This window comes from Bradyrhizobium sp. LHD-71 (genome assembly GCF_031157255.1).
In the GTDB taxonomy this organism is placed as follows: Bacteria; Pseudomonadota; Alphaproteobacteria; order Rhizobiales; family Xanthobacteraceae; genus P52-10.
Window position 1 is genome coordinate 1 of sequence record NZ_JAVIFX010000004.1, and the last position, 381,474, is coordinate 381,474.

Below are 381,474 nucleotides of genomic sequence, written 5' to 3' on the forward strand. Positions count from 1 at the left end.
CCGGCGCGCGTCGTGTCGCTCGGCGCTTGGTCCTTCGCATCTTGAACGCCGTACCCCCTCACCCTAGCCCTCTCCCCGCCGGGGAGAGGGGACGAGGCCGCATGTGTGGCGGCTTCTTGTGTAACCTCTCGATCATCCGGGATGCGTTTGATGGTGGCGCGGACGATGGCTGTGTGGGCTAGTGCAACGGCGAGATAGAGCAGCGCGCCGGTCCAGATCAGCGCGACGAGGCGGTGGTCGAGCGCGAATAGCGCGCTTGCGGCGATGAAGCCTGCCGCCATCACCAGCGGCTTGGCGAGCGTGTCGGCGGCGAAGGCTGTGAGCGGGCGGCGCGTGCCGACCAGGATTGAGCCGTTGACGAAGGTGATGGCGGTGGCCGCCGCCATGATCAGGCCGGGAGCCAGGATTTCCGCCGGCAGCCGCAGCAGGCCGCCGATCGGCGCGGCGTACAGCAGCACCAGCGGCAGCGCGAGCGCGAAGACGATGGCGATGTGCAGAAACGAGCGACGGGCGAAGGCACTGAGATTGCGGCGGTTGTCCGCCGACCAGTACTCGGCGGCGAAGTAGCTGCCGACGGTCTGGAAGCCGAGCGGCATGGCGCAGGCGGTGATGTTGATCGCCGCCAGCGCCAAGAGATACTTGCCGAGCAGGTCGACGCTCCACAGCCGGGCGATGCCGGCCTGCAGCAGGAACATCAGCGCGGCGCCCGCAAGGCGCATGGCGAAGATGATCGCCGGCTGCGAGACGAGACGCGCGACGATCGTCATCTTTAGCCGGAAGAAGGCCGGCGCTGATCGGGACGCGCCTGATCCGACCACAGAAGGCGCACGCGGTGGCGGGCCTCGAGCAGCAGGTCGCGGACATCGAAGGCGAAGCAGCCGAGCGCGAGCATGTGCCGGCTCGCCGCGTAGTGAGCGATCGGCGCCAGCGTGACGATCCGCCCGGCATCGCCGACGAGGCCCTTCTTGAACTGATGCAGGCCGGTAAAGCCATCGGTGCCGCCGAGGTCGTACCAGCGCGCCTTCGTGTTCTCGCGCAGCCAGGCGATGATCTGCCACTGCAGGAAATAGCCGGCGCGCAGCGGCAACGCCTCATCGGTGGTCGCGCCATACATATAGGAGGTGGTGTCGCCGGCCTTGAAGATGACGGCACCGGCAACGATCGCCGCGTCCTTGCGCACGAAGAACAGCTCGGGACGAAGCTGCTCCGGCATCTCGAACATGGACTTCAGCGAGCGGTAGGCGGAATAGTCCGGAAACTTCTTGCGCTCGCTCATGGCGCGATAAAGCCGGTCGAATTCGCCGAAGGCCGAGGCATCGGCACGCTCGAAGGTGAGCCCGGATTTGAACGCGCGCTTGAGGTGGTAGCGCCATTTCTGGTCGAGGCTCGCGCGCTGCTCGGCGTCGCCGATCTGCAAATTGACCAGATAGCGGTCGGGGAAAGGAACGTTGCTGCCGGCGCGAAAGCCGCGCTCGCTGAGAATCTCGGCGTGCTTGTCGTCATCGACGGCGAGCGCGCGCGGCAGCACCGACAGGATGGCGCCGCGGCGGTTGGCGAACTCCTCGATCAGCGCCTCGACCATGCCGCGGTAGAGCGGCAGGCGGTCGGGCCGCTCGGCGTTCTTCAGCATCGGCGCCCACTTGCAGATCGCAAGCGTGCCGAGACCGAACGGCAGCGACCGCGTCATCACCAGCGCGCCGCCGACCACCTCGTCGCCGATCCTGAACAGACGCGGCTCGAGCCGCAAACTCGGCCAGCGCCCGGCGCTGAAGGCACATGTCTGCTCCTGGCAGATACCGTCGAAGCTCGCGGCGAGCGCGTCCCACTGCTCCGGCGCGATCGCATGTGAAAAGACCGGCCGCAGCCCGGCGCGATCAGGCGCGCGCCTGTCGACATCGTCTCTATTCCAGGCTGGGTCCGAAAGGCTGGATTGCAGCACCGCGTCGGTCATCGCTCGACTTTTCTGGCCGGTTGTCGAAGGCGTCCGGCCTTCTTTTTAAGGATCTCGTAGCTTTAAAGGATCTCGTAGCGCTCTGGATTTTTCCTAGCGTACCGATCGCTGATAAGTCCTTTGCGCGGCCGCTGCTCTTGGCCGGTTGGTTAACGGCAGGAAACCAAGTTCACGGCAGCCGGCAAATTGCATCGAAGTGGTAGGGGCTTGCAGGCGCGGTCGACGAAGGCGCGGCCAGATGCAGACAAGTTGACGCAGTTGGCGGCATCGTCATTGCGAGGGCGCAGCCCGAAGCAATCCAGCGCGGCGGTTGCGGCAGGTTCAGACTGGATTGCCGCGCCGCTTCGCGGCTCGCAATGACGAGCCAGGCTAAAACTTCACCACGTGGCGGAATGCGAGGTAGGGCCACGTGGCGCTTTGGGTCGTGACCTTCCAGGTCTGCGGCCAGAAGGCGCGCTTGCCGAACTGCTTTGTCACAGGGACCATGCCGACGACGAAAGCGACGAGAGCGACCGCGAGGTAGGCGAAGAGAATCCGTTTCCACATCGGCGGGGAAGGTAGCGCGTGGTGGTTAATGGAGGGTCAGTGCGGGGCACGCGTCATTGCGAACCATAGCCGTTCGAAGAACGGCGTCGCTTTGCTCGCCTATGGCGGCCCGGCAATCCAGCCAGCGGTTATCGTAGACTCAGACTGGATTGCTTCGCTTCGCTCGCAATGACGGTTATCCTCACGACGACGCCTACCCTGCCCGTGCCCGCTTGCGCAGGCGGAGGTGGGCGAGGCAGTCGCAGCCGGGCGGGTGGCTGAGGAGGTTGTCGTCGACGCCGGTGGAGCGCGCGGCGTCGGTCGCCGCCGGCTGCACTTTCTCTTGCGCCTTCTGCCGCGGGTTGTTGGCGTTGGCCGCGGGGATGTAGTTCAGGATCGGCGCCAGCCAGCGCTCGGTCTCGGCGACGCTCCAGCCCTTGCGGCCGGCATAGTCCTCGACCTGGTCGCGCTCGATCTTGCCGACACCGAAATACTCGGCCTGCTCATGGCTGAAGTAGAGACCCGACACCGACGAGCCCGGCCACATGGCAAAGCTCTCGGTGAGCTTCACGCCGGCGGTCGCCTCCGCATCGAGCAGGCGGAACAGGGTGCCCTTCTCGGTGTGATCAGGCTGCGCCGGATAGCCCGGCGCGGGACGGATGCCCTGGTACTGCTCGAGAATCAGTTCCTTGTCGGTCAGCGTCTCGTCCGGCGCGTAGCCCCAGAGCTCTTTCCGCACGCGCTGGTGCAGGCGCTCGGCAAAGGCTTCGGCGAGACGGTCGGCCAGCGCCTTGACGAGGATCGACGAGTAATCGTCGTTCGCATGCTTGAAGCGGTCGGCGATGACGTCCTCGCCGATGCCGGCGGTGACAACGAAGCCGCCGATGTAATCCTTCACGAAGGTGTCCTTCGGGGCGATGAAGTCCGAGAGCGCGACATTGTGCCGGCCCTCGCGCTTCTCCAGCTGCTGGCGCAGCGTGTGCAGGGTGGCGATCGCTTCCGTACGCTTTTCATCCGCATAGACGAAGATGTCGTCGCCGACGGCATTGGCCGGCCAGAAGCCGACGACGGCACGGGCGCGGAACCACTTCTCGTCGATGATCTGCTTCAGCATCGCCTGCGCGTCGTCGAACAGCTGGCGCGCGGCCTCACCCTGCTTCGGATCGTCGAGGACCGCAGGATATCTGCCACTGAGCTCCCAGGTCTGGAAGAACGGCGTCCAGTCGATATAGCGGGCGAGCTCCTCCAGCGAATAATCGTCGAAGCCGCGCAAGCCCAGGAACGACGGCCTGGCCGGCTGCGCCTTCGCCCAGTCGATCTTCAAGGCGTTCTCGCGCGCGGCCTTCAGCGTCAGCCGCTTCTTGTCGGCCTGCGCCTTCGCATGCGTATCGGCGATTTTCAGATATTCGTTGCGCACCTCGGCGGCGTAGGCAACGCGGCGCTCCGGCGACAACAGCGAGGAGGCGACGCCGACCGCGCGGCTGGCGTCATTCACGTGCACCACCGGCCCGCGCCGGTAGTTCGGATCGATCTTCACCGCCGTGTGCACGCGGCTGGTCGTGGCGCCGCCGATCAGCAGCGGCACGTCGAACTGCTGCCGCTCGAGCTCGGCCGCCAGATGGCACATCTCGTCGAGCGAGGGCGTGATCAGGCCGGACAGGCCGATGATGTCGGCGCCTTCGGCCTTGGCGGTCTCGATGATCTTCGCCGCCGGCACCATGACGCCGAGGTCGATCACCTCGAAATTGTTGCACTGGAGCACGACGCCGACGATGTTCTTGCCGATGTCGTGCACGTCGCCCTTCACCGTCGCCAGCACGATCTTGCCGGCGGAGTTGCGGCCGTCGCCGGCAATGCCGGCCTCGAGGTTGCGCCGCTTCTCCTCTTCCATGAACGGCAGCAGATAGGCGACCGCCTGCTTCATCACCCGCGCCGACTTCACCACCTGCGGCAGGAACATCTTGCCGGCGCCGAAGAGATCGCCGACCACGTTCATGCCGTCCATCAGCGGTCCCTCGATCACCGACAGCGGCCGGTCGGCGGCAAGCCGCGCGGCCTCGGTGTCTTCCTCGATGAACCCGGTGATGCCGTGCACCAGCGCATGCGACAGGCGCTTGTTCACCTCCCAGGAGCGCCAGGCGAGGTCGGCTTCCTTGGTCTGCTTCTCCTTGCCGCGGAAGCCTTCGGCGAGCGCCAGCAGGCGCTCGGAAGCGCCCGGATCGCGGTTGAGGATCACGTCCTCGCAGGCTTCGCGCAGCTTCGGATCGAGGTCGTCATAGACGGCCATCTGCCCGGCATTGACGATGCCCATGTCCATGCCGGCCTTGATGGCGTGATACAGGAACACCGAGTGCATCGCCTCGCGCACCGGCTCGTTGCCGCGGAACGAGAACGACAGGTTGGAGACGCCGCCGGAGATATGACAGTGCGGCAGGTTCTCCCTGATCCAGCGCGTCGCCTCGATGAAGTCGACGCCGTAGTTGTTGTGCTCCTCGATGCCGGTCGCGACCGCAAAGATGTTCGGATCGAAGATGATGTCTTCCGGCGGGAAGTTCACTCTTGTCGTCAGGATGTCGTAGGCGCGCTTGCAGATCTCGGTCTTGCGCGCGAACGTGTCGGCTTGGCCGACCTCGTCGAACGCCATCACCACGACGGCGGCGCCATGGCGGCGGGCGATCGTCGCCTCGTGGATGAACTTCTCCTCGCCTTCCTTCATCGAGATCGAGTTGACGATCGGCTTGCCCTGGATGCACTTCAGCCCGGCCTCGATCACGTGGAACTTCGAAGAGTCGACCATGACCGGCACGCGGGCGATGTCCGGCTCCGAGGCGACGAGGTTCAGGAACGTGACCATCGCGGCTTCGGAATCGAGCAGGCCTTCGTCCATGTTGACGTCGATCACCTGCGCGCCGTTCTCCACCTGATCGCGCGCGACCGCGAGCGCCGCGGTGTAGTCGCCGTTGGTGATCAGCTTGCGGAAGCGCGCGGAGCCGGTGACGTTGGTGCGCTCGCCGATGTTGACGAACGGAATGTCGGCGGTCAGCTCGAACGGCTCCAGCCCGGAAAGACGGAAGCGGCGCGGCACCTCGGCCACCACGCGCGGCTTGTGCAGAGCGACAGCGTCGGCAATCGCGCGGATGTGGTCCGGCGTGGTGCCGCAGCAGCCGCCGACGATGTTGACGAGGCCGGAGGCGGCGAACTCGCCGATCAGCCCGGCCATGTACTCCGGACTCTCGTCGTAGCCGCCGAATTCATTGGGCAGGCCGGCGTTCGGATAGGCGCACACCAGCGTGTCGGCGACGCGGCCGATATCGGCGACGTGAGCGCGCAGGTCTTCCGCGCCGAGCGCGCAATTGAAGCCGATCGAGAACGGATGGGCGTGCCGCACCGAATTCCAGAACGCTTCAGGCGTCTGGCCTGACAACAGGCGGCCGGACTTGTCGGTGATGGTGCCGGAGATCATCAGCGGCACCTGAACTCCCCGCTCCTCGCAGATCTCGGAGATGGCGTAGAGCGCGGCCTTGGCGTTCAGCGTGTCGAAAATGGTCTCGACCAAAAGAACGTCGGCGCCGCCATCGAGCAGCCCGCGCACCTGCTCGCCATACGCCTCGCGCAGTTCGTCGAACGTCACCGCGCGGAAACCCGGATTGGAGACGTCCGGCGAAATCGACGCCGTGCGGTTGGTCGGACCCAGCGCGCCGGCGACGAAGCGCGGCTTGCCGTCTTCCTTGGTGACGCGGACGGCGGCGGCCTTGGCGAGCTTCGCGCCTTCGAGATTCAACTCGTAGGCGATGCTCGACAGGTCGTAGTCGGCCTGGGCGATCGAGGTGGACGAGAAAGTGTTGGTGGCGACGATGTCGGCGCCGGCGCGCAGGTACTGCGCGTGGATCTCCTCGATCGCCTCCGGCTGGGTGAGGATCAGAAGGTCGTTGTTGCCGCGCAGGTCGCGGTGGAAGTCCTTGAAGCGTTCGCCACGGAATGCGGCCTCGTCGTACTGCAGGCCCTGGATCATCGTGCCCATGGCGCCGTCGAGCACAAGGATGCGCTCGCGCGCCAGGCTGCGGAGAGCGGTTTCGACTTTGCTGACTTTACTGACGTTCTGGGTCACAGGCACTTCCGTTGTTTTGGTCCGTCATTGCGAGGAGCGAAGCGACGAAGCAATCCAGTGCGGCGGTTGCGGCAGACTCAGCGCTGGATTGCTTCGCTTCGCTCGCAATGACGATTACGCCGCCTCCCGCGCGGCGTTGGCGCGGAAGCCGAGCAGATGGGAGATGGCGAAGACGAGATCGGCGCGGTTCATCGTGTAGAAATGGAAGTTGTCGACGCCATGCTTGTTGAGCTTCTGCACCTGGCCGGCGGCGACCGCCGCCGCGATCAATTTGCGCGTCTCCGGATCGTCGTCGAGGCCTTCGAACTTTTCCGCCAGCCATGACGGCACGCTGGCGCCGCAGCGCGACGCGACATTGCTCATCTGCTTGAAGTTCTGCACGGGCAGGATGCCGGGCACGATCGGCACGTCGACGCCGCGCGCGCGGACCCGGTCGACGTAGCGGTTGTAGAGGTCGTTGTCGAAGAAGAACTGGGTGATCGCGCGCGTCGCGCCGGCGTCGACCTTCGCCTTCAACGTGTCAACGTCGGCATCGAAGTCGGCGCTCTGCGGATGCTTCTCAGGATACGCGGAGACCGAGACCTCGATGTCGGGGTATCGCTTCTTGATGCTGGCGACGAGCTCGGCCGAGGTCTGGTAGCCGTCCGGATGCGCGGTGTAGGCGCCGCCCATGCCGCTCGCCGGATCGCCGCGCAGCGCCACGATGTGGCGCACTCCGGCGTCGTGATACCGCGCCACCACCTCGTCGATATCGGCACGCGAGGCGTCGACGCAGGTGAGGTGCGCGGCCGGCGTCAGGCGGGTCTCCTTCAGGATCCGCACGATGGTCGCATGCGTCCGCTCGCGGGTGGAACCGCCGGCGCCGTAGGTGACCGAGACGAACGACGGCTCCAGCGGCGCAAGCCGCTTGATCGTCGCCCAGAGCGTGCGCTCCATCTCCTCGGTCTTCGGCGGGAAAAACTCGAAGGAGATGCGCGGCAGCCTGCGGGAACCGCTGTTCCCAGTTGCACCACCTTGTGCGTTGCCTTGATCGTCGCTCATGCCTATCGCCCCGTAACCTGGTCACCGCCCTCGGTGACCGCTTCGCGTCCGTCAGTTCAATTTCACCGAGATTAAGCGAGCGTGCCCACCGGAAATAGCGGAAAATGGCAACACCTGCGTGGGAAGTTTCCCCAAATCGGCCGAAATACGAACTTCTCAAGAAATTATGACGCCAGTGGGACGCACGCGTCGCCGGCAGATGGCAATGAGATATCAAAAAATATCATATATAACAATATGATAATGAAGCGGCGTCCTAGCAACTAAAGTGGGAATTGTGACAATACTATCTCACTCTACGGTCAATCTTCCCACGGGTGATAGGATCGAAGCCCTGCAATGCCCGGCCGCGTCTTGGTCGACCGCCGCGACGCAGCTAGCCTGACGTCATGACCGACCTCTCCGTGCTCGACCTCTCCCTCGTGACCACCGGTGCGCCGCCCTCGAAGGCGCTGCGCAACTCGATCGACCTGGCGCAGCATGTCGATCAGCTCGGCTATTCCCGCTACTGGACGGCGGAACACCACAACCTCGCCTCGGTGGCGAGCCCGGCGCCGGACCTGATGATCGGCCAGGTCGCCGCCGCGACCAGGCACATCCGCGTCGGCTCCGGCGGGGTGATGCTGCCGAACCATGCACCGCTGGTGGTCGCCGAGCGCTTCAAGATGCTGGAGGCGCTGTTTCCCGGCCGCATCGACCTCGGGGTCGGCCGCGCGCCGGGCACCGATCCTGCGACAGCCTACGCGCTGCGGGCCAAGCTCGACGGCCGCAACGGCGACGAATTCCTCGAGCGGCTGATGGAGCTGATGCTGTGGGAGACGCGCAATTTCCCCGAGGGGCATCCGTTCAACAACGTGCACGCGATGCCGTCCGACGCGCCGCTGCCGCCGATCTGGCTGCTCGGCTCGTCCGACTACAGTTCGGATCTCGCGGCGCAGATCGGTATGGGCTTCGCGTTCGCGCACCACTTCGCCTCCTATGACGCGGTCGAGGCGATGACGCACTATCGCGCGCGCTTCAAGCCGTCGCCGGCGCGCACGACGCCGTGGTCGATTCTCGCTGTCGCCGTGGTGTGCGCTGCGACCGACGAGGAAGCCGAGTATCTCGCCCAGTCGATGGACCTGAACCGGCTGCGCCGCGACCGCGGCCAGTATTTTCCGCTGCCGTCGCCGGAAGAAGCGATGGCCTATCCCTACACCGAACAGGACCGCATCAAGCTGTCGCGCGCGCGCAAACGCCTGTTCGTCGGCAGCCCGGCAACGGTGCTGAGCAAGCTGCAGCCGATGATTGCGGCCTGCCAGGCCGACGAGGTGATGATCACCGCCAGCATCTTCGACCACGAGAAGCGCAAGGCGTCCTACACGCTGCTGGCGGAAGCGTTCGGCCTCAAGCGCAGCGCCGCGGCGTAATTTTGTCGTCCCTGCGAAAGCAGGGACCCATAAACTGCAACCTCGGTGAGGCTGAAAGCCTTGATGGCTGCCAGCGGCGATGACGACGAGCAACAATCGGCGTCGGTGGGCATGGGTCCCTGCTTTCGCAGGGACGACCGACTATTCGGCCGCGAACGTCTCGCGGAACGGATGCGCGGGATAGACGCCGATAATGCGGAATTCCTTGGAGAAGAACTTCAGCTCCTCCAACGCGAAGGTGAGACCGCGGTCGTCCGGATGCCCGTCCACGTCCGCATAAAACTGCGTCGCGAAGAAATTGCCGTCGACCATGTAGCTTTCCAGCTTGGTCATGTTGACGCCGTTGGTGGCGAAGCCGCCGAGCGCCTTATAGAGCGCGGCCGGCACGTTGCGCACGTTGAAGACGAACGTCGTGATCAGATGACCCGAATGCTGCTGCGCCCATTTCGGCTCGCGCGCCAGCACGACGAAGCGGGTGGTGTTGTGCGCCTCGTCCTCGACGTCTTCGGCCAGAATATCGAGACCGTAGATCCTAGCGGCCAGCGCGGAGGCGATCGCCGCGCACGACTTGTCGCCGCGCTGGGCGATGTCGCGGGCCGAGCCTGCGGTGTCGGCGGCGACGATCGGGCGGATGCCGAGCTTGCGGATGATGCGGCGGCACTGGCCGAGCGCATGCACGTGGCTTTCGACGGTCTTGATGTCGGCCAGCTTGGCGCCAGGCACCGCGACCAACTGATGGCGAACGGGGAGAAACCATTCGCCGATGATGAACAGCCCGGAATGCGGCAGGAGATGGTGGATGTCGGCGACGCGGCCGGCGACCGAGTTCTCGATCGGAATCATGCCGAGATCGGCCTCGCCGGACGAGATCGCGGCGAGCGCGTCCTCGAACGTCGCGCACGGCAGCGTCTCAGCGCCGGGATAGGCCTCGTCGATGGCGATGTGCGAATTGGCGCCCAATTCACCCTGGAATGCGATCTTCATGGGCGTGGTCTTAGCTGCTTCTGCTCATTGTTCAAGGCTTGCCGGCTTCAAGGCTTGCCGGCGAGCATCCGCCGGGCGGTCTGAAGATCGGCCTCGGTGTCGACGCCGAGCGGCACGGTATTGACGATAGTCACGTCGATCCTCATGCCGGCCTCGATCGCCCGCAACTGCTCGAGCTTCTCGCGCATCTCCAGCGGCGACGGCGGCAGGCCGACGAACCTTGCCAGCGCCGCGCGCCGATAGGCGTAGATGCCGATGTGATGGTAGCGCGGCCCCTCGCCAGAGGGCGCGGTCGCGCGCGTGAAATACAGCGCGCGCAGGCGGTCCTTCGCAAGCTGGCTGCCGATCGCCTTCACCACGTTCGGGTTGGTATGCTCCTCCGCCTCGCGGATTTCGGCGGCAAGCGTCGCGATGTCGACGGCCTGGTCGTCAAGCGAAGTCGCAACCGCTCGGATATCTTCCGCCGGGATAGTCGGCAGGTCGCCCTGCAGGTTGACGATCGTCGCCACCTGCCCGTCCGGGTCGAGCGTTTTCAGCGCCTCGAAGATGCGGTCCGAGCCGGAGGGATGGTCGGCGCGCGTCATCACCGCCTCGCCGCCATGCGCCTCGACCACACGCGCGATCTCGGGCGCGTCCGTCGCCACCACGGCGCGGCCGATCGCGGCAGCCTCCGCCCGGCGCAACACATGGACGATCATCGGCAGGCCGCAAATGTCCGCCAGGGGCTTGCCGGGCAGCCGGGTGGAGGCCATGCGCGAGGGAATCAGGACAAGGGTCGAGGCTGTCGTCATCGGCGTGAAACGCGCAGGTCACATGCGCAAAAGGACAAGGAGCGTAAGGGGTTTGCGAGCAAGGGATTTCTGCCCCATCCGGCGGCTTTTATACGGGTTGCCAGAGCCGGGGCAAACCGTTATCTCCCTCGCACCGAGCCGTTTCAGACGGGGCGGAACGTCCGTTCGCCGGGGGCGGGCGGACAGCGAAACACACTCTCTTCTGCCTGGGGACCCTGCTGAGAAAATGGACTCCTTCGAACTGAACAAGATTCTCGGCGCGCTTCTCGGAACGTGTCTTTTTCTCCTCGTGATGAACATCACCGCCGGCGCGATCTTCACGGCGCACAAGCCTGAAAAACCCGGCTTCGATATCGCCGTCCCGGATCAGCCTGCGGGCGATGCGTCAAAGGGCCCGGCGGAGCCGGCGAAGCCGATCGAGGAATTGCTCGCCAGCGCCTCCGTCGACAAGGGCGCCGCTGCCGCCAAGAAGTGCATCTCCTGCCACACCTTCGAGAAGGGCGGCCCCAACAAGGTCGGCCCGAATCTCTTCGGCGTCGTCGAGCGCGACAAGGGTTCGCACGCCGGCTTCAACTACTCCTCGGCGATGAAGGCGAAGGGCGGCAAGTGGACGTTCGACGATCTGAACCACTTCCTGCAGAGCCCGAAAGGCTTCGTCACCGGAACCAGCATGAGCTTCGCCGGTCTGCCGCGCGATACCGAGCGCGCCGACGTGATCACTTACCTGCAGTCCCTCGCCGACAATCCGGTGCCGCTGCCCACCGCGCAGAAGAAGTAGAAAAGTAAGCGCTTGCGGCATTAACGCATTAACGGGATTTAAGAATAGCGGCCGGGACTTCCCGGCCGTTGTCGTTTAAGCGTCAACTCCGCGTGAAAAGTGGCGTTTGGCCGCAAGAATTAACCGGCGCGGCTGGTGCCCCGGGGTGCGAAAACCGACATACTCGGCCGAACATTTCCGCACCTTTCAAGTTTCCCTCAAATCCCACTGCTGAGGATCATCATCTTGAGCATCTCCCGGCGACATCTCTTGCAAGGCAGCGCCGCACTCGCCGCGATGCCGCTCGCAAAATTTGGCGGCACGGCGCAGGCGCAATCCGAGAGCGCGCCCTGGCGGCACGCCCTCTCGCTGTTCGGCGACGTGAAGTACCCGGCCGGGTTCAAGCATTTCGACTACGTCAATCCCAATGCGCCGAAAGGCGGCACCGCACGGCAGATCTCGCTCGGCACGTTCGACAACTTTAACGTCGCGGTCGCCGGCGTGAAGGGCTCCATCGCCCCGGGCATCGGCAGCATCTACGAGACGCTGATGGTGTCATCGTTCGACGAAATCTCCACCGAATACGGACTATTGGCGGAGCAGGTTTCGCATCCGGACGATTTTGCCTGGGCAACCTATCGCCTGCGCCAGGAAGCCCGCTGGCACGACGGCAAGCCGGTCACGGCCGAGGACGTGATCTTTTCGCTGGAGCAGCTGAAGAAGCTGAGCCCGCGCTACGCGTCCTATTACAATCACGTGGTGAAGGCCGAGAAGGTCGGCGATCGCGACGTGAAGTTCACCTTCGACCAACCCGGCAACCGCGAGCTGCCGGTGATCGTCGGACAGCTCATGGTGCTGCCGAAGCACTGGTGGGAAGGCACCGACAAGGAAGGCCGGAAGCGCGACATCTCCCAGACCACGCTGGAGCCGCCGCTCGGCTCGGGTCCCTACCGCGTCAAGGACTTCTCGCCGGGCCGTTCGCTGACGCTCGAACGCGTCAAGGATCACTGGGGCGCGAAGCTGCCGGTCAGCGTCGGCCAGGACAATTTCGACGAGCTTCGCTACGAGTTCTTCCGCGACAACGTCGTCGCGCTCGAGGCCTTCAAGGCCGACCAGGCCGACTGGATCATCGAGAACAGCGCCAAGCAGTGGGCGACGGCCTACGACTTTCCCGCCGTGCGCGACAAGCGCGTCGTGCTCGAGGAATTTCCGATGCGCTCGAGCGGGCGGATGCAGGGCTATGCCTTCAACCTGCGCCGCGACGTGTTCAAGGATCCGCGTCTGCGCCGCGCGTTCAACTACGCCTACGACTTCGAGGAGATGAACAAGCAGCTGTTCTACGGCCAGTATAAGCGCATCAACAGCTACTTCGAGGGCACCGAGCTCGCATCCAGCGGCCTGCCGGAAGGCCTCGAGCTCGAGATTCTGCAGACCGTGCGGGGCAAGGTGCCGGAGGAAGTGTTCACCACCGCCTATACCAATCCGGTCAACGGCAGCCCGGAAGCAGTGCGCAACAACCGCCGCGAAGCGTTGCGCCTTCTGAAGGAAGCCGGCTTCGACATCAAAGATCAGAAGCTGGTCGACCCCAGCGGCAAGCAGGTCTCGGTAGAATTCCTCAGCTCGGATCCGAGCAGCGAGCGACTGATCCTGTTCTACAAGCCCTCGCTGGAGCGGCTCGGCATCAACGTGTCGGTCCGCACCGTGGACGACGTGCAGTACCAGAACCGCCTGCGGAATTTCGACTTCGATGTCGTCACCGGGCTCTGGGCCCAGTCGCTGTCGCCAGGCAACGAGCAGCTCGAATATTGGGGCTCGCGCGCCGCCGACCAGCCGGGATCCCAGAACCTCGTCGGGATCAAGAATCCCGCGGTCGACGAACTGATCCAGAAGATCATCTTCGCCAAGGACCGCGCGACGCTGGTCGCCGCTACCAAGGCTTTGGACCGCGTACTGCTGTGGAATTTCTACGTCGTCCCGCAGTTCACCTACGACAAGGCCCGCTACGCCCGCTGGGACCGCTTCAGCCACGCCGAACCGCTGCCGAAATATGGCGTCTCCGGCCTGCCCTCGCTATGGTGGTGGGACGCGGAGAAGGCAGCGAAAACAGGCGGCCGCAGTTGATCGAACGAAAGAGCATGCAATCGCCCTCGCGGCGGGACGTGCTGGTCATCGCCGCAGGCGCGGCACTGACCGGCGTTCCGCAGATCGCGCGGGCGCAGGAAAAGGCGGAAGCCGAACGACACGGGATTTCCGCCTTCGGCGACCTCAAGTATCCGCCGGATTTCAAGTATTTCGACTATGTGAATCCGTCCGCGCCGAAGGGCGGCCTGTTCTCGCAGATCGGCCCGACGCGCCAGTTCAATCAGAGCTTTCTGACGTTCAACTCGCTCAACTCCTACATCCTGAAGGGCGATGCGGCGCTGGGCATGGAGCTGACCTTCGCGACGCTGATGGCGCGCGCGAGCGACGAGCCGGATGCGATGTACGGATTTGCCGCCCGTGCGGTGACGATCTCGGACGACGGGCTGATCTATCGCTTCCTGATCCGAAGCGATGCGACATTCCATGATGGCAGCCGCCTGACGGCGCATGACGTCGCCTTCTCGCTGAACCTCTTGAAACAGCATGGTCATCCGAACATCACCCAGTTGCTGCGCGATCTGACCAGTGCCGACGCCGACGACGACCGCAGCGTCACGCTGCGCTTCGCCGAGAAGCGCGCGCGCGACGTACCACTGTTCGCGGCCGCGTTGCCGATTTTCTCGCGCGCCTATTACGGCAAGAAGCCGTTCGAGGAATCGACCCTCGACATTCCGCTCGGCTCCGGCATCTACAAGGTCGGACGCTTCGAACCGGGCCGCTATATCGAATACGAGCGGGTGAAGGACTCGTGGGCCGCCGGCCTGCCGGTGACGCGCGGCCAGTACAACTTCGACACCGTCCGGTTCGAATATTATCGCGACCGCGACGTCGCCTTCGAAGGCTTCACCGGTAAGAGCTACCTGTTCCGCGAGGAATTCACCTCGCGCATCTGGGCGACGCGCTACGATTTTCCGGCGATCAAGGACGGCCGCGTCAAGCGCGAGGTGCTGCCTGACGATACGCCATCCGGCGCGCAAGGCTGGTTCATCAACACGCGGCGCGAGAAGTTCAAGAGTCCGAAGGTCCGCGAGGCGCTGATCTGCGCCTTCGACTTCGAGTGGACCAACAAGACCATCATGTATGGCTCGTACGAGCGGACCCATTCGGTGTTCCAGAATTCCGACCTGATGGCGAATGGCCCGCCTTCCGCGGACGAGGTCGCCCTGCTCGAGCCGTTCCGCGACAAGGTGCCGGCCGAGGTGTTCGGCGAGCCCTACGTTCCGCCGGTGTCGGACGGCTCCGGGCAGGATCGCGCGCAGCTGCGGCGCGCGGGGCAACTGCTCAACGAGGCTGGCTATCCGATCAAGGATGGCAAACGGGTCGGACCGAACGGCGAGCGGCTGACGCTCGAATTCCTGCTCGACGAGCCGAGCTTTCAGCCGCACCACATGCCCTACATCAAGAACCTCGGGACGCTCGGCATCGATGCGAGCTTGCGGCTGATCGATGCGGCGCAGATGCAGAACCGGCGCAACGACTTCGATTTCGACCTGACGATTCAACGCTTCAGTTCGTCCTCGACGCCGGGAGATTCGCTGCGCACCTTCTTCTCCTCGCAAGCGGCTGCGATCAAGGGATCGCAGAACCTCGCCGGCATCGCCGATCCCGCCATCGATTCGCTGATCGAACAGGTGATCGCCGCCAAGGACCGCAAGACGCTGACGACCGCCTGCCGGGCGCTGGACCGACTGATCCGCGCCGGCCGCTACTGGGTCCCACAGTGGTACAAGGGCACGCACTGGATCGCCTACTGGGATATGTACGACCGGCCGCAGCAAAAGCCGCGCTACGCCCGCGGCGTATTGGAGACCTGGTGGTCCGATCCCGGCAAGGCCGCCCGGGCAAATCGTTCGGGCTGACGGACAAGTGCAACCGCTGCCTCGCCCAAGTGTTTGTTTAACAAGATGTGTTTGTTTCAGCTTGGCCGGCCCCAAAAGCCGGTTCCCGCGGCTCAGGAACATGATTTAGGACCGGCGCAGGATGACCGCTTACATTGGACGACGACTGCTGTTGATGATCCCGACGCTGCTCGGGATCATGCTGGTGTCGTTCATCGTCGTGCAGTTCGCGCCGGGCGGGCCGGTCGAGCGTGTAATCGCGCAGCTCACGGGATCCGACACCGGCGCAAGCTCGCGCATCTCCGGCTCGCCGGGCGGCGACTTCGCCGGCAAGAATCCGGGCGCTGCCGGTTCTGAAGTGAACTCGAAGTATCGCGGCGCGCAGGGCCTCGATCCTGAATTCATCAAAAGCCTCGAGCGGCAGTTCGGCTTCGACAAGCCGGCATACGAGCGCTTTCTGCTGATGCTGTACAACTACGCCCGCTTCGATTTCGGCAAAAGCTATTTCCGCGACGTCAGCGTGGTGCAATTGATCAAGGAGAAGCTGCCGGTCTCGATGTCGCTCGGCATCTGGATGACGCTGCTCTCCTATCTCATCTCGATCCCGCTCGGCATCCGCAAGGCGGTGCGCGACGGCTCCAAGTTCGACATCTGGACCTCCGGCGTCATCATCATCGGCTTTGCGATTCCAGGCTTCCTGTTTGCGATCCTGCTGATCATCCTGTTTGCCGGTGGCTCGTTCTTCAACATCTTCCCCTTGCGCGGACTGACCTCGGACAACTTCGCCCAGTTGCCGTGGTACGCGCAGATCGCCGACTATTTCTGGCATCTGACGCTGCCACTGATATCGCTGGCGCTCGGCGCGTTCGCGACAATGACGCTGTTGACCAAGAACTCGTTTCTCGACGAGATCCGCAAGCAATATGTGATGACTGCGCGCGCCAAGGGCTGCAGCGAAAACCAGGTTCTCTACGGCCATATTTTCCGCAACGCGATGCTGATCGTGATTGCCGGATTCCCCAGTGCCTTCATCAGCGCCTTCTTTTCGGGCTCGCTTCTGATCGAGACCATCTTCTCGCTGGACGGCCTCGGCCTGCTCGGCTTCGAGAGCGTGCTGAATCGCGACTATCCGGTGGTGTTCGGTACGCTGTTCATCTTTTCGCTGGTCGGTCTCGTCGTGAACCTGATCTCCGACCTGGCCTATATGTGGGTCGATCCGCGGATCGACTTCGAGGCGCGGGAGGTCTGATGGCGGTCACCGAGCAGCCGACGCGCACGCAGCAGGCGAAGCGGATCGAGACGACCGCGGTTTCGCCGCTGGGTGAAGCGGTCCCGCCGTCCGGACACGGCGTGTCGATCTCGCCGTTGAACCAGCGACGCTGGCAGAACTTCAAGGCCAACCGCCGCGGCTACTGGTCGTTCTGGATCTTCATGGTCCTGTTCGTGGTCTCGCTGTTCGCCGAGCTGATCGCCAACGACAAGCCGCTGATGGTGAAGTTCGACGGCCGCCTGTACTGGCCGGCGTTCGTCAGCTATTCGGAAACCACCTTCGGAGGCGACTTCGAAACGGCAGCCGACTATCGCGATCCCTATTTGCAGAAGCTGATTGCGGACAAGGGCGGCTTCATGGTCTGGCCGCCGATCCGCTACTCCTACAACACCCACAACCTCGACCTGCCGACGCCGGCTCCCTCCAAACCCACCTGGCTGCTGACCGAGGCGGAGTGCAAGCCGGTGGTCGAACGCAAGGGCCTGAAGAGCTGTAGCGATCTTGAATACAACTGGCTCGGCACCGATGATCAGGGCCGCGACGTGCTGGCGCGGCTGATCTACGGCTTCCGCATCTCTGTTCTGTTCGGGCTGATCCTCACAGCGATCTCGTCGGTCGTCGGCGTCGCCGCGGGTGGCATCCAAGGCTATTTCGGCGGCTGGATCGACCTGACGTTCCAGCGCTTCATCGAGATCTGGACGGCGATCCCTTCGCTCTACCTGCTGCTGATCCTGTCATCGATCCTCGTGCCGAGCTTCTTCGTGCTGCTCGGCATTCTGCTCCTGTTCTCGTGGGTCGCCCTGGTGGGGCTGGTGCGCGCAGAGTTCCTGCGGGGCCGCAACCTCGAATACATCCAGGCTGCACGCGCGCTCGGCGTCTCCAACAGCATCATCATGTTCCGCCACCTGTTGCCGAACGCCATGGTGGCGACGATGACGTTCCTGCCGTTCATCGTCTCGTCGTCGGTGATGACGCTGACGGCGCTGGATTTCCTCGGCTTCGGCCTGCCGCCAGGCTCGCCGTCGCTCGGCGAGATGCTGTCGCAGGGCAAGGCCAACGTGCAGGCGCCGTGGCTCGGCTTCACCGGCTTCTTTGCGGTTGCGATCATGCTGTCGCTGTTGATCTTCATCGGCGAAGCGGTGCGCGACGCCTTCGACCCGCGCAAGACGTTCAGGTAGATCATGGACGCAAGCCTCCAGCCTCTCCTCGACGTCCGCGACCTGTCCGTCGCCTTCCGCCAGGGCGGAGATGAACAGACCGCTGTCGACCACGTCTCGTTCAAGATCGACAAGGGCCAGTGCGTGGCGCTGGTCGGCGAGTCCGGCTCCGGCAAATCGGTCAGCGCGCTGTCGGTGCTGAAGCTGCTGCCGTATCCGGCCGCGCACCATCCGTCGGGCCAGATCCTCTTCAAGGGCCGCGACCTGCTCGAGCTGAGCGAGCGCGAGCTGCGCGGGATCCGCGGCAACGACATCTCGATCATCTTCCAGGAGCCGATGACCTCGCTCAATCCGCTGCACACGATCGAGCAGCAGATCGGCGAAATTCTCAGCCTGCACGGAGGCCTGCGCGGCCAGGCGGCCATGGCACGCATCATCGAGTTGCTGACCCAGGTCGGCATTCCCGATCCCGAAACGAGGCTTGGCGCCTATCCGCATCAGCTGTCCGGCGGCCAACGACAGCGCGTCATGATCGCGATGGCGCTCGCGAACGAGCCCGACCTTTTGATCGCCGACGAGCCGACCACTGCGCTCGACGTCACGGTGCAGGCGCAGATCCTTGAACTGCTCGCGGATATCCGCAAGCGGCTCGGCATGAGCCTCCTGTTCATCACTCACGACCTTGGCATCGTCCGGCGTATCGCCGACGTCGTCTGCGTGATGAACAAGGGCAAGATCGTCGAGCAAGGTCCGGTCGAGCAGGTGTTCACGTCCCCGCAACACCCTTACACCAAGGCGCTGCTCGCGGCCGAACCGAAGCCTGATCCGGCACCGCCGCGGCCGGAGGAACAGGTCGTCATCTCCTCAAATGACCTGCGGGTCTGGTTTCCGATCAAACGCGGCTTCCTCCGCCGCACGGTCGGGCACATCAAGGCTGTCGATGGCGTGAGCGTTGCGGTTCGCAAGGGAGAGACGCTTGGTGTCGTCGGCGAGTCCGGATCGGGAAAGACCACGCTCGGACTTGCGCTGTTGCGGCTGATTTCGTCGCAGGGCCCGATCGTCTTTCTCGGCAAGGACATCCAGGGTTTCCGCTTCAAGGACATGCTGCCGATCCGCCGCGATATGCAGATCGTGTTTCAGGATCCGTTCGGCTCGCTGAGCCCGCGCATGTCGGTCGGTGATATCGTCGCCGAGGGGTTGAGCGTGCATCAGCCGAAGCTGTCGGCGCAGGCGCGCGAAGAGAAGGTCATCGAGGCCTTGCAGTCGGTCGGCCTCGATCCGGCGACCCGCTTTCGTTATCCGCACGAGTTCTCCGGCGGGCAGCGGCAGCGCATCAGCATCGCGCGAGCCGTCGTGCTCGAGCCGAGCTTCATCGTGCTCGACGAACCCACCAGCGCGCTCGATATGCTGTTCCAGGCGCAGATGGTTGATCTGCTGCGCGATTTGCAGCGCAAGAGCGACCTGACTTACATCTTCATCTCACACGATCTGCGCGTGGTCGCCTCGCTCGCGAGCCATCTGATCGTGATGCGCCAGGGCAAAGTGGTGGAAGAAGGGCCGGCGTCAGAGATCTTCAAAAATCCGAAAAGCGACTACACGCGCGCACTGTTCGCCGCCGCCTTCAGGATGGAAGCGGCGCCAGTGGAGACCGTGGCGCAGTAGGTACGCGCGAGCGCGGTACATTCGTCATTGCGAGCGTAGCGAAGCAATCCAGTCTGAGCTTACCGCGAATGCTGTGCTGGATTGCTTCGTCGCCATAGGCGAGCGAAGCGACGCCGTTCTTCGAACGGCTATGCCTCGCAATGACGTCAAATAATAAAAGCCGGGTTGATCGGCGACTCGAACAGCCGACGCACGCTGATGATATCGGCGCCGGACGCCAGGATGCGCTGATGTGCTGCGACGATCGGCTCGATCGCAACGGCCATGTGGAACGCGTTGGCGTGCACGAGCGTCTTCGGATCGCGCACGATCGCCACATGCCCCTTCCAGAAAATCAGATCACCGCGACGCAGGTCGCCGATCTCCGCGCCATCCAGCACCTCGCCCAGTTCGCGCTCCTGCAGATCGCTGTCGCGCGGCACGGCCATGCCGCAGGCACCGAGCGCGATCTGCACGAGGCCCGAGCAGTCAATGCCAAGCCCGGTCTTGCCGCCCCAGAGATAAGGCGTACCGATGAAGCGCTCGGCAATGCTGACGAAATCGTTCTCGAAAACGTCAAGGCTGCAGACATGCTGCAACGGCAGGTAATGCCGCCGCGGCGTGATCGCGAAGGTGCCGTCGTCGCTGACGATCTCGATGACGGCGCCAAGCGGCAGCGCTTCCGCCGGCGGCAATTTGATCGAGGGACCTGGAAAGGCAAAGGTGCGCAGCGCTGCAACCCGGTGCGTCGGCGTCGTGCGCGGCCTGACCAGCGCAGCGTCGGGCAGCCAGCCCACATAGCCGTCGCCGTTGAGCTGGCCCCACGACCAACCCTCGTCGTTGCGGTCGTAGATCGTCACGCGCTCGCCCTTGAGCGCCTCGGTATCGAGCGCCGCATCATGCGACGGCGCCTGCCTTAGCGGCGCAACCGCATCGAAGACCTCGAACGCCTCGCCCTCGACGAAGCGATCGGCCTTGACCTGGCCCTCGAGATGTTTTGCGGCGATGTCGCCGCGTGCCGGCGTCAGACGTGGATCAGCCATAGCGTTCCGCCACAAGCTTGTAGATGGCACGCGCCGCCTGGCATTCACCGCCCTCCGGTCGGGCGGGTTTCGACGACGGCGTCCAGCCGTAGATGTCGACATGCAGCCATCTTGTCGCCGGTTCGACAAAGCGGCCAAGAAACAGCGCGCAGGTTATCGATCCGGCGAACCCGCCCGACGGCGCGTTGTTGATGTCCGCGGTCTTCGAATCGAGCCACGAATCGTAGGGCGGCCACAGCGGCAGGCGCCAAAGCGGATCGTGCTCGGCACGTGCGTGGCGCGCGACGTCATCCGCGAGCGCTTCGTCGCGCGTATAAAAAGGAGGCAGCTCGGGGCCGAGCGCGACGCGCGCTGCGCCCGTGAGCGTGCCGAGATCGATCAGCAGATCCGGCTTCTCCTCGTCCGCGAGCGCGAGCGCATCGGCCAGCACGAGCCGTCCCTCCGCGTCGGTATTGCCGATCTCCACGGTCGGCCCCTTCCTAGACGGGTAGATATCGAGCGGACGAAACGCATTGCCGGCGACTGCATTTTCGACCGCCGGGATCAGCACGCGCAGCCGGACCTTCAGCTTCGCATCCATGATCATCTGCGCCAGCGCCAGCACGTTGGCGGCCCCGCCCATATCCTTCTTCATGATCAGCATGCCGCTTGCCGGCTTCAGATCGACGCCGCCGGTGTCGAAGCAAACGCCTTTGCCGACCAGGGTCACCTTCGGATGCGAGGCCTCGCCCCAGGTGAAATCAATCAGCCGCGGTGCGCGGCTCGACGCCTTGCCGACCGCGTGGATCAACGGAAAGTTCTTCGCGAGCAGCTCTTCGCCGACGATGCACGAAAATTTGGCGCCGAAGCGATCGGCCAGCGCACGCGCGGCATCCGCCAGTTGCTCCGGCCCCATGTCGTTCGCCGGAACATTGATCAGATCGCGCGCCAGGGATGCTGCTTCCGCCATCCGGCTCAGATCTTCAGCATCAAGCTCATTGGCCAGGAGCAATTTGACATCCAACGGCTCCGCCTTGCGGTAGCGGGAGAAACGGTAGCTACCAAGCGCAAAGGCGAGCGTGGCAAGGCGCGCATCATGCGGCGCATTGGCGAAGCGGTAAGTCCCGGGCGGCAGCAAGCCGGGGAGTTGGCCCGGCCGGAACGGATCGCGCCATCGCGCCGATTCATCCTCGACGCCGAACAGCACATTCTCGAGTCCGCCCTTGGCTGAGGGCAATAGAAGGCACTGCCCCGGCCTGGCCTTAAACCCGGCGGCCTCGGCAAACTGCCGCGACGATGAGCCGAGCACGTCCATCGCGCTGCTTAATGACGACTTGCTGACGAAAGTGATGGGCGTCGCCGTTGTGCCGGCGGCTACGTCGAAGGCTGGATGCATGCGGTTTTCTATACTCGATGAGAGCGTCTGCGCCCAAAAACTCACAGTCGCCGGGCTATCGGTTCGGAACCCAATTAACCAGACATTAGGGTTAACAGTCTATTGCTGATGCGTTCCCGCCCCTCGTGCGGGCCGGACGAGTGGATTTCCATGCGGAGCCGTTTGCTTACCAGCTTTGCCCCTACCAGATTCGTTCTCACGGCAAGTATCATAACGATGGCGGCGATCAGCACCGGGGGCTGTTCAAGCATCATCCGCGACGTCACCAGCTCGGTCGCCACGAAGGCCGCGCCACAGTCCGAAGCCGACTGGCGCAAAGCGATCGATACGTACGGCGAGCGGTATCGGACCAATCCCAAGGACGCGCAAGCCGCGCTTCGCTACGGCACGGCGTTGCGCGCCACCGGCCAGCACGCCCAGTCGAGCGCAGTGCTGGAACAGGCGGCGATGGCCAATCCAGGAGACCGGACACTGCTGGCAGCCTACGGACGGGCACTGGTCGACAACGGCAGTTACCAGCAGGGTTTCGACACGCTGAGCCGGGCGCACACCCCCGACAATCCCGACTGGCACATCCTTTCCATCCAGGGAACCGCCCTCGACCGGCTTGGCCGGCATGAGGACGCACGGCGCTACTACGAAAACGCGCTGAAGATCCAACCGAACGAGCCGTCGGTGCTATCCAACCTCGGCATGTCCTACGTGCTTTCCAAAGAACTTCCCAAGGCCGAAGACGCCCTTCGGCGCGCTCATGCAGGTGCCCCCTCGGACGCGCGGATCAGGCAGAACCTCGCCCTCGCCATCGGCCTGCAAGGTCGCTTTCCCGAGGCCGAGAGCATCATCACGGCCGGGCTGCCGCCCGACGAAGCGGCCGAAAGCGTCAAATATCTGAAGCAGATGCTTCAGGGCGACGGCCGGAAGCCGGCCATCGCACGCGCCGAGACACAGCACGCCTCGCGAACCTGATGTGTCATTCCGCAGCGAGAAGCGCCGCGGTCGGGAATGATCGAGCCTTCACTTAAGTGCGAAAAGCTTGATGGCGGTCGGTCCGAGGATCACGACAAACAGCACCGGCAGGAAAAACAGCACCATCGGCACCGTCAGCATCGGCGGCAGGGCGGCGGCCTTCTTCTCGGCCTCCGTCATGCGCGCATCGCGGTTTTCCTGCGCCATCACGCGCAGTGTCGCGCCGAGCGGCGTTCCGTAGCGTTCCGATTGCGACAGCGCCAGGCACACCGATTTCACGCCGTCGAGTCCTGTGCGCTTCTGCAGATTCTCGTAAGCGACCTTCCGGTCGGAGAGGTAGGACAGTTCCGCTGTGGTGAGCGTGAACTCCTCAGCGAGCGCAACCGACTGAGAGCTGATCTCTGACGCGACCTTCCGGAAAGCCAGCTCGACTGACATACCGGATTCAACGCAGATCAGCAGCAGGTCGAGCGCATCCGGAAATGCACGCTTGATCGAAAGCTGCCGCTTCGCAATCGCGTTCTTCAGGTAGATCATCGGCGCCTGCATACCGATATAGGCGGCAAGAATGCAAAAGCCGACCTTGATCGTGACGGGCTGCTGCAGGGTGGCGACGAGGAAGACATAGATCGTGGTGGCAACGAACAGCACGATCGGCGCCACCATGCGAAAGAACAGGAAAGTGATGTAGGGAGCTTCACCTCGGTAGCCGGCCATCACCAACTTCTCGCGCGCCTCTTCCTGCGCCAGCCATTTGCCGAGATTGAAATCGGAAACCACCTTCTGCACGACCTGCTTGGGCGATTGCCGCAACGAAATCTTTTCGGCCTTCGCCAGCCGCTCGCGTTCACGCTGGCGGATGCGCTCCCGCTCGTCTGCGACCGCGCGCATGCGCTTGTTCAACCCGTTGGTCGCGAACAGCGGAGAAATCAGCGTGAAAGCAGTCGCCCCCGCGGCGATCGCCGCGAAGATCATGGTCATCAGCCGACCATCGTGCATTTTCTCAATCAGGAAATCGATCATGCGCGCCAATCAAATCAGAAGTCGAAATTGATCATCTTCCTCATCACCAGCACGCCGATCGTCATCCAGACGGCGCTCGCCAGCAGCATCAAGCGTCCCATAGGCGTCGTCCACAAGAGCGAGATGTAGCCCGGGTTCAACGCGTAGAGGGCCAGCATGATCACAGGCGGCAGCGAGCCGATGATGGCGGCGGACGCCTTGGCCTCCATCGACATCGCTTTGATCTTGGCTTTCATCTTCTTGCGATCGCGCAACACCTTTGAAAGGTTGCCGAGAGCTTCGGACAGATTGCCGCCGGCCGTCTGCTGGATCGAAATGACGATGCCGAAGAAGTTTGCCTCCGCTACCGGCATCCGCTCGTACAGGCGTGCGCAGGCGTCACCGAGTGGCATGCCAATCGCCTGGGTTTCGACAATGGCGGCGAATTCACCCCTGACTGGCTCCTGCGAGTCCGCGGCGACCAGCTTGATCGAGTCGAACAGCGGCAGGCCGGCCTTGATGCCGCGGACAATAATGTCCACGGCATCGGGAAGCCCTTCCAGAAACTTGAGCTCTCGACGCTTCTTCATGTATCCGAGAAACCATCGCGGCGCGCCGAAACCGGCCGCGAAGCCGAACGCCGCGGAAGGCAACAGCCCCCCACCCATGAGGAGCACCACCAAAAAGCACGAGACGCCCATCGCCACCGAAATGATGACAAACTGCCGCATGGTCCACGACAAGCCGGCTTGTGAGATCCTGTTCGTTAAAGGAATCTTCTTCGACTGCTTGTGGCGATTTTCGACGTCCTTCAGCGACGCTTCGACCTGCTGCCTGCGCGTGCGTTGCACCCGGTCGGAGCGCCGGGCGATCGGCTCGCTCCGGGCGAAGCTCGCACGCCGCTGTTCCGCCTGGCGCTCGCCGGACAACATCGGATACAGGAACACCCAGGCGAGCCCGCCGATCGCGGTGGCGGCCATGAATGCCAGCGCCAGCGTCTGCAGGTTCATCGCTGCGCATCCAGTCTGTCGACGTTTGCAAGCTCGCCAGCATCAAGCGCCGCCGCAAGCCGGTTTTCCTCGCCGTAATAGCGCGCCCGCTCCCAGAAGCGCGGCCGGCCGATGCCGTTCGAACGGTGCCGACCGATAATCCGGCCGTTCGCATCCTCGCCGACGATGTCGAAGAGGAAAAGATCCTGGGTGATGATCGTATCGCCTTCCATTCCCATCACCTCAGTGATGTGGGTGATGCGGCGCGAACCGTCGCGCAGGCGCGCCGCTTGAATGACGACATCGATCGACGAACATATCATCTCACGGATAGTACGCGACGGCAGCGAGTAGCCCCCCATGGTGATCATGGATTCGCAACGCGACAACCCCTCACGCGGACTGTTGGCGTGCAGCGTACCCATGGATCCGTCGTGGCCCGTGTTCATGGCCTGCAGCAGGTCAAACGCCTCGGGTCCGCGCACTTCGCCGACGATGATGCGCTCCGGCCGCATGCGCAGGCAGTTTCGCACCAGATCACGCATGGTGATCTGCCCCTCGCCCTCAAGGTTCGGAGGCCGCGTTTCCAGCCTGACGGTGTGCGGCTGCTGCAGTTGCAACTCGGCCGCGTCTTCGCAGGTGATGACGCGCTCGTCGTGGTCGATGAAGTTCGTCAGGCAGTTCAGAAGCGTCGTCTTGCCCGAGCCGGTACCGCCGGAAATCAGCACGTTGCAACGAACACGACCGATGATCTTCAGTATCTCCGCGCCTTCCGGACTGATCGCCCCGAACTTCACCAGCTGATCGAGCGTCAGCTTGTCGCGCTTGAACTTGCGGATCGTCAGCACCGGGCCATCGATCGCGAGCGGCGGCACGATGGCGTTGACGCGGGAGCCATCGGCGAGACGCGCATCACAGATCGGCGACGCCTCATCGACGCGCCGGCCAACCTGGCTGACGATGCGCTGGCAGATGTTCAGAAGCTGCTGGTTGTCGCGGAAACGGATGCCCGTCTTCTGGATCTTGCCGCCGACCTCGATGTAGACCGTGTTGGCGCCGTTGACCATGATATCGGCGATGTCGTCGCGCGACAGCAGAGGCTCGAGCGGACCATAGCCGAGCACGTCATTGCAGATGTCGTCGAGCAGCTCCTCCTGCTCGGCGATCGACATCACGATGTTCTTGATCGCGATAATCTCGTTGACGATGTCGCGGATTTCCTCGCGCGCCGATTCGCCGTCGAGCTTGCCGAGTTGGGCGAGATCGATCGCCTCGATCAGCGCCCCGAAGATCGTCGCCTTGACCTGATAGTAGTTGTCCGAGCGTCGGCTTTCTCTTGGCGGTTCCGGTTCCGGCGCCGGGCGCGAAGGCGCCGTTGGCGGCGACGCGACAACGGGCGGCTCGCCGGGCCGCATCGCGGGCGCGGGCGTGCTGGCCATGGGCTTGATAACCCTGGCCTCGGCTTCCGATCCGCTACGCTTACCGAACACGACGATCCCCCAACCCAACAACTATTTGGCGAGCAACTTTCCGAGCAGCGGCGACAGCAGCGAGCTGCGTGGCTTCTTGGCTTCGGCACGACCGGTCAGGCGCTGGGCCATTTGCAGGAACTGGTCCGTCACCTTGTGCTTTGCGGCGATCTCCTCGATCATCTGGCCGTTGTTCGCCGCAAGTCCGAACAGTTGCGGCTCGAACGAGATGATCGTAACCGGGTCGCTCTCGATTGCCTTGGCGAATTCCGAGGTCTTGATCTCGGGACGCTTTGGAACGCCGACCTGGTTGAGGCAATAAAGCGGCGCCCGGTCGTTCGGCCGCGACGCCTTCAGAAGGTCGAACAAATTCTTGGTGTTGCGCAGGCTGGCAAGGTCCGGAGAGGCGACGATCAGGATGTCGTCGGCGGAGATCAGGGCGCGCTTGGTCCAGCCCGACCATTGATGTGGTACGTCCAGCACGATGCACGGCACCGTCGAACGCAACGTGTCAAACACCGCGTCGAACGCCTCCGTGCCGAAATCATAAACGCGGTCGAGCGTCGCAGGCGCTGCGAGCAGGCTGAGGTGATCCGTACACTTTGACAGCAGACGGTCGATGAACGCCGTGTCGATGCGATCCGGCGAGAACACCGCATCAGCGATTCCCTGCGCGGGATCCTGATTATAGTCGAGACCCGCCGTTCCGAACGCGAGGTCGAGATCGGCGACCACTGAATCCAGCGCAAGGTCGCGGGCGATCGACCAGGCGATGTTGTGCGCAATTGTCGAGGCGCCGACGCCGCCCTTGGCGCCTGTTACCGCGATCACGCGGCCAACCGGTTTAGCTTCCGGCGTCGAGAAGAGGCCGCAGATGGACCGCACCACATCGATGGGCGCCACCGGCGCGATCACATAGTCGCTGACTCCACGACGAATCAGCTCCCGATAGAGCAGGACGTCGTTCATCCGGCCGATGACGATCACACGGGTTCCGGCGTCGCACACCGCGGCGAGCTGATCGAGGCCGGAGAGGATGTCCCCTCCCCCTTCCGCCTCAAGCACGATGACGTTGGGCGTCGGCGCATTGCGATAGGCCTCGATCGCCGCGGCCATACCGCCCATCTGAATCTTGAGATGGGCCTTGGCGAGCCTTCGGTCTTCGCCGGCCGATTGCACAGCCGCGGCCGTTTCGACCGTCTCGCAGAACGCCTGCACGGACACGCGCGGCGAAGGGGCGATATGCTCCTCCTGCGCCGATGGCGTCCGTGGGCCTTGCGCGCCCGTGTTTTTCTGGCCGTAAGTAATCATTTTCCGACGTCGCTGATTTTGCCCTTATCGGCATCAGGCTGCTTGGTGGCGGTTGGCTCGCCGTTTGCGTATCTGCCCAGCACGGTCGACCGCCGCGGTGTGTAACTCGGCGACTCGGGCCGCGGTTGCACGAGATCGGCGGGATTTGCGACCATCGCGGCCATGTTGCGCTGGTACGCACAGCCGAGATTCGAGTAGGGCCGGTTCGACTGATAGATAGGACTCTTGAACGAAGGGCCAAGATCTTCCCGCCAGAGACCGCACGGTCCGGCGTCCGCGATCACCTTCGGATAATTCAGCTTGATTGTCGCGAACTGCCCATAGTCCGGCGGCGTATATCGGCGGATGGTGACACCGCGCGCCGGCACACCGACGGAGGAGAAAATCTCCTGAATATCGTGCAACGACTGCGTCGCCGCACGCGCATTGGTCGTCGAAACCGGCAGATCGATGGTGATCGGCCCGGTTCCTTCCTGCAGCCAGGTTTGCGCGAATGCGGCGACGTCGGTCCGTTGCGACGCCATCAGCCCCCCGCGGCCGGTGCCGACGAAAACCTCCACGGTGCGATCCGCCTCCTGCACGACGATCGGATGGCGCTGCCGATAGTCGGACGGCACACTCGCGGTGATGTCTTCCTCAGCGTGCTTGCAGGCACCGAGCGTTGCGGCCAGCAACAGCAGCGGCGCAATCGCCCCGAGGCGGCGCAAGCCTAACGCATCTAAGCAAGAGACAGCCACGCGCGTGGCGCTCCACCCTCCCCTTGAGGGGGAGGGCGGAGCATGCGTGCGTGATAGCCCTGCAACGCGAGGCAATGCTGAACGAACTGGATCGATGTTCATCATCTGCCACGCCTAATCCGTAATGAAGCCAAACACGTTGCGCGGCCTCGCCGCCTCGACCCGCGCCGGCACGCCGTAGATTCGATTGAGCGCGCCGGTGATGACCGTCGAAGGATCGGAGGCATCGACAAATCCGTCATCCGGCCGCGACAGATCCTTCTGCGCCACCGCGCGCACGACATAAGGCGTGACCAGCACCATCAGCTCGGTCTGGCGGTTGACATAATCCCTGCTCTTGAACAGCGCACCAAGCACCGGAAGCTGCATCAGCCCTGGCAAGCCATTGAGCGCCTGCTTGGTCTGCTCGTGGATCATGCCGGCCATCGCCAGCGAGCCGCCGGAGGGGATTTCCAGCGTCGTCTCTGCACGGCGGGCCTTGATCGACGGAACGGTCAAGATGTGGCCCCCACCCTGGTCGAGAGTCAGCGAGTTGTCCGAGGACAGCTCCGATACTTCGGTCATGACGCGCAGGCTGATCCGCCCCTCGGTCAACACCACCGGCGTAAAGTTCAGCGTGATGCCGAACTTCTTGAAGTCGACCTGGATCTGGCAGGTCCGGCCGAAGATGGTGTCGTTGGAGCACAGCAATCCTTTCGGCAACGGAAACTCGCCACCAGCAACGAAGGATGCCGACTCGCCGGAAATCGCGGTCAGGTTCGGCTCGGCCAGCGTCCGCACCACGCCGGCTCGCTCCATTGCCCGCAAGGTTGCGGTGACACCCGTCCCGTTGGCGCCCTTGGCGAAGGTGCCGGCGATCTGGTTGTTGGCAACCAGCGCCTGCCCGACGACCGAAAAGGGATTTACGTTGTTGAAGTTCACCACCGACGTGCCAAAATTCATGGCGCCGTTGAGATCGATGCCGAGCTGCTTGATGACGTCGCGCTGTACCTCGGCGACCGTCACCTTCAGCATGACCTGATCGCGGCCGCGGACAACAATGCTGTTCACCACCTTGTCGGCGCCGCCGACCAGGCGGGTCGCCAGCTCGCCGGCCTGCTGCGCATCGACCGGGCTCGTCACCACACCCGTCAGCACGACGCCGTCGCCGAGACCCTCGATGTTGATGTCGGCATTCGGCAAGGTGTGCTTGAGTGCAGCGCGAATGCCATTGAGATCGCGGGTCACCGCAATGTCATAGGCGGCGATCTGTTGGCCGTCGCTGTCGAAGAAGAAGATATTGGTCTGGCCGACGGCGGCGCCGATGATGTAGGCCCGCTGAGCCGAGCGGACCACCGCGTTGGCGATCTTGGGATCAGCCACGAGCACATCCTTGATCTCGCGCGGCAGGTCGATCACCACCGACTTGCCGATGCCAAGCGGCAGGAAGCGGGCGCCGTCCCGGACTGCGGCGACCCCGCCGGCGTGGTAGTCGCTGGCAATCGCCGACGTTCCCGACGGCACCAGCGTCAGCACCGCAGCGATCGCGAACGACATTGCGCAGACCACCTGGGTCCACAGCGATCGCTTATTCAGCCGGCGGATCATGCCTTCCATCCCCTTTTGGTCACTTCTGTGTTGCCGCGGCGGCCGAAACACCAAAGCGGACCACGTTCACGGTGTTGTTGCTGCGTGCGGGCGTTCCGGGTTCGTTGGCATCGACGAGGCTGCGCAGTGCGAGCGACAGCGTTCCACTCTGACGCGCCCGCGCCAGCGTTTCCGATTGCTCGGGCTTGAGCTCGAGCGTCGCGGTCTTACCGACGACGACCTTCTGGCCGTTCTTCTCCTCGATCGTCTGGTCGATCGCCAGCACCCGGACGTTGCCCAGGATGATCTCGGAAATGCCGACTTCGGCATTGCCGGCGCCGCGCTGGCGGCGGGACAGAATGACGTCGACCCGATCATTGGGGAGGATAAAGCCGCCGGCGCCGGTCTCCGGCGAGATTTCCGTCGAGATCGCGCGCATGCCCGATGGCAGGACGGCCGCCATGAACCCCGACCCGTTGCCCTTGACCAGCTTGACCTCGCGCACCGGCTCGCCGGCGAAGAAGGGCGAACGGACGATGGAGCCGGTGAGGTCAGCGACGGCGTTGCCGCGCTGGTCGCGGCGAATGAAGCTCGGACTCACCGTCGCCGCCGGCCAAGACTGCCATTGCAGATCCTCGGGCTTGACCGTCTGGCCAAGCGGAATGTCGGCCTTGGCGATCAGCACGTCGACCGTATCCAGCTTCGGCGCGGGCGCCTGGACGACGGGTTTCGCGCCGGAGCCGCTGGCAAGATAGGCGGCGATGCCGCCCGCACCGATCGCGATGGCAAGAACGATGATGCGCGCGGTATTCATTACGCTTCACTTCCCACGAGGACGCCCGGCGCGCAGTCGCTGCCGTCGCGGGATTTGACCATTTAAAGGTCAAAGCATGGTTAATGAGGCGTATCTAGATCGGGTTAACGAAAGCTTCTTCGAAAAGTTTAACCGGCAAAGCGGCTGAGATCGATCGCCTTCATCCATTCGGTCTCAGGATAGATCAGCAGCGCGCCAATCGCGAGCGCAATGCCGTAGGGGACGCCGCTCTTCCTATCGTGTAATCGCTGCGCCCATTCCTGCGAGATGAGCGATGCAGGTAAGGGCCATTGTCGGAATTGCAGGAGCAGCAGCGTCAGAAGCCCGCCGACCAGGGCGGAATAGATAAGGTACATGGTCACGTGCTCGAAGCCGAACCAGAGTGCCGCCGCAGCCGCGAGCTTGGCGTCGCCTCCACCGATCCAGCCCATCGCGAAAAAGGTAAAGCCGAACGTCAGCACGACTAACGCGGCGACAACGTGCATCGTGATCGCCTGCAAGCTCATGCCACCCAGAGCGGCCAGCACGATAAAGCCCACGATCAACAACAGTGAAATCCTGTTCGATATCGTCATGGTGAGGAAGTCGCTCACCGCTGCGAATGCCATCAGCGCCGGAAAGATCAACAGACGCGCGATATCAAGGGTCATTTCTGTTCACCGAGGAGCGAGGGCATGATTGGCGCCGTTCGACTATCGATAGGCGCATTTGGTGAATAATCATAGAATTGCGATCGGCAGGCTGGACGCAGAATCAGCGACGGACGGACGGCGCAAGCAGAAACAAAAAAGGCTTCGGTGACCCGAAGCCTTTTGTCATGCACTGACGTCCGCGAGCTTAGTTTTGCGCGTTAAGCCTGGTATTGAGGTCGGTGAAAATACCGAAGAGCGTACCACCGAGCGTTTGCACGATGGTGATGATCGCAATGCTGATGCCCGCGGCGATGAGGCCGTATTCGATCGCGGTGGCGCCGGACTCGTCCTTCACGAAACGAGCAACAAGGTTCTTCATAGATGACTCCGTTTGCAACACTTGCTGTTTGAAGCTTTCATTTGGCCTCACGCGGAGCGTTGTCCGGCGACTTGGCCATGGCGGCACCCTAGTGAGGCGGAATTGCAGCGCAGTTAATTCGATTGCAGAAAGTCGGCTTTACCGCACCGTTCTTAATCACAGTGAAAGAATCGCTAAACGATCGATCCTGCTTTTTGGGTTGGCTTGCAGGAAGCTTCTCTGAAGGCCGCAAAGCAAGGCGTGACGATCTCTGTTGACGCAAGATGCTCGCAGAAGGCGATCGTTTGTAGTTCTTTCATCTCTTAACGGCAGATTCAGCGTCACGGGCGCCGGCGCTTTAACTGCATCGCCATTGCCGGCCAGTCTCGCGTCCCCGGAGTTCAAGTCATGCCATTGTCGTTGCGTGCTATGCTGCGCAGTCCCTTGTCCGCGAAAACGATCTCGCTTGGACTCCTCCTCGTCCCTTTGGCCGTGTCATCCCCAGCCGCCGAACAGATCTCCGTCGTCGTCGATCAGGCCAAACTCATCAAGCTTCCGGAGAACATCGCCACTATCGTCGTCGGCAATCCACTGATCGCCGACGTGTCGCTCCAGTCCGGAGGCACAGTAGTGGTGACCGGCAAGGGTTACGGCACCACGAACGTGATGGCGCTGGATCGTCAGGGCAACGTGCTGATCGATCGGACGGTGCAGGTGGAGGGCCCCACCGACAAGCTCGTCACCGTCTATCGCGGGCTCGACCGCGAATCTTATAGTTGCACGCCAATCTGCCAGCGCCGGATCACACTGGGCGACACGCCAACCTATTTCAGCGCAACGCTCAACCAGAGCGGTTCACTGGCAACTCAGGCAACCGGAGCGGCCTCCGCCGATGCATCCGCACAAACGTCCGGACAGGCTCGTTGATTAACGGAAGGTTGGCGCGCTCCTACCGATTGTCGCAATCGGCCGCAAGAAATCAACAATTTGTCTCGTGTATTCTTCATCATGGCGTTCCCGCCCGTAAGAATTTCGCAAAACGATGCCCGCCCATCCCAGCATCAGCATCGCCGCCTGCGCGCTGCACCGCTTTCGACGTGATCGCAACGGCGTGGCCGCCATCGAGTTCGCCTTCATCGCCGCGCCGTTCCTGACGCTGATGTTCGCCATCATCGAAACCGCGCTGGCGCTGCTGGCCAGCACGGCGCTGGAGACCGCGACCCAGGACACGGCGCGGCTGATCATGACCGGTCAGGCGCAGATGAGCGAAATGAGCGCCGCGCAATTCAAGACCAGCCTTTGCACGCGCCTCACCGGGATGATGGATTGTGAGAACGGCGTCGACGTGGATGTGCAGAGCTCTCAGTCGGTCTCCGACATCAAACTGCAGAAGCCGATCGATGATAACGGGAATTACACCGTCACACCCGAATTCAACCCGGGTCGCGCAGGCGACATCGTCGTCGTCCGCACCTTCTACCAGTGGCCGGTATTTGTGCCCGGCCTGGGTTTCAACGCAGGCAATCTCAACAACAACAAGCGCCTGCTCGTTGGAGTCGCCACGTTCCGCAACGAACCGGGGCCATTCTAGATGTCGCGGCTCGGACTGTTGCGGCGGGCCCAACAGCTTGCGGCCGCGAGGGTGCTTCGCGACAACCGCGGCGTCTCCGCGGTGGAGTTCGCCCTGGTCGCCCCGTTGATGCTTGCGCTGTATTTCGGCGCCGTCGAGATCACGCAGCGGCTCGAAGTCCAGCGCAAGGTAACACTCACGGCGAGGTCCTTGTCCGACCTCGTCGCGCAGTCGGTCTCGATCAGCAATGCCGACATGACCAACATCTTCACTGCGGCGAAGTCGATCATGACACCGCTCCCGGAAGGACCGCTGACGGCCAGGGTCTCGGCCGTCAATGTCAATGCAAGCGGCGAGGCGACGATCGGCTGGAGCAGCACATATGGAGATATCGCCGCACGCGCGACAGGATCCAGCGCAACAATCCCACCCGGGCTGCGGCTTCCCAACACCCAGTTGATCTGGAGCGAGATTTCCTACGACTACACGTCGCCCGCAAGCTACTTCGTCGTCGGAACGGTGGAAGAGACCGACCAGTTTTTTGCCCGCCCGCGCCAATCCAGCACGGTCTGCCGGCCACCGGCGGTCACCACCTGCTCGTAGCAACGGCGCCCGGCGAATAACCGCCGGGCTCACATCTTATTAGCGCCGGCGGAACTGCTGACCGCCACGTTGTGCTCCGGGCGGACGCGGCGCGCTCGCGCGCTCGTCCTTGTGCCGGAAGATCAGACGCCCCTTCTCAAGATCATACGGCGACATCTCCACGGTCACGCGGTCGCCCGCGAGCGTCTTGATGCGGTTCTTCTTCATCTTGCCGGCAGTGTAGGCGACGATTTCGTGTCCGGCATCGAGCTGGACGCGATATCGCGCATCGGGGAGGATCTCGGTCACGAGCCCCTCGAATTGGATCAGTTCTTCCTTGGCCATCGGTCTCTCCGAATCGTTATCCTATTTTAGCGCTGTGGCTGCCGGGCGTCGCGGGGACGACCGTGCGAATGTGAATGGGACTTTCCTTTGTGCGGCTCCGTCGGGCGCGCCGGGCGGCTTTCCCGCGCCATGAATGCAACACCGCGCATTCCGTTCTGGCCGTTCTGGGCCTGGCCTTCAACCGTCCCCGGAGCCGTCATCGGTCGGTGACCGGACCCGCCCTTGCGGCGGCGCCGGTTCTTGAAGCCTGCACCTGCGTTGTCTGTCCCGCGCGGCGCATGCGAATTGTGCGCATGGCCGTTCGGCTTCGGACCCCGGCCGGAAGCTTGGTCAGGATCTTGGCGACGATGGTTGCGCGTGTCGCCGGTCCGCTCGGCATGCGAGCGCGTGTCCCCCGTCCGCATGTCCTCGCGGGGAAGGACCTGACGGATCAGCTTCTCGATGTCGCGCAGATAGGCGACCTCGTCGGCGTCGACCAGCGAGATCGCAATACCGTCGGTCCCGGCGCGGGCCGTACGGCCGATGCGATGCACATAGGTCTCCGGCACATTCGGCAGGTCGAAGTTCACCACGTGGCTGACGCCGTCCACGTCGATGCCGCGCGCGGCGATATCGGTAGCGACAAGGGTGCGGATTTCGCCGGACCGGAACGCGGCGAGCGTGCGCTCGCGATGGTTCTGCGACTTGTTGCCGTGGATCGCCTGGGCGGCGATGTTGGCCTTGGCCAGGCCTTTCACCACCTTGTCCGCGCCGTGCTTGGTGCGCGTGAAGACCAGCGCGCGGTCGACCGGTTCGCCCTTGAGAATCTTGGCGAGCAGGCCGGGCTTGGAGCCGCGATCCACCTGGATGATGCGCTGGGACACCCGCTCTGCGGTCGAGGCGACCGGCGTGACGGCAACGCGCACGGGATCGCGCAGCATGTCTTCGGCAAGCTCGGCGATCGCCTTCGGCATGGTCGCCGAGAAGAACAGCGTCTGCCGCTCGGTCGGCAGGCGGGCGACGATCTTCCTGATGTCGTTGATGAAGCCCATGTCGAGCATTCGATCGGCTTCGTCGAGCACCAGAAACTCGACCTGATTGAGCTTCAGTGCATTGCCGCGCACGAGGTCGAGCAGGCGACCCGGCGTCGCAACCATGATGTCGACGCCCGGCATGACGGCGCGCACCTGCCGGCCCATCGGCACGCCGCCGATCGCAAGCGTGGCGCTGAGGCGGAGATGACGGCCATAGGCCTGAAAACTGTCGAGGATCTGTCCGGACAGCTCACGTGTTGGGCTGAGCACCAGCACGCGGCAGCTCTTCGGCGCAGTTTGTTTCCGAGGATGGATCAACCGGTGCAGAATCGGCAGTGCGAAAGCAGCGGTCTTGCCGGTGCCGGTCTGTGCAATGCCGACCACGTCGCGGCCGGTCATGGCAAGCGGGACGGTCTGGGCCTGGATGGGAGTGGGAGTGACGTAGTTCTCTTCGGTCAGTGCGAGAGAGATGGGATCGGCGAGGCCGAAATCCTGAAAAGAGGTCAAAAGGTTTCTTTCTATGAGTCAACACGGGCGCCGGCGCGAGAAGCGTCGGTCGCAAGCGAAGCCTTGTTGATGCCCGCGCGTTTGGAGCATCTGCTTGTGAGCTAGAGAGGCAGGCCAGAAGCCGGAGGAGCCGAAAGGCGTCGACGGATCAGAACACGCAGCCCGCAGTAACCGGATCAAGTCGCGGTCGGTGTTCATATGCGCCATCGCTGCGGTGCTTTCAAGGCATTTCCCATCATGAACCGGCCTCGCGTGACCGGTGAGCCCTGCTGATATTTTATACAATCGCGAAAAAATGAACAACAAAGCGGCAAAATGCCCAAGTTGAGGCCAATGACGCTGCCGAAAAATTAGGCCCACGGCCCTGCCGGCAAGCGCGTTTATCCAAATATTCTACGCATTATCAATGACTTATGCCACATACAAGCCATGGCACAGTTCTTGCGATTCCCTTAACGCAGGCGGCCGGAAGGGCCGTTTCGCAGGTTCTTTACGTCTGCGTCAGGGAGATGACATCGCATGCTTACTCAATTGACCTCGGCCATTGCCCGGCCGCTCAGCCGCCGCAAGGCGCTGGCGACCGCGGCCGGCCTCGCCCTCGGCCTGTCCTTTTTCGGAACCGCCCAGGCCCAGGACACCATCAAGGTCGGCGTCCTGCACTCGCTTTCGGGCACCATGGCCATCAGCGAGACGACGCTGAAGGACACGATCCTCTTTCTGATCGAAGAGCAGAACAAGAAGGGCGGCGTGATGGGCAAGAAGCTCGAAGCCGTCGTGGTCGATCCAGCCTCGAACTGGCCGCTGTTTGCCGAGAAGGCGCGCGAATTGATCACCAAGGAAAAGGTCGCGGTCGTGTTCGGCTGCTGGACCTCGGTGTCGCGCAAGTCCGTGCTGCCGGTATTCAAGGAGCTGAACTCGATCCTGTTCTATCCCGTCCAGTATGAGGGCGAAGAGTCCGAGCGTAACGTGTTCTACACGGGTGCAGCGCCGAACCAGCAGGCGATCCCAGCGGTCGACTATCTCGCCAAGGAAGAGAAGGTGCAGCGCTGGGTGCTCGCCGGCACCGACTACGTCTATCCGCGCACGACCAACAAGATCCTCGAGGCCTACTTGAAGTCGAAGGGCGTCAAGCAGGAAGACATCATGATCAACTACACGCCATTCGGTCACTCCGACTGGCAGACGATCGTCGCCGACATCAAGAAGTTCGGCTCGGCCGGCAAGAAGACGGCGGTGGTCTCGACCATCAACGGCGACGCCAACGTGCCGTTCTACAAGGAGCTCGGCAACCAGGGCATCAAGGCGACCGACATCCCGGTCGTGGCGTTCTCGGTCGGTGAGGAAGAGCTCGCCGGCATCGACACCAAGCCGCTGATCGGTCACCTCGCCGCCTGGAACTACTTCCAGTCGGTCAAGGATCCTGAGAACGAGAAGTTCATCAAAGCCTGGCAGGCCTACACCAAGAATCCCAAGCGCGTCACCAACGACCCGATGGAAGCGCATGTCATCGGCTTCGACATGTGGGTCAAGGCGGTCGAGAAGGCGAAGTCGACCGATCCGGACAAGGTGATCGACGCACTGCCGGGCATCAAGGCCAAGAACCTGACCGGTGGCGAATCCGAGATGCTGGCGAACCACCACATCACCAAGCCGGTGCTGATCGGTGAAATCAAGGCCGACGGCCAGTTCGACGTGGTGTGGAAGACACCCGGCCTCGTCCCTGGCGACGCCTGGTCGAAGGAGCTCGAGGGCTCGAAGGACCTGATCGGCGACTGGGTCGGCAAGAAGTGCGGCAACTGGAATACCAAGACCAACAAGTGCGGTGGCCAAGGCTCTTAAAAGCGGCTCTTAAATCGCCTGACCTCTCACAAGCTCTCCACGACGAACAACGGGAAGGCGGCGGCATCGCCGCCTTCCCTCACAACCTCTGCCGGGGTGGTTTCGTGTTCTCTTCACTGATCAGACGCGCTTGCGCGGCAGTTATTTTCTGCCTGCTCGCCATCGCATTCACCGCGCCTGCCGCTGCCGGTCCTTTCGAGGACGCGGTGGCGCAGTTCGCAAACGATTCCTTTTCGGACACGGAAGCTGCCATCAGCGCCGTGGCGGCAAGCGGCAACGCCCGCGCGCTGCCGATCGTCCAGGCGCTGCAGGATGGCCGTCTGGTCGCCGATCCGGCCACCAAAAAGGTCTACATCAAGGAAAACGACGGCAAGGTCAGCGACGCTGTCACCGGGCAAGCCGTCGCACCGTCGTTCGCCAATCTCGGCAACGTGCGCCTCAACAATCGGTTGCGGCGATCGGTCGAAGCCGCCATCGGCGGATTGACGCTGTTGTCTGCCGATCCGGCGCGGCGGCTGCAGGCGGCGCAATCCGTTTTCAGATCGCGCGATGCTGCCGCGTTGGCTACCATCGAAGGCGCGCTGGAGAAAGAAACCGATGCGTCCGTCAGGCGTGCCTTCACGCAGGCTCGCGCGGCGATCCTGCTGGCTGCGCCTGATGCGCCGGAGGCAAGTCGCATCGAAGCCATCGCCGCGATCCGTGACCGCGGCGACCAGGATGCGCTGGCGCTGCTGACAGGCGTCGCAGCCGATCCGTCGCCGCGGGTGGCGCAGACCGCACAGGCGGCAATCTCGTCGGTGCAGAGCCGGCTCGCGATGTGGTCAGCGGCGCAGAACGCCTGGTACGGCATCTCGCTCGGCTCGGTGCTGCTGCTTGCGGCCATCGGTCTCGCCATCACCTTCGGTGTGATGGGCGTCATCAACATGGCGCATGGCGAGATGGTCATGCTCGGTGCCTACACCACGTTTGTCGTGCAGGAGGTAATCCGCTCGAGCTATCCCGGGCTGTTCGACTATTCGCTGCTGATCGCGCTGCCGCTGGCGTTCCTGGTGGCAGGCCTGATCGGCGTCGCCATCGAGCGCGGCATCATCCGTTTTCTGTACGGCCGGCCGCTTGAAACGCTGCTCGCGACCTGGGGAATCTCGCTGATCCTGCAGCAGGCTGTCCGCACCGCCTTCGGCCCGACCAATCGCGAGGTCGGCAACCCGTCCTGGATGAGCGGCGCGTTCGAGCTCGGCCAGATCACCATCACCTATAACCGCCTCTGGATCGTCGTGTTCACGCTGGCGGTGTTCGCTCTGCTGCTGTTGATGCTTCGCTACACAAGCCTCGGGCTCGAAATGCGCGCTGTCACGCAGAACCGGCGGATGGCGGCATCCATGGGCATCGCCACCTCACGGGTGGACGCACTCACCTTCGGTCTCGGCTCCGGCATCGCCGGCATCGCCGGCGTTGCCCTGTCGCAAATCGACAATGTCAGCCCGAACCTCGGCCAGAGCTATATCATCGACAGCTTCATGGTGGTGGTGTTCGGCGGCGTCGGCAATCTGTGGGGCACGCTGGTCGGCGCCTTTACGCTCGGCATCGCCAACAAATTCCTCGAACCTGTCGCCGGCGCCGTGCTGGGCAAGATCGCCATCCTGGTGCTGATCATCCTGTTCATCCAGAAGCGGCCGCGCGGGTTGTTCGCCCTCAAGGGACGGGCGGTGGAAGCATGAGTCACCTGCTGATCCGCTCGCTCGACCGCAGCGCGATGGTCTTCCTCGTGATCATCGCTGCCGTTGGCATCGTCGTGCCGCTGCTCAATCTCCTGGTGCCACCGACCTCGTTCTTCCATGTGCCGACCTATCTGGTGGCGCTGTTCGGCAAATATGTCTGCTACGCGCTGCTCGCACTGTCGATCGACCTGATCTGGGGCTATTGCGGCATCCTTTCGCTCGGCCACGGAGCGTTCTTCGCGCTCGGCGGCTATGCGATGGGTATGTACCTGATGCGGCAGATCGGAGGTCGCGGCGTGTACGGCAACCCGCTGCTGCCGGACTTCATGGTGTTCCTGAACTATCAGTCGCTGCCTTGGTACTGGCACGGCTTCGACATGTTCTGGTTCGCCGCCTTGATGGTGCTGCTGGTGCCAGGCCTGCTCGCCTTCGGCTTCGGCTGGCTGGCGTTCCGCTCGCGCGTCACCGGCGTCTACCTGTCGATCATCACCCAGGCGATGACCTATGCGCTGCTGCTCGCCTTCTTCCGCAACGACTTCGGCTTCGGCGGCAACAACGGCCTCACCGACTTCAAGGACATCCTCGGCTTCAACGTCCAGGCGCAGGGCACACGGGCGGCGCTGTTCGTCCTGAGCTGTATCGCGCTGGTGATCGGCTTCCTGATCTGCCGCGCCATCGTCACCTCGAAACTCGGCAAGGTGCTGCTCGCCATCCGCGACGCGGAATCGCGCACGCGCTTCCTTGGCTATCGCGTGGAATCCTACAAGCTGTTCGTGTTCACGCTGTCGGCCTGCATGGCCGGCGTCGCCGGCGCGCTGTACGTGCCGCAAGTGGGGATCATCAATCCGAGCGAGTTCGCGCCGGCCAATTCGATCGAGGCCGTGATCTGGGTCGCCGTCGGCGGGCGTGGCACGCTGACGGGCGCCGTGCTCGGCGCGGTGCTGGTCAACTACGCCAAGACCGTGTTCACCTCCGGCGTGCTGGCGCCTTACTGGCTGTTCATGCTCGGCGCGCTGTTCGTGCTTGTCACGCTGCTGATGCCGCGCGGCATCATCGGCACGCTGCAGCAGTGGTGGGAGCCTTGGCGCGCCCAGCGTGCCGAAGCCAGGTCAGCACCGGCGACGCCGGCCGCACAAGCACCGGCGGAGTGACCGATCATGACCCCTCGCACCACCAACGCCCTTCTCTATCTCGACGGTGTCTACGTCGCCTTCGACGGTTTCCGCGCCATCAACAACCTGTCGCTGGCGATCGAGCCCGGAGAGATGCGCGCCATCATCGGCCCGAACGGCGCCGGCAAGACGACGATGATGGACATCATCACCGGCAAGACACGCCCCGACGAAGGCGAAGTCTATTTCGACGGCAACGTCGACCTGACACGGCTTGACGAAACCGAAATCGCCGAGCTCGGCATCGGCCGCAAATTCCAGAAGCCGACCGTGTTCGAAAGCCAGAGCGTCGAGGACAACCTCACGCTGGCGCTCAATGTCGACCACAGCGTGCGCGGCACCCTCTTTTGGCGCAAGACGCCAGGCGAGGTCGAGCGGATCGAACGGGTGCTGGAGACGATCCGCCTCAAGGAGGCACGCCACCGGCTGGCTGGCGGCCTGTCGCACGGTCAGAAGCAGTGGCTCGAAATCGGCATGCTGCTGGCACAGGATCCGAAGCTGTTGCTGGTGGACGAGCCGGTCGCCGGCATGACCGATGCGGAGACGCACCAGACCGCGGAACTCCTGAAAGAGATCAACAAGGAAAAGTCGGTCATCGTCGTCGAACACGACATGACCTTCGTGCGCGAGCTCGGCGTCAAGGTCACATGCCTGCATGAAGGCTCGGTGCTGGCCGAAGGCACCATCGACCAGGTGTCGGCGAACGAGCGCGTGATCGAAGTGTATCTGGGACGGTAGCAATGCTCGACGTCAAGGACATCAGCCTTTATTACGGCGCGGCGCAGGCGCTGCGCGGCGTCTCGCTCGCAGCCCTGCCCGGCAAGGTCACCTGCGTGCTCGGCCGCAACGGCGTCGGCAAGACCAGCCTCCTGCGCGCCATGGTCGGGCAGCAGCCGATCACAACCGGCGAAATCCTGTTCGAGGGTCAGGACATCAACGCGCTGAAGCCTTTTGAGCGTGCACGGCGCGGCATCGGCTTCGTGCCGCAGGGCCGCGAGATCTTCCCGTTGTTGACGGTGGAGGAAAACCTGCGCACGGGCTTCGCGCCGCTCAAACGCGACGAGCGGCACATTCCCGACGACGTGTTCTCCCTGTTTCCGGTGCTGCAGTCGATGCTTGGACGGCGCGGCGGCGACCTTTCCGGCGGCCAGCAGCAGCAGCTGGCGATCGGCCGCGCGCTGGTGATGCGGCCGAAGCTGTTGCTGCTCGACGAGCCGACCGAAGGCATCCAGCCGTCGATCATCAAGGACATCGGTCGCGCGATCTCATACCTGCGCAACCTTGGCAGCATTGCGATCGTTCTGGTCGAGCAATACCTCGATTTCGCGTGCGAGCTTGGCGACCATTTCGCGGTGATGGACCGCGGTGCCGTGACATTCACGTGCGACCGCGCCAACCTTGATTCCAGCGCGATCAGCCGGGCTATGGCCTTGTAACCACGGTTCGCAACATCGTCATTCCGGGAGAGGCGATGCCATTGGCTTCGCAGGACACAACGCAAGCGTCGGAGCTCTTCGCGGCCAATCGCGCGGTCGGCGCGGTGACGTTCGAGACCATCCTGTCGGGCGGCACGACACGCCGCGGGCGCGTGCATGAGGCAGGCTCGCTGCGTGTCCGCTTTCCGTCGCCTGAAACCGACGGCCTTTCCGCCGTGCTGGTCAACACCGCAGGCGGCATCGCGGGCGGCGACCGGTTCACAGTCACGATCGACGCAAACGCCGCCACAGCGGTGACGCTGACGACAGCCGCGGCCGAAAAGGTCTATCGTTCGCATGGTCCCGCTGCCGAGGTCGGCGTCAGCTTGAGCGTGCAGACGGGGGCGCGTCTTGCCTGGCTGCCGCAGGAGACGATCCTGTTCGATCGCGCCCGGCTTTCGCGCCGCATCGACATCGATCTTCATGACGACGCGTCGCTGCTGCTCGCCGAGATCGTCGTGTTCGGGCGCGCCGCCATGGCCGAGACGATGCGTGACGGCGTTTATCGCGACCGCTGGCGGTTACGTCGCGACGGCAGGCTGATTTTTGCCGAAACCGTGCAGCTCGAAGGCGACATCGGCGTCAAGTTGGCGCATCCGGCAATCGGAGGCGGTACCGTCGCCGTCGCAACCGTGCTGATCGCTCCTGCCGACCAGAGCGTTGCCGACCGTGTGCATGAGCTTGCTGCCACATTCGCCGGCGAAGTTGGCATCTCGGCCTGGAACGGTTTTGCGCTCGCCCGCTTCTGCGCTAAGGATGCCGCGGATTTGCGTGGTGACGTGATGCGCCTGCTGGCGCAGGTCAATGCAAGCGCACTGCCGAGACTGTGGCTCACTTGACGCAAGGCTTCCTTAATCAAGGCTTCTCGCTCAACGCTTCCTCACTCAAGACTTCCTCACCCCAAGGCTGCTCGATGAACCTCACCCCGCGCGAAAAGGACAAGCTCTTCATCTCGATGGCCGCCATCGTCGCCCGCCGAAGGCTCGAGCGCGGCGTCAAGCTCAACCATCCGGAAGCGGTGGCGCTGATTTCTGATTTCATCCTCGAAGGCGCGCGCGACGGACGGACTGTCGCCGACTTGATGCAGGCAGGCGCGCAGGTGCTGACGCGCGCACAGGTGATGGACGGGATTGCCGAGATGATCCACGACATTCAGGTGGAAGCGACGTTTCCGGACGGCACGAAGCTCGTCACGGTGCACGAGCCGATCCGCTGAAGCCGGTCTTACAACAAAGAAAACGGAGGCGCGCATGATCCCCGGAGAGATGTTCGTGCAGGACGGCGAGATCGTCCTGAACGAGGGGCGCAAGACGGTGACGCTGACCGTTGCGAACGCCGGCGACCGGCCGATCCAGGTCGGCTCGCACTATCATTTCTTCGAAACCAACCCGGCATTGAAGTTCGACCGCAAGCGCGCACGCGGCATGCGGCTCGACATCGCCGCCGGCACGGCCGTGCGCTTCGAACCGGGCCAGACGCGGGAGGTGACGCTGACGGCGCTTGCGGGCAACCGCACCGTCTACGGCTTTCGCGGCGAGGTCATGGGAAAACTCTAGAGCGCTATCCGATGCGTTTAAATCGGAAAGCGCTCTAGATTCTTTGTTTGATCGCAATTTGCTCTAGAGGGGGCATGCCATGTCGGCCAGAATCAATCGTTCCGTTTACGCCGACATGTTCGGCCCCACTGTCGGCGACCGCGTGCGGCTCGCCGACACCGATCTGATCATCGAGGTTGAGAAAGACTTCACCGTCTACGGCGAAGAGGTGAAGTTCGGCGGCGGCAAGGTGATCCGCGACGGCATGGGCCAGAGCCAGGTCACCAACAGACAAGGCGCGGTCGATACCGTCATCACCAACGCGCTGATCGTCGACACCTGGGGCATCGTCAAGGCCGATGTCGGCCTCAAGGACGGCAAGATTCATGCGATCGGCAAGGCCGGCAATCCCGATATCCAGCCGAAGGTGACGATCGTGATCGGTCCCGGCACCGACGTGATCGCGGGCGAAGGAAAGATCCTCACGGCCGGCGGCTTTGACAGCCACATCCACTTCATCTGCCCGCAGCAGATCGAGGACGCATTGATGAGCGGCGTCACCTCGCTGCTCGGCGGCGGCACCGGCCCCTCGCATGGCACGTTCGCCACCACCTGCACGCCGGGGCCGTGGCATATCGGCAGGATGATCCAAGCATTCGACGCGCTGCCGGTCAATCTCGGCATTTCCGGCAAGGGCAATGCCGCACGGCCGGCTGCGCTGGTCGAGATGATCAAGGCCGGCGCCTGCGCGCTGAAACTGCATGAGGACTGGGGCACGACGCCGGCGGCGATCGACAACTGCCTGAGCGTCGCCGACGACCACGACATCCAGGTGATGATCCACACGGACACGCTGAACGAGTCCGGGTTCGTCGAGGACACCGTTAAGGCGTTCAAAGGCCGCACCATTCACGCATTCCATACCGAAGGCGCGGGCGGCGGACATGCGCCGGACATCATCAAGGTTGCAGGGCTGAAGAACGTGCTGCCCTCGTCCACCAACCCGACCCGGCCCTTCACGCGCAATACCATCGACGAGCATCTCGACATGCTGATGGTGTGCCATCACCTCGATCCGTCGATCGCCGAAGACCTCGCCTTCGCCGAAAGCCGCATCCGAAAGGAGACGATCGCCGCCGAGGACATCCTGCACGACATCGGCGCACTGTCGATGATGTCGTCGGACAGCCAGGCGATGGGGCGGCTCGGCGAGGTCATCATCCGCACCTGGCAGACTGCCGACAAGATGAAAAAGCAGCGCGGGTCGCTGCCGCAGGACAAGGCGGGCAACGACAATTTCCGAGTGAAGCGCTACATCGCCAAATACACCATCAATCCGGCGATCGCCCAGGGCGTGTCGAAGCTGATCGGTTCGATCGAGAAGGGCAAGCTCGCCGATCTCGTGCTGTGGTCGCCGGCATTTTTCGGCGTCAAGCCCGATTGCATCATCAAGGGCGGCAGCATTGTCGCCGCTCCCATGGGCGATCCGAACGCCTCGATACCGACACCGCAGCCCGTGCACTACCGGCCAATGTTCGGCGCGCTTGGACGCGCGCGAACGGCCTCGTCCGTGGTCTTCACCTCGAAAGCCGCGATCGCCTCCGGCCTCAAACGGAAGCTGGGCATCGAAAAGGAACTTTACGCGGTCAAGAACACCCGCCGCGGCATTTCCAAGAAGAGCATGATCCACAACGACGCCACGCCGACGATCGAGGTCGACCCGGAGACGTATGAGGTTCGTGCGGACGGAGAGCTCCTGACCTGCGCGCCGGCGGAGGTGCTGCCCATGGCGCAGCGGTATTTCCTGTTCTAAAAGATGCTCCCAACAACAAAGAAGCCGGGAGAGTTGAATGATCTATGTCGTCGCCACCACCGAGGTGAAGCCTGAGCATCGCGACGCCTTCATCAAGGGCGTCAAGGATTGCATCGCGACCACCCAAAAGGAAGACGGCTGCATCTATTACGACAGCCATGTCAGCGTGAACAATCCGAACCTGTTCGTCATCGTCGAGCGTTGGGAATCGCGCGAGGCGCTGGACGCGCACGGCCGCGCCCCGCACATGAAGACCTGGCGCGAGCTTTCGGCGCCGTACAAGGCCTCGCCGACCGTGATCGAGATCATCACCCCTGCCGACGTGATCAAGCGCTGAGGATACGAAGAATGCTGCGCGCCACATCCGTCAAAGCCGCACAGACGTGGCGCGAGACGCCTGCCGATACGGTCGTGCTCGAATTCGACGACCGGCATCGGCGGCGGCTGGCGATGACGGGCACCCGGGGGCTGGAATTCCTGCTCGATCTGCCGGATGTGATTGCGCTGCGGGGCGGCGACGCGCTCGTGCTCGAGGACGGACGGCTGATCGAAGTCGTTGCAGCGGCAGAGCCGCTGGTCGAGATCCGTGCCAGGGACACGATGCATCTCGTTCGCATCGCCTGGCATCTCGGCAACCGGCATCTGCCGACCCAGATCATGGCCAAGGCGCTGCGCATCCGCCGCGACCATGTGATCGAGGAGATGGTGCGCGGGCTCGGCGCGCGGGTGATCGAGATCGAGGCTCCGTTCGATCCCGAGGGCGGCGCATACGCCAGTGCGTCGCCGGACGGCGGGCACACCCACGACCGCCACGGCCACGACCATGCGCACGGCCATGGCCAGGCTCATCACGGACATGCGCATCATCACCATGAGCACGGCGAGGCGTGCGATCATGACCACGCCCATGATCACGGTCACGCCCACAAGCATCGTCATGGGTCGTAGCAAGGGCCCGTCCCTGCCCCTGCCCCTGCCCGGCTCGCAGTCGGACACCGGTTCAGACGCGGCGAGTTCGATCCACCACGCCGCGCTTTATCGCCTGATGACGTGGCTCTCTCCGTCGTTTCCTGTGGGCGCGTTCTCCTGGTCGAGCGGCATCGAATGGGCGGTCGAAGCAGGTGACGTCAGCGATGCAAAGATGCTCGAGAGTTGGCTCACCGCGATGCTTGCGGAGGGGCCGGGCTTTTGCGACGGCATATTCCTCTGTCATGCTTGGCGCGCCGGCGCTGCGGCCGACGATGCCGCCTTGATCGAAGTCGCAGAACTTGCTGCGGCATTCACGCCGACCCGCGAGCGGCATCTGGAGACGACGGCCCAGGGCCGCGCATTTGCCGACATCGCCGGCACGACATGGAATTGTGATACGCTCGAGCAGCTCAAGCGCATCTGGACCGGTCCGATCGCCTATCCCGTCGCGGTCGGCACGGTGGCCGCGGGCCACAGCGTACCGCTCGATCTGAGCCTGCACGCCTTCCTGCACGCGCAAGCAGCCAACTGGATTTCCGCAGGCGTGCGGCTGGTCCCGCTCGGCCAGACCGACAGCCAGCGCGTCATGGCCGCGCTGGAGCCTGTCGTGACATCCACAGCACAGCGGGCGCTGGATGCGTCCCTCGACCAGCTCGGCAGCGCGACGTTTCGCGCCGACCTTGCGAGCATGCATCACGAAACGCAGTATACAAGGCTGTTCCGCTCATGAGCACGAGAACCCCTATGGCGACGACGCAGACTGCGAAGCAACGCACCACAAGTCCTAACGGGCCGTTAAGGGTCGGCATCGGCGGGCCGGTCGGCTCCGGCAAGACGGCGCTGATGGACCTGCTCTGCAAGAGCATGCGCGAAACCTACGACATCGCCGCCATCACCAACGACATCTACACCAAGTGGGACGCCGAATACCTCGTGCGGGCCGGTTCGCTCACGCCCGAGCGCATCGCAGGCGTCGAGACCGGCGGGTGTCCGCATACGGCGATCCGCGAGGATGCATCCATGAACCTTGCCGCCGTTGCCGATATGCGCACGAAGTTTCCAGGGCTGGATCTGGTGCTCATCGAATCCGGTGGCGACAACCTGGCCGCGACCTTTTCCCCAGAACTCGCGGACTTGACCATCTATGTGATCGACGTTGCCGCGGGCGACAAGATTCCCTCGAAGGGCGGTCCCGGCATCACTCGCTCCGACCTTCTGATCATCAACAAAATCGACCTTGCGCCCTATGTCGGAGCGTCGCTCGACAAGATGCGCACGGACGCGACCCGGATGCGCGGTGACCGGCCATTCGTGATGACGAACCTGAAGAAAAGCCAAGGTCTCGATCAGATCGTTGCGTTCATTGAAAAAAAGGGCGGCTTGCGCGCGGCCTGAGCGCCGGACGACCGCGAGCCAAGCCGCTGTGTTTCCGAGCCCCTGGCCGGAACGCATGCACCGCGGAGCAGTTAACGTCAGGCATGTGTGACCATCCGGGCCGACGATGAACAACTACGAACGCCTGTTTCTGGGGCTGATCTTTGCCGGGATCCTGATGATGGTCGTCGGGCTCGGATTGATGTTGTCTCCTGCCCGTTTGACGGATTCCCGCCTCGCGACTGCCTTCAAGCAAGTAGTCGATCGCGCCCCGACCTACCTGACGCGCTCCGGCGACAGCGCGCGTGAACCGTTGTCGATCCGGTAGCGGACCGAAACGGGTGCTAAAAGTTAACGCGCCGCGCCCGCCAGCAACCCGCGGGTGGAACGAATTCAGAGGCCTGCCGTTAACCTACTTAGACTTCAGCCACCGGCGGCAAGGGTCTGCACCACGAGCGAGACTTGTGCAGCAATGAGCGCGTTGCCATTATTCGGCTCAAGCCTGATTGTCGTGCAGCAGCTCCATCGCAGCGTTTCGAGAATCGCTTCCCAATATCGTTGTACCTAGAGTAGTCGCTTGGTTCGGCTGGGATTCATCGTTGTTCTGGTTGCCCTGATCGGTCTGCTTGTTTCAGGACTCGTCGCGCTTCGAGTCTATGAGCAGGAGATCGTGATCGAGGAGGCCGCGCTGTCGCGTGCGATCGAAACGCACGGCCGGCGCGTACAGGAACGATTGTCGGAACGCGAGTTGCTGACGCGCGTCGCAGTCGGACTGATCCGCTCGGCGCAACCGCTGCACCCGAATGCCTTGCAGCCGCTGCGCACATCGATCTACGCATTCAAGACCGATTTCGTGCTGGCGACGTGGATCGCCAATCTGACACCTGCCGATATCGGCAGGGCGGAACAGATTCTCGCCGAGACCGGCTATCCCCGCCCGACCATCCGCAATGCGGACGACTCGCCCATACGCGGCAACCTGCCGGCCTCGTTCAACGTTCTGATGGACGTCGAACCCCGGACCGCAGAAACCCTCGGTCTGGCCGGACGCATTCTTGACCGCGCGCCGCCGTTCGGTCCGGCGATCGCCGCGGCCTTGGCGCGGCGCGCGCCGGCCGCATCCGACCCCGTGCTGCTGCCGCAATCCGACGGCGATGCCGGCATCCTGCTCGCCGCACCTGTGTTTGCCGAGAACGGAGGTCCGCTGACCGGGTTCATCTCATTCTCGTACCGGATCGGTCCGCTGATGCTGGTCAACGATGAACCGTCGCTGTTCAACGTGACCTTGCGGGATCCGCGCAACGAATCTCTGGAGTTCTCGGCCGACCGAAACGGCCACGTCGGTGCCGCGACCGCCGTCCCCACGCGCGGAAGCGTGCCGCTGCTGCAGGGTGTGACGTTCGGCGGCCGGGATTTTGCGCTGAGTTACTATGCGAGGGTCGACCCAACCGCGCGCGCGCAATCGCTCGCAGCGATCGTAATGATCGTCGGCGTGGCGCTGACGAGCATTCTTTGCGGCCTGTTTGGATATGTCGCCTACAACAATCTGCGGCTCAGCCGCGAGATCGAAGCGCGCATCAGCTTCGAGGCGCGATTGAGTTCTGTGATCGCTGAGCTCAATCACCGCGTCAAAAACGTCCTGGCCGTGATCCAGTCGATCGTCACGCGGACCATGCGGCCGGGCGCCGATGTCGAGCAGGCACGCGACATGCTGATCGGCCGCATCCACGCCATGTCGCATGTCATCTCGCTGCTGAGTGACTCGCATTGGCAAGGCGCCCGTTTGAAGAGCCTGTTGGTTTCACGGGCGATCCCCCACGCGGACCGGATCGTTGCGACAGGCCCGGACATCATCGTCAGCGCGCGGGCAGCGCAAAGCCTCTGCCTTCTGTTCTTCGAACTGGCGACCCAGGCAAATGCCGGGACCGACGGCGCCACCCTGCGCATCACCGTGCACTGGCAAGTGACCGGCAAGGGCCAGAACGAACTCTTTCAGCTGAAATGGGAAGAATTCAACGTCAGCGCAGCGACGCGGCGCGAAGACACCGACTTCGGAACCATCCTTCTCGATCGGGTGGCGCCGGAAGCGCTTGGCGGCACGTCCAAGCGCTATTTCACTGACGCAAGCTACGTTTTCGAGATTTCCGCCCCGATGCGTACGGTTCTGGACAAGACCGAGATGGACCGCACGGGCCGCCTTTCCGGCCTGCTGCCGCCCAAGTAGCAGCATGCCAGCGGGACCCTGCCGCGTCCCTCAAACATCGAAGGGGATCAAACATGTACCCTCTTCACGCCGGTGTTCAGCACCGGGAGAGGGTTCGAACCGTCGGCCGGCGCGCGTCGCGCGCCGGCCGCCACGTTTTCCGGAGTTAACCGTTACCGCCGTTAACCGTTACCGCCGATCACCGCGCGGATGGTGTTATCGGGACCGAAGTCGTCGGCGCCTTCGACATAGAGCAGGTTGCTCAGCTTCGAACGTGCGCGATTGACCCGGCTCTTGATCGTACCGACCGCGCAGCCGCAGATCGCCGCTGCATCCTCGTAAGAGAATCCGGATGCGCCGACCAGGATCAGCGCCTCACGCTGATCCTGTGGAAGCTTGTCGAGCGCAGCACGAAATTCCTCGAATTCGATGTGCACGTTCTGGCTCGGCTGCGACTTCAAGGTCTTGGCATAGCTGCCATCGCTGTCCTCGACCTCGCGCCGCCGCTTCCGGTAGTCCGACCGGAACAGGTTGCGCAAAATCGTGAAGAGCCAAGCGGGCAGGTTCGATCCTGGCTGGAAGGAATCGATGTTGGCGATGGCGCGCAACAGCGTCTCCTGCACCAGATCGTCCGCTCGATCGGCGTTTCCGCTCAAGGATATTGCGAAGGCGCGCAAATTCGGCACCGCCGCAAGGATGTCGTCACGCAGGCTGTCTGTGAGAGGCATTAGTCGGACCCCTCCGTAGGTTTCGCGGCATTCGGATCGTCCAGTCGTCGGACCAGTTCGGCGAACCGCTCCGGCACGCCCTGCCGCACGACGTCGTCGTACATCGCGCGCAGTTGATGGCCGATCCGAGCCTGAATCTCCGTGTTCAGGCCGCCGGGCCGCTTGTCCCGCGGCGAATTGCCACCAGGCGTACCAGGTGAGTTGGGGAGACTTCCTTGGGACTTCAATTCTTTCATGACCCCGATCCGTAAATGATCTCGAGAAATGTCAGACTGCGTTGCGGGGCATTTTTTATAGACTTTTGAAGCCCTTGCCGCCGTTCCATAGTGGGCCTAACTCAGCCATAGGAGAAAGGTTCCGAACTTTAAGGGAACTTTTCACGAGTTTCGACGTAGTCATAGTCTTTCGTGGGCCCGGTCGCTAAAGGCATGGCCACGAACTGCATTATCGATGGAGGGGCGATGTCTCGATCCCAGCTTGTTGCCGAACATCTGCCGCTGCTGCGGCGCTACTCGCGGGCGCTGACCGGTAACCAGGCCTCTGGCGACGCCTATGTGGCGGCGATGCTGGAGGCTCTGCTGCAGGACCCAAGTCTGCTCGACGAGAGCAAGGGAGCGCGTGCCGGCCTGTTCCGCCTTTTCACCAAGATCTGGAACTCAGTGGCAATTAACGAGAATGTCGATGTGGTGCCGCTGCATGTGCGGCCCGAACAGCGGCTCTCGAACATCACGCCGCTTCCGCGCCAGGTCTTTCTCCTGCTTTCGCTCGAGGGCTTTTCCGAGGGCGAAGTCGCCTTCATTCTGGACTGCGACATCAAGGACGTGCGCCAGTATTCCGAGATGGCCGGACGCGAACTCGCCGCCGAGATCGCAACCGACGTTCTCATCATCGAAGATGAGACATTCATTGCCATGGACCTGGAGAGCCTCGTCAAGAACCTCGGACACAACGTGATCGGCGTCGCCCGCACCCACAAGGATGCGGTGGAGATCGCGCGCCGGAAAACGCCTGGCCTGATCCTGGCCGACATCCAGCTTGCCGATGGCAGCTCGGGCCTTGATGCAGTGAATGAGATGCTGAAGACCTTCGAGGTGCCGGTGGTGTTCATCACCGCTTATCCGGAGCGCTTCCTGACCGGCGAACGGCCGGAACCCGCATTCCTGATCTCCAAGCCGTTCCAGCCGGCTATGGTCTCGGCAGTCGCAAGCCAAGCGCTGTTCTTCCAGCGCAATTCCCGCAACCGGACTCCGCGCGCGGCGGCCCTTTAGGCCCGACCTGTCATTTGATGGATCTCCGAAGCATTAAACGCCGGTCCTTCGGACCGGCGTTTTGCTTTGTGCTGGCGTTAATGGGTCGGCAAAAAACAAAAAATAAGGGCGCAGCCGGCATCACCACGGCTGCGCCCCATATCGCCGGCTAACTAGGGGCAGGGGGAATAGCCGGCTTGCGATGAAGACTCCCATAACGGGAATTCGTTCCATCGATATCCCGCCGATTCTCAAAAATATTTTTACCGCCCATAGCCCGTGACCTCCGTCCGTCAGGAACCTGGAGCGGAGGCGGAGCGTTTTTCCCGGCAACCAGAACATCGCAGCAGCGAAGCAAGAATTGCCGAGGCGTCACATGATACGTTCTTTGGGTTTTCTCGCCACCGCAGCGGCGTTTGCCGTGTTTGGCGGACTTCATCTCGAGATTGCGTCCGGCCAGGCTTTCGGTCACGAGCCGCCAAACGACGCACGTCTGCAGACCGGCACGACGATCGCAGTAAATCCCGTCAATGAACTGTCAAAAGGCGATCGCGCCGACGTCGCCTTGAACACGGTCGAGGGGCGCACGATCGTCTTCCAGCACCCCGATCTGCCGTCCACCACCGTAGCCGTCCGTTTGTGGGAGACAGTAGGCGCCGTCAGGAGCCGTCCGTCCCCGAAAGACAGCCCCGCCCTGAAGGACAAGAAGGCGCCTGCCGTTAAGCCCAAGCAGGCGGTCGCCTGTGAAAGCGTCGTCAGCGCGCTCACCGAAGTTGCGAAGCAGCTCGACGCCGGCCGCTGCCTGACCTGATCGGTTCGTCCAACGCCGGGCAGTCCCTCCCTCGTGCGGTCGCTTCGGCCGCAACGATGGCCGGTCGCCCAAGTGCATCATCGCTGATCGCCGGCGAAGGCGGTCGACGACAGCGGCCGGCAATTTCAGAACCTGGTAAAAGTCCGGCGCTCGGGTCTGGCTCACCTGCCGGCCAACGACCCAACGGCTGTCAGCTCGCCAAACCGGAAACCCGCGCCAGCACGGCCGAGATGCGAACCGCATCCTCAGCCGCCGTGCCTGTGGCCGAATCCTCGACCCGTAAGCGGCGCACCGCGTGATCTTGAAATTCCTTCCTGCTGTCCCGCAACTGCTCCGCGGCTTCAGATCCTGCCCAGCAGCAGCAGGATCAAGACGACGATCAGAACCGTGCCGACGATTCCAGATGGCCCGTAGCCCCAGCCGGAGCTGTAACCCCAATTAGGAATAACGCCGAGGAGCAACAGAATCAGAATGATGACCAAAATAGTGCCAAGCGTCATGGCGCAATCCTCGCGAAGTCAGCGAAAGGATAAAAAGCCTTTCATTTTCACAAGTCGCTGGTCACGCAACCGTTCCATTTATTCGATCGCCGCCCCTCCAAAGTCGCCCTGTTCGTGACCCGCAACGACTGATTCCCGCCGACGCAGCATGCGCCTGAGCACGCGTTCGAGATTGAAAAAGCAGCATCGGAATCATGGATTTGCCTGCGCCTTCTCACTCTTGAGATTCGCGTCAGGAAACGGCGAGTGTGGGGCACGATTTCAGAAAAGTGGCGCATCTGACACAGCCGGAACCGAAAAGCGCAAGCCAACGTTTTCCGGCCATCGGCGCGACAGTCTCGCTCGTGCCGCAGTAAGGGGGCTTCGCCATGACCGGGATCGCATTCCATCGCTCGGCAGCGTTCGCTACGAGCCGTCGCTTCATTCTAAGGACAGCAGTCGTGGGCGTGATGACGTTCGCATCCAGCGGCCCACTCGACGCCCAGTCGCTGGGGTACGCCTCACTGCAGACGATCTCCGCGCCGTCATCGAACTTTTCCACACGAGAGTCGGTCTATGGGCGGGACGCTCTCGTTGCTGAAGACCTGCAGCGAACCATCGTCGCCTATGACACACGGGAAGCACCGGGGACGATCGTCATCGATACCGGAAACACCTACCTTTATTACGTTCTCGGCCAAGGCCGCGCGATCCGCTACGGCGTCGGCGTTGGTCGCGAAGGGTTCACATGGTCCGGCGTGCAAACCGTGTCACGCAAGGCGGAATGGCCGGACTGGATTCCGCCTGCGGAAATGATCGCCCGCCAGCCCTACCTGCCGCGCTGGATTGGCGGTGGACCCGGCAACCCGCTCGGCGCCCGCGCCATGTATCTCGGCGGCAGCATCTATCGCATCCACGGTACGAACGATCCGTCGACGATCGGCCAATTCGTGTCCAGCGGCTGCATCCGCATGACGAACGAAGATGTCATCGACCTGTTCAGAAGGGTGAACATCGGCACCAAGGTGGTGGTGCTGCCAAAGATGAAAAGACGAAATCTCGATGCGTACGCCGCGATGCCGGCACGTGCTATGACCGTGACAGGGAGCCGCCAACTCTCGCCTCGAAGCGGCGGCGCGGGCCTTCGCTAAGATCGGTTGCTCCGCATGCCCAGGTTGTCGTCTGCTACCATCCGCATCTTCGCTGCGCTCGCGGCCCTGCTCATCATGACCGCAGTCGCGGTTGTCAGCACCGGGCCGACGAAGGCACGCGCGCAAGATTCCTCGTTCTTTGGTGTTGATTCAGGCGCTCCGTCGGCGTCGCAATCATATCAGCCGCGCCAGCGACCTTCACGCTCGTCGCGGTCCTCACAGCCTGCGCAGCCGGCCCAATCTCCGCAGGCCTCACTGAACTTCGGCAACTGGTTTGCGCAGCCTGTCCAGCAGGCGGCGCCGGAAGAGAGGCCACGGTCAAGGAACCGCGCAAGATCGCGCTCGACGTCACGGGTTGCGACATACGAACGGCCAGCGGCCGAATACTCGGAAGATGGCGGCAGCGGGTCCTATTGCGTTCGCACCTGCGATGGTCGCTATTTTCCGGTATCCGGTAACAGCGAGCAGAGCCGTGCCGCAATCTGCAGTAGCCTTTGTCCGGCGAGCGAGACCGCGATCTTTTCCGGCAGCACCATTGACGACGCGACGAACAGTGCTGGAAAGTCCTATTCTTCGCTGCCGAACGCCTTCAAGTATCGGGAGAAATTCGTCAGCGGCTGCACCTGTAACGGCAAGGACCCGGTCGGCCTTGCATCGGTCAGCATCGACGACGACAAGACCCTCCAGAAAGGCGACATCGTCGCCGGCGAGAACGGCCTGATCGTCGCAACCCGCCTCGGCGACAAGAAACGCGGCAAGGTAGCGGGCTTCAGTCCTGCACCGCAAAGCATTCGCGCGAAGTTCGAACAGTCACACGCGATGGCACGTTCAGCATTGGCGCTCAAGAAGAAGGCCTCGCGCGAACGGGGGCGAGCCGACCAGGACGATTCGGAAAGCCCGGACAACGGAACTCCGGGCTCGTCTGAACGTTGAGGTTTCAGATCAGCATCTGAAAACATCATGCCCGTTCCCTCCGCCGTCATCCGCCCGGCAATTGCCGTCGTCATTGCTGCTGTTGTGAGCGGCGACGCAGGGAACGCGCAGGCTCGCGATCTGCTCTCCTCGTTTTTCGACTTTCTGTCGGGACGATCGCAATCGTTGCCGGCATTCGGCGACAGCGATCCACGGATGCCTCGACAAGCCCCGTCATCGGGCGGTGGCGGACGAGGCACCGCCTACTGCGTCCGGAGTTGCGATGGCCGCTATTTCCCGGTTTCGGCGAGCAGCGAGCAGAGCCATGCGGCCGCTTGCAGCAGCCTGTGTCCCGCCGGCGACACGAGAGTCTTCTACGGCGGCTCGATTGCGCGGGCGACGAGCGAGGACGGAAAACCCTATTCCTCGCTGCCAAACGCCTTCAAATATCGCGAGCAGCTCGTCAGCGGCTGCACCTGTAACGGCAAGGATTCGACCGGTCTGGCGTCGATCGGCGTCGATGAAGACAAGACGCTTCGCCGGGGCGACATCGTCGCGGGCGAGAGCGGTCTGATCGTCGCAAGCCGCGCAGCAGAGCAAAGGCGCGGCGCGGTCGCCGAGTTCAGTCCGGCGCCGCCTCAGATCCGCGAAAGATACAGCCGACCACAAGTGCCGTCGCGTTAATAGCTTTTCGCATTTCTGATAGGTTCCGAAAGGTGGAACCCAGGCCATGCCAGGACGTTGACGTCTCGATTGTCAACCGGAGGGGCTCCCTGCATGTCTGTTCTCATTGGCATCCTTATTACTTTTCTCGTCGTCATCCTGGTTCTGTATCTGATCAACATGCTGCCGCTCGATGGGCGCGCCAAGCAGATCGCTCGCGCCATCGTCATCATCCTTGGTATCGTATCGCTTCTGAAGTATCTCGCGGTCTTCTAAAGCATAATGAAATCAGGTTTGTAGTCGACCAAACACGTTCAGCGTCATACCCATAGCCGTTCGAAGAACGGCATCGCTTCGTTCGCCTATATGGCCGTTCGAAGAACGGCGTCACGTCGCTCGCCTATGGAAGGCGGGGATCCAAAAGAAAAGCCCCGGTGAGAGCCGGGGCTTTTGCATGCGTTCTGCAACGTCATTTCAGTGAGGCGAACCACGCATCAACGTCCTTGCGTGCCTGATCCTTGGCATAGCCGTAACGCTGCTGGATCTTGCCCTCGAGCTGATCGCGCCTACCGTCGATGACGTCGAGATCATCGTCGGTGAGCTTGCCCCACTGCTCCTTCACGTTACCCTTGAATTGCTTCCAGTTACCTTCGACGCGGTTCCAGTCCATTGTTTGACCTCCAAAGAGTTGGATGCCTGGCCAACGGACGGAGGGATCAAACGTTCCTGAGCGCGGCCTTCGCCTCCCTGCGGCGTGCGTGCAGGATCCACTCGGTATAGCCGTTCGGTTGCTCGCGCCCTTTGAAGATCAGATCGCAGGCAGCCTTGAAGGCGATGCCGTCGAACGACGGTGCCATCGGCCTGTACAGCGGATCATCCGCATTCTGCCGATCGACCACCACGGCCATCCGCTTCAGCGCTTCCATCACCTGATCCTGGGTGACAATCCCGTGATGCAGCCAGTTGGCGATATGCTGGCTCGAGATGCGCAGCGTCGCGCGATCTTCCATCAGGCCGACATCGTGAATATCGGGTACTTTGGAGCAGCCGACGCCCTGATCGATCCAGCGCACCACGTAACCGAGAATGCCCTGGCAGTTGTTGTCGATCTCCTGCTTCACGTCCTCCGGCGCCCAGTTCGATTGAGAGACCGGAATGGTGAGAATGTCGGCAAGCTTCGCGCGCGGATGGCCATTCAACTCACGCTGGCGCTCCAGCACGTTCACCTGATGATAATGCAGCGCATGCAGGGTCGCCGCCGTCGGCGACGGCACCCAGGCGGTTGACGCGCCCGCCTGCGGATGCCCGATCTTCTGTGCGAGCATGTCGGCCATTTTGTCCGGCGCGGCCCACATTCCCTTGCCGATCTGCGCATGGCCCGGAAGGCTGTTGGCGAGGCCCTTGTCGACGTTCCAGTCTTCGTAGGCCTTGATCCAGGCGGTCGACTTCATGTCGTTCTTGCGCGTCATCGCGCCGGCTTCCATCGACGTGTGGATTTCGTCGCCGGTCCGGTCCAGGAAGCCGGTGTTGATGAAGACAATGCGATCGCTTGCAGCCTGGATGCAGGCCTGCAGGTTGATGGTCGTCCGCCGCTCCTCGTCCATGATGCCGACCTTCAGCTGGCTCTTTGCCAGCGACAGCATCGCCTCGACACGCGAGAAGATCTCGCAGGTGTGCGCGACCTCGGCCGGGCCATGCATCTTCGGCTTGACGATATAGACGGAGCCGGTGCGGCTGTTGCGCAGATCGGAGTCGGCCTTCAGATCGTGGATGGCGATCAGGCCGCTGATCGCGGCATCCAGGATGCCTTCCGGGATTTCCTGCCCGGCGCTGTCGAGGACCGCATCAGTATACATGTGGTGACCGACATTGCGCATCAGCAGCAGCGCACGTCCGTGCAGCCTCAGCTCCTTCCCGTCCGGCGCCTTGTAGACGCGGTCCTCGTTCAGCGAGCGCTGCAGCGTCTTGCCGCCCTTCTCAAAGTCGGCGGAAAGCGTGCCCTTCATCAGCCCGAGCGCGTTGCGATAGACCAGCACCTTGTCTTCGGCATCCACCGCGGCGACGCTGTCTTCCATGTCCAGGATGGTACTGACGGCTGACTCCAACATCACGTCGGCGACGCCGGCAGCATCGTCCTTGCCGACCGGGTGATTGCGGTCGATACGGATATCGATGTGCAGCCCGTTATTGACCAGCAGCACGGCGCTCGGCGACTTGGGATCTCCCTGAAAACCTGCGAACTGCTGCGCGCGCTTCAGAGCGGTGCGCCCCTTCGCCGTCGTCGCGAACAGGGCGCCATTCTCGATCGTGTAGGCCGTCACATCGGCATGACTCCCGCTCGCCAACGGCACCGCCCCGTCGAGAATGGATTTCGCGCTGGCGATGACCTTATCGCCGCGCGCCTTGTTATAGCCTTTCACCGCAGCATCGCCCGGTTCGTGGGAAATGGCGTCGGTGCCGTAGAGCGCATCGTACAGGCTGCCCCAGCGGGCGTTCGCCGCATTCAGTGCATAACGTGCATTGGTGAGTGGAACGACGAGCTGCGGGCCGCAGATCGTGCCGATCTCATCGTCGACCTTGGCGGTCTGCACGCCGCGTGCGGCGGGTTCAGGCAGGAGATAGCCGACGTCCTGAAGCAGCTTGGCGTACGCGGCCGGATCAAAAGCCTTGCCCTTGTTGGCGATATGCCAGCCGTCGATCTTCGCCTGCATGGCATCGCGTGCCTGCAAAAGCTCGCGGTTCTTCGGCGCCAGGTCCTTGATGATTCCGGCGAGCCCCGCCCAGAACTTATCTGCAGAAACGCCGGTGCCTGGGGCAGCTTCGTTCGCGACAAACTCGTAAAGGGGCGCTGCGACCTTCAGTCCGCTGGCTTCAACTCGGCTCATAATTTGCATCTCACGTCGACAACGGAAAGACTGTCCGCTGATTGAGGATCTTTGGGTGGGGCATCCCTCCGCGCGTGGCAAAAGGACACGACAGGAAGCCTTTTAGCGCCAAACGCGCCTTGAAGAGAAGCCCCTGTCCCCGAAGGGCCGTTTGACCAGATTTTTCAGCTCAATGCAGGCGATTGACCGAGGCCAGATCAGCCTCGCCGAAGCGTTCCAGAACGACCTTCAGCACGATGGTCAGGAGCGCCACGGCGGCCAGCACCATCGAGGCCGTGAATGCGCCGACGATGTTGTAGTCGTGGAACAGCAACTCGATCTGCAACGGCAGGGTTGTGGTGACACCGCGAATGTTTCCGGACACGACGGAGACCGCGCCGAATTCTCCCATGACCCGCGCGTTACACAGGATGGCGCCATAAACAACCGCCCATTTCACGTTTGGCAATGTGACCCGCACAAATGTTGCAAAGCCGGAAGCGCCGAGCGTCACGGCGGCTTCTTCCTCGTCGGTACCCTGCACTTGCATCAGCGGGATCAGTTCGCGGGCGACGAACGGCGCAGTCACGAACATGCTGGCGAGAAAGATCGCCGGAAGCGCGAACATGATCTTGATGTCGAACTGCTCGAGCAGCGGCCCGAACAGACCCTGTGTGCCGTAAACGAACAGGTAGGCGACGCCGGCGACGATCGGCGAGATCGAATACGGCAGCTCGATCAGCGCGATCAGCAGGGTGCGGCCGGGGAACTCGAATTTCGTCACGGTCCATGCCGCCGCGAGACCGAACAGGATATTGACAGGCACCACGACCAGCGCCGTCAGGAGTGTCAGCCAGATCGCATAGGCAATCGCTGGGTCGGTCAGGTTCTTGAAGAACACGCCAATCCCTTGCGAGAACGCCGACGTGAAGATCAGGATCAACGGCGCGGCGAGAAAGAAGCCGGTCAGGACAAGGACGACGCCAAGCAGGATTCGTCGCGTGGCACGCCCCGCCCCCACGGGCGTCAGCATCTTTTTGCTCTGGCTCGGAGGCGCGCGCATGTCAGTCCCCTCGCCCGAGATACCGCAGATGCCATGCCTGGATGATGTTGGTGACGATCAGCATGACGAAGGCCATCGCCAGCATCACCGTGGCAATCGCCGCAGCGGCGCCGTAGTTGTATTCTTCGAGGCGAATGAAGGCCAGCAGCGCCACGATTTCGGTTTTCATCGGCTGGTTGCCGGCGATGAAAATCACCGCGCCAAACTCGCCGAGACACCGGGCGAAGGCCAGCGAGCAACCGGCGAGAAAGGCGGGAAATATCGACGGAAAAATCACTTTCCGTAGAATCTGCCAGTCGCTGGCTCCGAGCGAACGACTAGCCTCCTCGACATCGGTGCCGAGATCCTCGATCACCGGCTGCACCGTGCGCACGACAAACGGCACGCTGGTGAACGCCATGGCGATTGCGATACCAAGCGGCGTATACGAGACAGAGACTCCGATCGAGTCCAACGGCGCGCCGAACCAGCCGTTTTTGGCGAACAGTGCCGTCAGCGCGAGGCCCGCGACCGCAGTCGGCAATGCGAAGGGAACGTCGACCAGCGCGTCGAGCACACGCTTGCCCGGAAATTCATAGCGCGCAAGGACCCATGCCAGCAGCAAACCGTAGACTGCGTTGAACAGCGTCGCGGCGAGCGCCATGGTCACGGTTACACGGATCGCCGAAAGCGTTCGGGGGGCTGACAGGATGGTCCAGAACTGTTCAACGCCGACGTCCGACGCTCGGAGGATCAGCGCGCAGAGTGGCAGCAGCACGATCGCGCCGAGATAGAGCACGGTCGTGCCGAGAGCCAGGCCGAAACCGGGTATGACGCTTCGCTGGCGCACCTGGAATAATCGTTCAATGAGCGCCGGCTCGGCGCGGTCGAATCAGTATCTACCGCGCCCCGAACAATTGATCGAGCTTGGCGTCGGGATCGAGGTGCTCCTTGTTGACCTTGTCCCAGCCACCGAACTCTTCCTCGACCTTCACCAGCTTCACCGGCGGGAATCGGTCCTTGAACTGGGCGGCGACCTTCTCATTGTTCACGCGGTTGTATTGCCTTGCGAGAATGGTCTGCCCCTCCTCGGAATAGAGATACTCGAGGTAGGCGGTCGCGAGCGGGCGGGTGCCATGCTTGTCGACGAACTTGTCGACCACCGACACCGGAAACTCGGCCAGCACGCTGATCGACGGCACCACCACCTCGACCTTGTCCTTGCCCACGAGATCGCGGATGGCGTTGGTTTCCGCCTCGAATGTGATCAGCACGTCACCAGTCTGCCTCTCCACGAACGTGGTCGTCGCGGCGCGGCCGCCGGTATCGAACACCGGCACATTGTTGAACAGCTGCTTGATGAACTCGTCAGTCTTTGCGCCCTCGCCGTATTTCGCTTTCGCATAGGCATACGCGGCAAGATAGGTGTAGCGGGCGTTGCCCGAGGTCTTCGGGTTGGGGAAGATCACCTTGACGTCGGACCGAACCAGATCGTCCCAGTCCTTGATGTTCTTCGGATTGCCGGCGCGCACCAGGAAGGCCGGCAGCGAATAATAGGGCGAAGAGTTGTTCGGCAGCCGCTTCTGCCAGTCTTTCGGAATCAGTTTACCGCGGTCGTGGAGCACCTGCACGTCGGTAACCTGGTTGAAGGTCACGACGTCGGCCTCCAGCCCCTCCAGGATAGAACGCGCTTGCCGCGATGAGCCGTTGTGCGACTGGTTGATCGTAACGTCCTGCCCGGTCTTGGCCTTGTAGGACTTGGCGAAGGCGGCGTTGATCTCGACGTAGAGTTCGCGCGCAATGTCGTAGGATACGTTCAGCAACGTGTTGGGATTTTGCGCGTAGATCGGGGTCGCGGAACCAACCGCGAAGGCGGCCGCAACGGCGATGGTCGTCAGGCGAGTGCGGATGTTCATGGGCGTAACCTGTCCTGTTGATCAGATATTCGCTGCAAGGTCGGCAAGTTCCTCGAACAGCACGCCGCGCTGCGCCAGCATGCGTTCGATTTCATCGGTGGCCTCGGCGACGGATTTTGTTCCGGTATCGAGCACCAACTCAGCGTTCGTCGGCGGCTGATAGCCGCCGTCGGTTCCGGTGAAACCGTGGATCTGCCCCGCTCGGGCCTTCCGGTAGTGGCCCTTCGGATCGCGCGCCTCGCAAACCTCGGCAGAGGTCGCAACATGGACCTCATGGAATAACTCGTCGGCGATACGGCGCGCCTGCGCCCGGTCGGCGAACCCCGGTGAAACCGCGGCAACGATCGCGACATGGCCGTTGCGGGCAAGATGCGAGGCGACTTCGGCGAGGCGACGGATGTTTTCGCTGCGATCTTCGGCGGAGAAGCCGAGGTCACCATTCAGACCGGCACGCAAGGTGTCGCCATCGAGCATGATCGGCGAGCCGCCGCGGCTGAACAAGCGCCGTTCCAGCGCCCGCGCCAGCGTGGACTTGCCGGACGCCGGAAGCCCCGTCAGCCAGATCACCGCGCCCTTATGCCGGAAGCGCGCGGAGCGTTCGTCGGGACGAAGGGCGGATTCCACCGGCACGATATCGACCGGCACCCCGCGCGCCCCGGCATCGACGCTCAACACCAGGCCGCCGCCGGCGATGCGGCCGTTGACCTCGATCACGAGCCGGCCGGTACGCGGATTGTCCGAGTAAGTGTCCGCCGCTATCGGTTGAGCCAGCGAAAGATCAATCTCGCCGACATGGTTGCGACCGATCGATCGCGTGCCCACGCTGGAGAGTTCGCCCGGATCGACAGCATTTTCAATTGCGACCACAGTCGCGCGGCTTTCCATTGTGCCAAGACGGACCAGCATGGTCGCGCCTGCCGTCACCGGCGTATCGTGCAGCCAGAAGATCCGCGCCTTCAGACGCCGCGTGTCACGCACCAATGCCGATGAATGCGCTATCACATCGCCGCGTTCGAGAAACAGCTCGCGGTCGAGCGTAATGCCGACCGAACGGCCGGCGCCTTGGGGCGCTGACACCGGCGTGACAGGCCAGCCCTCGACCGTCTTGACCCGCGCGATCTTGCCTGCAGGCATGATGACGATCTCGTCGCCGACCTTGAGCGCGCCCGATTCGACACGTCCGGCGACAATCCGGCGATCGTCGAACTTGTAGACGGCCTGGACCGGAAGCCGCAGCGGCAACTCGTCCATCTGCCGCGCGGGCGCCAGTTGATCGAGCGCCTCCACCACGGTCGGCCCCACGTACCAGCCGATCTGGGGCGTGCGTGCCGCGACACCGTCGCCGTCACGCGCGGAAATCGGAATCACCGCTGTCGGACTGACGCCGAGGCCATCGAGATGGGCGCAGATCTCGTCGCTGATCTCGCGATAGCGCGCATGACTGAAGCCAACGCGGTCCATCTTGTTGATGACCACCGCCACCTGGCGAATGCCCAAGAGGTGCAGCAAATAGCCGTGACGACGCGTCTGGTCACGCACGCCCTCGGCGGCGTCGATGATCAGCACCGCGGCGTCGGCCTGCGAGGCGCCGGTGATCATATTGCGCAGGAATTCAGCGTGGCCGGGCGCGTCGATCAGCACGACTTCGCGCGCATTGGTGCGAAAACGGATCTGCGTGGTGTCGATGGTGATGCCCTGATCGCGCTCGGTCTGCAGCGCGTCGAGCAGGAACGACCACTCGAACGGCATACCGCGGCGTGCGCTGACGGCCTTCAGCATCTCCAGCTTGCCGTCCGGCAGGCTGCCCGTCTCATGCAGCAGCCGCCCGACCAGCGTCGACTTGCCGTGATCGACATGGCCGACAATGACGATACGTACCTGCGGCCGGGCCTGACCTTGAACCAATTCAGGCGGTACGGCGCGAAGATCGTGTGCGCTTGCGGAGCTTGCGAGCTGGATATTCATCGCGATGACTCGAATTTACAGGTAGCCGGAGACACGCAGGCGTTCGAAGGCGTCCTCGGTCTCGTGATCAAGCGCGCGCCCCGCCCGTTCCGGCACCTTCGTTTGCTCGAGCTCGTGCAGGATCTCGGCGATCGTCGAGGCAGCTGAAGCGACCGGGAACGTAATGTCGGCATCGCCAAGCGAACGATAGCGCTTGCCGTTCTTCGACAGGTACAGCGGGATGATCGGAATATTTTCGCGCTGGGTGTAGGCCCAGATGTCGGCCTCGGTCCAATGCAGGATCGGGTGAACGCGCAAGTGCGCGCCAGGCGGCGGTGAGGCGTTGAACTGATCCCAGAACTCCGGCGGCTGATCGCGCACGTCCCAGCCACCTTCAGTCCCGCGCGGCGAGAACACCCGCTCCTTCGCGCGTGTCGCCTCTTCGTCGCGGCGGATGCCGGCGATCAGACCATCGAAGCCGTGCTTGGCCAGCGCGAGCTTCAACCCTTCGGTCTTGCGCGCGGCGGAGCGGGCCGCCGGCGGCAGGGTCGGATCGACTGCATCGATCGGCGGGCACGGCTCGATCCTCACATCCAGACCCCACTCCTTCACATACTGATCGCGGAACGCGTACATTTCCGGGAACTTCTTGCCGGTGTCGACGTGCATCGCCGGAAACGGCACGCGCCCGAAGAAGGCCTTGCGCGCGAGCCAGATCATCACGTTCGAATCCTTGCCGAGGGACCACAGCAGCGCGAGCTTCTTCAGCCGCGCGAACGCCTCCCGGAGAATGTAGATGCTCTGCGCTTCAAGCTGATCGAGGTGATCCACGAGCTATGCCCTCCCCGCCGATCGGACGAAAAGCGTTGAGCCGGCGGCTCGGAATTTGCTTCGCGAACGTTGAGCCGTTGCTGCTGCAAAGGAGCGCCAGTTCGGCCCGAAATCGTGGCTGGGAAGATGCATCTCTGGCGCTTTGATTTCGTGGAGAAAAATTCTATATTTGGATGGCGGCGTAGAAGAAATAATTTTCTCTTTACGTCGCCTGCGCCAGACATATATAGAAAATAATTCTAGTCAACCCCGACACGGGGCGCGGAGCGTTGAATGCGATTCTTGCCGGTCTTTCTCGACCTGAGGGCGGGCCCCATCATTTTGGTGGGCGACGGTGAGCTGGCGCTGGCCAAGCTGCGCGTGCTCACGGCAGCTGGCGCGCATATCCGCTGGTACGCGACCGACAAGTCGATTTCGCCCTCCGATCGCCTTGCCGCGCTTGGCGCAGACGCGGCGCGGCAAGTCGAAATTCTTCTCGACGATCCGCTCGCCGCCGACCTGCATGGCGCGATTGCCGTGCTGAGCGCCGGCGCAGGCGAGATTGGCCCGGCTGTCTCCGCGTGGGCACGCGCGCACGGCATTCCCGTCAACGTGATGGACGACCTTGCGCATTCGACCTTCATCTCGCCTGCAATCGTCGACCGCGGCGACGTGATCGTTGCTGTCGGCACCAACGGCACGTCGCCCGTCGTCGCGCGTCGGCTGCGCGAACGAATCGAAGCAATGTTGCCCGCGCGCATTGGCGACCTTGCCGGCTTCATCGGCCAACGGCGGAAGGAATTTCATGCACGCATTGCCGATTTCCCGCTGCGACGACGCTTCTGGGAGCGGGTGATCGACGGACCGATCGGCGAACTGGTGCTTGCCGGCAAGACCCGCGAGGCGGAGGCAGCGCTGGAGGCGATCGACAACCCGTCCGCATTCGCCGAAGGTCCGGCCAAAGGTTTCGTCACCCTGGTCGGCGCCGGTCCTGGCGATCCCGACCTCCTCACGATCAAAGCGCTACGCGCGTTGCAGGATGCCGATGTCGTATTCTACGACGAGCTTGTTTCGCCCGAAATTCTTGATCGCGTCCGCCGCGATGCATCACGTGTCCTGGTCGGCCGCCGCATCGGCAACCCGGGAATCGGGCAGGACGCCATCAATCACTTCCTCATCGAAGCGGCGCAATCCGGCAAGCGTGCAGTCCGTCTGAAGGGCGGTGACCCCTTTATCTTCGGCCGCGGCGGCGAGGAAATCGAAGTGTTGCGCAAGGCCGGCGTCGCCTACGCGGTGGTGCCGGGCATCACAGCCGGCATCGGCGCCGCTGCCGCCTCCGAGGTACCGCTGACGTTCCGCCATGAAGCGCTGCGCATCACCTTGCTGACGGCGCACAAGGCAAAAGACGCCGAGGTCGTCGACTGGTCGGCGCTGACCGACACGAAGATGACCGTCGTGGTCTACATGGGCATGACGGCGGCCCCCGCGATCCGCGCCGGCTTGCTGGCGGCGGGGCGCCCTCCTCAGACCCCAGTCGGCGTGTTTGCACGGGCTACGCGCCCGGATGCGAAATCCGTCGTCGGAACGCTCGACGAATTGCCGGCGCTTGCCGCGCAGGTCGATCGGGGTCCGGCAATCCTGATCATCGGCGACGTGGTGGCGCACTCCGCACCCTGGCGCGACGCCGGGCTGAAACATCTCCTTTCGACACTTGAAATGGCGGCCGAATGACATCTCCTCTCCAACAAAAGCTGAAAATCACCGGACCTTCGATCGTCACCGCCAATCGCACGGGCGACGGCGCTGTGATCTACCGGACATCGTCCAACGGCTGGTCCACCGAGCTGTCGGACGCGGCCGTCGTGCGTACCGCCGATGACGCCAAGGCGCTGTGGGCCGAAGCCATGGCTGACGATCTCGGCGCGATCGGCTCCTACATTGCGCCGGTGGAGGTTGGCTCGGACGGCTCGATCGAGCCCGGCAATATCCGCGAAGCGATCCGCTTGCGCGGCACAACTTTCGCACTTCCGGCGAGCGCCTGACAGGTCAATTTCCCATGTATATTCATGACGAATTCGACAGCACCCTCCTCAAGGAGCGGGTCGATGAATTCCGCGATCAGGTCCGACGCCGTCTATCCGGTGAACTGACCGAGGACGAATTCAAGTCGCTGCGCCTGATGAACGGCGTCTATCTGCAGCTGCACGCCTACATGCTGCGGATCGCCATCCCCTACGGCACGCTGTCGTCGACGCAGATGCGCATGCTGGCGCATGTCGCACGCAAATACGATCGCGGCTACGGGCACTTCACGACGCGCCAGAACATCCAGTTCAACTGGATCAAGCTGTCCGATCTTCCCGATGCGACGGCGGATCTCGCCTCTGTGGGCGTGCACGGCATCCAGACCAGCGGCAACTGCATTCGCAACGTCACCACGGACCAGTGGGCGGGCGTAGCGCCAGGCGAGGTCGACGACCCGCGCATCTGGGCGGAGCTGCTGCGCCAATACTCGACGCTGCATCCGGAGTTCTCGTTCCTGCCACGCAAGTTCAAGATCGCGGTCACTGCGTCCGATCACGATCGGGCGGCCGTGAAGATCCACGACATCGGGCTGCGCCTGCATCGCAATGGCGCGGGCGAAATGGGCTTCGAGGTCCTGGTCGGCGGCGGGCTCGGCCGCACGCCATTCATCGGCAAGACTATCAAACCATTCGTCGCACGGCGGGACATCCTCACCTACATCGAGGCAATCCTGCGCGTGTACAACCAGTATGGCCGCCGCGACAATATCTATAAGGCGCGCATCAAGATTTTGGTGCACGAGCTCGGCATCGACAAGTTCGCGCGCGAGGTCGAAGACGAATGGCTCTCGATCAAGGACGGCGCGCTGGCGCTGGACGAGGCGGTGATCGCCGACATCCGCTCTCGGTTCAAATATCCAGCTTACGAGAAGCTCACCGACAACCCTGACGAACTGAAGCAGGCGCTTGCCGATCCGACGTTCAAGGCCTGGTACCGCAATTCAGTCAGCCACCATCGCGTGCCCGGCTATGGCATCGTTACGCTGTCGCTGAAGCCAGTCGGCGGTCCGCCCGGCGACGCCACCGCCGAGCAGATGGATGCGATCGCCGATCTGGCAGATCGCTATGCATTCGGCGAAATCCGCGTCGGCCACGAACAGAACCTCTGCTTTCCGAGCGTCGCCAAACGCGATCTGCCCGCGCTGTGGCGCGGGCTCGATGCCATCGGTGTCGCCACGCCCAACGTCAATCTGGTCTCCGACATCATCGCCTGCCCCGGCCTCGACTACTGCTCGCTGGCGAACGCCCGCGCTATCCCGGTGGCGCAGGAGATCACCCGCCGCTTTGCCGATCATGACACCGCCAACCTGATCGGCAGGCTGCACATCAACATCTCGGGCTGCATCAATGCCTGCGGTCACCATCACGTCGGCCATATCGGCATCCTCGGCGTCGAAAAGAACGGCGAGGAGTTCTACCAGGTGACGATCGGCGGCCGCGCTGACGAAGGCGCGGTGGTCGGCACGCTGATCGGCCCTGCTGTCCCTTATGCTCAGGTCGCAAATGTCGTCGAGGATATCGTCGAAGCCTATCTCGACCTGCGGCTCAGGCCCGACGAACTGTTCATCGATACCGTCAAGCGCCTGGGCGTCGAACCCTTCAAGGAGCGTGCCTATGCCACTGGTTAAGGGCGGCCAGATCGTCGCCGACCGCTACGTCCGTATCCTCGACGATGCGCCGATCCCTGCGAACGGCGCGATGCTCGTTCCTGCAGAACGCTTTCTCGCCGACGCATCCGAGCTCATCGCGCGGCAAGCCGAGACCGGCGTCATCTGGCCGAACAACCGCGATATTGACGAACTCGGTCCGTATCTCGACCGGCTGGCGCTGGTCGCGCTGGTCTTCCCGAAGTTTCAGGACGGCCGTGCTTACAGCCAGGCTCGTATCCTGCGCGAACGGCTCGGCTATCGCGGCGAATTGCGGGCGACAGGACAGGTCCTGCGCGACCAGTTCGTCTTCATGCTGCGCGCCGGCTTCGACACCTTCGAAGTGAAGAAAGAGGCCGACGCCAAGGTCTTCGGCGAGGTGGCGCAGCGCTACAGCGTCTTCTATCAGCCGACGGGCGACGGCCGCTCGCCGGCGTTTCGCCAGCGGCTGCAAGGCTTTGCCACGCGCGCGCCTGCATTGAGGGGCGCGGGCCGATGACGTTCCTGGATTCGGCGCAGCGGTCCGCTCTTCCCGCCGTGGAAGCAACCGCGGCTGCGCTGGATCACGAGCTTAGCGACGCCACGCCGACCGAGATCGTGCGCAGCGCGCTGCGCACTGTCGGCTGCGACAAGCTTGCGGTGGTGTCGTCCTTCGGCACCGAGTCCGCTGCGCTGTTGAAGGTCGTGGCCGACGTCGACCCGGCGATCCCTGTCGTCTTTCTGGATACCGGCTGGCTCTTTCAGGAAACGCTCGACTATCGCGACCAGCTCACGGAGCTGCTGGGCCTGCGCGACGTGCGCACGGTCAAGCCGCTTGACGCGACGCTTCGCCGCAACGATCCGGACAACGATCTCTGGTTCTCCGACGCCGACGCCTGCTGCCGGATCCGGAAGGTGGAGCCGCTGGCGCGTGCGCTCGAGCCCTTTTCGGCCTGGCTGAACGGCCGCAAGCGGTTCCAGGGCGGCGATCGCGCCATGCTCGCCGTGGTCGAGGCGGACGGCGCGCGACTGAAATTCAATCCCCTCGCCAATGCAACCGCCGACGACCTGAAGGCGTTATACGCCGCGGCGAAGCTGCCACCGCATCCCTTGCTGGGCCAAGGGTTCACGTCGATCGGCTGCATGCCGTGCACGACGCGAACGAAACCCGGCGAGGACCCGCGCGCGGGCCGCTGGCGCGATCGCGGCAAGACGGAATGCGGCATCCATGTCGACAAGGTTTCATAGCAGGCTGAACCAGCCCGCCACCGAAATACAAAAACGCATTTCATTGACAGTTGAGCTTCTGGTCCCGACTTTAGCGCGCCTTTCGGCGATACCCTGTTCGCCGGCATGAATGGAGATCGAGATGCGCTTGACGATCGCGCTCACAGTTGCCGCGCTTGCTTTCGGCCTCAACGCCGCCGGCGCCCAGACTACGTCGCTGCTGAACGTGTCGTACGACCCAACCCGCGAACTCTACGCCGAGTTCAACAAGGCATTCGCCACCGCCTACCAGAAGGAAACGGGCAAGAAGGTCGAGATCAAGCAGTCGCATGGCGGCGCGGGTGCGCAGGCGCGCGCGGTGATGGACGGCCTGCAGGCCGACGTCGTGACGTTGGCGCTTGCCTATGACATCGACGCGATTGCCGCGCGAGGACTGATCGACAAGAATTGGCAGGCGCGGTTGCCGCAGAACTCATCGCCCTACACGTCGACGATCATCTTTCTGGTGCGCAAGGGTAATCCGAAAGCCATCAAGGACTGGGACGATCTTGCGAAGCCCGGCGTGAGCGTGATCACGCCCAATCCGAAGACCTCCGGCGGAGCACGCTGGAATTATCTCGCCGCCTGGGGTTATGCCCTGAAGAAGGGCCAGACACAGGATCAGGCGAAGGCATTCGTCGCCAGCATCTACAAGAACGTTCCGGTGCTCGACACCGGCGCGCGTGGCTCCACCGTGACATTCGTCGAGCGGGGCGTCGGCGACGTGCTGCTGGCGTGGGAGAATGAGGCTTTCCTGGCGCTGAAGGAATTCGGCGCAGACAAGTTCGAGATCGTCGTGCCGCCCCTGTCCATCCTCGCCGAGCCGCCCGTGACCATCGTCGACAAGGTCGTGGACAAGAAGGGCACCCGCGAGATCGCTGACGCGTATTTGCGTTACTGGTACACACCCGAAGGCCAGGAAATCGCGGCAAGGAACTCCTATCGACCGCGCGACGCCGCGGTGGCCCAGAAATATGAGACATCCTTCGCCAAGGTGAACCTGTTCACGATCGACGAGTTGTTCGGCGGCTGGGCCAAGGCCCAGAAGGACCATTTTGCCGAAGGCGGTGTGTTCGACCAGATCTACAAGAACTGAGACATCTACGAAAAAGCGCGCGAGATTTAACGGGCGCGATCGACGAATTCCGGAGCATGCTCCGATCCGCCAGGATCGGGGCATGTTCCTTGTTACAAGAGGAGCCGAAGTGAGCGCCGCGGCACAGCGAAGGACGTTACCGGGCTTCGGCCTGACGATGGGCGTGACCCTGACGCTGCTGTCGATCATCGTCATCATTCCGTTGGCGGGACTGTTCATCAAGACTCTGGAGCTGTCGCCGAACCAGTTCTGGTCGATCATCTCGAGTACCCGCACCTTGAATGCGCTGAAACTCTCGTTCGGGCTGGCGCTCGCCGCCGCGGTGGTCAACCTCTTCATGGGCATGGTGATCGTCTGGGCGCTGGTTCGTTACCGCTTTCCGGGTCGGCGCATCTTCGACGCGATCGTCGACATTCCGTTCGCGCTCCCTACGGCGGTCGCCGGCGTGGCGTTGACGGCATTGTTCGCGCAGAACGGCTGGCTTGGTGCGCCGCTCGCCGGCGCAGGCATCAAGGTCGCATTCACCCCGCTTGGTATTTTCGTGGCGATGGTATTCATCGGCATTCCGTTCGTGATCCGCACCGTCCAGCCGGTGCTGATCGACCTCGATCCCGAGATCGAAGAAGCCGCCGCCAGTCTCGGCGCCAGCCGCTGGCACACGGTTTCGAAGGTCATCCTGCCAGGACTGCTCCCGGCCATGCTGACAGGTTTTGCGCTTGCCTTCGCTCGCGCGGTCGGCGAATTCGGTTCGGTCATCTTCATCGCCGGCAACCTGCCGAACGTTTCCGAAATCGCCCCGCTGCTGATCGTCATCCGCCTGTCGGAATTCCGCTATGCCGACGCGACCGCCATCGCCGTCGTCATGCTGCTGGTCTCGTTCGCGATCATCTTCCTCATCAATCGTCTGCAGCGCTGGTCGCAAACCCGCGGCATCGCCCATTGAGATGACGATGAGCGAGACCCTGCCATTGCGCGATCTGACGAAAGCGAAAGAAAGCTCGCGCAGCGAACCGGCGCTCGTCCGGTACATCATCATCGCGCTGGCGGTGACTTTCCTGACGATATTCGTCGTGCTGCCGCTGATCGTCGTGTTCACAACGGCCTTCTCACGCGGCATCGGCGCCTACCTCGCCGCGCTCGCCGGTGAGGAGGCTCTGGCCGCGATCCGGTTGACGCTGATCGTCGCGGCGATCTCCGTGCTGCTCAACCTGGTGTTCGGCATTGCCGCCGCCTGGGCGATCTCGAAGTTCGAGTTTCCCGGCAAGACATTTCTGAACACGCTGATCGATCTGCCCTTCTCTGTCAGCCCGGTGATCTCCGGTCTCGTGTTCGTGCTCCTGTTCGGTGCGCAGGGGTTGCTCGGCCCGTGGCTGCTGGCCAACGATATCCAGATCATCTTTGCCGTTCCCGGCATCGTCCTGGCGACGACATTCGTCACGTTTCCGTTCGTTGCCCGGGAAATGATCCCGCTGATGCAGGACCAGGGAACGTCGGAAGAAGAAGCTGCCCTGTCGCTCGGCGCCTCTGGCCTCAAGACGTTCTGGCGGGTGACACTGCCGAATGTTAAGTGGGGTCTCTTGTATGGCGTCCTGCTCTGCAACGCCCGGGCGATGGGCGAATTCGGCGCGGTCTCGGTGGTCTCCGGGCACATCCGCGGCGAAACCAACACCATGCCGTTGCTGGTGGAAATCCTATATAATGAGTACCAGTTCGTGGCGGCTTTTGCGATCGCATCGCTTCTGGCAATGCTCGCGCTGATCACGCTGGTGATCAAGATCATCCTCGAAGGCCGTCTGGAAAGGCACCACAGTGACCATTGAAGTCAGGAATATCGTCAAGCGCTTCGGCGACTTTACGGCGCTGGACAACGTCGACCTCAAGGTGGAGAGCGGCGAATTGCTGGCTTTGCTGGGGCCGTCCGGTTCCGGCAAGACGACGCTGTTGCGTATCATCGCAGGGCTGGAGTGGCCGGACGCCGGCACCATCAGCTTCGACGGCGAGGACGCGCTGGCCCGCGGCGCCGGCGAGCGCAATGTGGGGTTCGTGTTCCAGCACTATGCGCTGTTCCGCCATATGAACGTGTTCGAAAACGTCGCCTTCGGCCTGCGCGTGCAGCCGCGGTCCGTGCGGATGAACGAAGCCGGCATCAAAAAGCGGGTGACGGAGCTGCTCGACCTCGTCCAGCTTGGCTGGCTCGCCAATCGCTATCCGAGCCAGCTCTCCGGTGGTCAGCGTCAGCGCATCGCGCTCGCCCGCGCGCTCGCAATCGAGCCGCGCATTCTCCTGCTGGACGAGCCGTTCGGCGCACTTGACGCCAAGGTTCGCAAGGAGCTGCGCCAATGGCTCCGCTCGTTGCACGAGGAAATTCACGTCACCTCGATCTTCGTCACGCACGACCAGGAAGAGGCGCTCGAAGTCGCCAACCGCGTCGTGGTGATGGACAAGGGCAGGATCGAGCAGATCGGCACGCCGGAAGAGGTCTATGACCGGCCGCAGACGGCGTTCGTGCACTCGTTCATCGGCGAGTCGATCGTGCTGCCGGTGAATATCGAGGCCGGCCGAGTCCAGCTCGGCGACAAGGTGCTGGACATTGCGCCGAACGGCGCGACCCCGGGCCCCTCGCAGCTTTTCATCCGCAGGCACGACGTAATTCTGCAGCCACCCGGCAATGGCGACCTCGAAGGCGCCGTGCGCCGCGTGCGCGCGTTCGGCCCGGTCCAGCGCGCCGACATCGCGCTGCGCACCAATGGCAACGAGACGATGATCGAGATCGACGCGCCGCGCGACCGCGAGCTGAAGGTCGGCGAGGTGATCGGCCTGAAGCCGAAGCGCTACCGGATTTTCGCCAGCGGCGCTTAGGCCGTCCGCGCTTGCCGCCATTGGCGAAAGCGCGCGCCGAGCATGCGGCGCCGCACCGCCAGGTTCTCGATCGCCATCAGCGCCGCAGGCGTCACAACCAGCGTCAGCACGGTTGCAAAGCCGAGACCGAACACGATCGCGGTGGAGAGATTCACCCACCACTGCGTCGCCGGCGCACCGAACAGGACCTCACGGGTCAGGAAGTCGATGTTCACGCCGAAGGCGATCGGCAGAACGCCGAGAATGGCCGTGACCGCGGTCAGCACGACCGGGCGCGCTCGCTCGCGGCAGGTCTCGAGGATCGCCTCGCGCGCCGCAACACCCTCGCTCCGCAGCCGGTCGTAGGTGTCGATCAGCACGATGTTGTTGTTGACGATCACACCGGCGTTGGCGATCACGCCGATGCCACCCATTACCACGCCGAACGCCTGCCCCATGATCATCATGCCGAGCAGGACGCCGATGGTCGAGAGCAGGACCGCGCTCAGGACCAGCGCCACCGACGTCAGCTTGTTGAACTGCGCCAAAAGAATCGCGAAGATCAGGAACATCGCCGTACCAAACGCCTTCACAAGGAACGATGACGCCTTTGCGCGCTCTTCGTCCTCACCCTTCAGCTTGAAGGTCACGCCGGGGCCAAGGTCGGTCTTGTTCAGGACGTCGGTGATCTCCTGCTGCACGATCGCCGACTGCACGCCTTCGGCGACGTTCGAGGAGACCACCATCACGCGCGCGGCGCCGACACGGTTGATATAGCCGATGCGGGCGGCCGGGACGCGCTCGACGAAATTGCCGATCGGCACGTTGCCCGCGGTCGTCTGCACCCGCAGATCGTCCATGTGGTCGAGGCTGCGACGATCGCTCGGGAAGCGGACCAGGATATCGACCTCCTTGTCGGTCTCCGAGGGACGGTATTCGGTAATCTTGGTACCGTTGGTCACGAGTTGCACCGCATTGCCGACGATGGTGATGCTGGCGCCGTACTTGGCCGCTTCCGCCTTGTCGACCTGCAGCTTCCAGTCGATGCCCGGCAGCGGCTGGCCGTCGTCGAGATCCTGGACCGCCGGCATCTTTGCGAGGATGGCCGTCACTTTCTTCGCGGCCTCAGGCAGTCTATCGGGATCGACTGACGACAACTGCACCTGGATCGGCTTGCCGGTCGGAGGGCCGGCGCGCGGCGCAGTCACCTCGACAAGCACGCCGGGAATGTCCGACGTGAGCTTGCGGATTTCGTCCATGATCGCATGCGCAGGCGCGCGATTCTGCCAGTCGGCAAACTCGAACTGGATCACGCCGATCGTGTCCTCGGTGATCTCGCCGGAGCCGCGCGGCTGCTCGCCGACCCGCGTATAGACCGTCTCAAGCCCGGGGTTGCCGAGGATCCGCTTCTCCACCTGGCGCGCGATCTGATCCTTCTCCTCCAGCGAAATGTTGCCACGGGCGTGGATCAACGCCTGCCCGAAATCGGGCTCGACGGTCGGAAAAAACTCGACGCCGTTGCCGAACCTTCCGTAGGCCGTCTGCACGACGACCAGCATCGCCGCCGCTGCCATCAGCGTCTTGCCAGGATGTGCGACGGCCAGATGCACCAGTCGCATATACGGGCCCGTGTCCTTCACCCGTTCGTCGTGCGGGACCGGCGCGGCACGACCGAGCAGCGCGCCGAGCGTCGGGGTGAAGAACAGGGCGACGACCAGTGAAGCCGAAAGCGTCGCAATCAACGTGATCGGCAGGTACTTCATGAACTCGCCGACCGTGCCCGGCCAGAACAACAGCGGCGAGAAGGCGGCGACGCGTGTGGCGGTCGCTGCGATCACCGGTCCCGACATGCGCTTCGCCGCGAGCGAATAGGCGTCGCGCGGCGGCATGCCTTCGGCCATGCGCCGCTCGGCGAACTCGGAGACGATGATCGCGTCGTCCACCAGCATGCCGACGGCAAGGATCAGCGAGAACAGAACGACGATGTTGATCGTCAGCCCCGCAAGCTGCAGCCCGAGGATACCGGCGAGGAACGAGGCGGGAATGGCGATGCCGATGAACAGCGACGAGCGGAAGCCGAGCGAAAACAGGATGATGACGACGACCAGCAGCACGCCGGTCGCGACCGAGTTCTGCAGGTCTGCGAGCATCTGGCGGATCAGCTTCGACTTGTCCTGGGTGAACGAAACCTTCAGCTCGTTCGGCCAGGTCTGTTGCAACCGCTCGACCACCTTCTTCACGCCGTCGACGGTCTCGATCAGGTTTGCGCCCGATCGCTTGGACACCTCGATGGTCATCGCAGGCACGCCGTTGACGCGGGTGATCGAGATCGCGTCCTTGAAGGTCGGCCGCACCTCGGCAACATCGCCGAGCGTGACCGAAGCGCCCGATGAAGCGACCACCGGGATCTTCAGCACATCCTCGGGCTTCTCGATCAGCGCCGGAACCTTGACCGCGAAACGGCCGGTCGCGCCCTCGAGCGCTCCGGCGGCAACCAGGCTGTTGGAGGCGGTGGTAGCGGTAATCAGCTGATCGAGCGAAACGTTGTAGCTTTTCAACAGCGACGGCTCGGCGATGATCTCCACCGCCTCGTCGCGCGCACCACGCAGCTCGGCGGAGATGACGCCCGGAGACTGTTCGATGGCGTTCTTGGCATTGCGCGCGATCTGCAACATCGTCCGCTCGGGCACGTTGCCGGAGAGCGCAACGACAAGCACCGGATAGAGCGACAGGTTGACTTCCGACACCGTCGGCTCGTCGGCGTCGCGCGGCAGGTCGCGCTTGGCGTCGTCGACCTTGGCGCGAACGTCGGCCAGCGCGGCGTTGGAATTGAAGCCCGCCTCGAACTCGAGCAGCACGTAGCCGCCGCCCTCGTAAGCCGTCGAACGCATCTCCTTGACGTTCGGCACCGACTTCAGCTTGGTCTCGATCGGCCGCAGCAGCAGCCGTTCGGAGTCTTCCGGACTGATGCCACGCTGGGTAAGCTGGGTGTAGATGATCGGGATCTTGACGTCCGGCTCGGCTTCCTTGGCGATGGTCTGATACGATACGTACCCGGCCAACAGCAGGAACACGAGCGCAGCAATGGTCAGCCGCGCATGCGAGATCGCGTAGTCGATCATTCCGGACATGGCAGAGTGCCCCTAACCCGCCGAAGCGGACGCCGCCTGGTACGGCACCGGCGCGACGTGCTGACCTTCGCGCACGAAATCCTGCCCCTGCACGATCACCCGCGAGCCGGATGCGACGCCGTCCACCCACATCTGCGTCTGGCCGTCAGCCATCACATGCACCGGCACGAACTCAACGAGGTCCTGCGCGTTGACGATCCGCACGCCGAGCTCACCTGCGGCCGAGAACGTCAGCGACGAACGCGGTACACGCACGGCCTGGACCGGCGCCAGCGACAGCTTGACCTCGCAGGTGATGCCGTCCGGGATCGCGCCGTCCGCATTGTTGATCGCCACTTCCACGCGATAGGTCCGCGTCATCGCGCTGGCGGATTTCGAGACATGGCGCACGCGGCCCTTCGCGACCTGTCCGTCCACCAGCTTGATCTTGGCGTCGCCGCCAACCTTGACGCCGCCGAGCTTGCGTTCGGAGACCTCGACAATCGCCAGCATCGGATCGAGCGACACGAGCTGGGCAATTTCCTTGCCCGGTGACATCGGCTGACCGGCGACTGCGGGCACGTCGGTGACGATCCCGGCCCAGGGCGCACGAATGACGCCGCGGTCGCGCTCGGCCTCCGCCGCCGCCAATGCGGCAGCCGCCGTGCGGTACTGCGATTCCAGATTGACGCCATCGAGCCGCGGCAGGGTGCCCTGCTCGATCAGCTTGCGGCGCGCCTCGAGCTCGGCTTTGCGCTGGTTCATCAAGGCGGCCGCCTGCTCGACCTGTGCCTCGCGCGCCTCGTCCGAAAGCACCGCGACGATTTCGCCTTCCTGCACCGCCTGGCCGCGCTTGACGTTCAGCTTGTCGAGAAGTCCGCTGGTGCGCGAAGTGATCATCACCTTGTGCTCGGCCTCGGTGCGGCCGGAGAGATAGAGCTGGCGCACATGTGGCGCGACGTCCGCGGTGATCACGCTAACGCGAAACAGCGGTGCGGCCGGCTGCGCCGCCGGACGATTGGCCGCCGCGCTTTCACCTTGACCGTGCGGCCCGAGATGGCCTGAGAAAATCCACGCCGCAGCGACCGCCACCAGGCCAACCGCCGCGTACCGGCTCCCCTTCATGACTTCACCCTCCGGCTCAATTCATTCTGCAGGGCTGGCTTTCCGAGCAAGTCTTCGACCATCTTGAAAACCAGTGGCAGCAGGCGCTCCACCTTGAAGTCGGGATCCGCGACCTGGCGCATCGATAGCCCATCGGCCATCACCATCAGCATGGTGGCGGCGCTCTCGTAATCTGCCTTCGGATTAATTTCGCCGCGCTCGGCGGCACTCCGCAGCAGCTTCACCAGCCGCGCCTTCACGTCGTCTTCAAGGTCACGAAACAGCTTCGCGATCGCCGGGTTACGCCGGCACTCCGCCATGATCTCCATGCAGAGATCGAGCTCCGAGCCACCCCGCTCCACCATGCAGACCTGTGCCATGGCGGCGAGCCCTTCGTAGAAGGAGGGCGCGTTCTCCACCGCGTCGAAATCCGCTGCAGTCTGCAGGCGAAAACGCTCGGTGATGCCGGCGATGATCGCCTCCTTGGACGGGAAGTAACGATAGAGATTGCCCGGACTCATGCCGGCGGCCTGGCAGATGTCGTTCATCGACGTCTGGTGGAAGCCGGCGCGGGAAAAGCACTGCTCGGCCGCATCCAGAATCGTCGACCGCCGGTCGATCTGGTGTTTGAGGTTGGCCGTTCGCATAAAATGGTGCACTGCGCTAAATGAGAATGATCGTTCATTCTCATGATCGCCGCGAGAAGTCAATTTTGATTTAAAATGGCCAAAAATCGCCCCGAGCCGGCCATTGTTCACCATTCGGCCACGGTCGCTATGCAACAAGCGCCGCGAAGGTTTGGGGGTTCGATGAAGCGATCGGGATTCGGGCTGTGTGCCCTGTTGCTGCTTGCGGGGTGCGCGGGCGACCGTGAACCGCCCGCCGGCCAGCCGGCCTTCTACATCAGCATGGCCAATCCGAATGCGCAGCTCGACAGCAATGTCGCCGCATCGATGATTTCCGGCTATCGCCAGAATAACGGCCTGTCGGCCGTCGCCATCGACCCACAGCTGACGCAAGCGGCCCGCGCGCAGGCCGAGGCGATGGCGCGGCGAAACAAACTCGACCACGACGTGATCGGCGGACTCGGCAAGCGAGTGAAATCGTCAGGCTTCGATGCAGCGATCGCGGTCGAGAACATCTCGGCCGGATACCACACGCTGGCCGAAGCTTTCTCAGGTTGGCGCGACTCGCCCTCGCATCGTGCCAACATGCTGAAAAGCGGCGTGACCCGAATGGGAATCGCCGCCGTCTACTCGCCGGAGAGCAAATATAAAGTGTTCTGGGCGCTGATCCTCGCCGAGCCGGACCGGCCGAGCTGAGGCATTTACTGAAATGGCGCACTGGATAGGATCCACATGCGATCGTGATCCGCGTGGCCTCGCAGTACGGTAGACATCGGCGTGACGCCGCGTGAGTATGCATGCGATGACCGATGCAGTTGCGCCTTCGCTGTCCGCGCCATGTCCGGCCGACGCCAGGCGCGTGCTGGTCCTGCAGGGCGGCGGCGCGCTGGGATCGTATCAAGCCGGCGCCTATGACGCGCTTTGCACCCATGGTTTCGATCCGGCATGGGTCGCCGGAATCTCGATCGGCGCGATCAACGCAGCGATCATAGCCGGCAATCCGAAAGAACGACGCGTTGCGCGCCTGAAGGAATTCTGGGAGCTGGTGTCGTCGCCGGTGATGTGGCGGCCGATCCTGAACGGCGAGCAGTCGCGCTCGCTCTTCAACGAAGCCAGCGCGGCCTTCATTGCGACCTTCGGCGTCCCCGGCTTCTTCACACCGCGCGTGCCACCGGCACCGCTGTGGCCGCGCGGAACGCCGCAGGCGATCAGCTACTACGACACCGCCCCGTTGCGCGAGACGCTGGAGCGCCTGGTCGATTTTGATCTCATCAACTCCAAGCAGGTGCGCCTCAGCGTCGGCGCCGTGAACGTGCGCACCGGCAACTTCGCGTACTTCGACAACGCCACGCAGAAGATAGGACCCGAGCACATCATGGCGTCCGGCGCGCTACCGCCGGGATTTCCACCCGTCGAAATTGACGGCGAGCATTACTGGGACGGCGGGCTGGTGTCGAATACGCCGCTCGATTACGTGCTGGATCAGGAGAAGAACGAGGACCTGTTGATCTTCCAGGTCGATCTCTTCTCAGCGCGCGGGCCGTTGCCGGATTCGATCCTGGAAGCGAGCGAGCGCGAGAAGGACATCCGTTATTCCAGCCGCACCCGGCTGATTACCGACGCCAACAAAAAGCTGCACAACACGCGCAAGGCGTTGCGCGAGCTGATCACCCGCCTGCCCGAGGAGCTGAAGAGCGATCCGCTGGTCGCAACCTTGTCGGAGGCTGCGAAGGAGAACAGCGTCACGGTGGTCCACCTGATCTACAAGAGCAAGATCTTCGAGTCCGGTTCGAAGGACTACGACTTTTCCCGCATCGGCATGCTGGAACACTGGCGCGCCGGTGAAGAGGACGTGCGCGTGACCATGCAGCACCCCGAGTGCTTCGCCCAACCCCAGGCCGGCGAGACCATGGTCGCCTACGACCTGACCGGCGACGGCCGTCAACGACATCCGAAACAGACCGTAGAAGGAGCATCAAGTGGCTGATCTCAAGGGCAGGACCGCGGTTGTCACCGGATCGACCAGCGGCATCGGGCTTGCCATCGCGCGCAAGATGGCCGGCGCCGGCGCCAACGTCGTCATCAACGGCTTCGGCGACGCAGCTGCGATCGAAAAGGAGCGCGCTGCAATCGAAAGCGAGTTCAAGGTCAAGGCCGTCTATTCACCGGCCGATATGACCAAGCCTGCCGAGATCGCCGAGATGATCGCGCTCGGGGAGAAGACGTTCGGCTCGGTCGACGTCCTCGTCAACAACGCCGGCATCCAGTTCGTTTCGCCGGTCGAGGATTTCCCGATCGAGAAGTGGGATGCGATTATCGCCATCAACCTGTCGTCGGCGTTTCACGGCATCCGCGCCGCGATCCCGGGCATGAAGAAGCGCAAGTGGGGCCGCATCATCAATACCGCGTCAGCGCACTCGCTGGTCGCTTCCCCCTTCAAGGCAGCCTATGTCGCGGCCAAGCACGGCATCGCTGGCCTGACAAAAACGGTGGCGCTGGAAGTCGCGACCTACAAGATCACCTGCAACTGCATTTCGCCAGGCTACGTCTGGACGCCGCTGGTGGAAAAACAGATTCCGGACACCATGAAGGCTCGCAACATGACCAAGGAGGAGGTGATCAACGACGTGCTGCTGCAGGCGCAGCCGACCAAGGAATTTGTGACCTCCGATCAGGTCGCGGCGCTGGCCCTGTATCTGTGCAGCGACGATGCGAGCCAGATCACCGGCGCCAACCTGTCGATGGATGGCGGCTGGACGGCCGCGTAATGAGCCGCAATAGCGGAGGCGTTTAGTCTGCCCGGAGTCTAGCCCCCGGGTCGCTTCGCTCGCCCGGGCTACAGGCCGCTTCCAAACGGCAGCACGTGGAGGCCCAAGCGCGCGCGGGTGATCCAGAACAGCAGCGCCGATTCGACCACCAGTGAGATCGAGGTCGCAGCGGCCGCGCCGTAGATGCCGTAGCTCGGCACCAGGGCCACGCACAGGATCAGGTTCAAGACGAACGCAAGCGCATAGGCGAGCGCGCAGGCCTTCTGGTGTCCCAGCATGTTCAAAAGCCGCTCGACCGGTCCGACGGCGGAGCGCGCAATCAGGCCGACGGCGGCGACGAACATCGGCGCATATCCCGACGTGAACTGCGGGCCGAAGAGCCACAGCAGCGGCTTGCCGAACGCAAGCAGCAGGCAGGTCGCTGCGACCGATGGCCAGAACGTCCATCTGATGGAGTGCTGCAGATAGGCCGACAGCCGCGCGCGGTCACCGGCTGCATGATATTCGGCGAAGCGATGCGCGGTGGTCGCCGACATCGCGTAGTGGATGAACGACACCAGTGCCAGCGTCTTCACGACCGCATGGTAGATGCCGACCTCGTCCGACGACCGAAAGGCCTGCAGCACCAGGATGTCGACGTGACTCAGCAGCAGGTAGAAACCCTCGACCATCAGAATCGGCAGCGAAATCGCCAGCCAGCCGCGATAGTCGTAGTGGCGCGGCCCGGGTGCGACGACGCCCTTCAGCGACCGGTCGAGAAAGATCATCTGGCCGAGCGTGGCGACCCAGACGGCGATGGCGCTGAACGCCATCGCCTCGCCGGCGCCGACGTTTGCGCCGAGTGCGAACGCGCCGACGACGAAACCGATGATCAGCGCCTGGCGGAAAATGGATTGCGGCGTCAGCGCGAGGCGCATCCAGTCGTGGGAACGGGCGATGCCGTCCTGCACGTTGGCGAGCACCAGGGCGGGGAGGATCGTGCAGCCGATATAGAGCGGAACGACCGTGTTCGGCTCGATCCACGGTGACAGCAGATACACCAGTCCAGCCAGCACGCAGGAAGTGGCCAGCGAAACGGCGAAAGTCAGGTTGCGGCTGCCATACAGAAAACCGCGCAGCAGGTTGAGCTGGTTCTTGCCGCGATATTCAGGAATGACTTTCTGCGCGGAGACAGAGATGCCGAAATCCATCATGCTGCCGAGTAGGAGCACCCAGGTCCAGGCATAGACGTAGACGCCGTAATCTGCGCTTCCCATCCAGCGCGCGAGCAGGACGTGCGAGACATAGGCGAGGCCCGCGCTGGCCACACGGATGACGAAGATCATTCCCGCAAGACGTTTGGTCAGGGACGCGTCGCTGGAATCGCCGAGCGCTGCACGCAACCGCGCACGCAAGCCGACCGGCCCTGCCTCTTGACCGTCCATTGCCACCACAAATTCCCCGCGCATCCGGCCCGAAGAGAAGGCTAGCAACGATCTGTTAACGCTTGGTTGGGTGAGCGAGGCCCGAAATCAGTCCTCTGTCGTCCCGGCCAAGCAAAGCGCAGAGCCGGGACGACGCCGAGGAATGGCCGTTGACGGCGTCAATCTTCCTTCGCGCCGAAGCGGCTCATGTTTTTCAAGATGAAGGGGGCCACAAGCGCGATGAGGGCGATGGCGAGCAGGGTCGCCGAAATCGGGCTTTGCAGCAGGATCATCGGATCGCCGAGGCTAATCGAGAGCGCGCGCCGCAACTGGCTTTCCGCCATCGGCCCGAGGATCAACCCGACGACGACAGGTGCGATGGGAAAATCATAGCGCCGCATCAGGAAGCCGAGCACGCCGAAGCAGGCGAGCATCGTCAACTCGACGACGGACGGCTTGACTGCAATCGTCCCCATGGTCGCGAACACCAGAATGCCTGCGTAGAGCCACGCCTGCGGGATGGTCAGAAGTCTCACCCACAGTCCGACCAGCGGCAGATTGAGAACGAGCAGCATCAGGTTGGCGATGAAGAGGCTCGCGATCAGGCCCCACACCAGATCGGGCTTCTCGGCGAACAACAGCGGCCCCGGATTCAAGCCGTACTGCTGGAAACCCGCGAGCATCATCGCTGCGGTCGCCGATGTCGGCAGCCCGAGCGTCAACAGCGGCACCAGCGTGCCGGCGGCGGACGCATTGTTGGCGGCTTCGGGGCCTGCCACGCCTTCGATCGCCCCTTTACCGAAGTCTTCCGGATGTTTCGTCAGACGTTTCTCGGTGGAATAGGACAGGAAGGTCGGAATCTCCGCACCACCCGCCGGTAGCGCGCCGATCGGAAAGCCGAAGCCGAAGCCGCGCAGCCACGCCTTCCACGAGCGCTTCCAGTCCTCTTTCGTCATCCAGAGCGAACCGCGCACCGCCTCGATCTTCTCCTCGACCTGGTGCCTGCGCGAGGCGACGTACAACGCCTCGCCGATCGCAAACAGGCCCACCGCAAGCGTCGTCACCTCGACGCCATCGAGCAGCTCGGGCACGCCGAACGCAAGGCGCGGCTGCCCGGTCAGCTTGTCGATACCGACGAGGCCGAGCGTGAGGCCGATGAAGAGACTGGTCAGTCCCCGCACGGGAGAATTGCCGAACGTCGCCGAAACGGTCACGAACGCCACGCACATCAGCGCGAAATAATCCTCCGGCCCGAACATGACTGCGAGGTCGACCAGCCACGGCGCGACGAAGGCAAGACCTATGGTCGCCAGCGTGCCGGCCACGAACGAACCGATCGCGGCGGTGGCGAGCGCCGGCCCGCCACGCCCGGCCTTGGCCATCTTGTTGCCCTCGAGCGCCGTAGCCATCGACGCGCTTTCGCCCGGCGCGTTGATCAGGATCGCGGTGGTCGATCCGCCATACATGCCGCCATAGTAGATGCCCGCGAACATGATCAGCGAGCCGCCGGGATCGAGCTTGTAGGTGACAGGCAACAGCAGCGCGACGGTCAGCGCCGGCCCGATCCCGGGCAGCACGCCGACCGCAGTGCCGAGGAACACGCCGATCAGCGCGAACAGCAGGTTCATCGGCTGCAAGGCCACGGCCATGCCATTGGCCAACGCGGCAAACGTATCCATCGCGATGCCTCCGGCAGACGCTAGTGAGTGATAAACTCTAGTGTAGTCCTCGCGAAAGCGAGGACCCATATTCCAGAGCGTCCGAAGCTCAATCGCTGTCGCTCTGGAATATGGATCCCTGCGTTGGCATAGGCGAGCGAAGCGACGCCGTTCTTCGAACGGCTATGGATGACGCCGAGTGTCGTGGTGTCGGCTTTCGAACCGAAACTCATCGTTAGAACAATTGCTCGAGCGGGCCCGCCGGCAGGCTCAGCGTCAGAAGCTTGCTGAAGGCGAGATAGATCACGGTACCGATGACAAAGCCGATGACGAGATCGGTTATGACCGAACGGCGGCCGAACGCGGTCGCCGTGGCGGCGAACAGTACCGTCATCGCCGGAATGAAGCCGCCGCCAAGGCCGATGATAGCGATCATCATCGCAAGACCGGCGAGTATCAGCATCACCGGGCGGAAATCCATCGCCTCCGGTACAGCGTCGCCGCCGCGCAGCGCATTGACGAAATTGCCGACTGCGAGGAGGCCGAGACCGATGGCGACGACGATGGGCATCGCCTCCGGACCGAGGCCATAGACGACGTTCGCCTGAATGCGCAGCGCATCGACGACCAGCACCGCGGCAACAGCTGCCAGTGCCAGCGCGATGACGACGCCGGCGCGGTCGATGCCGCGCTTACCCTCGCCCGAGCGATCCGTCGCGGTCACGACTTCACGAGGCCGATGGATTTCAGCACGTCGGTGACGCGAACGGTTTCCTTCTTCAGGAAATCGGCGAAGGCGTCGCCGCCCAGATAGGCATCATCCCATCCCTTTTGCTTCAGGATGTCCTGCCACGCCGGCGACTTGACCATGCGCTCGACGGCGTCGCCCAGCACCTTCTTCTGTTCAGCCGTGATACCTGGCGCAGCGACGACCGAACGCCAGTTGGTCAGCACCAGGTCGACGCCCTGCTCCTTGAAGGTTGGAACGTCGATGCCCGGCCGGCGCTCCGGCGCGCTGATGCCGATCGCGCGAAGCTTGCCGGCCTTAATCTGGCCCTCGTATTCGCTGTAGCCGGAGATGCCGGCCGTCACCTTGCCGCCGAGGATCGCGGCGAGCGACTCGCCGCCGCCGGAGAACGGCACGTAATTCACCTTCTTCGGGTCCGCGCCGGCGGCGTCCGCGAGCAACGCGGCCATGATGTGGTCAATGCCGCCGGCCGAGCCGCCTGCAAAGGTCGCCTTGGCGATGTCGGCCTTCAGCGCGGCGGCCAGATCCTTCGCATTCTTGATCGGCGAGCTGGCCGGCACGACGACGACCTGAATTTCTTCGGTCAGGCGGGCGATCGGCGTCACCTGCTCGAGGGTGACCGGTGACTTGTTCATCGCCAGCGCACCGACCATGACGAAGCCGTTCACCATCAACTGGTTGCCGTCGCCCTTCGCCGTGTTGACGAACTGGGCGATGCCGACCGCGCCTCCAGCGCCGCCGACATTCGTGACCTGTGCGCTCTTGGCGATACCTGCGGTGACCAGCGCCTGCTGCATCGCGCGTGCGGTCTGGTCCCAGCCGCCGCCAGGGTTGGCCGGCGCCATGATCTTCAATTCAAGCGGCTGTTGCGACAGCGCGGGTGTAGCCACCAGCGCCCCCAGAAGCGCAAGTCCGGTCACACCAAGAAAAGCGTTGCGGATTGTCATGTCTGTCCTCCCACTGCAGCGCAGGACAGGATCTTTAGGCCGCCCGCGACGGAATGTCGCTAACCGGAAAAGCCGCCCGAGTCCAGAAACGCCTGCTCTTCTGCCGTCGTCGTCCGCCCCAGCAGGCGGTTGCGATGAGGGAAGCGGCCGAACCGGCGGACAATGTCCGCGTGGTGCACCGCCCATTTCGCGTTTTCGGTCTGACCCAGCGCTTCGAACAGGGCGACGCAACGCTCGTGGTCGGCCAGTTCCTCCGAATGCATGAACGGCATATAGAGGAAATTGCGCAGATCGGCCGGCAGGCGCGTATCTACGCCGCGCTCGACTGCACGCCGAGCGACGTCCTGCGCAAGCAGGTCGGTCGCATAAGTGCGCGGATCGTCACGGAACATGTTGCGCGGAAACTGGTCGAGCACGATCGCAAGTGCCAGCGCACCTTCATCGCTCTCCTGCCAATGCGCGAACTTGCCGGCGGCGGCCTCGGTCCAGAGATCAAGGAACTTTGCGCGGATCTCGGCGTCGAACGCCTCGTCCTTCTCCCACCAGCGTTTCTCGCCGGCATTGCGCCAGAACGAAAGCACATCTTCAGGCGAAATGTCGGTGCTCATTGCTTCTGCCTCCCGCGCGCTCCACCCTCCTTTGAGGAAACATGAGGGGCCCTTCAAGTGAAGGGTACCACGAAGCGCCGCCCGCTCACACAGCCGCGGTGGTCACGCCGCCATCGATGACGACCGTCTGGCCCGTCATGAAAGTCGATGCATCGGAGCCAAGAAATGCCACGGCACCGGCGATCTCGTGCGGCTCGCCGATCCGCCGTAGCGGCGAGGTGGCGTTGCGACGGTCGAGCAGTTCCTTGTCCTCCCACAGCGCGCGGGCGAAATCGGTCTTTACCAGGCCGGGCGCGATGCAATTGATGCGCACGTTCTTCGGTCCCCACTCGCCAGCAAGCGTGCGCGCGAGGGCAAAATCCGCCGCCTTCGACACCCCGTACATACCAATAGTGGTCGAGCCGCGCATGCCGCCGATCGACGAAATGATGATCACCGATCCGCCGCCGCGCGTCGCCATGTCCGGCATCACCAGATTGCAGAGCCAGATGTTGCTCTTGACGTTCGAGCCCATGATCTTGTCAAAGGCCTCGTCGGTCAGCGTCGTCATCGGGCCGTAATGCGGGTTCACGGCCGCATTGCAGACGAGGATGTCGATCTTGCCGTAATGCGCGTTGGCGTCCTTCACCAGTCGCTCGACTTCCTCCTTGCGACCGATGTTGCAGGGGATCACATGGGCGTCGCCGCCCTGCTCGCGAATGCCCTTGACCACCGCCTCGCAGGCCTCGGCCTTGCGGCTCGAGACAACCACCTTCGCACCGAGCTGGGCAAGCAGCTCAGCCGAGGCACGGCCGATGCCGCGGCTCGAACCGGTGACGACAGCGACCTTTCCCGTCAGATCGAACGGCGATTTCATTTTGTTTTTCTTCTTCCTCTTGAGCGCTCACCGGGCACGGGCGGCGCGAAAGACCGTAGCCCGGATGAAGCGAAGCGAATCCGGGGTCAGCAGCAGACCAATTGCGAGGCTGTCCCGGATCTCGCTGCGCTTCATCCGGGCTACAGACTCGTCGAACTTCAGTTCTTGAACAACCCGCCTTGGGCTGCGATCCGTCTCAGGTGGTAGTCGGCGTCGCCGAAGGTCGACTCGATCATGGTCAGCCGCTTGAAGTAGTGTCCGATCTTATACTCCATGGTCATGCCGACGCCGCCGTGCAGCTGGATCGACTGCTGGCCGATATACTTCAGCGAACGGCCGACCTGCACCTTGGTGGCGGCGATCGCGGTCGCGCGCTCTTCGGCGTTGTCGTAGGACACCGCCATGGTGCCGTACATGGTGATGCCGCGCGCCTGCTCGAGCGCGACGAACATGTCCGAGCCACGATGCTGCAGCGCCTGGAACTTGCCGATGTTCTGGCCGAACTGCTGGCGCGTCTTCAGATACTCGATCGTCGTCTTCAGCGACTCGTCCATCGCGCCGACCGCTTCCGAGCACAGCGCGATCCGCGCCTCGTCGACCACGCGTTCAACCAGCGGCAAGCCGTTCTCCGGATCGCCGAGAGCCGCGTCAGCGCCGACCTCGACCTGTTCGAAGGTGACATTGGCGGCGCGCAGACCATCCTGGGTCGGATAACCTTTCGCGCGCACGCCCTTGGCGTCTGCGGGCACAAGAAACACGCCGACGCCCGCGCGATCACGCTGACCGCCCTTGGTACGCGCAGTGACGACGAATGTGTCCGCGGTCTCGCCGTTCGCAACCACGAACTTCTCGCCGCTGATGACGTAGCCCGAACCCTTCTTCTTGGCGGCGGTCGCCACGTCGCCGAGATCGTACCGCGAGTTCTTCTCGAGCTGGGCAAAGGCAAGCGTCTTCGATCCGTCGATGATCGAGGGAATATGCGCCTGGCGCTGCGCATCCGAGCCGCCATGCCGCAGGAAGCCGCCGCCGATCACGACCGTTGCGAGATACGGCTCGACGACCAGCGCCTTGCCCATCGCTTCCATGACGATCATGGTCTCGATTGCGCCGGCGCCGAAACCGCCATCGGCCTCCGCGAACGGCAGGCCGAGCAGGCCCTGCTCGGCGAACTTCTTCCAGGCGTCGTCGCTCCAGCCCTTTTTTGCAGCGATGTTCTTCTTGCGCTGCTCGAAGTCGTAACCGTCGTTCAGCAGGCCTTCCACGCTATCCTTGAGAAGCCGCTGCTCCTCGGACAAATCGAAATCCATTTTGACTCCTTGGACTCTCAGACAAGGTCATCGACCCGGATGATGCGTTCTATGTCTTGTCATCACCGGGCTTGACCGATAGCCGTTCGAAGAACGGCGTCGCTTCGATCGCCCATGGTGATCCTGCTTAGGCGGGCGGTGCCTCCCTGAGCGGGATGGCCGGGTCAGGCCCGGCCATGACAGCGGTGGTAGTGGCAGCATGCGAGCCGCCTTGGACTCACAGCCCCAGCACCGCCTTGGCGATGATGTTGCGCTGGATCTCGTTCGAGCCGCCGTAGATCGACACCTTGCGGTAGTTGAAATACCCGGGCGCGATCATCGTGGTCCAGTCGTCCAGCTCGTTCGAGCCGTCGCTTTCGCCGGTGTTGGCAGGTGCTGCAAACGGGCCGATCACGTCCATCATCAACTCGGTGGTCGCCTGCTGCAGCTCGGAGCCCTTGATCTTCAGAATGGACGACGCAGGATCCGGCTTGCCCTTTTCACGATGCTTCTCGCCGGCGACGACCCGCATCTGGTTCATCTCGAGCGCCTTCAGCTCGATCTCGACGGCAGTCAGCTTTTCGAGGAAGCGCTGATCCTCGATGATCGGCTTGCCGCCGCTCTGCACCTGCGCGGCGAGCTGACGGATGCGGCGCAACCGCTCCTTCGAGGCGCCGATGCGGGCGATGCCGGTACGTTCGTTGCCGAGCAGGAATTTGCCGTAATCCCAGCCCTTGTTCTCCTCGCCGACGAGGTTGGCGACGGGGACCTCGACATTGTCGAAGAACACCTCGTTGACCTCATGCCCACCGTCGATGGTGATGATCGGGCGAACAGTGATGCCGCGGGACTTCATGTCCACCAGCAGGAAGGAGATGCCCGACTGGCGGTTCTTCGCATTGGGATCGGTGCGGACCAGGCAGAAGATCCAGTCGGCGTGCTGAGCAAGCGTCGTCCAGGTCTTCTGGCCGTTGACGACATAGACGTCGCCCTTGCGCTCGGCCTTGGTCTTCAGCGACGCAAGGTCGGAGCCCGCGCCGGGCTCGGAGAAGCCCTGACACCACCAGTCGTCGAGATTGGCGATGCGCGGCAGGTAGTATTTCTTCTGCTCCTCGTTCGCCACGTTGAACAGCACCGGCCCCAGCATGTTGACGCCGAAGGCGAGCGGCTGCGGTGCCGGCGCAAGCTGCAGCTCCTCATTGAAGATATAGAGCTTCACCGCGTCCCAGCCGGTGCCACCCCACTCCTTCGGCCAGTGCGGAACGGCCCAGCCCTTTTTGTTGAGGATACGCTGCCAGGTGACCATGTCCTCCTTGCTGAGGTGGCGGCCTTCCTGAAGCTTCTTCCTGGTCTCGGCCGGGACAGCCGTCTTGAAGAAGTCCCGCACTTCCTGGCGAAACGCCACTTCTTCCTTGCTGTAGCTCAGATCCATGATCGTTCTCCTTAAAGCTTTGGATAGCGACGAGCAGGCTCACGCCGCGGCAAGCGACGCGAAGGTCTTGCCCTCATCGGCGAGCTTCTTCAGAAGCGGCGCGGGCTCCAGCGACGGATCGCCGGTTTCCTTTGCATAGTAAGAAAGCCGTTCGGCCACCTTCTTCAGGCCGACGCTGTCGGCGTAGAACATCGGGCCGCCGCGATAGATCGGCCAGCCGTAGCCGTAGAGCCAGACCACGTCGATGTCGCTCGGGCGCGCCGCGATCTTCTCTTCGAGGATTCGCGCGCCCTCGTTCACCATCGGGTAGACCATGCGCTCGAGGATCTCCTCGTCGCTGACCGCGCGCGGCTTCTTGCCCATCTTCGCCAGCGTCTTGGCGATCAAATCCTCCACCTCCGGATCGGGGATCGGCGCGCGACCGCCTTCATACTTGTAATAGCCCTTGCCGGTCTTCAGGCCGAAGCGACCGGCTTCGCAAAGCGCATCCGGAATTTCCGCCTTGACGCCGCGGTCCTTGCGCGAACGCCAGCCGATGTCGAGACCGGCCATGTCGCTCATGGTGAACGGTCCCATCGGGATGCCGAACCTGGTGACCACCGCATCGATCTGCTGCGGCAGCGCGCCTTCATACAACAGCTTGTCGGACTGCTTGCCGCGCGCCGCCAGCATGCGGTTGCCGACGAAGCCGTCGCAGTTGCCGACCACGGCCGGAACCTTGGCGATGCGCTTTGCGATCGCAACAGCTGTCGCCAGCACGTCCGGCGCGGTCTTGGCGCCACGCACGATCTCGCACAGCTTCATGACATTGGCCGGGCTGAAGAAGTGCATGCCAAGCACGTCCTGCGGCCGCTTGGTGCTGGAGGCGATCTCGTCGATATTGAGATAGGACGTGTTCGACGCGAGCACCGCGCCGGGCTTGGCGATCGCGTCGAGCTTGGCGAAAACCTCTTTCTTGATCGCCATGGTCTCGAACACCGCCTCGATGATGAGGTCGGCATCCTTGGCGTGTTCAAGGCCGACCTTGCCTGTGATCATGCCCATCCGCCGGGTGACGTCTTCCGGCTTCAGCCCGCCGCGCGCGGCGGTGGCATCGTAATTCTTCTTCATCACGCCGAGCCCGCGATTGAGCTGCTCCTCGCCCATCTCGATGATGGTGACCGGGATGCCGGCGTTGGCGAACGACATGGAGATACCGCCGCCCATGGTGCCCGCGCCGACGACGGCGACGCGCTCGATCTTGCGCGGCTTGGTCTCGGCGGAGACGCCCGCGACCTTCGCGGCCTCGCGCTCGGCGAAGAAGGCGTAGCGCTGCGCCTTCGACTGCTCGCCGTTCATCAGCTCGAGGAACTTCTTGCGCTCGAATGCGAGCCCCTCATCGAACGTGCCCTCAAGCGTCTGGCCCACGCATTCCGCGCAGGCGAGCGGCGCGATCAGGCCGCGATTGCGCTTGTTGGCGGCGGCTGCCGCGTCGGTGAAGATGGACCGATCGGCCTTCGCCGCGGCAAGCTTCGAATCATCGTCGCGCACACGCTTCAGCGCCCGCTTCTCGGCGATCACCTTGCGGGCGAACGCTTCTCCGGCCTTCGCCGGGTCGCCCTCGAACAGTTCATCGACCAATCCGACCTTCAAGCCTTCGTCGCCGTTGATCGGATCGCCGGACACGATCATCTGTACGGCCTTGGCCGGACCGACCACGCGCGGCAGACGCTGGGTGCCGCCCGCGCCGGGCAGCAGACCGAGCTTCACCTCGGGAAGGCCGAGCTTGGTGTCCTTGGTGGCGATGCGGAAATGGCAGCACAGCGCGGTCTCAAGTCCGCCGCCGAGCGCGTTGCCATGGATCGCGGCGACGATCGGACGGGGGAAGTTCTCGAGCTGGTCAAGAATTTCGTGCAGGCCCGGCGGCTGCGGCGGCTTGCCGAACTCGCGGATGTCGGCGCCAGAGATGAAACTGCGACCCGCACAGGCAAGAACCACCGCCTTCACGCCTGCGTCACCCGCAGCCTTCGCGAGCTCCTCATTGAGGCCCACCCGGACCGAGTGGCTCAAGGCGTTCACCGGCGGATTGTCGATGGTGAGAACGAGAACCCCGTCACGATTTTCGGCTTTTACGGTTGCACTCACGGCGCCTCTCCCGGACTGTTTCGCATCGCGAAATTGAATTTCACATCTTGACATCGTGGGGTAAGTTGACGAGCGTCGATTGTCAACGATCTCAAGTAACGACCACAAGTTCGGTAGCGGGATGAAGCGCGTAAAGAAGAAGGCCGCGACGGATCGCAAATTCGTCGTCGCACTCTCCAGAGGTCTCGACGTGCTTCGCGCATTCCATCCTCGTGATGGCCTCCTGGGCAATCAGGAGATTGCAGCCCGCACCAAGCTTCCGAAGCCTACCGTGTCGCGGCTGACTTATACACTCACGAAAATGGGTTACCTCGCCCAGGTCTCCCGGTTCGACAAATATCAGCTTGCACCGCCCGCCATGGCGATCGGCTATGCTGCACTTGCTAACCTCGGCATTCGCGGCATTGCCGAAGGTCACATGCGCAAGCTCGCCGAGGCGACCGGCGGCGACGTCGCCGTCGGTGCGCGCGACCGTCTCAGCATGATGTACTTCGCGCAATGCCGTGGCGCCTCGTCGTGGAGCGCAGGCCTCGACACCGGCTCGCGCATTCCCATTTCGACGACCGCCATGGGGCGCGCCTATCTCTATACACTGCCGGAAAACGAGCGCGCGGAACTGCTGGACAGGATCAAGAGCCGCGCCGCGGAGAAGTGGCCTACTATTTATGCAGGCATTCAGCGCGCCGGCGAAACAATGGCCAGGTACGGCTTCACGATTTCCGCCGGCGAATGGCTCGATGATGTGCACGGCGTCGGCGTTGCCCTTCGCATGAACGACGGAACCGGCCCTTATGCCTTCAATTGCGGCGCTCCATCGTTCCGCTTCAACGAAGAGAAGTTGATCAATGAGGTTGGACCGCGCCTCGTGGCGATGGTAAGGGACATAGAAGCCGTACTAAACGGTGCAATCACGCCTTCCAAGAACAATGAAAACAAAAGGCTGAGCATGCGAGGGAGAGCGACACGTGAAACAGAGGGACTCCGCTAGCACACGAGCGCGGAAAATCAGGCGGGGTGTCTCGCAGCTTGACGGAATTCACCGCGCATGAGGGCTGCTTCCGTGCAGGGCCAGCCCCTGCTCGCCGTTCGCGACGTCAGCGTCGTCTTCGGTGGCATCGTCGCCTTGAATAATGTTTCATTCGATCTGCGCCAGGGCAACATTCTCGGTCTGATCGGACCGAACGGCGCCGGCAAGACGACGCTTTTCAATTGCCTCAGCCGGCTTTACCAACCGAGCAAGGGCGACATCCTGGTTGACGGCGCGAGCATCCTCAGCCGGCCTGCCCACAAGATCTGCGATGTCGGAATCGGCCGCACCTTCCAGAACGTGGCGCTGTTTCCGAACCTGTCTGTCGCCGACAACATCCGCGTCGGCGCCCATTCGCACACCAAAAGCGACATCGTCAGCGATGCACTGCATCTGCCATGGACGCGCAGGCAGGAGCATACGCTGAACGAGCGCGTGGACGAGATCATCGCCTATCTCGACCTGCAGGCTGTGCAGGATCAACTCGTCTCGGGCCTGCCATTCGGCACGCAGAAGCGCGTCGAACTCGCCCGGGCGCTCGCGGCGGAGCCGAAGATCCTGCTGCTGGACGAACCGGCCGGCGGGCTCAACCACGAAGAGGTTCATGTACTCGGCGACCTGATCCGGCGGATCCGCGACGATCGCAAGATCACCGTGCTCCTGGTCGAGCACCACATGGGCCTCGTGATGTCGATCGCCGACCATGTGGTTGCGCTGAACTTCGGCAGCAAGCTGGCCGAAGGCACCCCGGCACAGGTGCAGTCCAATCCCGACGTCATCAAAGCCTATCTCGGGAGCAAGGACCAATGACCGCATCGCTCAATGTCCGCGACCTTCGCGCCTATTACGGGCAGGTTCAGGCCCTGCACGGCCTCAACTTCTCGCTCGAGGAAGGCAGCGTCACGACGCTGCTCGGCGCCAACGGCGCAGGAAAGACGACAACCCTGCGGGCGATCTGCAACATGGTCCGGACCACCGGCACCATCGAGTTCGACGGCAAGCCGATCACCCACATGTCGACCGAGCACATCGTCAAGCTCGGCATCGCCCAGGTTCCGCAGGGCCGCGGCACCTTCACGCGCATGAATGTGGAAGAGAACCTGCAGCTCGGCGCCATCACCCGCGGCGACAAGGCCGGCATCGCCTCCGACATCGAGCGGATGTACGCCCTGTTCCCGGTTCTGAAGCAGCGGCGCACCCAACAGGCGGGCCTGCTTTCCGGCGGCGAGCAACAGATGCTGGCGGTGGCGCGCGCACTGATGCTGCGGCCGCGCGTCTTGCTGCTCGACGAACCGTCCTTCGGCCTTGCCCCGCTCGTGGTGCGGGACGTGTTCAAGGTGCTGGAGCAGATCAACCGCGACGACAAGGTGACGATCCTCGTCGTCGAACAGAACGCCCAGCTCGCACTCGAGCTTGCGGACCAGGCCTACGTCATCGAGACCGGCGAGATCGTGCAGTCCGGTCCGGCGGCGGAGATCGCCAGCAACGAAGACATCCGCAAATCCTATCTCGGCTACTGAGGGCCAAAGACCATGGAGCTTTTCACCAACCAGGTCCTGTCAGGCATAGCCACGGGCGCGATCTACGCCTGCATGGCGCTCGCCGTGGTCATGATCTACGAGGCGATCGATCACCTGAACTTCGCGCAAGGCGAAATGGCGATGTTCTCCACGTTCGCCGCGTGGCAGTTCATGCAGTGGGGCATTCCCTACTGGGGCGCGTTCGTGCTTTCGGTCGTCCTGTCGTTCGCCGCCGGCATTGCCATCGAGCGCGCGCTGTTCCGCCCGCTCGGGCACGCCTCGGTCCTCGTGCAGATCGCGGGCTTCATCGCCTTGTTCGCGATCATCAACAGCGTTGCCGGACTGATCTGGGACTTCACCATTAAGCCGTTCCCGACGCCATTCGGCTCGACGCCGCTGCTCGGCGGGGTGATCTCGTCGCATCAGGCCGGAATGATCGCGGTCACGATATTGCTGCTCGGATTTCTCTATGTCTTCTTCAGCTTCACCCGCGTCGGCCTTGCGATGCGGGCAGCGGCGACGATGCCCGAATCGGCCAAGCTCGTCGGCGTCAATGTCGGCTGGATGATCGCGCTCGGCTGGGGCCTTGCGGCGGCGATCGGCGCCATCGCCGGCATCATGATCGCGCCCGTGATCTTCCTCGAGCCGAACATGATGGGCGGCGTGCTGCTGTACGGCTTTGTCGGCGCCGTTCTCGGCGGCTTGAGCAGCCCGGCGGGCGCAGTGGCCGGCGGCTTCATCGTCGGCGTGCTGGAGAACCTGGCCGGCACCTATATCCCCGGCGTCGGCAACGAGCTGAAGCTGCCGATCGCGCTGGCGATGATCATTGCCGTCCTCGTCTTCAAACCCAACGGCCTGTTCGGCCGCGTCCAGGTTCAGCGAGTTTGACATGAGCACCGCACAGGATACCTCTGCCGACATCGCCGGAACGCGCCCTGCCGCCGGAAAGTCGATTCTGACGGTGCCGCTCGTCGCCAGCCTCGCCACGCTGGGACTGCTGATCGTCGTTCCGCTGTTCCTGAAGAATTTCGTGGTGTTCCAGCTCACCATGATCGTCATCTACGCGATCGCGATCCTGTCGCTGAACATCCTCACCGGGGCGAGCGGCCAGGTCTCGCTCGGGCACAGCGCGTTCTTTGCTGTCGGCGCCTACGCCACCGGCATCATGATGGAGCACGCCAACGTCCCGTATCTGCTGGCAATCCCGATCGCCGGGGTGATCTGCTTCGTCATCGGCTTCCTGTTCGGCTTCCCGGCACTGCGCCTGAAGGGCGTCTATCTGGCGCTTGCCACCTTCGCGCTGGCGGTCGCGGCACCGCCGCTGTTCAAGCTCGGGACGTTCGAGCATTGGACCGGCGGCGTTCAGGGCCTGCTCGTCACCAAGCCCGAACCGCCGTTCGGCCTGGACATCAGCCAGGACCGGTACGTCTATTATCTGTCGCTCACCATCGCGCTGATCATCTACCTGCTGTCGGTCAATCTCCTGAATTCCCGCTCCGGCCGGGCGCTGATGGCGATCCGGGACAACGAAATCGCCGCCTCGTCGATGGGCGTCGATCTTGCCCTCTACAAGACGCTGGCGTTCGGGATCAGCGCCGGCTTCACCGGGATTGCAGGCGCGCTCGGTGCCATCACCGTCGCCTACGTGGCGCCGGACGCCTACACCTTCAACTTCGCCATCGCCCTGTTTCTCGGCATGGTGATCGGCGGCGTAGGCTGGCTGCCAGGATCGCTCGCCGGTGCGGCGTTTATCGTGTTCGTGCCGAACATTGCCGAGGGCATTTCGAAAGGGCTGTCCTATGCCGTGTTCGGCGTATTTATCTTTGCTGTAATCTTCCTGTTGCCGAATGGCGCGCGGCAACTCGCTTACTATCTGTATGCTCAAATCAAGAAGCTAGTGTCCCGGTTCTAACGTTCGCATCACTTGCGGCAACCTCGTCTGCGAACGTTAGAACCAACAGGGACACTAGCAATTTTATTAAGCTAGTGCGCTTTATGGATTTGACGTTCGTACTGAGGACTCGCGGCAAATGCTGGTACGAACGTCAAATCCAGCGCACTATCCAAGTAACGCCAATCCGAAGCAGCTTAAGGAGAGGAACTGAATGAGTATCAAGGTTCGTTCGCGTCTTGCGGCCCTGTCGGCAGCGACGCTCGCCGTAACGATGATGAGCGGCGCAGCCTTTGCGCAGAAGAAGTACGACACCGGGGCGACCGACACCGAGATCAAGATCGGCAACATCATGCCCTACAGTGGGCCCGCGTCGGCCTACGGCGTGATCGGCAAGACGATCGATGCGTACTTCAAGAAGATCAACGCCGAGGGCGGCATCAACGGTCGCAAGATCAGTTTCATTTCCTATGACGATGGCTACAGTCCGCCGAAGGCGGTCGAGCAGGTGCGCAAGCTGGTGGAAAGCGACGAGGTCCTGCTCGTGTTCGACCCGCTCGGAACGCCGAGCAACACCGCGATCCAGAAGTACCTGAACCAGAAGAAGGTGCCGCAGCTGTTCGTCGCCACCGGCGCGACCAAGTGGAACGACCCGAAGAGTTTCCCGTGGACGATGGGCTGGCAGCCCAACTACCAGACCGAAGGTCAGATCTACGCCAAGTACGTCCTGAAGGAGAAGCCGAACGCCAAGATCGCGGTGCTCTATCAGAACGACGACTACGGCAAGGACTATCTGAAGGGTTTCAAGGACGGTCTCGGCGCCAAGGCCGCCAGCATGATCGTCGCCGAAAGCAGCTACGAAGTCTCCGAACCGACCATCGACTCCCATATCGTCAAGCTGAAGTCGTCGGGCGCCGACGTGTTCTTCAACATCGCCACGCCGAAATTCGCGGCGCAGGCGATCAAGAAGGCGGCCGAGATCGACTGGAAGCCGATGCAGTTCCTGAACAACGTCTCGGCCTCGATCGGCAGCGTGATCAAGCCCGCAGGCTTCGAGAATGCGCAAGGCATCATCTCCGCAGCCTACCTGAAGGACGCGACCGATCAGCAGTGGAAGAACGATGCAGGCATGAAGCGCTTCGACGAATTTCTGGCGAAGTACTTTCCCGAGGGAAATCGCATCGACCTGAATGTCATCTTCGGTTACAGCGTCAGCCAGACGATGGTACAGGTGCTCAAGCAGGCCGGAGACAACCTGACCCGCGCCAACGTGATGAAGGAAGCGGCGAGCCTGAAGGACCTGGAGCTGGACCTGCTGCTGCCGGGCATCAAGATCAACACCGGCCCGACCGACTTCGCCCCGATCTCGTCGGTGCAGTTGATGCGGTTCAAGGGCGATACCTGGGAGCGCTTCGGCGACGTCCTGAGCGCCGACGCGACCAACTGACCGCCACTCGACTTTCGAGCTGTTGAAGTGGACACCCCCGCAGGCCGCCTGCGGGGGTGCTTTCGTTTCCAGGTGGCATCACGGTCCTGTTTGCAAGCGCACGGCTATACCTTGGGTCCGCCGATTGCGCTAAGCTTGCCGGGCGACCGACGGCACCGGCCGGCTGCCTGACCAGCCCGCCGAGACTGCATTCATCTTGCCGGCGCACGATATCGCAGAGGCGATTTTACAAGACCTCTCGTTTTCCAAGACCTTTCGGCGCCGTGTGTGTGGCGCCTCGTCCTTGCAATGGTCCGTTGCCGTTGAGCGCGCGGCAGCCTGCTTTTTCCTTGTCGCGCTCGAACAACAAGAAACTGGAGAAGCCAATCGCCTGAACCAACAGAGGAGCAACGTGATGACACTCAACCTTCGCTTCCATCTTGCAGCGTTGGCGGCGACTGCCCTTGCCGTCACCGCGACGGGAGGCACCGCCCTAGCCCAAAAACAATACGACACCGGTGCGAGCGACACCGAGATCAGAATCGGCAACGTCAATCCCTACAGCGGACCGGCATCGTCCTACGGCGTGATCGGCAAGACGATCGACGCCTACTTCAGGAAGATCAACGCGGAAGGCGGCATCAATGGCCGCAAGATCACGTTCATCAGCTATGACGACGGCTACAGCCCACCGAAGACGGTGGAGCAGGTGCGCAAGCTCGTCGAAAGCGACGAGGTGCTGTTCGTCTTCCAGCCGCTTGGAACGCCCGGCAACACCGCCATCCACCGCTACATGAATCAGAAGAAGGTGCCGCAGCTGTTCGTCGCCACCGGTGCGACCAAGTGGAACGATTCTCAGAACTTTCCCTGGACCATGGGCTGGCAGCCCAACTACCAGACCGAGGGACAGATCTATGCGCAGTACGTCATGAAGGAGAAGCCGACTGCCAAGATCGCGGTGCTCTATCAGAACGACGATTACGGCAAGGACTACCTGAAGGGCCTGAAGGACGGCCTCGGCGCCAAGGCCGCCAGCATGATCGTCGCCGAAAGCAGCTACGAGGTGTCCGAGCCGACAGTCGATTCGCACATCGTCAAGCTCAGGTCCTCGGGCGCCGATGTCTTCTTCAACATCGCCACACCGAAGTTCGCGGCACAGGCGATCAAGAAGATGGCCGAGATCGACTGGCGGCCGCTGCACATTCTGAACAACGTGTCCGCCTCGATCGGGAGCGTGATCAAGCCAGCCGGCTTCGACAACGCGCAAGGGATCATCTCTGCGATCTACGCCAAGGACGTGACCGATCCGGAGTGGAAGAATGACCCGGGCATCAAGAAATTCGACGAGTTCCTCACCAAATACTATCCGGAAGGAAACCGCATCGATGCCTTCGTGATGTACGGCTACAACGTGTCGCAAACCATGGAGCGGGTGCTGCATCAGGTGGGCGACAACCTGACGCGCGCGAACATCATGAAGGAGGCCGCCAACCTGAAGAACGTCGAGCTCGACGGCCTGCTGCCAGGCATCCGCCTGAACACCAGCCCGACCAACTTCGCGCCCATCAGCCAGGTGCAGCTCGTGCGCCTGAAAGGCGAGACGTGGGAGCGGTTCGGCCCGATCCTCGGCGCGCAAATGACCAACTGATCGAGCACAGGCTCGGTTTCGAGCCGTGAAATCGACACCCCCGCAAGGCCCCTTGCGGGGGTGTCTTCATTCCGCTCTATGGTCGATCGGACAAACGTTGATGTGACCTTAAAGATGATCGACCGCCGCCCCCTCCTTCGCACGATCTTCGACGCCGCCGTGGCGCGCGCGCACCCCGACCGCGTGCTGGCACAGCATCTGCCGCAACCTCCGGAGGGCCGCATTCTCTGCCTCGCCGCCGGCAAGGGCGCGGCGGCGATGGCGGCGGCGGCGGAGCACCACTACCTCGACACACTCGGGCTGTCGCCGGAGCGTCTCCTCGGCCTGGCGACGACCCGACACGGCCATGGCCGCCCGACGCGGCGGATCGAAGTGATCGAGGCGGGACATCCGGTGCCCGATCAGGCGAGCCAACAGGCCGCCGAACGCACGCTGCAACTGGCGGGAACCGCTGCGGCAGACGACCTCGTGCTCGTGCTGCTCTCCGGAGGCGGCTCGGCCAATTGGATCGCCCCGGCCAACGGCGTCACGCTGGCGCAGAAGCAGGAGCTGAACCGCGCGCTGCTGCGGTCGGGCGCCTCGATCGGCGCGATCAACACGGTCCGCAAGCACCTGTCGCGCATCAAGGGCGGCCGGCTGGCGCGAGCAGCGCAGCCCGCGCCGGTGGTGACACTCGCGATCTCCGACGTCCCGGACGACGATCCGGCCGTGATCGCCTCCGGCCCGACTGTGGCCGATCCGACCACGCTGCTGGACGCCCGCGCCGTGCTGGAGCGTTTTGCGATCGTTCCCGACGCCGCCATCCAGCGCGCGCTCATGGATCCGGCAAACGAAAGCTGCAAGGCCGATGATCCCGTGTTCGCGAATGCGCGGTTCACGATGATCGCGCGCCCGCGCGACTCCCTCGATGCCGCCATCGCAGCCGCGACTGCTTCGGGTTTCGAGGTCATGGATCTAGGCGAGCTCGAGGGTGAGGCACGCGAGGTCGCGGCCGCCCATGCACAATTGGCGCGCAAGGCGCACGACGCCGGCCGAAAGCTCGCGATTCTGTCCGGAGGCGAGTTGACCGTGACGGTGCGCGGCCGAGGCCGCGGCGGTCCCAACCAGGAATACGTGCTGGCGCTCACCTCGGCATTGCGTGATCTGGATGGGATCGCGGCGCTTGCTGCCGATACCGACGGCGCCGATGGCGGCGGCGGGTCGCCCGGCGATCCGGCCGGCGCATTCTTCGATGCGACAACGCTGCAGAAGATGCAGAGCGCTGACCTCGATCCGGACGCGTATCTTGCGGAGAACGATGCCACGACATTCTTCGAGCGGACGGACGACCTTGTGACCACGGGACCGACGCTCACCAATGTCAACGACATCCGGGTGCTATTGGTGGATCCGAAGTAGCGCGTCGTCCGGATCCCGCTTTCGCGGGCAGGACGGCATTGGAGTTGTTCAGGCTCGTTGTGCCGCCTTCTCCGTCGCCGCGATTTGGTTTAGCAGTAGGCCAACGCCGCGGAGAACGGCGCATCAAGCGGAGGACACGTTCTGCGCACGCAAGTCGCCATTATCGGCGCCGGCCCGGCGGGCCTGTTGCTCGGGCAGCTGCTGCATGCAAGCGGCATCGATTCGATCATCGTCGAGCGCAAGGACCGCGCCTATGTGCTGGCGCGCATCCGCGCCGGCGTGCTTGAGCAGGGCACCGTTGACCTCCTCGATTCGGTGGGGGTTGCCGCGCGCCTGCATCGTGAAAGCCTGATTCATGACGGACTCGAGATCGCCTTCGGCGGCGTGCGGCACAGGATCGATCTGAAGGCTGCCACCGGCAAGACTGTCACGGTCTACGGCCAGACGGAGGTGACCCGCGACCTGGTGGACGCGCGCGACGCGCTCGGCCTCGCGTCGATCTTCGAGGCGGAGGACGTCAGCCTGCACGACCTCCAGACCGACAGGCCAAAAGTCCGATTCAAGCGGCACGGCGTCGGCCAGGAGATCGACTGCGACTTCATCGCCGGCTGCGACGGCTTTCATGGCGTCAGCCGCGCCAGCGTGCCGGCCACAGCGATCAGCATCTTCGAACGCGAATATCCGTTCGGCTGGCTGGGTATCCTCGCCGACACGCCGCCGGTTTCGGATGAGCTGATCTACACCAACCATCCGCGCGGCTTCGCGCTGTGCTCGATGCGATCGCCGACACGCAGCCGCTACTACCTGCAGTGCACGCTCGACGATCATGTCGAGAACTGGCCAGACGAGAGATTCTGGGAGGAGCTGAAACGAAGGCTCGAGGACGAAGCAGCCGCGCGACTCGTCACCGGACCATCAATCGAGAAGAGCATCGCGCCATTGCGCTCGTTCGTCGCCGAGCCGATGCGGTTTGGCCGGCTGTTCCTCGCCGGCGACGCCGCGCATATCGTGCCGCCGACCGGCGCGAAGGGCCTCAATCTCGCGGCCAGCGACGTGCATTACCTCAATGAGGCTTTGCGTGAGTTCTATGCCGACAAGTCCGCAGCCGCGCTCGAGAGCTATTCGCAGCGCGCGCTGTCGCGGATTTGGAGAGCCGAGCGCTTTTCCTGGTGGATGACCTCCGTGCTGCACCGATTCCCCGGCACGGATGCATTCTCGCAGAGGATCCAGGATGCGGAGCTCGACTATCTCATCAGTTCGCGCGCGGCTGTGACCGCGCTCGCCGAGAACTACGTCGGCCTGCCATATTGAGGCCGTCGCGCTCGCGCATTCAGCTAGTTTAGACACATTCTAAACGTTTTCCGGCCGACCCGGCGCGCGTTCCCGAAACTTAGATATCTTCAAAAACCAGTTGCCGGAAATGGGTGTACTGATGCGACGGCACCCCTTTCCGGGTGCCGTTTCCGGCCAGCCATTTATCAAGGAAGCGGCTTGCATGCGGCAGAGCAAATGTAACATTATAACGTTGTCCACCCTCATTGCCGCGACAGCTTCAGAGACCGCAATGGCCAACGTTCCCAACGCGCTGCTGCCACAGGACCTCTCCCCCTGGGGCATGTTCATGAACGCCGACATTGTCGTGAAAGCGGTGATGATCGGGCTGGCCTTCGCCTCGCTGGTGACGTGGACGGTCTGGCTGGCAAAGACCATCGAGCTCGCGCGCGTGACCGCGAAGGCGAAGAAGCGTATCCGGATGCTGGAGAACGGGCCCGGCCTGATGGCGGCGGCACGCGCCTGCGGCAGCGACAAGGACGCGGTGGCGCAGATCATCTGCTCGGCCGAACGCGAGGCGAGCCTCTCCGGCGACGACTTTAGCGACGGCTTTCGCGAGCGCACCGAGTTGCGGATCGAGCGCGTACAGCATGCGATGACGCGGCGGATCGCCCGCGGCACGGGCATCCTCGCCACCATCGGCTCGACGGCACCGTTCGTCGGCCTGTTCGGCACGGTATGGGGCATCATGAATTCCTTCATCGGCATCTCCGAATCCAAGACCACCAGCCTTGCGGTGGTTGCACCTGGCATTGCAGAGGCGCTGCTCGCGACTGCGCTCGGCCTCGTCGCTGCAATTCCCGCGGTGGTGATCTACAACCACCTCGCACGCTCGACCTCCGGCTATCGCGCACTGCTCGGTGATGCCGCGGCGCAGGTCATGCTGATGATCAGCCGCGACCAGGACCGACGCACGATGCGGCTCTCCCGCGCGGCGGAGTAAGCCGATGGGCGCGAAGCTCGGATCGAACCTCGCCGAGGACGACCTCGTCGAGCAGCACGAGATCAACGTGACGCCGTTCATCGACGTCATGCTGGTGCTTCTGATCATCTTCATGGTGGCGGCACCGCTTGCGACCGTCGATATCGGTGTCGACCTTCCGGCGAGCTCCGCGCAGATGCAGCCCCGCCCCGACAAGCCGGTGTTCGTGACGGTAAAGACCGATCTCAGCGTTGCCGTGGGTGAAAACACGACATCGAAAGACGGCCTTGCAAGCGCGCTCGATGCTGCGACCAACAATCACAAGGACGAGCGAATCTTCCTGCGCGCCGACAAGGCCGTGAGCTACGGCGACCTGATGGAGATCATGAACGCGCTGCGCGACTCTGGTTACTTGAAGATCGCGCTGGTCGGCCTGGAAACACCTCCCGCCGCCCCATGAGTGCACTGGCGCTCCATCATCATCCCGATGAGCGGGAGTTTCGCCGCTATGGCGCGGCAGCCGTCGCCGTCGTGCTGGCGGCCGCGGCGCTGATCGCGGCGGCACTGTTCTGGTACGAGCGCACCGAGCCGGAAGGGGTCAGCATCCCCGCGATCCTTGTCGACCTTGCGCCGGCGCCGGCTGCGCAGCAGATCCAGACACAGGACATCGCTCCGGGGCCGGAAATGCAGGAGGCCGAGGCGCCGCCGCCCGAGCCGCCGAAAGAGGAAAAGATCGAGGAACAGCTGCCGCCGACGCCAGAGCAACCAGAACCCGTGGTGGCCGCGCCGCCGAAGGTCGAGCCAAAGCCTGAGCCGGAGCCGGTCAAGCCGCAACCGGTGCGCAAGGAGGTCAAGAAGCCGACCAAGAAGCCGCCCGCGCCTCGCACCACAGCGGCCCCGAAGGCTGACAGGGTTGCGCCGGACTCGCCGGCGCCGGCATCGGGAGCGAGCGCCGCGGCAGCGGCGGCGTCCTACCGCTCGATCCTCGCGTCGCATCTGCAGCGCTACAAGCAGTATCCGAGCGGCGCCCGCGCCAATAATGAACAGGGGACGAGCGCGCTGACCTTCACCGTCACCCGCAACGGGCGGGTCACCAGCAGCCGGCTGGCGCGATCGTCCGGCCACGCCTCACTCGATCAGGAAACACTGGCGCTGATCCGGCGCGCGCAGCCGCTGCCGGCGTTCCCCTCGGACATGCGCGAAGCGTCAGTGACGTTTACGGTGCCGTTCAGCTTCACGATGCGCTGAACGGCAACCGCCTGATCGTTTCCGCGACCTCAGAAAATTCCCGGCACCAGCATGGCCACGCGCGCCTTGTACTGCCGGTATTGCTCGCCAAAGGTCGCGACCAGGTCGCGTTCCTCGAGTGCAATGCCGACAAAGATGTAGGCGGTCGTCACCGCAGCGAACAAAAGATGCCCTGCCGTCATCATCGGCGTCGCCCAGAAAGCGATGATGAAGCCGAGATAGATCGGGTGGCGGATGACCCGGTAGAGGCCGGGGGTCTTGAAATGCGCCTCCGGTACCGCGCGGCCGATGAAATTCAGCACGACCTGCTTCAGGCCGAACAGCTCGAAGTGGCTGATCAGGAAGGTGCTGTAGAGCACGATGAGCCAGCCAAGCGCGGACAGACATCGCACTGCAAGCGCGACCGCAGGGTTTTCGATCTGCCATACCACCGTCGGTATCGGTTGCCAGAAGGTGAAGAGCGCAATCAGCACGAGGCTGGAGCAAAGCACATAAGTGCTGCGCTCGATCACCGGCGATACGAGCTGGGTAAGCACACGCTTGAACCCTCGGCGCGCCATGCCGCTGTGCTGAACGGCAAACAGGCTCATGAGCGCAAGATTGACCACCAGCGCGTAAAGCGGCGGCACGGCCTCTCCCGAATTCACGGTCTTCGGCACGATGAGCCCCGTGATGAAGCCGATCGCATAGAGGAACGTGCCGAAGAAGATCGCGTAGACGACCGTGCCATAGACAAGCCCGAGGGTCCTTGAAGCCAGGCCGGTGGCGGAACGGGTGTCCGACTGCATGCGACTTGTAGTGGTCATGACAGCAATCCTCCTGTGGTGAAGTTGCTCCTTACGAAGACAGCGCGAACTGCGGCGCGCAGGCGGGCGCCTTCGCCGCACGTGCGGCGCGCTCGTCCGCATCGGCGATATGGTCGGCGATGTCGGGGATGAGTTCGGCAGCATGGGTCACCGCCAGCATGTGGCCGGCAGACGGCACGTGGATCTCCCGCGCGTTGGCGATCGTCGACGCCAGACGCGCTGCCATGCGCTGCGTCACGAGGGGTGACCGACCTCCTGAGAACAGGAGAGCCGGAGCGATGAACCGACGGGCGGCCTCCCGGACGCCGGCCTCGGCGAACGCTGCGGTGAAATCGAAGGCAAGCTTGTCAGCGCAGCGCTCCAACCGCAGCCGGGCCTGTGGCGACAGGCCCGCGCTTGCCTGCCTTCCGTTCCAGAAGGTCAGAAAATGGTCGAGCGCAGCCGTCGTGTCTCCGCCCCAGAGCGTTTTGCAAATGCGGTTCGCAAGCGTCGCGAACTGCTCGTAGAGATGCCGATCCTGGGCCTCTTCGATCAGGATGTCGGGCAGGATCGGCTCTATCAGCGTGAGACTGCGAACGCGCGTGGCGAACCGCGATGCCGTGGCGATCCTGAAGGCGATCGCGCCGCCATAGGAATGACCAACGAGATGAACGGCTCCCGGCAGCGAGGCGAGCTGGCTGCCGAGGAATTCGACTTCGCTGGCCAGCGTTGCCGGAGCGTGCACGGCCAATGTTCCGGCGCCGTAGCCGGAGATATCCGGCGCAAGGACCCGGTGCCGGTGACCGAGTGCGGCAATCAGGGGCGCCCACTGCCGCCCTGAACCCAGCGAACCATGCAAGGCGACGATGCAGCTCGGCTCGTCTCTGGTCGACGTATGGAAACTGGCCGAATAATTCATGGGCATTCCCCCTTCTGTCTAGGATGGGTGGCGCCAGAGGCCGTGAACGATCTCCGCCTGCGCAAACCGTTCGATCTCGCAGCGTGCGATGCCGATCTGCGACAGCGTCCGATCGTCGAGCGCCTGCAGCACACCGACCAGGTGAAGGATGCGGCGCTTCGCTACGGGCCGCGTCTCCGGCTGCGTATGCTGCGACAGGTGCCGGATACCTTTCACCATCCGAATGGATGATGCCGTGAGCGCGCTTGCCATATCTTTTTCCCGTCTCAGCGATCGGACTGTGCGCTACCTCACAGGCGTGCAGGGCAGCGATCGTCTACTCGCAAGAATAGGGCTCAGCAGGCGCCGAAAAGTTCAGCACATCGATTGACAGAACCGCCGCGAAGTTTGACCGGTCGTCCGATTTCGCCTTATCTCTTGCTCAATCGTCCGGATGGACTGCTCGCGCGTCTGTGGCATCTCACTCGGGAGATTTGACGTTATGGGTGCGGACGCACTGTCGGACGTGTTGCGCGCGGTCCGGTTGACCGGAGCAGTATTCTTCAATCTCGACGTGAAGGCGCCATGGGTCGCCGAAACGCCCACGGCCGCGGAGTGCGTGCCGTACGTAATGCCCGACGCGGGCTTTCTGATCGAATACCACGTCATTACGCGTGGCAGCTGCTGGGCCGGATTGACCGACGACACGCCAGTTCGGCTCGAAACCGGCGACATCATCGTCTTCCCGCAGGGCGATGCGCACGTGCTCTCCAGCAAGCCGGGCATGCGCTTCAAACCCGACATGGCCAATTTCGAGGGTGCGGACAGGACCCAGCTGCCGTTCCTGCTCCAGTTCGGCGGCGACGGCCCCGACGAAGTCGGCGTCGTCTGCGGCTTTCTCGGCTGCGATGCGCGACCGTTCAATCCGCTTCTGACCGCGCTGCCACGCTTCCTGCATCTGCCTGCGGCGTCGCCGCATCGTTCCAGCTGGCTCAATCACATCGTCCAGGCGGCAATCGAGGAATCGGTCAACAAGCGCTCCGGCGGCGAGAGCGTACTCGGACGCTTAAGCGAACTGATGTTTATCGAGGTCGTGCGCAGTTACATCCAGACGCTGTCGACCAGCGAAACCGGCTGGCTGGCCGGCCTCGCCGACAAGCACGTCGCCGCGGCACTGAACGCGATGCACGGCAAGCCGTCGCAGGGATGGACGCTGGAAGAGCTGGCCAAACTCGCCGGGCTCTCGCGCTCCGCCTTCGCCGAGCGCTTCACGCATGTGCTGGGCCAACCGCCGATCCAATACCTCGCCGAATGGCGGATGCAGCTTGCCACCGGGTTGCTTACCAACACCAAGGACAGCATCGCGCAGATCGCCGCCCAGGTCGGTTACGAATCCGAAGCCGCCTTCAGCCGCGCTTTCAAGAAGCTGATCGGATCACCACCGGCGGAGTGGCGGCGCGCGCATGCGTCGCGAAAGGCGCCCTGACCGGGGCCGCACGAGGATGAAGGCCGTTCAGCGGTTCGCCCGCTCGAACTGGCGCAGCAGGCGATTGCCGCGTTCGACCGCGGCGTCCATCGCCTGCTGTGCGGACTTCCGGCCAGCGAAGGCGTGCTCCATCTCTTCCTCGATCGCATCGCGAATAAGCACGAAGGAGCCCAGCCGCAGACCTCTGGAATTCTCGGTCGGCATCGTCAGAATCATCTGCTGGACGGAAATTGCGGCGCCCGGGTTGCGATCATAGAAGCCGCGGTCACGGCTCAGCTCGTAGGCATCCTTGGTGATCGGCAGATAGCCGGTCGCCTCATGCCAGGCCGACTGTACCTCGGCTTTCGACAGGAAGGCGAAGAACTGCGCGACACCTTTGTATTCCAGCTTTGGCCGATCGCGCAAAACCCACAAGGTCGCGCCACCGATAATCGTGTTGCGCGGCGCGCCCTGCACGTCTGGCCAGTATGGCAACGCGCCAAACCCGACCGCGAACTTCGCATTCTTCAAAATGTCCGCCCGCGTTGCCGACGAGCCGAGGAAGATTCCGCACTCGCCCTTTTGAAAGCGAGGCTCCGCCGAAGTCGCGCGGCCGCCGTAATCGTACACTTTGGTCTTCTGCCATTCCGCGAGCTGGGTGATATGCCGCACCACCAGCGGATTGTTGATCGTCAACGCCGCATCGAGCCCGCCGAAACCGTTGAACTTGGTCGCGATGGGCACGTCGTGCAGCGCCGAGAGATTCTCGATATTGACCCATGACGGCCAATGCGTGGTGAAGCCGCACGGCACGCCCGACGCGCGCAGCCGCTGCGCCGCTGCGCCAAGCTCCGGCCAGGTCTTGGGCGCTGCGTCGGGATCAAGGCCGGCTTTGCGAAACAGCTCCTTGTTGTAGTAGAGAATCGGCGTCGATGCGTTGAATGGAAACGACAGCATGTTGCCGACGAGATCGGTGTAGTAGCCACTGATCGCCGGCAGGTAGGTCGTCGGTCGAAACGATTCCGCTTCGTCGCGCATCAACTCGTAAACCGGATAGATCGCCCCTTTCGCCGCCATCATCGTCGCGGTGGCAATCTCGTTGACCTGAACGATTGCCGGCTGCGAGCGCGAGCGAAACGCAAAGATCGCCGCGCCGACGGTTTCCGCGTAGCTGCCCTTATGGACCGGTACGATGCGATAGTTCGTCTGCGAGGCATTGAAGTCGGCCGCAAGCCTGTCGACCTGCCGGCCGAGCTCGCCGGACATGGCATGCCACCAGACAATGTCAGTCGCCGCGCGAAGCGGCTGCAGCGACAACAGCAGGGACGCGGCAACAATGGCAGCACGAAAACCGGCCTTCAACATCTATCCACCCCACGAGCCTTCTGGCCAAAAAAGAAGCAACTATTTGAAATCACAATCAAATTGTATTGAGCCCGATGCCGCAGCGCAGTCCGACCCAGCGCAGCCAAACACGGCCGAACGCCAACCGCGGTGACGTCCCGATAGCAAAAACCCCGGCCTTTGGCTAAAATTGCACCGCAGCAGCGGCTTAAAGCGCGTGTCGCCCAAGTCTGTGTCCCGTCACCTTTTTTTCGAACCCCAGGCCCGCTGGTCGCGACATCGTCACAAAGAGGATACCCTTGCCACCGGCCAGACCGATCTTTGCCCTGTGGCTTGCAGCGGCTGGCTCTCCGGATACCCAGTGAGCACGCATTGACAGTCGTCGATCAAAACGGACCGACACCGCCGGACGCCAGCGTGAACCTCACGAGCCGGTCCGGGCTGGTCAATCTGGTGCGCGCGATCCCGATTCGCTGGCGCATCCTGTCGATTGCGGCCTTGAACTCCGCCGTGGTCCTGGTGCTCGCCGCAATGATCTGGACCGGTTCCAGGGGGCTCGACAGCGCCTGGGACGAGGTTCGCCAGGTTCGGGAATCCGACAAGATCCTTGCGGTGATGGAGAGCGAGACCTCCAGGCTGCAGAACCTGATCCATCGCTACATCAACCAGCCAAGCCCGGAGCTTTTCGCCGAGATCCTGCTGTTGCGAGAGGCCGTGCTCGGCACCCTGACCACACGCGCGGCCACCGACCCGATGCTGTCCGGATCGGTGAAGGAGCTCGAGCAGGTGATCGAGAAATTCCTCGACGGCTTCGGCGAAGTGCGCGCCGTCCAGGCGACGATCGCCAAGACCTACGAAGAGCAGGTGCTGACGCCCGCACGCGAGATGGCGGGCCTGTACGCCATCGTCGACGGCGCCACGGGAAAGCGCGACGCCCTGATCGTGCCTCCGCTCGGCAAGTCGCGTGAAGCCTTCACCTCGATGCTGGTCGCAGCGAATGCCTACTATCTCTCGCTGGCATCCGCATCCGCCGAGGAGGCCAAACGCGCGACCGATACGATCGAAAAGACCATCCCGGTGATGCTCGATCTCGCGGAGAATGACCTGCAGCGGCTCGCCCTGCAGCGGCTCGGCCAGCGCGCCGCGGCGCTGCGCGAAGGGCTGAGCGAACTGGCGGAGCACTTCGCTGCGCGGACCAACCTGCTGCAGACGGAAATTGACGCCAATCAGGCGGCGACCATCGCAGCGATCGACGGCCTGTCGGTGAAGATGCGGCAACGCGAGCAGGCGGCACAGACGCGGTTCGATCGTACGCTACGCAGCATTTCAACCCGCGTCGGAACCGTGTCGCTGATCTTCATCTTCATCATCATCGTTGCCGGCGTCATCATCGCGCTTTCGATCCGCCTGCCACTGCAGCAGATCATGACGGGCATGCGCGCGATCACCACGGGCAACCTCGACCGGCGCGTGCTCGGCACCGGCGCCAGGGACGAGGTCGGCGCCATGGCGCGGGCGGTCGAGATCTTCCGCGAGAACGCGATCGCCAAACAGACGGCCGAGAACGAGCTGCGCGCCTCCAAGGAGCGGGCCGAGAACGCCCTCGCCGAACTGCGCGCGACGCAGCAGAACCTGATCGACGCGGAGCGGCTCGCAGCGCTCGGCGGGCTGGTCGCCGGCGTCGCGCACGAGGTCAACAATCCCGTCGGTATCAGCCTGACCGTGGCTTCGAGCTTCGAGCGCCGCGCCGCCGCGTTCGAAGCCGACCTGCTGGCGAAGGCGCCGCTGCGCCGCTCGCAACTCGAGGAGTTCGTGCGATCCTCGAAGGACGCCTCGCAGCAACTGGTCTCCAATCTGCAGCGCGCGGCCGAGCTGATCCAATCGTTCAAACAGGTCGCCGTCGATCGCTCGCACGCGGAACGCCGCGAGTTCGACCTGCTGGAGGCGACCGAGCAGATCATCGCCAGCTTGCGGCCGGTGCTGAAGAAGTCGCCGGTCACGTTGCAGTTGAACGTTCCGGAAGGGTTGATCGTCAACAGCTATCCGGGCTCCTATGGACAGGTCCTGACCAACCTCTTCCTGAACGCGATCAACCATGCGTTTGCCGACGGCCGCCCCGGCACGATCAAGTTAGAGGCGAAAGCGCGCGGACCTGACGATATCGAGGTCGTGTTCGCCGACGACGGCGCGGGCATGACGCCGGAGGTGCAGCGGCAGGCGTTCAATCCGTTCTTTACGACGCGCCGCAGCGAGGGCGGCACGGGCCTCGGCCTGCATATCGTCTACAATCTCGTCACCCAGCAGCTCGGCGGGCGCATGATGCTTGATTCCCGGCCGGGACAAGGGACGACGTTTCGCATTATCATCCCACGGGCCGCGCGCCACAGCGTTGCGGACCGCCCTGCAGTGTCAACCCCCGGAAGCGAGCAATGGCCGATCAGGACGATGTCCTCCACTTAATCGAAGATGACGCCCGGCCACACCCTCCGCCAAGCACCCGCAAGTGGAAGGTCGCGGTGATCGACGATGACGCGGCAGTGCATGAGGGCACACGCTTTGCGCTCAGCGACTATGTGCTGAACGGCCAGACGCTCGAAATCCTCTCTGCCTATTCGGGTGCCGAAGGCGAGAAGCTGATGCGCGACAACCCCGACGTTGCCGCCGTGCTGCTCGACGTGATCATGGAGACCGATGCGGCGGGCCTGCAGCTTGTCGAGTACATCCGCAATCAGCTGAAGAACGAGACCGTTCGCATCATCCTGCGCACCGGACAGCCCGGCCAGGCGCCCGAACGTCGCGTGATCGTCGATTACGACATCAACGACTACAAGGCGAAGACCGAGCTCACCGCCGACAAGCTGTTCACGTCGCTCACGGCCGCACTGCGGAGCTACCAGCAGCTCGAGCGCATGGTGCAGACCCGACGGGGGCTTGAGATCATCATCGACGCGGCGTCCACGCTCTACGACTTCAAGTCGATGCAGCGGCTGGCCGAGGGCGTGCTGACGCAGATCGCGTCGCTGCTGAACGTCGATTGTGCAGGAATCCTGGTGCTGCGCGATGGCAAGGATGTCGACGACGAGTTCTCCGTGCTCGCCGGTTCGGGTTGCTATCGCCGCTACATTGCCGCGAACAGCGGCGCCCAACCGCTTGATCCGGAAGTCCGGCAGTTGGTGAAATCGGCCTTCGAGAAGCGCATGCACGAGTTCGTCGAGAATCGTTCCGTGCTTTATGTTCGCACGGGCAGCGGCCGTGAAGTCGTCGTGCTTCTGGAGGCGGCGAAAGACCTGTCCGACACCGATCGGGCGCTGGTGGAGATCTTCTCCAGCCGCCTGTCGGTCGCATTCGACAACGTCATTCTGTACGAGCAATTGCAGCAGGCGAACACCCAACTGGAAGACCGCGTCGCGCAGCGGACCCGCGCCCTGATGTCGGCCAATCGGCGACTGTCCGCGCAGTGGCTGCGGTTGCAGCGCGCCAACGCCTTCAAGAACGAGGTGCTCGGAACGGTTGCACACGACCTGAAAAACCCGTTGGGCGTCATCCTCGGCCGGACCGAGATGCTGAAGGAACTGATCAGCAGTGCGATGGCCTCGAAGGACAGCAGCATCTCCCAGGTCGACCACATCCGCGACGCCACCAAGCGGTTGACCTTGATGGTCGACCATCTGATCTCAGATGCGATGGCGGATGCATTCGACATCACGATCCGCCGAGAGCCCGTCGATATCGCCGCGCTGGTGCTGGAGATCGTCGAGGCGAACCGGCCGTCCGCGGCCAACAAGCAGCAGACCATCAACGTGTCGGCGCCGCCGGAGCGCATGACCATGTGCGATGGCGACAGGATGCGCGAGGCGATCGACAACCTCCTCAGCAATGCGATTAAATACAGCCCGATCGGCGGCAAGATCGGACTAACTGTCGCATATGAGGGCGACAATGCACTGATCCACGTCGCTGACCAGGGGCCCGGGCTGTCGCCGGAGGATCAGAGCCGTCTTTTTGGCCGGTTTCAGCGGCTGTCCGCCAAGCCGACCGGCGGCGAAAGCTCCACGGGACTTGGTCTGTCGATTGTGAAACGGATTGTTGATATGCATGGCGGCAAGGTCACGGCCAGTAGTGCCGGACCAGGCGAAGGCTCAACCTTCACCATTTCGCTGCCGGCATCCGCGGAGTGAACACCCAAGGAAGACGCGCAACGCATGAGTCAGAGCCAGCATATCATTGTCGTCGATGACGAGGCACCGGCCCGCGAGATGGTCGGCGACTACCTGAAGATGCACGGCTTCGCGGTCACCCTGTGCGACGGCGGCAAAAGCTTGCGCAAGGAGATCGAAGGCGGCATGCCGGACCTGGTCGTGCTCGACCTCAACATGCCCGAGGAAGACGGCCTGTCGATCGTCCGCGACCTGAAGAGCCGCAGCAACGTGCCGGTGATCATGCTGACGGCGACGGCGAGCCCGATCGATCGCGTGGTCGGTCTGGAGCTCGGGGCCGATGACTATCTCGCCAAACCTTGCGAACTGCGCGAATTGATGGCCCGCATTCGTTCGGTGCTGCGACGGAGCGGACCAGCAAAGGCCGTCGCCGCCGCACATGCTTCAGCCGCCGCCAAACCGACGCAGGTTCGCTTCGGCACCAAATGGTTCGACGACGAGGCCCAGATCCTGCGCGACGACGACGGCAACGAGCATCCGCTCACGGCTTCCGAATACGGCCTGCTCAAGGTATTCGCGGCCAACCCGAAACGAGTGCTGTCGCGCGAGCGGCTGCTGGAGCTCGCCAATGCGCGGGATGCGGAAGCATTTGACCGCGCCATCGACCTGCGGATCATGCGCATCCGGCGCAAGATCGAGCCTGATCCGAGCCGTCCGACGGTGATCCGCACGATCCGCGGCGGCGGCTACGTGTTCTCCCCCGCTGGCGAGAAGCCCTGACCCGCCCCATCATCTGAAAACGTTGGTCTTTTTCGCCCAATGTTTCGTCCCCTGGCCTGCGACGACATATTTCGCCAGTTGCAAGAAACCATTTTCCGCTTTTGACGCAGAAATCCTGAAACCGTGGCTGCCTATCACTCCCGAACGACGCGCCGGACAGGCGCCCGGCAGGGAGTTCCGATTATGCAGTCCTCTTTCGCAATCAGCACCGGATCAGCCGCACGGGGCATCATCGCCGCGCAGGCCACGTCTGACGAGATGCTCCTGGAGAGCATTGCCTCTGGCGAAAAAGCGGCCATGCACGTGCTCTACGCCCGCCACAATGTTCGCGTCTATCGCTTCATTCTTCGTATCGTCGGCGATGCCACCGTGGCGGAGGACCTGGTCAGCCAGGTGTTCCTGGACGTGTGGCGGACCGCCGGCCAGTTCGAAGGCCGCTCGCAGGTTTCAACCTGGATGCTGGCGATCGCCCGCTTCAAGGCCCTGACGGCCCTCCGCAACCGCCGCCACGAAGATCTCGATCAGGAGGAAGTACTCCAGATCGCCGACACCGGCGATACGCCGGAGATCGCGATGGCCCGTCGCCAGACCTCGCTGACCTTGCGCAAGGCCATCAGCCAGCTTTCGCCGGCTCATCGCGAGATCATCGACCTCGTCTACTATCACGAGAAGTCGGTGGAAGAGGTCGGCCAGATCATCGGCATCCCGCAGGCGACCGTGAAGACCCGCATGTTCTACGCCCGCAAGCACCTGGCCGAATTGCTCAAGGAAGCCGGTTTCGAGCGCAAGGCCGCCTGATCGACCGAACCAAATACGGGTCACAAGCGGCCCGTCGAACTCAACTCTGAAAGACCTCCCGTGGCTCGGACGGATGCCCCCGTCCAGGCCATCGTCTTTTTGCCACGGCAGGTGGATGCGCGCGTAACGAACGGCACGGTTCCGCCGAAGCTTCGGAAGGGTGGCTGAGTTCACCCCGCAGCGATAAGGAGAAACCATCAGATGACAAAACGAACAGCGCTCGCACTTTCAGCGTCCATCCTTTCGATCGGTCTGGCGCTGACGCCAGCCGCCGCCCAGGACAAGATGAGCAAGGAAGGCATGTCCAAGGATTCCATGTCCAAAGACAGCATGAAGAAGGACGGCATGAAGAAGGACACGATGCACAAGGACAAAATGTCCAAGGACACGATGTCCAAAGACACGATGTCCAAGGACGGCATGAAGAAATGATCGGCTCTTGATGCCTGCGGCCGGCTTCGCCTCGCCGTTCGTCGTCACCTGCGACGGGTAAGAGGCGGAGCCGCCTGCGTTTTCGTCGTCGTCCAGGGCGCGCAAGGCATGAAACTCCGCCGACGCGCGCAATCGTTAAAATTAGCTGTTGTTAACGCCACCTCGACGCCTCGATCGCAGGTGGTCGCACGGCGATGCGTTTTTTCTCTCAGCGCACGTATGCTAAAGACGACATCACGTTTGCCGGTAACGGATGTTCGCCATGTTCGAGGCCCTCGACGCCGTCGTCCTTGCGCGTGTGCAGTTCGCGTTCACGATGACATTCCACATCGTGTTTCCGTCCTTCACCATCGGCCTTGCGAGCTACCTCGCGGTTCTTGAGGCGCTCTGGCTCTGGACCGGCCGGTCCGTATTCCTCGACCTGTTCAAATACTGGCTGAAGATCTTCTCCATCGCCTTCGGCATGGGCGTCGTGTCCGGCGTCGTGATGGCCTATCAGTTCGGCACAAACTGGTCGGTGTTCGCCGACAGGACCGGCCCGATCATAGGTCCATTGATGGCCTATGAGGTCCTCACCGCGTTCTTCCTGGAAGCCGGCTTTCTCGGTGTCATGCTGTTCGGCATGAACCGCGTCGGCAAGGGCCTGCACTTCTTTGCGACGTTGATGGTCGCGGTCGGCACACTGATCTCCGCCTTCTGGATCCTGTCCGCAAACTCGTGGATGCAGACGCCGGCCGGATACACGATCAGTGCCGAGGGCCAGTTCCTGCCCGCAAGCTGGTGGGAGATCGTGTTCAATCCCTCGTTCCCCTACCGGCTCGTGCACATGGTGCTGGCGGCCTATTTGACCACAGCTCTCGTGGTTGGCGCCGCCGGTGCGTTTCATCTGCTGCGCGACAATCGCAACGAAGGCGCGCGCGTCATGTTCTCCATGGCGATGTGGATGGCGGCGCTGGTCACGCCGGTACAAATCCTCGCCGGCGATCAGCATGGGCTCAACACCCTCGAACATCAGCCAGTGAAAGTCATGGCGATGGAGGGGCATTTCACCAGCCACCCTGACGGCGCACCCCTGGTCCTGTTCGGATTGCCGGATCAGACACGTGGTGAGATGCGCTATGCGATCGAAATCCCGAAAGCATCGTCGCTGATCCTCAAGCATTCGCTCGATGCGCCGCTGAACGGGTTGGATACCGTGCCGCGCGAAAATTGGCCACATGTGGGCCTTGTGTTCTGGGCTTTCCGGATCATGGTCGGACTTGGGGTTCTGATGCTGGTGCTCGGCGTGTTCAGCCTGTTCCTGCGCTGGCGCGGCACGTTCTATGAATCGAAATTGCTGCATCGCTTTGCGCTCGCGATGGGCCCGGCAGGTTTCGTTGCGGTGCTCGCGGGCTGGACCGTCACCGAGACCGGTCGCCAGCCGTTCACTGTTTATGGCCTGCTGCGTACCATCGACTCGGCCTCGCCGCTCGCTGCTCCCGCCGTGACCATGTCGCTGCTTGCGTTTGCCGTGGTGTACGTGCTCGTCTTCGCGATGGGCATCTACTACATCCTTCATCTGATGGCCGCGCCGCCGCATGCTGACGAGGAAGGCCCTGCGGCGGATGAGCCGACGCATGCCGCAGGCATTACTCCTGTCCCCGCAATGGCGACAGTGACCGGGCCCAAGAGGGAACCGTAGCGATGAACCTCGCCATCGACCTGCCGGTAATCTGGGCCTTCATCATCGCCTTCGCGGTGTTCGCCTATGTCGTCATGGATGGTTTCGATCTTGGGCTCGGCCTGCTGTTTCCGTTTTTCCCCAGGCGCGAAGATCGCAACGTCATGATGAATTCCGTCGCGCCGGTGTGGGACGGCAACGAGACCTGGCTGGTGCTCGGTGGCGGCGGACTGTTTGCGGCCTTTCCGCTCGCATATTCCATCCTGATGCCGGCTCTCTACACACCGATGATCGCCATGCTGCTCGGCCTGGTGTTGCGCGGCGTGGCGTTCGAATTCCGCTGGCGGACGACGGCTGAGCGCAATCTCTGGGACATCGCCTTTGCCGCCGGCTCGCTGATCGCTGCGCTGGCGCAGGGCATCGCGCTTGGCGCGATCCTGCAGGGCGTTGCTGTTGCCGAGCGGCAATACGCCGGCGGCTGGTGGGACTGGCTGACGCCGTTCTCGCTGCTGACCGGCGTGTCCCTGGTGATCGGTTATGGTCTTTTGGGCGCGACCTGGCTGGTGATGAAATCAACCGGAAGCCTGCGCGAGCGCGCCTACACCTTCAGCTGGTGGCTGCTGGTCGCCATGCTGGGTGGGCTCGGAGCCGTCAGCCTCGCAACGCCGTTCTTGCAGGCTGAGTACTGGCGCCGCTGGTTTGAGTGGCCGAACATCGCCTTCACGTCGGTAGTGCCGCTGGCCGTTGTCGTTGTCACAATCCTGCTGTTGCGCAGCTTGGCGGAGCGGCAGGATTATCGCCCGTTCTTTTTGTCGCTCGTGCTGTTCGTCATCACCTATGCCGGGCTCGGCATCAGCATGTGGCCCTACGTCGTCCCGCAGAGCGTGACGATCTGGCAGGCTGCCGCGCCCGAGAAGAGCCAGTTATTCATGCTTTTCGGCGTCGCCGTGATGATACCGATCATTCTGGCCTACACGGCGTTTGCCTACTGGGTGTTCCGCGGCAAGGTCGAAGCGGAGACTGGCTACCACTGATGACGACCTCGCCCGACAAGTCCTCCCTGCTTCTTCGGCTGATGTGGTTCGCCGGTCTCTGGCTCGCAGGTGTCGGTACGGTTACGGCTGTCGCCTACGGAATAAGGCTTTTCATCGCGTAGCCGATATCCCGTCTGCTATCAGGCAAGAGGTCTGCCAGGGCCGCCCCTACTCCGCGCGAACATTGTTCTCCGAGATGATTTTCGCCCATTCGGGAACTTCGCTTGCAATGATGTCTGCAAACCGTTCCGGCGTGCTGCTCTTCGCTTCGTGCCCGATCGCTGCGAATTTGGCCTTGATCTCGCTCTGCGCAAGTACGCTGACAAGCGCCGAGTTGAGCCTGGCGATGACCGGCGGCGGTGTCTTGGACGGAGCCAGGATTCCGAACCATACATCGACGGCGTAGCCTTTTACGGTCTCACCGATCGACGGCACATTGGGCACCACCGAAGACGGCTCAGCCGACGAAATGCCGAGCACCTTGAGCTTCTTGTCTTGAACGTAGTCATTCAACGTCTGATTGCTCGTGCTGAAAAAGACCTTCACGTCGCCGGTCAGCACCGCCATGGTGGCCGGCGCCTGCCCCTTGTACGGCACGTGATTCATCTTGATGCCCGCGCGCTCGGTGAGCAATTCCGCGCTGAGATGGCCGAGCGAGCCGGGGCCGGCTGAACTGTAGAACAGTCCGCCCGGCTGGGCCTTCGCATAGCTGATGAACTCGGCAACGTTCTCGACTGGAACGCTTGCGTGAACGATCAGCACCAGCGGCGCGACCGCAACCAAAGACACCGGCGCAAAGCTTTTCGAGTCGTAGCCGGCATCCTTCTGCATCGCCGGCGCGATCGAGGTCGGACCGTTGTTCGAGAAGACGAGCGTGTGGCCGTCGGCCGGCGCGTTGGCGACCTCGCGCGAACCAATGGCGCCGGCTGCGCCGGGGCGATTGTCGACAATCACCGGCTGCCCGAGCAACTTCGCGAGCGGCTCCTGCAGCATGCGGGCCATGAGATCGGTCGACCCGCCGGCCGGATAAGGAACGACAAGACGGATCGGCTTCGTCGGGAAGGTCTGCGCATCCGCCTCACCTGCGGCGCAAAGAGTCAAAGCCACACACCAGAGCGCAATCCAGATTCCTCTCATGAACGCCCTCCCATTCGTTCTTTGCGGTCGCGGAGATCGCGGCTTGCGCAACGGGCCGATCAGGCCCGCGGGCAATCTCTTGCATATGACCAATTGTTGAACCATTGACGCTATGGCTCGCAATCGCCCGAGTCAAGCGCGCGACAAGTCCGTTGTTAGGTTCACGCAGCAACCCCGGCTCCCGAACACCTATGCCCGTCGGTTGACAGCCATTGGTCCTACCAATAAGAAGGCGGACCAACCCGGGAGGAAAACAGCATGCCGATCGCCACTTCGGACGCTGCCATGGGCGAGATGTTGGCGGTGCTGCTGGCGCGCGACATGGCCGACGGTGAACGGGCGATCGTTGGCACGAACTCCGACATTCAGGTCGCCGCATGCAATCTCGCCCGGCAGCGCCACGCTCCGCATCTGTGGTGGGTATCCGGCCCCGGCGGCATGACGAACGCCTCGGAGGGCATCATTCGTCCGGCAGCGGATGCAGAGAATATCGCCGTTGCAGAAGCGGTGATGGATCTGCCGCAGATGATCGATTTCATCGATTGGCAGGTCCATTTCTTCGATTTCGCGATCCTTGGTGCTCTGCAGACCGACCGCTTCGGCAACATCAACACTGTTTGCATCGGGGACCACGCGCGGCCGAAGCTGCGCGGTCCCGGCACCGTCGGCATCAGCGCACTGTGCGGACTGTCGCACCGGTTCTACATCATGATGACGCGGCACGATCGAAGCGCATTCGTGCCAAAGGTCGATTTTGTCTGCGGCGCCGGCTTTCTCGATGGCGGCACGTCCCGCACCGACCGTGGCCTGCCGGAAGGCGGACCGAAGCTCGTAGTGACCCCGCTCGGGGTGTTCGACTTCGAGCCGGCGAACAAGGCGATGCGCGTGAAATCATTGCACGATGGAGTCACGCTGGACGAAGTCCGCGACAATACCGGCTTCGATCTCCTCGTACCTGAAACGCTGCAGCATACAGTGCCACCGACGGCGGAGGAGCTGTTCACACTGAGGCGGCTGGTCGACTCGACGGGCGTTCTCGCGCGCAAATTTCCCTGGCCGACATCAAGACACGCTGCCAACTCGAAGGGCGTCCGATGAACACCTATCATTTTGAGGAACATCATCTTCTGCTGCGCGACCAGGTACGCCGCATGGCAGAAAAGCACGTGGCGCCGATCGCATCCGAAATCGACGAGACCTGCCGCTTTCCCGAGGAACTCGTCGAGGTCTTCGGCGATATGGGCCTTTTGCAACTGTGGGTCCCGCAGGAATACGGCGGCCCCGGCGGCGACCTGACTTCGGTCTGCCTCGTGAAGGAAGAAATCGCGAAGATATCCGAGTCGGCGGCATTGCTTGCCGCCAACAATTCCTTCGGCTTGATCCTGCCAGTCCTCAATTTCGGCACCGAAGAGCAGAAGCGGCACTATCTCGGCCTCGCCGCAAAAGGCCGCACCCTGACCGCAGTCGCGATCACCGAGGCCGACACCGGCTCGGATGTCTCGTCGATGAAGACGCGCGCAGTCAAGGACGGCGCAAGCTGGGTGCTGAACGGGGCGAAGATCTATATCACATTCGGCCCCGTTGCCCATTTCATCCTTGTGTTCGCGCGCACCAGCGAAGGTAGGGGTACCGACGGCATCTCCGCCTTTCTGCTCGACACCTCAACCAAGGGATTCTCCGTTGGAAAGGAGGATCGCAAGATGGGCATCCGCGGCGTGCCGAATGCACCGATCTTCTTCGACAATGTGCGCATTCCCGAGGAAAACATGATCGGCCCCGAAGGCCAGGCCTTCAAGACCTGCATGCGTATCCTTGATCTCAACCGTCCGACCGTCGGCGCCACGGCCGTCGGCCTTGCCCAGGGCGCGATCGATCACGCGGCGCGCTATGCCCGCGAACGCAAGCAGTTTGGTCGTTCGATCTCGGAATTTCAGGGCATCCAGTTCATGCTCGCCGACATGCAGATGCAAACCGAGGCCGCGCGCTGTATGCTCTACGACTGCACGCGCATGGCGGACCGCCAGGACTGGGACGGGTTTTCGGCCAAGGCCTCGATGGTCAAGTGCTTTGCCAGCGACACCGCGATGAAAGTCACGACCGACGCGGTACAGATCTTCGGCGGCGCCGGCTACATGCGCGACTTTCCGATCGAACGCTACATGCGGGACGCCAAGATCAACCAGATCTTCGAAGGCACCAACCAGATCCAGCGCCTGATCATCGCGCGTCACATGCTCAGGCATTGATCATGACGTCATCAGGCAAGATCGTCTCTCTCGACGCCGCCCTGTCGGTTGTGCAGAACGGAATGACTCTGGGTATCGGCGGCTGGATCTTTCATGGCCAGCCGATGGCGCTGGTGCGCGGCCTGATCCGCAAAGGCGTGCGCGACCTCACACTCGTTCCGGCACCCGGCAGCATTGCGCCGGACATGTTGATCGGCGCCGGCTGCGTGACGACAACCGCTTGCGTGTTCATCAGCTTCGAGCATCTCGGGCTGGCGCCGAATTTCCGGCGCGCGGTGCAGTCAGGCGCGATCAAGGTCCTCGAAATGGACGGGCCCGGCATTGCTGGAGGCTTGCGCGCCGGGGCCTGCGACTTGCCCTACGGGCTTATTCCGGACCTCGGCACCGATCTGCCCCGCGTCAATCCCGAAGGATATCGGCGCGCGCGGACGCAGGACGGCGACCGCCCGCTGCTGGAAGTGCCGGCGATCAAGCCCGACGTCGTGTTCCTGCACGGCCAGCAGGCCGACCAGGAAGGGAATGTCCAGTATTTCGGCGCCAGCTACTTCGATCTCCTGATGGCGCAGGCGGCGAAGCATGTGATCTGCCTGGTCGACCGCATCGTGCCGTCGAGCGCTGTGCGCCAGTCTGCGCGGCTGACAAAAATTCCATCCGCTTTCGTCAATGCCGTCGTGGTATCGCCGTTCGGCGCGCACCCGGGCGCAAGCTCCGGTCTTTACGAGCAGGACGAGGCGCATCTTGCTGCCTATGTCGCAGCCAGCCGCGACCAGGCGACGTTCGACGCCTACATCGCCTCTCACGTACGCGACACCGCGGGCGAAGACGGCTATCAGGATAGAATCGGCGCGCGAACCCTGGCGCAGCTGTCAGGCGGAGAGGCGGGGCGCTGACCGGAGCGTTTGAAGCGATCAAACGGATTCAGGCACGTACAGTTCTCTTTTTTGCTTTTGGCTCCTGCTCGATGCGGGACAAATAGCTTCGCTGCAACCTCTTCAGGCAAAGCTCCATCTCGGCGACCGCCGCATCGGCGTCGCCGGCGGTCAAGTGCTTCACGAAACGAACGCGCGACGGCAGCACGAACGCATTGTCATAGTTTCCGATCTTGCTGATGAAGTGCCGCAAGACGTCCAGCACACCATTCATTACGATCACCATGATCGGATTTCGCGTCATCCTGGCCAGGATGCGGTGAAACTCGATGTTCTTTTCGGCGCGCAGCGCGAAGTTTCCGGCAGACGCGGCTGCTCGCGTTTCCTCGATATTGCGGTTGAGCGCCTCGATGTCCGCTTTGGTGGCGCGGCGGCAAGCCTGGCGGACAATGACCGATTCGAGCCAGATGCGCGCTTCGGTCAACTCCTCCGGCTGCACCGAGCCGAGGTGATACATGTCCATCAAGCCGCTCGTGATCGCCCGGCCGCCACCTTCGGTGATGAAGGCTCCGCCATGCGCTCCCTTATGCAGCTGGATCAGGCCTGCGTGCTCGAGTGAACGCAGCGCCTCTCGCAACGTATTACGTGACACGCCGAACTGTTCGGACATCGCGCGCTCGGACGGGAGGCGTTGACCCACGCGCAGCCGCCCCTGGGCCAGTTCCTCCCTGATCTGCCCGGCGATTTCATCGAATGCGCGCGACGATCGGATCCGGCGGAACTTGGCCGGCGCCGCCGGCGGCGTCCCCGAGCGAGGCGGTTCGCCAACGGACATCGAGAAATTCTCCAAAGAGTCAAAGGTCTATCCCGATATAGCAGCCGCTGCCGACTCGCCGCAAATCGCCACGATGCAAAGCCCACAGCATGCGCGGGTTATTGACCAATAATCGTTCAAATGTAGAATGGTTGAACCTATAGGCCGACAACGCGGGTATCGGCCTGGACGACCGAAAATTTTTAGTTGTCGCACGCCCTGCTGCCGGATTGCCGGAATAACGAGGTCGATCACATGACGAATGAGCAAAGTCTCGATGCAGCTCCCCTCGCCGGCATCCGGGTCGTGGACTTCTCGCATTTCATCGCCGGGCCGATCTGCACGATGCTGCTTGCAGACATGGGAGCCGAGGTCATCAAGATCGAGAACGTCGCCGCAGGCGACGACCTCCGCCGCTTCCCGCCGCAGCTGGAAGGCCAGTCCTCCGCGTTTCTCTGGACCAATCGCAACAAGCTCGGACTGGCGCTTGACCTGAAGCAGGAGGAGGGGATCGAGATCGCCCGGCAGTTGATCGCCTCGGCGGACGTTCTGGTGGAGAATTTCTCGTCCGGAGTCATGGAGCGGTTCGGGCTCGGCTACCCTGCTCTATCGGAGATCAATCCGCGCCTGATCTACTGCAGCATATCCGCCTACGGCCGCGAAGGTGCGTTGGCCGGACGCGCCGGCTTCGATCCGATGATCCAGGCGGAAACCGGCTTCATGTCGCTCAACGGATTTCCGGACGGGCCCGAGATGCGCACGGGGCCTGCCGTCATGGATATTTCGACCGGGATGATGGCCACCATCGCGACACTCGGTGCGCTCACAGCGCGGGAGCGAACCGGGCGCGGGCAACGAGCCGAGGTGTGCCTGTTCGACGTGGCGACCCTGATGCTTGGCTTTCACGCCATGAATTATCTTGTGAGCGGCAAGAACCCGACCCGTTTCGGCAACAACAGCGCCGACAGCGCCCCAACCGGAGTGTTCAATGCCGCCGACGGTCCGCTGTACATCGCTTGCGCGAACGACCGCACCTATCAACGACTGGTCAGCGCACTGCAGCGCGCCGATCTGGCCGATCATGCTGATTTCAGCACGAATGCGGATCGTGCGCGCAATCGGCAGAAGCTTGCCGCGATCATCGACGGCGAGCTCGGCAAGCAGGATCGCGCGTCGTGGCTGCCGAGACTGCGTGAGGCCGGCGTTCCTGTTGCCGCGGTCCGCACCGTGGCGGAGGCGTTCCAGTCGGAGGAGATGGCACTGCGAAAGCTGGTCAGCCATATCCCCCACCCGACCGCAGGCGAGATTCCGAATATTGCTTCACCGCTGCGGTTTGGCAGCACACCTGTGGTGCCGCCGCGCGCCGCCCCGACGCTGGGACAGCACACCCGAGATGTGCTCGCCGACACGCTCCAGTACGACAGCGCGAAGATCGGTGCCCTCGAGGCGGCGGGTGTCATCCGCAAGGCGTAGCAAAGGTTCATATCGCGATGGCGAACGCCGGACAGATGCAGCTCTGCGACTATCTCAGCGTCCCCTATCTGCTCGAGGCGCGTCTGGTCGAACTGTCGCCTGGCATCTGGATCAACCAGGTGTCGTATCCGGAACTGCCGGACTGCTCAGCGCAATCGCCGCTCCTGGAGGCGGCGCTGCGTCAGCTTGAAAGGCAGCGCATCATCATCGTCGCGCGCCTGCTCGCGGAAGGGAAAGTTCCGCCAATGCCGCGGCCGCCGCTCGGTTCGACTGATCCGCTCTGGATCGCCGAACAGAGCGATGTGCCGACCGAGATCATCCAATGCATTCGCAACAACACGGCTGCGACGATCAGTCCGGCCTGATCTTTCGCCGAGGGAGGACGAGATGCTGTCCCATCAGGACAATGAACTGCTGGTGCGCACCGGGCCCGCGACGCCCATGGGCGCCCTCTTCCGCCTTTACTGGGTCCCGTTCATGCTGTCGAAGGATCTCATGGCGGACGGCCAACCCAAGCGCGTGATGCTGCTCGGCGAGGACCTGGTCGCCTTTCGCGATTCACAGGGCCGCGTCGGTCTCGTTGCCAATGCGTGCGCGCATCGCGGCGCGCCGATGATGTTTGGCCGCAACGAGGATTGCGGACTGCGTTGTGTCTATCACGGCTGGAAATACGACGTGACCGGCGCGATCACTGATGTGCCGGCCGAACCGCCGAAGAGCCGGATCAAGGACAAGGTCAAGATCACGGCTTACCCATGCCGCGAGCGAAACGGGGTCATCTGGACCTACATGGGACCGCAATCCGAAGCTCCGCCTCCGCTGCCGAATATGGAATGGAATCTCGTTCCGGAGGAGAACGTCAAGCTCTCGATCCGCATTCAGGAATGCAACTGGCTGCAGGCGCTGGAGGGCGAAATCGATTCGGCCCACGCACCGATCCTGCACGGCAGGCTCGACGAGAAAGGGCAAGTCAATGCCTGGCTGGCGAAGCGCGATCTCAAACCGACATTCGAGTGCGTCCGGCAGGACTTCGGCATGAGCATCGCCGCACGTCGCAGGCTCGGTGAAAGCAATCTCTATTGGAGGGTCAACCAGTTCATCATGCCCTTCTATACCCTCGTGCCGCCGCAATCGAAGTTTCCAGATCTCAGCGGCCATGCCTGGGTGCCAATGGATGACACTCACACGATCTGCCTGATGTTCTCCTATCATCCTTCGCAACCTTTGGCGCCGCGAACGCGGCAAATCTTTGAGCAAGGGCATGAGGGACGTGAGACGGGACATGCCAGCTTGAACGCATTTGCCAAGAAAGACCCGGTGGTACCGTTCGCCGATTACTGGACGAAATTCACTCCGGAGAACGGCTTCCAGTTCGACTATCAAAGTCAGGTGGAGACCTGGTTTTCCGGCCTGCCCGGACTGTGGGTGCAGGACGCTGCCTGTCAGAGCGGCACCCGTCCGATTTTCGATCGAACCAAGGAGCATCTCAGCGCGAGCGACGCCGGCATCGCCATGTCCCGGCGCGTGCTTCTGGAGGCCGCCGCGGCCTTTCGCGATCGCGGCGTGAAGCCGGCCGGAGTTGACGATCCGGACCTATTCATGGTGCGCGCGGTCTCTCTTACCCTTCCGGAAAGCGCATCGTGGGTCGACGCCGGACGCGAGCACATGCGCGCGCGGCTCGGTGCTGACTTTGGCTACAAGCTTTGATCGTCCTCGACTCATGGCCGAAACATCCGTCCAGGTCTTCGTCAAGCAGATCACGTTCGAGACCGATCGGATCAATTCGTACACGCTGCACGCCGTAGACGGCGATCATCTTCCCGCCTTCACGGCAGGCGCACACATCGATCTTCATCTCGCCGAAGGATCGGTCCGAAGCTATTCGCTGATCAACGACCCGTCAGAACGGCATCGCTATGTGATCGCCGTTAAGCGCGAGGAGGCAGGGCGCGGGGGATCGGCCCACATACACGACAATCTCAAGGCCGGCGAGGCGCTGACACTTTGCGGACCCCGCAACAATTTCTGTTTCGACGAGGGCGACCATCCCTCCATCTTCATCGCGGGCGGGATCGGCATCACGCCGATCCTGTCGATGATCAGAAGAGCCGTCACCCTCGGACGCCGCTGGTTCATTCACTATGCCTCTCGCACGCGACGCGACGCTGCCTTTCTGGATGAGATCGACACTCTGGTTCGGTCGTCACATGGCAAGGTCAACATCGTCTTTGATCAGGAAGCCGGCGGTGGTGCGCTGGATATCCAGGCGATTGTCTCGAACGCGACCGAAGGTGCGCACCTCTATTGCTGCGGACCGCTGCCGATGCTCGACACCTTCAAGCAGGTTGCGAGCAACAGGCAGCCTCATACCGTCCACCTTGAATACTTCTCACCGAAGGAAGAAGCCGCGACCACGGGCGGCTTCGACGTGCAGCTCCGCAGGTCCGGCCGGACGGTCACGGTCCTGCCCGGGCAGACGATCCTTCATGCCCTGCTCGACGCCGGCGTGAACGTACCGTATGCCTGCGGCGAAGGAACCTGTGGCACATGCGAGACGCAGGTCATCCAGGGCATACCGGATCACCGCGACGTCTACCTGACCGACGAGGAGCGCGCCGCGAACAAGCAGATCATGATCTGCTGTTCGGGCTCACAAACCCCACTGCTGATTCTCGATCTCTGAACCAACGCGCGGGCAGTCGCGGGCGCCAGTTTGCACGACAGACCTGCACGAACGGCGTTGCATGCGGCCTGTCGTGCTACTTTTACTATTCTCCATTCGCCGCTCCCTGCTTCTGAGATAGAATCGAACCGCTCCCGACTACTGGACGGCTGTCCTCGCGCGCATGACGCTCTCATAATCTGGAGCTGCTCCGACAATGCCGCAGCCCGATAACCATCGCTCCCTCATTTCGCGACTGCTATGGTTCGGCGGCCTCTGGCTTACAGGAGTCGCAACGGTCGCCGCTGTGGCTTATGGGATACGGCTGTTCATCACTTGACAGCGTTTGCCGAATTCCGATTGGCGCCCGCATGATTTATGACGTTCGCTTTTTGATCGCCTGATAGATTTCATGATCCGCGAACCGGCGGAGGAAGACGACGGAGAGACCAGATGAGTTCGGCAACGGCGCACTCTGAAATCGCCGAGGGCGCAATCGTCGAGACCACAGCGGGACGTCTGCGAGGCATCGTTTCCAACGGCGTGCATCAATTCAAAGGTGTGCGTTACGGCGAAGCAACCGAAGGCCTCTTGCGCTTCATGCCACCGCAACCTGTAAGCGCGTGGACGGGAATTCAAGACGCCACGAGCTATGGACCTTCTGCGCCGCAGTTTCACAACCAGATGCCGGGCAACTTTCCGGCAGGGCCGCCACCGATCCACGACGTGTACAAGTGGTATTGGGCAGCCGACCTCCCCGTCAGCGAGGATTGCCTTTCGCTGAATGTCTTCACGTCATCAGTAAACGATAACACGAAGCGGCCGGTGATGATCTGGCTGCACGGTGGCGCGTTTGCCAACGGCTCCGGCACCGCGCCCGGTTTTGATGGAACATCCCTTGCGCGCGACGGCGATGTCGTCGTCGTCACCGTCAATCACCGGCTGAACATCTTCGGCCATCTGTTTCTTGGCGCGTTCAATGACGAGCGGTTTGCCGACGCCGGCAATTGCGGCATGCTCGACCTCGTCGCGGCGCTGGAATGGGTGAGCGACAACATCGAAGGCTTTGGCGGCGATCCGGACAACGTCACGATCTTCGGGGAATCCGGCGGCGGCGCGAAGGTCGCCTATCTGATGGCGATGCCCGCCGCACGAGGATTGTTTCACAAGGCCATCATCCAGAGCGCCGGTTTCCGGGCCATCGATCCGAACGGCGCAGCGCGGGCGGCTGACAAGGTTCTTGAGCAACTCGGCATCAACAAAAGCAGCCTCGGCGAACTTGCATACGTGCCGAGGGACAGGCTGCTCGAGGGGATGAGCGCGGTGACGCGCAGCGAGAACGGCAACGACTATTTCCGCCCTGTGACGGACGGGCGCACGTTGTTCGAGCGACCGTTCCATGATGCGGCTCCGACGGTCTCGGCCGACATTCCGCTGCTGATGGGAACGTGCGAGGCCGAAGCGACATTCTCCATGACCACTGACATGCGCCTGTTCTCGCTGTCACGCGACGAGCTCGTGGCCGAGGCCGGACGTTTCGCGGGTGTCGGAGCGCAGGAAGCAGAGCAGCTGTTTGCAGCCTACGCGCGCGCGAACCCAACGGCCCAGCCTGTCGAAGTGTATTGCCACATCCGCAGCGACCTTCACTTTCGTATGGGCACGATCCATGCCGCCGAGTTGAAGGTGAAGCAGAACGCCGCACCGCTTTACAAATATCTTTTCACCTGGAAATCGCCTGCACTGAACGGAATGCTCGGTGCCACGCATACGCTGGAGATTCCGTTCGTGTTCGGCACCGTCGATCTCACGCCGGAGATCGTCTGCGACGCTCCCGACCGGCACGAGGTCTCGCGGCAAGCCATGGCTTACTGGGTGAATTTTGCGAGGCAAGGCAATCCGAACGGCAACGGGTTGCCGCACTGGCCCGCCTATTCGCTGGCGCAGCGCGAGACCATGCTGATCGATCGGGTGTGCCGGACCGTCTCGGATCCGCATCGCGTGGGACGGGAGTTATCGGCCAAATTTTACCGCTGACGTCACGATGCTGGGAGATGGTTGATCTGGCGGCTCCGAACAAACAGATTGAGCAGAAGCCGAAACCGATGAGGACGCCATGCTCAAACCGATCGAATCGCCTGAAGGCAGTACCCGACCGATCGCCGCCGGCGCGCGGATCGGCCACATCCATCTCAAAGTCGCCGATCTCGATCGCGCCCTCGGCTTCTATTGCGATGTGCTCGGCTTCGCGCTGATGCAACGCTACGGATCCGAAGCCGCGTTCGTCTCTGCCGGCGGCTACCATCATCACATCGGCCTCAACACCTGGGAAAGCCGTGGCGGCTCGCCGCCGCCGCGCGGGACGACCGGGCTGTTCCACACCGCGATCCTCTACCCAACGCGTGCCGAACTCGCGGACGCGCTACGCCGGGTGCTCGCCGCCGGCATCCCGCTCGACGGCGCCAGCGATCACGGGGTCAGCGAGGCGCTGTACCTGCGCGATCCCGACGAGAACGGCGTCGAGCTTTACTGGGATCGGCCGCGCGAGCGCTGGCCGGTCAACGAGCAGGGCGAGCTAAAAATGTTCACCCGCAAACTCGACGTCGATGATCTGCTGCGCGAGCCGGCGGTGAGCTAGGTCTTAACGAGGCGCTCATGCCGTCGTCGCGAGGAGGCTAAGCGACGAAGCATCCAGCACGACATCTGTCGCTATCGCCGACTGGATTGCTTCGCTGCGCTGGCAATGACGTATCAATACGCCCGGAGCTCGGCCACGCGGTTGGCGTGAAAATTGGAATCGCCGAACAGCTCCTGGCAGACACGCATACGTTTCATGAACAGACCGATATCGAACTGATCGGTCATGCCGATGCCACCATGCATCTGCAGGCCTTCCTGGACAGCCAGCGTTCCGGTCGTGCCGGCGCGTGCCTTGGCCACGGAAACGATCGGCGCCGCATTGTCGAAATCCTCGTCCAGCATCTGCAGCGCCTTCAGCACGGCGGCGCGCGTGATTTCCAGCTCGACGTAGAGATGCGAGATACGGTGCTGCAGGGCCTGGAATTCGCCGATCAGCTTGCCGAACTGCTTGCGTTCTTTCAGATACTGCACAGTCCGGGAAAACGCTTCGTCGCCGGCACCGAGCATCTCCGACGCGACTACAGCGCGGCCGATATTCAAGACGCCGTCGAGCACGGCACTGCCCTGATCGAGCTCGCCAAGGACGTTGTCTGCCGTCACTTCCGTATCCTTGAATGCGATCCGCGCCGCATTATGGGCATCGACCATGATCGTGCGCTCAATCTGCACGCCTTTGGCCCTGGGGTCGACCAGGAACAACGTGATGCCTTTCGGGTCATCATCGGCGCCTGCGGTCCGCGCCGCGACGATCAGTATGTCGGCGACGTGGCCGTCAACGACGAAGGCCTTGGCGCCGTTCAGCTTGAAGCCGTTACCGGAGCGCACAGCCTTTAGCGTGATGGCGTGCGGACGGTGTTTGCCGCCCTCGTCGACGGCGAGTGAACCGATCGCGGACCCGTCGGCAATCTTCGGCAGATATTCCGCCTTCTGGGCCTTGCTGCCGGCTCGCTGCAGCGCCGATGCGGCCAGGACCGACGACGCCAGGAATGGGGACGGGAGCAGCGTGTGGCCGATCTCCTCGGCGACAATTCCAGCCTCGACGCAGCCCAGACCCGAGCCGCCGAACTCCTCCGGTACAAGCAGACCCGTAAAGCCCATCTCACTGAATGTCTTCCAGAGGTCGCGGGAGAACCCGTCCTTGTCCTTTGAGTCGCGCAGGGCACGGAAGTGCGAGACCGGTGCCTTGTCCGAGATCAGGCTTCGCGCGCTGTCCCGCAACAGCGTTTGTTCTTCATTCAGGACGAGGGCCATGGGTCAACCGGCTGCTTTCTTCTAAAGGACGATCATATAGGGGCGTGCGGCGGGGCCGTCACGCGCCTGGAAGATTGAGTATCCGCTTCGCGACGATACCGAGCATGACTTCGCTGGTGCCGCCCTCGATCGAGTTCGCCTTGGTGCGCAACCAGGTACGCGCGGTCTGCCCGTTCTGTGAACGCTCGCTTTCCCATTCCAGCGCGTCACTGCCGCCCATCGACATGAACAGTTCGTGCCGGCGCTTGTTCAGCTCCGAGCCGTAGTACTTCATGGCCGACGAGAAGGCAGGGTGCGCCTGGCCGGTCTTCACCTGGTCCGACGCGCGCTCTGAGGCGAACTGGAAGGCAACCTCGTCGACCTCGAAATTTGCGAGCTGTGAACGCAGCAGCGGATCGGCGAGATGCCCCTTTTCGTTCGCACCGACAGAGTTCAGTGCGATTTCGCTCATGGCGCGCTTGGCGCCACGATCACCGATGCCGCTGATCGAGTCGCGTTCGAACTGCAACACGTACTTGGCGACGTCCCAACCCTTGTTCACCGTGCCAAGCGCGTTCTTCTTCGGCACACGCACATTGTCGAAGAACGTTTCGCAGAACGGCGAATAGCCCGAGATCAACAGGATAGGCTTGGTCGTCACGCCCGGCGTCGTCATGTCGAACAGCAGGAAGGTGATGCCTTCATGCTTCTTTGCCGAGAAATCGGTGCGCGTGAGACAGAAGATCCAGTCGGCCTTGTTGGCGTATGAGGTCCAGATCTTCTGGCCATTGACGACGTAATGGTCGCCGTCAAGATCGGCACGCGTCTGCAGCGATGCGAGATCAGAGCCGGAATTCGGCTCGGAGTAGCCTTGGCACCAGCGGATCTCTCCGGACAGGATCTTCGGGATGTGCTCGCGCTTCTGCTCCTCGGTGCCGAACTTCAACAGCGCCGGCCCGAGCATCATGATGCCGAACGAGCGCAGCGGTGGGCGCGCGTTGATCGCCGCCATCTCCTCACGCACGACCTTGGCACGCTCCGGATCAAGCCCGCCGCCGCCATACTCTGCCGGCCAGTGCGGTACGATCCATTTCTTGTCGCGCATTCGCTCGAACCAGACGCGCTGCGCATCCGATTGATAGGTCGCATTGCGGCCGCCCCAGAACGTATCACTCTCGACCACCATCGGTCGGCGCATCTCCGGTGGGCAATTTTTTTCGAGCCAGTCGCGGGTTTCCCGGCGAAAACCTTCCAGATCGGTCATGGCGCGTTTCCATTTGCTTGATCACGGATCGCCGATCTAACGGCGTGCCCGGATGTCGTCTTCGCTAGTGCGCTGGATTTGACGTTCGTACCAGCATTGCCGCGAGTCCGACGTACGAACGCCAAATCCAAAAGCGCACTAGCCAAATTAAAAGTTTCTAGTGTCCCTCTTGGTTCTAACGTTCGTATGCGAGGTCGCCGCAAAGTGATGCGAACGTTAGAACCGGGACAATACCCGGGACTTTAGCCGCGGGCATTGGAAATTCAACCGGAGGGACGGCATGGCCTTACCGCATATGTGCTGGCCGCCGGACCGCTCAATGCCGGAATGCTGAGACGATCGATTTCGCCAGACGGAATAGGTTCAGGCGGCCTTGCGAAACGGGATCAGGATGATCACAGCGGCCAAGCATTGCAGCGCCATGCAGAAGATAAAGGAGGCGGTGTACGTGCCGGAGAAATCGCGCAGCCAGCCGACGACGCCAGGCCCGAACGCATAGATCACCTGATTGATGGCGACTGACAAGCCAACGAGAAGCCCGAACGACTTGGCGCCGAACTCGCGGAAGATGATCAGGGAGGGCAGCGTGATCAAATTCCCGACCGAAAAACCGAACAAGGCGCAGGCCAGGAATATCGCCGCATGGCTGTCAGTGTTGATCAGCACAAGCAGCGCAAGCGCCTGGCTGACGAACGACGCAGCACTGAGGACGCGCTGGTTCAACCGGTCGATTACGGCACCGACCACCAGTCGCCCGAGCACCGCCACCGCTGTGGTGACAGCGACCGCATAGCTCGCGGTCTGTAGGCCGATCTTCGGCTCGAGAAAGGCGATCTGATGAACAAGGAATCCAACCTGCGCGCCGATGCCAAGCGCAAACGGCAGCGTCATGGTCCAGAACTGCAGGCTGCGCAAAGCGCGCGGACGCGTCCACGTCTCACCGGATGACTGCGCCGATGGGGCGCCTGATGCCGCCGCGCCCGCGAGCTTCGGCGGTCGGCCGACACATATCAGGATGATCGTTATAAGCAGCGCGAACGTCGCCGCGGCAGTGCCAAGCATCGCATTGCGAAAGCCCCACTGCGAGACTGCGGCCACCATCAACGGCGTCAGGATGATCCCGCCGAAGCTCGCGCCGGTCAGCGCAAGACTGATCGCGAGCCCGCGCTTTTCGAAGAACCAGAGGCCAGCGACGTTGGTCAGCGCGCCGGCGCTTGCGAGCATCCAGCCGATCGCCATCACGGCATAGGCGGCGAACAGTTGCCACGGCTCAGAGACGTAGGCGATGCCGGCGACGGCGACGCTGAAGAAGGTCGCCCCCGCAATCAGCATCGTGCGTGGGCCGAGTCGCTGCAGGATGTCGGAGACGTAAACGACCAGCAGCGCGCCGCAAAGGTAATAGGCGGTCGTCGCCGTCGAGATCAGCGACGTCGGCCAGCCCTTGGCGCGCTGCAGTTCGGCGAGATAGACGCCATGGCCATAAAACCCGAGGCCCCACGAGAAGATCGCAACCATGAAGCATGCGAAGACGACGCGCCAGCCGTCATAGCTGAGGGAACGTTCGGAAGTCGCGGCGACCGGTTCGGAATAGGGCTTCAGCAACGGAGATGCCTTTCACGGCTTGTTATTATGATCCGGCAAGCAGATTCGGGACACCCGTTTTGCGCATCGACTTGGGTCGTGGCGGCACGGAACCTTAACGCAGCATCGCCACCGAACGCTTCGATGGAAATCGAAGCTTACCCGCGACTGATGACAGGATCTGACAGCATACCGGTCAGGTGTGCCGGTTCTCACCCGCATGAATCGGGGCGGCCTAGTCTGCAGTGCGATTCACGCCTGTCTACAGGGGCGGCCTGCCGCCGAGCGAGTGGGTGATGCGTCGCGCCGCCTCGATGACCAGGGATGACATCTTGTGGACGTTGTCGTCGGTGAACCGCAATTTCGGCCCCGAAACGGACAACGCGCCCACCAGCCGATCATCGGCGCCGAACACCGGACTCGCAATCCCCGCGCAGTCCGGGTCTCGCTCGCCGTAGGACACCGCCCAATTGGCCTCGCGCGCCCGATCGTATTTCTCGCCGAGCTGCGCCCCGTCGAAGGCGAGAATGATCGTCCCGGCGGCACCGCGATCGAGCGGCAGCAGCGCACCCGCACTGACGCGATCCAGAGTTGAATGCTGCGAATCGATACGCAGCACACAAAGCCTGAGCTTCGCATCGTGCCGGATATGGAATGACGGACTTTCCGTACCTTGCGCGACAAGCGTTCGCAGCACCGGCATCACGTGGTCATAGAGCCGGTTGCCACGTTGATAGACGGAACCGAGCCGGAACGGCGTCGGGCCGAGATGGTAACGGCCATCGGGCAACTGCACGATATAGCCGAACGCCTGCAGCGACACCATCAAACGCAGCATCGTGCTCTTGTAGAGGCCGGTGCGACGCGCGAGCGCCGCCAACGTCAGCGGTTCGGGATCACCCTCGCCCTCGAAGGCGCGAAGGATCGTCAACGCCCGATCGACTGCCGCTACCCCCTGACTGACCATTGCCCTCTCCTGCCCCTGCGTCAGGTTTTCACCGCCTGTCGACGACCTTCGCAATCACCGGCCAGTAGGCCGCACCGAAGCCGTTATCGATCGCCTCCTGCAGAACGCTGCCGGCGAGCTCGGCGCCCGGCGCCGAGAGGGCGACGTCACGCGCGAGATCGAGCGCGTAGGACAAGTCCTTCAACGCATATTCGGTCGAGAACGCGCGTTCGGGAAACTCGCCGGGGATCACCGCCTTCAGGCCATGATTGCGCAGCGCAAAGCTGTCCGCCGAGCCCTTGGCCAGCGTCTCGAACAGAAGCTTCGGCTCGACGCCGCTGCGACGGGCAATGGCCGCGGCCTCGGCGAGCGCGTTGACGGTCTGAAACAGCACCATGTTGTTCAGGATTTTCGTCACCTGTCCGGCGCCGACGCCGCCGCAATTGGTCACCTCCGTCGCGAAGCAACGAATGAGCGGCTCGATCCTCGCAAACAGCGCCGGCGATGCACCGACCATCACGCTCAGCGTGCCATTGATCGCTGCTTCCCGCGTTCGGGCGATCGGCGCGTCAGCAAAGCTCGCGCCGCGGGCTTCGAGCTTTTCGGCAAGCTCGCGCGTCAGCCCGACCGGCGAGGTGCCGAGATCGACGATGACCTGGCCGGCGCAGGCGTTCTCCAGGATGCCACCTTTGTTCTCGAACAGGCCACGCACATGCTTGCCGCTCGGCAGACAATAGAACACGAGTTCGCTCTGCGTCATCAGCTCGGCGATCGACCCGGCGACCGCGGCCCCCTCGCCGCGCAGGCGCGCGAGCGGCTCGGGCGACAGGTCGAACGCCACCACCGGCCGGCCGCTCTTCTTCAGCAGATTGCGGCAGATCGGCTCGCCCATGACGCCGAGCCCGATGAAACCGATCGCGTTCGCCTGCGCCATGCTGTCGCTCACTTCGCCTTCGCGTAACCGCCTGCCGAGGCTCCAGCGATCTTGCCGAACACTGCGCCGGCGCAGAGCCCGGTGCCACCGGGATAGTTGAAGTAGAACAGCCCGCCGACCATCTCGCCCGCGGCGTAGAGGCCCGGAATCGGCGCGTCGTCGACCGAGATAACCTCACCGTCGGTCGTGATGCGCACGCCGCCGAAAGTGAATGTCACGCCACAGGTCACTGCAAAGGCGAGATACGGCGGCTTGTCGAGCGTGTTGGCCCAGTTGCTCTTGACCACCTTCAATCCGCGCGTCGAACGACCGTCCTTCACGTTCGGATTGAACGGCACGTCCTGCATCACTGCCGCATTCCACTCCTTCACGGTCTTCAGAAAGGCTTCCGGATTGACGTCTTCGAGCTTCGTCGCAAGCTCTTCCAGCGTATCGGCCTGCGCCTTGGTGACCTGGCGGATGCGGTATTCGTCGCGCAGCAGATGCGCCACCTTCTGGTCGAAGATCTGCCAGGCGAACTGACCTGGCTGGTTGAGAATGACGCGGCCATATTTGGCGTAGGTATAGTTGCGGAAATCGGCGCCCTCATCGACGAAGCGCTCGCCGTCGGCGTTGACCATGATGCCGAACGGATAGGAGTGCTTCTGGAAGCCGTCGCCGACCGCAAGGTCGCCGTATTCCGGCGCGTTGCGATCCCAGCCGACCGCGTGGCAGCCGGACCAGTTGCCGCCGGGGCGCGCGCCCACCTCCATCGCCATGCGGATGCCGTCGCCCATGTTGAAGCGCGAACCGCGAACCTTGGCGAGATCCCATGACGGGCCAAGGTAGCGCGTGCGCCATTCCACATTGGCCTGAAAGCCGCCAGCAGCCAGCACGACGGCCTTGGCGCGAATCTCCTTGGTCTCTCCCTTCTGGACGACACGTACGCCGTGCACGCCCTTGTCGTCCGCGAGCAGCGTGATCGCACGGGTCTCGTACATGATGTCGATACCTTCGCGCCCGGCCGCCTTGTGCAACGCCTCGATGAGGCCAGGACCACCGCCGACCGCTTCCACGGTCAGTCCGCCCCAGAACTTGAACTTGCCATCGATCTTAAAGGCCTGGCGGCCGTAGATCGGCGCAAACCGCACGCCCTTGGTCGTCATCCATTTTAGCGTCGGATGGCTGCCCTTGACGAGCAACTCGGCCATATCCGGATTGGTGCGGTTCTGCGTGACGCGCGCCATGTCATCGAAGAACATGTCTTCGGTGTAGACGCCGAAGTCGGTGTTCGCGATCTCGCTCTCGGTGAGATCCGGCATGATCGCGCGCAGATCGTCGACGCCGTTGTAGACCGTGCGGATCGCGCCCGCGGTGAAGGTCGAGTTGCCGCCGTGATCGCCGAATGCCGCCCATTCCAGCACGGCAACCTTCACGCCATGCTCACGTGCCGCCAACGCAGCGCACATTGCCGCGTTTCCGGCGCCTACCACCACGACATCGTACGCGTTCATTACGCAGCCCTCACTCGTTCTTGCTGTTGATCGCTGTCAGGTGCCAGTTCGCGGTTCGAACCGGCCTCGCAGCGGGGAGAGAATGGTTTCAGCGAATAGAACATCATTCTATTCAGTTCAAGGCACGGCTGCCGCATCGCTGCGTTGAAGCAGCGCGGACCCTGATTGTGCAGTGAAGCACGCATTCGCCTCGGTCGCATGCAGCAACGGCACTGCCGCAAACTCGACGCCTTGATCCGTCCAGGGCCAAGCAAAACGGGCGGCCCTCGGCCGCCCGTCCGTCAAGCATTCATTTGGCGTGTCGCCTAGTACCGCCAACCGCCGGTCGAGAACCGGTAGTTCAGAGCCACGATCGCATTAAAGCCGTGGTTCTTGACGTCCAACGTGCTGCCGCCGACGGTCGGGGTGAACACGCCGCCCACGATCGTCTGTCCGCCCGACGTGGTGACCTCCTCCCGGCCGAAGTCGAAGAAATTCGTCTCGCCCTTAACCGTCCAGTTCTCCGACAGCGCGAATTCGCTACCGAAGCCGATGGTGTAGCCCACGCGGGTGTCGCTGGCCGATTGGGCCGGGCAGCCGACCAAGAACGCACCGGGGATCAGCGCCTGCGAGTCGGTGTTGCAAACAGTCCTGACTTCTACTTCGGCTGCAGCCACACCACCCTTCAGGTAGACCAGCGAGCGATCCCAGAGCGCATAACCGACGCGCGCGGTCCCGGTGGCCAGCCACTTCATGCTGACTTCGCAGTTGAAGAAGAAGCCGTTGGGGCACGGACGCGATCCGTTCGAATCGGTCCACATGCCCATGCCTTCGAGACCGACCACCCACTTGCCGAACTGATAGTCGTAGCCGATCTGTCCACCGACGGCCGGACCTGCGTATCGTGGGCTCGTGCTGACGGCACCGCCCGGCAACGCCAGGTCGGTCTTGCCGTTGATCGCACCGAAGTTCGCGCCGATGTACCAGCCGGTCCAGTTATAGGCGGTCGAAACCGGCAACGCGGGAGCCTTGGTGATCAGACCTTTTGGCGCAAGCGCCGGCCCAGCGGGAGTGAACTGATAACGAAGGCCGCCGTTCAGGCTGTAGCCGTCGATACGGTCGCCCGTACGGTAATCGCCGCGCACGTAACCAAGCCACCCGGTGCCGACGAGCTGGCCCGCCACACCCAAGGCAAACTGACCATAGGTGCCGACGCGGTCCGTCGTCAGGGCGCCGCCGATCGTCGGAATGCCGAGGAAAGCCGACGTGGTCGGGTCTGTGAAATAGTCAGCACGGGTGCTGTCTTCGAATTCATGATAGACGCTCGCCGTCGCGAAGGGCTGCCAGATCACCCTGTCGCTGACGATGGTCGTACCGGTACGAACGCTCAAACGACCCAATGTGCTCCTGATGTCATGGATCTGGAGCGAGCCCGGAGGAGCGAAGCCGCTGTTACCGGCAAGGATCAATGTGCCGGCGACATTGAGCGGATCGACCTCGACGTTCGAGACGATGATGCCGGCCGATGGCTCGATGAACCAGCCGTTGCCGAGCTGGTGGTTGTATCCGATGTTCAAGGTGCCCGAGAGGCCGCGGGCGTCGAGGTTCTGGTTGAACAGGCCATTGACGACCGGGTCGTTGAGCCGGTTCTGGTAGTAGTCGAACCGCACCTGGCCGTCGATGAACCAGCCGCCATAGGTGGCCGCCGCGTAGATGCCGGCGAACGGAACGTCGAGCTGGTTCTCGAACGTGCCGCCGAGGGGATTCAACACGCCGACTGAAGACGTGTCCTTCGCCTTCGCACCGACGTAACCCGCCATCGAACCTATGTGGATGTTCCAGCCATTCCAGTTCAGCGTCGCCATATCGGTGCCGACCTGCACACCCGCGAAACGCAGGTTCGTCTCGGTACCGCAGCTGATGTTGCCGGACACCGGCGAGCCGCCGATGTTGTAGGTCGACGTCGTCGTGTTCTTGCTGTCGATCTCGCCGCCGATGCCGCGCACCCAGATGCCGCCACCTTCCTGCATGGATCTCGGATTGCCGGGCGCTCCGACGAAGGCGGTCGACTGGGTCAAGAACGCCGTGTTCAGCGTGTTGATGCTCGAGACCAGGCTGCTGACGGCGGCCCCTTGGGCGATGCCGGCGATGTTGAACGGTGCGGCGCCGAGTAATGCTGCATCGCCAGAGCCCACGCACTGGGCGATCGCCGAAGAGGAGGCGGAAATCGCCATCGCGGCGGCCAAAGCGCCAAGAATATGTTTTCGATTGATCATTCCAGCCCCCAAACGGCGTTCCGAGCAAGACTCGGCAGTTCCTCATTTTTCTAAATCAGCGGCCGCAAACCGGGAAGTTCTTAGCGGCCGGAGCCCCACCGGAAAGGTCAGTATTTGGGCGCTTGTACCTTTTCAGCAACAACACCTCTGGTCGCTTGGCGACCGCGAAGCGGCAGCTCAAAGGAGGTATTATATAACCTCAAACGGCACGCGCGAGGCATCCTTCTTCGGCCCCGTCCCACGTGAGGCGAGTCACAGTTGGCGACTTCAAACTCGATCAGGATGCCTGCGGAGACCCGTCGCGGGATCGAAATCCCGCCGGCACCTGAGAGCAGATGGAGACGTCAATGTTCAGCCGTAAACGATTCGCAAAGAGGTTAGCTCTCGCCGCGCTGGCGCTGGGCGCAATCGCTGCACCTGCATCGGCCGAAGGCCTGTCAGATCAACAGATTATCGACAAGCTGAAAGCACCTAAGCTGACCCGCGGCCTCAGCGGCGGCGTCACCGAGGCGCCTGCGCTCAGCGCCAGGGACACAGCCTTCATCAACCGGATCCGCAAGACGCGTTCGCTGTCGATCGCCGATCGCGAGCAGGTCGCGTCGATCGCCAAGACCCGGCCGGCCGTCGATCTCGAGATCAACTTCGACTACAACTCCGCTGCCGTGAGCACGACGGCAGAGCCGCAGCTGCACAGTCTGGGCAAAGCCCTGACGAGCGCCGAGCTCGCCGGCTCGGTGTTCATGCTCGGCGGCCACACCGACGCCAAAGGCACCGACGGCTACAACCAGAACCTGTCCGAGCGTCGGGCCGAGACTGTCAGGAAGTTTCTGACGGAAAATTACAAGATTCCCGCGGAAAATCTTGTGTCGGCCGGCTACGGCGAGAGCCATCTGAAGAACAAGAGCGATCCGACTGCAGCGGAGAACCGCCGCGTGCAGATCGTGAACATGGCCAAGGATGAAACCGCAAGCAAATAGACGTGGGCACCTGAAGCAGTAGGAGTAACGGTCCGGCTGCTTCGGCCGCCTGCTCCGCGCACCCTGCATGGCGATTGATCGGGCGCGTGGAAAGGTGCTAACTTTTTGTAGCGTCTGGAGATTCATTAAGCCACGGTCGCAGCGGTCCAGTCTGCGACGAAGGCGCAATCGAGTTTGAGGGGATCGCGCCGGACCCGCCGCGCACGATGGATTTATCGACAGCGATGAAGCGCCTTCTCACCATAGCGGCGGCGATCGGTTGGGCCTCCCTGGTGGTCGCCGTTCTGGTGACCATGGCTCCGAGCCAGGCGTTGGCTGAAAGGCGCGTGGCGCTCGTGGTCGGCAACTCGAATTACACCGCCGTTCCCCAATTGCCCAATCCGTCCCGCGATGCCGATGCGGTTGCCAAGATGTTCAAGGCCGCCGGCTTCGAGACGATCGAGACCTATCTCGATGTCGGCAACCTGGACTTCAAGCGCGCGATCCGGAAATTCGAAGATATTGCGATGGACGCCGACGTCGCCGTGCTCTTCTACGCCGGGCATGGCATCGAGATCGGCGGCACCAACTATCTGATCCCGGTGGACGCGCGGCTTGCGAGCGATCGCGACGCGCCCGACGAGGCGATCCCGTTGGACCGGCTGGTGCTGTCGGCGGACGGCGCGAAGAAGCTGCGGGTCATCATCCTCGACGCCTGCCGCGACAATCCTTACGCAGGCAAGATGCGGCGCGAGAGCCGCGCGGCGTTGCGTGCAGTGTCATCTGGTCTCGGCAAGGTCGAGCCATCAAGCACCGACACGTTGATCGCCTATGCCGCCAAGGCCGGCTCCACCGCAGAGGATGGCGAGCGCAACCATAGCCCCTTCACCGCGGCGCTGCTGAAGCACCTCACCGTTCCGGGCCTCGACCTCCGCTTGGCTTTCGGCCGCGTCAAGGACGAGGTGATGAAGACGACCAACGGTCGGCAGGAGCCGTTCGTGTATGGTTCGCTCGGCGGCGGCAATTACTCGCTCGTCGCCGCGCCCGCCGAAACTACGGGCGTGAGCACTCCGGCTGCGGCCGATGTGAAGGCCGACTACGATCTGGTCGAAAAGATCGGATCGCGAAAAGCGTGGGAGGTCTTTCTATCGACGCACAAGACCGGCTTCTACGCAGAGCTCGCGCGCGAGCAGCTCAAGAAGCTGCCAGAAGTCGCTTCGCTCGGGCCCGCCGCTGTCCCGCCGCGGCCGAGCCGAGGGCCCTCGACGCGTGAACTCATCGACTGGGAAAAGGTGAAGGACACAGGCGACATTACCGCGATCAAGAGCTTCATCTACCGCTACCCGGACTCCACGCTGGCGGTGACCGCACAAGCCAAGCTCGACGTTCTCGAGCAGGCCGCGCGAGAGCGTGAAGCGGCAGGTCGCGCCGAACGCGAGGAAGCCGAGCGCCGGCGCAAAGAGGCTGAGGCCACGAAGCGCCGCGAGGACGAAGAACGCCGCGCCGCCGCCGCCGAAGCCGCTCAGAAAGCGAAAGCCGCCGAAGCCGAACGCCGCGCGGAGGAAGCCCGGCGCAAGGCCGAGGAAGCCGCGCGCAACAAGGCTGCCGCAGAGGCCGAGAAGCTGCGTCTCGAAAGCGAGCGCGTCGCGCGGCAGGCGGAGGCCGAACGCAAGAAGGCGGAAGCTGCGGCCGCACAGGAAACAGCCTGCAAGAGCGAAAGCGAACGCTTCGATGTGATCGCCGCAAAAAGTGGTGAAGACGCCAGTGTCGAAGACCTGAAGCGCTTCGCAAAAGAGGTATCTTGCGAGCGGTTGAAGCCGCAAGTGACCGCAAAGCTCGAGTCCTGGACCATCAACACGCCGACGTTGATCAAGTCGGCGCAAACCGAGCTCGCTCGCATCAATTGCTATGGCGGCGCTGCGACGGGTGCGATGAACGATGCGACCCGCACTGGTCTCTCCCGCTACCTTGCGGTGAAAAAACGGCCGACGAACAATGTTAAGGTCACGCCAGAGCTGGTGTCGGAACTGAACAAGCAGGCGGCTCTCACCTGCCCGACCCTTTGCCCGCGCGGCGAAACGGCGCAAGGCACGAGCTGCGTCGCCGCGAAGCCTGCATCGACCAAGGCCGCCAAGCGTGACGAGCCCCGTCGCGAAACCAGACGTCGCGAGGCGCCGAGGCCGCAACAGCATCAGCGTCAACAGGCATCGAGCGGCGGCGGCGCCGGCCGCGCTGCGACGATGATCGGCGTCGGCTTCTGATCGTCGGCTGGCGAGCTTATGAGACGGATGATAATCTTTGACACAAAGGCGGCACCTTGCGCAGAGCAACAGGTCTCGCCGCAGAAGAGGTAGCGACGCACATGCGCAGGCAATTGCTCCGACGACCAGCAGTCGTTGCGGCGTCGGTTTTGGCGTCAGCATTGGCGCTGCCACCGGCAGCGCATGCAAACAATGGACAGGCGAAGTCGGCAATTGTCGCGCAGTCGTCCAGTGCGACCGCACGCGCCGAGCTTGCAACGCCAAAGCCCAGGCGCAGCCGCGGCCCGATCGCGCAACCGAGGCGAGACATTGCAGCGGTGGCATCGCCGACGCCACACCACTCCCAGTGCTTCCCATTTTGGTGCAGCGGCCGTCCGTTCCAATGGCTGGTCCTCGGCATCGGCTATTGAGAGGCCTCAGCACGGGACAGGCGCCGCGTGCAGCCTCGGCACACCGGACCTCAGGCCGCTGTTCCCGCTTCCCCGAACAATCGAATTGTCCTGCTGCTTTGCGGCGTTAGCTCGTGTCACAGTGACATCGGCGCGGTTTGATAAAGCAAATTGCCTGGGGTAAAGTTCGGGCAATATAAGCCCCGTTTGCGAGTATGTTTGAAGGCGTGAGCATGAGAATGCGCCTGGTTATGTTTTTTTGCCTGATTCTGTCGCTTGTCATGGTCAACCGCAGTGCCGCGGCCGACGCCAGATTCGCTCTCGTCATTGGCAATGCAAAATATCCCGACAGCGAAAGCCCGCTGAAAGAACCGATCAACGACATGCGCGCGATGGCCGACGAGCTGAAGCGCGCCGGCTTCGAGGTCGCCGTTGGCGAGAATCTTTCCGGCGAGGCGATGCGGCGCGCAATCAATGCCCTCTACGAGAAGATCAAGCCCGGCGCAGTGGCAATGATTTTTTTCTCCGGCTACGGCATTCAATCCGGGCGTCAGAGCTTCATGATCCCTGTCGACAGCGCGATCTGGGACGAGAAGGATGTCCGCCGCGACGGCATCAGCCTCGACTCGGTGCTGAGCGAGATGAACAGCCGTGGCGCAAGCGTCAAGATCGCGATCCTCGACGCATCGCGCCGCAATCCATTCGAGCGCCGCTTCCGCCAGTTCTCCACCGGCCTTGCTCCCGTCACCGCGCCGCGGGGGACGCTGGTGATGTATTCGGCGCCTCCGGGCACGGTGGTCAGCGATTCCGCCACCGATCGCAGCGCGTTCGTGACCGAGCTGTTGAAGGAAATCCGCGTCCCGAACCTGACCGCCGAGGAAGCCTTTCACCGCACCCGCGTCGGTGTTTCGCGTGTGTCCAAGGAAGATCAGATTCCGTGGTTCTCGTCTTCTCTCGCAGAGGAATTCTCGTTCGGACCGCGCACCCAGGCGACGCTTGATCCGAAGCCGCCGTCGCCCGAACCGAAGCTCATTCCTTCCGAACCGCGCGTGCAGGCACCTGAACCGAAGCTGACGCCACCCGAGCCGCGGGTCACCGCGCTTCCGGCTCCAGCTCCAAACGCGGCTCCGGCGCCACCGCAGGGTGCCGCTGCGCCGGCGCCCCCTCCAACGCCATCGCCTGCGCCGCAGCAGAGCGAAGCCGAAAAGCGCCTCGCCGCGATCAATGCCGATCCGGCCATGCAGGAGCTGACCAAGCTGATCGCCGCCAATGCGAATGATCAGGCAGCGTTCTACAAGCGCGGCCAGCTTTACGCGGTGAAGGGCGCGTATCTGCAGGCCATGAAGGATTTCGACGACGCGATTCGACTAGATCCGCGTGATGTCGAAGCCCTCAACAATCGCTGCTGGGTCAAGACCATCCTCGGCGAGTTGCAGGCGGCGCTGAAGGATTGCAACGACGCGCTGAAGCTGCGCCCGAATTTCGTGGACGCGCTCGACAGCCGCGGGCTCGCGAACTTGAAAATCGGACAGAACAGCAACGCCATCTCCGACTTCGACGCCGCGCTGAAGATCAGTCCCAAGCTCGCCTCATCGCTTTACGGCCGCGGCCTCGCGCGCCAGCGCAGCGGCGATGCTGCGGCCGGCGAGCGCGACGTCGCGGCTGCTCGCGCGATCGATCCGAATATCGCAAGCGAATTCGCAGGCTACGGGATTCGCTAGTTGCGCCTGTGCGGCAAAGCCCGGCTTTGAGCATATTGGCGGAAAAATCGAAGTTTGGAATGAACTTCGCGACGCCGGCCTTCGACCAATGACCGGGTGAAAGCCGTTTTCCGCATGCGGAGAGCGGGGCCAGCAGAGTTTGAGGGAGGAACGACCATGTCGATGGTGTTTGGGCATTGGGGAAGAACCGCGATCCGCTCGGCGTTCGCCACCGGGATCGCCCTGTCATTGTCGGTCGGAATGGCCGGTGCCGCTGACGATGCGACGGAGGACCAGATTCTCAGGGCGCTGACGCCAAAGCGCCTCACGCGCAGCCTTTCGGCAGCGCCGGCCGATACGACCAAGGCCGCCGAAGAAACGAAGTTCATCAATCAGATCAGAAACCGGACGACGCGTTCGCTTTCGGCCGGCGAGCGGGAGCAGATCGCCTCGATCGCCAAGGAGAAGCCGAGCATCGATCTCGAGATCACGTTCGAGTACAATTCCGCAAACATCAGCCGGAACGCCCTGCCGGCAGTCACCGCACTCGGCAAGGCGCTGACCAATCCGGAGTTGAAGGGCACGACATTCGTTCTCGCCGGTCACACTGACGCAGTCGGAGGCGATGCTTTCAATCAGGACCTTTCCGAGCGCCGGGCCGACTCGCTGAAGAAATACCTGATGGAGAAGTACGGCATCGCGGCCGCAGACCTTGTGACGGTCGGCTACGGCGAGGCCAAACTCAAGAATGCAAGCAATCCGACTGCCGGTGAAAACCGCCGGGTGCAGGTCGTCAACATGGCGGGCAGCAAGGTCGCTGGCCACTGAACTATGGCCTCGAGGTCCGACACAACATCGCGTCGGCGCCCCCTCGCGTGGGGGCGCTGATTGCGTCTCGCAATGCCGATCCAGACATGATTTAACGCGCCCATGCTCAAGGCTTTCACGTTCATCGCGCTGTCATCGACGCTGTTTGCGACCGTGCCGGCCGCACGCGCGGCTGACGAGACGAGCAAGTCCGGCAGTGCATCCGGCGGCGCGATCGTCATGGTTGTGAAGGCGACCAATGCATGTTTTTCGGACATGATCCGGGTGACCGGATTCCTGGTGCCGCGGCGTGAAGCGGTCGTCGCGGTGGAGCAGGAAGGCTTCCGCGTCAACGACGTCCTGGTGCGCGATGGCGACCAAGTGACAGAGAACCAGGAGCTCGTGCGCCTCGGCGGCCCGGCTGCCGCGGCGCAAGCCGCCCAACAGCAAAGCCGCGCGGGCGTGGTGACACTGCGCGCACCTGCCGCGGGCCGCATCATTCAATCGACTGCCCGGGCAGGCGCATTCGTGTCACCGCAACTCGGGCCGCTGTTTCGCATTGCGATCGACGATGAGATCGAGCTCGACGCCGAAGTTCCAAACGTTCACGTGCTGAAGCTCACGCCCAGCGCGACCGCACGCATCACCATCGACGGCGGCCCCGAAGTCTCAGGACGAGTCCGCGTCGTGGCCCCTGAGATCGATCGTCGCACCCAGCTCGGCAAGGTCAGGCTGTCGGTGCCACGCAATCCGGCGATCAAAGTCGGCATGTTCGCCCGCGCCACGATCGACGCCAACCGCAGTTGCGGCGTCTCGATCCCGAAATCGGCGCTCGATCATCTGAACGTTCAGGTGGTCAAGGACAACATCGTCGAGACGCGCAGAGTGCAGATCGGTCTGTTTTCGGACACCGATATCGAGATCAGGGAAGGCATCAAGGAAGGTGAGATCGTCGTCGCCAATGCCGGCACGTCGCTGCACGACGGCGACAAGGTCAAGACGATCTTTCCGGACGAGTTCGATCGGATACGGCGTTAGCCGGGACATGGTGCCCGAAAGCGGATGCTCCGTTTTCGGATTGGACGATGTCCAAGGTCAATGGATAGGCGGAACGAGGGATAGAGTGCTTCGATGGCTTTGAACATTTCGGCCTGGTCGATCCGTCAGCCTCTTCCGTCCGTCGTTTTTTCCATCATCCTGTTGATTCTTGGATGGATGAGTTTCACCAAGCTCGCCGTCACCCGTCTGCCGAATGCGGACATTCCCGTGATCTCCGTGGCCGTGTCGCAGTTCGGCGCAGCGCCCGCCGAGCTCGAATCGCAGGTCACCAAGACCATCGAAGACGGCGTGTCCGGCGTCGAAGGCGTCCGACACATCACCTCCTCGATCACCGACGGCTTCTCGGTCACGACGATCCAGTTCAGCCTCGAAACCAACACCGACCGCGCGCTGAACGATATCAAGGATGCAGTCACGCGCGTCCGCGGCAACCTGCCACAGAATGTCAACGAGCCGCTGATCCAGCGGGTCGACGTGGTCGGACTGCCGATCGTGACTTACGCCGCGATCGCCCCGGGCAAGACGCCGGAGCAACTGTCGTGGTTCGTTGACGACGTGGTGAAGCGCGCGCTGCAGGGCGTTCGCGGCGTCGCCCAGGTCGAACGCATCGGCGGCGTCGAGCGCGAGATCCTCGTTTCGCTTGATCCGGACCGGCTGCAGGCTGTCGGGCTCACAGCGATCGACGTGAGCCGCCGCCTGCGTGGCTCCAATGTCGACCTCGCCGGCGGGCGGGCAGAAATCGGCCGGAACGACCAGGCGATCCGCACGTTGGCCGGTGCACGTACGCTGAACGATCTCGCCGGAACAATGATCAGCCTTCCGGCCGGCGGCGAGGTGCGCCTCGACGATCTCGGGACCGTCACCGACACCGTCGCCGACCGCCGGACCTTCGCGCGGTTCAATGGCGAGCCGGTCGTCGCGCTCGGCATCAAGCGATCCAAGGGCGCGAGCGACGTGGTGGTCGCCAAGGCCGTGCAACAGCGGATCGACGAGCTGAAGACGACAAATCCGGAGGTCGATCTGCAACTGATCGACACCTCGGTCGACTTCACCAAGGGCAACTACGACGCCGCAATCAGCACGCTGTTCGAGGGCGCAGCACTTGCGGTCATCATCGTCTTCATCTTCCTGCGCGATCTGCGCGCCACGATCATCGCCGCGGTGTCGCTGCCGCTATCGATCTTCCCCGCATTCTGGGTGATGGATCTGCTCGGCTTCTCGCTCAACCTCGTGAGCTTCCTCGCAATCACGCTGAGCACCGGTATCCTCGTCGATGACGCGATCGTCGAGATCGAAAACATCGTGCGCCACATGCGCATGGGCAAATCGCCCTATCGGGCGGCGCTGGAGGCGGCCGATGAGATCGGGCTCGCAGTGATCGCGATCAGCCTCACCATCATCGCGATCTTCGCCCCGGCGAGCTTCATGTCCGGCATCGCCGGGCAGTTCTTCAAGCAGTTCGGCATCACTGTGTCGGTGCAAGTGTTCTTCTCGCTGCTGGCGGCGAGGTTTGTCACACCGGTGCTCGCGGCATACTTCCTGAAGCCGCACCATCAAGACGAGCCGCCGCCGGGCTTCATCCTGCGCACGTACAACCACCTCGTGAAATGGTCCGTACAGCACTATTACCTGACAGTTGTTCTAGGACTCGCGGTTTTCGCGCTGTCGGTTCTCAGCATCAATCTGCTGCCCCAGGGCTTCCTGCCTGCGCAGGACACCGCGCGTTCACTGCTGGCCATCGAGCTGCCGCCGGGGTCGCAACTCGCCTTCACCGAGAAGACCACCGAAGAAATCGTGACGCGCCTGCGCAAGCGTCCAGAAGTCAAAAGCGTCTTCGTCGACGGCGGGCGCGTGCCGCCCGGCACGGCCGAGGTTCGCCGCGCGGCGTTGATCATCAACTACACCCCGAAGAGCGATCGGGACATCACCCAGCGCGAACTCGAAATCGAGATCGGCAAGGACCTCGAGAACGTCCCCGACATCCGCTACTGGTTCCTCGACGAAAACGGCCTGCGCGCGATTTCGCTGATTGTCACGGGGGCCGAGATCGGCACGGTCAACCAGGTCGCCAACGAGCTCGCCGTCCAGATGCGGCGAATTCCGCTGATCGCCAACGTCACCTCGGAAACGGCGCTCGACCGGCCGGAGCTTCGCATCCAGCCGCGCGCCGATCTCGCCGCCCGCCTTGGAGTTTCGACCGAGAGCCTGTCGGAAACCATTCGCGTCGCCACGATCGGCGACGTCGGACCGGCGCTGGCGAAGTTCGACGCCGGCGACCGGCAGATTCCGATCCGCGTCCAGTTCGATGAAAGCGCACGCTCCGACCTGAAGATTCTCGAGCAACTGAGGGTGCCGTTCGGTGGCGGGCGCGGCAATGTGCCGTTGTCGGTGGTCGCCGACATCCGCCTCGACCAGGGACCGACCAGCATCAACCGTTACGACCGCGAGCGACAAGCGACCGTCGCCGCCGATCTCGTCGGCACCTCCGCGCTCGGCGACGCCATGGCGCAGATCAACCAGCTGCCGGTGATGAAGAGCCTGCCGAAAGGCGTGAAGGTCGGTCAATCCGGCGACGCTGAAAGCCTGCAGGAGCTTTCGGACGGTTTCGCCACCGCGATCAGCGCTGGGTTGATGATGGTCTATGCGGTGCTGGTGCTGTTGTTCGGCACTTTCCTGCAGCCGATCACCATCCTGTTCTCGCTGCCGCTGTCGATCGGCGGCGCCATCCTCGCGCTGTTGGTAACCGGCAAGCAGCTGACGACGCCGGTGTGGATCGGCATCCTGATGCTGATGGGCATCGTCACCAAAAATGCGATCATGCTGGTCGATTTCGCGATCGAATCGATCAAGAGTGGCATGAAGCGCGAGGATGCCATCGTCGATGCCGGCATGAAGCGCGCCCGGCCGATCGTCATGACCACCATCGCCATGTGCGCCGGCATGCTGCCGAGCGCGCTCGCATTCGGCGCGGGCGGTGAATTCCGTTCACCGATGGCGCTGGCGGTGATCGGTGGCCTGCTTTTCTCGACGTTCCTGTCGCTGATCTTCGTGCCGGCCATGTTCCTTTTGATGGACGACGTCGGCAATATCTTCTGGCGCATCGGCAAGAAGATCATCGTTTCGAGCGCGGATGCGGACGATCCGCCGCCGCCGTCGGATCACACAGAGGCGACGCCGCCCGCGGACGTGACCAAGATCGCATCGCACGGACGGACTTGATCCAGGGACACCGAGGTCGGGCGTCAGTCGTTGCGGGCTTCGGCGATCAGCCGCGTCATGTTCAACAGCTCGATGCGGCCGCGCTTGAGTTCAAGGATGCCATCGCGCCGCCATTGCTGCAGCTGGCGATTGACGCTCTCGCGCGCAGCGCCGACATAGACGCCGAGTTGCTCTTGCGAAATGCGCACCTCGGAGCCGAAATCTTCGGCCAGCGTGCAGAGCCGTCGCGCGAGGCGCACCGGCAACGGCTGCAGGACCGACTCTTCGAGCCTTTCGCTGGCAAGGCGGATGCGCTGGCAGAGCAGTTCGATCAGCTTGACCGCGACCTTGGGCTCGCGCTCGAGATAGACCATGAAGTCTCCGCGCCTCAGCACGAACAGCTCGGTCGGCTCGGCGGCGATCGCATCCGCGGTGCGCGTCTGGCCGTCCAGCACCGCGATCTCGCCGAACACGTCGCCCGAGCCCTGGAAGTTCAGTGTCAGGCGCGATCCGTCGCTGGCGCCTGTCTCGATCCGGACTTGGCCGCGGCGAATGCCGTAGAGGGCGTCGCCCACGTCCCCCTTCTGGAACAGCACCTCGCCTTCATCGAGTTGCACGGTGTGGCAAAGGGCAGCAATGCGTTTGAGCGCCTCGGATCCGAGGTCGGCGAACAGCGGGTTGAGGCTGAGCATGACCGCGAATTCGGACTGCTTGCCGGTGGCGACACTGGTCATGGACACGTCTGGACCCCCTTGCCTCATTGCCGCGCGGAATGTGCCATAAGTCACACAACTGCGCGACCAGAAAGGGCAATTTTTTCGTCGACCGGAGGTGCGGAATCCCTGAATCTGGCGGTCCTTTTGAACCTCGGTGGGCCGCGCAGCGCCAGACAACAACCTCCGCTCCGCCTGACAACGGTCCCCTTCCAGGGGTATGATTTGTTATGAAACTATTGAAACTTCTAGGCGCCGTCCTCGGCCTCTTGATCGTCGCCATTGGCGTGGCATTCGCGGTCGGAATTCCGGGCGGTTTCATTGCGGGAACAATCGAGGACCGGATCGAAAAGGAGACGGGGTACCAGCTCGACATCAATGGCGGCGCGACAATCAAGCTCTGGCCGCTGACAGCGGTGACGCTTTCCGACGTCACCTTGTCCGACCCCAGGAATCGCGACGTCCCGCAGCGCCTCCAAGCCGAGAGTATCCGCGCGGACCTGTCGCTGCGCAGCCTTCTGGCCGGCGAACCGCACGTCCGCGAAATCAGCGTCGTTCGCCCGGTCGTAAACCTGCAGATCGCGCGGGAGCGCACGCGACAGGTGACAACCACAAAGAGTTCGGCTTCGTTCGATCGGGCGCCGCTGACGATCGATCGGGTGGTGATTTCCGATGCGACGCTCGTCCTCAAGGACCCCCGTCATCACGTCGAAAGCAAGATCGAGAAGGTCAACGTTCAGGCGATCGCGACTCCGGAGCGCAAGCTCGAGCTGACGGCGGCCGCGGCAGCCGGCGCGCAGACATTCAAGCTCGAAGCGCAAACACCGATCCCGACAGGTCCGGTCGACGGCATGACCGCGCCAGTCGGATTCAAGCTCGAGGCGCCGGGCCTGCTGTCGCAGGCGCTGTCCGGCAATGCTGACGTCAAGTTCAGCGGCGCGACCATCAGCGTCAACAACCTGACAGGCATGTTCGGTGCGGCGCGCTTCGGCGGCGACGCCTCGGTCGAGGCGACGGCCAAACCGCTGGTCAAGGTCAATCTCGATTTCAAGCAACTCGACATCGATGCCCCCTCCGCAAACAATTCAACGCAGCCGCAAAGCTGGAGCGAGGAGGTCTTCAACCTCGACGGACTGAACTATGTCGACGCCGACTTTCGGGTTTCGACCGCGACGCTGAACATCGGTGCGCTGCGACTCGCGCCGGCAAAGATCGAGGGTTCGCTTGCCAGCGGCATCTTGAAAATGACGTTGAATGAACTCGGTCTTTACGAAGGAAAGGCCGCGGCCGGTCTCGCACTCGATGCATCCATTGCAAATCCGATCTACGCTCTCCGGGCCGACCTGCGCGGCGTGCGGGCACTGCCGCTATTGACAAACCTGGCGGATTTCACCTCGCTCGACGGCAAGATGCAGGCGCAACTCGATGTCCGCACGACCGGCCGCAGCCAGCGCGAGATGATCGCCAATCTGTCGGGAACGACCAATGTCGATTTTCAGGACGGCCAGATCCGCGGCATCAACGTCGCCCAGATGATCCGCAACCTGACATCGAGCACGTTGTCGGGCTGGCAGGAAAACGAAGTCCTGACCACCGACCTGACCGAGCTACAGGCAAGTTTCCGCATCGCGAGCGGCAAGGCCGAGACCCGCGACCTGCGTCTCGCAGGGCCGCTTGTCCGAGTCGCCGGCACCGGCGCCGCCGACCTCAATACGAAGTCGCTCTCCTTCCGCCTCGAGCCGAAGCTCGTGATGACGACGAAAGGCCAGGGCAGCGAAGTCGCTGATCCGATCGGCCTCGGCGTGCCGGTCATCATGGACGGACCGTGGGCCAGCCCGCGAATCTACCCGGAGATGGCGGGCATCCTCGATAACCCCGACGCCGCATTCGCGAAGCTGCGCGAACTGGGCCAAGGCCTGTTCGGCAGCGGCTCGTCGAGCGTTCAACCGGATCAGCCCGGGCAGACGGGCCAGGAAGGCAACAAGCTGATCGAGAACCTCGGCACGATCATTCAGGGTCTCACCGGTTCGGGCAACGGTCAGAGCAAATCGGGCAACGCAGCGCCGCAGCCGGGCCAGGCGCCGCCGGCAACACCGCCGGGCCAGGGTCAACCCTCGCCAAACACCCAGAGTCAGATCGACAGCATCATTCGCCAGTTGTTCGGACGATGAAAAACGAAATGGAGGAACTGAAGACTGCGGACACGGGCGAAAGCAGCGTGATCGCAAAGGCATTCAGGAATCAGGGATGACGGACGACGCAGGCAACAACTCGTTCCGCGGCCGCGGCCTGTTTGCCAAGTATGTCTTTTCGCTGGTCGGCCTGGTGCTGTTCGTCCTTGCGATCAACAGCGCAATCGAAACCTATTTCATCTATCGCGAGACGCAGGCGTCGCTGGTCAACGCCATGGCCGAGAAGGCGGATACGACGGCCTCGCGCATCCAGCAATTCATGGAAGAGGTGGAGCGGCAGATCAGCTGGGTGACGCGGGCGAGCTCGACCACGCTCGAGCAGCGCCGGGCCGACTACCTCTTGCTGTTGCGACAGGTGCCGGCGGTAAGCCAGGTCTTCCAGATCGACGGCAACGGCCGCGAGCAGCTTCGCATGAACCGGGCCACCGTCTCGGTCGGAAGCGGCGAGGACTTCTCCGGCGCGACCGGCTTCAGCGAGTCAGTCAGCAAGGGGCTCTGGTACGGCGAGCCGTTCTTTCGCGACAACCAGCCATTCATGACCATCGGCGTCGCGCATCCGCGCCGCGAAACGGGAGTTTCGGTCGCGGAAATCAATCTGCGGTTTCTTTCCGATTTCGTGACGAGCGGTCAGGCCGGCAAGGTCGGCACCGCCTATATCGTCAGCCCGAAGGGCGAGCTGCTCGCAAGCTCCGACACCAGCCAGACGCGCGGCGCGGATTTATCGTACCTGCCGCAGGTTGCGGCCCTGATCGGCACGACCCCGCAGAACCGGTCGACCGGAACGGGTGCAAACGGAGCGGCGGTGCTGGTTGCCGCCAAGGCCATTCCCGATCTGAAATGGTTCGTGCTGTACGAACAGCCGCTCAGACAGGCGCTGCTACCGATCAAGGACCTCTTGATCCGCGCCGGTGGTCTTGTCGCACTCGGTCTCCTCCTGGCGATGATCGCCGGCACTGTGCTCACCCGGCGGATGCTGGTGCCGATCCGCGCATTGCATGCGGGCGCGCGACGGCTGGCGGCGGGCAATTTCGGCCAGCACATCGAGATCAAGACGCGGGATGAACTGGAAGAGCTCGCCGAGCAGTTCAACCACATGGCCGACGAGATGCGGGAGTCCTACACGAGGCTCGAGCACAAAGTCGCCGAACGAACCGCGGATCTTGCCCAGTCCGTGCGAGAGTTGAAGGTTCTGGAAGAGGTCGGCCGTGCCGTCGCCTCCTCGCTCGATCTCAAGGCCGTGCTGTCGACAGTCGCCACGCGCGCCGCCGAGATCACCGGCGCCGATGCCGTCGTCATTTACGGTCATAACGCGGAAAAGCGGACATTCGAGCTCGCCGAGTCGATCGGTCTCACAGCGCACGGCCCCACCGAACATCTCGTCATCGACGAAGCAGGCAGCGTGCTGGGGCAAGCCGCGGCAAGCGGACAACCCATCGACATTTCCGACATCGCCGACGCGCCGGAACATCCGTTGAATGCGGTTGCGGCCGACGCTGGCTTCAATTCGGTGCTGGTCGTTCCGCTCGCCGATCAGCAGGGCGTGCTTGGATCGCTGATCGTGCTGCGCAAGGCAACCGGCGCCTGGGCGGCGAGCACGATCGGCTTGATGCAGACCTTCGCGCACCAATCCGTGCTGGCGATGCGCAATGCGCGGCTGTTTCATGAAGTCGATCAGAAGGGCCGCGAACTCTCGCTCGCCCACGACACGGTGCAGAAGCAGGCGGCCAAACTGCAGGAACAGACCGTTCAGCTCAAGGACTGGAACAAGTCGCTGGAAGAGCGCGTCGCGGCCCAGCTCGCGGAGATCGGCCGCATCAGCAAGCTCGAGCGATTCCTTGCGCCGCAGGTTGCGCAGCTGATCGCCTCGTCGGACGGACACGAGGCGTTGCTCGCCAGCCACCGCGGCGAGGTGACGGTCGTGTTTTGCGACCTGCGCGGCTTCACCGCGTTCACTGAAAGCGCCGAGCCGGAAGAAGTGATGAACGTGCTGCGCGAATATCACGTCGCCCTTGGCGAATTGATCTTCCGCTACGAGGGCACGCTCGACCGCTACGCCGGCGATGGCGTCATGGTGCTGTTCAATGCGCCGATCCCTCTGCCCGACCACGCCAAGCGCGCGGTCTGCATGGCGGTCGAGATGCGCGATGCGGTCGGCAAGCTGACGCAGAAATGGCGCAGCCGCGGCCACACGCTCGGCTTCGGCATCGGCATTGCCGTAGGCTACGCAACACTGGGGCAGATCGGGTTCGACCGCCGCCTAGAATATGCTGCGGTGGGCAGCGTCACAAATCTTGCGTCGCGCCTGTGCGACGAAGCGAAAGCCGGGCAGATCATCGTCAGCCAGCGGACCTACGGCATGGTGGAAGAATGGGCCGATGCGGCGCCGATCGACGACCTGAACCTGAAAGGTTTTGCGCGGCCCGTTCCCGCTGTGGAAATTCTGGCCTGGCGGGAGGGGAGCAAGGACACGATCTCGCCCGCAGTCGCAGGCGCAGCGTCTTGACGGGCCGGGCGCGCTTGGATGTCTGTTCGCAACAAACCCTCACCCCACTGCACTTGACGGAAAAACCCGATGCTGATGACCGGTCGTGAATGGATGAGCAGAGGCCAGTGCGCGCGCGCCGCCGTGCTCGCGGCCGCCTGCGTGTTGCTGCCGGAAATGGCCTTGGCGCAAGACAGCCCGAAAGGTGTAACGGTGACGGTCGTCAAGGCCGCGAAGGCCTGCTTCGCAGCGACCGCCGAGGTCTTCGGCGTGCTTCTGCCGGTCGAGGAAGTTGCCGTTACCCCGCCCCGCGAAGGCCTGAGGATTTCGCAGGTTCTCGTAGATCCCGGCGCGACGGTCACGTCCGGGCAGGCTCTGGTTCGACTTGCGCCGCCGGACGGCGCCGAAGTCACCCTTGTTGCACCGGCCGCCGGCACGGTCAGCAACGTCAGCGCTGTCGTCGGCACGATGGCATCGGCGCGCGCCGAACCGCTGTTCCGCATCATTGCGCGCGGCGAATTCGAGATGGTCGGCGATGTGCCTGCCAAGGACATGCCGGCGCTGGCGGTAGGTCAGGCCGCGACCATTCGGGTCGTCGGCGCTCCGTCGGTGCAGGGCCAGGTGCGCAGCGTCTCGTCGACGATCGACCCGGTCAGGCAGGTCGGCCAAGTGCGCATTCAGGTCACCACGCCGAAACCCCGCCTGCTCGTCAATGCCTCCGGCCGGGCCACGATCAAAACCGGCGAGAGCTGCAACGTCGCGGTGCCCCTGACGGCGATCCTTTACGGTAACGGCGGCGCGGTCATCCAGGTCGTGCGGCGGCAACGAGTGGAGACTCGCCAAGTCGAGGTTGGACTGACGTCCGCCAGGCAGGCTGAAATCAAGGAAGGCCTGGCCGAAGGCGACGTCGTCGTCGCGCGTGCCGGCGCACTGCTGCGCGAGGGCGATCCGGTCCGCACCGTCAACATCGACGACACTCCGACGAAATAGGGTGCGCATCGGAGCGAGAATCTCCTGTGCGCCTCAGTACGCATTGCCTGTTTGAAACAAAGCATGCGTAAAAGGGGTTTCCGGCTCCGGGGAGCTAGAGCCCGGACATTTGTCAGCAGCGCGCTCGAAGCTCTTCGACTGCCGCGCGAGGGCTGGTCAGCACCGGCAACTGGCTCGTCCGGGACACTGCCGCAAACGCTCTGGACGTCGAAAAGTGCGCCAGCATGATCGCGTCGCAGCCGTCGAGCCGCGGCGCGGCCTCGGCGAGCAGGCGATTGTGAGTGTCGGCGTCGCCTTCCTTGAGCGCAACCATGGCTTCCTCGACGAGAACCGTCTCGATCGAGGCCTGGGAACCCGTGGCCGCCGCCAGGGTGCGAAATTCCTCTTCCATCGAATCGACCGACGGTTTGAAGGTCGCGAGCATGCCGATCCGCCGCCCGGCTGCCAGCGCACGGCCGAACATGGCTTCGTTTGGCTTCAGGACCGGCCGGCCGGCCGACGCGGCGAAGGCGTCGATCGCCGAGCCAAAGGCGGAGCAGGTGTAGAGCACGCCATGCGCACCGGTGCTGAGCGCATAGCGTCCTAAGTCGGCGATGCGCCGTCGCATCGTCGGTGTGAGCGCCTCGTCGCGCGCCCGGTCGACGCTCAGCGAGTCATCAAAGACATTGACGAGGTCCGCATCCGGCCAGAGCTCGGCAAAAGCCTCCTTGACCGGATCGATCGCGACCGCCACCGCATGGATGAGAGCAATGCGTGTCACTTGAGCCTCCAGCGCTGGTTCTATTCGGGCAGATCAAGGCGCTCGAGCAGGTCGGAAAGCTCGCGCGCCCAACGCCGTTTGTGGGCGCGATGAATGTCCTGGGCGGTTTGCGGGTCGTTGCGCCGAACGGCTTCAACGACAGCAGCGTGATTCACATTCGAGTAGACCGGCTTCGCCCGCAGCTGCAACGTCATCAGGCGGAACCGGTGCGCTTTGTCGAGAAAGTTCTTCGCAACTTCGGCAAGATGCTGGTTGCCGCACAAAACGATCAGCAACGTATGGAATTCGTAGTCGGCCTGCGCCCAGGCCTGCGCGTCCTCGCTCTCCAGCGCGACATCCATTCGGGCGACTGCATCCTCGAGCAGCTTCAGATCGTCTGCCGCGATTCGTCGTGCGGCGAGGCGCTCGGCAGCTTGTATCTCAAGACACTCGAGCACCTCATTGATCTCTCGAACTGTGCGCTTGGAGAGCCGGGTGACCCGAAAGCCGCGTCGCGGCACGATCTCCAGAAAGCCCTCCTGTTCAAGCCGTACTGCGGCTTCGCGCACGGGAGTGCGGCTCATGCCAAGCATGACGGCGAGCTCTTCCTCCAGAAAATGCGCTCCGGGCGCGAGCTCACTGCGCAAAATCTTGCGCTTCAGCTCGCCATAAGCCGTCTCGGTCATCGAGCGACGTTCGGAACCGGACTCCAACATCGTCTTCACTGACCTCGATTTTGCTTGGTGGTCTGGCACGAAGGCCACGCGCACGGCTTTGGAGCCGTGAGTTGACTTACCATGGCCGCTATGGTTCGATCAATGTATACGAAAATTATAATAACAAATGCACAAGCACGGGGAAACGCCATGAGGATACGTCCGCTCATCCTTGCCGCGCTCGTCATGAGCGCCGTGTCGTCTCCCGTTTGCGCACAAAACCTGCGCTTCACGTTTGCTACGACCAATGGCCTGCAGGACTTGAGCTCGCAGGCCATCCTGCGCTGGAAAGACGAACTGGAGAAGCGCTCGAACGGCCAGATCAAGATGGAGTTTTCGTCGGGCGGCGCCCTTGGCGGCGATCAGGAACTGCTGCAGCAACTCGCGACGAACGAGGTGCAGATGCACATCGCCGGGCCCGTCGTCGTCCACCGCCTTCTCAAGGAATATCAGTGCCTGGAGGCAGAGTACGTCTTCAAGGACGAGCAGCATGGATTCCGCGTATGGACCGGCGCGCTGGGCAAGGAGGTCTCGGACAAGCTCAAGGGGCGCTACGGCATCGAGATCGTCGGCATCGGCGCACGCGGCGCACGGCATATCACTGCGAATAAGCCGATCCGTGAGCCCGCGGACCTGAAGGGGGTCAAAATCCGAGTGACGAATCCGCTCCGCAGTCAGGTGTTTTCGGCCTATGGCGCTCTGCCAGGACCGCTGCCCGTGTCGGAGCTCTACGGCGCCCTGCGTCAGGGCGTCTTCGACGCCCAGGAAAACCCGATCCCGACGATCTTCGGTGACCGGCTCTACGAGGTTCAGAAAACGATCAACCTCACCGGACATGTGTGGAGCTACAACGTCATCACAGCAAACAGTAAATTCCTCGCAAGCTTGAAACCTGATCAGCGCAAGATATTCGATGAGACGCTGAAGGAAGCTATCGACCGGTTGAATCAGGCGGTCGCAAGCGAGACTGATGATCTTATTGCGCGCATGAAGAAAGACGTCGGCACCGAAGCCGTGCCGGCCAGCATAGCCGCTTTCCGCGACATCGCCATGCCCGTCGTTGAAAAGTTCGCCCAGGCAAACTGCCGGGCGGGCCTTCTGGACGATATCCGCAAGGCCGCACAGTAAGCGCCGTCCTCGAACAACCAAGCAAGGCCATGACTGACGCTGTGACGCCAGAGATCGCTGACACGCCCAAACCCAATCCCGTGCTGGCATGGACTGACGGCATACTCGAAGGGGTCGGCGTCACAGGCTTTGTGGCGATGATGCTGGCGACTTTGCTGCAGGTGATCGCCCGGTACATGGAAATCTCGATCGACTGGACGGAGGAACTGGCGCGGATCTTGTTCCTCGCCTCGATCATGATCGGTATCGCGCTCGCGATCCGACGCCGGCAACATATCGCGGTCGACTTTATTTATGCGGCCGCATCTGCGCGTATTCAGGCTTTGCTTTCGGTGGGCTTCGACCTCGCAACGCTTCTGTTGCTGATCGTCTGGCTTCGCGGCGCCTGGATTCTGATCGAATTGAACGCCGGAACGACGTTCGTCACCGTGCCCTGGCTTCCGGTTTCACTGCTCTACGGTGTGGAAGCCTTCGGAGCGGCGCTGATGATCCTCTTCGTGCTCGCCGATCTCGTGAGACGCTTCGAGGTAGTGCGGGGACGGAGCGCCACGTCATGATGGTTGCGCTGGTCGCTCTTCTCCTCATCATCGTATTGATCTCGCTCGGCATGCCCGTCGGATTCGCTGCCGGCTTCGCAACGCTCGGCGGCGCAGCCTGGTTTTTCGGCGACCTTTTCGATCCCCGCGTCGCGACCATGATCGCGCGCACCGCGCTCGACAAGATGAACGACTTTCTTCTGCTTTCGATTCCATTCTTTCTCCTGGCCGGCCGGTTGATGAATGTCGGCGGAATTACAGAGCGGTTGTTCGATTTCGTCGCGGTTCTGGTGAGACCGATCCGCGGCGGACTAGGCCACGCGAACGTGCTGGCCAGCGTGCTGTTCGCGGGCATGTCGGGATCCGCCACGGCGGACGCCGTCGGGCTCGGCCAGATCGAGATCAAGGCGATGACGAAAGCCGGCTACGACCATCGCTTCTCCGCCGGCATCACCGCGGCTTCCGCGCTGCTCTCGCCGATCATTCCACCAAGCATCGTGCTTGTCGCCTATGCGGTGCAGGCGCAGGTCTCGGTTGGCGCCCTGTTCTTCGCAGCGATCGTACCCGGCCTTTTGATGGCCGCCATCTTCATGGCATGGGTCGCGTATTGCGCAAAGAAATACGGCTTCCCCGCCGGATCGCGCGCGACGCTGTCTGAGGTATGGTTTGCATTCCGACGCGCGATACTGGCGATCCTGACGCCGGCCATCATCCTCACGGGCATCTATAGCGGCCTCTTCACCCCGACCGAAGCGGCCGCAGTGGCGGCACTCTACGCTTTGCTCATCACCGGCTTCGTCTATCGCGAAGTGGGTTGGGGTCGCATTCTCACCGAGATCCGCGGCACGTTCATCGACACCGCGGTCATGATGATCATCATCGCGTTCACGTCAGTGCTTGGGGTGGTCCTCGTCCGCAGCGGGGTACCAGCCGATTTGGCCCGCTTCCTTGCAAGTCTGACCGAGAGCCCTGTCGTGCTGCTCCTGCTTCTGTTGGTGCTGTGGCTGGTCGTTGGACTCGCAATGGACCAGACGCCCGCGATTCTGATCCTCACACCGATCCTCATGCCGATCGTGCATCAGTTCCAGATCAACGAAATCCATTTCGGCGTCATCATGGCGTTGGCGCTGACGCTTGGGCTGCTGACTCCCCCCACCGGCATGGTGCTCTACGCGCTGATCCGCGTTACGGGGCTCGGCTACGAACAGTTGGTCAAGATCGCGATGCCCTACACGCTGATGCTTATCGGGCTCGTCGTGGCGCTTATCCTGTTCCCGGACCTGACACTCTTTCTCCCGCGTCTGCTTGGCTTCAAAGCCGCCGGCTGACATCTGATTGATCGGACGATTCATGAAACTCCTCGTTCTCCCCGGCGACGGCATCGGTCCTGAAATTACCGACGCGACGCTGGCAGTGCTCGCCGCCGCTGATCGGCGGTTCGGACTCGGGCTCACGTATGAGACAATGGACATCGGCTGGGCGGCCTATCACCAAACCGGCACGACGCTTCCGGACGCAGTTCTTGATGCCGCACGAACGGTCGACGGCGTCTTGCTCGGTCCCATCTCCCATCTCGACTATCCGCCGAGGAACGAAGGCGGGGTCAATGTCTCGGCGGCGTTCCGAACCAGACTCGACCTCTATGCCAATGTCCGGCCGGCACGCACGCGACCCGGCGTCCCTCACCGTGGCACGGACATGAATCTCGTGATCATGCGCGAATGCACCGAGGGGATGTATCCCGACCGCAATATGCATAAAGGGTCGGGCGAGTTCATGCCGACGGAGGACATCGCGCTATCACTGCGCAAGATCACGCGCCCCGCCTGCCGGCGCATCGCCATCGCGGCGTTCGAACTCGCGAGACGGCGCGAGAAGCATGTCACAGCCGTCCATAAGGCGAACAACTTCATTCTCACGGATGGTCTTTTTCTCGAGGAGGTCCGCGCAGTCGCCAGCGGCTATCCCGATGTCCGTTTCGACGAATACATTGTCGACGCCATGGCGGCGTGGCTCGTGCGCGACGCCTCGCGCTTCGACGTGATCGTCTCGACCAACTTCTACTGCGACATTCTTTCCGACCTCGCCTCGGAGCTGTCAGGCGGTCTGGGGCTTGCCGGATCGATCAACGCCAATGAGACCAGATGCGTCGCACAGGCTCAGCATGGATCAGCGCCTGACATTGCGGGGCAAGGCAAGGCCAACCCGACATCGCTCATCCTTTCCGCAGCGATGCTGCTCGATTGGCTCGCGGAGAAAAGCGGCGCATCCGAGCCGGCGCGAGCCGCGCAAGCGATCAATGTGGCGATCGATCAAGCTTTGGCAAGGGTTGAGACGTGCACGCCCGACCTGGGCGGACCGCTGAGCACCGCTTCGTTCGGAAAAGTTGTCAGCGATGGTCTTCTGCGAGAACCATCGTGACATCGTTGCAGGTCCGGCGTGTTGCGCTTGCTGGCGCCGGCATGATCAGCCGACATCATCTGGTCGCGTGGCGCAAGGTCGAGGGGGTCGAGGTCGTCGCACTCGCGGATGTCGATGTTGAACGCGCGGCTGATCGAGCGCGCGAATTCAACGTCCCGGCAATTTATCCGGATCTCGCTACGCTCCTCGCAGTGGAGAAGGTCGACGTCGTCGATATCGCCAGCCCGCGCGCGACGCATGCCGACCTCGTGCGCCTTGCTGCCGACCATGACGTCGCCGTCCTGTGCCAAAAGCCTTTGGCCACGACCTTCGACGAGGCGAAGCATCTTCAAGCCGATATTGCCGGACGGGTGCGGGTGATGGTTCACGAGAACTGGCGCTTTCGCCCCGCCTATCGACGCATTCGCCGCTGGCTCGATGAGGCGGCGCCAGGTCGGCTCTTGCAAGGGCGCATATCCGTGCAGAGTGCGGGCCTTCTCCAGGATGAGATGGGACGTTACCCCGCATTGGAACGCCAGCCCTTCTTCAGCACAGAAAAACGGCTCCTGATTGCGGAGACGCTCATTCACCATCTCGACGTGGTGCGCTGGCTTGCCGGTCCGTTGCACATCATTGCCGCAAGTGCATTGCGCACCAGCAATCTCGTCGTCGGTGAGACTTGCGCGACGCTCCTTCTCGAAACTGGGCATGGAGCGCCGATAACGATCGAGGGCAATCTCACGATCCCAGGCGCGCAAGCAGGCAGTAGCGATGATGTGGTTCTCGTGTTCGAGCGCGGCACCGCCCGGTTCTCATCCAACCGCCTTGAGCTCCGCGGCGTGATGCCGGAGACGGCATCGTTTGCTTTTGCCGAATCCTATCAGGCGAGCTTCGACGCAACGATCGCTCATTTCGTTGAAACGTTGCGCTCGGGTGCGCCGTTCGAGACCGATGTTACGGACAATCTCAAGACGCTGCGCCTCGTCGAGGAGGCCTATCGCCTGGTCGATCCGGTTCAGAACCTGACCTGACCTGACCTGACGCTGTCAGCTGCCGCTCTTTGCCGCCGTGCCGAAGCGGACTTCCTCGATCAGCGAGGACGATATCGTCGGGACCTGCTGGCCATCGGAACTGCGCGACACCGCGTTGCGCGTCCGCGCGAAGACCTGCTCGGCGCTAACGCCTTGCGTGTTCATGTTCTTCAGCAGTTCGGAAACCAGCACGCTGTTCTCGCCCTGCGATTCGTCGACTACCTTGCCGGGAGTCGCCGATGACAGGATCAGCGCATTCTGCGGCGCGTCGATTGCAGCCAGACCGCGCGAATAGGTCCGGAAGCGGCGCTCGAACGGATTGCGGCGCGAAGCGTCGAGCACGACGAGACTGGCGCGTGCACCCCTATCCTTCAGCGCATCCAGAATCGACTCAATGCTGGTGCCTTGTCGGCGGACGTCGCCTTCCTTCCAGATCGCGGCATCGACCGGGATCATGTAGCTTTCGCGCCCGGCCTGGATGCCGTAGCCCCCATAGAACAGCATCACGACGGAGTCGCGCTGGACCTTTGAGGTGAGGCGATCGACCGCTCTCTGCAGATCCTCCCGGGTGGCATCCTCGACCACATCGACCTCGAAGCCGTCCTGACGCAGCGCTGCCGTCAGTGCCCGGACGTCGTTGATCGGCTGGGCGAGCGGCGCGTTGGCATCGGGATAGCGGCTATTGCCGATCACCAGCGCGAGGCGGGAGGCCCGGGCAGCGTCCTTCTCCGCGACCTGGCCGCCGATGTTGGCGACCGCCGCGCGAGCGTCGTTGCTGATCTTGTTGAGGGCAGCGTTGGCTCCAAGGCCAAGCGAGATCACGGTGCCAATAGCGGCAGCCGCAATGACAAGCGAGCGGCGGGAAACGCCAAGCTTGCTCAGGTCCATGGACTTCTTCCTCTCAAACCTAAGCACGCGACGAATACTCGCTGTCCCTTGCCACAGGCGGCGTGATGGAAAATTTTGCGTTTCCGGTGCCGGAAAAATGTGCTCATTTTGCGGCGTCGCAACATTAGCAAACCCTTAATACTCTTGGCAAACTTTCCCTGATGGGCAGTTTACGTTTGGTATATGGGCGCGCAGGCCCGGTTCAGGTTCCCGCGTTCTTTTGCGCCGGTCGCCGCCTGGATGGAACCTCGTTTTCAAAGGCCACAGGCGAGCTGGTAGCGAGGCTGCCTTGAGACCGGTGCAAATTCTGTGACCCTCCTCACAGTCACCCTCTTGAAGATTTTCAGCAATGTCAGCAGCTTGGCCGCGTCATCAGCGACCAGGTATCTGCGAAGCTCCGATTTTCACGAGCAAATGACGACACGCGTCAGACATGCGATAGTCACATCCGGAAGGGGACGGGCGCATTTATGAGAATTCCTGACATGGCGGGCGCGGCGTTTCGGGCGCTGACAGCCCGGAAGGACGGCCCTTCCATCTATGACGTGTGTGACCCTGTCCTATTGAACGGGCACACAGGCGACGAGCATCTCGGCAAATTCTATCGAACGGCGCTTCGGAACCCGGCGCTGATGGCCTTGTTGCGGCGGGCGGGCATTCCGGAGCTCGGCGACGAAACGCGGCTTGCGACGTTGCGAAGCGCGCTGGCGCAGGCGCGCGACGAGGAAAATCCCGATTGGGCCGAGATCGGCCGGCCGTTTGCGGAGCTGCTCGATACGATCGAGCTCAACCATCCAAAACCGAAGCCGCTGACGACGTCAGGGCAGCTGCCCAGCCAGTCGGAAATCGACCGGATCATCCGCAGCTGCGGCAAGCACCTTCTGAAATCGTTTGCCCGCAATGGATTCCTTCCGACCTATGCGGCCTTCAATCTGATCGGCGACCCGGATTTTCGGGGACGTGAGCTGATCAAGGCCCTGACCGGCCTGAACGCGCGCGGCTACAAGAATTCCACGCTGCTGTTCAACCTCGCACGCGTGTTCATTGCGCGTTCGGCCGCTAGCAACGTCATCAATCCCCGCTGGAAGGGGATCGCCGAGCCGATGTGGGAGCCGGTACAAATCCGTCATCGATCGGCCTATTACGACGCCTTCTTCATCGAGGCGCTGCTCAGCTTTGTCGAAACGGGCTTGCCGTCCGACGAGGAATCCGCGACCGCGCGCCGCGCCATTGCGGAGATGGTCGAATTCTGTCTTGGCGCCAGCCGCGAGGACGTTCAATCGCAGGATGGTGCAAGGTTCAGCGTCGTCACGGCTTTGGCACCGCCACCGCATCCGCGCTTCTCTCGCTTCTTTGCGCAGATCAAAGAAGAACTTGGCTTCGGCATCTACGTGCCCGATTGCGACACCACCGCATGCTCGTTCTCTGCGGCGACCCAGGCTGGCTCCGACGATCCGATCCTCAATCAGCCGCTGCTGGATTTCTATGCCGGCTATCAGGTGCGGCCCGGCAGCAACGAACCGCTGATCACGGTGCCGTTGAACGACAACATCGCCTATGACGGCGCGATCGCGACTTGGATCGACAATCTTGCCGGCGAACGCCCCTACGGCAACGACCTCGATCCGACGTTGAACCTCGATGTACTCGAAGTCAGCTTCCGCAATTGCGAGCGCTGGAAGATCCTTCAGACGCCGTCGCGCCTCGAGACCATTCAACGCATCGTCGGCTTCCAGCGCAGCATCGTCGAGAGCGGCGCGTTTACCGACCCGCGTTCGCACATTTACTACCTGCCCGAACTGTATTCGGCCTATTTCGGCCGCTGTTACGCTGCGTTCCGCGCATTGCCCGAGGTAACGCAGCGGATCATCGATCCTAACGATACGTTCTCCATGATACGACGCGCAGTCCTCGCCTACGTCGAGGAAGAGCTGATCACCAAGGAGATGAACGCGTTCGATGCGGCGCTCGCGTTACTGGCGCTCGGTCATCTCGGCGCAGATCGGCAGAGCTTCGCACCGGCGCTTCGCACCATTGTCGAGAGCTTCGGCGAAGGCAACTTCCGCGCGCCGTTCAAGGCTTACGAATGGAATAAGATGAAGACCCCGACGCGAATTCTTGTCGGAGGCCCCGAGGTGACGTCGGCGTTCGTGTTGATGGGACTGGCGGTCGCAAGAGCTGCGCTTCAGCCTCATATACAGCACTCTTGAAACACAACATCACTGTTCCTGACGAGAACTGACATTTGCCTTCATCGCAAGGCGACGATGTCGAAATTTCTATTGTCTCGATTTCGATCTGTGAAATAGATTGCGCGCACCAAACGACCAGTGCGGGCCCCTCTGACAGCTTCAAGAGCAAGCTGTGATGTCGGACTGGACGATGCCGACGCGGCCCGCGGATCTGCACCCTGGATCAATCAGCCGCTCTGCATCGATGCACGTTGTTTGCAGTCGCAAGAGGCTGAATCCGGCGCGCCTATACAACAACCCAGCCGACGGCATGAATGCCGCAGCAGTGGAGGACAGATCTTGGATATGCATCAAACCGCGTTCTGGCTCGCAATCGGCCAGATCATCTGGATCAACATCTTGCTGTCGGGGGACAACGCCGTCGTCATCGCGATGGCGTGCCGCTCGCTGTCGGACCGTGCGCGCCTGTGGGGAATGATTCTCGGCGCTGGCGTAGCGGTCATCCTGCGCATCATCTTCACAGGCATCGTTACGACTTTGATGAACATACAGTTCCTCAAAGCCGCCGGCGCGATCGCGTTGCTCTATATCGCTGTCGATCTCATCAAGCCGAAGGCGCATGATGACGAAGGCCAGATCAACGCGGCCGATACGCTGCTCAAGGCGATGATGACGATCGCGGTGGCCGACCTCGTCATGAGCCTCGACAACGTCGTCGCCATCGCTGCGGTTGCAAAGGGCAGCTGGCTGCTGTTGCTGATCGGTCTCGGGATCTCAATTCCGATGATCATCGCGGGCAGCGCAATCATCATGGCGATGCTCGACCGCTTCCCGGTACTGGTCTGGGCCGGTGCAGCATTGCTCGGCTGGATCGCCGGCGAGCTGTTCGTCACCGATGTCGGAGTAGCCGGTTATCTCGGCGCGGAAGCCGCACATTTCTACGAGAAGCCGTTTGCGATCTTAGGCGCCCTGCTCGTCCTCGCGATCGGCGTCTGGCTTCGCTACGGCCGACGTCAGCCGGCGGTGGCCGATTCTCATCAGAGCCAGACCTGAAGCTGAGCGGCGGCTCCACGAAAGATCAAGAAACGTTGTCGCGCCCCGTTCGGGGCGCGATTGCGTTGCGGCCGACGTTTGCTGTCGTTCAGACGAACGCTGCCAGCTGTGGCACGAAGCGGCTGACATGCTCCATCGATTCGGCGAGCATGAATTCGAGTTTCTGATCGAGCACGACCCTGAAGGCGCAAAGACCGATCAGCGACCGGGCCACAAACGCAAACCGATGGGGCTTTGTCAGCATCCTTGCGGCCGCATCTGCGATGCGGTCGAGACGGGTGTCCTCAGCAATCACGCAACCGGAGCCGTCTTCGAGCACGTAGAGCCGGCCGATACGCGTCACGCACATCGTGCAGTCCAGGTCGGGAGCCTCGCCGACGATGTAGAACTGGGGATCGCCGGTTTCGGTCTTGCCGACGCTCCAGGAAGCCCGACCGCGCTGCGAGCCGTGCGCGGAATAGAGCGATACCAATTGCTGCAGTTCGTTCTGGCGCCAGCAATGCGGGCGCTCCGGCACATGGAATGCAACGACGTTCTGCGCTGTCATGGTTGATCCTCGAACAACAGCCGATGAAGCTCCGGGTCGTAGAACTCGAGCAGCTTGCGCGCGAACAACGACGGGGATTCGCCAAGCGCCCTTGCCCATCCCTCCATCGCCTCGGTCGGTACGCGACCGAACCCATTCTCCACCTGCGAGATGAAAGTGTAGTACTTGAGGCCCAGTCGGTCAGCGAGTTCGACCTGCGACAAACCAGCCCGGTTCCTCAATCCCTTCAGCCACGCTCCTGCCTGCTTACGCTTAAGCTTTGCCTCAGGTTCCGCCCGCGCGAAGTGCATCGGCTCCTCCGACTTCAAAAGGCCTTGATCGGTTTGTTGTTTCAAGTGTACTAAACTATCCATCACTGAAGTTGTCTGCGCGAATTTGGACTTAGCATAAGTTCTGCATGTATCAAACCTCGCCGCAGCACTGAAGTCGATCGCCGCCATAGTTCCGGCAACGCCGGAGTGACATGCCTCGCGATGAGCCCTCACGAAAACCAACGAATCTGAACAGGGACCGAACCGACCCATGGCCGAGCTTCTTACTGCCCAGGCGCTGAGCGCACTGTTGCAGGTCATCATGATCGACCTGGTGCTTGCCGGAGACAACGCGATCGTCATCGGACTTGCCGCTGCGGGCTTGCCGCAAGAGCAACGCTCGAAGGCGATTCTGATCGGCATCATCGCAGCGACAGTGCTTCGCATCGCATTCGCCGGCGCAACCACGCAACTACTGCAGATCGTCGGTCTGCTCCTCGCCGGCGGATTGTTGCTGCTGTGGGTTTGCTGGAAGATGTGGCGTGAGCTGCAGGCCCAGCACGGCGAGGAAGCGGCGACCGAAGAGGCGTTCGACGTGGACGTCAACCCGGACGGCACCGCGTCTGTCCGCGGGCCGCGCAAGACGCTGGCGCAAGCCACCTGGCAGATCATCATCGCCGACGTGTCTATGTCGCTCGACAACGTTCTCGCCGTTGCGGGCGCGGCACGCGAGCATCCCGGGGTTCTCGTGTTCGGCCTCGCGCTTTCGATCGCCTTGATGGGCATCGCGGCAAGCTTCATCGCCCGCCTGCTACAGAACCACCGCTGGATCGCCTATGTCGGTCTTGCCGTCATTCTCTATGTGGCGCTCGAGATGATCTATCGCGGCACCTTCGAGGTTTTGCCGCATGTTACCGCGCTGGCGCAGTAGCGGAAATAACCATTGAACGAAATTGATCGCGGCGCGAAAGCGCCGCGATTTTTTTAGGACGCAGATGACGGCGCGAGCCCGGTCGACGACCGCTGCCGCCCGTCGATCATCAGCACGATGACTGCAGCAACGATGCAGAGTGCACCGGCCGCGAAGAACGCCGGCAGATAGGTGGCAAGCATCGTTCGCGAAAAGCCCGCGGCGAAAGCTGCCAGCGCGGCGCCGATCTGATGGCCGGCGAAGATCCAGCCGAACACGAGGTTGGCCCGTTCGGCGCCAAATTTCTGCGCCGTCAGCCTGACTGTCGGCGGCACCGTCGCGATCCAATCCAGCCCGTAGAAGACGGCGAACACCGAGAGGCCGAAGAAGGTGAAGTCCGTAAACGGCAGGAAGAGGAGCGACAGCCCGCGCAGACCGTAGTACCAGAACAACAGCCAGCGATTGTCATAACGGTCTGCCAGCCAGCCCGACGCGATGGTGCCGACGAAATCGAAGACGCCGATCGCCGCCAGCAGGCCTGCGGCCTTGGTTTGCGACAGGCCAAAGTCTACGCACATCGGGATGAAGTGGGTCTGGATCAGCCCGTTGGTGCTGGCGCCGCAGATAAAGAACGTCCCGAACAGAATCCAGAATGCTCTTGTGCGCGCGGCGTCACGCAGGGCTCCGAACGCTGCGGCTGTGACCGATCCGGATGCGCGCGGCGGCGCAGGCGGCGGCAGACCTTGATGGCCGTAGGGCAGCAGGCCGACGTCCGACGGACGGTCGCGCATCACAAGCAGCATGACAAGTGCCGCGCATCCGACTGCGGCACAGACCGCGATCAACGCCACCCGCCAACCATAGTCGACCGCAAGCGTCGTGAGCAACGGCAGGAAGATCAACTGTCCGGTCGCAACGCTTGCCGTCAGCACGCCGACGACGAAGCCGCGCCGGGCGACGAACCAGCGCGTGGCAACGGTCGCGCCGAGCACGAGCGCCGTCATTCCCGTTCCGACGCCGACGCCGATGCCCCATAGCAACAAAAGCTGCCAAAGACTGGTCATCCAGAGCGACGTCACGAGCGAAATGGCCACGATCGATTGTGCGATCAGCACGATCCGGCGGACACCATACTTGTTCATCAGCGCCGCCGCGAACGGCGCCATGATGCCGAACAGAAAGAAGCGGATCGCCAGCGCTGCCGAGATATCAGACGTCGACCAGCCGAACTCCTGCTGTAGCGGGATGATGAAGATGCCGGGCGCACCGACCGCGCCGGCCATGATGAGACCCGACAGGAACGTGGCGCCGGCGACGATCCAGCCGTAATGGATTTTCTGGAACGGCGTCTCGGCGGGCGTAACGGAGGTCATGGGCACGTCTCGCAAATCATCTATTATATTATAATCATAATATGACTAACACGCCGCGCCCTATTCGCAAAGGGTTTGCTCGCAGCCTGACAACGTGGAGGGAAAGGGGATCCGCTATCGCGATCGAAACGGAGCAAATTCAGCTTTGAGCCAACCACACTGCCGCGTTGGATTGCGTCAAGTGTTCGCGGCGGTCAAACGGCGTCGCTTCTTCGAACGGCTGTACCGCGCAAAGACGCCCGACCTTGCCTCGCTGGCGATGACCGCCGAGGGCCAGTCCTTCCTTGGCTAAATCACCACAAGGACTTCTGCGCGCGCTCGGGCCAAGCGCGGTCGTACTCCTCGCCGCCGACGCGATTGTCGCTCATGCTGGCGAGAATCTCGCCCGGGCTCGGCAGGTCCTGCGCCCGCAGATACTTCGCCGGATTCCAAAGATCGGACCTGACGATTGCGCGGGCACACTGGAAGTAGATCTCGTCCACGGTCATGACCACGACCGAGCGCGGCGCCTTGCCTTCGGTCAGGAACGACTCGCAGAGCGCTGGATCGACAGAGACATGGGCGCGCCCGTTGATCCGCAACGTGCTGCCGACGCCAGGAATCAGGAACAACAGTGCGACACGCGGGTCCCGCACGATATTGCGCAGCGAATCGACGCGGTTGTTGCCGCGCCTGTCGGGCATCATCAGCGTCTTTTCGTCGTGAATGCGGACGAAGCCCGCAGCGTCACCCCGTGGAGAACAATCCAGACCCTCAGGACCGCCGGTTGCGAGCGCAGCAAACGGCGAGGCATCGATCAGCTTGCGGTATTTCGGCGTAATGCGGTCGGCGACCTTGACGGTCGACGCATCGTTGGGCTGCCCGTAGATCGCTTCCAGCTCTTCAACAGATGCAATGATCGACATCGTCCTCTCCGCTATCCTGTGCGGCGCCGTTCTAGCGTTCGACGGCTGGCGCAGCAAGATGGCCGGCCACCCAGGAGCTAAATTCCCGCGTCATTGCGAGGCATAGCCGTTCGAAGAACGGCGTCGCTTCGCTCGCCTATGGGGCGACGAAGCAATCCAGCGCGGCATTGGTCGCAACTGCCGACAGGATTGCTTCGCTCGCAATGACGATTGCGCTACTTCGCCTTCAAGAACTCGGCTACGTCCAACAGCACGAATTCGTTGTCGTCGGCCTTGTTAGGCTCGCGGCTGGTCGAGAACGGCAGGTTGTTGTCGTTGCCGACGACGATGTGCCGGTCATCGACCACGTCGACGTTCTCAATGGTGAAGAACGGGAACGTCAGGACGCCATCGTTCAACGGTTTCCTTGCCTTCTTGTTGGGATCCTGGATCTTCATCAGATCGATATAAGCAATCTTGCGAACCGGCTTGCCTGCGGCAGCATCCCCAAGCTCGATCTTGTAGACGCGCTTGAACTTGGCGAGATCGGCAAAGCAACTTTCGCCGCGGCTGCCCTGCGGGCATGCCTTGTCGGCCGTACCCTCGCCGTTGTCGCGTTCGATGATCAAACCGGTCGTACCGTCGATCATGTTGAAATCGCCGATGGCGTGACCGTTCGCCTCGAAGACATAGTGCCAGAAGCGACCGGTAAACTTTTCCGCGGCTACGTCGAACTCGAGAATGCGTGCGGCTTCCTTGCCATCAAGTTTCTCGACATCTTTCTTTTCGGCATCCCACAAAGGACCTTCCAGCAACGCATAGAGGAACGTTCCATCCTTCGATGCGGCAAAACCTTCGTAGCCCTTGGAGCGGCGGAGGTTGACCGCGGCGCCGTACGACGCGCCGGGCGTTGCGGGCGTCTGGACCGACCAATGATCGGGCGAGCGCACCGGCTTGCCGTCGGCAATCGTCTCGAATACGGCGAGCACCTTACCCGCCTTGTCGGTCTTCAGGACGTAGGGTCCGAACTCGTCGCCGATCCAGATGTTGTCGCCGACGACCTGAAAGCCTTCGGTGTCGAAGTCGGCCCCCGTCAGGTAGCGCTTCGCAGTATCTTCGTGGACGATCCGGAACGGCACCTTCCTGTCGGGATCGTGCAGGAAGATCGTTTCCTGTCGCTCGATCTTGCCGCTCGCCCAGTCGATCTTGTGGCGATTGAGATAGAGCATCGAATCCGCCGAATTGTAGCGCGACCCCATGCCATTGTCGGTCAGCACCCAAAAGGTGCCGTCGGGCATCGTCTTGATCCCCGAGTGGCCCTGCAGCGGCTGCCCCTTGAACGGCACGGAAACGCCAGTCGGGCGCTCGTAGGATTTGCCCATCACGCTGCCGGGCGTTTCGACACGGCGGCCAGTCGTGTATTTGCCGGAGGTCTTCAGCTCGGCAGGCGCATCTGTCGGAGCATCGATGAACGTCTGCGCCGGGAGCACCGCATGGCCGACGAGCGTCGCCGGGAAATCGCCTTCCGCGAACGCTGCGGACGACATCATCAGAGCCAATGAAACAGAGCAGAGAAACGAAATTCGCATGGCGAGCTCCTGATGATGAACGTGTCCGCTTTTTGCATGAGGTAGTGCGCGGCGTTGACGGCATGGTGAAGGAACGATGACAGTCGGCATTTGCCGCTCGTGATGCATAAGTCATTGATAATTCGGTCGAATAATCAATGCGTCGGCTCCGCGACAGATGTACCGGCGGCACCAGGCGTGGCCGCAGCGATCGTTCCGTTGGCTAGTCACTCGATAGGCGCGCGATCGGCGCTTACCTGCCGCATAAAGAGGCAGAGATGGACAATCCGGGGCGGAAGCAGGTAGCTGTCTGACGCGCAAGGGCCGCAAGAAGAAGACGGAGCACAAACGACATGGCCGACATCGTTGCCGGCTCGGACCGGACAGAAGCGCAGTCGGAACTGCGCAGCCTGACCGTCATCTCGATTGCGCACTGGTACAGCCACTACGTCATCCTTGTGCTGCCGATGCTGTTCCCGTTCCTGAAGGAGCGACTGGGCGTCGGGTTCGTCGAACTTGGCTTCGCACTGACCGTGTTTGCCGTCGTGTCAGGTCTGACCCAGGCGCCACTCGGCTATGTGGTCGACAGGTTCGGCGCGCGCAGACTGTTGACGCTGGGCGTCTGCCTCGGCGGCGCCGCCTTCGTCCTGTTGGGGATGAACCTGAGCTACCCCTGGTTGATCGCCAGCGCCGCGCTGCTGGGGCTTGCCAACAGCGTCTATCATCCGTCGGACTACGCGCTGCTCGCCGCGAACATCGACGGCAAGCGGATCGGCCGGGCGTTCTCGATCCACACTTTCTCCGGTTTCCTGGGTGGTGCGGTGGCGCCCGCGATCGTCGCATTGCTCGTTGCGATGGTCGGCGGCGCAGGCGCGCTGATGGCTTCAGGCGCGATAGGCTTTCTGGTCGCGCTGTTGATCGTCGCCTTTCCCATTCCTGAAGCGAGCGCTGCGACCGCCTCCGCGAACGGCGCCGACGCCGACGCCGGTTCGTCAGGTGTGCTGACGCCGGCAATCCTGATGCTCGCGGTCTTCTTCATGCTGCTTGGCCTGTCGAATAGCGGCATCAGCACTTTCGGCGTCGTTTCCTTGATGACGGGCTACGGACTCCTGTTCTCCACGGCAAACATCGCGCTCACCGCCTATCTCGGCGCGAGCGCAGTGGGCGTGCTTGCCGGCGGCTTTCTCGCCGACCGCACGCACCGGCATGGTGACGTCGCTGCCGCCTGTTTCGCCGCCAACGTCGTGATCATCGTGCTGATTGCGCTGTTGACGCCACATCCGGCACTGCTGATCGCGATGATGACGCTGGCCGGATTTCTTGGCGGCGTGATCGCGCCGTCTCGCGACATGCTGGTGCGCAAAGCTGCACCGCCCGGTGCCGCCGGCCGCGCGTTCGGCATCGTCTCGACCGGGTTCAACATGAGCGGCATCATCTCGCCGCTTCTGTTCGGCTGGATCATGGATCAGTCAATGCCGCGCGGCGTGTTCTGGCTCGCTGCCTGTTTCATGGCACTGACGGTCCTGCTCGCCCTCGTGACCGAGCGAAGGCGGCCGGCGACCGAGGCCGCCTAGAGCATTTTCCGGAAAAGTGGGCACCGGTTTTCCGCAGAAAATGCGACCAAACAAACGAATCTAGAGCGGCACGACGCGCGAACCGGCACTCCGATGTCGTCAGCATCGGGCTGGATCCTGCAACGGCAAGTGCCTACGAAGCCTTCTTCTCGTCACGCAGGCGCGCGTTGGCGAATCCGACATACCAGTCGAGACAGCCGGGGTTTGCCATCGCGTCGCGGTTGATGACCTTGTCGATCGGCTGTCCGAGCAGCAGCTTCTTGATCGGCAGCTCCTGCTTCTTGCCCGACAGGGTGCGTGGGATCTCGGCAACCTGGAAGATGCCATTCGGTACGAAACGCGGCGACAGAGCGTTGCGGATCGCGCCTGAGATCGTTGCCTTGATCGCCTCATCGAGCTGCAGGCCTTCTCGCAGCACCACAAACAGCGGCATGTAGCTTTCGCGGCCAAGATATTCGAGATCGACCACCATTGAATCGAGCACCTCCGGCAACACTTCCACCGCACTGTAGAGCTCGCTGGTGCCCATGCGCAGCCCATGCCGGTTGATGGTCGCATCGCTGCGGCCGTAAATGATGCAGCCGCCGTTCGGCGTGACCTTCAGCCAGTCGCCGTGACGCCACGCCGGCCCGCGCCCAGAGCCGTCGAAGTTCGACGGATACATATCGAAGTAGCTCGCGAGGTAACGTTTCTTGTCCTGGTCGCCCCAAAAATAGAGGGGCATCGATGGCAGCGGCTCGAGACACACCAGTTCGCCGACGTCGTTGACGATCGGCTTTCCCTTTTCATCGAGCGCTTCGACTGCGCAGCCGAGCATCCGGCACTGCATCTCGCCCGCAATCACCGGCAGCTCGCGGTTTCCGCCGACGAAAGCACCGGCGAAGTCCGTGCCGCCTGACATGTTGCACCACCAGATGTCCTCTTGCGCGGCATTGCCATTGGCTGCTGCGAGCTTCGCAAACTGTTCGGTGCCCCAGCGCTGCGCCTCCTCGCTCATCGGCGAACCGGTGGTTCCGATCGCGCGAATTGCGGACAGGTCACCACAGGCAGCGAGATCGAGATCGGCCTTCGCGCAATTGGCAAAGAACGCGGCACCCGCACCGAAGAACGTCACGCCGGTTTCCGCACCGAAGCGCCACAACGTTCCCCAGTCCGGCTTGTCCTTTGCTCCTCCGGGATTGCCATCGTAAATGCAGCACGTCGTGCCGTTGAGCAGCCCGTTCGTCTGACAGTTCCACATCACCCAACCGGTCGACGAGTACCAGTGATAGCGCTCACCATAGGAATTCGTCGCGTAGCTGCAGCCGACATCGTTGTGAAGCACGTTCAGGGCCAGCGACATCACAAGAATTCCGCCGTGACCGTGGACAATCGGCTTCGGCAGACCGGTCGTGCCGCTGGAATAGACGATCCACAGCGGATGATCGAACGCCACCCATTCGGGCTCAAACGCCGTCGTCTGCGCATCGTCGCGCGCGACAGTTTCCGCGAAACGAACGGTGTCGGAAACGGCGGCCGTGCCGAGATTGTCGTGCAGAATGACATGCTGCACGCTCGGCAGCGCCGCACGTAACTCTTTCACAACCTCGGTCCGGTCATGGTCCTTACCGGCGTAGCTGACGCCGTCGCAGGCGATCAGCACCTTCGGCTCGATCTGCTTGAATCGATCAAGCACAGCCGCGGTGCCCATATCCGGCGCGCAGATGCTCCAGATGCCGCCGATGCTGGCTGTTGCGAAGAAAGCGACCATCGCCTCGATGATATTCGGCAAGTAGGCCGCAACGCGATCGCCTGGCATCACGCCTTGCGCCTTCAAGTGCAGGGCAAGTGAAGCGGATTGCCGCTTCAGCTCCGGCCATGACAATTCGCGCTGCAAGCCTTTTTCGTTGCGGCTGATCACAGCCGGCAACCCCGCCTGATTCGCCGCCTTCACATGCCGGAATATCTGCCGCGCATAGTTGACCTGCGCGCCCGGAAACCAGGCGGCGTTCGGCATGTCGCGCCGGCCAAGAATCGCGCTGTGCGGCGTCGGCGACTGGATCGCAAAATAGTCCCAGATGCTCTGCCAATAGGCATCGAGATCGGTGACCGACCAGCGCCACATCTCGTCATAAGAGGCAAATGACAGGCCGCGCGTGTCCTTCAGCCATTGCCGGTAAAGGGCGATCTGGGGAATGTATGGCGCACTCATGAGGCGGTCTTGGCGTTTCCGTGTCGGTTTCGTTAGCTGGAAATTACGAAGGGACCGAGCATGAGTCGATAGCGCTCGTGCGCGGGATTGAGTTTCGGGCCAGCCCGGGACTCCGGATGAGAAATCGGATAGTCTCCGCGCCCGCAAAGGAAGTCCTATGACACTGAAATCCTCGTTCTGGTCGTTTCCCTACGTCTCGCAGCGCATGCCGCTCCTGGCGGAGAATGTCGTCAGCACATCGCAACCGCTGGCGTCCGCCGCGGGCCTGTCGATGTATCTGCGCGGCGGCAACGCTGTCGATGCGGCGCTTGCCACGGCGATCACCCTGACGGTGGTCGAGCCGTGCCAAAATGGCATCGGCGGCGACGCCTTCGCGCTGATCTGGGCGGACGGCAAGCTGCACGGGCTGAATGCGTCGGGACGCGCGCCGAAACGGATGACCGCTGAGCACTTCAAAGGGCGCGACAGCATGCCGATGCGGGGTTGGGACTCGGTGACAGTTCCAGGCACTGTGTCCGCCTGGCGCACCGTGTCGGAGAAGTTCGGCAAGCTGCCGTTTGCCGACCTGTTCGAGCCGGCGATCCGCTATGCGACAGACGGCTATCTTGTTTCGCCGACGGTACAGCGGCAGTGGCAGGCACAGGTCGCCGACCTGCTGCCGCAGCCGGGCTATCGCGAGGCCTTCGCACCACAGGGCCGCGCACCGCTGCCCGGCGAAAAGTTCATTTGTCCCGGCCAGGCGCGAACGCTCACGCGCATCGCCGAAAGCAAGGGCGACGACTTCTATCACGGCGAACTGGCTGCGGCGATCGCCGCCCACGCGCGCAATACTGGCGGCCTGATCGAGGAAGCCGATCTTGCCGCCCACAGGCCTGACTGGGTCGAACCGATCTCGATGAACTACCGCGACGTGACGTTGCACGAGATCGGGCCGAACGGTCAGGGCATCGGCGCGCTGATTGCGCTCGGCATCCTCGACAACTTCAACATCGATCCCCAAGACGCCGACGGACCGCTCGCGCAGCATCTGAAGATCGAGGCGATCAAGCTGGCGATCGCCGACATGAGCGAGTATGTCGGCGATCCCGACGCGATGCGCAACGTGACCGCCGGCCACCTGCTCGATCCGGCCTACCTGCACAAGCGTGCGACGCTGATCGATATCGACCGCGCGTCGCCTGCACGCGCCGGTTCACCGATCAACGGTGGCACCGTGTACCTGACCGCCGCCGACAAGGACGGCATGATGGTGTCGTTCATCCAGTCGAACTTCAAAGGCTTCGGCTCCGGCGTCGTCGTGCCGAACACCGGCATCGCCCTGCAGAACCGCGCCTTCGGGTTCAACCTGAAACAGGGCCATCCCAATCAGGTCGGCCCCGGCAAACGGCCGTTCCACACCATCATCCCCGGTTTCGTGACGAAGGGCGGCGCGCCGTTGATGAGCTTCGGCGTGATGGGCGGATCGATGCAGGCGCAGGGCCATCTGCAGATCGTGTCGCGCATCGCCGACCACGGGCAGAACCCGCAGGCCGCGAGCGACGCGCCGCGCTGGCGCGTGCAGGACGACAATTCGACCGTCGCCGTGGAATGGAATTTTCCGAAGCAAACGATCGAGGGCCTGAAGGCGCGCGGCCACAAGATCGTCGTCGCGCCGCGCTTTGATACCGAGTTCGGCTGCGGCCAGTTCGCACTGAAGATCGACGGTGGCTATCTCGCCGCATCTGATCATCGCAAGGATGGCTATCCGGTCGGGATGTAATACATCGGCATGATCTCCCGGCGCACCAGCTCGATCGTCCTCAGCGAGGCGTCCTTCGGCAGGTTGCCGAACGCCACACGGCACAGGAGATAGTTGACGCCGGCTTCGCTGACCTGCGCGCGCAGCTTGTCGCGGACCGTGGCGAGCGATCCGACCAGGCAGACACCGGCTGCGTCGGCAGCCTCGAAATCCTCGGGGAAGTTTGTGGTGGGCTTGACATTGTGCTGGCGCCAAAGGAGCAGCAGGTTGTCGATCCATTGCTGGTAGGCAGGGCGTGCCAGTGCGCGCGCCTCCGCATCGGTTTCGGCGATGATCATGTGCCGGCTCATCCCCATCATCGGCAGTGTGTGGTCGCTCCTTCCCGACGCCTGCCAGATGGACCGGTAGCGGTCCGTGACCTTCCGCGCCATGGCAGCCGGGCCGTTGCCGATGATGTTGATGCCACGCTCGGCAACCCAGTCGAGACTCTCCGGCCGACCGAGACCGTACCAGAGCGGCGGCATCGGCTGCTGAAGGGGGTGCAATGGGATCGGCACATTCTCGAAACTGTAGTGCTTGCCACGGTGGCTAAGGACGTCGCAGGTGAAGCCTCTGAAGAGGATTTCCGTCACTTCCTGGAAGATGTCGGGCGCATCCGCTGGATCGACGTCGAAGAAGCCGAGTTCGATCGGCGAGATGCCGCGACCGATACCGACATCGAGCCGTCCCTTGCTCAAGTGATCGAGCATGCAGATTTCGTCCAGGATGCGCAAAGGATGATAGAGGCTCAGCGTGAAGACCAGCGCACCGAGGCGCAATGACCTGGTCCGCTGCGCGGCGGCAGCAAGAAACACGCTCGGCGAAGGCGCGAGCCCAAGCGGCGTGCCGTGGTGCTCGGCAAGATGGTAGCCATAGAAACCGGCACGGTCGCAGGCTTCGAGAATCTGCAGGCGGTTTTCGTATTGGACGGCTGTGTCCTCGCCGGACCGGTCCATGTGGTCGAACAGGCCAAACCGCATCCGCCCCTCCCCGTCTTCTGTTCCGTTATCCGGCTTTGATCGGAACTATAAGAAGAGGCTTTCGCTTTAGCCAGCGGCGGCAAGCAGCGGCACCGCACGGCTGGACCGCGCACACGGCACGTCCTGCGCGATGCGAATATCCCTGGTGAACCGCACGAGCTTCCAGTCGCCCGGTGGGTGGGTGAGACGGTAGCCGCGCCTGCGGGCAAGCCCAAGCATTTCACGATTCGTTGGCAGCGCGTCGCCAAAAATCACCGCGGCGCCGATCGCCACGGCGCGGCATTCCAGATTGGCAAGCAGCGCCGAACCCACGCCATGTCCGTGCCAGTCGTCGGCAACGGAAATACCGACCTCGACGGCCTGCGCCTGAGGGTCAAGGGCATAGCGCGCTTCGCCGATGATCGTCCTTGCATCGGCCGCACCGAACTCGGCGAGCACCGCGAAGTGGTGCGCCTCGCCGGTGCGCAGCATCCGTTCAAACTCCGATGGCGGCACGCCGCGCGTCGCACCGAGAAATCTGTTGTAATGCGACTGGGACGAGAGCCCGCCGAAATAGCGGCGCAGCGGCTCGATATCGCTCGGCTCGACGAAGCGAACGGTCATCGCCCTGCCCCTCCACAACTGCAGAACGTCCGCGAACTGGCGCAGGTCGTGTAGAGGAATCATCGTGCCGCTCTCTGCAGCCGGTCAGGCGCGCCAGAATGGCTTGTTCACTTCCTCGGCGATGGTCGACCAGGACAGGCCGATGTCATGCAGATCCCGCTCGCTCCAGCGCGAAAGTTCCCGTCGGGCCCGCGCCCGCTCGCTCCAGCTCCGAAGTATCGCGAGAGCACCGCGGAAGAAACCAGATTCATGACTATTTATCAGGGTAGGGACGGTATATGTGGTCATGGCAGAAATCTCCTTTGACTACCTGTTAGCAGCAACCTCTGCCAGATTCTGTCAGTTGACAAACGACACTTTGTCCCCGAATCTATGAGATAATTTCATGCATCGGAGTCATGGAGATGTCACGTCTCCCGTCCCTCAACGGCTTGCGCGCATTCGAAGCCGCCGCGCGGCATCTGAGTTTTACGAAGGCTGCCGAGGAGCTGAACGTCACGCAGACGGCGATCAGTCATCAGATCAAGCGGCTCGAGGAGGAACTGGGCTTGCGCCTGTTCATCCGTCAGAATCGCACTTTGACGCTGACGGCCGAAGCGCGCGATTACCTGCCAGGTATACGCGCAGCGTTTCAGGACCTGCGGCTGGCCACCGAACGGTTGAAGCGCAAGGAGAGCGAAAACGCGCTGATCGTCACCACGATCGCCTCATTCGCCGCCAAATGGCTGATGCCACGCCTGTCCCGCTTCCAGCAATTGCATCCGGCGATCGATGTGCGGGTGACCACCTCGACCGAATTGGCCGATTTCTCGCGCGATGGCGTGGATGTTGGAATCCGCTACGGCCATGGCAAATGGGCGGGCCTGCGCTCGGACTGGCTGATGGCCGAAGAGCTGTTTCCGGTTTGCAGCCCCGTTTTACTGACGGGCAAACACCCCATCAGGGCGCCGGAAGATCTCAAGAAACACACGCTGCTCTATTCCAGCCACGACATGGAAGACGACTGGCGACTCTGGCTGACGGCCGCCGGCGAGCCGTTGGACATCCTCAAGCAGCCATCGCTGACCTTCGACATGATCTTCATGACTGTTCAGGCGGCGATCGACGGGCTTGGCGTCGCCGTCGGACGAACCGCATTCGTCGAGAGCGATCTTGCGGCAGGACGGCTGGTTGCGCCATTCGACGTGACGCTGCCGATCGATGTCGGCTTCTATCTCGTGTGCCCGGAAGCGTCGGCTGACACGCCGAAAATCGCTGCGTTCCGCGAGTGGCTGCTCGCCACCGCCCAGCGCGACAAGCAGGTTCCCGTTCAGCCGATGCTCAAGAGAGCGTAGCGACCGCCTGTCGAAGAGGTCGCGTTTTCCTGGTGACAGGCAACAATCTGCTTTGGACAGTCGCCACCCGCGGAGGGTAGATTCGCTCGGATAGAAGGCTTGCACCGTTCGATTCAGGCGAAGGCACATGGCAAAGCATTCTCGCAGCAAAGCTGCCACAGGCACGGTCGCAAGCGAAGTCATCGCGTGCATTGCCGCGCACACGGATCTTCCGCAGGCCGACTTCAGCGCCAAGCGCAAGATCAAACGCTACGCGGCAGGCGGCAAACGGCGTGGCGCGCTGATCCGCGCGTTGCTCGCCTGGCCGGCGCTGAAACGGCTTGGCTTGCGCCAACGGCATTTCAATAAGGCCGGGCTTTCAGGCAAGTCGACGATCGACGACATCGTCGAGGTCATCGCCGCCGTGGCGCAGACCGCCAAGCGCCCGTCCGTCAAGAAGCGAGCGGTGAAGAAAGGCGCGCGAACCGGCACGACGCGGCGCCCCGTCAAAGCACGGCGAAAGGCAAAGACCTCGGCCCCGAGCAAGACGAAGGCAGGCGAAAAGGCGAAGCGAGCTGCGGCGAGCAAGACCTCAAAAAGCAAGACATCGAGCAGGCCGGCGAAGAGCAAAACCTCGAACAACAAAACTCTGAAGAACAAGCCTCGGAGGGCCAAGACTCCGAAGAAGGTCGCCGCAAAATCCAAACTGCCGCAGGCGCAGTCCAAGTCGCCAAAGAAGAAAGCCGCCAGGAAGGCAGCCCCGCGACGCGTTGAGACGGCGCCGAAGACGACCGCCGGCAACGAGGCGGCACCGAAGCGGACAGATGCTCCACGCATGAAGCGAACACCGCGCGCTGTGCGAATGTCGCGCGAGGCGGTGGCTGAACTGAAAGTGCAGCACACCGAGCACGATGTTCGAGCCGAACCGCCCGGCCGTGCGTTTGTTGAATCGAGCTCGTTTCAAGCTGACGCCATCGATGACGCCGTGTCGTCCGCCATGTCCGGCCCCGACGAAGAGAGCTTTGAATCGAATGCCCGCCCCGATCGCCCTGCGGATCATGCAGCGGAGACGCCACGGCCACGTCATGCGAAGGCTTCGCTGCACGATGCGGATCAGGACGGCTGACCCGGTCTGCGATCGGGCTGGCGAAGCCTTGTGCGGACGGTGACTCGATGAATCGTCAGGACCAAGCATAGCGGTTCGAAAACCAGCTATGGTCAAGTTTTGCGATGGCCAGCAGCGGACGCGCGCCAATTGAACACGCCGCTCGTGCGTTCAGCCCGGACGACGGGCGACGGGCGACGGCGTGATGCGCCGCCGCCCGGATGTCGCTCACATCTTCTTATAGGCATCCACAAGCGCCTTGCCATCGGCGCCGGCCTTCTTCAGCCAGTCTTCGGTCAGCTGCTCGCCGATCTTCTTGAAGCCATCCTTCAATTCGGTGCTGGGCGGCTGCACCTTCATGCCCTTGGCCTTGAGCTCGCCAAGATACCAGTTGGACTTGTCCTCCCAGGCTTTCCAGCCGCGCGTCTCGGCAGTCGCCGCTGCCTTCAGAATGGCCTCCTGCGTCGGCTTGTCGAGCGCGTCGAGCGCCGCCTTGTTGACGAAGATGAAGTTCTTCGGCAACCACGCCTGCGCATCGTAAAAGTGTGTAAGCGTCTCCCAGACCTTGGTGTCGTAGCCCGTTCCGCCGGACGAGATGAAGGAGTCAACGATGCCGGTGGCGAGCGCCTGCGGCAGCTCGGCGGCCTGGACCGTCACCGACTGCGCCCCGACCAGTTCGCCGATGCGCGTCGTCCCGACGTTGTAGGCGCGCCACTTCAGGCCTTTCATGTCGGCGATCGAGTTCAGGTCCTTCTTGGCGTAGATGCCTTGCGGCGCCCACGGCACGGCGAACAGCAGCATCAGACCCTGTGCGGCGAGCTTCTTTTCGACCGCTGGCTTTGATGCCTTGTAAAGCTTCATCGCCTCCGGATAGCTCGTGGCAAGAAACGGCACCACGTCAACGCCGAAGATCGGATCTTCGTTCTCATGGATCGACAGCAGCACCTCGCCCATCTGCGCCTGTCCGGTCGCGACCGCGCGCTTGATTTCCGGCGCCTTGAACAATGATGCATTGGCATGCACCACGATCTTCAGCTTGCCGTTGGTCGCGGTTTCCACATCCTTGGCGAACGCCACCAGGTTCTCCGAATGCGGATTGTTGGCGGGATAGCCGGCGGGCAGATTCCAGGTCGTTTGCGCGCTTGCCGCGCCAATGCCGGCGGCAAGACAGGCCGCGGTAGCAAGAACGATTCTGCGGTTGATCATTGGATGCTCCCTTTTGGATTGGCCCGATCTTAGCTCGCCCGGCTAACCGGGAAAGACATACTTTGGCAGCCACATCACGAGTTGCGGGAAGATCGTGATGATCGCGACGGCTGCGACGAGCAGGAAGAAGAACGGCAGCGCGGCAAGCGCAACCGTATTGGAATCCTTGCCGCTCATGGTCTGCAGCACAAAGAGGTTGAAGCCGACCGGCGGTGACACCTCCGCCATCTCGACGATCAGCACCACGAAAATCCCGAACCAGACCAGATCGAAGCCGGCCTTTTGCACCATCGGCAGCACCACCGCCGTGGTCAAAACGATCATCGAGATGCCGTCCAGCGCAGTGCCGAGCACAATGTACATGACGGTCAGTGCAGCGATCAGCGCATAAGGGCTGAGCTCGAGATTATCGACCCAGTTTGCAAGCGCGACCGGGATGCCCGTATATCCCATCGACTGCTTCATGAAAGCTGCGCCGGCGAGGATCAGCATGATCATGCAGGTGGTGCGCGTCGCGCCCATCACGCTCTGCCAGAACGCCGAGCCATTCAGCGAGCCACCCCACCACGCGATCGCAAGAGCGCCGAGGACGCCCCAGGCTGCGCATTCGGTCGCGGACGCCCAACCGGTCAGCAGCACGCCGAAGACGAGCAGGATCAAGAGCGCCAGCGGGATGAGGTTGGTCGACTCCTTCAGCTTCTCCCCGAAGCTCATGCGCGGCTCGGCCGGCGGCATCTTGGCGCTGTTGGCGATCGACCAGATGGCGATGTATCCCGAATACAGCGTCATCACCAGCAGACCCGGGATGAAGCCGGCGAGAAAGACCTGAATGATCGAGACGTTCGCCGCGACTGCGTAGACCACCATGGTGATCGAGGGCGGAATCAGAATGCCGAGGGTGCCGGCGCCAGCGAGCGAACCGAGGCTGAGCTTTTCGTCGTAGCCGCGCCGCTTCAGCTCCGGCAGCGCGATCTTGGCGACCGTCGCGCAGGTCGCCGCAGACGATCCCGACACCGAGCCGAACAGGCCCGATGCGATCACGTTGACATGCATCAGCCGCCCCGGCACCCAACCGAGCCATGGCGCAAGCCCGCGAAACATTTCCTCCGACAGTCTCGTCCGGAACAGGATCTCACCCATCCAGATGAACAGCGGCAGCGCGGCAAGCTCCCACGACGCGCTGTTGCCCCAAACCGTCGTCGCAAGCACGGAGCCTGCCGGGATGCCGCCGACGAACAGCATGCCAAGCCAACCGACCGCGAGCAGGCTGACGGCGATCCAGACGCCGCCGGCCAGAAAACCTGCAAGCACGGCGAACAGAAGCGCCGCGATCTCGAGAAGCTGTGCGCCTGCCATCAGACCCTCACACAGCGCTCGCGGCGGCGCGTTCGACGGCTTCTTCGGCCGTCTTCGGCGGCTCCTTTTCGTAGCGCGGCCGGTGGCCGGCGAGCACGTGGACAAGCTCGTCCACCATGGCGATGGTCAGGATCGCGAGTCCGCCCGAATAGCCAAGCTGTGGAATCCACATTTTCAGCGGAACGACGCCGGTCGCAACCTCGTTTGTCAACCAGGAGTAGTAGGTGAAGTTCAGCGCATGCCAGGCGAAGTAGCCGACAAAGATGATGCCCATAAGCAGCGCCACCACCTCGACGACCTGACGCGTACGACCGTGCAGGCGATCAATCAGCAAACCGACGCGGATCATCTCGCCGGATTTGAACGTGTGCGCGAGCCCGAGAAACGCCATCGCAGCCATCGACCAGGCAGCGAAATCATCGCCGGCGGGAACGTTGAGACCGAACTTGCGTCCTGCCGACAAGGCCATCATCAGAAGGAAGATGACGATCAGGAACAGGCCGGCAAGCCAGCCGGCGCCCAGATAAAGCCCATCGAGCAGGCTGCGCACCAGCCTAGCAAGCATTCGCACCGATCAACTCCCTCTCCCTTGCTCTATCCTAAGCAGCGAACCGCGCCGGCGTATAGGGCGTCATATCAAGTTCGGGCGTCTCGCCATTGACCAGAGCCGCGAGCAGCCGCCCGGTTTTCGGCCCGGTGGTCAGCCCCACATGATGATGACCGAAGGCAAGGAATATGCCGCGATGGCGCGGAACCTCGCCGATCAGCGGCAGGCTGTCGCTCGGGGCCGGCCGATGCCCCAGCCATTCGTCGTAGTGGGTGAAGGTCAGTGCGGGAAACGCGTCTTTCACCTGCCGCAGCATCAGCTCGATCGGCGGCTTGTGCGGTGGAAGATCGAGGCCGCCGAACTCGACGATGCCGGCACAACGCACTCCGTCGGCCATCGGCGTTGCGACAAACTTGCCGCTGATCACCGATGTCGGTTGCCGCGGCTTCAACGACGCGCCGTACAGCATCACGTGATAGCCGCGCTCTGACTCGAGCGGCACATTCAGACCAAGCTGTGCGGTCAGCATCTTCGACCATGCGCCCGTGGCAACCACCGCTGCGTCGGTCTCGATCTCGCCGTCGGTGGTGACGACGGCCTGCAGCGCTCCATCGGCCTCAAACCGGAACGCACGCGCCTCGGCAGCGAGCGCGCTCGCGCCGAGCGAGGCGGCAACCTCGCGAAGGTCGGCGACGTAGCCGCCGGGACTGAGCACGAAACCATGGTCCTTCACCAGGATGCCGAGACCGACCTTCGAACCGAGCGCCGGATCGACATCACGTAACGCCGCGCCCTCGAATTCCTGCCAGATGAAACCCGCCTCGCGTCGCAGCTGCCAGGCGAATGCATCCGCCTCGAAGGCCGCGCGCGACCGGTAGGCAAAGAAGTATCCCGAACTCTGCAGCCAGCGTTCGGCCGGTGTGCCGCCGGCCAGCGCCTTGTGCTGGGCATAGGTGTCGCGCGTGAGCTGCGCGAGGCCTTTCGAGATGCGTGCGGTGTCGGCCGCATTGGCGTGTTTGAGATAGCGAACCAGCCACGGTGCCAGTTTCGGCAGGTAGCTCCAGCGCACGAACAACGGCGAGTTGGGATCGAGCAGAAGCATCGGTATCTTCGCGATCAAGCCGGGCGCCGTCACCGGGACGACCGAGCATGCGGCAAGCACGCCGGCATTGCCGAAGCTTGCAGGCCTGCGGGCGATGCCCGGATCGATGAGGGTGACGGCCCGTCCGCTGCGCAATAACCAGATCGCGGCAGAGAGCCCCATGATGCCGCCGCCGATCACGACGACAGGCTTCTTGTCGTTGCTGCTCATGCCTTGTCCGCATCAAACGCGGGTGGCGGCTTCTGCAGGGCCTGCCAGATCTTTTCCGGCGTCGCCGGCATGTCGAGATGACGCACGCCGTGCGCAGCCAGCGCATCGACGACAGCGTTGATGACGGTCGGCGCCGCGCCCATCGTTCCGCATTCACCCGCCCCCTTTACGCCCAGGCTGTTGTTCTTGGTTGCGGTCCCGATGAAAGCGACGTTGATCGACGGCACATCATCTGCATGCGGCAGCGTGTAATCCATGAACGACGCGGTCGTGAGCTGGCCGCTATCCGGGTCATACCGGACATGTTCATAGAGCGCCTGTCCGAGCCCCTGCACAATTCCGCCGACAAGCTGGGCTGTCGCCATGGCAGGATGTATCAGCTGACCGAGATCGTCCACCGAGAGGTAGCTGACGATCTCGACCGCGCCGGTCTCCGGATCGATTTCCACCTCCGCGATCTGGCAGCCATAGGGATAACTGGCATTGTTCTCGGCGAACTTCGCCAGCCCTTCCAGCGGTTGCGGCGCGCGCGCGGCGAGTTCGAACAGGTCGAGCCGCACGTCCGTTCCCTTCACCACAAAGGCGCCGTCGCGATATTCCAGGTCGGGTGCAGCGACCTCCAGCTCGCGTGCGGCAAGCTCCCTCGCCTTCTCGATCATCGCTGCGCCGGCCGCGATCATGGCAACACCGCCGATGATCAGCGAGGACGAACCGCCGGTACCGCCACCGGGCAGCACCGTGCGACTGTCACCCTGACGAACGTCGATGCGGTCGATCGGAATGCCGAACCGGTCCGCGAGAATCTGGGCATAGACGGTGCGATGGCCCTGACCGGAATCCTGCCGGCTGGTGTAGGCGGCCAGCACGCCGGATGATTCGGCCACGACCTTGCTGGTTTCGTCCGGATCGCCGCCGGTCCCATGAATATAGAACGAACAACCCAAGCCGCGCAGGCGACCGGCTTTTGCCGACCGCTTGCGGCGCTTCTCGAAGCCGAGCTTGTCGCCGAGCTTGAGCGCCTCGTTCAGCGCCGCCGCAAAGTCGCCGGCGTCATAGGTTTGTCCTGCCGCGGTCTTGTAAGGCAGCATCTTCGCGCCGATCAGGTTGCGCCGCCGCAACTGCGCCGGATCGATACCCATATCGCGCGCGGCCGTGTCGATGAGGCGTTCCAGCACGAACAGCGCCTCCGGCTTGCCAGCGCCGCGATAGGCGTCCGTCGGCGCGGTATTGGTGAACACGCCGCGCACACGAACATGCATGACCGGCACGGCATACACGCTTGGCGCCATCTTGGCGTAGCCGAGCGTCGGCACGGTCGGCGACACCGCCGACAGATAGGCGCCGAGATTGGCAATCACGTCGTGCTTCAGTGCCAGGATACGGCCCTTGGTGTCCAGCGCCAGCGAAGCGCGCGTCACATGATCGCGCGCGTGAGTGTCGGTCAGAAAGGATTCGCCACGCTCGGAGATCCAGACCACTGGCCGGCCTGTAACTTTCGCGGCCCAAAGCACGCAGGCGTGCTCTGGATACGGCACGATCTTCATGCCAAACGCGCCACCGACATCACCTGTCACAACATCGATCCGTTCGGGCGCGACGTGGAAAACCTGTTCGGCAAGGCAGTCACGAATGAAGAACACGCCCTGACTCGGCGTGTGCAGGAGATAGCGGTCTTCGCTTGCGTCGTAGCGTCCCCACGCGCAGCGCATCTCGATCGGTGCCACCGCAACGCGGTTGTTGACGATATCAAGGCTGACGACACGCGCAGCCTCCGCGAATGCCTGCTCGGTCGCAGCAAGATCGCCGGTGGACCACTCGAAGGAGATGTTGTCCTGTGCCTGCGGCCAGATTTGCGCTCCGCCGACGGCGCGGCCGGTGTCCGTCACAGATGCGAGCGGCTGGTAGTCGACGACGATCAGTTCCGCCGCATCCGCCGCCTGCGCCAGCGTGTCGGCGACGATGCACGCCACTGCTTCGCCCGTGAAACGTACGTTGTTATCCGCGAGAATCGATCGGTGTGGGTCGACCAGAGCGTGGCCCGGCAGGCTGGTTGGACAAATCAGCTCTCCGAGACCATCGGCCTTGGCGTCCGCGGCGGTCAGAACCGCGCGCACGCCGGGCGCACGACGCGCGGCATCGATATCAATCGATACGATGCGGGCATGCGCATGCGGCGAACGCACGAACACGGCGTGCGCCGCATTGGCGGGCCAGACGTCCGCAGTAAACCGGCCGCTGCCCGTCAGCAGCTTCCGTTCGTCAAGGCGTGCAATCGATGTCCCGATGGTCGTCACGCGCAGCGGCTTCCGCAAAATTACCAGGGCCGTTTAATCATTATCTGCGCTGCGCGGCAAACCACACCTTCGTCGCCGTGTTGTCCGCTCGCCGACAAGCCTGCGGCAAGTGATGCGGCCGCCAGAACCGGGACTCTCGTCAAGACGGGATCTGCGCTTTATCTTCGACCAGTGATCGCAGCACGCCCATCTCGTGTTCGGAAATGTGATGCGCCGTCCGCATCAACTCGAGACGCGCCATCGCCACCAACTGAGCGGATAGCGCCTGCCCGCCATCTCTCAATTCATCGATCACCTCGTCGAGGCGCGAAACGATATCCAGAAGTGCCCGGGGATCGCTAGACACGCGATTCATGCCGCGTGGCTGTTGCTGTCGTCGAGGCGATCCAAGATTGCGTCGAACAGACATCGCCGTAGAGCTCCACTATTCTCGAGATGACCCCATGAACTTCGGAAGCATCAAATTCCCCGAGGCCGTGACTGGCCGAAGCGTCTTCGAGGAAGGTCAATCGCTGCCCCTTATGAAATGCATCAATAGCCGTAGCGAGACATGCGGCCTCGCCGGCAAATCCCGCCAGAACGACATGGTTGCCGGCATACGCCATCATGTCGGCGAAGGGCGTACTCGCATAACAGGACGGCCGACTGCGTTCGAAGACGGCGTCGTCCCGCGTCGGCACGAACCCCTCGATCCACCCCGAGAAGGGCGTCGCTGGATTGAAGAACGGCGACGTGCCGCGCCAGCGCACGAACGCCACCGGAATTCCTCGAAGTCGCGCGTGAGCCAGTGCGCGACGGCAGTTCTCGATCGCGGGCTCGGGTCCCTCGAGCGACAGCGCGCGGGAGCTCGCGACATATTCCTTCTGCATGTCGATCAGCACCAGCGTCGGAATCTGGGTCGGATCAGTGAACGCCCGCAGCGGAATGATCTTGTTCACGCGATTTTCTCACGCACCGAATCCACCGAAGGACGCGAGACCGCCCGCTTGCTGGAGGCTTCGAGAACGCCAGGAAGGTGCCAGCGTCCTTCCGGCCTGATGACCACGTATGGGTCCTGGCCGATGGCGATCGCGTTCTCGTTCCGCGGCGCGGTCATCACCATCTCGACATAGTCGAAGTCCGAGAACACGAGTTCGCGTCCGCCTTCGAGAACCTCGAAGCCGAACCTGCTCCAGAATTTCACCAGTCGCCTCTGCGCATGCCCGTAGAGCCGCTGATAACCCTTGGTCCGGCACAGCTCGATTGCAGCGCGTACGAGCTGGAACGACAGGCGCGTATTACGAAATTCCTTGCGCACGGCGAGCCGTTCAATCTTGGCGAAATCGGCAAAGTAGCGGATGCGGATGCAGCCCGCAGGCTCGTCGCCGACGTAACCCAAAAGGTTCGTCCCGGAAAAGTCGTTGCCGTCGAACTCTTCCTCGTACGGACATTCCTGCTCGCCGATATAGACGGCGCTACGCATCGCGACGACGCGCATCATATCCTCGATCGTGCGGGCGACGGTCACCGAAAGCGCAGTCGGTGAAACCGCGCCACGGTAGCCGTCGTACAGCGGATGCTTTTCCCGCTCGGCCGCGCTCGAACGACGGAACATGTGCATGTGCATGTTCGTGACGCCGCCATAGCTTGCACCGCGCTCGAATCCCAACGCATCGAGAAAGCGATATCCGTCGACGGTAACGCCGCGGGAATAGAGATCGGCATCTCGATAGGTCGGGGTCCATACCTTTTCGAACGCCAGCGGAACACCGCCGACGAGCACGCCGGGGGCGAAGGCGGCCCAGACGTAAATACCTGCGGGCTTCTCATGCTGCGACGTCACGAGTGATAGATCCGGATCGGAAGGGTCGAGCTCTCCGGCAATCAGCTTGCGCATGCCCTGGTGGTTCAGGGGGAGGAACGCAAGGAAACCTTCGCCTTTCGGCGCGGCCGAATTGAAGTTTCGCTTGCGTGCGATCGCCCACAATGCGTCAGGATTGTGGGAGACGACGCGATGAACAACTGATGCTTGCGCCAACCCAGGCAATGCCACCCGTGCGCGAGCCACGAGCTCTTCGATTTCACGGCCGCCGGGTGTGAAAATAACGAGGCGTTTCGCGAGTCTTTGCGTGTCGATGCCGTCGAGCGAGTGTCCGGGAAGTTTCAACGGTTCATTGAGACGGGCAGCGACGCGCCCCATTGCAGGATCATGCGCAGTCATTTGTCCTCTTTCCTGTTGTCTGCCGGGGTGGACTTTGCAAAGCTTGCCGCGGCCCATGAAAGCGCTCGACGGAGACTAGTGTGAGCAGCGACAAGCGTCTGTATCGGGTCGCAGAAAGGGGTGTTTCACCAGACGAACACTCACAGACGAGCGCAGGACGTGCGCCGGACTGGGAGAGCATTCGGCTGTTTCTGGAGATTGTCCGTCGCGGCAGTTTCCGTTCCGCTTCGGAATCGCTGGGCATTTCAATCAATGTTCTTCGTCGCAAGATCGACGAACTCGAACGCGAGCTGGGTCTCAAGCTTCTGACCCGGCATGTCGATGGCGTACGAGTCACGAGCGAAGCCGCACAGATCTTCTCGACTGCCGAGCAAATGGAGCAGGCCGCGTTCGGCTTGCTGCGCGCGAGGGATCAGGCCGGGCCGCTGCTTGCCGGTGAAGTGCGCATCAACATCACCGAAGGGCTCGGCACGTTCTGGCTGACGCCGCGACTGATCGAATTCCAACGCGCGTATCCGCACCTGCAGGTGAATCTCTCCTGCATGATGCGATCCGCCGACGTGTTGCGGGCCGAAGCCGACGTCTCCATTCAGTTGTCGAGGCCGACGTCGCCGGATTTGAAGGTTGTCAAGCTGGGCTGCCTGCACATCATGCCATTTGCGGGCCTGCCGTACATCGACACCTACGGCCTTCCGACGACAGAGGACGAGTTCGCCAAGCACAAGATCGTGCTGCAGTCGTCAGACCAGACGGCGACATCCGAACTCTACGTCAAATGGTTTTCGCACATACCGCAGGCCGGATTCGTGACGATGCTGAACAACGTCAGCAGCGCCAACTACTGGGCGGTTGCCAAAGGTGCCGGCATCGGCTGGCTGCCAACCTATGCGTCAGCGATCGGCGCCCGCATTGTGCCAGTCGATGTCGGTTACCGGCATTCGTTCGATATTCTGCTGGCGTTTCATCCGGACACGAACAAGATTCCGCGCATCCGCCGTGTAATCGACTGGCTGGTCGACTCGTTCGCACCAGCGCGCTTCCCCTGGTTCCGGGACGAATTCATCCATCCGGACCGGCTGCAAAGCCTCTACACCGGCGGACCACTGATCAACATGTTCGAGGGCTTTGCCGGCTTCGGCATGCCACCGCAAAAATAGCAGCAGCCCAACCGCTCATTCAGTAGAACGCTAGCGTACAGTCTGCGGCGCGATGCGCCGCCGCGATTTGCGCCATTGCAGCCGCGTTGGGCCGGTGACATGATCCCGCGCAACAACAAGCGAGAATTCGCGCCAGGCACTCAACAACGGGAGGGACTTGATGATCACTCAGATCAGTCGATTTGCCATGTCCGTTGCCTTGGCCGGAATTGCGGTCATTGCGACTGAAGCCAATGCACAGGTCAAGCTGCCGCCGACGCTGACGATGACGGCCTACGACACCGGCACCGCGGGTTTCAACATCACCGTCGCCATCGGCAAGATGATGAAGGACAAGTTCGGCAGCGACGTGCGCGTGCTGCCGGCCGGCAACGACGTGGCGCGCCTGCAGCCGGTGCGAACCGGACGCGCTGCTGTCGCAGGCATGGGCTCCGGCGTCTACTTCGCGCAAGAAGGCGTGTTCGAATTCGCAACCAAGGAGTGGGGACCGCAACCGGTGCAGGTCACGCTGTCCACCGTCGATTGCAACGGCGGCAATCTCGGAGTCGCCAAGGACACCGGCGTGACGCGCATGTCCGACCTCAAGGGCAAGCGCATCGGATTCGTGGTCGGAGCGCCGGCGCTGAACCAGACCGCGCTTGGCATGCTGGCGTTCGGCGGCCTGACCGCCAAGGACGTGAAGATCGTCGAATTCTCGAGCTACGGCGCGATGTGGAAGGGAATGGTCAACAACGACGTCGATGCGGCGTTCGCGACGACCATCACCGGTCCGGCGAAGGAACTGGAAACGTCGCCACGCGGCATCATTTGGCCGGCACTGCCGCACAATGACAAGGAAGGCTGGGCCCGGCTCGAAAAGGTCATCCCGTTCTACAAGAAGCACGTCGTCACATGCGGCGCCGGCATTTCGAAGGACAAGCCGATCGAGATGGGCAACTACCCCTACCCCATCTACACGGTCTACAGCACGCAGCCTGAAGACGAGATCTATAGCCTCACCAAGGCGATGATCGACGGCTATGATGTCTACAAGGACGGAGCGCCCGGCGCGACCGGCATGGCGGCGAAGCTGCAAACCAAGAACTGGGCGGTGCCGATCCACAAAGGCGCAGTGAAGGCACTCAAGGAGGCCGGCGCCTGGACCGACGACCAGGAGAAACACAACAACGCTCTGCTGAAACGGCAGGAAACGCTCGCGAGCGCATGGGCAACCTTCAACAAGAACAACCCGCCGTCCGATCCGGCAAAGTTCACCGAAGCCTGGATGGCCGCACGCAATGCCGCTTTGTCCAAGGCGAACCTGCCGAACGAGTTCGCATCATAGCTGGAGTTGAATGACCGCGAGATGCGCAGGCATCCAACCAAGGTGCCTGCGGTCACGCGTAGCGCGGACCAGGAGTTTCAGCCGTCCATGACATCGCGCTGGCAGGCTACTCTGTGATATGCAGACGTGGTCGCCCCGCCCAGCGGGACGACCCGAGATTTGCAGGCTAGTCACCCACCGCCAGATTGCCGGGCACGCCATCGATCGGCAGGTCGAGCCCCTCTTGAAGCGTCCTGAGGTTGAATTCGCGAATGCGCTTTCCGAGAGGATCACTGACGAAAGCGTGCTCTCCCAGCACCGCGAGTGACGGCCTGGTGCTCTTCGCGTCGTAGGCGCAATCGAACGCATCAATCATGTCGAAAGATGTGATCGCCTTCCAATCAGGGACCGCGCGATAGACCCTGAGCTTACCGTCAGGGTTGAGGTTGATCACACGGTCACCTACTGCCGCGAACTGGCAAACCGGCTGGTCGTCGGGGACCGCGAAGACATCCGCAGGTACGAGCGGCGCCGTCGACTGCGCGTCGATACGAATGAGCGCGACGTACTTTCCGGCTTCGCCGTAGTTGCCGACGGCAAAGCGCGCCTCCTGGCTTGCACGAAGCGTGCTCACCCGCCGCCCATCCGGATAGGCGCGCGAACGCCCGATCCACTTTCGTCCCTGACGCTGCAGCACGAACATGCCGCCAGGAGCGGCGGTGTCAGGGCTGCCGGCGCATCCGAACAGATGCGTTTTGCCGACGCTCGCGTGGCCATGAAGCTGCGGGCACGAGGACTGGTTCTTGGACGAGCCGTCGAAAGTTGCGAAAGGCTTCTTGCCATTTCCTTCGCGGGCGATGATGCCGAGTGGCAGCGATCCCGCACCAGGTTCGAGTCGGGCATAGGCAGGATTTGGCGAAGTCACCGCAAACTTGTGATCGCCGAGCGCGACTGCAAGGCCATGCTGCGGCCCTGGTGTGTCGAGGAGAACTGAGATTGGCTTCGCGCGCGCCAGGCTTGCAATCTCGATCGCGCCAGCTTTGCTTGGCACCGACGTCTGAGGCTTATCGTTTCGCTGGCCGTCGTAGAACACGGTCGCCCAACCGTTCGCCACCGTGATGTGCGACGGCCGCGTCCCTGTGGTGGCAAACTCCAGGAGCTTGACCGGTCCTTTTTCCGCATCGACGTGGTCGCCGTGCGACGTGAAGGTTACGCCGGTATCGAGAATGCGGACCGTCCCATGGTCATCACCCGTCAGGATGAAGACGTATCGGCCCTCGTCGCTGAGGACCATGCGCGGATTGGCACGCGGCACGTCGAAGCGATGCGTGATCTCGCCACTGTCGAGATCGAGGACGCCGACGACAGGGCGATCGGCATAGGCAAAGACCAGCCGGCCCCGCGCAACGGTGTGCGCGACGGCCGCAGTGTCACTGCAGAAAGTGACGACTGCTGAAAGCAGAACCGCAAGTCTCGCGGCATGAGAACACGCGAGCACGAGGGCACCGGATAGCGGCGACCATGTAAGCTTGTTGGGCTGCATCAGGATCTCTGGGTCATGTAATGTTATAATATAACATTACATGGAGATGCTCCGCCGTCAAATGGGCCTCCCGCTCCTCGCTCAGATACAAAAGGCACCGATCCAAGGTCCGCGCGGGGCGGACGAGATGACGGAACACCGAGGCCCAGTTACCTGCGGCTACGGCCGTCCAATACGAACGGATCGCCGATCAGGCCTTCAATCGTTGCGATCCCGACCAGAAACTGTTGCTGCGCCTCTTGCTCCCGCAAAGCCGCCTGCGCCTCCGACGAGACGGCATCCAGCAGTTCGAGCAGGGTGAAGCGGCCCTGCGCATAACCGCTCTCGATCGCCTCCGCCGCGCGGCGCGCGTTAGGAATGGCGGATTCTTTCAGGAGAGCCAATTCGCGCTGCGCGGCGGTGACCGCGTCGTAGGCGCGTCCCGCGGTGGAAATCAGCAGCGCCTTGTTGATCGCCTGCTCGGCGGTCGCTTTTTCAAGGTTCTGCTCGGCCGCAAAGATGTCGCCGCGGTTCTGGTCCCACACCGGCAATGCGATCGACAGACCGAGCCGCACTGCGTTGTCGCCGGTTTCACGCTCATGCTTCCAGCCGACACCGACCCGCGCATCCGGATAGACGCGCAGGCGCGACGAGATCAACTCGGCCTGGCGCTGCACACGCACCGCCGACCAACGCACGAGTTGCGGATTGGCGTCGATGGCGGTCAGGATCGATTTGAACGGCGGCGGCGCACCGGCGGCACTGAAACGACCGGCAACGCGCGCAAATTTCGGCGTGCTCGTGCCCATCAGGATCGCGAGGTCACGCCGTGCGTTCGACAGCGTCATACGTGCCCGCTCCCGTTCGGCGCGTGTCAGGTCGGCCGCCACCTGGCCGCGTGCGATCTCCGCGATCGAAGCGGCTCCGGCGTCGACGCGGCGCTGCAACAGTGGCGTCAGCCGATCAAGCGTTGCGACGTGATCGTCGAAGATCTGGATGCGGCGTTGCGCGCCCAGCACCGAATAGAAGGCGATTGCGGTTTCAGATAGGAGCTCCAGCCGCGTCGCTTCCTGTTGCCAAGACGCGCCATCCCGTTCGGCCAGCGCCGCATCCATGCGCGCGCCGCGTTTGCCCGGCAATTCGATCAACTGGCTGATCTGCAGCAGCGTTTCGGCAGAGCGCGTTCCACTGTACCTGCCGCTGCCGGCGACGTTGTCCACCTCGACGGTCAGTTCGGGATTAGGAATAGCACGCGACTGAATGCGCCGGCCTTCGGCGATGCCGACGTCGCGCTGCGATGCAGTCAGCCGCGGGTTGGTCGCGAGCGCCTGGTGGAGCGCCTGGCGTAGCGTAAGCGTCGACGACGACTGCGCATCCGCATCGGTGCCGAGCGGCTGGATGGCAAGCGACGCAACAATGAGGGTAACGCGCAACAACATGGCTCTTCCGGATTTTCGTCAGACGGAATGCGGTGAGACCACGGCATCGGCAGCCGGCACATCCGCTTGTTTGTCGCTCTCGGCTTCGGGATCCTTATCGCGCGAGAACAGACGCTGCACGACCACGAAGAACACCGGCACCATCAGCAACGCCAGCACGACCACCGAAATCATTCCGCCCATCACGCTGGTGCCGAGCGACTGCTGGCTCAACCCGCCGGCACCGGTCGCAATCACCATTGGCAACACGCCGCAGACGAAAGCGAGACCGGTCATCAGGATCGGGCGGAATCGGAGCCGGCAAGCCTCGATGGTCGCACTGACGATCGGCTGCCCCTGCGCACGCAGGTCCTTGGCGAACTCGATGATGAGGATCGCGTCCTTGGCTGCCAGGCCAACGATGGTGATCAGCGCAACGGTGAAATAGACGTCGTTCGGCAAGCCGCGCAGGCTTGCAGCGATCACCGCGCCGACCATGCCGAGCGGAATCGTCAGCAGCACCGCGAGCGGGATAGTCCAGCTCTCATAGAGCGCGGCCAAACACAAAAACACCACCAGCACCGATAGCGCCAGCAGAAGCGGCGCCTGCGAGCCCGACAGCTTTTCCTGCAACGACTGTCCGGCCCAGTCGTAACCGAAGCCACGCGGCAACTGTCCGGTCAGCCGCTCCATTTCTGCGATCGCATCACCACTGGTGTAGCCCGGGGCGGCCGAGCCGCTGATGCGCACGGCCGGATAGTAGTTGAAGCCGGCGATCTGCGCCGGACCATTCGCCCATTCGATCGTCGCAAAGGACGAGAGAGGAACGAGCTGGCCGCGGCTGTTCTTGACATTGTAACCGAGGATCTCCTCGGCCTGCATGCGGCCGGGCGCGTCCGCCTGAACGATCACCCGCTGCATACGACCCTGATTCGGAAAGTCGTTGACGTAGGCCGAGCCGAGATTGGTCGAGATCGTATTGTTGATGTCCTCAAACGTGACGCCGAGCGCACCCGCCTTCTCGCGATCGACCGCAAGACGGATCTGCGGCGCGGGCGGCAGGCCCTCGACGAATACGTTCTGCAGCACCGGACTGCGGTTTGCAGCCGCCAGCAGTTGCTCGGTCGCCTGTACCAGCGCCGGATAGCCCTTCTGACCCCGGTCCTGCAGGCGGAAGCTGAAGCCGGAGGAGTTGCCGAGATTGTCGATCGGCGGCGGCTGCAGCGCTGAGATCTTTGCGTCGCGGATCGATGACAGGGTCTTGTTGGCGTCTTCGACAATGGCAGCGGCCGAATCGTCCGCGCCGCGTTCCGACCAGTCCTTCAGCGTCACGAAGGCCTGAGCGGTGTTGGCGCCCTGCCCGAGAAAGCTGAAGCCGGTGAGAAAGGTCACCCCTTCGACGCCGGATCGCTGAAGCAGGTACTGCTCCACTTTCTCGACGGCAGCCGCCGTGCGGTTGTAGGAGGCATCCGGCGGCGTCTGCACGTCCACCGTCATGAAGCCTTGATCGTCGATCGGCAGGAAGCCGCCCGGCATGCGCACGAATGCGACGCCAAGTCCGACCAGCAGGACGGCATAGAGGATCATCAACCGCCCGGTCCGTCGCAGGGTCCACCCGACCGTCGCGCCATAGCGATCGCGCACGCGATCGATGCTGCGGTTGAACCAGCCGAAGACACCCTTCTTGGCGTGGGCATCGTGCCCGGCCTCGACCGGCTTCAGCAGCGTCGCGCAGAGCGCAGGCGTCAGCGACAGTGCCATCAGCGCGGAGAAGCTGATGGCCGCAACCATCGTGATCGAGAACTGCCGGTAGATGATGCCCACGGAGCCAGGAAAGAACGCCATCGGGATGAACACGGCGACCAGCACCAGCGTGATGCCGATGATGGCGCTGGTGATCTGCTTCATCGCCTTCCGTGTGGCTTCGCGCGGCGAAAGCCCCTCCTCCGCCATGATACGCTCGACGTTCTCGACGACGACGATGGCGTCGTCGACCAGTATGCCGATGGCAAGCACCATGGCGAACATCGTCAGCATATTGATCGAGTAGCCGGCAAAGAGCAGCACGGCGCAGGCGCCGAGCAGCGCCACCGGCACGACGATGGTCGGAATGATCGTGTAACGGACGCTCTGCAAGAACAGGAACATCACCACGAACACCAGGGCCACGGCTTCGACCAGCGTCATCAGCACCTTGTTGATCGAGGCCTTCACCACCGGGGTGATGTCATAGGGGATGTCGTAGGTGATATTCGCCGGGAAGAAGCGCGACAGCTCCTTCATCTTCTCCTCGACGGCGGTGGCGGTCGCGAGCGCGTTGCCGGTCGGGGCCAGCAGCACCGACAGGCCCGCCGTCGGCTGGCCGTTCTGCCGGGTCGTGAACTGATAGTTCATGCCGCCGATCTCGATGCGGGCGACGTCGCGCAGTCGTACCGTCGAGCCGTCCGCGTTGGCGCGCAGCACGATGGCGCCGAATTCGTCGGGCGAGCTGAGTTGCCCCTTCACCAGGACGAGGGCGGACGTCGGATGCCCCTGGCGGCTTGGCTCGGCGCCAATGCTGCCGGAGGACACTTGCGCATTCTGCGCAGTGATAGCTTTTGTCACATCATCCGACGTCAAGCTGTAGCCGACCAGCTTCTCGGGATCGATCCAGATCCGCAGCGAGCGTTCGGTAGAGTACAGCGTCGCTCGGCCGACACCGGGAATCCGGCGGATCTCACCCAGGACGTTCCGGATCATGAAATCGCCGAGGCCGATCTCGTCGAGACTCTTGTCGGTCGAGCTAAGCGTGATGATCTGCAGCACGGCGCTCGACGCTTCCTCGATCAGGATGCCCTGCTGGATCACGGCGCGCGGCAGACGCGCCTCGACGCGCTTGATGCGGTTCTGCACCTCGACCGATGCCAGGCTCGGATCGGTGCCCGGCACGAAGTTGGCAATGATCTCGACCTGGCCGAGCGAATCGCTGGTCGATTCGAAGTTGAGAATGCCCGCGGCGCCGTTCAGCTCTTCCTCGATCAGCCGGGTCACACTGTTATAGAGGTTTTCCGGCGACGCGCCCGGATAGCTCGTGCTGATCGAAATCGATGGCGGCGCAATGATCGGATACTGCGCGACCGGCAATTGCGGAATCGCGATGATGCCGATCAAGCAAATGAAGAGCGCCACCACCCATGCGAAGATGGGCCGGTCAATGAAGAAGGATGGCATGAGTACCCGCTATCGAAGCTGGGTCGTTGGTGCGTCACTGGGCGCAGCGGCCACGCGCTGCTGCCACGGAACAGGCGCAACCGGATCACCGGCCGCGAACTTCTGGAAGCCTTCGACCACCACGCGGTCGCCCTGTTTCAAGCCGTCAAGGATCAGCGACTGCCCGTCGATCTCGGTGCCGACGCGAACCGGGCGGAGCACGGCGCGGTTCTCCGCGTTCAGCACATAGACTTCGCTGGTGCCACCGCCATTGCGCTGAATCGCCTGCAGCGGCACAAGGATCGCGTCGTTATCGATGCCCTGCTCGATCTGCACGCGGACATACATGCCCGGCAGCAGTTCACGCTTCGGATTCTTGAATTCGCCGCGCAATGTCACCTGCCCGGTGTGGGTGTCGACCTTCCTGTCCGAGAACAACAGCCTGCCCTCGACCGGATGGGCGCCCTCGTCGAGCATGAGACTGACCTTCACCGCATCGGGAGCGATGCGCTGGAGTGCGCCCGACTCGAGGTCGCGGCGCAAGCGACCGAGCTCGGCAGCGGACTGCGTGAAATCGGCATAGACAGTATCCAGCTGCTGGATCGTCGCCATGCTGGTGGTGTCGTTCTGCACGACCAGCGCACCTTCGCTGACGAGCGCAGCGCCGATCACGCCGCTGATCGGCGCCCGCACGGTGGCGTATTCGAGATTGAGCTTGGCGCGGGCGACGTCGGCCTTGCGCGCGGCGACATCGGCAGCGGCCTGCCGTGCGGTTGCAATCGCGGCTTCATTCTCGGCGACTGACGCCGCCTGCTTGGCGATCAGCGCCGCAGTGCGCTTCGACTGCAGACTTGTCTGTTCGAACACCGCCTCGGCCTTCGCGAGCGCAGCTTCGGCGGATTGAAGATCCACCTCGAACGGCTTTGGATCGATCTGATAGAGCGCGTCGCCGGCCTTCACTTCGCTGCCTTGTTCGAACAGGCGCGCGGTGACGATGCCCGACACGCGCGCACGCACGTCCGCGACGCGGGTCGGCGCGATACGGCCGGGGAGTTCGCGGACGATGGATTTTGGTGCCGCGGCGATGGTGATAACGCTGACGTCCGGCACGGAGGTCTGCGTGGCGGCCACGCTGCGCTCGTCGCAACCGGCCAGAACGAGAGGTGCGCTAACGAGTGCCAGGACAACCATGGCGGATCGCGCTCTCATTATACTTCCCCAAGTTGGTCCGAGAGCGCCCCTAGCCCCGCGCTCCGGACATAGATGTCATTGTCACGCCGCCCCTCAACAGCAAGCGTGTGCGTTGCAGCATTGCTAGCGGGTGATCGCTAATTCGCAAGTTAATTCCCGGAAAGCATTCGGCTTTCGGGATTCAAAAATTGTTGAGCGCTACATTGCGTCGCAGCAACACGATGTAGCAGGGTGCCTACAAGCAATGCATTTTTGCCGCAATCCAATTGGGCGGTCTGCTGTCGGACCATCAATCAGCCGAAAGCACGCACATCCACTGATTCGCAGCACCGACTAACGATGTCGTCCGACACGTCGCTGTCGTTGGCGCGCTTGGCGAGCGACGCCGATTAACGATCGATTAAGATGTGATACCGGCGCAGGAGTTCGACTTCACTCGGGTTGAAGTCCCGACTGTTCGATCATCTGCTTGGTCTTCTTCCGCTCCTCGTCGAGGAAGGCAGTCAGCTCGGAAGGCTTGTAGTCTGTCATCAGCCGCGAGCCGCGATCGCCGTAATATTTGACGATCGCCGGATCCTTGAGCAGGTCGCCAACCGTCGCAGCGAGCTTGTCGATGATCGGCTGCGGCGTCCCACTCGGCGCCAGCAGAATTGAATACGCGCTGACTAAAACGCTCTTGTAGCCTTGCTCGACGAAGGTCGGAACGTCCGGCATGGTTGGCAGCCGCTCCGCCGCAGCAACGCCGAGCGCCCGGATCTTGCCGGCTTCGACCAGCGGCGCCAGTTGCAGTTGATAGTCGATCATGACGTCGATCACGCCGCCGAGGAAATCGGTGAAAGCCGGCGTCGCGCCCTTGTAGGGAATTTGCGTCATCGTCACGCCGGCTTCCTTCTGCAGCAGCTCGCCCAGCATGTGATGAGCGGATCCCTGCCCGACGGTCGCGTAGTTCACCTTGCCCGGGTTCTTCTTCGCATACGCGATCAGCTCGGGCAGCGTCTTGTAGGACGCGCTCGCGCGAACCGCGATCATCAACGGCGAAATCGAGATTCCGTGGACGGCCGTGAAGTTCTTTTGCGGATCGAACGAGAGCTTCTTGTAGAGAAACGGGTAGGTCACCGCGACGCCGTTGCTGGCGATCAGCAGGGTATACCCGTCGGGCTTTGCGTTCGCGACAAACTCTGCGCCAACGATGCCGCCCGCGCCGGCTTTGTTTTCGACGACCACCGGCTGGCCGAGCAGACTGGACAGGGCTTTGGCGACCACACGTCCGCCGGCATCCGCGATGCCACCGGCGGTAAACGGCACGACCAGCGTCATGGCGCGATTGGGATAGTCTTCAGCGAAAGTTGGACCGGGCAGCAGCATCGCGAGCAGAGCCAGCGCGAGCGAAGGGCGTCTCATGGTTTCCCCCATTGTTGCTTCTTATTGGCCGCGCATGTCATCACAGGCGACAAGCGCGGGCAACAGCGGGAGAAGCGGGTCTCATGCACGAGACCCGTTCCGGATCGGGAATGAGATCGCCGGTACTGCCTAGACCCACTCACCGTTGCGCATCAACGGCTCCGTGCCGCCGTTCGCAGTGACGCCGTCGACGTTGATCTTGTCGGAGCCGATCATCCAGTCGATGTGGATCAGGCTCGAGTTCGCACCCTTCTCCGACAGCTCACGCGGTGTGAGCTCCGCTCCGTTGCGGATACATTTGCTGTAGGCCTGACCGAGCGCGATATGGCTCGACGCGTTCTCATCGAACAGCGTGTTCAGAAACAGAACGCCGCTCTTGGAGATCGGCGAGGAATGCGGCACAAGCGCCACCTCACCCAGCCGCGCGGCGCCTTCGTCCGTCGCCAGCACTTTTGCCAGCACATCAGCGCCGGTTCGCGCGCTCGACTCAACGATGCGTCCTCCTTTAAACCGTACGGCGATCTCCTCAATGAGCGTGCCTTGATACGACAGCGGCTTGGTGCTGCGGACGACGCCTTCAACGCGAGCCATGTGCGGCGTCGTGAAGACTTCCTCGGTCGGAATATTCGGATTGCACAGGATGCCGTTCTTCGCGGTCGAGGCGCCACCTTCCCACCAATGGTCGTCGGCGAGTCCAACGGACAGATCGGTGCCCGGCCCCTGAAATCGCAAGGCCTGGAAACGCTTGTCGTTGAGATAAGCCGTGCGGCGGGCGAGCGTCTCGTTGTGGCGGCGCCACTCGCCAATCGGATCGGGACCGTCGACGCGCGACGCTGCAAAGATCGCGTCCCATAGCCGCGCCACGGCTGCCTCTTCCGACTGGTCGGGAAAGACCGCCTTGGCCCAGGCCGGCGTCGCATAGGAGACGATGTTCCAGTTGACGTCGAAGTTGACGATATACTCCAGCGCCGGACGGTAGGCCGTCGACCGCGCGCGATTGAGCCGAGCTACCTTTTCGGGGTTCTGCGCCGACAGCAGCGACGGGTCGTCGCCGACGATAGCGAGTCTCGCGGCGCCGCTTTTGAAAGCGGCCGCCATGCCGTCAAACAGCCAGCCGCTCGCCTTATCGAAGCTTTCGTCGCGCGCGAACTGAAACCGCCGCAACGTCAGCGCATCGTCGGACAACAGCGGCGTCACCAACGACGCACCGGCCCGATAGGCATGCTCGGTGATGCGCCTGACCAGCGGCAGCGCCTCGACAGGAGCTGTCATCACCACCTCCTGCCCCTCCCGCAGGCCAAGTCCGACCTTGACTGCCACCTCGGCCAGGCGATCGAGACGATGTTCGAAGTTCGACATTTACTTACCTTCCGGATTCTTTCTTCATGGGGGCGGGATCACCTGCGCAATTGTTCAGGTGGACGTCTTAATAAGGCTTGCAATTCCCGACGTCTTTTACCATCTGCGTGAACGATTTTCAGGAGGATTGGACGACCCATGACGACAGTTGAAGCGCCCGAGACCCACGCTTTCGAGGCCGATGTCGCCAAGCTTTTGCATTTGATGGTGCATTCGGTCTACTCGGACAAGGACATTTTCCTAAGGGAGCTGATTTCGAACGCCGCCGATGCCTGCGAAAAGCTGCGGTACGAGTCGATCGGAAATCCCGCCCTGCTTGCCGACGATCCCAAGCTGGGCATTACCCTTATCGCCGACGCAGAGGCCCGGCGACTGATTGTCGAGGACAATGGCATCGGCATGACGGCGGCGGAAATGGCCGACGCGCTCGGCACCATCGCCCGCTCCGGTACGAAAGCCTTTGTGGATCGGATCGCGGCCGGCAACGACGAAGGCACACAACTGATCGGCCAGTTCGGGGTCGGTTTCTATTCGGCGTTCATGGTCGCTGACAAGGTCGACGTGATTTCGCGCAAAGCGGGCACGGCGGAAGCCGCCGTCTGGTCTTCGGACGGTAAGGGAACCTATTCCGTCAGCCCGGTCGATCTCGCTGAGGCGCCCGCAAGGGGCACCCGCGTGGTCCTTCATCTGATGGAGAATGCAAAATCCTATACCGAGCCGTTCAACCTCGAACGTCTGGTCAAGGTCCGCTCCGGTCACGTACCGGTTCCGATCTCGATCAAGGACAAGCCCGAGGGAGAGCTCAAGGACATCGCCGACGGCGCCGCCCTGTGGACCAAGCCGAAAGCCGATATCAGCCAGGATGACTATGACGACTTCTATCGCACGGCTGCCGGGCAGTTCGACAAGCCGGCGCTGACGATTCACTATCGCGCCGAAGGGCGTCATGACTATGCCGTGCTCGCCTTCGTGCCGGAAAGCCGGCCGTTCGACCTGTTCGATGCGGACCGGCACGGGCGGATGAAGCTCTACGTCAAGCGCGTCTTTATCACCGACGAAGCCGAACTGCTGCCGCGTTACCTGCGCTTCGTCCGAGGCCTGGTGGATTCGTCCGATATTCCCCTGAACGTCTCACGCGAGATGATCCAGGAAAGCCCGATCCTGAGCGCGATCAAGAAAGGCGTGGCCAACCGCATCTTGTCCGAGCTCGAGAAGCTTTCGACCAGCGACAGCGCTGCCTATGAAAAAATCTGGGAAACGTTCGACGCAGTGCTCAAGGAGGGCCTTTACGAGGACTTCGAGCGTCGCGAGCAACTGCTTGGCCTGGCGCGATTCAAGACGACCGCTTCGGCGGGCAAGTGGCGATCCTTGAAGGACTATGTATCGGATCTGAAGCCGAACCAGACTGCCATCTACTATATTGTCGGCAGCGATCTCGAGCGGCTCGACACGTCGCCGCAGCTGGAGGGCTTCCGGGCCCGCGGCATCGAGGTGCTGCTGCTGCCGGATCAGGTGGACAGCTTCTGGGTCACGGCTGGCATCGACTATCAGGGCAAGCCCTTCAAGTCGGTCACCCAGGGCACGGCGGACCTCAAGCTGATTCCGCTGCCTGACGGCAAAACCCAACCGTCGGCGGAGTTGGACGCGAAGGTGGCATCGTTCGTTGCGTTCACGAAGAGCGTGCTTGGCCACGCGGTCTCCGACGTCCGCGCATCCGAACGACTGACCGAAAGCGCGGTCTGCATCGTCGCGTCGGAGAGCGGCATGGACCGGCAGCTGGAGAAGCTGCTTGCAAGCGCAGGCCGGGACATCAGCGCGTCGAAGCCGGTGCTGGAAATCAATCCGGGGCACGAGCTGATTCGAAAATTGGCCGAGCTCGGCGACACGGATATCGCGTTCCGCGAAGATGCAGCGCACCTCTTGCTGGATGAAGCACTGGTTGCGGACGGCGACCGGCCGCGCGATCCAAAGGCATTCTCGGCGCGACTCGGCCGCGTTCTTGGACGGGGCATCGCAACATCAGGTTAAGGCGTGACGGCTTTGGATCCGGGTGATCGCAGGCCGGACCAAGCGAGCGGCACCGCGAGCGCGCAGAGCAGCGCCATGGGCAGGAAGGCGGCACCGCCATAAGCGGCATAGAACGGACCGGAAACCAGCATCAGCGTCGCGGTGGCGAGACCAGCTCCAAACGCGTACAGGGCCTGTCCGGTGGCGGCCAGCCGCGGCGGCGCCACCATGCCGATCAACCGCATGCATACGAGATGCAGCAGGGCAAACGTCAGGCCGTGCAGCGGCTGCACGATCGCGAGTGCGACCACCGAGGTCGTCGTTCCTGCAACACACCAGCGCACGACGCCTGCGGCTGCCGCCAGCGCCGCAGCGCCGTTCGTCCCCAACCGATCGATCAGCGCGGGGCCGATCACAAAGAACACGATCACTTCAGCAATCACGGCTTCGGACCAGAGCACGCTCGTTGCCGCCGGCCCGATGCCCGCATTATGCCAGCGGATCACCGCAAAGGCATCATGCACGGCATGACTGCCGTAGACGAGCGCCGCGACGATCATCAAGGACCTGAACGTTGCGATCGACCAGAGCTCGCGGAGGCCGCCGATCAGGACTGTCGGCGAACCAATCTGGCGGACCGGCTGAACATCGGGACGTGACAGCCAGAGAACCGTGGCGGCGCCCACGGCCAGGAGAGCTGTGTGCATCCAGACGATGATCGAAATATCGGCCCCGCCCAGCAGGGCCCCGGCCGTCAACGTGCCAACCACGAACACCGCCGACCCCGTTCCTCTTATCCGTCCATATTCAAAGCTGTTGCGCCTTGCCGCGCCGATCGCGAGCGCATCGGCAATCGACGTGATCGGTGCAAGCGCTGCCGCCTGCATCAGATGAATGAGAAGAAGCGTCCAGAATGCGCCGGCCAAGAGCAGGGACGTCGCCGATGCGGCGGCGAACATCATGCATAGCGCAAGCGCAGCGCGCAGCTCGCCGGCGGCGTCGGCCAGACGTCCGACGATCGGCCCACTGATCAGGCGCACCAACGTGCCGAGGCCAAGCAGCGCTCCGATCTCTTGCGGGCTCAAGCCGCGCTCTTCAAAGAATCGGGGCCAAAATGGCGACGCCACCCCGAACGCGCCGTAAATGGCCGCGTAGAGCGCAACAAAAACCATCATCTCGCTGCTGCGGCTGGAGCGCATGAGCTGTCGTCGCCCTCCGATCGCAATCACCTGTCGTCCCACCAAGCCAAGCGCGAGCCAAGACCCATATCCACCGTGGCAACATCGATTCGATGCCTCGAAGTCCGTGGTTATGGGTTCTCGCTTTCGCGAGGACGACGCAGAGATACTGATTGCGATGTTACCGACTTGATCGCATCACACCTTTAGTCGATCAGAGTGACCAACCCGTATTCACGAGAGCGGTCCGAGGCTCTGGACGAAGGCTTTGGCCTGCGTAGCTGGAGCGACGATGTTCCGCTTGCGACCTCCCGCTCGACCAGCGCCTGCAATTTATCGTGCAAGGGCGAGCGATCGCAGACCGGGTCAGTGGCCGCAGCATGACCAGCGAGCGTCAGCGCTTGACAGCGACAGCCACCGAAATCGACGTCGCGAAATTCGCACGAACGGCACGGCTCGGCCATCCAAGCCGTGCCGCGGAATGCCGTGAACGCGGCGGAATCGTCCCATGCCGCTTTCAGCGCCGTGGTCCTTACATTGGGGAATGACATGCCAGGGATAGAGGTTGCTGCATGGCAAGGCAGCATTGCGCCATCCGGCGCAATTACGAAGAAGCGCCGCCCCCATCCACCCATGCACGCCTTCGGACGCCGAGCGTGATAGTCGGGAACGACGTGGTCGATCTGCATGCGACCGTGCAGCCGCCGCGCAGCTGCGGCGATCGTTGCAACCGCGGACTGCACCTGATCCTGCGAGGGCATCAAGGCTGCGCGATTGATCAGGGCCCAGCCATGATACTGCGCGTGCGCGACCTCCAGCCGCTCGGCACCGAGATCCACGGCGATGTCGATGATCCCGTCCAACCGGGGAAGATTGCGCCGATGGACCACGACGTTGAGAGTCAAGGCGAGTCCTGCGGACCGTATCTCTCTGGCGACGGCTAGCTTCTTCAGATGCGCCTGCGGATAGGCCGCAATCCGGTCCGCTTCCGCCGGGTCGGCATCCTGGATACTAAGCTGGATATGGCGGAGTCCCGCAGCGGCGAGATCATCGATCTTGCGTCGATCCAGCAGCACTCCCGAGGTGATGAGGTTTGTGTAAAGGCCAGCTTGTTCCGCTGCGCGCACGAGCCCGACAAGGTCGCGGCGCGCGGTGGGCTCGCCACCGGAAAGATGAACCTGCATCACGCCAAGACGAGCTGCGTCCTCGAATACGGTGATCCACTCGGCGGTCGACAGTTCGGCGCGCCCGCCGACGAGCTCGAGCGGATTCGAACAATAGGGACACTGAAGCGGACAGCGGTGCGTCAGCTCGGCAAGGAATGCCAACGGTGGCTCAACGCGGGCCGGCGTCATGCACAATCACTCCTTCCGCGGCCAGCCCCTTCAGCAGTTCGACGGTATCGTCATAGATGGCCGTCGCAGGAGCGTCGAACTCCCGCGCCAGCTCGTCCGTAATCGACTGCAGCGTCCTTTGCCCGTCGCAGAGCGAGATGACCGACACCGCGACGTCATCCGGAAAGAACAACCGCTCCGGCGACTGCAGCACCCACTTGTCGCGCACCTTGTCCCAGCGCAACGTGGCGGAGTCGGCAAGTCGCGGCTTGCTGCTGCCTTCGATCGACATCACGGCTCCGGTCGAAAGCAACCCGGCGGGATATGCCCCGGATCGACATAGGCATAGTGCAAGGCGTCGAGCTGCGTCCAGAGCACGTCACACTTGAAGCGCAACGCACTCAAGGCTGCCTGCTGCTGCTCCGGGGTGCGGGCATTGCCGAGCACGTAACGCAGCGCAAACTCTGAATCCATTGGCGCCTGGGTGAGCCGCGCATCGAAATACTGCAACGCCGTCGCATCGACGAAATCATAGTGCCGCAACATGCCGGCAACGCGCTCGGAAATGATCGTCGGCGCGAACAGTTCAGTGAGAGATGACGCAACGGCCTCCAACAGGCTGCGTTCCCGGACAAATCTGACATAGGCCTCAACCGCAAACCGGGTGGCCGGAAGCACGGCGCGGAGCGAGGTCACCAGTTCACGATCGAGACCAAGGCCATCAGTCAGGCAGAGCCATCGCTCAATGCCGCTGTCACTCGCGTCACTGCCGTCATGATCGACCAGCCGCCGCCGCCACTCGCGGCGGATCTCGATGTCGTCCACACGAGAGAGCAGCGCGGCATCCTTCAACGGAATATGGCACTGGTAGCAATAGCGATTGAGGGCCCAGGCCTGAATCTGCTCGCGATTGAGCTTTCCGCTTCGCATCAGATGATGGAAAGGATGCTTGTCGTGATAGCGCTCCGCGCCGATCGCCAGCAACTGCTGCTTCAGTTCATTCGCCGAAAGAATGCTGGTCATAGAACGTACTCCTGACCATCGCGTGCAACCTGCCACCCACTTTCCTCGACGAGGCGCCGCTCGGCGGAATCTTCGACGAGAATCGGGTTGGTGTTGTTGATGTGAATGTAGACTTTCTGACCGAGCTTTGCGCTGCTCCATATCGCCAGCGATCCCGACGCGCCCGAAATCGGCAGGTGACCCATGCTCGACGCGGAACGGTTCGGGTGGTCCACCTTCCTCATCTCATCTTCGGACCAGAAGCTTCCGTCGAAGAAGAGAAGCGGAATACCTGACAGTCTCCGGCTGAGACTGTCAGGGACCGAGGCGCATGCCGGAACATAGGCGAGCTTCGGCGCAGCGTCGTTATCGCTGATCAGCAGGCCGACATTGGCACTGGCTTCACCGGTTCTCTCCTTGCCGGGAACGCTGAACGCCGAGATCACGACACCGCTCTCCTTGCCATTGAAGTCCGACAGACGAGTCGGACGATCGAGCTCCAATGGACTGCGTTTGACCGATGCGGGAACAAGCGGCTGAAACATGCTGTTCGCTTCGAACAATTTGAGAACGTCGTGCGGCGCGTAGAGGCGGTACTGCTGCGCTTCCCTCAGGTTGAGCAGGCCCCCCACCTGATCGACATCGGAGCCGGTGAGAACGACACTGGCAATCGGAGTGCCCCGGATCTGTTCGCTCGGCCAAAGCCGAACGTTGGCAACAATCTGCTGACGCAGATCGGGTGACGCATTGATCAGATGCCACACCGTGCCGTCAGCGGAAACCGCCAGCGACGCCTGCGTCCGGCGATGGACACGTCCGCTCGCTTGCCACGCAAGCCGGCACACCTCACAGAAGCAATTCCACTGCGGCACGCCACCACCTGCGGCTGAACCGAGTATGGTGACTTGCAGAGCCAATGGAAACCGGACTAAAGCGTCGCGGTGGCGTAAGAATTGATTTCCATCCCGACGCAGATTTTAATCAAGCGCGGCTTGGTCCAGACCTTCTTCATGAGCAGATCCTCTCTGGCAACGAGGGCCAACAACGTGCCCGGCCTAAAGTTCCATCCCCCTCACACGGCAGAATCCCTGACGTCTGCAAGGCAGGAGGAACAGGATCGAAAGCCTGATTCCGATCATGCCTGATCGAGCTGGTCAGGCGTTGCCTGCGACAAGGCTGCGTCGCTTTCGTCTTTCAATGCGACGCCGGTCAGCTGCCGTCCCAGCGCGGCGCTGATCAGCCAGATGAGCTTTTGCGCAGCGATCGCCGGTGCAAGACCATCGGGACGAATGTTCGAGATGCAGTTGCGTTCAGCGTCTGTCCTGCCGGGCCGTGGATCCCAGGTCAGATAGACCCCGAGGCTGTCGGCGGCGGAAAGTCCGGGCCGTTCGCCGATCAGCACCACGCAAAGGCGTGCGCCAAGCGCCTCCCCCACCACATCGCCCAATGCAACCCGGGCGCCTTCAGCCAGCGCGACCGGCCCGACCGTCAACTTCAGCTGTGCGGCGCGCGGCACGAGAGCCGACATCAATGCCGCCGCGTGCGCGTCCACCGCTCGGGCCGACAGTCCGTCGCCAATCATGATGGCGAGATCGCAACGTCCGCTCGCGGCGGCCGCCAGCCGTGCGGCCGATGCCTCGCTCAGTCTCCGGCCAGCGTCCGGCTGACGCAGATAGGCGGCGCGTTCCACCGCCTGGCTTTCCACGTCCACCGTGCGCAGGTTCAATCGGGTGAGCGCATCGGCAAGCTTTGCACGATCGAGCCGGGCATGAACCGCATCCCGCGCCAGCGCGTGCGCAAGATCGAAGGCGAGCACTTCGCGCGTCGGCAGCGATGCGCCGCTCCGGCCGCGGGCAATGCGCGCCATGGTGCGGTTTGCGAGGAAGAACCACGGATCGTGCGGCGGCCTGCTCACGTGCGACGCGCCTCTGCTAGCGATGCGTCGGTGATCAGCGGATGATCCGGCTGCACGGGTAGCAGCCGCCCCGTCGCATCGGTTATCGCCATTTGCGCAAGCCACGCCTCGAACTCGGGCGCGCGCTTCAGGCCGAATGCCTCACGCACGAAGAGCGCGTCGTGGAACGACGTCGACTGATAGTTCAGCATCACGTCGTCAGCGCCGGGCACGCCCATGACATAGGTGACGCCCGCGGCCGCCAGCATCGTCAGGATGGTATCCATATCGTTCTGGTCAGCTTCGGCATGGTTGGTGTAACAGACGTCGACACCCATCGGCAGCCCCATCAGCTTGCCGCAAAAGTGATCTTCCAGTGCCGCGCGCAATATCTCCTTGCCGTCGTAGAGGTATTCCGGGCCAATAAAGCCAACGACCGAGTTCACCAGCAACGGCTCGAAGGTTCGCGCCACCGCATAGGCACGCGCCTCGCACGTCTGCAGATCGAGGCCGAAGTGAGCGTCGGCTGACAGCGCCGATCCCTGCCCGGTCTCGAAATACATGACGTTCTGACCGACAGATCCGCGTTTCAGCATCCTGGCCATTTCATTTGCCTCGCTCAAGAGATCGAGCGAAACGCCGAACGCACGATTGGCCGCTTCGGTGCCGCCGATCGATTGAAACACCAGATCCGTCGGCGCGCCCTTCTGCATGAGCTCGATCGCCGTCGTCACATGGGTCAGCACGCACCCTTGTGTCGGAATCTGGAAGCGCGCGAGCAGATCATCCAGCATCGACAGCAGCTCGCGCACACGCGAGGTCGAATCCGACGCGGGATTGATGCCGATCACCGCATCGCCGGCGCCGTACATCAACCCGTCTGCGATGGAGGCCATGATGCCTTCCAAATCGTCGGTCGGATGATTGGGTTGCAGGCGCACCGACATGGTTCCGGGAAGCCCGATCGTGTTCCTGAACGCCGTTACGACCCGGCACTTGCGGGCGGCCAGCACCAGATCCTGATTACGCATCAGCTTGCAGACCGCGGCGGCCATTTCCGGCGTGATTCCCCGAGCCAGGCGTTGCAATGCGGATGAATCCGCCTCGCTCGACAGCAGATAATCGCGGAACTCAGCCACGGTCATCGCCGAGATCGGCGCGAATGCCGCGGCATCATGCGTGTCGACGATCAGACGCGTCACCTCGTCGGCCTCATAGGGAATCAGAGGCTCCGCCAAGATCGCCGTCAACGGCACCTCGGCCAGCGCAAGCTTTGCGGCCATGTTTTCTTCAGCGCTGGCAGCGGCGAGGCCCGCAAGCCGATCGCCGGCACGCGGCGGCGATGCCTTCGCCAGCAGTTCGGCCAGCGAGCCGAAGACATAGGACGACGACTTGATGCGTTGCCGAAACATCATGGCCCCGCGTTTGACATGCGGTTTCTCCTGTGGCCTTCCAGCGATGGAACCGAGGCGAAACCACTGCTATGATCCGCCTCGAATCCTACATGGATCGTATCTTACCTGATGTAGGCTGGCTGGCATGGCATATCGCTTCAAGAGCAATACCGCGACGGTCCAGGACAGCGTCCGGGACGTCGCCGCCGAACTGATCGACGACGCCATCGAGACCGCAAAGCGTAGGGCGGATCCGCACGTGACAGTGCATAATCTGCGCACGGCCTGCAAGAAGCTGCGTGGCCTGGTGCGCCTGATCCGGCCCAGCTTCAAGGACTATCGGGCCGAGAACGTCGCCTTTCGCGACGCCGCGCGCGGCATATCGTCGGTGCGCGATGGCCTGGTTCTGATCGAAACGTATGACAGCTTGCTGGACGCTTACGACGAACAAATCGACCGGGCGCGATTTGCCCCTATTCGCCGTCGATTGACGACGCATCGGAATCAGCTCGCCAAGCATGCCAATACTCAAGCCAGGCTCGACGAATTCGAAACGGCCATGCGCGAGGCGCGCGACCGCGTCCAGGACTGGACTCTCGCCCGCGATGGATTTGAAGCGATTGAGCGCGGCATCGCCAGATCCTACAAGGATGCCAAGAAGGCTATGGCAGATGCGTCAAGCGATGCGACCGCCGAGGTCGTTCACGAATGGCGGAAACGCGTCAAGGATCACTGGTACCACACGCGACTGCTGACCCCCATCTGGCCCGCGCTGATGAAGGCCCACCGCGATGTGGCCGATTCGCTCGGTGACGTTCTGGGAAAGCACCATGATCTCGACGTCTTCAGAAACAGGCTGATTGAGGGCAAGCTCGGGCGCGCGACTGACATCGACGTGCTCACAGACCTGATACGCCGCCGCCAGAAGGCCTTCGAGGATCAGGCCTTCCTTTTGGGCGCGCGCCTTCTCGCCGAGCCGGCGTCAGGCCTTACCGGCCGCTGGCATTCCTACTGGGATACGTGGCGGAGCGGCGAGCCGCAGGCACTTGCCGCCTGAGACCGTTTGTTGTCGGCATGCCTAAAGAGATCGAGCGCAAATTCCTGGTGGCCCAGAACGGTTGGCGCAAGCATGCCGATCGCGGCAGGCTGATCCGCCAGGCCTATCTGGCTGTGACCGACGAGCTCGTCTTGCGCGTTCGCACCATCGGCGCGGCAACGGCTTTCCTGACGATCAAGACCGCAGGTTCATCGACGACACGGTCCGAGTTCGAGTATCCCATACCGCCACAGCATGCGCGAAGCCTGATGAAGCTGCGGACCGGGCGGCTCATCGTCAAACGACGCCATCTCGTCAAGGTGGGCAAGACGCATTTCGAGATCGATGTTTTCGCGCGCGACCATCGCGGCCTTGTCCTTGCGGAAGTCGAACTTCCATCACGCCGCGCGCATTTCGAACGACCGAAGTGGCTCGGCAAGGAAGTCACGGGCAAGAAGCGCTATTACAACGAGCACCTCGCAGGTGTATGAGCACAAGCGGCGATGCGGTCCGCATCGTCAGATTGATGCCGGCCTATCTTGGGTATTGAAACTAAGCGTCCACGATCGATCAGGGCACTTGCCGCACGGCGCCCTTGGCGGCGCTCGTCGTCAACGCCGCATACGCCTTCAACGCGGTCGAGACCTTGCGGCTGCGAGCGGCCGGCTTCCATGCGGCACGACCTTTGGCTTCCATTGCTTGTCGCCGTGCGTTCAGAACGGCTTCATCGACGCGCAGCGTGATCGAGCGCTGCGGAATATCGATCTCGATCGTGTCTCCCTCCTCCACCAGGCCGATGACGCCGCCTTCGGCGGCCTCGGGCGACACGTGTCCGATCGAAAGCCCCGAGGAGCCTCCGGAGAACCGGCCGTCCGTGACCAATGCGCAAGCTTTGCCGAGGCCCTTCGATTTGAGGTAGCTGGTCGGATAGAGCATCTCCTGCATGCCCGGCCCGCCCCTCGGTCCCTCGTAGCGGATCAGCACCACGTCTCCCGCCTTGATCTGGTTGCCGAGGATCGCCTGCACGGCCGCGTCCTGGCTTTCGAAAACCCGGGCCGGCCCCTCGAACTTGAGGATGGACGCGTCGACACCTGCAGTCTTCACGATGCAGCCGTCGACAGCCAGGTTTCCGGTCAGGACCGCGAGGCCGCCGTCAGTCGAGAACGCATGGGCGACGTCGCGAATGCAGCCGCTCGCGCGATCGTCATCGACGTCGTCGTACCGGCGCTCCTGGCTGAACGCCACCTGCGTCGGCACGCCGCCCGGCGCGGCGCGGTAAAAGGTTCGCACGCTTTCGCTCTGAGTGCGGCGGATGTCCCAGCGATCCAGCGCCTCCGCCAGTGACACGCTGTGAACCGTCGGCAGGCGGCTGTCGATGAGCCCCGCGCGGTCCAGTTCGCCCAAAATGCCCATGATGCCGCCGGCGCGATGGACATCTTCCATGTGCACGTCCGGCACCGACGGCGCCACCTTGCAGAGAACCGGCACCCGCCGCGACAGCCGGTCGATATCCGCCATCGCGAAACCAACCTCGCCCTCGTAGGCCGCCGCCAGAAGATGCAGGACCGTGTTGGTCGAACCGCCCATGGCGATATCGAGCGTCATGGCGTTCTCGAATGCGCCGAAGCTGGCGATCTTCCGCGGCAGCGCGGCCTCATCGGACTGCTCGTAGTAGCGCCGTGCAAGATCGACAATCAGATGCCCGGCTTCGACGAACAGGCGCTTGCGGTCCGCGTGCGTGGCGAGCACCGATCCGTTGCCCGGTAGCGCAAGGCCGAGCGCCTCGGTGAGGCAATTCATCGAGTTCGCCGTGAACATGCCCGAGCATGACCCGCAGGTCGGACATGCGGAGCGCTCGACGACTTCGACGTCCGCATCGCTGACGGCGTCGTCGGCGGCGGCAACCATGGCATCGATCAGGTCGACCGCTTTGGTCTTGCCGTTGAGGACGACCTTGCCGGCTTCCATCGGCCCACCGGAGACGAAGACGGTCGGGATGTTGATGCGTAGCGCCGCCATCAGCATGCCGGGCGTGATCTTGTCGCAATTCGAGATGCACACCATCGCGTCGGCGCAATGGGCGTTCACCATGTACTCGACGCTGTCGGCAATGAGCTCGCGCGAGGGCAGGCTATAGAGCATACCGTCATGCCCCATGGCGATGCCGTCGTCGACCGCGATGGTGTTGAACTCCTTGGCCACGCCGCCGGCCGCTTCGATCTCACGGGCGACCAGTTGGCCGAGGTCTTTCAGATGCACATGTCCCGGCACGAATTGCGTGAAGGAATTGACGACGGCGATGATCGGCTTGCCGAAATCCTCGTTCTTCATGCCGGTCGCGCGCCAGAGCCCGCGCGCGCCTGCCATGTTGCGGCCATGCGTGGTGGTGCGGGAACGATAGGCTGGCATCGGACTTCCTCGGGCTCAGTGAACGTCGCTCGGCTTGTAGCGGAACAAGCGTTTGCCAATCCAGCATTTCCAGCAGCCGGACGGCGGACGACGCTCTTTTCAACAACCAAGAGTTGCATGTATACATGGATTTGCGGGCGCCAGCGCCCAGCCACACAAGGGAAATTGACATGGCTCCGGCGTTTGCTTCCCCGGTCTTCCTGATGAACTATCCGCAGGCGGTCAGTGACTACCGCTGCGTCGTCGATGCCCAAGGCAGCCAGCTCATTTTCGAGCGTTCAACCGACGGCGGTCAGTTCAATCTCAAGCTTCTCGATCTCAGCACGCCGAATGCCGAGCCTGTTGCATTCGCGCCCAGTTTGCAACTGTCGACCAGACCCGATTGGTCATGGAGCAGCGGCCAGGTCGCCTTCGACAACGGGCGCGGCATCTGGACAGCGGGAGGAGACGGATCGAACTTGCAGTTGCTCGAAGGCACCGCAGACATGATCTATCCCGCCTGGTATCCGCAGGCCGACGCAATGGTCGTCATGAACGGTCAATCGACGGCCAACCCGCAACCGTGCTCTTCGGAGATCGATCCGAACGGCTCCATCGTGCAGGCCGTTATGGCGAACGATACGGTGTGGGCCGGGATGCCTTCGGTAAACCCGACCAACGCCAACCAGATCGTCTTCGCCGGGCAGTTCATCGGCGATCAGAAGAGCTACAATCAAGACCGGAACTACATCTGGTTCGCCGATCGTAGTACCGATCCTGTCACAGTGCGGCCACTCGACCGCAAGGCTCCGAGCGGCAGCGGATTCAAACCTGCCTTTCAGGGAAGGGCGCCGTGGTGGTCACCTGACGGCAAGTGGGTGGTGTTCGAGTCCGATCGTTCCAGCGCCGAGGGACTCTACGCGATCTTCATTCAGGACTCGGCCGGCGAAAATCCGGCCGTGCAGGTCACCGATTGCAAATGGAATGCAAACCACGCGAAGTGGTTTCCGTGCGGGACGAAGCTGGTCGTCAGCGTCCTTCAATCGCCTCCAAACCGCCCGCGCGGCATCGCAAGTCTGGATGTTTCGCCGTTCGTTGGATGACGCGAGCGGTCCCGTTCACGCGCCGAACTGAATCGACGACAGCTACCACAGCCGTGGTTTGTCAGGACTTCCTGGCGCCAGCGGGCCACTCGATATGGGCGCGGATGGCGCCGGTCTTTTCATCGATCCAGCCGGCACGCTTGGCGTAAGCAAGCATACCTGTCGCCGAATCCTGCCAGCCCGGGCCGCCGGCCTGCGCGCCGAGCTTGCGCAACGCCTCCTCGCCGACCCAGGCATGGCCCGTTGCGTCGACGGTAGCGATGCCGTTCAGCGCCTTGACGACCGTGCTGTCGGAGGCTCGCGGATCGTCGACACGCACCTTGAAGCCCTTGAAGTCGTCGGCATCAATCAGTTTCACGTTGCCCGATGAGGTTACGGAAATGATCATGGTGTCACTCAACCTGGAATGTGCCATCGACAACGACCAGCGTATCCACCGTGGTCGTTGCTCGTTTCAGTCACCACGCGTGACCAAGCGAAATAGCGGCCTTCAGTTGCCGACTTTTTCCTTTTTTGCGTGCGGATCGGCGCGCGGCACCGAGATCGAACCGCCGCGATCGTTGAATGTCGTCGCCTGGGCGACACCGACAGTGGCCCCTTTCTTGCGGCCGAAGGCCTCGACGACCGGAATGTCGGCGTCGGCGATGTCCGCCATGCGCGTCTTACGCGCGAGAGCCGCTTCGATGTAAGGCGCCAGTTCCTTCTGTTTCTGCCGCTCGCGGACGGCGTCGCGCTTCTTGAAGTCGGGCATCACGGTGTCCGCGAAAAGCTGCAGCGACTCCATGATGTGCTCGTGCTTGTTGGCGCCGCTTTGCTGCACGAAGATGATCTGGTCCACGCCGATCTTTTCATATCGTTCCAGGTGCTCACGCACCTGATCGGGCGTGCCGATGCCGCCATTGCCGGCATTGTCCTTCAGCTCGTCCTTGATCTCCAGAAAGCGACTCCAGACTTCGGAGCGGCCCGGCCGATGCTGGCCGTAGAGACCGTAATAGCCGAGCGAATAACCGAAGAAGCGAAAGCCATCGAGGCCGCGTCGGAGCGCTTCCTGCTCATCCTGATGCACCGACATGCCGCTGACCAGGGCGATGTTCGGATTGACGGTGTGAGCGATCGGCAGGCATTCGTCGGACTTGATGATGTCGTAATACTCCTGCACCCAGTGCGCGGCCTGCTCCGGCTCGACGAAGGCGAAGGCCAGAGCGCCGAGCCCGTGGCGCGCAGCACGGTGGATCGTCTCGCGACGCGAGCACGCCACCCACATGGGCGGATGCGGACGCTGCACCGGCTTCGGCACGATGTTGCGCACCGGCATCTCGAAGAACTCACCCTTGAAGCCGGGATAGGGACACATGGCCAGCATGTTGGCGGCCTGCTCGGTCGCCTCCTGCCACTTCGCCGTCTTGTCGTCCGGCACCATGCGAAATCCGCCCATCTCCATGGCGGTGGCGGACTCGCCCGTCCCCCACTCGACGCGGCCGCGCGACACGAGATCGAGTGTGGCGATGCGCTCGGCCGCACGCGCCGGATGGTTATAGTCGGGCGACATCAACATCACGCCGTGCCCAAGGCGGATGTTCCTCGTACGCTGCGAGCACGCTGCAAGGAACACCTCGGGAGCTGACGAGTGGGAGTATTCCTCGAGGAAGTGGTGCTCGACCTCCCAGACGTAATCGTAACCCAGCTTGTCGGCGAGTTCGACCTGATCAAGTGCTTCCTGGTAGAGCCTCAGCTCTGAATCCTCGCTCCAAGGTTGAGGAAGCTGATGTTCGTAGAACATGCCGAATTTCATTGATGTTTCCTCGTGTATTCGCCAGGCGAAAGCCAAGCCTTAAAAACCAAGTCTTGTTTGATCCCGCCGCCGGACCGTCCCCGGAGATCAGTAGAATGACGTTCGCCTATTCGCCGGAATGATCCGGATGCATGCGCTGTGCAGCTCGACGCGAACGCTATGGTTGCGGCTCACGCGTGTGAAGACGCTGACTGCGAGGAGGATCTTTTTGCTTCACGCAAAGATCGTCTTCCGACTACCAGGCGGTCTCCAGGATCTGCATTACATCACTCTCGTCGCGGATCGGTCGCGGATTGAAGCGCGCCTGGCCGCTGGCGACCACGGTGCGGGCGATCGGCTCCAACTGCTCGCGCTTCACGCCCACGTCACGCAGGCGACGCGGCAGGCCGAGCTCCTCGAGCAGGTCGAGCAATGCATCCGCTGCCGGCTGGCCCGGCCGCTCCAGGGCTTCGCTGACGATAGCCTGGCGATGCTCATTCATGGCGGAGTTGAAGCGCATCGTGGCGGGCAACAGCACGCAGGAGCAATGGCCATGCGGAACATCGGCAATCGCCGCCAGCGAGTAGCTGATGCCATGGCTGGCGCCATGCTGACCCCGGCCCATGCCGCTGGTTGCGAGCCAAACCCCCATCTGCGATTCGAGGCGCGCGGCCGCATCCTCCGGATCCTTGCGGGTCCGACGCATGGATCGTTGCAACATCCGCAAACCATGGATGCAGGTTGCGTCGGTAAAGGGATTGGCCGTCGGCGAACAGATCGATTCAACCGCATGATCGACCGCCCGGAAGCCGGTCGACAGCCACAGCCATTCGGTCGTCAGCCGGGTGATGCTCGGATCGAGGATGATCGAAACCGGAGCGAGCTGCGGCGCAATGTAGAGATCCTTCTTATGGGCGACGTCGTCCACCGAGCCGCCAGTTGTCGTGTATTCTGCACCTGAGAGAGTGGTGGGTATGGCGATCTGACGCAGGCCGGTATCCTTGATCGCCGGCACGAAGATATTGCCGTCGGCGCCGCGCTGGGCGTGATGCGCGTTGAAATCCTCGTGGGTGGCGATGCCCTCGGCGAGGCCTACCTGGACGAGCTTGGCGCCATCGATCGACGAGCCTCCGCCGAGCGACAGAAGCAGGTCCGGCTCGACGGCGCGCGCGCTTTCGAGCGCCTTCAGCAGGGCTGAGCGAGGCGAATGCGCCGGCATGGTGTCGAAGACGCCGACATAGCGGTCGCCGAGCATCGCCTTAATGCGTTCGAGAGCGCCGGTCTTCCGGCTCAGCGTATTGGACGCAAGGACGAAAACCCGCCGCGCGCCGAGCCTGTCCAGTTCACGCTTGAGTGCAGTCTCCACCGGCTCGCCGAAATTGACGCGCTCGAGCGGGAAATATTCATAGACACCCTGCATCATCCGGTTTTCTCCCTGCTATTTTTGATTGTCTATCGGCCGCACCACATCTTACGGACTGAGAAGCGCTTGCGAATGATCGTTGGGCAAATACCATCATTGCGCCTCATGCACAGAAAGGCTGCAAAGAATGGAAACGCTCAGGAATATCCGCCTTTTTCTCAAGGTCGTGCAGACCGGCAGCTTCTCGGCTGCGGGTCGCGTCATCGGTCTCTCGCCGGCATCGGTCTCCCGCCAGATGAACGCGCTGGAGCAGGCGTTGGGCATCCGGCTGATCTATCGCACCAGCCGCAAGCTGACGCTGACGGAAGTGGGACAGCTCTATTACGAGCGGGCGTCGGACATCATCCAGGAATTCGACACGCTGGAAAGCATCGTGTCCGAGCATCAGACCAAGCCGCGCGGCCTTCTGCATGTGCACACGCGCGTCGCAATCGGCACGCGGCTGCTTGCGTCGGCGCTGCCGGCATTCTACGAGCATTTTCCAGACATCAGGGTGAAACTCTGGCTCACCGAAGAGCCGCGCGACCTGATCGAACACAAGATCGATGTGGCGATCCGCCTCGGCAATCTCGACGAGCCGTCGCTCGCGGTGCGTAAATTATGGAACGCCAGCCGCCGCATCATCTTCGCAAGCCCGGTGTATCTGGCGAACAGTCCCAAGCTCGATCATCCCGACGACGTCCTGAAGCATCGCTGCCTCACCTACCTCGATGGACGTTTCGATGACGGCTCGGCCCTGTGGCGCTTTCGCGACAAGGGCGGCATCCGGGAGATCCGGGTAACCGGGCCGATCCAGGTCAACAATCCTGAGTTGGTGCGGGAATGCGCGCTCGCCCACATGGGGCTTGGCCTGTTACCGAAATGGAGCATCTGGGACGAACTGCAGAGCGGACGCCTGGTGGAGGTGCTGCCGTCATGGCCGGTGAGTCCCGGCACCTTCGATCACAACATCTATGCGGTCTATGAACGGTCGCGTTACGTGCCGCTCAAGGTGCGGACCTTCGTCAATTTTCTGGTCGGCTTCTTTGCCAACCGGAAGGATGGCGCGACTTCAATCACGGATTTCGAACCGCTTTTCGGCGGACAAAGCCTCGAAGACCGACTGCATCTTGAGACCGAGTGGTCGACAATGTGACCATCTGAACAACGCCCTCGAGCCTGCGGCGACATCTTTGCAAAAATCGAAAAGAAGGTTTGTGGCGGTTGGTATTTCCTTCGCGACCTTTACCCCTGACCATGCTCCCACGCGTACGCGAGGGACGGCGAAAATCGTTTCACAGGCAGCAGCCAATAACCAAACCGAGGAACGAGGTCAGGGATGGGAACGCTTGATGCGCGCCGCCAGGCGCTGAAGGACGAATTCACGTCATCGCGCGGCTACTGGAGCGATTTGTGGTCCGATCTTCTCGAGATCGACCCTGACTTCTTCGAAGCGTACAAGAATTTCTCGTCGGCCCCCTGGAAGCGCAAGAACGGCCTTACCCCGAAAGTCCGCGAGCTGATCTACGTCGCCATCGATACGTCGACGACGCACCTCTACGATCCGGGCACGCGCATCCATATGCGCAATGCCATTGGCCACGGAGCGACCCGCGAAGAGCTCATGGAGGTCATGGAGCTGACCTCTGTGCTCGGCATCCATGCCTGCTCGATCGGCGTGCCGATCCTGCTCGAAGAGATGGAGGCCACCGGCAAAGGCGGGCCGCTGCCCAGCACCGTGCTGACGGCAAAGCAGGAGGCGCTCAAAGCCGAATTCACGAAGGTGCGTGGCTACTGGAGTCCGACCTGGGACGGGTTGCTGCGGCTGTCACCCGATTTTTTCGAAGCCTATCTCGGCTTCTCCGGAGTGCCTTGGAAGAAGGGCACGCTCGAGCCGAAGGTGAAGGAGTTCATCTACATCGCCATCGATGCCGCGACCACCCATCTCTTCGAGCCCGGCTTGCGCATTCATATCCGAAACGCGCTCAATTACGGGGCGACGGGTGACGAGATCATGGAAGTCCTCGAGCTCATCAGCGTGCTCGGCATTCATACCATCACCCAAAGCGTGCCGATCATGACGGACGAACTCGCTCAGGCCGGCAAAACCTGATCGCGCAGCCGACGCCGACGACATCAATGCCGTCCGCCTCAACGATGGGGCGGCTGCAACAAAACAAACAGAGTGGGAGGACAGGATGACCAGACACGGAATACGTTTGCTCAAATTCGGCGTGCTCGCCGGCACTGCTTTAGCCGCGATGATGCCGGCGCATCCGACAGCGGCACAGGAAACCGTCAAGCTGGGCTTCACGGCTGCGCTGACCGGCCCGTTCAACGAATTCGGCGAAGGCATCCGCCGCGGCGTCGAGATCGCGATTGAGGAGTGGAACAAGAAGGGCGGTGTGAATGGCAAGAAGGTGGAGCTGGCCGAGGCGCTCGACGACCAGCTGGTGCCCGACCGGGCCGTGCAGAACATGCGCCGCATTCTCGACAATGAGCAGATCGCGGCTCTGATTGCGCCCTCCGGCTCTGGACCGACGCTTGCCGTGATCGACATGCTCGAGGCCGATGGGCGGCCGGTTTGCAATACACAGGCACAAACGCCCACGATCGTCTATCCGAAAGGCCCCGAGAGCCCACCGCGCCAGAACATCTTCTCGCTGTCCATCGACAATACGGTCGAGGCGGAGAAACTGGCCGGCGTATTGGCGAGCCAATACAAGAAGGTCGGCCTTCTCCACGAAAGCACCGGCTACGGCGTCACTGGCGCGGAGTTGATCGGCAAAGCGATCAAGGCGGCCAATCAGGAAGCGACGATTACATCCGAGGCCTATAATCAGCGCGCCCAGGACATGACTGCGCAACTCACCCGCGCACAGCGTGCAGGTGCGGAAGTGTTGATGGTCGTCGGGCTTGGCGCCGACCTCGCCGTGATCCGCAAGAACATGGCCCGGCTCAACATCAACATTCCGCTCTACGCCACCGCCGGCGGCATCACGCCACCTTATATGGAAGGCGCAGGCAACCTGGTGAAGGGCACACGCGCCGCAAGCACCAAGTCATTCGGTCTGGATGAGCCGCCTGCGGCGACGAAGACCTTCCTTGAGCTCTACAAGGCCAAGCATGGATTCGACCGCTGGTGGGGGAACGATCCGGAGCGCCCGCAGATCTCCATGGCCACGACCGTCGGCACCGCCTACGACTGCGTGAACCTGCTGCTCAACGCCATGGTGAAGGCCAATTCCACCAAGCCCAAGGACATCATCAAGGCCCTAGAGGAAACCAAGGACTTTCCCGCCGCAAGCATCCGCGCGATAAGCTTCTCGCCGGAGAAACATCGCGCGCTCACGGTCGATGATCTCGCCGTCTACGAGATCGACAAGCAGGGCGACAAGGTAAAGCTCACGATCGTGCAGGAATAGCGGGCCCGGCGAAGGATCATCGCGACGGCCGGCGAGCGCGGACAGCCATCCCAATGGCGTTTGTCGCCAGCATCCCGGTCGGTGGTGATCCTTTCCCTGCGAGCTCGAAGGGCCGCGCCTTCCCGTCCGAGACGCGGCGGCGCAGCTTCTCTTAAGGAAACGATGATGACGACATTTTTGTCCCTCGTGCTCGCAGGCGTCAGCGTCGGCGCCGTCTACGCGCTGGTGGCGCTTGGCCTGAACGTCACCTTCTGGACGACCAAGACCCTGAATTTCGGCCATGGCTCGCTGATGATGTTCTGCGCCATGCTGATGGTCTATTTCGCGAGCCAGGGTCTCGTCCTTGCCCTCGCAGCCGTCCTGTCACTGCTGGTCATCGCAGCGTTCGGCATCTTCATCGAGCGCTTCACGGTTCGTCCGGCGCTCAAGACCAACAACAGCATGGGCTGGGTGGTCTCGACGCTCGGCTTCGGCATCGTGCTGCAGGGCGTGGCCGCCAAACTGTTCGGCTCGCAAGCCGTCGCCTTTCCGTCGATCCTGTTCGACTCGGAAGATTTCGTCACGATTTTCGGCCTGCATGTCTCGCTGCAATATCTGGTGGTGCTCGGCCTTTCGGTGTTCCTGGTCGTCGTGCTGGAAGCTTTCCTGCGCCTCACCCGCTGGGGCCAGGCGGTACGCGCCGTCTCGCACGACCCCGAGCTCGGCCGCGTCAACGGCATGCCGGTCAATGCGATCATCGTCGGCTCCTTCGTGCTGTCGGCACTGCTGGGTGGCGCCGCCGGCCTGCTCGTCTCGCAAATCGGCGGCACCGTTGATCCGGCCTTCGGCTTCAACCTGGTGCTGTTCGGCTTCGTCGCAGCGGTGGTTGGCGGAATGGGATCGTCGGTCGGCGCCCTCGTCGGTGGGATCGCTCTCGGCGTCCTGTCGAAGCTGATCGGCGGCTATGTCGCTTCCGCAGCCGAACAGCCGGTCGCCTTTGCAATCCTCATGCTCATGCTCGCCCTTCGTCCGAACGGACTGCTCGCTCAGGCCGAGGCCACCAAGGCATGACCGCCATCAGAACGACCCTCACTGCGATCGTCAACAATCCCTATCTGGTGGGTGCGTTTGTCGTCGCGCTGGCCGCAGGCGCCGGCTGGATGAGCTCAGGTACGATCCACGTCCTGAGCTTCGTGCTCATCTCCATCATCTTCGCGCTCAGCATCAACCTGCTCACCGGGCTCGCCGGACAGATCTCGCTCGGCCATGCCGGCCTGTTCGGCATGGGAGCCTATGTCACAGGTATTCTCGCCAAGACTTACGGCCTGCCGATTCTGCTCGCGATCCCCTTCGGCGCGCTGGCGGCGGCGCTGGTGGGCTATCTGCTGTCGTTCCCGGCAGGCCGCGTGCGCGACGTCTATCTTGCCATGATGACGTTGGGCTTCGGCATGATCTTCTTCGAGATCGTGCGTGAATGGAATTCGGTCACGGGCGGCATGATGGGCCTCAGCGGCGTCCCCTCACCTACTCTTCGCACGCTCAAGATCTTGGGCTACAGGATCGACGAAGTTTGGTTCTTCCGCGGTATTCTGCTGGTCACTGTTCTCACCCTCTGGATCATGCGCAATGTGACCCAGAGCCGGATCGGGCGCGCCTTCTTCGCGATCCACCACAGCGAGATCGCCGCTGGCAGCCTTGGAATCTCGCGGGCGGGGACCAAACAGTTCGCTTACGTGCTCAGCGGCCTGCTGGCGGGTCTGTCGGGAGGTATCTATGCGCATCTGGTTGGCTACCTCGGACCCGACAGCTTCACCCTCAACCGCTCGATCGAGGTGCTCGTCATCGCGATCGTCGGCGGACTCGGCTCAATCGCCGGGCAGGTGCTGAGCGCCACACTGTTCACCTTTCTGCCGGAGACGCTGCAGGTGTTCTCCGAGTATCAGTTCATCGTTTACGGCATCATCCTCACATTCTCGCTCATTGTATTGCCGCAAGGCATCGCTGGTCTGTTGCTGCTGCCGCCGCGTTTCATCCAGGCGGGCTCACTCGCCCGGCTGCGCGCCGGAACGGGCAGCAAGACGATGACCGCCAGTTCACAGATGGGCGGCCTGCTCGAGGTCGATGGCCTCACCAAGCGCTTCGGCGGCCTCACGGCGCTCAACAACGTCACGCTGAACCTTAAGCCCGGCCACATCACCGCCCTTGTCGGCCCGAATGGCTCCGGCAAGAGCACGCTTGTGAACGTGATCAGCGGCATCTACCCACCGACCGAGGGAAAGGTGCTGTTCAAGGGCAACGACATCACCGGCCTGCCCGACCACAAGATTGCGCGCACCGGGATCGTGCGCACCTTCCAGGACCCCCGGCTCGTGCCGAATTTCACCGTGCGGGAAAACCTGCTGCTCGGCGCGCACAGGCTGATGACGCATAGCGGCTTCGCCTCGGCGCTGGCACTGCCGTTGGCAACGCGCGAGGAAGCCGCGTATCTCGCCCGCATCGACCGGATCATGGAGCTCACCGAGCTTACGCCGACGGCCGACCAGACGGTCGACTCACTCCCCTATGGCTATCGCCGGCTGGCCGAAGTGGCGCGCGCGCTTGTCGCTTCGCCCTCGGCCATCCTGCTGGACGAACCGGCGGCCGGCCTCTCCGAGATCGAAATGGAGCATCTGTCGCGCATCATCCGCCGCATGAAGGAGATGGGGCTCACGATCATGCTGATCGACCATCATATGGATTTCCTCGCCGAGCTCGTGGACGACGTCGTGGTGCTCGACAGCGGCAAGGTCATCTATCGCGGCACCATCGACGGGATGCGCGCCGACCGCACTGTGATCAATGCCTATCTTGGTGAAGAGGAAGCCGTCCATGCTTGAGCTGAGGGAGGTGAAAGTCAGCTACGGCGCGGTCGAGGCGGTTCGAGGCGTATCGTTGATCGCCAAGCCCGGCACCACCACGGCCATTCTCGGCGCGAACGGCGCGGGCAAGTCCTCATTGCTGCGCACCATCTCGGGTGTCGCACCGCTCAAGGGCGGCAGCATCTTCCTCAATAATCAGGACGTCTCGAAGATTCCCGCCGAGAAGCGGGCGCGGCTCGGCCTCGCCCATGCCATGGAAGGACGCCGTCTGTTCCGGCAACTGACCGTCGAAGAGAACCTGCGGCTCGCCTGGTCGTTCGGGACGCAAAAGACACCGCAGCCGGCCGCAATCGAAGATATCTATGCGCGATTTCCGATTCTGAAAGAAAAGTCCGCCGTGCAGGCCGGCTACCTGAGCGGCGGCCAGCAGCAGATGGTCATTCTGTCCTGTGCGACCATCCGGGATCCATCTTTCCTGCTGCTGGACGAACCGTCGCTCGGACTTGCGCCGATCATCGTGACGCAGATCTACGAATTCATCACCAGCTATGCCCGCCGCTCCGGCGCCACGGTCATCATCGCCGAGCAGATGGCAAATCTGGCGCTCAGGGTCTCCGATCGCGGCTACGTGCTGCGGCGAGGCAAGTTCGTTCTCGAAGGCGAAAGCCGCAAACTATTGGCCGACGGGGTCGCAAACTCGCTATCCGCGAGCTATCTCTGATCGCCTTCGATGCTTGTTGCGATGCCATTGAGCGCAGCGATCGCGTCATCCGGCAGACGAAGTTCAGCCGCAGCGAGATTCTCCCTCAGATGCGCAACAGACGACGTGCCGGGGATCAACAGGATATTCGGCGCACGGCGAAGCAGCCAGGCCAGCGCGACCTGCATCGGCGTGGCACCGAGACTCCGCGCAACGTTTGACAGGGTCGACGATTGCACGGGAGTGAAGCCGCCGAGCGGAAAGAACGGCACATAGGCGATGCCATCACGGGTGAGGTCGTCGACCATGGCGTCGTCGGCACGGTGCGCCAGATTGTACTGGTTCTGCACGCAGACGATCTCGCAGAGCCCGCGTCCTTCTGCGATCTGCGCAGACGTGACGTTGCTCAGCCCGATATGACGGATGAGCCCCTGCTGCTGCAAATCGGCGAGGACTGTCAGCGGCGCCTCGATCGACCCTTCGGCTGGCCCGTGAGCGTCGAACATGGCTCGCAAGTTGACCACGTCGAGGACATCCAGCCCCAGATTGCACAGATTGTCATCTACCGCCTGCGTAAGCTCTTGGCGCGAGAAGGCGGGAAGCCATGCCCCATCTTCACTGCGCCGGGCGCCAACCTTGGTGACGATGACCAGGTCGGTCGGATAGGGATGCAGCGCCTGACGGATCAACCGGTTGGTGACATGCGGGCCGTAGAAATCGCTGGTGTCGATATGGTTCACGCCGGAGGCGACGGCTTCGCGTAGCACGGCGAGCGCCGAGTCGTGATCTTTAGGAGGACCGAACACACCGGGGCCTGCAAGCTGCATGGCGCCGTAGCCGAGCCGCTTCACGGTGAGGTCGCCGAGAGTGAAACTGCCGGACCGGTCCAGCGCTGCCATGGTCGATCTCCTTCTTCAGATGACCAAGAGATAGGTATCGCCGGCCGGCGCGATAGCGCTGATCAGCTTTATGAAGGCACCCGCGCATGACTTCCGCAAATTGTAGCTAATTTTGGCGCCTGCCGCTGCGGCGGAGCGCTCTTACCAGAGCGCTTGGCGAAGAGTGCGGGTGTTATGCGAGCGCTAACCAATATCCGCGGCGCTATTCACTCTCTTGGCGGCCAGTCGGGCAGGAGCGTAATCCCGAACCTTGGCGCAACTGCTTTGAGCCGCTCGATATCGGCAGCAGTCGGCGGACCGACCATCTCTCCCTGCTGGAGTTCACGACCAGCTTCGGCGAGAAACCGCTGGAACACGCTCGGTGTCCCTATCAGAATGTAGCGAACAGGCTGGTTGCCAGGGTTCATGAGCTGGTGCGGGACGCCGCGTTTCAGAAAGATGCTTTCGCCAGGCGAAAGCGTTCGCGCCTCCCCATTCACGACGGCGATCAACTGTCCTTCGATGACGTAAACGGTCTCGTCGTCGTCCGCATGAACATGGATCGGTGTCTTCGTCTGTCCGCCACTTCTGTTTTCGAACAGACAGAATTGGCCTTCCGTCTGTTCACCGGATACCAGTCGCTTCATAGCGACGCCCACAAGCGCGAATTCCTTTGGTTCAGAACCCGTCATTGTTTCGATCCCGCCTTGCATTTCAGATTTCTGTTCAAGCACATTGCCTGGCGAATCGAGCCGATACTCCAGGAACACGTGATGTTCCAGGAGCACATCATGTAGGCTCCACTGCAGCTATTCGGCGACAACCAGTCCGGCAAGTGTCGAGCCCCCATGCACGATCGGTGCGAGCGCGCGCACGCGGGTCAACGGGCCCACATAACGAAGAGGCGTGTCAGCCCTGTTTGGGTCAGGGGGCTCCTCAAGGAGGGCGACGAACCGCTTGCCGAGCAAGGCCTGTACATTGCGTTGCGGCACAATCGACCATCGCGCGCCGATCCTGCTGAATGCGAGATAAAAGACTGCCATTGGCTCGCGCGTGTCGAGAGTGCTGGCGAGCGCGTCGGGAACTGGAATATAACTCATTGGAAATATACCGTCGTCGATGACGAGGCGGCGTGGAGGATCGTCCCGGGCCGCTTCTAGCGAAAGGCGCACCGTCTCCAATGCTTTTAGGCTGTCTGCGCGCTCCTTTTCAAATTCGAAGCTGGACAGCTCGTTGGGTCGCGGTGACGTCCAGAGATTGAGCGCAGCCAATCGTGCAGAAGAAAAAGCGACAACGATCACGGCCGAAGCGACAGCGGCCACCAACCATTGCCGCTGCCGTGGCACGGCCTGACTGCTCGGGATCGCGGTACCGCTCCATTCTAACGGAGCCAACCGCGACAAGGTGAGCCAAACGATACCTGCGCCGAGCCCGACCCACCCGGCAGCCTGAAGTCCGAAGACGATCGGCGCATACATCAGCCCGAGCCTATCGTACGTCGAGGAGAAGCCGAACAACGCATGCCCAAGCATGCAGCCTAGCAGGTAGGTTGCGACCACGATCGTCGCCCGCTGCGCATGTTGCACGGCAAATGCGGCACCGGCGGCAAGGAAGAAGACCCACAATTTTGTCAGTACCGCCGCGAGAACGAGCGTCGCGCAGACAACGAGTGCAAGGACACTAGGCCGTCGGATCGGGTTTGGCGTTCGCCATGCGTAGATCGCACCGCATGCGGTCCAAAGAAGCGCCAACGCGACAGTGAGGGCGGGCGGCTGCTGCAACCACAGGCCGCCGTCATTCACCGACTCCCACATATTGACTGCGATGTTCTTCGGCCAGAACAAGGGAAAATCCCGCAGGTTCCGCGAAGTTCCGTGTCGGAAGAGCGCGTCCCACTCAGCGATGCTCGAAGTCGCAGAGAACCCCTCGGCCAATCTGTCGTGCTCGACGGCCGGAGACCAGGTTCCGTATTTCGGGCTGGTCGCCGCATAGAGCACTTGGTTCGTGTTGCTCGACAGCGACAAAATGCCGTGACGCTGATACTGCGTCATCATCCAAGGAGCGAGAGTTATGCCCACGGAGACCGTAAATGCTGCCAGCAGTATAACAGCGCGAGATCGTTCATACGCGAGGCTGACCACGGCTAACAGCGGGACAGCGAACAGGGTCATTGGCCGCGCAAGATTGCTCAAACCTGTCAGCAATCCCGCCATAGCCCAGACAGCTGCCGTCCAGCGCTCGGCGAGCAATACTGCCAACGCGGCGAGCAGGAACGTCGCGCCAGCATGTTCGGTCAGAAGTCCATGTGAAAACATGATGTAGTTGGGCAGCACAGCGAGGCTCAACGAAACGATCAGCGGCGCTGGCGCGGGCAGCAGGCGTTTGAAGATGAGATACCCAAGCAGAATTGAAACGCTATCGAGCAGCGCATTGACGATTTTCGCGATCGCGAGCGAAGCGCCCAGATACTGAAAGGGCAGCGCCAGCAGCAATGAATAAAGCGGCCGCAGCGATGTATTGACGCCCTCACCACGAGCAGTCGCCGCTGCGACTTGGTACCAATGCCAGGCATCCGCAATCGGCGCACCGAAAATGACCTGGTGGCCGGCAACGGTCGCGGTGGGAAACGCTAATACTGCGCCTGCACGCAGCAAGAACGCGACGCCAAACACGAGCCAGGCCTCGCGCGGGCTCGTTCGGAATGCCTTGATGTGCTTCCACGCAAATGGTCTTTCGACACGCATCGCATGGCTCCCACACGTCGAGCAACGTGATTTTGATGGGACTTGCCTGATCAGCCGATTACTGCTGCTCAGAGAACCTGATGCCCGTCAACGCGGCCCCTTACGCTAAGCCGATTCTACCAAATTGGAATGACCGGCCGCACAAACGCACAAAAAAAATCGTCGCGAAACCGCTTGCAATATTTCCATTGCTTCGTAAGCGAGCTGCTACGATAGCGCATCAGTCATCGAATTGCCCTCGCGCACGATACGTGTGCAGTAAATCTGAAATTTGAATGCGTTCATGGCTGCGCGAGACACGTTGCGCGTTTGCGGCGCGAGTTCGAATCGGGTGACGCGTGGCACTACTGCCGATCTTGTTTTTAGCTCCTCATCGCCTGCTTGTTGTTTTTGCTGGAGAACATCGCAAGCCATCTAACGGGGATCAGATATCGATTTGCGTTTTGCTTATTGTCTTTCCATTCAGACGTGATCTTGAAAGTGATCGGGTGTGTGTTACCGCTGCGTGCTCATGTAATCCGAGGAGAACGTCATGCGCGCTTTTTCCCCAGCATCGATGATTTCAACAATGGTCGCACTGTCCTTGGCGATTCCGGCGGCGCAGGCCGCGCCTGCGCAGACCAACACGGACTTGACGGTCACGCCGACAGGAACGCAGGCAGCTGAAACGATCGTGACACTGACGGCCAAAGTCGCGCAAGGCGCGGGACCGGGCGGCGCAGCGGGGCCTGCCGGCACCGTCAAATTCTGCGTGGGCACCGCCGATCTCGGCAAGTGCAATGGTCACCTGCTGTTGGGCATGGCGCAATTGGACACGAACGGGCAGGCCCTTACGGCCGCGCATGCAATGAGCGACGCCTCGCAACTCGGCTCATGCTGCTGCGTTGCATCGAGCTGTCTGACGCAACATCGCTCGCTTTGAACCCTTCTGCAGTTTGTGACATGCTCACTGGCAGTGGACCGTTGAATTGAGCCGACATGCATCAACTTGTAACCATTAGGGGCGTGCTTGTTGCGACGGATGGTTCGGCGAACGCACGGCGGGCTGAAGCAGTCGCTTCCGCCATTGCGGCAAGCTGCAAATGCAAACTTGTCGTGTTTACCTCATCAAGAGGACTGCTCAGCGACGACCTTCGCCGATTAGCTCACCTCGAAGGGGACGTCAGTGCGGCAAGACGCGTTTTGATTGAGCAGATCTTGGAGAGCGCCGCCGAACGCGCGAAGCAGGCGGGTGTTTCGGATGTCCGAGCGATCTCGCGCCATGGCGATCCTGCGGCAACGATCGTAAGCACCGCCGAGGCGGAAGGAACCGACCTGATCGTGATGGGTAGACGGGGGATAGGAGTTCTGTCGGAATTGCTGGTGGGCAGCGTGTCCCGGACAGTGGTTAACAAGGCGCACTGCCCGGTAACAGTGGTCCCTTGAGGTGGTAACTTCCAGGACTGGCGGAGAGAGCGGGATTCGAACCCGCGATACGGTTTCCCGTATACACACTTTCCAGGCGTGCGCCTTCAACCACTCGGCCACCTCTCCCGCGTGCCGCCACCTCTAATGTGACAGCCGGCTTTTGCAAGCGCCTATCTGGACCCGCCGGCGTTTTTCCGCAAGTACATGGAAAAGTTTGCAAATCGGACGGAAATTGGCCGCCTGTCGCTGGCACGGTGAAGACGCGTACCTCCCCGGCCGGGCCAAGCGCCAGCATCACGGAGCCGAGACTATGAGTATAAGACGCATGATGATCCTGCTCGCGGCGCTGACGCTTTGCGACGTCACGCCCGTTTCGGCGCAGGCTTGCCGGCGCGACGGCAGCAGTGTGGTCTGCGAGGACGGTCGCCAGGGTATCCTCGCCGGCACGTCATCATCTGGACCGACGGCACCCGTTCGCACTCTGCCACACCGCACCCGAGCGTCATTATCGGCAACAAGTCGTCGGTCCGTGTCGGACCGGGCGTGTTCGTCGGCACAGGCAAGGGCTCGATGCCGCTCGACGATCCCACCGCGCCCAACAAGACGCGCGGTGGGATCGTCGATGGCGTGTCGTATTGCTAGGGACCCGGACCGGATCTTAGTGCATCTGGCGTGAGCGCCCGTTGGTCGCCGCGAGTTGCAGCGAGGACCGTTGCTCTGGCGCGGGCAGCTCAGGGCGAACCGGCATGTCCTCCAACGACGACAGGAAGTCGGCGAACCATTGATGGATCGTGTGCTTGCGCAGGCGGTTCATCATTGCCGTCCACCGCTCGCGCCGCTCGAGGATCGACATCGACAGCGCGTCGGCCATCGCGCGCGCGACCCCATCTATGTCATTGGGGTTGACCAGCAGCGCTGCGTCCAGCTCGTTCGCAGCACCTGCGAATTTCGAGAGCACCAGCACGCCGGGGTCGTCCGGATTTTGCGCGGCGATGTATTCCTTCGCGACGAGGTTCATTCCGTCGTGCAACGGCGTCACCACGCCGACATGCGCCGAACGATAGAAACCCGACAGTACCTTGTGACCGTATCCCTTGTTGAGATAGCGGATCGGCATCCAGTCCGGCTCGCCATGCCGGCCGTTGACGTCGGTCACGAGCCTCGCAAGGTCGGCCTGCAGGCGACCATAGGCCTCGATCGCGTCGCGCGACGGCGTCGCGATCTGCAAGAGCGAAATCGCGCGCTTCAACGATGGGTTGTTCATGAGCAACCGGTCGAACGCATTGATCCGGTTGATCAGCCCCTTCGAATAGTCGACGCGATCGACGCCGATCGCCAGCTTTTCCCCACGCAGCGAAAGCCGCAAGCGCGATACTTCGGGATGGGTCGTGGCTTTCGCCGCCTGCGCGGCAAACCCCGCCACATCGATGCCGATCGGGAAAACGGCGAGACGCGAGACGCCGCGAGATGTTCTGATGACGCCGTCCTTAACCGCAAGTCCGAGTTCCTCGCGCAGGTAGTCGCCAAAATGCGCGCAATCATCCTCGGTCTGGAAACCGATGACATCGTAGGCGAGCATCGCCTCGACCAACTGGCGATGATGCGGGACGCCGACGGCGACAGATACGGCCGGCCACGGCGTGTGCAGGAAGAAGCCGACCCGCTGCGTGACGCCGAGCCGCCTGAGCTCTTCGCCAAGTGCAAGGAAATGATAGTCCTGGATCCAGAAGGCGGTATCGGCCTTGCGAAAGCGCAGCAGCGCCTGGGCCATGAAGGCGTTGATGCGCCTGTATGCCTTATAATCTTCATCCGACACGCGAATGAGATCGCTTCGCGAATGCAGCGCCGGCCAAAGCGCCGAATTCGCGAAGCCTTCGTAGAAGCCAGTGTAGTCCGCAGCCGGCATATCGAGCAGCGCGAGAGCGCCCGCGCCAAGCGACTGGACTTCCATGTTCACCGGACCATAGGCGCGCGGCGACAAGCGACCGCTTGATCCGACCCAGATCGCGCCGGACTTTTCGACGACAGGTAGCAGCGCCGCCGCGAGCCCGCCGGTCATGGGCTCATTCGCCTTAGCGCGTGCAACACGGTTTGAGACGACGACGAGGTTCACGTATCTTTTTTCCCATATTTTGAGTGGGAGATAAACGGCTGTTCATCAATATGGTTCCTCGGTGATCACTTATTTGAGTTGAATCGCGGATTTGTCGAGCCGACGGGAACCGGTTCCATCGCCGCATATTGCAATGAAATTCAGGATAACGGACGTTCTGCTGAAATTTGTGGAACGAAAGCGTACCAAGAAAATGCCGATCGTTATCGAACGCGCAGTGCCTGATCTTTAATCATAAGCGCCAGCCAATCACGCACGTCCTGCGGCGCATCGAAGTGGCCGGCGACCCCCTGAGCCTTGCGCCCGACCGAATAGGCGATGCCGTCGATATCCGGCATGATCCCGAACACCGTCTCGTCGGTGATGTCGTCGCCGAGAAATATTGGTCGACGACCGATGAAGGGCGGTTGCTGCATCAAGTGGCGGACTGCGGTCGCCTTCGAAAACCCTTCATGCTTGATCTCGACGACGAACTTGCCGTTGAGAACCTCGATCGGCGCTTCGGGTAGATCGGCGCGGATGGCCGCGACGGAATCGAAGATGTGCTGCTCCGCATGCGGCGCGAGGCGGTAATGCAATGCCAGCGAGTAGCCCTTGTCCTCGATCAGAATTCCGGAACTGAAATTGCCGATCGCCGTGAATCGCTTCTTCAGGTGCGGATCGAGCGGCCGCACCTGGACGGCCTGCACCTCGCCGCCGGCAAGAAGCCGCATTTCCGCGCCGTGCCCGCCCACGGCCGGCAGCTTCACCGGCTTCATGATCTGGTCGACGTCGAGGATCGTTCGGCCGCTGACGAGCGCAAGTGCACCCGAGGTCAACCGCCACAATTCCTGCAGGTGCGGCGCCAGATCGGGTGGGATGTAGATTCCATCCGGCGTCGGCGCGAGATCGATCAGCGTTCCGTCGATGTCGAACAGCAGCGCGCACTTGTCGAGGTGAGGAAGGATCGCGCTCGGTACGGGCACGGCGCCCTTCTTCCTCGACTCCTGTCGTTCGATTTCAGAGGTATCAGACATTCTGCATCCTACTCCACCGCGGCCAACGGCCGCGCAACATCTTCCAGCGGCTTGCGTTCGCTGTCGATGCAGAGCCGCCATGCGAGAAAGGCCGCGCCGATCATCAGCGCCGACCCAAGAAGATATCCACCGAACACGCTCATCCGCGAGCCGGTGTCGATCAAGACGCCGAACAGCGCGGGACCGGCGATGCCGCCGACGGCGGTGCCGACCGCATAGAACATCGCGATCGCCAGCGCCCTGATTTCGAGCGGGAACGTTTCGCTCACCGTCAGGTAGGCCGCGCTCGCCGCGGGCGATGCGAAGAAGAAGATGACCATCCAGGCAATCGTCTGCGTCTGCGCGCTCAAGACGCCAATCGAAAAAAGATAACCGGAGATCGCAAGCAGTGCGCCTGAGACGAAGTAGGTCGAGGTGATCATCACGCGCCGGCCGAGCGTGTCGAACAGACGTCCGAGCAGCACCGGCCCGAGGAAGTTGCCAGCAGCGAACGGCAACAGGTACCAGCCGACATGATCGGCGGCGATGCCATAGAAATCGGTCAGTACCAGCGCATAGGTAAAGAAAATCGCGTTGTAGAAGAACGCCTGCGCCGTCATCAATCCAAGACCCAGGATCGTGCGGCTTCGATACAACCTGACGAGCGTCTGCGCGACTTCGGTCAGCGGCGTGTGCGTGCGCATCCGTAGGCGGATCGTCGGCAGTTTCGCGTCTGTCGCCGCATCGCGATGAACCGTCGCCCCGCGCTCGATGTCTGCAACGATTGCCAGGGCGCGCGCCGGCTGACCATGGATCATCAACCAGCGCGGGCTTTCCGGAATCCAGAACCGCATCAGAAACACGACAAGGCCGAGCGCGGCACCGGCGAAGAACGCGACCCGCCATCCGAGTTCCGGATCGATGACAGCCGGATTGAGCAGTACGATGCCGAGCACCGCGCCGATCGCGGCGCCGATCCAGAAGCTGCCGTTGATGACGAGATCGGTCCAGCCGCGATAGCGCGCGGGCACCAGTTCCTGGATGGTGGAGTTGATCGCCGTGTACTCGCCACCGATACCGGCGCCGGTCAGGAAGCGGAACAGCGCGAAGCTGGCCAGGTTCCACGAGAAGGCCGTGCAGGCAGTCGCGGCGAGGTAAACGGCGAGTGTCACGAAGAACAGCTTTTTGCGGCCAATCCGGTCGGTCAACCAGCCGAAGAACAATGCGCCCAGCACCGCGCCAGCAAGATAGGCGCTGCTGGCAATGCCGATGTCGGCGTTGCTGAACCGAAGCGTCGGGCTGTCCTTCAACGCGCCTGAAAGCGCACCGGCAAGCGTCACCTCGAGTCCGTCAAGGATCCAGGTGACGCCAAGCGCGGCAACGACGAGCGTATGAAACTTGCCCCAGCCGAGCCGGTCGAGCCGCGCGGGAATGTCGGTTTCGACCGTGCGTCCGGCAGACTCCGCATCGGACAAGGCCTCGCTTGAGATCCCCTCGCGTTGCTGTGCTTCGATCGGTACCGTCATTCGCTCCTCAACTGGCGTGCGACACCGACATCTTTGCGAATGTCAGCGTCGAACACCAGCAACATAGTCTTCGGTGGAGACACCAAGTTGACAGTCGCACGCATTCGCAACGGCAACGAAGGTCAATCCACTCCACCAGCGCCGAGGCTGCAGACGATCTCGCTATGCAGGACGCCGCACGCGCGCGAGCGCGCAAGCCCCGAGTGCAAGCGCAAAAAAACAAAAGACGATAAGCCCCGGAACGAAACGTCCCGGGCCTTATCGACGCAAAGGGTACATCCGCCTTTGCTGTACGTTAACACTCAGAGCGGGAACTCGTTCCCCGCTTAAAGCAATGCGGGTCTTCAGGCAGCGCGCACGTTCGCCATGAAGCGGTCGAGTTCCTGACGCAGGCGCGTGCTTTCGGTAGACAATGTCTGCGCCGAGTTGAGCACGTCACCCGAAGCTGCGCCGGTCTCGGTTGCGCCGCGGTTGACCTGGACGATGTTGCCGGCGACGTCCTGGGTGCTGGCCGCGACGCTCTGGACGTTGCGCGCGATCTCCTGGGTCGCCGAGCTCTGCTGCTCGACCGATGCCGCGATTCGCGAGGCGATCTGCGACACCCGACCGATGGTCTCGCCGATCTCCTTGATGGCGACGACCGATTCCTGCGTGGCCTGCTGCATGCCGAGAATGTGCGAAGAAATCTCGTCGGTGGCCTTCGCGGTCTGGCTTGCCAGCGATTTCACTTCGGAAGCGACGACGGCGAAACCGCGGCCGGCTTCGCCGGCGCGCGCCGCCTCGATCGTCGCATTGAGCGCCAGCAGGTTGGTCTGCTCGGCAATCGCATTGATCAGCTTGACCACGTCGCCGATCTGCTGTGCGGCCTTCGACAACTTGCCGATGCGGGTGTCGGTCTCCTGCGCCTGCACCACGGCGCCTTCGGCGATGCGGCTCGATTCGCGCACCTGACGCCCGATTTCCTCGACCGAAGCCGAAAGCTCTTCCGTCGCGCTCGCCACCGACTGCACGTTGTTCGACGCCTCTTCCGATGCGCCGGCCACCGTCGCCGAAAGGCCCTGCGTCGTCTCTGCCGTGCGCGTCAGCGTGCCGGCGGCCGACTCGAGCTGGGTCGCTGACGTCGCAACATTGCCAACGATCGCGCCGACGGCATTTTCGAAGTCATCGGCAAAACGGATCAGCTCGGTCCGCCGTGCACTTGCGGTCACGCGGTTCTTCTCCTCCTGCTCCGCGGTATCGCGCTCGGCCTTGGCGATCGCCTGCATCTTGAACTCCTCGACCGCACTCGCCATCTGGCCGATCTCGTCCTTGCGGCCAAGGCCGGGCAGAACCACCTCGAACTGACCCGAAGCGAGTTCACGCATCGACTTGCAGAGCGAGACGATCGGCCGCGAGATGCCGCCACCGATCAGCACCGCCAGCACCGCACCGAGGATGGTGACACCGACCGTCAAGCTGAGCACGAACTGCTGCGTGCCGCTGACAAGCGATTCCGTTTCGCCCTGGATGCGGCGCTCGTCCGCGGTCGATGAAATCTTGATCGTTTCCGCGTCCTTGACGATAGCGTCGGCCAGTGACGACATTTCCTTGACCAGACCCTCGATCTTCTTCGCGTTCTCGACGATCGCGGCGAAAGCCTTGCGGTAGATCGAGAGCTGATCGGTGATCGCGGTGATCTTCTTCTTGATGTTGTCGTCGTCGGTGTGAAGCGACGTCAATGTCGTCTCGATCATCTTCAGCCGGCTGTCGGCGCCGTTGGCCGTCAGGTGATCATGGCGTGTGACGAACATATTGACGTTCGCCGCGGCGGCGACGAACTGGGTGCCCGCTTCCTTGGCGCCGGTCTGCAGGCCACCCATGTCGGCCAGGGTCGCTGTGTCCGCAAGGTCTTCGAGACGCTGGCGCAGCATGCTGCCACCGCGCTGCAACTCGTTGGCCGCATGGCGGAAATTGTCCCGCTTGAGATCGAGGACGCGGCCGAAGACCTTGGTGAAATTCTCGAACTTCTGCGACAGCACGATGATCGCCTCGCGCCGCGCGTGGTCCTTCATGTCACGCGAGGCCCTGTCGATGGCATCCCGCAGGTCACCTTCCGCAGCCATCGCGTTGGTGGCGTCGGTCTCGTCGCCGGTGACGATGTAATAGCGCGCGGCCAGTTGATAGGCCGTCACCTCGCGATCGATCGTCCGGGCCATCACCCCTTCGGCGACGCTCGTGCGATAGGCCGAGAAGCCCGATGAAACCTTGTCATAACCCAGATACGCGACCGCGACGCTCGCCGCCGACAGGATCAGCACCAGCGCAAAGCCGGTCATGATCTTGGTTCTGATCGAGAGGTTGGCCAGCAGCTTGGACTGGGGGAGCCGGATGCGATTGAAGGGAGACATTCTGTAGTCCTGTTTCAATTTGCTTTCGTCCGCGGAACATCGCTTCGCGATGCCCTGGCTCCGCGCAACAACGACCGAGGCCACTCGATTAAGGATTCGGTAAGGAGTGAGACGACCGGCACGCGAATGCCTCAAATTAGGCGAAAATCGATAATGGGCCGTAAATCATGACCGCCTTGCCATAATTTTGTCGGCGTCCCGAGGATTGCCGCCCCGCAGGGCGCGAGATCGGCCATTGGGCGACCAGCTCGCACACTTTCATGCGGGCCAATCGCGCCGCTCGATTCCGCAGAAGCCACATTTTATTGTCTGCAGCTCTTTCCCTGACTTGCGGTTGGCGAAAGCCCCGCCCCGTCGTTCAATGACCGACGTCACCTGCGTCCTTGCGCAGTGGCGTCCCGCTAGAATCAGCCAGCTTTTTCAAACGCATGCTGCGCATTGGCGCAGCACGCCCATTGCGCCTTGCGACTGGGACAGGATGGCTGCCTGCGGATTTTCCGCACACACCGCGCTTGAGAGGCCGGGAGGCCCGAACTCAGGCGCTCCGCCAAAATTCCAATTGAAATAACGTCGGGGCCGAGGCCTACTTCGAACAATAATAATTCTAAGAGTCATGGGGAGGATACAGTATGCCTGCAGTCAAACTGATGGTGAACGGCAAGCCTGCTTCCGGCGATGTCGAGGACCGCACCCTGCTCGTTCAGTTCCTGCGCGATCATCTCGGACTGACCGGCACCCACGTCGGCTGCGATACCAGCCAGTGCGGGGCCTGCGTCGTGCACATCGACGGGCGCGCCGTGAAATCCTGCACCGTGCTGGTCGGCCAGGCCGCCGGCGCGAACGTCACCACCATCGAGGGGATCGCCAGGGGCGACGAGCTGCATCCGATGCAGGCCGCGTTCCGCGACAATCACGGCCTGCAGTGCGGCTTCTGCACCCCCGGGATGATCATGAGCGCCATCGACATCGTTAACCGGCACGGCGGCTCGGTAGATGAGGCGACGGTGCGCCACGAACTCGAAGGCAACATCTGCCGCTGCACCGGCTACCACAACATCGTCAGGTCGGTCCTTGACGCCGCCGGCCGCATGAAGGTCGCGCAAGCGGCCGAATAAGCCGCGGCGCGTTCTTAAGCTTCGCACACCTCATCAACATGGCCGCCGCGCGCCACTTGCGCGAAAAAGCGGTCCCGAAGGAGACGTCACCATGGGCATCGAAGGCATCGGCGCCAGCGTCGCGCGCAAGGAAGACAAGCGTTTCATCACCGGCAGTGGCCGCTACACCGACGACATCCGCCTGCACGGCATGACCTATGCGCAGTTCGTGCGGAGCCCGTACGCGCATGCCAAGGTCAAGGCCATCGACTCGTCCGAAGCGATGAAGATGCCGGGCGTCGTCGCGGTCCTCACCGGCAAGGAACTGGTCGACGACAAGATCGGCAACCTGATCTGCGGCTGGATGGTCCATTCCAAGGACGGCTCACCGATGAAGATGGGTGCATTCCCCGCCATGGCGCCCGAGCTCGTGCGCTTCGTCGGCCAGGCGGTCGCCGTGGTAATCGCCGATTCGAAGAATCTCGCCCGGGACGCTGCCGAGAAAGTGGACGTGACTTACGAGGAGCTGCCGGTGGTGGCCGATATCCGCGCCGCGATCGCCTCGGGCGCGCCTCAGCTTCACCCCGAGGCGCCCGGCAACATCGTCTACGACTGGTCGCTCGGCGATGAAGCGGCCACCGACGCCGCGCTGGCGAAAGCCGCCAACGTCGTTTCGATCGAACTGACCAACAACCGCCTGGTGCCGAACGCGATGGAGCCGCGCTCCGCGATCGCGAGCTATGACAGCGCCGAAGAGCATTTTACGCTCTATACAACGTCGCAGAACCCGCATGTCGCACGCCTCGTGCTTTCCGCCTTCTACAATATCGCGCCCGAGAACAAGCTGCGGGTGATCGCACCCGACGTCGGCGGCGGCTTCGGCTCCAAGATCTTCATCTATCCGGAAGAGATGGTGGCGCTGTGGGCGTCGAAGAAGGTCAATCGGCCGGTGAAATGGACCGCCGACCGCACCGAAGCCTTCCTCACCGACGCGCATGGCCGCGATCACCTGTCGAAGGCGGAGATGGCGTTCGACAAGGACAACAAGATCATCGCCCTCAAGGTAAAGACCCACGCGAACTTCGGCGCCTATATGTCGCTGTTCTCGTCGTCGGTGCCGACTTATCTCTACGCCACGCTGCTGTCCGGCCAGTACGACATCCCGAACATCTATTGCGAGGTGATCGGCGTTTACACCAACACCACGCCGGTCGACGCCTATCGCGGCGCTGGCCGACCCGAGGCGAGCTTCCTTCTGGAACGGCTGATGGAAACCGCGGCGCGAAAGCTCAAGGTCAACCCGGCCGAGCTGCGGCGGAAGAACTTCATCACCAGCTTCCCGCACCAGACCCCTGTGATCATGGCCTATGACGCCGGCGATTTCCACGCCTCGCTGGAGGCGGCCATGAAGGCGATCGACTATGCCGGCTTCGCAGCGCGCAAGGACAAGGCGAAGAAGGAAGGCAAGCTGCGCGGCATCGGCCTCTCCTGCTACATTGAGGCCTGCGGCATCGCGCCATCGAAGGCGGTCGGCAGCCTCGGCGCCGGCGTCGGCTTATGGGAATCCGCGGAGGTGCGTGTCAATCCGGTCGGCACCATCGAGATCCTCACCGGCTCGCACAGCCACGGCCAGGGCCACGAAACGACATTCGCGCAGGTGGTCGCCGATCGGCTCGGCATTCCGATCAGCCAGGTGTCGATCATCCACGGCGATACCGACAAGGTGCAGTTCGGCATGGGCACCTACGGCTCGCGCTCCGCGGCCGTCGGCATCTCGGCGATCGTGAAGGCGCTGGAGAAGGTCGAGGCCAAGGCGAAGAAGATCGTCTCGCATCATCTCGAAGCGTCGGAGAACGACATCGTCATCGAGGACGGCAACTTCAAGGTTGCCGGCACGGACAAGCAGATGGCATTCGCCAATGTCGCGCTGGCCGCCTACACTGCCCACAACCTGCCGCCGGGCATGGAGCCCGGCCTGAAGGAAGGCGCGTTCTACGATCCGACCAACTTCACCTTCCCCGCCGGCGCCTATATCTGCGAAGTCGAGGTCGATGCCGGCACCGGCAAGACGTCGTTTGTCAACTTCGTCGCCGCCGATGACTTCGGGCGTCTGATCAACCCGATGATCGTCGAGGGACAGGTGCATGGCGGGCTCGCGCAGGGCATCGGCCAGGCGATCCTCGAAGGCACCGTCTACGACAAGAGCGGCCAGCTCGTCACCGCGTCGTTCATGGACTACTCGATGCCGCGCGCCGACGACCTGCCATCGTTCAAGCTGTCCCACACGACGACGCTCTGCCCCGGCAATCCCCTCGGCGTGAAAGGCTGCGGCGAAGCCGGCGCGATCGGCGCCTCGGCGGCGGTCATCAACGCCATCACCGATGCGATCGGCACCGAGAAGATCGAAATGCCCGCGACGCCGGACCGCGTCTGGGCCGCGATTCACGCAAACGCTTAAGAAGGGGGAGAGGACAATGTACGCGACGACCTATCATCGCCCCTCAAGTGTCGAGGAAGCCGCAAGCCTGTTCACGAAAGGCACGGATGCGCGATATCTCGCCGGCGGCCACACGCTCATCCCGGTGATGAAGCAGCGACTTGCCGCCCCGTCGGACGTGATCGACCTGGCAAAAATCCCTTCGCTCGTCGGCATCGACGTCTCCGCGGACGCCGTGACGATCAAGGGCGCAACGACCTATTACGACATCGCCAACAACGCACAGGTGCGCAAGGTAATTTCCGCGCTGAGCAACCTGACGTCGACGATCGGCGATCCGGCCGTGCGCTATCGCGGCACGATCGGCGGTTCGATCGCCAACAACGATCCCGCGGCGGACTTGCCGGCGGCCGTGGTCGCCCTCAATGCCTCGGTGACGACCAACAAGCGATCGATCGCTGCAGACGACTTCTTCAAGGGCCTGTTCTCGACGGCGCTCGATGACGGGGAGATCATTACCGCCGTCACCTTCCCGATCCCGGCGCAGGCGGCTTATGCGAAGTTCCCACATCCCGCGTCGCGCTTTGCCCTGACAGGGGTGTTCGTCGCGAAAACGAAGGCGGGCGACGTTCGCGCGGCGGTAACCGGCGCATCGCAGAACGGCGTGATGCGCGTTGCCGCGATCGAGCAGGCGTTGAAGGCGAACTGGTCGCCGTCGGCGCTCGACAATCTTCGTATTCCAGATGACGGACTGACCGCGGACATTCACGGCTCCGCCGCCTATCGGGCGAACCTGATCAAGGTGATGGCACAGCGGGCGGTCACAGCCGCCAGCTGATCGCCGGCGCCGACACCGCTTCAGAAAACACACGGCTGCCGGTCGCTCCGGCAGCCTTGATCGTCTGTCCTCCGGTGGCATTATCTTGCGCACGCGAGAAAAACGCACCAGGGAGAGAACCGTGTCCTTCACCGAAGTGGACTACAAGACCACCGGCCACGTCGCCATCGTCACGCTCAACCGTCCGGAGAGCCTGAACGCCTGGACCGCAGTGATGGGCAACGAGGTGCGCCAGGCCATGCGCCAGGCAACTGACGACAGCAATGTGCGTGTGATCGTTCTGACCGGTGCGGGACGCGGCTTCTGCGCCGGAGCCGATATGAAACGGCTGTCGAACATTTCCAGCGCCGGCCGGCTCGATGAGCCCGTCGACGCGCCGTTCGACCCGCACTCGCGCGAGGATTTCCAGCGCAAGAACACCTACTTTCCCGCGGTTCCGAAGCCGATCATCGCTGCGATCAACGGCCCTTGTGCCGGGCTCGGCCTCTGCTTTGCGCTGTTCTGCGACATGCGATTTGCCGCAGAAGATGCCTCGTTCACCACCGCCTTCGCGCGGCGCGGCCTGATCGCCGAGCACGGCATGAGCTGGACTTTGCCGCGCCTGGTCGGACATTCGGCCGCCGCCGACCTGCTGCTGTCGGCGCGGAAGTTCATGGCGCCGGAGGCTCTGCGGCTGGGCATGGTGGATCGCGTTTATCCGACGAGCGAGCTGATGGCCGCGACCCTCGCCTATGCCAAGGAGCTGAGCGAGCTGTCTTCGCCGCGCTCGCTCGGCGTCATCAAGAAGCAGCTCTGGGCGACGCACATGCAATCGCTCGACGAGGCGATGGAGCTTGCCGATCACGAGATGGCGCTGAGCCTTGCGAGCGAGGACTTCAAGGAAGGCGTCCGCCACTTCGTCGAGAAGCGCCCACCGGCCTTCACGGGGAGATGACCCGCCTTCGCCCTCACGGGCTTCGGCGCGGCGGGCCAGGGCGATGAGCCTTATTCAATTGTCAAACAGCCTGTGACCTGTAGCCCGGATGAGCGAAGCGACATGCGGGTGAGACGTGTCGTCAGCTCCCGGATTTCGCTCCGCTCATCCGGGCTACAGACGTGCATCGTCGCCCCCTGTTCTTGTCCGGCCTGGGGCTTGCCGGTCGTCTTGTGCCGTCCCTTGCCCGAAGGGCTGTGCGGAACGCAAGGGCGTTTCACCGCGCCCGCGGCGCCGTGTGGTTTTGGACCACACGGCAGCCGTATGCTTTGGAAGGCACACGGCGGCCGTATGCCTTTGGGGCATACGGCAAGCCACGGAGGAGGCTCAACGCCTGCGCTCCGCACGCGATGGTTCTTGCACGGCTTGCTGCATGTCCCCAGGCCTCGCCACTTTCGCTGGCTTCGCCCGGTTCGTGCGAACTGTCGCCCGGACATGCACCTGGACCGTCCGTCCGTCGTACCGGCGTCTTGATTGCCTTCGGGCATCACACGGATTTCTCCGGCGCTTTCCATAGCCGTTCGAAGAACGGCGTCGCTTCGCTCGCCTATGGCCCGGCATCGTAACGGCCACCGCATCCCGCTCCGCATCGATAAGACGACCGCGACGCGCCGCTTCCGTTGGAAGCGGGACGGGAGGAGGATATTCTGGCTCCGTGAAGACGCAAGAGTAATTTCGGAAAAAACGAATTCGCCTGTGAACATCCTGTGCGTATCGCCTCGCTCGTCATTGCGAGCGCAGCGAAGCAATCCAGCGCGGCGGTTGCGGCAGGCTCAGACTGGATTGCCGCGCCGCTTCGCGGCTCGCAATGACGAAGTGCTACTCACCATTCACTACGCACCACTGTCATTCAGCCACTTCAGCAACGTTGCGTTGATCTCGCGTGGGTAGGCGTGGCTGAGATCGTCGATCTCGGAATAGGTGACGCTGGCGCCGGCAGCCGCGAGAAACCGCTCAGCCTGGCGCGCGAGCTGCACGGGAAACATCCAGTCGAGCGCGCCGTGCACGATATGGATCGGCAAACCGCGCAGCCGTTCGGGATCCGCGGCTTCCGCCAGGAAGGGGTGAAACGAGGCCGAGACCGGGGCAAGGTGAGTGAAGGGCGAGCGCGGCTCGAGCCCGCTCACGTAAGAGAAAGTACCTCCGTCGCTCATGCCGGTCAGAAGCAGCCTGTTCGCATCGACATTCCATCGTTCGCGCACCAGATCCAGGATGCGCGCAAGGTTCGGCGTATCGGTATCGTCGCCCATCAGTGCCCAGGTGCCGCCGGTTGCGGTCGGCGAGACCAGGATGGCGCCGTAGCTGCGCGCGTCGCGCAGCCAGCTCCAGAGAAACGCTCGTCCATTGCCGCTGCCGCCGTGCAGCGCCATCACCAGGGGCCAGGCGCGCTCGGCCGTGTAGTACTCCGGCACGTACATCGAGAAGCCGCCGCGGCTGCCGGGCTCGTTGTCGACATGCATGACACCGATATCCTGGCCGCCCTTCACGCCGTCGAGACGCGCCAGCAGATCCGCGTCATCGCGCATGGGTGGATCGAGAAAGAACTGACTGACCGGCGGCAGCGTCGCCGCAAGCGGATAGAGCGCCTCCTGTGCGCACGACGCCTGGCGCAACGCGCGGAACGCAGCACGCAGTCCTTCCGGCTGCGCCGTTGCACCGCGCAGACCGTCGAACGCAGCGAGCGCCGCATCGCTTGCCGCCTCGAGGGCGATGCGGACGTGGCCAAGCCGCTCCGGCCAGTCGCCAAGCCGCGACCGCACGTCGCGCAAGGCTGCGTCGGGGTGGCCGGCGGCCTCCAGTACAGAGTCATAATCGGCCGGGTTGAAATAACGCGCAACGAACGCCAGCGCGTCGATCGATTGCAACAGCGGCGGCAACAACGCGACGATATCGTCGACGGCGGTGTCAGTCATGGCTACTATCCCGATTCTAACGCTCGCATCACTTTGCGCCAATCTCGTATGCGAACGTTATAACCGAGACACTAGCGCGAATAAGGCAACAGGTCTCACAAGCGGTCGCAGGGAATGCAGGACGCGGTCGAAATTCTGTTGATCACCGGCCCCGCAGGAATCGGCAAGTCAACGGTCTGCTGGGAGATCGGCGCGCAGCTTGCCGCGGCCAACATGCCGCACGTCGTGATCGAAACCGATGAACTGGACCGCGTGTTTCCCCGCCCAACTGCCGAGGAGCTATCGGTGCTGCGGCCGGGAACGACCGATGTCAGCGCTCTCAATCTTGCGGCGATGTGGGAGACTTACCATGCACTGGGACACACACGGCTCGTCATGTCGGGTGTCATGATGCACCTCCAGTTCGATCGCCAATGGATCTTGTCGGCAATTCCTGGCGGCAGGATCACCGCGATTCGCCTGCTGGGCTCGGAATCCACGCTTGCGAAACGGCTCGACCAGCGCGAGATCGGTTCCGGACGCGATGAGCAGGTGCACAGATCGCTTCGTCAACTCAAGCGAATGTCAGGCGAACCGCCGGGCACGTTCATCGTCGTACCGACCGACGACAAGTCACCGACAGAACTGGCGCAGATCGTGCTGCAGAAGGTCGGCTGGTCGCAACCCGGTAGTCCTAATCGATGACGTGCTCCACGCCGACGTGCCGGCAGTCCATCTCGTAATCGAGGCCTTTGACCGGCGGACGGCAAAAGTGCCAGCTGATCCCGTGCTCTGCCGCACCACGGCGCACGATTTCATCGGCCAGAAACGAATGGACGGGATAGACCGTGTAGACTTGGGCCGCGGTCACCTCGCGCCAGGAAAACCCGAGCAGGCGCAGCCGTCGCTCCATTTCACCGAGCACCGCGCGCGCCTTGTCGCGCATCCCTTCTGCGGAGGTGTCGCCTGGCCGGACGATGAACTTGCCATAGCTGCCCCTGCCTTCCGGCGCTTCGCCGCTGCCTGAAATGACGAAGCTCGGCGCGACCTCCGATGCCGGACGGGTAAAGGCAAACGCGTGGAACGACGGCTCGGCCGGCTTGTGAACCTCTGGACAGACATTCGAGCGGGCGACCGGATTGACCTTGCGCGACGGGTCATAGACGCCCCAGTCGGCGAGCGTGCCGACATAGTGCTCATTGAACGCCTTGAAGCCGGCTTCGCTGAACGGCTCCGGCGAACGCAGCTCGCACGCGCAGAAAGATGTCATCGGCCGGCCGGCATCGGCGATGATCGCCTCGATCCGGCGAAACCCCTCCATCAGCGGGAGCGGGCGGCGGAAGCGGATGCGCTCGATGCCGAAACCGGGCTGCGCGGCGACGCCACCGGAATATTGAAACACTCCCGGAATGTAGCGGTAGCCGCCCGGCGCGAAGACTTCAGTGCTCATCTGTTCACGCCGCGGCCATCAGATCGAAGCCGCCCTCGCCAAATGTTCTTCCTGCCGCGCCTGAAGGCCATGTTCGTTGCCAAATCCGCCGCCGCTGCTGATTCGCCCCCGTCATGATAAGCTCGAAATGATAAGTTCCAAGGCTGCCGCCCGCCACAGAATATCTTGTGAACAATGCGTCGCAACGGCGGGTTTGGCTTGCGACAGATGAGCGGATGACACTTGAAACGAGAACTCAGCTTCAACGCGTTCAACATGACGGCACCGAGCCACAACTGGGCCGGCCTGTGGTCGCATCCACGGGATGCATCGATCAAATACAACTCGCTGGAGTATTGGGTCGAATTTGCGAAAACGGCCGAGCGTGGATTGCTCGACGGCATTTTTCTCGCAGACGTGTTCGGCGTCTACGACGTATTCGGCGACAGCCCGGACACCGCGATCCAGCACGGCGTGCAGATTCCCAATGCCGATCCAACGCTTTTCGTCTCTGCCATGGCGCTGGTCACGAAGCATCTCGGATTCGGAATTACGTCAAATCTGACGCTGGATCATCCCTATCACTTCGCGCGTCGCTTCTCGACGCTCGACCATCTGACGCAGGGGCGTATCGGCTGGAACATCGTTACCGGCTATCTCGAAAGCGGCGCACGCGGCATGGGCTTCGACGCGAGCCGCGCCCATGACGACCGCTACGACGTCGCCGAAGACTTTCTGACCGCGACCTACAAGCTCTGGGAAGGCAGTTGGGCGCAGGACGCGGCGCGGCGCGATCGCACCGGCGGCGTATTCGCCGATCCTGCGAAGGTGCACGCGATCCATCACGACGGCCCGCGCTATCGTGTCCACGGCATTCACCTGTCCGAGCCTTCGCCGCAACGAACACCCCTGCTCTATCAAGCCGGTGCATCGAAACGCGGCCGTGCCCTGGCTGCGAAACACGCCGAGGCGATCTTCCTCAACGGCCAGACCAAGCCGATACTTGCCGAGACGGTGCGTGCGATCCGCATGGCGACCAAGGATTTCGGGCGCGCGCCCCATGACATCAAGCTGTTCGCAGGCCTCAACATCATCGTCGCGCCGACACGCGGCGAAGCGAAGGATTTGCACGAAGAATACAGCCGTCATGTCGATCAGCGCGGCCAACTGGCATTGCTGTCTGGCTGGACCGGTATCGATTTCGCGAAATTCGAGCCGAACCAGGCGCTCCAATATGTCGAAAGCAACGCCATCCAGTCGATGGTGGAAAATCTGACCAAGCGTAGCGACGTGCCGATGCGGATCGGCGATCTCGCATCATTGAGCGCCGCCGGCGCGCGGGCGCCCTTCGTGGTCGGCTCCCCGCACGATGTCGCCGACGAACTCGCCGACTGGGCGCGCGAAACCGACATCGACGGCTTCAACCTCGTCCGCCTGGTGGCGCCGGAGTCGCTCACCGCCTTTGTCGATCTCGTCGTCCCCGAACTGCAGTCGCGGGGCCTTTACAAGACTGCCTATCGCAGCGGCACGCTGCGCGAGAAGCTGTTTCCCGGAACTGCAGCACTGCTGCCGGCGAGCCACCCGGCAGCGCAGTATCGGCAACCTGCGTAACGGACAGGTGCTCGTCGTACTCAGACGTCGACTTCGACCTGCAGCACGTCATTGAAGCGGTTGAAAGCGCCGCATAGAGCGATGCGCCAAGTCAGTTCAACGATCTGCGCTTCGCTAAAATGCGCGCGCAACCGGTCGAACATGGCATCGCGAACACGGTTCCAGTTCCCCGTCACGGCGATCGAATATTCGACAACCAGCCGGTCGACCTCGTCCAGTTCGGGATGCTTTTCCCAGTCGAGCAGATTGGCCGCACCTGCCGGAGAGATACCTTCCACCGCAAGCTTGGGCGAGTGCTGGGCGACACAGAACTCGCATTGATTGACCAGCGACGTGGCGACGATTGCGAGTTCAAGGTAACGCTTCTGCAGCACCCCTTCGTCGGCGAGTTGCGTGAGCAGGCGCCACATATGCTCGAAGATCGGCAGCCGATTGGCCATCGCACCGGCCTGCGTTTCGAATGGACCATAGGTGGTCATGCGATCCCACAGCGGCCGAAGATGCTCCGGAAGATCGTCCCTGCGGCGAAGGCTGACGCGAGCCATGATAGAACTCCTGGTATCAGAGACTGGACGATGACTTGGCTGCGAGCGTCGAGCGCGGCTCGCGGCCGAAGCCATCGGGTTTGAATATCAGTAGAACGACAAGTCCGACGCCAACAATGAAAAGCCGGATTGCTGCGAGTTCGGACGCACCGAGGCCGTGAACATAGTCGACCAGGAAGCGGCTACCTTCAAGCAGGAAGATCAGCGTGAAGGCGCTGACAAGAACGCCGCGATTGCTGCCGCGCCCGCCCACCACCACGGCCATGAAGGCATAGGCGGTGATGATCGGCCCGAACTGCGTCGGGTCGATATACGTGTAATAGAAGGCGTGCAAACCGCCGGCGAGACCGAGAATGGCGCCGCCCACCGCAAAGACCCGAACGCGGACGTTGAGCACCGACTTGCCCAGCGCCTCCACCACGCCCGGATCGTCGCGCGTAGCGCGCACCAGGCGCCCGAATGGCGAACGCGCCAATCCCTGCAGGGTCGCATAGACGATGAGCACCGCGAACAGCGCTATTGCGAGAAAGCCGATATCGGCGAAGCCGCGCGGCCAAAGATTCTGGAACGGCCGCTCGATGCCAGTAACACCCAGCATGCCGCGGGTCAGCCAACCCTCATAGCTGATGACAAGCCGCAAGCACTCGGCGAAGCCTAGCGTGACGATGGCGAGGTAGTCCTCCGAGAGCCGCACCGAGATCAGTGCGCTGACCGCGCTGAGCGCAGCGACCCCAATCATCGCCACAGCGAGCGCGACCAGTGGCGGAGCGCCCTGAACGGTGAGCAAGCCGGCAATATAGGCGCCCAGCATGTAGAAGCCGAACAGGCCGAAATTCACCAGCCCGCCCATGCCCCATTGCAGATTGAGTGCAAGGCCGACGAGCGCAGCGATGGCCACCACTGTGAGCGTGGCGATCAGATAGGCCGTCATTTCGTCACCCACCGTGTTCCGAACAGGCCCCACGGCCGCAGCAGGAGCAGCGCAACCATCACAAGGAACGTCACGATCATCCGATAGTGCACAGGCATCACCAGCGTGGCGAATTCCTCGGCGATGCCGAGCGTCAACGCACCGGCGACAGCCGCCATGGGGTTCGCGATCCCGCCCAGGATTGTGGCGGTGAAGACCGGCAGGAGATAGGTCCAGCCCATCTGCGGTTCGATATTGGCGTCGAGACCGACGAGAACACCCGACAGCGCAACCAAAATGCCCGAAATCAGCCAGACGCAGGCGACCACGCGCGAGCGCGTGATGCCGCGCACAGCCGCAAGATCCGGATTGTCGGCCACAGCGCGCATCATCCGGCCAAGCCGCGTGAAGCGAAACACGATCCACACAACGGCAAGCGCAACGATCACCACCATCAGGATTGTGAGCTGTTCGTGATTGAGGCGGACGTCGCCGAGCCGGATTGGCCGGGCGACGGCGACATCGTAAGCACGCGGCGAATTGCCGGCGAAGAAGCGGATGACGTTCTCCAGTGCGATCGCGACTCCCATCGAGGCGACCAGCAGCGTCACGCCAGACCGGTCGCGCAGCGGACGATAGGCCAGCCAGTCGATAGCGACCGCCAGCACAGCGAACAGGATTGCGCCGGCGCCCGCAGCAAGCCAGAGCGGCATGCCGAGGACCACGTTGCCGATATAGACGAGATAGGCGCCGCATGTGAGGTAGGAGCCGATGGCATAATTAGCAAAACGCAGCACGCTGAACGTGAGCGAGAGTGCCAGCGCGGGGAGCGCGAGCAGCAAACCGGCGACGATGCCGTTGACGAGAAGCTGACCCACTAGACGCCACCAAGATAGAGGCGGCGAATCTCAGGATCGGTGCGCACCGTCATGGCCGGCGCAGCCAGACGGACATGGCCATTGACCAGAACGATACCTTGATCGGCGGCGCCGAGACCGAGCTGCGTGTTTTGCTCCACGATCAGCATCGTCACGCCGGACGCCGCAACCCGGCCAATAACCTCGAAAAGGAGCCCGGCATTCCGCGGCGACAGCCCCGCTGATGGCTCGTCAAGAGCCAGTACTGTTGGCTTCGGCATCAGCGCCGCCGCCATCGCCACCATCTGCCGCTGGCCACCACTGAGATGACCCGCAGTGCTGCGCAGCTTGACGCGAATTTCGGGAAAAAGGCCGAGCACCGCCTCGAGCCGTTCAGAAAAGGTCGGGCCTTTGGAGGGCGCAACGAACTCGTAACCGACGTGCAGGTTTTCCAGCACGGTCATGTTGCGAAAGATGTTTGTTTCCTGGGGTATGTAAGCGAGACCGAGCGCGGCCCGCGCGGGTGCGCCGAGTGCGGTCACGTCGGCACCACCGAGGCGCACCGCGCCGGACATCGGCCGCAGCAGTCCCACGACCGTCTTCATCAGCGTCGATTTGCCGGAACCATTCGGGCCGACGACCACCAGCCTCTCGCCCGGCTGCACGGAAAAGCTGATGCTGTGCAGGATCGGCTGGCCGCCATAGCCGGCGACCACGTCGCGCAATTCCAGTCCGGCGGCAGGCCCGTTCATGCCTGCGCCCCCAGATACGCCGATGCGACCTGCTCATCGGTAATCACGTCGTCAAAGCGGCCTTGGGTAAGAACCCGGCCCTCGGCAAGAACATAGACGTGATCGCACAACGCGCGGACCATGCCCATATTGTGCTCGACGAGACCGAAGGTCGTCCCCTCCTGCCGCAGCGCTTGCACGAACTCGACGATCTCGCTGATCCGCGTCGGATTGACGCCCGCACTCGGCTCGTCCATCAGCACGATGCGCGGATCAAGCATCAAGGCACGGCAGATCTCCAGAAGCTTCTTCTGGCCGCCGGACAGCGTCCCGGCCGGCGCATCCGCCAGCTTCCACAAATCGACGCGCTGGAGCAGCGCCCGTGCCTTGTCGAGGCCCGCTTCTTCTTCCTGCCAGACCGCACGACGCGCCAGCAGCAGGGACATGAGCCGCTCGCCGCGCATCTGCGGCTTGGCAACGAGGACATTCTCCACAACGGAGAGGCTCGCGAGCTCGCGCGAGAGCTGGAATGTCCGCGCCAGACCGCGGCGCGCGCGCCAAACCGGGCCATGATGGGTCACCGCCTCGCCGGCCAGACGCACCTCGCCTTTGGCCGGCCGGACCGCACCGGCCAGCACGCCGAATAGCGTGGATTTCCCCGCGCCATTCGGGCCGATCAGGCCCGTGACCGCACCGGAGGCGAGCTTCACCGACGCGCCAGCAAGCGCAGTGAACCCGCCTTCGTAAATCACGCTGACGTCGTTGGCCTCAAGCATCGCCTCAGCGGATCTCGCCGAGCAGCTTGCTCTCACCCGACTTGATGACGAAGTGACCGTAGCTGAGATTGGTCTGGTCGCCGTTGTCGGCGAAGCGGAAGTCCGAAGCCGCGCCGGCATAGCGGAACGGTTTGCCCTCGCGCAGTGCCTTCAGCGCCTCGGCGGGATCGCCGAGCGACGGCGCATCACCATTCACGAGCGAGGGAAATTCTCCGCCGAACTTCGTCGCATCGGTGCTCTTCGCCTTCTCGATGGCGAGCGCGGTGAGCACGATCTGATCGAACACCTGTGCTCCAAAGGTCATGATCGTGCCTTCCGGCTTGCCGATTTCCTTCAGGTAGCGGCTGTAGGCAACCGACTTGCCAACCGGGACCTGCTGCGTCCAGACCACGCCTTCAGCGACATTGGCCCCGACGTTCTTGACGAACTGGCCATTGCTGCCGGCGGCGTTGCCGAACGCATAGATCTTGCTCTCATAGCCCGAGCGGAACGCTTCCTTCGCGATCGCGCTGAGCTCGTTGATATAGGCCGCGACGAACACGGCATCGGGCTTCTTGGCGAAGATGCGCTCGACTTCAGTACGGTAGGATGGCTGACCGGCATTGAAGGAGACCTCGTCCAGCACCTTGCCTCCCGCCTCCGTGAACGCCTTGCGGAACGGCTGGATGGTGCTCTGGGTGAACGGCGTCTGCAGCACCAGAATGGAGGCCGACTTCACGCCGTCCTTGACCATCGCCTTGCTAAAACCTTCGCCCCAACTCTTGCCGTTGGTCTGGAATCGCCAGACCAGACGCTTGTTGTCGCCATCGGTGATTTCGTCGGCAGATCCGACGGTGCTGAGCAGCACGCCTTTTTCGAGTACGATCGGCTTGATGGCGAGTGCCACGGCGCTGCTCCACACGCCGCCGATCGACACGACCTTGTCGACGTCGATCAATTTGCGCGCGGCGGCGACGCCTGCGGTCGGCTGAGATTCATCGTCGGCGACGACGAGTTCGAGCTTGCGACCGAGCACGCCGCCGGCATCATTGATGATCTTTACCGCGGCGCGCGCCGCCTGCTCCTCTTCCTGCCCGTAGGGACCGCCGGTACCGGTCAGCGGGGCCAGAAGGCCGATGCGAACCGGCCCCTCTTCAGCGGACGCGATGGCTGGACATGCAAGCGCGGCGGCCATCGCCACGGAGGCGGCCAACAGAAAACGGCGCGGAAAAAACGAAGAGTTCAGCACGATCATCTCCAGGGGCATGTCACGGGCAAACCGGAAGCATCTGCAACCCGCAGACGCCGATCCATGCCTCGCGTTGAGGGGTCTAAGGTCCGTTCGAAAAACGCCTTTGAACGGATGCACGAGAATGCCGTCTCGCGGCCATCCTCGCTTGTCAATACAGCTTTCCAGGGGAGTTTTTCTTGGTTTCCAGCCCCGCGGCCGCAGAGAAAAAATTGCACAAAACGCAATTCAAGGGAAATTGTTTTTCCGCGGGGGCGGCACAATTTCGAGGTGCGAGAACAGGAAAATGGCTCAGGCCGCAAACACTGATACGCGCACAAAGGGCGGAAACAACATTCTCCACCTGATCGAGCACTGCGGCGTTTTCGGCAACTTTCCCTGCTTGCGGCTCCGGATCAGTCGCCGCCGCCTTCGGTCTGTCCTCACGGGCGCCGACATTGAGGGCGAGGATGGCGCGCCACAGCCGATACTACGCTTTCGCAGTGGCGCTATGATGTTGGCGCCTGTTCTTTTTTCGAACGGTCAAGTCTCCGACGTCGCTGCGGTCCGTTGAGGGTCGTATGTCTTTACCTCCTGCGCAGGCTCGTCGCCGCTTCCGGCGCAAAATGAACCGGGATGACGATGAGAATCCGACGCGTCCTGTTGGCAGTCTTCGGCCTGGCCGTCGTTGTCTTTGCCGCTTACGCCCTCAATCGCGGCGTGCTCATTGGCTCCGAAATACACCGCGGTTCGACCTCCCTCCAGGATAGAGCCACGGCCTATCTTTGGCGGAAGCATTGCCGCTATCTGCGCTTCACAGGCATCAATGACGATGCATCGCTGACCGGGCAGGAGCGGGAAGAACTCGACAACTATCGCTGCCGCTTCTTCGATCGCTGAAAAGGGTGACGCGGACAGAACCGGCGAGAATTATAGGCGCCTGCTCGCGCTGAAGAACAAATATGATCCCACGAATTTCTTTAGTCGAACCAGAACATCAGGCCGACGCCGGAAACGACGCGCGAACGCGTCGTTTGATCGTGGATTCTGATCTCACTTTCGAGGCGGCAGGCCAGTGCTGCCCGATCGCGTCACGCGCCCCATCCACCGTCGACGCGTAGATCGCTGCCAGTGACAAACGAAGCGGCGGGCGATGAGAGAAACAGCGCGGCCTGCGCAACCTCGTTCGCATCGCCGGCACGCTTGAAGGGAATCTTCGCGACCATCCTGCCGATGGCCGCGTCTCGCACCTGTTCCGGGAAGCCGAATTTGCCGAAAAAGGGCGTCGCGGTCGGCCCGGGGCTGATCGCATTGATGCGGACGTCACGCTCTGCAAGTTCGACGGCAAGCGCACGCACAAGCGCGCTCAGAGCGCCCTTGCTCGCCGAAGCGATCGCGAAGTTGGCAACTCCTTTTTGTCCGACGACTGATGAGTTGACGAGCACCGACGCGCCGGGGCGCAAAAGCGGGAGCACCGCTTTGAGCATGAACACCACGCCCTTCACATTCACGTCCATGTGCAGGTCGTAAAAGGCTTCGTCGACGGCCTGGAAGGGAATGAAGCGCCCGACACCTGCGTTGAGAAATGCAACGTCAAGGCCACCGGTCGTCGCCTGGATCTTGGCTGCTACATTCTCGGCATCGGAAATCGATCGCGCATCGGCGCGCAGAATCTCCACCTCCGCAGGGAGTTCGGTACGCGCAGCGGCAAGCGTATCTGCGTTTTGGCCCGTGACAAAGACACGCGCGCCTTCAGCGTGAAACAGACGCGCGGTCGCAAGGCCAATCCCGGTCGTTCCACCCGTGATGAGAGCGATTTTTCCTCGAAGAACGGACATGTCGAAAGCTCCTTCGCAGTAATGGCTGGTATCTTGTGGGCGATGCCATGGTCACGGAAACGCATTGTCTCGTTCGATCTTCCCGATACGGATTCGATACGTTTCGAACCATTTCTCGCGACCCATTTTTTGTACCGCGCGGTGTTTTGCGTTCGCCCCCCACTCGCGCATTGCTTCTTCATTCGTGAAGTACGCAACGATGATGCCCTTGCCGTCCGCGCCGTATACGCTATCCATCGCCAAATATCCGGGCTGCTCACGCACGAGTTGCCACATTTCGACAGACGCGGCCGCGTATCCCTCTGGATCGGTTGGCGTGCGAACCGTAGTGAAGACAACGACCCAATAGGGCGGTGGCGGAGTCTCGGAAATCACCGGCTTGTTCTTCGCAGCCGCAGAGGCTTCAGTGTTTGTCGTCACAGCTTTGCTCCTTTGGGGGGTGGGATCACGGCTTGCCGCCTGAAGCGGCGAGGCTGACGGCACGGCACGCGGGGCGAACCCCGCCAAGGCCACGCGCGAGAGCCATCCCGCCATATCGAGCGCCAGGTGGCATCGGATCGTGGGACGATCAGGCGGCGGCGCAACGATCTGCGATGCCGGCGATGTTCAAGTTCTTGGCTATGAAACCTCTCATGCTCATGCTTTGCGGCGGGATGGGTTTCGCGATGTTCGCTGAGCGCTTGCAGGTCGCCCGCGAACGCGCATATCTGTGCATATGAATTTCATAGGGTCAAGTAGCTATGATAAAGAAAGTGACAAGGGCGACGATTTCTTCTCCTGTAGCGAAGGAGACTGCGTGCCCGGTGGCGCGCGCGCTCAGCATTGTCGGCGATCGCTGGACGGTGCTCGTCTTGCGCGAGTTGACCATGGGCAACCGGCGCTTCGAAGAAATCCAGGCACAGACGGGAGCGACTCCGCAGATGCTTGCAGCGCGTCTGAAAAATCTGGAGACCGACCGCCTAGTCGAGCGGCGTCCGTACAGCACCCGCCCGCTTCGGCACGAGTATTACCTTACGGAGGCTGGACTCGCGTTCTATTCCGTACTGCTGGCGCTGCGATCGTGGGGCGAGACGTGGTTGAAGTCCGATAAGGAGGAGCGCGCGATCAACTACACTCACATTCCGTGCGGACAGGATCCAGGACTAGGCCCCGTGTGCGAGAAGTGCGGAGGGGAGATGCGCCAGGATCAACTCCTGCCGCGATTCAGCGAGGCGTTTGCGAGAGAGCGGGACGCCAGGAAAGCGGCCTTCAAGGCCGCTCGCGTGAAAGATTGAAAACACAGCCGTGGCTTGGGGCAACGCGGCGTAAGTTCCTGGTGCACCCTAACGGCCGGTCGCGATATTTCGTCGTTTCCCGCCGACCGGTTCGGAGGAATGAGTAGCGCGCGTTATAGGCATCGCCATCCACCACCTCACTGCCGGCTCGCCACCACCGGCAGATGAGCGATCGCCCTCAGTCCCGGTCGTTCCCGCCAACGAATCTCTCGCTCGGCGACAGCCAGCTCGAGTTTCGGCCAGCGGGTCAAGAGCGCCTTCAGCGCACATTTGCCTTCGATGCGCGCAAGCTGGTGACCGAGGCAAAAATGGATGCCCGTCCCGAAGGCGAGATGATGATTGGGCGCCCTCGCAAGATCGAGCCGCTCGGGATGCTCGTTTGCTGCCGGATCCATATTGGCCGCCGCCAGCATGACCATGATCTTGTCACCCTTGCGCAGGCGAACACCGCCGAGCTCCATGTCCTTTCGGACAAAGCGCGGTTTGGTGAACTGCACAGGCGAGATGAACCGGAGAAACTCCTCGATCGCGAGGTTAACTCGGCTCCAGTCTTCGATGAGCCAGTCGCGCAGACCAGGATTTCGCGTCAACTCGTAGACCGATCCGCTGATCAGGTGGGTCGTAGTCTCCGAACCCGCACCCAGCAGCAGAAAAACCATCGCCACCATTTCGCGAGGACTGATGCGGCCGCCTTCCTTCTCGACGCGGACGAGCTCGGCGATCAATCCCTCACCACCCTCTCTCCGCACGACCTCAAGACGCTGCTCGAGGTAGCGTTTCATCGCCAGCATGGCCGGAATGAGTCCGAGGAAACCTACGGCGCCGGTCAGTCGCGGGAAGGCGCTCGTCCAGGCAATGAACTTCGCCCTGTCCGCCTGCGGCAAGCCAAGCAGCTCACAGATGACGGACAGCGGCAATCGGCGCGCATATCTCTCAACGACGTCCGCGGGGCTTCCCGCAGCAAACAGTTCGCCGGCGAGTTGGTCGGCAAGGGCAAGAATGTGCGGCTCCATGTCGAGGATGGCCCGCCGTCGAAACGCCTCGTCGACGATGTTTCGCAGCCGCGTGTGGTCGGGCTCATCCATTGTCAACATGTTGTCGGCAACCGTGCGGATCACTCCCGGCATCCACCACCGAAGCCCGGCGATGGCTCCGTCCTTGCGCAAGGTGAAGGTCTCGCTGTCCTTCAGGACGCGGCCGGCCAACTCGTGGGTCGTCGTGATCCAGACCCTGCCGACGATCGGGAACCTGACATCAACGACCGGTCCGGATGCCCTCAGCGTGGCGACGCCCGCGGCGGGATCACGAAAGTACGCTTGGCTGGTGAAATCGATTGTCTCTGTCATGCCGACCCACGCCTCGCTTTCAACCCCTTCGACAAGATGGGGCGCGAGGCGAGAGGCACAATATCGAATATCGCAATCGCGAGCAGTTGCTCATCCCGCTGCGGCGGCCGCGGGTTGCAGACCGTTGGCCTCGTCGGCGCTGATGGTCGGCGCGGATCCCTCCAGAGGTTGTCCGGACGTCTCCCGCATAAGCAGCACGGCAAGCAGTCCAATCAGCGCCGCCAGCATCGCGTAGTAGGCGGGCATGTAATCGTTGCCGGTAGTGCGCACCAACCACTCCGCCACCAGCGGTGCCGTCCCGCCGAACAGCGAGGCCGACACATTGTACGCGATCGACAGTCCACCGTAGCGGATGGCTGTCGGGAACATCGCCGGCAGCGTCGATGGTGTCGTACCGATGAAGAGTGTCTGGCACAGGCCGAGGATCAGGAGCCCTGCCAGAATCGCGACGATGTAACCCTGCTGCAGCAGCCACAGCGCCGGCAAGGACAGAACCAGGTAGCTGACGCAGGCTGCCATGAGCACCGGACGTCGTCCGATCCGGTCGCCCAGCCGCCCTACGAACGGAATCGCCACCAGCATCACCAGCATGGTCAGCAGCGCGAGGAAAAGACTGTGCGTGGTGTCATATCCGAGTGTCTGCGACAGGTAGTTCGGCATGTAGGTCAGCACCAGGTAGTTGGTGACGTTGAGCGCCAACACCACGCCCATGCAGAGCAAGAAGGCCCGCCGGTGCTCGATGACGATCTCGTGCAATCGGCTCCCGCCGGACCGCGCATGCGCCTGTCTGCCCATTTTGGCGAAGGCTGGCGTCTCCGAGAGCCTGAGCCGCAGGTAAAGCCCAATGATCCCGAGTGGACCGGCAATCAGGAACGGCACCCTCCAACCCCATGACTCCATCGCGGCGTCGCCGAGCGCCGCCGTCAGACCAGTGACCAGCGCTGCCCCCGCGACGAATCCGGAGATGGTGCCGACTTCGAGGAATGATGCGAGGAACCCGCGCTGCCGGTCAGGCGCGAACTCCGTGACGAACGTGCAGGCACCGCTGTACTCACCGCCAGTCGAGAAGCCCTGCACCAGGCGGGCGACAGAGAGCAGAATGGGCGCCCAGATGCCGATCGACGCGTAGCTCGGGATCAAGCCGATCGAGAATGTGGCCACCGCCATCATGATGATGGTCGCGGCGAGCACGCCCCGTCGACCGATCCGGTCACCAAGCATTCCGAAGACAAACCCGCCGATCGGGCGGACCAGGAAGGCGATCGAGAATGTAGCCAGGCTGTAGATCAACGATTGATCACCGCTTCCGGGAAAGAAGACCTTGCCGAGAACAACCGCGAGGTAACTGTAGATGCCGAAGTCGAACCACTCCATGGCGTTGCCCATGGCGGTGGCGCGCACCGCGCGCTTGACCTCCTGCTCGTCGACGACGAGCGGCTGGTCGTCTTCCGCAGCCTGTCGGCCGGAGATCAGAGATGCCCGGAGCAATATGTCTCCTTTATCGGCAAAGCAACGATCGCGTCACCGGTCGTCCAAAACGAAAGGTCGACCGCGTTCCCAATCGCCAACGCGCGAAAGTCGGGCAAGTTCGCTGGAGATCTGCTGCTACGTCGCGAAACCGACAGCCTCAAAAAAGTAGAAAGAGAGACGAATTTTCAGGAAGTCGGACAACCCATCGCCCGCCTTGAACGCGGGCACGCGCGACAGGCACGCATGACCATTTCGATCAGATGCGCCACCGAGCCGCGCCGAGAAGCTACGCCACGTCCGCGCCGCCGTGTCAGTCGGCTTCCAGCAGGACGCAATGGCGGGGATCGATCGAGAGGTAGGCCTTTTCCCCCTCACCGCGCGGCGCGGCTGTCGTCTGCCGGATGACCAGTTCGCGGCCGCTCCATTCGACGTGCACCTGCGTCAGGTCGCCGAGGAATACCGAACGTTTGACCCGCACCGGCCAGACGTTCTCGGGCACTGCCGGCGGCTCGGCGCTCAGCCGCAGATGCACGGTGCGCAACGACAGCGTCGGCTGCGGCCCCGGCGATCGGCCATGGCTGACGCCGAGGAGAATATTGCCGCCATCGACCTCGACGGCGATGCGGCCGTCGACCGACCGCTCCGGCATCAAGCGACCGTTGATCAGATTTGCAGAGCCGATGAAATCGGCGACGAACGCGGTGCGGGGAAAATTGTAGATCTCGTTCGGTGTGCCGCTCTGCTCGATGTTTCCGGAGCGCATGACGGCGATCCGGTCGGACATCGCCAGCGCTTCCTCGAGATCGTGCGTGACGTAGAGTGACGTCACCTTGAGTCGGCGCTGCAGCTCGCGCAGCTCGATACGCATTTCGGCGCGCAGCTTGGCGTCAAGGTTGCTGAGCGGCTCGTCGAACAGCAGGACGGACGGCGAGAAGGCGCAGGCGCGCGCCAACGCCACGCGCTGTTGCTGTCCGCCGGAAAGCAATGAGGCGTTGCGGCTGGCGAAGGCACCCATCTTCACCAGATCGAGCGCGTGATGCACCTTTTCCTTCAGGCCGGCGGCGCCTTCGTTGCGTACCCGAAGCCCATAAGCGACGTTGTCGAACACGGTCATATGTGGCCAGATGGCGTAGGACTGGAACACCATCGAAAGGCCGCGCTGCTCGGTCGGCACGTTGATCCGCTTCGCGCCGTCATACATGGTGCGGCCGCCGATGCGAATTGCTCCGCCGCTCGGCCGCTCGAGGCCCGCGACCGCGCGCAGGGTCGAGGTCTTGCCGCAGCCGGACGGCCCCAACAGCGTAAGCTGCTCGCCCTGATTGACGGAGAAGCTGACCCCGCTGACGGCGCTGACGGTGCCGTAGTGGATCGACAGATCCTCGACCTCGATCGCCGGCGCGGTGACGTTGTCCTTCATGCCTTTTCCCCATGCCGTGAGGCCCGCCGCGTCAGCTCCGCAAACAGCAGCGTCGCCAGGCCGATCACGAATGTCTGGATCAGGGCCATGGCCGCGGTCAGCTCCGAGCTGGTCGAGAACCAGGCTTCGGCGATCGCCGGCGTGATCACTTTCGAGTTCGGCCCCATCAGCAGGATCGACGCACCAAGCTCGCGCACGCTCGACACGAAGATCAGCAGCCACGCCGCGAGCAGTCCGGGCTTCAGCAGCGGAACGGTGATGCTGCGCAGCCGATAGCCCCATGACGCCCCACAGACCTGGCCGCACTCGTCGAGGCTCTTGTCGAGCTGCATGATGACGCCGGAGATCGTGCGCACGCCGAGCGGGAGAAACACCGTCAGGTAGGCGATCAGCAGAATCCAGAACGTGCCGTAGATCGGGATCGGAAACACGAGCCAGGCCCACATCATGCCGAAGGCGAAGACCAGGCGCGGCACGGCCTGCGGAAACATGACGATGTACTCGAGCACTCCGCGACCGGGCAGCCGGCTGCGCTGGATCAGCCAGGCGAGCATGCCGGTCAGCAGGACGCCGATCGTCGCGGTGGCAATGCCGAGCGCAACGCTGTTCCACATCGCCGAACGCACGGCATTCAACGACAGCGCCTGTCGGAAATTATCGAGCGTGAAGCTGCCGAAGGACGGAAACGAGAGCGAAAGTTTCTGCAGCGACACGAACACCAGCGTTGCAATCGGCAGCACCACGGAAAGGAAGACATAGAACACGCAGACCGCGAACAGCACCCAACGCAACCGCCCCACATCCATCTGCCGCGGACGGAACGCCTTGCCGCTGATCGTCACATAGCTCCTGCGCGAGGTGATGCGCCGGTACATGAACAGCATCAGGAACATGACGGCGAACAACGACACGCCCATCGCTGCCGCCAGCGGGAAGCGTGGCGGGTACTGCGAGACAAGCTGGTAGATCGCAGTCGTAATGACGTAGAAGCGCGCCGGCGTGCCGAGCACGAGCGCGGCCGAGAACGAGCCCAGCATCTCGGCAAACACGAAGATCGCAGCTCCAAGAACGCCCGGCGCCACGAGCGGCAACGTCACACGCAACATCGTGCGCCAGCGCCCGGCACCGACGATCTGCGAGGCTTCTTCGAGCGACGGGTCCATCGATTTCATGACCGCGCCGATCATGACGAAGGCCACCGAGCCTTCGAACAAGGCCATCACCCAGGCGATACCCATCGGCGACGTGATGTCGATCAGGTGACCTTCCCCGCCGAAGTGACGCCACAACTGATTGATGAAACCACTTTCCGGCGCGCCAAGCAGGCTCCAGGCGAGCGCGCCAAGCAACGGCGTGACATAGTAGGGCGCGACGATGAGCTGCTCGAGCGTGCGCTGATACGGCACGTTGGTCCGCGTCAGAATCCAGGCGGTGACGAAGCCGAACGCCAGCGCCATGATCGTAGCGACGAAGCTTACGACCACCGTATTGAGGATGATCGTCCAGTAGTTCGGCAGGGCGAGGTAATTGTCGAACCCGAAGGCGGTCGGCGGGCGGACATTCGGATCGCTGATGGTAAGAGAGGCCTCGATCAGATAATAGATCGGATACAGGACCAGAGCGGCCACCACGACGATGAGCGTCGCCATGGTGACCGCTTGAAGGGACAGAATCGGACGACGAGGGACCGCCTCGTAGACGATAGCCACGCGCTCAGCCTCACAGCATGCCGAGCATCTTGTTCCATTCGGCATTGAAGGCGTCGCGCGTCGCCATCAATGCAGTCATGTCGGTCGGCGTCAGCAGCTTGTAATTGCTCAGGCGCGTGCCTCCCGGCATCGGCGGCGCATCCTTACGGACCGAACCGTAGTAGAGGTACTTGTCGTTCTGCTGATGCGCCTGGCCGCGCGGCGACATCATCCAGTCGACGAACAAGCGCGCGGCTTGCGGATGCGGCGCCCGGTCGGCGACGCCGTTGAGCAGCGGGCTTGCCGGCAGTCCGTCCTCAGGCGCGACGAAAGCGATCGGCGCGCCCTTCTCCTTGTGCAGCAGATATCCGGCAAATTCGGCCAGCGCGCAGAGCTTGTCGTCACCCTTGGCCAGCCGGTCGAACAGCTGCACACGCGAATCGAAGCCGCGCGGCTTCAGCTTGGCGAACTCCTTCCAGAAGTTGTCGCCGTAGAGCTTGCGAAGCTCGTACCACTGCACGAACTGCATGCCCGAGTTCGACTGCTTGACGTTGACCGCGTTCGCCCAGATCGGCTTCACGATGTCCTTCCAGCCCTTGGGCGCATCCTCCGGCTTAACCTTCTCGGTGTTGTAGGCAATGCCTGCGAAGGTTACGCCGACCCAGAAATAGTCACCGACCGGGTTGCTCAGATGTTCCGGCGCGTAGAAGCTCGCTTGCGGCGAGACGTAGCGCGTGTAGCCGCCGCGCTTCTGGAAATCGAGCGCCGTCGTCGGCTCGGAGAACTGGATAACGTCGACGTTGTACTGTCCGGCCTGGCGTTCGGACAACACCTTGCTGAACAGCGAAGAGTTCTGCAGGCGGAAATACTTGCCTTTGATTTTCGGGAAGTCCTTGCCGAACGCCTCGACAATGCCGGCCGCGGCGGGCTCGCTGTCATGCGTGTAATAAAGGAACTCGCCTTCCTGCTCCGCCTTGGCGATGTCAGCGGCGGTCTCGAAGCCGTGCACTGTGGTTGTCTTGCGCTCCTGGGCCGCGGCCTGGCGAGCGATCGCCGGGATCAGCGGCAGGGTGGCGACGGCAAGGCCGGCCTTGAGAGCCTGGCGTCGTGTCGCGGCCTGGATCTTCGAGGGCTTTGTCTCCATGTGGTTTCGCTCCCGTATTGTTTTGGTGACTCATTCAGCGGTCAGCATCGCTGAACAGACGACGGGCTTGCCTGCTTGCGTTGCGAGGTTCTTCACCGCCGCCAACAACGCTACCTCATCCACACGGGCCTTGGCGACATTTCCTGTCGCAGGTTTTCTGAGGGTGCAAAGATCCGGCGTATTTTGTCAGACGAGCGCTTTCGAATGCGGGTTTCACGAAAGTGGCCCCAGTCGCTCGCTCCAACCGCTTTGAAAGGAAGCGCTGTGCGCTACATTCAGCGGCTCGGGTCAAACGGAGCGCAAGCGGTTATCACCCGCGCCGGTTATCATGCAGGCGCCGCGCTATGCCTGCGCGCCGACGATCCATTGCAGCGAAGCGCCATGCGGATCGGCCCAGGCGACCGGCTTGGCGTTCATCGACAACAGGAAAGCGCCTTCCGGTCCCGTTATCGACGCTGACCGGGCGATCTCCGGGAACACGCCCGGCGCCTCGTTGGCGATCCAGCAACCTCCGAACGACATCGCCTCTGCGGCGAATGCCTGCCTGTCGTCCGGCGAACTCACATACGCCAGCACGGCCGTGTGGAAGATGACGAGCGTCGCATCCTTCGGCGCTTCACGCGCGAGCAGGCGAAGGTCGTTGCGCAGATCGCCTTTCTGCACGCAAGGCTTCGACCGGGCCGCAACCTTGATCGCCGCGCGCAGATTGGCGAGGCGGTCTGTCTGCTCTGGCCAGACCAAGGTCTCGAGCCAACCAGCCTCCGCAGACACCGACACATCCAACGGATTGAGATCCAGGCCGGCACGCCATGCGATCTTCGGCAGGTTGCTCGGCACCGGCGTCGCCTCGTTCACGCGGCAGCGGAAGAGTGGCGCATTCGACTCTCCCGGCCCAAAGACGCCCTGCCCAAAGTCATAGTCGTAGCGATCAGGCAGCAGGCACAAGCCGGCCGATGCCCCGACCTCGATCAGCGCAAGCGGCTGCGGCAGGCGCATCAACAGCGGCAGCAAGGTCGCACAGCGCGCCGGTTCATTCGTCTGGGTCGAGCGCGTCAGCATCACGGAGCGGACAGCATCGGAATTGACCAGGACGGCGTCGCGAAAGCGCACCCAGTCCAGCACGCCGAACAGATGGCGGACGGCCGCGAGCAGCAGGTTGGGCTGCCGCCTGTCGTCCGGAAGCGTCAGCAGAAACGCGAGCACGTCCTCACTTGCGGCAACGCCGCGCGCCAGCTGCTCGTAAAGCGGCGAGCGGCCGCGCGCTTCGGTCTCGGCGAAGCGTTGATAACGAGCCGCGGTTCTTGCCCGCTCTGAGGTCCTGTCCATTGGCTCCTCGGCGTGGCGCCGGCCTTGCCTTCAACCACGTCAAGGACGAAGATAACCTGACATGACAGTGGCGTTCAAACGTCACAAACTCGGTGAATGGTGTGGCATGAGCGAACGCACGCCGCGCCCGACCACATCTGGCTGCGCCGACTCATCTTGAGAGCGGCGCGATCAAGCTCTGATCGCCGGCGCTAGAAATACACCGTCATGCGCAAATGATGATGTTCATCCACGGTGATGACTTCATGTTCGAATGCGACGTGACCGGCATCGGTCAGAAAGCTCGCAAGCCCTCGCGTGGGTTCTTGCGGCTGAGCCGCGTCCCACCAGGCCCGAAAGTCCGGCGAGAGCTCCTTTAGATCGTCCACAAGCGCAAGCATCGCCGGGTCCTGTGGTGCCACAGCCAGGTCGCGGCGAAAGCCTGCCAGCACCCGCGGCGCTTCCTCCCGCCATGCAGGCAAGCGCCGGCGCAAGTCGGGCGCAATGAAGATCAGGCGCAACAGATTCCGGACCGAGGGGTCTTTCGAAGCAAATCCGAAGAGCTGATCTGCCGCAGCGTTCCAGGCAATGACGTCCCACCGCAGATTGGTGACGTAGGCCGGTCGCATCACGAGTTCGTCCATCATCTGCTGTATGCGCGAGGAGACAGACGGCCAATGATACGCTTCCGCCGGCGGCGGACGCTGATGCGCCAACAGAAAGAGATGACAGCACTCGATGTCATCGAGCTTGAGCACTTTGGCGAGCCTGAGGAGAAAGTCCTGCGAAACGCCGATCTCCCGGCCCTGCTCCAGCCAAGTGTACCAGGTGACGCCTACGCCAGCGAGTGCTGCGACCTCTTCGCGCCGCAGGCCGGAGGTCCGGCGCCGGCGGCCGCTCGGCAGGCCGACATCGACAGGCGCCAGCCGCGCTCGATGATGGCGGAGGAACTCTGACAACTCCCTTCGGGTGCGCTCGAGAGACCGGGAGGGCATGATCGTGTTGCCTTTAGTAACAGCATAAGATGCTAAATTGTAACACATAAAGTGTGTTGCCAAAATGCCGTCTGCTTGAAGGAGACGGCATGTCTTACGAATGCGATCGACGCGCCATCGATACCCCGCAGGCTCTCGTCGAGGCTCCCGTCTCGGAGAGGAAGCGGCAAGCGGGGCTGGTTGAATGGGCCGGGCTGATGGTACTTGCGCTGCCGACGGTCCTGCTCGGCCTCGATGTGACCCTGCTCTATCTGGCATTGCCTGCGCTTGCAGCCGATCTGCAGCCGAGCAGCACCCAGGCCTTGTGGATCATGGATGCGTACGGCTTCATGATCTCCGGCTTTCTTATCACCATGGGTACGTTGGGCGACCGCCTCGGACGGCGGCGGCTGCTGATGATCGGCGCCGCGGCTTTCGGCTTCGCTTCAGTGCTGGCCGCCTATTCCACGAGCGCCAACATGCTGATCGGCGCACGAGCGGCGCTGGGTGTCGCTGGCGCCACGCTGATGCCTTCGACGCTCGCGCTGATCAGCAACATGTTCCTCGACGCGCGCGAGCGAGCTTTGGCGATCGGACTGTGGGCCACCATGTTTGCGCTCGGCATGGCGGCAGGGCCGCTGGTCGGCGGCTTCGTTCTGGATCACCTCTGGTGGGGCGCCGCATTTCTTCTGGCGCTTCCGATCGCCGGCATCGTGCTGGTCGCGGCGCCGATGCTGCTGCCGGAGTACCGGGTTCGCGCAGATGGTCGTTTCGACCTCCTGAGCGTGGCGTTGTCGCTCGCGGCGATCCTGCCGATCATCTACTTCGTGAAGGAGAGCGCGAAGACCGGCCTCTCGTCGGCTTCCGCGTCTGCGCTCACGATCGGGATCATCTTTGCGGTGGTTTTCGTCCGGCGCCAGCGCATGCTGTCGAGCCCGCTGCTTGATGTGCGGCTTTTCGCGAATGCGAGCTTCAGCTCGGCTTTGAGCATCCTTTTCGTCGGCCTTATCGGCGTCGGCGGCGCCATGCTGCTGGTTACGCAGTATCTGCAGTTGGTGATGGGCCTGCCGGCGGTCACCGCCGGCATGGCCATGGGCCCTCCTGCCCTCATGATGCTTGTCGCCGGAGTCACCGCACCGTTGCTCGCCCGCCGCATCCGACCAGGCTTCGTCATGGCCGGCTCGTTGGCGTTATCTGCCACAGGCTATCTCCTGCTGGCGCTGCTCCCCTGGGCGGGCGGCCTCGCACTGGTGACGGCCGGCTACGGTCTGGTCTACCTCGGTCTTGGCACCATCGCCGCTCTCGGCACGGATATAGTGGTGGGCGCAGCGCCGCCCGAGAAAGCCGGCTCTGCGTCAGCGATGTCCGAAACGGTGCAGGAACTCGGCATCGCTGTCGGCGTCGCTGTCCTCGGCAGCCTTACCGGCGCGATCTATCGCAGCGAGATTGTCGAACGCATTCCCGCTGAACTGCCAGGGCACATTGCAGGTGCAGTGGAAGACAGCCTCTGGGCGGCTTCGTCCGTTGCAGATCATTTGCCAGCGGGCCTTCTTGACGTCGCCAAGACCTGTTTCACGACCGGAATGAGTGCCGCCGCCGCAGTCGCGACCATCGGGACATCGATCCTCGCTCTTCTTTGTGCCGTCACGTTGCGACGTATTCGTAACGCGGGCTAGTGTCATGGATCAGCAATTCGCACCATCGTTGCCGCGAGTCCATCGTGCGAATTTCTGATCCATAAACGACACTAGAATCATAAACTTGCTAGTGTCCTGATCGAATCCGAAGTTCGCTCTGAGCTCGCTGCAAAGTATACGAACTTCGGATTCGGGACACTAGTCGCCCGCTTCAAAGGAATGAGTGCACGATAGATTCAATCGCTTGCGCCAAATCTCCCACGACGAGAGCGCACAATTAGCAGCGCTCTCGCCTGGTCGGTCGAAAAAATCGTTGGTCGAGATCGAACTTTCGACCGCCTTGTGCGTTAAGCTGTCGTTTCACGCTGAGATGTCTTTGTTTTCGTCTGAAATGTGGCGCGCAATGTCCCACGCACGCCGCGCGGTTGTAATCTCAGTCAGATATTTGTAACCCGTCTCAACTCTGCGCACGTTCCGGAAATTGGAGGGATGACGTTTGCTGACTGACCTGATGACGATCAACAAAAACAAAGCTGTATTCGATAGCATCTACAACGATGCGGATCCTCGCGGATATTTTTCAGTCTTGGGATCGCTTGATTACATGATCCCCGATGTCGCCGAGCCGATCATTCGTCAGGTCCTCGCCACGAGAGCGGCACTGCGTGGAACCAACACTGTGCTTGACGTTGGCTGCTCCTATGGAATCAACGCTGCCACGCATCGTTTTCCGGTCAATTTCGCAAGCCTGCGACAGCGATATGCGCGCCGCGAGATGTTGAGCATCGCGGCAGAGAAGCTGATCGAGCTCGATCGAAACTTCTACAGGAGCTGGCCAGACATCGGCGTCGCCGAATTCATCGGCCTGGATATCTCGGAGCCGGCGATCCGATATGCGAACCAGGCGGGCTTGCACGTCAACGGCGTGGCTGCGGATCTCGAAACCCGTGAGTTGTCGGCCAAGGAAGCCGCAATATTGTCTTCCGCGAATGTGGTGTTGTCGACCGGCGCGATCGGTTACGTGACCGATCGGACCTATCGGAAGCTCCTGAATGTCGTCACCGAAGGCGCGTGGATTGTCTCGTTCGTCCTGAGGATGTTTCCGTACGACGGCTTCATCGAAGCCTTCGCCGAGCGCGGCCTGGTCACAGAGAAGCTGACGAGCACGACATTCGTTCAACGCAGATTCCGGGACTCGGAAGAGTTCGAAAGAAGTCTCGCAGTCTTGAGCGCGCGCGGGATCGATACGGAAGGCTTCGAAGCAGACGGCCTCTTTCAGGCAGAACTGTTTCTGTCTCGTCCCGAAAAGGACGTGCGGGCCGCTCCGCTGGACAAGATGATCACGATCTCCAGCGGACGACACAGGCCCTTCGGCGCGAGATATGTTCACGTCGGACCAAAGGAAGATCGTCGCGTTGTCATCGAAGCGTAGGCGCGGCCAACGCTGACCGTACGGATGCGGACGCAATCCGAAGCGCCGATGTAACCATTCGCATCTGCGCTTCGGGTCGCTGTGATCAGGAGTTTCAGCTCACAATCGCACGCTCTGCCGGATTCCAGCCAGATCTCTGTCAGCGGATGTGGCGGCCGATCAGCCTCGCCCCCGCCGTGAGTTCGGCTTCGGTCCACGCAGCAAAGCCGAGAAATAACCCGCGCTCGCGAGACCTGTGATGGAGCATCTCGCTCAGGGGCCGTGTGACGACACCGGCTTCAAGAAGGCGGCGTGACAAGCTCCTGTCATCGGTCGGACCGACGTAACGGACGAGAAGCTGCATTCCACCGGCTGGAACATCGACGGCAAGCCGTCTGCCTGCTTCCTCCGCCAATACCCGAACCAGGCAATCGCGGCGGTCCCCATAGAGGCGGGTCATGCGGCGCAGATGAGACAGGTAGGTGCCGCGCTCGATGAACTCCGCGAGAGCTGACTGCAGCGTTGCTGCCGCCAGAAGTCCGAGATGGCGCTGAGCCAAGACAAACGTTGGCGCCATCGATTGCGGGACGATCACATAGCCGACGCGGATATCTGCGGACATCGACTTTGCAAATGTCCCGACATAGAAAACGAGCGCGTCCGGATCGATGGCCGCGAGTGCGGCGACCGGACGACCCTCATAGTGAAACTCGCCATCGTAGTCGTCTTCGATGATGGCCGCTCCGACGCTTCTCGCGAAGCGCAGAAGTTCAAGCCTGCAGCCGATCGGCATCAATTTCCCGGTGGGATATTGATGGGACGGCGTAACGAAGATGATCTTGGGCGGCTGCGAGTTGCTGGCGATCCTCAACCCATCGGCATCGATCGGAACACCGACGACTTTTGCCCCCGCCGCGAACGATGCCGCGTACGCGCCGCTGTATCCGGGACTTTCGATCCATGCGACATCGCCGACATCGATCATAACGCGGGCTATCAATGTGAGAGCCGCCTGGGCCGACGGCACAACGATGATCTGTTCGGCTCGAGCCGAGATTCCCCGATGCGTTGCAAGATGTTTCAGCAGCGCATCCTGCAATGTTGGATCGTTGACGGTGAAATTGCTCCACCGAAACCTGCGATTGGCGGCATGCCTGAGACAACGACCCCAGATGTCCCGGGGAAATTCGCGCTCGTCGGCCAGGCCCGGTTGAAAGGGCCGAGGCAGGTCGCGGTAGACCGGCGGCCAGTTGGATTTGGCAAGCTTTCGCCCCCATGCGGAAAGCCGAGGCCGCGCGGAGACGTCCCGGGCAACATCGCCTCGCTGTCGGGTTGTCAGAAGCGATGCGCCCGCGGCGACCACCGGCCGCCGGCTCTGCGATACGTCCAGATAGCCCTCGGCCGCGAGCTGCTCGATCGCTTGCGTCACCGTGTTGCGAGAAACGTTGAGTCTCGCGGCCAATGCGCGACTCGACGGAAGACGCCGCCCCGACTTGAGGTGCCCTTCGGAAATCAACGACCGCAATTGTCCGGCGAGCCGGCTGGTCAGCGAGGTGGCGCCGGCCCGCGACAGATCGAGAAGCCCCTCCAGGAGCTCGTCCATAAAGTGGCACTCTTGTTTTGTTCGTATTGGCTCTTTTCATAGGGCCAATTCAGGCGCTAGGCAATCTTGTTCGATGATTGTCCGAAAGCCAGATGCCCTCCCAAGGCCTCCCTCTTCGCCGCGCCCTCGTGCTGCTGTGCCTCGTCGCGTTGGCATGGGGAGCGAGCTGGCCGATCACCAAGATGATCGTGCGCGAGATGTCGCCACTATGGTCGTCATCGTTTCGCTGCGCGATCGCTGCAGTTGTCCTGGCCTCACTGCTGTTGGTGCGCCGGCAGTTCGTTATTCCAAAGCGCGGTGATATGCCGGTCGTCCTATCGACATCGCTGCTGCATATGACGGCCTTTTCTGCGCTGGTCGCGGCGGGATTGCAATTTCTGCCGGCAGGACGCGCAAGCGTTCTTGGCTATGCGACTCCTATCTGGGTGACGATTGGTGCGCGTATTTTTCTGTCGGAGAGCATCACGATGGGCAAGGCGATCGGCGTCTTGACGGGGCTGACAGGTCTGGGAGTGATCTTCAGCCCAGGCTCCCTCGATTGGAGCGATCGTCACGCTCTAATCGGAACAGGGCTGGTGGTGCTTGCCGCCTTCTGCTGGGCAGCGAACATCGTTTACGTGCGGGCACACACGTGGATCTCGTCACCCTTTCAGCTCGCGTTCTGGCAGGTGACGTTGGCGTTTGTCGTGCTGTCGATTGCTGCCTTGATGATCGATGGCATCCCCCGCGTGACCTGGACGCCGCGCCTCGTCGGCCTCCTGCTCTTCAGCGGAATTATTTGCACCGCATTGGCGCACTGGGCCATGTCCGTTGTGAACCGCAGCCTGCCGGCGGTGACAACGTCGCTCGGCCTGCTGGCAACACCCGCGCTCGGAATTGTCGGCGGCATTGCCATTCTCGGAGAGCCGATAGACCCCTCATTGCTGTTTGCGCTCGCTTTGCTTGTGGGCGGCATCTGGATCGGTATGACCAACGAGAAGCGGACGTCGCACAGTCCGGCGGAATAACCTCGCGCGGACAATTTCGACAGGATCGGGCTAGTGCTCCGTTTCCAACGTTCGCATCGTAACCTCGTCGCCAACGCATCGGGTCCGGACGTCAGGCCTCATCCGTTTCCGGGACCTTGACGATGACGGCTTCATCCGGGCTGATCGGACGTCCATCCTCCGTGCGAATATCGAGCCGCACTGCCTTGCCGGTGTCACGCTCGACAAGGTGCGAATGCTTCTCGCCCGGCGCGAACAGGTGTCGCTCGCCGAACTGCCGCAGCGCGACCATGACGGGAAAAAGATCGCGGCCCATGCGCGTCAGCCGATATTGCTGCCGGGCGCTGTCGGCGGCGGGCACGGTCTCGAGAATACCTCGCTCGGTCAGGGTGCGCAGGCGGCTGGCCAGGATGTTCTTGGCGATGCCGAGGCTCCTCTGAAATTCGCTGAAGCGCGTCAACCCGTCGAACGCGTCACGGACGATCAGCAGCGACCACCAGTCGCCAATGACGTCGAGCGAGCGAGCGCTCGGACAATAATCACCCTTATGGCTCTTGCGCTTGACCATGGCATTCCACGGGCTCTTGTAGCCGCTACCGGTGTGATGGTTGCATCATAAAACCAATCCTGCTATCGATCAATTGGTTTCATCTTGAAACCAATTGGAGAGCCAATATGCGATCGGATCCCGGAGCCGTACCCGCCGATGTCGCGAATGCCTGCGCGCATCTTGATGGTGTCGCACCAAGCCGGGCTGCCGACGCGCCGCTTTCCCGCGCCCTTACCCTGCTTTTCGCTGCTGCGGGCGGCCTCGCCGTCGCCAACGCCTATTTCGCGCATCCGCTGCTCGATGTGATGGCCGACGATCTCGGCCTGCCGCGCGCGACCGTCGGTCTCGTCGTGGCCGCGACGCAGGTGGGCTACGGGCTCGGGTTGATCCTCCTCGTGCCGGCCGGCGACCTCGTCGATCGCCGCAAGCTGGTGATCGCGCAGTCCCTCCTGTCAGTTCTCGCGCTTCTTTCGGTCGGCTTCGCCCCGACCGGCGCCGCGCTGCTCGCCGCGATGGCGGCGATGGGCTTCTTCGCCGTCATCACGCAGGCCTTCGTGGCCTACGCGGCGAGCCTCGCCCGGCCGGACCAGCGCGGCGCAGTGGTCGGCACGGTGACGAGCGGCATCGTCATCGGCATCCTGCTTGCGCGCACCGTCGCGGGCGCCCTTGCCGACGTCTCCGGCTGGCGCGCCGTCTATTTTCTGTCGGCCGCCCTGACGCTCGCCATCACAGCAATCCTCGCCCGCGTCCTGCCGGCACAGCCAAAGCAGAGCGAACGCGTGCCCTATCCGCAGCTCATCGGCTCGCTCGTCACGCTCTTCCGCGAGGAATCGGTGCTGCGCGTCCGCGCCATCCTCGCCATGCTGATCTTTGCCGATGTTACAACATTGCTGACGCCGCTGGTGCTGCCGCTGAGCGCGCCGCCCTATTCGCTCTCCCACACGATGATCGGCCTCTTCGGCCTTGCCGGAGTTGCGGGGGCGCTCGGCGCCGCCCGGGCCGGACACTGGGCGGACCGAGGGTTCGGACAGCGCGTCACCGGCATAGCGCTCGCACTCATGCTCGCTGCGTGGCTGCCGATTGCGCTGCTCCCTCACTCCATCCTGTGGCTGATTCTCGGCGTGGTCGTTCTCGACTTCGGTCTACAGGCGGTGCACGTGACCAACCAGGGCCTCATCTATCGCGTGCGGCCGGAAGCGCAGAGCCGGCTCACTGCCGCCTACATGGTCTTCTATTCCATCGGCAGCGCATTGGGATCTTCGTCGTCGACGGTCGTCTACGCCCATGCGGGCTGGAGCGGCGTCTGCGTCCTCGGCGCCGCCATCGCCGCGGCGGCTCTCCTGTTCTGGGCCCTCACGCTACGGCACAGATGATGGCAAGACCGGTCGGCCTATGAAAGCTCCTCGGGCTCCTTGAACAGGAACGTAAGCTGATTGGCATCTTCGTCGTTCAATCGTGTCGAGGCGCCGTCCTTTTCGTAGAGCAGGTCAATCTTTCCCTTCGGCCCCTCGGGCTCGATCGCCGCAAGGCCATCCAGAACCGCCAGGAAATTGTACGTCGCCTGCCTGGCCGCGAAGTCGACGGCTCGGGCGCACGTGTCTTGATCCTTCGCGCTCAGGCCGTTGAACCACGCGCTGAGCTCGACCAGTTCGGGATGAGGCCGCCTGCCGGCCGGTTTCCGGAAGGCGTCGATCGTTCCCTTCGCGGCGGCCTTGTAGACGGCAACCTTGATGGCGCGAACAAACTCTCTCTGGTTCATTTCGCAAACGCTCCTGGGTACAGCTGCCTGTTGAGATCGATCAGCTCGCGCAGGCTGCTGTTCGGAGCGTCAGTGTAGTTCCGAAGATTGCGGATGTCCCGAGCCAAAAGATCACGGGCGGTGCCGGTATACGGTCCCGTGAGATTGGGGATCGACTGATGCTGGATGGTCGGAACCGATATGGCCGGCGCCGTTCTTGGACGGTACCCTTGAACAACTTGCCCCATCGCATGCTGCTGACCCGCATGGTGGAGCTGCAAATCGTCCCCGACGCGAGAGAGCCGTTGCAGGTCGTTGTAACGACCGACCTGGAACGGCGTGACCCCTCTTGCCGCAGCACGAATTCCGCCGATCGCGGCAGCCGCCGCCGTGGCGGCAGAGGCGCCCGTCGCGGCGGTCCGCGTCGCCGGGAAGCTGTTCGCGACGGACTGGAAGGTGCTGAGCGGAGCATCGCGGAAATTGTCGGCGAGCCTTCGCAGATCTCCAGGGATCCTGGCGAGCGCGTCCCAACTGTTGGACAGATAATTTCTGAGGCCGTCCTGCCATGATGGCTCCGGCCGGGGCGCAGCGACAGGCGCCGGATTGGCTGGCGTAGCCGGAGGCACAGGCGGGGACGATACAGGCGCTGGTGGTGCAGGTGCAGGTGCAGGCGGCGCCGGCGGTGCTGCAGACGCAGGCTGCGGGGGCGGAATGAACACCTCCGGCTCCGGCAGGGCGATAACGGGTGGCGGGGCGGGCAGTGGCGGTGGGACGACCGGCAGAGGCGGCGGTCCGATCGCGCGCATCTGCTCGATCGTCGCGTCGATCTGCTGCGACAAACCGTTCACCGCGGCGCTCATCTGCGCGTTCGTCGCCTGAAATCCAGCAATGACGTCGCCAAACGAGCCATCGCCCGGCAATGGATCGTCCGGCGTGACCACGATTGGCGGAAGCTCGATGGTGGCGGTTGAACCTGTGCTGCCGATGTCCATGAAACGCTCCTCAAAGTGCGTTTGACGATCGTGCCCCTCGGGGAGTGCTCGCTGCCCCTTGGCCTCGAAGATCGTCGCGCCGCCTGACGAGAAGCTGTCAGGCGAGAACACGAGCTCCCTGTGCGCGATGACGGTGTTTTGAGATTCCTGCGATGGACTTCCCGCACGACCGGCGGGATTTTCGAATTCAATGCACGCATATGCTCAGGAGCTGCGATGGCCCGTCCCCTCTGCATCATTGGTGCACCTTCGAGCGCCGGCGCCTATGCGCCGGGACAGGAAAAGGCCCCGGCGGTTTTCCGGCGTCATGGGCTGCTTTCGACACTGGCGAAATCCGGCCACCGCGTAGACGACCTGGGAGATGTGCCAGGCTTCCGCTGGCGACCCGATCCGCAGCGGCCGAAATCCATGAATCTTGCTGCTGTCCGGCAGGCCGCAGCAGCCGTGGCCGAGAAGGTGGCAGAGGCTCTGGCCGGCGACGCCGCAGCACTTGTGCTCGGCGGTGACTGCACCGTCGAACTTGGGACTGTCGCCGGCGCGCTCCGCGGTGAGCATTCGGTCGGGCTGATCTACATCGATCTCGACGTCGATCTGAACGCCCCAAAGACAAGCGACGGCGCGCTCGACTGGACCGGCACCGCGCACCTGCTCGACCTGCCGGGCACCGAAGCCGAACTGAGCGGGCTTGGCCCGCGCCGGCCGATGCTTGCGCCGGCCGATATTCTGTACTTCGCCGCTGACAACATCACGCCGCCCGAGGCGGAGGTGATGCGCGCGCTGGACCTGAAGCAGATTGCGCTCGCGGACGTCAAAGCGGATCCGGTCGGCGCAGCCAGACACGCGGTGGCCTGGGGCGCGCGATACAACCGGCTTCTGATCCATCTCGATGTCGATGTGCTGGCCTTCACCGATTTCCCGATTGCGGAGAATGTTCGCCGCTGCGAAAGCTTGAGCTTCGACGCACTTTCGGTGGCGCTGGCGCAGCTGCTTTCAGCGGCGAACTGGCGCGCCCTGACGGTGACAGAGGTCAATCCTGATCACGCACCCGATGAGCGAGAGATGTTCGATCGCCTCATCTTGATGCTGTCGCAAGCGTTGCCGGTGTAAGCCTTCCGCGCGCCGCAAGCGGATTGGTGCGACGACCGAGACAGAGATGCAGGCCAATGAGCTCGACATCGCGGCCGTTCGAAAGAGACCGCGTAACCCCCGCGCTGCTGGCGTCATGGTCTTCGATGACCAGCGAACAATGGCTGGCCAGCAATCCCGCGCGCGGCCAGTGCAACGTGACGGCGCTGCTTCTGAACGAGTTCTTCGGCGGCGATATCTTGAAGACGCCGCTCGCCGAAGGCGACCACTTTTACAATCGCATCGATGGCCGGCGAATTGACCTGACAGAGAGCCAGTTTGCGACACCGGCAAGCTATCTCGATATTGACTCTGATCGAGATGAAGCGCTCGCCGGCACGTCAGCCGCCAGATACGAGACCCTGAAGGCAGCGTTTATTCGGCATTTCAGATAGCCAGATCACGCCACAGCGCGCGATCGAAGCGCAGTCCTACCGCTTTCGGCTGATTAAAGATCGGTCCGCTCTTCGGAGATGTCGCGGCGCTTTTCCATATTGAAGCGCCCGGCATAGATCGGCCGGCCGCCGGTGGTCGGGCCGGGATACTGCACGATCAGGATATCGCCCCCTGTCGCCGTTTCGAACTTGCCCTCAAAATGCGGATCCGGATGAAAGATCATCGTTCCCGGCGTGTAGAGATTGTCGTCGATCCGGAATTCGCCGGAGAGGATGTACCAGACCTGAGCGAAATCGTGATTGTGAAGCGGATGATGGGCGCCGGGCTCGAGCCGCAGAATGCCTGCGTTCGGCTCCGTCGGCCGTTCGGGCCGCGGATGAAACAGCATCTTGCCGGTCTCACCCGGCCAACGAATGGTCTCCCACTCGACGTCGTCGATGTGCTTCGCTTCGTACGGCAGATGCCCGCCGCGCGCAGATGGCGTCATGGTTTGCATCGTCATCCTCCCTGGCTCGTCTTGCCCTTGCCGGATCTCGTCGAGGTCGCGGCGCCCGGCACGCGCCACCAGTCGAAATGCTCGCTTCTTCCGGACGATCTGGCTTCGGAAGATTTGGCGACCACCATCAGAATCCGCGCTTCGTCATCGCCGACGTTATCGGCGCGGTGCGGTAGCTCGGAGTTCAGGAAAATGCCTTCGCCCGCGGCCAGCTCGAAAACTTCCGCGCCGACATGAAAGCGGATGCGGCCGCTGATGACGTAGCAATATTCCTGCCCCGGATGCGACACCATCAGATCCATGCGGTTCTTCCGCGGGAAGAGCAGGTGAAAGACCTCAAGATCGTCATTGGGCATGCCGCCGGCGAACAACTGCCAGCGATAACCGGTGCTTGGAACGCTTCGACTCTCGGCGACGTCGCCGTGGCGATGCACGGTGACGTCACTGCGAAGCTGGCCGGACGGATTGGCGAAGAGTTCACTGACTCCAATGTCGAGCGCTTCTGCAATCTGGATCAGATTTGCGACGGAGCTGGAGACCTGACCGCGCTCGAGGCGCGAGACGAATGCATCGGAAAGTCCTGTCGCGTCGGCCAATTCCTTCAGTTTCATGCCCCGCGCTTCCCGCAATGCGCGGATGTGGGCACCGAGCCGCGCCAAGGCCTCGTCATGAATTTTCATGAGGATGATGGTCTCAAGGATTTACTTATGGGTCAAGAAAAATTGCTCAGTAAGCAATTTCTCTTTCGACAGTCTGAGGTTTTATTGCGAATCGGCACGCGGGCGAGCTTCTGAGTTTGCGTATCGTGCAATTTGCGCAGAATGCCGAGTCATGCCTGCCGACATGACAAACTTGACGATTGCGATTCATGCAACATACGATGTTGCATGAATTCTGATCGCAAACTTTTACGCCTTCTTCCAGTCCGGCACGCGTTGGCAGCATGAGCGAGCAGCTATCCCCTTTCTCCAATCCCGAGGCGGTGGCTCGTTACGCCGACGGACCGCCGCGGATCGTGCCCGGGTACAGCGCCATGCAACGGATGACGACGCTTCTGCTTGCGGAACGCGTGCCGGAAAACGGGACGGTGCTGGTTCTCGGCGCCGGAGGCGGGCTGGAGTTGAAGGAATTTGCAGAGGCCCATCGCGGCTGGACCTTCGACGGCATCGATCCATCTGCCGAAATGCTGAAACTCGCAGAACGGACGCTCGGACCGTTCGAGTCGCGCGTGTCTTTGCATCAAGGATATGTCGACAGCGCACGGGAAGGTCCGTTCGACGCCGCGACCTGCATCCTCACCGCGCATTTCATGAGCCCGGAGGAGCGGCAGCGCACGGCTATCGAAATCCGTCGACGCCTCAGGCCCGGCGCTCCCTACGTGAGCGCCCATTTGTGCATTCCACGAGGTCAAGGCGATCGAGCACTCTGGCTGTCACGATACGCAGCCTTCGCAATCGCCAACGGCATTGAGCCTGGCCAAGTTGCGAACGGTCGCACGGCCATCGAGACGAAAACACACGTTCTCACACCGGAGGAGGACGAAGCGATCCTCCATGCGGCCGGATTTTCGAATGTCAGCCTGTTCTATGCCGCCTTCACCTTCCGTGGCTGGGTGGCCTATGCCTGATGGGGCCGATGTCGGCGAAGCGGACCGGGCGTGATCTTGCGCGATGATCGCTCGGAGACTGTCGGACAGTCTGCGCAGCCGGTCCAACGCGCGATCGTAGTCAGCGCTTGCGCACGAATTCTGTGCGCAACACCAGGCCCTTGATCGTTTCGTGGCGGCAGTCGATTTCTTCCGGGTTGTCCGTGAGCCGGATCGACCTGATGATCGTCCCCTGCTTGAGCGTCTGGCCGGCGCCTTTGACCTTGAGATCCTTGATCAGGATGACCGAGTCTCCGTTTGCGAGAACGTTACCGGATGCGTCGCGGACCTCAGCCGCCTTGGCTTTCTCCGCAGCGATTTCAGAAGCGGGCCGCCACTCGCCAGTCACCTCATCATAGAGGAAGTCGTCCTGACCGTTCATATCTATCCTGCAGGCTGTTTTCGCTACGCTGTGATCTCGCCGACGCGTTGCAAGAAAGTCTTTGCAAGCAACTGGCGCGCCCGCGTAGATGAAACTGATAACTATGTCTCCGCAGGAGCGCAATGATAGTACCGCCACTGACCCGCGGTCGCGTCCGCGAGTATCGAAGGCTCACCGAATCCGCTATGGTCGACTGTAGAGCAATCGGTGTGTCAACCGCATATTGATGCGGTTGGAGTTTTGGTACGCGCGGGCAGCCTAGTTACGTCACCGGCGGCTTCCCATGCGTCCTGCGCGCTGAAATGGCGAATGCCAGTACCAATCCGTTCAGGATGCCAGCCACTGTGCACATGACAGTGATTGCTAACGCTCCCGAAGCAATGCCATAGGCGACCCAGAGAAGATTGCCTGCCGCAAGCATGGTGTTTCGGCTGATCGGCTCCGCAGCAGCCACATCGGGGCGACGCATGATCTCCCAGACGCGTGGAAGAGCAGAGACAGCGATCATCCCGCCGGCACAGAAACCGAGCAATTCCGTTAAAACAGCTTCACTTATTGGCAAGGTCATGCCGAGCACCTCTCTTCCCAGAGATACGCGCCCGCGGAAAATTGCAAACCGCACAACAGCACCGTGTCATACTCGATATGCTCGGTCCTTCCGAGACTATTTAAACGGAGATCAAAACAAGGGACAATTTTATGTCCAACGCCCATCTGCCGCCGGAGCTTGTGCGAGAAGCTGCGCTCAATCATCGTCTGATGCTGGATCACCCCGAAAGGCGTGTCGTGACAGTGTCAGAATCCCGATGGGGTGAACTGATCCTGCCGGCGCCGGATGAACGACCTCCACACGGCGCCGCGGGATTGCGCATCGTCCTCTTTGCGAGCTTCGAATTTGGCTACATGGTCCTCGAGGCAGTCAGAGCTTATGCAAGAGAGTTTTCTGACCGTGTGCAACTGGTAGGCTTGGTCACGGACGATCCTGTGAACCCGACCGCTCATATCGGTCTGAAGAAGCGAGTCTGGAGGTATATGGATCGCGACGAAATTCTCGGCATCGAGACGGCCGTCGCAGATAGGGCCCTGAAAGAGGGGATGCCGGCCTATACGGGCGAGATTAAGATCGTTGGCTTTCACGAATTGCTCGCGTCCTGGCGGCCGGACGCGATTATCAGCTGCGTGTTCGGCCAGGTGATCGACGCTTCGATCATCAATCGACCAGCCTATGGGATCTACAATTTCCACCCGTCTGATCTGGCGCATGGTTTCGGCGCTGGCCCCGGACCTGCCGAAGACCTCATCACGCGCCATGCGACGAGTACGGTCTGGACCGTCCACCAGGTCACCGAGGGCGTCGACGCCGGTCCTATCGTTGCAGTATCCCCGCCCATCAATGTCCTGGATCAGAGTGGTACGCTGCCCACCAACCCCTTGGTGCTCTATGACAAGCTCCTCGAGCCCGTTGGCTGCCTTGCCGTCTGTCTGGTGGATGCACTCGCCAAGCGCTTTGCTGCCGGCACGCCGGGAAAACTCGATACCTTGGATGTCGAAACAGCCATTCCCGCAGACGTGCGAGTGCGAATGCAAGAGCCAATCCGCGCGGATCGTCATATCAACACGCTGCCAAGATTCGAGCCGGCAACTTTGGCGCCATTCCGATGAGCGCTCCCGAAGAGATAACACCTGCACCCGCCGTTCTGATCGTGGGAGCCGGGCCAGCCGGGTTGTTTGCGGCTTGCGAACTTCTTCGCCAAGGCGTCAGGCCGCGCATCGTAGAGCGCAGGCTCACGTCGCATCATGAGGCTCGCGGGACGGTTCTGCAGCCCGCGGTACTGGAGATCATCGATCGGGCCGGCCTGATCGAGCCTTTCCTTTGCGCCGGCGTGCGCATCAAGCGGATTCAACTTCTGGGCCCGGGTTTGCAGGAAATCGCGACCACTCATTTCGCAGGGACCGGCTGCAGATATGAGTTTCAGTGCAGCCTGCCGCAGTGGCGTACCGAGGCAGTCCTGCGCAACCATTTGAAGAGCCTTGGTGTCGAGGTCGAATTTGGCACGGAGTTAACGTCGATCGAAAATGAACCGGCTGGCTTGCGCGTGACTCTCGATGCCGGTGGCCGAACGGAGATCTTCAAGACCGGTTACGTGCTGGACGGAGGCGGTGCGCATAGCGTCACGCGCCATTCGATGCACGAACATCTCGAGGGGGATACATATGACGGCCGATACATCGTTGCCGACGTGAAAGTTCGCTCACCGTGTCCGGCTGAATGTGGCCGCGTCATTGTGGGGCCCGAGGGCTTTGTGCTGTTCTCGCCGCTGCCAGAGGAGCGCTGGCTCATTTTTGTCAATCGGGGCGAGGCTGACACGCAGCCCGAGCTTCCGACGCTGGACGAGCTGGGCGCATTGATCACTTCCCGCACCGGCGTCGACTTTGGCTTGCATGACCTCAAATGGGTTTCCTATTTCAAGATGTACAATCGCGCCGCAGAACGCCTAAGCGACGATCGGCGTTTCCTGCTGGGCGACGCCGCCCATTTGTCCAGCCCGCTCGCCGCAGAGGGACTCAATGCGGCGCTCATGGACGCGGCCGATATTGCCTGGAAACTCGCGCTCGTCATGCGCGGCGCCGCGAAACCATCACTGCTCGACAGTTACGCGATCGAGCGGGGACTTGCCGATCGCCATGTGTTGGAGGTGTCGGACGAGGCGCATAGGCTCGTGATGGGACTTATCACGACGTGCGCGGGTGGGCGTCTGCCGGTCCTTCAGCCGGGAAACCCAGCACAGAACGTGGCGAAGGTGCGCAGACGATTGATGCTCGATGTCTCTTACGCGGGAAGTCCACTGGTCGGGGAGGCTGGCGTCGTTGTCGAGGGACCATCACCGGGAGAGCGCTTCCCGGCCCGCCTCCGGCTGAACGATATAGGCCATCATCTTATTGTGTTCGGCGACGTGCCCTGCTTGGACCGCCTCCGCAAACGCTGGGGTAAGCTCATCTCGATTGTCGATGCTTCAAGCGCGCACTTCGACACGGCTGAAGTTGGCGCACCTAACGACGGCGCCATCCTCGTGCGGCCGGACGGCTTCATCGGGTTCCGCGCTATTCCCGCCGACGAAAAGACGATGGCTGCCCTTGATGCCCACGTGGCGACGTATCTCGTCCCTGACGCGGGCGCGGATGACCGTACAGGAGACGACCGTCCTCATGGGTGATGTTGCCAGAAGGGCTCAAGATCATGGAGAACACGCCCTTACGGCCGTCGACACTACATCATCCATCCGGAAGTTCAGAAGTCACAGCCCGCTCATCACCGGTCGCGGGCACGAACCTACAAGATGACTATCGTCGCCTCGTCGCCGAAAAGATAAAGCGCACCGACAGGAAATGTCATGCCACCCGTCGGCAACACGACGATGTGAGCAAAATCTGATGCCGGTGAAAGCGGTTACCGGATCTGGTCTTGGGCGATGATCGTTCGGAGACTGTTGGACAGGCCGCGCAGTCGCTCCAACGCGCGATCGTAGTTTGCCTCGCCGATCTCGCGCCAGATGCGGCTCTGCGTCCCGACCAGCTCTTCAATGGTGATCGGGCAGGTCGCAGCTTCAGCGACGGCACCTTTTTCGTTGATGAGATAGCGGCCGTTCACGGCGAACAGGACCTGCGCGATACAGCACAGCGCCCGATGAGCGCAGCCCGCCACATGTGTTTGCTCAAGACGCCTGGCCGCCAGTTCGGCATTCTCGATGGCAAAATCCACTTCCCAGCCGAAGCGGGCGACGAGTGCGTCCTTCAGCGCTTGCGGGAATGGCCAGCATCCCGCCTTCAGCTTCCCAATGCCGTCGAGAGGGTCAAACAGAGGCTGACAGATCGCGATCTCGCCCATCCAAATTGCCGAACAGAAGCCATGAGGGTGCCCGGGCTGGTAGTTCATCGAAATGCGGCCGCGTCGCGCATCGTCGATCACCGATCTCACGCGTTCAAGATCACGGTAGAGAAGGTCGACCTTTACGTCCGCGACGGTGAGCCAGCCGCCGCCGTTGATCCATGGTCCCCACTCGTCGACCGGTGTCAGCGTGGTCGATGAATCATCAACCAGCGGCGCGATGGCAGATTGGAGCGCTGCGATGTCGAGAGGCGCGGTCGGCTGGTAATACAAGCCGATGTCGTAATCGGACGCCGGACCGGAAGTCCCCCTCGCGCGCGAGCCGCCGAGCACAATCGCCACGATGCCTTCGACAGGCTCGAGGGCCTGGACAACCCGGGTGAGAATGGGATCTTTCATTGGCGATCATCCAAGTACACGGACTGAGCTGCTTGACGCCCCGTCAGCTCGGCGCTCCAGCCACCGATGCGAGCGCAGATCGTGTCCGTCCGTCCGATAGCGAACGCAGATCGCGGCGATTTCCATCCGGCGAGTCGCGAGACTAAGCGGGAACGTAGGTCAACCTGATCACGTCCTCGCCAATCCGATCATGCGTCATGAGGCGGAGCCGCGGCCGGGGTCCGGCGAAATAGGGCTTGCCGTGACCAAGCACGACGGGGTGCAGATAGATTCGATACTCATCGATCAGGCCAAGTTCGGTGAGGCTGTGCGCCAGGTCCGGGCCGGCAACTTCGATCTCTCCGTCGCGCTCGGCCTTCAACTTGCGGATCGCGCCCTCAAGATCATCCTCAACAAGTCTGGCGTTGGCGCCGACTGACTTCAACGAGCGCGAGACAACCCATTTCGGCTGTCTCCGCCACGCCGCCGCGAAGGCGCGTTCGTCGGTACCCCATTCAGGATGATCGTCGTCCCAGTACCGCATGACCTCATACATTTGGCGACCGTACACACTGCCCGCCTGCCCCTGAGCCTCCTCGATGAAGTGGCGGAAGAGTGTGGGGTCTGGTGCAAACGCCATATGATCGACGTAGCCGTCCAGGGACAGGTTCATCCCGAACACGAGCTTAGCCATACCCGCTCCTTTCCTGAGACGGCACATCCGAGCGATTCTGATTGCACTATGCAATCGGTTCTAAGCTAGATCGACTGATTTTTTGTATCGCAATCGGTTTTTGAAGTTCGCAACAACGCTCACGCTCGGGCCGCCCGATCAATCGGACTCGCGAGGTGCTGGGGATATCGCTGAGGCACTTGTGTCGCTTAAGCCGCTGATGGAAGCTGGCAGCAAACGGCGAAATTTGGCGCGCCCGGAACGATTCGAACGTCCGACCCTCAGATTCGTAGTCTGATGCTCTATCCAGCTGAGCTACGGGCGCGTTTTCGCTCAATTTGGCCAAAGGAAGTGAGGCCACAGCGAGGTTTTCCGGCCGGTCCGGCCGGAAGCGGGCCATAGCTAACCGCTAAAGCCCCAATTGGCAAGGCGCTGTCGTCAGCAGCCGGACGGCGGCCACTTCTTCTTCACTTGGAACGGCGGCCCGACCTCCGGGCTCAAGCGCTGGCGCGCTCGTCGCGGGGGGCGTGCAATTCCACCGGCCGGTCCGGGATCTCGATCCGGAACGTCGCGCCGATATTGCTGTCGACCAGGCGGATCTGGCCGCCATGCGCGCGCACGAGCTCGGCGGCGATCGCAAGGCCGAGCCCGGTGCCGCCGCGCCGGGAGGAGCTCTGGAACGCTTCGAACAGATGCTCGCGCGCTTTCTGCGGGATGCCGGGGCCTGAATCCGATACTTCGACGATCGTCACGATGCCTTCGCGCTTGCCAACGATCCTGATCTGGCTGGCTGTCGTCTCGTCGGCCCCGCGCGTTTCCATCGCCTGCACCGCGTTGCGAGTGAGGTTGAGCAGGATACGGAACAGCTGATCCGGATCGGCGTCGATGGTGAGCCCGCGCTCCAGATGACTGACCCAGGCGATCGACGTGTCGCCGGCAAGGCCCAGCGACTCGCGGACCTCGTTGACGACAGGATCGAGCGGAATCCGCCGCCGGTCCGGCGCCGCCTCCTGTGCACGACCGTAGGACAGCGTCGACTGGCAGAACGCGATCGCGCGCTCCAGCGAGCGCACGAGTTTAGGCGCGAACCGCTGCACGCGCGGATCAGGCACGGTGGCAAGCTGATCGGAGATCAGCTGCGCGGAGGCGAGCAGGTTGCGCAGATCGTGGTTGATCTTCGACACGGCAAGGCCGAGCGCCGCGAGCCGGCTCCGCTGGTGCAGCATCGAGACGAGATCGCGCTGCATGTCGGACAACTCGCGCTCGACCTGGCCGATCTCGTCGCCGCGGTCCGACGGCGCGATGACCCGCGCCGGACTTTCCGGATCGGCGTGGTAGGCGACGAGATTGGCGGTCACGCGCCGCATCGGCCGCACGAACAGGTAATGCAGCGCGAGGTAGACCAGCGCGGCGGTGAGAATCGAGATCGCCAGCGAAAACAGCACCAGGTTGATCGAGAAGCGATACATCGCCTTGCGTAGCGGCTTCTCGTCGACCACAACGTCGATGTACTCGGCGCCGGCAGAGGTCGGGCCGATGATGCGGATGGCTCCATCGGCCTCAGTGAGCATCATCTCGAACGCCTGATAGATCGCGTTGCCCATCATCATCGTGCGCATGTCGATGTCGCGCTGGACACTGGCGGGCATGTCGGCGCTCGCCAGCAGACGACGCTGCTGTCCATGCTTGATCGCGACCGCACGCGCGCCGATGCTCGACAGGATCTGCCGCGCAAGCGAATCCGGCACCATGCTGTTCGGGGCTGCATCGAGCACCAGCGCCGCGGTGTTTGCCGCGGCGAGCCGGTCATTCAGCCGGTTCTGATAGAAGTTCGCGATCGACGGCACGTAGATCAGGATTTCCGCGATCATCACCAGCGGAATCGTCAACATCAGCAGCTTGCCGGACAGGCCGAGCCGCCGCCATGACAGAAATCCACGCCGCACCGGCGCGACATCCCCTTTGTTGTTCTCGCGCGAGAGTGACATTACGCCAACTCTCCCCCTGTTCCTTGCCGGTGTCTGAAGCGATTCGGGCCGACCCCTCGACCGGAAGCAGCGCCGCGATGACCGCATTCTCCCTCATATAGGTACGAACACCGGAATTTCCCGTTTCATTGCGATTTAGACATGAAAACTGTTGTTCGATTGACGACAACGGCCCTCTCCCTTATAAGCCGCGCGCAACTGTCCCGTGCTCGTCCGGCGTGGCCGCACTGGCTGACTTCGACCCGATTCGGGGCCGATTTTTGGCTGAAAACACAGGGACTTAATCCCACTTTCTAGGCTTTTTGCCCGGCCACCGGAGTACGACCGTGAAGCGGACTTTTCAACCCAGCAAACTGGTGCGCAAGCGCCGTCACGGTTTTCGTGCGCGTCTTGCGACCGCCGGCGGCCGCAAGGTTCTCGCTGCCCGACGTGCCCGCGGTCGCAAGCGCCTGAGCGCCTGACCCGAACAAGGCCCCTTTTCAGATGGAACGACTGAGGCAGCGGGCTGATTTCCTCGCCGCTGCCGCAGGTGCGCGCGTCGCGGTTCCCGCGTTTGTGGTCCAGGTCCGCAACCGCACCGATGCGGGACCGGCGCGCGTCGGCTTCACCGTTTCGAGGAAGGTCGGCTCGGCGGTGGAGCGCAATCGCGTGCGGCGGCGCCTGCGCGAGCTGGTCAAACGCAACGGTTCCCCTTTTATGCGGCCGCACTGCGATTATGTGCTTGTCGGGCGACGCGCAGCGCTTGGACGAAGCTTCGATACAATGCTCGATGACCTCAAATCCGCGCTGAAGCGGCTCGATGCGCAGCTCGCAAGGCGCACGACTGCCTCGGCAGGATAACCGGACAAGGCGATGAACGATCACCGCAACACTATCCTCGCCGTCATCCTTTCCGGCATGGTGCTAATCAGCTGGCAGTATTTCTTCGTCGCGCCGCAGATGGAGAGGCAACAGGCCGCCCAGAAGGCGCAGCAGCAGGCCCAGCAGACGCAAACACCTGGCGCACAGACGCCCGGTACGCCTGCGCCCGGCACGCCTGCGCCGCAGGCCGGCGGCACACCAGCTCCGGCAGCGCCCGACGGCGCTGCATCGGTCCCCGCTCCAGGGCAGCAGCCGCGCGCGGCGCTTCCCCTTACCCGCGATGCGGCGCTCGCCAGCTCGCCACGCGTGAAGATCGACACGCCGAGAGTCTCCGGAAGCATCGCGCTGAAGGGCGGCCGCGTCGACGACGTCTCGCTGACGCAGTATCGCGTCACGGTGGACCCGAAGTCGCCGGCGATCACTCTGTTCTCGCCATCCGGTGCGCCTAATCCCTATTACGCCGAGTTCGGCTGGATCGGCGCGAGCGGCGCGAACGTGAAGCTTCCGGATGCCTCGACCGACTGGAAGCAGGAAGGCACCAACGCGCTCACGGTCGCGACGCCGGTGACGCTCACCTATGACAATGGCGAGGGCTTGCTGTTCCGCCGCACCATTTCGATCGACGAGAACTACCTCTTCACGGTCAAGGACGACGTGAAGAACAACGGATCGGCGCCGATCACGCTCTACCCCTTTGCGCTGATCTCGCGCCATGGGACGCCCCATGTCGAAGGCTTCTACATCCTGCACGAAGGCATGATCGGCGTGCTCGGCGACAAGGGCCTGCAGGAATTCACCTATAAGAGCATCGACGAGAAGAAGTCGGAATCCTTCAAGGTCACCAACGGCTGGCTCGGCATCACCGATAAATACTGGGCGGCGACGCTGTTGCCGGATCCCTCACTCTCACTGCAGGCACGCTTCTCGTCGACGCCGTCCGGGCAATCGAAGACTTATCAGGCCGACTATCTGCTGGATGCTCAGACCATTGCGCCCGGCGCGAACGGGAGGGCCGAAGCGCGACTGTTTGCCGGCGCCAAGGAAACGCCGCTGATCGACGCCTACGACAAAAAGCTCCACCTCAACCGTTTCGAGCTGCTGATCGACTGGGGCTGGTTCTACTTCATCACCAAGCCGATGTTCTGGGCGATCGACTACCTGTTCCGTCTGGTCGGCAACTTCGGCGTCGCGATCCTGCTCGTCACGGTGCTGATCAAGCTGATCTTCTTCCCGCTCGCCAACAAGTCCTACGCGTCGATGGCGAAGATGAAGAACATCCAGCCGGAGATGATGGCGCTGCGCGAACGCTACCCGGACGACAAGCAGAAGCAGCAGCAGGAAATGATGGCGCTGTACAAGCGCGAGAAGATCAATCCGGTCGCCGGCTGTCTGCCGATCCTGATCCAGATTCCGGTGTTCTTCGCGCTCTACAAGGTGCTGTTCGTCACCATCGAGATGCGGCACGCGCCGTTCTTCGGCTGGATCAAGGACCTGTCGGCGCCTGATCCGACCAACATCTTCAACCTGTTCGGCTTGATTCCGTTTGATCCGACGACCGTCCCGATGTTCGGCCACTTCCTGGTGCTCGGCATCTGGCCGATCATCATGGGCATCACGATGTGGGTACAGATGAAGCTCAACCCTGCGCCGCCGGACCCGACGCAGAAGATGATCTTCGACTGGATGCCGTTGATCTTCACCTTCATGCTGGCGTCCTTCCCGGCCGGTCTCGTGATCTACTGGGCGTGGAACAACCTGCTGTCGGTGATCCAGCAAGGCATCATCATGAAGAAGAACGGCGCGAAGATCGAACTGTTCGACAACATCAAGTCGACGTTCGTTTCGAGCAAGGGCGACCAGACAGCGGATTCGTCCAAGCCTTCGGTCAAGCAGGACAATAAGCCTTCAGAGAAGGACAAGGCTGCCAAGTCGAAGGCCTGAGCGTCCATTCTCAGTCATAGCCGGGATTCTGCGTCATAGCCGGCCCAACGTTGGGTGCTGCATTCCATGCCGGCCGATCTCGCTGCCGACTTCATCGAACAGGGCCGCCGTGTCTTCGCAGGCGACTGGGAGTTCATCGCCGCTGCCGGCTCGCTGGACGCGTTGCCGCCTATGGCCGCCGGCCTCGAGATCGCCTTCGCCGGGCGCTCCAATGTCGGCAAGTCCAGCCTGATCAACGCTCTGACCGGCCGTAATGCGCTGGCGCGCACCTCGCACACGCCCGGCCGGACGCAGGAGCTGATCTTTTTCCAGGGGCCGGCGCAGGCGGGCCTGAGGCTGGTCGACATGCCCGGCTACGGCTACGCCTCGGCACCCAAAGCGAAAATCGCCGCCTGGACCGACCTGATCCATAGCTTCCTGCAAGGACGCGCCAATCTCGGCCGGGTCTATGTGCTGATCGACAGCCGTCATGGATTCAAGGACGTCGATCTGGACGTGCTGAAGACTTTCGATCGCGCCGCCGTCAGCTACCAGATCGTCCTGACCAAGGCCGACCAGGTGAAACAGGCCGAGCTCGAGCGCCGGATCGCTGAAACGACCGCAGCGCTCGCAAAGCACCCGGCCGCCTTCCCTGCCGTCGTCGCCACGTCATCCAGGACCGGCGCGGGCATGCCGGAATTGCGGGCCGCCGTAATGCAGCTCCTCGCCGAGCGAGGGTAGGCCCCAGTCGGCCTTGCATCTCCGGACGGTCCGATACGCTGACGGCCGCTTTGCGCTGCTACACATCATCGGTTAGAAGCGAAACGGAATTCGCCATGGAATCCGCCTTCATGACCGACGACATCAGCCCCCAGAATCAGGCCCGCATCCTCTCCGAAGCGCTGCCGCACATGCAGCGCTATGACGAGGAGACCATCGTCATCAAGTATGGCGGGCACGCCATGGGCGAAGAGGGTCTCGCCCGCCAGTTCGCCCGCGATATCGTGCTGCTCGAGCAGACGGCCATCAATCCGGTGGTGGTACATGGCGGCGGCCCGCAGATCGCGTCGATGCTGAAGCGGCTCGGCATCAAGTCGGAGTTCGCGCAAGGCCTGCGCATCACCGACGCGGCAACCATCGAGATCGTCGAGATGGTGCTAGCGGGATCGATCAACAAGCAGATCGTCGGCTACATCAACGAGGCAGGCGGCAAAGCCGTCGGCCTGTGCGGCAAGGACGGCAACATGGTGCTGGCCGAGAAGGCGACGCGCACCATGATCGATCCCGATTCCAACATCGAGAAGATCGTCGATCTCGGCTTTGTGGGCGAGCCGACCAAGGTCGATCTCACCCTGCTCAACCAATTGATCGGCTACGAACTCATACCGGTGCTGGCGCCACTCGCCGCCTCGACGACCAGCGAGACGTTCAACGTCAACGCCGACACCTTCGCCGGCGCCGTCGCCGGCGCGCTAAAGGCAAAACGGCTGCTGCTGCTCACCGATGTTCCCGGCGTGCTCGACAAGTCGAAGAAGCTCATTCCGGATCTGTCGGTAAAGGACGCGCGGCGGCTGATCGCCGACGGCACGATCTCCGGCGGCATGATTCCGAAGGTGGAGACCTGCATCTATGCGCTCGATCAGGGCGTCGAGGGCGTGGTCATCATCGACGGCAAGACACCGCATGCGGTGCTGCTCGAACTGTTCACCAATCACGGCATCGGCACGCTCATTCACAAGTGATCGCAGGGACGACGAGCATTCGCGCCGCCATCGCCGGGCGTCGTTTCCGCACCGGTCTCTCGTCCTGCATCGCCGCAGTTGTTTTCATCACAGCAGGCCCCGATCGCGCCGCTGCCGATCTGAAGCTCTGCAATCGTATGAGCTACGTGGTCGAGGCCGCTATCGGCATCGACGACAAAGGCGCGACGGCGACACGCGGCTGGTTCCGCATCGATCCGGCACAGTGCCGCGTCGTCGCGCAAGGCGACATCAGCGTGGACCGGCTGCTGCTGCATGCCCGCGCGCTCGCGGTCTATGGCGCGTCCCCTGTCGCCCAAAGCGGCTCCGACATGCTCTGCATCTCGCAGGCCAATTTCGTGATCGCCGCGGCCCGCGACTGCCGCAGCGGACAGACACCGGTGGCCTTCGCCGAGGTGAAGCCTTCGCAGAACGACGACGGCCACATGGTGGCCTATCTTGCCGAAGGCGCCGAGTATGACGATGAGCAGGCGCGGCTTGCGGCAATCCAGCGCCTGCTCGTGATCGCCGGCTATGACGCGGCGCCGATCGATGGCGTCGATGGACCGAAGACCCAGAACGCGCTGGCGAAGTTTCTGCGCGACCGCAACCTGGCCGCGGACGCGACCGTCGCACCGACTTTCTTCGAAACAATGATCGCCGCCGTGCAGATGCCTTCGACGCACGGCCTGACCTGGTGCAACGACACGCCGCATCGGGTGATGGCAGCAATCGGGGCCGACGACGGCAAGGCGATCACCACGCGCGGCTGGTATCGCATCGAACCCGGCAAGTGCCTGCATCCGGATATCGCAGGCCAGCCAAAGCGGATCTTCAGTTTTGTCGAGGCCGTCGACCCGGACGGGCGCGGCGTGCGCTTCTCCGGCAAGCCTCTGGTCTGGGGCGGGCCGACGACCCTCTGCACGCGTGACACCAAATTCGAGACCAATGAACAGGGCGACTGTGCGTCGCGCGGCTTCGCATCCACCGGCTTCGGCGAGATCGGCGCCGGCGGCGGCGAAGGCCGAACGCTGAGGTTGAAAATGCCATGAACCAAACATCCACGCGCCACTTTACGCATGTCGACACATGGGTCTTCGACCTCGACAACACGCTTTACCCGCGTCACATCAACCTGTGGCAGCAGGTCGATGTGCGGATCCGCGACTACGTCGCGCGGTTTCTCGCGCTGCCACCCGACGAAGCGTTCGCAGTCCAGAAGGAACTGTACAAGCGCTTTGGGACGACTATGCGCGGCATGATGACCGAGTATGGCATGGATGCTCACGATTACCTGCGCTATGTGCACGACATCGATCACTCGCCGCTCGAACCCGATCCGGCGCTTGGCGCGGCGATCGCCGAATTGCCCGGACGCAAGCTGATCCTCACCAACGGCACGCGCGAGCACGCGGCCGCAGTGCTCAACCGGCTCGAAATCAACCCGCATTTCGAGGACGTGTTCGGCATCATCGAGGCCGAGTTCGAGCCGAAGCCGTCGCGCCAGACCTACGAGCGGTTTTTCGCCCGCTTCGGCATCGATCCTTCGCGCGCAGCAATGTTTGAGGACCTCGCGCGCAATCTCGAGGTACCGCACCGTTCCGGAATGACGACGGTGCTGGTGACACCCCCGGCGGACAGCGCGGCGGGACGCCAGCCCTGGGAGATGGAGGGTCGCGACGCCCCGTTCGTCGATCACGTCACGGACGACCTGACGGGGTTTTTGGCCAGCATCATTCGCTAGTGTCGTGGATCAGAAATTCGCGCCATCGTTGCCGCGAGTCCATCGTGCGAATTTCTGATCCATAAACGACACTAGAATCATAAACTTGCTAGGGTCCTGATCGAATCCGAAGTTCGCTCTGAGCTCGCTACAAAGTACGGCGAACTTCGGATTCGGGACACTAGCCCGGCCGCTGCAGGCAAAACGACGCCGTTCTTTCGGCTATTCATTCAATGACGGCGCGGCTTGACTCTCCGCGCCTCGTTGCCGAAAAAGCCAAGGCTCCCGTCATGATCGAAGGAATCTCGATGTCCACCTCCGCTCTGGAATCCGCAGTCAACAACGCCTTCGAGGCGCGTGACGCCGTCTCGACCTCCACCAGGGGCGAAGTGCGCGATGCGGTCGATGCTGCGCTCGAACTGATGGACAAGGGCGAGGCGCGCGTGGCCGAACGGCACGCGGACGGCAAATGGACGGTGCATCAGTGGCTGAAGAAAGCGGTGCTGCTGTCGTTCCGCCTGAACGACATGGACGTGATCCCCGGCGGCCCCGGCCAGGCCACCTGGTGGGACAAGGTGCCGTCGAAGTTCGACGGCTGGGGAGCGAACCGCTTCCGCGACGCAGGCTTTCGCGCAGTACCGGGTGCGGTGGTGCGACGCTCGGCGTTCATCGCCCGCAACGTCGTGCTGATGCCCTCCTTCGTCAATCTCGGCGCCTATGTTGATGAAGGCACGATGGTCGACACCTGGTCGACGGTCGGCTCCTGCGCCCAGGTCGGCAAGCGCGTGCACATCTCAGGCGGCGTCGGCATCGGCGGCGTGCTGGAGCCGTTGCAGGCCGAACCTGTGATCATCGAGGACGACTGCTTCATCGGCGCGCGCTCCGAGGTCGCCGAAGGCGTGATCGTCCGCAAGGGCGCCGTGCTCGGCATGGGCGTGTTTCTCGGCCAGTCCACCAAGATTGTCGACCGGGCGACGGGCAAGATCTACATGGGCGAAGTGCCGGAATATTCGGTGGTGGTGCCCGGCGCCTTGCCCGGCAAGCCGCTGCCGGACGGCTCGCCTGGTCCGTCACTCTCCTGCGCGGTGATCGTCAAGACTGTGGACGAACGGACCCGTTCGAAGACCAGCATCAACGAATTGCTGCGGGACTGACGCAGCCACATCACGCATACTAAAGATGGCATGGCGTGCTGACATGTCGCTTGCCATTTACGCCGCCCACGGCGAGTCTGCCCCACTCATCCTATTTGGGGCAGACCATGGATTGGCAGTCACTCCTCTTCAGGTTCGACGGCCGGATCAACCGAGCGAAATACTGGCTCGTCGTGTTGATCACCTTCATCACGGCGATTGTCGCCATGACCATTGCCATCATTCTCACCGGCACGCTGGAGGGAGACACAGGTTTTCTGGCTGCCGTGGTCGTCTGTCTCGCTCTGATGGCATTTTGCATCTGGATCGGCGTGGCAACGGCCATCAAGCGACTGCACGACCGCGAAAAATCTGGTTGGTGGCTTTTGCTGTTCTATCTCGTGCCTAGCGTTCTCAACGGCGTCAGTTCGGTTACGGACAACCCGGGAGGCCTCCTACTCGCGGCCGTCGGTTTCGCCATCTCGCTATGGGGCTTTGTCGAGCTGGGTTGTCTCAAGGGAACGACGGGACCGAACGCATACGGGCCTGATCCGCTGCCTCCTGAAGCTGCGGCGTGACGGTCCACCGATCCTGTGAACAGCCCCCGCGTGCTCGGCGCGCGGCCGTTTTCCAGGCCGTCCCGTTCGCCTACTCTCAGACCAGGGAATCGCGCACGGGATGCAAACGATGGACATGGTCGAGAATCTGGCCGATCTCTTCCTGTCGTCAAAGGGACGGATCTCACGCAAGACTTTCTGGATCGGCGTCGGCGCACTGGTCGCCTGGAGCATTCTCGTCTTCATCGTGCTGTGGTCTGCTCTCGGCGCGAGCCTGGTCCAGACCTTCCTTGGTCGACTGGTCGGCTTCCCTTTCGAGCTCGCCACCATCTATTTCGGCTACAATCTTGCGGCGAAGCGCTTCAACGATCGTGCGCGACCACTGATTTGCGCGGCCGCCGGCGCCGGCGTCGCCGCCGTCAAGTCGCTGCTCGATCTGGTTCGAATCACCGGCGACCCGTTGACACAGACCTGGCTGGACGAGCTATTCATCCTTGCCGGCACCGGCATCGCGCTCTGGTATTTCCTCGAACTAGGCCTGATGCGCGGCACTGTCGGACCGAACGATCACGGCGAGGACCCGGAGCCGGAGAGGGCGTGAGGCAATCGCGGGAGGTCTGGCGCGACGCATTCGCGCCATGGTAAGCGAACCGGAATGACCAACAGCCTTTCCATCCTCCAGGACCTGGTCCGCTGCCCGTCCGTCACCCCTGCCGATGCCGGCGCGCTTGGCGTGCTGGAGCGCCTGCTCGGCGACGCGGGCTTCGAGCTGCATCGGGTAACGTTCTCCGAGCCAGGCGCTGCTGATATCGACAACCTTTATGCGCGGATCGGCACCGCGGCGCCGCACCTCGTGTTCGCAGGACATACCGATGTGGTTCCGCCCGGCGACGAAACGGCCTGGACGCTGGCGCCATTTGCCGGTGAGGTGAAGGACGGCCTGCTGTACGGCCGCGGCACGGTCGACATGAAGGGTGGCATCGCCTGCTCGGTTGCAGCCGTGCTCGACTATCTCGCCGCAAATGGCGGCAAGCCGAACGGCTCGATCTCTTTTCTCATCACCGGTGATGAGGAAGACGTCGCCGTCAATGGCACGATCAAGCTGTTGAAGTGGGCTGCCGAGCGCGGCGAGAAGTTCGATCACTGCATCCTGGGCGAACCGAGCAACGTCGAGGAGCTCGGCGACTGCATCAAGGTCGGCCGCCGCGGATCGCTCTCCGGCACGCTGATCGTCGACGGCACGCAGGGTCACGTCGCCTATCCGCATCGCACAGCCAATCCGCTGCCGGACATCGCCACCCTCATCACTGCGATCGACGCCGAGCCGCTCGACAACGGCAACGCGCATTTCCAGGCCTCGAACCTCGAGTTCGTGTCGATCGACGTCGGCAACAAGGCCTGGAACGTGATTCCGGCACAGGCCCGCGCGCGGTTCAACATCCGCTACAACGATCAGCACACGGAAGACTCACTGAAAGAGCTGGTCGAGGGGCGCGCCGCCAAGGCAGCCGGCAACCGCATCCGACAGCGCATCGAATGGGAGCCGTCCAATTCGAACGTGTTCATCACCAAGCCCGGACCGTTCACCGACCTCGTGGTCGAGGCGATCCAACAGGTGACCGGCCGCAAACCGGACCTCAACACCGGCGGCGGCACCTCCGATGCGCGCTTCATCTCGCGCTATTGCCCGGTGCTGGAGTTCGGCCTGGTCGGACAAACCATGCATCAGGTCGACGAGCGCGTCGCCGTCAACGATCTCGAACGGCTGACGAAGATTTATCGCGGCGTGCTGGATCGCTACTTCACATGACTGGCAGGGTACTGGTTCTCGCCGCGTTGAGGAACGAGCTCTCGCCAGCGCGCGCACCGAAAGGCGTCGACGTCATCTACACGGGTGTCGGCAAGGTCAACGCCGCAAGCATCACCACCGGCGCGCTTCTCGCGTCCCGGCCGTCACTGGTCGTCAATTACGGCACCGCCGGCGGCATTGCCGAAGGCTTGCACGGCCTGCTCGAGGTCGCCCGCGTCATTCAGCGCGACATGGTCGCCGAGCCGATCGCGCCGCGCGGCGTGACGCCTTTCTCCGACGATCCCCTGGCGCTGGAAACCGGCTTCGGCACGATCACCTGCGGGACCGGTGACAGCTTCGTCACTGCGGGGGACCCCTGGCTGGCCGCCAATGGTGTCCACGTAGTCGATATGGAATTGTTCGCGATCGCCCACGTCTGCCACAAGCACGCCGTCGACTGGCGCGCGTTCAAATTCATCAGCGATTTTGCCGACAGCAATGCCGCCGACCACTGGCAGGAAAATGTCGCGAAGGGCGAAGCGTTGTTCTGGGAGAAGCTGCGCGAGATTTTGTAACCGTCATTGCGAGCGTAGGCGGCTCAGCCAATTCGTCATTGCGAGCCGCGAAGCGGCGCGGCAATCCAGTGCGGCAGTAGTCGCAACCGCAGTACTGATTGCTTCGTCGCTCCGCTCCTCGCAATGACGACGCTCAATAATCCACGCGCATCAGATAGAGCCCGTCCGGCGGCGCGACCGGGCCGCACGCGGTACGGTCCTTCGCATCCAGCGCACGTTTCAGATCCGCTTCGCTCCAGCGCCCTTCGCCGACCCACATCAGCGAGCCAACGATCGAGCGTACCTGATTGTGCAGGAACGAGCGCGCCGACGTCACAACGTTCACATGATCGCCGTCGCGCACCACATCAAGCTGGTCGAGCGTCTTCTCCGCAGATTTCGCCTGGCATTCGGCGGCGCGGAAGGTGGTGAAATCGTGCTTGCCGATGAGCTGCTGTGCGGCGCGATGCATCTTGTCGGTATCGAGCAGCCGCGGCACGCGCCAGGCGTGGCCGAGATCAAGCGCGAGGTCAGCCCGTCGATTGATGATGCGATAGAGATAATGGCGCTTGATCGCCGAGAAGCGGGCCTCGAAATTATCCGTAACGCGCTCGGCGCTGAGGATGCCTACCGGGTGCGGCCGCAAATGCGCGTTCATGGCGTCGCGCACCTGATCGGTGCGGTACGCCTTCACGAAATCAACGTGCGCGACCTGTCCTCGGGCGTGCACGCCGGCGTCGGTGCGGCCTGCGCCGTGCACACGCACGTCCTCGCCGCTCAGCGCCTTCGCCGCCTGCTCGAGCACGCCCTGCACCGTCAGTCCGCTGTCCTGCACCTGCCAGCCGCGAAATGGCGCGCCGTCATACTCGATGGTGAGCTTGTAGCGCGGCACCAGATCACCCCACCGCCGCAAACGCCGGCGCGTAGATCACCTCGCCCGCCGTCGGCGCGTCTGGCGACAGCTGCAGCGCCTGCAGGTAGTCGCCCTGGTAAGCGCAGCGGAAGGCTTCGGCGGCCTCACGGGAAAACCCGAAGCGTTTGTAGTAATCTGGATCGCCGAGCACGAAGACAATTGTCTCGCCAAGCGCTTTCAGGCGCAGATGCCCGGCCCCGATCAGCGCCCGCCCGACACCCTTGCGCTGCTGCACCGGCAGAACAGCGACTGGCGCAAGGCTGATGCCTGGCGCTCGCCCGCGCGCATCCTCGATCCATAGCCGCGAGAACGCCACGTGACCGGCGATCGCACCTTCGTCCTCAGCCACGAGCGAGAGCGTCAGGTCGCCATCGCTGCGCAACCTCGCCACAAGCTCGGCCTCCATCGGCTGCCCGAATGCAGCCGTCACGACTTCGCCGATCGCTGCAACATCGTCCGGCGTCTCCGGGCGGATGATCATCGCATCCGGTCTCCGGCCGCGAGCCGCGTGCCGCGCAGAAAGACTTCAGCCGGCATCGGCTTGCTGCCCGCGCGCTGCAGCTCAAGAATGCGAATTGCGCCGTCGCCGCAGGCGACCGCAAGGTTGCCGTCGATGAGCTCACCCGGCGTACCACGGCTGCCTGCAAGTTCGCAGCGGAGGATTTTCAGCCGCGCCGGTTGACCGTCGATGTCGATCTCGCTCCAGGCGCCTGGAAACGGCGAGAGACCGTGGCAATGGCGCAGCACCTCGCGCGCCGGTCGCGTCCAATCGATGCGCGCCTCGTTCTTGTCGATCTTGGCCGCATAGGTCACGCCGTCCGCGGCTTGCGGCGTCAGCGTCAGTTGGCCCTGCTCAAGCGCCGTCATGGCGCGAACCATCAACCCCGCGCCGACCTTCGCCAGCGCATCATGCAGATCGCTTGCAGTCATGCCATCGGTGAGCGCCACGCGCTCGACCATGGCCACGTCGCCGGTGTCCAGGCCGGCATCCATCTTCATGACCATGACACCGCTCTCATCGTCGCCCGCCATGATCGCCCGGTTGATCGGCGCCGCGCCGCGCCAGCGCGGCAACAGCGACGCATGCAGATTGAAGCAGCCGAGCCGCGTGCCGTCGAGGATCGTCTGCGGCAGGATCAAACCGTAGGCGACGACGACGGCCGCATCGGCCTGATGCGCGCGAAACGCGGCCGCGGCCTCAGCGGTCTTCAGCGTCTTCGGTGTCAGCACAGGCAGGCCGAGCCGCTGCGCTTCGCGATCGACCGGTGTCAGTTGCTCTTTCATGCCGCGGCCCGCAGGCTTTGGCGCGCGCGAATAAACGGCGACGATCTGGTGCCCCTGAGCGTGAAGCGCCAGCAGCGTCGGCACCGCGAAGTCCGGCGTACCCATGAAGATCAGTCGAAGCGGCATGTGGTCAGCCGATCTTTAGTGTCCCGATTCTAGCGTTCGCATCACTTTGCGGCGACCTCGTCTGCGAACGTTAGAACCAAGAGGAACACTACCAACTTTATGAAACTAGTGCGCTTTATGGATTCGACGTTCGTACGCAGGACTCGCGGCAAAGGTGGCACGAACGTCAAATCCAGCGCACGAGTGAAGGGAATTACTCCGCGCGCTTTGCGGCCTTCATGAACTTCTTCATCACCCGGTCGCGCTTCAGCTTCGACAGATAGTCGACGAACAGCACACCGTTGAGATGGTCGATCTCGTGCTGGATGCAGGTCGCAAACAGCCCTTCCGCCTCCTCCTCATGCACCTTTCCATCGAGATCGGTAAATCGCACGCGCACCTTCGCGGGCCGCTCGACCTCCTCGTAATACTCCGGAATCGATAGACAGCCCTCCTCGTAGGACCCCTTCTCTTCCGACGACCACAGGATCTCCGGATTGATGAAGACCCGCGGATTGGGCGGGCCCTCCTTCTTCGCGAGATCCATGGTGATCAGCCGCTGCGGAACCCCGATCTGGATCGCCGCCAGGCCGATGCCCGGCGCGTCATACATCGTCTCAAACATGTCATCGGCAAGCTTGCGCACCTCCGCCGTCACCTTCTCGACAGGCTTGGAGACGAGGCGGAGCTGCTTGTCCGGCAGGATAATGATGTCGCGAATCGCCATATCGGGCGATGTAGTCTGGCGGAATGTCGCGGTCAATCAGTCGGATACCGCCGACCGGCCGCAGCGGTGACGATTCATTCACCTTATCTGTTGACGCCTCGTTAACCGCGTTTGTTAAAACGGCCTTCACCGAAATCAGGGGTTCGTTCTCCATTCGTTCGCCTCGTCGCAGCGAATCGGCTACAAACGCCCGATGTTCGAAATCCTCTTCATCGTCGGCGACATCGCCGTCAGTACCGGCGTCGCGTTGTCGGCGTTCGCCGGCCTCGTGCTGCTTTTGCTGGTGGTCATTGCGGTCGTGCTGGCGCGCGGATCGCGGCGCAGCGAGGCGGCCACCATGGCGCAGGCGATCCGTGCCGACGAACTGGAGGAACGCCTTGCCGACATGCTGCACGCCCAGGCGGAGGCCTCGGGGCGGATGCAGGCGATGGGCGAAGCGCTTGCCGGCCGGCAGTCCGACATGGCGCGGGCGATGAACGAACGGCTCGACGCCGTCACCCAGCGGGTCGGCCAGTCGATGGAGCAGTCGACCCGCAACACCATGGACTCACTGCGGCACCTGCATGAGCGGCTGGCGGTGATCGATAACGCGCACAAGAACCTCACCGACCTCACGACGCAGGTGACGACCCTGCGCGACGTGCTCGCCAACAAGCAGGCACGCGGCGCGTTCGGCCAGGCGCGGATGGAAGCGATCGTGCAGGATGGGTTGCCCAAGGGCGCCTACGAATTCCAGTTCACGCTGTCCAACAACAAACGCCCTGATTGTGTGGTCTTCCTGCCGGATCAGCGGCCGCTCTGCATCGATGCGAAATTTCCGCTCGAGGCCGTGACGGCGTTGCGCGACGCCCGCAGCGCCGAGGAGAAGAAGAGCGCGACGCAACGGGTGCGGCAGGACATGCTGCGGCATGTGAGCGATATTGCGCAGAAGTATCTGATCTCAGGCGAGACGCAGGAGATGGCCCTCCTGTTCGTGCCCTCGGAGTCGGTCTACGCCGAAATCCACGACGGCTTCGATGACGTGGTGCAGAAGGCTTATCGCGCGCGCGTGGTGCTGGTGTCGCCATCGCTACTGATGCTGGCGATCCAGGTGATGCAGCAGATTCTGAAGGACGCGCGGATGCGCGAGGCGGCGGACCAGATCCGCACCGAAGTGGTCAGCATGACCGACGACCTTTCGCGCCTGCGCGAGCGCGTGCTCAAGCTGCAGCAGCATTTCGGCCAGGCGAACGAGGACGTCCGGCAAATCCTGATTTCCGCCGACAAGATCGACAAGCGGGCATCGAGGATCGAGGATCTCGACTTCGACAAGGCCGTGACGGATGGAACCGCATCCGCGCGGCCGGAATTGTTCACGGCGCCGATCCGCAAGTTGCAAGCGGGGCAGTGATGCGTCATTCCGGGACGCCACAAGGCGCGCTTGGCTTCGCCGGAACGTGTTCAGCGACACACAATGAAACAACGCTACGGAGCCGCGCTTAGCCTCCACTGAAGGCCGTGATTAATTTCTGGAATCTGCTACCAACGGCCCCATGACCGCATCCGAAGCCGAAGCTTCCGCCGCGACCTCTAAGCCCGCCGCCCGCACCGCCACCTGGAGCGAGGCGGCGGCCGTCTACCTGCAGCCGCGCGTGCTGATCGTGCTGTTCCTTGGGCTCTCATGCGGGCTTCCGCTGGCGCTCTCGGGCTCGACGCTCCTCGTCTGGATGCGCGAATCCGGCGTCGATCTCGGCACCATCGGCCTGTTCGCACTCGTCGGCACGCCATACACGATCAAGTTTCTCTGGGCGCCACTGATCGACGCGTTGAACGTGCCGATCCTGTCGCGTCTTCTCGGCCGGCGCCGCGGCTGGCTGGTGTTCTCGCAACTGCTGCTGATCGGAGCGATCCTGCTGCTGGCGCTGACCGATCCTGCACGGTCACCATTCTATGTCGCGCTCGGTGCACTTCTGGTCGCGACCGCATCGGCGACGCAGGACACGGTGGTCGACGCGTTTCGTGTCGAAAGCCTGCCCGAAAACGAACAGGCGGCCGGCATGGCCGCTTACGTCGCAGCCTACCGCGTCGGCATATTGATCTCGACCGCGGGCGCACTGTTTCTGGTCAGCTATTTCGAGAGCACCGGCATCGGCAAATCCACCGCCTGGACCTGGGGCTATGTGGCGATGGCGGCACTGGTCGGCATCGGCATGATCGCCGCCATTCTCGCGACCGAACCAGAACGCTCGCGTGAGGCGCTCGAGGAAACGAAAGGCGAGAATCCGGGCAAGCGGGTGATCACGGCCGCGGTCGGCGCCTTCAGTGAATTCCTCACCCGAAAAGACGCCATCGCGGTGCTCGCTTTCGTGGTCCTGTTCAAGTTCACCGACGCATTCTCCGGAACGATGACCGCGCCGTTTGTGATCGATCTCGGCTATACGCGGAACGATTATGCGGCGATCGTCAAGGGCGTCGGCCTTGCCGCAACACTGATCGGCGGCTTCGCCGGCGGTTTCATCGCCCGCGCCTGGTCGCTGCCAGCCTGTCTGTGGTTTTCCGGAATCATCCAGGCGCTGTCGAATCTCGTGTTCGCGTGGCTGGCGACGACACCGGTCAATCAATGGGCGCTCGCTGCGGCGATCACCGCTGAGAACTTCACCGGCGCGATCGGCACGGTGATCTTCGTCGCGTACCTTTCAGCGCTCTGCAACAACCCACTGCACACTGCCACGCAGTATGCGCTGCTCGCCGCACTCTCCGCGGTCGGGCGCACCTATCTCTCGTCGGGCGCTGGCTTCATCGCGCAGTCGACCGGCTGGACGCTGTTCTTCGGCATCAGCGCGCTGGTCGCGATCCCAAGCCTGCTGCTACTGGCGTGGCTGCAGCGTCGCGATCACTTCGCGTCGCTGACGGTAAAGGTGTAGTCGATTGTTTTCCCGTAGCCATAGGCGAGCGAAGCGACGCCGTTCTTCGAACGGCTATGGCGAGCGAAGCGACGCCGTTCTTCGAACGGCTAGCAGCAAGCATCCCCGCATATCGCTTCGCTCATGCGGGCTACCGACGTGCACCAAGCAATGACGGGCCTACTGCACGATGCTCCACTTGGAGACGAGTGCATCGCTCACCTGCTCCACGCGCGTGGCGCACTCCATCTCGTTCGCCTTGATAGAAATGGTCTTGCCGATGTACGGCTTCAGCCGGATCACATCGGTATCGTCATGGGTGATGATCTGGAACGTCTCGGGCCCCGTCTCGAGATTGCAAAGTCCGTCGGGACCCGGAATGCGGCGGCCTTCGGTGATCACGACCTGATATGTGCTGATTCGCTTGCCATTTGCTCTTGAGCGCATGAGGCGCAGCTCGCCCGACAGCACCTCTCCGTTCCTGATCGGCTTGGGTCTTCCCCTCTGCGCAAATGCATCGTGGATCGGCATCGCCGCCGCGCAAAGGCACAAGGCCATCGCCGGCAGCCAGGTATTCCTCATCGTCATTTCAGCACTGGTTCTCGGTTCAGTTTCGAAGTCCGCTTAGAACAGGGTGCGCTGCCGCACGGCCGCAGCCAGCGTCCCCTCGTCGAGATAGTCGAGTTCGCCGCCGACCGGCACGCCATGTGCAAGCCGCGTCACCTTTACGTTCGCGTCCTGCAACAGATCGGTGATGTAGTGGGCGGTTGTTTGACCATCCACAGTCGCGTTCAGGGCCAGGATGATTTCGCTCACGCGATCGTCATGAGCGCGCGCCACCAATGCGTCGATGGTCAGATCCTGCGGTCCGACGCCGTCCAGCGGCGAGAGCGTGCCGCCGAGCACGTGGTAAAGCCCGCTGCTGGCATTCGCCCGCTCCAGCGCCCAAAGATCGGCGACATCGGCAACAACGACGATGGTCGACTGGTCGCGCCGCGGGTCGGTGCAGACCGTACAGGGATTCTGGGTGTCGATGTTGCCGCAGGTCTTGCAGACCTGCACCTTGTCGATCGCCACCTGCAGCGCCGACGACAGCGGCGTCATCAGCGCGTCGCGCTTCTTGATCAGATGCAGCACCGCGCGCCGTGCCGAACGCGGTCCAAGTCCGGGCAGCCGCGCGAGCAGCTGAATCAGCCGCTCGATCTCAGGTCCGGCAACGGCAGACGGCATCAGCCAAGCCCAAATCCCGGCGGCAGCTTCAAGCCGCCGGTCAGCGCCGACATCTTCTCCTGCATCGCCGCTTCCGCCTTGCGCTTGGCGTCGCCCAGCGCCGTGACCACCAGGTCTTCGACGATCTCGCGCTCCTCCGGCTTCATCAGCGAGGCGTCGATCTTGACGGCCTTGACGTCCATCTTCGCCGTCATGCGCACCGAGACGAGGCCACCGCCGGCAAGCCCCTCGACCTCAACATGATCGAGTTCCTCCTGCAGCGCCTTCATCTTCGACTGCAGCTCCGCCGCCTGCTTCATCATGCCGAGAAAGTCAGCCATTAGAGATCCTCACTCCATCGCGCCTTATAACTCGCGCGTGCTCCTGTCGCAAAAACGGTGACCACCTTATAAAGAAAAGCGCCTAGATCGCTTTCTCGTTAGCTTGAATTCGAAAGCGCTCTAGTGTCGTGGATCAGAAATTCGCACCATCGTTGCCGCGAGTCCATCGTGCGAATTTCTGATCCATAGACGACACTAAAATCATAAACTCGCTAGTGTCCCGAATCCGAAGTTCGCTCTGAACTCGCTGCAAAGTATGGCGAACTTCGGATTCGGGACACTAGATTCGTTCATCGCATCTTCTGCGGAAAACCGATATCCGCCTTTCCGGAAAATGCTCTAATCCTCGTCGTCGGCCGGAGGCTCGGGCACGTCGGCGTTGGCCTGGGACTGCGGCACGCGGCGTACCACCTCGAGCTTTGCGCCTGGCCATTTCGCCATCACGTCCTGCACGCGCGGATCGGCTTGCACTGCATTTTCAAGCTCGTTCTGTTGCGCCTGCGCCTGCGCGCGCAAGGTCGGCTGGGCAGGTGCATTCGAAACGATCACCGTCCACCGGCGGCCGGTCCATTGCTCCAGCTTGCGCGACAGGTCGTTGACCAGCGCTCGCGAGGCGTTCGCCTCCAGCGCCACTTCCAGTCGCCCATCCTCGACGCGCACCAGCCGTACGTCATTCTCGAGCGCCGCCTTGATCGAAATATCGCGCTTTTCCGCAGCGAGCGCCACAATCTCGGGAAACGTCGACAGGCGAAGCTGCGGCGCAGATTGCTGCTCGGCCCGCGGCTCAGCCTGTTGCCGCGCGGCGAACGCCTCAAGCCCGGCGCGCGCAGGCGCGGCCGAGAACGAGGCCCGCACAGGCGGGGCTGCCGCTTCCATGCGCGCGGACGGCGCCGCACTCCTGGTGGCACCCGCGTCGGTGCCGTTCGTTGACGCGGATGGGCCGCCAGTGTCGATCGCGCGAAGCGCCTCGTCCGGCGTCGGCAGGTCGGCGGCGTAAGCGATGCGCACGAGCACCATTTCCGCAGCCATCACCGGCCGGGTCGCGGCCTGCGTCTCGGCGATGCCTTTGAGCAGCATCTGCCACATCCGCGACAGCACTCGCATCGACAGCTTCGCCGCGAAGTCCCGCCCCCGCAGCCGTTCAGTCTCGCCATAGGCGCCGCTTTCGGCAGTCGCAGGGGCAACCTTCACGCGGGTGACGAAATTCACGAACTCGGCAAGATCGCTCAAGATCACGATCGGATCGGCGCCGATATCGTACTGGTCGCGAAATTCACGAAACGCCGCTTCGATATCGCCGCTCGCAAGCGCCGCGAACAGCTCGATGACCCGCGTGCGGTCGGCGAGCCCAAGCATTTGCCGGACATCGTCTGCGCGCACCATGCCGGCGGCATGGGCGATCGCCTGATCGAACAGCGACAGCGAATCGCGCACGGAACCTTCCGCGGCGCGCGCGATCATCCGCAGCGCCTCCGGCTCGGCCTCGACTTTCTCCTTGGCGGCAATGCTGGAAAGGTTGGCGATCAAAACATCGGCATCAACGCGGCGCAGGTCGAAGCGCTGGCAGCGTGAGAGCACCGTGATCGGAACTTTGCGGATTTCGGTTGTGGCGAAGATGAATTTCGCGTGCGGCGGCGGCTCTTCCAGCGTCTTCAGGAACGCGTTGAAGGCCGCGGTCGAGAGCATGTGCACTTCGTCGATGATATAAACCTTGTACCGGGCGCTCGCAGGCGCGTAGTTCACACCATCGGTGATCTGGCGGACATCGCCGACGCCGGTGTGCGAGGCAGCGTCCATCTCCAACACGTCCAGATGCCGGCTTTCCATGATCGCCTGGCAGTGCCGGCCGAGCGTCGGCATCCTGATGGTCGGCCCCGTCACCGAGCCGTCAGGCAATTCGTAATTCAGCGCGCGCGCTAAGATTCGCGCTGTCGTCGTCTTGCCGACCCCGCGGACGCCGGTCAAAATCCAGGCTTGCGGGATACGCCCGGTCTCGAACGCATTCGAGACGGTCCGCACCATGGCGTCCTGCCCGATCAGATCGTCGAAGCTGGCCGGGCGGTATTTGCGCGCCAGCACACGATAACCCGCCGGGGCTGACGCTCCGAGGTCGAAACCGGTTTGATTCTGATCGGTGCTCGCGGCGTTGCCGGGGTCAGTCATCGGGCGATCCGCGATCATCTCTTTCAGGACGGCGCTGCCGGAATAGCTAGTGTCCCGGTTCTAACGTTCGCATCACGTTGCGGCAACCTCCTCCGGCGAACGTTAGAACCGAGAAGGACACTAGCAACCCTATAATGCTAGTGCGCTTTTTGGATTTGACGTTCGTACGCAGGACTCGCGTCAAGGGTGGTACGAACGTCAAATTCAGCGCACTATGTTGCGCCTCCGGCGACGATTCCGGCGGCCGCCATGGCGAGCCTCGAAATAAGGTGGGAGACTGACGAGCGACCCGAACCGGAGCTCGTTAGGGCTGCTTCCTTCCGGACCTGACCCGGTTGGCGAGTGGCTCGTCCACTGCCAATCTCCCGGCTCTATTTGGGGCCAACCGGTGCAGAAAGCAAGCGCGACGCCCGCGCTTCTGCTACGCTGGTGTCAGACTATGTCACTGGTATCGTTCATGTTCCCTTCGACTCCTTCTGCCTGGGCACTTCATCCACAGCTTGCGCGAGACACCGTCAATCTGGGCGACCTGCCGCTGTGCCGGGTGCTGGTCATCCAGGACGCGAACTACCCCTGGCTGCTGCTCGTGCCGCGGCGAAACGAGGTCGCCGAAATCCTCGACCTTGACGAGGTGGAACAGGCACAGTTGATGACCGAGACCACCCGGGTGGCACGGGCGCTGCGCGAGATCACGAAATGCGACAAGCTGAATATCGCCGCACTTGGCAATGTCGTGCCGCAACTGCATGTGCATGTCATCGCCCGGCGCACGACCGATGCGGCCTGGCCGCGCCCGGTCTGGGGCGCGGTGCCGCCGGTCGATCACGATCCTGAAGAGCTGAAGCTGTTCATCAGTGCCATAAGAAAGAAAATCTGGTTGGGGTGAGATGTCTCAAGAAACGCTTTTTCCACTCGGTGAGTTCGGCTTCCTTATCAATCCCATCGATCGCGCGGCGCACCTGCGCGACGACGCCGAGAAGCTCTTTGCGCTGGAGAGCAAAGCGAACAGCCGCGCCTACGTGATCCATCGCGATTCACTGTTGCTGAAGCAGGACGGGGACGACGTCCGCGCCGCACTGACGATGAAGGAGGCGCTCGGCTTTGGCGCCAACCCGGGCACGATCTTCATCGGCATGCGCGACGGCGCCCCGTATTTCGGCATGGGCATCGCGCAGCAGGTGGCGGAGAAGCTCGCGGGCCGCAACGACGTAATCGTCGAACCCCTGCGCAGCCTGGCAAGCCAGGGCACGGTGCCGCCCTCGGAACTCGCCGCTGTCGCAGTCGCCAAGTCACTGGTGCATTTTCACCAGCGCCACGGCTTCTGCTCGAACTGCGGCGCGCGCTCGCAGATGGCGCATGGCGGCTGGAAGCGTGAATGCCCGAACTGCAAGACGGAGCACTTTCCGCGCACCGACCCGGTGGTGATCATGCTGGTCACGGACGGTGACCGCTGCCTGCTCGGACGCCAGAAGCAGTTCCTGAAGGGAATGTGGTCGTGCCTCGCCGGCTTCGTGGAACCAGCGGAAACGATCGAGGATGCAGTCTGTCGGGAGATCCGCGAAGAGTCCGGTGTCGAGTGCACCGACGTGACGTACTACAAGGCGCAGCCGTGGCCCTATCCCTACTCGCTGATGATCGGCTGCACTGCGCGGGCGGTCACCACCGAGCTCAAGGTCGATCATGCCGAGCTTGAAGACGCGCGTTGGTTCACGCGAGACGAGGTGCTTGCGATGTTCAAGGATACGCATCCGGAAGGCTATCGCAGCCCCAACGGCATTGCCATCGCGCATCACCTTCTGGGGCACTGGGCGTTCGGCTCTTGATGACGAGCCGGTGCCCGGTTCTAACGTTCGCTTGGTTTTGCGGCGAGCTCGTCTGCGAAGGTTAGAACCAGGAGGAAGCCGGCAGCATCATGAAGTAAGTAGCCGCTTCGCAGGAAGCGGAACCGCGCGCATGCAAAGCGGTTGTCTTCATTCTGACTTCGATCCACCAGCGCAAGAGGCCATCTCCGCATGACATCGCCGCGGCAGCCAGACCGCAAACCTCCGAGAATCCTCTGCATCGGCATCCCGGTGCGCGACATGGTCCACCGCATCACCGATCTGCCTGGCCGCGGCGAAAAAGTGCGCGCCGATCACTTCGACGAGCTTGCGGGCGGCAATGCGCTCAACTCCTCGATCGGCATTGCACGACTCGGCGGCCGCGCCGTCTTTTGCGGTCCGAGCGGCGACGCATCGGAGACCTCGAACCGATACATCTTCGAGCAGGTCGCCAAGGAGGGCATCGAGCTGAACGCGCTGCCGATCGCCGGCACCGTGACGCCGGTCTCGAACGTCATGATCGATCCGTCCGGGGAGCGCACGGTCGTCACCTTTCGCGACCCGCGCCTCTGGGAGGTGAAGCTGCCGGACCCCGACGAGCTGCTGACCGATTGCGCGGCGGTGCTCACGGAGAACCGCTGCGCGGGCTTTGCGACCGACCTCTGCATCGAAGCCAGCCGTCGCAACATTCCGGTGGTGCTCGATGCGGACGTGGTTATGTCGATGCGCGAAGGGCTGTTGCAGGCGGCATCGCACCTTATCTTCTCGACCGAGGCGCTGTCCGCGACGGCAGGCTCCGACAACCTTGAAGAGGCGCTGCGCAGGCTCGCCGAACACACATCCTCATTCCTGGCGGTGACCCGCGGCGCCCAAGGCATGATGTGGCTCGATGAGGCCGGCCGCATACAGACAATGCCGACATTTCCAGTGCACACCGTCGACACGCTGGGCGCAGGCGACGTCTTTCATGGCGCTTATGCGCTCGCGGTCGCGGAGGGACGCAGCATCGTCGACGCCATGCGCTTCGCATCCGCCGCCGCGGCCCTGAAATGCACGCGCTTTGGCGGGGCATTCGCAGCCCCGACCCGTGCGGAGACCGAGGCCCTGCTGGCACGCGGAACCGCAAAGGTCGCTGGCAGCTAAGAGCTGCGGTAGAAATATTCTAATCCGGAGCCAAATTAAGCGTTGTTCCAGAATATTTTTCTCTATATAAGGCATGCCGGCCGCAGAAGCCGGCAAGTCCTGGAAAGATATTCTTCTCATGAGCGACGCCGCCATCGCCCCGCACGAAGCCCGCCGCCTCGACGCGATCGATCGCAAGATCCTCGCTGTGCTGCAGGAGGACGCCTCCCTGTCCGTCGCCGAGATCGGCGAAAGGGTCGGCCTGTCCTCCACCCCCTGCTGGAAGCGTATCCAGCGGCTGGAAGCTGAAGACATCATCTTGCGCCGAGTCGCACTGGTCGATCAGAACAAGATCGGGCTGGGCATCACCGTGTTCGTATCGGTCGAAAGCAGCGACCATTCCGAAAACTGGCTGAAGACGTTCGCCGACGCCGTCAGCGCCATGCCGGAGGTGATGGAATTCTACCGGATGGCCGGCGACGTCGATTACATGCTGCGCGTCGTCGTCGCCGACATGCAGAGCTACGACGCATTCTACAAGAAGCTGATCAGCACGGTCGCGCTGAAGAACGTCACCTCGCGCTTTGCGATGGAGAAGATCAAGTCGGTGACGGCGCTGCCGGTGCCGGCGCTACCTTAGGTTCAGCGGCCGCGCGTAAAGCTTACGTCGCCGCGAGCACGACAATCGGCCGACCCGCCGCATCCAGCAGAATGAGCTTGCCGCGCGCGGGCTCTGTTCGCCAGCTTCGGACATCCGTGAGGGCGAGAAGAAACGTCTGCTCTTGCCGCATCACCGCCGGTGCGCAGGCCATCTTCGTGCTGGCGACCGGTCCGAACCGGATCGAGTCACCCGCAATCACCGCCTTGCCGCTAAGACGATTGCAGCCACCGCGGCCGGCAACCGAACCGTCCGAAGAAATTGCTATGGTGGACTGAACGCGGTCGATGACGCCGCGACCGCGTATATCCTCGGCGATCCAGCGGCCGACAGGCGTCGTAGCCCGCGCCTGGGTCGTGGCAACCGCCACCATGGCCACAAGAACAGCAGCAGCGAGCAGACGTCGGCCAGCGACCTGCATCAGATCTTCTGATTGTATTCGCCGACTTCCGAATGGGTGCGCAGCACGCCGTCCATTGCCGCGAACATGTCGCGCATGCGCTGCTCCGACACCGGGCTCTCGACCACGACCACCAGTTCCGGCTTGTTCGACGACGCGCGCACCAGGCCCCAGCTTCCGTCCTCGACCGTCACGCGCACGCCGTTGACGGTGACGAGATCACGAATCGATTGCCCGGCGACCTTGTCACCCTTCGCCTTCGCGGCCTCGAAATGCTTCACCACCTGCTCGACGACTCCGTATTTGGTCTCGTCGGCGCAGTGCGGCGACATGGTCGGCGATGACCAGGTTTTCGGCAGCGCATCCTTCAGTTCGGCCATCGATTTCGTCGGATTGCGATCGAGCATGTCGCAGACCGCCAGCGCCGAGACGAGCCCGTCGTCATAGCCGCGACCATACGGTGCGTTGAAGAAGAAATGTCCTGATTTCTCGAACCCTGCCAGCGCGCCCAGCTCGTTGGTTCGGCGCTTCATGTACGAATGACCAGTCTTCCAGTAGGTCGTGGTCGCCCCCTGCTTCTGCAGGACCGGATCGGTGATGAACAGGCCGGTCGACTTCACGTCGACCACGAACTGTGCATCTTCTTGAAGCGAGGACAGGTGGCGCGCCAGCATCACGCCGACCTTGTCGGCGAAGATCTCCTCGCCGGTATTGTCGACGACGCCGCAGCGGTCGCCATCGCCGTCGAAGCCCAGGCCGACGTCGGCCTCGTGCTGCAGCACCGCGTCACGGATCGCGTGCAGCATCTCCATGTCTTCCGGATTAGGATTGTACTTCGGGAAGGTGTGATCGAGCTCGCAGTCGAGCGGAATCACCTCGCAGCCGATCGCCTCCAGCACCTTTGGCGCGAACGCACCCGCCGTGCCGTTGCCGCAGGCAACCACTGCCTTGATGCGACGCTTCAGCTTCGGCCGGTTGGTCAGGTCGGCGATGTAACGCGCCGGGAAATTCTCATGGAATTGGTAGGAGCCGCCCGCCTTGTTGTCGAATTTCGCGTTGAGCACGATTTCCTTCAGCCGCGTCATCTCGTCGGGACCAAAGGTCAGCGGCCGGTTCGCGCCCATCTTCACGCCGGTCCAACCGTTGTCGTTGTGCGACGCCGTCACCATGGCCACGCAGGGGACGTCGAGATCAAACTGAGCGAAGTAGGCCATCGGCGTCACCGCGAGGCCGATGTCGTGCACCTTGCAGCCCGAGGCCATCAATCCCGAAATCAGCGCATACTTGATCGATGCCGAATACCCACGGAAGTCATGGCCGGTGACGATCTCCGGCTTCTGACCCAGTTCCCGGATCAGCACGCCGAGCCCCATGCCCAGCGCCTGGACGCCCATCAGATTGATTTCCTTGCCGAACAACCAGCGCGCGTCGTATTCGCGAAATCCCGTCGCCTTCACCATCGGCTCGGATTCATAGGCGTAGGTATTCGGCGACAGCGCCGCTTGCGGCTTTGGAAACATCGATAACCCCGTATTGAGGAAACCCACTTGAGGCATAGCGAATGCCACCGCGGGTGAAAAGGCAGGAAGTGCTGTGTAGGTGGAAATTGCGGCAGATTGACAGCAATTCCGTTCATCTGACCGTCATCTGCCGGCCCGGCGCGTGCGGGCTCCGTTCTGCTGCCTATTGCTCAAGCATCAGCTTGCCGCCGGCATACTCGAACCGCCGCAAGCGCGACAGATAGGACAGGCCGAGCAGGTTCTCGCTCAGCACGCCGTCGGGCAAAATCATCGCCTCGACGTCGCGCACTTCAAGTCCACCGATGTCGACGCTGGCGAGGCGGGCACGGGCGGCCTTGACGACGCCGTTCGCGGTGGTGACCGGAGCGTTGTAATCGCTGCGCGATGGGCGGATGCCAACCTGCGCGGCGGACGCCTCGGTCAGCGCGATCACCGAGGCGCCGGTATCGACCATGAAGCCGAGTCGGCGGCCATCGACGCGGCCGTCCGTCGAAAAATGACCGCGCGAATCCTTGGCAATGACGTGGCTGCGCCGGCCGGCATCCGCTGGCGGTTCGTAGGGCGACGGCGCCCGACCTTGCGTGGATGCAGCGGCGATCGTGGCGGGGATGTCGTCGGCGATCCATGCCATGTAGACACCGAGGCCTGTCAGGATGATCGCAAAGATCAGAATGTTACGCATACGCTCCGCACTCGCATCCTTGCATCCGGCCGCAACGACAGACAGCGGGACGAGGCCGCACCAACGGCTTTGCAGCCGCAGGCGCACCAAGGCCACCAATCTTGCTGAAAACGGTGAGCGAAGCGTTAACTCGATACGCCGTCATTGCGAGCGCAGCGACGCCGTTCTTCGAACGGCTATGCCTCGCAATGACGATTACGTGCCTCGCGGCTTCGCGCGACGCGTCGGCATTGCGTTTGCGGGATCGTCGGGCCAGGGATGCCGCGGATAGCGCCCCCGAAGATCCGCGCGTACGCCGGCGTAGCTGCCGCGCCAGAACCCCGGCAGATCGCGCGTCACCTGCACCGGCCGATGCGCCGGCGATAGCAGCTCGATGACAAGCGACGCCTTTCCCTGGGCGATCGTCGGATGCGCGTTGAGGCCGAACAATTCCTGCACGCGGATCGCAATGGTCGGCCCCTGCTCGGCTTCGTAATCGATCGCCACCTGCGATCCGGTGGGCGCTTCGAAATGCGTCGGCGCTTCGCGGTCGAGCCGCGCACGCAGGTCCCATGGCAGCAGCGCCATCACGGCGTCGGAGAGCTCTGAAGCGGATAACTGACTAAGCGACGTCTTGTCGTGCAGCGCCGGCTCAAGCCACGTCGCTCGCCCGGCCGCGAGCGCGCTGTCGGACAGGTCCGGCCACGCGTCGCCTTCTGCCTTGCGCAGGAACATCACCCGGTCGCGCCACTGCTGCAATGCCTTGGACCAGGGCAGCCGTGTCATGCCTGCCTGGGCAATGCCATCGGCGAGAACGCGTGCGGTGGCGCTGTCCGGCGAGAGCTGCATCGTCTGTTCGCCGAGCGTGATCGCCTGCAGCCTGCGCTTGCGACGCCCACGCAGCGACATCGACCCTGTGTCGAAAAGGATTTCGTCCTCGGCTTTGATCTCGGCTGCAAAACGCTGCTCGATCTCCGAAAGCGTGATCGGCGCCGCCAGCAGGACACGACTGTTCGCAGCGGCCCCGGTCAGTTCACCGACCGCAAGGAACGGGACGCGGGCGAGCGCGGACGCCTGGTCGATCGACGCACCGCGTCCATTCGCCAGCACGAACGATCCGTTGCCACGATTGCGCGCAACCCGATCCGGGAATGCCAGCGATAGAAGCACGCCGGTCGAAAGGTCGGCCGAACCTTGCGGCGCAGGTGAACTGCCGTTGCGAACCTGCCGAACCCATCGCTCCGCCTGCTGTCGCGCGGCAACCGCCCGCGGAGAACGGTCGCGACGCAGTTGATCAAGACGCGCATCGAGATCGACGCTGTCGCCACCGAGGCCGCGCTCGCTCAAGACGGCAGCGATCTGCGCGGCATCTGCCGCGTGTCCTTCCCGCTCGGCATCGACGATCATGCGCGCAAGCCGCGGCGGCAACGGCAGTGCGCGCAAACTCCTTCCCTCGGTTGTGATGCGCCCGTCGGCGTCGAGCGCTTCGAGCCCGTGCAGCAATGCTGCCGCTTCGCTCCATGCGGAAGCCGGCGGGGAATCGAGGAACGCGAGCTTCGTTGGATCGCTGACGCCCCATTGAGCAAGGTCGAGCACCAGCGACGACAGATCGCTGGCGAGGATCTCCGGCTGAGTAAAGGCGTCGAGGGAATTTGTTTGCGGCTCGTCCCACAACCGATAGCAGATACCGGGCTCGGTACGGCCCGCACGGCCCCGCCGCTGATCGACCGCCGCGCGCGAGGCGCGCACCGTCTCGAGCCGGGTCAGGCCAATGTCCGGCTCGTAGCGCGGCACGCGCGACAATCCGCAATCGACGACGATCCGCACGCCCTCGATCGTCAACGACGTTTCGGCGATCGATGTTGCCAGCACCACCTTGCGCATGCCGCCACGCGCCGGGGCAATGGCGCGGTCCTGCACCGACGCGTCAAGCGCGCCATAGAGCGCAACGATTTCGACCGACGGATCGTTGACGCGTTCGCGCAGCATCGTCTCGGTGCGGCGGATCTCGGCTGCGCCAGGCAGGAACGCCAGCACCGAGCCCGGATCCGCGCGGAGCACCATTGCGATCGTATCCGCCATCTGCCGCTCCAACGGCGCGTCTATTTTGCGGCCGACATAGCGCGTCTCGACCGGAAAGGCCCTGCCCTCGCTCTCGATCACCGGCGCGTCACCGAGCAATTTCGCCACGCGGGCGCCATCGAGCGTGGCCGACATCACCAGAATGCGCAGGTCCTCCCGCAGGCCGGTCTGCGCATCGTGGGCCAACGCCAGTCCAAGATCGGCATCGAGCGAGCGCTCGTGAAACTCGTCGAACAGGACTGCAGCGACCCCGGAGAGCTCCGGATCGTCGAGTATCTGGCGGGTGAAAATTCCCTCGGTGACAACTTCAATCCGCGTTGCGCGCGAAACTTTCGCGCCGAAGCGCACGCGATAGCCCACGGTTTCGCCGACCTTTTCGCCGAGCGTCAGCGCCATGCGCTCGGCACTCGCGCGGGCGGCGATCCGGCGCGGCTCAAGCACGATAATCTTGCCCGAGAGCCACGGCTCATCCAGCAACGCCAGCGGTACGCGCGTCGTCTTGCCTGCGCCGGGCGGCGCGACCAGAACGGCCGTGTTCGATGCGCTAAGCGTGCGTCCAAGCTCGCCAAGCACGCCATCGATCGGCAGCGGAGTGTCGAAGGCACGCGTCATGCACGAACTGCTCTGACTCGCCGCGCGGCACGATATGCTCTCTCCCCCCTTGTGGGGGAGAGCTGGAGAGGGGGGTAGCCACAGGCTCGGAGTTCGTGGTGCGCGATCGGGATCATGGGCTCAGAGCCTGTGGCTACCCCCTAACCCTCACCCACAAGGGGGAAGGGAACACGCAGTATACGCGGCACGGCCGCGTCCCACGCTACCCCGCAACACGAACACTAGCGGGAAGAGGCGAACACTAGTGTCCCGAATCCGAAGTTCGCTATACTTTGCAGCGATCTCAGAGCGAACTTCGGATTTATGATTCTAGTGTCGTTTATGGATCAGAAATTCGCACGATGGACTCGCGGCAACGATGGTGCGAATTTCTGATCCACGACACTAGAGCAGCTGTTGCGGCCGGCCCACGCTGTCATAAGTGAAGCCGAGCTCGGCCATCTCATCGGGGCGATAAACGTTGCGCAGGTCGACGACCACCGGCCTCGCCATCTCTGCTTTCAGCCGCTTGAGATCGAGCGCGCGGAACTGCTCCCACTCGGTCACGATCACCAGTGCGTCCGCGGCCTTCGCGCAAGCGTAGGCGTCGTCGCAATATTGGATATTCGGCAGTTCGCCACGGGCCTGGTGCATGCTCTCGGGATCATAGGCGCGCACGGTTGCGCCCTGGTCGAGCAACGCGGTGATCAGGGGGATCGACGGCGCCTCACGCATGTCGTCGGTGTTCGGCTTGAAGGCAAGGCCCAGCACTGCGATGGTCTTGCTGCGCAGACTGCCGCCGAGCGCGGCCGCAACTTTCCGCGCCATCGCCCGCTTGCGCATTTCATTCACCGCCAGCACCGCCTCGACGATCCTGAGCGAGACATCATAATCGTGCGCGGTCTTCACCAGCGCGCGGGTATCCTTCGGAAAGCAGGAGCCCCCGAATCCGGGACCTGCATGCAGGAACTTGGCGCCGATGCGGTTGTCGAGCCCGATGCCGCGTGCGACCTCCTGCACGTCAGCGCCGGCGCGTTCGGCAAGATCGGCGATCTCGTTGATGAAGGTCACCTTGGTCGCCAGGAACGCGTTTGCCGCATATTTAATCAGCTCGGCGGTGCGCCGGCCGGTGTACATGATCGGGGCCTGGTTCAGGTAGAGCGGCCGGTAGATCTCGGCGACCACCTTGCGTCCGCGCTCGTCATCGGTACCGACCACGATCCGGTCCGGATGCTTGAAGTCGCGAATCGCCGCGCCCTCGCGCAGGAACTCCGGATTGGAAGCAACGACGACATCGGCAGCCGGATTGGTCTCGCGCATGATCCGTTCGACGTCGTCACCGGTGCCAACCGGCACGGTCGATTTGGTGATGACGACAGTAAAGCCCGCCAGCGCCCGCGCGATCTCGCGCGCCGCTGCATGGACATAGGTCAGATCCGCATGCCCGTCGCCGCGACGGGACGGCGTGCCGACGGCGATGAATACCGCGTCAGCCTCGCTGACCGGCCCCTTCAGTTCCGTGGTGAACGACAGCCGGTTGGCCTTCACGTTGGCCTCGACCAGCCGGTCCAGATCGGGCTCGAAGATCGGGATTTCGCCGCGCCTCAATGCCGCAATCTTGCTCTCGTCCTTGTCGACGCAAACCACCTGGTGACCAAAATCGGCGAAGCAGGCCCCGGAAACCAGCCCCACATAGCCCGTGCCGATCATTACAATACGCATCTCGTGCCCCAGTCGCCAAACATGGTTAACGCGCCTTAAGGCGCAGGCGCGTATTAGCAGACGGCTGGCCAGTGGCACAATCTTTGTAGGCGTAAGGGAGTGCGAAACCCATATGTTCGAGTATGGCGCGTGGTTGCACCGGAAAGGAACACGATGACCATGAACAGTACGGGGTCCGTTGACCACGTCGCCGCCGCAAACCGACTTGATTGGGTCGATTACGGCAAGGGCATCTGCATCATCATGGTGGTCATGATGCATTCGACGCTCGGCGTCGAGGCCGCGGCCGGCCAACAAGGCTTCATGCATGCGGTCGTCGAGTTCGCCAAGCCGTTCCGGATGCCGGACTTTTTCCTGATCTCAGGCCTGTTCCTCGCGCGCGTGATCGATCGCGACTGGCGCACCTATATCGACCGCAAGGTCGTTCACTTCGCTTACTTTTATGTCCTGTGGGTGACAATCCAGTTTGCCGTCAAGGCGCCAGCGTTCGCCGCCGAGCAAGGTGCGGCCTATGTCGCCAAAATGTATCTGTTCTCGTTCATCGAGCCGTTCGGCACGTTGTGGTTCATCTACCTGCTGCCGATCTTCTTCGTCGTCACGAAACTGACGCAGCGTGTTCCTCCTGCCGTCATCTGGGTTGTCGGCGCCGCGCTCGAGATTGCAACGATCCACACCGGCTGGACGGTGATCGACGAGTTCGCGTCCCGCTTTGTCTACTTCTATTCGGGCTACCTGCTCGCGAACTATGTCTTCAGTCTCGCTCGCGACGTGCAAAGTCATGCCGTTGTCGCGCTGGTCGGCCTGGCCGTATGGGCGCTGGTCAACGGTGCCGCAACCTACACCGGCGTCTCCGACTGGCCGCTGATGTCGCTCGTCTTCGGTTTTGCCGGATGCGCCGCGATCATCGCCGTCAGCGCGCTGCTGGCGAAAATGCGCTGGCTCGACGCGATCCGCTATTGCGGCGAGCATTCGCTCGTCGTCTATCTCGCGTTCTTCCTGCCGATGGCCGCCTCGCGCATCCTGCTGCTGAAGACCGGCGTTATCAGCGACATCGGAACCGTCTCGCTGATCGTCACGATCTGCGGTGTCGCCGGCGCGATGGCGTGGTGGTGGGCGGCGCGCAACACGGCGTTCCGCTTCCTGTTCGACCGCCCCGCCGCGTTCTGGCTGACGCCGAAGCCGCGCGTCACGCTGCAGGCGGCCGAGTAGGCGAAAGCCTTCGCAGGCTGCTGTCACTTCCTGACAAAGCGGGCAAATTTCCGGCGGACATTTGCCCCGGGATGGGTGTCAATTTCGGGAGAAATCCCTAAATTGCCGCCATGCCGAAATCCCCTGCGAAACCCGCCGCCAAATCCCCAGCCCGTAAGCCCGCCGCCCCGGCCAAAGCCGCAGCGGTCGAGGTGAAAAAGGCGCCCGCAAAGACTGACGCAAGGCCTGCATCGGGGACGATGGCCGGCAAGCATGTCTTTCTGGTCGACGGCTCGTCGTACATCTTTCGTGCCTACCATGCGCTGCCACCGCTGAACCGCAAGTCCGACGGCCTGCAGGTCAATGCGGTGCTCGGCTTCTGCAACATGCTATGGAAGCTCCTGCGCGACATGCCGCCGGACAACCGGCCGACACATCTTGCGATTGTCTTCGACAAGTCCGAGGTCACGTTCCGCAACAAGCTCTATGCCGATTACAAGGCGCACCGGCCGCCGGCACCCGATGATCTGATCCCGCAATTTGCCTTCATCCGCGAGGCGGTGCGCGCCTTCGACCTGCCGTGCCTGGAACAGGACGGGTTCGAGGCGGATGATCTGATCGCCACCTATGTGCGCGAGGCTTGCGAGCTCGGCGGGACCGCAACCATCGTGTCGTCCGACAAGGATCTGATGCAACTCGTGACCGATTGCGTCGTGATGTACGACACCATGAAGGATCGCCGCATCGGCATAACGGAGGTGATCGAAAAGTTCGGCGTGCCGCCGGAGAAGGTGGTCGAGGTGCAGGCGCTGGCCGGCGACTCCGTCGACAACGTGCCGGGCGTACCCGGCATCGGCGTCAAGACCGCAGCCCAACTGATCACCGAGTATGGCGACCTCGATACGTTGCTGGCCAGAGCCGGCGAGATCAAGCAGCCGAAGCGGCGGCTCGCGCTGCTCGAGAACGCCGAAAAGGCACGTATTTCCCGCCAGCTCGTCCTGCTCGACGATCGCGTGAAGCTCGACGTACCGCTCGAGGACCTCGCCGTCCACGAGCCGGATGCACGAAAGCTGATCGCCTTCCTGAAGGCGATGGAATTCTCCACGCTGACCAAGCGCGTGGCCGAATATTCGCAGATCGATGCGGCCGACGTCGCGCCGCAAGAAAAATCGAAGAGTTCGTTTGCGCCGGCCGACATCCCCGAGGCATCTCCGTCGACACCCGCGTTCGGCGGCGAGCCGGATGCGCGAGCGAAGGGAACGTCTGGCGACCTGTTCGCAACACCGACGCCCGCCGCCAAGGCGAATGGCGCCGGCGCACATCTGACGCCGAAGGCGCTGGCCGAGGCGCGCGCTGCGGCCGTACGCGGGGCAAAATTCGATCGTTCGAAATACGCGATCGTCCGCAAGCTGGACGAGCTGAAGCAATGGATAGTCCGTGCGCAGGATCAGGGCACGCTGGTCATCGGCATCGAAACCAACGGCCCCGACCCGATGCAGGCAGAACTCTGCGGCATTTCGCTGGCCCTGAAGGACAACGAGGCCTGCTATGTGCCCCTGGCCCACAGACAGGCCGGCGACGGCACCGGCCTGTTCGCGGGCGGAATCGCTCCCGACCAGATCGCGCTCGAAGACGCGCTTGCAGCGCTCAAGCCGATGCTCGAGGACGCGTCGATTTTGAAAATCGGACACAATCTCAAGTTCGACCTGCTCGTGCTCGCCCAGCACGGCATCGACACGCGCACGATCGACGACATCATGCTGATCTCCTACGTACTCGATGCGGGACGCACGTCGCACGATCTCGATGCCTTGTCGGAAGACCTGCTCGGCCACACGCCGATTACGCAGGACGCAGTCACCGGCACGGGCAAGAACCGACTTTCGTTTGACCTCGTCACGATCGACAAGGCGGCGGAGTACGCGGCGCTCAATGCCGATGCAACGGTGCGGGTATGGCGCGTGCTGAAGCAGCGGCTGATCGCCGAGCGCGTCAACACGGTCTATGAGACACTGGAGCGCCCGCTGGTCCGCCCCCTGATGCGGATGGAGCGCCGCGGCATCTCGGTGGACCGGCAGACGCTCTCACGGCTCTCCGGCGACTTCGCCCAGTCGGCGGCAAGGCTCGAGGCCGAGATCCAGGAGATGGCCGGCGAGCCGATCAATCCGGGCAGCCCGAAGCAGCTCGGCGATATCATGTTCGGAAAGATGGGTCTGCCCGGAGGCGCCAAGACCAAGACCGGCGCATGGTCCACCTCTGCGCAGATCCTCGACGAGCTGGCGGAAGCCGGCCACGAATTTCCGAAGAAGATCCTCGAGTGGCGGCAGGTCACCAAGCTGAAGTCGACCTATACCGACTCGCTGCCGGGCTATATCAATCCGACCACCAAGCGCGTGCACACCTCCTACGCGCTTGCCTCGACCACGACGGGGCGGTTGTCCTCGAACGAGCCGAACCTGCAGAACATCCCGGTGCGCACCGAAGACGGTCGCAAGATCCGCAAGGCATTCGTCGCCACCCCCGGCCACAAGCTGGTGTCCGCCGACTATTCGCAGATCGAGCTGCGGCTGCTTGCGGAGATCGCAGACATTCCGTCATTGAAGCAGGCGTTCAACGACCGCCTCGACATTCACGCGATGACGGCATCGGAAATGTTCGGCGTGCCGATCAAGGACATGCCGGGAGAGGTGCGCCGCCGCGCCAAAGCGATCAACTTCGGCATCATCTACGGCATCTCTGCATTCGGCCTCGCCAACCAGCTCGGCATCCCGCGCGAGGAGGCGGCAGCGTATATCAAGAAGTACTTCGAGCGCTTTCCCGGCATTCGCGCCTACATGGACGAAACGCGCGAGTTCTGCCGCAAGCACGGCTATGTCGAGACCATATTCGGACGCAAGTGCCACTATCCCGACATCAAGGCCTCGAACCCATCGATCCGCTCCTTCAACGAGCGCGCGGCGATCAACGCGCGGCTGCAAGGTTCAGCCGCCGACATCATCCGCCGCGCCATGGTCCGCATGGAAGATGCGCTCGCCGCAAAGAAGCTTTCAGCACAGATGCTGCTGCAGGTGCATGACGAATTGATCTTCGAGGTGCCGGACGACGAGGTCGCGGCCACGCTGCCGGTCGTGCAGCACACCATGCAGGACGCGCCGTTCCCCGCCGTGATCCTTTCGGTGCCGCTGCAGGTCGATGCGCGCGCCGCCACCAACTGGGATGAGGCGCACTAGCATGGGCGACCTGTCTGCATTTCCGATCACCAGGCGCTGGCCGGCGAAGCATCCGGACCGGCTGCAGCTCTATTCGCTACCGACGCCGAACGGCGTGAAGGTGTCGATCGCGCTCGAAGAACTGGATCTGCCTTACGAGCCGCATCTCGTCGATATCGGCAAGAACGAGAGCTGGACCGAAGAATTCCTGTCGCTCAATCCGAACGGCAAGATCCCGGCGATCATCGATCCGAACGGCCCCGGCGGAAAGCCGCTCGGCCTGTTCGAATCCGGCGCGATCCTGCTTTATCTCGCCGAGAAGACCGGAAAGCTGCTGCCGGACGATCCGGCGCTCCGTTACGAGACCATCCAGTGGGTGTTCTTCCAGATGGCCTTCATCGGCCCGATGTTCGGACAGGTCGGCTACTTCCACAAGTTCGCCGGCCGCGAGATCGAAGACAAGCGCCCCCTCGAGCGCTACCGCGACGAGTCGAAGCGATTGCTCGGCGTCCTGGAAACCCGCCTGACCGGGCGACAATGGATCATGGGCGACCACTACACCATCGCCGACATTGCGACGTTCGGCTGGGTCCGCAACCTGATCGGCTTCTATGGTGCGCGCGAGCTGGTCGACTATGACAGGCTGAAAGCCGTGCCGGAATGGCTGGAGCGCGGCCTGGCGCGGCCGGCAGTTCAGCGCGGGCTCGACAGTCCGAAGCGGAAGTAGGCGAATAGCGGAAGTAAGCTAATAGTGAGTAGTGAATAGCGAACAGAAACGGACGCAACGACCCGATATTTGCTACTCACTACTTAGCACTCACTATTCGCCAAGATCGAAAGCCATGCCGTCCTCCTCCGCCCTGCTCGCCTTTGCTCTCGTCGCCTTCGCCATGGTGCTGACGCCGGGACCGAACATGATCTACCTCATCTCGCGATCGATCACGCAGGGGCGCACGGCCGGACTGATCTCGCTCGGCGGCGTCGCGATCGGCTTCGTCTTCTACATGCTGTGTGCGGCGTTCGGCATCACCGCGTTGCTGTTCGCCGTGCCCTATGCCTATGACGCATTGCGGCTCGCGGGCGCTGCGTATCTGCTTTACCTCGCCTGGCAGGCGGTGAAGCCGAACGGCCGCTCGCCGTTTCAGGTGCGCGAGCTGCAGGTCGATTCGCCGCGCAAGCTGTTCGCGATGGGGCTCTTGACCAACCTGCTCAATCCGAAGATCGCGATGCTCTACCTCGCCCTGCTGCCGCAATTCATCGATCCGGCGGCGGGCAGCGTCCTCACGCAATCGGTGGCGCTGGGCGTCACCCAGATCGCGATCAGCCTCACCGTGAATACGATGATCGCCATCGCGGCGGGGTCGATCGCCGGGTTTTTCGGCACGCGGCCGACCTGGCTCCTGCTGCAGCGATGGCTGATGGGCACGGTGCTCGCCGGCCTCGCGCTGCGGCTGGCGTTCGAGACGCGGCGGACCTGAAGTTATTCTGCATCTGTAGCCCGGATGAAGCGCAGCGAAATCCGGGGACAGGCGGCCAACAGTTCTAAGTCAGCTCCCGGATTACGCTACCGCTTCATCCGGGCTACACGCGACGCCACAAATCAATCCAGCTTCGCCTCCATCCCGCGCTTCACGGCCGGACGCGCCATCAGTTGCTCGTACCAGCGGCCGACATTGGGAAAATCGTCGAACGAGACCTTGTGGCGTTCGTGGCGCCACGCCCAGCCGAGAATGGCGAAGTCGGCGACCGAAATCTCGTCGGCGACGAACTCATGCTCGGCGAGCCGTGCGTTCAGCACGCCATAAAGCCTTCGCGTCTCGGCCATGTAGCGCGCGAGCCCGTAGCGGCGATCCTGCTCGTTCTCGAGCGCGATGAAGTGGTGCACCTGTCCCGGGATCGGCCCGAAGCCGCCCATTTGCCACATCAGCCATTCCAGAACCGGAATGCGCTTGCGCAGGTCGGCGGGAAGAAATTTGCCGGTCTTCTCGCCGAGATAGAGCAGGATGGCCCCGGATTCGAAAATGCTGACCGGCGCGCCGCCCGGCCCGTTTGGATCGACGATCGCAGGAATCTTGCCGTTCGGACTAAGCTTGAGGAAATCCGGCGCATGCTGCTCACCCTTGGTGATGTTGACCGGGTGGACCTTGTACGGCAGCCCCATCTCTTCAAGGGCGACGCTGATCTTGCGGCCGTTGGGCGTGTTCCAAGTATAAAAATCGATAGTCATCAGAAACCTTTATCGTCTGCGTTCGTAGATTGTATGGTGCCGTCCGTCATTATCAGTTCGTGCGCCCGTCTGTGGCCGCGACCTTCGACCGGGCGACACTAGTGCGCTGGATTTGACGTTCGTACCACCCTTGCCGCGAGTCCTGCGTACGAACGTCAAATCCATAAAGCGCACTAGTTTCATAAAGTTGCTAGTGTCCCTCTTGGTTCTAACGTTCGCAGACGAGGTCGCCGCAAAGTGATGCGAACGTTAGAACCGGGACACTAGGCCTGTTGACGGTGCGCGATCCACGCTGGAATGTCCACCACCGGGCCAGTAAGACTCGCCGCAAGCACGCACCAACGAGAGCCGCCCGTGTCCATCTCCGCCTCCCGCGCACGCCTCGCCAAGATCATCGCCAAGCGCTCGTTCGGCCGTGGCGAGATCACGCTCGCCTCCGGCCGCAAAAGCGACTTCTACTTCAACCTGAAGCCGACCATGCTGGATCCGGAGGGCGCGGCGCTGCTGGCCGAACTGACCTACGACGCGCTGAAGGACGATCAGGTCGATTATATCGGCGGCCTCGAGATGGGCGCAGTGCCGATCGCCGGCGCGATCGCACAACTGTCATGGCTCAAGGGCCATCCGATCGCAGCCTTCTTCGTGCGCAAGAAGCCGAAGGAGCACGGTGCAAAACTTCTCGTCGAAGGGCTGACTGGCGACGAAACGCTGCAGGGCAAGCGCATTGTCGTCGTCGAGGATGTGACGACGACCGGCGGATCGGCAATCAAGGCGGTGGACTCGGTGCGTGAGGCCGGGGGCAACGTCGTGCTCGTGTTCACGATGGTCGATCGCGAGGAAGGCGCCGATGACACTTTCAAGGCGGCCGGAGTTCCTTTCCGCGCGTTGTACAAGGCCAGCGAATTCCTGAAGGGCTGAGCCGAGGCTCCTCCGTCCTGCCCGCTCATCGCTCGTTTACCATCTTGCGTTACGCTGCGTACGTTCGATCGGGACCGCGCGCTTTTCGCTCGACGAACGGTATCGCGTTGAGTGGAGCAAGCGTTGCGTATCTGTCTGCAGTCATCGCGCATGCGGCGCCGCATGGCGCTCGCGCTTGCAATCGTCATTTTCGCGACCGTTGCCATGCGCCCCGCATCGGCAGGCTTCTTCGATTTCCTGTTCGGCACGCCAGACCACGCCGCTGAAGAAAAGGCCCGGTCTGCTGCGCAGCAGACCAATGGCTTCGCAAATTCAACCGGAGATCGGCCGACGCAGACGCCAATCGGCGGTGGTTATGCGCGTTCGACCGGCCACTGCGTTCGTCTGTGCGACGGCAAGCATTTCCCGCTGCATGGCCGCGGCGAGATGTCGCCTACAGCCATGTGTCGGGCGTTCTGCCCGGCAAGCGTCACAAAAGTGTTTTTTGGCAGCCAGATCGATCGCGCCATATCGATGGACGGCGAACGTTATTCCGAACTGGCAAATGCATTCGCCTATCGCAAGAAGCTGAGCAGCGACTGCACCTGCAACGGCCGCGAACCCGCAGGCCTTGCGCCAGTCGATTTCTCTCTCGACACGACGCTGCGTCCGGGCGACGTGGTCGCGACAACCACGGGGCTGTTTGCGTTTTCAGGCAGCCGGTCCGGCGGACCGGAGGCCGGCGATTTCACGCCGGTGGCGAATTATCCAGGTTTGACCGCTGCAACGCGCGCACGGCTCGGCGAAATGAAGATCGCACCGGTCGCGACCGAAGAAACCGAAGACTACACTGGCACCGTTCACTCGACGCCTTCGACGAGCCAGCCGCGGGCGTCGCTGAACTAGCCCTGGTGTGTCGAACGACAACGCGCACGATCCCGCAAGAACACAACAGGAACATCAGCTTCTCTTCGCGCGGGCTGACATCGACGCGTTTACTACGTTCGCAACGTTCTGATTCGGAACATCCGCCGTCGCATGATATTATTGCCTTTCAACATTGTTGCGTATCTGTGGAGTGCCCGATGGCCCCGCGTGCAAACTGGAAAGGCTATCTTCGCCTTTCGCTGGTGACCTGCCCCGTTGCGCTGTTTCCCGCGACGTCGGAATCCGAAAAAGTCAGCTTCAATCAGATCAACAAACGGACGGGCAACCGCATCAAGTATCAGCGGGTCGATGCCGAGACCGGCGAGGACGTCGACAACGAGGACATTATCAAGGGCTACAAGGTCGACGCTGACACGTATATCGAGGTCACCAAGGACGAGCTCGACAATATCGCACTGGAATCCAACCACACCATCGACATCGACCAGTTCGTGCCGCGTGACGAGATCGACGACCTCTATGTCGTGCGTCCCTATTACCTGGTGCCGGACGGCAAGGTTGGCCACGACGCCTACGCCGTCATTCGCGACACCGTCAAGGCGACCGACAAGGTTGCGCTGGCCCGCGTGGTGTTGACCAATCGCGAACACGTCATCGCGCTGGAAGCGCGCGACAAGGGCCTGGTGGGTCTGCTGCTGCGCTATCCCTACGAGGTGCGGCAGTCCGGCGAGTATTTCGACGGCATCCAGGACGTGAAGATCACCAAGGACATGCTGGATCTCGCCAAGCACATCGTCGACCAGAAGTCAGGTCACTTCGAGCCGGACAATTTCGAAGACCACTACGAGGCCGCGCTGATCGATTTGATCAATCAGAAGCGAGCGGGCCGTCCCGTGGCCAAGGCCAAGGTGAAGACGGAAGGCAACGTCATCAACCTGATGGACGCCTTGCGCCAGAGCCTGAAGGGACAGACTGCCACTGCAAGCGAGGCCGCCAGACAGCCGCCGCCGGCCAAGAAAGCCGGCAAGGCCAAGAAGCGCGTCGAAGGCCAGCGCGAGATGCTTTTTGCACTCGAAGGCAAGGGTCAGAAGGCCTCCGCGAAAGCTGAGACCAAGCGTGAAGCCGGCAAGCGGCCGGCGCGCGCGACGACGCGGCAGAAGCGCGCCGGTTGACGGCCGTGCCGGTCCGCAAGCTGATCGCCTTCGACGACGAGACGATGACAGCGCTGACCCAACTTGGCCGCGACCGTATGGCGACGATCCAGGAGCTTGCCGACGAAGCTTTCGCTGATCTTCTGAAGAAGCATGGCGTGCCGGTCGACCTGAAGGACGCTTTGAAGAAGAGCGCGGCGCAGTCGAAGCGAAAATCATAGCCGTGAGACCAGCGATCATAGCCGCTGGTCTTGCCTGAATTCTGTCCGGATGCGCCGTGGCGACCGAGAAGCTCACAACCTATCGCAAGAAGCGCGATTTCTCGAAAACCGCCGAACCGAGCGGCAAGGCGAAAGTCGCGCGATCTCCCCACCGGCGGTTCGTGATCCAGATGCACGACGCCACGCGTCTGCATTACGACTTTCGCCTCGAGTTCGACGGCGTCTTCAAATCCTGGGCCGTGACGCGCGGCCCTTCGCTCGATCCAAGCCAGAAGCGTCTCGCCGTCGAAACCGAAGATCACCCGCTCGACTACGGCGACTTCGAAGGCACGATCCCAAAGGGACAGTATGGCGGCGGTACGGTCGCGATCTGGGATCGCGGCTACTGGTATGCCGACGATGCCGAGAAAGGATTCGCCAAGGGCGACCTCAAATTCGCGCTGATGGGCGAGAAGCTCAAGGGTGAATGGGTGCTGGTGCGGATGAAAGGCGACCGCTTCGGCGGCAACCGGACCAACTGGCTCCTGATCAAGCACCGCGACGAATTCTCGAAGGCAGGCGACGACGAAGGCGCCCTCAAGGATGATCGATCCGTTGCCTCCGGCCGAAGGCTCGGCGATATCGCCGCGGGCAAGGGCAAGGCGCCGACGCCCTTCATGATGACGAAGCGAACGGCAGGCGCCGAAGCCATCTGGAACTCGAACAAGGGCCTCGCCGCAGAGATACGCGCGACCGGAACGCGCGCGGCGGCACCAAGGGCACGACCGGAGCGCGCTGCTGGAACGGCCACGACAGCACGCGCGCGGACAAACGGCGCAAACCGCGTACAGCCTGTCAAAGTCAGCGAACTGCCCGACTTCGTCGCGCCGCAGCTCTGCAGCAGCGCAGCACGCCCGCCGTCGACGGACGGCTGGGTCCATGAAATCAAGTTCGACGGCTATCGCATGCAGATGCGGATCGAGGACGGCGAGGTGTCGTTGAAAACCCGCAAGGCGCTCGACTGGACCGAGAAATTCTCCGCGATCGCCGGGGCTGCAAGCAGGCTGCCGGACGCGATTCTCGACGGCGAGATCGTCGCCCTCAACAGCAAGGGTGATCCCGACTTTCCCGCGATGCAGGCGGCGATGTCGGACGGCGACACTGACGAACTGATCTTCTTTGCGTTCGACCTCCTGTTTGCAGACGGCGAGGACCTGCGCCAGCTACCGCTGACGGATCGAAAGGAGCGTTTGCGCGTACTGCTTGGCAAGCATGCGCCGGCGAAGAACTCACCCCTTCGCTACGCTGTACACTTCGACGCGCCCGGCGACGATGTCATGGCGTCAGCCCGCGAGGCCGGGCTGGAAGGCATCATCTCGAAGCAGGCGCACGCGCCTTATCGCTCCGGCCGCAGCGGCGGATGGATCAAGAGCAAGGCTCGCCCCGGCCATGAGGTCGTGATCGGCGGCTGGAAGACGACAAACGGCAAATTCCGTTCGCTGATGGTCGGCGTGAACAACGGCAAGCACCTCACCTACACCGGCGTGGTCGGAACCGGCTACGGTGCCGAGACCATCAAGCGCATCCTGCCGGCGCTGCAGGCCGCGGCTGCATCAAAGAGCCCTTTCAGCGGCAAGGGCGCGCCGCCCGGCGGGCGCGACGTGCACTGGGTGAAGCCGGAACTGGTCGCCGAGATCGAGTTCGCCGGCTGGTCCCACGATGGCATCGTGCGGCAGGCCGCGTTCAAAGGCCTGCGGCAGGACAAGCCGGCAAACGAGGTGCGCGCCGATATCACCTATGCCGATCCTCCATTGCTTGACGCAAGCGCCGATCGCGCGAAGGCCGCCCGCATCGCCGCACGAAGAGAGCGATACGGCGCGGCCGCCCGCGGCTCCTCGCGGACGACGACCGCGGTGGTGATGGGCGTGACCATCTCCAAGCCGGACAAGGCGCTATGGCCAAAGGATGAGAACGATGAGCCGATCACCAAGCGCGATCTGGCCGATTATTTCGAGACCGTCGGTTCGACACTGATCGCGTATGTGAGAGGACGGCCCTGCTCGATCGTGCGCGCGCCGGATGGCATCGCCGGACAGACGTTCTTTCAGCGCCATGCATCGCCCGGTACATCGGATCTACTCAGCGAGGTCAAGGTTTCCGGCGACCGAAAGCCGTATCTGCAGGTCGATCGCATCGAAGGGTTGATCGCGATCGCGCAGTCCGGCGGCATCGAGCTTCATCCATGGAACTGCGCGCCGAACCAGGTCGATGTTCCGGGGCGGCTGGTCTTCGATATCGATCCGGCCCCTGGCATCGCGTTCGAATCCATCATCGAGGCCGCGAAGGAGTTGCGCGAACGCCTGGCGGCGGTCGGCCTGACAGGCTTTTGCAAGACGACCGGCGGCAAGGGCCTGCACGTGGTGACGCCGCTGTCGCACGCCAAGCGCGACAGCGTGACGTGGCCCGAGGCCAAGACGTTCGCCCGGCAGATTTGCAGCCAGATGGCGGATGACAGTCCCGACCGATACCTCATCAACATGTCGAAGCAGCAGCGTCGAGGCCGGATCTTCCTCGACTATCTGCGCAACGACACCAAATCGACCGCAGTCGCGCTGCTCTCAGCCCGTGCCCGCGCCGGCGCGACAGTGTCGATGGCTATCACCTGGGCGCAGGTGAAGCCCGGCCTCGATCCGGCAAAATTCACCATCAGGACCGTGCCGGGCTTGCTCAGACGGAGCAAAGCATGGGCCGGCTATGACGAGGCCGCGGGCTCGCTGAAAGCGGCTATTGCCAAAAGCACCGTCTAGGTCGTGGATCAGAAATTCGCGCCATCGTTGCCGCGAGTCCATCGTGCGAATTTCTGATCCATAGACGACACTAGAATCATAAACTTGCTAGTATCCTGATCGAATCCGAAGTTCGCTCTGAACTCGCTGCAAAGTATGGCGAACTTCGGATTCGGGACACTAGAAGACATTGACGCAGACTCAGCGGCCCTTGAAGTTGGCCGCCCGTCGTTCGATGAACGACTGAATGCCTTCCTTCGCGTCCTCCGTGCCCATCACGCGCTCGCGAATCTTTGGAATGTAGACGATCGCCGCCTCTTCACCGGCCTCGATATAGGCCAACGCGGCTTCCTTGGTCACCTGAATGCCAAGCGGGGCGTTCTTCGCGATCAGGCCCGCGATCTCCATTGCGCGCGCGGTCTGCTGGCCGGCGGGAACGACCTCCTGCACCAGACCGATCTTGTGCGCTCGCTCCGCGCCGAATTCGTCACACAAGAAGAGGTGGTACATCGCATCGCCCCATCCCGTGCGGGTGAGAAAGCGGAAGTGCGCTCCGCCCAGCGGCGCGATGCCGCGTTTCGATTCCATTTGGCAGAAGCGGCTCGAATCCGCGGCAATCACGATATCGCCTGCCAGCATCATCTCAATGCCGATGGTGAAGACGATTCCCTGAACCGCTGTCACGACCGGCTTACGGCAGCGTTTGGTCAGACCGAACGGATCGACGTTGCCTTCGACGCGCTTGCGCGGCTTCGCGTTGGGACCGAAGAACTTCGGCATATCGAGCCCGGCAGTGAAATGGTCGCCCTCGGCACACAGAACGCCGACCCGGTAATCGTCGGTCCGGTCGAGAAGCGTGAACGCATCCGAAAGCTGTTCCATCATCTCCGGGCTGAATGAATTCCGCTTCGCGACGTTATCGATGACGATCTTCAGCACATGGCCATGAGCCTCGTAGCGGATCCGCCCCTCGGGTGTCGGCGCATCGATCATTGGCTGTCCTCCCCGTTGCTTGTTCGCCGTCGGCGGAATGCTGGTTCCAGGCCGCCGCGGCATGCTAAATGACGATCATCATCCAGATATCAGCATGATGGCCATCATGCTGATCGTCAAGCGCGAATTTGGGAGAACTGGTGATGGGTCATTCGCAGGCGGACAAGGCACGCAGCCGGCAACGGATTCTGGCGACTGCTTCACGGCAAATCCGCGAGGACGGGCTGCAAAGCCTGAGTATCGCGCGGCTGATGAAATCTGCGAACCTGACTCATGGCGGCTTTTACTGTCATTTCGCCAATCGCGATGTCCTGGTCACCGAAGCGCTTGCCGAAGCATTGCGCGACGGCTCAAAATCCGCGCACAAAGCTGGTGGAGATCGTTCACTGCGTGCAATCGCACGCAGCTATCTCAGCCGGGCCCATCGCGATATACCCGCAAACGGCTGTGCGATCGCTTCTCTTGGCGGCGAAGCGGCACGCGAGAACGGCGACGCCCGCGCGGTCATGACCGCTCACATCACGCGCTTCTTCGAAGCGATCGAGGAGGCCGTCGACGGCCATCCGGCGGCGCACGAACGCGCGCTTGCCATCGTCAGCATGATGGTCGGCGCACTAACGCTGTCGCGCGTCGCCGACAATGCCGTCCTGTCGGACGAGATCCTGCGCGCGGCGCGGCAGGCCGCGCTCGCGCTCGGCGAGCCCGGCCAGACGCCTGCTCTCTAGGGAATCAGCAGCACCCTTCCGACCGCCTTGCGACTTTCGATATAGGCGTGCGCGCTCGCTGCTTCCGACAGCGGAAACGTCTTGTCGATGATGACCTTCAGTTCGCCCTTCGCAACATCGTTCATCAGCCGCTGGATGTTGTTGTAGGCGCGATCGGTCGCGATTTCCGCACCGAGAAAGACGCCGGACAGCGAGCGGTTGCCGCTCATCAGGCTTTGCACGTCGACGGTCATCGGCTCGCGGCCGGCGCGCCCGACCATCGATACGCGGCCGCGATAGGCAAGCGACAGGATGCTGCCCTGCAGGGTCGAACCGCCGACGGAATCGACAACCAGGTTCACGCCCTTCTTGTCGGTCAGCCGCATCACCGCCTCGACGACGTCTTCCTTCTTGTAGTTGATACCGTGATCGAGTCCGAGCGACTTGAGAGCCAGCAGGCGATCGTCACTGGATGCGGTCGCAAGCACGCGCGCGCCTGCGCGCTTGGCGAGCTGAATGGCAGCAACGCCGACCCCGCTCGCGCCGGCCTGCACCAGCACCGTCTCGCCGGCCTTCAGCCGTCCGAATTCGAACAGACAGTCATCGGCGGTGCCGAATGTCACCGGCACTACGGACGCGAGCTTCACATCGAGACCGTCTGGAATAATCCAGCACGCGCGCGCCGGTACGGCCCGCAACTCGGCGTGCGAACCATATGCATTCGAGGTTGCGACCTTCTGACCAACCTTCAGCGTCGTGACTTCCGAGCCGACTTCGATAATCGTGCCGGCAGCCTGGTAACCGACGATGTGCGGGGTCGATGCCATCGCTCCGCGAAAGCGGTTCAACGTATCGCCGCCCTCGATGCTCACCGCTTCGACGCGGATGACGACACCCTTCGGGTGACATTTCGGATCCGGCACATCATCGTATTTGAGAACCTCGGGACCGCCGTTCTGATAATACACCGCTGCTTTCATCGCTTACTCCCCTGACGCTTTGGTTCGTGGCCGGCGGAGCGAACAGCGCGCGGCCGAACAACAACGCCGATGCCTTGACGTCGGGGTGACGATAGCAGCTTCAAAAGCGGCGGACAAAAGCACGGTTCGCGTTCCTATCCCCTCCTTGAGCTTGAAGAAGCGGTTGCGCCAACGGCCAGCGCCTTCAAGCCTTGTTGATCGACACGCCGCCATCGACCAAAAGCGCGGTGCCGGTCACAAAGCTTGATGCGTCAGAGGCGAGATAGAGCGCAGAACGCGCAATTTCGTCCGGCGAAGCCACGCGCTTGAGCGCATGCAGGCCCTCCACGAATGACCACGCTTCCGCGGTGCTGCTCATTTCCCGCGCCATCGGCGTGTCGGTGCCGCCGGGGAGCAGCGCGTTGACCCTTATGTGCTTCGGGCCGAGTTCCGACGCGAGCACCTGTGTCATGCCGATCAGACCTGATTTGCTCGCCGCATAGGCGACCGTACCAGGAAACCCCGCGGTGTAGCCGACGAACGTCGACGTGAAGATCAACGATCCACCGCCCCGCTTCAGCATCGCAGGAATCTGCTGCTTGGCGCCGAGAAACGCACTCGTGAGATTCACGTCGAGGGTGCGCGACCAGTTCTCCCGCGACATGGTGGTGATATCGCCAAGCTCGCCAGTGGTTCCGGCATTGTTGAAGGCGACGTCCAACCCGCCGAATCTGTCTTGGGCGAGATCAACGAGGGCTTTCGCAAACGCTTCGTCGGCGACATCACCAGCCAGCGCAACAGCACGCCCGCCAGCCGCATCAATCTCGTCGGTGAGGCGATCAAGTTCAACCCGGCGGCGCGCAGCAACGATCACGCTTGCGCCCTCCTGCGCAAACAGCTTCGCCGCAGCACGGCCGATCCCTGAACTCGCGCCGGTGACGAGAGCGACCTTGTTGGCAAGTGCAGACATGTGTGTCCCGTTTCAAAGGATTGAAGCGCGTCGCGATTTTCGCAACCGCTGCAAACTGCCGCGAGAGCTGTGCGTCAGCCACCCGATTTCAGGATCGGTGAAACAGACAGCAAAAAGGGCGGCTGAGACAGCCGCCCTTTTGCATCCAGGAAACGAGTGCGAGACTTATTCCGCTGCGAGCTTCACTTCGGGCGCCGCGGCGCGAACGTCGGCATCGACGTGGCTCTCATACTTGGCAAAGTTTTTCTGGAACATGGCCACAAGATTGCGCGCGGTCTTGTCGAAATCGACCTTATCGGCCCAGGTCTTCACCGGATCGAGCAAGTGCGGCTCGACGCCGGGCAGCGAGGTGGGCACAGCGAAGCCGAAATACCTGTCGGTGCGGAAATCGGCATTGCGCAGCGAGCCATTCAGCGCGGCGGTCAGAAGCGCGCGCGTCACCTTGATCGGCATGCGACGGCCGACGCCGTACTTGCCGCCGGTCCAGCCGGTGTTGACCAGCCAGCAATCGACGTTGTGCTCAGCAATCAGCTTGCGCAGCAGGTCGCCATATTCCGACGGATGCCGCGGCAGAAACGGCGAACCGAAGCAAGTGGAGAACTCGGGTTCCGGCTCGGTCACGCCACGCTCGGTGCCGGCGACTTTGGCGGTATAGCCCGACAGGAAGTGGTACATCGCCTGCGCAGGGGTGAGCTTGGCGATCGGCGGCATGACGCCGAATGCGTCGGCGGCGAGCATCACCAGGTTCTTCGGCTGGCCGGCACGACCGGTGCGCGACGCGTTCGGGATGTAATCCAGCGGATAGGCTGACCGCGTGTTCTCGGTCTTGGAACCGTCGTCGAAATCGACCACGCGGGTGATCGGATCGTACACGACGTTTTCCAGCACCGAGCCGAAGCGCTGGCTCGCCTCATAGATGGCGGGCTCGGCTTCCTTCGACAACTTGATGCACTTCGCGTAGCAGCCGCCCTCAAAATTGAAGACGCCATCCTTGCTCCAGCCGTGCTCGTCGTCGCCGATCAGCGTGCGGTTGGGGTCGGCCGAAAGCGTGGTCTTGCCGGTGCCGGACAGGCCGAAGAAGATCGCCGTGTCGCCTGCGTCGCCGACATTGGCCGAGCAGTGCATGGGCATCACGCCCTGTTCGGGCAGGTAGTAGTTGAGCGTGGTGAACACCGACTTCTTCATCTCGCCGGCGTACTGGCTGCCGCCGATCAGCACGATCTTGCGGGCAAAGTCGATCGCAACGACAGTCTCCGAGCGCACGCCGTGGCGGGCGGGATCGGCCTTGAAGCTCGGGAAATCGAGGATGGTGAGGTCCGGTACGAAGCTTGCGAGATCGCTCAGCTCAGGCCTGATCAGAAGCGTGCGGATGAACAGCGAGTGCCAGGCGAGCTCGGTGTAGACGCGAGTCTTGATGCGGAAGGCGGGATCGGCACCGCCATAAAGATCCTGGGCGTAGAGCGATTTGCCTTCGGCGTGCTTGATGAAGTCGTCGAGAAGGGTTTTGAACTGATCCGAGGTGATCGACTGGTTGCCGCCCCACCAAACAGTCTTTTCGGTGATGGCATCGCGCACCGTAAACTTGTCTTTCGGCGAACGGCCCGTATGCGTACCGGTCTCTGCCGTCAGTGCGCCTTCCGATGTGATCGTCGCTTCGCCTGCCCGAACCGCAAACTCATAGAGCACCGGTGCGCCGAGATTCCACTTCACCTCTTTCAGTTTTTTGAAGCCGAATTTCTCGGCGCCGAAGGCACCGTTGTGCACGCCCGTATTGTTCACGAAGTCTTCCTCCTCGAGCCCGCGAATTGCCTGCACGTTCGCCGCAAGCGCCTGTCGCGGGTGCCAGCTGACTATATCGGTCCGGCCTCAATCCGGCGATCTAATAGTGGCGAACGCATTAATTGCCAAGCTGATCCAGGTCAATTTGGTTGATTAGATGACATGCGCTGTGAGACTACCACGGCTGCATCGACGAAATCTTTCGCTTGACGGTATTTTTCGGCGGAACGCGGCGTTCCGCCGCGCTGCGCAACTGTCATATCGCTGCAGCGCACAACAGCACGTCGGTGCGCTTCAGCCTTTAGCTCTCGCTTCGCCCGCCAAAGCAACGAGCGTTTTGCGCAAAGAAAGTGCAGTCGTCACGCGCTCAGGAAACGGCAGACGCAAAGTCATATCGCCGAGCACTAGATCAGCGCCGTCAGGATCAAGACCGGTAATGCGCCATGCGCCGTCGCTGCCGCCCAGGAGCTTTGTCGCATAGAGTGCGTTCGCCTCCATGTGATCTTCGTTCATGTGCGCAACTGCGCTCGCCTCTGTCGCGAGCACCTCGTCTGCCCCACTGATGTCAGTTAGTACCTTTGCGCTCTCGAGCGTGACGATGCGACCAAATCCTGCGACGAGATGCACATCACGTATCGCGATCCTGAAGAACGCGAAGTCCGGAAAATCAACGAATGTCTCGGCGCTCGGGTGGCGCAGCAAGTAGCGCTGTCGAATCAGTTCGCGCGCCGCGTCATCGCCGACTTTCTCCGCCTGCCCCGCGATCATCACCCGCGCGCCTTCGAGCGGGTCGCCGGGACGTCGCTCATCGATCATCAGCGACACGCGCGCATCGGCAAGGATGTTCTTGGTGTGCAGCGCCAAGGCCGAGATCAACAGGACCGGCGAGCCGTCCGGCGCGGTCGCGACATTCACCAGCGAACAATAGGGATCGCCAGTACCCGGCACGAGGGTTGCGAGTGCGCCCTGTTTTCCGCTACGAATCAATGACTTGGACGTATGGATGGGGTCGAACTGCGCGGTGGGTTGCATCGTTTGGCGCCTGTGCTTAAAGGGGGCTCAAGAGGCTCGGCCGTGGCCATCAATTTGCAGCCGATAGAAACGCCATGGCCGGCCGGTTGTCCATCACCGCAGCGACGTCCGATTTGGAACCTATGGAAATCGCATGTGTTTTTGGCGCTCACCGTCACATTTCAGCCCAGCTTGCATTGCTGGCTGATACAATGTTCCCGGCTTGAAGGCGGGATCTCTGCATCGCGCACCGCCGGTCGCGGCGCCTTCCACTTCAGAAAGCAGGCTCATGCCCACAATCGCTCTCGTCGATGACGACCGTAACATCCTCACGTCTGTTTCGATTGCGTTGGAAGCCGAGGGTTATCGCATCATGACCTACACCGACGGCGCTTCCGCGCTCGACGGCTTTCGCGGGACGCCACCAGACCTTGCCATCCTCGATATCAAGATGCCGCGCATGGACGGCATGGAGACGCTACGCCGGCTGCGTCAGAAATCCGATCTGCCGGTGATCTTTCTCACGTCGAAAGACGAGGAGATCGACGAATTGTTCGGGCTGAAGATGGGCGCCGACGATTTCATCCGCAAACCGTTCTCGCAGCGGCTGCTGGTGGAGCGGGTCAAGGCGGTGCTCCGGCGCGTAACACCGAAGGATCCGAACGCGGCGCCGAAGGAAGCCGATCCGAAAGCACTCGAGCGCGGTCTGTTGCGGATGGATCCGGAACGTCACACCTGCACGTGGAAAAACGAGCCGGTCACATTGACGGTGACCGAGTTTCTAATCCTGCAGGCGCTGGCGACGCGCCCGGGCGTGGTGAAGAGCCGCAATGCGCTCATGGACGCGGCCTATGACGACCAAGTGTACGTCGATGACCGCACCATCGACAGCCACATCAAGCGGCTGCGCAAGAAGTTCAAGGCCGCTGATGACGATTTCGACATGATCGAGACGCTCTATGGGGTGGGCTATCGATTCAAGGAAACCTGATTCTAGGCATTCCCGCGGCGTTAACGACTGACGGCGGGTCTGTGCTGGGCTATGCTTGTGAAGCAGAACAAGCGGGCGTGCTGACCGTTGCTTGACCGACCAGTCCTTGAACGAAGCGCCAAACTCGAACGCGCTTCGCCTCCACGTGCGCCGCGCGCTGACGCCGGCGCGAACGGCCAGGCGCGCTCGCGTTTCGCAAATCTCAAGCTGCCATCCTGGCTGCGCCTGCCGGGCAGAGGCAGGTTGTCGCGCTGGTTGCGCCCGCCGGTCTGGATGCGGCGCGCCGGTCAGTATCTCTTCCGTCTGACGTTCTCGAGCCTCACGCGCCGCATTCTATCGCTCAATCTCGCCGGCCTGATCGCGCTCGTCGCCGGCGTGCTGTATCTCTCGCAGTTCCGTGCCGGCTTGATCGACGCGCAGGCGCAAAGCCTGCTCGTGCAGGGCGAGATCATCGCACGCGCGATCGCCGCCACAGGCACGACGGACTCCAATGGCATCACCATCGATCCCGAGCGGCTGCTGGATCTCAAACCCGGTGAAACCTACGGCCCTTCGGAAGACATTCTCTCCGGCCTCGACTTTCCGATCGACCCGACGCGCGTCGCGCCAGTGTTGCGTGGCCTGATTTCACCGACCAAGACGCGCGCACGCATCTACGACCGCGACGGCGTGCTGCTGCTCGACAGCCGCGATCAGTTCGCGCGCGGCGACGTCCTGCGCTTCGATCTGCCACCGCCACAACAGGGCAAGCCCGGAATAGCCGAACGGACGATGATCGCCATCCGTAACTGGCTCAATCGCGGTGACCTACCGCCCTACCGCGAACTCGGCCCGGAGAACGGCAAAGGCTATTACGAAGTCGCACAATCTCTGGCCGGTCAGAAGGCGGCCGCAGTGCGCGTCAACGATCGCGGCGAGGTGATCGTTTCGGTAGCCGTGCCGGTGCAGCGCTTCCGTGCGATCAACGGTTCGTTGATGCTGTCAACGCAGGGCGACGATATCGACCAGATGGTCACCGCCGAACGCATCGCTATTCTGCGCGTGTTCGGTGTCGCTGCCGCGGTGATGATCGTGCTGTCCATCCTGCTCGCCAGCACGATCGCAGGTCCGGTGAGCCGGCTTGCGGATGCCGCCGAGCATGTGCGCCGCCGCATCAAAACGCGCATCGAGATACCAGACTTCACCCGTCGCCGCGACGAGATCGGCCATTTGTCTGGCGCGCTGCGCGAGATGACCGATTCGCTTTACAACCGTATCGAGGCGATCGAACGCTTCGCCGCCGACGTCGCCCACGAACTGAAGAATCCGCTGACGTCGTTGCGTTCCGCGGTCGAAACGTTGCCGCTCGCGCGCACCGACGCCAGCCGCGCGCGGCTGCTCGCCGTTATCGAGCACGACGTGCGGCGGCTCGACCGGCTGATTTCAGACATTTCCGACGCGAGCCGGCTCGATGCCGAATTGCAGCGACAGGACGTGTCGCCGGTCGACATGCGACGGCTGCTCACCATGCTGGCGACCGTTTCGAATGAGACCAAGCACAACAACCACAACCACAACAACAATGTCACCGTGCAGGTGCGCTTCGAAGGCTCGAACTTCGACACCTTCGCCGTGCCGGGACACGATTCGCGCATCGGTCAGGTGATCTCGAACCTGCTGTCGAACGCCTGTTCGTTTTCGCCGGAAGGCGGCGTCGTGCGCGTCAACTGTCGGCGGATACGCAACGAGATCGAGATCATCATCGACGACGAAGGTTCAGGCATCCGCAGCGATGCGCTCGAGCGGATCTTCGAGCGCTTCTACACCGACCGCCCTCACCAGGGTTTTGGGCAGAACTCCGGTCTCGGACTGTCGATCTCCAAGCAGATCGTTGAAGCGCATGGCGGAAAGATCTGGGCGGAAAACCGGCTCGGCGATGCCGGGCCCGACGGCGAGGCGGCGGTGCTCGGGGCACGTTTCGTCGTTCGATTGCCAGCGATATGACACCGGGCGCGTCAGTGCACGCATCGGCGGTGCAGGCGGGCGACGTGGGCATCCTGATTCGCGGTCCCTCTGCCGCCGGCAAATCACGGCTGGCTTTCGATTTGATGCTTGCAGGACGGACCGGTCAGATTCCGCCGACTCGGCTGGTCGGCGATGATCGCATCCTGCTCAGCGCCGAGGATGGCCGGCTGATCGCGCGCCCGCCCACCGAGCTTGAGGGCCTGATCGAGGTTCGCGGCCTCGGCATCCGCCGCTGCGACTTTGTCACGCGGGCCGTCCTGGGGCTCGTGGTCGACCTTGCAGCCGCCGATGCTGCCCGTATGCCGGAACCTGAGGCGCTGACCGCGACCGTATATGGTATTAAAATACCTAGAATTCCGGTAGAGGCCGGGGCAAATGCTCTACCGCTGGTAGTCGCAGCGCTCCTGACGGATGCCGGGGGTGCGGCTTTTGGCCGATTGCTGGAAGGAAATTGGTAACCATATAAGCGCAACACTCGGCGTGGATTTGACCGCCGCCTTACGTATCCCAAGCGCCACAGCAGGGCTGGAAAGCGCAATCAGCCCCCTTGCACCCGTATTCCGGATGGTCAAGATGTCCGCCTTTCGTGCAGTGCACCCAAAAGCACGCACGAGGAGTTTTTGATGATTGGTCTCGTACTTGTGACCCACGGGCGCCTCGCCGACGAGTTCAAGGCAGCGCTTGAGCATGTGATGGGTCCGCAGAAGCAAATCGAATCCATTACGATCGGCGCGGACGACGATGCTGATCTCTGTCGCAGCGACATCATCGAAGCGGTGAAGCGTGTCGACAGTGGCGACGGGGTTGCGATCCTCACGGATATGTTCGGCGGCACGCCGTCCAATCTCGCAATCTCGTGTATGAGCCGGCCGAAGGTCGAAGTGCTTGCCGGCATCAATCTGCCGATGCTTGTGAAGCTCGCGAAGGTCCGCGACAATCGCCCCTTGCCTGAGGCCATTTCCGCGGCCCAGGAAGCCGGCCGCAAATACGTCACCATCGCCAGCCGCGTGCTTGCCGGCAAATGAGCGAGGCACCCGATGGCGGCGGACGCGCGACCGACAACGCGCCGTCATCAGGCGGAACCATCGTCCGGGAAATTCCCATCACCAACAAGCGTGGCCTGCATGCCCGCGCCTCGGCGAAGTTCGTGCAGATGGCCGAGCGCTTCAAGGCCGATATCACCGTGACGCGCAACAACGAGACCGTCGGCGGCAACTCGATCATGGGCCTGATGATGCTGTCCGCAGGACCAGGCTCCAGCGTGATCGTGTCGGCTACCGGTCCCGAGGCGCGCGAGGCGATCGAGGCACTGACGACGCTGGTGACCACCAAGTTCGGCGAGGACGAATAGTCAGGGCTCGGTGCTTTCGCTCGGCCATGGCCGTTTACCAGTATCCACCAGATGACCGCCGGGGCGCGGAAAGCCCTTTCCTGTTCCAAAGCGCCTGACTGGCCCCGCTTCTCCGGTTGCCGCGTTGCAGTGCGGGTGGTATCCCGCGCCCATGAGCGCCACGGCCGTCGCAAACATTCGCAATTTTTCCATCGTCGCGCACATCGACCATGGGAAATCGACGCTGGCCGACCGCCTGATCCAGCTGACGGGCGGGCTGTCCGATCGCGAAATGGCAGGCAAGGAGCAGGTGCTCGATTCAATGGATATCGAGCGCGAGCGCGGCATCACCATCAAGGCGCAGACGGTGCGGCTGAACTACAAAGCGAAGGACGGCAACACCTACGTCCTGAACCTGATCGACACGCCCGGTCACGTCGACTTCGCCTACGAGGTTTCGCGCTCACTCGCCGCCTGCGAGGGATCGCTGCTGGTGGTCGACGCGAGCCAGGGCGTCGAGGCGCAGACGCTCGCCAACGTCTATCAGGCGCTCGACAACAATCACGAGATCGTTCCGGTTCTGAACAAGATCGATCTGCCTGCCGCCGAACCCGACAAGGTGAAGCAGCAGATCGAGGACGTGATCGGTATCGATGCTTCCGATGCCGTGATGATCTCGGCCAAAACCGGCCTCGGCATCGATGACGTGCTCGAGGCGATCGTGCATCGTCTTCCGCCGCCGAAGGGCGACAAGACCGCAACGCTGAAGGCACTGCTGGTCGACAGCTGGTATGACGTCTATCTCGGCGTCGTCGTGCTGGTGCGGGTGGTGGATGGCGTGTTGAAGAAGGGCCAGCGCATCCGCATGATGGGCACGAACGCGGCCTATGAGGTCGAGCGCGTCGGCTACATCACGCCGAAGATGGTCAATGTGGATGAGCTCGCAACCGGCGAGATCGGCTTCATCACCGCGGCGATCAAGGAAGTGGCCGACACCCGCGTCGGCGATACGATCACTGACGATCGGCATCCGGTGACCAACCCCCTGCCCGGCTTCCGTCCGGCGATCCCGGTGGTGTTCTGCGGTCTGTTTCCGGCGGATGCCGCCGACTTCGAAACGCTGCGCGGCGCGATGGGTAAGCTGCGGCTGAACGATGCGAGCTTCACCTTCGAGATGGAGACATCCGCCGCGCTCGGCTTCGGCTTCCGCTGCGGCTTCCTCGGCCTGCTGCATCTTGAGATCATCCAGGAGCGGCTGTCGCGTGAGTTCAACCTTAACCTGATCGCGACCGCGCCATCGGTCATCTACAAAATGCGTCTCACGGACGGCACCGAGATCGAGATTCACAACCCGGTCGATATGCCCGACGTGGTCAAGATCGCCGAGATCGAGGAACCCTGGATCGAGGCAACGATTCTCACGCCCGACGAGTACCTCGGCAGCGTACTGAAGCTGTGCCAGGACCGGCGCGGCAATCAGAAAGAGCTCACCTATGTCGGCGCGCGTGCCATGGTGAAGTACGAATTGCCGCTGAACGAAGTCGTGTTCGATTTCTACGACCGTCTGAAATCCGTCTCGAAGGGCTACGCCTCGTTCGACTATCACCTGACCGACTACAAGGTAGCCGACCTGGTGAAGATGCAGATCCTCGTCAACGGCGAGCCCGTGGATGCGCTCGCCATGCTCGTGCATCGCACGCGCGCGGAAGGCCGCGGCAGGGCGATGGTCGAGAAGATGAAAGAACTGATCCCGCCGCACATGTTCCAGATTCCGATCCAGGCGGCGATCGGCGGCAAGGTTATCGCCCGCGAAACCGTGCGCGCACTGCGCAAGGACGTGACCGCGAAGTGCTACGGCGGCGACATCACCCGCAAGCGAAAACTTCTGGAGAAGCAGAAGGAAGGCAAGAAGAAGATGCGGCAGTTCGGCAAGGTCGACATCCCGCAGGAAGCCTTCATCGCCGCGCTGAAAGTGGATAGCTAGGCTGCCCGCTGCTGCGGCGAAACCTGCCGCCCAGGACAATGATCGCCGCGACAATGTCGAGCGCCGCGGCGATCAGCAGGGGCCATCGATATGACAGCGATACCTCGCGCAGGACGCCATAGAAGCTCGGTCCAAGCGCAGTCGTGAACTGAATGATGCTGGATGCAAATCCAAATATCGCGCCGAATGAAATCGCCCCGAATTCGCGCCGGACGATAATCGCCGAAAGAATCGAGACGTTGCCGACGGTCAGTCCGAAGATCACGCATGCGGCGATGACGGTCCATGTCGTTGGAGACAGCGCCAGCAAACCCAGCATCGTGGCGGCAAGCACAAGGACGATCGCAGAAAGCACACGCTGATCGACATCATCGACATACCGCGCAAGACCCATGCGACCGATCAGTGCCGCGATCGCCGTTGCTGACGCTGTCGTTGCCACCAGGGCCGGAGGCAGCACGGACGACAGGAACGCAACCTGATGGGTCAAGAAGCCAACCTGCACAAACATGGCGATGCCGAATGCAGCGGTAACCGTCCAGAGCGCCGGTGTCCTGGCGGCAGCACCGACCGTCCAGGCCTTCGATTGTTGCTTCATCGCGCTCGGTGCCGGCGCGCCGTCGGGAAAGAGACCCATCTCGCTCGGACTGCGCTTCAGTACAAGACCAGCGATCGGCAGCAGAATGCCGACGATCGTCACGGCAGCAACGATGGTCGTCGACGTCAGGCCGATCTGGGCAATGCTGAACAAAAGAACCGGCACGCCGGTGATGCCGCCTATGCTGGCCCCCAGCGAGGCGAGCGAAACCGCTCGACCTTGATACTTTTCGAACCACGGAGCGAGCATCGCCGCGATCGCGGCGGCGGATAACGAAGCCCAGCCGATTCCCATCACGGCAAACGCCGCATACGCCTCCACGAGTCGTTGCGACAGGCCGATGCCGAGAAGACCGGCGGCCATGGAGATAGCGCCCAGGACCACGATCGGCTTCGGACCAAAGCGGCCGATGATCTTGCCGACCGGCAGCATCAGCGCGGCGCTCACAAGGAGGAAGAGCGTGGCACCGGCAGAAATCTGGCCTAGCGGCCAGCCGCGCGTCTCAGAGAGGGCTATCAGATATACGCCGAGGCCGAACAGCCCAAGCGCATTGCCGAACATGTTGACGATCATGCATGCGACAACGATCCACCAACCATAAAAATGAGTCATTTCCGAATTTCGCCGCGTCACGTCCGAACGAGGATACCATCTAATCACAAGCCAACAGCGTGACAGTTCGATCTCCATCGAAGACTGAGTGCGGCGGCCGTAGTTCCGGTCCACCCGTAGCATGGAGCTCACATAGCGCAACGACATGCGAGATTTGCTCCGCCGAGCGGCCCGCGTGTTGCTGCGATCGTGACGCCACAAAGCCCTTTCTCTCTCGACACACATAGCCGCTGCCGGGTAGGCTGACGTCCGCGCGAGAGACAGGGCACACTGTCGCGGCGCGGGGAGGCGCGCAGATGAAACTCTCCTATGGCTGGGTCGTCGTCGGCGTCGGCGCACTCATGACCTGTATCGGCATGGGCGCGATGATGTCGCTCGCCGTCTTCCTGCAGCCGATCGCCGAAAGCACTGGCTGGTCGCGCGGCGGCGTGTCGGCGACGGCGACACTGAACTTTCTTTGCATGGGTGTCGCCGGCTTCCTGTGGGGCGCCGTGTCGGATCGATTCGGCACCCGCATCGTCGTGCTGGCGGGCGCTGTGCTGCTTGGAATCGGGCTCGTCGGCGCAAGCCAGGCGACGTCGTTATGGCAGTTTCAGCTCGTGTACGGCGTGCTGGTCGGCACTGCCGCGGGCAGCTTCTACGCGCCGATGGTGGCGGCGGCGAGCGGCTGGATCCAAACCCATCGGAGCCTCGCCGTGGCGCTGGTTTCGGCCGGCATGGGCGTCGCTCCGCTCACAGTGGCGCAGTTCGCGAGCTGGCTGAACCTCGCCTACGACTGGCGCAGCGCCATGCTGATCATCGGTATCTGCGCGTCCGCGATCCTGATGCCCGCGGCGCTTTTGGTGCGCCGTCCGCGCACGAATATCGCGCCCGGTGCTGCGGCAGGGATGGTCAGCGTCGCTCCCAGCGAGGTGCCGATGACCGCGACGCAGGCGCTGCGCACGCCGCAGTTCATCACGCTGGCGCTGGCGCATTTCGCCTGCTGCGCGTGCCACTCGGGGCCGATCTTCCACATGGTGACCTATGCGATGGTGTGCGGCATCGCGCCCATGGCCGCGGTCAGCATCTACGGCGTTGCGGGGCTGTCGGGCCTCGGTGGACGGCTTGCGTTCGGCGCTTTGGCGGATCGCATCGGCGCCAAGCCGGTGCTGGTCGGCGGCCTGCTCCTGCAGGCGCTTGCGGCCGCAGCCTACCTCGCAGTCGGCCAGCTTGGTGAGTTCTATGCATTGTCGGTGATCTTCGGTCTGGCTTACGGCGGCGTCATGCCGCTCTACGCGATCCTGGTGCGCGAATATTTCGGCGAGAAGATCATGGGCACCATGTTCGGCGCAGTCTCGATGACCGCAAGCCTCGGCATGGCACTTGGACCGTGGGCCGGCGGCATGGTGTTCGACGCGTTCAACAGCTACCTCTGGCTCTACGTCGGCTCGTTCAGCATCGGCCTCGCCGCCGTCGCGGTGGCGCTGGCGTTCCCGACCACGGTGCACAAGTCGCCACAGCCGGTGATGGCCTGACCCATGAACGAGCTTCGCCCCATCGATCTCGTCGCACGCGCACAGGCCCTGGCGCCGCTGATCACGCGCGAAGCCGACGAGATCGAGCGGACGCGACGTCTGACGCAACCGATCGTCTCCGCCCTGATCGACGGAGGGCTCTATCGTGCGCTGCTGCCGAAGACGCTCGGCGGCGCGGAAGCGCCCATCGAAACCTTCATGCAAATGCTCGAGGAGATCGCAAAGGCCGACGCGAGCACCGCGTGGTGCCTCGGCCAGTGCTCCGTCTGCGCGATGATTGCTGCCTATCTGGACGCAGATACGGCGCGCAAGGTCTTCGCTGCGCCGAACGATATCCTCGCCTGGGGCTCGGTCGGCGGCGAGGTGCAAGCCGTGCCCGGCGGTTATCGCGCTACCGGACGCTGGGAGTTCGCCAGCGGCGTGCGCCAGGCGAGCTGGCTCGGCGCACATGTCCATATCGTCGAAGCGGATGGCACCAGGCGACTCGGCACGAACGGCGCCCCGGTCGTCCGCACCATTCTGTTTCCCGTATCAAGCGCTGCGTTGCACGACGTCTGGAACGTCGTCGGCCTGAAAGGCACGGGCACTGACAGCTATTCAGTGGACGGACTGTTCATCCCCGAGGCCTTCGCCGCGCCGCGGGACGAAGCACCCGGCCGGCGCGAGACCGGCCCGCTGTACCGCCTGCCAACGATGTATGCGTACGGCCTCGGATTTGGCGCCGTCGCGCTCGGGGTCGCCCGGGCGACACTCGATGCCGCGGTCGCTCTTGCGCGAGGCAAGCAATCCTTCGGCTTGAATCCGATGCGCGACAGCACCGCCGTGCAAGCCTCGATTGGCCGCGCCGAGGCGCAGCTGCGCTCCGCCCGCGCATATCTTTACGCCACGGCCGCCGACGTGTGGCGGGATCTGACCGACCGATCAGACGAATTGAGCGAGCAGCAACGGCTCGCGTTGCGCCTTGCGGCGACATGGACCATTCATCAGGCGACCGCCGTGACCGATGCCGCATACCATATGGCCGGCTCCACCGCCGTGCTCAGCAAATACCCGTTTGAGCGACGTTTCCGCGACATGCACGCGATCGCGCAGCAGCTGCAGGCGCGTGACGCACACTATGAGACTGTGGGGCTCGCGATTCTGACAGCGAAGCCGGACGCATCGGCGCCGCCTGGTGCATAGCTGCAAGAACGCTTCGCATTTGTGGCCATGCAGCCCGGCTGATAGCGTTTTCGTGGAACCAAGAAGCCAGAAAACGGGAGTGAGGACATGTTCAAGGGCGTCGATCACATCGTGGTGGCCGTGAAGGATATCGACGCGGCGGTCGGCCGTTACGAGACCGTGTACGGCACGAAGGTCAGCGAGCGGCGCGACAACGAGGCCGCCGGCATGAAGATGGCGTTCTTCCGCTTCGACGATTCTTATGTCGAACTGGTGTCCAACCTCGGCGATAAGGGACCGATCGCCAAGCGACTAACCGAACTCGGCGAGGGCGTGCATCTCGTCGCGATGAAGGTCGACGACCTCGAAAAGACCGTCGCAGAGCTGCGTGAAAAGGGCATTCGCCTTGTCGGCGATCCCGGCCCAGGCAACCCGATCAAGGGACAGGTCTTCGTGCACCCATCGGTGACGGGCGGAGTATTGACGCAATTGGTACAGCGCTAAGCGATCGACCTCGACTGGCAGATCAGGCGCGGTCGATCAGACCGCGCTCGATCGCCCGATCCCGATCGACGAACATCGCCATCGCTGTACGCATTCGTGCGAATCCGCGCTTCCTGTAGAACCCCTCCGTTCCGGGATTTGCGTACAGGATAATCTTCTTGTGTCCGGCGGAAAGCTCGACAAGCTTGTCGATGATGGCCGCACCCAGCCCATGCCCCTGAAGGCGCGGATGGACGGCAACGTCGCAGACATAGGAGCAATCAACACCGTCCGCGACGGCGCGGCCCGCGCCGACCAGCGTGCCTTCGTCGAACACGAAGCACTTAAACATGCTGTTGGAGAACGCGCGTTTCAGATCGTCCGGCTTTTTCTCGGCGAGCGGCGCAATGCGATAGAGTTCCGACAGTGTCGCCCAATCGATCGAATCCTGCTCAAGCAGCCATTGCATAGCGTCGAACCTTTCGGCTGGAACTCACACTTTCGGAGCTGCGGCAGATCGAACCCCCGGGCGCAGCACTCGCCCATAGCGTATCCCGGTCACGGTGCCTTGACGATGCCGAAGCGGTCAGAATGTGCGGCATTGTCCGCACGATCGATCAGCGGCAGGCGAAATAGCCCTTGACTGCGATCAGACCGTCATTTTGCTGCCGCAGACCGCTGCACGGTTAATGAAAACCTAAACCTGCATCAGCGCGTGCCGCAGCGTGGTTTAAATTTTGGAAACGCGGCTCTAGTTGAAAATGGCGATGCGTGTTCGTCCGGGTCCAATCTCTTGAACGAGAGAGAACAGCGTCGCGGCGTTGCGCGGATGTAGCCGCACGCAGCCGTGCGAGGCAGGACCGCCGAGCCGGCGGAGATCGGTGGTGCCGTGAATTGCATACCCCTTGTGGAAGAAGATCGAATACGGCATCGGCGAGTTGTAGTAGCGCCGCGAAAACCACGTTCGTGCGAGCCGCCGCGGACGGAAGGTGCCGCTCGGTGTGCCGAAACCACGCCGGCCAGTGGACACCGGCCACTGGTGACGCGTGACGCCGCTGACGGTCACATACATCGTCTGCGCCGACTTATCGATCTCGACCAGCATGGCCGCATATGATGGGCTTGCAGCGGAAAGAATACCGAGCAGGGCGAGCCCGAAGAGATGTGAACGAGGTTTACCGACGGTGCTTTGCATGACCTTTGCCAAGACTGTTTTTCACCCTCCCGTCAGGGACGCAACCATGGTGGCCGTGCATGCAGATTGTAAAGCCGGAGCGGCTGCGGCGATCCACACCGTACAGATTAGCCTTAATCCCGCTTGCGGAATCTCGCGCCAAAGCGAGAGATCGCGTATAGGAAATGCTCATGATCCATCGCATTCTCTTCACCGCGGTTCTTGCATTGCATCTTTCATCCTGGCTGGCGGACGCAGCGCTCGCGCAGGACAAGGGCACCCTGGAGCCAAAGCAACTACCGACACTGGCCAATCCAAGCGACCCGAAACTTGCCGCCAAGGAATTGTTCGGCCGCAAGTTGGCGCCGGCAAAACTGGCGATGCGCTCGATCGGATTTTACGCCAAGGGATGCATCGCCGGCGCTAAAGCGCTGCCGATCAATGGCAAGACCTGGCAGGTCATGCGGCTCTCCCGCAATCGCATGTACGGACATGCGGATCTGATCGCATTGCTCGAGCGGCTTGCCGCAAAAGTGCCGCAGGTGTCGAACTGGCCGGGCCTGCTGGTCGGCGACATCTCACAGGCGCGCGGCGGGCCGATGCTGACGGGGCATACAAGCCATCAGGTTGGGCTCGACGCCGACATCTGGCTGACGCCAATGCCGAAGCGCGAGCTGACGCGGCTCGAACGTGAGGAGATGTCGGCGACCAATGTCGTTGCGCCGAACAGGCTCGACATCAATCCGACCGTGTGGACGCCCGGCCACGTCGCCGTGATCAAAGCAGCGGCACAGGAGCCTGCCGTCGAACGCATCTTCGTCAATGCGGCGATCAAGAAGGCACTGTGCCGCGAAGCCGGAAACAGCGACCGAACGTGGCTCTCCAAGGTACGGCCGATGTACGGCCACGATTATCACTTTCACATCCGCATACGCTGTCCGGCCAGCAGCCGCGACTGCACACCTCAGGAACCGCCGAACGAGGGAGAGGCCTGTTCGGCCGACGACCTCGCCTACTGGTTCAGCGATGCCGTGCTTCATCCTAAGCCGCCGCCGACACCACCGAAACCGCGGCCGCCGATCACGCTGTCGCAGCTCCCGTCCGCCTGCAAGCAGGTGTTGCTGGCCCCGTAACTGGTGTCCAACCTCTGCTGTTCGCATTTGTCTGGCGGTGCTCGCCTGCAAACGTTAGAGCCAAGAGGCCCCTGACGATTTTATGAAGTCGACGTTGGCTCGTGCCGGCCTTGCGCACAAGCGGCCACCTGCTAGAATTAGGCTTGCGATCTCCGCACTCGCCGTAAGCCGGTGTGGATGGCCGGGACGACGCTCCCTCATCGATTGCTCGAACATGGTGGTGCGGCTTGCGCGATCAACTCGCGCGACGGCCACCTTCGTCTCGCCTTCCATTGGAGCGCCAAGTATGCCTGGCCAATTCACCCGACGTCTCGCAATGCTCGTTGTCGCCGTAGCGACGCTCACGACACCAGCCTTCGCGCAGGAAAAGTCGATCACGGTTTTTGCCGCTGCGTCGCTGAAGAGCGCGCTGGACGATATCAACGCAGCCTACACCGCCAAAACGGGCGTGAAGGTGGCGGCAAGCTATGCCGCAAGTTCGGCACTCGCGCGCCAGATCGAGCAAGGGGCACCGGCGGATGTGTTCGCCTCGGCCGATCTGGAATGGATGGACTACGCAATAAAGAAGCAGACAATCGACGAAGCGAGCCGCGTGAACCTGCTCGGCAACAAGATCGTGCTGATCGCACCAAAAGATTCCGCGGTCAGTGACGTTGCGATTGGCCAGGGCTTCGATCTCGCCGGACTCGCAGCAGATGGACGGATCGCCACCGGCGACGTGCAAGCCGTTCCGGTCGGCAAATACGCCAAAGCGGCGCTGGAGAGACTCGGATCGTGGACCGCAGCATCCGCGAAATTCGCCATGGCCGACAACGTCCGTGCGGCGCTGACGCTCGTCGCCCGCAATGAGGCCGCGCTCGGCATCGTCTATGAGACCGATGCAAAGGTCGAACCGGGCGTCAAGATCGTGGGCCGCTTCCCCACTGACTCGCATCCGCCCATCGTTTATCCGTTTGCCTCGACCACCAGAGCCGGGCCTGACGCTGCCGGCTACCTCGCGTTTCTGCGCTCAGCGGCAGGCAAGGCCGTGTTCGAGAGGTATGGCTTCACATTCCTCGTCCGGCCGGTTTCCTGACTTTCGAAAGTGTTCGAACTTTCCGATACGGCCTGGACTGCGATCACGCTGACGTTGCGGATCGCGGTTCTCGCGACGCTGGTGGCAACGCCGATCGGCATAGCGACCGCATGGCTTCTGGCGCGCAGGAATTTCCCTGGCAAGATGATCGTCGAGGCGCTGGTGCACCTGCCGCTGGTGTTGCCGCCGGTGGTGACCGGTTATCTCCTGTTGCTGACGTTTGGGCGACGCGGGGCGATCGGTTCGTTCCTGGCTGACACATTCGGCATCGTCCTGTCTTTCCGCTGGACCGGCGCCGCACTCGCCTGTGGCATCATGGCGTTCCCGCTGCTTGTGCGACCGATCCGGCTATCGTTCGAAGCCATCGACATTCGCCTTGAACAGGCGGCGACAACGCTCGGTGCCAATCCGTGGCGCGCGTTCGCGACCATCACATTGCCGCTGGCACTGCCCGGCATCATTGCCGGCATGGTGCTATGCTTCGCCAAAGCGATCGGCGAGTTCGGCGCGACCATCACCTTCGTCTCCAACATTCCGGGCGAAACGCAGACCATTGCATCTGCAGTTTACGCATTGATCCAGACGCCGGCGGGCGATCGGGAAGCGACGCAGCTCATTGTCGTTTCGATGATCCTCGCCTTTGGCGCACTTCTCGTCTCCGAATGGTTTGCGCGCCGGGCGGTTGCCCGGATGCGGGGAGACTGACGATGCTGCACGTCGATGTAACGAAAGCGCTTGGCGCGACAACCGTGGAAGCGGCATTCGACAGTGCCGGCGGCGTCACAGCCTTGTTCGGCCCGTCGGGCGCCGGCAAGACCTCACTGATCAACATGATTGCCGGACTGCTGAAGCCGGATCGCGGCCGGATCGAGCTCGACGGCGAGGCACTCGACGATACGGCGCAGCGTATCCATATCCCTGCGCACCGACGGCGCATCGGCTACGTGTTTCAGGACGCGCGGCTGTTTCCGCATCTCAGCGTCGAACAGAATCTCGACTACGGACGCCGCATGAACGGCTTGCCGTTCGATGCCGCAGAGCATGTGCGGATCGCGCAGCTGCTCGATCTCGAAGCGCTGAGGCAGCGCCGACCGGGCAGACTTTCCGGCGGCGAGAAGCAGCGGGTCGCGCTCGGCCGCGCATTGCTGTCGCGTCCCCGCCTGCTGCTGCTGGACGAACCGCTTGGGTCGCTCGACGACGAAAGGAAGGCGGAGATTCTTCCCTATCTGATGCGCCTGCGCGATCAGGCGGGCGTGCCCATGGTCTATGTCAGCCACGACGCCGACGAAGTCAGACGGCTGGCGACTCAGGTGATCCGCCTGCAGAACGGGACCATCGCGGCGCAAGGGGGCCTCGAGGTCTTGCCCCAGCCAAGGTCGTAGACTTCGCGACCGGCCGCTACAGCGACTCGACGAACGACTTCCACGCCGCGCGGAACCTGCGTTTCGCCAGCTCCCGGCCCTTCGGCGGTGGCGCCGCCGGCTCCTCGTCTTCGGGCAGGCGCAGGCCGACGACATTGACGCGACCACCACCGATCGAGCGGGCCACCAGTGTGATTTCGCCGATCGGCAGCGTATCGTCGATCCGGGGAGCGCGATCGAGATAGATGTCGAAGTAGTCGGCGAGCGTGAGCTCGGCCTGCTCCAGCACGACGGGAACGCCATACACCTCCGCGAGACTGCCGAGTGTGATTTCGCCCGGCACCATGAAGTCACCGAGCATGTGCGGGTCGACCGGTGCCGGCGTCGGCATGTCGACGAAGAAGCGGTCCAGCGCTTCGGCCTTCTCGGGCGGCGCGAGCAAGTAGACGTAGTCCCCGGCCAGGACCGGCTCGGCTTCGCTCGGCGTGAAGATCTGCTGGTCGCGGATGATCAGGGTCGGCTTCGACCAGGACGGGATCACCCGTCGTTTGAGAAACAGGCTGTTCTTGCGCACGCGATAGCCGACGAGCTCCTGCTCGAGCTGCCCCGGCAAATCGAGCTCCACCCGGCGCATCGTTCGCTCCGTGCGCGGCAGCGCAACGTTCAGGCGCCGCGCGGCCCAGGCGATCGTCCAGCCCTGCACCGAGAGCGACACCAGCACGACGACGAAGGCGATATCGAAATAGATCGTGCCGTTCGGCAGGTCGACCAGCAACGGGATCGAGGCCAGGAAGATCGCCACGGCCCCGCGCAGGCCGACCCACGAGATGAAGATCTTCTCGCGCCGAGGAAACGGAAACGGCGCAAGACACAGGAATACGGCGATCGGTCGCGCCACGAACATCAAGGCCAGCGCCACGGCCAGCGCCGGCAGGAACGTTGAGAGCAGCCTTTCAGGGGACACAAGCAGACCGAGCAGCACGAACATCACGATCTGCGCGAGCCAGGTGGCCGCGTCGAGAAAGACGACGACGGAGTTGTGCGCACGGGTCGGCCGGTTACCGATGACGATGCCGGCGAGATAGACGGCCAGAAAGCCGGAGCTGTGGGCGGTCTGGGCGATGCCGAAAATCACCACCGCCGCAGTCGCGACAAAGGGCGCGTGCAGGCCCTGCGGCAGCGCGACCCGGTTCAACCCGAGGACGACCAGTCGCCCGCAGACAATGCCGATGATGGTGCCGAGCCCCAGTTCGCGGGCAAATTGCAGCATCACATCCACGACCGTGCTGTGGCCGATCGATAGCAGCTCAACCAGCACCAGCGTGAGAAATATCGCGAACGGGTCGTTGGTCCCGGACTCGACCTCGAGCGTCGCGCCCACGCGTGGGCGCAGCCGCAGCCCGCGGCCGTGGATCAAAAGGAAGACCGCCGCGGCATCGGTCGAGCCGACAACGGCGCCGACAAGCAGCGCCTCGGTCCAGCTCATGCCGAGCGCGTATTTTGCGACCGGCGCCGTGATGACCGCCGTCAGCAGAACGCCGACGGTCGCCAGCACCGCCGAAGGCGCGACGACCGTCTGGATGCTGTTGAATTTGGTCTTCAACCCGCCATCGAACAGAATGAGCGCCAACGCGACGGAGCCGACCAGATAGGTCGATCGGACGTCGTCGAACCTGATTCCGCCGGGACCGGCTTCGCCTGCGAACACTCCGACGAACAGGAAGACCAGCAGCAACGGGGCGCCGAAACGCAGGGCGACCAGGCTCGACATGATGCCTGCCATCACCAGGATCGCTCCCAGAAGGATGGCAATGCTTACCGAATCAAGCGACGCCATATCATTTCCGCAATTGGACCCTCTATGCCTTCCTTATCGTCCGGGGCCTTCTGCGCCAACCCCGCATGCCATTGCCGCACCGCATAGGCCGAGGTCGGCGGTCCGCCGCCATCGCCTTGCCTGGCCATGGTCCTGCTTAGTCCGGCACTGTTTGGACGTGAGCGCGTCCGCCGACGTATAAAGACACGGGCCGTCCTCGAATCATTCCATGCGACGGCCGGCGATTGCGAACAGAGACGTTGTGGAGCCCCAACTTGAGGAAATCTACGAGTTCATCCGGATGGCCCTGCGCTCGGTCGGCGCGGAGGTGACGTCGCCCTGGTTCTACTTCCAGTTCGGGTTGATCCTGATCGGCGCAGGCATTGCCCATCTTGCGGCCGTATCACTGCGCAGCAGGGTGGACCTCACATCCGTCGCCATGGGCTGGCCGGCCGCCTTCCGCCTTGGCCTTCGCGTACTGGTCCGCGATGCGGGATTCGGCTTCTTTGCGGGGCTGATGGCGATGACGCGTGTCGCCATGGTGGCATCGACCTGGCCAAGCCGCAGCTATTTGCTGGTCGTGGCCGCGAACCTGGCTGCCGCATGGCTCCTGATCCGCCTCGCCACCAGCCTGATCCGCAACGACACCGCGGTAAAGCTCGTGTCGATCACGGCCTGGTGCGTCGCCGCCCTCAGTATCCTCGGGCTGCTCGACCAGGTCACCGCCGCGCTCGATTCCCTCGCCATCTCGTTCGGCGGCCACCGCCTTTCATTGCTGCTCGCGATCAAGGTCTCCGCGCTGCTTGCCTTCGCGCTATGGCTGGCGAACGTCGCCGGCAATTTCGTCGATGCGCGGATCTCCACCCTGAACGACCTGACGCCTTCGGTCCAGGCGCTGACCAGCAAGCTCGTCCGGATCCTGTTCATCTGTCTGGCGGTGGTGATCGTGCTGGCCGCGGCCGGCGTCGACCTCTCCGCGCTGGCAATCTTCTCCGGCGCGATCGGCGTCGGCATCGGCTTCGGCCTGCAGAAGATCGTCGGCAACTTCGTCAGCGGCGTAATCCTGCTCGCCGACAAGTCGGTGAAGCCCGGCGACATCGTCACGATCGGCGACAGCCATGGACAAGTCCGCGCCATGAACACGCGCTACATTTCCGTCACGGGCAATGACGGCCGGGAATTTCTGATTCCGAACGAGAAGCTTGTCACCGAGCGTGTCGTGAACTGGACCTATTACGATACCAATACACGCATCGATGTGACGTTCTCGACGAGCTACGAAGCTGATCCGCGCCGGATTTGCGAAATCGCCGCGCGGATCGCGAAGGCGACGCCGCGCGTCGCCACAGTCAAGCCGCCGACCTGCAGCATCGTCGAGTTCGGCGAGCATTCGATGCGCTTCTCGCTGTCGTTCTGGATCACCGACCCCGAGAAAGGCATGGGCAACGTGCGCAGCCAGGTGATGCTCGCGCTCTGGGAAACATTCCGGATCGAAGCTGCGGCGGACACCACCTATCCGATCCGCGACATCCGCATCGACGAGGCGCCTGCGGCCGCTCCGGCCGTCGAAGCGCATCTGCGCTGACTAGTGCGCTGGATTTGACGTTCGTGCCAGCATTTCCACGATTCCTGCGTACGAACGTCAAATCCAAAAAGCGCCAGCTTAGTGAAATCGCCAGTGCTCCTTATGTTTCCGAAGTTCGCATGAGAGTGTATCGCAACGGGATGCAAACTTCGGAAACGGAGCACTAGGACCGCCCATGCGTTTCACCGGCACACTCGTTCCGGCGACGCTGATACGTCGTTACAAGCGCTTTCTCGCTGACGTCGAGCTGGCCGACGGCAGCGTGACGACCGTTCACGTCGCCAATCCAGGCGCGATGATCGGCTTGCAGGCACCGGGCGCCCGCGTCTGGTTATCGCGCTCGTTGAACAAGGCGCGCAAGCTGCCGCTGTCCTGGGAGCTGGTCGAAGCCGACTTCGGGGCGGGCCTCGAACTCGCAGGGCTCAATACAGCGCATCCGAACGCGATCGTCGCCGAGGCGCTCGCCGCCGAGGCGATCCCGGAACTCAAAGGTTACGCAACCATCCGCCGCGAAGTGAAATACGGCAAGGCATCGCGGGTCGACTTTCTGCTCGAGGCGCCGGACAGACCGTCCTGCTATCTCGAAATCAAGAACGTGCATCTGATGCGGCAGCCTGGCATCGCCGAATTTCCGGACTCTGTTACCGCGCGCGGGGCGCGGCACCTGGACGAGCTGGCCGCCATGGCCGCGCTCGGCTTTCGCGCGGTCATGCTGTTTGTCATCCAGATCGGGTCGGCCAGCAGCTTTGCGCTGGCGCGCGATATCGACCCGGCCTACGGCGCGGCGTTCGACCGGGCCTGTGTGGCGGGCGTCGAGGCTTTCGCCTACAAATGCGTCCTTGGCGTCAATGAAATTGCCCTGGGAGGAGCCGTTCCAATCGCCAAATAGCCTCCCATTTGTCGATGACAGCCCCGACGGCGAAGGCGCTTGCGCTGGGGCGTCCATCGCTTAAATTAGGGACAACTCAGACTTGCAAACCGGCCCCAAGCCGGCATGACCCCCGTACCATCCGACATGAATTACATCGAAGCTGCCCAGGCCCCGCTCCGGAAAACCGGTCAGATCAAATTGCACGGCCCTGCGGCCTTTGCAGGCATGCGTAAGGCCGGCGCGCTCGTCGCCAAATGTCTCGACGTGCTCGTGGACGAGGTGAAGCCCGGCGTGCCCACCTCACGCATCGACGATGTAGTGCGCGATTTTGCGCTCAGCCACGGCGCCATCCCGGCCACCCTGATGTATCGCGGCTACCGCTATTCGACCTGCACCTCGATCAACCACGTGGTGTGCCACGGCATGCCCGGCGACCGGCCGCTGAAGGAAGGCGACATCGTCAATATCGACGTCACGTTCATCGTCGACGGCTGGCACGGCGATTCAAGCCGCATGTACGCGGTCGGCGAAATCGCCCGCAAGGCCGAACGGCTGATCGAAGTGACGCACGAGGCGATGATGCGCGGCATTGCCGCGGTGAAGCCCGGCGCGACCACGGGCGACATCGGCCACGCGATCCAGAGTTTTGTCGAGCCGCAGCAGATGAGCGTGGTTCGCGACTTCTGCGGGCATGGCCTCGGCCGCATGTTCCACGATGAGCCGAACATCATCCATGTCGGCCGGCCGGGCGAAGGCATTGTGCTGCGCCCGGGCATGTTCTTCACGATCGAGCCGATGATCAACCTCGGCAAGCCGCATGTGAAGATCCTGTCCGACGGCTGGACTGCCGTCACCCGCGACCGCTCGCTGTCGGCGCAGTTCGAGCACGCGGTCGGCGTCACCGACACCGGCGTGGAGATTTTCACGCTGTCACCGGGCAAGCTCGACATGCCGCCCTACCGCAAGGCGGCCTGACCCACCACTGCCCAGTTGCAAATATCTGCGGCTCGGTCATGCTTGGGACGCGCTCACGCGTCCCTCGAACTCATATGCCGCCGGAAACCGAAGACCAACCCGTTCTGTCGCAGGCTGTCGCTGAGCCCGCGCCGCACTATCACGGCCATCGTGAACGCCTTCGCGCGCGTTTCCGCAACGCCGGCGCCGATTCCTTGAGCGACTACGAGCTGCTCGAGATGGTGCTGTTTCGCGCCTTGCCACGACGCGACGTCAAGCCGCTTGCCAAGAAACTCATCGAAAGATTTGGCTCGTTCGCCGAAGCCGTGAACGCCCCGGCATCGAGGCTTGCGGAAATCGCAGGCCTCGGCGAATCCACGATCACCGAAATCATGCTGATAGCAGCGAGCGCGAACCGGGTCGCCAGGGGCCAGATCAAGGCACGAACAACTCTGGGCTCATGGTCGGCGGTCGTCGACTACTGCCGGACCGCGATGGCGTTTGCCGACAAGGAGCAGTTTCGCATCCTGTTCCTCGACAAGCGCAACCAGCTGATCGCCGACGAAGTACAACAGACCGGCACCGTCGACCACACCCCGGTCTATCCGCGCGAGGTGGTCAAACGCGCGCTCGAACTGTCGGCAACCGCCATCATCCTCGTCCACAACCATCCATCAGGCGACCCGACACCGTCGAACGCCGACATCCAGATGACGAAGCAGATCGTCGAGATCGCAGGCTCGCTCGGCATCTCCGTGCACGACCACATCATCGTCGGCAAGAATGGGCATGCGAGCTTGAAGGGACTAAGATTGATTTAGATGTTAGCCTGCTCGACGATCGCCCCACTCGCCTCCGTCCACCATGGGCCTCATGCGGCTCGCCAGGGCGCAAGCCGTGGAATCCAGCGCGGGACGTTGGCGCGGAAATCCTCGTACTGGGCGCCAAAGCTCTCAGCCAGCACCGGCTCCTCGTAGACCAGGACAAAGGCGTGGAACGCGAGCCACATGAGCCCGCCGTAAATCAAGAGACGCCAGTCGCCGAACAGTATCCCCTGGCCCAGGATGACCGCGACGACGGCGATGTAAATGGGATTGCGCACGTAGCGATAGAGCCCTGTCACCACCAGGTTCTGCGGCGGTGCGATCGGTGCCGGCGTGCCGAGCCCCTGCAGCGCAAAGCGCGCAAACGAGTCGATGAGCCCGGGCAGACCGGCGGCGATCAACAGCATCCCGACCGCGCGCGTCGCCTGTAGGTCGAAGAACGGCGGCCGAAACTCCCAATGCGTGATCGACCACGGGATGAGCCCCGCCAGGACGCTGGGCGCAACCGCAAAGAAGAGGGCAGAGCCCAATACCGCGATCGTTTTCCGCACTGGCACCTCCTTCCTGTCCTGTCGCAATGTTAATGCAGCCATGTCCGGTCAGCGCGCGGTTGAATCGCGACGGCCCTGCGAAAGCGTCTCGACCAGGCCCACTGTCCAGCACATCGGGCATCCGCGTAGCGCGACGATGGCGGCAATGCCCTCGCCCAAGGATAGCCAAGGGTGCGCGGTCTGGTGGACGATGGCCCAAGCGAGTAGCGCCGCCGCAACTGCGCCGCGCATCAGATGTGCGCCCAGGAACGCGCTCCCGAACATGCCGACTCCACGAAAGTAATTCATGTGCTCTCTCGTCCGTTGTCCTTTGTACCGAGCAGGTATTCGCGCACCAATGCGCGGGCGCGGCGCAGGCGGCTTTTGGCCGCTTCGCGCGTCACGCCGAGCCGCCCGGCGATTTCCCAAATCGTCAGATCTTCGAGATCTCGCAGCAGCAGCACTTCGCGATGGGACGGCGAAAGCGACTCGATCGCATTGACCAAGTCTATGCGCAACTCGTCCGGCGGGACCTTTGCGAGCTCGCGTGACTCTTCCCGGCTGGCGAGCTCCTCGACTCCGCGCATCAGCATCAGAGCCGGCAGCATGCAAAGGCGGGCGATGACGGTTAGCAGCCAGCCAGCAAGTGCGGCTGGACTGCGGATCGTGCCCACGCGCCGGTACACGACGATGAGTGCTTCTTGCACCACATCTTCGATAACCGAGGCGCGGTAGCAAAGGCGCCGGGCGTAGCGTCGAATGTCCGGCTGCAGCGCCACCAATAGCTGTGTCAGCGCGTGCCGGTCACCCGACTGTGCCGCGAGCAAGAGATCGTCTGATACGCGCGCCAAGGCAGTCACCCCTTCGGTAGCTCGCGCCCGGCGATGGCGCAGGCAGGGCAATAGCCGAACACACCGGTGACCAGCGTCACGACACCCGCGCCGCTGAGCAGAAGCCCGAGCGGCGAAGCGTGCAGCGCAACCACGCCGCAGACAAGCATCAGGCCCCCGCCGATCAGCCTGGTCGCGCGCTCCCACCCGCCAACGTTCTTCCTATACCACATGGTTCTGTGCTCCGGTTCGTGACGCGCCGCGATGGCGCATTCACCCAGACAAGAGGGCGCAAACCCGGCGCCGGGGTCGCGGCACAAAAAAAATTTGAGGGGGCGGCGGCGCTTCAGCAGGCTGGCGTGGGCGTCGGGCGCGGCCCTGGGCCGCCAAGGAACGCCGGCATCGGGTCGCCGGGGCTTGGACATCCGGATAAAGCCGGGCCGGCCGCTCGCTTACCGCACGACGATCCGGCGATCCTGAGACAGCGTCGCATGGGAGCGCCGATCAGACGCCCAACTGACGTTTTGCCGATCTTTGGATCTGCACCGATCCGCGAGGGGAACGGACGGGCAAACCCGGCACTGCAACTGGCGGCGCTCCCCAAGACCTCCTCACCTGCCAAAGCCGCCAGATATTGAGCGGAAGGAGGATGCCATGCAGAAAGATGACCGGCCCCAGCTCAAGGCCGAGCCCATATGCAAGAAACGCTACGTTGCTGAATAGCGCGGTTACGCGCAACGAGACCATATCGTCCATATAGAACGTGAGGACGACAAGACCTGACGCCAGGTAGCCGACCAGATCAACCCAATGCATGGCGCGCCTCATTCGTCATGAGGGTTCAGTCTTGCCGGCCGGTGAGCCGCGCGACGAGCGCACTGGTCACGCCTGCTGTCGAGCCCTGGCCCTTCTAACGCAGGCTGCAAATCGTCGCGTCCTCCGATCGGGTGATGCACGTGCGCGCTTCGCCCAAACGCTGAAAGACGCGCACCGCACGAACTCTGAAATGCGCCTTACTGGAGGCTTCGTTTCGCTGCGGCCGGTGCTATAGTGCGCAAAACCGATCAAAAAAGGGGGGCTGCACATTGGCCGCACTCTTGCAGAACCACATCGCGGCGATCACGGGCGCCGGCTCAGGGATCGGCCGCGCGATCGCTGCTGGATTTGCCCGCGAAGGTGCGCAGGTGGTGGCGCTCGACATCAACGACAAGGCAGCATCCGAGACCGCGGCGGAGATCCGCGCGGCGGGCGGCAAGGCACAGAGCTTCGCGCTCGACGTCACCGATCACACGGCCTGCCGCACCATTGCCGCGCAGGTGCGCGACGACGTCGGCGCGATTTCGATCCTCGTCAACAACGCCGGCATCAACCGGCGCAACGCCTTCGTCGCGGACGCCGATACTGTAGTCAAGGACTGGCAGGACATTACCGCGATCAATCTCGACGGTGTGTTCAACGTGACGCACGCGTTCATCGCCCAGCTGCGCGCGAACAAGGGCCGCGTCATCAACATCGCTTCGATCCAGGCCTTCGTGCACGTGCGTACGCCCAGTTCGGTGGCCTATACGACTTCGAAACACGGGGTGCTCGGTTTCACCCGCGCGCTTGCCACCGAGCTCGGCAAGGACGGCGTCCGCGTCAACGCCATTGGTCCCGGGTTCATAGAGACACCGCTCAATGCGCAGGTGCGCGCCACAAATCCAGAGCTGGTAAAGACGTTCCTTGACCACACGCCACTCGGTCGCGCCGGCAAGCCGGAAGACCTGGTGGGGCCCGCGCTCTTTCTCGCTTCAGACTTGTCGGCGTACGTCACAGGCGCCATCGTCATGGCCGACGGCGGCTATCGTGCGATCTGAAGGAGCCTTCTGCTAGCGATATCCGGACTCCGCCGATCCTCGTAAGGTTCTGCCCTGGGGCTCAAGACAAGGAGGAGCCGTGAGCGAAGAAACGTTGCGGCGCTGGCGCCGGCTCGACGAGCCCGGCCTCGAGCTGATGCATCTGTCCAAGACGGCTGACGGAGTTCAGGTCACTTCCGATTTGATTCACGCCGGCGCAGACCCATTCGGTCTACGCTATTCATGGTCGCTCGACGGAAGCTGGCGAACCAAGTCGCTGCGCATATCGCTCAGGCGCGAAGGTCGGGATTTCACGTGCGACGTCGAACGGACTGGCGCTTCCTCCTGGTCGGTGGATGGACAGCCGCGCCCGGACTTGAGCGGCTGCATCGAGCTCGATCTCTCGGCTACCCCATTTTGCAATTCGCTTGCGATCCGGCATCTGGGCGCGACCGGCGAACTTGTCGTGGGCTTCATACAGCTTCCCGGATTGTCGATTACACCGTCGCTGCAGCGCTATGAAGCGATGGGGCCCAATCAGTGGCGTTTCGTCGATCTCGGCGCATCGAAGGGTTTCACAGCAATCCTGACCCTGGATTCCGAGAACCTGGTTCAGCGATACGAAGGGCTGTTCGAGGAAATCTCTGCCCCCTGAGCCGAGCGCAATCACAGGGCCTGAGACAAGCTTGATCAGGAACACCGGAGGTGGGCCGCACGCCCCGATTACGCCGTCATAGCCGCGCGCCAGCGCGTGTCGCGCGGCGAAGGCCGGCGATGCAGCCGGCGGTCGAGCAGGTCACGGGCCTTCACCGCCTCACCACCTTTCATGAAGGCGACGAGCAGCGTGTCTTCGACAATCTCACGCTGGGCGTGGCTGCCGCCGATGCGCACGACGTCAGCAGCGACCGGCTCGAGCAGGCGCGCGCAATCCACATACTTCTGCTCGGCAAAGGCCAGCATTGCACGGCAGACGGTCGGAAGCACCGCACCCGGCGCGAGCCGGCCTTCTGAAAGCCGCTTCTCGAGCTCCGCAATCCGCTGCGCGAGGGCCGCGTGGCTTCCTGTCGCAGCTGCGACCAGCGCCATGTGCATATCGGCGAACGGCACGCCGGCCTTCGGAAAGCTGCGCTCGGCATGAGCCGCGGCGTCGTCCCAGGTCTCTTTCGGCACGGCATGGCCGTAGGCCGCAAGCCGCCACAGCAACGAGGCGCCGTCGGTAACGGAATTGATCGGCGGCGCGGTTGTCACTTTCGGCTGGATCCGCTCGGCATAGATCGCGAGCGCGCGCTCCGGATTGCCTTTTTCCAGGGCGACGAGCGCCTGATGCCATGAAATATGGCCGTGCATCAGCCCCGAGCGATCGTAACTCGGCAGCCAGCCGGTGATCAGCTGGTCGGCGTGCTCTCCCGACCCATCCTCAAACATCGCATGCGCGAGCGCGTGGACCGCATTGGCGTTGGCCGATCGCCGCTCGAATGCCCGTTGGGTGATCTCGCGACCATGCCCGACATTGCCGTTCTCGGTGTGCGACCAGCCGAGATAGGTGAGGAAGAACCAGTCGTCGCCGTAGTGTCGGGCGTGGCGCTCGGCGAGGTCGACACGGGCCTGGTCGTGATCGGCCATGCCGGAGAATGCGAACAATCCGAACGCTCCCATCGGAAGCACGAAGACGAATGCGTCGCGGGGCCATTCCTCAAGATGCGCTAGCGCATTGGTGAGCGACCGCGCCGATCGGCCTTCCATGCCCAGCGCAAGCGTCTCGACATGGCTTTTTTCGCGCGCAGTGCCGCGACGGCCGACGAGCTCGCGCGCGAGCGCGGCCTCGGCTTGAGCCGTGCCCCCGTCCGCATGGATGAAGGCGATGCGCGCACGGGCGATGTGTGCCAGCGCAAAGTCCGGATCACTGGCGATTGCCGTTTCGAATGCCTCGACAGCGCCGGGCCAGGCGGCAAGCATCCGATCGACGCCGTCGCGATAAGCTGCCGCGGCGATCTCCGAAGAGGTCGAAAGCGGCGAACCATAACGATCATGACAGGCCATGAGGGCCTCCTGGACTCGACTCCGGAAAATGGTACCGATTTTCGGGTCGAATCAAGCCCTAAAAGTTACTCGCGAACGAGCAGCAGCGGGTCGGCCGAATCCGGCATACGTCGCCACTGTGCGTTGTCGTCGGCCTCGAAGCGCCAGATCTCGCGCTTGGCAGAGATCAGCAGAAGCTCACCGCGTTCGATCCGCCAGGTTGTCGGCGCGAAGGCCGCAAACGACGGATCGCAGCGCGGCTTGACGAACACCTGAAAGCTCTCGTCTCCGGCATCATTGTTGGTCAGGGTGACCGAACAGATCGCCTTGCCCGTGCCCCGCATCACGGACCAGTTGCCGATCATCTGATCGGTCGAGCGCGTGAGCGCCCGCGCCGCCGCGAGATTCTGCAGGATGAACACGCCTTCGCCCTGGCGCGTCCCTTCGTAGATGCCATTTTCGACTTCGGTCAGGTCGAGCACGGCCTCGCCCTTGCCGTCCTGCAGCCGCACGATATCGAGACCCTTGATCGCCCAGGACGCAATGGACTTCGTGAAAGGCAGCTGCTCGCCGCAACCCTTCTCGAGTTCGAGCTTCCTGCCACCCGGTGCATTGTCGTTCTTCAACGACAGCGCGCAGGTGCGATCACGGCCCGCCGTCGACAACTCCCATTCGCCGATCATCTCTTTCGTGAGGTCGACAGCATTCTGCGCGCTGGAAGGGCCGCCCGCGACAATCACCGCTGCAGCGAGCGCCAGCCCGCCAAATCTCAGACGACGACCATCGGCGCGGCGCAGCATCGTCAGCGGCCTTTTATCGGGGTCTCGGGGATCGGCGTCGGCGGCAACTTGCCGGCGAACCAGTCGCGGATGTTCTCCACCACGAGCTGGTCCATCGAGCCACGTGTCAGCACCGTGGCCGAGCCGATGTGCGGCAACAGCACGACATTCTGCATCGCGCGCAGTTCGTCCGGCACCACCGGCTCGTTGGCGAACACATCGAGCCCGGCGGCCAGAATATCGCCCTTCTTGAGCGCTGCGATCAGGGCCTCTTCGTCGACCACCGAACCGCGCGACATGTTGATGAGGACACCGTTCGGACCGAGCGCGTTGATCACCTCCGCGCTCACCAACTTGTTGGTCGCGGCCCCGCCGGGCGTCATGACCACCAGGGTGTCGACCGCCTTCGCCATATCGAGCAGTTTCGGGTAGTGGCGATAAAGCACGTTATCGGCGGGCCGGCGCGCGTGATAGACGACCGGCACCTTCATGGCGTCGAGGCGACGAGCGATGGCGCGGCCGATGCGTCCCATGCCAACCATGCCCACGGTGCGATCGCGCATCGAGCCTGCCGTGAGCGGATAGGGTTGATTGGCCCAAAGACCCGAGCGCACGTAGCGGTCGGCCTTCACGAACTCACGTACGGTGCAGATCAACAGCCCAAGCGCAGCGTCGGCGGTTTCTTCCGTCAGCACGTCCGGCGTATGGGTGACGACGATGTTGTGATCGCGCGCATAGTTGAAGTCCACGTGGTCGTAACCGACGCCGAAGGTGGAGATGATCTCCAGTTTTGGAAATTTCGACAGCATCGCCTGATCGACGCGGATGAGATCGGTCACGGCGATACCGCGAACGCGCTCGGCCATCGCGGCATTGATGCGGCCGAGGTCACGCTGGTTCTCGAACTGATGCAGCACGAACCCGTCCGAAAGTCCCCGGGTGACAATGGCCTTGGGAGGGCCGAACACCAGAATATCGGCTTTCTCGGTGGACGCGGAACTCGAAGCCATCAGCTTTCCTTTCCCAGCGCGCTTTCGTGCCAGCGGCGTAGCACAAGATGCGATATCAGTGACAGGCCCATGAAAATGACAATGCCGGCGGCCGAGAGCAACAGCAGGGCCGCAAACATGCGCGGAATATTCAGCCGGTAACCGGATTCGGCAATCCGGTAGGCCAGCCCGGAGCCGGCCCCTGCCGAGCCGGCGGCAATTTCGGCGACCACCGCGCCGATCAGCGACAAGCCACCGGCGATGCGCAGCCCGCCAAGGATATGCGGCAGCGCCGAAGGCAACTTGAGCTGCCACAGCGTCTGCTCGTTCGATGCGCCGTAAAGGGCAAACAGGTCCTTCAGGTTGCTATCGACGGAGTTGAGCCCAAGCGTCGTGTTCGCCAGGACCGGAAAGAACGCGACGATCCAGGCGCAGGCGACCACCGCGAGCTGTTGCGGCAAATAGATCAGGAGCAGCGGCGCGATCGCCACTACCGGCGTCACCTGCAGGATGATCGCGTAAGGATACAGTGAATATTCGACCAGCCGCGAGCGATTGAAGAGAAAGGCCATCGCGACGCCGCCCACGGCCGCGGCAATGAACCCTTCGAACGTGGTGGTCAGCGTCACCAGCAGCGACCCGCCAAGAATCTGCCAGTCCTGGACCAGCGTCTTGAACACCAGGATTGGACCGGGCAACTGGTATGGCGGGATATCGTTCAACCGGACGATCAGATCCCAGACCAGAAGACCGATCGCGAGCGTGACAACCGGTAGGCCAAAACGCAGCAGGTTGGCCGTACACTCCACGAAGCCCGATTCGTCGCGCGTCTGCATCATGCGGCCTTTGCGCTCGCGCGCGCGAGCGCGTCCGACACGCTGCGGCAGTGCGCGACATACGCGGTCGAGGTGCGAAACTCTTCACCCCGCGGTTCGGGCGCGTCGATCAAGAACTCGCTTGCGACGCGGCCCGGACGCGGCGTCATTACCACGACCCGCTGCGACAGATAGACCGACTCGAACACCGAATGCGTGACGAAGACGATCGTCCGCCGCAAGCGACGCCACAGCTCCAGCAAGTCGTTGTTCAGCCGAAAACGAGTGATCTCGTCGAGTGCGGCGAACGGCTCGTCCATCAACAGAATGTCGGGATCCGTGACCAGCGCGCGCGCCAGCGATACACGCATCTTCATGCCGCCAGAGAGCTCACGTGGATAGACGGCTGCGAAATCGGACAGGCCGACACTTTCCAGCACCTCGCCAATCCGTCCCGCAACCTCGGCGCGTGGACGGCGCAACAGACGCATCGGCAGATAAACATTATCCCACACCGTCGCCCACGGCATCAGCGTCGGCTCCTGAAATACGAAGCCGATCGATCGACGCGGCGTGGAACGCAGAGCCGCAGCCAGTTCGACATGGCCGGTTGTCGGTACGGTCAGCCCGGCGACAAGCCGCAGCGCGGTCGACTTGCCGCAACCCGACGACCCAAGCAGCGAGACGAACTCGCCCTGCCCGATCGTCAGATCCAGCGGTCCCAGCGCATGCACCCCGTTCGCAAAAGTCTTGGTGACGCCGCTCAGCCTGACCGCTGAGCCGGCGGAGTGTCCGGACGAAGATTGCATCGTTCAGTTCTTCGGCCGCAGGTTCACGCCCACGCCCTTGTTGACGAAACGCAAGGTGTAGCCCTTGCGGTAATCGATATCACGCTTGACGACGCCGGCCTTCACCATCTTGTCGAAGAAGCTTGCCATCCGCGCGTCGCTCATCGCACCAATGCCATCCTTCAGGGTGTCGCCGGAATCAACGATCCCATATTCCTTCATCTTCGCGACCGAGAAGGCGAGCAGTTCGTCGGTCATTTCGGGGTTCATCTGCTTGATCAGCGCGTTGGCCGCAGCATTGTCTCCGTAGATGTAGTTATACCAGCCGATTGCTGACGCATCGACGAAACGCTGCACGAGGTCGGGCTTGGTCTCCGCCAGCTCGCGGCGGGTTTCGATCAGCGTCGAGTAGCTGTTGAACCCATAGTCGGCGATCAGCACGATCGTCGGCTTGAAGCCGCCGGCTTTCTCGACGCTGAAGGGTTCGGATGACACGTAGCCCTGCATCGCGCTTTTCTTGTCGGCGAGGAACGGCTGCGGGTTGAAGGTGTAGGGTTTGACCTTGTTCTCGTCGAAGCCGTACTCCGATTTCAGCCACTGAAAGTAGCTGACGATGCCTTCCTTGGAGACGAACAGCGTCAGCGGCTTCAGGTCCTCCAGCTTCTTCACATTGGCTTCCGGATGCGCGAGCAGCACCTGCGGATCCTTCTGGAACATCGAGGCGACCGCGACGGTCGGAATGTTGTTGGCGACGGCATCGAATGTCTGCAGGGAATTGGCGGACATGAAGAAGTCGATCTTGCCCGAGATCATCAGGATGCGGTTGTTGACGTTCGGCCCGCCGGGAACAATCGTCACGTCGAGACCGTACTTCTTGTACGTGCCGTCAGCGACGGCCTGAAAGAAGCCGCCATGCTCCGCCTGGGCGACCCAGTTGGTACCGAAGGAAACCTTATCCAGCGTCTGCGCGGTCGCCGGCAACGTCAAGGCGGCCAGCAGGGCCAAAGCCGTTAACGTTCGCAGGATATTGACAATGCGCATGGTTGGACTCCGTCTGCCTTTGGGCGCAAATAGCCCTACCATCCCCGGGGACGACGACTGTTTGTGATTGCGGGGATTAAGTTAACCTTTTGCCGACGCTTGAAGCAACGCCATGGCCCGCAAGCACTCGCCTCATGACTGGACCGACCTCGACTTCGGCGCCCTTGCGTCGGGCGAGCCGGCGCATCTGATCGCGGTGCTACCGCTGGCAGCAACTGAGCAGCATGGACCGCATCTGCCGCTCGGCACCGACATCATGATCGGCGAGGCTTACCTGGCCCGCGTGCGCGAGATTTTGCCGCAGACCTCGCCGGCGCGTTTTCTACCGATCCAGCCGGTCGGCATCTCGACCGAACACATCGATTTTCCGGGCACGCTCACGCTCTCGAACGAGATGGCGTTGCAAAGCTGGCTCTCGATCGGCGACAGCGTCGCCCGCGCCGGCGTGCGCAAGCTGGTGATGGTGACAAGCCATGGGGGCAACAGCGCCGCCATGAGCCTGGTCGCGCAGGATCTCCGCGCACGGCACAACATGCTGGCGGTGACCACTGGCTGGTCGCGCTTCGGCGTGCCGGACGGTCTGTTTACAGCGGAGGAAATCCGGCACGGCGTGCATGGTGGCGCGATCGAGACCTCGATCATGCTCGCGGCGTGGCCTGATCAGGTGCGCGCCGACAAGATTGCGACATTCACACCGTCGAGCGTTGCGATGGACCGGGACTTCAAATGGCTGAACGCCCATCGACCGGCGCCGTTCGCGTGGGCCGCGCAAGACCTGCACCCAAGCGGCGCCGCCGGCGATGCGACGCAGGCCTCCGCAGAAAAAGGACGCGCGCTGCTCGAACACGGCGCACGCGCGTTCTGCGAACTGCTTGAGGACGTCGAAAAGTTCGACATGAAACGGTTTGGAAACAAATGAAACCGTCAGGAAATAATTCTAGGCGCCACCAGAGGTGCTTTAAGTCTTTGATCTAACGATAAATATCGATCGGCGCGCGACGGCGCCCGGACGTTCGAACCGATCCGGAAAAGCCTTCGACGAACGGGTATGCGGACCGCACGGACCGCTCCACAACGGAGACACCCATGTCGATCAAGACCAAGCTTGCTACCCTCGCTGTTGCAGCTCTCGCCGTCACCGGCGGCATCGCAGCCTCCACCCAGACCGCGTACGCCGGCCCGAAGGGCAAGGCGATCGCGGCGGGCCTCGTCGGCGCAGCGATTGTCGGCACGACATTCGCAGCCATGAGCCAGCCGCACTACTACCATCCCGTCCGCCATTGTGCGTGGAAGCCACAGTTTAACGTCTTCGGCCAGTTCGTCGGCCACGCCCGTGTTTGCCACTACCACTGATCGCTGGAATGACGTTCGTACCGGCGCAACCTCAACTCCGTGTACGAACGTCGAAGTGGTCGATGCCTCTTTGTTCCTAACGGTCTCAGACGAAATCGCCGCGAAGTGATGCAATCGTTCGAATCGGCACCCGAATGCAGGCTATCGGATCGCTGACAAACTTCCGCCCCCATCACCATCGCGGCAGCCCGCCCATTACATCTGGGCGGGCTATTTTTGTCCAATGAGTCAATCGGTTCCCAAACTGGAACCAAATCCGAGGACATCGACTTATTGCCCTGGCAGGGGCTCTCGCCACAGCGAGAACGCTTTGGTATGCCGCTTAAAGGGGCATATCACGCAGTTGGATCGACGAATTCATGGGGTGATCGACCAATCGGCCAACAAATCGCCCGATCCGGACCTCATGACGCGCGTCTATTCAGCTTTCGCTCATCTCCCTCCAGACAGTTTTCGTGCTGAGAAGCGCCGATCCAAGCGATGGAAAACGACATGAATGTCAGAGAGTCCATCGTCTCGAGCAGCGTCGCCGCCCCGCATGCCGCCGATGACGACCTCTGGTACAAGGACGCAATTATCTACCAGCTGCACGTCAAGGCCTTCGCCGACAGCAATAATGATGGCATCGGCGACTTTGGCGGCCTGATCGAGAAACTGGACTACCTGCAGGAGCTCGGTGTCACGGCGCTGTGGCTGATGCCGTTTTATCCGTCGCCCGGCCGCGACGACGGCTACGACATCGCCGATTACGGTGCGATCAATCCCGACTTCGGGACCATGAAGGATTTCCGCCGCTTCATCGCCGAGGCTAAGCGGCGCGGGTTGCGCGTCATCACCGAGTTGGTCATCAACCATACTTCCGATCAGCACCCGTGGTTCCGCCGCGCCCGACGCAGCGGCCCGGATTCCAGCGCGCGCAACTGGTACGTCTGGAGCGAAACCGACCAAAAATATGACGGCACGCGAATCGTCTTTCCCGACGTCGAGAAGTCGAACTGGACGTGGGATCCGGAGGCGAAGGCCTACTATTGGCACCGCTTCTTCGCCCACCAGCCGGACCTGAATTTCGACAATCCGCGCGTGGTCGACGCGGTGCTGCGTGTCATGAAGCGATGGCTCGACGCCGGCGTCGACGGCTTCCGCCTCGATGCAGTGACATACCTTTGCGAGCGCGAGGGAACGCGAAACGACAATCTCACTGAGACCCACGCGGTCATCAAGCGCCTGCGCAAGGAAATGGACGCCTTCGCCAGGGGCCGCATCTTTCTCGCCGAAGCCAACCACTGGCCCGAGGACGTGCAGGACTTCTTCGGCAAGGGCGATGAATGCCACATGGCGTATCACTTCCCGCTGATGCCGCGCATCTACATGGCGATCGCGCAGGAAGATCGCTTTCCGATCGCTGACATCCTGCGCCAGACCCCGGACATTCCGTTCAACTGCCAATGGGCGATGTTCCTGCGCAACCACGACGAGCTGACGCTTGAAATGGTGACCGACAGCGAGCGCGACTATCTGTGGTCGACCTATGCCGCCGATCCCCGAGCGCGCATCAATCTCGGCATTCGCCGTCGTCTTGCACCGTTGATGGACAACGACCGGCGCAAGATCGAGCTGATGAACTCGCTTCTGATGTCGTTCCCCGGCACACCGATCCTCTATTACGGCGACGAGATCGGCATGGGCGACAACATCTATCTCGGCGACCGCAACGGCGTCCGCACGCCGATGCAGTGGTCGCCGGACCGCAACGGCGGCTTCTCCCGCGCCGATCCGGCAAGGCTCTATGCGCCCGTCATCATGGACCCGGTCTATGGCTATGAGGCGGTGAATGTGGAAGCGCAGTCCCGCAGCATCTCCTCGCTGCTGAGCTGGACCAAGCGCCTGATCGCGGTGCGCAAGTCGACGCAGGCCTTCGGCCGTGGCGCGATGACGTTCATTCGGCCGAACAACCGCTCGGTGCTGGCCTATATTCGCCGATACGAGGATGAGGCCATCCTCTGCGTTGCCAACCTGTCGCGCTCGGCGCAGGCCGCCGAGCTCGATCTCTCGCCGTGGCGGGGTCGCATTCCGCTCGAGATGTTGGGGCGCACCGAATTTCCGCCGATCGGCGACCAGCCCTACATGGTCACGCTCTCACCCTACGGCTTTTACTGGTTCAAGTTGATGGAAAAGCCGGTCTCGCCGCACGACGCGCCGGCGCTGGCGCCGGAGGTCGAGACCCTGGTGATCCCGGCGGGATCCACCTGGGAATCGCTTGGCCGCACCCGCGGCGTGTTCGAGCGGGAGGTGCTGCCGCCGTACTTTGCACGCGCCCGCTGGTTTGCCGGGCAAGGCAGCACGGCCATATCCGTGTCCGTCACAGGCGCAGTTCCGTTTGCGGCAAACAACGACAACACCGCCGTGCCGTGGCTCGCGATCGTCGAGACCCACAAGCCGCATGCCGGCCGCTACCTGATCCCGATGCAGATCGAATGGAAGAAGTTCGATCGCGAACATTACAATCCGCAGGCCTTGTCGGCGGTCCGCCAGACCTCGCGCGAAGGAACGCTGCTCGACGTCGCGCCGGATCCCGAATTCATCACGTTGCTGCTGGACAACATGCGCGCCAACGCCTCGACCGAGGCGCTGGGCTACCGACTGGAGTTCAAGGCGACTGCCGAGTTCGAAAAAAAGCCGTTCAACAAGGCTTCGTCGGTGAAGCCGATCGAAACCGGGCACGCTAGTACGACGCTGCATGTCGATGACCGTTACGTCGTCAAGCTGCAGCGCAAGCTCGAGGCGGGCGTCGATCCCGAGATCGAGATCGGCAGCTTTCTCGCCGGCGTCGCCGGCTTTGCCAACACGCCGGCGCTGCTCGGCACCGTCAAACTGGTGCATGACGGCCATCGGACCGCCGTAGCAAGCGTGCACCAGTTCGTGCAGAACCAGGGCGACGCCTGGGCAGTGACGTCCGCGTATCTCGACCGTTTCATCGACGAGCAGCGCGTGATTACGACGACGCATGCCAAGGTGGAGAGCGACGAGCAGGTTTCCTATCAGCGCTACATGACGCAGGCGGGCCGGCGCATCGCGGAAATGCAGACCGCATTGGCGAGCCGTGACGACCTCGAGGATTTCCGGCCGGAGCGGGCCACACCTGCGAGCACGAAGCATCTGGTCGACGACGCCATCAAGCGAGTGGACCAGCTCTGCGAGAGCCTCACCCAGGCGCGTGACCGGATGACCGACGCGGACCGGATACTGGCCGACCGGCTGCTTGCGGCCCGAACGAAGCTCAAGGCCTGCTTCGAGGAGTTGCTGGAGATTCCGCTCGACTGGCTCAACATCCGCCACCACGGCGACTTCCACCTCGGGCAGATGCTCGTGGTGAAGGACGATCTGTTCTTCGTCAATCTCGAAGGCGAGCCATACCGGCCGCTGGCTGATCGCCGACGCAAGGCGCCGGCCGCCCGCGATGTCGCCGGCGTGCTGCGCTCGATCGAATCATCGGTCGCGGCGGCACTGCAGCGCGCGCGGAAAGTCTCGTCCGACGATCAGGGCAAGCTCGCCTCAGCGCTCGACCAGTGGCGCGATCAGTCGATTGCGACATTCATGACCGCCTATCACGAGACCCTCGGCGAAACGAGGCTCTGGCCGGAGACGCCGCAAGCGGCCGAATGCATGCTGCGGTTCTTCCAGCTCGAGCGGGCGATTTACGAGATCGATTTCGAGCTCAACAACCGGCCCGACTGGGCGCGGTTGCCGATGGCTGCCGCGTTACGCCTACTCGAAGGCTGAGCCCGAACCGCTCAGCCTGAGAGCGTCACGCTCCAACGGCACACGTTCGAATCGTGTCAGTGGGTGCGCAACTTCGAACTGCGTACTCCAAAACCCGCTGCTTCGAGCTCGAGGCGGCGACCAGCGTGCGCATGAGCACGCTGGCTACCCTCGTTGTGATCTGAGCCGATCCGGGGCAACATTGGCTCACTTCATCCAGGACGGCAGCGGCAGGTTCTTCTTGCGCAGGAAGTCCGGATTGAAGAGCTTGGACTGGTAGCGCTGACCGCCATCCGCGAGGATGGTGACGATGATCTTGCCGGGGCCGAGATCACGCGCAAGGCGCATGGCGCCCACGATGTTGATCGCGCTCGAACCGCCCAGCACCAGCCCCTCATGCGCGACCAGGTCGAACAAAACGGGCAGCGCTTCCTCATCAGTGATCTGGTACGCCATGTCGATCGGCGCATCTTCGAGATTCTTCGTAATGCGAATCTGACCGATCCCCTCTGTGATCGAATCGCCTTCTGCCGTCAGCTCGCCTCTCGTAAACCAATTATAGAGCGCGGCGCCCATTGGATCGCTGAGGGCGACCTTCACGTCGGGATTGCGTTCCTTGAGGGCACGCGCAACTCCACCCAGAGTCCCGCCACTGCCGACGGCACAGGTGAAGCCATCAACTTTTCCCTGCGTCTGCTCCCAGATTTCCGGGCCGGTCGTCCGGTAGTGACCCTCGCGGTTGGCGACGTTGTCGAACTGATTTGCCCAGAATGCGCCCAGCTCCTCAGCGAGGCGGCCGGAATAGCGAGCATAGTGGCCGGGATTGGAATAGGGCACGGCGGGTATCAGGCGCAGATCAGCGCCGCATAACCGCAGCATGTCCTTCTTCTCCTGACTTTGCGTGTCGGGCATGACGATGACGGAGCGGTAGCCGCGCGCATTGGCTACGAGCGCAATGCCAATGCCGACATTGCCGGCTGTGCCTTCCACGATGACGCTACCAGGCTCGAGGACACCGCGCTGCTCGGCGTCGTTTATGATCGACAGAGCGGCTCGATCCTTGATCGAACCGCCCGGATTGAGAAATTCGGCCTTGCCGTAGATCTCACAACCGGTGATTTCCGACGCCGCTCGCAGCTTGATCAATGGCGTATTGCCGATGGAGTCCAGGAAACCAGATCGAACGTTCATGATTGCCCCCGCTTCGACAGTGGTTCGATGCCAATTTTGAATTGATTTCGGAAACTTCTTTGTCGCTCGGCATGCGAGATGGGAAATTCTGTTGTTTCTGTGCTCCCGCTACCAGGCAGACACGACGCTGAATGCTGAAGCGGAGAATAAAGCTCAGTAGAGCGATATTTCACGAGTCGTACAATCTTCGTTTTTATCGCCGCGGCCACCGATCATCTTTGCAAATTGGCCCCTCACCTCGATCGCGAGATACGCCCTCCGAAGCACGGCTTCTTGCGATATCGGAAAACGCAGCAGCGTCAGCGGTCCAAAATTCTGGCACTATGGCATACCGCATCTTCGCCTTGGCGGCGTATGCCTTGCCCAGCCTCGCTTCCTGAAGCTTCAGCTCTGCAGCATCGTTTCCAAGGTGGACGCGATCTCCAGCAGCTGCCGGTCGGCGTTCCTGCGACCGATCAACATCAGTCCAGCGGGAAGACCATCGACCGATAGCGGCAGCGAGATCGATGGGCAATCGAGCATGTTGGCAACGCGCGGGTTGCGAAGCACCAGCCCGTTGAACTCATGAAACGCACTCTCTTCCTCGACGGACGACAGAAGCGGCGCACGAATCGGCGTCGTCGGCAGAATGAAGACTTCATTCTCGGTGAAGCTCTGTTCAAAGGATCGGACTGCAGCGTGCCGGAGTCGCAGCATGCGCACATAATCGACAGCCAGGATGCCCGCACCCGCTTCGATGCGAGCCTTGGTTTTCGGATCGATCCCATCGAGACAAGAGATGCCGAGGCCGCGCAGCGTCGCGCCGACCTCGATGGAAGGAAACGTGCCGATCCTGTCGATGTCGGCGATGTCATTCAGCGCGGGATCGATCGAGCCGTCGTCGATCCGCACACCGTGCGACCGAAGCCGCTGCACGGCGGCCTCGAACGCGTCCAGCACGCCAGCCTCGCAGCGGTCAAAGAGCCGGCCGCGTGCGATCGTGAGGCGGAAGGTTTCCGGCGTTGCCGGTTCAGGTGATGCCGGCTGGGCCTGCGTCGGCGTTTCGCCTGTCAGCACCTCATCGGTCATAACGCAGTCCGCCACGCTCGCGGCAATCGGACCGATCGTGTCGAGGCTCGAGGACAGCGAAAAGGCACCTGCCGTCGAAATCCGCCCGCTCGTCGGCTTGAAGCCAACCGCGCCGGACAACGCCGCGGGAATCCTAATCGACCCGCCCGTATCGCTGCCGATGGCGATCTCGGCCATGCCGTCGACGACCGATACGACGGCGCCGGACGACGAACCACCCGGCGCCCGCTTGCGGTCGCTCGGATTTCCCGGCGTGCCATCGTGCGGATTGGTGCCGAGGGCAGAGAAGGCAAACTCCGTCATCTGCGTCTTGCCGATGATGACCGCGCCCGCCGCGCGCAGGTTCTGCAGGACGACAGCGTCACCGACAGCGGCTGGCAGTCCGCGCAGCACGGCGGAGCCGGAAGTCGTCACCCCGCCCGCAACATCGAACAACGCCTTCACCGAGACGATGCGGCCGTCCATCGGTCCGCGCGTCGAGCCGGTCGCCGCACGCCGGTCAGCTGCTGCGGCCTCATCCCGCGCATTATCGTCAAAGACGGCCGTAAAGACTTTGCTGCCTTCCGTCTCTGGCGACCGAATGCGATCGAGCGCCGCCTCCAGTCGCTCCACAGCGGACCGACGCGATCGGTTCGGAGTATCAGTCATTGTTGAGGAAGGCCTTTCGGGTAGGGCGATCAGGAAACGACCGGCAGCACTGCGATATCGTAGCCGTGGGTAAGCGCCCGGTCGAGCACAGGATCCCGCAACTCCAGCTCGAACCGCGACCCCGGCCGGATGCCGCCGATCGCGCCGGGCGTGCCGCAAAACATCAGTGTTCCGGCAGGAAGCGTATCCGCGCCGGCATAGCGGCGGATCAGGTCGCGCGGCGTCCGCAGCGACGAAACCGGGCTCTCCTGATAGAGCACCCGCTTGCCGTCGATCGTCGCCCACGAGCGAAGCAGCAGTTGATCCCAATGTCCCTCGATTTCCGCGTAGGACCATAGCTGCGCTCCGACCGGCTTGCCGCAAAGCTGCTTCGAGAGCGCAATGCCGGAAGCCTCCGCTTTCCGATCGGTGTGATCGGATCCAATTCCGATCCAGAGACCGTCGGCCATCGCCACCACGATCGGTTCGACCTCGCCGGAACTGTCCGGTCCGAGCACGGTCAGACAGCTCGCTTGCGTCAATGTCTGCGCCGCGACACGGTAGTAGAGCGGCGTGGTGGAGGGACGCGGAATGCCGAGCGCGGCGAGCTCCTCGATGTGATGCTCGATCGCTGCGGCATCCCTACCCGCCCATCCTGCGATCACGAGCGACTTGATCTCGATGCCGATGTGATCGGTCTGGTCCTTCGCGATGCGGTCAAATTGCAGAAGCATGGGTGGTCCTGTCCTTGGCCGATGTAACGAGAATTTCGCCGCGCTCGATCTGCAGCGTCCGATCGGCGATCCGGTCGAGCAGCGCTGGCGACGATTCGGTGATCAACATGGCAAGCTCCGGCCGGCGCTTACGCAACTCGCCGAGCGTGCGCGCATAGTCCAGCGCCAGCGCCGGTGCCAGGCCCTGGAACGGTTCGTCGAGCAGCAGCACTCTGCGCGCGACCGTCAGCGCGCGACCGAGCGCAACCATCTTGCCCTGCCCGCCCGAAACGCCGCCCGCCGGCCTCGACCGCATGACCTTCAGCTCGGGCAGCAGACCGTAGACCTCGTCAAGCTTGCGCGCCGTCTCGGCCCTGTCGAGCTTGAGTGCCAGCGACGGAAGCCGGATGTTCTCTTCCACGCTCAATTCCGGAACGAGGCGACGATCCTCGGGCGCATAGCCGATGCCGGCATGCGCGCGATAATGCGGCGGCATCCGATCGAGATCTTCGGCCGCGAGACGAATGGAACCGCTATCCAGGCGCAGGAGCCCCATGATCGCGCGCAGCGTCGTGGTCTTGCCGGCACCGTTGCGCCCGATCAACACCGTGGTCTTGCCCTCGTCGATGCCGCAGCTGACCTCGCGCAACACGCGCACGCCTTCGATCGAGACATTGACCTTGTCGAGGCTCAGCATCATGCCACTCCCACGACGCGCTCGCGAACCTCGGCGTTGCTGAACACCTTGTCAGGCAGCCCTTCGGCCATGATGTTGCCGGCGTTCCAGACCAGCACGCGGCTGGCGTAACGGGCGACCACTTCCATGTCGTGCTCGACGAACAGCGCGGTGATCTGCTGGTGGCGCAGCGCGCCCATCAGCGCCTCCATCAGCTGGAAGCGTTCGAGCGCGCTCACGCCGCTGGTCGGTTCGTCCAGCAGCAGCAGCCGTGGTTTGAGCGCCAGCGCGACCGCGATGTCCAGCAGCTTGCGATGTCCCTCGGGCAAAGTGCTGCTGATCCGCTCGCTGTCGTCGGCGAGCCCGACCAGTTCAAGCAGCGCCTTTGCCTCTTCGCGCCGCGCCGCGGTCTCAAGCGGGCGGACCGCACTCCACAACCCGCGCTTCGCCGCCAGCGCGAGCATCATGTTGTCGATCACGCGCTGGGCAGAAAACAGCTGCGGAATCTGAAAGGCACGCGCGACGCCGCGGCGCGCGATCGCCCGTGGCGACAGCTGGGTGATGTCCTGGCCATCGAGCTGAACGCGGCCCGATTTCGGCCGGATATAGCCGGTGCATATATTGAGCAGCGTCGTCTTGCCCGAGCCGTTCGGTCCGATGATGGCGAGAAATTCGCCGTCACGAACCTCCATGCTGACGCCGTCGGCGGCCTTGACCCCGTTGAACGCGACGTGAAGGTCCTTTGCCTGCAGGATCGGGCGCGTCATAGGCTGGACGCCTCCTTGCGGGACAGAAGCCCGTAGAAGCCTTGCGGCATGAACATGATCACGATGATCAACGCGACGCCGACGATCAGATTCCAGGCGTCGGTCACGGTCACGGCCGCACTGTGGAGCAGCTCCAGGAACAGTGCGCCGAGAAACGCACCGGGCACGCCACCGATTCCGCCGAGCACGGCGATCAGCACGAGATGGCCGGAGGCGGTCCAGAATGCAAACTCCGGCACCACGCGACCGATCGCAAATCCGGCGATCGCGCCACCAAGCCCCGCCAGCGCCGCCGAAACGACGTAGGCGATCAGCAGAACCGCCCAGACTGGAATCCCGAGATATTCGAGCCGGATCTCGTTGGTGTGGACCGCGGAGAGCGCGTGCCCCAACGGGCTGTTGAGGTAGCGATGGACGGCAAAGCCGACGAGCACCATCAGCGTCAGGCTGAGATAGAACAGGACGCTCTTGAAAGCAGGCTCGGCGAGCACGACACCGAAAATGCCGGGAATGGGAACAGCCATGCCGTCGGTTCCCCCTGTGACGCCGTAGAGCTTGGCGCACAGCGCATAGAATACCATGGAGACCGCAAGGTTCAGCATCGCGAAGAAGATCGCGCGATAACGGACAAGAAACGCTCCTGCAACGGCTCCGAACAGCGCGGCGGTCAGGACCGAGAGGATCAGCAGCACCGCGAAATCATTGACCCCGGCGCGCGCCAGGAATGCGACGCCATAGGCGCTCGCGGCAAAGAACATGGCGTGACCGATCGAGATCAGACCGGCGCGGAGAAGAACCGCAACACCGAGGGCCGCAAAGCCCTTGGCGATCGCAAGTGTCAGCACGAATTGCAACCAGGGTGCAAACACCGGCAGTGCTGCAAGGATGAGAACCGCAGCGGCGGCAAGGATCATTCGCATCATATCCTCCGCGCCGTCACCGACCCGAACAATCCGTAGGGGCGGATCAGCAGAACGACGAGCATCGCCGCATATGGCGCGACCGCATCCAGCGCCGGCACCCAATAGATCGCGAGCACGCGCGCCAACCCCACGATCACCGAAGCCACCGCCGCGCCTTCGATCTGCCCAAGGCCCCCGATCGCCGCCACCGCGAAGGCGAGCACCATGATATCGGCCCCCAGTCCCGGTGCGACGCCGGAGGTTGGCGTCGCGAGCGCCCCTCCCAGCGCGGCGAGGAACACTCCGAGCGAGAACGCCAGGATGAATATGCGGTTGGTGTCGATGCCGATCGACTGCGCCATCTCGCGGTCGGCGACGACAGCGGTGATGAGCCGCCCGAGCCGGGTGTGGTTGATCAGGAGCCGCAGCCCGATCACGACCAGCAGCGCCAATCCGATCAGCAGGATCTGGTAGTTCAGGTAGACGACCCCGCCGATACTGGTCGTGCCAAGCAACCGCATCGGCGCATCTTCGTAAAAGGATTGCACGCCGAAGATCAGGCGCTGCAAATCCTCCAGGATGAGGAAAAGCCCGAAGGTGATCAGAATCTGAACCGCTTCCGACTTGCCGTAGGTCCATCGGATCAGGCTGCGCTCGATGAGGGGACCGAGCGTCGCCGCAACGAAGACCGCACTGAACAGCAACGCGACGAACGACAGGTACGGATTGAGCTGCCGGCTCGCAATGAACAGGCAAGCCGACGCCGCGACATAGCCACCGATCGAATACAGAGTGCCATGAGCCACGTTCAGCACGCGCAGCACACTGAACACCAGCGTCAGGCCGACCGCCGCGAAGAAGATCAGCGCGGCACTGGCAAGACTGTCCAGCAGCAACGGGATGATGGCATTCGACATGGACTGGGCCCTGGATGGTTGGAGGAGCCAGGCGGCCGCGACGGCCGCCTACTTGTAGCTCCCCGGCTTCGGCAGGCTTTTCGCGAATTCCGGCTTCAGCATTGAGATCCAGGCCAAGGGATCCTGGCCTGCCTGAGGCATCAGGCTGTCGCCCTTGTACCGGACCATCTCGCCAATCACAGGGAACGGCTGCGCCGGCGCTTTCATGGTGACGCCGACGATCTGGTCGACGAGGCCGTCGTTGTCGGCACGGGTCTGCGTCGTGCCGGTCAGGGTCGCAACCTTGCTTCCCTTCATGGCATCGGCCAGTTCCGCCCGTGTCGGCCACTTCCCGCCATTCTTCTGCATCGCGGCCTTGTACGCCGCCTTCACATAAATCAGCGTGTTGGCCATCTTGATGGACGGGAACACCGGATATTCCCCGAAGCGCGCCTTGTAGCTTTCCGCGAACTTTGCGGTTTCTGCATTTGCCTTGGCATCCGGCGACATCCACCAGCCGTCGCCCAGCACGCCTACGATCACGCCATCAGGCAGAGGCACGCGTTGCAGCACGGTCTCGCCAAGCGCGAGGATCACCTGGCTGGAGGTGAACAGCCCGCGCGGCGCAGCCTGGCGCACGAAGTTTTCGAGGTCGGCGCCCCAGAGATTGGAGAAGACGACATCCGGGCGCGCGGTCGTCAGCCGCGAGATCTCGGTCTGGTAGTTCGGCGAACCGAGCTTCGGAAACAGCTCGGCCACGACCTGGACGTCGGGCTTCAGCGCCTTCAGCGCCGCAGTGAAGATCTTGGCCGCGTCATGACCGAACGCATAGTCCGGATTGATGATCGCAATCGTCTTCACATCCGGCTTACGCTCCAGAAGATAGATCGCGTAAGCGATGAATTCAGGCACGGTGTTGCCGTTGGGACGGAACACATACTTGCTCTTACCGTCCATCAAAAGCTGATGGGTGTCGCAATTCCATCCGACCGTCGGCACTTCGAGCTGCTCCGCGATGGGCGCCAGCGCCAGACAATTGGCGCTCGACAAGGCGGCAATCATCACCTGGTTCTTGGCGTCGCCCGCGAGACGGCGATACTCGGCAATGACCCCCTGCGCGCCTTGTGCTTCGTCGACATAGGTCGCGCTGACGGGCACGCCCTCGATGCCGCCCTTGGCGTTGATTTCCTCGATCATCAGGTCGGCGGCGTTCTTGCCGGGCATGCCGTACGCCGCCGCAGGACCCGATGTGAACGTGAAGATGCCGAACCCCAATGAGGCAGGCTTTTCTTGCGCGGCGACTGGTGCCGATGCCGCAAGACCAACAAGCGCGAGCGCAGACAAGCCGTTCGTCAGCTTCATGATCCCCTCTCTCGTTAGATTGTTTACTGTTTCGAGCGAACGCATTGGTGACGCCATGTCGGCGTCAGACCGGATCGAAGTAGTGCATCTCCAGCAGCAGGCAGCCATTGACGGACTTGAAGGGGCCATGCGGCGCGTGCGGCGGCCGGCAGGCGTAGGTGTTCGGCGGGAAGCTCTTGCCGCCCTCGCCCTTCTCATCGTTGCCGACGATCAGGTCACCGGAGACCAGGTAAACCTCTTCCCAATACTCGTGGGAGAACGGCGCGGTCGTATAGACGCCCGGCGCAAAGCGGAGCAGCCGCGTGCGCGTCCCGCGCCGGTTCTGCTCGTCGAGTGCGCCCGAGATGATCTTCTGCTGGATACCGTCCGGATATCCGGCCGGCGTCTCCCAGCCGGAATTCATGTCGAGCGTGTAGAATTCGTCGTGCTTCTTGTTCACAGGCATGGGTGTCTTCCTTGGTCAGGCGGCTTTGCTGGACGTCGAGACGCCGTTGAGGTCATAGGAATCGAGCATATTCTGAACCAGCTGGTCGGCGCCTGCCCAGTCGTAGGTGCGGTACGAGTGCCCCTTGGTGACAAAGGTCGCGCCGGCGTAGAACATCTCATACTGCTGATGACGCGAGCCAAACTCGGATCCGACGGCATCCCAGGCGAGCTTGTAGAACTTCACGCGGTCATGCGAGTTCGCCTTTGGCGACTGCTGGGTCTTGCCGATGAGCGCGGCGATCTCGGGATTGGCGAAGTCGGCGACCGAAGAGGGCAGCATGATCATGCCGCCACCGGCGAGCTCGCGCAGCGTGGAGAGGATGTGCGAATAGAGTTGCTGCGTCAGAACCTGCGCGGAATAGAGCGTGTGCCGGTCAGGGATGAAATAGGGGCCGACCTGCTTGCCCTTCGCTTCCATGGCCGCGACCAGCGCGTCCACCATGCCGGTCTCGGCGGCGAGCTGCCCCAGCATCTCGCGCACCTGCGGAAACTGGGTGACGCCGTTCATCTCGGCGATGCGATGGGCCAGGCCAGTCAGGAACTTTAGTTTCACGCTCAGACGGACCATCGCCT

Annotated in this window: 350 protein-coding genes, 2 tRNA genes, 1 other RNA gene and 2 pseudogenes; 178 read left to right on the forward strand and 177 right to left on the reverse strand. The window is 62.8% G+C overall.

The genetic code is table 11. The features are described 5' to 3' along the window. From RCO31_RS04640 to metF, 5 genes are all read right to left on the reverse strand, one after another. Window positions 1-767: hypothetical protein (locus tag RCO31_RS04640; protein WP_308967068.1), on the reverse strand; the 767-nt coding region annotated here is incomplete at its 3' end. Between the two features lie 2 nt (window positions 768-769). Continuing rightward, window positions 770-1,951: a GNAT family N-acetyltransferase gene (locus tag RCO31_RS04645; protein ID WP_308967069.1), complete on the reverse strand. Its 1,182-nt coding sequence runs from the start codon at window positions 1,949-1,951 to the stop codon at window positions 770-772. 369 nt (window positions 1,952-2,320) lie between these two features. After that, complete coding sequence (locus RCO31_RS04650) at window positions 2,321-2,497, reverse strand: hypothetical protein (RefSeq protein WP_308967070.1); 177 nt, start codon at window positions 2,495-2,497, stop codon at window positions 2,321-2,323. A 193-nt stretch (window positions 2,498-2,690) separates the two neighbouring features. After that, window positions 2,691-6,584 (reverse strand): methionine synthase, encoded by a 3,894-nt coding sequence (metH, locus tag RCO31_RS04655; RefSeq protein ID WP_308967071.1) that lies wholly within the window; start codon window positions 6,582-6,584, stop codon window positions 2,691-2,693. A gap of 114 nt (window positions 6,585-6,698) precedes the next feature. Then, window positions 6,699-7,625, reverse strand: a complete 927-nt coding sequence (gene metF, locus RCO31_RS04660; protein WP_308967072.1) for a methylenetetrahydrofolate reductase [NAD(P)H] — start codon at window positions 7,623-7,625, stop codon at window positions 6,699-6,701. A gap of 389 nt (window positions 7,626-8,014) precedes the next feature. Between metF and RCO31_RS04665 the strand changes: the two genes are divergently transcribed. After that, a complete protein-coding gene (locus tag RCO31_RS04665) occupies window positions 8,015-9,034 on the forward strand; it encodes an LLM class flavin-dependent oxidoreductase (protein WP_308967073.1) in 1,020 nt (339 codons plus the stop codon). A 141-nt stretch (window positions 9,035-9,175) separates the two neighbouring features. Here RCO31_RS04665 and RCO31_RS04670 read toward each other — a convergent pair whose 3' ends face one another. Further along, on the reverse strand, window positions 9,176-10,018 hold the full coding sequence (locus RCO31_RS04670; RefSeq protein ID WP_308967074.1) for a prephenate dehydratase: 843 nt from the start codon (window positions 10,016-10,018) through the stop codon (window positions 9,176-9,178). Between the two features lie 47 nt (window positions 10,019-10,065). After that, on the reverse strand, window positions 10,066-10,809 hold the full coding sequence (locus RCO31_RS04675; RefSeq protein ID WP_308967075.1) for a 3-deoxy-manno-octulosonate cytidylyltransferase: 744 nt from the start codon (window positions 10,807-10,809) through the stop codon (window positions 10,066-10,068). A gap of 226 nt (window positions 10,810-11,035) precedes the next feature. On the opposite strand from RCO31_RS04675, the gene RCO31_RS04680 reads away from it, so the two are divergent. The 6 genes from RCO31_RS04680 (at window position 11,036) to RCO31_RS04705 (ending at window position 19,635) form a co-directional block, all read left to right on the forward strand. After that, window positions 11,036-11,587 carry a cytochrome c family protein gene (locus RCO31_RS04680; protein WP_308967076.1) on the forward strand — a complete coding sequence of 184 codons (552 nt, stop codon included), beginning with the start codon at window positions 11,036-11,038 and terminating at the stop codon, window positions 11,585-11,587. Window positions 11,588-11,812: 225 nt separating this feature from the next. Beyond that, entirely contained in the window at window positions 11,813-13,687 is a 1,875-nt protein-coding gene (locus RCO31_RS04685) for an extracellular solute-binding protein (RefSeq protein ID WP_308967077.1), read from the forward strand. A gap of 14 nt (window positions 13,688-13,701) precedes the next feature. After that, entirely contained in the window at window positions 13,702-15,567 is a 1,866-nt protein-coding gene (locus tag RCO31_RS04690; RefSeq protein ID WP_308967078.1) for an extracellular solute-binding protein, read from the forward strand. A gap of 121 nt (window positions 15,568-15,688) precedes the next feature. Next, window positions 15,689-16,795, forward strand: coding sequence for a microcin C ABC transporter permease YejB (locus RCO31_RS04695; RefSeq protein ID WP_308967079.1), 1,107 nt, complete (start codon window positions 15,689-15,691; stop codon window positions 16,793-16,795). After that, complete coding sequence (locus tag RCO31_RS04700; RefSeq protein WP_308967080.1) at window positions 16,795-17,994, forward strand: ABC transporter permease; 1,200 nt, start codon at window positions 16,795-16,797, stop codon at window positions 17,992-17,994. Before RCO31_RS04695 ends, RCO31_RS04700 begins: the two co-directional genes overlap by 1 nt. Before the next feature lie 3 nt (window positions 17,995-17,997). Beyond that, the gene (locus RCO31_RS04705) at window positions 17,998-19,635 is read left to right on the forward strand and encodes an ABC transporter ATP-binding protein (protein ID WP_308967081.1); all 1,638 of its coding nucleotides are present in this window, start codon (window positions 17,998-18,000) and stop codon (window positions 19,633-19,635) included. Window positions 19,636-19,781: 146 nt separating this feature from the next. Here the strand turns inward: RCO31_RS04705 and RCO31_RS04710 are convergent, their stop codons facing one another. Then, window positions 19,782-20,657, reverse strand: coding sequence for an NlpC/P60 family protein (locus RCO31_RS04710; RefSeq protein WP_308967082.1), 876 nt, complete (start codon window positions 20,655-20,657; stop codon window positions 19,782-19,784). After that, on the reverse strand, window positions 20,650-22,032 hold the full coding sequence (locus RCO31_RS04715) for a leucyl aminopeptidase family protein (protein ID WP_308967083.1): 1,383 nt from the start codon (window positions 22,030-22,032) through the stop codon (window positions 20,650-20,652). The genes RCO31_RS04710 and RCO31_RS04715 overlap by 8 nt, the downstream gene beginning before the upstream one ends. Before the next feature lie 216 nt (window positions 22,033-22,248). On the opposite strand from RCO31_RS04715, the gene RCO31_RS04720 reads away from it, so the two are divergent. Further along, the gene (locus RCO31_RS04720) at window positions 22,249-22,998 is read left to right on the forward strand and encodes a tetratricopeptide repeat protein (RefSeq protein WP_308967084.1); all 750 of its coding nucleotides are present in this window, start codon (window positions 22,249-22,251) and stop codon (window positions 22,996-22,998) included. A 48-nt stretch (window positions 22,999-23,046) separates the two neighbouring features. Here the strand turns inward: RCO31_RS04720 and RCO31_RS04725 are convergent, their stop codons facing one another. The 9 genes from RCO31_RS04725 to RCO31_RS04765 all read right to left on the reverse strand — a co-directional run bounded on the left by RCO31_RS04725 (window position 23,047) and on the right by RCO31_RS04765 (window position 31,897). Beyond that, a complete protein-coding gene (locus tag RCO31_RS04725; RefSeq protein WP_308967085.1) occupies window positions 23,047-24,021 on the reverse strand; it encodes a type II secretion system F family protein in 975 nt (324 codons plus the stop codon). 14 nt (window positions 24,022-24,035) lie between these two features. Then, entirely contained in the window at window positions 24,036-25,010 is a 975-nt protein-coding gene (locus tag RCO31_RS04730) for a type II secretion system F family protein (protein WP_308967086.1), read from the reverse strand. Next, window positions 25,007-26,479, reverse strand: coding sequence for a CpaF family protein (locus RCO31_RS04735; RefSeq protein ID WP_308967087.1), 1,473 nt, complete (start codon window positions 26,477-26,479; stop codon window positions 25,007-25,009). Before RCO31_RS04735 ends, RCO31_RS04730 begins: the two co-directional genes overlap by 4 nt. Before the next feature lie 21 nt (window positions 26,480-26,500). Beyond that, window positions 26,501-27,769, reverse strand: a complete 1,269-nt coding sequence (locus RCO31_RS04740) for an AAA family ATPase (protein ID WP_308967088.1) — start codon at window positions 27,767-27,769, stop codon at window positions 26,501-26,503. Continuing rightward, entirely contained in the window at window positions 27,766-28,476 is a 711-nt protein-coding gene (locus tag RCO31_RS04745) for a CpaD family pilus assembly protein (protein ID WP_308967089.1), read from the reverse strand. Before RCO31_RS04745 ends, RCO31_RS04740 begins: the two co-directional genes overlap by 4 nt. A gap of 144 nt (window positions 28,477-28,620) precedes the next feature. Then, window positions 28,621-30,093 (reverse strand): type II and III secretion system protein family protein, encoded by a 1,473-nt coding sequence (locus tag RCO31_RS04750; protein WP_308967090.1) that lies wholly within the window; start codon window positions 30,091-30,093, stop codon window positions 28,621-28,623. Window positions 30,094-30,112: 19 nt separating this feature from the next. After that, a complete protein-coding gene (gene cpaB / locus RCO31_RS04755) occupies window positions 30,113-30,886 on the reverse strand; it encodes a Flp pilus assembly protein CpaB (RefSeq protein WP_308967091.1) in 774 nt (257 codons plus the stop codon). Between the two features lie 128 nt (window positions 30,887-31,014). Then, window positions 31,015-31,536 carry a prepilin peptidase gene (locus RCO31_RS04760; RefSeq protein WP_308967092.1) on the reverse strand — a complete coding sequence of 174 codons (522 nt, stop codon included), beginning with the start codon at window positions 31,534-31,536 and terminating at the stop codon, window positions 31,015-31,017. A 187-nt stretch (window positions 31,537-31,723) separates the two neighbouring features. Next, on the reverse strand, window positions 31,724-31,897 hold the full coding sequence (locus tag RCO31_RS04765; RefSeq protein WP_308967093.1) for a Flp family type IVb pilin: 174 nt from the start codon (window positions 31,895-31,897) through the stop codon (window positions 31,724-31,726). Window positions 31,898-32,284: 387 nt separating this feature from the next. On the opposite strand from RCO31_RS04765, the gene RCO31_RS04770 reads away from it, so the two are divergent. From RCO31_RS04770 to RCO31_RS04780, 3 genes are all read left to right on the forward strand, one after another. Beyond that, window positions 32,285-32,803 carry a pilus assembly protein N-terminal domain-containing protein gene (locus tag RCO31_RS04770; RefSeq protein WP_308967094.1) on the forward strand — a complete coding sequence of 173 codons (519 nt, stop codon included), beginning with the start codon at window positions 32,285-32,287 and terminating at the stop codon, window positions 32,801-32,803. 115 nt (window positions 32,804-32,918) lie between these two features. Continuing rightward, window positions 32,919-33,467, forward strand: a complete 549-nt coding sequence (locus RCO31_RS04775) for a TadE/TadG family type IV pilus assembly protein (protein ID WP_308967095.1) — start codon at window positions 32,919-32,921, stop codon at window positions 33,465-33,467. Then, the gene (locus RCO31_RS04780; protein ID WP_308967096.1) at window positions 33,468-34,049 is read left to right on the forward strand and encodes a pilus assembly protein; all 582 of its coding nucleotides are present in this window, start codon (window positions 33,468-33,470) and stop codon (window positions 34,047-34,049) included. It abuts the gene before it with no gap. A gap of 39 nt (window positions 34,050-34,088) precedes the next feature. On the opposite strand, the gene infA is transcribed toward RCO31_RS04780, so the two are convergent. Further along, complete coding sequence (gene infA, locus RCO31_RS04785) at window positions 34,089-34,373, reverse strand: translation initiation factor IF-1 (RefSeq protein ID WP_308967097.1); 285 nt, start codon at window positions 34,371-34,373, stop codon at window positions 34,089-34,091. A 26-nt stretch (window positions 34,374-34,399) separates the two neighbouring features. Beyond that, complete coding sequence (locus tag RCO31_RS04790; RefSeq protein WP_308967098.1) at window positions 34,400-35,893, reverse strand: DEAD/DEAH box helicase; 1,494 nt, start codon at window positions 35,891-35,893, stop codon at window positions 34,400-34,402. A 519-nt stretch (window positions 35,894-36,412) separates the two neighbouring features. On the opposite strand from RCO31_RS04790, the gene urtA reads away from it, so the two are divergent. The 15 genes from urtA (at window position 36,413) to RCO31_RS04865 (ending at window position 50,012) form a co-directional block, all read left to right on the forward strand. Beyond that, on the forward strand, window positions 36,413-37,732 hold the full coding sequence (gene urtA / locus RCO31_RS04795) for an urea ABC transporter substrate-binding protein (RefSeq protein ID WP_308967099.1): 1,320 nt from the start codon (window positions 36,413-36,415) through the stop codon (window positions 37,730-37,732). Between the two features lie 116 nt (window positions 37,733-37,848). Next, window positions 37,849-39,450, forward strand: a complete 1,602-nt coding sequence (gene urtB, locus RCO31_RS04800) for an urea ABC transporter permease subunit UrtB (RefSeq protein WP_374991430.1) — start codon at window positions 37,849-37,851, stop codon at window positions 39,448-39,450. Next, window positions 39,447-40,601: an urea ABC transporter permease subunit UrtC gene (gene urtC, locus RCO31_RS04805; protein ID WP_308967101.1), complete on the forward strand. Its 1,155-nt coding sequence runs from the start codon at window positions 39,447-39,449 to the stop codon at window positions 40,599-40,601. The genes urtB and urtC overlap by 4 nt, the downstream gene beginning before the upstream one ends. Before the next feature lie 6 nt (window positions 40,602-40,607). Continuing rightward, window positions 40,608-41,360 (forward strand): urea ABC transporter ATP-binding protein UrtD, encoded by a 753-nt coding sequence (gene urtD / locus RCO31_RS04810; protein WP_308967102.1) that lies wholly within the window; start codon window positions 40,608-40,610, stop codon window positions 41,358-41,360. Window positions 41,361-41,362: 2 nt separating this feature from the next. Further along, entirely contained in the window at window positions 41,363-42,058 is a 696-nt protein-coding gene (gene urtE / locus RCO31_RS04815) for an urea ABC transporter ATP-binding subunit UrtE (RefSeq protein WP_308967103.1), read from the forward strand. A gap of 35 nt (window positions 42,059-42,093) precedes the next feature. Next, window positions 42,094-42,936, forward strand: coding sequence for an urease accessory protein UreD (locus RCO31_RS04820; RefSeq protein WP_308967104.1), 843 nt, complete (start codon window positions 42,094-42,096; stop codon window positions 42,934-42,936). A 74-nt stretch (window positions 42,937-43,010) separates the two neighbouring features. Further along, a complete protein-coding gene (locus tag RCO31_RS04825) occupies window positions 43,011-43,313 on the forward strand; it encodes an urease subunit gamma (RefSeq protein ID WP_308967105.1) in 303 nt (100 codons plus the stop codon). A gap of 34 nt (window positions 43,314-43,347) precedes the next feature. Next, window positions 43,348-43,653, forward strand: coding sequence for an urease subunit beta (locus tag RCO31_RS04830; RefSeq protein WP_308967106.1), 306 nt, complete (start codon window positions 43,348-43,350; stop codon window positions 43,651-43,653). A gap of 79 nt (window positions 43,654-43,732) precedes the next feature. After that, entirely contained in the window at window positions 43,733-45,445 is a 1,713-nt protein-coding gene (gene ureC / locus RCO31_RS04835; RefSeq protein ID WP_308967107.1) for an urease subunit alpha, read from the forward strand. 37 nt (window positions 45,446-45,482) lie between these two features. Next, window positions 45,483-45,782 (forward strand): putative quinol monooxygenase, encoded by a 300-nt coding sequence (locus RCO31_RS04840; protein ID WP_308967108.1) that lies wholly within the window; start codon window positions 45,483-45,485, stop codon window positions 45,780-45,782. Between the two features lie 11 nt (window positions 45,783-45,793). Then, window positions 45,794-46,393, forward strand: a complete 600-nt coding sequence (locus tag RCO31_RS04845; protein ID WP_308967109.1) for an urease accessory protein UreE — start codon at window positions 45,794-45,796, stop codon at window positions 46,391-46,393. Continuing rightward, window positions 46,341-47,144, forward strand: coding sequence for an urease accessory protein UreF (locus tag RCO31_RS04850; RefSeq protein WP_374991422.1), 804 nt, complete (start codon window positions 46,341-46,343; stop codon window positions 47,142-47,144). The genes RCO31_RS04845 and RCO31_RS04850 overlap by 53 nt, the downstream gene beginning before the upstream one ends. Before the next feature lie 14 nt (window positions 47,145-47,158). Continuing rightward, entirely contained in the window at window positions 47,159-47,809 is a 651-nt protein-coding gene (ureG, locus tag RCO31_RS04855; protein ID WP_308967110.1) for an urease accessory protein UreG, read from the forward strand. Window positions 47,810-47,915: 106 nt separating this feature from the next. Continuing rightward, window positions 47,916-48,116, forward strand: a complete 201-nt coding sequence (locus RCO31_RS04860; RefSeq protein WP_308967111.1) for a hypothetical protein — start codon at window positions 47,916-47,918, stop codon at window positions 48,114-48,116. Between the two features lie 249 nt (window positions 48,117-48,365). Then, window positions 48,366-50,012 (forward strand): HWE histidine kinase domain-containing protein, encoded by a 1,647-nt coding sequence (locus RCO31_RS04865; protein ID WP_308967112.1) that lies wholly within the window; start codon window positions 48,366-48,368, stop codon window positions 50,010-50,012. A gap of 161 nt (window positions 50,013-50,173) precedes the next feature. Here RCO31_RS04865 and RCO31_RS04870 read toward each other — a convergent pair whose 3' ends face one another. Then, window positions 50,174-50,719, reverse strand: a complete 546-nt coding sequence (locus tag RCO31_RS04870) for a sigma-70 family RNA polymerase sigma factor (RefSeq protein WP_308967113.1) — start codon at window positions 50,717-50,719, stop codon at window positions 50,174-50,176. Continuing rightward, window positions 50,719-50,955, reverse strand: coding sequence for a NepR family anti-sigma factor (locus RCO31_RS04875; RefSeq protein ID WP_308967114.1), 237 nt, complete (start codon window positions 50,953-50,955; stop codon window positions 50,719-50,721). The genes RCO31_RS04870 and RCO31_RS04875 overlap by 1 nt, the downstream gene beginning before the upstream one ends. A gap of 225 nt (window positions 50,956-51,180) precedes the next feature. Between RCO31_RS04875 and RCO31_RS04880 the strand changes: the two genes are divergently transcribed. Next, window positions 51,181-51,987 carry a response regulator gene (locus RCO31_RS04880; protein WP_308967115.1) on the forward strand — a complete coding sequence of 269 codons (807 nt, stop codon included), beginning with the start codon at window positions 51,181-51,183 and terminating at the stop codon, window positions 51,985-51,987. A 355-nt stretch (window positions 51,988-52,342) separates the two neighbouring features. Continuing rightward, complete coding sequence (locus RCO31_RS04885) at window positions 52,343-52,777, forward strand: hypothetical protein (protein WP_308967116.1); 435 nt, start codon at window positions 52,343-52,345, stop codon at window positions 52,775-52,777. 341 nt (window positions 52,778-53,118) lie between these two features. Here the strand turns inward: RCO31_RS04885 and RCO31_RS04890 are convergent, their stop codons facing one another. Beyond that, a complete protein-coding gene (locus RCO31_RS04890; protein WP_308967117.1) occupies window positions 53,119-53,277 on the reverse strand; it encodes a DUF3309 family protein in 159 nt (52 codons plus the stop codon). Between the two features lie 368 nt (window positions 53,278-53,645). Here RCO31_RS04890 and RCO31_RS04895 point away from each other — a divergent pair, with 368 nt between their 5' ends. The 4 genes from RCO31_RS04895 to RCO31_RS04910 all read left to right on the forward strand — a co-directional run bounded on the left by RCO31_RS04895 (window position 53,646) and on the right by RCO31_RS04910 (window position 56,258). Then, complete coding sequence (locus RCO31_RS04895) at window positions 53,646-54,407, forward strand: L,D-transpeptidase (RefSeq protein ID WP_308967118.1); 762 nt, start codon at window positions 53,646-53,648, stop codon at window positions 54,405-54,407. A 15-nt stretch (window positions 54,408-54,422) separates the two neighbouring features. Next, complete coding sequence (locus RCO31_RS04900) at window positions 54,423-55,340, forward strand: DUF2865 domain-containing protein (protein ID WP_308967119.1); 918 nt, start codon at window positions 54,423-54,425, stop codon at window positions 55,338-55,340. Window positions 55,341-55,367: 27 nt separating this feature from the next. Beyond that, window positions 55,368-56,003: a DUF2865 domain-containing protein gene (locus RCO31_RS04905; protein ID WP_308967120.1), complete on the forward strand. Its 636-nt coding sequence runs from the start codon at window positions 55,368-55,370 to the stop codon at window positions 56,001-56,003. Window positions 56,004-56,096: 93 nt separating this feature from the next. Continuing rightward, window positions 56,097-56,258 carry a Thivi_2564 family membrane protein gene (locus tag RCO31_RS04910; RefSeq protein ID WP_308967121.1) on the forward strand — a complete coding sequence of 54 codons (162 nt, stop codon included), beginning with the start codon at window positions 56,097-56,099 and terminating at the stop codon, window positions 56,256-56,258. 193 nt (window positions 56,259-56,451) lie between these two features. On the opposite strand, the gene RCO31_RS04915 is transcribed toward RCO31_RS04910, so the two are convergent. From RCO31_RS04915 to cysD, 7 genes are all read right to left on the reverse strand, one after another. Then, window positions 56,452-56,652, reverse strand: coding sequence for a CsbD family protein (locus RCO31_RS04915; RefSeq protein ID WP_308967122.1), 201 nt, complete (start codon window positions 56,650-56,652; stop codon window positions 56,452-56,454). Between the two features lie 46 nt (window positions 56,653-56,698). Continuing rightward, window positions 56,699-58,867, reverse strand: coding sequence for a malate synthase G (locus RCO31_RS04920; RefSeq protein ID WP_308967123.1), 2,169 nt, complete (start codon window positions 58,865-58,867; stop codon window positions 56,699-56,701). 169 nt (window positions 58,868-59,036) lie between these two features. Continuing rightward, complete coding sequence (gene cysW / locus RCO31_RS04925; protein ID WP_308967124.1) at window positions 59,037-59,909, reverse strand: sulfate ABC transporter permease subunit CysW; 873 nt, start codon at window positions 59,907-59,909, stop codon at window positions 59,037-59,039. A 1-nt stretch (window position 59,910) separates the two neighbouring features. Continuing rightward, complete coding sequence (gene cysT / locus RCO31_RS04930; RefSeq protein WP_308967125.1) at window positions 59,911-60,738, reverse strand: sulfate ABC transporter permease subunit CysT; 828 nt, start codon at window positions 60,736-60,738, stop codon at window positions 59,911-59,913. A 49-nt stretch (window positions 60,739-60,787) separates the two neighbouring features. Next, a complete protein-coding gene (gene cysP / locus RCO31_RS04935) occupies window positions 60,788-61,786 on the reverse strand; it encodes a thiosulfate ABC transporter substrate-binding protein CysP (RefSeq protein ID WP_308967397.1) in 999 nt (332 codons plus the stop codon). 39 nt (window positions 61,787-61,825) lie between these two features. Beyond that, window positions 61,826-63,769, reverse strand: a complete 1,944-nt coding sequence (gene cysC, locus RCO31_RS04940; protein WP_308967126.1) for an adenylyl-sulfate kinase — start codon at window positions 63,767-63,769, stop codon at window positions 61,826-61,828. Window positions 63,770-63,784: 15 nt separating this feature from the next. Continuing rightward, entirely contained in the window at window positions 63,785-64,579 is a 795-nt protein-coding gene (gene cysD, locus RCO31_RS04945) for a sulfate adenylyltransferase subunit CysD (RefSeq protein WP_308967127.1), read from the reverse strand. A 273-nt stretch (window positions 64,580-64,852) separates the two neighbouring features. On the opposite strand from cysD, the gene cysG reads away from it, so the two are divergent. The 9 genes from cysG (at window position 64,853) to RCO31_RS04990 (ending at window position 73,488) form a co-directional block, all read left to right on the forward strand. Beyond that, on the forward strand, window positions 64,853-66,289 hold the full coding sequence (cysG, locus tag RCO31_RS04950; protein ID WP_308967128.1) for a siroheme synthase CysG: 1,437 nt from the start codon (window positions 64,853-64,855) through the stop codon (window positions 66,287-66,289). Beyond that, a complete protein-coding gene (locus RCO31_RS04955) occupies window positions 66,286-66,600 on the forward strand; it encodes a DUF2849 domain-containing protein (RefSeq protein WP_308967129.1) in 315 nt (104 codons plus the stop codon). The genes cysG and RCO31_RS04955 overlap by 4 nt, the downstream gene beginning before the upstream one ends. A gap of 14 nt (window positions 66,601-66,614) precedes the next feature. Continuing rightward, window positions 66,615-68,270, forward strand: coding sequence for a nitrite/sulfite reductase (locus RCO31_RS04960; RefSeq protein WP_308967130.1), 1,656 nt, complete (start codon window positions 66,615-66,617; stop codon window positions 68,268-68,270). Further along, window positions 68,257-68,787, forward strand: coding sequence for a DUF934 domain-containing protein (locus RCO31_RS04965; RefSeq protein WP_308967131.1), 531 nt, complete (start codon window positions 68,257-68,259; stop codon window positions 68,785-68,787). Before RCO31_RS04960 ends, RCO31_RS04965 begins: the two co-directional genes overlap by 14 nt. Then, window positions 68,784-69,515: a phosphoadenylyl-sulfate reductase gene (locus RCO31_RS04970; protein WP_308967132.1), complete on the forward strand. Its 732-nt coding sequence runs from the start codon at window positions 68,784-68,786 to the stop codon at window positions 69,513-69,515. Before RCO31_RS04965 ends, RCO31_RS04970 begins: the two co-directional genes overlap by 4 nt. A 109-nt stretch (window positions 69,516-69,624) precedes the next feature. Continuing rightward, the gene (locus tag RCO31_RS04975; protein ID WP_308967133.1) at window positions 69,625-70,629 is read left to right on the forward strand and encodes a sulfate ABC transporter substrate-binding protein; all 1,005 of its coding nucleotides are present in this window, start codon (window positions 69,625-69,627) and stop codon (window positions 70,627-70,629) included. Between the two features lie 82 nt (window positions 70,630-70,711). After that, the gene (gene cysT / locus RCO31_RS04980) at window positions 70,712-71,572 is read left to right on the forward strand and encodes a sulfate ABC transporter permease subunit CysT (protein WP_308967134.1); all 861 of its coding nucleotides are present in this window, start codon (window positions 70,712-70,714) and stop codon (window positions 71,570-71,572) included. Window position 71,573: 1 nt separating this feature from the next. Then, complete coding sequence (gene cysW / locus RCO31_RS04985) at window positions 71,574-72,449, forward strand: sulfate ABC transporter permease subunit CysW (RefSeq protein WP_374991423.1); 876 nt, start codon at window positions 71,574-71,576, stop codon at window positions 72,447-72,449. Further along, window positions 72,439-73,488, forward strand: coding sequence for a sulfate ABC transporter ATP-binding protein (locus tag RCO31_RS04990; RefSeq protein WP_308967136.1), 1,050 nt, complete (start codon window positions 72,439-72,441; stop codon window positions 73,486-73,488). Before cysW (RCO31_RS04985) ends, RCO31_RS04990 begins: the two co-directional genes overlap by 11 nt. On the opposite strand, the gene RCO31_RS04995 is transcribed toward RCO31_RS04990, so the two are convergent. From RCO31_RS04995 to RCO31_RS05005, 3 genes are read right to left on the reverse strand one after another with little or no spacing between them, the layout of a single operon-like run. After that, complete coding sequence (locus tag RCO31_RS04995) at window positions 73,485-76,598, reverse strand: efflux RND transporter permease subunit (RefSeq protein ID WP_308967137.1); 3,114 nt, start codon at window positions 76,596-76,598, stop codon at window positions 73,485-73,487. The genes RCO31_RS04990 and RCO31_RS04995 overlap by 4 nt on opposite strands. A gap of 12 nt (window positions 76,599-76,610) precedes the next feature. Further along, window positions 76,611-77,702: an efflux RND transporter periplasmic adaptor subunit gene (locus RCO31_RS05000; protein WP_308967138.1), complete on the reverse strand. Its 1,092-nt coding sequence runs from the start codon at window positions 77,700-77,702 to the stop codon at window positions 76,611-76,613. Then, a complete protein-coding gene (locus tag RCO31_RS05005) occupies window positions 77,699-78,442 on the reverse strand; it encodes a TetR/AcrR family transcriptional regulator (protein WP_308967139.1) in 744 nt (247 codons plus the stop codon). Before RCO31_RS05005 ends, RCO31_RS05000 begins: the two co-directional genes overlap by 4 nt. Before the next feature lie 48 nt (window positions 78,443-78,490). Between RCO31_RS05005 and RCO31_RS05010 the strand changes: the two genes are divergently transcribed. The 3 genes from RCO31_RS05010 to RCO31_RS05020 all read left to right on the forward strand — a co-directional run bounded on the left by RCO31_RS05010 (window position 78,491) and on the right by RCO31_RS05020 (window position 81,075). Beyond that, window positions 78,491-79,003: a CAP domain-containing protein gene (locus RCO31_RS05010; protein WP_308967140.1), complete on the forward strand. Its 513-nt coding sequence runs from the start codon at window positions 78,491-78,493 to the stop codon at window positions 79,001-79,003. A gap of 106 nt (window positions 79,004-79,109) precedes the next feature. Beyond that, window positions 79,110-80,294, forward strand: a complete 1,185-nt coding sequence (locus tag RCO31_RS05015) for a patatin-like phospholipase family protein (RefSeq protein WP_308967141.1) — start codon at window positions 79,110-79,112, stop codon at window positions 80,292-80,294. Continuing rightward, window positions 80,287-81,075, forward strand: coding sequence for a 3-hydroxybutyrate dehydrogenase (locus RCO31_RS05020; protein ID WP_308967142.1), 789 nt, complete (start codon window positions 80,287-80,289; stop codon window positions 81,073-81,075). The genes RCO31_RS05015 and RCO31_RS05020 overlap by 8 nt, the downstream gene beginning before the upstream one ends. A 68-nt stretch (window positions 81,076-81,143) precedes the next feature. Here the strand turns inward: RCO31_RS05020 and RCO31_RS05025 are convergent, their stop codons facing one another. The 9 genes from RCO31_RS05025 to RCO31_RS05065 all read right to left on the reverse strand — a co-directional run bounded on the left by RCO31_RS05025 (window position 81,144) and on the right by RCO31_RS05065 (window position 92,137). After that, on the reverse strand, window positions 81,144-82,499 hold the full coding sequence (locus RCO31_RS05025) for a flippase (RefSeq protein ID WP_308967143.1): 1,356 nt from the start codon (window positions 82,497-82,499) through the stop codon (window positions 81,144-81,146). Window positions 82,500-82,657: 158 nt separating this feature from the next. Next, window positions 82,658-84,157, reverse strand: a complete 1,500-nt coding sequence (locus RCO31_RS05030) for a tripartite tricarboxylate transporter permease (RefSeq protein ID WP_308967144.1) — start codon at window positions 84,155-84,157, stop codon at window positions 82,658-82,660. 214 nt (window positions 84,158-84,371) lie between these two features. Further along, complete coding sequence (locus RCO31_RS05035) at window positions 84,372-84,860, reverse strand: tripartite tricarboxylate transporter TctB family protein (protein ID WP_308967145.1); 489 nt, start codon at window positions 84,858-84,860, stop codon at window positions 84,372-84,374. Beyond that, window positions 84,857-85,831 carry a tripartite tricarboxylate transporter substrate-binding protein gene (locus tag RCO31_RS05040; RefSeq protein ID WP_308967146.1) on the reverse strand — a complete coding sequence of 325 codons (975 nt, stop codon included), beginning with the start codon at window positions 85,829-85,831 and terminating at the stop codon, window positions 84,857-84,859. Before RCO31_RS05040 ends, RCO31_RS05035 begins: the two co-directional genes overlap by 4 nt. Window positions 85,832-85,890: 59 nt before the next feature. Further along, on the reverse strand, window positions 85,891-86,439 hold the full coding sequence (locus RCO31_RS05045) for a DUF924 family protein (RefSeq protein WP_308967147.1): 549 nt from the start codon (window positions 86,437-86,439) through the stop codon (window positions 85,891-85,893). An 85-nt stretch (window positions 86,440-86,524) separates the two neighbouring features. Further along, window positions 86,525-87,295: an SDR family oxidoreductase gene (locus tag RCO31_RS05050; RefSeq protein ID WP_308967148.1), complete on the reverse strand. Its 771-nt coding sequence runs from the start codon at window positions 87,293-87,295 to the stop codon at window positions 86,525-86,527. Window positions 87,296-87,453: 158 nt separating this feature from the next. Then, on the reverse strand, window positions 87,454-88,602 hold the full coding sequence (gene pimD, locus RCO31_RS05055) for a pimeloyl-CoA dehydrogenase small subunit (RefSeq protein WP_308967149.1): 1,149 nt from the start codon (window positions 88,600-88,602) through the stop codon (window positions 87,454-87,456). A 217-nt stretch (window positions 88,603-88,819) separates the two neighbouring features. Then, window positions 88,820-90,013 carry a pimeloyl-CoA dehydrogenase large subunit gene (gene pimC / locus RCO31_RS05060; RefSeq protein ID WP_308967150.1) on the reverse strand — a complete coding sequence of 398 codons (1,194 nt, stop codon included), beginning with the start codon at window positions 90,011-90,013 and terminating at the stop codon, window positions 88,820-88,822. A gap of 39 nt (window positions 90,014-90,052) precedes the next feature. Further along, window positions 90,053-92,137 carry a 3-hydroxyacyl-CoA dehydrogenase NAD-binding domain-containing protein gene (locus RCO31_RS05065; protein ID WP_308967151.1) on the reverse strand — a complete coding sequence of 695 codons (2,085 nt, stop codon included), beginning with the start codon at window positions 92,135-92,137 and terminating at the stop codon, window positions 90,053-90,055. 121 nt (window positions 92,138-92,258) lie between these two features. On the opposite strand from RCO31_RS05065, the gene RCO31_RS05070 reads away from it, so the two are divergent. The 12 genes from RCO31_RS05070 (at window position 92,259) to RCO31_RS05125 (ending at window position 104,549) form a co-directional block, all read left to right on the forward strand. Next, window positions 92,259-93,125: an IclR family transcriptional regulator gene (locus RCO31_RS05070; RefSeq protein WP_308967152.1), complete on the forward strand. Its 867-nt coding sequence runs from the start codon at window positions 92,259-92,261 to the stop codon at window positions 93,123-93,125. Window positions 93,126-93,182: 57 nt separating this feature from the next. Then, a complete protein-coding gene (locus RCO31_RS05075; RefSeq protein ID WP_308967153.1) occupies window positions 93,183-93,974 on the forward strand; it encodes an ABC transporter ATP-binding protein in 792 nt (263 codons plus the stop codon). After that, window positions 93,971-94,684: an ABC transporter ATP-binding protein gene (locus tag RCO31_RS05080; RefSeq protein WP_308967154.1), complete on the forward strand. Its 714-nt coding sequence runs from the start codon at window positions 93,971-93,973 to the stop codon at window positions 94,682-94,684. The genes RCO31_RS05075 and RCO31_RS05080 overlap by 4 nt, the downstream gene beginning before the upstream one ends. Before the next feature lie 12 nt (window positions 94,685-94,696). Beyond that, window positions 94,697-95,572: a branched-chain amino acid ABC transporter permease gene (locus RCO31_RS05085; RefSeq protein WP_308967155.1), complete on the forward strand. Its 876-nt coding sequence runs from the start codon at window positions 94,697-94,699 to the stop codon at window positions 95,570-95,572. Window position 95,573: 1 nt separating this feature from the next. Next, a complete protein-coding gene (locus RCO31_RS05090; protein ID WP_308967156.1) occupies window positions 95,574-96,596 on the forward strand; it encodes a branched-chain amino acid ABC transporter permease in 1,023 nt (340 codons plus the stop codon). A 193-nt stretch (window positions 96,597-96,789) separates the two neighbouring features. Next, the gene (locus tag RCO31_RS05095; protein ID WP_308967157.1) at window positions 96,790-98,022 is read left to right on the forward strand and encodes an ABC transporter substrate-binding protein; all 1,233 of its coding nucleotides are present in this window, start codon (window positions 96,790-96,792) and stop codon (window positions 98,020-98,022) included. A gap of 394 nt (window positions 98,023-98,416) precedes the next feature. Next, window positions 98,417-99,649: an ABC transporter substrate-binding protein gene (locus RCO31_RS05100; protein ID WP_308967158.1), complete on the forward strand. Its 1,233-nt coding sequence runs from the start codon at window positions 98,417-98,419 to the stop codon at window positions 99,647-99,649. 114 nt (window positions 99,650-99,763) lie between these two features. Continuing rightward, window positions 99,764-101,047 carry a glycerate kinase gene (locus RCO31_RS05105; protein WP_308967159.1) on the forward strand — a complete coding sequence of 428 codons (1,284 nt, stop codon included), beginning with the start codon at window positions 99,764-99,766 and terminating at the stop codon, window positions 101,045-101,047. Window positions 101,048-101,188: 141 nt separating this feature from the next. Further along, window positions 101,189-102,358, forward strand: a complete 1,170-nt coding sequence (pobA, locus tag RCO31_RS05110) for a 4-hydroxybenzoate 3-monooxygenase (protein WP_308967398.1) — start codon at window positions 101,189-101,191, stop codon at window positions 102,356-102,358. A gap of 184 nt (window positions 102,359-102,542) precedes the next feature. Beyond that, window positions 102,543-103,322, forward strand: a complete 780-nt coding sequence (exbB, locus tag RCO31_RS05115) for a tonB-system energizer ExbB (RefSeq protein ID WP_374991424.1) — start codon at window positions 102,543-102,545, stop codon at window positions 103,320-103,322. A gap of 4 nt (window positions 103,323-103,326) precedes the next feature. Next, the gene (exbD, locus tag RCO31_RS05120; protein WP_308967161.1) at window positions 103,327-103,761 is read left to right on the forward strand and encodes a TonB system transport protein ExbD; all 435 of its coding nucleotides are present in this window, start codon (window positions 103,327-103,329) and stop codon (window positions 103,759-103,761) included. Next, window positions 103,758-104,549, forward strand: a complete 792-nt coding sequence (locus tag RCO31_RS05125; protein WP_308967162.1) for an energy transducer TonB — start codon at window positions 103,758-103,760, stop codon at window positions 104,547-104,549. The genes exbD and RCO31_RS05125 overlap by 4 nt, the downstream gene beginning before the upstream one ends. 29 nt (window positions 104,550-104,578) lie before the next feature. On the opposite strand, the gene mddA is transcribed toward RCO31_RS05125, so the two are convergent. The 3 genes from mddA to RCO31_RS05140 are packed head-to-tail and all read right to left on the reverse strand — an operon-like array spanning window position 104,579 to window position 106,505. Further along, a complete protein-coding gene (mddA, locus tag RCO31_RS05130) occupies window positions 104,579-105,355 on the reverse strand; it encodes a methanethiol S-methyltransferase (protein WP_374991425.1) in 777 nt (258 codons plus the stop codon). 31 nt (window positions 105,356-105,386) lie between these two features. Further along, on the reverse strand, window positions 105,387-106,253 hold the full coding sequence (locus RCO31_RS05135; protein WP_308967163.1) for an alpha/beta hydrolase: 867 nt from the start codon (window positions 106,251-106,253) through the stop codon (window positions 105,387-105,389). A gap of 18 nt (window positions 106,254-106,271) precedes the next feature. Beyond that, window positions 106,272-106,505 (reverse strand): hypothetical protein, encoded by a 234-nt coding sequence (locus RCO31_RS05140; RefSeq protein WP_308967164.1) that lies wholly within the window; start codon window positions 106,503-106,505, stop codon window positions 106,272-106,274. Window positions 106,506-106,734: 229 nt separating this feature from the next. On the opposite strand from RCO31_RS05140, the gene RCO31_RS05145 reads away from it, so the two are divergent. Continuing rightward, window positions 106,735-107,718: an AraC family transcriptional regulator gene (locus tag RCO31_RS05145; protein WP_308967165.1), complete on the forward strand. Its 984-nt coding sequence runs from the start codon at window positions 106,735-106,737 to the stop codon at window positions 107,716-107,718. A gap of 27 nt (window positions 107,719-107,745) precedes the next feature. On the opposite strand, the gene ugpB is transcribed toward RCO31_RS05145, so the two are convergent. Further along, window positions 107,746-109,062 (reverse strand): sn-glycerol-3-phosphate ABC transporter substrate-binding protein UgpB, encoded by a 1,317-nt coding sequence (ugpB, locus tag RCO31_RS05150; protein WP_308967166.1) that lies wholly within the window; start codon window positions 109,060-109,062, stop codon window positions 107,746-107,748. Between the two features lie 396 nt (window positions 109,063-109,458). Between ugpB and RCO31_RS05155 the strand changes: the two genes are divergently transcribed. The 8 genes from RCO31_RS05155 (at window position 109,459) to RCO31_RS05190 (ending at window position 118,024) form a co-directional block, all read left to right on the forward strand. Next, window positions 109,459-111,501 (forward strand): sensor histidine kinase, encoded by a 2,043-nt coding sequence (locus RCO31_RS05155; RefSeq protein ID WP_374991431.1) that lies wholly within the window; start codon window positions 109,459-109,461, stop codon window positions 111,499-111,501. Then, a complete protein-coding gene (locus tag RCO31_RS05160; RefSeq protein ID WP_308967167.1) occupies window positions 111,471-113,219 on the forward strand; it encodes a DUF3369 domain-containing protein in 1,749 nt (582 codons plus the stop codon). The genes RCO31_RS05155 and RCO31_RS05160 overlap by 31 nt, the downstream gene beginning before the upstream one ends. Before the next feature lie 24 nt (window positions 113,220-113,243). Next, window positions 113,244-113,978, forward strand: coding sequence for a response regulator (locus RCO31_RS05165; RefSeq protein ID WP_308967168.1), 735 nt, complete (start codon window positions 113,244-113,246; stop codon window positions 113,976-113,978). A 183-nt stretch (window positions 113,979-114,161) separates the two neighbouring features. Beyond that, window positions 114,162-114,776 (forward strand): sigma-70 family RNA polymerase sigma factor, encoded by a 615-nt coding sequence (locus tag RCO31_RS05170; RefSeq protein WP_308967169.1) that lies wholly within the window; start codon window positions 114,162-114,164, stop codon window positions 114,774-114,776. A gap of 201 nt (window positions 114,777-114,977) precedes the next feature. Continuing rightward, window positions 114,978-115,208: a pentapeptide MXKDX repeat protein gene (locus RCO31_RS05175; RefSeq protein WP_308967170.1), complete on the forward strand. Its 231-nt coding sequence runs from the start codon at window positions 114,978-114,980 to the stop codon at window positions 115,206-115,208. Window positions 115,209-115,470: 262 nt separating this feature from the next. Then, entirely contained in the window at window positions 115,471-116,889 is a 1,419-nt protein-coding gene (locus tag RCO31_RS05180) for a cytochrome ubiquinol oxidase subunit I (protein ID WP_308967171.1), read from the forward strand. A 2-nt stretch (window positions 116,890-116,891) separates the two neighbouring features. Further along, window positions 116,892-117,902 (forward strand): cytochrome d ubiquinol oxidase subunit II, encoded by a 1,011-nt coding sequence (gene cydB, locus RCO31_RS05185; RefSeq protein ID WP_308967172.1) that lies wholly within the window; start codon window positions 116,892-116,894, stop codon window positions 117,900-117,902. After that, the gene (locus tag RCO31_RS05190) at window positions 117,902-118,024 is read left to right on the forward strand and encodes a DUF2474 domain-containing protein (protein ID WP_308967173.1); all 123 of its coding nucleotides are present in this window, start codon (window positions 117,902-117,904) and stop codon (window positions 118,022-118,024) included. Before cydB ends, RCO31_RS05190 begins: the two co-directional genes overlap by 1 nt. Window positions 118,025-118,070: 46 nt before the next feature. On the opposite strand, the gene RCO31_RS05195 is transcribed toward RCO31_RS05190, so the two are convergent. Next, entirely contained in the window at window positions 118,071-119,039 is a 969-nt protein-coding gene (locus tag RCO31_RS05195) for a tripartite tricarboxylate transporter substrate binding protein (RefSeq protein ID WP_308967174.1), read from the reverse strand. A 258-nt stretch (window positions 119,040-119,297) separates the two neighbouring features. On the opposite strand from RCO31_RS05195, the gene RCO31_RS05200 reads away from it, so the two are divergent. The 3 genes from RCO31_RS05200 to RCO31_RS05210 are packed head-to-tail and all read left to right on the forward strand — an operon-like array spanning window position 119,298 to window position 122,175. Beyond that, window positions 119,298-120,137: a CoA-transferase gene (locus RCO31_RS05200; RefSeq protein ID WP_308967175.1), complete on the forward strand. Its 840-nt coding sequence runs from the start codon at window positions 119,298-119,300 to the stop codon at window positions 120,135-120,137. After that, window positions 120,134-121,285: an acyl-CoA dehydrogenase family protein gene (locus RCO31_RS05205; protein WP_308967176.1), complete on the forward strand. Its 1,152-nt coding sequence runs from the start codon at window positions 120,134-120,136 to the stop codon at window positions 121,283-121,285. The genes RCO31_RS05200 and RCO31_RS05205 overlap by 4 nt, the downstream gene beginning before the upstream one ends. Window positions 121,286-121,287: 2 nt before the next feature. Beyond that, complete coding sequence (locus RCO31_RS05210) at window positions 121,288-122,175, forward strand: CoA-transferase (protein ID WP_308967177.1); 888 nt, start codon at window positions 121,288-121,290, stop codon at window positions 122,173-122,175. A gap of 28 nt (window positions 122,176-122,203) precedes the next feature. Here the strand turns inward: RCO31_RS05210 and RCO31_RS05215 are convergent, their stop codons facing one another. Then, complete coding sequence (locus RCO31_RS05215; protein WP_308967178.1) at window positions 122,204-122,989, reverse strand: FCD domain-containing protein; 786 nt, start codon at window positions 122,987-122,989, stop codon at window positions 122,204-122,206. Window positions 122,990-123,223: 234 nt separating this feature from the next. Between RCO31_RS05215 and RCO31_RS05220 the strand changes: the two genes are divergently transcribed. From RCO31_RS05220 to RCO31_RS05245, 6 genes are all read left to right on the forward strand, one after another. Further along, entirely contained in the window at window positions 123,224-124,441 is a 1,218-nt protein-coding gene (locus tag RCO31_RS05220; RefSeq protein WP_308967179.1) for a CoA transferase, read from the forward strand. A 17-nt stretch (window positions 124,442-124,458) separates the two neighbouring features. Then, the gene (locus RCO31_RS05225; RefSeq protein WP_308967180.1) at window positions 124,459-124,806 is read left to right on the forward strand and encodes a hypothetical protein; all 348 of its coding nucleotides are present in this window, start codon (window positions 124,459-124,461) and stop codon (window positions 124,804-124,806) included. Between the two features lie 22 nt (window positions 124,807-124,828). Further along, entirely contained in the window at window positions 124,829-126,148 is a 1,320-nt protein-coding gene (locus RCO31_RS05230) for a Rieske 2Fe-2S domain-containing protein (RefSeq protein ID WP_308967181.1), read from the forward strand. Between the two features lie 13 nt (window positions 126,149-126,161). Beyond that, window positions 126,162-127,124, forward strand: coding sequence for a PDR/VanB family oxidoreductase (locus tag RCO31_RS05235; RefSeq protein WP_308967182.1), 963 nt, complete (start codon window positions 126,162-126,164; stop codon window positions 127,122-127,124). A 432-nt stretch (window positions 127,125-127,556) separates the two neighbouring features. Continuing rightward, entirely contained in the window at window positions 127,557-129,137 is a 1,581-nt protein-coding gene (locus RCO31_RS05240) for a carboxylesterase/lipase family protein (RefSeq protein WP_308967183.1), read from the forward strand. Between the two features lie 79 nt (window positions 129,138-129,216). Beyond that, the gene (locus RCO31_RS05245; RefSeq protein ID WP_308967184.1) at window positions 129,217-129,738 is read left to right on the forward strand and encodes a VOC family protein; all 522 of its coding nucleotides are present in this window, start codon (window positions 129,217-129,219) and stop codon (window positions 129,736-129,738) included. Window positions 129,739-129,851: 113 nt separating this feature from the next. On the opposite strand, the gene RCO31_RS05250 is transcribed toward RCO31_RS05245, so the two are convergent. The 7 genes and pseudogenes from RCO31_RS05250 to RCO31_RS05280 form a co-directional block, all read right to left on the reverse strand. Further along, entirely contained in the window at window positions 129,852-130,991 is a 1,140-nt protein-coding gene (locus RCO31_RS05250) for an acyl-CoA dehydrogenase family protein (RefSeq protein ID WP_308967185.1), read from the reverse strand. A gap of 58 nt (window positions 130,992-131,049) precedes the next feature. Continuing rightward, window positions 131,050-132,234 carry an acyl-CoA dehydrogenase family protein gene (locus RCO31_RS05255; protein ID WP_308967186.1) on the reverse strand — a complete coding sequence of 395 codons (1,185 nt, stop codon included), beginning with the start codon at window positions 132,232-132,234 and terminating at the stop codon, window positions 131,050-131,052. A 363-nt stretch (window positions 132,235-132,597) separates the two neighbouring features. Beyond that, on the reverse strand, window positions 132,598-133,836 hold the full coding sequence (locus tag RCO31_RS05260; RefSeq protein WP_308967187.1) for an MFS transporter: 1,239 nt from the start codon (window positions 133,834-133,836) through the stop codon (window positions 132,598-132,600). Window positions 133,837-134,077: 241 nt separating this feature from the next. After that, window positions 134,078-134,782, reverse strand: a complete 705-nt coding sequence (locus RCO31_RS05265) for an IclR family transcriptional regulator (protein WP_308967188.1) — start codon at window positions 134,780-134,782, stop codon at window positions 134,078-134,080. A gap of 28 nt (window positions 134,783-134,810) precedes the next feature. Then, window positions 134,811-135,740 (reverse strand): annotated as a pseudogene (locus RCO31_RS05270) (NAD(P)-dependent oxidoreductase); the annotation flags it as partial. Continuing rightward, window positions 135,704-137,188, reverse strand: coding sequence for an FAD-dependent tricarballylate dehydrogenase TcuA (gene tcuA / locus RCO31_RS05275; RefSeq protein WP_308967189.1), 1,485 nt, complete (start codon window positions 137,186-137,188; stop codon window positions 135,704-135,706). The gene tcuA and the pseudogene RCO31_RS05270, both read right to left, overlap by 37 nt. 305 nt (window positions 137,189-137,493) lie before the next feature. Next, window positions 137,494-139,443 carry an autotransporter outer membrane beta-barrel domain-containing protein gene (locus RCO31_RS05280; RefSeq protein ID WP_308967190.1) on the reverse strand — a complete coding sequence of 650 codons (1,950 nt, stop codon included), beginning with the start codon at window positions 139,441-139,443 and terminating at the stop codon, window positions 137,494-137,496. Between the two features lie 347 nt (window positions 139,444-139,790). Between RCO31_RS05280 and RCO31_RS05285 the strand changes: the two genes are divergently transcribed. The 6 genes from RCO31_RS05285 to RCO31_RS05310 all read left to right on the forward strand — a co-directional run bounded on the left by RCO31_RS05285 (window position 139,791) and on the right by RCO31_RS05310 (window position 149,834). Then, window positions 139,791-140,420, forward strand: a complete 630-nt coding sequence (locus tag RCO31_RS05285; protein ID WP_308967191.1) for an OmpA family protein — start codon at window positions 139,791-139,793, stop codon at window positions 140,418-140,420. Between the two features lie 224 nt (window positions 140,421-140,644). Further along, window positions 140,645-142,660 carry a caspase family protein gene (locus RCO31_RS05290; protein WP_308967192.1) on the forward strand — a complete coding sequence of 672 codons (2,016 nt, stop codon included), beginning with the start codon at window positions 140,645-140,647 and terminating at the stop codon, window positions 142,658-142,660. Window positions 142,661-143,282: 622 nt separating this feature from the next. After that, window positions 143,283-144,770, forward strand: a complete 1,488-nt coding sequence (locus RCO31_RS05295) for a caspase family protein (RefSeq protein WP_308967193.1) — start codon at window positions 143,283-143,285, stop codon at window positions 144,768-144,770. A gap of 162 nt (window positions 144,771-144,932) precedes the next feature. Beyond that, window positions 144,933-145,577 (forward strand): OmpA family protein, encoded by a 645-nt coding sequence (locus tag RCO31_RS05300; protein WP_308967402.1) that lies wholly within the window; start codon window positions 144,933-144,935, stop codon window positions 145,575-145,577. A 102-nt stretch (window positions 145,578-145,679) separates the two neighbouring features. Next, the gene (locus tag RCO31_RS05305; RefSeq protein ID WP_308967194.1) at window positions 145,680-146,594 is read left to right on the forward strand and encodes an efflux RND transporter periplasmic adaptor subunit; all 915 of its coding nucleotides are present in this window, start codon (window positions 145,680-145,682) and stop codon (window positions 146,592-146,594) included. A 93-nt stretch (window positions 146,595-146,687) separates the two neighbouring features. Continuing rightward, the gene (locus RCO31_RS05310) at window positions 146,688-149,834 is read left to right on the forward strand and encodes an efflux RND transporter permease subunit (protein WP_308967195.1); all 3,147 of its coding nucleotides are present in this window, start codon (window positions 146,688-146,690) and stop codon (window positions 149,832-149,834) included. Between the two features lie 23 nt (window positions 149,835-149,857). On the opposite strand, the gene RCO31_RS05315 is transcribed toward RCO31_RS05310, so the two are convergent. Further along, complete coding sequence (locus tag RCO31_RS05315) at window positions 149,858-150,547, reverse strand: Crp/Fnr family transcriptional regulator (protein ID WP_308967403.1); 690 nt, start codon at window positions 150,545-150,547, stop codon at window positions 149,858-149,860. Window positions 150,548-150,756: 209 nt separating this feature from the next. Between RCO31_RS05315 and RCO31_RS05320 the strand changes: the two genes are divergently transcribed. From RCO31_RS05320 to RCO31_RS05330, 3 genes are all read left to right on the forward strand, one after another. Continuing rightward, window positions 150,757-152,697: an AsmA family protein gene (locus tag RCO31_RS05320; RefSeq protein ID WP_308967196.1), complete on the forward strand. Its 1,941-nt coding sequence runs from the start codon at window positions 150,757-150,759 to the stop codon at window positions 152,695-152,697. A 76-nt stretch (window positions 152,698-152,773) separates the two neighbouring features. Then, window positions 152,774-155,221: an adenylate/guanylate cyclase domain-containing protein gene (locus tag RCO31_RS05325; protein ID WP_308967197.1), complete on the forward strand. Its 2,448-nt coding sequence runs from the start codon at window positions 152,774-152,776 to the stop codon at window positions 155,219-155,221. A gap of 69 nt (window positions 155,222-155,290) precedes the next feature. Next, the gene (locus RCO31_RS05330) at window positions 155,291-156,190 is read left to right on the forward strand and encodes an HlyD family efflux transporter periplasmic adaptor subunit (protein WP_308967198.1); all 900 of its coding nucleotides are present in this window, start codon (window positions 155,291-155,293) and stop codon (window positions 156,188-156,190) included. Between the two features lie 112 nt (window positions 156,191-156,302). Here RCO31_RS05330 and RCO31_RS05335 read toward each other — a convergent pair whose 3' ends face one another. Both RCO31_RS05335 and RCO31_RS05340 read right to left on the reverse strand, forming a co-directional pair. Further along, window positions 156,303-156,950: an aspartate/glutamate racemase family protein gene (locus tag RCO31_RS05335; RefSeq protein ID WP_308967199.1), complete on the reverse strand. Its 648-nt coding sequence runs from the start codon at window positions 156,948-156,950 to the stop codon at window positions 156,303-156,305. Between the two features lie 20 nt (window positions 156,951-156,970). Further along, window positions 156,971-157,615: a GntR family transcriptional regulator gene (locus RCO31_RS05340; protein ID WP_308967200.1), complete on the reverse strand. Its 645-nt coding sequence runs from the start codon at window positions 157,613-157,615 to the stop codon at window positions 156,971-156,973. A gap of 132 nt (window positions 157,616-157,747) precedes the next feature. On the opposite strand from RCO31_RS05340, the gene RCO31_RS05345 reads away from it, so the two are divergent. The 5 genes from RCO31_RS05345 to RCO31_RS05365 are packed head-to-tail and all read left to right on the forward strand — an operon-like array spanning window position 157,748 to window position 162,740. Next, on the forward strand, window positions 157,748-158,773 hold the full coding sequence (locus RCO31_RS05345; RefSeq protein WP_308967201.1) for a TRAP transporter substrate-binding protein: 1,026 nt from the start codon (window positions 157,748-157,750) through the stop codon (window positions 158,771-158,773). 29 nt (window positions 158,774-158,802) lie between these two features. Next, complete coding sequence (locus RCO31_RS05350) at window positions 158,803-159,330, forward strand: TRAP transporter small permease (RefSeq protein ID WP_308967202.1); 528 nt, start codon at window positions 158,803-158,805, stop codon at window positions 159,328-159,330. Next, window positions 159,327-160,637, forward strand: coding sequence for a TRAP transporter large permease (locus RCO31_RS05355; protein ID WP_308967203.1), 1,311 nt, complete (start codon window positions 159,327-159,329; stop codon window positions 160,635-160,637). The genes RCO31_RS05350 and RCO31_RS05355 overlap by 4 nt, the downstream gene beginning before the upstream one ends. Before the next feature lie 22 nt (window positions 160,638-160,659). Beyond that, window positions 160,660-161,730, forward strand: a complete 1,071-nt coding sequence (locus RCO31_RS05360; protein ID WP_308967204.1) for an isocitrate/isopropylmalate dehydrogenase family protein — start codon at window positions 160,660-160,662, stop codon at window positions 161,728-161,730. Next, complete coding sequence (locus RCO31_RS05365; protein ID WP_308967205.1) at window positions 161,727-162,740, forward strand: Gfo/Idh/MocA family oxidoreductase; 1,014 nt, start codon at window positions 161,727-161,729, stop codon at window positions 162,738-162,740. The genes RCO31_RS05360 and RCO31_RS05365 overlap by 4 nt, the downstream gene beginning before the upstream one ends. Window positions 162,741-162,755: 15 nt before the next feature. Here the strand turns inward: RCO31_RS05365 and RCO31_RS05370 are convergent, their stop codons facing one another. Further along, a complete protein-coding gene (locus RCO31_RS05370) occupies window positions 162,756-163,628 on the reverse strand; it encodes a caspase family protein (protein WP_308967206.1) in 873 nt (290 codons plus the stop codon). Between the two features lie 470 nt (window positions 163,629-164,098). Between RCO31_RS05370 and RCO31_RS05375 the strand changes: the two genes are divergently transcribed. Both RCO31_RS05375 and RCO31_RS05380 read left to right on the forward strand, forming a co-directional pair. Then, complete coding sequence (locus RCO31_RS05375; protein WP_308967207.1) at window positions 164,099-165,838, forward strand: hypothetical protein; 1,740 nt, start codon at window positions 164,099-164,101, stop codon at window positions 165,836-165,838. A gap of 327 nt (window positions 165,839-166,165) precedes the next feature. Next, entirely contained in the window at window positions 166,166-166,873 is a 708-nt protein-coding gene (locus RCO31_RS05380) for a TerC family protein (protein WP_308967404.1), read from the forward strand. Between the two features lie 88 nt (window positions 166,874-166,961). Here the strand turns inward: RCO31_RS05380 and RCO31_RS05385 are convergent, their stop codons facing one another. Together RCO31_RS05385 and RCO31_RS05390 are read right to left on the reverse strand one after the other, a co-directional pair. Beyond that, window positions 166,962-167,420: a hypothetical protein gene (locus RCO31_RS05385; RefSeq protein ID WP_308967208.1), complete on the reverse strand. Its 459-nt coding sequence runs from the start codon at window positions 167,418-167,420 to the stop codon at window positions 166,962-166,964. Beyond that, a complete protein-coding gene (locus RCO31_RS05390) occupies window positions 167,417-167,860 on the reverse strand; it encodes a helix-turn-helix transcriptional regulator (protein WP_308967209.1) in 444 nt (147 codons plus the stop codon). The genes RCO31_RS05385 and RCO31_RS05390 overlap by 4 nt, the downstream gene beginning before the upstream one ends. 82 nt (window positions 167,861-167,942) lie before the next feature. Here RCO31_RS05390 and RCO31_RS05395 point away from each other — a divergent pair, with 82 nt between their 5' ends. Beyond that, window positions 167,943-168,602, forward strand: a complete 660-nt coding sequence (locus RCO31_RS05395; protein WP_308967210.1) for a TerC family protein — start codon at window positions 167,943-167,945, stop codon at window positions 168,600-168,602. Between the two features lie 53 nt (window positions 168,603-168,655). Here the strand turns inward: RCO31_RS05395 and RCO31_RS05400 are convergent, their stop codons facing one another. The 3 genes from RCO31_RS05400 to RCO31_RS05410 form a co-directional block, all read right to left on the reverse strand. Further along, window positions 168,656-169,954: an MFS transporter gene (locus tag RCO31_RS05400; RefSeq protein ID WP_308967211.1), complete on the reverse strand. Its 1,299-nt coding sequence runs from the start codon at window positions 169,952-169,954 to the stop codon at window positions 168,656-168,658. A gap of 293 nt (window positions 169,955-170,247) precedes the next feature. Next, window positions 170,248-170,859 (reverse strand): pyridoxamine 5'-phosphate oxidase family protein, encoded by a 612-nt coding sequence (locus tag RCO31_RS05405; RefSeq protein WP_308967212.1) that lies wholly within the window; start codon window positions 170,857-170,859, stop codon window positions 170,248-170,250. A gap of 215 nt (window positions 170,860-171,074) precedes the next feature. Further along, window positions 171,075-172,427, reverse strand: coding sequence for an esterase-like activity of phytase family protein (locus RCO31_RS05410; protein WP_308967213.1), 1,353 nt, complete (start codon window positions 172,425-172,427; stop codon window positions 171,075-171,077). 332 nt (window positions 172,428-172,759) lie between these two features. On the opposite strand from RCO31_RS05410, the gene RCO31_RS05415 reads away from it, so the two are divergent. Then, window positions 172,760-173,980, forward strand: coding sequence for an MFS transporter (locus RCO31_RS05415; RefSeq protein ID WP_308967214.1), 1,221 nt, complete (start codon window positions 172,760-172,762; stop codon window positions 173,978-173,980). A 133-nt stretch (window positions 173,981-174,113) separates the two neighbouring features. Here the strand turns inward: RCO31_RS05415 and RCO31_RS05420 are convergent, their stop codons facing one another. Next, a complete protein-coding gene (locus RCO31_RS05420) occupies window positions 174,114-176,171 on the reverse strand; it encodes an acetoacetate--CoA ligase (protein WP_308967215.1) in 2,058 nt (685 codons plus the stop codon). A gap of 157 nt (window positions 176,172-176,328) precedes the next feature. On the opposite strand from RCO31_RS05420, the gene RCO31_RS05425 reads away from it, so the two are divergent. Continuing rightward, window positions 176,329-177,930, forward strand: a complete 1,602-nt coding sequence (locus RCO31_RS05425; protein WP_308967216.1) for a gamma-glutamyltransferase family protein — start codon at window positions 176,329-176,331, stop codon at window positions 177,928-177,930. On the opposite strand, the gene RCO31_RS05430 is transcribed toward RCO31_RS05425, so the two are convergent. The 3 genes from RCO31_RS05430 to RCO31_RS05440 form a co-directional block, all read right to left on the reverse strand. Beyond that, complete coding sequence (locus RCO31_RS05430) at window positions 177,912-178,928, reverse strand: LLM class flavin-dependent oxidoreductase (protein WP_308967217.1); 1,017 nt, start codon at window positions 178,926-178,928, stop codon at window positions 177,912-177,914. The genes RCO31_RS05425 and RCO31_RS05430 overlap by 19 nt on opposite strands. A 66-nt stretch (window positions 178,929-178,994) precedes the next feature. Continuing rightward, complete coding sequence (locus RCO31_RS05435; RefSeq protein ID WP_308967218.1) at window positions 178,995-179,531, reverse strand: GNAT family N-acetyltransferase; 537 nt, start codon at window positions 179,529-179,531, stop codon at window positions 178,995-178,997. A gap of 84 nt (window positions 179,532-179,615) precedes the next feature. Continuing rightward, entirely contained in the window at window positions 179,616-179,819 is a 204-nt protein-coding gene (locus RCO31_RS05440; protein ID WP_308967219.1) for a DUF1127 domain-containing protein, read from the reverse strand. 116 nt (window positions 179,820-179,935) lie between these two features. On the opposite strand from RCO31_RS05440, the gene RCO31_RS05445 reads away from it, so the two are divergent. Further along, window positions 179,936-180,865, forward strand: a complete 930-nt coding sequence (locus RCO31_RS05445; protein ID WP_308967220.1) for a transcriptional regulator GcvA — start codon at window positions 179,936-179,938, stop codon at window positions 180,863-180,865. Between the two features lie 127 nt (window positions 180,866-180,992). Then, window positions 180,993-181,970, forward strand: a complete 978-nt coding sequence (locus RCO31_RS05450; protein WP_308967221.1) for a hypothetical protein — start codon at window positions 180,993-180,995, stop codon at window positions 181,968-181,970. Between the two features lie 207 nt (window positions 181,971-182,177). On the opposite strand, the gene RCO31_RS05455 is transcribed toward RCO31_RS05450, so the two are convergent. The 8 genes from RCO31_RS05455 to RCO31_RS05490 form a co-directional block, all read right to left on the reverse strand. Next, window positions 182,178-183,155, reverse strand: coding sequence for a TRAP transporter substrate-binding protein (locus RCO31_RS05455; protein WP_308967222.1), 978 nt, complete (start codon window positions 183,153-183,155; stop codon window positions 182,178-182,180). Between the two features lie 42 nt (window positions 183,156-183,197). After that, window positions 183,198-184,511: a TRAP transporter large permease subunit gene (locus RCO31_RS05460; protein ID WP_308967223.1), complete on the reverse strand. Its 1,314-nt coding sequence runs from the start codon at window positions 184,509-184,511 to the stop codon at window positions 183,198-183,200. 7 nt (window positions 184,512-184,518) lie between these two features. Beyond that, the gene (locus RCO31_RS05465; protein ID WP_308967405.1) at window positions 184,519-185,076 is read right to left on the reverse strand and encodes a TRAP transporter small permease; all 558 of its coding nucleotides are present in this window, start codon (window positions 185,074-185,076) and stop codon (window positions 184,519-184,521) included. Window positions 185,077-185,110: 34 nt separating this feature from the next. Beyond that, a complete protein-coding gene (locus RCO31_RS05470; protein ID WP_308967224.1) occupies window positions 185,111-186,370 on the reverse strand; it encodes an FAD-binding oxidoreductase in 1,260 nt (419 codons plus the stop codon). After that, window positions 186,367-188,664: a xanthine dehydrogenase family protein molybdopterin-binding subunit gene (locus tag RCO31_RS05475; protein WP_308967225.1), complete on the reverse strand. Its 2,298-nt coding sequence runs from the start codon at window positions 188,662-188,664 to the stop codon at window positions 186,367-186,369. Before RCO31_RS05475 ends, RCO31_RS05470 begins: the two co-directional genes overlap by 4 nt. A gap of 139 nt (window positions 188,665-188,803) precedes the next feature. Continuing rightward, a complete protein-coding gene (locus RCO31_RS05480) occupies window positions 188,804-189,010 on the reverse strand; it encodes a hypothetical protein (protein ID WP_308967226.1) in 207 nt (68 codons plus the stop codon). Continuing rightward, window positions 189,003-189,602, reverse strand: coding sequence for an isochorismatase family cysteine hydrolase (locus RCO31_RS05485; protein ID WP_308967227.1), 600 nt, complete (start codon window positions 189,600-189,602; stop codon window positions 189,003-189,005). The genes RCO31_RS05480 and RCO31_RS05485 overlap by 8 nt, the downstream gene beginning before the upstream one ends. Next, window positions 189,599-190,864 carry a GNAT family N-acetyltransferase gene (locus tag RCO31_RS05490; protein ID WP_308967228.1) on the reverse strand — a complete coding sequence of 422 codons (1,266 nt, stop codon included), beginning with the start codon at window positions 190,862-190,864 and terminating at the stop codon, window positions 189,599-189,601. Before RCO31_RS05490 ends, RCO31_RS05485 begins: the two co-directional genes overlap by 4 nt. 80 nt (window positions 190,865-190,944) lie before the next feature. Here RCO31_RS05490 and RCO31_RS05495 point away from each other — a divergent pair, with 80 nt between their 5' ends. Together RCO31_RS05495 and RCO31_RS05500 are read left to right on the forward strand one after the other, a co-directional pair. After that, the gene (locus tag RCO31_RS05495; protein WP_308967229.1) at window positions 190,945-192,021 is read left to right on the forward strand and encodes a LysR family transcriptional regulator; all 1,077 of its coding nucleotides are present in this window, start codon (window positions 190,945-190,947) and stop codon (window positions 192,019-192,021) included. A gap of 160 nt (window positions 192,022-192,181) precedes the next feature. Then, entirely contained in the window at window positions 192,182-193,345 is a 1,164-nt protein-coding gene (locus tag RCO31_RS05500; RefSeq protein ID WP_308967230.1) for a TAXI family TRAP transporter solute-binding subunit, read from the forward strand. A gap of 166 nt (window positions 193,346-193,511) precedes the next feature. On the opposite strand, the gene RCO31_RS05505 is transcribed toward RCO31_RS05500, so the two are convergent. From RCO31_RS05505 to RCO31_RS05530, 6 genes are all read right to left on the reverse strand, one after another. Further along, on the reverse strand, window positions 193,512-194,867 hold the full coding sequence (locus RCO31_RS05505; protein WP_308967231.1) for a hypothetical protein: 1,356 nt from the start codon (window positions 194,865-194,867) through the stop codon (window positions 193,512-193,514). A 149-nt stretch (window positions 194,868-195,016) separates the two neighbouring features. Next, window positions 195,017-196,285 carry a TolC family protein gene (locus RCO31_RS05510; RefSeq protein ID WP_308967232.1) on the reverse strand — a complete coding sequence of 423 codons (1,269 nt, stop codon included), beginning with the start codon at window positions 196,283-196,285 and terminating at the stop codon, window positions 195,017-195,019. Between the two features lie 18 nt (window positions 196,286-196,303). Continuing rightward, on the reverse strand, window positions 196,304-199,474 hold the full coding sequence (locus RCO31_RS05515) for a multidrug efflux RND transporter permease subunit (RefSeq protein ID WP_308967233.1): 3,171 nt from the start codon (window positions 199,472-199,474) through the stop codon (window positions 196,304-196,306). 9 nt (window positions 199,475-199,483) lie between these two features. After that, window positions 199,484-200,662 carry an efflux RND transporter periplasmic adaptor subunit gene (locus tag RCO31_RS05520; protein ID WP_308967234.1) on the reverse strand — a complete coding sequence of 393 codons (1,179 nt, stop codon included), beginning with the start codon at window positions 200,660-200,662 and terminating at the stop codon, window positions 199,484-199,486. A gap of 414 nt (window positions 200,663-201,076) precedes the next feature. Then, the gene (locus tag RCO31_RS05525; protein ID WP_308967235.1) at window positions 201,077-202,045 is read right to left on the reverse strand and encodes a tripartite tricarboxylate transporter substrate binding protein; all 969 of its coding nucleotides are present in this window, start codon (window positions 202,043-202,045) and stop codon (window positions 201,077-201,079) included. A gap of 129 nt (window positions 202,046-202,174) precedes the next feature. Next, window positions 202,175-203,404: an aminopeptidase gene (locus RCO31_RS05530; protein WP_308967236.1), complete on the reverse strand. Its 1,230-nt coding sequence runs from the start codon at window positions 203,402-203,404 to the stop codon at window positions 202,175-202,177. Between the two features lie 138 nt (window positions 203,405-203,542). Between RCO31_RS05530 and htpG the strand changes: the two genes are divergently transcribed. Beyond that, the gene (htpG, locus tag RCO31_RS05535) at window positions 203,543-205,432 is read left to right on the forward strand and encodes a molecular chaperone HtpG (protein WP_308967237.1); all 1,890 of its coding nucleotides are present in this window, start codon (window positions 203,543-203,545) and stop codon (window positions 205,430-205,432) included. Here htpG and RCO31_RS05540 read toward each other — a convergent pair. The 8 genes from RCO31_RS05540 to RCO31_RS05575 all read right to left on the reverse strand — a co-directional run bounded on the left by RCO31_RS05540 (window position 205,429) and on the right by RCO31_RS05575 (window position 212,234). Continuing rightward, window positions 205,429-206,586: an MFS transporter gene (locus tag RCO31_RS05540; RefSeq protein ID WP_308967238.1), complete on the reverse strand. Its 1,158-nt coding sequence runs from the start codon at window positions 206,584-206,586 to the stop codon at window positions 205,429-205,431. The two genes, htpG and RCO31_RS05540, sit on opposite strands and share 4 nt — an antisense overlap. A gap of 209 nt (window positions 206,587-206,795) precedes the next feature. Then, window positions 206,796-207,944 carry a pyrroloquinoline quinone biosynthesis protein PqqE gene (pqqE, locus tag RCO31_RS05545; RefSeq protein WP_308967239.1) on the reverse strand — a complete coding sequence of 383 codons (1,149 nt, stop codon included), beginning with the start codon at window positions 207,942-207,944 and terminating at the stop codon, window positions 206,796-206,798. Next, window positions 207,925-208,215, reverse strand: coding sequence for a pyrroloquinoline quinone biosynthesis peptide chaperone PqqD (gene pqqD, locus RCO31_RS05550; RefSeq protein WP_308967240.1), 291 nt, complete (start codon window positions 208,213-208,215; stop codon window positions 207,925-207,927). Before pqqD ends, pqqE begins: the two co-directional genes overlap by 20 nt. Beyond that, a complete protein-coding gene (gene pqqC, locus RCO31_RS05555; protein ID WP_308967241.1) occupies window positions 208,215-208,946 on the reverse strand; it encodes a pyrroloquinoline-quinone synthase PqqC in 732 nt (243 codons plus the stop codon). Before pqqC ends, pqqD begins: the two co-directional genes overlap by 1 nt. Then, a complete protein-coding gene (pqqB, locus tag RCO31_RS05560) occupies window positions 208,943-209,797 on the reverse strand; it encodes a pyrroloquinoline quinone biosynthesis protein PqqB (protein ID WP_308967242.1) in 855 nt (284 codons plus the stop codon). The genes pqqC and pqqB overlap by 4 nt, the downstream gene beginning before the upstream one ends. Before the next feature lie 56 nt (window positions 209,798-209,853). Next, window positions 209,854-209,937, reverse strand: coding sequence for a pyrroloquinoline quinone precursor peptide PqqA (pqqA, locus tag RCO31_RS05565; protein WP_308967406.1), 84 nt, complete (start codon window positions 209,935-209,937; stop codon window positions 209,854-209,856). 123 nt (window positions 209,938-210,060) lie between these two features. Continuing rightward, window positions 210,061-210,840 (reverse strand): ethanolamine ammonia-lyase subunit EutC, encoded by a 780-nt coding sequence (eutC, locus tag RCO31_RS05570; protein ID WP_308967243.1) that lies wholly within the window; start codon window positions 210,838-210,840, stop codon window positions 210,061-210,063. Beyond that, window positions 210,837-212,234, reverse strand: a complete 1,398-nt coding sequence (locus tag RCO31_RS05575; protein WP_308967244.1) for an ethanolamine ammonia-lyase subunit EutB — start codon at window positions 212,232-212,234, stop codon at window positions 210,837-210,839. The genes eutC and RCO31_RS05575 overlap by 4 nt, the downstream gene beginning before the upstream one ends. Before the next feature lie 124 nt (window positions 212,235-212,358). Here RCO31_RS05575 and RCO31_RS05580 point away from each other — a divergent pair, with 124 nt between their 5' ends. Together RCO31_RS05580 and RCO31_RS05585 are read left to right on the forward strand one after the other, a co-directional pair. Next, a complete protein-coding gene (locus RCO31_RS05580; protein WP_308967245.1) occupies window positions 212,359-213,270 on the forward strand; it encodes a CHAD domain-containing protein in 912 nt (303 codons plus the stop codon). Between the two features lie 17 nt (window positions 213,271-213,287). Continuing rightward, window positions 213,288-213,740: a CYTH domain-containing protein gene (locus tag RCO31_RS05585; protein ID WP_308967246.1), complete on the forward strand. Its 453-nt coding sequence runs from the start codon at window positions 213,288-213,290 to the stop codon at window positions 213,738-213,740. A 79-nt stretch (window positions 213,741-213,819) separates the two neighbouring features. On the opposite strand, the gene ilvD is transcribed toward RCO31_RS05585, so the two are convergent. Then, window positions 213,820-215,658: a dihydroxy-acid dehydratase gene (ilvD, locus tag RCO31_RS05590; RefSeq protein WP_308967247.1), complete on the reverse strand. Its 1,839-nt coding sequence runs from the start codon at window positions 215,656-215,658 to the stop codon at window positions 213,820-213,822. A 170-nt stretch (window positions 215,659-215,828) separates the two neighbouring features. On the opposite strand from ilvD, the gene RCO31_RS05595 reads away from it, so the two are divergent. Next, window positions 215,829-216,740: a hypothetical protein gene (locus RCO31_RS05595; RefSeq protein ID WP_308967248.1), complete on the forward strand. Its 912-nt coding sequence runs from the start codon at window positions 215,829-215,831 to the stop codon at window positions 216,738-216,740. Between the two features lie 61 nt (window positions 216,741-216,801). On the opposite strand, the gene RCO31_RS05600 is transcribed toward RCO31_RS05595, so the two are convergent. The 3 genes from RCO31_RS05600 to RCO31_RS05610 form a co-directional block, all read right to left on the reverse strand. Then, window positions 216,802-217,128 (reverse strand): hypothetical protein, encoded by a 327-nt coding sequence (locus RCO31_RS05600; RefSeq protein WP_308967249.1) that lies wholly within the window; start codon window positions 217,126-217,128, stop codon window positions 216,802-216,804. 102 nt (window positions 217,129-217,230) lie between these two features. Beyond that, window positions 217,231-218,532 (reverse strand): LLM class flavin-dependent oxidoreductase, encoded by a 1,302-nt coding sequence (locus tag RCO31_RS05605; RefSeq protein WP_308967250.1) that lies wholly within the window; start codon window positions 218,530-218,532, stop codon window positions 217,231-217,233. A 235-nt stretch (window positions 218,533-218,767) separates the two neighbouring features. Continuing rightward, window positions 218,768-219,934 carry an iron-containing alcohol dehydrogenase gene (locus RCO31_RS05610; protein WP_308967251.1) on the reverse strand — a complete coding sequence of 389 codons (1,167 nt, stop codon included), beginning with the start codon at window positions 219,932-219,934 and terminating at the stop codon, window positions 218,768-218,770. A 127-nt stretch (window positions 219,935-220,061) separates the two neighbouring features. Here RCO31_RS05610 and RCO31_RS05615 point away from each other — a divergent pair, with 127 nt between their 5' ends. From RCO31_RS05615 to RCO31_RS05640, 6 genes are all read left to right on the forward strand, one after another. Beyond that, on the forward strand, window positions 220,062-221,069 hold the full coding sequence (locus RCO31_RS05615) for a LysR family transcriptional regulator (protein ID WP_308967252.1): 1,008 nt from the start codon (window positions 220,062-220,064) through the stop codon (window positions 221,067-221,069). A 183-nt stretch (window positions 221,070-221,252) separates the two neighbouring features. Continuing rightward, complete coding sequence (locus RCO31_RS05620) at window positions 221,253-222,026, forward strand: carboxymuconolactone decarboxylase family protein (protein WP_308967253.1); 774 nt, start codon at window positions 221,253-221,255, stop codon at window positions 222,024-222,026. Between the two features lie 85 nt (window positions 222,027-222,111). Then, entirely contained in the window at window positions 222,112-223,338 is a 1,227-nt protein-coding gene (locus RCO31_RS05625; RefSeq protein ID WP_308967254.1) for an ABC transporter substrate-binding protein, read from the forward strand. 165 nt (window positions 223,339-223,503) lie between these two features. Further along, window positions 223,504-224,388 carry a branched-chain amino acid ABC transporter permease gene (locus RCO31_RS05630; protein WP_308967255.1) on the forward strand — a complete coding sequence of 295 codons (885 nt, stop codon included), beginning with the start codon at window positions 223,504-223,506 and terminating at the stop codon, window positions 224,386-224,388. Then, entirely contained in the window at window positions 224,385-226,193 is a 1,809-nt protein-coding gene (locus tag RCO31_RS05635; RefSeq protein ID WP_308967256.1) for a branched-chain amino acid ABC transporter ATP-binding protein/permease, read from the forward strand. The genes RCO31_RS05630 and RCO31_RS05635 overlap by 4 nt, the downstream gene beginning before the upstream one ends. Further along, window positions 226,186-226,896: an ABC transporter ATP-binding protein gene (locus tag RCO31_RS05640; RefSeq protein WP_308967257.1), complete on the forward strand. Its 711-nt coding sequence runs from the start codon at window positions 226,186-226,188 to the stop codon at window positions 226,894-226,896. Before RCO31_RS05635 ends, RCO31_RS05640 begins: the two co-directional genes overlap by 8 nt. Here the strand turns inward: RCO31_RS05640 and RCO31_RS05645 are convergent. The 3 genes from RCO31_RS05645 to RCO31_RS05655 form a co-directional block, all read right to left on the reverse strand. Then, the gene (locus RCO31_RS05645) at window positions 226,887-227,774 is read right to left on the reverse strand and encodes an aldo/keto reductase family oxidoreductase (RefSeq protein WP_308967258.1); all 888 of its coding nucleotides are present in this window, start codon (window positions 227,772-227,774) and stop codon (window positions 226,887-226,889) included. The two genes, RCO31_RS05640 and RCO31_RS05645, sit on opposite strands and share 10 nt — an antisense overlap. 206 nt (window positions 227,775-227,980) lie before the next feature. Beyond that, the gene (locus RCO31_RS05650; protein WP_308967259.1) at window positions 227,981-228,445 is read right to left on the reverse strand and encodes a cupin domain-containing protein; all 465 of its coding nucleotides are present in this window, start codon (window positions 228,443-228,445) and stop codon (window positions 227,981-227,983) included. A gap of 117 nt (window positions 228,446-228,562) precedes the next feature. Further along, window positions 228,563-230,425 (reverse strand): hypothetical protein, encoded by a 1,863-nt coding sequence (locus tag RCO31_RS05655; RefSeq protein WP_308967260.1) that lies wholly within the window; start codon window positions 230,423-230,425, stop codon window positions 228,563-228,565. Window positions 230,426-231,029: 604 nt separating this feature from the next. On the opposite strand from RCO31_RS05655, the gene RCO31_RS05660 reads away from it, so the two are divergent. Continuing rightward, window positions 231,030-231,419, forward strand: a complete 390-nt coding sequence (locus RCO31_RS05660) for a hypothetical protein (RefSeq protein ID WP_308967261.1) — start codon at window positions 231,030-231,032, stop codon at window positions 231,417-231,419. 56 nt (window positions 231,420-231,475) lie between these two features. Further along, window positions 231,476-231,922, forward strand: a complete 447-nt coding sequence (locus tag RCO31_RS05665; protein ID WP_308967262.1) for a universal stress protein — start codon at window positions 231,476-231,478, stop codon at window positions 231,920-231,922. A gap of 18 nt (window positions 231,923-231,940) precedes the next feature. On the opposite strand, the gene RCO31_RS05670 is transcribed toward RCO31_RS05665, so the two are convergent. Beyond that, window positions 231,941-232,030, reverse strand: a tRNA-Ser gene (locus RCO31_RS05670). Between the two features lie 228 nt (window positions 232,031-232,258). On the opposite strand from RCO31_RS05670, the gene RCO31_RS05675 reads away from it, so the two are divergent. Then, on the forward strand, window positions 232,259-232,546 hold the full coding sequence (locus tag RCO31_RS05675; protein ID WP_374991426.1) for a hypothetical protein: 288 nt from the start codon (window positions 232,259-232,261) through the stop codon (window positions 232,544-232,546). A 16-nt stretch (window positions 232,547-232,562) separates the two neighbouring features. Here the strand turns inward: RCO31_RS05675 and RCO31_RS05680 are convergent, their stop codons facing one another. The 4 genes from RCO31_RS05680 to RCO31_RS05695 all read right to left on the reverse strand — a co-directional run bounded on the left by RCO31_RS05680 (window position 232,563) and on the right by RCO31_RS05695 (window position 238,925). Further along, window positions 232,563-234,017, reverse strand: coding sequence for a trehalose-6-phosphate synthase (locus RCO31_RS05680; protein ID WP_308967263.1), 1,455 nt, complete (start codon window positions 234,015-234,017; stop codon window positions 232,563-232,565). A gap of 203 nt (window positions 234,018-234,220) precedes the next feature. Beyond that, window positions 234,221-235,033, reverse strand: coding sequence for a trehalose-phosphatase (gene otsB / locus RCO31_RS05685; RefSeq protein WP_308967264.1), 813 nt, complete (start codon window positions 235,031-235,033; stop codon window positions 234,221-234,223). Between the two features lie 8 nt (window positions 235,034-235,041). Next, on the reverse strand, window positions 235,042-236,538 hold the full coding sequence (locus RCO31_RS05690) for an MFS transporter (protein ID WP_308967265.1): 1,497 nt from the start codon (window positions 236,536-236,538) through the stop codon (window positions 235,042-235,044). Window positions 236,539-236,882: 344 nt separating this feature from the next. Next, entirely contained in the window at window positions 236,883-238,925 is a 2,043-nt protein-coding gene (locus tag RCO31_RS05695) for a HAMP domain-containing methyl-accepting chemotaxis protein (protein ID WP_308967266.1), read from the reverse strand. A 629-nt stretch (window positions 238,926-239,554) separates the two neighbouring features. On the opposite strand from RCO31_RS05695, the gene RCO31_RS05700 reads away from it, so the two are divergent. The 4 genes from RCO31_RS05700 (at window position 239,555) to RCO31_RS05715 (ending at window position 244,228) form a co-directional block, all read left to right on the forward strand. Further along, window positions 239,555-240,040, forward strand: coding sequence for a 2Fe-2S iron-sulfur cluster-binding protein (locus RCO31_RS05700; protein ID WP_308967267.1), 486 nt, complete (start codon window positions 239,555-239,557; stop codon window positions 240,038-240,040). Between the two features lie 91 nt (window positions 240,041-240,131). Beyond that, window positions 240,132-242,477, forward strand: coding sequence for a xanthine dehydrogenase family protein molybdopterin-binding subunit (locus RCO31_RS05705; protein ID WP_308967268.1), 2,346 nt, complete (start codon window positions 240,132-240,134; stop codon window positions 242,475-242,477). 16 nt (window positions 242,478-242,493) lie between these two features. Continuing rightward, the gene (locus RCO31_RS05710) at window positions 242,494-243,294 is read left to right on the forward strand and encodes a xanthine dehydrogenase family protein subunit M (RefSeq protein WP_308967269.1); all 801 of its coding nucleotides are present in this window, start codon (window positions 242,494-242,496) and stop codon (window positions 243,292-243,294) included. 121 nt (window positions 243,295-243,415) lie between these two features. Continuing rightward, complete coding sequence (locus tag RCO31_RS05715) at window positions 243,416-244,228, forward strand: enoyl-CoA hydratase (protein ID WP_308967270.1); 813 nt, start codon at window positions 243,416-243,418, stop codon at window positions 244,226-244,228. An 872-nt stretch (window positions 244,229-245,100) separates the two neighbouring features. On the opposite strand, the gene RCO31_RS05720 is transcribed toward RCO31_RS05715, so the two are convergent. Further along, a complete protein-coding gene (locus tag RCO31_RS05720) occupies window positions 245,101-246,180 on the reverse strand; it encodes a phospholipase (RefSeq protein ID WP_308967271.1) in 1,080 nt (359 codons plus the stop codon). Window positions 246,181-246,294: 114 nt separating this feature from the next. Between RCO31_RS05720 and RCO31_RS05725 the strand changes: the two genes are divergently transcribed. Continuing rightward, window positions 246,295-246,864, forward strand: a complete 570-nt coding sequence (locus tag RCO31_RS05725; RefSeq protein ID WP_308967272.1) for a hypothetical protein — start codon at window positions 246,295-246,297, stop codon at window positions 246,862-246,864. Here the strand turns inward: RCO31_RS05725 and RCO31_RS05730 are convergent. Further along, window positions 246,854-247,609 carry a hypothetical protein gene (locus RCO31_RS05730; protein WP_308967273.1) on the reverse strand — a complete coding sequence of 252 codons (756 nt, stop codon included), beginning with the start codon at window positions 247,607-247,609 and terminating at the stop codon, window positions 246,854-246,856. The genes RCO31_RS05725 and RCO31_RS05730 overlap by 11 nt on opposite strands. A 222-nt stretch (window positions 247,610-247,831) precedes the next feature. Between RCO31_RS05730 and RCO31_RS05735 the strand changes: the two genes are divergently transcribed. Further along, the gene (locus RCO31_RS05735; RefSeq protein WP_308967274.1) at window positions 247,832-249,199 is read left to right on the forward strand and encodes an LLM class flavin-dependent oxidoreductase; all 1,368 of its coding nucleotides are present in this window, start codon (window positions 247,832-247,834) and stop codon (window positions 249,197-249,199) included. A gap of 20 nt (window positions 249,200-249,219) precedes the next feature. Here the strand turns inward: RCO31_RS05735 and RCO31_RS05740 are convergent, their stop codons facing one another. Genes RCO31_RS05740 through RCO31_RS05765 form a run of 6 tightly spaced genes read right to left on the reverse strand, consistent with a single transcriptional unit; the run spans window position 249,220 to window position 254,246 of the window. Continuing rightward, window positions 249,220-249,744: a carboxymuconolactone decarboxylase family protein gene (locus RCO31_RS05740; protein ID WP_308967275.1), complete on the reverse strand. Its 525-nt coding sequence runs from the start codon at window positions 249,742-249,744 to the stop codon at window positions 249,220-249,222. 16 nt (window positions 249,745-249,760) lie between these two features. Continuing rightward, the gene (locus tag RCO31_RS05745) at window positions 249,761-250,675 is read right to left on the reverse strand and encodes a branched-chain amino acid ABC transporter permease (protein WP_308967276.1); all 915 of its coding nucleotides are present in this window, start codon (window positions 250,673-250,675) and stop codon (window positions 249,761-249,763) included. Next, a complete protein-coding gene (locus tag RCO31_RS05750; protein WP_308967277.1) occupies window positions 250,672-251,532 on the reverse strand; it encodes a branched-chain amino acid ABC transporter permease in 861 nt (286 codons plus the stop codon). The genes RCO31_RS05745 and RCO31_RS05750 overlap by 4 nt, the downstream gene beginning before the upstream one ends. Then, window positions 251,532-252,263: an ABC transporter ATP-binding protein gene (locus RCO31_RS05755; protein ID WP_308967278.1), complete on the reverse strand. Its 732-nt coding sequence runs from the start codon at window positions 252,261-252,263 to the stop codon at window positions 251,532-251,534. The genes RCO31_RS05750 and RCO31_RS05755 overlap by 1 nt, the downstream gene beginning before the upstream one ends. Then, entirely contained in the window at window positions 252,260-253,018 is a 759-nt protein-coding gene (locus tag RCO31_RS05760) for an ABC transporter ATP-binding protein (protein WP_308967279.1), read from the reverse strand. The genes RCO31_RS05755 and RCO31_RS05760 overlap by 4 nt, the downstream gene beginning before the upstream one ends. Window positions 253,019-253,022: 4 nt before the next feature. After that, window positions 253,023-254,246: an ABC transporter substrate-binding protein gene (locus RCO31_RS05765; protein ID WP_308967280.1), complete on the reverse strand. Its 1,224-nt coding sequence runs from the start codon at window positions 254,244-254,246 to the stop codon at window positions 253,023-253,025. A gap of 615 nt (window positions 254,247-254,861) precedes the next feature. On the opposite strand from RCO31_RS05765, the gene RCO31_RS05770 reads away from it, so the two are divergent. Continuing rightward, window positions 254,862-255,125: a hypothetical protein gene (locus tag RCO31_RS05770; RefSeq protein ID WP_308967281.1), complete on the forward strand. Its 264-nt coding sequence runs from the start codon at window positions 254,862-254,864 to the stop codon at window positions 255,123-255,125. 49 nt (window positions 255,126-255,174) lie between these two features. Next, window positions 255,175-255,276 carry a hypothetical protein gene (locus tag RCO31_RS05775; protein ID WP_308967407.1) on the forward strand — a complete coding sequence of 34 codons (102 nt, stop codon included), beginning with the start codon at window positions 255,175-255,177 and terminating at the stop codon, window positions 255,274-255,276. Window positions 255,277-255,316: 40 nt separating this feature from the next. Here the strand turns inward: RCO31_RS05775 and RCO31_RS05780 are convergent, their stop codons facing one another. Beyond that, on the reverse strand, window positions 255,317-256,063 hold the full coding sequence (locus RCO31_RS05780) for an SDR family oxidoreductase (protein WP_308967282.1): 747 nt from the start codon (window positions 256,061-256,063) through the stop codon (window positions 255,317-255,319). A 51-nt stretch (window positions 256,064-256,114) separates the two neighbouring features. Then, on the reverse strand, window positions 256,115-256,597 hold the full coding sequence (locus RCO31_RS05785; protein ID WP_308967283.1) for a hypothetical protein: 483 nt from the start codon (window positions 256,595-256,597) through the stop codon (window positions 256,115-256,117). Between the two features lie 269 nt (window positions 256,598-256,866). On the opposite strand from RCO31_RS05785, the gene RCO31_RS05790 reads away from it, so the two are divergent. After that, window positions 256,867-257,337 carry a winged helix-turn-helix transcriptional regulator gene (locus RCO31_RS05790; protein WP_374991427.1) on the forward strand — a complete coding sequence of 157 codons (471 nt, stop codon included), beginning with the start codon at window positions 256,867-256,869 and terminating at the stop codon, window positions 257,335-257,337. Window positions 257,338-257,474: 137 nt separating this feature from the next. Here RCO31_RS05790 and RCO31_RS05795 read toward each other — a convergent pair whose 3' ends face one another. The 7 genes from RCO31_RS05795 to RCO31_RS05825 form a co-directional block, all read right to left on the reverse strand. Beyond that, window positions 257,475-258,683, reverse strand: a complete 1,209-nt coding sequence (locus RCO31_RS05795) for a cytochrome P450 (protein ID WP_308967285.1) — start codon at window positions 258,681-258,683, stop codon at window positions 257,475-257,477. 90 nt (window positions 258,684-258,773) lie between these two features. Beyond that, window positions 258,774-260,171: an MFS transporter gene (locus RCO31_RS05800; RefSeq protein WP_308967286.1), complete on the reverse strand. Its 1,398-nt coding sequence runs from the start codon at window positions 260,169-260,171 to the stop codon at window positions 258,774-258,776. 292 nt (window positions 260,172-260,463) lie between these two features. Beyond that, a complete protein-coding gene (locus RCO31_RS05805; RefSeq protein WP_308967287.1) occupies window positions 260,464-261,570 on the reverse strand; it encodes an ABC transporter ATP-binding protein in 1,107 nt (368 codons plus the stop codon). Beyond that, on the reverse strand, window positions 261,567-263,219 hold the full coding sequence (locus RCO31_RS05810) for an iron ABC transporter permease (RefSeq protein WP_308967288.1): 1,653 nt from the start codon (window positions 263,217-263,219) through the stop codon (window positions 261,567-261,569). The genes RCO31_RS05805 and RCO31_RS05810 overlap by 4 nt, the downstream gene beginning before the upstream one ends. Before the next feature lie 70 nt (window positions 263,220-263,289). Then, window positions 263,290-264,402, reverse strand: a complete 1,113-nt coding sequence (locus RCO31_RS05815) for an extracellular solute-binding protein (protein WP_308967289.1) — start codon at window positions 264,400-264,402, stop codon at window positions 263,290-263,292. Between the two features lie 342 nt (window positions 264,403-264,744). Next, window positions 264,745-265,728: a DUF2332 domain-containing protein gene (locus RCO31_RS05820; protein WP_308967290.1), complete on the reverse strand. Its 984-nt coding sequence runs from the start codon at window positions 265,726-265,728 to the stop codon at window positions 264,745-264,747. A 191-nt stretch (window positions 265,729-265,919) separates the two neighbouring features. After that, a complete protein-coding gene (locus tag RCO31_RS05825) occupies window positions 265,920-266,702 on the reverse strand; it encodes a helix-turn-helix transcriptional regulator (RefSeq protein ID WP_308967291.1) in 783 nt (260 codons plus the stop codon). An 89-nt stretch (window positions 266,703-266,791) separates the two neighbouring features. On the opposite strand from RCO31_RS05825, the gene RCO31_RS05830 reads away from it, so the two are divergent. After that, window positions 266,792-268,357 (forward strand): MFS transporter, encoded by a 1,566-nt coding sequence (locus RCO31_RS05830; protein WP_308967292.1) that lies wholly within the window; start codon window positions 266,792-266,794, stop codon window positions 268,355-268,357. A gap of 472 nt (window positions 268,358-268,829) precedes the next feature. After that, a complete protein-coding gene (locus RCO31_RS05835) occupies window positions 268,830-269,750 on the forward strand; it encodes a class I SAM-dependent methyltransferase (protein ID WP_308967293.1) in 921 nt (306 codons plus the stop codon). Between the two features lie 139 nt (window positions 269,751-269,889). On the opposite strand, the gene RCO31_RS05840 is transcribed toward RCO31_RS05835, so the two are convergent. Further along, window positions 269,890-271,332 (reverse strand): PLP-dependent aminotransferase family protein, encoded by a 1,443-nt coding sequence (locus tag RCO31_RS05840; protein ID WP_308967294.1) that lies wholly within the window; start codon window positions 271,330-271,332, stop codon window positions 269,890-269,892. Window positions 271,333-271,424: 92 nt separating this feature from the next. Between RCO31_RS05840 and RCO31_RS05845 the strand changes: the two genes are divergently transcribed. After that, on the forward strand, window positions 271,425-272,339 hold the full coding sequence (locus tag RCO31_RS05845) for a DMT family transporter (RefSeq protein WP_308967295.1): 915 nt from the start codon (window positions 271,425-271,427) through the stop codon (window positions 272,337-272,339). A gap of 91 nt (window positions 272,340-272,430) precedes the next feature. Here the strand turns inward: RCO31_RS05845 and RCO31_RS05850 are convergent, their stop codons facing one another. Further along, complete coding sequence (locus RCO31_RS05850) at window positions 272,431-272,886, reverse strand: helix-turn-helix domain-containing protein (RefSeq protein WP_308967296.1); 456 nt, start codon at window positions 272,884-272,886, stop codon at window positions 272,431-272,433. A 107-nt stretch (window positions 272,887-272,993) separates the two neighbouring features. Here RCO31_RS05850 and RCO31_RS05855 point away from each other — a divergent pair, with 107 nt between their 5' ends. After that, window positions 272,994-274,241: an MFS transporter gene (locus tag RCO31_RS05855; RefSeq protein WP_308967297.1), complete on the forward strand. Its 1,248-nt coding sequence runs from the start codon at window positions 272,994-272,996 to the stop codon at window positions 274,239-274,241. Between the two features lie 17 nt (window positions 274,242-274,258). Here the strand turns inward: RCO31_RS05855 and RCO31_RS05860 are convergent, their stop codons facing one another. Together RCO31_RS05860 and RCO31_RS05865 are read right to left on the reverse strand one after the other, a co-directional pair. Beyond that, window positions 274,259-274,627, reverse strand: a complete 369-nt coding sequence (locus RCO31_RS05860) for a hypothetical protein (protein ID WP_308967298.1) — start codon at window positions 274,625-274,627, stop codon at window positions 274,259-274,261. After that, entirely contained in the window at window positions 274,624-275,709 is a 1,086-nt protein-coding gene (locus tag RCO31_RS05865) for a hypothetical protein (protein ID WP_308967299.1), read from the reverse strand. The genes RCO31_RS05860 and RCO31_RS05865 overlap by 4 nt, the downstream gene beginning before the upstream one ends. A gap of 105 nt (window positions 275,710-275,814) precedes the next feature. Between RCO31_RS05865 and RCO31_RS05870 the strand changes: the two genes are divergently transcribed. Further along, the gene (locus RCO31_RS05870; protein ID WP_308967300.1) at window positions 275,815-276,705 is read left to right on the forward strand and encodes an arginase family protein; all 891 of its coding nucleotides are present in this window, start codon (window positions 275,815-275,817) and stop codon (window positions 276,703-276,705) included. Window positions 276,706-276,761: 56 nt separating this feature from the next. After that, the gene (locus RCO31_RS05875; RefSeq protein WP_308967301.1) at window positions 276,762-277,118 is read left to right on the forward strand and encodes a hypothetical protein; all 357 of its coding nucleotides are present in this window, start codon (window positions 276,762-276,764) and stop codon (window positions 277,116-277,118) included. Between the two features lie 53 nt (window positions 277,119-277,171). Here the strand turns inward: RCO31_RS05875 and RCO31_RS05880 are convergent, their stop codons facing one another. The 3 genes and pseudogenes from RCO31_RS05880 to RCO31_RS34660 all read right to left on the reverse strand — a co-directional run. After that, on the reverse strand, window positions 277,172-277,615 hold the full coding sequence (locus RCO31_RS05880; RefSeq protein ID WP_308967302.1) for a cupin domain-containing protein: 444 nt from the start codon (window positions 277,613-277,615) through the stop codon (window positions 277,172-277,174). Between the two features lie 2 nt (window positions 277,616-277,617). Continuing rightward, the gene (locus tag RCO31_RS05885; RefSeq protein ID WP_308967303.1) at window positions 277,618-277,917 is read right to left on the reverse strand and encodes a cupin domain-containing protein; all 300 of its coding nucleotides are present in this window, start codon (window positions 277,915-277,917) and stop codon (window positions 277,618-277,620) included. Between the two features lie 228 nt (window positions 277,918-278,145). Beyond that, window positions 278,146-278,295, reverse strand: a pseudogene (locus RCO31_RS34660) (helix-turn-helix domain-containing protein); the annotation flags it as partial. A 263-nt stretch (window positions 278,296-278,558) separates the two neighbouring features. Between RCO31_RS34660 and RCO31_RS05895 the strand changes: the two are divergent. Beyond that, window positions 278,559-279,242 carry a class I SAM-dependent methyltransferase gene (locus RCO31_RS05895; protein WP_308967305.1) on the forward strand — a complete coding sequence of 228 codons (684 nt, stop codon included), beginning with the start codon at window positions 278,559-278,561 and terminating at the stop codon, window positions 279,240-279,242. A gap of 100 nt (window positions 279,243-279,342) precedes the next feature. Here the strand turns inward: RCO31_RS05895 and RCO31_RS05900 are convergent, their stop codons facing one another. Both RCO31_RS05900 and RCO31_RS05905 read right to left on the reverse strand, forming a co-directional pair. Next, window positions 279,343-279,642, reverse strand: a complete 300-nt coding sequence (locus RCO31_RS05900; RefSeq protein ID WP_308967306.1) for an alkylphosphonate utilization protein — start codon at window positions 279,640-279,642, stop codon at window positions 279,343-279,345. 262 nt (window positions 279,643-279,904) lie between these two features. After that, complete coding sequence (locus RCO31_RS05905) at window positions 279,905-280,210, reverse strand: hypothetical protein (RefSeq protein ID WP_308967307.1); 306 nt, start codon at window positions 280,208-280,210, stop codon at window positions 279,905-279,907. 191 nt (window positions 280,211-280,401) lie between these two features. On the opposite strand from RCO31_RS05905, the gene RCO31_RS05910 reads away from it, so the two are divergent. Both RCO31_RS05910 and RCO31_RS05915 read left to right on the forward strand, forming a co-directional pair. Beyond that, on the forward strand, window positions 280,402-281,304 hold the full coding sequence (locus RCO31_RS05910; protein ID WP_308967308.1) for a formyltransferase family protein: 903 nt from the start codon (window positions 280,402-280,404) through the stop codon (window positions 281,302-281,304). Next, window positions 281,301-282,857, forward strand: coding sequence for an FAD-dependent monooxygenase (locus tag RCO31_RS05915; protein WP_308967309.1), 1,557 nt, complete (start codon window positions 281,301-281,303; stop codon window positions 282,855-282,857). The genes RCO31_RS05910 and RCO31_RS05915 overlap by 4 nt, the downstream gene beginning before the upstream one ends. A 233-nt stretch (window positions 282,858-283,090) precedes the next feature. Here the strand turns inward: RCO31_RS05915 and RCO31_RS05920 are convergent, their stop codons facing one another. The 4 genes from RCO31_RS05920 to RCO31_RS05935 form a co-directional block, all read right to left on the reverse strand. Beyond that, window positions 283,091-283,927 carry a nucleotidyltransferase domain-containing protein gene (locus RCO31_RS05920; RefSeq protein WP_308967310.1) on the reverse strand — a complete coding sequence of 279 codons (837 nt, stop codon included), beginning with the start codon at window positions 283,925-283,927 and terminating at the stop codon, window positions 283,091-283,093. A 142-nt stretch (window positions 283,928-284,069) separates the two neighbouring features. After that, window positions 284,070-284,600, reverse strand: a complete 531-nt coding sequence (locus RCO31_RS05925; RefSeq protein ID WP_308967311.1) for a dihydrofolate reductase family protein — start codon at window positions 284,598-284,600, stop codon at window positions 284,070-284,072. A 227-nt stretch (window positions 284,601-284,827) separates the two neighbouring features. Next, window positions 284,828-284,904: transfer RNA gene (locus RCO31_RS05930), tRNA-Arg, on the reverse strand. Between the two features lie 172 nt (window positions 284,905-285,076). After that, complete coding sequence (locus RCO31_RS05935) at window positions 285,077-286,471, reverse strand: HAMP domain-containing sensor histidine kinase (protein WP_308967408.1); 1,395 nt, start codon at window positions 286,469-286,471, stop codon at window positions 285,077-285,079. A 422-nt stretch (window positions 286,472-286,893) separates the two neighbouring features. Here RCO31_RS05935 and rpmH point away from each other — a divergent pair, with 422 nt between their 5' ends. From rpmH to RCO31_RS05995, 12 genes are all read left to right on the forward strand, one after another. Continuing rightward, window positions 286,894-287,028: a 50S ribosomal protein L34 gene (rpmH, locus tag RCO31_RS05940; RefSeq protein ID WP_308967312.1), complete on the forward strand. Its 135-nt coding sequence runs from the start codon at window positions 286,894-286,896 to the stop codon at window positions 287,026-287,028. A 22-nt stretch (window positions 287,029-287,050) separates the two neighbouring features. Then, a complete protein-coding gene (rnpA, locus tag RCO31_RS05945; RefSeq protein WP_308967313.1) occupies window positions 287,051-287,407 on the forward strand; it encodes a ribonuclease P protein component in 357 nt (118 codons plus the stop codon). 12 nt (window positions 287,408-287,419) lie between these two features. Next, on the forward strand, window positions 287,420-289,369 hold the full coding sequence (yidC, locus tag RCO31_RS05950) for a membrane protein insertase YidC (RefSeq protein ID WP_308967314.1): 1,950 nt from the start codon (window positions 287,420-287,422) through the stop codon (window positions 289,367-289,369). Between the two features lie 66 nt (window positions 289,370-289,435). After that, on the forward strand, window positions 289,436-290,089 hold the full coding sequence (gene yihA, locus RCO31_RS05955; protein ID WP_308967315.1) for a ribosome biogenesis GTP-binding protein YihA/YsxC: 654 nt from the start codon (window positions 289,436-289,438) through the stop codon (window positions 290,087-290,089). A gap of 110 nt (window positions 290,090-290,199) precedes the next feature. After that, window positions 290,200-291,090: an acetylglutamate kinase gene (gene argB / locus RCO31_RS05960; protein ID WP_308967409.1), complete on the forward strand. Its 891-nt coding sequence runs from the start codon at window positions 290,200-290,202 to the stop codon at window positions 291,088-291,090. Further along, a complete protein-coding gene (locus tag RCO31_RS05965) occupies window positions 291,087-292,139 on the forward strand; it encodes a DUF1036 domain-containing protein (RefSeq protein ID WP_374991428.1) in 1,053 nt (350 codons plus the stop codon). The genes argB and RCO31_RS05965 overlap by 4 nt, the downstream gene beginning before the upstream one ends. Then, the gene (locus tag RCO31_RS05970) at window positions 292,136-292,831 is read left to right on the forward strand and encodes a pyrimidine 5'-nucleotidase (RefSeq protein WP_308967316.1); all 696 of its coding nucleotides are present in this window, start codon (window positions 292,136-292,138) and stop codon (window positions 292,829-292,831) included. Before RCO31_RS05965 ends, RCO31_RS05970 begins: the two co-directional genes overlap by 4 nt. 287 nt (window positions 292,832-293,118) lie before the next feature. Further along, entirely contained in the window at window positions 293,119-293,964 is an 846-nt protein-coding gene (gene dapD / locus RCO31_RS05975) for a 2,3,4,5-tetrahydropyridine-2,6-dicarboxylate N-succinyltransferase (RefSeq protein ID WP_308967317.1), read from the forward strand. A gap of 107 nt (window positions 293,965-294,071) precedes the next feature. After that, entirely contained in the window at window positions 294,072-294,521 is a 450-nt protein-coding gene (locus RCO31_RS05980) for a DUF805 domain-containing protein (protein ID WP_308967318.1), read from the forward strand. 109 nt (window positions 294,522-294,630) lie between these two features. Beyond that, window positions 294,631-295,101 carry a DUF805 domain-containing protein gene (locus RCO31_RS05985; protein WP_308967319.1) on the forward strand — a complete coding sequence of 157 codons (471 nt, stop codon included), beginning with the start codon at window positions 294,631-294,633 and terminating at the stop codon, window positions 295,099-295,101. Between the two features lie 54 nt (window positions 295,102-295,155). Continuing rightward, entirely contained in the window at window positions 295,156-296,310 is a 1,155-nt protein-coding gene (gene dapE / locus RCO31_RS05990) for a succinyl-diaminopimelate desuccinylase (RefSeq protein ID WP_308967320.1), read from the forward strand. Beyond that, the gene (locus RCO31_RS05995) at window positions 296,307-296,864 is read left to right on the forward strand and encodes a 5'-methylthioadenosine nucleosidase (protein WP_308967321.1); all 558 of its coding nucleotides are present in this window, start codon (window positions 296,307-296,309) and stop codon (window positions 296,862-296,864) included. Before dapE ends, RCO31_RS05995 begins: the two co-directional genes overlap by 4 nt. 133 nt (window positions 296,865-296,997) lie before the next feature. Here the strand turns inward: RCO31_RS05995 and truA are convergent, their stop codons facing one another. From truA to RCO31_RS06015, 4 genes are all read right to left on the reverse strand, one after another. Beyond that, entirely contained in the window at window positions 296,998-297,735 is a 738-nt protein-coding gene (gene truA, locus RCO31_RS06000) for a tRNA pseudouridine(38-40) synthase TruA (protein WP_308967322.1), read from the reverse strand. A 4-nt stretch (window positions 297,736-297,739) separates the two neighbouring features. Further along, complete coding sequence (locus tag RCO31_RS06005) at window positions 297,740-298,237, reverse strand: N-acetyltransferase (protein WP_308967323.1); 498 nt, start codon at window positions 298,235-298,237, stop codon at window positions 297,740-297,742. Next, on the reverse strand, window positions 298,234-299,166 hold the full coding sequence (fmt, locus tag RCO31_RS06010; RefSeq protein WP_308967324.1) for a methionyl-tRNA formyltransferase: 933 nt from the start codon (window positions 299,164-299,166) through the stop codon (window positions 298,234-298,236). The genes RCO31_RS06005 and fmt overlap by 4 nt, the downstream gene beginning before the upstream one ends. Window positions 299,167-299,359: 193 nt before the next feature. Next, window positions 299,360-299,872 (reverse strand): peptide deformylase, encoded by a 513-nt coding sequence (locus RCO31_RS06015; protein ID WP_308967411.1) that lies wholly within the window; start codon window positions 299,870-299,872, stop codon window positions 299,360-299,362. A 193-nt stretch (window positions 299,873-300,065) separates the two neighbouring features. Here RCO31_RS06015 and RCO31_RS06020 point away from each other — a divergent pair, with 193 nt between their 5' ends. Further along, window positions 300,066-301,262, forward strand: a complete 1,197-nt coding sequence (locus RCO31_RS06020) for a DNA recombination protein RmuC (RefSeq protein WP_308967325.1) — start codon at window positions 300,066-300,068, stop codon at window positions 301,260-301,262. Window positions 301,263-301,404: 142 nt separating this feature from the next. Continuing rightward, a complete protein-coding gene (locus RCO31_RS06025) occupies window positions 301,405-302,775 on the forward strand; it encodes an MFS transporter (protein ID WP_308967326.1) in 1,371 nt (456 codons plus the stop codon). A gap of 159 nt (window positions 302,776-302,934) precedes the next feature. Here RCO31_RS06025 and RCO31_RS06030 read toward each other — a convergent pair whose 3' ends face one another. The 5 genes from RCO31_RS06030 to ffs form a co-directional block, all read right to left on the reverse strand. Then, the gene (locus RCO31_RS06030; RefSeq protein WP_308967327.1) at window positions 302,935-303,336 is read right to left on the reverse strand and encodes a hypothetical protein; all 402 of its coding nucleotides are present in this window, start codon (window positions 303,334-303,336) and stop codon (window positions 302,935-302,937) included. A 42-nt stretch (window positions 303,337-303,378) separates the two neighbouring features. After that, window positions 303,379-303,984, reverse strand: coding sequence for a recombination mediator RecR (gene recR, locus RCO31_RS06035; RefSeq protein WP_308967328.1), 606 nt, complete (start codon window positions 303,982-303,984; stop codon window positions 303,379-303,381). Beyond that, window positions 303,984-304,304 (reverse strand): YbaB/EbfC family nucleoid-associated protein, encoded by a 321-nt coding sequence (locus RCO31_RS06040; RefSeq protein WP_308967329.1) that lies wholly within the window; start codon window positions 304,302-304,304, stop codon window positions 303,984-303,986. The genes recR and RCO31_RS06040 overlap by 1 nt, the downstream gene beginning before the upstream one ends. Window positions 304,305-304,643: 339 nt before the next feature. Further along, entirely contained in the window at window positions 304,644-306,467 is a 1,824-nt protein-coding gene (locus tag RCO31_RS06045; protein WP_308967330.1) for a DNA polymerase III subunit gamma/tau, read from the reverse strand. A 269-nt stretch (window positions 306,468-306,736) separates the two neighbouring features. Further along, window positions 306,737-306,833, reverse strand: an RNA gene (gene ffs / locus RCO31_RS06050) — signal recognition particle sRNA small type. A 91-nt stretch (window positions 306,834-306,924) separates the two neighbouring features. Here ffs and RCO31_RS06055 point away from each other — a divergent pair. The 4 genes from RCO31_RS06055 (at window position 306,925) to RCO31_RS06070 (ending at window position 310,049) form a co-directional block, all read left to right on the forward strand. Then, complete coding sequence (locus tag RCO31_RS06055; RefSeq protein WP_308967331.1) at window positions 306,925-307,353, forward strand: HIT family protein; 429 nt, start codon at window positions 306,925-306,927, stop codon at window positions 307,351-307,353. Between the two features lies 1 nt (window position 307,354). Beyond that, the gene (gene nudC / locus RCO31_RS06060; RefSeq protein ID WP_308967332.1) at window positions 307,355-308,290 is read left to right on the forward strand and encodes an NAD(+) diphosphatase; all 936 of its coding nucleotides are present in this window, start codon (window positions 307,355-307,357) and stop codon (window positions 308,288-308,290) included. Between the two features lie 189 nt (window positions 308,291-308,479). After that, on the forward strand, window positions 308,480-309,430 hold the full coding sequence (locus RCO31_RS06065) for a sugar kinase (RefSeq protein ID WP_308967333.1): 951 nt from the start codon (window positions 308,480-308,482) through the stop codon (window positions 309,428-309,430). Window positions 309,431-309,548: 118 nt separating this feature from the next. Further along, window positions 309,549-310,049 carry an Lrp/AsnC family transcriptional regulator gene (locus tag RCO31_RS06070; RefSeq protein WP_308967334.1) on the forward strand — a complete coding sequence of 167 codons (501 nt, stop codon included), beginning with the start codon at window positions 309,549-309,551 and terminating at the stop codon, window positions 310,047-310,049. A 22-nt stretch (window positions 310,050-310,071) separates the two neighbouring features. Here RCO31_RS06070 and RCO31_RS06075 read toward each other — a convergent pair whose 3' ends face one another. The 5 genes from RCO31_RS06075 to RCO31_RS06095 all read right to left on the reverse strand — a co-directional run bounded on the left by RCO31_RS06075 (window position 310,072) and on the right by RCO31_RS06095 (window position 317,043). Beyond that, window positions 310,072-310,488: an META domain-containing protein gene (locus RCO31_RS06075; RefSeq protein WP_308967335.1), complete on the reverse strand. Its 417-nt coding sequence runs from the start codon at window positions 310,486-310,488 to the stop codon at window positions 310,072-310,074. Next, window positions 310,488-311,987, reverse strand: coding sequence for a phosphomannomutase/phosphoglucomutase (locus RCO31_RS06080; RefSeq protein ID WP_308967412.1), 1,500 nt, complete (start codon window positions 311,985-311,987; stop codon window positions 310,488-310,490). The genes RCO31_RS06075 and RCO31_RS06080 overlap by 1 nt, the downstream gene beginning before the upstream one ends. Before the next feature lie 163 nt (window positions 311,988-312,150). Next, window positions 312,151-312,669 carry a TIGR02281 family clan AA aspartic protease gene (locus RCO31_RS06085; RefSeq protein ID WP_308967336.1) on the reverse strand — a complete coding sequence of 173 codons (519 nt, stop codon included), beginning with the start codon at window positions 312,667-312,669 and terminating at the stop codon, window positions 312,151-312,153. A 195-nt stretch (window positions 312,670-312,864) separates the two neighbouring features. Then, complete coding sequence (gene hrpB, locus RCO31_RS06090; protein WP_308967337.1) at window positions 312,865-315,342, reverse strand: ATP-dependent helicase HrpB; 2,478 nt, start codon at window positions 315,340-315,342, stop codon at window positions 312,865-312,867. A gap of 384 nt (window positions 315,343-315,726) precedes the next feature. After that, a complete protein-coding gene (locus RCO31_RS06095) occupies window positions 315,727-317,043 on the reverse strand; it encodes a UDP-glucose/GDP-mannose dehydrogenase family protein (RefSeq protein ID WP_308967338.1) in 1,317 nt (438 codons plus the stop codon). 159 nt (window positions 317,044-317,202) lie between these two features. Between RCO31_RS06095 and RCO31_RS06100 the strand changes: the two genes are divergently transcribed. The 4 genes from RCO31_RS06100 (at window position 317,203) to RCO31_RS06115 (ending at window position 322,918) form a co-directional block, all read left to right on the forward strand. Further along, complete coding sequence (locus RCO31_RS06100) at window positions 317,203-318,252, forward strand: acyltransferase family protein (protein WP_374991432.1); 1,050 nt, start codon at window positions 317,203-317,205, stop codon at window positions 318,250-318,252. 110 nt (window positions 318,253-318,362) lie between these two features. Then, window positions 318,363-321,461, forward strand: coding sequence for a DNA polymerase I (gene polA / locus RCO31_RS06105; protein WP_308967340.1), 3,099 nt, complete (start codon window positions 318,363-318,365; stop codon window positions 321,459-321,461). A 1-nt stretch (window position 321,462) separates the two neighbouring features. Beyond that, the gene (locus RCO31_RS06110; protein WP_308967341.1) at window positions 321,463-322,167 is read left to right on the forward strand and encodes a glutathione S-transferase N-terminal domain-containing protein; all 705 of its coding nucleotides are present in this window, start codon (window positions 321,463-321,465) and stop codon (window positions 322,165-322,167) included. Between the two features lie 115 nt (window positions 322,168-322,282). Next, window positions 322,283-322,918 (forward strand): LysE family translocator, encoded by a 636-nt coding sequence (locus RCO31_RS06115; protein WP_308967342.1) that lies wholly within the window; start codon window positions 322,283-322,285, stop codon window positions 322,916-322,918. 122 nt (window positions 322,919-323,040) lie between these two features. On the opposite strand, the gene RCO31_RS06120 is transcribed toward RCO31_RS06115, so the two are convergent. Further along, window positions 323,041-323,667, reverse strand: coding sequence for a glutathione S-transferase N-terminal domain-containing protein (locus RCO31_RS06120; protein WP_308967343.1), 627 nt, complete (start codon window positions 323,665-323,667; stop codon window positions 323,041-323,043). A gap of 354 nt (window positions 323,668-324,021) precedes the next feature. Here RCO31_RS06120 and pyrE point away from each other — a divergent pair, with 354 nt between their 5' ends. From pyrE to ligD, 5 genes are all read left to right on the forward strand, one after another. Continuing rightward, window positions 324,022-324,585, forward strand: a complete 564-nt coding sequence (pyrE, locus tag RCO31_RS06125) for an orotate phosphoribosyltransferase (RefSeq protein ID WP_308967344.1) — start codon at window positions 324,022-324,024, stop codon at window positions 324,583-324,585. Between the two features lie 123 nt (window positions 324,586-324,708). After that, window positions 324,709-325,470, forward strand: coding sequence for a DUF2865 domain-containing protein (locus tag RCO31_RS06130; protein ID WP_308967345.1), 762 nt, complete (start codon window positions 324,709-324,711; stop codon window positions 325,468-325,470). Window positions 325,471-325,649: 179 nt separating this feature from the next. Further along, window positions 325,650-326,624 carry a Ku protein gene (locus RCO31_RS06135; protein WP_308967346.1) on the forward strand — a complete coding sequence of 325 codons (975 nt, stop codon included), beginning with the start codon at window positions 325,650-325,652 and terminating at the stop codon, window positions 326,622-326,624. Continuing rightward, window positions 326,621-326,824, forward strand: a complete 204-nt coding sequence (locus RCO31_RS06140; protein ID WP_308967417.1) for a hypothetical protein — start codon at window positions 326,621-326,623, stop codon at window positions 326,822-326,824. The genes RCO31_RS06135 and RCO31_RS06140 overlap by 4 nt, the downstream gene beginning before the upstream one ends. Window positions 326,825-326,880: 56 nt before the next feature. Next, complete coding sequence (ligD, locus tag RCO31_RS06145; protein WP_308967347.1) at window positions 326,881-329,610, forward strand: DNA ligase D; 2,730 nt, start codon at window positions 326,881-326,883, stop codon at window positions 329,608-329,610. A 180-nt stretch (window positions 329,611-329,790) separates the two neighbouring features. Here the strand turns inward: ligD and RCO31_RS06150 are convergent, their stop codons facing one another. Next, window positions 329,791-330,582, reverse strand: coding sequence for a crotonase/enoyl-CoA hydratase family protein (locus tag RCO31_RS06150; protein ID WP_308967348.1), 792 nt, complete (start codon window positions 330,580-330,582; stop codon window positions 329,791-329,793). 143 nt (window positions 330,583-330,725) lie between these two features. On the opposite strand from RCO31_RS06150, the gene RCO31_RS06155 reads away from it, so the two are divergent. After that, a complete protein-coding gene (locus tag RCO31_RS06155; RefSeq protein ID WP_308967349.1) occupies window positions 330,726-331,307 on the forward strand; it encodes a TetR/AcrR family transcriptional regulator in 582 nt (193 codons plus the stop codon). On the opposite strand, the gene RCO31_RS06160 is transcribed toward RCO31_RS06155, so the two are convergent. The 4 genes from RCO31_RS06160 to RCO31_RS06175 form a co-directional block, all read right to left on the reverse strand. Beyond that, a complete protein-coding gene (locus tag RCO31_RS06160) occupies window positions 331,304-332,266 on the reverse strand; it encodes a zinc-binding alcohol dehydrogenase family protein (protein WP_308967350.1) in 963 nt (320 codons plus the stop codon). The two genes, RCO31_RS06155 and RCO31_RS06160, sit on opposite strands and share 4 nt — an antisense overlap. Window positions 332,267-332,450: 184 nt before the next feature. Then, window positions 332,451-333,215, reverse strand: a complete 765-nt coding sequence (locus tag RCO31_RS06165) for an SDR family oxidoreductase (protein WP_308967351.1) — start codon at window positions 333,213-333,215, stop codon at window positions 332,451-332,453. A 165-nt stretch (window positions 333,216-333,380) separates the two neighbouring features. Continuing rightward, complete coding sequence (locus RCO31_RS06170) at window positions 333,381-334,994, reverse strand: phosphoenolpyruvate carboxykinase (protein ID WP_308967352.1); 1,614 nt, start codon at window positions 334,992-334,994, stop codon at window positions 333,381-333,383. A 294-nt stretch (window positions 334,995-335,288) separates the two neighbouring features. Next, on the reverse strand, window positions 335,289-336,026 hold the full coding sequence (locus RCO31_RS06175; RefSeq protein WP_308967353.1) for a DUF2470 domain-containing protein: 738 nt from the start codon (window positions 336,024-336,026) through the stop codon (window positions 335,289-335,291). 268 nt (window positions 336,027-336,294) lie between these two features. On the opposite strand from RCO31_RS06175, the gene RCO31_RS06180 reads away from it, so the two are divergent. The 6 genes from RCO31_RS06180 to lepA all read left to right on the forward strand — a co-directional run bounded on the left by RCO31_RS06180 (window position 336,295) and on the right by lepA (window position 342,314). Beyond that, window positions 336,295-336,996 carry a response regulator transcription factor gene (locus RCO31_RS06180; protein WP_034466175.1) on the forward strand — a complete coding sequence of 234 codons (702 nt, stop codon included), beginning with the start codon at window positions 336,295-336,297 and terminating at the stop codon, window positions 336,994-336,996. A gap of 273 nt (window positions 336,997-337,269) precedes the next feature. Beyond that, window positions 337,270-338,979, forward strand: a complete 1,710-nt coding sequence (locus RCO31_RS06185) for a sensor histidine kinase (RefSeq protein WP_308967413.1) — start codon at window positions 337,270-337,272, stop codon at window positions 338,977-338,979. Then, the gene (locus tag RCO31_RS06190; protein WP_308967354.1) at window positions 338,976-339,458 is read left to right on the forward strand and encodes an HPr kinase/phosphatase C-terminal domain-containing protein; all 483 of its coding nucleotides are present in this window, start codon (window positions 338,976-338,978) and stop codon (window positions 339,456-339,458) included. Before RCO31_RS06185 ends, RCO31_RS06190 begins: the two co-directional genes overlap by 4 nt. A 165-nt stretch (window positions 339,459-339,623) precedes the next feature. Further along, complete coding sequence (locus RCO31_RS06195; RefSeq protein WP_308967355.1) at window positions 339,624-340,025, forward strand: PTS sugar transporter subunit IIA; 402 nt, start codon at window positions 339,624-339,626, stop codon at window positions 340,023-340,025. Then, window positions 340,022-340,351 carry an HPr family phosphocarrier protein gene (locus RCO31_RS06200; protein ID WP_308967356.1) on the forward strand — a complete coding sequence of 110 codons (330 nt, stop codon included), beginning with the start codon at window positions 340,022-340,024 and terminating at the stop codon, window positions 340,349-340,351. The genes RCO31_RS06195 and RCO31_RS06200 overlap by 4 nt, the downstream gene beginning before the upstream one ends. Window positions 340,352-340,502: 151 nt before the next feature. Next, window positions 340,503-342,314 (forward strand): translation elongation factor 4, encoded by a 1,812-nt coding sequence (gene lepA / locus RCO31_RS06205; protein WP_308967357.1) that lies wholly within the window; start codon window positions 340,503-340,505, stop codon window positions 342,312-342,314. On the opposite strand, the gene RCO31_RS06210 is transcribed toward lepA, so the two are convergent. Further along, on the reverse strand, window positions 342,286-343,524 hold the full coding sequence (locus RCO31_RS06210) for an MFS transporter (RefSeq protein WP_308967358.1): 1,239 nt from the start codon (window positions 343,522-343,524) through the stop codon (window positions 342,286-342,288). The two genes, lepA and RCO31_RS06210, sit on opposite strands and share 29 nt — an antisense overlap. 296 nt (window positions 343,525-343,820) lie before the next feature. On the opposite strand from RCO31_RS06210, the gene RCO31_RS06215 reads away from it, so the two are divergent. The 3 genes from RCO31_RS06215 (at window position 343,821) to RCO31_RS06225 (ending at window position 346,703) form a co-directional block, all read left to right on the forward strand. Further along, window positions 343,821-345,038 (forward strand): MFS transporter, encoded by a 1,218-nt coding sequence (locus RCO31_RS06215; protein WP_308967359.1) that lies wholly within the window; start codon window positions 343,821-343,823, stop codon window positions 345,036-345,038. Window positions 345,039-345,041: 3 nt separating this feature from the next. Continuing rightward, complete coding sequence (locus RCO31_RS06220) at window positions 345,042-346,220, forward strand: acyl-CoA dehydrogenase family protein (protein ID WP_308967360.1); 1,179 nt, start codon at window positions 345,042-345,044, stop codon at window positions 346,218-346,220. 87 nt (window positions 346,221-346,307) lie between these two features. Next, window positions 346,308-346,703, forward strand: coding sequence for a VOC family protein (locus RCO31_RS06225; RefSeq protein ID WP_308967361.1), 396 nt, complete (start codon window positions 346,308-346,310; stop codon window positions 346,701-346,703). Between the two features lie 22 nt (window positions 346,704-346,725). Here the strand turns inward: RCO31_RS06225 and RCO31_RS06230 are convergent, their stop codons facing one another. Both RCO31_RS06230 and RCO31_RS06235 read right to left on the reverse strand, forming a co-directional pair. Beyond that, the gene (locus tag RCO31_RS06230) at window positions 346,726-347,151 is read right to left on the reverse strand and encodes a GNAT family N-acetyltransferase (RefSeq protein WP_308967362.1); all 426 of its coding nucleotides are present in this window, start codon (window positions 347,149-347,151) and stop codon (window positions 346,726-346,728) included. A 282-nt stretch (window positions 347,152-347,433) separates the two neighbouring features. After that, entirely contained in the window at window positions 347,434-347,877 is a 444-nt protein-coding gene (locus tag RCO31_RS06235; RefSeq protein WP_374991429.1) for a L,D-transpeptidase, read from the reverse strand. A 170-nt stretch (window positions 347,878-348,047) separates the two neighbouring features. Between RCO31_RS06235 and mepA the strand changes: the two genes are divergently transcribed. The 4 genes from mepA to modC all read left to right on the forward strand — a co-directional run bounded on the left by mepA (window position 348,048) and on the right by modC (window position 351,446). Further along, a complete protein-coding gene (mepA, locus tag RCO31_RS06240) occupies window positions 348,048-348,989 on the forward strand; it encodes a penicillin-insensitive murein endopeptidase (RefSeq protein ID WP_308967363.1) in 942 nt (313 codons plus the stop codon). 316 nt (window positions 348,990-349,305) lie between these two features. Beyond that, complete coding sequence (gene modA, locus RCO31_RS06245; RefSeq protein ID WP_308967415.1) at window positions 349,306-350,064, forward strand: molybdate ABC transporter substrate-binding protein; 759 nt, start codon at window positions 349,306-349,308, stop codon at window positions 350,062-350,064. A 9-nt stretch (window positions 350,065-350,073) separates the two neighbouring features. Continuing rightward, window positions 350,074-350,769 carry a molybdate ABC transporter permease subunit gene (modB, locus tag RCO31_RS06250; protein ID WP_308967364.1) on the forward strand — a complete coding sequence of 232 codons (696 nt, stop codon included), beginning with the start codon at window positions 350,074-350,076 and terminating at the stop codon, window positions 350,767-350,769. A 2-nt stretch (window positions 350,770-350,771) separates the two neighbouring features. Beyond that, on the forward strand, window positions 350,772-351,446 hold the full coding sequence (gene modC, locus RCO31_RS06255; protein WP_308967365.1) for a molybdenum ABC transporter ATP-binding protein: 675 nt from the start codon (window positions 350,772-350,774) through the stop codon (window positions 351,444-351,446). 16 nt (window positions 351,447-351,462) lie between these two features. Here the strand turns inward: modC and RCO31_RS06260 are convergent, their stop codons facing one another. Next, the gene (locus RCO31_RS06260) at window positions 351,463-353,262 is read right to left on the reverse strand and encodes a potassium/proton antiporter (RefSeq protein WP_308967366.1); all 1,800 of its coding nucleotides are present in this window, start codon (window positions 353,260-353,262) and stop codon (window positions 351,463-351,465) included. Between the two features lie 241 nt (window positions 353,263-353,503). Between RCO31_RS06260 and RCO31_RS06265 the strand changes: the two genes are divergently transcribed. From RCO31_RS06265 to radC, 4 genes are all read left to right on the forward strand, one after another. After that, a complete protein-coding gene (locus tag RCO31_RS06265; RefSeq protein ID WP_308967367.1) occupies window positions 353,504-354,826 on the forward strand; it encodes a mechanosensitive ion channel domain-containing protein in 1,323 nt (440 codons plus the stop codon). 175 nt (window positions 354,827-355,001) lie between these two features. Beyond that, entirely contained in the window at window positions 355,002-355,715 is a 714-nt protein-coding gene (gene sfsA, locus RCO31_RS06270; RefSeq protein ID WP_308967368.1) for a DNA/RNA nuclease SfsA, read from the forward strand. A gap of 126 nt (window positions 355,716-355,841) precedes the next feature. After that, on the forward strand, window positions 355,842-356,672 hold the full coding sequence (gene map, locus RCO31_RS06275; RefSeq protein ID WP_308967416.1) for a type I methionyl aminopeptidase: 831 nt from the start codon (window positions 355,842-355,844) through the stop codon (window positions 356,670-356,672). Between the two features lie 74 nt (window positions 356,673-356,746). Next, entirely contained in the window at window positions 356,747-357,472 is a 726-nt protein-coding gene (radC, locus tag RCO31_RS06280; protein WP_308967369.1) for a DNA repair protein RadC, read from the forward strand. A gap of 50 nt (window positions 357,473-357,522) precedes the next feature. On the opposite strand, the gene RCO31_RS06285 is transcribed toward radC, so the two are convergent. From RCO31_RS06285 to RCO31_RS06305, 5 genes are all read right to left on the reverse strand, one after another. Beyond that, window positions 357,523-358,026, reverse strand: a complete 504-nt coding sequence (locus RCO31_RS06285; protein WP_308967370.1) for an isoprenylcysteine carboxylmethyltransferase family protein — start codon at window positions 358,024-358,026, stop codon at window positions 357,523-357,525. A 48-nt stretch (window positions 358,027-358,074) separates the two neighbouring features. Continuing rightward, on the reverse strand, window positions 358,075-358,314 hold the full coding sequence (locus RCO31_RS06290) for a hypothetical protein (RefSeq protein WP_308967371.1): 240 nt from the start codon (window positions 358,312-358,314) through the stop codon (window positions 358,075-358,077). After that, the gene (locus tag RCO31_RS06295) at window positions 358,311-358,865 is read right to left on the reverse strand and encodes an RNA polymerase sigma factor (protein ID WP_308967372.1); all 555 of its coding nucleotides are present in this window, start codon (window positions 358,863-358,865) and stop codon (window positions 358,311-358,313) included. Before RCO31_RS06295 ends, RCO31_RS06290 begins: the two co-directional genes overlap by 4 nt. Further along, window positions 358,862-359,068, reverse strand: coding sequence for a DUF2892 domain-containing protein (locus RCO31_RS06300; protein ID WP_308967373.1), 207 nt, complete (start codon window positions 359,066-359,068; stop codon window positions 358,862-358,864). Before RCO31_RS06300 ends, RCO31_RS06295 begins: the two co-directional genes overlap by 4 nt. 271 nt (window positions 359,069-359,339) lie before the next feature. Beyond that, the gene (locus RCO31_RS06305; RefSeq protein ID WP_308967374.1) at window positions 359,340-359,651 is read right to left on the reverse strand and encodes a hypothetical protein; all 312 of its coding nucleotides are present in this window, start codon (window positions 359,649-359,651) and stop codon (window positions 359,340-359,342) included. Between the two features lie 269 nt (window positions 359,652-359,920). On the opposite strand from RCO31_RS06305, the gene RCO31_RS06310 reads away from it, so the two are divergent. Continuing rightward, window positions 359,921-360,691: an SDR family oxidoreductase gene (locus tag RCO31_RS06310; protein ID WP_308967375.1), complete on the forward strand. Its 771-nt coding sequence runs from the start codon at window positions 359,921-359,923 to the stop codon at window positions 360,689-360,691. A gap of 79 nt (window positions 360,692-360,770) precedes the next feature. Next, window positions 360,771-361,325, forward strand: a complete 555-nt coding sequence (locus RCO31_RS06315) for a putative glycolipid-binding domain-containing protein (RefSeq protein WP_308967376.1) — start codon at window positions 360,771-360,773, stop codon at window positions 361,323-361,325. 68 nt (window positions 361,326-361,393) lie between these two features. On the opposite strand, the gene RCO31_RS06320 is transcribed toward RCO31_RS06315, so the two are convergent. The 6 genes from RCO31_RS06320 to RCO31_RS06345 all read right to left on the reverse strand — a co-directional run bounded on the left by RCO31_RS06320 (window position 361,394) and on the right by RCO31_RS06345 (window position 367,101). Next, entirely contained in the window at window positions 361,394-362,710 is a 1,317-nt protein-coding gene (locus tag RCO31_RS06320) for a tetratricopeptide repeat protein (protein ID WP_308967377.1), read from the reverse strand. Between the two features lie 65 nt (window positions 362,711-362,775). Continuing rightward, the gene (locus tag RCO31_RS06325) at window positions 362,776-363,489 is read right to left on the reverse strand and encodes an AprI/Inh family metalloprotease inhibitor (RefSeq protein WP_308967378.1); all 714 of its coding nucleotides are present in this window, start codon (window positions 363,487-363,489) and stop codon (window positions 362,776-362,778) included. A 2-nt stretch (window positions 363,490-363,491) separates the two neighbouring features. Further along, a complete protein-coding gene (locus tag RCO31_RS06330; RefSeq protein WP_308967379.1) occupies window positions 363,492-364,478 on the reverse strand; it encodes a 2-hydroxyacid dehydrogenase in 987 nt (328 codons plus the stop codon). Further along, window positions 364,478-365,293, reverse strand: coding sequence for an ABC transporter permease (locus tag RCO31_RS06335; protein ID WP_374991433.1), 816 nt, complete (start codon window positions 365,291-365,293; stop codon window positions 364,478-364,480). Before RCO31_RS06335 ends, RCO31_RS06330 begins: the two co-directional genes overlap by 1 nt. Further along, complete coding sequence (locus tag RCO31_RS06340; protein ID WP_308967381.1) at window positions 365,293-366,081, reverse strand: ABC transporter ATP-binding protein; 789 nt, start codon at window positions 366,079-366,081, stop codon at window positions 365,293-365,295. The genes RCO31_RS06335 and RCO31_RS06340 overlap by 1 nt, the downstream gene beginning before the upstream one ends. 3 nt (window positions 366,082-366,084) lie before the next feature. Then, window positions 366,085-367,101, reverse strand: a complete 1,017-nt coding sequence (locus RCO31_RS06345) for an ABC transporter substrate-binding protein (RefSeq protein WP_308967382.1) — start codon at window positions 367,099-367,101, stop codon at window positions 366,085-366,087. A gap of 112 nt (window positions 367,102-367,213) precedes the next feature. Between RCO31_RS06345 and RCO31_RS06350 the strand changes: the two genes are divergently transcribed. The 3 genes from RCO31_RS06350 (at window position 367,214) to treS (ending at window position 372,234) form a co-directional block, all read left to right on the forward strand. Further along, entirely contained in the window at window positions 367,214-368,020 is an 807-nt protein-coding gene (locus tag RCO31_RS06350) for a creatininase family protein (protein WP_308967383.1), read from the forward strand. Between the two features lie 167 nt (window positions 368,021-368,187). Further along, window positions 368,188-368,454 carry a hypothetical protein gene (locus RCO31_RS06355; RefSeq protein ID WP_308967384.1) on the forward strand — a complete coding sequence of 89 codons (267 nt, stop codon included), beginning with the start codon at window positions 368,188-368,190 and terminating at the stop codon, window positions 368,452-368,454. A gap of 492 nt (window positions 368,455-368,946) precedes the next feature. After that, entirely contained in the window at window positions 368,947-372,234 is a 3,288-nt protein-coding gene (gene treS, locus RCO31_RS06360; protein WP_308967385.1) for a maltose alpha-D-glucosyltransferase, read from the forward strand. A gap of 186 nt (window positions 372,235-372,420) precedes the next feature. On the opposite strand, the gene RCO31_RS06365 is transcribed toward treS, so the two are convergent. From RCO31_RS06365 to RCO31_RS06410, 10 genes are all read right to left on the reverse strand, one after another. Next, the gene (locus RCO31_RS06365) at window positions 372,421-373,404 is read right to left on the reverse strand and encodes a cysteine synthase A (protein WP_308967386.1); all 984 of its coding nucleotides are present in this window, start codon (window positions 373,402-373,404) and stop codon (window positions 372,421-372,423) included. A 384-nt stretch (window positions 373,405-373,788) separates the two neighbouring features. Then, window positions 373,789-375,120, reverse strand: coding sequence for an amidase family protein (locus RCO31_RS06370; protein ID WP_308967387.1), 1,332 nt, complete (start codon window positions 375,118-375,120; stop codon window positions 373,789-373,791). Between the two features lie 29 nt (window positions 375,121-375,149). Next, window positions 375,150-375,833, reverse strand: coding sequence for a DUF2848 domain-containing protein (locus RCO31_RS06375; protein ID WP_308967388.1), 684 nt, complete (start codon window positions 375,831-375,833; stop codon window positions 375,150-375,152). Continuing rightward, window positions 375,817-376,509 carry an ATP-binding cassette domain-containing protein gene (locus tag RCO31_RS06380; protein ID WP_308967389.1) on the reverse strand — a complete coding sequence of 231 codons (693 nt, stop codon included), beginning with the start codon at window positions 376,507-376,509 and terminating at the stop codon, window positions 375,817-375,819. Before RCO31_RS06380 ends, RCO31_RS06375 begins: the two co-directional genes overlap by 17 nt. Continuing rightward, window positions 376,509-377,255, reverse strand: a complete 747-nt coding sequence (locus tag RCO31_RS06385; RefSeq protein WP_308967390.1) for an ATP-binding cassette domain-containing protein — start codon at window positions 377,253-377,255, stop codon at window positions 376,509-376,511. Before RCO31_RS06385 ends, RCO31_RS06380 begins: the two co-directional genes overlap by 1 nt. Further along, window positions 377,252-378,175, reverse strand: a complete 924-nt coding sequence (locus tag RCO31_RS06390; protein WP_308967391.1) for a branched-chain amino acid ABC transporter permease — start codon at window positions 378,173-378,175, stop codon at window positions 377,252-377,254. The genes RCO31_RS06385 and RCO31_RS06390 overlap by 4 nt, the downstream gene beginning before the upstream one ends. Further along, on the reverse strand, window positions 378,175-379,074 hold the full coding sequence (locus RCO31_RS06395) for a branched-chain amino acid ABC transporter permease (protein ID WP_308967392.1): 900 nt from the start codon (window positions 379,072-379,074) through the stop codon (window positions 378,175-378,177). The genes RCO31_RS06390 and RCO31_RS06395 overlap by 1 nt, the downstream gene beginning before the upstream one ends. Before the next feature lie 48 nt (window positions 379,075-379,122). Further along, complete coding sequence (locus RCO31_RS06400; protein WP_308967393.1) at window positions 379,123-380,415, reverse strand: ABC transporter substrate-binding protein; 1,293 nt, start codon at window positions 380,413-380,415, stop codon at window positions 379,123-379,125. Window positions 380,416-380,479: 64 nt separating this feature from the next. Then, a complete protein-coding gene (locus RCO31_RS06405) occupies window positions 380,480-380,860 on the reverse strand; it encodes a cupin (protein ID WP_308967394.1) in 381 nt (126 codons plus the stop codon). Window positions 380,861-380,875: 15 nt separating this feature from the next. After that, window positions 380,876-381,474, reverse strand: a 599-nt coding sequence (locus RCO31_RS06410) for a 4-hydroxyphenylacetate 3-hydroxylase C-terminal domain-containing protein (RefSeq protein ID WP_308967395.1), incomplete at its 5' end; no start/stop codon positions are given.

Bases quoted from the DNA above. Each gene is read 5' to 3' on its own strand.
- RCO31_RS04645 (WP_308967069.1), bottom strand. From the start codon at position 1,951: ATGACCGACGCGGTGCTGCAATCCAGCCTTTCGGACCCAGCCTGGAAT.
- RCO31_RS04650 (WP_308967070.1), bottom strand. From the start codon at position 2,497: ATGTGGAAACGGATTCTCTTCGCCTACCTCGCGGTCGCTCTCGTCGCT.
- metF (WP_308967072.1), bottom strand. From the start codon at position 7,625: ATGAGCGACGATCAAGGCAACGCACAAGGTGGTGCAACTGGGAACAGC.
- RCO31_RS04665 (WP_308967073.1), top strand. From the start codon at position 8,015: ATGACCGACCTCTCCGTGCTCGACCTCTCCCTCGTGACCACCGGTGCG.
- RCO31_RS04670 (WP_308967074.1), bottom strand. From the start codon at position 10,018: ATGAAGATCGCATTCCAGGGTGAATTGGGCGCCAATTCGCACATCGCC.
- RCO31_RS04675 (WP_308967075.1), bottom strand. From the start codon at position 10,809: ATGACGACAGCCTCGACCCTTGTCCTGATTCCCTCGCGCATGGCCTCC.
- RCO31_RS04680 (WP_308967076.1), top strand. From the start codon at position 11,036: ATGGACTCCTTCGAACTGAACAAGATTCTCGGCGCGCTTCTCGGAACG.
- RCO31_RS04690 (WP_308967078.1), top strand. From the start codon at position 13,702: ATGCAATCGCCCTCGCGGCGGGACGTGCTGGTCATCGCCGCAGGCGCG.
- RCO31_RS04695 (WP_308967079.1), top strand. From the start codon at position 15,689: ATGACCGCTTACATTGGACGACGACTGCTGTTGATGATCCCGACGCTG.
- RCO31_RS04700 (WP_308967080.1), top strand. From the start codon at position 16,795: ATGGCGGTCACCGAGCAGCCGACGCGCACGCAGCAGGCGAAGCGGATC.
- RCO31_RS04705 (WP_308967081.1), top strand. From the start codon at position 17,998: ATGGACGCAAGCCTCCAGCCTCTCCTCGACGTCCGCGACCTGTCCGTC.
- RCO31_RS04710 (WP_308967082.1), bottom strand. From the start codon at position 20,657: ATGGCTGATCCACGTCTGACGCCGGCACGCGGCGACATCGCCGCAAAA.
- RCO31_RS04715 (WP_308967083.1), bottom strand. From the start codon at position 22,032: ATGCATCCAGCCTTCGACGTAGCCGCCGGCACAACGGCGACGCCCATC.
- RCO31_RS04720 (WP_308967084.1), top strand. From the start codon at position 22,249: ATGGCGGCGATCAGCACCGGGGGCTGTTCAAGCATCATCCGCGACGTC.
- RCO31_RS04725 (WP_308967085.1), bottom strand. From the start codon at position 24,021: ATGATCGATTTCCTGATTGAGAAAATGCACGATGGTCGGCTGATGACC.
- RCO31_RS04730 (WP_308967086.1), bottom strand. From the start codon at position 25,010: ATGAACCTGCAGACGCTGGCGCTGGCATTCATGGCCGCCACCGCGATC.
- RCO31_RS04740 (WP_308967088.1), bottom strand. From the start codon at position 27,769: ATGATTACTTACGGCCAGAAAAACACGGGCGCGCAAGGCCCACGGACG.
- RCO31_RS04750 (WP_308967090.1), bottom strand. From the start codon at position 30,093: ATGATCCGCCGGCTGAATAAGCGATCGCTGTGGACCCAGGTGGTCTGC.
- cpaB (WP_308967091.1), bottom strand. From the start codon at position 30,886: ATGAATACCGCGCGCATCATCGTTCTTGCCATCGCGATCGGTGCGGGC.
- RCO31_RS04760 (WP_308967092.1), bottom strand. From the start codon at position 31,536: ATGACCCTTGATATCGCGCGTCTGTTGATCTTTCCGGCGCTGATGGCA.
- RCO31_RS04765 (WP_308967093.1), bottom strand. From the start codon at position 31,897: ATGAAGAACCTTGTTGCTCGTTTCGTGAAGGACGAGTCCGGCGCCACC.
- RCO31_RS04770 (WP_308967094.1), top strand. From the start codon at position 32,285: ATGCCATTGTCGTTGCGTGCTATGCTGCGCAGTCCCTTGTCCGCGAAA.
- RCO31_RS04775 (WP_308967095.1), top strand. From the start codon at position 32,919: ATGCCCGCCCATCCCAGCATCAGCATCGCCGCCTGCGCGCTGCACCGC.
- RCO31_RS04780 (WP_308967096.1), top strand. From the start codon at position 33,468: ATGTCGCGGCTCGGACTGTTGCGGCGGGCCCAACAGCTTGCGGCCGCG.
- infA (WP_308967097.1), bottom strand. From the start codon at position 34,373: ATGGCCAAGGAAGAACTGATCCAATTCGAGGGGCTCGTGACCGAGATC.
- urtA (WP_308967099.1), top strand. From the start codon at position 36,413: ATGCTTACTCAATTGACCTCGGCCATTGCCCGGCCGCTCAGCCGCCGC.
- urtC (WP_308967101.1), top strand. From the start codon at position 39,447: ATGAGTCACCTGCTGATCCGCTCGCTCGACCGCAGCGCGATGGTCTTC.
- urtD (WP_308967102.1), top strand. From the start codon at position 40,608: ATGACCCCTCGCACCACCAACGCCCTTCTCTATCTCGACGGTGTCTAC.
- urtE (WP_308967103.1), top strand. From the start codon at position 41,363: ATGCTCGACGTCAAGGACATCAGCCTTTATTACGGCGCGGCGCAGGCG.
- RCO31_RS04820 (WP_308967104.1), top strand. From the start codon at position 42,094: ATGCCATTGGCTTCGCAGGACACAACGCAAGCGTCGGAGCTCTTCGCG.
- RCO31_RS04825 (WP_308967105.1), top strand. From the start codon at position 43,011: ATGAACCTCACCCCGCGCGAAAAGGACAAGCTCTTCATCTCGATGGCC.
- RCO31_RS04830 (WP_308967106.1), top strand. From the start codon at position 43,348: ATGATCCCCGGAGAGATGTTCGTGCAGGACGGCGAGATCGTCCTGAAC.
- ureC (WP_308967107.1), top strand. From the start codon at position 43,733: ATGTCGGCCAGAATCAATCGTTCCGTTTACGCCGACATGTTCGGCCCC.
- RCO31_RS04840 (WP_308967108.1), top strand. From the start codon at position 45,483: ATGATCTATGTCGTCGCCACCACCGAGGTGAAGCCTGAGCATCGCGAC.
- RCO31_RS04845 (WP_308967109.1), top strand. From the start codon at position 45,794: ATGCTGCGCGCCACATCCGTCAAAGCCGCACAGACGTGGCGCGAGACG.
- RCO31_RS04850 (WP_374991422.1), top strand. From the start codon at position 46,341: ATGACCACGCCCATGATCACGGTCACGCCCACAAGCATCGTCATGGGT.
- ureG (WP_308967110.1), top strand. From the start codon at position 47,159: ATGGCGACGACGCAGACTGCGAAGCAACGCACCACAAGTCCTAACGGG.
- RCO31_RS04860 (WP_308967111.1), top strand. From the start codon at position 47,916: ATGAACAACTACGAACGCCTGTTTCTGGGGCTGATCTTTGCCGGGATC.
- RCO31_RS04870 (WP_308967113.1), bottom strand. From the start codon at position 50,719: ATGCCTCTCACAGACAGCCTGCGTGACGACATCCTTGCGGCGGTGCCG.
- RCO31_RS04875 (WP_308967114.1), bottom strand. From the start codon at position 50,955: ATGAAAGAATTGAAGTCCCAAGGAAGTCTCCCCAACTCACCTGGTACG.
- RCO31_RS04880 (WP_308967115.1), top strand. From the start codon at position 51,181: ATGTCTCGATCCCAGCTTGTTGCCGAACATCTGCCGCTGCTGCGGCGC.
- RCO31_RS04885 (WP_308967116.1), top strand. From the start codon at position 52,343: ATGATACGTTCTTTGGGTTTTCTCGCCACCGCAGCGGCGTTTGCCGTG.
- RCO31_RS04890 (WP_308967117.1), bottom strand. From the start codon at position 53,277: ATGACGCTTGGCACTATTTTGGTCATCATTCTGATTCTGTTGCTCCTC.
- RCO31_RS04895 (WP_308967118.1), top strand. From the start codon at position 53,646: ATGACCGGGATCGCATTCCATCGCTCGGCAGCGTTCGCTACGAGCCGT.
- RCO31_RS04900 (WP_308967119.1), top strand. From the start codon at position 54,423: ATGCCCAGGTTGTCGTCTGCTACCATCCGCATCTTCGCTGCGCTCGCG.
- RCO31_RS04905 (WP_308967120.1), top strand. From the start codon at position 55,368: ATGCCCGTTCCCTCCGCCGTCATCCGCCCGGCAATTGCCGTCGTCATT.
- RCO31_RS04910 (WP_308967121.1), top strand. From the start codon at position 56,097: ATGTCTGTTCTCATTGGCATCCTTATTACTTTTCTCGTCGTCATCCTG.
- RCO31_RS04915 (WP_308967122.1), bottom strand. From the start codon at position 56,652: ATGGACTGGAACCGCGTCGAAGGTAACTGGAAGCAATTCAAGGGTAAC.
- RCO31_RS04920 (WP_308967123.1), bottom strand. From the start codon at position 58,867: ATGAGCCGAGTTGAAGCCAGCGGACTGAAGGTCGCAGCGCCCCTTTAC.
- cysW (WP_308967124.1), bottom strand. From the start codon at position 59,909: ATGCGCGCGCCTCCGAGCCAGAGCAAAAAGATGCTGACGCCCGTGGGG.
- cysC (WP_308967126.1), bottom strand. From the start codon at position 63,769: ATGAATATCCAGCTCGCAAGCTCCGCAAGCGCACACGATCTTCGCGCC.
- cysG (WP_308967128.1), top strand. From the start codon at position 64,853: ATGCGATTCTTGCCGGTCTTTCTCGACCTGAGGGCGGGCCCCATCATT.
- RCO31_RS04955 (WP_308967129.1), top strand. From the start codon at position 66,286: ATGACATCTCCTCTCCAACAAAAGCTGAAAATCACCGGACCTTCGATC.
- RCO31_RS04960 (WP_308967130.1), top strand. From the start codon at position 66,615: ATGTATATTCATGACGAATTCGACAGCACCCTCCTCAAGGAGCGGGTC.
- RCO31_RS04965 (WP_308967131.1), top strand. From the start codon at position 68,257: ATGCCACTGGTTAAGGGCGGCCAGATCGTCGCCGACCGCTACGTCCGT.
- RCO31_RS04970 (WP_308967132.1), top strand. From the start codon at position 68,784: ATGACGTTCCTGGATTCGGCGCAGCGGTCCGCTCTTCCCGCCGTGGAA.
- RCO31_RS04975 (WP_308967133.1), top strand. From the start codon at position 69,625: ATGGAGATCGAGATGCGCTTGACGATCGCGCTCACAGTTGCCGCGCTT.
- cysT (WP_308967134.1), top strand. From the start codon at position 70,712: ATGTTCCTTGTTACAAGAGGAGCCGAAGTGAGCGCCGCGGCACAGCGA.
- cysW (WP_374991423.1), top strand. From the start codon at position 71,574: ATGACGATGAGCGAGACCCTGCCATTGCGCGATCTGACGAAAGCGAAA.
- RCO31_RS04995 (WP_308967137.1), bottom strand. From the start codon at position 76,598: ATGTCCGGAATGATCGACTACGCGATCTCGCATGCGCGGCTGACCATT.
- RCO31_RS05000 (WP_308967138.1), bottom strand. From the start codon at position 77,702: ATGAAGGGGAGCCGGTACGCGGCGGTTGGCCTGGTGGCGGTCGCTGCG.
- RCO31_RS05005 (WP_308967139.1), bottom strand. From the start codon at position 78,442: ATGGTGAACAATGGCCGGCTCGGGGCGATTTTTGGCCATTTTAAATCA.
- RCO31_RS05010 (WP_308967140.1), top strand. From the start codon at position 78,491: ATGAAGCGATCGGGATTCGGGCTGTGTGCCCTGTTGCTGCTTGCGGGG.
- RCO31_RS05015 (WP_308967141.1), top strand. From the start codon at position 79,110: ATGACCGATGCAGTTGCGCCTTCGCTGTCCGCGCCATGTCCGGCCGAC.
- RCO31_RS05025 (WP_308967143.1), bottom strand. From the start codon at position 82,499: ATGGACGGTCAAGAGGCAGGGCCGGTCGGCTTGCGTGCGCGGTTGCGT.
- RCO31_RS05030 (WP_308967144.1), bottom strand. From the start codon at position 84,157: ATGGATACGTTTGCCGCGTTGGCCAATGGCATGGCCGTGGCCTTGCAG.
- RCO31_RS05040 (WP_308967146.1), bottom strand. From the start codon at position 85,831: ATGACAATCCGCAACGCTTTTCTTGGTGTGACCGGACTTGCGCTTCTG.
- RCO31_RS05045 (WP_308967147.1), bottom strand. From the start codon at position 86,439: ATGAGCACCGACATTTCGCCTGAAGATGTGCTTTCGTTCTGGCGCAAT.
- RCO31_RS05050 (WP_308967148.1), bottom strand. From the start codon at position 87,295: ATGAAATCGCCGTTCGATCTGACGGGAAAGGTCGCTGTCGTCACCGGT.
- pimD (WP_308967149.1), bottom strand. From the start codon at position 88,602: ATGGATTTCGATTTGTCCGAGGAGCAGCGGCTTCTCAAGGATAGCGTG.
- pimC (WP_308967150.1), bottom strand. From the start codon at position 90,013: ATGGATCTGAGCTACAGCAAGGAAGAAGTGGCGTTTCGCCAGGAAGTG.
- RCO31_RS05070 (WP_308967152.1), top strand. From the start codon at position 92,259: ATGAAGCGCGTAAAGAAGAAGGCCGCGACGGATCGCAAATTCGTCGTC.
- RCO31_RS05075 (WP_308967153.1), top strand. From the start codon at position 93,183: ATGAGGGCTGCTTCCGTGCAGGGCCAGCCCCTGCTCGCCGTTCGCGAC.
- RCO31_RS05080 (WP_308967154.1), top strand. From the start codon at position 93,971: ATGACCGCATCGCTCAATGTCCGCGACCTTCGCGCCTATTACGGGCAG.
- RCO31_RS05085 (WP_308967155.1), top strand. From the start codon at position 94,697: ATGGAGCTTTTCACCAACCAGGTCCTGTCAGGCATAGCCACGGGCGCG.
- RCO31_RS05090 (WP_308967156.1), top strand. From the start codon at position 95,574: ATGAGCACCGCACAGGATACCTCTGCCGACATCGCCGGAACGCGCCCT.
- RCO31_RS05095 (WP_308967157.1), top strand. From the start codon at position 96,790: ATGAGTATCAAGGTTCGTTCGCGTCTTGCGGCCCTGTCGGCAGCGACG.
- RCO31_RS05100 (WP_308967158.1), top strand. From the start codon at position 98,417: ATGACACTCAACCTTCGCTTCCATCTTGCAGCGTTGGCGGCGACTGCC.
- RCO31_RS05105 (WP_308967159.1), top strand. From the start codon at position 99,764: ATGATCGACCGCCGCCCCCTCCTTCGCACGATCTTCGACGCCGCCGTG.
- exbB (WP_374991424.1), top strand. From the start codon at position 102,543: ATGCGGCAGAGCAAATGTAACATTATAACGTTGTCCACCCTCATTGCC.
- exbD (WP_308967161.1), top strand. From the start codon at position 103,327: ATGGGCGCGAAGCTCGGATCGAACCTCGCCGAGGACGACCTCGTCGAG.
- RCO31_RS05125 (WP_308967162.1), top strand. From the start codon at position 103,758: ATGAGTGCACTGGCGCTCCATCATCATCCCGATGAGCGGGAGTTTCGC.
- mddA (WP_374991425.1), bottom strand. From the start codon at position 105,355: ATGACCACTACAAGTCGCATGCAGTCGGACACCCGTTCCGCCACCGGC.
- RCO31_RS05135 (WP_308967163.1), bottom strand. From the start codon at position 106,253: ATGAATTATTCGGCCAGTTTCCATACGTCGACCAGAGACGAGCCGAGC.
- RCO31_RS05140 (WP_308967164.1), bottom strand. From the start codon at position 106,505: ATGGCAAGCGCGCTCACGGCATCATCCATTCGGATGGTGAAAGGTATC.
- RCO31_RS05145 (WP_308967165.1), top strand. From the start codon at position 106,735: ATGGGTGCGGACGCACTGTCGGACGTGTTGCGCGCGGTCCGGTTGACC.
- ugpB (WP_308967166.1), bottom strand. From the start codon at position 109,062: ATGTTGAAGGCCGGTTTTCGTGCTGCCATTGTTGCCGCGTCCCTGCTG.
- RCO31_RS05160 (WP_308967167.1), top strand. From the start codon at position 111,471: ATGGCCGATCAGGACGATGTCCTCCACTTAATCGAAGATGACGCCCGG.
- RCO31_RS05165 (WP_308967168.1), top strand. From the start codon at position 113,244: ATGAGTCAGAGCCAGCATATCATTGTCGTCGATGACGAGGCACCGGCC.
- RCO31_RS05170 (WP_308967169.1), top strand. From the start codon at position 114,162: ATGCAGTCCTCTTTCGCAATCAGCACCGGATCAGCCGCACGGGGCATC.
- RCO31_RS05175 (WP_308967170.1), top strand. From the start codon at position 114,978: ATGACAAAACGAACAGCGCTCGCACTTTCAGCGTCCATCCTTTCGATC.
- RCO31_RS05180 (WP_308967171.1), top strand. From the start codon at position 115,471: ATGTTCGAGGCCCTCGACGCCGTCGTCCTTGCGCGTGTGCAGTTCGCG.
- cydB (WP_308967172.1), top strand. From the start codon at position 116,892: ATGAACCTCGCCATCGACCTGCCGGTAATCTGGGCCTTCATCATCGCC.
- RCO31_RS05190 (WP_308967173.1), top strand. From the start codon at position 117,902: ATGACGACCTCGCCCGACAAGTCCTCCCTGCTTCTTCGGCTGATGTGG.
- RCO31_RS05195 (WP_308967174.1), bottom strand. From the start codon at position 119,039: ATGAGAGGAATCTGGATTGCGCTCTGGTGTGTGGCTTTGACTCTTTGC.
- RCO31_RS05200 (WP_308967175.1), top strand. From the start codon at position 119,298: ATGCCGATCGCCACTTCGGACGCTGCCATGGGCGAGATGTTGGCGGTG.
- RCO31_RS05205 (WP_308967176.1), top strand. From the start codon at position 120,134: ATGAACACCTATCATTTTGAGGAACATCATCTTCTGCTGCGCGACCAG.
- RCO31_RS05210 (WP_308967177.1), top strand. From the start codon at position 121,288: ATGACGTCATCAGGCAAGATCGTCTCTCTCGACGCCGCCCTGTCGGTT.
- RCO31_RS05215 (WP_308967178.1), bottom strand. From the start codon at position 122,989: ATGTCCGTTGGCGAACCGCCTCGCTCGGGGACGCCGCCGGCGGCGCCG.
- RCO31_RS05220 (WP_308967179.1), top strand. From the start codon at position 123,224: ATGACGAATGAGCAAAGTCTCGATGCAGCTCCCCTCGCCGGCATCCGG.
- RCO31_RS05225 (WP_308967180.1), top strand. From the start codon at position 124,459: ATGGCGAACGCCGGACAGATGCAGCTCTGCGACTATCTCAGCGTCCCC.
- RCO31_RS05230 (WP_308967181.1), top strand. From the start codon at position 124,829: ATGCTGTCCCATCAGGACAATGAACTGCTGGTGCGCACCGGGCCCGCG.
- RCO31_RS05235 (WP_308967182.1), top strand. From the start codon at position 126,162: ATGGCCGAAACATCCGTCCAGGTCTTCGTCAAGCAGATCACGTTCGAG.
- RCO31_RS05240 (WP_308967183.1), top strand. From the start codon at position 127,557: ATGAGTTCGGCAACGGCGCACTCTGAAATCGCCGAGGGCGCAATCGTC.
- RCO31_RS05245 (WP_308967184.1), top strand. From the start codon at position 129,217: ATGCTCAAACCGATCGAATCGCCTGAAGGCAGTACCCGACCGATCGCC.
- RCO31_RS05250 (WP_308967185.1), bottom strand. From the start codon at position 130,991: ATGGCCCTCGTCCTGAATGAAGAACAAACGCTGTTGCGGGACAGCGCG.
- RCO31_RS05255 (WP_308967186.1), bottom strand. From the start codon at position 132,234: ATGACCGATCTGGAAGGTTTTCGCCGGGAAACCCGCGACTGGCTCGAA.
- RCO31_RS05265 (WP_308967188.1), bottom strand. From the start codon at position 134,782: ATGGTCAGTCAGGGGGTAGCGGCAGTCGATCGGGCGTTGACGATCCTT.
- tcuA (WP_308967189.1), bottom strand. From the start codon at position 137,188: ATGAACGCGTACGATGTCGTGGTGGTAGGCGCCGGAAACGCGGCAATG.
- RCO31_RS05280 (WP_308967190.1), bottom strand. From the start codon at position 139,443: ATGATCAATCGAAAACATATTCTTGGCGCTTTGGCCGCCGCGATGGCG.
- RCO31_RS05285 (WP_308967191.1), top strand. From the start codon at position 139,791: ATGTTCAGCCGTAAACGATTCGCAAAGAGGTTAGCTCTCGCCGCGCTG.
- RCO31_RS05290 (WP_308967192.1), top strand. From the start codon at position 140,645: ATGAAGCGCCTTCTCACCATAGCGGCGGCGATCGGTTGGGCCTCCCTG.
- RCO31_RS05295 (WP_308967193.1), top strand. From the start codon at position 143,283: ATGAGAATGCGCCTGGTTATGTTTTTTTGCCTGATTCTGTCGCTTGTC.
- RCO31_RS05300 (WP_308967402.1), top strand. From the start codon at position 144,933: ATGGTGTTTGGGCATTGGGGAAGAACCGCGATCCGCTCGGCGTTCGCC.
- RCO31_RS05305 (WP_308967194.1), top strand. From the start codon at position 145,680: ATGCTCAAGGCTTTCACGTTCATCGCGCTGTCATCGACGCTGTTTGCG.
- RCO31_RS05310 (WP_308967195.1), top strand. From the start codon at position 146,688: ATGGCTTTGAACATTTCGGCCTGGTCGATCCGTCAGCCTCTTCCGTCC.
- RCO31_RS05315 (WP_308967403.1), bottom strand. From the start codon at position 150,547: ATGACCAGTGTCGCCACCGGCAAGCAGTCCGAATTCGCGGTCATGCTC.
- RCO31_RS05320 (WP_308967196.1), top strand. From the start codon at position 150,757: ATGAAACTATTGAAACTTCTAGGCGCCGTCCTCGGCCTCTTGATCGTC.
- RCO31_RS05325 (WP_308967197.1), top strand. From the start codon at position 152,774: ATGACGGACGACGCAGGCAACAACTCGTTCCGCGGCCGCGGCCTGTTT.
- RCO31_RS05330 (WP_308967198.1), top strand. From the start codon at position 155,291: ATGCTGATGACCGGTCGTGAATGGATGAGCAGAGGCCAGTGCGCGCGC.
- RCO31_RS05340 (WP_308967200.1), bottom strand. From the start codon at position 157,615: ATGACCGAGACGGCTTATGGCGAGCTGAAGCGCAAGATTTTGCGCAGT.
- RCO31_RS05345 (WP_308967201.1), top strand. From the start codon at position 157,748: ATGTATACGAAAATTATAATAACAAATGCACAAGCACGGGGAAACGCC.
- RCO31_RS05350 (WP_308967202.1), top strand. From the start codon at position 158,803: ATGACTGACGCTGTGACGCCAGAGATCGCTGACACGCCCAAACCCAAT.
- RCO31_RS05355 (WP_308967203.1), top strand. From the start codon at position 159,327: ATGATGGTTGCGCTGGTCGCTCTTCTCCTCATCATCGTATTGATCTCG.
- RCO31_RS05360 (WP_308967204.1), top strand. From the start codon at position 160,660: ATGAAACTCCTCGTTCTCCCCGGCGACGGCATCGGTCCTGAAATTACC.
- RCO31_RS05370 (WP_308967206.1), bottom strand. From the start codon at position 163,628: ATGGACCTGAGCAAGCTTGGCGTTTCCCGCCGCTCGCTTGTCATTGCG.
- RCO31_RS05375 (WP_308967207.1), top strand. From the start codon at position 164,099: ATGAGAATTCCTGACATGGCGGGCGCGGCGTTTCGGGCGCTGACAGCC.
- RCO31_RS05380 (WP_308967404.1), top strand. From the start codon at position 166,166: ATGCATCAAACCGCGTTCTGGCTCGCAATCGGCCAGATCATCTGGATC.
- RCO31_RS05385 (WP_308967208.1), bottom strand. From the start codon at position 167,420: ATGACAGCGCAGAACGTCGTTGCATTCCATGTGCCGGAGCGCCCGCAT.
- RCO31_RS05390 (WP_308967209.1), bottom strand. From the start codon at position 167,860: ATGGCGGCGATCGACTTCAGTGCTGCGGCGAGGTTTGATACATGCAGA.
- RCO31_RS05395 (WP_308967210.1), top strand. From the start codon at position 167,943: ATGGCCGAGCTTCTTACTGCCCAGGCGCTGAGCGCACTGTTGCAGGTC.
- RCO31_RS05400 (WP_308967211.1), bottom strand. From the start codon at position 169,954: ATGACCTCCGTTACGCCCGCCGAGACGCCGTTCCAGAAAATCCATTAC.
- RCO31_RS05405 (WP_308967212.1), bottom strand. From the start codon at position 170,859: ATGTCGATCATTGCATCTGTTGAAGAGCTGGAAGCGATCTACGGGCAG.
- RCO31_RS05410 (WP_308967213.1), bottom strand. From the start codon at position 172,427: ATGCGAATTTCGTTTCTCTGCTCTGTTTCATTGGCTCTGATGATGTCG.
- RCO31_RS05415 (WP_308967214.1), top strand. From the start codon at position 172,760: ATGGCCGACATCGTTGCCGGCTCGGACCGGACAGAAGCGCAGTCGGAA.
- RCO31_RS05420 (WP_308967215.1), bottom strand. From the start codon at position 176,171: ATGAGTGCGCCATACATTCCCCAGATCGCCCTTTACCGGCAATGGCTG.
- RCO31_RS05425 (WP_308967216.1), top strand. From the start codon at position 176,329: ATGACACTGAAATCCTCGTTCTGGTCGTTTCCCTACGTCTCGCAGCGC.
- RCO31_RS05430 (WP_308967217.1), bottom strand. From the start codon at position 178,928: ATGCGGTTTGGCCTGTTCGACCACATGGACCGGTCCGGCGAGGACACA.
- RCO31_RS05435 (WP_308967218.1), bottom strand. From the start codon at position 179,531: ATGACCGTTCGCTTCGTCGAGCCGAGCGATATCGAGCCGCTGCGCCGC.
- RCO31_RS05440 (WP_308967219.1), bottom strand. From the start codon at position 179,819: ATGACCACATATACCGTCCCTACCCTGATAAATAGTCATGAATCTGGT.
- RCO31_RS05445 (WP_308967220.1), top strand. From the start codon at position 179,936: ATGTCACGTCTCCCGTCCCTCAACGGCTTGCGCGCATTCGAAGCCGCC.
- RCO31_RS05450 (WP_308967221.1), top strand. From the start codon at position 180,993: ATGGCAAAGCATTCTCGCAGCAAAGCTGCCACAGGCACGGTCGCAAGC.
- RCO31_RS05455 (WP_308967222.1), bottom strand. From the start codon at position 183,155: ATGATCAACCGCAGAATCGTTCTTGCTACCGCGGCCTGTCTTGCCGCC.
- RCO31_RS05460 (WP_308967223.1), bottom strand. From the start codon at position 184,511: ATGGCAGGCGCACAGCTTCTCGAGATCGCGGCGCTTCTGTTCGCCGTG.
- RCO31_RS05465 (WP_308967405.1), bottom strand. From the start codon at position 185,076: ATGCTTGCTAGGCTGGTGCGCAGCCTGCTCGATGGGCTTTATCTGGGC.
- RCO31_RS05470 (WP_308967224.1), bottom strand. From the start codon at position 186,370: ATGAGCAGCAACGACAAGAAGCCTGTCGTCGTGATCGGCGGCGGCATC.
- RCO31_RS05490 (WP_308967228.1), bottom strand. From the start codon at position 190,864: ATGACTGCGCATGATCCTGCAATGGGGCGCGTCGCTGCCCGTCTCAAT.
- RCO31_RS05500 (WP_308967230.1), top strand. From the start codon at position 192,182: ATGATCACTCAGATCAGTCGATTTGCCATGTCCGTTGCCTTGGCCGGA.
- RCO31_RS05505 (WP_308967231.1), bottom strand. From the start codon at position 194,867: ATGCAGCCCAACAAGCTTACATGGTCGCCGCTATCCGGTGCCCTCGTG.
- RCO31_RS05510 (WP_308967232.1), bottom strand. From the start codon at position 196,285: ATGTTGTTGCGCGTTACCCTCATTGTTGCGTCGCTTGCCATCCAGCCG.
- RCO31_RS05515 (WP_308967233.1), bottom strand. From the start codon at position 199,474: ATGCCATCCTTCTTCATTGACCGGCCCATCTTCGCATGGGTGGTGGCG.
- RCO31_RS05520 (WP_308967234.1), bottom strand. From the start codon at position 200,662: ATGAGAGCGCGATCCGCCATGGTTGTCCTGGCACTCGTTAGCGCACCT.
- RCO31_RS05525 (WP_308967235.1), bottom strand. From the start codon at position 202,045: ATGAGACGCCCTTCGCTCGCGCTGGCTCTGCTCGCGATGCTGCTGCCC.
- RCO31_RS05530 (WP_308967236.1), bottom strand. From the start codon at position 203,404: ATGTCGAACTTCGAACATCGTCTCGATCGCCTGGCCGAGGTGGCAGTC.
- htpG (WP_308967237.1), top strand. From the start codon at position 203,543: ATGACGACAGTTGAAGCGCCCGAGACCCACGCTTTCGAGGCCGATGTC.
- RCO31_RS05540 (WP_308967238.1), bottom strand. From the start codon at position 206,586: ATGATGGTTTTTGTTGCGCTCTACGCGGCCATTTACGGCGCGTTCGGG.
- pqqE (WP_308967239.1), bottom strand. From the start codon at position 207,944: ATGACGCCGGCCCGCGTTGAGCCACCGTTGGCATTCCTTGCCGAGCTG.
- pqqD (WP_308967240.1), bottom strand. From the start codon at position 208,215: ATGTCGATCGAAGGCAGCAGCAAGCCGCGACTTGCCGACTCCGCCACG.
- pqqC (WP_308967241.1), bottom strand. From the start codon at position 208,946: ATGACCAGCATTCTTTCGGCGAATGAACTGAAGCAGCAGTTGCTGGCG.
- pqqA (WP_308967406.1), bottom strand. From the start codon at position 209,937: ATGAAGAAGGTCTGGACCAAGCCGCGCTTGATTAAAATCTGCGTCGGG.
- RCO31_RS05575 (WP_308967244.1), bottom strand. From the start codon at position 212,234: ATGATGTTTCGGCAACGCATCAAGTCGTCGTCCTATGTCTTCGGCTCG.
- RCO31_RS05580 (WP_308967245.1), top strand. From the start codon at position 212,359: ATGGCATATCGCTTCAAGAGCAATACCGCGACGGTCCAGGACAGCGTC.
- RCO31_RS05585 (WP_308967246.1), top strand. From the start codon at position 213,288: ATGCCTAAAGAGATCGAGCGCAAATTCCTGGTGGCCCAGAACGGTTGG.
- ilvD (WP_308967247.1), bottom strand. From the start codon at position 215,658: ATGCCAGCCTATCGTTCCCGCACCACCACGCATGGCCGCAACATGGCA.
- RCO31_RS05595 (WP_308967248.1), top strand. From the start codon at position 215,829: ATGGCTCCGGCGTTTGCTTCCCCGGTCTTCCTGATGAACTATCCGCAG.
- RCO31_RS05600 (WP_308967249.1), bottom strand. From the start codon at position 217,128: ATGATCATTTCCGTAACCTCATCGGGCAACGTGAAACTGATTGATGCC.
- RCO31_RS05605 (WP_308967250.1), bottom strand. From the start codon at position 218,532: ATGAAATTCGGCATGTTCTACGAACATCAGCTTCCTCAACCTTGGAGC.
- RCO31_RS05610 (WP_308967251.1), bottom strand. From the start codon at position 219,934: ATGATGCAGGGTGTCTATGAATATTTCCCGCTCGAGCGCGTCAATTTC.
- RCO31_RS05615 (WP_308967252.1), top strand. From the start codon at position 220,062: ATGGAAACGCTCAGGAATATCCGCCTTTTTCTCAAGGTCGTGCAGACC.
- RCO31_RS05620 (WP_308967253.1), top strand. From the start codon at position 221,253: ATGGGAACGCTTGATGCGCGCCGCCAGGCGCTGAAGGACGAATTCACG.
- RCO31_RS05625 (WP_308967254.1), top strand. From the start codon at position 222,112: ATGACCAGACACGGAATACGTTTGCTCAAATTCGGCGTGCTCGCCGGC.
- RCO31_RS05630 (WP_308967255.1), top strand. From the start codon at position 223,504: ATGACGACATTTTTGTCCCTCGTGCTCGCAGGCGTCAGCGTCGGCGCC.
- RCO31_RS05635 (WP_308967256.1), top strand. From the start codon at position 224,385: ATGACCGCCATCAGAACGACCCTCACTGCGATCGTCAACAATCCCTAT.
- RCO31_RS05640 (WP_308967257.1), top strand. From the start codon at position 226,186: ATGCTTGAGCTGAGGGAGGTGAAAGTCAGCTACGGCGCGGTCGAGGCG.
- RCO31_RS05645 (WP_308967258.1), bottom strand. From the start codon at position 227,774: ATGGCAGCGCTGGACCGGTCCGGCAGTTTCACTCTCGGCGACCTCACC.
- RCO31_RS05650 (WP_308967259.1), bottom strand. From the start codon at position 228,445: ATGACGGGTTCTGAACCAAAGGAATTCGCGCTTGTGGGCGTCGCTATG.
- RCO31_RS05660 (WP_308967261.1), top strand. From the start codon at position 231,030: ATGCGCGCTTTTTCCCCAGCATCGATGATTTCAACAATGGTCGCACTG.
- RCO31_RS05665 (WP_308967262.1), top strand. From the start codon at position 231,476: ATGCATCAACTTGTAACCATTAGGGGCGTGCTTGTTGCGACGGATGGT.
- otsB (WP_308967264.1), bottom strand. From the start codon at position 235,033: ATGTCTGATACCTCTGAAATCGAACGACAGGAGTCGAGGAAGAAGGGC.
- RCO31_RS05690 (WP_308967265.1), bottom strand. From the start codon at position 236,538: ATGACGGTACCGATCGAAGCACAGCAACGCGAGGGGATCTCAAGCGAG.
- RCO31_RS05695 (WP_308967266.1), bottom strand. From the start codon at position 238,925: ATGTCTCCCTTCAATCGCATCCGGCTCCCCCAGTCCAAGCTGCTGGCC.
- RCO31_RS05700 (WP_308967267.1), top strand. From the start codon at position 239,555: ATGCCTGCAGTCAAACTGATGGTGAACGGCAAGCCTGCTTCCGGCGAT.
- RCO31_RS05705 (WP_308967268.1), top strand. From the start codon at position 240,132: ATGGGCATCGAAGGCATCGGCGCCAGCGTCGCGCGCAAGGAAGACAAG.
- RCO31_RS05710 (WP_308967269.1), top strand. From the start codon at position 242,494: ATGTACGCGACGACCTATCATCGCCCCTCAAGTGTCGAGGAAGCCGCA.
- RCO31_RS05720 (WP_308967271.1), bottom strand. From the start codon at position 246,180: ATGACTGACACCGCCGTCGACGATATCGTCGCGTTGTTGCCGCCGCTG.
- RCO31_RS05725 (WP_308967272.1), top strand. From the start codon at position 246,295: ATGCAGGACGCGGTCGAAATTCTGTTGATCACCGGCCCCGCAGGAATC.
- RCO31_RS05730 (WP_308967273.1), bottom strand. From the start codon at position 247,609: ATGAGCACTGAAGTCTTCGCGCCGGGCGGCTACCGCTACATTCCGGGA.
- RCO31_RS05740 (WP_308967275.1), bottom strand. From the start codon at position 249,744: ATGGCTCGCGTCAGCCTTCGCCGCAGGGACGATCTTCCGGAGCATCTT.
- RCO31_RS05745 (WP_308967276.1), bottom strand. From the start codon at position 250,675: ATGACGGCCTATCTGATCGCCACGCTCACAGTGGTGGCCATCGCTGCG.
- RCO31_RS05755 (WP_308967278.1), bottom strand. From the start codon at position 252,263: ATGAACGGGCCTGCCGCCGGACTGGAATTGCGCGACGTGGTCGCCGGC.
- RCO31_RS05760 (WP_308967279.1), bottom strand. From the start codon at position 253,018: ATGCTTGAGGCCAACGACGTCAGCGTGATTTACGAAGGCGGGTTCACT.
- RCO31_RS05770 (WP_308967281.1), top strand. From the start codon at position 254,862: ATGACGATGAGAATCCGACGCGTCCTGTTGGCAGTCTTCGGCCTGGCC.
- RCO31_RS05780 (WP_308967282.1), bottom strand. From the start codon at position 256,063: ATGTCCGTTCTTCGAGGAAAAATCGCTCTCATCACGGGTGGAACGACC.
- RCO31_RS05785 (WP_308967283.1), bottom strand. From the start codon at position 256,597: ATGGCGGGATGGCTCTCGCGCGTGGCCTTGGCGGGGTTCGCCCCGCGT.
- RCO31_RS05795 (WP_308967285.1), bottom strand. From the start codon at position 258,683: ATGACAGAGACAATCGATTTCACCAGCCAAGCGTACTTTCGTGATCCC.
- RCO31_RS05805 (WP_308967287.1), bottom strand. From the start codon at position 261,570: ATGAAGGACAACGTCACCGCGCCGGCGATCGAGGTCGAGGATCTGTCG.
- RCO31_RS05810 (WP_308967288.1), bottom strand. From the start codon at position 263,219: ATGGCGACGCTCATCGTCGTGGTGGCCGCTCTGGTCCTGTATCCGATC.
- RCO31_RS05815 (WP_308967289.1), bottom strand. From the start codon at position 264,402: ATGGAGACAAAGCCCTCGAAGATCCAGGCCGCGACACGACGCCAGGCT.
- RCO31_RS05820 (WP_308967290.1), bottom strand. From the start codon at position 265,728: ATGGACAGGACCTCAGAGCGGGCAAGAACCGCGGCTCGTTATCAACGC.
- RCO31_RS05825 (WP_308967291.1), bottom strand. From the start codon at position 266,702: ATGCCCTCCCGGTCTCTCGAGCGCACCCGAAGGGAGTTGTCAGAGTTC.
- RCO31_RS05830 (WP_308967292.1), top strand. From the start codon at position 266,792: ATGTCTTACGAATGCGATCGACGCGCCATCGATACCCCGCAGGCTCTC.
- RCO31_RS05835 (WP_308967293.1), top strand. From the start codon at position 268,830: ATGACGATCAACAAAAACAAAGCTGTATTCGATAGCATCTACAACGAT.
- RCO31_RS05840 (WP_308967294.1), bottom strand. From the start codon at position 271,332: ATGGACGAGCTCCTGGAGGGGCTTCTCGATCTGTCGCGGGCCGGCGCC.
- RCO31_RS05845 (WP_308967295.1), top strand. From the start codon at position 271,425: ATGCCCTCCCAAGGCCTCCCTCTTCGCCGCGCCCTCGTGCTGCTGTGC.
- RCO31_RS05850 (WP_308967296.1), bottom strand. From the start codon at position 272,886: ATGGTCAAGCGCAAGAGCCATAAGGGTGATTATTGTCCGAGCGCTCGC.
- RCO31_RS05855 (WP_308967297.1), top strand. From the start codon at position 272,994: ATGCGATCGGATCCCGGAGCCGTACCCGCCGATGTCGCGAATGCCTGC.
- RCO31_RS05860 (WP_308967298.1), bottom strand. From the start codon at position 274,627: ATGAACCAGAGAGAGTTTGTTCGCGCCATCAAGGTTGCCGTCTACAAG.
- RCO31_RS05870 (WP_308967300.1), top strand. From the start codon at position 275,815: ATGGCCCGTCCCCTCTGCATCATTGGTGCACCTTCGAGCGCCGGCGCC.
- RCO31_RS05875 (WP_308967301.1), top strand. From the start codon at position 276,762: ATGAGCTCGACATCGCGGCCGTTCGAAAGAGACCGCGTAACCCCCGCG.
- RCO31_RS05880 (WP_308967302.1), bottom strand. From the start codon at position 277,615: ATGCAAACCATGACGCCATCTGCGCGCGGCGGGCATCTGCCGTACGAA.
- RCO31_RS05885 (WP_308967303.1), bottom strand. From the start codon at position 277,917: ATGGATCTGATGGTGTCGCATCCGGGGCAGGAATATTGCTACGTCATC.
- RCO31_RS05895 (WP_308967305.1), top strand. From the start codon at position 278,559: ATGAGCGAGCAGCTATCCCCTTTCTCCAATCCCGAGGCGGTGGCTCGT.
- RCO31_RS05900 (WP_308967306.1), bottom strand. From the start codon at position 279,642: ATGAACGGTCAGGACGACTTCCTCTATGATGAGGTGACTGGCGAGTGG.
- RCO31_RS05905 (WP_308967307.1), bottom strand. From the start codon at position 280,210: ATGACCTTGCCAATAAGTGAAGCTGTTTTAACGGAATTGCTCGGTTTC.
- RCO31_RS05910 (WP_308967308.1), top strand. From the start codon at position 280,402: ATGCTGGATCACCCCGAAAGGCGTGTCGTGACAGTGTCAGAATCCCGA.
- RCO31_RS05915 (WP_308967309.1), top strand. From the start codon at position 281,301: ATGAGCGCTCCCGAAGAGATAACACCTGCACCCGCCGTTCTGATCGTG.
- RCO31_RS05920 (WP_308967310.1), bottom strand. From the start codon at position 283,927: ATGAAAGATCCCATTCTCACCCGGGTTGTCCAGGCCCTCGAGCCTGTC.
- RCO31_RS05925 (WP_308967311.1), bottom strand. From the start codon at position 284,600: ATGGCTAAGCTCGTGTTCGGGATGAACCTGTCCCTGGACGGCTACGTC.
- RCO31_RS05935 (WP_308967408.1), bottom strand. From the start codon at position 286,471: ATGTTGACGATTCCGCTGGTGATGATCGCGGAAATCCTGATCTACGTG.
- rnpA (WP_308967313.1), top strand. From the start codon at position 287,051: ATGGAACGACTGAGGCAGCGGGCTGATTTCCTCGCCGCTGCCGCAGGT.
- yidC (WP_308967314.1), top strand. From the start codon at position 287,420: ATGAACGATCACCGCAACACTATCCTCGCCGTCATCCTTTCCGGCATG.
- yihA (WP_308967315.1), top strand. From the start codon at position 289,436: ATGCCGGCCGATCTCGCTGCCGACTTCATCGAACAGGGCCGCCGTGTC.
- argB (WP_308967409.1), top strand. From the start codon at position 290,200: ATGACCGACGACATCAGCCCCCAGAATCAGGCCCGCATCCTCTCCGAA.
- RCO31_RS05970 (WP_308967316.1), top strand. From the start codon at position 292,136: ATGAACCAAACATCCACGCGCCACTTTACGCATGTCGACACATGGGTC.
- dapD (WP_308967317.1), top strand. From the start codon at position 293,119: ATGTCCACCTCCGCTCTGGAATCCGCAGTCAACAACGCCTTCGAGGCG.
- RCO31_RS05980 (WP_308967318.1), top strand. From the start codon at position 294,072: ATGGATTGGCAGTCACTCCTCTTCAGGTTCGACGGCCGGATCAACCGA.
- RCO31_RS05985 (WP_308967319.1), top strand. From the start codon at position 294,631: ATGGACATGGTCGAGAATCTGGCCGATCTCTTCCTGTCGTCAAAGGGA.
- dapE (WP_308967320.1), top strand. From the start codon at position 295,156: ATGACCAACAGCCTTTCCATCCTCCAGGACCTGGTCCGCTGCCCGTCC.
- RCO31_RS05995 (WP_308967321.1), top strand. From the start codon at position 296,307: ATGACTGGCAGGGTACTGGTTCTCGCCGCGTTGAGGAACGAGCTCTCG.
- RCO31_RS06005 (WP_308967323.1), bottom strand. From the start codon at position 298,237: ATGATCATCCGCCCGGAGACGCCGGACGATGTTGCAGCGATCGGCGAA.
- fmt (WP_308967324.1), bottom strand. From the start codon at position 299,166: ATGCCGCTTCGACTGATCTTCATGGGTACGCCGGACTTCGCGGTGCCG.
- RCO31_RS06015 (WP_308967411.1), bottom strand. From the start codon at position 299,872: ATGGCGATTCGCGACATCATTATCCTGCCGGACAAGCAGCTCCGCCTC.
- RCO31_RS06020 (WP_308967325.1), top strand. From the start codon at position 300,066: ATGTTCGAAATCCTCTTCATCGTCGGCGACATCGCCGTCAGTACCGGC.
- RCO31_RS06025 (WP_308967326.1), top strand. From the start codon at position 301,405: ATGACCGCATCCGAAGCCGAAGCTTCCGCCGCGACCTCTAAGCCCGCC.
- RCO31_RS06030 (WP_308967327.1), bottom strand. From the start codon at position 303,336: ATGAGGAATACCTGGCTGCCGGCGATGGCCTTGTGCCTTTGCGCGGCG.
- recR (WP_308967328.1), bottom strand. From the start codon at position 303,984: ATGCCGTCTGCCGTTGCCGGACCTGAGATCGAGCGGCTGATTCAGCTG.
- RCO31_RS06040 (WP_308967329.1), bottom strand. From the start codon at position 304,304: ATGGCTGACTTTCTCGGCATGATGAAGCAGGCGGCGGAGCTGCAGTCG.
- RCO31_RS06045 (WP_308967330.1), bottom strand. From the start codon at position 306,467: ATGACTGACCCCGGCAACGCCGCGAGCACCGATCAGAATCAAACCGGT.
- RCO31_RS06055 (WP_308967331.1), top strand. From the start codon at position 306,925: ATGTTCCCTTCGACTCCTTCTGCCTGGGCACTTCATCCACAGCTTGCG.
- nudC (WP_308967332.1), top strand. From the start codon at position 307,355: ATGTCTCAAGAAACGCTTTTTCCACTCGGTGAGTTCGGCTTCCTTATC.
- RCO31_RS06065 (WP_308967333.1), top strand. From the start codon at position 308,480: ATGACATCGCCGCGGCAGCCAGACCGCAAACCTCCGAGAATCCTCTGC.
- RCO31_RS06070 (WP_308967334.1), top strand. From the start codon at position 309,549: ATGAGCGACGCCGCCATCGCCCCGCACGAAGCCCGCCGCCTCGACGCG.
- RCO31_RS06075 (WP_308967335.1), bottom strand. From the start codon at position 310,488: ATGCAGGTCGCTGGCCGACGTCTGCTCGCTGCTGCTGTTCTTGTGGCC.
- RCO31_RS06080 (WP_308967412.1), bottom strand. From the start codon at position 311,987: ATGTTTCCAAAGCCGCAAGCGGCGCTGTCGCCGAATACCTACGCCTAT.
- RCO31_RS06085 (WP_308967336.1), bottom strand. From the start codon at position 312,669: ATGCGTAACATTCTGATCTTTGCGATCATCCTGACAGGCCTCGGTGTC.
- hrpB (WP_308967337.1), bottom strand. From the start codon at position 315,342: ATGACGCGTGCCTTCGACACTCCGCTGCCGATCGATGGCGTGCTTGGC.
- RCO31_RS06095 (WP_308967338.1), bottom strand. From the start codon at position 317,043: ATGCGTATTGTAATGATCGGCACGGGCTATGTGGGGCTGGTTTCCGGG.
- RCO31_RS06100 (WP_374991432.1), top strand. From the start codon at position 317,203: ATGAACAGTACGGGGTCCGTTGACCACGTCGCCGCCGCAAACCGACTT.
- polA (WP_308967340.1), top strand. From the start codon at position 318,363: ATGCCGAAATCCCCTGCGAAACCCGCCGCCAAATCCCCAGCCCGTAAG.
- RCO31_RS06110 (WP_308967341.1), top strand. From the start codon at position 321,463: ATGGGCGACCTGTCTGCATTTCCGATCACCAGGCGCTGGCCGGCGAAG.
- RCO31_RS06115 (WP_308967342.1), top strand. From the start codon at position 322,283: ATGCCGTCCTCCTCCGCCCTGCTCGCCTTTGCTCTCGTCGCCTTCGCC.
- RCO31_RS06120 (WP_308967343.1), bottom strand. From the start codon at position 323,667: ATGACTATCGATTTTTATACTTGGAACACGCCCAACGGCCGCAAGATC.
- RCO31_RS06135 (WP_308967346.1), top strand. From the start codon at position 325,650: ATGGCCCCGCGTGCAAACTGGAAAGGCTATCTTCGCCTTTCGCTGGTG.
- RCO31_RS06150 (WP_308967348.1), bottom strand. From the start codon at position 330,582: ATGATCGATGCGCCGACACCCGAGGGGCGGATCCGCTACGAGGCTCAT.
- RCO31_RS06155 (WP_308967349.1), top strand. From the start codon at position 330,726: ATGGGTCATTCGCAGGCGGACAAGGCACGCAGCCGGCAACGGATTCTG.
- RCO31_RS06160 (WP_308967350.1), bottom strand. From the start codon at position 332,266: ATGAAAGCAGCGGTGTATTATCAGAACGGCGGTCCCGAGGTTCTCAAA.
- RCO31_RS06165 (WP_308967351.1), bottom strand. From the start codon at position 333,215: ATGTCTGCACTTGCCAACAAGGTCGCTCTCGTCACCGGCGCGAGTTCA.
- RCO31_RS06175 (WP_308967353.1), bottom strand. From the start codon at position 336,026: ATGCAACCCACCGCGCAGTTCGACCCCATCCATACGTCCAAGTCATTG.
- RCO31_RS06180 (WP_034466175.1), top strand. From the start codon at position 336,295: ATGCCCACAATCGCTCTCGTCGATGACGACCGTAACATCCTCACGTCT.
- RCO31_RS06185 (WP_308967413.1), top strand. From the start codon at position 337,270: ATGCGGCGCGCCGGTCAGTATCTCTTCCGTCTGACGTTCTCGAGCCTC.
- RCO31_RS06190 (WP_308967354.1), top strand. From the start codon at position 338,976: ATGACACCGGGCGCGTCAGTGCACGCATCGGCGGTGCAGGCGGGCGAC.
- RCO31_RS06195 (WP_308967355.1), top strand. From the start codon at position 339,624: ATGATTGGTCTCGTACTTGTGACCCACGGGCGCCTCGCCGACGAGTTC.
- RCO31_RS06200 (WP_308967356.1), top strand. From the start codon at position 340,022: ATGAGCGAGGCACCCGATGGCGGCGGACGCGCGACCGACAACGCGCCG.
- lepA (WP_308967357.1), top strand. From the start codon at position 340,503: ATGAGCGCCACGGCCGTCGCAAACATTCGCAATTTTTCCATCGTCGCG.
- RCO31_RS06210 (WP_308967358.1), bottom strand. From the start codon at position 343,524: ATGACTCATTTTTATGGTTGGTGGATCGTTGTCGCATGCATGATCGTC.
- RCO31_RS06215 (WP_308967359.1), top strand. From the start codon at position 343,821: ATGAAACTCTCCTATGGCTGGGTCGTCGTCGGCGTCGGCGCACTCATG.
- RCO31_RS06220 (WP_308967360.1), top strand. From the start codon at position 345,042: ATGAACGAGCTTCGCCCCATCGATCTCGTCGCACGCGCACAGGCCCTG.
- RCO31_RS06225 (WP_308967361.1), top strand. From the start codon at position 346,308: ATGTTCAAGGGCGTCGATCACATCGTGGTGGCCGTGAAGGATATCGAC.
- RCO31_RS06230 (WP_308967362.1), bottom strand. From the start codon at position 347,151: ATGCAATGGCTGCTTGAGCAGGATTCGATCGATTGGGCGACACTGTCG.
- RCO31_RS06235 (WP_374991429.1), bottom strand. From the start codon at position 347,877: ATGCAAAGCACCGTCGGTAAACCTCGTTCACATCTCTTCGGGCTCGCC.
- mepA (WP_308967363.1), top strand. From the start codon at position 348,048: ATGATCCATCGCATTCTCTTCACCGCGGTTCTTGCATTGCATCTTTCA.
- modA (WP_308967415.1), top strand. From the start codon at position 349,306: ATGCTCGTTGTCGCCGTAGCGACGCTCACGACACCAGCCTTCGCGCAG.
- modC (WP_308967365.1), top strand. From the start codon at position 350,772: ATGCTGCACGTCGATGTAACGAAAGCGCTTGGCGCGACAACCGTGGAA.
- RCO31_RS06260 (WP_308967366.1), bottom strand. From the start codon at position 353,262: ATGGCGTCGCTTGATTCGGTAAGCATTGCCATCCTTCTGGGAGCGATC.
- sfsA (WP_308967368.1), top strand. From the start codon at position 355,002: ATGCGTTTCACCGGCACACTCGTTCCGGCGACGCTGATACGTCGTTAC.
- map (WP_308967416.1), top strand. From the start codon at position 355,842: ATGAATTACATCGAAGCTGCCCAGGCCCCGCTCCGGAAAACCGGTCAG.
- radC (WP_308967369.1), top strand. From the start codon at position 356,747: ATGCCGCCGGAAACCGAAGACCAACCCGTTCTGTCGCAGGCTGTCGCT.
- RCO31_RS06290 (WP_308967371.1), bottom strand. From the start codon at position 358,314: ATGAATTACTTTCGTGGAGTCGGCATGTTCGGGAGCGCGTTCCTGGGC.
- RCO31_RS06300 (WP_308967373.1), bottom strand. From the start codon at position 359,068: ATGTGGTATAGGAAGAACGTTGGCGGGTGGGAGCGCGCGACCAGGCTG.
- RCO31_RS06305 (WP_308967374.1), bottom strand. From the start codon at position 359,651: ATGCATTGGGTTGATCTGGTCGGCTACCTGGCGTCAGGTCTTGTCGTC.
- RCO31_RS06320 (WP_308967377.1), bottom strand. From the start codon at position 362,710: ATGGCCTGTCATGATCGTTATGGTTCGCCGCTTTCGACCTCTTCGGAG.
- RCO31_RS06325 (WP_308967378.1), bottom strand. From the start codon at position 363,489: ATGCTGCGCCGCGCCGATGGTCGTCGTCTGAGATTTGGCGGGCTGGCG.
- RCO31_RS06330 (WP_308967379.1), bottom strand. From the start codon at position 364,478: ATGGCTTCGAGTTCCGCGTCCACCGAGAAAGCCGATATTCTGGTGTTC.
- RCO31_RS06335 (WP_374991433.1), bottom strand. From the start codon at position 365,293: ATGCAGACGCGCGACGAATCGGGCTTCGTGGAGTGTACGGCCAACCTG.
- RCO31_RS06340 (WP_308967381.1), bottom strand. From the start codon at position 366,081: ATGCAATCTTCGTCCGGACACTCCGCCGGCTCAGCGGTCAGGCTGAGC.
- RCO31_RS06345 (WP_308967382.1), bottom strand. From the start codon at position 367,101: ATGCGCATTGTCAATATCCTGCGAACGTTAACGGCTTTGGCCCTGCTG.
- RCO31_RS06350 (WP_308967383.1), top strand. From the start codon at position 367,214: ATGGCCCGCAAGCACTCGCCTCATGACTGGACCGACCTCGACTTCGGC.
- RCO31_RS06355 (WP_308967384.1), top strand. From the start codon at position 368,188: ATGTCGATCAAGACCAAGCTTGCTACCCTCGCTGTTGCAGCTCTCGCC.
- treS (WP_308967385.1), top strand. From the start codon at position 368,947: ATGAATGTCAGAGAGTCCATCGTCTCGAGCAGCGTCGCCGCCCCGCAT.
- RCO31_RS06365 (WP_308967386.1), bottom strand. From the start codon at position 373,404: ATGAACGTTCGATCTGGTTTCCTGGACTCCATCGGCAATACGCCATTG.
- RCO31_RS06370 (WP_308967387.1), bottom strand. From the start codon at position 375,120: ATGACTGATACTCCGAACCGATCGCGTCGGTCCGCTGTGGAGCGACTG.
- RCO31_RS06375 (WP_308967388.1), bottom strand. From the start codon at position 375,833: ATGCTTCTGCAATTTGACCGCATCGCGAAGGACCAGACCGATCACATC.
- RCO31_RS06380 (WP_308967389.1), bottom strand. From the start codon at position 376,509: ATGCTGAGCCTCGACAAGGTCAATGTCTCGATCGAAGGCGTGCGCGTG.
- RCO31_RS06385 (WP_308967390.1), bottom strand. From the start codon at position 377,255: ATGACGCGCCCGATCCTGCAGGCAAAGGACCTTCACGTCGCGTTCAAC.
- RCO31_RS06390 (WP_308967391.1), bottom strand. From the start codon at position 378,175: ATGCGAATGATCCTTGCCGCCGCTGCGGTTCTCATCCTTGCAGCACTG.
- RCO31_RS06395 (WP_308967392.1), bottom strand. From the start codon at position 379,074: ATGTCGAATGCCATCATCCCGTTGCTGCTGGACAGTCTTGCCAGTGCC.
- RCO31_RS06400 (WP_308967393.1), bottom strand. From the start codon at position 380,415: ATGAAGCTGACGAACGGCTTGTCTGCGCTCGCGCTTGTTGGTCTTGCG.
- RCO31_RS06405 (WP_308967394.1), bottom strand. From the start codon at position 380,860: ATGCCTGTGAACAAGAAGCACGACGAATTCTACACGCTCGACATGAAT.